This window comes from Methylobacterium sp. 092160098-2, from assembly GCF_028920805.1.
GTDB classification, from domain to species: domain Bacteria; phylum Pseudomonadota; class Alphaproteobacteria; order Rhizobiales; family Beijerinckiaceae; genus Methylobacterium; species Methylobacterium fujisawaense.
In genome coordinates, this window is sequence record NZ_JAQPZJ010000001.1 from 3,650,561 (window position 1) to 4,099,849 (window position 449,289).

The window sequence follows — 449,289 nt, forward strand, 5'->3', positions numbered from 1 at the left end:
CTCGCCGTCCCGTCCGGACGGGGTCGATACTCCTCGAACCGGCGGTAGACGTTGAGCGAGCCCGGAACCCGCTCGGCGGCGACGAACCGATACGGGCCGCTGCCGACGATCTCCGGCACCGCCTGCGTCGCCGGCGTCGCGCTCAGGCGCTCCGGCATGATCACCGGGACATAGGAGGTCGGCTTGGCGAGGGCGTCCGGCAGGAGCGGGAAGGGCCGTTTCAGGCGGAACTGCACCATGGTGTCGGAGGGCGCCGAGAGGTCGTCCACCGTGTCGAACAGCGCCCCACCGTAGGCGTCCCGCTGCGACCAGCGTTTGAGGCTCGCCACAACGTCGCGGCCGAGGACCGGCGTGCCGTCATGGAAGCGCAGGCCGTCCCGCAGGGTCAGGCGCCAGGTGAGGCCGTCGGCCGTGACCTCGTGGCCCGCGACCATCTGCGGCTGGGCCCGATAGGCGGCATCCAGGCTGTAGAGTGTGTCGAACACCATCAGCGCATGGGTGCGCGTGACGTAGTTCGTGGTGATGATCGGGTCGAGAAGCGCCAGATCCGCGTAGGGCACGAAGCGCAGCGTCGTCGCGGAGGCCGCCCGCACCAGGGCCGGACGGGCGAGCGTCCCGGCCACCAGCGCTCCGGCGCCTGTCAGCAGGGTGCGTCGCTTCATGGATCGATCCCGGTCTCGGCGGCGACCGATCTGGCCGCAAGCCGGACTCGCGTGCAAGTGGTGCGCCACCTGGTGCGCCACCGCTGCGGACCGTTCCGGATCGCGAGACCCCGCCCGGGCCGGGGGCCGGACGGGTCGAACGTGACCGCGCTGCGCGGGCCGTCAGGCGGCGCGCGACCAGCGGATGTCGCCGAGGCTCTCGCGGAAGGCGAAGCGGGCGAGGTGGTCGGCCACGACGTTCTCCAGCCGGGTGAGGTTCACCGGGTCGGAGCTGTCGATGCGCATCACCAGGGCGTCGGGCTCGGCGTCGAAGGTGCAGACGCGGTCCTCGCCGAACGGCACGGTGCCGTGCACGGGCGTCGCCTCGACCTTGAACTTGTGGCTCCAGTGCCGGCAGAGCTGCTGCAGGTAGCGGCTCGCCTCGTTGGTCTGCACGCGGGCCTGAGAGGTGGGCATTCCGTCGGTCTCCAAAGAGATATGAAAACAGCCTGTCGGTGACGGTTCGTCGCTCGATCTCGCATCTGCGAGATAGGAAGGCCTCTGAGCAATTGCCATGCCTGGCGCCGAAGGACCCGTCTTTGTCGTCGTCGGTGAAGGTCTGTCCGAAGCGTTAGCAGCGGCTTAACGCAGCGGGCCACCCCGGCGGATGACGGCGCGGCGTTGCTGTCCTGCACCCGGCTCCGCGCCGAATTATGGCGCGATGCACAAAATTCTTCAGCGCGCCGTCGAGGCGTCGCGGTCGTCCCGGATGATGACCTTGCCGGGGTTGAGCAGGTTGCCGGGGTCGAGGGCGGCCTTCAGGCGCCGCATGAGGTCGAGCCCGACCGGATCGCCGTAGCGGGCGAGTTCCTCGCGCTTGATCAGGCCGACCCCGTGCTCGGCGGCGATGGAACCGCCGAGGTCGTGCACGATGTCGTGAACGATCCGGTTGAATCGGCCCCATTCGGCCAGGAACTCCGCCGCCGCCATGCCGGACGGCTGGGACAGGTTGAAATGGATGTTGCCGTCGCCGAAATGGCCGAATCCGCAGGGTCGCAGGCCGGGCATCTCCGCCGTGCAGGCCGCGCCTGCCTGCTCCAAGAACGCGGGGAGCCGCGACAGCGGTACCGACACGTCGTGCTTGATCGATGCGCCTTCGCGGGTCTGCGCCTCGGGAACGCCCTCCCGCAGACGCCAGAGCGCGGCGTTCTGGGCGCCGCTGGTGCCGATCGTGGCATCCGCGATCACCCCGTCCGCCAGGGCCTGCCCGAGGGCGGATTCCAGCTCGGCCTGCGTGTCGGCATCCGGGCGCGCGGACGCGACCTCGATCAGCGCATAGGCGCCGTGCGCGCCGTCCAGCGGCCGCACCGTCCCCGGGACGTGGCGCAGCACGATTTCCAGGGCGAACGGCGGCAGGTATTCGAAGGCCGTCAGGTCGCGGTCCATCCGCGCCCGCAGGAACACGAACAGGTCGAGGGCGGCCCTGGCCGAATCGAGCCCCACGAAGGCGACGCTCGTGGAGCGCGGCCGCGGGAACAGCTTCAGCACGGCCGCGGTGACGATGCCCAGAGTGCCTTCGGAGCCGATGAAGAGCTGCTTCAGGTCATAGCCGGCATTGTCCTTGCGCAGGGACTTGAGCCCGTTCCAGACCCGTCCGTCCGCGAGCACGACCTCGAGCCCCAGGACGAGGTCGCGGGCGTTGCCGTAGGCGAGGACCGCGATCCCGCCGGCATTGGTGCTGACGCCGCCGCCGATGCGGGCCGAGCCGCGGGACGCATAGGAGAGCGGAAACAGCATGCCGGCCGCCTCGGCCGCGTCCTGCACGTCCTGCAGGATCATCCCGGCCTCCACCGTGATGGTGGCATCCACCGGATCGACCGCCCGCAGCCGGGTCATGCGCTCCAGGGACAGCACCATGCCTCCTTGCGGCACCCCGGCGCCCGTCAGGCCGGTATTGCCGCCGAGCGGCACGACCGCGATGCCGGCCTGCGTGCAGGCGCGGACCGCGTAGGCGACCTCCTCGGTGCTCCCGGGCCGCAGCACGGCGAGGGCCGATCCGGTGAACAGGCGCCGGCTCTCGGTCAGGTAGGGCGCCAGGGCGTCCGGATCGGTCAGCACGTGCCGCGCGCCGAGCCCGTCCCGCAGGGCGGTCAGCAGGGTGTCGAGGGCGGCTGTCGGGGTCATCGCAAAGATTCTGTAGGCCAGGGGCGGGGGTACGCAAGCTCCGGTATGGCGCGCGCCGGTGCGGACCTTACAACGATGATGTAGGGCCCGGGCGTCGTCGCGCCGGGCCGTCCGGACGATCCACCGCAGAGGCAGAGATGCTCTCCGTCATCCAGAACCCGCAACGCATCGCGCTCCCCATCGTGGGCAGCAGCGACCTGTTTCCCGTGCGCCGCGTCTACTGCGTCGGCCGCAACTACGCCGCCCATGCCCGCGAGATGGGGGCGGACCCCGACCGGGAGCCGCCGTTCTTCTTCATGAAGCCCGCGGACGCCCTGCAGATCGTCGGTTCCGAGCCGACGCCTCACGCCTACCCCCCGAAGACCGGCAACTACCATTTCGAGGTCGAGATGGTGGCGGCCCTCGCCAGCGGCGGCAGCGACATCCCGGCGGAGACCGCCCTCGACCACGTCTACGGCTACGCGGTCGGCCTCGACATGACCCGGCGCGACGTCCAGGACGAGGCCAAGAAGATGTCGCGGCCCTGGGACACCGCCAAGGCGGCCGACGGGTCCGGCCCGATCGGCGCTTTGCATCCGGTCTCCGTTTTCGGCCATCCGGCGCGGGGCGCGATCACGCTGTCGGTAGACGGCGAGATTCGTCAGAAGGGCGACCTGGCCGACATGATCTGGTCCGTCGCCGAGCAGATCGCCTACCTGTCGGGTTACTTCGCCCTGCAACCGGGCGACCTGATCTTCACCGGCACGCCCGCCGGCGTCGGCCCGGTCCAGCGCGGTCAGCGCATGGTCGCGGCGATCGCCGGGCTCGGCGAGATCACCCTCGACGTCGTCTGAGCCGCGCACCCGCATGCTCCTCGACCGGCCGCTCCTGCGGCGCCTGTTCCACCTCGGGGCTCTCGCGTCCCGGGGCATGACCCTCGGCGTGCGCGGCGTCGCCCTGGACGGGGCGGGACGTGTGGCCCTCGTGCGCCACACCTATGTCAGTGGCTGGCACCTGCCCGGCGGCGGTGTGGAGCGCGGCGAGGCCGTGCGCGACGCGATGGTGCGGGAATTCCGCGAGGAGGCCGAGATCGTGCCCCAGGGGGAGCCGCGCCTGCATGCCCTCTACCGGAATGTTGTGGCCGCCCCCCGCGATCACGTCGCATTGTTCGTCCTGCCGGCCTTCACGGTGCTGCGCCCCAAGGCGCCGGACCGGGAGGTCGCCGAATGCGCTTTCTTCGCGCTGGACGCATTGCCCGAGGGCACCACCCGGGGGACCCGCGCCCGGCTCCGCGAGATCCACGAAGGCCTCCCGCCAGACCCGAATTGGTAAATCGTCACGGTTCGCGAAAAGGGCGCTTGCGTCGTCCGCAGGAATGGTGTTTAGAGAGCCGCGCCGGGGGCCGCCGGCACGAAAGTCCAGGCGGCGCGGCACTAGTGAGCGGGTGTAGCTCAGGGGTAGAGCACAACCTTGCCAAGGTTGGGGTCGAGGGTTCGAATCCCTTCGCCCGCTCCAGTTTTCCCAACCATACGATCGACTTACAAGGCCGCAGCTCTGCGGCCTTTGTCGTTTTTGGGTCCTGCAGAAGCATCCTCGACCGCCGGGCCATGGGGCTCCGGAGGAGGCCGAGCAATACGGTGACCGTCGGGACCACCGTACCGCTTGGCCTCGACGTTTCTCGGATCAGGCAGTCTGCTTCCGCAGGGCCGACAGGGCGTGCCACGTCGGCGCCAGCACGAAGCTCGTGAGCGGAATCAGCAGGCCGCCGACCACCAGCCCGATCAGGCCCGACGCGAGGGCGGTGACCAGCCATTCGACGAAGCCCTTGGCGAACGGCAGGCGCGCGGACGCTGCCGTCGCCGCGTCGTGGGCGGCGTGCGCGGGCCATGCCAGGCCGTAGGTCTCCAGGCCGTGCATCAGGATCCCGCCGCCGACCCAGATCATGGCCGCCGTACCGACGACGGCCAGAAGTCCGAGCAGGATCGGCATGCCTTTGACGACGCCGCGGCCGAGCCCGCGGACGAGGCTTCCGAGCGGCGGCCCGGCCGTGCTGCGGGCCAGAGCCAAGCCCGCGTCGTCAGCCTTCACGATCACAGCGACCACGCCGTAGACGCCCACGGTGATGCCCAGAGCAACGATGGCCAGAACGGCCGCCCGCATCCAGAAGCTGCCGTCCGGCAAGGCCGCGAGGGTGATGGCCATGATCTCGGCCGAGAGGATGAAATCGGTCTTGATGGCGCTCGCCACGCGGCGCTCTTCTCCGGCCGCAGCGCCACCGGCGCCGTCCGCGTGGTCCGCCGCGTCGCCGTGGGCGCGATGGGGAAAGAGGCCCTCGTAGACCTTCTCGGTGCCTTCGTAGCAGAGATACGCACCGCCCAGCATCAGGAGCGGCGTGATCGCCCAGGGCGCGAAGGCGCTCAGCGCCAGGGCGCCCGGGAGCAGGAACAGGAGCTTGTTGCGGAGCGATCCGACGGCGATCTTTCCGACGATGGGCAGCTCGCGCTCCGCCGCGAAGCCGACGACGTAGCGGGGCGTGACCGCCGCATCGTCGATGACGACACCGGCCGCTTTGGTTCCGGCTTTCGCGGCCTGGCCTGCCACGTCGTCGAGGGACGCCGCCGCACTCCTGACCATGAAGGCGACATCGTCCAGCAGTGCAATCAATCCGACGCTCACACGTCTCCCCTCATCCGTATTCGGTCCGCCAGACAGACGAACCGCGCCGCGATTTGATCCGTCGCGCTCAAAGAATCGCGGCTCCTAGCGCAGGGCCAGGGCATCGAGCCATCCGTGCGCGGCCGCGTAACGGATGATCTCCGCACGCGTGCGCAGGCCGAGCTTTTCGGCGGCCCGCGCCTTGTAGGTCTCCACGGACTTGACGCTGAGATCGAAGCGGCGCGCGATCTCCTTGTTGCTGAAGCCCTGGGCGATCAGGCGAAGGACGTCCGTCTCGCGCGGGCTCAGCGCGTCTGCGGCAGGCTCGGCCACCGAGATCCGGGAGTCTGCTGCAGGATGCGCCAGGGCATGGCTCGCCACCGAAGGGTCGAGATAGACGCCGCCTGCGGCGACGGCGCGGACCGCGCGGAGCAGATCCTCCGCGGCCGAGCGTTTGAGCAGGTATCCCCGGGCGCCGGCCTTGAGCAGCGGCTGGACGTAGGCCGCATCCTCATGGACCGTCAGAACCAGCACGCGCGTTCGCGGGCACGCATCCGCCACGCGCTCGGTGAGCTCGAGCCCGTTGAGACCGGGCATCGAAACATCGACCACGGCGACGTCGGGGTCGGCCGCATGGATCATCGGCAGCGCCTCGCTGCCGTTCGTCGCCTCGCCCACCAGCTCGATCTCGGGGTCGGCGTTCAGGAGCGTCCGGATCCCGGCGAGGACGATGGGGTGGTCGTCGGCCAGAGCGACGCGAATGCGATCCATCGGGCGCTTCTCCTCAGGGTTCGGGATGGTGCGGTACGGGAATGGTCACGAACAGGGTTGTGCCGACATCCGGGGACGATTCCAGCGTGAGTGTCCCGCCGAGAAGGGACAGGCGCTCGCGGATCCCGGACAGTCCCAGCCGCAGCTTGGCCTGTCCATCGCTGCCGGAACGGTCGCGGAGGTCCTCGACGTTGAAGCCGACGCCGTCATCCTCGATGACGACCCGCATCTCGGTGGTGCGCTTCCCCACGGAGACGCTGACGCTCGCGGCGCGGGCATGCTTGAGCACGTTGGTGAGGGCCTCCTGCACGATCCGGTAGACGGCCGTCTCGATGGCGGCCGGCAGACGGGTCGCCTCGTTCAGGCATTCCAGATCGGCGCGGATCCCGTGCCGCTGGCTCCAGTCGCGCAGCAGGGTCGCGAGCGCCTCGCGCAGGCCGAGATCGTCGAGGGCGGTCGGCCTCAGGTCGACGGCAGCCCGATGGATGTCGCGTCCGATCTCCCCGGCGAGCGCTTGCAGCCACTCCATCTGCCTTCCGGCTTCGGCTGTGGCACCGCGGGCCAGGAGCCGCTCCATGCTCTTGAGGCCCAGCGACAGGCCGGTCACCGTCTGGCCGACCTGATCGTGGAGTTCCCGCGCGATCCGGCGCTGCTCGTTCTCCTGCGCCTCGCCGAGGCGGCGGAGCAGCGCGGACCGTTCGGCCTCGGCGCGCTTGCGCGGCTCGATATCCGAGACCACGCCGTAGATCAGCCCATCCGGGGTGTCCTCGTGAAGCTGTGGCACGCGACCGGCCACGCGGACCCAGCGCGGTTCCCGATCGAGCCGGTTCACGCGGAACTCGACGTCGAGCGGCGTACCTTCCGCGAGGCTCCGGCGCAGGGCTTCGCTCAGGCGCCCGCGATCCTCCGGATCGACCGCCTGCAGGACGGTATCGGCGTCCACGGCGCTGTCGCGCCCTTCCGCGGCCGCCCGCCACCCCAGAAGCTCGGCCGCGCGCGCAGAACCCGTCACCCGGCGCGCCACGGTGTCCCAGCGCAACGTGCCGAGTTCCGCGGCCTCGGCGGCGACGGCGCCCTGCTCCTCGCTGGACCGGAGGGCGAGGGAGAACCGGGCCTGCTCGCCCGCACGGCGCTGCGCCATGTCGCGGCCCACCAATCCGACCAGCGCCAAGGCGAGGCCGATGCTGACGAAGCTGCCGCCGCCCAGCACGACATACGACCGTGACACCGGGGCATTGAGTGTGGCGACCGGCATCCCGAAATGCACCGACCAGCCGCCGGTGTGCTTCAGCGTCCGGTAGACCACCTCGACATTCGCGCCCTCCAGCGTCGGGCCGGTGTAGAATCCGTTGGGCGCGTGCCGGATCGCCGCCTGCAAGGCGGGATTCGCAGGGTGGCCGAGTTCCTCGACCTCGGCCCGGGTCCGGGCGATGGTGTTCCCGTCCGCATCCACGATGGTACCGACCCAGCCCTCGGGGGCACCGGCATCCCGCAGGATCGAGCTCACCGCGTTGGTGGCAAGCCGGACCGACAGCACGTAGCGCAGGATCCCGTCGCGGATGACCGGGACGCGAAGGGCGACGAGGCGCTTGCCGGAGATCAGGCCGGCCGGACCGATGCCGCCGATCACCGGCTGACGCGTCTGCACCACGGCGTCGAAGCTCTGCCGGTCCGAAGTCGGTCCCAGTTCCTCTTCGAGGGAGCGGAGCAGGTTGACGATCTGAGCGCCGTCCGGACCGGCGAGTTCCACCGTCTCCCACAGCGGATGCGCCTGCCTCAGCCGCTCGGCCTCGGCGTAGAAGGCCGCGAGATCCGGTCGGTCGAGGGTGGCGGAGGCGGCCTCCGCTTCGAGAACCGCGATCTGGGCTGCAATGTCCGAGGCGACCCGCTCGGCCACACGGGTCGCGCTGGCGACCGCAGCGTTCCGGGCGAGGTCGCGCTGCTGCTGCGCCATGAGCGTGGCGACCCAGCCGCTCAGCAACAGGACCGGTATGGCCGCCGCGAGGGCGAGGGCGATGAAGGTCCGGCGGCTGCCGCGGCTCAGCGGGGGCTGAGACCCGTGGATGGCGGCGTCGCGGGGTCGGATGTTCATGGGCCCGGGCGCGGGCACGCAGCGCGCCAAGGCGAATCAGACCTCCATCGCTCAGGCGGCTCGGCCTTCCTGTCTCGCCGTCCCGAGCGCATCGCCACCTGCCTCCCGAGTCCCCGTCCCGGCCCGTGTGCCACACGCTCTGTCGCGGAAAAGTCGCCCCGCGATCAAGCCGGCGGGAGTGCGTCCGAAGCGAGGGTGGTGTCGCACAGCGCCGATCCGGGCAGCATCCGGGCCGGATGCGGCATCCGCGTCGCAACGGCCCAGGAGGAGCCGTCATAGCCTTCGAACCACGCGCGGCGCTCGCGCGACTCGCCGGGATACGGACAGGCATCGCGGGGCCGACCGACGGAACGCGCGCGGGCCCCCTGTTTGACGATGTCCATGAGCATGGGCGCTGATCTCTCCGGCTGCTCGGGATGATGTCCCGCACCGTGAGAAGCGCGCAGTTCGAACGGTCGAGCAAGCTGTTTCAGGTCGCGATGCTGCTCTCACCGACGCGTGTCGGGGTTATCCCGACACGCTGTGCAGACGATCATCCGTTGACCATTGCGCGAAAGCGGCACCCGAGCGGCAAATCATGCGGTCGTTGAGCGTCGACGCCTGTCGGGACGCCCGCGGTTCCTTGCTGGATCCTGCGCAGGGTTCACCCGGACAGCCTTCATCGCCGGCGGATCCGGGAGGCTGCCGCACGTCGGCTTCCCGGATCCCGAAGGGCTTCCTAGAAGCCGCAGCCGTAGCCGGCCGGCGCGTAACGGTAGCCGTAGGGACGGCTGTAGACCGGCCGATAGAGGTTCGGCCCGGCAGCCGCCGCCGCAAGGCCGAGGCCGGTGGCGAAACCCGGCCCGCGGTACCCACGGGGACCGCCGTAGCCGTAGGCGTGCGGCCGGTAGCCATAGGCGGAGGGGCGGAAGGTCACACCCCGATAACCGCGATACCGCCTGTGGTGTGGGCGGAACCGGTGGATGTGGTGCCGGTGGAGGCGGTGATGGTGCAATCCGTGGCGTCGCCCTCTCCAGGCGCCATGGCCCAGATGGTGGTGCCCGTGATGGAGGCCGGGGCCGTGACCGTAGGGCCGCGCTTCGCTCGACGGCGCAAACAGAACGAGGCTCGAAAGCGCCGTCAGGGTGATCGCAAGACGTTTCATGGGCTGAACTCCACGGAAGAGGAAGGACGACCGTGCGGCCACGGTCGGACGGGGAACCGAGCCTTCGCCGCCGTCGAACGCGGCGGCGTGCCCCGAAGGCGGCGGACGAAGATCGAAGTCTCCGGCCACTGTCCCGCCGTCCCATCTGTGGTCCGCTGGCCCGATCAGCAGTCGGAGAGATCGGCAGACGTGTCAGGGTCGGCCCGACATGCTTGCGCTGAAGGCCTGGCTTAGCTTGGCGGTAGGGAGCCCCGGTCGACGGGGCTGCGGGCGCCTCGCCGCATGGTCGCGCCAGGGGGAACGGCATGAAGCTGGCGGTGGGCGCGCCCGTGCGGCGCGCGCGGAACTGGTATCGGCGTTGCGGGCGCGTGGGATCCCCGCTGAAGACCACGCGGGAGCGGCACGGTCCGCAGGCCGGCCGGACGCGTACGCTAGAGGACTGGGCGCGATTCGGAGGCGGCCTGCTCGCGTCCGATCTCTCCGAGGTCCCGCGCGCGCACAGTCCGGTCTGGACCGAGAGACGGTGGCACGGCCTGGACTGGCCTCAGGCCAACGGACCCTGGGCGTAGCCGGGCGTTTAGAATTGGGAGAAGCCTGCGGATGGCCGGAACCCAGGGAGAGCCGTCACCGAGGCGGATGCCCCGCGTGCTCGGCCGCCGGACGACCTCGTAACCCCATGTGCGGCGGCGCGGCCGGGCCGACGTCGGAGACCCGCGGCCTCCGCGAGGCCGGCGCCTCGACCAATCGCGCTGACGCCTTCATCCTCCACGAAGATCATGGCGCGCCCGATCGTGCGTTTTGTGACGCGTCTCTCCTCTCCGCCGCAACGCTCCGACCAGCATCAGCAAGCCCTGCACGGCGGCGAGCAGCAGGGTCAGGGCCATGAACGGCAGGAAGGCGATCAACACCCAGCCCGTCATCATCAGCCCGTACAGCAGCTCGCCGATATCGTGACCGGCGACCGGGCAGGGATACGTGTTTGCCTCGTTGACTTGGCAGCCGGTGAGGCTGGTCAGCGCGGCACCGGCGGCGAAGGGCAAAGCCGGCAGCCACGCGACGACCATCAGGATCACGCGCAGACGCCGGCGGGACCGGTCCGGCCGTCCAGTCTCAAGGGCGCTCATCGGACATCCTCCTTCGGGCGGGGGCGGATCGGTCGGTGCCCGCCTGCACCGGTCGCGCCCCATGCGAGTTCCCGTGGCCGCGGCGGTGGCGGGTCGTCGCGCCGGCCGTGACGGGCAGCGCCAGGGTTTCCCCGACCGTCGTAGTCTGCCTCACGCTGTTCTTGCCGATCACCACGGCTGCGCCGTGGGCGGTGTCGGCGAAGGCCGCCGGATCGGGTGCTGCCCCGGCTGGTCGTATTCGGCTCTGGCCGATCAGGCCGAACGGAGTGATCGCGGTGCGGGCGGCGGACGTCCGGGCAGATCCCGGTTCGGCTCTCGGCAAGAACGTCCTCCTGCCCCGGGTCGCGGCCCGAGCTCATGATCCTCGACACGGGGTGCAACCGGTTCGGGCGCACGACAGGATTATCCGCCGCGGGATCAGGACACAATGTCACACCGTGGATGCACGGATTGGCGCTGCCGTTCAGCCGGCGCTGGCTCGCCGCCCATCAAGGGCGCGTGGATTGAAGCGTTGCCCGGAAGGGCCGAGCATGTGAGCGGGATCGCTCAGATATCGTCCCGCGGAGGACCGGCATGCGGCAGGCTTTGCAACGTCCCCGCGGCGACGCTCAGGCGCGCGGTCACGGCGCAAGATCGGGTCTGGCTGTCCTGAGCGCGGGTTTCGCTGTGGCCGGGCTCCTCGGACCGGCTAAGTTCGCGAACGCCGAGGATGGCCCGAGCTATCTGGAGGACCGGCGTGGCGTGTTCCTGCCTTTCCTGAATGCACCGCAACCCGGCGACGCCATCGCGCAGTCGCCGCGGCTCGGGCTCTCCTTCGGCGGCGCGCCCCGGCCCGTGTTGGTGGATACCGGCTCGACCGGCATCGTGGTCTCGGCCAGCCGCATCCCCGACAACGCGACGCTGCCCAGCCAGCCTGGGCGCATCACCTACACGAGCTCCGGTCGCATCATGATCGGCCGCTGGATACGCGTCCCGGTAATCCTGTGGGGCCGCGACGGCGAGAACGTGGCGACGCGGCCGATCCCGGTCCTCGCGGTCGACCGCATCGCCTGCACCGCGCAGGCCCGCCACTGCACCCCGGAAGAGGCGCCGGAGCACGTGGCTATGCTGGGCATCGGATTCGGCCGCGAGGACGACAGCCAGAGCCAGAGCACGCCCGACACCAATCCCCTGCTCAATGCAGAGCCGTCCGGCCCCGGTGCGATCCGGCGCGGCTACGTGCTCACCGCCCGAGGCGTCCATGTCGGCCTGACGCGCGCAAACACCCACGGCCGCTACCGCTTCGTCAAGCTCGATCCCCACCCGCGCGTGCCGGGCGACTGGCTGGGCGTGCCCGTGTGCATTTCCGTCGACGGTCAGGAGCCGGGCGCCTGCGGCCGGGCACTGCTCGACACCGGCGTCACCGCCATGTTCCTGACCCTGCCGCCCTCGGAGGTGGCCACCAGCCTTCAGACCGACGCGACCGGTCACAGTGCGCTCCTTCCCGGAACGCGACTGCGTTTTCGCTTCGGCGCCGCCGCCGCTTACACGGTCACCGTCGGCGACCACGCCACGGGACTCGCACCGGAGCGCATCGTTCTGAACACCACGCGCCCGCAACCCTTCGTCAATACGGGGCTGCACGTCCTGAACGGTTTCGATGTCCTGTTCGACGCCGACCGCGGATATTACGGCTTCCGCGCCCGCGGCGCGGTCCCGGACGCCGACCAACCGTGAGTCGACGCCACGACGCCCGGGAACAACGGCAGCCTCGCCCCGATGCTTTCCGGGGCATGCAAGATCGCTTTGACGCGCCAGCGTCTTCAGGACTTGGCCGCGCAGATCAGGTGGCCGGGCGGCGACCTCGCCTGCCCGCCGTAGGGAAGATGATCCCTTCTCTGCGCCCCAGTCACAGGGCTTGTTCGAAGCCGTGCGAGCCGACGGACGAGAAATCCGTCGGGTTGTCCGATCTCTAAGCCGCAATGCATCCTGGAGACGATCGGGTCCCTGCCGCTGAAAGCGTAATCGACACGGTTCCCGCATCCTCGGGGACCGCACCCATGGATCCGCCCCGGTCCAGGCTGGCGGGCTGTCGAATGGTTTCGACGACGCGCTTGCCGAAGCGCGTCGGTATTCGGGGCGTGGCGCAGCCTCTCACGCCGTATCGGCTGCGGCCCGCGATGCCATCGGCGTTCGAGAGGAATCCGTCGTTGTCCGACGCTTTTCATGCAAACGGCCGGAGCGTCGCTCCGGCCGTCATGGCGATGATGTGACGAAGGCTTAGCGCAGGATTAGCGCAGGAGCTGGAGGACGCCCTGCTGCGCGGAGTTGGCCAGGGACAGGGCGGAGATGCCCATCGACTGCCGGGTCGACAGCGCCTGGGAGTTGGCCGCTTCCTGGTTCAGATCGGCGTTGGTCAGGTTGGCCGAGCCGGTCTGCAGCACGTTGATCAGCTGCTTGGAGAAGTCCTGGCGGTTCTGCACGACCGACAGGTTCGAGCCGAGCGCGCTCGCCGCGGAGTTCAGCGTGTTGCCGGCGCTCGTCAGGGTCGACAGGGTCTTGTTGACGTCCGAGTTCAACAGGAAGTTGCCGAGGCCGTTCTGGCTGGACGTGCTGTTCGAGTTGGTGATCGACGACAGGCCCAGGCCGCTGGACGTGGCATCCACCGAGGCGACGTTCAGGTTCGAGCTGCCGGTGTCGTTGAACTTGATGTTCATGTCATTGCCCTTGCCGGCAATGAGGTTGACGCCGTTGTAGCTGGCATCGCCGGCGAGCTGCGTGATCTGGTTGAGCAGGTTGTTGTACTGGCTCGCCAGAGAGGCGCGCTGCGACACGCCGGAGATCGAGAGGTCGCTGGAGACGACGGTGGTGGCGGCGGTGCCGTAGGTCGAGGCGGTGGTGCTCGATCCGGTGAAGCCGAGCGCCGTCTGGCTGCCGGAGTTCTGAAACTCCACATCGGCCTGGGCGTTCAGGACGATCTTCGTGCCGGTGCTGTCAGCCGAGAAGATCGCGCCTGCGCCGAACGAGCCGCTGGACGAGGTCGACGCCGAGCTGACGGCGGCGTTCAGGGCCGCGACGGTGGCGCTGATGCTCGACGAGGCGGCGATGGTGGCCGACACGGAGGTGCCGTTGATGGTCAGGAGCACCGTCTGGGAGGCGGTGCTGGCGCTGTAGGCGTTGGCGGCGGTTCCGGTGGTGGAGAGCTGGGTCGAGAGGGCCTGGTTGGCGATGGACTTGGCCTGATCGACCAGCTTCTGGATCGAGGTGATGCCCTGGTTGGCGGCCTGGATCGTCTGGACGCCGTTGGAGATGCCGTCGAGCAGGGTGTTCAGGTTCGAGGACCGGGCGTCGAGGGACTGGGAGGTGAAGAAGTTGGTCGGGTTGTCGAGGGCGGAGTTGACCGTCTTGCCGGTGGCGAGGCGGTTCTGCGTGGTCGCCATCAGCTGGGCGGTATCCTGCAGGGAGAGCAGGTTCTGGCGTGTCGCGGCCGACAGGGTGATGGAAGACATGGATCGCTAACTTTCCAACCGGAGCAACCCGATTCTCGGGGATCGCTTAAGAATACCGCTTAAGGTTAAATACGGATTAACTGCGCGAGTATTTTCAGCGCCCCGCCGCTCCTTCCGAAACCCTGTGCCGGCGCTAGGCTCATCTGCCCGCTGCAGCACAGGCCGGTATCGGCCGATTGGAGACTTGATCACGCGCGGTCGCTCATACCGCCTGATATCTCAGTGGTCGGACCGGTACGGCGAGCCGCGCGAAGAAAAATCAATCGAGTGCGTAGCCGAGCAGGCCCTCGGTCGTATGCCCTTCACAGCCCGCGAGGGTCGATACGAAGTGATCGCGACCGCCGGCATTGCAGCGGTAGATGGGGTGGCTGCCGGGCCTGGGGGCCTCGTAGACGTAGCCGGTCTGCCCCAGCGGGGTCTGCCCGTCGCAGCGCACGTCCCGGCTGAGGAAGTGATCCTGTCCCGCCACGCAACTCATCAGTCTTGCGGTCCCGGGGGCCGAAAGCGTCAGCACGCTGCCGACGCTGCCCTCGGCCCTGTAGGCGGGCGCGACATAGCCCGTCGTGACCCAGTGTCCGGCGGGACCAATGGCGCGCCGCAAGGGCAAACGGTCGGCACCGCGGGTCGCGCGCGCCTCGGCGATCCGCCACGTGCCCGGGTAAGGGTCGCCGCCCGAGAAGAAGACGGTGATGTCAGGCAGGAAGGGCGTGAGACTCCCCGTACCGTCCCGCCGGAAGCCCGGACTGTGATTGAGATAGAAGCCGGTCACGTCGGAGTTCAGATAGCCGAGCGGCGTCCAACGTGCCGGTGACCCGCTCAACAGGACCTTCAAGGGCATCTTGAACAGGCCCATCTGGTAGGTCTCGCGGTCGGGGTTGCGGGCCGGATCCTTGCAGGCGACCTGATGGCACACGCGACCCGGAAGCCCGGTGATGACGTAGACGTCTCCCGTCTTGGCATCGTACGCGAAATCGGAGTTCGGATTGATGGTCGCTCCATCGGTCGTCCCGTTGGGGATCCGCACCGGCGCCCCGAAATGGATGCCGTCCGCGGTGTGACGGACGTAGAGATCGCCGAAGCCGGCAACGCCCTGTGGTCCGGTGAGGTCCGTCGTGAAGACGAAGAGACCGGACTTGCCGTCCGTGAACGACGCCGGCTGACCGGTGCCGTAGTTGCCCTGCGCCACCGCCGGGTTGAGCGGCCTGATGACCGGTTCGGGATAGTCGACCCACGTCACCTTGTCGTTCGAGAATGCGAGACCGGTCTGATTGTTGTTCCCAGGCTGGTTGTCCGCGCCCGAATAGTACATCGCATAGGTGTAGGTCTGGCCGTCCCCGGGGTTGACGAAGCGGCCCCGGATCACGCTGGGATCACAGACGTATTGGCGGTTCCAGGAGCCGGGCGTCGGCTTGAACACGATCCGGGCCGGCGAGAAGCCGGTCTGCGGGTCGTAGGATCGATGGAAGATGACATCGGTCTGGCCCTGACCGCACCACCAGAAATCGGTGACGCCGTTCTCCGAGATGATGCTGGGCGCGTAATTGTAGCCGGCCGGATTCGCCTCGTTGACGAAGAGGGGCTGCGCGTCGGGTCCCTTCCAGTCGGCCTCGACCCGGGCCGGAAGGGCGAGCGACGCCAGCACCAGGGCGAAAAGGGCGCCGATGAGCAGGGCAGAACCGGGCTTCACTCTCACGATCTCCCGCGATGCGCGCCGTCCGTTTCAACGCCGGCCGGAGCACCTGTCCCGAGACTGGCGACCTGAATAAGGCGGCCCTGCTGCCGACGGCCTGGCCTGGATCGCGCGTGGGTCGGCATCCGACCGGGGCCGACCCTACGGGTCCTGCGCAGGGGCGACGGGGCGCCGGCAGTTCGGACGGAGGGCGCGACCCAGGAGCGATTGCCGGCCCAGGATCATCTCGAAGAAATCGTATTCTCCGGGCCTGAAATTGGCTTTCAGGAACTGGAAGTGCATGTGAAACGGCCGAAGACGCAAGCGCTTGTAGTCACATTCCGGTATCCGGTCCTTGACCCCAGCCGATCGTATCAATGGATTGTGGGCGAGAAAGGCCGGTCTCTCGAGACCGATGTCGAAAATGGGGTTGAACCCGTAGCAGTTGAGCCAATCCTGCGGCGCCTGATAGTCGCACCAGGCGATGCGGTCGCTGTAGACGAGCGACGCGATGCGTGCGCGGATCCCCACGGCTTCCTTCGGCAACGCGACGAAGGGAAGCCCCGAGCCCAGCGTGACCAGGGACAGGCGGGGTAGGGGCCGATCGTCCGTACCGAGGCGCGCGAGGATCCGGGCAGCGACCTCCACGGCCATGGCAGCACCGAGGGAATGACCGACGATCATGACCTCATCGGGCGCCTCCGCCGGATGCGCACGCCATTGTGCCAGTTCCGTCAGGATTCGCTCGCTGAAGAGCGCGATTCGCGCCTCGTAATCCGGTCGCCGGCCCGTGGCATGCTGCCAGAAGAAGATGCGTATGCTCAGGATATGCCAGAAGAACAGCCGGCCCAGCGCCTTGCGGATGGCGTAGAGACCCGTGCCCGCGGCCACGGCGCAGATCAGCGCCGCCCCGACCGTTTCCATCGGCGATAACGGTTTCAGGACGGCGAAGAGCGCCGTGCCGGCCGAGATCAGCAGGGCCGGGACGACGAAGACGACGAAGAACGGAAAAGCGCTCAGCAGGGTGTAGGGCCATCCGAAGCGCGCCGTCTTGAAAAACAATCCCTGTGCGAGCCCCGAAACGACGCTTCTTGCCAGCAGCGCCAGCTGGCGGAGCACGGGCCGGGAGAGATCCGCGTGGACAATGTCGCTCCAGATCAAGGTCTCGCAACAGACGGCGGCGCCGTCGCCATCGGCCGGCGGGCCGACCGTCCAGGTCCGGCTGAGACCGTCGGCGCTGGTCCGGATCTCCGAGACCGCGCGCGGCATGGTTCCGAACCGGGCCGTATGCCGGCCGAGTTCCCGTTTGAAGAACGCAGGAAACCGGATCCCGCTGCGGGCGTCGAAGCCGTGAATGAAGAAAACGTGCCGTCGCCTGACCGGTGCCGGATGAAGGTCTCTCAACTTGAATGGGGTGAACGATAAGTAGCCGCGGACCATAGGATCGGACAAGGACCTGAGCACGCGAAAGCATTGTGGCGGTCGACGGCGCCGATGGGCGCGCGCTCCATTGCACGACCGAGCGGGCTCCTCAACAGCCCGCCGCCGAAGACGGTTCCGCCGCGAGCCATCATTCATCATCCGGACGTCCTGGGGATCTCCCTCCCATGACAAGGGGGGCGAGGTCAAAAGGCGCTGGCAGGCTGGAGAAAGACTGGACTTGTGAAAACTGAACCTCCTACGGTGCGGGACGCGGGGGCAGTGTTCAAGATTCGCATGCGCTTTTCGGGGGCCTTGAGGGCGTTTCGCACCGGCGCCCTCCGACGTCACGGGCTCGGCCACATCCAGGCTGGCTTCGATGCTGCGCCGAGCGGCTGCATCGTTCTGGTCGGGGACGTGCATGCGGCGCTCATGCCGCGACCGATCGTTCCGCGCCCCGTCCTGAACGCGGGCATCGCCGGAGCGACGGCGCGCTCCTGTGGCCGCGCCCTCGATCTGTTGCGCGCGCCCCTGCCGGCTCTGCTCGCCGTCCTGATCATCGGGACCAACGACATCCGCGCCCGCTCGGCGCTGTCGAAGGCAGCGACCGACGACTTCTTCGGGCAGACAGACCGGATCGTCGATCGCCTCCAGGCCTGGACCCTCGATACGCTCGTGGCGGCGTTGCCCCCGACCCCTGCCGCGAAGGCATCGGAACGCGACCCTGCCGCGGTCGAAGTCTATTCGGATTGCCTCCGCGCTGTCTGCGTGCGCCGCGGCGTCTCGTTCTTCGATCCGTTTGCGGGATTGCGCGGCGCCCGTTTCGGCTTGGCCGAGGATGACGCCTTCGTCGATGGCACCTACCTGCGGGATTACACGGCCGTCGCCGCCCGCATCGCCAGCCACGTCCGGACGCACTTCAAATCCGAGCCCTACCTGGACAGCGCGCTCCCGGGTTTCGATGAGGAATATTACAGGAGCTGGTACGCCGACACGTGTCGGTATCCCCACGGGCTGGCGCGGCACTACCTCGATCTGGGATGGCGCGAGGGGCGAGACCCGAGCGGACAGTTCAGCACCGACGGCTATCTCGAAGCCAACGCCGACGTCCGCGCCGCAGGCGTCAATCCGCTGATCCACTTTCTTGAAGTCGGCTTCGCGCAAGGGCGGACGGGTTGGCAGAAGCCGCACCCGCGTCCGACCCGCTCCCCCCACGGCGACCCGGACGCCTGAACCGAAGACGGCCCGACAGGCCGGGACGCGCTCGTGACGGCAACCGTCGCAAAGCTGCCGCAGATTGGCGGCCAGATGCTTCCATGCGCCTCCTCCTCGCCGCCCCTGTCCTCGTCCTCATCGCCACGGGCGCAGCAGCCGGCGATACGCGCCTGGACGGAGCCGTGGTTGCGGGCAGTTTCGGAATGGGGGGGTCGGACTATTACGGCGATGTCCGCAGTCGCATGCCGTTCACCCGCGACGCGCCGCCCAGTCCGGTCGGGATAACCGACATCGAGCGCGTCCGGGCCGCACGCCGGCGTGCGGATGCCGGCGCCCGCCGTCCGGCCCATCGCTCCGCCCGTCGCGGCTGAACCGCCCCGGGCCTGACACTCGGTCCCACTCGGTCCGTACGAAGCGGAGGGCCGGGTCGGCAGAACCGGGACTGGACGATCCGGCCAAGGGGCGCGCCGCCTCAGTTCCGGTAGCGTTCGGCGAGGGCCATGAGGGCCTGGGCGAGTTCGGTGAGGTTGGCGGAGGCGGCCTCGACCTGCCGGGTGCCGGCCGCGGTCTGCTGGCTGGCCTGGCGGATGTTCTGGAGCGCGCCCATCACCTGCTCGATGCCGAGCTGCTGCTGGTTGGTCGAGGCGACGATCTGCTGGAAGGTCTGGACGTTCTCCTCCACCCGGGCGGTGATCTCCTCGATGGTCCGCTGCGTCGTGTCCGAGCGCGTCTTGCCGGCGGCGGCGCGCTTGACCGCCTCCTCGGTGAGCATCACCGAGGTGTTGATGCCCCGCTGGATCTCGCCCAGGATCCCCCGCACCTGGCCGGTGGCCGCCTTGGCCTGATCGGCCAGGAGCTTCATCTCGGAGGCGACCACCGCGAAGCTGCGCCCGCTCTCGCCGGCCGCCGCCGCCTCGATGGCGGCGTTGAGCGCCAGCAGGTGCGTGCGCTCCGAGATGTCGTTGACCGTCTCGATGATGTCGCCGATCGTCTGGGTCTTCTCCGACAGGCTGACGATGTTGCCGGCCACCGCCTCCGCCTGCTCGCGGATCGCCTCCATGGCCTTGGCGGTGTCGGACACGGCGCGCAGGCCCTGGCGGGAGGTCTGCGCGGTCGCCTGGGCGGTGGCGATCACCTCGGTGGCCCGCTTGCTGATCTGCGCGCCCGAATGGGTGATCTCGTCGACCGTGGCCGCCGTCTCCTGCACGGCCGCGAATTGCTGCTCCACCGAGGCCGCCTGCTCCTGCGCCGACGCGCGGATCTCTGCCGCCGCCGCGTTCAGATCCGCCGTCGCCGCCCGGTTGGTCCGCGCCAGATCCGACAGACCCGCAACCATCGTGTTCAGCGTCGCTGAAAGTCGGCCCACTTCACCACCGGCGCGAACAGCCAACTGGCTGGACAGGTCGCCCTCGCCGACGCGGCCGACGAAGGCCATCACGCGCACCAGCGGCTGGACGATGAGGCGGTTGATGGCGATTCCGATCCCCAGGCAGATCAGGAGGGTGATGAGCGTTCCGCCCCACAGGGCGATGCTCTCGTTGCGCTCGCCCCGGGCCACGCGCTCGGCCAGAGCCGTCCGTACCACCTCTTCGAGGCCTTCGATGGCCGACAGCTTCTCGCGGAAGGTGTCGAACAGCTGCTTGCCCTGACCGTCGGCTTCGATGCGGACCGCCTCGGCCCGTTTCGCCGGATCGGCCGCCATGCGGAGGGCCGCCTCGCCGACCTCGGTCTGCCAGCTGCGAGCCGCCGCCACTGCGGCGGCGAGCAGGCGTGTCCGCTCCGCATCCTGACCGACGAGGCCCCTGAGCCGGTCGATCGCCTCGTCCAGCGTCTGACGGCCGGTTCGGTACGGTTCCAGGCTGCCGTCGCGCCCCGTGATCAGGTAGCCGCGCAACCCGGTTTCCTGGTTGAGCATGGCCGCGCGGAAGCTGTCGAGGGCGCGGACCAGCTGGTTTGACCGGCTTCGCGCGTCGGTCGCGTCCCGCAATTGATCGCCCGTAACCAGGACCGCACCGCTGCTGAGGACCGAGACCAGCGCGATGATCCCGATGGCACCGCCCAATATGCGGTTGAGACCCAGCGATTGGGGCATGGTCTGCTTCATCCTGCTCGGAGCTGCGGACGGCGCCGGATGGGCCGCGATCGAGGCATCGGGGCCTCTTAGCGCCGTCGCCCGGTCGATGCGAGGGACGGCCCTCCGTCCCGCCCCCGGCAGATGGCGCAACGACGGTCGCCTGGCCCGGACACCGCCGCCTGGGCGCCGTGATCACCGGAGGGGCTGCTGCCGGACTCCAGGCCGGAATTTACGAATTGTTCACCATCAAGCAAGTTGAACTTGTGCGGTCGAACGAATTCGTATGCATCTAAGCGCTGATATCCGGAGTTCTCGATCGTAACGGTTGTGCAACGAGCATTTGTGTCGCGGGAGATGCTGATTTCTTTCCTGATCGATACCGATCGCAAGGCTGATCCACTCGACGCGAACCTCAGGGCACGCGCGCGGATCGAGCAGCTCGACGTCGCCCTTCGTCTGGTGCCCTTCACGATTCTCGTGAGCCTGAGTGTCGTACAGGTCATCGTCTACCTGTTCTGGCAGCCCGGGAACCGCGCCTATCTCGCGGGCCTGGAGGCCCTCGTCCTGCCGCTGGCTGTCGTCTCGCTCCGGCAGTGCTGGCGCTGGCGCTCGCAGCCCAAGCCGCTCGAGGTGCCATCCTCCTTCGTCAAGCGGCTCGTCCTCGCCGCGCAGATCTATGGCCTTCTCCTGGCCTCCATCCCGGTGATGCTGTTCGCCGGGGCCGATCCGAATGGGCGGCTCCTGATTGCCTCCAGCATGGCGGGCCTGATCGCGACGGGGATGAGCGCGGCGGTGCTGCCCCGAGTCGCCATCGGGTATGCCGGCCTGATCATCGTCGGTTCGTTCATCGCCCTCGCGGCGACGGGCGAGGCCTTCTACATCTATGTCGGCGTTCTGCTGTTCTTCTATGCGAGCTTCATCTGCTTCACGATCCTGCACCTCAGCCGCCTGCTCACGATGCGCGTCATCGCGCAGATCGAGCTGGAGCGGCAGCAGGAATTCACCCATCTCCTGCTCAACGAGTTCGAGGAAAGTGCCAGCGATTGGCTCTGGGAGACGGATGCCGACCTGCGGCTGCAGCACGTCTCCCCGCGCCTGATCGAGGTCGCCGGTTCCTCCGAGCGACAGCTCATGGGCCTGCCGCTGGAACGCCTGCTGCTCCCGCCGCTGGCGCCGCCCAAAAGCCATTCGAGCACGGCTCTCTGGAGTTGCATCGCGGAGCGACGCGTCTTCCGGAATCTCCACCTGCAACTCGACATCGCCGGTGAGCGGCGGACCTGGTGCCTCTCCGGAAAGCCGACCTTCAACCGGGCCGGCGTGTTCTCAGGCTATCGCGGCGTCGGCTCCGATGTGACCGAGAAGCGGCGCTCCGAGGAGCGCCTGTCCTATCTCGCCCTGCACGATTCCCTGACCGATCTCCCCAACCGGGTTCTGTTCCACCAGCTTCAGGAGACGGCCCGGGCACGACTCGCGCAGGGCGACCGGTTCGCCGTGCTCGCCCTCGACCTCGACGAGTTCAAGAGCGTCAACGACACGTTCGGCCACGCCGTCGGCGACAAGCTCCTTACAGCCGTGGCCGAGCGGCTGCGGGGCTTCGAGAGCGCCGACGTGCAACTCGCCCGCCTCGCGGGTGACGAGTTCGCGGTGCTCGCGGCCGGGCGGAGCGCCCGGGACCTGCACGCCATCGAGTCCCTCGCGAGCGGCATCGTCGAGGCGCTCGCCTCGCCATTCACCGTCGACGGCATTCGGCTGACCGTCAGTGTCAGCATCGGGATCGCCATCGCGCCACAGGACGGATGCCAGGAGATCATGCGGCGGGCCGATCTCGCTCTTTACCGCATGAAGAGCGAGGGGCGGAACGGTTACCGGTTCTACGAAGCCGAGATGGACGAGCGGATCGAGGCGCGGCGCGCCCTGACGTCCGATCTGCGCGGCGCGCTCGATCGGAACGAGTTCGTCCTCTACTTCCAGCCGATCGTGTCGGCCAAGGAGTGCCGCGTGGGTGGTTTCGAAGCGCTCCTGCGGTGGAAGCATCCCGCACGGGGCTTCGTCTCGCCGGGCGACTTCATTCCGCTCGCCGAGGAGACCGGCGTCATCATCCCCCTCGGGGAATGGATCCTCCGAGAGGCCTGCCGGATCGCCGCCGGCTGGCCGGAGGATGTCCGGATCGCCGTCAACCTCTCCCCCCGCCAGTTCCGGCATTCGGATCTGCCGCACCTCGTGCGCTCTGCCTTGCGGACGAGTGGACTGGCCGCCGCCCGCCTGGAACTGGAGGTCACCGAGTCGGTGTTCCTGGAGGCGACGCCGGCGATCAACGCCACCCTGTCCAGGCTGCGTGAGATGGGCGTGCGCCTGTCCCTGGACGATTTCGGGACCGGCTATTCGAGTCTCAGCTATCTGCGCCGGATCGCCTTCGACAAGATCAAGATCGACCAGAGCTTCGTCCGCGACCTGCCGCACGAGGGCAGCGCCGCCGCGATCGTGCGGGCCATCATCGACATGGCGACGCGCCTCGACATGACGATCACGGCGGAAGGGGTCGAGACGGACGCGCAGCGGATCTGCCTCCTCGACCAGGGATGCCACGAATTCCAGGGCTATCTCTTCAGCAAGCCGCTGCCGGCCGAGCAGGCGGCGGTTCTCGCGCGCAGCCGCAAGTTGCTTCCGACCGCCGTCCAGGCGGCGTGAGGTGCCGTCAGGCGCCGAGGGGCGCCACGCCGGCCGGGCTGGGCTCGCCCGTGACCGCGTGGGGCGACACCTTCGGCCAGTAGGGCAGGAAGCCCTCGACGATGGTGCGCGGGATATCGAGGGGCCGGTAGTGGACGGTATCCACGAACATCAGCGACTGCTCGCCGCGGCCGAGCAGGCCGTTGACCTCGCTGTGGATCTCGTGCGCCAAGGTCACGAATTTCCGGTTGTGGCTCGCGATGGAGATCCGGACGGTGACCGGCTCGAACTCCATGGCCTCCCGCCGGAAGTCGTGATGGAAGGACTTCGTCAGGATGTAGAAGTCCGTCGACTTCAGGTCGAAATCCGGCATGCAGACGTTGAAGAACAATTCGCGCGCCTTGCCGACCCAGCGCACGTAATTGGCGAAATAGACGTTTCCGACCGAATTCGTATCGTCATAGGTCGGAATCAGGCGCAGGACGAACCAGTGGCCGTCGAAGCCGTGGGAGGCGACGGTGTCGGGCCGGTCGTGCGCGACGGGCACGGGCGCCGCCCGCGGCGCCCGCTCCGCCGCCGGAATCAACTGGTCGGCCGGCTGCGTTGCGCGCCATCCGAGGATCTGTGCGATCATCGGCAGGGCACCGATCAGCCCGATGAGCGGCGCGATCGCCAGGAGCGCCCAACTCGGCGCCAGATAGCCGGTGACGAAGATCAGGCACGCCGTCGCCCCGATCATGGCGTTGAGGACCGAGTCGTACCGCCGCGTCGCGCCGAGCGTCTCGCAGACGAGACAGGCCGCCGCGCCGACGAGGAGCGTGGCGAACGGCATCATCAGGTAGAGGAGCGAGAGATTCGCCCAGATCGCCGCCGCCGCGGTGGCGATCGCCGCACCCAGGATCCAGACCGGTGAGGACACGAGTCCCGCCGGCACGAAGGCGAGAAGCGGCGAATTGCTGCGCGCCGTGACCGAGGTCCCGAGCCACCGCGTGGCGTTGTAGAAGCTGTCGATCGTGGTGGCGGCCGCGATCGCCGTCCAGACCACGAAGGCGGCTGTCGCACCCGCCACGGATTCCCGCCCGATCGCCTGCGCCACGGCCGCATAGGCCCCCGGCAGCCCGTCCGACGAGACGACCGGCACGCCGAGCCCCGCCCGCGCGGCGAGCAAGGCATTGAGCGTCAGCAGTCCGAGGAACAGCACGGCGCCGGTGACATAGGCCACCCGCACGGATCCCCCCGAACGCCGGATCTCGAGGGCGCGCTGCCAATGCTGGATGTCCATCCACGGGCCGAGCAGGAAGCCGACCAGGGAGGGCACGACCAGACCGTAGAAGCGCTCGTCGAAGGCGTGGACCGGGACCGTCCAGCCGTCCGGATGCCGGGGCAGGTCAACCAAGAGCAGCGCGCAGGCCGACAGTCCGAGGACCAGGGCGACGCCGTGGATCGTCCGGAGGCCGCGCAGCGGAACCGCATGCGCGATCGAGCAGGCGATGAGGATCAGGGCGACCAGGCCGACCACGGAGTCGCGGCCGAACAGCGGAAGCCACGCATAGGCGGCGAAGCCGAAGATCGTGATGGCGACGGCGAAGAACTGGGCCCCGAGGAACAGGAGGGCGTAGGGACCCTGCACGGACGCGACGATCGTGTCGATGCGCCGCCGGGGAGCGCCGAGCAGCCATCCGAACAGGCCGAGGCCCGTGGCATTCGGCAGAGCGAAGGCAAGAAACCCGAGCCATCCATACGTGAGGGTCACGTGGATCGCGTAGAAAAATCCGAGCCCCCAGAACCACGACAAAGCAATCGTCGGCGCCCAGGTCGCTGAGCGAATGAATTGGGAAGGCATTGTGGCCGCGAGCGCTCCGTACCGAGTGCTGCAATAGCGTATCAGACTCGTTTCGGGAATATGTCCGGCAAAAAAGAAGGCGAATATAAGATCTTTCCTGCACGAAAATGCATCGACCTGTCGACAAGCCGCGGCTGCGGCTCAGCGCGGGCACATTTCCGCTCGCCGCGTCCCGATGGACACGCGTTTGGGCCTCGGGTGCACGACCCGTCGCGGATTCCCGGGCGATTTGCCTATTCGGCGGGCTTCGGGCCGCTGCGAACCAGATCGACGAAATTGGCGATCAGCGGAGCCTTCGGGGCCATCCACAACGCGAAGACGTCGGCGCGGATGGGCGGCCCTTCGAGGGGCCTGTAGACCACGTCCGCATGCGCCAGACGGGCGACGAATTCCGGGATGATGGCGAGGCCGAGCCCCGATGCCACCAAGCTCGTCAACGAGGCCGCCTCGACGGCCTGATAGGTGATGGAGGGGACGAACCCGGCCTCTGCGCAGCAATCCCACAGGTAGTTGGCGAACAGGGAATCCGAGAGCCGCAGGAAGACGAATCGCTCGTCGCGAAGGTCGGAGAGGCGGAGCGCGCCCGTCGCCAAGCGGTGGCCCCTCGGCAGGACGACCCGTACGGTTTCGGTCCACGCGCAGACGCGGACCAGATCGGCATCCTCCGGGGGGCACCGCAGGAAGCTCAGGTCGGTCTGACCGGACTTCAGCATCGCGATCTGCCGATCCGGCGACATCTCGTGGATGCGGAGATCGACCGCCGGATAGGTGCGGGCGAAGTCCCGGAGCGCCGGGCCGAGCGGGCCGGCCAACATCGAGCCGGTCAGGCCGATGTTGATGATGCCGGCGGTGCCCGCGCCGATGGCACGCGCCCGTTCCACCGCTTCGCCGGCCCGCTCCAGAATGGCGAGCGCCTGGACGTGGAAATCGTGGCCGGCCCGGGTCAGCGTCACCCGCCGCGTGGTCCGCTCGAAGAGGGCAGTGCCGACCTCATCCTCCAGGTCGCGGATCTGCTGGCTGAGGGGTGGTTGCGCCACGCCGAGGCTCTCTGCGGCGGCCGTGAAGCTCAGATATTTGGCGACAGCCACGAAATAGCGGAGATGCCGGAGTTCCATCCCGCCATCTATATGCCCCGCCTATCAATTGGAATGAAAAAGATATTTGACGTCTAGATCGGCCGGAACGATTTTGCAGCTCGGCAAATCGAAACGATGCTGCGCGTCACGATCGCCCCGCGCGCCGCCATCGGGCTTCGGTCGCCAGTCCGAGGCTGCCCAGGGGAATTGCGATGCAGCGCGTGTTCGGGTCGCTTTTCGGGCAGGTGGTCGCGGCCCTGGTCCTCGGCGTCCTCGTCGGGCGGCTGTGGCCGGACTTTGCAGTCAGCCTGAAGCCCCTCGGCGACGTCTTCATCAAGCTCATCAAGATGGTCGTCGCGCCGCTGGTGTTCGGTGTCGTGGTGCATGGCATCGTCGGCGCCGGCGATCTGCGGAAGGTTGGGCGCGTCGGCCTCAAATCCCTGATCTACTTCGAGGTGGTGACGACCATCGCGCTCGCGCTCGGGCTGGTCCTCGCCTACGTCTTCGCGCCCGGCCAGGGCATGAACGTCGACCTGGCGAAGCTGGATGCCAATTCGCTCTCCAGCTACACCGATCGGGTCGGACAGGTCACGGGAACCGTCGATTTCTTGATGAAGCTGGTGCCGACGACCTTCGTCGACGCCTTCGCGAAGGGCGACATCCTCCAGGTTTTGCTTCTCGCGATCCTGTTCGGGTCCGGCCTCTCGCTCCTCGGCGAGCGCGGCAAGCCCCTGGCCGACAGCCTGGAGCGCATCACCGAAGTCCTGTTCCGGATCATCGGCTTCATCGTGCGGCTCGCGCCGCTCGGCGTGCTCGGCGCCGTCGCGTTCACGGTCGGCAAGTACGGCGTCGGATCCCTGAAGCAGCTCAGCATGCTGGTCGTGCTGTTCTACGGGGGCGTCGCGGCCTTCGTGATCGTCGTGCTCGGCGGCATCATGCGGCTCGCGGGCTTCAGCATCTTCAAGCTGCTCGCCTATCTGCGCGAGGAACTGACCGTCGTGGCCGGCACCGCATCCTCCGACTGCGTGCTGCCGCAGGTCATGCGCAAGATGGAGCGGCTCGGCATCAAGGAATCGACCGTCGGCCTCGTGATCCCGACCGGCTACTCCTTCAACCTGGATGCCTTCTCGCTCTACCTGACCCTGGCCACGGTGTTCATCGCGCAGGCGACCAACACCGACCTGTCCTTCGGTCATCTGATGCTGATCCTCGGCATCGCCCTTCTGACGTCCAAGGGCGCCCACGGCGTGCCCGGCTCGGCGATCGTGGTACTCGCCGCGACGCTGTCGGCGGTCCCGGAGATCCCGGTGATCGGTCTGGTCCTCGTCCTGTCGGTCGACTGGTTCGTCGGCATCGCCCGTGCCCTGGGAAACCTCATCGGCAATTGCGTGGCGACCGTCGTCATCGCAGCCTGGGAGGGCGATATCGATCGCGCCCAGGCTCACCGGGTCCTGAACGGCGAGGACACGGCCGACACCGCGGCGATCCTCGAGGCCCCCGTCGCGCAGCCGCACACCGCGTGACCGATCCGGGGCAGCCGATTACAGCTTGAAGCCGAATCCCGGAGACCGACCATGAGCGCTGGAGCCTACAACCCCCCGTGCGGCGGCCTGCCCGGCCAGACGGCGCTGATGACCGGCCGCGCCGTTTTCACCGAGGCCTACGCGGTCATCCCCCACGGGGTGATGAGCGACATCGTCACGAGCCTCCTGCCGGGCTGGGAGGGGACCCGGGCCTGGATCCTGGCACGGCCGCTCTCGGGCTTCGCCGAAACCTTCGCCCAGTACCTCATGGAGGTCGCCCCGGGCGGCGGCAGCGAGACTCCCGAGCCGGAGGCTCAGGCGCAGGGCGTGCTGTTCGTGGTCGCGGGCACGGCGAGCCTCACCCTCGACGGCGCCCGGCACGCCCTGCGGCCGGGCAGCTACGCCTATCTCTCCCCCGGCGCGGCCTGGTCCCTGCGCAACGACGGCGACGGGCCCGTGCGCTTCCACTGGATCCGCAAGGCCTACCAGCCGGCGGCGGGGCTGGACGCGCCGCCCTCGTTCGTGACGCACGAATCGGCGGTCGAGCCGACCGGCATGGTCGGCACCGACGGCGCCTGGGCGACCACCCGCTTCGTGGGCTCCGACGATCTGCGCCACGACATGCACGTGAACATCGTCAGCCTGCGGCCGGGCGCCTCGATTCCGTTCGAGGAGACCCACGTGATGGAGCACGGGCTGTTCGTGCTGGAGGGCAAGGCGGTCTACCGACTCAACCGCGACTGGGTCGAGGTCGCGGCGGGCGACTTCATGTGGCTGCGCGCCTTCTGCCCGCAGGCCTGCTACGCGGGCGGGCCCGGCCCGTTCCGCTACCTCCTCTACAAGGACGTCAACCGCCATCCGGCGCTCGCGCCGCGCGGACTCGGCCGTTGAGCGCGGACGCGCGCGGGATCGTCGCCCAGCCTCTGACCGCGGCGGCCTTCGCCCCGTTCGGCACGGTCATCGACGCGGCTGCCGTGGCGCCGCGGCCGATGAATGCCGGGATGGCCCGCCGCTTCCACGATCTCGCCGAGATCGAGGTCGTGGGGGAGGGCGCGCGCGTGGTGATCGGCTTGGTGGAGGCGCAGCCCTATCCGCTGCCGCTGCGCCTCGGCCTGGTGGAGCGGCATCCGCTCGGCGCGCAGGCGTTCCTGCCGCTGAGCGCGGCGCCGTTCCTGGTCGTGGTCTGCCCGGACGAAGAGGGCCGGCCCGGGCGGCCGCAGGCCTTCGTCACCGCGCCCCGCCAGGGAATCTGCTACGCGCGCAACACGTGGCACGGGGTGCTCACGCCCTATGATCAGCCACAGGATTTCGTCGTGGTCGACCGCGGCGGCCCGGGCGTGAACCTCGAGGAACACACCTTCGCCGAGCCCTGGACGGTCCATCTGCCCGGCCTGGACTGAAGGCGGACGCAGACCGCGCCCGTGGCGCGCCGAAACGACGGCGATTCCGTCGCGCAGGCGGTCTCGCGCGGTCGGGACCGCTTTTGGCGGCGCTCGGCGTGTCAGGGGCGCCCAGATGCAATCAATCCCGGGGGTGGGGCCGCGAAAGTCCGTTGACTGGCACCGGTCAGCGGCTATCGAGGCCGCAACGATGGAGTCCGCACCAACGCGGACCCGAGGAAACGCCGGGCCCGCGGGCCCGCACCGGAAAGGCCGCCATGTCCCTGTCCCGCACGCCCCTGTCCCGCCGGCGATTCCTGGCGACCGGATCGACGGCGCTCATCGCCGGCACCGTGGCGGCGCCGCACGTGGCGCGAGCGCAGAAGGCGGAGTTCACCTACAAATACGCCAACAACCTGCCCGACACGCACCCGATGAACATCCGCGCCCGCGAGATGGCGGAGGCGCTCCGCACGGAGACCGGCGGCCGGTTCGACCTCAAGATCTTCCCGACGAGCCAGCTCGGCTCCGACACCGACACGTTGAGCCAGCTGCGCTCGGGCAGCGTCGAGTTCTTCACGATGTCGCCGCTGATCCTCTCGACCCTGGTCCCGAACGCGTCGATCAACGGCATCGGCTACGCCTTCCCGAGCTACGACGCCGTCTGGCCGGCCATGGACGGCGAGCTCGGCGCCTGGGTCCGCCAGCAGATCGCCAAGTCCGGCCTCGTCGCCATGGAGAAGATCTGGGACAACGGCTACCGCCAGACCACCTCGTCGACCCGGCCGATCGCCACGCCCGACGATTTCAAGAGCTTCCGGATCCGCGTCCCGGTCTCGCCGCTCTGGACCTCGATGTTCAAGGCCTTCGACGCCGCGCCCGCCTCGATCAACCTCAACGAGACCTACTCGGCCCTGCAGACCAAGATCGTCGAGGGCCAGGAGAACCCGCTCGCGGTCATCTCCACGACGAAGTTCTACGAGGTGCAGAAGTACTGCTCGCTCACCAATCACATGTGGGACGGGTACTGGTTCCTGGCGAACCGCCGCGCCTGGGAGCGGCTGCCGCCGGATCTGCGCGAGACGGTGGCCCGCCACATCAACGCCGCCGGGATGAAGGAGCGGGCCGACGTCGCCCAGCTCAACGCCAACCTGCAGGCGGAGCTCTCGAAGAACGGCATGGTCTTCAACAAGCCCGATCCGGAGCCCTTCCGCGACAAGCTGCGCAAGGCCGGCTTCTACGCCGAGTGGAAGGGGCGGTACGGCGACGAGGGCTGGTCGCTGCTGGAGAAGGCCTGCGGGAAGCTCACCTGATGAGCGCCGCGGGGGCGCCGCGCGGCGGGGTCGCGCCGTGCTCCCGGCGGGTGATGAACCTCGCGCACTTCCTGCGCCGGGCCGCGCGCCGCTTCCCGGATGCGGTGGGGCTCGCCTGGGGCGCGCGCAGTTGGACCTGGGCCGAGCTCGACGCCCGGGTCGACGCCATGGCGGCGGCGCTCGCCGCCCGCGGCGTGACCAAGGGCGACCGCGTCCTGGTCCAGGCGCGCAACAGCAACCAGCTGTTCGAGTCGATGTTCGTCTGCTTCCGGCTCGGCGCCATCTGGGTGCCGACCAACTTCCGGCAGACGCCGTCGGAGGTCGCGTATCTCGCGAGCGCCAGCGGTGCCTCCGCGCTCATCTGCGGGGCCGGCTTTCCGGACCATGCCGCCGCCGTGCGCGCGGCCTGCCCGGACCTGAACTGCGTCGTCGAGATCGGCGGCACGGCCTTCGGGGCGGATTACGACGCGCTGGTCGCCGAACAACTGGGCCGCGCCGCGCCCGTTTGCGGCGTCGAGCACGACGATCCGTGCTGGTTCTTCTTCACGTCCGGCACGACCGGCCGGCCGAAGGCGGCGGTGCTCACACACGGCCAGATGGCCTTCGTCGTCACCAACCACCTCTGCGACCTGATGCCGGGCACCACCGAGGCCGACGCGTCCCTGGTCGTGGCCCCCCTCTCGCACGGTGCCGGCATCCACCAGCTCGCGCAGGTCGCGGCCGGCACGAAGACGGTGGTCACCGCCGGCGAGCGGCTGGACCCCGAAGAAGTCTGGGCGCTCGTTGAGCGTTGGCGCATCGCGAACCTCTTCACCGTGCCGACCATCGTGAAGCTGCTGACCGAACATCCGGCCGTGGCGGAGCACGATCATTCCAGCCTGCGGCACGTGATCTACGCGGGCGCGCCGATGTACAGGGCGGATCAGCAGCACGCGCTGCGTGTGCTCGGCCCGGTGCTGGTGCAGTATTTCGGCCTCGGCGAGGTGACCGGCAACATCACCGTGCTGCCGCCCCGCCTGCACGCGGCCGAGGACGGCCCCGATGTGAAGGTCGGCACCTGCGGCGTCGAACGCACGGGCATGCAGGTCCAGATCCAGGACGCGGAGGGGCGCGAATTGCCGCCCGGTGAGACCGGCGAGATCTGTGTCTGCGGCCCGGCCGTCTTCGCGGGCTACTACGACAACCCGGAGGCCAACGCGGCGGCGTTCCGCGACGGCTGGTTCCGGACCGGGGACCTCGGCCATTGCGACGCGGAAGGCTTCCTGTTCATCACCGGCCGCGCCTCGGACATGTACATCTCGGGCGGCTCGAACGTGTATCCGCGCGAGATCGAGGAGAAGCTCCTGACGCATCCGGCGATCTCCGAGGCCGCGATCCTGGGCGTGCCCGACCGCGCCTGGGGCGAAGTCGGTGTTGCGGTCTGCGTCGCGCGTCCCGGGGCGTCGGTGGAAGAGGGGGAATTGATCGCGTGGTTGTCCGCCGCGGTCGCCCGCTACAAGCTGCCCCGGCGTGTGTTCTTCTGGGAAGCCCTTCCGAAATCCGGCTACGGCAAGGTGACGAAGCGCGCGATCCGCGCGGAACTCGAGTCGCGCGGTGATCTGCCCCTCGAAAAGCCGGCCCAGGCGTCGGATCGGTAGACGTCTGGCGGACGGCTCTCACGGCATCGTCGCGCGCGCGGCGACGCAGATCGGCGTCGCGGGAGATCGGCGGCCGTGGCACCGCTGGATCGCTTCGCTGCCCGCGGAGACGTCCAGACCCACCACAGTGCAGCTTGCGCATTGAGCGGGCTGCGCAGACCGCACTGCACACGTCGCCGAGATCGCCACACCGTCCTGATTCCGGCGTCTGTTAACGTCCCATCCCGAAAGCATGTTTTCGCTGCATGACAGCCCGAACGCGCAGCCTCTGACACGCGCTCGCAAACCGGCTCATATTGCATCGCAACACGCCGGGCGCCCCGCCCGGGCATGACCGGGATCGGGTACGATGACCACCCTCGCGAATCTCGTCGGCTTCCGCACCCAGAGCGGCGCGCCGCTCCTCGCGCAGATCGCCGGGCGCTTCGGCGTCGCGATGCGCCGCGCCGCGGCCGGGCGCTACGCCGAGCAGCGCGACCGCATCGTGCGCACCGGCGGCGCCGGCATGATCTGAGTCCTCAGGCGCGTCTCAGCGCAGGCGCGCCCGTGCAGTCTCCGCCACCGCCTCCGCGGTGATGCCGAAATGGCGGAACAGGTCTTCCGGCGCTCCCGAGGCGCCGAAGCCGGTCATGCCGACGAAGCCGCCATCCTCGCCGATCCAGCGGTCCCAGCCGAAGCGAAGAGCGGCTTCGACCGCCACCCGCACGGTATCGCGGGGAATGACGCTCGCGCGATACGCGGCATCCTGCGCGGCGAAGGCTTCCCAGGAGGGCATGGAGACGACGGCGGTCGGCACACCCTCGGCCTGCAGCATCGCGCGGGCCGTAAGCGCCAGCGCGACCTCCGAGCCGGTCCCGATCAGCGTCACCCGCCGGGGACCCGAGGCCTCCGCCAGAACGTAGGCGCCCCGCGCGCTCCGGTTCTCCTCGATGCCCGGCCCGCGGAGTGCCGGCAGAGCCTGGCGCGAGCAGACGAGCGATGTCGGGCCGGTCCGGTTGGCCAGGGCCATCTCCCAGCATTCGGCGGTCTCGACCGCGTCGGCCGGGCGCAGCACCAGCATGTTGGGGATGGCCCGCAGGGACGCGAGGTACTCGACCGGCTGATGGGTCGGTCCGTTGCGGCCGATGGCGATCGAATCGTGGCTGTAGACGGTGATGACCGGCAGGTTCATCAGCGCCGCCATGCGCAGGGACGGCCGCATATAGTCGGAGAAGACCAGATAGGTCGCGCCTACCGGCACCAGCCCGCGATGGGCCGCGATGCCGTTCATCATCGCGCCCATCGCGTGCTCGCGGATGCCGTAATGCAGGTAGCGGCCCGACCGGTCCTGGGCCGTGAAGGCGTGGAGCGCGCCCTTGTGCTTCGTCGGCCCCTCCAGATCCGGGGCACCCGAGAACAGTTCGGGCATGCCGTCGGACAGGGCGGCGACGATCTCGGCGGAGACCTCGATGCTGGGCCGCGCCGCCCCGGCCTCGGCGAAGCGGTCGCGCAACCCGCGGAGCGGCGCATGCCAGCCCTCAGGAAGGCGGGCGTCGGAAACACGGTCGAATTCCGCCCGCACTTCGGCCGGCAGGGCGTCCCGGCGCCTCGTCCAGGCGGTGTAGCCGTCGCGGTTGCGGCCGGAAACGCCGGCCTGCCACGCCGCGGCGACATCGTCGGGCACGGTGAAGGGCGGGTGATCCCACCCCCGGGCGGCCCGCGCTTCGGCGCAGTCGCTGGCGAGCACGCGCCCGCCATGGGCGCCGCGCTGGCCTTCGAGGCGCGGCAGGCCCCGCCCGATCACGGTGCGGCAGGCGATCAGGGTCGGGCGCGGGTCGCCCTGGGCGAGCCGGATCGCCGCCGAGACCGCCTCAACGTCGTGCCCGTCGGCGTCGATCACCTGCCAGTCGGCGGCGCGGAAGCGCGCGCGGACGTCCTCCGAGATGGACAGGTCGGTGGCGCCGTCGTCGGTGATGCGGTTGTCGTCCCACAGGAAGGTGAGCTTTCCCAGGCGCAAATGGCCGGCCAGCGAGATCACCTCGTGGGCGATGCCTTCCTGCAGGCAGCCGTCGCCAACCAGGGCGTAGGTGCGGTGATCCACCAGATCGGAGCCGAAGGTCGCCGCGAGCCTGGCCTCGGCCACCGCCATGCCGACGGCGTTGGCGATGCCCTGTCCGAGCGGGCCGGTGGTCGCCTCGATCCCGAGTTCCGGGGCGATTTCCGGATGGCCGTGGGTGTGGGCGCCGAGCTCGCGGAACCGCCGGATCTGCTCCATCGGCAGGCCTTCATAGCCGGCGAGATGGAGGGCCGCGTAGAGCAGCATGGAGCCGTGGCCGTTCGAGAGGACGAAGCGGTCGCGGTCGGGCCAGACCGGGTCGGCGGGGTTGCAGCGCAGATGGCGGGTGAACAGCGCCACGGCGATCTCGGCGCAGCCGAGGGGCGCGCCGGGATGCCCGTCCCCAACCCGCTCGATGGCGTCGAGGGCGAGGAAGCGGATCGCGTCGGCCATCCGGGCCGTGAGCAGGGCATCGGGCGTGTCGGGCATGGGTCTGGCTCGGGCGGTGCGAATTTTCGGCGCGCGAAGGCCGCCCGGGCGGCACCGCGGCGGCCCGGGATGGATCTCGGTCTGTGTTCTGACCCGCCGTCCCGCGCCGATCCGGCATCCGCCGGGGCGCAGAGCCTTCAGGTTCGCGCAGGCGCCTTCAGAGGAAGCCGATCGAGAACCAGGGGACGAGGATGATGGCGAGGAGGCCGATCAGCAGGGCCACGATGTAGCCGACGATCGGGCGCATCCCGGCGTCGGGGTGGATCCGGCTGATCGCGCAGGCCGCGTAGTAGCCGACGCCGAAGGGCGGGGCGAACAGGCCGATGCCCATCGCGAGGATCACCACCATGGCGTAGTGGACCTCGTGGACGCCCACCGCCCGTGCGATCGGGAACAGCAGCGGCCCGAAGAGGACGATGGCCGGGATGCCCTCCAGCACCGAGCCCAGGATGATGAAGGCGACGGCCGAGACGAACAGGAAGCCGAGGGCTCCGCCGGGCAGACTTTTCATCACCTCGGCGAGCGTTTGCGAGAAGCCCGACTGCGTCAGCGCCCAGGCCATGCCGGTGGCCGCCCCGATGATCAGCAGGATCGCCCCCGACAGGGTCGCGGTGGTCACCAGCATCGGGTAGAGCCGCCGCCAGTCGAACTGGCGGTAGATCAGCAGGCCCGCGAGCGCCGCGTAGACGATGCCGATGGTCGAAACCTCCGTGGCGGTGGCGATGCCCTCGACCACGGCGAAGCGGATCACGAAGGGCAGCGCCAGGGCCGGGATCGCCACCAGGAAGGCGCGACCGATGATCCGCCCGGACGGCCGGGCGACGTGGCTCAGGTCCTCCCGGCGGTAGCGCCACCAGACCAGCGCGCACAAAGTCACGGCGAGGACGAGGCCCGGCAGGAGGCCGCCGGTGAACAGGGCGGTGATCGATACGCCGGTGACCGAGCCGATGGTGATCAGCACGATCGAGGGCGGGATCGTCTCGGTCTGTGCGCCCGTGGTGGCGAGAAGGGCCACGAGGTCACCCTCCTTGGCGCCGCGGGCCTTCATCTCCGGGAACAGCACGGGCGCCACCGCCGCCATGTCGGCGGCCTTCGAACCGGAGATGCCCGAGACGAGGTACATCGCACCGACCAGCACGTAGTGCAGGCCGCCGCGGACGTGGCCGAGCAGCGAGGCCAGGAACCCCACCATGGCGCGGGCCATGCCGGTCATCTCGATCAGGAGGCCGAGGAAGACGAAGAGCGGCACCGCGAGCAGGATCAGGTGGCTCATGCCCTCGTCCATGCGGCCGACCACCACCATGGAGGGCGCGTCGGTGGTGAGCGTGATGTAGGCGAAGGTCGAGAGGCCGAACGCGAAGGCGATCGGCACCCCCGAGAAGACCAGGGCGCCGACGCCGAGGACGAAGAACAGCAGCAGGTTGAGATTGCCGAGGTCCCTCAGCCAGGGTTGTAGCGCCAAGAGGCCGGCGGCGACTCCGCCGCCCAGCACGAGCGCCCCCGCGGTCAGCCGCCAATCGGCGGATTCCAGGAGGCGGATCACCGCGACCACGAGCATGAGGCCGAGGCCGATCGGCAGGGCGGCGGCGCGCCAAGCGTTGTTCAGCTCCAGCGCCGGCGTCTGGACGAAGGTCTCCTCGCTGGCGAACTCGAAGGCCGGTTCCAGCAGCAGGGCCACGAAGATCAGGCCGGCCACCAGCGCCACCGTCTCCAGGAAGGCGCGCAGGCGCGGGCCGCTCATCGCCACGAAGGCGGTCATGCGCATGTGCTCGGCGCGCCGGAAGGCGACCACGGCGCCCAGCATGGCGAGCCACAGGAACAGGATCGAGGCGAGTTCGTCCGACCAGACGAGGGGTTCGCGGAACACGTAGCGGCTCACCACGCCGCCGAGCAGCACCGCGATCTCGGCCAGGACGAGCAGCGCCGCGGGGATCTCCACGAGATAGCCGAGCCCGGCATCGAGCCGACGCAGCCAGCTTCCGGCGCGCAGGGGCGGACCGGACAACTCTACCCCTGCCGTCGTCTCGACAGCCGCAATATCGATCTGCATGGCGCCCTCCCGTCGGAACCGCTCCCGATGCCGCTGCCGGCGGGAACGTCTCCGAGTGCGTCTTCGCGTGTTTCTTGTGGTGCGTCTCGGCGCGCCTTCGTTCTCCGATACCGTTACCCGATCCGGCGGAAAGCGCGTCAGGTCAGTTTGCCCGACACGTCCTCAAGATGCGACCACGCCACGTCGCCGTACTTGGTTTTCCAGTCCTTGTAGAAGCTCGTCCGCCCCAGGGCCGCGCGGAATTGCGCGCGGTCGACGTCGATGAAGGTGATGCCCTTCGCGGCCAGGCTCTCCCGGAGGGAGACGCTGAGCTTGGCGACGTCGGCCCGCTGGGCGTCGGCCGACCGGTCGAGTTCCCGCGAGACGATGGTGCGCAGATCCTCGGGCAGGCGCTGCCAGGCCCGCTTGTTGCCGAGGATCCAGTAGCCGTCCCAGACATGGCCGGTCAGGCTGCAGGATTTCTGCACCTCGTACAGCCGGGTCGTGGCCGTGATGGCGAGCGGGTTCTCCTGGCCCTCGACCACCTTGGTCTGGAGAGAGGAGTACAGCTCGTTGAAATTGATCGGCGCCGCGCCAGCGTCGAAGGCCTTGAACAGCGAGGTGAGCATCGGCGCGGGCGGGACGCGGATCTTGAAGCCCTTCAGATCCTCCGGCGTCCGGATCTCGCGGGTCGAGGAGGTGATCTGCCGGAATCCGTTGTCCCAGACCTTCGACACGGTCAGGATCGGCGTCTTGGCGATCTCGGACCGGACATAGGTGCCGAGGCCTCCGTCCATCGCCGACCAGACGGCGTCGTAATCCTTGAACGCGAAGCCGGTGTTGGGCAGGCTCGCGGCGGGCACGAAGGTGGCGAGGATCGAGGTCGCGAGGTTGAAGAACTCGACGCTGCCGTTGCGGACCTGCGCCAGCAGGTCGGTGTCCGAGCCGAGCTGGTTGGCGGGGAACAGCTTGATCTCCAGGCGGCCGTTGGTGGCCTCGCGGATCCGGTCGAGGGCCTCCTGGGCCCGGATGTTGACCGGATGGGTCGGGTCCTGGCCGCTGGCGAGCTTGTAGGTGAACTCGGCAGCCTGCCCGCGCCGGGTGAGGATGCCGAAGGCCGGTAATGCGGCCGCGCCCACGAGCAGGCTGCGGCGACTGAGACGGGTGTCGCGCATGGTTTCACTCCCTGGGTGGTCCAGGCCGCCCGATCCCCGCCGTTGACCGTCGGTGGAGCGTGCGACCCGCATTGCTGTCCGGGGCGGCGGGTGCGGACCCGGCGCCGTCGTCGCGCGCCCTGCGCGGCGCGTCAGGCGCCGTCGCCGTTGAGCAGGCGGTAGGCGCGGATCACCTGGCTGTCGTCGGCGGCGCCGTCGCCGCGCCCGGAGGTCGAGACGAATAGCTGATGGGCGAGCGCCGCGAGCGGCAGCGCCGCCCCGGCGCCGCGGCCGGCCTCCAGCACGATGCCGAGGTCCTTCACGAAGATGTCGACCGCGCTGGTGACCCGCGGTTCGTCCTCCAGCATCCGGGGGCCGCGGTCCCGCAGCATCCAGCTCGCGGCGGAGGAGCCCGTGAGGATCTCAAGGACCACGTCGCGGTCGACGCCGACGCGCCCGGCGAGGGCCAGCGCCTCGGCGGCGGCGGCGATATGCACGCCGCACAGGAGCTGATTGACGGCCTTGACGGTGGCGCCCTGTCCGGGCCGCTCGCCGACATGGAAGATCCGGTCGCCCAGGGCCTCCAGCACCGGCCTCAGCGCGACCAGCGTCTCCGCGGGCGCCGCCGCCATGATCGTGAGCGTGCCGGCTTGCGCGCCGACGACGCCGCCCGAGACCGGCGCGTCGACGAAGCGGCGGCCGGTCGCCGCCACGCGCTCGGCGAGGTGCTCCACCGCTTTCGGCGGACAGGTGGCCATCAGGACCACGATGCCGTCCGGTTCCATTGCGTCGAGGGCGCCCTGGGCGAACAGCACGTCCTCGGCCTGCGCGGCGTTCACCACCATGAGGAGGAGCGCGTCGCTGCCCTGGGCGACAGCGGCCGGCGTTTCGGCCGCAACTCCGCCGGCCGCTGCGAAGGCCGCGCGGCTCTCGGGCCGCAGATCGTAGCCGCGGACCGCGAAACCTGCCGCGACCAGGTTGGTCGCCATCGGCAGGCCCATGGCGCCGAGGCCGACGAGGGCGATGCGGGTCAGAGCCATGCGCGGATGCTCCGCGCCATCGCGGCGGCCGAGATGCCGTAGCGGTCGTGGAGCGTCGGCAAGGCGCCGGCATCGAGGAATTCGTCCGGCAGGCCGATCTGGCGGAAGCCGCGGCCCGGCATCACGCCGTTGCGCATCAGGAGACCGGCCACCGCCTCGCCGAGGCCGCCGATCACGCTGTGGTTCTCGGCCACCACCACGAGCCGGCCGCCGCGCGCGGCCTCATGCAGAATCGTCGCCGTGTCGAGGGGCTTGATCGTCGGCACGTGGAGCACCGCCACGTCGACCCGGTCGTCGCGCAGGGCCTCGGCGACCTCCAGGGCGCGCATGGTCATCAGGCCCGACGCAATCACCAGGACGTCGCGGCCGTCGCGGATCGTCTTGGCCTTCCCAAACTCGAACCGGTAGCCGTACTCGTCGAGCACCAGGGGCACGTTCCCGCGCAGGAGCCGCAGGTAGACCGGCCCCTTGTGGGCCGCCATGGCGGGGACGACCTGCTCGGTTTCGTGGGCGTCGCAGGGGTCGATGATCGTGAGGTTCGGCATCCCGCGGAAGATCGCGAGATCCTCCGTCGCCTGGTGGCTCGGGCCGTAGCCGGTGGTCAGGCCGGGCAGGGCGCAGGCGATCTTGACGTCGAGATTCTCCTCCGCGATCGCGAGGCAGATGAAGTCGTAGGCGCGCCGCGCCGCGAAGACCGCGTAGGTGGTGGCGAAGGGCGTGAACCCCTCACGAGCCAAGCCCGCGGCGGCGCTCATGAGGAGCTGCTCGGCCATCCCCATCTGGTAGAACCGCTCGGGATGGGCCTGCGCGAAGATGTGCAGGTCCGTGTATTTCGACAGGTCCGCCGAGAGGCCGACGATGTCGGGCCGGGTCTCGGCGAGCTCGACCAGGGCGTGGCCGAAGGGCGCGGCCTTCGTGCGCTGTCCGGGGGCGGCGAGCGAGGCGATCATCGCCGAGGTCTTGGCGCCGCCGCCGGTGCGGGGGGCGGGCTTCTCGTATTTGGAGCGTCTCACCGCACCCTCCCTTCATCCAGGATCGCCAGGGCCCGCTGCCACTCGTCCGGCTCGACCCGCAGGAAGTGGTTGCGCTCGCGCGCCTCGAGGAACGGCACGCCCTTCGCCATGCGGGTGTCGCAGATGATGATCCGGGGCTGCGGTCCCGGATGGTGGCGCGCAGCGTCGAAGGCCCGGACCAGCGCGTCGATATCGTTGCCGTCGACCCGCTGCACGAACCAGTTGAAGGCCTCGAACTTCGGCGCCAGCGGCTCGAAATCGAGCACCCCGTGCGAGGCGCCGTCCGCCTGCATGCCGTTCACGTCGACGAGGCCGATCAGGTTGTCGAGCTTGAACGAGCCGGCCGACATCGCCGCCTCCCAGGTCGAGCCCTCGTCGAGTTCGCCGTCGGAGAACAGGTTGTAGATGAAGCTGTTCGAGTTCTTCCGCTTCAGCCCCAGCGCCATGCCGACCGCGATGCCGAGCCCGTGGCCGAGCGACCCGCCGGTGATCTCCATGCCGGGCGTGTAGGCGGCCATGCCGGACATCGGCAGGCGGCTGTCGTCGCCGCCGTAGCTCGTCAACTCGTCCTCGGGGAGGATCTCCGCCTCGATCAGGGCGGCGTAGAGGGCGATGGCGTAGTGGCCGATCGACAGCAGGAAGCGGTCGCGGCCTTCCCATTCGGGATCCTCGGGCCGGTAGGTCAGCGCGTGGAAGTAGCTCACCGCCAGAACGTCGGCGATGCCGAGCGCCTGGGCGATGTAGCCCTGGCCCTGGACCTCGCCCATGCGCAGGGCGTGGCGGCGGATGCGGTAGGCGCGCTCGCTCAGCGGCACGTTGGAGCCGGCGCGCGGCCGCTCGGTCGGGACGTCGATCGCCATGGCGACCTCCTCAGTGGATCAGCATGCCGCCGTTCACGTCGATCACCGCGCCGGTGATGTACGTGGACAGGTCGGAGGCGAGGAACAGGCAGGCATTGGCGACGTCGTCCGCCACGCCGAGGCGCCCCAGCGGGATGCCCTTGGCGATCTCGACCTTGAGCTCGGGCGTGAGCTTGCCGCCGGTGATGTCGGTCTGGATCAGGCCGGGGGTCACCGAGTTCACCCGCACGCCGTCCGGACCCAGCTCCCGGGCCATGGCCTTGGCGAGGCCCAGCACACCGCCCTTGGCGGCGCTGTAATGCGGGCCGCCGAAGATGCCGCCGCCCCGCTGGGCCGAGACCGACGACATGCACACGATCGCGCCGGAGCCCTGGCCGCGCATCGCCGGGATCACGGCCTGGCTCATGTAGAGCGTGCCGCGCAGGTTCACGTCGGTAACCGCGTCGTAGTTCTCCGGCCCGATCTCCATGATCTTCAGGGGCTGGGTGATGCCGGCATTGTTGACCAGCACGTCGATGCGCCCAAGGCGGCCGATAATCTCCTCCGCCGCCGTCGAGCAGGCCGCCCGGTCGGTGACGTTGCAGGCGAGGCCGATATGGCCCGGGCCGATGTCGCGGGCGGCAGCCTCGGCCTGGCCCGCATCGAGGTCGAGAACGGCGACGCGGGCGCCGTGGCTTGCGAAGAGCCGTGCGGTGGCTTTGCCGATGCCGCGGGCGGAGGCCGCCCCAGTGATGACGCACACCCGGTCGTTCAACAGCATGGATCCCTCCCGGCGACCCGCGACAGCGCGGGATCGGACCTGTCGTCGCGACGGAAGGGGCGTCCGGCCGGCGGCTGCGATTCCAGGGACGGAGCCCTTGGATCGAGCGGCCTGCGGCGTCGTCTCCTCCCGCCTGTTTTGTTGCGACGAGAGTGCCGACGCGCTGCCTCCGCGACAAACGCGGAATTTGCACACGAAGGTGAATCCCAGTCACCTGTCGCCGCGTCAGGCGAGGTCGGGACTCAGCGTGATCCCGAGTTCCTCGGCCAGCCACCGCGCGAAGACCCGCAGCGGGGCGCGCCGGCGCACATCGGCGGGGCAGACGAAGTGATGACCGACGTAGCTGATGTCCTGAAACCGTCCGGCCAGCGGCGCGACGAGGCGGCCGGCCGCGACCTCGCGCTCGGCGAGGCGGGTGGATTCCAGGGCGACACCGAGCCCGTCGGCGGCAGCAGCCAGGGCCAGGAAGCTCCGATCGAAGCGGATGCCCGCGTTCGGCTGCGCGGCAAGCTGATTCCGCTCGAACCAGTGCGTCCAGCGCACCTGCTTGTTGTCGCTTTGGATCAGGGTATGCGCCAGGAGGTCGGCCGGCTCGCGGATCAGGGCGGCCCGCGCAGGATCGCAGAGCGGCGTCACCGTCTCCGGGCCCAGCGGCATGCGCACCAGACCTTCCCCGCGGGGCGGTCCGTAGACGATGTCGGCGTCGAATTCGTCGGTGATGAAGCGGGCGTAATCCATGCCGGCGGCGAGGCGGACCTCGAAGCCCGGATGGGCACTGAGGAACCGGGCGAGGCGCGGGGCGAGCCACTGCGCGGCGAAGCTCGGCGCGCAGTGCAGCCTGAGCAGCTGCGGCCCGCGATTCGCCACGAGGTCGAAGCCGCGGTTGAGCTCCGCGAAGGCGCGCCCGACATGATCGCTCAACGCCTCACCGGCGGGCGTCGGCACGATGCCCTGCCCGACGCGCTCGAACAGAACGACGCCCAGGGCTTCCTCCATCTTGCGGAGGGCGTGACTGACCGCGCTCGGGGACAGGTTCAATTCGCCGGCTGCGGCTTTGAACGAGCGTCGCCGGGCAGCGGCCTCAAAGATCCGGATCGCGGAGAGGGGGACGGGTGGCCTCATCCCGAGCAGAATGGGCTTTGGTCCCCGATCCTGGCAATGGTGCCAATCTCGCGGGCAGGCTGCGGCCCGGCGCGCGACGCCGCAGCGGCGCGACGATCAAGTCGACCGTCAGCGATGGATACGCACCGGCGCGACCGCCATCCCATCGGACCGTGCCCGGCCGCCGTGACGATCGGTATCCTCGTGAGCGCCGCGCCACGCGATCGAGATGCCCGCGAAAATGGCCGCTGAACTGGCCGCGAGGGGCACGAGGATCAGCGCGGCCAGACCGCTGACCGGCGCGAGAATCGCCGCCGTCGCGAGTCCACCGGCGATCGCCGCCGCAATCAACACGATCATCGGAGCCTCGCCCGATCGACGTGGCCTGGATCATGTGCCGGGCCATGGCAGGATGATCCTGCCGTGAGGATTAAAAATTCGTTACCCGAAGAACTCCGCGATTCGCTGATCTTCCCGACGATCTTGCCCGTCGCGCGCCGATCGTGTCGTCTGAAGACGTCGTGCAGCATGGTCAGCGATGGGCGTCCGAGCCTCCCGGATGAACGGCCGCACGGAGAAGACCGATCGGTCAACGTCCGCACGCGATGCGCGCGTTTGAGGCCATCGACGACATCGCAGCCGAAAGGCCCGGATCAGGCGCCGATTTCGCTTGGAATAGATTTCGCCGATTGCGGAGGGCGCCCGGGCCGACAGAATCCGTTCAGAGGCGGGGACGGCGAAGGGCTGTGGCTGCGTCCTCAATGACCCTGCGCGATCCAGCCGAGCACTGTGGCGCAGCGCTCGGCCTGCCAGCGGGTCAGACCAGAGGCCACGACCGCGCCATTCCGATAGACCACGAAGGTCCCGTCATCGGTTGCACGGATCTTGATGGACGCCATCAGTGAGCTCCCGACGTCAGCATCTGAAGCTGGACCAGTCCGGCTGGGGTGATCTGCCAGACGGCGACCGTACCCTCCGAATCCCCGCAATGGTCGACCCGTCGGAGATGACCGGTGCTTTCGAGCGCGAGGAGCCGGCTGTGGTCGCCGGGCCAGGACGCGTTCGCCTGTCTGCAGACCGCAATCCGGTGTCCCACAGTCTCGGCTGCTCGGATGAGAAGGCGGCGCTCGTGATTCACCAGCATCGGCGCTCCGGCTCGGATCGATCCGTATGAACTGCGTAGAGGCTGGCGCATATGGTCAAGCTTGGCAAGCCTGCGGGCGTATCGCGCTTTGGATCACGCCGATCGGTCCGTCGGCTTCGATGCTGTGCGAGCGCCGGGTTCAGGGTGCCGTGCACGGGCCGACGGAGACCTTCGCCACCTGGAGCGGATGGCGATGGCAGGTGCAACCGGGACCGTGCGGGATCGCGGGATCGCGATGTGGATTGCGGCCGAAGCCGCGGACATGCCGGGTCCGGGCTCGATGGGCGGTTGGCCGTTGCGAGAGCGGACGGAGCGGATCCGCATCTCGTCCGTCCGGTCAATCCACCCGATCGCGCCCAAACGAAAACGGCCGGCCAGGAACCCTGGCCGGCCGTCGTTTCGAACCGCGTGCCGCTTAGCGCAGGAGCTGGAGGACGCCCTGCTGCGCTGAGTTGGCCAGGGACAGGGCGGAGATGCCCATCGACTGCCGGGTCGACAGCGCCTGGGAATTGGCCGCTTCCTGGTTCAGATCGGCGTTGGTCAGGTTGGCCGAGCCGGTCTGCAGCACGTTGATCAGCTGCTTGGAGAAGTCCTGGCGGTTCTGCACGACCGACAGGTTCGAGCCGAGCGCGCTCGCCGCGGAGCTCAGCGTGTTGCCGGCGCTCGTCAGGGTCGACAGGGTCTTGTTGACGTCCGAGTTCAACAGGAAGTTGCCGAGGCCGTTCTGGCTGGACGTGCTGTTCGAGTTGGTGATCGACGACAAGCCCAGGCCGCTGGCCGTGGCATCCACCGAGGCGACGTTCAGGGTCGAGCTGCCGGTGTCGTTGAACTTGATGTTCATGTCATTGCCCTTGCCGGCAATGAGGTTGACGCCGTTGTAGCTGGCATCGCCGGCGAGCTGCGTGATCTGGTTGAGCAGGTTGTTGTACTGGCTCGCCAGAGAAGCGCGCTGCGACACGCCGGAGACCGAGAGGTCGCTGGAGACGACGGTGGTGGCGGCGGTGCCGTAGGTCGAGGCGGTGGTGCTCGATCCGGTGAAGCCGAGCGCCGTCTGGCTGCCGGAGTTCTGAAACTCCACGTCGGCCTGGGCGTTCAGGACGATCTTCGTGCCGGTGCTGTCGACCGAGAAGATCGCGCCCGCGCCGAACGAGCCGCTGGACGAGGTCGACGCCGAGCTGACCGCCGAGTTCAGGGCCGCGACGGTGGCGCTGATGCTCGACGAGGCGGCGACGTTGGCCGACACGGAGGTGCCGTTGATGGTCAGGAGCACCGTCTGGGAGGCGGTGCTGGCGCTGTAGGCGTTGGCGGCGGTTCCGGTGGTGGAGAGCTGGGTCGAGAGGGCCTGGTTGGCGATGGACTTGGCCTGATCGACCAGCTTCTGGATCGAGGTGATGCCCTGGTTGGCGGCCTGGATCGACTGGACGCCGTTGGAGATGCCGTCGAGCAGGGTGTTCAGGCTCGAGGACCGGGCGTCGAGGGACTGGGAGGTGAAGAAGTTGGTCGGGTTGTCGAGGGCGGAGTTCACCGTCTTGCCGGTGGCGAGGCGGTTCTGCGTGGTCGCCATCAGCTGGGCGGTATCCTGCAGGGAGAGCAGGTTCTGACGCGTGGCGGCCGACAGGGTGATGGAGGACATGGGTCGTATCTTTCTGATTTGATGCGCCCGTTTCTCGGGCACGCCAGTAATCGCGCTCCAGATGTTTCGTGGGGGTTAATCCGATTGTCGACACTCAAGTCGACCGAAGTGATCCTTAATGAATCGCCATCGAAATCCATTAAGTATTGATGGAAGACGGCGCCGTTCAAGATCCATTAACCATCCGCGGCCATAACCGACGGCGCTCGCCAATTCTGTGGTGCCTGCCCGGCCGGTCTCGATCCGGCGTGGCAGGCGAAGGGAAATGGGGCACACTCTAGTACGGAGCTCAACTGTGATCGCTCAAGCGTCCGGTGATGTTGGCGACCCGGCCCCCTCCGCGCCGACGAAATTTCCCCATGTGGCAATCGCGATCCCCTGCGGGACCATGGTCCACGCGGATTTCGCCGTCAGCCTCGGATCCATGATGCATTCCCTCGGCGAGATGCCGATGTCGATCGTGGTCGGGAAATCATCGATCGTCGCCGACGCGCGAAACCTGGGCCTGGAATACGCGCAGAAACACAATGCGGAATACGTCCTGTTCATCGACAGCGACATGACCTTCCCGAAGGACGCCCTGCTCAAACTGCTGGTGCGGCAGGTCGACATCATCGGCGCGACCTATTCCCGGCGCACGGCGCCCTTCCATTTCCTCGGCGAAATCCTGCCGGAGCAGCCGGCCGACGCCCCCAAGGGCCTGCTGGAGATGGCTCGGATCCCCACCGGCTTCCTGCTGATCAAATCGACCGTCTTCGAAAGCCTCAAGCGGCCGTATTTCCGGTTCCGCGTCGATGAGGAGGCCGGGGTGAACATCGGCGAGGACTTCGACTTCAGCGACCGAGTCCGTGCGGCCGGCTACCGGATCTGGTGCGATCCGTATCTGAGCAAGGAACTCGGACATATCGGCGAACAGTCCTTCAAGCTCTGAGTGACGGCCGGCAATTCGATCGGCCGCGACGCAACTGCGCGCCGCGTTTCCGCGAGCTGCGCTTCAAACGATGAGGCCTGGGAATGCGGATTGCGATCATCACGCCGTCCCGGATGAAACCTTCGACTCTGGCCGGCAAATCCGGCCAGTACTTCTTGGAACACGCGGTCGAGAGCGCGAACAGCCAGGAAATCGATAGGCCGGCGACGATCCATTTCTTCGTCGGGACCGACCCCGAGACCGAGATCCCGGCGCGGCTCGCCGCGCATCCGCAGATCACTTTCGTGCGCGGCGAGCGCAAGGGGCAGATCCCCGCCCTGAACGCGGCCATCCGGGCCGTCGATGAAAGCTGGGACTTCGTCGGCTTCCTGGAGGACGACGACCATTGGCTGCCGCCCTATCTCGGTTTCGCGCTCCGGACCCTGGACAGCTTCGATTTCGTCTCCTCGACCCAGGTCGAGACGGACGAGGCCGGCGAGGTCGTCCGGATCAACGACTTCCCGACGCCGTCGGGCTGGCTGATGCGTCGGTCCACCTTCGCGCAGGTCGGCGCGATCAACCCCGCCTCGAAATGGCATTACGACAACGAATGGCTCGGCCGCCTCGCCGAGACCGGCCTGCGCCGCGCCCACCTCGTCGAGGCGACGGCGCCCGGCACTCTCGAGAACGCCGTTCAGGTCCGCCCGTGGCTCGCCAACGTGCTTCGGTTCGGCGGCCCCAACACGCACCTCGTGCGCCACGGCTTCATCCTGCCGCTGGTGTGCCGCCTGGTGCATCCCGGCTCCGGAACCTCGGATGTCGGACAGGGCGGGACGTCGAAAGTCGAGAGCGACGCCGAGTATCAGCGGCTGATCGACCGCTTCGGCCGCATCCCCTGGTGACAGGGCGGCCCTGTCCGCCGTTCGAACTCCCGCAAGGCCTGGATCGGGGCCCGCCCGCTTCGGAAAGGGCGTGAATGCCCGACCGTGCGCGTCCTAGGCGGGTCGCGTCTGAGCGCGCCCGCGGACGGCCTGCTGGAATGCGGAGAACACCCTGCGCATCTGCGGCAGCTTGTAGGGAAACAGGTCCACGGGATCCATGTCGTGGACGACCATCCCGGTATCCGCCTCGAAGATCAGCAGCCGGCCGTCCGAGCTCTCCGCGCAATCGAGGATCAGGTAATCGAGCCCGATCCTTCGGTGGATCTCGGCGAACGCGGCGCGATGGCGCTGCGCGAACGCGGCGTCGAACGTGGCCATGGCGGTGGCCTCCGCCGTCCGCTTCTCGGCATCCTCGAGCATTCCAGCGTTGAGGTAATGAATCATCCAGTGGTCGCGGATGGCCAGGTGACACAGGAACGGGACACCGTCGATCAGAACGACCCGGAGCTTTCGGAATAGTCCATCGGGGCCACGATAGTCGCAGAACTGCGTGACGTAGAATCGCTCCGCGGTTGCGTGATCGAGGTAGCGCGTCAGATCCTCGGCCCGATCGACCTTCTGGAGGTCGTTGCCGGCATGGGTATCCAGGGGGCGCACCAGCACCGGATAGTCCAGGCCCTCGGGAAGGCGGGACGCCGAGGCGCTCAGCGCCGCCCGGTCCAGGAGGGCGACGGCAGGCGCCAGGATCCCCTCGGCGCCGCGGAGCGCATCCGCGATCCCGTGCCGGGACGTCTTCAGAACCGCGCGCGGGTGATTGACGATCGGCCGCGACCAGCCTTCGGCGGCGGCCGCGACGGCTTCCAAAAGCGGCTCGGCGCCACTCGAATACGCGATGCCCGTGATCAGCACATCGTGCTCCGGCAGGTCGCGCGGCATGTCTTCGCCGGGGCAGAGGAAGAAATAGGTGAGGCTGAAATCGTCGTCGTTCAGCAGGAAATCGATCGGCGTGTTGGCCATGAGATCGCCGGCCGTGACGAGGATGAGCACGCGGACCCGCGCCTGATCCGGGTTCGAACGCAGCGAGAAGAGCCGTTGGCCCTGAAGGATGTCGGTCTGGAGCTGCAGCGCCTCGTCGGTGCGGTGCATCAGCAACAGGATCGTCGCCAGATCCATCGCCGCCCCGGCGTCGATGACGCCATCGGGCGATCGGGCGAGGATCTCCTGGGCCAGCGCGGCCATGTCCGAAGCATCGAAGGCGGCTCTGATGAGGCGTGCCGGGCCGATCATCGGGCTCGGATTGTCGATCCCCGCAGCACGCGCTTGCATCACAGCCTCCGAGAAGGGGAGCCGCCGCTGCGATGCGGCCGCCGGTATCCGGCCACAGGGATCGCACAGGGCGGCACGATCCCCGATCTGTGACCGGAGGGAGGTTTACGAAGCGCTAACCATAACGGGGCGCATGCGGGACGTCAGCCGAGGCGCTTCCCGTTCCGCGCCGGCGGTTGCCGCGTGTCTCGCGATGGTCAATTGCGCCGCGCCGATGCGGCGGCGCGACGGAGCGCTTCCGCCAGCGGTCCGGTCGGCGCGGATTCCGCGGTGGCGTTCGGCCGCGTTCGCGGCGCGTCGATCTTCGATTCGCCCCCGCGTCGGGCGGGCTGAGCCGGATCGATCGGATCGTCGAGCCGCATCGACAACGCGATGCGCTTGCGCGGCACATCGACCCCGAGGACCAGCACCCGGACGACCTCGCCGATCCGGACGATCTCCGTCGGCGACGCGATCCGGCGCCGCGCCATCGCCGAGATGTGGACGAGCCCGTCCTGATGAACGCCGATATCGACGAAGGCACCGAACGCGGCCACGTTGGTCACGACGCCCTCCAGCTGCATGCCGGGCTTGAGATCCCCGATCGTCTCGACACCCTCCTGGAAGCGCGCCGTCTTGAAGGCCGGCCGCGGATCGCGCCCCGGCTTCTCGAGCTCGGCGATGATGTCGCGGACCGTCGGCAGGCCGAAACGCGCGTCGACGAACGGCTCCGGCGCCAGGCGGCCGAGGAGGGCGGCATTGCCGAGCAGGACGTGGATGTCGCTCTTCGTCGCCTGGAGGATGCGGCGGACCACCGGATAGGCTTCCGGGTGGACGCCCGACCCGTCGAGCGGGTCGTCGCCGCCCTGGATGCGGAGGAAGCCGGCGGCGAGCTCGAAGGTCTTCGGGCCGAGCCCCGGGACCTTCTTGAGCGCCGTGCGCGTCCGGAACGGGCCCTGGGCGTCGCGATGGGCGACGATCCGCGCCGCCATCGCGCCGCCGAGGCCGGAAACCTGCGCCAGCAGGGCCGGGGAGGCCGTGTTGACGTCCACCCCGACGGCGTTGACCGCGTCCTCCACCACCGCGGAGAGCGAGCGCGACAGCTTCGCCTCGCTCACGTCGTGCTGGTACTGCCCGACGCCGATCGACTTCGGATCGATCTTGACCAGTTCGGCCAGGGGATCCTGAAGGCGCCGGGCGATCGACGCGGCGCCGCGATGGGACACGTCGAGATCGGGCAATTCTCGCGCGGCGATCTCCGAGGCCGAATAGACCGAGGCGCCGGCCTCGGAGACCATGACTTTCGCGAGCGGTAGATCCGGGTTCGACGCGATGATCTCCGCGGCGAGGCGTTCGGTTTCGCGGGAGGCCGTGCCGTTGCCGATGGCCAGAAGCTCCACGTTGTGGAGGCGGCACAGGCGCCCCAACGCCGCCACCGCTTCGCGCCAGCGGCGCTGGGGCTCGTGCGGATAGGTGGTCTCCACCGCGACGACGCGGCCGGTGCGATCCGCCACCGCCACCTTCACGCCGTTCCGATAGCCGGGATCGAGCCCCATCGTGGTGCGGCCGCCCGCCGGAGCGGCCAGGAGCAGGTCCTTCAGGTTTCCCGCGAAGACCGTCACGGCCTCATCCTCGGCCCGCTCGAACAGGCGGTTGCGCAGATCCTGCTTGATGCCCACCCGGATCTTCGTCCGCCAAGCCGCGCGGACGGTTTCGACGAGCCAGGAATCGCCTGCGCGGCCCCGCAGGGCGATGTCGAAGCGGCGGCAGATCGCGGTTTCGAACGGTCCGGGAATCCCGGGCGCGGAATCCTCACCCTCCGCGGTGAAGCCGACCTCGAGAATCTCCTCCCGTTCGCCGCGGAAGATCGCCAGGATGCGGTGAGAGGGCATCCGCTCCAGCCTCTCGCTCCAGGCGAAGTAATCCGAGAATTTCGCGCCCTCGTTCGCCTTGCCCTTCCGGACCTGGGAGACGAGCTGGCCGCCCCGCCAGTAATCCGTGCGCAGGCGCCCGACGAGGTCGGCGTCCTCGGCGAAGCGCTCGATCAGGATCGCACGGGCACCGTCCAGTGCGGCGTCGACATCGGTGATGCCATGGGCGTCCGACAGGTAGCGCGCCGCCACCGTCTCGGGCGCCTTATCGGGCCGGCGCAGGAGAAGCTCGGCCAACGGTTCGAGGCCGGCCTCCCGGGCGGCGTGGGCCTTCGAGCGCCGCTTGGGTCGGAACGGCAGATACAGGTCTTCCAGGCGCGCCTTCGTATCGGCGGCCTCGAGGGCTGCGGCGAGAGGCGGCGACATCTTGCCCTGCGCGGTGATGCTCGCGACGATCGTGGCGCGCCGCTCGTTGAGATCGCGCAGATACGAGAGCCGTTCTTCGAGCCGGCGCAACTGCGTGTCGTCGAGGCCGCCCGTATTCTCTTTCCGATAGCGCGCGATAAACGGCACGGTCGCACCGCCATCGAGGAGCGCGACGGCGGCGGCAACCTGCGCCTCTCCGACACCGAGCTCATCGGCGATCAGCGCGTTGACGGCTTTCATGGAAACTCCGGCGGGGTGCGCAGCAGGGATGCGCCGTCTGCCTGAAACGCCAAGCCGTCGGAAACAAGGCGTCCGTCAGGCCCGTTCGCATGCCGCCGCTTCTGCCGCCGGATCCCGCACGCGCTTCGGCATGGTTTCCAGCCGGCGACGCACCGAACCCGGTGGAAGACTTCCCTGAACCGGACGGGCGGCTCGAAAGCCGTGACGATCATCCCGTGTCGTCATCGGGATGTCACCGGCTGATGAGAGCCTTTCCCTTCGCATGTCCCGGAAAGGCAGGCGCCCGTGCAATTCGAGATCCGTGAGCACAGCCGGTCGCTTTGGTCGTGGGTTCTCGTCAACGAGACCGACGAGCCGGTGCTCGAATCGCGGCGTAGCTTCCCGTCCCGCGCGCAGGCGACGGCGGCGGCGCTCGCCTTTTCCCAGCTGGTTGCGCGGGCCGGGCGGAGTTTGACCGGCGGTCCGCGACCGGTGGGCTTCCTGTAGGGAAGCGATTCCCGGCTTCGGGCCGGACGGCGATTCCTCTCAGGTCGGCCGCGCCCGGTGGCGGAGGAGGCTGGCCACGCTCAAGCAGGCGATCACGCAGCCCACCCCCATCGCGCCGAGGCAGCTGATGGTGCGGACCGGCTCGCCGCGGGCCAGAACGATGGCAAGCGCGAGCGGCAGGAGCAGGAACACGAACAGCAGGGTCATGACCGGATCCGAGTGACGATGGCTTAGTCTAGGATCCGAATGGTTAACCCCTTCTCTCGACACCCGGCCGCGCCCTTGAGCCGGTGCCGCGACGGCTGCGCACAGCGCGAGGACGTGATCGCCGAACGCCCCGCCCGAGATCCCGGCGCGAACCGCGATCAGGCTTGGCTGGTCTCGAGGCGCACGAGACGGTCCACGAGGGCCCGGTCGTGAAGCAGGGCCATCCGCTCCTTCTGGGAGAGCCACAGCTGTGCCTCCGCCACTGTCTCGGCCTCGCAGATCTTGGCGGCCGCCAGCGTCTGGTCGGCGTCGATCGCGCCCCGGGGCCGCCGCTGTCCCTTCGGAAGCATCCGGCCATGGGCGTGCGCAAGTGCGGGATCGGCGTGGATCGCCACGAGGGAATCGGTGTCGTCGTAGCCGCGAGCCGCATTGCGGGTCGCAAGCGCCGCTGCCCGCAGCGCGATCTCCGGCGGCGATGCCTCTTCGGGCGTGGCGAGTAGCATCCGGCGCTTGAGCGCCAGGCCCAGGGTCAATTGTCCGCTCGCCCAGGAAATCGGGATCGCGAGCACCAGACCCAGGATCGTCGGGCTCATCCAGAGGAACAGCGACGTCGCGATCGCGAAGGCCGCGATTCCCGCCACGAGCCCCAGAACCGTGTGCCAGCGGTGACGGCGGACGATGTCCCGCAGCGGGATCGAGCCGTCGTCGCGGCGCTGCGGATTCCAGCCCGTGTCCCGTCCCAGCAGAATACCGATCACCGAGCCGGACTGGATGACCATCGCCACCGGCGCCACCAGCGCGGAGAGCAGGATCTCGACCAGGCTCGACAGGATGAGCCGCCCGGCGCCCCCGCAGGCGCGCCGCACCGGACCATCCAAGAGGGCCAGGATCAGGCCCAGGACCTTGGGCGCAAGCAGAACCGCCATGGTCAGGCCGAACAGCTGGAGCGCGCGGACCGGATCGAATCGCGGGAAAACCGGCGAGAAGCCCGCCCCCCCGAAATAGTCCGGCCGTTCCGTGGCGGTCTGCAGCACAAGCAGGATGCCGACCACCAGCTGCATCAGCCAGAGTGGCGAGGCGAGATAGCCGGCGATGCCGGTGGCGAAGTGCTGGCGGGTCGCGGGATGCAGCCCCGCGGCGCCGATCACTCGCGCATGCTGGAGGTTGCCCTGCGCCCAGCGCCGATCGCGCACCGCGACGTCGATCAGCGACGGCGGGCTCTCCTCGTACGAGCCCGGCAGGCGGTGGAGCATGTACACCGCCCAGCCCGATCGGCGGATTAGGGCCGCCTCCACGAAGTCGTGCGACAGGATATGGCCGCCGAAGGGGGGCTTACCGGGCAGATCCGGCAGGCCGCAGGATTCCGCGAAGGCGCGGGTGCGGATGATCGCGTTATGCCCCCAGTAGTTGCCGTCCCGCCCCGACCACGCGGAAAGCCCGGCTGCGATCACGGGGCCGTAGATCCGGGCCGCGAATTGCTGAAGCCGGGCGAACAGGGTGTTGCGGTTGATGATCAGCGGCAGGGTCTGGATGATACCGGCATCCGGATCCGCCTCCATGGCGGAGGCCAGCGCCACGATCGCCGATCCGCTCATCAGGCTGTCGGCATCCAGCACGAGCATGTGCTCGTAGTGGCCACCCCACCGCGTGACGAAATCGCCGATATTGCCGGCCTTGCGATGGTGATTCTTCGCCCGGTGGCGGTAGTAGAGCCGGGCATCGGGACCCAGGCGGCCGCGCAATTCGAGGAAGGCGCGCTCCTCGGCGATCCAGGCATCGGGCTGGGTCGAATCCGACAGGACGTACCAGTCGAAATGGTCTCCCAGTCCGGTGGCCTCGACCGCCTCGCGCATGGCCTCGACACCCGCGAAGGTGCGGGCTGTCGCCTCGTTGTAGACGGGCATCAGGACCGCGGTCCGCGTGATCAGGGCCCTCGGAGCCGACATCGGACGCGGCCGCCGCAGCAGCATCCCGAAGCCGAGCACGGCGCTGGTGAAGGCGAGCGCGATCCACGAGAACGTCAGGCAGAACAGGACGACCAGCACGAGCTGGAGCGCAGTCGGATTGCCCGAGACCGACACGGTCTCGACCATCTGCCAGCCGCCGAAGGCGGTCAGCGCCAGCGCGCCGCCGAAGACCAGAATCCGCGCCGGCCACGGATCACGGCCGGGTCGTGCGGGCCGATGGCCCTGGCCCATATCCCAATGCGACAGATCTTGGACGGGCATGGCCAGCGGCGCTTCGCGCGGCATGCCGCCTCCGTCATCGGGGCTCGCCTCGGCCACGCGCGCGGCGTCGATCGCGGGCGGCACGGTCATCGTCTCGTCCAATTGCACGGTGCAGGCCGGTCCTTGATGTTGAGGCGGATCGGGGATCACGGTGTCCAGCGGAACAACCACGACTCGCTGACCCGGGCTTGGCCGCGCCGGAGGGCGAGGCGCAGCTCGCTCGCGCGGGCGCTGCCGGGATCGAGTTCGAACAGGATCCGCAACGTCTTGCGCTCGGGATACCGAAATCGGTCCTGCCGTGTGATCGTCCCGGCCGACGCGCTGAGATCGACGTCGATATCGCCGGGCTGAAACAGCGTGTCGCCCTCGAAGTCGACGGCGAAGAGGCGGCGGCTGCCGGTGCTGCCATGGCCGCAGCGGCTGTCGCGCACCCGTGCGATCTCCGGAGGCAGTGGATCCGGCCAGCCCTTGGACCAATGCTGACGGCACTGGAAGCGCATCTCCAGGCCCTTCGCCAGCTTCGCCTTGGGTCGCCAATAGGCGAAGACATTCTCGTTCAGCTCGGAATCGCTTGGGATCTCAAGCAGGGTGACGGCACCCTCGTTCCAGTCATCCAGCGGCTCCAGCCACAGGGATGGGCGCTGTTCCCAATGACGCCGGTCATCCTCGAAGTCATCGTACGCGCGGGCGCGCTGCATGAGGCCGAACCCCTTCGGACCCCGATCCACGAAGGCCGAGACCTGGAGGGCCTCCGGATTGTGAACGGGCCGCCAGATCGGCTCGCCGTAGCCGTTGTGGATCGCCAAGCCCTCCACCGAGAAGGCCGCGGCGCGCAGATCGTCGACGCGGTTCCGGTCGAGGGGTCCGAACAGGTAGCTCCCCTGCATGCCGCCGAGCCCGATATGGTCGAGGTCGGCCCGGGCGAAGACCGTTCCCTCGATCGCCGCCGTGGAGACGTCACGGCCGGGCGTGAGCGTGATCTTGAACGCCGCCGTCGCCGACTCGGAATCGGCGAGGGCATGAACGACGACCGGCTGACCGGGCGCGGGCGTCTCCACGAACAGGGCCCGGAAGAGCGGGAACTCCTCCCCGCGGGAATCAGCCGGCCGCAGGGCCAGCGCGCGGGCGTTGATGCCGAAATCCTGGCCCTCCGCGACGAGCCGGAAAAACGAGGCGCCCTGGAACAGCGCGAAGCTCGATACGTCCTCCGCACCCTCGAACCGGGCCCGGAGGCGGAAGCCCGAGAAGGCGGCGTCGGGTTCGAGATCCGGCAGATCGAGGCCGGGGGCGACGAACGCCGTCTTGTCGTACGCGACGGGCTGAACCAGCCCGTTCTCGATGACGAACAGCGACACCGGCGTCTCGAAGATCGATCCGCGCAGGAGCGGCTCCAGAACGTAGCCCACGTTTCGGTCGGCCCAGAGCGCGCGGCCCTCCGCCGGGTGGATCGCGTCGTACGCCTCCCGGGACAGAGCCTTCAGGACCGCCGGGACGTCGCCGGTCTTCGGCCCCGCATAGGGTGCTGCCGCACGGGCGCGGGCCAGGTCGGTCAGGGTGTTCGCCTCGAAGGCCTCGCCCTTGCCGGGCAGCGCAAGCGCTTTGTCCGGCTCGGCCGAACGGGCCACTGCCGGAAGCAGTCCCGCGGCAGCACCCAGCGTGCCGACCAGCAGGGCGCGGCGTGTCGGTGCGGCGGAAGGCACGGCGTCGATCGTCATGCAGGCAGTCGTCTCACGTCTCGGGAGCCTCCCTGTATACGGACAGGCCGGCTGAACCCAGGGTTAAGCAACCGCCTGAACCGCAAGTGGCTCCGTTGACTTAACCCGAGCCGGCTCTCTAAGTCGGCCGTCTGCATCGAAACGGGGGAGGCAGCATGGGATCGTTGCGAGTCACTGGCCACGGCGTGGATCTCGGAGAGAGCCTGCGCGGCCGCGTCGAGGAGCGGATGTCCGCGATCCAGGCCAAATATCTCGACTCGCACATGCACGATTCCTGCAACGGCCATGTCACGCTCCGGCGTGACGGCACCGCCTTCCGGACGGATTGCGTGCTGCACCTCGTGTCCGGCCTCACGATCGAGGCGAACGGCTTCGCCCACGATGCCCGGGCGAGTTTCGAGCAGACCGCCGAGCGTCTGGAGACGCGTCTGCGCCGCTACAAGCACAAGCTCAAGCAGCACGCCACCGGACCGGGGGACGACGCCGCGATCGAGGCCGCCTATGCGGTGTTCGCCGCCCCGCCGGAGGAGGACGACGAGGACGCTGTCGAGGGTGACGCCCATCCGCCGATCGTCGCCGAAAGCACCAAGACCCTCCAGCGCCGCACCATCGGCGAGGCCGTGACGGCCCTGGACATGACGGGATCCCCGGTGGTCGTGTTCGTCCACGCTGGCACCGGACGCGTCAACGTCGTATATCGGCGCAGCGACGGAGCGATCGGCTGGGTGGACCCACCGAGCGCCGCCGAGTGACGCGATAGGTCGGGAGAAGCGGAGCCGGAACCGGCTGGTTTCCCCACCTATTGATCCAGCAGGGGCGCGGCCGGAACGGTCGACGACGCCCCTGCGACGAGGCCCGCTTCCTCGCGAACGGGTGACGGGGCAACGGTCGTTCGATGCCAGTTCTGGAATTTCTCGACCCCGAGTCGGTCGTGCCGGCCCTGCGCGCCCGCGCCAAGAAGCAGGTGCTGCAGGATCTCGCCGCGCAGGCGGCGCGGCGCCTGCCGGCGCTCGGCGAGCGGCCCGTCTTCGACACCCTTCTCCAGCGCGAGCGGCTCGGATCGACCGGCATCGGTGACGGGGTGGCGATTCCCCACGGCAAGCTGCCCGGACTCGATCGGCTCTTCGGGCTGTTCGCCCGATTCGACCGCCCGGTGGACTTCGACGCCCTCGACGGCCAGCCGGTGGATATCGCCTTTCTGCTCCTCGCGCCCGAAGGGGCGGGGGCCGATCACCTGAAGGCGCTCGCGCAGGTTGCCCGCATTCTCCGCGAGCCGGGCATGCTCACGCATATCCGCGCCGCTCGGGATGCCGGTGCCCTCTACGCCCTTCTGACGCGCTCGACGGCACCGCAGGCGGCCTGATGATGCCGATCTTTCGGACCATCGCCGCTCTGGCCTTCGCGGCCATCGCCTCGACCGCCGCCGCGGCGCAGGGGGAGACGACCTGCGCCCGCGATGTCCTCGTGGCGCAGTCCATGCAGCGCCAAGCCCTCGACCAGCTCGAGCAGGCCGACGGTGACGATGCCAAGAACTGCCGCATCTGGCGCCGTCACGTGGAGACGATGCGCCGCGTGGCGAGCGTGTACGGGCGCTGCCTGTCGGGCACCGAGCGCAGCGAGCGCCTCGCCCAGGTTCAGGGATCGGACCGGGAATTCTCGGCGGCCATCAAGGCACGCTGCAAGGGTCCGTAGACCGCTGCCGAGCGCCCCTGATCCAGACGTCACGCGCGGTGATCCACGATGGCATGGGGCCGAACTGTCGGCTCCGACGGGACGGCGCACCCGGGGGCGAGGTCAGTCCACGCCGCGCATCATCAGCGGCTCGGCCACCATCTTTACCGGCTTGCCCCGCCCGATAAGGATCGCGGCGCGCGAGCGCTCGGGGTCCGCCTCGAAGCGCGTACGGACCCAGCTGACCAGGAATTTCATATATTCGGAGGCCAGAAGGCGCGCGGCAGGCGGGTCGTGCCACCAGCGGTCGGCGTCGAATGCCTCCGTCACGACGGGATGCGGCAGGACGCGGTCGCTGTCCTGCAGAGCATGATCGAGTTCGATCAGCGTCCGCGGCATGTGATAATTCGAGGTGACGACCGCAACGGTGCTGAAGCGGTGCGCCCGCATCCAGCGCCGGGTTTCGATCGCGTTCCCGATCGTGTTGCGCGCCCGGTAGTCGAGATCGACACAGCAGGCGATCAGCGCGCGCTGGGTTGGGTTCAGGCGGGCGATCTCGTCGCGGCTGGTCCGTTCGTTGACGCCGGTGATGAGAAGCCGCCGGCCGTAGCCTCCGGCCAGCAGGTCGATCGCATCGCCGATCCGCTGCGCGCCGCCGGTCAGCGCCACGATTCCGTCGGCCCGATCAGACGGCGCACGCTCGTGTCGCGCCAGCGCGCCGACGAAGATCAGGAATCCGGCAAACAATGCCAGCGCGCCCAAACCCGCGCCGAGGCTGCAGGTCCACAGCGCGATCCGCCGCCGGCGGCGCGGGCGCACGACGGCGCGGGGCGGGTGATCCCACACGTGCCAAGCCCAGCCGACGGGGTCGGTCATGAGCGGATCCGATGCGCGCAGCATACGCGTGGTCATCCTCCGGAAGATCGGAGCCGATTGCGGCAACCCGGAGGCCGGCGCCGTCAGCCGTATCAACACCGCGATGATAAAGTTTCCAGATGGTAAACGTGCTATCGAGACTCCCTATTTCCACCTGAACGCGACGTCGCACGCCCTCACGCCAAGAACCGCCGGACGGTCACGCGCGAGACGATGCCGGTGACCAGAGACGCGATCACGCCGATCAGGAGCACACTGGCATAGCCGCGCACGCCGATATGGAATGCGCCGAACAGAGCCTCGACCTCCTGGCCGGCCGGTCCAGACCGGGCGGCCCTGGCCAGGAGTCCGGCGATGACGAAGGCGACGAGAGCCAGTCCGGCCCCGATCGCGCCACCCCGCAGGCCCAGACCGAAGAAGCGCCGCTGAAATGCCCGGGCGATGTAGTCGTCGTCGGCACCGACGAAGTGGAGAACCTCCACGACCTCGCGGTTGCTCGCCATGGCGCCGCGGGTCGCGAAGGTCACGGCGAGCCCGGTGGCGATCAGAACGAGCAGCACGAGTCCGATCCCGATCCCCACGAAGGCGTTGGCGGCGGTCGAGAGCCGCTGCAGCCAGAGGGCGTGGTCATCCAGGCTGGCCACACCCGGCAGAGCCTCGACGAGCCTAGTTCGCAGGCGCTTCAGATCCGCAACCTGGCCACTCGCGAGCTTGAGGGCGATGAGCCGCGGGACCGGGAGGTCCGAGAGGTCGAGCCCGGTCCCGAGCCACGGCTCGAGGAGGCGCTCGGCCTCGGCCTTGCTGAAGACCCGCGTCTCCGCGATCCCCGGTTCGGCCTTGGCGATACCGTCGGCGCGGGACACGTCGGCATCGACGTCGCGGCCGGGACCCGGCCGGACCTGGATGGTGACCTCTCGGGCCACATCGCCCTGCCATTGGGCGGCATTCGTAGCGACCATCTCGGCGGCCCCAGCGCAGAGCCCCGCCAGGAAGGTCAGGATCGCGATGACGGCCGCCAACGAGCGGCCGGCCGCCGTGTCGGTGGGGACCAGCGGCGCGTTGCGACGCAGGTTGGCCGGCATCGACGGGTCGGGCGGCACGGCCGATCCGCCGGGCTTCGTCCGCGGGATCGCCTGCGTGCTCATTCCTCGATCCGCAGCCGGCCTTCGCCCAGGACCATCCGGCGGGCGTCGACGGCGTCCATGATGCCGAAATCGTGGGTGGCGATGATGACCGAGGTCCCGAGCTTGTTCAGCTCGAGGAAGAGTCGAAGCAGCCGTCGCCCGAGGCCCGGATCGACGTTGCCGGTGGGCTCGTCGGCGAGCAGCAGGTCGGGCCGCGCGATCAGCGCCCGAGCGATTGCGGCGCGCTGCTTCTCGCCGCCCGAGAGCAGCGGGGGAAGGGCGTGCATGCGCTCGCCGAGGCCGACCCAGCGCAGCAGCTCCACCACCTCGGCCCGATAGCTGGCCTCGGCCCGGCCCTGGACGCGCAGGGGCAGGGCCACGTTCTCGTAGGTGGTGAGGTGGTCGAGGAGCCGGAAATCCTGGAACACCACGCCCATGCGCCGCCGGAGACCGGTCAACGCGTTGGCTGAGATCCCGCTGACCTCCTCGCCGAAGATCGACACGAGGCCGCGGGTCGGCCGCACCGAAAGCAGGATGAGGCGCAGCAGCGTCGTCTTCCCGGCTCCGGAGGGACCGGTGAGAAACTGGAAGGAGCGCGGCGCGATGCGGAAGCTCACGTCGGACAGCACTTCCGGCCCAAGCCCGTAGCGCATGCCGACATTCTCGAACTGCACCACCGGCCGCTCAGCGCCGGGCAGCAGGCTTTTCATGCTCGCCTGTAGGTTCAAGGCCGTGCCGTGTCTCGTCTGTCCATGCCTCGGGAATCGCCGGACGGGCGGGCGTTTTCAAGGCCTCCTGAGTTTCACCGCCGCTTAACCCTGTTCAGCGACACTTCCTCAAGCACTTTTAATTTCCGCCCCGGCTGCGGCCGATCGATGCGAGTATGCGGCGTATGCTGATCGCCTGCCCGAGCTGCGCGAGCGAATATCGCATCGATGCCAGCAAGGTCGGCATGGAGGGCCGCTCGGTCCGCTGTGCCGCCTGTCGCGAGACGTGGTTCATCACGCCGGCCGATGTTCTCGCCGGCCATGAGGCGGAACTCGCCGCGCGTGCCGAGGCCGATCCGCTCGCCGACGCCGCGTGGGAGGAGGCGACGGCCTCGGTTCGAACGGCGGCCGACGTCCCAGCTCCCACCGTCCCGCGAAAGGCCCGGCGTTCGAAATCCGCCGGGAAGGGCCGTCGAGCGATTCCAGGCCTGTCGCCGTCCCTGGCCTTCGGTCTGGTGCTCCTCGCTTCACTGCCGCTCGCCTGCCTTGCCCGGACGAGCGTGGTCAAAGCCGCGCCGCAGACCGCCTCCTTGTTCGCACGCGTCGGTCTGCCCGTGAACATCCGAGGCATCGAGATCCGCGACGTGGTGGCCTTCACCAATCCTGCCGAGGACGGCCATCCTGCGGAACTGGTGGTGGAAGGCGACCTCGTCGGCGTTGCCCGTAAGGACGCTGCGGTCGCGCCGCTGAGCGTTGAAATTCGCGACGCCGGTGGCCGGACGATCCGCACCTTCTCGGTTGCGCCGCCACGGGCGGTCCTCGCCGCAACCGAGACCGCCCGATTCCGTGCGAGCGTGTCGGCACCACCGTCCGATGGCCGCGCGATCCTGGTGCGTTTCGCCGATGCGTCGGGCGCCCGGCCGGACGCGCGGGTGGCAGCGTCCGAGCGTTGATCGCTCCCGGCGTCGCTCCGCGGCGAGACCATTCGGCTTATCGGCGTCATCTATTTAAGGTTGCGCCGCGACCTCAGATCTGCAATTTGCTTCGTTGAGGTTCCAACGCGCGAAAGCGCGCAGGCTGTTGTTGGCGCCCGGGGCAGACCTGCTTTGAGTGTCCGCGAGACGGTTCCCATCGTCATCCAGACGACCGACACGGTCGAGCAGAGGCGCGCCTTCGATTACTGGCGCAGCACAGCTTTGGCCCGGGTGGACGCGACGATGCTCGCGCCCGATGTGCCGTTCACGGCGGGCCGCAGGCTCGCGGTCTCCACGCACGGCGTGGTCCTGCACACCCTCAGCGGTCCGATCGGGGTCGAGCGCACGGCGCACCATGTGCGCCAGGACGGGCGCGACGACATCGCGATCGCGTTTCTCGTTCAGGGGGGCGGCTTCGTCGAGCAGGGTAACAGCGGCGCCCTGCTGAGCGCCGGCGACATCACGGTCCATGCCATGGATCAACCGTTCGCGATCGGCAGCCGCGACGCCTACGAGGAGATCCGCCTACAGGTGCCACGTGCCGCCTTCTTGGCGCAAGTGGGCAACGTGCCGGCCTTTGTCGGGCGCAAGCTCCGGGCCACGCCGCTCAGCGGCCTGTTCGCGACCTATCTCCGGTCGTTCTCGGAGACGGTCGGCGGCATGACGGAGGCGGAGGCCGGCATCGCGCTGGAGGGCGTGTTGCATCTTCTGCGCGCGCTCGCCGACGGTCAGGGCGACCAGGGGGACAACGATCTCTCCGGCGAAGCCGTCCGGTCTCTGGCCCTCGCCCATATCGAGCGCCGGCTGCACGATCCCGCCTTCGGGCCCGAATCGCTTCCGGCCGCCCTGCGGGTCTCGCGCAGCCGGCTCTACGCGGCCTTCACGGGCGACGAGGGCGTGGCGGCGAAGATCCGCGACGCGCGTCTCGACCGCGCCTACCGGCGGCTGCGGTCGCGCACGAGCGGAACCCGGATCGGATCCGTGATGGCCAATTGCGGCTTCACCGATGCGGCCGCCTTCAGCCGCGCCTTCCGCCGCCGGTTCGGCATGGCCCCACGGGACGTCTTGGAAGGCCGTTTCTGAGGATATCAGATCCGGCTGCCCCGCGGATCCGCGACCGGCCGGCCGGAGGCCGCTGAACCCGCGATCCGCCGCGCGAAGCCCAGGAGGCCGAAACCGAGGCGGAGTGCGGCGACGCCGAGCCGCGCGATCCGGATCTGGCCGGGCAGCTGCCGCGGACCGATCGGACGATAGGCCAGATCCGGGCTGAGCCGCTCAGCCTCGGCGATGGCCTGGCCAAGGGGGAGGGCAGCGATCCGCCGCGCCTCCACCGGGGCGATCCCGATGGCCCGCGCCCAGGCCTCGTTCCGGGCGAGCAGCCCGCGATCGTGCATCCGACGGAACCGCCGGCGCCAGGCGTAGCGCCGCACGGCGCGCGGGAAGGTCTCCATCCGGGCGTCGCAGAGCGCGTCGGGCTCCTCGCAACGGGAGCGGATGGTGTCGGCGACACCGCCCGGAGCCCGCCCGGCGAGTCGCGCCGAGATGGTCACGCACACATCGGTGGCGTGACGGACCCGCAAGCCGTGTTCGAGCAGGCGCGCGATGAAGGCACCGTCCTCCCCGAGGGGGATCTCGGGCATGCCGCCGACCGCAAGGTAGGCGCTTCGGGTCACCGCCAGGGTCGCCCCGATCGCTGTCCGATGACACGGCCAGGGATCGTGCGGGTCGGGGTCGATCCGCGCCTCGGCTTCGGTGATGAGGGCGTCGTAGAGATCCTCCAGGCGGCCCCGGGCAGGGAGCGAGGGCGGCAGCAGCGCCGCCTCCGCGGCATCGAGCTCGACCCGACCGGCCACCGCGTCGGCCCCCGCCCGGATCGCCGCGCGATTGCGGGCGACCCAATTGGGCGGGACCCGGCTGTCGGCGTCGGTGGACAGGATGATCCCCGTATTCCCCGCATCACCCAGCCAGGCGGCGGCGGCATCCATCGCCCTGCGCCGGGCCCAGCCGGCATGGGCGCCGGAAAAGTCCTCGCTCAGCACCCGGACCGGGATCGACAGCGTCGGCACCAGGGCCGACACGAGGGCCTCCGTACCGTCCGTGCAGTTGTTCAGGAACAGCACCAGCCCGAGGCGGCCGGGTTCCAGACCCTCCTGGGCGTCGATCGCCTTCAGGCAGGCGGCGATCCGCTCCTCCTCGTTTCGCACGGGTACGGCCACGATCGCATCGGGACACGGATCGTCTGACAGGAGGGCGCTCGACACCGGTGAAGTTCTCCGCCGGACCCGTCGCGCGGGCCCGCATCGGGCTTATGTCGGAGCTTCCCTGAACGGGACCGGACAGGCCGGCCTCGCAGGAGCGGCCGATCAGAGGGTCTTCTCCACGAGGCCCTCGATCCATTCCGGCTGCGTCTCGCCGACCGAGCGTCCGACCTCGGTCGCTCCCTTGTAGGCGATCAGCGTGCTCTGCATCCGGACGTTCAGGCGCCTCAGCAGATCCTTCTGGCTGTCGAAGTCGATGTCGAAGATCTGGAGGTCCTTGAAGCGCGGCTCGGCCGCGAGCTTCGCGAGGATCGGCTTCTGCGTGCGGCAGATCGGGCACCAGGGGGCGCTGACCGCGACCAGGACCGGCTTTCCGGCTTTCTGCGCAGCCTCGAAGGCCGCATCCGAGAACGGGAGCGCCTCGGCCGCCCTGGCCGGGGCCGGCGTTCCGAGGAGGATGGGGCAGGTGAGGGCGAGGCCGGCCAGCGCGAGGACGTGACGGCGGTTCTTCATGGCGTGCTTTCCTCCCGGCCTGCTGATGGACCGGATTGCGGTGTTTGAGGAATGCTACGCCGCGCGCCCGGGCGCGTCGCGAGATCCCGGGCGGCCCGAAGATCGAAAGCGCCCGCGCACGATCACATTGTCGAGACGCCGGTCGACGGCGCTCCGGACGACCGGTCTTCCTCGGCCAGCGCCGCGATGTCGTCGGCATCCACCGCGTCGATGGGGCGCCGGATCCGCAACGCCCGCGTGGGCGCGCCGGCGCGCATCACCAGCACGATGGTCTCCATGTCGGGACAGCCTGGATCGGTGCAGGCGATCTCGTTCACCGCCAGGGTATCGTCCTCCCCGAGGCGCAGGGCCAACCGCAGGTCCTGCTTCAGGCGCGACGCGATCTCGGCACGCTCCGCCGAGCGGGCGCGCCACGCCTTGAGGCTCACAAAGGCCATGCGCGATGCTCGTCGTCCTGCACTGGAAGCCCCGGCATTCGCCGCCGTCCGGGGGGATCGTCGATCCCTCTGGATTTTCCGATGTAATAGTGTTGCATGCTCGGGAGGTGGTCAAGCGTGGTGCGGGGCGGCCCGAAACAACCGTCGCGTTCGGCCGTCATACCGAAGGGCGGTCCTGGAGACACAGTCTCTGGCGGCCTTGGACTCGACAGCGGCGCTGGGGTCCTGTGAGGTGCAACAGGCGCGCGAAGGATGATGAGATCTTGCGACCCTGGCGGGACGGGCCGGACGACCGGCGCAGCTACCATCACGGAAATCTGAAGGAGGCCCTCCTGGAGGCCGCGCGCCGGTTCATCGCCGAGCGCGGAATCGGCGGCTTCACCCTGGTGGAAGCCGCGCGCCTCGTCGGCGTCACCCCGGCCGCGCTGTACCGCCATTTCCGGGGCCGGGAGGCGCTTCTGGAGGAGCTGGCCGGGCGCGGTTTCGCGGAACTCGCCGCCCGTCTGGCGCGGGCCCTGACGTCGCGCGGGACGCCGTTGGAGCGGTTCACGCGGATGGGTGAGACCTATCTCGCCTTCGCCGAGGAAGAGCCGGCCTACTATGCGGCGATCTTCGAGACGCGCGGCTTCCCCACCGGCGGCGCCGACCTCGACACGGCGGCCAGCGATGCGGTGGCGTCGCGGCCGAGCCCGTTCGATCTCTTGGTCGAGGCGCTGCAGGCGACGTTCTCGGACGGATTCGGGGGCGTGGCACCCCGCTTCATCGCCCTGGAGGTTTGGGCCTTGGCCCACGGCCTCGCGACCCTGTCGGCCGCCGGACATCTGCCGCGCGGACCGGGATTTCCGGACAAGTACGAGTTGCTGCGGGCCGGGGTCCTGGCGCTCGTACACGGAGCTTCCCGACAGACCGAGCGCGAGGGCGGTCTCGGACGACCTTGAAAGGCACCTCCGGGACCCGCATGTTAACCGCGTTCACATGAACAGCGGAGCACAGCCGTGACCTCTCAAACCTCTTCACCCTGGGCGACCGGCAAGCTCTGCCGGACGGGCCCGTTCCCGCGCCGGTCGCTGGAGATTGGCGCAATCGTCGTCGGTTTCATCTACTGGTGGCCGGTCGGCCTCGCGTTGGTGGCCTGGAAGCTTGCGGGTTATCCGGCCTTCGCGGAAATGCGCGACGCGGCGCGGCGCGCGGCTTCCGAGTTCGAGGGGGGACGCCCCGCCTCGCGCTTCGCCCGGGCGTTCGAGGCCGCCAATCGACGCGACAGCAGCGGCAATGCCGCCTTCGACGCGTACCGTCGCACCGAGCTCGACCGTCTTGAGGCGCAGCGGCGTGCCCTCGAGGAAGAGAGCCGCGCCTTCTCGGAGTTCGTGGAGGAGCTGAAGCGCGCCCGGGACCGTGAGCAGTTCGATGCCTTCATGGCCAAGCGCCGGGCCGAGGGCGGGGATCGCTCCGTCTGATCCTGAATCTGTGGGCGTCCGGGCTCAGGGGCCCGGACGCGCCGTCCCGGTGGTTCAAGCGCCGGCGCGACACCCGTGCGAGCGTTCAGGCCGCGCGGACGGTTTCCAGGAACCGTGCCACTTCGGCGTTCAGGTGCTCGGATCGTTCCGAGAGCCGCGACGCTTCGACCAGAACCTGACCGGCCGCCGCGCCGGTCTTTTCGGCTGCATCGGCGACGCTGACGATGTTGCTGGTCACCTCGCTCGTGCCGGCCGCGGCTTGGCCGACGTTGCGAACGATCTCGTGGGTGGCGGCGCCCTGCTCCTCCACCGCGGCGGCGATCGAGGTCGCGACTCCGTTGATCTCGCGGATCCGCGCCGTGATGGCGCCGATGGCCGATACGGCCTCCCCCGTCGAAGCCTGCACCCGCGTGATCTGACTCGAAATCTCCTCCGTGGCGCGGGCGGTCTGCTCGGCCAGTGCCTTGACCTCCGTGGCGACGACAGCAAAGCCGCGTCCGGCGACACCCGCCCGGGCCGCCTCGATCGTGGCGTTCAACGCCAGAAGGTTGGTCTGGCCGGCGATGGTCGAGATCAAACCGACGATGTCGCCGATCCGCGACACGGCCTCGCTCAACTTCTGGACAAGCGCACCGGTCTGATCCGCCTCGTCCACGGCACCCCGCGCCAAGTTGGCCGAGCCATCGACCTGCCGGCCGATCTCCTGCACGGAGGTGCCGAGTTCCTCGGCGGCCACCGCGACGGTGCTGACGTTGCTCGCCGCCTGCTCGGCCGCCGCAGCGACCGTCGTGGATTGCTCGGCGGTCACCGCCGCAGTGGCCGTCATCGACCGGGCCGTGGTCTGCAGCCCGATGGCCGAGGCCGAGACCTCCGCGATGATTCCACCGACGGTCTCCGCGAAGCGATCGGCAAGCTGGCGCATCCCGAGCCTGCGCTGGGCCTCCGCATGCTGTCGCGCTGCCTCCGCTTCGGCCTCGAGCTGATGGGTGCGGAGCAGATTGTCCTTGAACACCTGGACCGCCGCCGCCATGGCGCCGATCTCGTCGCGCCGGTGCTTGAACGGGATGTCCGCGCGAGCGTCGCCCTCGGCCAATTTGGTCATCGCACCCGTCATCGCGGCGATCGGGCGCGAAACATGACGCAGGCCGAAGATCGCCGCGCCCAGAGCCGACACAAGGGCAAGGGCGATTCCTACATATGCGGCCACCGACGCAGTGTTGACCCTGGCTATCGCGGTATCGGCGTTCCGGGCCGCGGCCTCCTCGTCATGGGCCACCAGACGCGCGAGGGCCGCACGGGCGGTATCGTACATTCCGACGACGTCGGGGTTCACCAGGAGGGCGCGGGCCTCCCGTTCCTGGCCCGATTCGAGCAAGCGAAGCGCCTCGTGATCCGCTTGCTCGAATCGGCTCCATGAGGCCGTGAAGGCATCGTAGAGCTTCCGTTCCTCAGCCGTGCTGATCAGGGGCTCGTAGGCGCGACGGGCTCGCAACAACTGGGCGTGCGTCTCCGCGAGGTTGGCCGCGTTGGTCATCCGATGCTGAGGCGTGTCCGACAGCAGGATGAGACGGTATTGCTTGATGCGCACCTCGGATGCCGCCATCTCGATGGCGCCCACTTTCTCAAGCGAGGGGATCCAGTTTTTAGCAAGGGTCGTCGCCGCTTCACCGATGTCGCTGAGCTGATGCAGGGACAGGCCACCCTGAGCCGCCGATATTAATGCGAGCCCTCCGAAGAGGATTCCAAGCATTGCTGTGATTGACGTGGTCAGACGCATAAACGGGGCCGATCGGATCGGAGGATCGAAGGGTCGCATCGGAAGCAAGGATGCTCGTGATCCGATTTAGAGCTTTAATGAATCTGAGCAAGTCACGGCGATGGCGTTCAATTTAAAGCAAAACCCTGCAATATGGCACAAGCTCTTATTTCATTATCGTCGCATATATTGCAAATTTAGCGATTTTATTTCTATGTAGTGGATCACAATCCGCTGGCGTATTAATATAAAAATGAATGGCCATGATGAAAGATCTGTTATGAGGGTCGGCGGCCGCGATTCTTAAGGCGCATGATCCGCGGCTTTCAACCCGACACTCGTTGGATAGGCATTCCGCGGCTCGCCTGAGTGTTCCGATCGCCGCGGCGACCGGTCGCCCGCGCCGAACTTGTCTTTGCGCCGCGCGCTCCGCAGTGCCTCCGAGCGCCCTCGACACATGGGCCGTCGCCGGGCCGCAGCGTCGAGTTGCGCCTCGGCGCGGGCTCCGGCATTGATCCTCCCTTACTGGTGGAGGGGGGGCGAATGCCGACGGGTCGGGTCACCGTGGTCGATCACCCGCTTGTGCAACACAAGCTGACGCATCTTCGTGACAAGAACCGCTCGACCAAGGGTTTCCGTCAGATCCTGAACGAAATCGGCATGCTCCTCGCCTACGAGGTGACGCGCGACCTGCCGCTGGAACCGGTGACGATCGAGACGCCGCTCCAGCCGATGGAGGGGCGGCAGATCCAGGGCAAGAAGCTGGTCCTGGCGCCGATCCTGCGGGCCGGGGTCGGCTTCCTCGATGGTATGCTGTCGCTGGTTCCGTCGGCCCGCGTCGCCCATATCGGGCTGTACCGGGATCCCGAGACGCTGGAGGCGGTCGAATACTATTTCAAGGCGCCGTCCGATCTCGCCGACAGGACCGTTCTGGTCCTCGATCCGATGTTGGCGACGGCCAATTCGGCCATCGCGGCCCTCGACCGGCTCAAGGCGCGTGGTGCCTCCGATCTGCGCTTCGTCTGCCTGCTGGCGGCTCCGGAGGGCCTCGCCAAGTTCCAGGCCGCCCATCCCGACGTGCCGGTCTGGACCGCGGCGATCGACAGCCATCTGAACGACCATGGCTATATCGTCCCCGGCCTCGGCGATGCCGGCGACCGGATGTACGGCACCCGGTAGAATCCAAACTCAGCCGTCGTCGCGGTCGGATCGCGATTTCAGATGTGCGCGCGGCAGACGGATCATCTGTCACCGCTTTCCGTATCTGCACATTGTATTCACGCGCCTGAATAGAGCACAATCCTGCCTCGGATCCGATGCGGCGCCAAAAGCCGCACGGGCCGCAGGAGGAAGCCCATGCCGATGGAACGCAGCGTTTCGAGTCGTGTCCTGGCCCTGCTCGCAGTGGCCGGATTGCTGGGGTCGACGCAGGCACGCGCCGCCGACCCGATCCGGATCGGGGTCATCGCCGAGGCGCAGTCGGTCGTCGGCGCCTCGATCCCGCAGGCCGTCCAGCTCGCCGCCGACGAGATCAACGCCAAGGGCGGGATCGACGGGCGCCAGATCCAGATCGTCAGTTACGACGACAAGTCGTCCGCCTCCGACGCGGTCCGGGCCTTCCAGCGGGCGGTCTCCGAGGACAAGGTCAACCTCGTCATCGCCAGCTACATCTCCGAGGTGGTGCTGGCACTGATGCCCTGGGCGGCGCGGCTCAAGACGCCGATGATCACGCCCGGTGCCGCCTCCAACGAGATCAGCCTCGCGATCCACAAGGACTACGCGCGCAACAAGTACACCTTCCACGGCTACCTCACATCAGCGGCCCTGGCGCAGTCGATCTGCGACTCCACGAAGGACATGCTGATCGATCTGATGAAGGTGAAGACGGCCGCGATCATGAGCGAGGACGCGGCTTGGACCCGTCCCCTCGATGTCGGTTACGAGAAGTGCCTGCCCGAGATCGGTGTGAAGGTCGTCGACCATATCCGCTTCTCGCCGGACACGGGGGACTTCACGCCGATCTACAACAAGATCGAGGCGGCCAAGCCCGACCTGATCGTCACCGGCATCTCGCATGTCGGCGTGCAGCCGACCGTGCAGTGGCAGAACCAGCAGGTTCCCCTCGCCATGACGGGGATGAACTCGCAGGCGACCTCCTCGACGTTCTGGGCGAACACCAACGGCGCCACGCAGGGCGTGATCTTCCAGAGCATCGCGGTGCCGGGCGCGGCGATCACCGACAAGTCGCTCGCCTTCAGCGACGCGTTCAAGAAGCGCTTCGGCAGCGATCCGTCCTACGCAGGCTACATGGCCTACGATCAGGTCTACTACGCGGCGGATGCGGTGAAGCGCGCCGGCTCGACCGAGGCCGACAAGCTCGTCGAGGCCCTGGAGAAGACCGACTGGGTCGGCACCGTGGGGCGGACGCAGTTCTACGGCAAGGACGACCCGTTCACGCACTCGATCAAATACGGTCCCGGCTTCGTCACCGGATTGATGGCGCAGTGGCAGGACGGCAAGCAGGTCGCGGTCTGGCCGAAGAGCCTGGCGCAGGGCGCGATCGTCTTGCCGGCGGCCGTCAAGGCGGCCGCCCGCTAGCTTGCCGTTCGGATCGGCAACGGACGCGTGCGGCGCCTTCGGCTTGCCAAGCGCGCCCGTTGCCGCAAGTAGAGCCGTACCGCGTCAGCGTGAACGCGGCTGAGATCACGTGCGCGCAAAGGATTATCGTTGATGGCCAGCACCGACCTGCCCGGGACCATGCGTCAGATCCGCTTCGCGGGTTCCGGGGGCCCGGAGGTGATCAGCGTCGAGACCGCCCCTGTGCCGCATGCGGGACCCGGACAGGTCCTGATCGAAGTGGTGGCGGCCGGCGTGAACCGCCCCGATGTCGCGCAGCGCGCGGGGGTCTATCCGCCGCCGCCCGGCGCCACCGAGATTCCCGGCCTCGAAGTCGCCGGTCGTGTGGTCGCGATCGGGAGCGACGTCACGGGTCTGTCGCTCGGCGATGAGGTCTGCGCCCTGGTGATCAGCGGCGGCTATGCGGAGTATGCGGTGGCCGAGGCGGCCCATTGTCTGCCGCGTCCGAAGGCGGTCTCGCTCGTCGATGCCGGCGGCCTGCCGGAGACCTTCTTCACGGTCTATTCGAACGTCGTCCAGCGCGGACGGCTCGCGCCCGGCGAGAGCTTCCTCGTGCATGGCGGATCGAGCGGCATCGGTGCCACGGCGATCCAGATCGCCAAGCATGTCGGCGCGCGGGTCTTCGCCACGGCGGGCTCGGCCGAGAAGTGCCGGTTTTGCGAAGATCTGGGGGCGGATGCCGCGATCAACTACAAGGAGGCGGACTTCGCCGAGGAGGTGAAGCGCCTCACCGACGGCCGTGGCGTCGACGTGATCCTCGATATGATCGGTGCGAGCTATCTCGCCCGGAACCTGAAGTCGCTGGCTCCGGACGGCCGGCTCGTGATGATTGCCCTGATGGGCGGCTACAAGGTCGATGGCCTGAACATCACGCCGATCATGCGCAACCGCCTGACCTTTACCGGCTCGACGCTCCGGCCGCGCGGGAAGGCCGACAAGGCAGCGATCGCCGAGGGGCTGCGCCGGGATATCTGGCCCGAGCTCGATGCCGGGCGCATCCGGTCCGTCACCCATGCCACGTTCCCGCTGGAGCAGGCGCGGGAGGCGCACGAACTCATGGAGTCGAGCGCGCATCTCGGCAAGATCCTTCTGACGACCGGGCGGTGACACCGCGATCCGGCAGGAACCTGCCTCGGCGGCCCCGCGTTGGCGGCCGGTAACGAGATCGTGTCGCACAGCGCCCGTTTCGGCGTGTGGCGTCCCGCCGAGGAAGGTTCTGCAGATGGTCGAGAGATTGAATCCCAACGAGAGCCGTCAGGGCGAGCGCGGCAAACCGATGCTCTGGGTCCTGGTGGGGAGCCTCGTTCTGCTGGCGATCGCCACCGTGGGTCTCCTCACGTGGAACGGCGCCAATTCGCCGAAGGATTACGCCAGCCAGAGCCAGGACGCGTCCCGCAAGGAGGTGACGGGTTCGGTGAACGGGCAGTCGGGCGCCGCGTCGCCGACCAACAGCACGGGCGTGCCGGGCGGCAACCCGTCCTATCCGCAGCCCGCGCAACCGGGGGCCAACGGCAACGCGCCGAAATAACACCGACCCGGGACGGCTTCTCCAGCCGTCCCGCGGCCTGACGGCTCAGCGGGTCGGGATCGGCGTCGGCCCGCGGTAATCGTAGAACCCGCGCTTGGCCTTACGGCCGAGCCAGCCGGCCTCGACATACTTCACGAGCAGAGGGCACGGGCGGTATTTCGAATCCGCCAAGCCTTCGTAGAGCACCTGCATGACCGACAGGCAGGTGTCGAGACCGATGAAGTCCGCGAGCTGAAGCGGGCCCATCGGATGGTTCGCGCCCAGCCTCATGGCCGTGTCGATCGATTCGACCGATCCGACACCCTCATAGAGCGTGTAGATCGCCTCGTTGATCATCGGCAGCAGGATGCGGTTGACGATGAAGGCCGGGAAATCCTCCGACATCGTCGAAGTCTTGCCGAGCTTGGCGATGAACGCCTTGGCGGATTCGTAGGTCGTATCCTCGGTGGCGATGCCCCGGATCAGCTCGACGAGCTGCATCACCGGCACCGGATTCATGAAGTGGATGCCGATGAACTTCTCCGGCCGGTCCGTCGCCGCCGCCAGCCGGGTTATGGAGATCGACGACGTGTTCGTCGCTACGAACGTCTCCGGACGCAGCGATCCGCACAGGCTGCTGAAGATCTCGCGCTTCGTGGCCTCGTTCTCGGTCGCAGCTTCGATCACGAGGTCGCACGGCTCGAGGGCGGCGAAGTCCCGGGCGGATACGATCCGCGACCGAACCTGAGCGCTGTCCTCCTCCGACAGCGTGCCTTTCGAAACGAGGCGGCCCAGGCTGCCCTCGATGACCGTCAGACCATTCTCGAGCCGGGCGGGATCGCGATCGTTCAGCAGGACGTCGAGGCCGGCGGTGGCGCAGACCTGCGCGATGCCGCTTCCCATCTGGCCTGCGCCGATGATGCCGACCCGCTTGATCTCCATATGCATGTGCCGACCTGTGCCCCCAATGCGGATGCCGATACACGGCCGCCCGGTTCGACCGAGGGCACGAGCGCGACGGCACCGCGCGAAGTCTCGCCGTCGCAGCGTTCTAGACCAATCTTCGATCCGGAAGGAACCCGCGAATCCGCCTTCGGCGACAATACTCGCGGGTTGCCAGATTCCGTTCCGTTATTGACCCTTGGCTTTGCCGATCTCGGATTGCAGCTCCGGCACGACCTGAAAGAGATCGCCCACGAGCCCGTAATCGGCCACCTGGAAGATCGGTGCGTCCTCATCCTTGTTGATGGCGACGATGACCTTCGAGTCCTTCATGCCGGCGAGGTGCTGGATCGCCCCCGAGATGCCCACCGCGACGTAGAGGTCCGGCGCTACGACCTTGCCGGTCTGCCCCACCTGCCAGTCGTTCGGCGCGTAGCCCGCATCGACGGCGGCCCGAGAGGCGCCGACGGCGGCTCCGAGCGAGTCGGCCAGCGGCTCGATCAGCTCGTGGAACTTCTCGGACGAGCCGAGCGAGCGGCCGCCGGACACGATGATCCGCGCCGAGGCCAGCTCCGGGCGATCCGACTTGGCGATCTCCTCGCCCTTGAAGGTCGAGCCGCCGGCCTCGGGCGCTCCCGCCGACACGGCCTCGACGGGGGCGGCCGCGCCACCCTCGGCCGCAGCCTTGAAGGCGGCCGTCCGCACGGTGATCACCTTCTTGCCCGCCGGCGCCTGAACGGTCTGGATCGCGTTGCCGGCATAGATCGGCCGATCGAACGTGTCGGGCGCAACCACCTTGATGATGTCGGAGACCTGCGCGACGTCGAGCAGGGCTGCCACCCGGGGCAGCACGTTCTTGCCGGTCGTCGAAGCCGAGGCGATGATCGTGTCGTAGGGCTCGGCAATCGACGCGATCAGCGCCGCGACCGGCTCGGCGAGATCGTGGTCGTAGACGCCGTCCTCGGCGTTCAGGACCTTCTCGATGCCGTCGAGCTTGGCCGCCGCCGCGGCCACGGCCTGCGATCCCGAACCCAGGACCAGAGCGTGGATCGGGGCGCCGATCTCCTTGGCGGCCGAGAGCGCCTTCAGCGTCCCGTCCTTGATCTGACCGTTGCCGTGCTCGACGAAAAGAAGTGTCGTCATGGTCTGCTGGTGCCCTTGAGGGTTGTGGCGCGGGGCTCGACCGTGGCTCGGGAGCCCCGCCTGCGGATCAGATGACGCCGGCTTCGACCTTGAGCTTCTGCACCAGCTCGGCCGCGGAGCCGACCTTGACGCCGGCCGAGCGGCCCGGCGGCTCGGCGGTCTTCAGCACCGTGAGCCGCGGCGTCACGTCGACGCCGAGCGCGTCGGGCGTCAGCTCCTCCAGCGGCTTCTTTTTCGCCTTCATGATGTTCGGCAGCGATGCATAGCGCGGCTCGTTGAGGCGCAGATCCGTCGTCACGATGGCCGGCAGCCTGAGGCTGACGGTCTGCAGGCCGCCGTCGACCTCGCGGGTCACGTCGAGGCTGCCCTCGCCCGGCTCGATCTTGTACGCGAAGGTGCCCTGCGGCCAGCCGAGCAGCGCACCGAGCATCTGCCCGGTCTGGTTCGAGTCGTCGTCGATCGCCTGCTTGCCGAGGATGACGAGCTGCGGGCTCTCCTTCTCGACGACGGCCTTCAGAAGCTTCGCCACCGCCAGCGGCTCGCAGGTCACGTCCGTCTTGACCAGGATCGCACGGTCGGCGCCCATGGCCAGCGCGGTGCGCAGCGTCTCCTGCGCCTGCTGCGGGCCGATCGACACCGCCACGATCTCGGTGACCGTGCCCTTCTCCTTGAGCCGGATCGCCTCCTCGACGGCGATCTCGTCGAAGGGATTCATCGACATCTTCACGTTGGCGAGCTCGACCCCGGAGCCGTCGGCCTTCACGCGTATCTTGACGTTGTAGTCAACAACCCGCTTGACGGGCACCAGCACCTTCATGGCGGTCACGATCCTTCCCCGGAGGATTCTTGTCGTCGTGCAGGCCACTTCCACGGCGCGCAAGGCGCAGCGTGGCGGGGGCACGCAAGGCGCGCGGACCGTAACGGCCACATTTCCGCCTTGTCAACGCGGCGCCGTGGCGGCCCGGCGAAAACCCCTCGGCCCGGGCTCAACGATTGGCGCCGGGCACCCAGAGCACGTCGTCGGCGCCGTCGGCATTGGCGGCCCGGCTCGCCACGAACAGGAAGTCGGAGAGGCGGTTGAGGTAGCGCAGCGCCTCCGGCGACACCGACTCGTCCTCCCGGGCGGCGAGGCTGACCGCCAGGCGCTCGGCGCGGCGGCAGACGGTGCGGGCGAGGTGCAGGGCCGCCGCGGCCGGCGATCCACCGGGAAGCACGAAGGATTTCAGCGGTGGGATCGCCTCGTTCAGGCCGTCGATGTCGCGCTCCAGCCGCTCGACCTGGCTCGCGACGATCCGCAGCGGCTCGTAGGGGAGGGGTTCCGGGCTCGGCGGCGTCGCGAGGTCGGCCCCGAGGTCGAACAGGTCGTTCTGGATCGCCCCGAGCATCTGGTCGAGCGGCCCCTGCGTGTGCAGGCGCGCCAGTCCGATGCAGGCATTGGTCTCGTCGACGGTCCCGTAGGTCTCGACCCGCAGATCCGCCTTCGAGCGACGCTGTCCGTCCGCCAGGGCGGTCGTGCCCTTGTCGCCGGTCCTCGTGTAGATGCGGTTGAGCTTGACCAAAGGGTTTGATGCCTCAGAACGTGTAGCCGATCTTGCCGCCGTAATTCGTCAGGCCGCGATTATTCGCGCAGAGCCCGGCATTCGACATGTGCTCGATCGTCGCCATGATGCTCCAATGTTCCGTGATACGGAAGCCGAGAGCCGCCGCCTCGCGGAACATGGGTGAGCACCCGAGCGTGTTGAAGCCGTAGGGCGTCTCCGCCTTCGGGCCGGTCCAGCCGTTATGGGCCACGCCGCCGAAGAACCCGTCGAGGAAGACGCGGCGATTGAAGGTCTCAGGAAAGACTTCGAGGGTCCAGGTCGCGCCGAGATAGGCGTAGCTGGTCCGGCCGCCGGTGTTGTAGCTGCCGCCGACGGTCGGCCGCGGCACGAAAGCCTGCCAGAACGGATCGGCGCTGAGGATCGGCTTGGCGAAGAGGATCTCGCCGTTGACGTTCGCCTTGCTGAACCCGGGAAGCTTGCCCTCTGCGCTGCCCGGGTCCTGCACCGCGCCGCCGATCCGGATCTCGGACACGATGCTGAGCGGCTGGACGGGGGCCAGGTAGGCGGCAGGCGGCGGCGGTGGCGCGTCCGCGGCCGAAGCCGGCATGATCGCCGCCCCGGTCAGGATGCCGAACAGACAGAGGCGGGAAGGGGCAGTCATGCGGGCTCGGCCGGTTAGGCGCAGCGATTTGCTTCTACCGAGCGTAGCAGAGGCCCGCGATATGCGGCGGCCAATTCATCCGTTACCGGGCGGAAAGGTGTTCGGTGCGGCGGCGCGGTCACACCCGTCCCGGCGGAATTCAGGCCGAGCGCCACCAGACGACGCCCATGATGATCACGATCGCGACGAATTGCAGGAGCACGCGCAGGCGCATCAGCCTCTGCGAGAGACTGGCGCTGCCGCCCCGCATCATGTTGGCCAAGCCCAGGAGCAGGACGGCGGCGACGGCAAGGCAGGCGATCAGGACGAGGGTATTCGACGACATGCGGGTGGGGATCCGGGTGGGGCCGGAGCCGTGATCCGGCTCGGCGCGTCGTGAGGGTGCGGACGCTCAGTTGCGGCGGAGCAGGCGCTCGAAATAATCGAGTTCCTCGCGGGGGCGGGTCGGGTCGCCGAGTTTGCGCCGCAGCTCTTCCATGATGCGCCGGGCGCGCTGGACCGCTGATTCATCGGCTGTCGGCACGCGGACACGTCCGTCGCTCATATCGCGGCCGCGCGTCGGACGTCCGAGGGGATCGTCGTCCCGTGCCCCGGCCTGGCCCTGCTGCCCCGGCTGCTGACCGCCGTCCTGCTGGCCTTCGCCCTGGCCCTCGGCCATGTCCTGCATCTGCTGCGCCATGCCGTCGGCGCCGCGCTTCAGGCCGTCGAGGGCGCGCCCCTGCGCGTCGACCGCCCCGCTCGAATCGCCGTCCTTCAGGGCGTTCTCGGCCTCGCGCATGGCTTCCTCGGCATCGGCGAGACCTTGCTCGCCGCGCATGCCGTTCTCCTTCATGCGCTGTTGGAGATCTTCGAGCCGCTGCCGAAGCGCCTGCTGCCGCTCTCCGACATCGCCCTTCTGGCCCTGCTGCCCTTGGCCCTGCTGCCCCTGGCCCTGCTGTCCTTGGCCCTGTTGTCCTTGGCCCTGTTGTCCTTGGCCTTGCTGACCCGGCTGTCTCTGGCCCTGCTGTCCGCGCTGGCCTTGCTGCGGCTGCCCGCGATTCTGCTGGCGCTGGCCGCCGCGCGGCTCTTCGCCGTCCTTGAAGGTCTCGTCGCGCAGGCCCTGCTGCTCGCGGGACATGGCGTCGAGATCGCGCATCTGCTTCTGCATCTCGCGGGACGCCTGATCCGACCGGTTTCCGCGTTCGGCCGTCTGCAGGTTCTCCAGGATGTTGCGCAGCTGTTCCATCAGGCGCTGTGCCTCGGCGGTGTCGCCGCGCTTCATGGCCTCCGCCATGTCTTGGATCATCTTATCGAGATCCTCGGGCGTGACGGTCTTCGACTGAGCATTGTTCTGCCCGCGATCGCTCTGCTCGCGAGGCTCGCGGCCCTGCTTCTGCGCCATCTCCGACAGGAACTTGTCGAGCGCCTGCTTCAGATCCTGGGTCAGGCGCTTGATTTCGTCGTCGGGCGCGTTGCGCTCCATCGCCTCCTTCAAGCGATCCTGGGCTTGGCGGAGCTGCTTCTCGGCATCCGAAAGGTCACCGTCCTCGATCTTCAGGGCCATCTCCCACAGGAGATCGGCCACCGCGATGAGATCGGCGTCCGTCCGGGCGCGGCGCAGCCGCTCGGTGGCCGTCCGCAGGCCCAGGAAGATGGCAGGCTGCGGCGTGTACGTGTCGGGCGCGACCAGGAGGGCGTCCAGGGCCCCCTGAACCCACCGGCGGTCCGTATCGGGTGCCGTCACGAGGCGGCGTCGTTCCTCGGCGAGCGCCCGCGCCAGCGGCTCGCGGAACGGGCGCGCCGGCAGGACGATCTCGGCATCCGGCGTCCGGCCTTCCTGACCGGCCTCGTCCTTGACGACGATGTGATAGCGGACCCGCGCCCCGGACCATGGGCTGTCGGTCAGGTCGACCAGGGTCTTGGTGTCGGACTCGCCGTTGGCGTCCCCGGGCAATGCCAGATTGATGTGGGGAACCGGGACCAGAGCACGGGCCGATTTCAGCGGCTCGATCACGGCCTCCGCCGAACTGAGCCCGTAATCGTCCTTCGCGCGGTAGGTCAGGTTGAAGGTACCGCGGCCGTTCACTTCGGGGCCGCCGACGGCCGTCACCTCCGGCGGCCGGTCGGGGATCGCGTCCACGGTGAGGCGTTGCCGGCCTGCGGGAGTCACGATCGTCAGTTCGGCGCCGCCAACGATGCGATAGCGCTCCTCGCGCAGGTCGGGGCGCGCCTCCTGGCCAGGGACGGGGACCAGGCCGGCATTGGGTGTCAGCGTCGTCTCGGACGCGGCCTTACCCTGACCGGCGATCCGCACGATCAGCTGCGCGTTGACGGGGGCGCGCAGGCGCTGATCGCTTCCGTCCATGGCGATCAGGAGGGGCGGAAGCCGCGTGTAGAGCGGCGGGTCGATCCAGCCGTCCACGCGGAAATTGGGGCTTTGCGCCGCGGGCTCCTGCCAGTCGAACGCCGCGCCAAGGCGCTGACGCCACTCGGGTCCGGCGACGAACAGGCTGGCGATGGCGGCGACCACGAGGCCGGCGCGAATGGCGAACGGATCGTGCCGGACCATGCCGGGCCTCGGCAAACCGACCCGCAGGGCCGAGACCGCCTGCGCGGCCCGCCGTTGATGGAGCTCCCAGAGCGTCCGGCTTCCCGGATCGGCGGCACCCACGGCGAGGCTGTCCTGCGCCGCGGAGGCCGGTCCGTGACGCAGGGCCGGATCGCGGGCCGCCGCCTCGCGATCGAGCCGTGCCAGGGCGACGCGCCGATCGGGCCGGGCGATATGGATCAGCGGTACGAGCGCGGCGACGAGGAGGAGGCCCAGGATGCCCAGGCCGATCTGGCGCCAGATCGGCGTGAGATCGAGCCACAGCCCCGACCAGGACAGCATGAGAAAGATCAGTCCGACCCCGATCCCCCGCCAGAGGACAGGCCAGGCTTGCTCCCAGAGGGCTGCCGCCCGGGCGCGAGCCACCAGCCGGTCGAGCCGTGCGGAGACCGTTGTCGGGCCGTCCGCGCTGGTCTTGTTCTCGGTGCCGATCACGCCGACCGTTCCGCCTCACGCCGCAGGAGTGGCCCCAGGAACCACGCGAACCGGGCTCCCATCAGAAGACGGTAGCATGGTGGGCCGCCCGGGTCGGCGGGTCAAATCGGCGCGACGCTTCCCCGGTGTCGCGGTCAGTTGTGCGCCTGGATGAAGTTGCGCACCTGCGGGTAGATCTGCGACTCCCAGCGCCGCCCCGCGAAGACCCCGTAATGGCCGACGCCCGCCTGGAGGTGATGGGTCCGCATGTAGGGGGCGAGGTCCGAGCAGAGATCATGGGCCGCCATGGTCTGGCCGACCGCGCAGATGTCGTCGCGCTCGCCCTCGACGGTCATCAGGGCGGTGCGGCGGATTGCTCGCAGGTCGATCGGCTCCCCCCGATAGCTCACCGCATTCCGAGCCAGGGCGTGATCCTGGAACACGGTCTTGACCGTTTCCAGGTAGAATTCGGCCGCGAGATCGAGCACGGCGAAATACTCGTCGTAGAAGGTCTCGATCGCCTCGGCTTTCTCGCGCTCGCCGTTGGCCATGTGCCAGAAGAGATCGGCGTGACCCTGGATATGGCGCTTGGCGTTCATCGCCATGAATGCCGAGACCTGCATGAAGCCCGGATACACCTTGCGGCCGGCGCCCTTGTGGCGCGTCGGGACCGTCGCGATCAGGTTCTTCTCGAACCAGTCGATGGGCTTTGAGGTCGCGAGTGCGTTCACGCCCGTCGGGTTGATGCGGCAATCCACCGGGCCGGCCATCAGGGTCATGCTGCGCGGGGCGGCGGGATCCTTCGCCTGCGCCATCGCGGCTGCCGCCACGAGGGCCTGAACGGCGGGCTGGCAGACCGCCACCATGTGGGCGCCTTCACCCATCGTCTGCAGGAAGTGGATCAGGTGGCCCACGTAGTCGTCGAAACCGAACTGGCCTTCCGACAGCGGCACGTCGCGGGCATTGTGCCAGTCGGTGATGTAGACGTCGTGGTCGGGCAGCATGGTGCGCACGGTGGCGCGGAGCAGCGTGGCGAAATGGCCCGACATCGGCGCGACCATCAGCACCTTGGGCTGCTCGGTGTGAATGTCCTTCTTGAAGTGCAGCAGCGTCCCGAACGGCGTGACCTCGACCGGCTCCTCTGAGACCGGGACGCTCCGGTTCCCGACGTTGACCGTCTCGATGCCGTAGGGCGGCCGGGCGAAGGTCAGACCGGCGCGCATCATCATCCGGGCGCCGGCGGACATCCAGGTGACCGGCTCGCCCAACCCGATCCAGGGCGACCAGATGTCGTTCAGCAGCCGGCCCCATGCCCGGGTCTGGGCAGCGATGTCGGTCTGCAGGTCGAACGCGTCGTACAGCATCGGGCAGGCACTCGCTGGAGCCCTGCCCGGCACGCGGGCCATCGGGGCGGCAAAGGTGGCGGATGCCGGGGTTTGAATTGCATCAGCTTGGCCGTGCAGGATGGGTCCCGTTCCCGGAGGCGGCAACTGTCCGAGCGGCGGATGCGAACAAGAAAAATCGTGACGTGGCTTTGATGCACCAGACCAAATCGCGGCCGGGCGCGACGGCACGGACACCGCCGACGCGCCGGGCCGCGTCAGGACGCGCGCCGGACGACCGTGCGGGGTTCGCCTTCGGTCCGGCGATGCTCGCAGGCGATCTTGAGATACCGGTCGCTGCCCCCCGGCAACCCGGCCTGGGCTGCCATCGTCTGGGCGTGCATCAGGCACTCCATCGGCGTATGCGCCGGGGCGATGATGACGTCCAGGGCGGTGTCGCGGGAGCAATCCTGAGCCAGAAGCGTACCGGCACAGACCAAGGCAACAGAGAGCAGTTCCGACATGACGGACCTCAGCTTCGAGCGATCGAAAGGTCCGCGGGGTGCTCTGGCGTGCGAGCCGCCGCGTTGTCGTTGCCTGAGTGCTTCCTCCCGGTTGCCGGACCCTTCAAGCACGTCGTGTGCCAGTTGGGCGGACGGCGGAATACTTGATCTGCGCGCCCTCAGTCGCGGGACGACAGCCAGTGCGTTTCCGGTTCGTCGGCGGGCAGGAGGGCCGCGACGGCGTCGAGATCGACGACGTACCGCTCGGTGAGACGCTGCCACATCTCGACCGGCGACGTGACCTGCGGCCGGAGCCCGTCGAGGGCACGGGCGAGCAGGGCCGTGGTTACCAGCGTCGGGCGCTGCAGGAGCGGATCAGCGTTCAGCATCGATGTCGATCCCCTTCGGAGGACAACACTCTCAGCCGCACGTAGTTAACGGTCGGTTACGGTCGCGGACGAGGTCTTGCTCTAAGCTTGCCAGATCGCCGGGCCGCACCTCTAGTCTGGCTTGCCGCGGCGCGATCACAGTGCCGGCCGCGGCGCCCGGTCGGCCAACTCTTGCCGGCGGGCGGGCGGGGGTATCCCGGATCATGACCCGGGCCGGCCAGGGTCTGGGAGATCTGCCGAAGCCCCTCCGAGTTCACAAGCCCGACCCCATCCCTTATCAGGCGGGTGGATCGAGCCTGTCCCGGCCGACGAAGGGCCGCCGCGCAGGGCGCGCACGGCTCCGGTCGATTGTGCGAACGGAACATCATGGACGCCAAACCTGAAGCGATCGGCGCGACGCAGGGGCCGACGGCGCGACTTGTGCTCGCCTCCGCTTCGCCGCGCCGCCTCGCGCTGCTGCAGCAGATCGGCATCGAACCGGCGGCTCTCCTGCCGGCCGAGATCGACGAGACGCCCCGCAAGGCCGAGCCGCCCCGCGAACTGGCACGCCGCCTCGCCCGGACGAAGCTCGCGACGGCCGAGGCGGCGCTGCACCTCCAGGACACCACCACGCCCACTTGGCTCCTGTCGGCCGATACGGTTGTGGCGGTCGGGCGTCGGGTCCTGCCGAAGGCCGAGATCCCCGACGAGGCCGCGGATTGCCTGCGCCTGCTCTCCGGACGTCAGCATCGCGTCTACACGGCGGTGTGCGTCCTCTCGCCCCGCGGGCGCAGGGAGCGGATCGTGGAGACCCGCGTCCGATTCAAGCGGCTCTCGGGCCGCGATATCCAGGGCTACGTGGCGTCGGGCGAATGGCGCGGGAAAGCCGGCGGCTACGCGATCCAGGGCCTGGCGGGGGCGTTCGTCGTCAAACTGGTCGGCTCCTACAGCGCCGTGGTCGGGCTGCCCCTCTACGAGACCCTGAGCCTCCTCGACGGGGAGGGGTATCCCGTGCGGGCTGGCTGGGGCGCCCTGGCATGAGAAGCGAGCGCCGGCCGCCCTGTCCGATCTGTCGGCAACCGTCCACACCGGAATTCCAGCCGTTCTGTTCTCAGCGGTGTGCCGACGTCGATCTCGGACGGTGGCTCAACGAGCGCTACGCGATCCCCGAGGACCTCGATTCCGACGAGGTTCCGCCCGAGCCCGATCCGGAGCGATGAAATTTTCCGGCATTTCCGTCATGCCGACGTCACGGCAAGGCTGGACAGGCCGCGAAGCACTGACTATACCCCGCGGCGTCCGAGGCCGAAACCGGCGCGGACGACGCCCAGGTAGCTCAGTTGGTAGAGCATGCGACTGAAAATCGCAGTGTCGGTGGTTCGATTCCGCCCCTGGGCACCATCTTCCCGCTGAGTGCCCGCTCCGGTAACGGTTAGCGAAAACGGCGCCACGTTATCTTCATACCGATAGATCCAGACTGCAGTTTCGCGACGGCTTGGCTTTGGCTTTCGACGGCCGGCGATACGTCGGGCAGGGCGACAGCGCGCCCTCGTTAGCTCGGAAGCCTGCGCTCTCCCGCCCGGTTCAGCGAGTCTCCGCATCCCGCAGATGCAGATAGGCCGGATCGAACCCGGCCGCGGCCTGCAGCCCCGGCCAGTCGTGGACGGTCAGGCGGCGGTCGCGCAGCGTGATCAGCCCGGCCGATTTGAGATCCCGGATCGTGCGATTGACGTGAACGGACGTTATGCCGAGGGCGTCTGCGAGTTCGGGCTGCGTCATGGGCAGCTCGCAGGTCCGATCCGGCGCAAGCCCGACCGCGCCGAGGCGGGTCACGAGTTCGCAGAACAGGTGGGCCATCCGCGCGTAGGCGTCGCGGCGACCGGTGTTGAGCATCCACTCGCGGACCAGAGCGGCGTCGATGAGGGTGGCGCGCCAGAAGACCTCGGTGAGGCGCGGATGCGCACGCATCAGCCCGCGGACCGCCTCATGCGAAACGAAGCCGAGCCTGCAGGCGCTGACCGTGGCGATGTTGATGTCGAGCACCTCCAGATACAGGCTCTGGAAATCGGGCACATCGCCCGGCACGTGGTAGGTCATCACCTGCCGCTTGCCGGCCAGCGTCGACTTGTAAGTGCAGGCGATCCCGCTGAGCAGGGTGAAGCTTCGGGTCGGGCGGTCGCCCTCCCGAACGATGTCCTGATTGGGCTCGAACTGCGCCACCTGCATCGGCAGCGCGACGAGGGCGGCCCGCTCCGCATCGCTGAGCGTGAACAGGGCGACGGTCTCGATCCGGCGCAGGAAAGGTTGTCGGCTTGCTTGGTGCGGTGTCTCGAACATTGCGCCTCGGCCGTCCGGCGGCACCGGCCAGCATTTCGCAGTCGGCAATTCACCGTCTGCCATCCACGGCAAGGATAGGGCCGACGGCCGGGCCCGGCCAGAGCGGCAGGGCTGCTCGCCCGCAGCCGCGGGGGTCGGGGTGGTGGCCGGGGCTGCGCGCCGGGCCTCGGTGAAACCCGGGACTGGAATTCTCCGCCCCATCCGCGCACAGAGATCAGGCGGCGCAGTCGCCGCACAGCCTGACGGAAAGCCCGATGAAGACGGCAGATCTCGCCCCGCACGCGCACCAGGTCCTGCGCGACGCGACCCTGCCCGAGCTGCCGAACCATTATCGCGGCAAGGTCCGGGACAATTACGACCTGCCCGACGGCCGGCGCATCCTCATCACCTCGGACCGGATCAGCGCCTTCGACCGGGCGCTCGCGGCGATCCCCTTCAAGGGCCAGGTCCTGACCCAGACCGCGCGCTACTGGTTCGAGCAGACCGCCGACATCTGCCCGAACCACGTCATCGCCTATCCCGACCCGAACGTGGTCGTGGGCCGGCGTCTGGAGATCCTGCCGGTGGAGGTGGTGGTTCGGGGCTACCTCGCCGGCACCACCTCCACGTCGGTCCTGACGCGCTACCGCGCCGGGGAGCGGGACATGTACGGCCACCGTTTCCCGGATGGCATGCGGCCGAACGAGCGTCTGCCGGAGGCGATCATCACGCCGACCACCAAGGCGTTCGACGGTGGCCACGACGAACCGCTGACCGAGACCGAGATTCTGGAACGCGGGCTGCTCACGTCCGAGCAGTGGCGCACCGTGTCCGACGCGGCGCTGGCGCTGTTCGCCCGCGGCACGGCGCTGGCGGCCGAGCGCGGTCTCATCCTGGCCGACACGAAATACGAGTTCGGCACCGATCCCGAAGGCCGGATCGTCCTCGCCGACGAGATCCATACGCCCGACAGCAGCCGGTACTGGTTCGCGCAGAGCTATCCGGAGCGCTTCGCCGCGGGTTCCGCGCCGGGGAGCTTCGACAAGGATTTCGTGCGCAATTGGGTCGTCGCCCGCTGCGATCCGTACAAGGACCCGATTCCGGAGATTCCCGCGGAGGTCGTCCTGGAGACGGCCGCGGTCTACATCCGCGCCTACGAGACGATCACGGGGGCGCGCTTCATCCTGCCGGATCCGAGCGAGGAGCCCTTGGAGCGCATCCGGCGCAACATCGCCGCCTATCTCGCGGGCTCCCCGCAGTCCTGAGGGGAGGGCGGCGCGCGCGGCGCCGCACTCCGTCGAGAGGATCAGGCCGCGGCCGCGATCGGGGCCGGCGAGGGCGCATCCATGGCGCGCAGGTAGACGTCGAGGAGCGTCTCCTGCTCGTCGCGCTCATCCTTGTCCTGCTTGCGGATCTTCAGGATCTCCTTGAGCACCTTGACGTCGAGACCCTCGCCCTTGGCCTCGGCGAAGACCTCCTTCTTGGCCTCCATCAGGTCCTTGATCTCCTCCTCCAGCCGTTCCACGCGCTCGATGATCGAGCGGATGCGGTCGCCCGCGACGCCCACGGTGTCGGTCATGTCGGTCATGCATTCCCTTGTCGGATGACGGCGGCACCCTCGCCGGGACAGGGTAAGCGACCGGTTAAGGACGGCCCGGCGCGTGGACCCGGCTCTCGATCCAGCCGACGATCGCATCCGCCACCGCATCGCTGTTCGATTCCAGCATCATCATGTGACCGTTGCCGTGGATGCCGTGCTCGGCGAGCGCCAGCCGGTCCGGTTTCGCGCCCGCCTGGGCCAGGAATGCAGCCGTGCAATCATCCATGGTGGCGCGGAACGAGGCTTCGGCGGTGACGAGCACGGCGGGCACGCGGGCGAGGTTCGGCAGCGTTCGAGCGGGCTCGGCCTGAAGCCAGCAACGGATCTTGTCGGGTGCGGCGGCGCGGTCGTCCTGAACGACCGTCAAATCGGCCGGGCTGCTCACGGGGGGCTCGAAATGCAGCGGCACCCGGGTGATGCCGTAGGGCCGGGCCCGCGCCTCCCCGACGCGCTCGTACCAATCGGCGCCGCCCTTGAAGCGGATGTCGAAGAAGGTCGGCCCGTTGGGCTCGACGGCGACATGCGCCTTCACGAGGTCGGGGCGTTGATCGGAAACCGCCCAGCCGAAGACGCCGGCCTGCGAATGCGTCAGCAGGATCGCGGGGCCGATCTTCTCCAGAAGGGCGATCAGGGCCGGATCGACCAGTTCCTCGCTCTTCAGCGCGCTGGCGATGTAGGGCACCTGGGACAGGTAGAACTGGTCGAAGGCGGCGTTGCCGCGCACCCCCGGGCCCCCCGGCCACTGGCTGTGCAGCTTCGCCTGCGGGTAGAGCGGGACGCGTTCCTGCCCGGTGAACACCGTCTCCAGATCCTCGACGGGCAGGCGGGCATAGGGTCCGTAGGTCTCCGGATCGCCGCCCGAGCGGCCACGCCCGACCTGATCCACGACGTAGACCGTGAAACCCTTGGCGGCGAAGCGGTCAGCCCAGCCAGGCCGTCCGTCCGGCGTGCCGAGGAAGTTGGTCCCGGTCTGGGCGGTGCCGTGCACCAGGACGATCGGATAGGGCTGCGTCACCCGCGCCGGTGCGCGATACTCCACGAACATCTGCCCGGAGGCCGTGGTCTTGCCTGCCGCCGTCGCGGAGCGGCCGCCGACGAAGAAATAGCCCGCGGGCTGTTTCGGCTTGAACGGCGTGTCGCCGGAGCCCCCCTCGGTGGCCTCGGATGCCGAAGCGATTGCGAGGCAGAGCAGAGTCAGTGCCCCGGCGGCGGCCTTCCTGAGCATGGCGTCCTCCCGCGGACGTCTGGCGCGTCCGGCGGGAGGCATATCAGCGTGAAAGTCGGGCCCGGTCCAGCCGGACGGCCCACCGATCAGGCGTGTGCGAGGCCGCGCTTCTTCCCCAGCGCCTCCTCGACGGTGCCGGCGCCGTCGAGATAGCCGTGGACCTTGGGGTTCGGCATGATCAGCGAGGCCACGAAGGCGATCGCCATCAGGACGGTGACGTACCAGAAGAACGTGCTCTCCATCCCGTTGTCCTTGAACCACAGGGCGACGAACTCGGCGGTGCCGCCGAAGGTGGCGTTGGCCACCGCGTAGGAGAGGCCGACTCCGAGGGCGCGGATGTTGGTCGGGAACAGCTCCGCTTTCACGATGCCGCTGATGCCCGTGTAGAACGAGACGACCGCGAGCCCGAGGGTGATCAGCGCGAAAGCCAGATAGGGATCCTTGTTGGTGCCGAGCGCCGTCATCAGCGGCACCACCATGAGTGTGCCGAGGCCGCTGTAGAGCAGCATGTTCGCCTTGCGGCCGATCTTGTCGGACAGCGCGCCGAAGATCGGCTGGATGATCATGTAGACGAACAGCACCACCGTCATCGTCTGCGACGCCGAGGTCTTCGGCATGCCGGCGGTGTTGACGAGATACTTCTGCATATACGTCGTGAAGGTATAGAAGCTCAGGGAGCCGCCCGCCGTGTAGGCCACGACGACCAGGAACGCCCGCCAGTGCTTCGACAGCTCGGCGAAGGTGCCGGCGGTCTCCTTGTCACTGCTGTCCTTCGTCTCGGCCAGGGAGCGTCGCAGATAGAGTGCGACGACCGCCAGCCCGGCGCCGATGAAGAACGGGATGCGCCAGCCCCAGGCGGTCAGTTCCGGGCCGGTCATCACCGCCTGGAGCAGGACCAGGACCAGCGAGGCCAGAAGCTGGCCACCGATCAGCGTGACGTACTGGAAGGAGGCGAAGAAACCGCGCCGGCCCTTGATCGCGACTTCGCTCATGTAGGTTGCAGAGGTGCCGTATTCGCCGCCGACGGACAGTCCTTGGAGCATGCGGGCGAGGAGCAGCAGCACCGGGGCCAGGGTACCGACATGCTCGTAGGTCGGCAGGATGCCGATCAGCAGCGAGCCGAAGCACATCAGCAGCACCGAGACGACCATCGAGGTCCGGCGTCCGACACGATCGGCGATGCGCCCGAACAGCCAGCCGCCGACCGGTCGCATGAAGAAGCCGACCGCGAAGATGCCCGCGGTCTGGAGGAGCTGGCTGGTGGAATCGCCCTTCGGAAAGAAGGCCGGCGCGAAGTAGAGGGCGAAGAACGCGTAACAGTAGAAATCGTACCATTCGACGAGATTGCCCGAGGACGATCCGACGATGGCCCAGATGCGGCGCTTGCGGTCTGCGGCGTCATCGTGGGCGCTCGGTGCGATACCGATCGTATCGTCGCGCGAGGCGGACATGGCGTCTCCGTCGATCAATCTCGATGCCGGCCTGGGCCGGTCTCTACTTGGTGCGGCGCGACGTTACAGGTGACGGGCCTGATCGCAAGACCGTGAGCGGACTTAGCCGAGGACAGCGCGCGCGGGTGTCACCGGCCGCATGGCCACGACGCCGCGGGACGGAACGGTTCGCCCCGAGGCCCGTTGCGGGCCGGCATGGGCGTCGGGGATTGTCCGACGGCCGCAGGAGGAGAGGCCATGAAGCGCATTCTGAGAGACACGGTTGCGGCGGCCATCGTCGTGGCCGGAGCGGCAACGGCATTCGCGCAGGGCGGCCCAGGCGGCGGGGGCGGCCCCGGCGGCGGCGGACCCGGCGGTCCCGGTGGAGCTGCCGGCGCGGGCGCCGGTCCGGCCGGTGGCGGCGGTGCTGGCGGCGGCGCTGGCGGCGGGATGCGGGGCGGTGCCGGCGGCGCGGACGGCGGCGCGATGCGCGGGCCAGGCGGTGCCGAGGGCGGTCCGCGCGGCGCCGAGCCGGGTGGACCGGCGGGTCGTGGTGCCGAGGGACCGGGCCGCCCGGATGGCGCCGCCGAGCGCGACGGATCGTCCGGTCGGGCCGGCCCGGCCGCGAAGCCCGATGCCGGTGATCGCGGTGATCGCGGTGACCGGGGCGAGCGCGGTGCCCGTGAACCCGGTGCCGGCGGCGAGCGCGGCAATCGCGACGCAGCCGGCCCCGATCGGGGCGGCCGCGGTCCGGCTGGCGAGCGGGGCGGACGTGCCGGCGCCCGCGAGGGCGGCGCCGTTCGCGGTGCGGTCGGCCGCCTCGATACCCGGCAGCGGACCGAGTTCCGCAGCTCGATCACCCGCCTGGGCGTGTCGCCGCTCCGGGACGTGGCCTTCGGTCTCGCGGTCGGCACCGCGATCCCGCGGTCGGTGACCCTGCACCGGCTGCCGCCGGCGATCATCTCGATCGTGCCGGAATACGAGGGCTACGAGTTCATCCTCGTGCGCGACGACATCGTGATCATCGACCCCGACACCTACGAGATCGTGGACGTGATCCCGGCCTAATGCCTGGCCGCGCGTCGGTCGAAACGGCTCTTCCGGCCGCCGACACACCGGCGCAAGCAAAGCACACGATCATCACCGTCGATCCGGTCCGCGCCCGACAAGGCGCGGACCGGCTTTGCGCGGGAAATGGTGTCGCGCCCGATCGACGTCCTGATCCATGCCATCCACGATCTGATAAAAAGAACACAGACGCCACAGGTCGCGGGTTAGGTTTGAATTAGGCCTCGTCAGGCGCGACTCCTGAAGATCGGGGTGTGCATGTCGATTGAAATCGGTGGCTTTTCTGGAGCGGCACGCCGTGGACGCGTCGGGATATCGGGTCGCGCGACACTCCTGATTCTCGCGATCGTATCGGCGGCCCTCGTCGCCTGTTCGTCCTATCTGTACCTGTCCCAGTCCAGCACCCTGCAGGGCGACGTTGACGCCAACATGTCGAGCTTGAGCGGATCTGCCGCCCGCAGTGTCGGCAACTGGCTGCGCGGCAAGCTCGATCTGACGCAGATGATGGCTCAGCAGATCACCGCTGGCGGCCGTGAGTCGGACACGGATCGTGTGCTCGACGCGCCCATCATCCGCGACTCGTTCTACGTCAGCTTCTTCGGGCGTCCGGACGGGTTCTACACCAAGATGCCCAAGGCCGAGATTCCGCCGGGTTACGATCCGTGTCAGCGTCCGTGGTACAAGCAGGCCGCCGCGACGGACGGCCCGATCCTGACCGAGCCGTACATCTCCGCCAGTCGCGGCACCTTCATCATCACGGCGGCGGCGCCGGTGAAGGATGCGGCGCACGGTCTCGGCGGCGTGGTCGGAAGCGATTTCGACGTCTCGGCTCTTGCCCGGATGATCACCGAGGTCGCGCCGGGTGACGGCGGTTATGCCTATCTGGTGTCGGGCGCTGGCACGATCCTGATCCACCCGCGGGCCGCGTTCATCGGCAAGCCCCTGTCGGAGCTGATCGACGGTCCGGTTCCCGGCATCGCCGCCGGTCGGGCGGCGGACACGCGCGAGGCGGGACGGTCCGTCCGCACGGTCTTCGCACGCGTCCCAAACCTGCCGCCGGCGCTCGACTGGTACATCGCGCTTTCGGTCGACCACGCCACCGCGTTCGCACCCATCACGCACCTCGCGCAGAACTTGGCCATCGCAACCGCGATCACGCTGCTTCTGCTGGCCGTCACCGTCAGCCGGATGATGGCCGCGACTGTCACACATCCCCTAGATCGACTTGTCGAAGTCCTACAGCGCATGAGCCTCGGCGACCTCGATACCGAGATCGCCGAGGCCAGGCGCCGGGACGAGATCGGGATGGTCGGGCGGGCGGTCGAGGGTATCAAGGCCGTTGTGGCGCAGAAGGCACGTGAGCAGGAAGAGGCTCGGCGCTCGGCCGAGGCGGCGGCCGCAGCGGAGCGCAAGCGGGCCATGACGGCGCTCGCCGATGGTTTCGAAGAGGCCGTGGGCACGATCGTCGGTTCGGTGTCGTCGGCAGCGTCCGAGCTTCACGCCACCGCCCAAGCCCTGACAAACACCGCCACGCAGGCCGCGGCACGATCCAGCAGCGTCGCTGCGGCCGCCGACCAAGCCTCGACCAGCGTCCGCACCGTCGCGGTTGCGGCCGAGGAGCTCGGCGCGAGCGTGCGCGAGATCGCCGGGCAGGTCGCAGGCTCGTCACGCCTCGCCCGGACGGCCGTGGACGAGGCCGACGAGACGGGACACCGCGTGCAGGCGCTGTCGGAGGCGGTATCCCGGATCAGCGACGCAGCCGGGCTGATCGCCTCGATCGCCGCGCAGACCAACCTGCTGGCCCTCAACGCCACCATCGAGGCCGCGCGGGCCGGCGAGGCCGGGCTCGGCTTCGCCGTGGTGGCGGCCGAAGTGAAGGATCTGGCTGCGCAGACCGCCCGCGCCACCGAGGAGATCAACGATCATATCGCGCGCGTCCAGGGCTCCACCGGCGAAGCCACCCGGGCACTCGACGGTATCGTCACGCGGATCCGGGACATCAACGCGGTCGCCGCGGCCGTCGCCGCCTCGATCGAGGAGCAGGGGGCGGCCACGCAGGAGATCGTCCGCAACGTGACCCAGGCGTCAGACGGGACCGCGGACGTGACGGTGAATATCGCCGGGGTGGCCGGAGCCGCCGCGCAAACGGGCGAGGCCGCGCGACAGGTCCTGGGCTCCGCATCGGATCTGTCGCAGCACTCCGCGCGCCTCGGTGTCGAGGTCGCACGATTCCTGGATTCGGTTCGGGCGGCCTGAGGCCCGACAGGACCTACCGGCCGCCGTCCAGAAGCTTCGACACCACCCGCGCCGTATAATCCACCATCGGCACGATGCGCGCGTAGTTGAGGCGGGTCGGACCGATGACCCCGACCACGCCGACGATCTTCTGCGATCCGTCGCGGAACGGCGCCGCGATCAGCGATGACCCCGAGAGGGAGAACAGCTTGTTCTCGGAGCCGATGAAGATACGCACGCCCTCGCCGCCCTCGGCACGGGCCAGCAGGTCGATGACGTCCTTCTGGGTCTCCAGGTCGTTGAACAGCAGGCGGATCCGCTCCAGATCCTCGACCGCGCGCAGGTCGTCGAGCAGGTTGGCCTGGCCGCGAACGATCAATTGGCGCGCTTCCGTCGGCCCCACCGGCGTTGCGAGCCCCGCATCGACGAGGCGTTCGGTGATCGCGTCGAGCTCGCGCTTCATGGCCTTGCGGCCGGCCTCGATCTCGGCGCGCAGCGACCCCAGGGTGCGGCCCTGCAGGCGCGCGTTGAGGAAGTTCGTGGCCTCCTGAAGCGCACCCGCCGGAAGTCCGGGCGGCAGATCGACGATGCGGTTCTCGACGGAGCCGTCATCCGAGACGAGGATGACGAGGGCGCGGGCCGGATCGAGCCGCACGAACTCGATGTGCTTCAGATTGACGTTGGCCTTGGTGGTCAGCACCACGCCGGCCCCCCGCGAGACGCCCGACAGCATGGTCGAGGCCTCGGCCAAGGCGGAATCGAACGTGTGGCCCGAGGCTGCGGCCCGCATCTGTGCCTCGATGCGCGCCTGCTCGTCCTGGCTGACGTCGCCGAGTTCCAGCATCGCGTCGACGAAGAAACGCAGCCCGAGTTCGGTCGGGAGGCGTCCGGCCGAGGTATGCGGCGCGAAGATCAGGCCGGAATGCTCCAGATCCGCCATCACGTTCCGGATCGAGGCCGGCGACAGCGCCATCGGGAGGATCCGAGCGAGATTCCGGGAGCCCACCGGCTCGCCGGTCGTGAGATAGCTCTCGACGATCTGCCGGAAGATCTCGCGGGCGCGCTCATTGAGGGCGGCGAGGGCCTGCATGGATTGGCCGTTGGCAAAGTTGGGACTGGGGTGTGTCACGCGGTCATCCTGTAGTCCGATCATGCGCAACCGACCCGCGCGGATCAATCCGTACGGCGATGCTTGCCCGTGATGTCGCGGCGGCCTAAGAGCCCGGCCCTCGACACTCTCGACAGAAGGGGCCCGCGATGCGGCCTTCCAAGCGTGCCGCCGACGAGTTGCGGCCCGTGAGCCTGGAGCGCGCGGTCTCGCGCTACGCAGAAGGCTCGTGCCTCGTCAGCTTCGGAAATACCCGGGTGCTCTGCACCGCGTCGCTCGAAGAGCGTTCGCCCCCGTGGCTGCGCGGCTCGGGCAAGGGCTGGGTCACGGCGGAGTACGCCATGCTCCCGCGTGCGACGCACGAACGCACCCGCCGCGAGGTTGGTTCCGGGAAGCCGTCGGGTCGAACGCAGGAAATTCAGCGGCTGATCGGCCGGTCCCTCCGGGCGGTCACGAACCAGCCGGCCATGGGCGAGCGTCAGGTGACGATCGATTGCGACGTCATCCAGGCCGATGGCGGCACCCGGACGGCGGCCATCACCGGCGCCTGGGTGGCGCTGCACGATTGCTTCGCCTGGATGCGGACGCGCTCGATCATCTCGGTCGATCCCCTGCGCGACCATGTCGCTGCCGTCTCGTGCGGCCTGTACAAGGGCATGCCGGTCCTCGATCTCGATTACGCCGAGGATTCCGCCGCCGAGACCGACGCCAATTTCGTGCTCACCGGGCGCGGCGGCATCGTGGAGGTGCAGGGCACCGCCGAGATGGAGCCCTTCACCCAGGAGCAGCTTCTCGAACTTCTCGGCCTCGCCCGCGCCGGCACCGAGCGGCTGGTCGCCCTGCAGAAGGAGGCCATCGCGTGAGCCGCCGCCTGACCGGGAAGGTGGTCATCGCCACGCACAATGCCGGCAAGCTCACCGAGATGCGCGAGCTGCTCGCGCCGTTCGGGGTCGAGGCGGTGTCGGCCGGCGAACTCGGGCTGCCCGAGCCCGAGGAAACCGGCACGATATTCGCCGAGAATGCCGCCATCAAGGCGAAGGCGGCGGCCGACGCCACCGGACTGCCCGCCTTCGCGGACGATTCCGGCCTGTGCGTCGACGCCCTCGACGGAGCACCGGGCATCTTCTCGGCCCGCTGGGCCGGCCCGAACAAGGATTTCGCGGCCGCGATGGCGCGGATCTTCGCCGAGCTCGACGACCGTGGCGCGGCCGACCGGCGGGCCCATTTCGTCTCGGCCCTGGTCCTGGCTTGGCCGGACGGCCACACCGAGCTGTTCGAAGGGCGGGTGTTCGGCGACGTCGTGGCGGCGCGGGGCACCGCCGGCTTCGGTTACGACCCGATCTTTCGGCCGGACGGGCACGCGCGCACCTTCGGCGAGATGAGCGCCGAGGAGAAGCACGGCGTCGACTGGCAGAAGGGTCAGGGGCTCTCGCACCGGGCCCGGGCCTTCGTGGCGTTGAGCCGGGCCTGTCTGGCCTCCGGTTCCTGATTGCCAAACGGCGCGGTCGCGCTCACATCCCGGTCATCATGGTATCGACCGGCCCGGACCATCCGACCCGCGACGTGGGTTTCGGAATCTACCTGCACTGGCCCTTCTGCGCGGCGAAGTGCCCGTATTGCGACTTCAACAGCCACGTCCGCCACGCGGGCGTGGACGAGCCGCGCTTCCTCGCGGCATTCCGGGCCGAGATCGCCCACACGGCCGCCCGCACCCCGGGGCGGACCGTCACCAGCATCTTCCTCGGCGGCGGGACACCCTCGCTGATGCAGCCCGCGACCGTGGCGGGCCTGCTCGACGCCGTCGCGGAACACTGGCCGGTGGCTCAAGGCGCCGAGGTCACCCTCGAGGCCAATCCGTCGAGCGTCGAGGCCGGGCGCTTCCGGGGTTACCGCGCCGCCGGGGTCAACCGGGTTTCCCTCGGCATCCAGGCCCTCGACGACGCGTCGCTTCGGACCCTCGGGCGCCTGCACGACGCCGCACAGGCCCTGGAGGCGATCACGCTGGCGCAGTCGGCCTTCGAGCGGACCTCCTTCGACCTGATCTATGCCCGGCCCGGACAGACTCCGGCGCTGTGGCGGGCGGAGCTGAAAGCGGCGCTGGCGCGGGCCGCAGAGCATCTCTCGCTCTACCAGCTCACCATCGAGCCGGGGACGCCGTTCTACGGCCTCGCCGCCGCCGGCAAACTGGTGACGCCGGACGACGAGGTCGGACGCGCCCTCTACGACGTCACCCAGGAACTTTGTGCAGAGGCCGGCCTGCCGGCTTATGAAATCTCGAACCACGCCCGGCCCGGGGCGGAGTCGCGGCACAACCTGCTCTATTGGCGCTACGGCGAGTATGCCGGCATCGGTCCCGGCGCGCACGGGCGGCTCGTGACGGCGGGGGGACGGATCGGGACCGTCACCGAGCGGTCGCCGGAAGCCTGGCTGGCCCGGGTCGAGCGCGAAGGACATGCCGTCGTCGAGACCGAAACGCTCACGGCCGCCGACCAGGCCGACGAGTTCTTGGTGATGGGGCTTCGCCTTCGCGAGGGCATCGATCCGGATCGCTACGCTGCCCTCAAGGGCCGGCCGCTGAACGGCAACCGCATCGGCATGCTGATCGGCGATGGCGTGCTGGAGCGGCTTCCCGGCGGCCGCATCGCCGCGACCGCCAAGGGGGCGCCGGTGCTCAATGCCCTGGTTGCCGAACTTGCGGCCTGATCAGATCCCGGGCTTTGCCAGCACCCGCGGCGCGGGGCTGACGGGTATCGCGGCATTGTTGCGGATCTCATAGACCGCCAGGGACCGCTCGCTCTGCCCATCCGGCCGGAAGCGGAAGGTCCCGTCGATGCCGGCGAAGCCGGAGCCATTCGTGAGGGTGGTCTCCGCGAAGCGCTGCGAGCCGTAGCGTCGGGACAGGGCGGCCGCGAGCATCACCGCATCATAGGCCAGGGATGCGACGCGCGGCGGAACGGCGCCGAACCGGGCTTGGTAGCGGCCGCTGAAATTCGAGAACCCGGTGCGGTCCGGCGAGGCGAAGCGGCCGCCCTGCAAGGCGGGAAGGGCGAAGAGCGACGGCTCGTTCCAGAGGGCGGTGCCGATGGGGCGTATCCGGGCGGGCGAGAACCCCGCCTTGGTCAGCGCCGCGGCCACGCCCGGCAGCGCATCGGCGGTTTCGGGGATGAACAGCGCGTCGGCGGTGGCGCCCGGCCCTGCGATGACCCGGGTCAGCCGTTCCACCGCCGGACCCGGCGCGCCGGCCGGGTAGCGTTCGACGGCGGCGACCCGCGCGCCCTTCCGGGCAACGGCCTCCCGGAACTCCGCCTCCACGGCATTGCCGTAGGCCGTCTCGGGGATCAGAGCCGCGAAGGAGCGTTTTCCGCCGGCGACGGAATCCTCGACCACGCGGTCCACCTCCGGTTGCGGCAGGAAGCTCAGGAGGTAGACGCCCCGGCTGGCCACGGTCACGTCGGTCGAGAAGCCGACCACCGGCTTGCCCGCCGCTCTGGCCGCGGCCGCAGCCGTCTGAACATTGCCGGCGAAGAGCGGACCGAGCACGATCTCGGCCCCCTGGCGCAGCGCCTCCTGCGTCGCGTCCCGGGCGCCGTCCGGGCTGCCTCGGTCATCTTCCACCAGGAGCGTCAGGTCGGGTTGCTCTGCCTCGTCGTAGGCGAGTTGTGCCGCGTTGCGCATGGCGGCACCCACCGTTGCCCCCTGGCCGGTCAGCGGCAGCACGAGGGCGACCTTGACGGCTCCGGAGCCGATGCGCCCGGTGCCACCCGCCGCCGGCATCGGCGGCCCTGCGGGTGCGGGTGGCAGTGCCCCGGGAACGGCCGCTGGCGGCGTCAGCTCGGCCTGTGGCGCCGTCGCGCGCCGAGCGATGTCGGTGCCGAGGCAGCCGCCCAGTGACAGCAGGACGGCGCACAGCGCAGCGGTCGGGGCGGTGACGCGCACGAGACGGTCCCGCATGCTCGTCGGGCGCGCCATCGCGCGGACTCCTCTCGGCAGGCACCGCAGCCTGACGATCGGAATCCGAATTGTAAACGCGGAGCGGCAGAGTTGCCCCCGGTCGGACGCCTTCACCGCGACGGGAGACGGCCGGTGTGGCAAGATCACCGATGATGACACGCCGATTCGATGCCCCGGGGCCCGCCGCCCCGCCCCGAGCTCCGTCCCCGAAGCTCGCCCCCGATCGGCCGCGCAACACCACCTTCACGGCCTTCGGTCTGGCGAGCGAGACCGAGCCCCTGTCGCCGGGCCTGCACATTGTGGCGACTCCCATCGGGAACCTGCGCGACATCACCATCCGGGCCCTGTCCACCCTGGCGGCCGCGGATGCGGTCCTGGCCGAGGACACCCGCGTCACCCGGAACCTGCTGGCGCATTACGGGATCACGACACCGCTGCTCGCCTATCACGAGCATTCAAACGATGCCGTGCGGGAGCGGATGATCGCGCGGCTGCGCGCCGGCGAAGCCCTGGCTCTCGTCTCGGATGCCGGGACGCCGCTGGTCTCGGATCCCGGCTACAAGTTGGTCCAGGCCGCGATCGAGGCGGGGATCGCCATCACGCCGGTTCCGGGCCCGTCGGCGGTGATGACGGCCTTGGTCGCGGCAGGTCTGCCGACCGATCGTTTCTTCTTTGAGGGCTTCCTTCCGCAGAAGGCCGGCGCCCGGCGCAACCGCCTGGAGGCACTGGTTCAGGTTCCCGGCACGCTGGTCCTGTTCGAATCGCCGCATCGCCTGCCCGACATGCTGGCCGATGCCGCTGCGGTGCTCGGCCCGGAGCGCCCGGCCGCCGTGACACGGGAATTGACCAAGCTCTACGAAACCATCCGACGCGATACCTTGGGCAGCCTGAGCGAGCGCTTCGCCCAGGAAGGACCGCCCAAGGGTGAGATCGTGGTGATCATCGGTGCGGCGACGACGCCGGAGCGAACGATTGATGCGGATGCCGCCCTCGACGCGCTGATCCTGTCGGCGCTGGAGCGGCACTCGATCAAGGATGCCGCCAGCCTCGTCGCTGACGAGACCGGACAGCCGCGGCGTCAGGTCTATTCGCGGGCGCTGGCTTTGGCGCGGGGCCAGGGATGAACGGGGCTGTGCCGGACCGGACCGGCCGGCGCCGCGCCGCCTATCGGCGCGGCCACCACGCCGAATGGCTGGCGCTGGCCGCACTGATGCTCAAGGGCTACTGGCCGATCGGCCGGCGCGTGAGCATGGCCGGGGGCGAGATCGACCTCGTCGTCCAGCGCTGGAACACCATCGTGTTCGTGGAGGTGAAGGCGCGTGCCAAGCGTGACGACGCGCGGGAAGCGATCGATGCCGCCAAGCGGCGGCGCTTCTCCCGCGCGGTCAGGGCGTGGATCGGGCGCAACGCGTGGTGTGCCGGTGCGACGTTCCGTGCCGACGCCGTTTTCGTCGGGGCCCGCGGGTGGCCGGCCCATCTCGAGCAGGTCTTCACGATCGAAGGGCTCTGAAGCCGCGGTCAGGAACCGCGGCGTCTCGCCTCACCCGACAGCCGCCGTGCTGGGGACGCGCCGGTTACCCGGCGTGCGTCAGGCGCGGGCGGCCCGGATCGCGCCGATCAGCGTGCGCTTGAGATCGGCTTGGCTGAAGGGCTTCTGAACGACGGGCCGGTCGCGGAACGGCTCGCGGATGCCCGCGCCGCCGTACCCGGTGGAGAAGACCAGCGGCAGGTCGCGCTTGGCGATGGCCTCGGCCACGGGATAGATCGGCTCGCCCGCCACGTTCACGTCGAGGATGGCGACCTCGAACGCTTCCTGCGACGCCATTTCCAGCGCGGAGGAGAGCCGTGCGGCCGGCCCGACTACGGCACAGCCGAAATCGAGGAGCATGTCCTCCAGAAGCATGGAGATCGCGGCCTCGTCCTCGACGACGAGAACGCGGACACCGTTGAGAACGTCGTCGTTGGAGTCAGCAATCACGCCGGGCCGTCTTCCCTTCGAACGCCCCGTTTCCGGGGATTATGCCGTGCGGTCGGTCGAGCCCCGCGCACCGCGACAGCAGCGCTCGTATGAACGAGCGCGGCCCGAAGGATGGCCCGCGAGACAACCTGTGGCGTCGCCCGTATTCCGCAACGTGTCAAGCGTTCCCGGCCCGTTCCGATGGCACGACCGCGCGCTATGTTAACGCCTGATACATTTTTGTCCGCCCGGCAACCGGGCGGATCGAAGCCGGGTGATCAGTCTTCCTTGAAGACGACCTCAGCACCGCGCGTGACATGCGCGGCAAGGTCGCGGGCATTCCAATTGGTCAGCCGGATGCACCCATGGGATTCGGTCTTGCCGACCTTCTCGGGCTCAGGCGTTCCGTGGATGCCGTAGCTCGGGATCGCCAGATCGATCCAGACCAGACCGACCGGGTTGTTGGGACCGGATTGGATGGTGAACTTGTGCTGCGCTTTCACGCCCTTGAATGCGTATTTCGGATTGTACGTGTAGTCGGGATCGAACGCGACGCCCTTCACCTTGGTGTCGCCGCTCGGCGCTGGCTTCTCGGAGCTGCCGATCGAGGCGGGGTAGTAGGCCAGCAGCTTTCCGTCGGCGCCGAAGGCCCGGACGTCGCGGCTCGCCTTGCCGACCTCGATGCGCTCGACCTTCGGACTTTCGGGGAGGTCCTTGGCCTTCGGCTTGTCGGTCCCCATCGGCTCGACGGCCGCCACGGCGATGACCGTGCCGGCCTTGTCCAGGGACTTGCCGGGATTGAGCGCGCTGACGAGGTCACGGCCCATGTGGAAGCGCTCTGCGAGCATCTCCCGGGCATTGGTGTACCCCAACGTCTTGAGATCGGCCTGCTGCTCCATCTTGGGCGGGATCCGCTCGACATAGGGCCCCGAGGCGTCGGATTCGGTGATCGTATAGTCCGTGACGACGGGCTTATCGCTCGTCGCCTGGAGCTTGTCCCAAACCTCAGGATTCAGGCTCTGCGTCGCCGGAAGCCCCTGCGCCACAGCGAAGGCGGAGAGCGCGCGTTTATAATTTTCGCCGGTCCGGCCGTCGATCGCGCCGGGATAGAAATGCGCCCGGTCGAGCAGCACCTGCGCCTTGACGACCAGCGGGTCGGGCTTCTCCGCGGACGCAGCGGCCCGGCGCGCCTTCGTGTTCGGCTTGGCATCCCGATCCTTGCCCGCTTCCGGGGGCGCCAGGGCGGCGGCGTTCACGGTGTCGGCGGTGAGCGCCGGCGGCTGCGCCGCTTCGGTCTTCCGGTCTTTCTCGGGCTTGGCCGCCGCGCCTTGCACGACGAGACAGCTCGCCACGAGAGCCGCGCCAACGGGCCGCCAGGATTTTGGGATCATCGACGTCGCAATTCCGGAGAGCGGAGGCGCTCCCGTGCCAAAAAGCGCCGAGCCGGCCGGAACGTTCCACGCGAGGCTACTCGCACAGCCGGTGGCCCGCATTGCGCTCCCGCTGGTCCACATGAAGATGGTTGGCGTGGGCGGCGTTCGAACCCGGCCCCAGGACCGTGCGGAAGAAGCCGCAGGCCTTGGTGCGCACCGCGCCCAGGAACTGCGCCTCCTCGGAGCCGTCCGGCATCGCCTTCACGGGGATGCTTGCGCGTCCGGCGAAGGCGAAGCCCATGATGTCGGCGGCATTGGCGAAGGCATGTTCGCTCAGCTTGGCATCGATGTCGTGATTCTGGCCTCGGCAGACATAGGAGCCGCCCAGTTCAAGGGCGGTCAGGGGATGCTTCAACGTCCGCTCGGCCTCGACCTGCACCTCGGTGACCCAGCGCGCCAGGGCTTCGGCGGCCCGGCAGGTCAAGGTCGCGCCCTGCGGCAGCGCCACGCCGTCGGCGAATTTCGTCACCTTGAGCGGCAGCGGAGCGGTGCATTGCCCTTCCGCGATGGGCGCCAGCGGCTCGAAATCGACGCCGAGTCGCTTCAGGCGCGTCCGGCAGGCCGTATCGTCCGGCGGCGAGACCTTCAGGGCCAGGGCCGCCCCGCCGGACAGTTCCGGCGGGCGCTCGGGCGGCGCGGGTGGCGGCGTCGGGATCTCGGGTTTGGACGCCTCCTTCGCGAAGTCCTTCGAGCCTTCCTTCGGGCCTTCCTTCGCGGATTCAAAGGCCTTTTCCCGGCCGGGATCCTTGACCGGCTCCTTCGCCGGCTCCGCGACGGCAGGCTTCAGTTCCGGAGGCCGGGCCGGCGGGGTCGGCGGCGCCGGCTCCGCAATGGGTGGCTTCAGCGTCTCAGGGCGTTCGGGCGGCAGGGGCGGGGGCGTCGGCACCGAGGCGGCGGGCGTTTCGGCGGCCCCGACCGGATCGGCGGCGAGCAGGCCGAGCGCCAATGCAAGGGCCACCCCGGCGCGCATGACGGACGGAGGGCGGATCGACAGAGTGCGTCCCGGCATGGGGCCTCGAAGCGTGGGCGTTGGCCTCTACAACGGACGAGACGCCATTCGGATCGCGCCCATGTGGTTGACGGACCCGTCGAACGGGCCACTGTCTTTCCGATCGCGCCGGCAGACCCCATGTCGGCGCACCGGCGGCGCGGACAGACGCGGCGTCGCGTGGACGTATCGTTGAGGACCGCATGTCGGACGCAGCTGATGCCGGGCTCCCGAGCCTGCCGCAGGACAATCCCTTCCGCGAGGCGCATTGGAGCACCCCGCACGGCCTTCCGCCGTTCGAGCGGATCCAACCGCAGCACTACGGGCCGGCCTTCGCAGCGGCGCTAGAGGCCCACGCTTCCGAGATTCGCGTGATCGCGAGCCAGGACGCTCCGGCCACCTTCGGCAACACCGTGGAGGCCATGGAGCGGGCCGGCCTCGCCCTCGAGCGCGTCGCCGGCGTCTTCTACAATCTGACCGGCAGCCATACGAATCCGGAGCTTCAGGCCATCGAGCGCGAGATCGGCCCCAAGCTCGCCCGGCATGGAAGCGCCATCTACCTGAATCCCGAGCTCTGGTCCCGGATCTCGGCGATCGCACCCGAGGGCCTGGAGCCGGAGGAGCGCCGGGTCCTCGACCGATACCGGATCCGCTTCCGGCGGTCGGGGGCCGATCTCGCGCCCGAGGACAAGGCCCGTATGGCGGAGATCGCGGCACGCCTGTCGGAACTCGGCACCCGGTTCAGCCAGAACCTCCTGGCCGACGAGAGCAGCTTCATCCTGCCGCTTCGGGGCGAGGAGGATCTGGCCGGCCTGCCGCCGTTCCTGCGGGCCGCCGCCGAGAGCGCCGCCAAGGAGCGCGGCCTCGACGGGCACGTTATCACTCTGTCGCGCTCGCTGATCGAGCCCTTCCTGGTATTCTCGACCCGGCGCGACCTGCGCGAGCGCGCCTATGCGGCCTGGACCCGGCGCGGCGAGAGCGGCGGCGAGACCGACAACCGTGCGATCCTCGCCGAGATCATCCGATTGCGCGCGGAGCGGGCGCGGCTTCTCGGGTTCGCGAGCTTCGCCCATTTCGCCCTCGACGACACGATGGCGGCGAGTCCCGAAGCGGCGACCGGGCTCTTGCGCGACGTCTGGACGCCCGCCCGGGCGCGGGCGGCCGAAGAGCGGGACCGCCTCCAGGCGACGATCCAGGCCGAAGGCCACAACTTCGCGCTCCAGGCGCACGATTGGCGGCACTACGCCGAGAAGGTGCGTCGCGCCGAGCACGACCTCGACGAGAGTGAGATCAAGGCCTACCTGCCGTTGGAGCGGATGATCGAGGCGGCGTTCGACACGGCCTCCCGGCTGTTCGGCCTGACCTTCACGGAACTCTCCGACGTCCCCCGGTATCATCCCGATGTCCGGGTCTGGCGGGTCGGCAATCCCGACGGGTCCGAGGTGGGCCTCTTCCTCGGCGATTATTTCGCCCGGGCCTCGAAGCGGTCCGGCGCCTGGATGAGCGCATTCCGCTCGCAGGAGCGCCTGAACGGCCCGATCACGCCGATCATCGTCAACGTGATGAATTTCGCCAAGGCGCCGGACGGCGAGAGCACGCTGCTGTCCTTCGACGACGCACGCACCCTGTTCCACGAATTCGGCCACGCCCTGCATGGTCTGCTATCGGACGTGACCTACCCGCTCCTGTCCGGGACGGCCGTGTCGCGGGACTTCGTCGAACTGCCCTCGCAGCTCTACGAACATTGGCTGGAGCAGCCGGAGGTCCTACGCGCCCACGCGCGGCATCATCGGACCGGCGAGCCCATGCCCGACGCCCTGCTGCAGAAGCTGCTGGCGGCACGGACCTTCAACCAGGGTTTCGCCACGGTGGAGTACACCGCCTCGGCCATCGTCGACATGACGCTGCACCTCTCGGCGGAGGGCGAGGCCGGGCTCGACGTCCCCGTCTTCGAGTCCGAAGCGTTGCGGCGGATCAGCATGCCAGCCGAGATCAGCATGCGGCACCGGACACCGCACTTCGCCCACATCTTCTCGGGGGATGGCTACGCGGCCGGGTACTACAGCTATCTCTGGTCGGAGGTGCTCGATGCGGACGCGTTCGACGCGTTCCGCGAAGCGGGCGACATCTTCGATCCGGAGACGGCCAAGCGGCTGCGGACCTTCGTGTACGGTGCCGGCAACCTGCGCGATCCGCGCGAGGCCTACACGGCCTTCCGCGGGCGGATGCCCAGCATCGAGCCGCTGTTGAAGAAGCGCGGGCTGGCGGCCTGAGCCGCGCGCCCACGGTAAGGGTTTCGTAAACAAACGTCCTTAACGAACGCTTGCAGCGCGAGGCCGCGTGCGGAGTTCGGGGCGATGACGAAGATCCAAGCCAAGCAGGCCGTTTCCGAGGGCATCTCGCCGGCGGATCTGCTCAAAGCTGTGGTGACCGGAAAGGCGGAAGTTGCCTCGGCGGCGACCGCGTCCGTGGAGCCTCCCGCGGGCAAGGGCTTCGCTCATCCGTTCCTGTCGCGCCTCGATCATAAGCGGCTCGCGCTCCCGGGCGCGGCTTTGGCCGTCGGCGCAATATTGGGCGGGAGCGTGATGGTGCTCTCCCGCCCGGCAGCCGTTCGGCCCGATGCGATTGCGGCTCTCGAAACCACGCTCGATGCCGGCCGGACCGAAACCGTTCGGCTGGCCGGCGACATCGCGCAGCTCCACACCGTCCTCGCCGACCTTCGCGCCTCAACCGACGCCGCGCGGAAAGAGGCCGCGAACCGCAGCAGCGCCCTCGGCGAGCGTCTGGCGCAGGTGGACAAGAGTCTCAATGCCAAGGTCGCGGCTCTCGGCGAGCGCCTCGAGCAGGTCGAGCGCGAGCACACCGCCCGGCTCACCGGCCTTGCCGCGCAGCTTGAGCGCCGGACAGCCGCGACACCGGTCGCCGCGAAGGCAGAGCCGACCCAGACGGGAAGCATCGGCGAGCCCGCCCGCGCCAGCGAGGGGAAGCCCGAGGTCAAGGTGGCGGACGCCAAGGCAGGCGAGGCCAAGGCAGGCGAGGCCAAGATTGGCGAGACCAAGCCGAAACCGGCGGCCTTCGACAGGCCCCCGGTGATCGAAGGTTGGGCTCTGCGGGACGTCTACGAGGGCACGGCGGTTTTGGAGAATCGCCGTCGCCGCCTGGTCGAGGTCTCGCCCGGCGACATCCTTCCGGGCGTCGGTCGCGTGGAAGGCGTCGAGCGACACGGACGGGAATGGGTGGTCGTGACGCGCCAGGGTCTCGTCACGTCGCAGCCCTGGTAGGCTGACCGAATCCGAACAGCCTCAGCGGCTGGGACAGCCGGTCGGGGCCAGTTCGCCGGGCGCAATCGGGAAACGCGGCTCGATCGTCATCGGATCGGCCAAGGCCGCCGCGCGCTCCGCCCGTTGGCGCCCGTGCCTCAGAGCGCGGGTCTGCGCCGCGCGGGTCGGATGCAGGATGGCAGCGAGCAGGGTCTGCCCTTCAAACTCGCTGTCCAGGTTTTTGGCTTCGAAGACGGGCATGGCCGGCCTGCTTGAGAGCGGAACTGGACACTGCCAAAGGCGTCGATCCAGCCCGCATCCCTAATAACGGGGATCGCGTGGACAGGTTCCGTCAAGCTTTCGCCTCGAAACCTCTTTTTTACCTTCGTCCAGGCGGCACCCGAATGCAGTGCGACCGCGCACATCGATGGGCGTCAGACGAATTGGTTCAAGCCGGGGATCGAGCCGATGATCGGGCCCATCGCGTCCTCGCCCACCTTCTCGCGACCGAAAGCGAACAGCTCCTGGCCGAGGGGCTGCATCTGACCCATCGGGACACCGGCGGCCATCAGTTTCTGACCCAAAGCCATGACGCCGCCGCCGCCCATCATGCCGCCGAGCATGCCCATCAGACCGCCGCCGCCGCTCTCGCCGGCATTCGACTCGGCGATCAGGGACTCGGAGCCCGGCAGGGCAGCCAGGAGTTGACCGACCTCGGTCGCCGGCCCTTCCTTCTGCAGGAAGGCCAGGATGTGCCCGATGGCGGTCTGAGCGGTCGCGGCGTCGAGCCCGGTGCGGGTGGTAACGCGGGCGAGCAGTTCTTCCATGGTGATGATCTCTTCGGAACGCTTCCAGACGTCATTCGACTCTGAGGCGTCGGAAATCAAGCGCGCGGCCCAGCATCCTCGGGAAACTCTCCGGCTGCGCACGGAGGAGCGTCACCCCTCGACCGGATCGAGGACGCCGACCGCCAAGCCCCGGGAACGACGTCCCCTGACCGCGGATCCACGGCCTGCAAGACGGAGGGGCGGCGGACCCCGCATCAACGGCGCGCTGCGTTACAGCGGGCTCGGTGACGCAGTGTCCGATCTCGCCAAGATCAGCGACATCCGGTAGACCCACCACCAATCTTGAACCGTTCCAGATCGCCGCGCGGCCGATCTTCAGGGAGTTGTCGCACCATGCGGGTCGGCCTGTTCGTGCCGTGCTACGTCGACGCCTTCGAGCCCGAGGTGGGGATCGCCACCCTCGAGCTGCTGGAGCGGCTCGGCTGCACGGTGGAATACCCTTACGATCAGACGTGCTGTGGTCAGCCGATGGCCAATACCGGTTGCCACGCCGAAGCCGCCGCCACCGAAGCGCTGTTCGTGAAGAACTTTTCCGGCTTCGACTATGTCGTCGCGCCGTCGGGATCCTGCGTCCACCAAGTCCGCGAGCATCTCACCGCGATCCCCCAGACCGACGCGGTGCGCCACGTCCGTGCCAGCACCTACGAGCTGGTGGAATTCCTGCACGACGTGCTGAAGGTCGAGGACCTGCCCTGGACGAACTTCCCCCACAAGGTCGCCTATCACACCAACTGCAACGCCTTGCGCGGCATCCATCACGCGCGACCATCCGAGCTGGTAAAGCCCTACTATTCGAAGCCCCTCGACCTGCTGCGCCTCGTCAAGGGTGTCGAGCTCGTCGATCTCGCCCGGCCGGACGAGTGCTGCGGCTTCGGCGGGACCTTTTCGGTGTTCGAGCCCGCCGTCTCGGCCAAGATGGGCTACGACAAGGTGGCCGACCAGAACCGCGCCGGCGCCCAATATGTCGTCTCGGCGGATTCCTCCTGTCTCATGCATCAGAAGGGCTGCGCCGAGCGCCTGGGCCTGCCCCTCAAGTACATCCACATCGCCCAGGTGCTGAACGGAGCCACCGCATGAGCGCCGAGGATCTGAATCCCCGCGAGCGCGACGGCGTCATCCACCCGGAGGTGCGCGCCAGCCACGACGAGAGTGAACGCGCGCAGGACGGACGGCGCCTCCAGCACGCCGAGGCGGCCTCGAAGCCGATCCGCGCGCCCCAGGTCCGTGAGCCGCAGCCCCGCGGCGCGAAGATCCGGGGTGACCGTCCGATCAATCAGTCCGAGGCCGCCGAGCGCTTCCTCGCCGCGCCGCTGCACCAGGCCGCCCACGACGAGCGGCTGTGGGACCTGCGCAAGAAGCGCGACGTCTCGGCCCACGGCATTCCCGAATGGGAGGAGCTCCGCGAGCTCGCCTCGCAGATCAAGACGCACACGCTGAGCCATCTCGACCGCTATCTCGAGCAGTTCGAGGCAGCCGCGAAAGCCAACGGCGTCCATGTCCACTGGGCCAAGGACGGGGCCGACCACAACCGGATCGTCCTGGAGATCCTGCGGAGCCACGGCGCCAAGACGCTGGTGAAGTCGAAGTCGATGCTCACCGAGGAGTGCGGCTTCCGCCATCACATGGCGGCGAACGGGATCGAGGTGATCGAGACCGACCTCGGCGAGCGGATCCAGCAGCTCGACAACGAGGAGCCGAGCCACGTCGTCGCGCCGGCGGTCCACAAGACCCGGATGGACGTGGCCGAGGTCTTCGCCAAGACGCTCGGGACGGACCCGGACAACGACGACGCCCACTATCTCGCCGAGAGCCAGCGGGAGACGACCCGCCCCTACATCCTGAAGGCCGATGCCGGCATGACCGGCTGCAACTTCGCGATCGCGGAGACCGGCTCGGTCGTCACCTGCACCAACGAGGGCAATGCCGACCTCTCCGGCAACGTGCCGCCGCTGCAGATCCACTCCATCGGCATCGAGAAGATCATCCCGAAGGTCGAGCATCTCGGCGTCTTCATCCGCCTGCTGTCGCGCTCGGCGCTCGGCTCGCCGATCACCCAGTACACCTCGCATTTCCGCGCACCGCGGGCGGGCACCGAGATGCACATGGTGCTGGTCGACAACGGCCGCTCCGAGCGCCTCGGCATGGAGGAGTTCTGGACCTCCCTGAAATGCATCCGCTGCGGCGCCTGCATGAACACCTGCCCGGTCTACCGGCGCTCGGGCGGCCTCTCCTACGGGGCGACCTATTCGGGGCCGATCGGGCTGATCATCGATCCGACCTTCAACAAGCGCAAATACTCGACGCTGCCGTTCTCCTCGACGATGAACGGCTCGTGCACCAACGTCTGCCCGGTGAAGATCAACATCCACGAGCAGATCTTCGCGTGGCGCAAGGTGCTGGTCGAGGAGCACCAGATCCCGGCGCTCAAGCAGGGCATGATGAAGGCCGCCGGCGCGGTCCTGTCGCGCCCGGCCGCCTACCGGGCCGCGATCGGCGCGGCGGACTCCGCCCTGAAGGTCCTGCCGCGTTTCGCCGTCTACAATCCGCTCAACACCTGGGGGAAGAAGCGCGAGATGCCCGACGCACCGCGCCAGACCTTCCACGCCTGGTACAAGCAGAACCGCATGAAGGACACGCGTCGATGAGCGCCCGCGACGCGATCTTGGACGGCATCCGCAGGAACCGGCCAGCCGGCGATTTCCCGCTGCCGGAGGTGCCGCTGTTCACGCCCCTCGTCGGCGACGACCATGTGGCCGAGTTCGGCGAGCGGCTGAAGCGGATGGGCGGCCGGGTGGCGGAGCCCGGCGCCAGTGATGTCTTCGCGGGGGTCCGCGAGCGACTCGATGCGGCCAAGGTGATTGCCTCCGCGGTACCGGAACTGACCGGCAACCGGGACCTTCGGAGCGTCCGCGCCCCGCAGGAGGTCGAGGACGTGGACGTGGCGGTGGTGCGCGCCGTGTTCGGCATCGCCGAGACGGGATCGGTGCTGTTCACGGAGGATCAGCTGATCGTCAACGCGGTCGCCTATCTCGCGCAGCACCTCGTCGTTCTGCTCGATCCCGCCGATATCGTGCCCAACGTGCAGGCCGCCTATCGCCGGCCGGAATTCGGCCGCTCGGCCTACGCGGTGCTGCACACCGGACCGTCGGCGACCGCCGACATCGAGGGCGTGCTGATCCACGGCGCGCAGGGCGTGCGCTCGCTCACGGTGCTGATGCTGCCGCGGCGCGCCTGATCCGGAACCCACGATCGGGCGCGCCCCTTGCTTGGGCGGCGGATAGGCCGTCATCCGGCAAGGAGATCCGATGCGCTACATCCTCGGTTGCAGCCTGTCCTACAATATCCTGTCGGACACCACCTTCATCTTCAATCTGGAGGTGGCGAAGCTGAAGAGCGTCGAGATCCTGACCGAGAGCTTGGTCCTGACGCCGAACCTCAAGCGCGACCTCTACACCACGCCCGACCACCAGAACCGCTATCTCGCGGTCAACGTGCCGACCGGCCAGTTCGCGCTGGAGTACAATGCCGAGGTCGATCTCACGGTGCATCGGGCCGATCCCGCGACGATCAACGAGACGCCGATCGGGCAATTGCCCCTCGACATCCTGCCCTTCCTGCTGCCGAGCCGGTTCGTGTCCTCGGACCGGCTGACGCCGTTCGCTCTGGCCGAGTTCGGCGCGCTGCCCAAGGGCTATGGCCGCGTGAACCAGATCTGCAACTGGATCCACGACCACATCGCCTATCAGCCGGGCTCCAGCGACGGGGAGACCACCGCGCATGAGTCGCTGCTCAAGCGCGCCGGCGTATGCCGCGATTTCGCGCATCTCGGCGCCGCCTTCTGCCGGGCTCTCGGCATCCCGGCCCGGTTCGTGAGCTGCTACGCCCACGGGCTCGTTCCGAGCGACTTCCACGCCGTGTTCGAAGCCTATCTCGACGGCCGCTGGTGGCTGTTCGACGCCACACGGCAAGCCGACCTCGACGGGCTGGTGCGGATCGGCGTCGGACGCGATGCCGCCGAGATCGCCTTCTCGACGCCCTTCGGCAACATGCAGCCGGTCAACCAGCAGGTGCGGATTCAGCGCGCGGACGGGCAGGGCAGCCCGATGCCGCGCACGGTCGACGCCATCTCCACCGAGATCCCGGCGCCGCAGAGCGGGGCGGCCTGAGCCGCGACCCGCCTGGGATCAGGCCATCCCGTGATCCTGTGATCCCGTCCGGCCGGCCGCCCGCGGACGCCGTCACGGGATCGTCTTCCCGCATCGGAAAGCGTGCCCACCGGGGGGGGCGCCTGGACATACGCCCTGTCCCGGGCGGGCTATAGTGCGGTCCTGCAGGGCCCGCGCCCGAGCGAGCCGCGGATCCGGTCCCACGGGTTATTTCCCGATCCGCTCAGGTCTTTCCGGCGCAGACCGCGCACGGCGATAATGCTGCGCCGACGATCTCCGGCCGGTTTTGCCGCGGCGCGGGTGGATTCCTCTGCGGAGATCCGCGCTGATCCTGAAGACTAGACGGATCGAGGCGGATCACCGGGCGGTGCCGTCGCGATTGTCCTTTCTTTGGTCCTGGCGAGCGAAATGGCTGCAAGCGTGGCTGTGGCGGGGTCGCAACACCGTAAAACGATCCCGGCTCCGCCCCGAGACCTGCCTGTAAACGCCGCGATCCCGCCATAGTCCGGGCCCACCTCAAGATCCGCGGTAAACGGCAATCTCGACAACGATTTACCGATCGGAAACGAGGACTTCCCGAGCACGCGGATGAATATCCCGGCGCTTCGCGAACGGCGACGCGCCGCGGTTCAGCGCACCCTCGGGATCGGCTGTGCGAAGGCTTGGTCTGAAGTCATGGTGACGCGTTTGAACGACAAGTCGAAGCTGCCGAGCCGCCACGTCACAGAGGGGCCCGACCGCGCCCCGCACCGCTCCTATCTCTATGCCATGGGTCTGACGCGCGAGCAGATCCACCAGCCGCTGGTCGGCGTCGCCTCCTGCTGGAACGAGGCCGCGCCCTGCAACATCTCGCTGATGCGCCAAGCGCAGGCGGTGAAGAAGGGCGTCGCCGCCGCCAACGGCACGCCGCGCGAATTCTGCACCATCACGGTGACCGACGGGATCGCCATGGGCCATGGCGGCATGCGCGCGTCGCTGCCGTCCCGCGAGGTCATCGCCGATTCGGTCGAGCTGACCATGCGGGGCCATGCCTACGATGCCCTGGTGGGACTTGCCGGCTGCGACAAGTCCCTGCCGGGGATGATGATGGCCATGGTGCGCCTCAACGTCCCCTCGATCTTCATCTACGGGGGCTCGATCCTGCCGGGCTCGTTCCGCGGCAAGCCCGTGACCGTCCAGGATCTGTTCGAGGCTGTCGGCAAGGTCGCCGTCGGCGACATGAGCCTGGAGGATCTGGACGAGCTGGAGCAGGTCGCCTGTCCGTCGGCCGGCGCCTGCGGCGCGCAGTTCACCGCCAACACGATGGCAACCGTCTCCGAGGCGATCGGCCTCGCGCTGCCTTACTCGGCCGGCGCCCCGGCCCCATACGAGATCCGCGACAAGTTCTGCGCCACCGCCGGCGAGAAGGTGATGGAGCTTCTCGCGAATCGGATCCGCCCGCGGGACATCGTCACCCGCAAGGCGCTGGAGAACGCCGCCACCGTAGTGGCCGCCTCCGGCGGCTCCACGAATGCCGCCCTGCACCTGCCGGCCATCGCGCATGAATGCGGCATCGAATTCACGCTGTTCGACGTGGCGGAGATCTTCCGCCGCACGCCCTACATCGCCGACCTGAAGCCCGGCGGGCGCTACGTCGCGAAGGACATGTTCGAGGTCGGCGGCATCCCGCTGCTGATGAAGACGCTCCTCGACCACGGCTTCATGCACGGCGACTGCATGACGGTCACCGGCCGCACCATCGCCGAGAACATGGACCGGGTGACCTGGAACCCGGACCAGGACGTCGTCTACCCGGCCAACCGGCCGATCACCCCGACCGGGGGCGTCGTGGGCCTGAAGGGCAACCTCGCCCCCGAGGGCGCCATCGTGAAGGTCGCGGGCATCCCGGCCGAGAAGCAGGTCTTCACCGGCCCGGCCCGGGTGTTCGACGGCGAGGAGGCCTGCTTCGCGGCCGTGCAGTCGCGTAGCTACAAGGAAGGTGAGGTTCTCGTCATCCGCTACGAGGGGCCGCGGGGCGGTCCCGGCATGCGCGAGATGCTGTCGACCACCGCGGCGCTCTACGGGCAGGGCATGGGCGACAAGGTGGCGCTGATCACCGACGGGCGTTTCTCGGGCGCGACACGCGGCTTCTGCGTCGGCCATGTGGGACCCGAAGCCGCCGTGGGCGGTCCGATCGGCCTGATCCGCGACGGCGACGTCATCACCCTCGATGCCATCCAGGGCACGCTCAGCGTCGCTCTCTCGGACGAGGAACTCGCCGAGCGGCGGAAGGCCTGGACGCCGCGTCCGAACTCCGCGACCTCCGGCTACCTCTGGAAATACGCGCAAGGCGTCGGCCCGGCGCTTTACGGCGCCGTGACCCATCCGGGAGGTGCCAAGGAGACGCAGAGCTATGCGGACGTCTAGGACTGACCTCAGCCGGCGCAGGGCGCCGGTCGGGGCCGATCCCGGTCGGTTCCGGTTCGCCCGCGGCCTCGCCGTCACGACCTGGGCGCTCGCTTTGCTTGCGCTTCCGGTCGAGACCTCGCGCGCGCTGGACGCCAATGTCCGCACGCCCGTTCAGGTGCCGGTCGCCGACAAGAGCTATCGCTCGGCCAAGGACGCGCTCCGGGCCGGCATGCGGGAATACAATGCCGGCGACAAGCAGGGCGCGGCCCGCGCCCTCGAATACGCGGCCGGCCAGGGCCACGCCCTGGCTCTGTGGAAGCTCGGCCGGATGTATGCCGACGGCGACGGCGTGCCCCATGACGACTTGAAGGCGTTCGAGTTCTTCTCCCGGATCGCCGATGCCAGCACCGATGACGGCCCCGACCCGCAGAACTCGGCGGTTCTGGGGAGCGCCTTCACGGCTCTGGGCACCTACTTCCTGGAAGGGATCAAGGGCACCTACGTGCGCCCCAATCCCGAACGCGCTTACGACATGTTCAACTACGCCGCGTCGTACTACGGAGATCCCAACGCGCAGTACAATCTCGCCCGGCTCTACCTCGACGGCACGGGCGTCGAGGCCGATCCGAAGCAGGCGGCGCGCTGGTTCAACCTCGCAGCCGAGAAGGGCCACCATCCGGCGCAGGCACTGCTCGGGGACATGCTGGTCAACGGTCTCGGCGGGATCCCGATTCAGCGGGTGAGGGGCCTGATGTGGCTTTCCCTCGCGCGGGAAGGGGCCGAAGCACGGAAGGACGACTGGATCGTCGCGCTCTACGACAAGAACTGGGCGGCCGCGAGCGAGGACGACCGCGCCGAGGCGCAGACGCAACTGCAAACCGTGGGCTCGATCCGGCGGCGGCGCTGAGCGCCGCCGCCGGATCGCCCGGCCGGTTCAGCCCTTCTTGGCCTCGAGTGCGGCCTTGAACGACGGCCGCGCCAGCGTGGCATCGACATAGGCCGCAAGCTTCGGCCAGCGGTCGGCATCGACCTTCGCCTGCGCCAAGTGCAGATTGTAGAAGCTGGTCGCGATGGAAATGTCGGCGATGCTGAACGCGTCACCGACCAGATACGGGCCCGAGATCTCGCGCTCCAGATAGTCGAACAGCGGCGGCAGGTCCGTGTCGAGCGCCTGGGCGACCGCACCTTCGTCGGTCGGCTGCTTCATCATGTTGGGTTTCAGCACCCGCTGGACGAAAGGCACGATCAGCTTCGCGAACAGTTCGGTGTCGCCGAACTTGTCGAACCAGACGGCGCGGCCGAGCGCCTTCGGTTCGGTCGGAACGAGGGCCGGCGTCGGGTGCTTCCGCTCCAGATACCAGAGGATCGCCGATGAATCGGCAAGGCGGAAACCGTCGTCCTCGATGGCTGGGATCTTCCCGAGCGGGCTCGCCGCCTGGAAGTCGGCATCCGGCGCGTGGAACATCACAGGCCTGTGCTCGTAGGCGATGCCCTTCTCGGCAAGCGAGACCAGGACCTTGCGGACGTAGGGCGAATAGCCGGTACCGTAGACGATCAAGCGTGGCTCCTGAGCTGAAAGACGGGCGGCGACCGGTCTGGTCGCTGCGCCCGCCAACATGGGTTATCTTTTCAGCCGGCCGTCAGTTCCACCGTCACCGGCACATGATCCGACGGCTTATCGAGCCCGCGCAGATGCTTCTGGACCGAGGCCGAGACCAGGCGGTCGCCGGCCTGGGGCGACAGCAGCACGTGATCGATGCGGATCCCGGCATTTCGCTGCCAGCAACCGGCCTGGTAATCCCAGAAGGTGTAGAGCCCATCGCGCGGGTCGCAGGCGCGCAGCGCATCGGTATAGCCCTCGGCGAGAAGCGCCCGGAACGCCGCGCGGGTCGTCCCGAGAAAGAGCGCGTCGGAGCGCCAAGCCTCCGGATCGGCCGCGTCGGCAGGTTCCGGGATGACGTTGTAGTCGCCCGCCAGCACCACCGCGATCTCGTCCTGCAGGAGTGCCCGGGCGTGGAGCCGCAGCCGCTCCATGAAGGCGAGCTTGTAGGCATATTTCGGGCTGTCCACCGGATTGCCGTTCGGCAGATAGATCGACGCCACGCGGACCGGGTGCGTCTCCGCGCCGGAGATGAGCGCCTCGATGTAGCGGGCCTGCTCGTCCGACGCATCGCCCGGAAGCCCGCGCCGGATCTCGGAGAGGGTGAGCGGTTCCCGGACGAGGAGCGCCACGCCGTTATAGGCCTTCTGGCCCAGCGTCTCGACCGCGTAGCCCGCCGCCTCGATGTCGGCCCGCGGGAAGGCCTCGTCCTGGCACTTGAGTTCCTGCAGGCAGACCACGTCGGGCCGAGCCTCCTCGAGGAAGGCGAGAAGATGCGGGAGCCGCTGCTTGATCGAATTGACGTTCCAGGTGGTGATCCGCATCGCCTCGCTTCCGGTCGCCGCCGGGCCGTCATCCGCGCTTCGCGTCGCGCTGACAAGGCCATCCCGGCGCAAGGACGGGGATCTAGGGTCGGCGGATGGACTGGTTCGAGCCGGTGAGAGCCTATTGCGAGCGCGGCGGTCCGCAATTCTGGGCCGAGCCGGCCAACGCCCTGTCGAACGCGGCTTTCCTCGTGGCGGCTGCCGCTGCCGCACGACGCGCCTCCGCAGCCGAGCCGCCGGACCGAGCCGGCCTCGCCCTATCCGCCCTGGTCGCGGTGGTGGGCATCGGCTCGTTCCTGTTTCACACGCTGGCGATCTACTGGTCGATGCTGGCCGACGTGATCCCGATCGCCCTGTTCATCTACGCGTATCTCGCGCTCGCCCTGCGGCGATTCCTGAGGCTGGCGCCGATCCGGGTCGCTGCGGCGACGGGGGGCTTCGCGCTCCTCGGCTTCGCCCTCACGCCCGTGCTCGACGGGCTTACCGGCCTCGACGTCGCGCGGCTCACCAACGGATCGGTCGACTACCTGCCCGCTCTGCTGGCGCTGTTCGGGATTGCGGGCGCGGTCACGCGTCGGCCGGAGGAGCGCTTTCTCGGGACCGGGCGGCGGCTCGCCGGGATCGGCCTCCTGTTCCTGATCTCGCTCGCCGCGCGGACCGCCGATCAGGCCGCCTGCACGCTTCTGCCGACCGGCACCCATCCGCTCTGGCACGTGCTGAACGCCGTCATCCTCTACGCCCTGGTGGCGACGGCGGTGCGGCACCGCGAGTCCGCCGGGTGAGCCGTCCGGCGATCCGGGGCCGTTTCCTTGCGGGCGGTGCGGAATTCTTGCAGAAGTGCGCCGCATCGGGCGCCCGGCCCATCACGGTCGCCCGGGTACGGAAGGGGTCATGACAGTGAGCTTTCGCCTCGGGATCGCCGGACTCGGGACCGTCGGTGCGTCCGTGGTCCGGATGGTCGAGCGCCGCCGCGCCGCCTTCACCGCCGCGGGCCTCGATCTCCGCGTCACGGCGGTGTCCTCGCGCGACCGCGCCCGGGACCGCGGCCTCGACCTCGCCGGCATCGAATGGTTCGACGATCCGGTGGCGCTCGCCCGGTCCGGTTCCGTGGACTGCGTGGTCGAGCTGATCGGCGGCGCCGAAGGACCGGCCAAGGCGGTGGTCGAGGCGGCGCTGGATGCGGGCAAGCCGGTGGTGACCGCCAACAAGGCGCTGCTTGCCCGCCACGGTGCCGCCCTCGCCACGCACGCCGAGGACAAGGGCGTAGCCCTCGCCTTCGAGGCGGCGGTGGCCGGCGGCATCCCGGTGATCAAGACCCTCCGCGAGGGCCTGCCGGGCAACACGATCTCCCGCGTCTACGGAATTCTCAACGGCACCTGCAACTACATCCTCAGCCGCATGGAGCGCGAGGGCCTGACCTTCGAGGCCTGCCTGAAGGATGCGCAGGCCCTGGGCTACGCTGAGGCCGATCCGACCTTCGACGTCGAAGGTTTCGACACGGCCCACAAGCTCGCGATTCTGACGAGCCTGGCCTTCGGGACCGCAGTCGACGCCGAGGGCGTGTCGGTGGAGGGCATCTCCCGGGTGCAGCCTCTCGACCTGCGCATGGCGGACGAGCTCGGCTACCGGATCAAGCTCCTCGGCGTCGCGCAGGCGGCCGAGGCGGGCATCGAGCAGCGGGTCCACCCGACGATGGTGCCGAAATCCTCCGCCATCGCGCAGGTCATGGGCGTGACCAACGCCGTGACGATCGATGCGGATGCGGTGGGCGAGCTGACGCTGATCGGTCCCGGTGCCGGCGGCGAGGCGACGGCCTCCGCGGTCGTGGCCGACATCGCCGACGTGGCGCGCGGCGTGATCCGCCCGACCTTCGGCATTCCGGCCGCCGCGATGCGCCCCAGTGAGCGCGTGGAGATGCAGCGGCACGAGGGCGGCTACTACATCCGCCTCACCGTCCATGATCGCCCGGGCGTCGCGGCGGGTGTCGCTCAGCGGATGGCCGAGCGGGAGATATCCCTGGAGAGCATCCTGCAACGCCGCATCGAGGGCGCGGAGACGGATCCGCACGGCCGCTCCGGACGGCCCGTGCCGCTGGTGCTGATCACCTATGCGGCGACAGAGGGTAACATCCGGGACGCCCTCGACGCGATCGGCGCCGACGGCCTGCTGGCGGAGCCGCCGCAGGTGATCCGGATCGAGCGCGAATAACAGTGCATGCCGGACGGTGATCCGCGAGGCCTTGATGCAGGATAGTGGGCGCCCGCGAACAGGGGTATAGGCTTGGCGGCCGTCATTCGACGGCGTCCACCCGGGATCCGACCTCAAGATCGGGCTCGGACAAAGGCAGGAAACCATGGCTGAGGCCCCCAAGTCGGCATCGCGCGGCGTCCCGCGCACGCTCGCCCTCGAACTCGCCCGGGTCACGGAGCGCGCCGCCATCGCCGCCGCGCGATTGCGCGGTCAGGGCGACGAGAAGGCGGCGGACCAGGCGGCGGTCGACGCGATGCGCGACGAGCTGAACAGCCTGCCCATCCGCGGAACCGTGGTGATCGGCGAGGGGGAGCGCGACCAGGCGCCGATGTTGTTCATCGGGGAGCAGCTCGGTCTCGGCGAGGGGCCGGAGGTCGACATCGCGGTGGATCCGCTGGAGGGAACGACCCTCTGCGCCAAGGACATGCCCGGGGCGATCGCGGTCATGGCGATGGCCGAGCGCGGCTCGCTCCTCGCGGCCCCCGACGTCTACATGCAGAAGATCGCCATCGGGCCGGGCTATCCACCGGGTCTCGTCGATCTCGACGCCAGTCCCACTGACAACATCGCTGCCCTGGCCCGGGCCAAGGGGGTCGAGCCGAAGCAGATCACGGCCCTGATCCTCGACCGGCCCCGGCACGCTGCCCTCGTGGCCGAGGTGCGGGCGGCCGGCGCGGCGGTCCGCCTGATCTCGGACGGCGACATCGCGGGGATCATCTTCACCGCGAGCCCCGAGGAGACGGGCATCGACATCTATCTCGGAACCGGGGCGGCTCCCGAAGGCGTCCTGGCCGCCGCGGCGATGCGCTGCATCGGCGGCCAGATGCAGGGACGCCTGATCCTCGACACCCCCGACCGGCGGCGCCGGGCCGCCGAGATGGGCATCGAGGATCTCGACCGGAAATACGATCTGACCGACCTCGCGAGCGGCGACGTCATCGTGGCCGCCACGGGCATCACGGACGGGGCGCTTCTGCGGGGCGTCCGATTCCGACCGGACCGGATCCAGACCGAGACGCTTGTCTACCGTTCCGAGGCCGGCACGGTCCGGCGAATCCTCGGCGAGCACCGCCGCGGCTTGACCTGAAGCCGCAGGCCGCTGCCGCCGGTTCTACCGGCGGCGCGGCTGATCGCGGTTCAGCCGGGCATCAATTCAGCACGACCACCTTGGTGCCGACATTGACGCGGCTGAACAGGTCGATCGCGTCCTGGTTGATCATGCGGATGCAGCCCGACGACACGCTCTTGCCGATGGAGAAAGGCTCCAGAGTCCCGTGGATGCGGAACAGCGTGTCCTTGTTGCCCTGCCAGAGGTACATGGCCCGGGCGCCGAGGGGATTGCGCAGGCCGCCCGAGACGCCGAGGCCGCTCTGCAGCTTGTCGACCTCGCTCGCGAGCTTCGGGCTGCGGGCAATCATCTCCTTGGGCGGGTACCAATCCGGCCAGGCCTGCTTGGAATTGACCGTCGCGGTGCCCGACCACGAGAAGCCTTGCTTGCCGACACCGACGCCGTAGCGGCGGGCCCGGCCGTTGCCTTCCACCAGGGTCAGTTGGTGGGCCCGCGGGTCGACGATGATCGTCCCCGGCTCGTAGGGCCCGTGATAGGCGATCTCCTGGCGCAAGAAGGCCGGGTTCATTTTCTTGTAGTTGAACGCCTGCACCGGGAACACGTCGTCGGTGATCGGGCCATAGATCTTGGCGTAATCGATCGGCTCGTTGTCGGGCGCGCGCAGGATGGCCTTCGCCTTCGCGGCCTCCAGGGGCGAAAGACCTTCGGCGGGCGGTGCCCCGCCCGGACGGGCCGGGACGGTCGCGTCGGGGTCGAAGCTGGCGGCTGGAGGCGCGACGGGCGCCTGGACCGCCGGGGCGGGGCGCACGAAATCCGTGCGGCCCGTATAGGGCAGGTAGCGGCCGCCGCGACGCACATAGAGCGCACCGCTCTGATCCTGATAGAGCTGGCCGTCATCGCCGAACCCGTCGATGCCGGCATCGCCGACCGGGCCGCGGCCCTGGGCGTGAACGGTCGAGGCGAAGGCGAGGACTGTGAAGCCGGCCAGGAGAAGGCGACGGATCGAGGCGGACATGGATCGAAATTCCTCGGGAGGCGACACCGGGACTTGCCGCGGCGCGCAATCGAGCGGGCCTGCACGAAGTCGCGGCGGAGCTCGTCCCGGGGCTTAGCAAAACTCACGCTTTGCCGCCAAGTTGCCGACCGTGATCGAAGGCAATTTACTGGGTCTTCCGGACCGTTTCTCCGCCCCTGTGTTGCGCGCATGCAGCAACCATTACGACTGCGGCGCTCACCGATCCGTGATGGCGCCGTCCGGCCGCCCGTTTACTCGGCAGGCCTGCCTCGATGAACGGCAGCGGTTGGATCGATTCCGACCCGATCCCGGGCCCGCCCGTTTGGGGCGATCGGCGCGTCGCGCATCAAACCCGACGTGGCACGCATGCTGCATTGCTCGATCAGCCGCGCCTGCTGCGGCGGCGGAGCAACGGCGCTCCAAACAGCGGACGGTGTGAGTCCGGATCCCCGGCATGAGCGACCGCGCAGCGGTTCGCCTCCTTTCGACGAGCACCAGCTATGGCCAACTTCAAAACGGTGATGAAGTCGGGTCACCCCCCGACGCTGTTCGCGGCATTCCTCTATTTCGATTTCTGCTTCGCCATCTGGGTCCTGAACGGCGCCATGGGCCCGTTCATCACCGAGACCTTCAAGCTCACGCCGGCCCAGACCGGCTTCATGATCTCCCTTCCGATCCTCGCCGGGGCGCTGATGCGCTTCCCGCTTGGAATTCTGGCCCAGTATATCGGCCGCAAGAATGCCGCGATCACCGAGATGAGCGTGATCATGCTGGCGATGGCCTACGGATATCTCTTCGTCTCGTCCTACAACGACGTGCTCGCCATGGGCGTCCTGCTGGGCATCGCCGGCGCGTCCTTCGGCGTCGCACTGTCCCTCGGATCGGGATGGTTCCCACCGGAGCACAAGGGCTTGGCGATGGGCATCGCGGGCGCCGGCAATTCCGGCACCGTGCTGGCCGTGCTGTTCGCCCCGCCGCTGGCGCAGGCCTATGGCTGGCAGACCACCTACGCCTTCGCCGGCATCGTCATGCTCCTGCCGCTGGCGATCATGATCGTGCTCGCCAAGGAGCCACCGGATTGCGAGCACCAGTCGTTCAAGGAACACGTCTCCTGCCTCTTCACCAAGGACGGCTGGGCGTTCTCGCTGATCTACGTCATCACCTTCGGCGGCTTCATCGGCCTGTCGAACTTCCTGCCGACCTTCTTCTACGAGCAGTTCGCCGTGACGAAGGTCGAGGCCGGGCGCCTGACCATGCTGGCGGCCTTCATGGGCTCGGGGATTCGGATCGTCGGCGGCTACTTCGCCGATCGGATGGGCGGGATCGCCGTGCTGTCGGTGGTGCTGCTCGCGGCGATCGCCACGCTCCTGTCCCTGACGGCGACCCCGTCGCTGGCATTGACCACGATCCTGTTCATGCTGTGCTTCGCGGCGCTTGGGGCCGGCAACGGCGCCCTCTTCCAGCTCGTTCCCCTGCGGTGGCCCAACAACACCGCCGTCGCCGGCTCGATGATCGGCGAGATCGGGGCCCTCGGAGGCGCCATCCTTCCGAACGTCATGGGCCTGTCCAAGCAGTATACCGGGTCGTTCTCCATCGGCTTCATCGGCTACGCCGCCTTCACGGCGGTCGTGCTCGGCTGCCTCGCCCTCTGGCAGCGGAAGTGGGTCGGAAGCTGGGTCGGGCCTCGCGGCAAGGCCCTGGGCACAGCGACCGAAGCCGAACAGAACCAGCTGCAGCCCGTCACGGCCTGACAGCCCGCGTCGCGAACGCGATCACCCAGAACGGGGGCCCGGGCGGCCCCCGTTTTCCGTTGGGGCGACCGGATCGATCGCGCGCCGGATATAAGTCGGCGGTTGCCTTCTGCCGCGCGACGCGTTTGAATAATGCATTATGAAAGAGCGTCCGGTCCATCAGCCGAGGCGCCCGGCGACCGCCAGCGGCGGCGCCCCGATGGGAGGAACGGTCGATGTCGAAGCGCATCAGCGCCACGAACGGCGTGCTCGGCCTGCTCTGCGTGATGTATTTCATCACCTATCTGGACCGGGTGAACATCGCGACCGCCGGCGCAGAGATCATGCGCGATTTCGGGATGTCGAAGACCGATTTCGGTCTGATTCTGTCGGCCTTCGCGTATCCCTACGCGATCTTCCAAGTGATCGGCGGGTCGGTCGGCGATAAGTTCGGCGCCCGACGCACGCTGCTGGCCTGCGGCGTGATCTGGGCCGCCGCGACGATCCTGACCGGAATGGTCGGCGGCTTGGTGAGCCTGTTCCTGGCCCGGGTCCTGCTCGGCTTCGGCGAAGGTGCGACTTTCCCCACCGCCACCCGCGCAATGCAGAACTGGACCGCGCCCGGCCGCCGCGGCTTCGCCCAGGGCATCACCCACGCCTTCGCGCGCCTCGGCAACGCGGTGGCGCCGCCGATCGTCGCCTTCCTGATCTTCCATTTCGGGTGGCGGACCAGCTTCGTGATCCTCGGCGCCGTGAGCTTTATCTGGGTGGCGATCTGGTGGCTGTATTTCCGCGACGATCCCTCCGACCATCCGGCGATCACCCGGGCCGAACTCGACACGCTGCCGCCGCCCCGCAAGGTCGGGGCGAAGCAGAGCGTCCCGTGGGGCGCTCTGACCCGCCGCATGCTGCCGGTCACCATCACGTATTTCTGCTACGGCTGGACCCTGTGGCTGTTCCTCGGCTGGCTGCCGAGCTTCTTCAAGGAGAACTACAGCCTCGACCTGAAGAACTCGGCGCTGTTCGCTTCGGGCGTGTTCTTCGCCGGCGTGGTGGGCGACACGGTTGGCGGCATGTTGAGCGACGCCATCCTGCACCGGACCGGCAAGGTGAAGCTCGCCCGCCTGTCGGTGATCGTCGTCGGGTTCCTCGGCGCCGCTGCGAGCCTCGCCGGCGTTTTCATGACGCGGGATCTGACCCTGGTGGCGCTGCTCCTGTCCTCGGGTTTCTTCTTCGCCGAGCTGGTCATCGGGCCGATCTGGTCCGTGCCGATGGATATCGCGCCGAAATATGCCGGCACCGCCAGCGGATTGATGAATACCGGTTCGGCCGTGGCCGCGATCGTCTCGCCGATCGTCTTCGGCGTGATCGTCGATGTGACGGGGAGCTGGACGCTGCCCTTCGTCGGTTCGATCGGCCTGTGCCTGCTCGGTGCGGCGCTGGCCTTCACGATGCACCCCGAGCGGGAATTCGTGGATCCCGCCCCGCCACTCGATGGTCGCGTGGGCTCCGTGGCGGCCGGGGAGTAGCGCGCGATGGCGGAAGCGATGAAACGGTCCGGTCCGCTCGCCGGGATGCGGGTGATCGAACTCGCCCACATCATGGCCGGTCCGGTGTGCGGGCTGATGCTCGCCGACATGGGCGCGGAGGTGATCAAGGTCGAGAAGATGGACGGCGACGACACGCGTCGCACCGTTCCGCCGGCCCTGGAAGGCGAGAGCGCCGCCTACATGATGATGAACCGCGGCAAGCGCGGCATCAGTCTCGACCTGAAGGACCCGGACGGTGTCGCGGTCCTGCGCCGCCTGCTCAAGGGGGCCGACGCGCTGATCGAGAACTACCGCGGCGGCACGATGGAGCGCCTCGGGATCGGCTACGAGACGCTGCGGGAGGAGTTTCCCGAACTCGTCTACTGCTCCCTGTCCGGCTTCGGCCGCACCGGGCCCTATGCCGACCGGGCCGGATTCGACCTCGTGGCGCAGGGCATGAGCGGGCTCATGTCGGTCACCGGCGAAGGTCCGGGGCGGCCCCCGATGAAGTGCGGACCGCCGGTGACCGACATCACCGCCGGCATCCTGGCCGCCATGGGCGTTCTGGCGGCCTATTCGAACCGGCTCCGGACCGGAAAGGGCCAGGCTGTCGACACCTCGCTGTTCGAGGCCGGCATCACCCACACCTACTGGCAATCGGCCATCGCCATGGCGACCGGGATCGCGCCGGGACCGATGGGCTCGGCCCATCCGCTGAACGCGCCCTACGAGGCCTTCGAGACCGCCGATGGCTGGATCACGATCGGGGCGGCCAACCAGACCAACTGGCTGCGCCTGCTGAAGGCGATCGGCGCCGAGGCCCTCGCCGATGATCCGCGCTTCGCCGTCAACCGCGACCGGATGACCAACCGGCAGGACCTCGCCGGTACCCTCGCGCCGATCTTCCGGGCCCACAGCTCGGCCGAATGGCTCGCCCGGCTCGAAGCCGGCGGCGTCCCGGCCGGGCCGGTGCTCGACGTCAATGCCATGCACCGGGATCCGCAGGCCCTCGCCCGCGAGATGGTGGTGGAGGTCGAACACCCGCGGGTCGGCCGCATGAAGACCCTCGGCCTGCCGGTGAAGTTCTCGGAGACCCCGGGGCGCGTGCATGGGCCGGCCCCGTTGCTTGGCGAGCATTCCCGGGCGATCCTGGCGGAGGCCGGATACGCCTCGGCCGAGATCGACGCGCTGATCGCGCGCGGCGTGGTCCGCGAGACCGCGGCCTGACCCCGCCCCCCGGAGACCCCGCGCATGAGTGCCACGCCCGCCACCGACGAACTGCTGTTCACGACCGATGAGGCCGGCATCGCCCGCATCGTCCTGAATCGGCCGCAGGCCCGCAACGCGCTCACCTTCGCGATGTATCAGGGCCTGATCACCTGCTGCGAGGCGATCGCCGGCAATCCGGCCATCAAGGCGCTGATCATCACCGGTGCCGGCGAGAAGGCTTTTGCGGCCGGCACCGACATCGCCCAGTTCCGCAGCTTCAGCACGGCGGAGGATGCGCTGGGCTACGAGCGGTTCATGGACAAGGTGCTGGGCTCCCTGGAGCGGCTGCGGGTTCCGACCATCGCGGCCATCGCGGGTGCGTGCACGGGCGGCGGCGCGGCCATCGCGGCGGCCTGCGACCTCCGCATCGCCACCCGCGATGCCCGCTTCGGCTTCCCCATCGCCCGGACGCTGGGCAATTGCCTGAGCCAGGGCAATCTGAAGCGGCTTTCCGGTCTGATCGGGCCGGCGCGGGTGAAGGACATCATCTTCACCGCCCGCCTGGTTGGGGCCGAGGAGGCGCTGGCCATCGGGCTGATCGGCGAGATGGTGGACGATCGCGCCGCGCTCACCGAGCGGGTCGATACCCTGGCGCAGCTCCTCGCCAACCACGCGCCGCTGACCATGCAGGCGACCAAGGAAGGGCTCCGGCGGCTGGCGGAGGAGGAGGCTGTCGCCGAGGGCGCGCCACATCCCGGCGATGACCTGATCCTCATGTGCTACATGAGCCAGGATTTCCGCGAAGGCATGGAGGCCTTCCTGGGCAAGCGCCCGCCCAACTGGACCGGGCGCTGAGGGCAGCCCTCAGGTCGGCAGCGCGCAGACATCGACCCAGGCGGCGCCGGTCAGTTCGGCCATCCGCGCCGGCGCGATCCGCACGGAGCTGTGGGTGCCGCCGGCGGCCGGCACCACCTCGTCGAACGCTTGGAGCGAGACGTCGCAGTAGACGGGCAGGGGCGTGGCCAGGCCGAACGGGCAGACGCCGCCCACAGGGTGGCCGGTGACCGCTTCGACCTCGCCGAGATCGAGCATCCTCACCTTGCCGCCGAAGACGACCTTGGCCTTCCTGTTGTCGAGACGCGCGTCGCCACGGGTGACGACGAGAGCGACATGATCGCCCACGCGGATCGACAGGGTCTTGGCGATCTGCGCCGGAGCGACGCCATGGCCCTCGGCCGCCTCGGCGACGGTCGCGGTGCTGGCCTCAAGCTCGATGACCGCGATGTCGGGCGCCTTCTCGGCGAAGAAGGCGCGCACGGATGCGAGACTCATGATTCGTTCCGAAGCTTCGATCAGGGCAGTGCGGGAAGCCCGCTGCCGTAGGCGCTCCGGCACGCTTCAGCCATTGCCTGGACGCGACCCGCCGGTGCGTGGGAGGCGGCGCTCGCGCGGCTGCACCCCGGCATGCGGCAGGCCCTTCCCCGGACGGAGAAGGGCCTGCCTGAGGAATCGATGCTTCGGTCCGCCTACCGTGTGGTCGCCAGCAGCAGGTCCGGGAGCCACAGGGCGATGCCCGGGACGAGGCACAGGATCAGGATCGCCACCGCCATCAGGATCACAAAGGGCAGCGTCCCCCAGATGATGTCCGACAGCGGGATGTCGGGGGCGATGTTCTTGATGACGAAGATGTTCAGGCCCACCGGCGGGTGGATCAGGCCCATCTCCATGGTGATGGTCATCACCACGCCGAACCACACGAGGTCGAAGCCGGCGGCCTTGAGCGGCGGCAGGATGATCGGCGCCGTCATCAGGATGATCGAGACCGGCGGCAGGAAGAAGCCCAGCGCGATCACCAACGCCAGGATGGTCAGCAGCAGCAGCCAGGGCGAGAGCTGCATCGCGACGATCGCGGCGGCGGCCGATTGCGAGATGTGCAGGTAGCTCATCACGTAGGCGTAGAGCAGCGACATGCCGATGATCAGCATCAGCATGGTCGATTCCCGCAGGGTCGCGGTCAGGATCGGCGTGACGTCGCGGAACCGCCAGACGCCGTAGATCGCGGCGATGAGCGCCAGCGCCATCAGGCCGCCGAGACCCGCGGTTTCCGAGGGCGTGGCGTAGCCGCCGTAGAGCGCCACCATCACGCCGGTGAGCAGGACCACGAAGGGCAGGACCCGCGGCAGCGTCGAGAAGCGCTGCGCCATGCTGTACTGATCGTCGGCCAGGATCGGCGAGGCCGGTCCGCCGCGCTCCATCACGGCCTTGGCCGCGGCGTATTCCGAGCGGAAGCGCACGATCGACCACGCCGCGAACAGGGCCACAAGCAGCAGCCCGGGTCCGATGCCGGCGAGGAACAGGCGTCCGAGCGACTGCTCGGCCGCCACCGCGTACAGAATCATGGTGATCGAGGGCGGCAGCAGGATTCCGAGCGTGCCGCCCGCCGCGATGATCCCGGCGGCGAAACCCGGCGAGTAGCCGCGCTTGCGCATCTCCGGGATGCCGGCCGAGCCGATCGCCGAGCAGGTTGCCGGGCTCGAGCCCGCCATAGCGGCGAACAGCGCACAGGCGAACACGTTGGCGATGCCGAGACCGCCCGGGATGCGGTGCATCCAGGCGTGCATGGCCGAGTAGAGGTCCTGCCCGGCCTTGGACCGGCCGATGGCCGCACCCTTCAGGATGAAGAGCGGGATCGACAGCAGGGTGATGGAGGCCATCTCCTCGTAGACGTTCTGCGCCACCGTATCGAGAGAGGCGCCGGGCATGAACGCCACCATGAAGGCGAGCGCCACGAAGCCGAGGGCGAAGGCGATGGGGATGCCCGAGAGCATCGCACCCAGGGTCGCGCCCGCGTACAGGAAGCCGATCGCGGCCGTGCTCATCGTTCAACCTTCGCGGAAACGGTCTGACCCATCGGATCCGGTCCTCGAGGCGCAACCTCGGGCGCCCCGTGCATGTCACGGTTGACGTCGGCCCCGAGCCCGATCTTGGGCTGTGCCCAGCCGGCGGCCCGCGGCCCGTAGGCCAGGCCCTCGGCAATCTGGAGGACGAACTGGATGCACAGCAGGCTCATCCCGACGGACATCAGCGTATAGGGGATCCAGAGGGGCGGCCCCCAGGTCGATTGCGAGACCTGCCCGTCGACCCAGGCCTCGTGATCCAGCGACCAGCTCTTCCAGGCGAAGAACAGGCAGAAGGCGAGGCTGACGATGTCGGCCAGCAGAAGGCGCACGCGGTTGGCGGCCGGCGGCAGGAGACCGGTCAGGGCCTCGATCGCGACGTGGCCGCGCTTGGCCTGGACGCCGGCGGCCGACAGGAAGGTGGCCCCGATGATCAGGAACACCGCCATCTCGTCCTGCCACTCCGTCGGTTCCTTCAGGAGATAGCGGACGACCACGCTGTGGGTCAGGACGAGGCAGGCCGCCACCAGGCAGAGGCCGCCGACCGCCAGGATCACTTGATTCAGCAGGCGCATCGTCCGGTCGAAGGCGCCGAGCAGGCCGGGCAGACGCGGCTCGGCCGCGCCCCGCGCCTCCGGAGCGGCCGTAGCCGCGTCGAAGCCGTGGCTCACGCGACCTGCTCCGCGAGCTTCAGCAGTTCCGCGCAGTTCGCGTTCTTGGCGGCGTAGTCCTTCCAGGCCGTGTTGCGGGCGAGGTCCCGCCACTGACCCAGCGACTTCTCGTCAACCTGGACGACCTTGGCCCCGGCCTTGGAGAAGATCTCCTCGACCCGAGTGTCATCCTCCTTGGCGCCGGCTTGGCCGAAGGCTTCCAGCTCGGTGCCCACCGCCATGATCAGGTCCTGCTGCTCCTTCGGCAGGCCCGAGAACACGATCTTCGACATCATGATCGGCTCGAGCATGAACCAGTAGGAGCGCTCGCGGCCCGAAGTGAGGGCCTTGGACAGCTCTTCCAGGCGGAAGGAGATCAGGCTGGTGGACGAGGTGATCACCGCATCGCAGGCGCCGGTCTGCATCGCCGCGTAGGATTCGTTCGACGGGATGGAGAGGGTGGCTGCGCCGGCCTCTTTCATCATCATGTCCATCTCGCGCGAACCGCCCCGGACCTTCATGCCCTTGGCGTCGGCCGGCGAAACGAGGGCGCGCTCGCGGCTCGCGACGCCGCCGGCCTGCCAGACCCACGAGACCAGGACGATCCCCTTGGCGTCGAGGATTTCCGAGAGCTTGCGCCCGACCGGCGCCGCCTTCCAGGCCACCGCCTGGGCATAGGACGTCACCAGCGCCGGCATCAGGCCGATATTCAGCTCCGGCACCTCGCCGCCGGCATAGGGGCTCGGATAGAGCGACATGTCGAGGGCGCCCTTGCGCATCGCGCCGAACTGGGCGTTCGTCTTCATCAGCGAGGAGCCGGGATAGACTTGGACGTCCAGGGCGCCCTTCGAGCGCTCGCCGACCATCTTGGCGAACTTCCGGCACATGCGGTCGCGGAAGTCGCCCTCGTCGATGGTGCCGCCCGGGAACTGGTGGGACAGCTTCAGCGTGGTGGCGGCCTGGGCAGAGCCCAGCCCGAACCGCAGGACCGCCGGAGCCGCGAGCGTGGCCGCGATCAGCGAGCGACGAGTTGGCGTCATGGATTTCTCCCGCACCGCAAACAACGCGGCAAAGTTTTGTGCGCCGCAATAGTGGGGCGCTTCGTTGTATGCATGGAAAACCGCCTTGTATATTTTGTCAATGCTCCAGCATAATGTTCGCGTGCGTTGGACATCCGCCGGCCTCAACGGGCGGGACGACGCGCGGCCCGACGATCGGGGGAGGAACCAGGCGCATGAGCCACGCGCAACGGCTACGGCAGCGAATCGAGGACGAGATCGTGGCGGGCGAACTCGCGCTGGGATCGCGGCTCGATGAGAATCAGCTCGCGGCCCGTTTCGGGGTCTCGCGCACGCCGATCCGCGAGGCGCTGCTGCAGCTCGCCGTGACCGGACTCGTCCAGACGAAGCCCCGGCGCGGCGCCATCGTCAGCGCGCCCGAGCCACACCTGCTGCTGGCCATGTTCGAGACGATGGCGGAAATCGAGGCGGCGTGCGGTCGCCTCGCCGCACGCCGCCTCGTGGCCGAGGATGCCGCCGCGCTGCGCGCGGCCCTCGAAGGCTGCCGCGGGGCCCTGTCGACGGAGGATACCGAGGCCTATTACGCTGAGAATTACGTGTTCCATACGGTGGTGTATCGGGCCAGCCGCAACGCCTTCCTGGCGGAGCAGGCGCTGTCACTGCATCGCCGTCTCGCGCCGTATCGGCGTCTGCAGCTGCGCGTGCGCCAGCGCTTGCCGCAATCGCTCGCCGAACACGAAGCGATCGTCGCTGCCATCATCGCCGGAGACGAAGTCGGGGCGGCCGAGGCGCTCCGGAGCCACGTCATCGTCCAGGGTGACCGGTTCACCGATCTGGTCGCGGGGTTGCGGGCGCAGAGCGCGGCCTGAAAGCTTCGACCTCTCCGGGTGCCTGACGATCATCCCGCGGCGCAGACCGCCCGCAGCGGGCCGCGAGGCCGGTGCGTCTTCATCGCCTCCTAACCGTGAAATCAGGTCGGACTGCGTAGGTGGTCCACCGGACTCGACCAGAAGTTGCAATCCCGGCATCCTTCACCCGGAACCCGGGAGGCACCATGCTGAAGGACGTTGTCAGGACTGCCGGCCGACGCGCGGGGGTGGATATCTTCCGGGCGAGCGGCGAAGCCTTCCGCTGGAGTCATACGGTCCACGATTACTACCCGGTCGTGCCGTCCGCGCGGTGGAAGCCGGGCCAGGCGCCGCACGGCCGGCTCAAAGCCGTCCTCGGCCAGAACCATGCGGCCTACGAGGCGTTCCTCACCGCCCTGGAAGCGCAGGCCGACCTGCTCCACAGCGTCCCGCACGACGCGCACGCTGCGGGTTCGGCTGCACCGCACTGGAACAACACGTGGTTCACCGCCCTCGACGGCGCCGCCCTGCTGACGATGCTGGCCTGGAAGCGCCCTGAACGATACTTCGAGATCGGCTCCGGGTGCTCGACCTGCTTCGCGCGCCACGCGATCGACACGCTGAAGCTGCCGACGCGGATCACCTCCATCGATCCGATGCCACGCCGCGAGATCGACGCCCTGTGCGACTGGACGGTCCGCAGCCCGCTGGAATCCTGCGACCTGAAGATCTTCGAGGAACTGAAGGCCGGCGACATCCTGTTCTTCGATGGATCGCATCGGTCCTTCGCGAATTCCGACGTCACGGTGTTCTTTTTCGAGGTGATGCCGCGCCTCGCGCCGGGCGTGATCGTACAGATCCACGACATCTTCATTCCGGACGATTATCCGTCAGCCTGGAATTGCCGCCTGTACAACGAGCAGTATCTTCTGGCCGCGATGCTGATGTGCGGCGCTCCGCCGTTCCGCGTGACCGTGCCGGTGATGTATATCTGTCAGGACCCGGCGATGAGCGCCCGGGTGAAGACGGTCTTTGCCGCCCGCGCGACCGGACCGGACATTCCGTTCCTCTACGCGAACGATTCCCGCACCCCGGGCGCGTCGTTCTGGTTCGAGATGACGGGGATGCCGGGCTGAGCCTTCAGGCAACCTCCGCCGCGCCGTAATTGGCGGCGATGACGGACTTCTTCCCGCGGATATGCTCGCGCATCAGGACGGCCAGGGCAGCGCCGTCCCGGGCACGGAGGAGTTCGATCATCCGTTCGTGCTCGGAGACCGCGCGGGCCCACTGATCCGGGGTCTGGTGCGCGGAATACCGCGACCTTTGAATCCGGCCGGACAGGCTCTCGTAGATATTCGCCAGAATGACGTTGCGACTGGCCGCCATGATGCCTTCGTGGATCCGGCGGTTGTGGCTGAAGTAGCCCGCCTCGTCGCCCGACTGCCAGGCCGCCACCATCGCGTCGTGGTCGACCGCGAGGGCGTCGATCTCGGCGTCGGTGATGGTGCGGCAGGCCAGGTCCCCGGCGGTCGCCTCGAGCCCGGCGATCACCTCCATCATTTCCTCGAGCTCGGTCTCCGAGATGCTGGCGACCCGCGCCCCGCGGTTCGGAAGCAGTTCGAGCAGCCCTTCCGTCGCCAGGATCTTGATCGCCTCGCGGAGCGGGGTCCGCGAGATCCCGAAGCGCTCCGTCAGCTCGCTCTCGTTGATCCGGGCCTTCGGCTCCATCTCCCCGGACCGGATCAGCTCCCGCATCCGGTCCGCGACCTCGTCGTGGAGGTAGCGGCGGCTGATGCCGATCCCGGGCTCGATCTTGTTCATGGTCCCCCGACACAAACCAGATCAGTGCGACCTGTTGTGTATGTGTAAGTCTCCGGCAATGGAGTGTCGAGGCACGAGGGCTCGATCGAGAACGCGAGCCACATGTTCCGCCTCGAGACCGAGGCCATCGTGAATCTGATGTCGGCAGCTCGTCCCGTCGGCGATCACGAGATCGTCCGGCCCGGCGGCGCGGAGGGTCGGGAACAGCGACAGCTCTGCCATGGCGAAGGATGTCTCGATGGATTCCGGCCGGTAGCCGAAGGCGCCGGCCATGCCGCAGCAGCTCGATTCGACGACCCGCAGGTCGAGCCCCGGCACGGCCCGGAGCACCGTCTCCACCGAGCCCATCACGCCGAACGACTTCTGGTGGCAATGGCCGTGCAGGTGCGCGACGCGCCCGCCCTGGTCCGCGAACGGTAGCGCGATCCGGCCCGCCGTCAGGTCTGCGGCCAGCAGCTCCTCGAACAGGACGGACTGCCGCGCCAGAAGCGCCGAATCCGCACCGGGGAGGAGCACTGTGAACTCGTCCCGGAACGTGAGCAGGCAGGATGGTTCCAGGCCGACGACCCGCGCGCCCGCGCGGACGAAGGGCAGAAGCGCGTCGAGGGTTCGGTGCGCCTCCAGCCGGGCCCGGTCCGTCTGGCCGGCGGAGAGCCACGTCCGGCCGCAGCAGAGCGGGCGCCGGCCGCGGGCCGGATAGACCCGATGCAGCCGGTAGCCCGCGGCCAGCAGCACGCGCTCGGCCGCCTCGAGATTCTCCCGCTCGAAGGCGCGGTTGAAGGTGTCGCCGAAGAGGATCACGTCGCGGAAATCCCCCGCGACGTCGTGGGTATGCGCGGGTTCGCCCTGCTCGCTCCAGGGCCGACGCCAGCGCGGCAACGAGCGCCTGGCCGACAGGCCGGCGACGCGCTCCGACAGGGCCGCGAGGGCCGGGTACCGGTCGCGCAGGTTGAGGATCGGCGCGAGCTTCGCGGCCGCCCCGGCATAGAGCGGCATCATGGCGATGAGCCGCTCGCGGAGCGGCAGCCCGTGGCGGGCGTGGTAATGGTGCAGGAACTCGATCTTCATCTTGGCCATGTCGACGCCGGTCGGGCATTCCCGGCGGCAGGCCTTGCAGGAGACGCAGAGATCGAGAGTCCGCTTCATCTCCGGGCTGGTGAAGGCCTCCTTACCGAGCTGGCCCGAGATGGCGAGCCGCAGGGAATTGGCGCGGCCGCGCGTAAGGTGCTGTTCCTCCCCCGTCACCCGGTAGGACGGGCACATGGCGCCGCCGGCGAGCTTCCGGCAGGTGCCGTTGTTGTTGCACATCTCGACGGCGGAGCCGAAGCCGCCCCAATCCGACCAGTCGAGCGCCGGCTTCATCGGCTCCGTCACCGTGTAGTCGGGCTTGAAGCGGAACAGAGACCGGTCATCCATCGCGAGCGGGCGCACGATCTTGCCGGGGTTGAGGCGGTTCTCGGGATCGAACGCGTCCTTCACGTCCTCGAAGGCGCGCGTCAGGACCGAGCCGAACAGCGGCTCGATGTATTCCGAGCGTGAGATGCCGTCGCCATGCTCGCCGGAATACGAGCCTTTGTAGCGGCGCACCAGCTCGGAGGTCTCCTCCGCGATCGCGCGCATCCGGCGGACGTCGCCAGCCTCCTTCATGTCGAGGATCGGGCGAACGTGCAGGCAGCCCACCGAGGCGTGGGCGTACCACGTGCCGCGGGTGCCGTGCTTGGCGAAGACCGCCGTGACCGCGTCTGTGTAATCGGCGAGGTGCTCCAGCGGGACGGCGCAATCCTCGATGAAGGAGACCGGCTTGGCGTCGCCCTTCATCGACATCATGATGTTGAGGCAGGCCTCGCGAACCTCCCACACCGATTTCTGGCGGGCGGGCTCGATCACCTCCACGACGGCGTCCGGGAAGCCGTGATCGGCCATGCAGGCGTCGAGGCGCTTCAGGTTGCGCGTCACGGCGGCGAGGTCGTCGCCGGCGAATTCGGTGAGCAGCAGGCAGTTCGGCTGTCCGCGGGTGATGTCGGCCAGCGTCGTGCGGAACAGCGGGATATCGGCGCCGAGCACGAGGACGTTGTTGTCGACGAGCTCGACCGCCACCGGGTCCAGGCCGACGATGTGCCGGGTCGTCTCCATGGCGGCCCGGAAGGATGGGAAGTGGCACACGCCCATCACCCGGTGCGTCGGCAGGCGCGAGAGCTTCAGCGTCACCGCCGTGGTCGCGGCCAGCGTGCCCTCGGATCCGACGAGCAGGTGCGCGAGGTTCGGCTGCGCTTCGATCAGCGCGTCGAGGTTGTAGCCGCCGACGCGGCGCTGGACCTTCGGGAAGCGCGCCTCGATCTCCGCGCGGTGGTTCACGGCGAGGCCGCGCATCCTCGCGGCCAGCGCCGCCGCCCGATCCGAGCCGTTCACGCCCGACCGGACGTCCCCGGTCAGTCCGAAGCCGAAGGCCTCGCCGTCGTGGAACAGCGCCTCCATCGACAGGACGTTGTCGCTCATCTTGCCGTAGCGCAGGGAGCGGGCGCCGCAGGAATTGTTGCCCGCCATGCCGCCGATGGTGCAGCGGGTCGCCGTCGAGGGCTCGACGGGGAAGAACCATCCGTCGGCCTTCACCCGGGCGTTCAGCCGCTCCAGCACCATGCCGGGCTCGACCGTGATCGTGCCCGCCTCCGGATCGTAGGCCCGGACGCCGTTGAAGTACCGCGAGCAGTCGACCACCAGGCCCGCCCCGATCGGCTGGCCGTTCTGCGACGTGCCGCCGCCGCGCAGGATCACCGGCGCGCCGTGTTCGGCGGCGATGCGCAGGGTTGCGGCGATGTCGGCCGCGGAACGCGGCAGCACCACGCCGGCCGGCATGATCTGGTAGATCGACGCGTCCGTGCTGTAGCGTCCACGCGTGAACGCGTCGAACCGCGCCTCGCCCTGGAGCTGCTCCGCCAGCCTGCGCGGCAATCCGGCTTCCAGGCGCGCCGCGGCCCGCGGCGCCGGCGCATGCGCCCTCGCTTCCGTCACGATCGATCCCTCCCGTGATGGGACATGCCCCCCTGACGGGAAATGTATTCAAAATTCAGTGCGGAGCAAATTGGCCGCGCTGTCGCGCTGGAGAGCGGGCTCGCGATGCCCTGTGCAGCCGTAGGCCCGGAGGGCCGTCGCAAGGGTTGCTCAGGACACCGCATGTTTCAACCCCGCGGCCGACCCGGGGAACAGGCCTCAGTGGTTGTCCCGCGGCACTCCGGAGACCTGCGCGACCCTCTGGAACTTCACCGCGCCCTTGAGCACCATGCCCTGATCGAGCTGATCGACCTGATCGCGATAGATCTCCTGCCACGGAGTCTGGGTCGCCGGGTAGGGATAGCCGCCGCGCGCCTCCAGATCCGCGCGCCGGCGGGCGAGGTCGTCGGCCGGGAGCAGGATGTCGGCGCTCCGGCGATTGAGGTCGATGCGGATACGGTCGCCGGTCTGCAACAGGGCCAGCCCGCCCCCGGCGGCCGCCTCGGGCGAGGCGTTCAGGATGGCGGGCGTCCCGGAGGTGCCGGATTGCCGGCCGTCGCCGATGCAGGGCAGAGCGGTGACACCGCGCCGGATCAGCGATCCCGGCGGCTGCATGTTCACCACCTCGGCGGCGCCGGGATAGCCGATCGGTCCGGCTCCGCGCATGATCAGGATCGTGTTCTCGTCGATGTCGAGCGCCGGGTCGTCGATCCGTGTGTGGTAGTCCTCCGGTCCGTCGAACACGATGACGCGCCCCTCGAAGGCCATCGGGTCGTTCGGATTGCGCAGGTAGCGGGCCGCGAACTCCTCGGAGATCACGCAGGTCTTCATGATCGCCGAATCGAACAGGGTACCCTTGAGGTTCAGGAAGCCCGCGCGCTCCATCAGCGGCGCGCCATGGGCGCGGATCACGTCGCGGTTCCAGCTGTGCCGGCCGCGGTAGTTCTCGCCCACGGTTCGGCCGTTGCAGGTCAGGGCGCCCTCGTGGACCTTCCCGGCGTCGATCAGCTCCGCGAAGACCGCCGGAAGGCCGCCGGCGCGAAAGTACTCCTCGCCGAGCCAGCGTCCGGCGGGCTGCATGTCCACCAGGAGAGGGATCTCGAATCCGACCCGCTCCCAGTCGTCGCAGGTCAGCGGAACACCGATATGCTTCGCGATGGCGTTGATGTGGATCGGCGCGTTGGTCGAGCCGCCGATCGCCGCGTTGGCCACGATGGCGTTCTCGAAGGCTTCGCGGGTGAGGATGTCGGAGGGCTTGAGGTCCTCCCAGACCATCTCGACGATCCGTTGGCCGGTGGCGTAGGCGGCTTGCCCGCGCTCGCGGTAGGGGGCCGGGATCGCCGCCGAGCCGGGCAGGGCGAGACCGAGCGCCTCGGCGAGCGCGTTCATCGTGGAGGCCGTGCCCATCGTGTTGCAGTGGCCCGTGGACGGCGCCGAGGATCCGACGATGTCCATGAACTGCTGGAAGTCGATGTCGCCCGCCGCGTGCCGCTCCCGGGCCTTCCAGACGATGGTGCCCGAGCCGGTCAGCTCCTTGTGGAAGTAGCCGTTGAGCATCGGCCCGACATTCAGCGAGATCGCCGGGATGTTGACCGTGGCCGCCGCCATCAGACAGGCCGGCATGGTCTTGTCGCAGCCGGTGAGCAGGACGACGCCGTCGAGGGGATAGCCGTACAGCACCTCCACCAGGGACAGGTAGGCGAGGTTTCGGTCGAGGGACGCGGTCGGACGCTTGCCGGTTTCCTGAATCGGATGGCAGGGGAATTCGAAGGCAACGCCGCCGGCCGCCGTGATGCCTTCCCGGACCCGCTTGGCGAGTTCGAGATGGTGGCGGTTGCAGGGAGACAGGTCGGACCCCGTCTGGGCGATGCCGATCAGAGGTTTGCCCGAACGCAACTCCTCCGGCGTCAGTCCATAGTTGAGGTATCGCTCCAAATAGAGCGCGGTCATGCCGGGATTGTGCGGGTTGTCGAACCACGCCTTGGAGCGCAGGTCAGATGGGGTGATCCGGCGTTTGTTGCTCATGGTCGCTTCCTCGCATCCTGTGGCCGGCGCGGACGGTCCGGCTCCTGTCTTCGGCAGCGGCCGCAGGACGCGCGACCGCGGTCGCGGCGCCCCGGACTCGGTCTTGGGATACTCCGGCGCATCAGGCAGGGCAGCCTCATCGGCGCTGGATCGATTTCAGGACAGCATCCGCGTGTCACCGTCGATGGAAATGGCCTGACCCGAGATGGTCCGGCCGCGGGGCGAGCAAAGCAGCAGGATCTGGTCGGCGAGCTGCCGGGCGGTGACGTAGTCCTTGACCGAAACGAACGAGAAGGCGCGGGCTTCCATCTCGGCGAAGCTCGTGCCCTGCTGCTGGGCCTTCGATTCGAGCACCCGGCGCTGCCGGTCGCCGGCCACCAAGCCCGGCAGGATCGCATTCACCCGGATGCCGGACCCGCCGAGTTCGATCGCCAAAGACTTGGTGAAGCCGATGACCCCCCATTTGGCCGCCGCGTAGGGGCTGCGCAGGGCGAAGCCGAACTTGCCGGCCGCCGAGGACAGATTGACGATCGAGGCATTCGGGCTTTGGCGCAGATGGGGCACCGCGAGGCGCGCGCAGTTGAACTGGCTGGTCAGGCACACGGTGAGACATCGGTCCCACTCTTCGGGGGCGATCTCCTCGACCCGGCCGGTCGGGCCGGCGATGCCGGCATTGTTGATCAGCACGTCGAGGCCACCGAGGAACTCGACCGCGCGGTCCATCATCGTGGCGACGCCATCGCGGTCGGCGACATCGGTCCGGATACGGCCGACCGCGTCCGGCAGACCGGCCAGGGCCTCGCTGTCTACGTCGCAGGCGAAGACACGCGCCCCTTCCTCCAGGAAGGTTTCGACGATCCCGCGGCCGATTCCGGCAGCACCCGCCGTCACCAGGACACGCAGGCCGGCAATCCCCAGATCCATGATCAGTCCTCTCCCTGAACGTCCCGCAATCCGCCGCGGGTCAAGATGAACTCCGCGGCTTCCCGGATGTCGGCCGCGATCGCGGCGGCGGCGGCCGCGCCGTCCCGGTTCTCGATCGCCACCACGGCCTCGGCGTGCCGCCGAAGCGCGAAACCCTGGCGCAGCCGCTCCGGATGGGCGCGCAGATCCAGATTGATCACCGGGCCCGCCTTCAGCCAGAGCCGGGCGATGATCTCCTGCAGGGGACCGAGTCCGCAGGCACCGTAGATCGCGAAATGCAGATCGCGGTTGAGTTGCACCGCGCGCGCCCGGTCGGGCTCTGCCGCCTCCGCTTCCGCCCGGAACGCGGCCTCGGTCCGCCGGATCGCTGCGAGTTCAGTGGCGGTCCTTAGCTCGGCCGCACGGGCCACGGCGATGCCCTCCACGGCGATGCGGGTCTCGACCAGAGCCCGGAAGGCGTCCGCGCTCATGACCGGCACCCGGATCACTCGGTTCGGAGCCACTTCCAGCACGCCGTCCGCCGCCAGACGGCTCACCGCCTCGCGGACCGGCATGACCGAGACGCCGAGCGCCGCCGCGCTCTGGCGCAGGGACAGCCGGTCGCCCGGCGCCAGCCGTCCCGAGGCCAGGAGGTCCGACAGCGCTTCGTAGACGGTGTCGGACAGGGTCCGCCGTTCGAGCAGAGGCAGTTCGGCAAGGACCGATGTGGAATTCATATGCCGACCCTAGACGGATCCGGCACTATCGCGCTAGTGATCTGTGATCACAGTTTGGGTGAGGGCCGCCAGAGCCCACAACAACAACCCGGCTGGAGGAAACGCACGGGAGCGGAACGATGACGGACCGGTTCGGGGATTCCCTTTCTCGCCGCAGCCTTCTGAAAGCCGGCAGCGCGGCGCTTCTCGCGCCGGCTCTTGCGAGCCCGGCCCTGTCGCAGGGTCAGTCAGACGTGATCCGGATCGGGCACCTGACGCCGCGGACCGGATTCCTCGGACCGCTCGGCGAGTTCGCCGTGCAGGCGGCGCAGCTCGCGGTCGAGGAGATCAATGCCGCGGGCGGCATCGCGGGTCGGAAGGTCGAGCTTCTCTCCGAGGACAGCGTCAACCCGCAGACCGCCTCGGCCAAGGCCGAGCGCATGGTCCAGCGGGACCGCGTGGCGTGCCTCGTCGGCGAGATCAACTCGGCTTCGGCGCTGGCGATCAGCCAGGTGGCTCAGCGGGAGAAGATCCTGTTCATCAACACCGGCGCCAATTCGGACGCGCTGCGCGGCTCCGACTGCAAGCGCTTCATGTTCCACGTCGAATCGCAGAACACCATGATGGTGCGCGCCTGCGGGCGCGCGCTGCTCGACCGGGGCCTGATCAAGGGTCGCAAGGTCTACGCGCTCACAGCCGACTACGCCTTCGGCCACGATCTGTTGAAGCAGGCCAAGAAATACTTCGCGGCCAACGACGCGACGCTCGTCGGCGAGGATCTGATCCCCACCGAGCTCACGGACTTCTCGCCCTTCCTGCTCAAGCTCCGTCAGGCCAAGCCGGACCTCGTGATCTGCAACCTCGCGGGCGCGCAGATCACCAATTTCCTCAAGCAGTACAGCGAGTTCGGCCTGCCGTTCCCGGTCGCCGGCTTCGGCTTCGACACGGCGCTCGCCTGGGGTGCCGGGCCCGGCAACTTCCTCGGAACCTGGCCGGTGATCTGGCATCACCAGATCGACTCGCCCTCGGCGAAGACGTTCGTCGCCGCCTTCAAGGCCAAGTACAAGAAGCCGCCGGAGAACCAGGGCTGGGGTGACTACACCGCGCTCAAGATCGTTGCGCAGTCGATGAACGAGCTGAAGGCGACCGAGTCGATCAAGGTGGTCGAGCACCTGGAATCGGGCGCGAAGTTCGACATCGCCAAGGTCCGCGAGGGCTATTTCCGCCCGTGGGACCACGAATTGATGCAGGAGATGTTCGCGATCACCGCCCTGCCGGCGGATCAGGTCAAGAACCCCTACGACATCTTCACCTCGACCGGGCCGCTCCCCGGTCCCGGCGAGAGCCTGGAGGTCCTCGCCACCACCCGTGACGAGAACGCCTGCACCTTCCCGGCGTGAGGCCGTCATGCAGCTCGTCTTCATCCTGGAGCAGGTGCTCAACGGCCTGCTGATCGGCGTGCAATATCTGCTGATCGCGCTTGGCCTGTCGCTGATCTTCAGCCTCGGCGGCATCGTGAACCTCGCTCACGGTGCCTTCTACGCCATCGGCGCCTACCTGACCGTGCTGCTGACGCCCTCGATCGGTTTCGGCGGCGCCCTCATTGCATCTCCCCTGGCGGTGGGGGTGCTCGGGCTTGTGATCGAGCGCTTCCTGTTGCGGCGCTTCTACCGCGGCGATCCGACCCTCGGCCTGCTCCTCACATTCGGACTCGCCATGGTGGCCGAGCAGGCCCTGCGCATGGCCTTCGGGGCGGCGCCGGTGCCGTTCGGGATCCCGACATGGCTGCGCGGTCAGGTCTTCATCGGCGACCTGATCTACTCGCGCTACCGGCTCTCGATCCTCGTGGTGGCTGTGGCCTGCGTGGCCGGCCTTTGGCTGCTCCTGACCCGCACCAGCTTTGGGCGCGTGGTCCGGGCCGGCGTGCAGAACCCCGACATGGTCGCGGCCCTCGGCATCTCGCTCCGGCCCTACATGACCGCCGTTGTCACCATCGCGGTGGGACTCGCGGCGCTGGCCGGGACCATGATGGCCCCGGTCACAGGGGTCCAGCCCGCCATGGGCGCCGAGATCCTCACCTTCGCCTTCGTGGTGGTGGTGATCGGCGGCCTCGGCTCTTTCTGGGGGGTGGTGCTCGCCGCGCTGATCGTCGGCGTGGTCCGGGGCCTCACCGCCTACGCCTATCCGCCGGCCACCGAGGCCGCCGTCTACGCCCTCATGGTGCTCGTCCTGCTGCTGCGCCCGCGCGGCCTGTTCGGCGAGCACATCGCCCGGTTCGAGTGAGCGGAGAGCGTCCCATGTCTGGAACCGCCGAGCCGCTGCCGCTCGCCCTGCCGCAGCGCGGCCTGATCCTGCGCGAGAGCCGCCAGCTCTGGGCGGCGCTCGCCGCCCTCATCGTCCTGCCCTTCGCCCTCGACGCCATCGGCCTGACGCTGATCACCGCCACCGACGTGGTGATCTTCGCCCTGGCCGTGCTCGGCCTGAACATCCTGGTCGGCTGGACCGGGCTCACCTCCTTCGGCCATGGGGCCTGGTTCGGGATCGGCGCCTACGCGGTGGCGATCCTGCAGACGCGGCTTGTCCCCGGCGACATGGCGCTGCCGCTCCTCGGCGCCCTGGCGATCACCGGAGTCGCGGCTCTGGCGGCCGGAGCCCTGATCTTGCGACGGCGGGGTGTCTACTTCTCGCTGCTGACGCTCGCCTTCACGGCGATGCTCTACGCCATCGCGTTCCGCTGGACCGACCTGACCGGCGGCGAGAACGGCATCGGCAACCTGCACCGCTGGGCGGTGCTGCAGGAGCCCGGCGCCTACTACGCGGCGGTGTCGGGTATCGCCTTCGCGGTGCTGGTCGCGCTCTGGCGGTTCCGGCGCTCGCCGATGGGCACGGTACTCGTGGCGATCCGCGAGAACGAGCAGCGTGCCGGCTTCCTCGGCTACGCCACCAACCGCTACAAGCTCGCGGCCTTCGTGATCTCGGCGACGATCACCGGGCTGGCCGGGGCGCTCTCGGCCTACAGTCATCGCTTCACCTCGGCCGACCCGATCTCCATCGCGTTCTCGGGCGAACTGCTCGCCATGGTGGTGATCGGCGGGATGCGCTCGTTCCTCGGGCCGGCCCTCGGCGCGCTGTTCTACATCCTGTTCCGCGAGTTCCTGTCGATCTACACCGCCGACTGGCTGCTGTATTTCGGGCTGCTGTTCGTCGCCTTCATCGTGTTCTCGCCGGACGGGCTGGTCGGCATCGCAGCGCGCCTGCTCAAGCCGTTCCGGCGCGTGCCGACCGAAGGTGCGGCCATGGCGGCCCGCCGCGCCGGCGCCTCGGGCCGCGTCCCGGCGCGCTTCATCGCCGAGGGACGCGGCACGGGACCGGTTCTCGTCGCCGATGCCATCAGGAAGAACTTCGGCCCCGTGAACGCGGTGCGGGGCGTCTCCTTCGCGGTGGCGGACAAGACGCTTCACGCCCTGATCGGCCCCAACGGTGCCGGCAAGACCACGGCCTTCAATCTGCTCTCCGGCATGTTCCGGCCGAGCGGCGGCAGCATCCGCCTCGACGGTCAAGAGATCGCCGGCCTGGAACCGCACGCGATCACCCGGGCCGGACTCGGGCGCTCGTTCCAGATCACCAACCTGTTCCCGGGCCTCTCGGTGGAGGAGAACGTCCGCTTGGCGGTGCAGGCGCGCCACGCGGCGCATTTCAGCCCCTGGCGGGATGCCCTTTCGATCCGCGCGATCGCCGACGACACCGCCGAGCTGCTGCGCTGGACGGGCCTCGCCGGGATCGAGCGGGCCGAGGCCGGCAGCCTGTCCTACGGCGGCCAGCGGCTCCTCGACATGGGGCTGGCGCTGGCCACGCAACCCCGCGTGCTGCTTCTCGACGAGCCGCTCGCCGGCTTGGCCGCCGCCGAGCGCGAGCGCGTCGGCGAGCTGATCAAGGCGCTCTCGGCCGACATCCCGGTCCTGCTCGTGGAGCACGACATCGACCGCGTGTTCCGTCTGGCCGACCGCGTCACCGTGATGGCCGACGGCGCCGTGCTGGTCGACGGCTCCGTCGCGGATGCCCGGGACGATGCCCGGGTCCAGGCGGTTTACCTCGGATCGGGCACGGCGGCGATCGCCGCGAAGCCGCGCGCCAGCGCCGCCGAGGCCGAGACGCTGCTCGCCATGGAGGGCGTCGATACCTTCTATGGCAAGTCGCACATCCTCAACGGGGTCACCCTCACGGTGAACCGGGGTGAGGTGGTGGCGCTCCTCGGCCGCAACGGCGCCGGCAAGTCGACCCTGCTCAAGACGTTGATCGGCACAGCATCACCGGCCGCCGGCCGGATCGTGCTCGCCAACCGGGACATCGCGGGCCTCTCGCCCGACAAGATCGCCCGGCTCGGCATCGGCTACGTGCCGCAGGGGCGGGCGCTGTTCGCCGGGATGAGCGTCGCCGAGAATCTGGGCCTCGGTCGTCTGCGGCGGCTCACCGGTGCCGGCATCCATTGGGACGAGGAGAAGGTTCTGGAGTTCTTCCCGCGGCTCAAGGAGCGCTGGACCGTCGATGCCGCCCGCCTGTCGGGCGGCGAGCAGCAGATGGTGGCGGTGGCGCGCGCGCTGTCGGGCGATACGCGGCTCCTGCTTCTCGACGAGCCGTTCGAAGGCCTGTCGCCGGCCGTGACCGAGGAGCTGTTCGAGGCCTTCGACCGGCTGCGCCGCGAGATCGCGATCATCCTGGTGGACCATCACCTCGATCTGGCGCTGGCCCTGTCCGACCGGACCGTAGCGCTGGAGCGGGGCAGCGTGCAGTGGGCGGGCGAGTCGCGCCTCTTGCGCGAAAATCAGGAGCTGAGACGGAAGGTGCTGTGGCTATGACCGAAAGCGTCGCAATTGTCGGCGCCGGCCTGATCGGCCGGGCCTGGGCGATGATCTTCGCCCGTGCCGGCTGGGACGTGCGGCTGTTCGATTCCGCCGAAGGGGTCGGCGAGGCCGCGCTCCCGCTCTGCGCCGAAGGACTCCGCACCCTGGCGGCCAACGGGCTCTGTACCGATCCAGAGGGAGCTGCCGGGCGCATCCGGAGCGCGGGGAGTCTCGCCGCCGCCCTCGACGGTGTGGACTTCGTCCAGGAGAACGGGCCCGAGCGGCTCGACGTCAAGCGGACCCTCTTTGCCGAGCTCGATGCCCACGCGCCGCGGGACGCGGTGATCGCGTCGTCCTCATCGGCCATCCGCTGCTCGCTGTTCACCGAGGATCTGCCGGGTCGGGCGCGCTGCCTCATCGGCCATCCGGTGAATCCGCCGCACCTGATCCCGCTCGTGGAGATTTCCGGCGCGCCCTGGACCGATCCGGCGACTCTGGCACGAGCGCGAGCGGTGTACGAGGCCATCGGACAGGTCCCCATCACGGTGCTGAAGGAGATCGAGGGCTTCATCCTCAACCGGCTTCAGGGCGCCCTGCTGGCGGAGGCGTTCCGTCTCGCCTCGGAGGGCTATGTCACCCCGCAGGATCTCGACAAGACCGTCGCGGACGGGCTCGGCCTGCGCTGGAGCTTCATGGGACCGTTCGAGACGATCGAGCTGAACGCGCCGGGCGGCATCGCCGATTACTGCGCCCGCTATACCGGCTTCTACAAAAGCCTGGCCGCCGATCCGGCGCCGCCTTCGGTCTACGAGGCGCCGGCCACCGAGGCGATCCTGGCCAAGTGGCAGCCGCCGGACGATCTACCCGCACGCATGGACCGCCGCGACACGCGGCTGGCGGCGCTCCGGGCCCACAAGGCTTCACAGAAGGACTGAGCATGGCCTCACAGCGGAAAGTCATCATCACCTGCGCGGTGACGGGCGCGATCCACACGCCCAGCATGTCGCCGCACCTGCCCGTGACGCCCGAGGAGATCGCCGACGCCGCCATCGGCGCCGCCGAGGCCGGCGCCGCCATCGTGCATCTGCATGCCCGCAATCCGGTGAACGGCCAGCCCGACCAGACACCCGAGGCCTTCGCCAAGTTCCTGCCGGTGATCAAGCAGCGCTCGAACTGCGTGGTGAACATCACCACCGGCGGCGCGCCGACCATGTCGATCGAGGAGCGGGTGCGCCCGGCCGCGACCTTTCAGCCGGAGGTCGCCTCCCTGAACCTCGGCTCGATGAATTTCGGCCTGTTCGGGATGCTCGACCGCTTCAAGGACCTGAAGCATCAGTGGGAGCGGGACTATCTCGGCAACAAGGACATCATCTTCCGCAACACCTTCGGCCAGATCGAGCACATCCTGACGACCTGCGGTCCGAACGGGACGAAATTCGAGTTCGAGTGCTACGACACCGCGCATCTCTACAATCTGAAATACTTTTTCGACCGCGGCCTCGTGCAAGCGCCGCTGTTCATCCAGACGGTGTTCGGACTGCAGGGCGGGATCGGCGCGCATCCCGACGACGTGATGCACATGAAGCGCACCGCCGATCGGCTGTTTGGCGATCAGTACCGCTGGTCGGTGCTCGGGGCGGGCCGCAACCAGATGAACATCGCCGCCATGGCGGCCGCGATGGGCGGCAACGTCCGCGTCGGCCTTGAGGACAGCCTGTGGGACGGGCCCGGCAAGCTCGCCGAGACCAACGCCGCGCAGGTGCGCCGCGTCCGGTCGATCATCGAGGGGCTCGGCCTCGCCGTCGCGTCGCCCGATGAGGCGCGCGAGATGCTGGCGCTGAAGGGCGGCGACAAGGTCGCGTTCTGACAGCGCGTCCTGCGAATCGGGACAGTGCGTCGCGATTGGCGAAGCGCACTGTCCCCCGCCGCGGGGTTTCGCGATCCCGGGCCCTCCTGGCGACCAGGGCAAAGCCGCTCAGCGGAGCGAGCCATCGGCGAGCGTGCCCGGCTGGATGTTCCCGCTCCGCGCAAAAGCCGGGTCGGCAGCCTCTCAAGGCTGACCGAACACCCGTTCGAGATCCGCCTCGATGACGCCGTCGATCTCCAGGATCTTCAACCGGCTCTGATCGCCGGCGACGATGCGGACCGAGCGGCGTCCGACCTTGAGCGCCTTGGCGATCATCGCCACGAGGGCCTCGTTGGCGGCACCCTCCACCGGTGGCGCCGCGACGCGCGCCTTCAGGTAGGGCTGGCCCTTCTCGTCCCGTGCCCAGCCCTCCGCCACGTCGCGGCCGCCACGCGGCGTAAGGCGGACAGCCAGCCGGGTCACCACGGGCGATCTCTCAGAAGATCTTGCCCGGATTCAGCCGCCCGTCCGGATCGAGCGCCCGCTTGACCATCCGCATCACGGCGATCTCCTCAGGCGAGCGCGACAGTTTCAGCTTGCTCCGCTTCTCCAGCCCGATCCCGTGCTCTGCCGAGACGGAGCCGTTCAGCTCCGCGAGGGGCTCGTAGATCGCCGCGTCGATGGCGGCGTTGCCGGCGACGTCGAGGCGGGTCGTGTTCCAGTGCAGGTTGTTGTCGCCGATATGCCCATAGACGACGGCCCGGCAGCCCGGGATTGCCGCGAGCCGGTCGAGCGCTCCGCGGACGTAGCCATCCATCCGCGACAGCGGCACGCTGACGTCGAAAGCGCGTTCGATCCCGTCGGCATTCAGATGCTCCACGCGGTCGCGGATGCGCCACATGCCCCGGCGCTGCTCCTCCGAGGCGGCGACGGCGGCGTCGAGGATCGTGCCTTCGCCCATCAGCCCTTCGAGGAGGCTCAGAAAACGGTCCGATTCCTCGGCGACGCACTCGATCTCGATGATCGCGTAGAACGGATAGTCATGGCCGAGGGGCGGGGTCGCCCGTCCGGGTGCCGTCATCAGGCGGTAGAAATCCGGCCACAGCCCCTCGAAGGAGGACACGCGTCCCTGAAAGGCGCTTTGGGCTGCCCGCAGCACCCGCGCGCCGTCATCCACCCCCGGGCAGGCGATGAGTGCCGTCGCGTAGCCGGCCGGCTCGGGGCGCAGGCGCAGGACGGCCCGCGTGACGATGCCCAGCGTGCCTTCGGTGCCGAGGAACAGCTGCTTCAGGTCGAGCCCGGTGTTGTTCTTGATGAGGGGGCGCATGGACGACACCACCGTGCCGTCGGCGAGCACGGCCTCCAGGCCGAGCACCATCTCCCGCATCATGCCGTAGCGCAGGACGCGCAAGCCCCCGGCATTGGTCGAGATCGCGCCGCCGATGGTCGCCGAGCCGCGGGCGCCGAGGTCCAGGGGAAAGAACAGCCCGGCCGCCGAGGCCGCTTCCTGCACACTTTCGATGGTGGCGCCGGTACCGACCACCACCGTCATGCCCAGCGGATCCACCGGCTCGATGCCGGTCATCCGCTCCGTCGACAGCGTGATCTCGTCAGGCTGGCAGAGCGTCCCGTCGACGAGGCCGGTGGCTCCGCCGCGGGGCACCACGGCGACGCCGGATTCGTGGCACGCTGCCATGACCGCGCTGGTCTCCTGCGTGCTGCGGGGTCGAACCAGTGCCAGAGCGGCGCAAGGCTCGGCCGGGCGCGTCCAGTTGGCCGAGCGCCCGCGGAGCTCCGCGCCCGTGACGAGGCCGGACGGTCCGACGATCGCGGCGAGGCGGTCGAGGAAGGCGGCGTCGGTCATCGGCATCATCTCAGGCTTGGTCTGGTCGCCGCGTCGGGCGGCACTCCGCGCGACGCTCTCTCATAGAATCTTCCGCGCCGCGAGGTTTCGCATCAGTGCGCGGGCGCCGAACGTCCAGGGCTCGCAGGCGTCGCAGGGGCGCATGCGGTTGACGAGGCTGCCGAGCTCCGGGCTCGCCACCACGACGCGGTCGCCCTCGGCATGGGTGAAGCCGAGGCCGGGCCCGTGCCGGTCCTGGATCGGCGCGAACATCGTGCCGAGGAGGAGCAGGGCCCCATCCGGGTAATTGTGCGTGCGCCCCATGAGCGCCTCCGCGAGTTCCTCCGGATCGCGGCTGATCTCGGCCAGCGGCGAGGCGCCCTCCAGCCGGAAGCCATCCGTCCCGGTGACCTCGAGGGTCACCGTGGTCCGGCGGACATCGTCGAGACCGAACGTGTCGTCGAACAGGCGGAGGAACGGGCCGACGGCGCAGGAGGCGTTGTTGTCCTTGGCTTTGCCGAGGAGCAGCGCCGATCGCCCTTCGAAGTCGCGCAGATTCACGTCGTTGGCGAGGGTCGCGCCGACGATTCGCTGGTCGGAGGCGATGGCGAGGGCCACTTCGGGTTCGGGATTGTTCCAGCGCGAATCCGGGTGCAGGCCCGCATCCGCGCCGCACCCCACCGCCGAGAGCGGCTGCGCCTTGGTGAAGATCTCGGCATCCGGGCCGATGCCGACCTCGAGATACTGGCTCCAGGCCCCTTGCGCGACCAGCACCGCCTTGAGCGCCGTGGCCTCGGGCGATCCGGGCTTCAGCCGACGCAGGTCGTGGCCGACCAAGCGCTCGACCTCGGCACGGATCGCCGCAGCGGCGGCGAGATCGCCCCGGGCGCGCTCCTCGATGACCCGCTCCAGCATGGAGGTGGCGAAGGTAACGCCGGCCGCCTTGAGCGCCTGCAGATCCACCGGTGCGAGGAGCCAGGGCCGGGCAGGGTCGCGGTCGTCCGGCGGCGTGTTCGCCAAGATGGCGTCCAGGCCTCCGAGATCCTCGCCCACCGCGCCGCGCAGGGCCGTTCCCGGGTCGCGCGCCTCGCACAGGTCGCTGACCGTCGGGAAGGCCGCGGTGATGTCGACGACGCGGGCCTCACCCACGGAATCGGCGCGGATCGCCACGACGCTCGGCCCGGCCGCATCGGGACGCCAGACCCGGCCCACGAGCGCGCCACGGCATCCGTCGGCGGGGAGGATCTCCCGTGCAGTCAGACCCGATGACGACATGCGCTCACCTCTCTCGGATGTCCGGGAACCGGGCAGCCCGCTGCGACGGGGGTTCGGTGCCACGATTCCGGATCGGCCTGCCGGCAGCGAGGCCGGATCGCGGTCCCATACCATCCCCGGCGCGCCGAGACGCGACGGTTGGTTTCACCGCGGCGCCCTCGTCACGGGTACAGACCGCGCCGCCTGACAGAACGAAGATTATCTGTAGCTTTACCCAGGTCCCCGCTTGCTTTCCCCCGGCCCCTCCTTTGTACTGCCGCCCTAGAGCCGCCGATAGAGCGGCCTTGATCGGGAGGAAGCATGGCCTCGGTGGGAATCCGCGAGGTTCGCAAGGCTTTCGGGTCGACGAACGTCCTGCACGGCGTGTCCGTGGACATCCGGGACGGGGAATTCGTGATCCTGGTCGGTCCGTCGGGGTGCGGAAAATCGACGCTTCTGCGGATGATCGCCGGGCTGGAAAATATCTCCGGCGGCGAAATCCGGATCGGCGAGCGCGTCGTGAATGATGTTCCGCCAAAAGAGCGGGACATCGCCATGGTGTTCCAGAATTACGCACCCTACCCGCATCTCACGGTCCGCGAGAACATGGCGTTCTCGATGCGGATCCGGAAGGCCGCAGCCTCCGAGATCGACCTGCGCGTGAACAAGGCGGCGCAGATCCTCGGTCTCACCCACCTGCTCGACCGTTACCCGCGCCAGCTCTCCGGCGGCCAGCGCCAGCGCGTCGCCATGGGCCGGGCGATCGTGCGCGACCCGCAGGTGTTCCTGTTCGACGAGCCGCTCTCGAATCTCGACGCCAAGCTGCGCGTGGCGATGCGCACCGAGATCAAGGAGCTGCACCAGCGCCTGAAGACGACGACCATCTACGTCACCCACGACCAGATCGAGGCGATGACCATGGCCGACCGGATCGTGGTGATGCACGACGGGGTCGTGGAGCAGATCGGGCCGCCCCTCGAACTCTACGACCGGCCCGACAACCTGTTCGTCGCGGGCTTCATCGGCTCGCCGGCCATGAATTTCGTGCCCGGGAAGGTCCGGGCGAACGGACGTCTCACCTTCACCACCGAGACCGGCCTGACGATCCCGCTCGCCGACGCCCCCTCCGGCGTCGAGGGGCGCCCCCTCATCCTGGGCGTCCGGCCCGAGCATTTCGACCTCGCATCCGACGGGATCGCAGCCGAGGTGGTGGTCGTGGAGCCGACCGGATCCGAGACCATGCTGGCGGTCCGGGCCCTCGGCCAGGAGCTCACCTGCGTGCTGCGCGAGCGCGTGCGCGAGCGGCCGGGCGAGACCGTCTCCCTGCGTCCGAACCGCGTGCATTTTTTCGACGCCGAGACCGGCCGTCGCCTGCCGAACTGACCTGCATCGGGGCCGATGCGGGCGCGCGCGCGGCGCGCACCTGAAGCAGATTCACTGAGGGAGAAGAACCGATGCCCGTTCTCGACCGCCGTTCCCTCCTCGCCGGTGCCGCCGCGACCGGCCTCGCCGGCGGCGACCTCCTCGGCTTCGCCCGGGCCTGGGCGCAGAGCACCGAGTGGAAGCCCGAGCCCGGCGCCAGCCTGTCGCTCCTGCGCTGGAAGCGCTTCGTTCCGAGCGAGGACGAGGCGTTCATGAAGATGGTCGACGCCTTCACCAAGGCGACGGGCGTCAAGGTCACGGTGACCAACGAATCCTTCGACGACATCCAGCCCAAGGCATCGGTGGCCGCCAATACCGGACAGGGCCCCGACATGGTCTGGGGCCTGTTCTCGTTCCCGGCACTCTTCCCCGACAAGTGCCTGCCGCTGGAGGACGTGGCGGACGCGCTCGCCAAGAAATACGGGCCCTGGTTCCCGTCGGCGGAGGCCTACGGCAAGGTCAAGGGCAAGTGGATCGCGATCCCCGTCGCCTTCAACGGCGGCTATCCGAACTACCGCATCTCAGCGATGAATAAGGCCGGTTTCGACAAGTTCCCCACCGACACGGCCGGATTCCTCGAACTCTGTCGGGGCCTGAAGAAAAACAACACGCCGGCGGGCTTCGCGCTGGGTCACGCCACGGGCGACGGCAACACGTGGTGCCATTGGGCCCTCTGGTCCCACGGCGCCAACCTCGTGGACGCCAACGAGAAGATCGTGATCAACTCGCCCGAGACCGCCAAGGCGCTGGAATACGTCAAATCCCTCTACGAGACCTTCGTGCCCGGCACGGTGTCGTGGAACGACTCGTCGAACAACAAGGCGTTCCTCGCCGGCGACCTGTACCTCACCAACAACGGCATCTCGATCTACGCCGCGGCCAAGAAGGACAACCCGAAGCTCGCCGAGGACATGGACCACGCCGTCTGGCCGATCGGCCCCGCCGGCAAGCCCACCGAGTTCCAGCTCGCCTTCCCGATCCTGGCCTTCAAGTACTCGAAGGCGCCGAACGCCTGTAAGGCCTTCATCAGCTTCATGATGGAGGCAGCGAACTATAATCCTTGGCTCGAAGCGGCGCAGGGCTACCTGTGCGAGCCGCTGTCGAACTACCCCAAGAACCCGATCTGGACGAGCGACCCGAAGAACGCGGTCTTCGCCGAGGCCGGCCGGCGCTCCCTCGCGGCCGGCGGCCTCGCACCGGTCAGCGAGCGCATCGCCGCGGTGCTCGCCGACTTCGTGATTGTCGACATGTTCGCGAGCCACTGCACCGGCCGTGAGGACGTGAAGGGCGCGATCAAGAACGCTGAACGCGCAGCGACCCGCATCTTCCGGAACACCTGAGCGCGGCTGCCGGAGGCGAGACCATGGCGCATTCCGCACTGACAGAGCCGGCGCCAGTCGCTGTCCCGATCCGCTCGGGCTGGCAGCGCCTGCGCGCGAGCCGCGGCTGGGCGGGCTTCTGGTTCATGCTGCCGACGGCGCTGATCCTCGGCCTGTTCCTGGCCTATCCGCTGCTGAAGGGCATCTGGCTGTCCTTCACCAACGCGCGGATCGGCCGCGAAGGCGTGTTCATCGGCCTGGAGAACTACGCGTGGCTCTGGGACGACGACGTCTTCTGGCTCTCGGTGTTCAACACCTGCCTCTATACGGCGGTGGCCTCGGTGGTGAAGTTCGGCATCGGGCTCTATCTCGCCCTGCTGCTCAACAAGAACATGCCGTTCAAGGCGATCATCCGCTCGATCGTGCTGATCCCGTTCGTGGTCCCCACCGTGCTCTCGGCCATCGCGTTCTGGTGGATCTTCGACAGTCAGTTCTCGATCATTTCCTGGTCGTTGCGCCATCTCGGCGTCATCGACGGCAACATCGACTTCCTCGGTGATCCGGCGATGGCGCGAGCCTGCGTGATCTTCGCCAATATCTGGCGGGGCGTGCCGTTCATCGCCATCACGCTGCTCGCCGGCCTGCAGACGGTCTCGCCGTCCCTCTACGAGGCCGCGACCCTCGACGGCGCCTCGAACTGGCAGATCTTCTCGCGGATCACGCTTCCGCTGCTGACACCGATCATCGCCGTGGTGATGACCTTCTCGGTGCTGTTCACCTTCACCGATTTCCAGCTGATCTGGGCCATGACCCGCGGCGGACCGGTCAACGCCACGCACCTGATGGCGACGCTCTCGTACCAGCGGGGCATCCTCTCGGGGACCCTGGGGGAGGGCGCCGCCATCGCCACCGCCATGGTGCCGTTCCTGCTCGCGGCCATCGGAATCTCGTGGTTCGGCCTGCAGCGCCGGGCTTGGCAGGCCGGGGAGTCCGACCGATGAGCGCGCCCGCACCGCCCGCCCACGTCGACCCGCATCTCGCCCCCGTGATGGAGGCGCGGCCGACCGGGCTCACCGACAATTCGGAGGGGATGGCCTATCTCGAGCGCCTGCCCCGGCGGCTCGTGACCACCTACCTGCCGCTCCTCGTCATCCTCGCCGTGCTGCTGTTCCCGTTCTACTGGATGGCGCTGACGGCCATCAAACCGGACGAGCAGCTGATCGACATGGAGCGGTTCAACCCGTTCTGGGTCGTGGATCCGACGTTCAAGCACATCCACAAGCTGCTGTTCGAGACGCAGTATCCGCGTTGGCTCTGGAACACGATGTACGTGTCGGTGGCGGCGACCGTGCTGTCGTTGTTCGCCAGCGTGCTCGCCGCCTATGCCTGCGTCCGCGTGCGCTACCGGGGCGCGGGCTGGGTCGGCGCGGCGATCTTCCTCGCCTACCTCGTGCCGCCCTCGATCCTGTTCATCCCGCTGGCCACGATCGTGCAGGCCTACGGCCTGTTCGACTCGCCGATCGCCCTAATCCTCGCCTACCCGACGATCCTGATCCCGTTCTCGACGTGGCTCCTGATGGGCTACTTCAAGACCATCCCGTACGAGCTGGAGGAATGCGCGCTGATGGACGGCGCCAGCCGGTGGCAGATCCTCACCAAGATCATCCTGCCGCTGGCCTTCCCGGGGCTGATCTCGGCCGGGATCTTCTCTCTGACGCTGTGCTGGAACGAGTTCATCTACGCGCTGACCTTCCTGTCCTCGACACAGAACAAGACGGTGCCCATCGCCGTCGTGAGCGAATTCGTGGACGGCGACGTCTACAAGTGGGGCTCGCTGATGGCCGGCGCGCTGCTCGGCTCGCTGCCGCTGGTGATCCTCTACTCATTCTTCGTCGAGTACTACGTGTCGGCGCTCACAGGCGCCGTGAAGGAGTGACGGAGGCCGGCTCGACGCCTCCATCATCGCGAACGGCGTGACGAGGCCGTTGCCTGGGCGACCGGATTGCGCCGACACTGCGTGCGGATCCGCCGACCCAGAATCGGTGACCGCCCCATCGAAGGTCACGCCATGGCCCATGTCATCGAAGCCCGCGCAACCCTGGTCAACGACGCCCTCGACGGCCTGCTGGCAGCCAGCGGCGGGCGCCTTGCGCGGCTCGAGGGCGATCCCGGAATCCGCGTGATCCTGCGCGCCGTACCGGAGCCCGGAAAGGTCGCGGTGGTTTCCGGTGGCGGCTCCGGTCACGAGCCGGCCCATGCCGGTTTCGTCGGGCCGGGTCTGCTGAGCGCGGCCGTCTGCGGGGACGTCTTCGCCTCGCCGAGCGTCGACGCGGTGCTGGCCGGGATCCTCGCGGTGACGGGACCGGCCGGCTGCCTGCTCGTGATCAAGAACTATGCGGGCGACCGGCTGAATTTCGGTCTCGCCGCCGAGCGGGCCCGGGCGCTGGGCCATAAGGTCGAGACCGTGATCGTCGCCGACGACATCGCCCTGCCGGACGCCAAGCAGCCGCGCGGCGTCGCCGGAACGCTGTTCGTCCACAAGGCGGCGGGTCATGCTGCGGAAGCCGGGGAATCGCTCGAAACCGTTGCGGCGCTCGCCCGCCGGGCGGCCGAAGCGGCGAAGTCGCTCGGCATCGCAGTCTCGACCTGCACGATCCCCGGTTCGCCGCGCAGCGAGCGATTGGCGGAGGGTCAGGCCGAGCTCGGCCTCGGCATCCACGGGGAGCCGGGCGTGGAACGCATCACCCTGCCGAAGGCCAGCGATCTCGCCCACATGATGGCCGACAGGCTTTCGCGGGCGATCGCGGGTGCCGACCGTCTGGCCCTCCTTGTGAACAATCTCGGCTCCGCCTCAGCGCTGGAGATGCAGATCCTCACGCGGGCGGTGCTCGCCACCGATCTGGGCCGGCGCGTCCGTCTGCTGCTCGGTCCGGCGCCGCTGATGACGGCGCTGGACATGCACGGCGCCTCGCTGTCGGTCCTCCCGCTCGACGATGCGCTGGAGCGGGCCCTGTCGGAGCCCGTGCCGGTCGCGGCCTGGCCGGCGGCAGTCCGGATCGCGCCGCCGATCCTACGGCCGGTGCCGGAGGGGCTCGCGGGTGAGACTTTCACACCGTCGCACGACGCCGTCACGGGGGCTCGCATCGCTGCCGTCACAAAGGCGCTGATCGAGGCTGAGGAGACCCTCAACGGTCTCGATGCCAAGGTCGGCGATGGCGATGCAGGGACGACCTTCGCGGGGGCCGCGCGCGCCGTACGGGCTGAGTTCGACCGACTGCCGCTGGCCGATCCGGCCGCCCTGTGCCGGGCCCTGGCCGAGCGGATCGGCCGCGCCGTCGGCGGATCGAGCGGTGTGCTCGGCTCGATCTTCTTCGCCGCGACGGCCTCGGCCCTTGCCGACGGGGCCGCATGGCCCACTGCGCTCGGGCAGGGCGTCGCGCGCGTCCAGAGCCATGGCGGCGCTCAGGCCGGCGACCGCACCCTGCTCGACGCGCTGATTCCCGCCGTCGAGGCCCTGGGGAGCGGAGACCTGACCGCCGCCGCTGCGGCGGCCCGAGCCGGTGCCGAAGCCACGGCCCGCATGACCCGCGCCGGCGCCGGCCGCTCGAGCTACCTGGCTATGGGCGATCTCGTCGGTGTTGAGGATCCCGGCGCCGCCGGCGTCGCGGTGGCGTTCACAGCATTGGCCGAGGCCTAGGAGCCGAACGCGTCTCCTCCGCGATCCCGCCGGGCGAATGTCGGGAGAGCCCCGACAGGGGGGATCTCTCATACTGGCCGTCCGCCCCGAAGGCCTGGCCGATCCCGGGCTCCGGGCTGGACGGCGCGGTCGTGGCGTGACGGGCTCGCTTGACCGCGGCGCAGTTTCGAAGAGCCGACGTCGTGTCATCGATCGGACTTCGTTGACGCTCTGCCCACCGAGGCCTACCCCATCGCCATGCGCACCTGCCTCATCCTCGACGATTACCAGCAGGCAGCCCTCGCGCTCACAGACTGGACACGCCTCGCCGATCACGTCGCCGTCTCGGCCATCGCCGAGCACATTCCGGATGCGGATGCCCTCGTGGCGCGGATCGCGCAGGCGGAGATCCTTGTGATCATGCGGGAGCGCACGCCGTTCCCCGCAGCCCTGCTGGAGCGGCTGCCCCGGCTTCAGCTGCTCGTCACCAGCGGCATGCGCAACCTCGCGATCGACCTTGCGGCCGCCCGGGCGCGCAACGTGGTCGTCTGCGGCACGGATTCGAGTCCCACGCCGCCGACGGAGCTGACCTGGGCGCTGATCCTTGGACTGGCGCGTCACGTGGCGTCGGAGGGCCGGGCCATGCGCGAGGGGGGGCCCTGGCAGAGCACGATCGGAACCGATCTCGCGGGCGCGACCCTCGGCATTCTCGGGCTCGGCAAGATCGGGACGCGGGTGGCCCAGATCGGGCGATCCTTCGGCATGCGGGTGATCGCCTGGAGCCCGAACCTCGATGAGGCCCGCGCGGCCGCCGCGGGGGTCGAGCGGGCAGCCTCGAAGGAGGCGCTGCTGGAGGCGAGCGATATCGTCACGATCCACCTCGTGCTGGGCGATAGGACGCGCGGCCTCCTGGGGCCGGCCGAGTTGCGCCGCATGCGGCGCGACGCGTTCCTCGTGAACACCTCACGGGCGCCGATCATCGATCAGGACGCCCTGGTGCGGGCCCTGGACGAGGGCTGGATCGCCGGCGCGGGCCTCGACGTCTTCGAGACCGAGCCGCTGCCAGCCGACAGCCCGTTCCGCCGCCTGCCGAACGTGCTGGCATTGCCGCATCTCGGCTACGTGTCGCGCAACAATTACCGGACGTTCTTCACCCAGGCCGTCGAGGACATCGAAGCCTGGCTCGCCGGTGCCCCGATCCGGCAGCTGGGCTGAGTCGAGGAAGCCGCCGACCGCGGCATCAGTCTCCGCGGGGGTCTAGCGCGTCCGCGAGGCCGTCGCCGATCAGGTTGAGGGCCACCAGGGTCGCGATCAGGAAGGCGGCCGGGGCCGCGAGCATGTGGGGCGCCCCCTCGATGGAACGGGCGCCTTCGGCGATCAGGACGCCCCAGCTCGTCTGCGGCTCCTGCACCCCGAGCCCGAGGAAGGACAGGAAACTCTCCAGCAGGATCACCTGAGGCACCAGCAGCGTGGCGGTCACCGCCACCGGACCGAGGGTGTTGGGCACGATGTGCCGGAGGATGATGCGGGGTGTCCCGAGGCCGAGCGCCCGTGCGGCGCGGACGAAATCGCGCTCGCGCAGCGACAGGGTCACGGCGCGCACCACCCGGGCCATGTCGAGCCATTCCACCGCGGCGATCGCCACCAGCATGAGCAGCAGGCTCGGGCGGAAGAACACCAGCAGGAGGATCACGAAGAACACGAAGGGGAGGGCGTACAGCACGTCGACGCCGCGCATCATCACGGCATCGACGGCGCCCCCGATGAAACCCGCCGTGGCACCGTAGGCGACGCCGATGAGCAGGGCGACGAGGCTGGCGGCGAGCCCGATCGCCAGCGAGATCCGGCCGGCGACGAGGCAGCGGGTCAGCAGGTCGCGGCCCTGGATGTCGGTGCCGAGGAGGAAGTGCAGGCGCCGGATCGGCACCACGACGACGAGGCTCCGACCGCCGTCGCGCTCGTCCAGGATGTCGGGGGATCCGAAGAGCGCCGAGCGCGGCAGGTAGGCCAGACTGCGCCGATCGACGCCCGCGTCGGACCCGAGGGTGAGCCGCAGCGTGTCGCCGTCGCGTGCGACTGCGTCGAGCCGGACCCGCATCCGGAAGGCGAGGCGCTCAAGCGCCGGCCGGAGATGCTCGGCATCGGGCTGTGCGGTGAGGCCGGCCGGGAGCTGACGCAGGTCCGGATAGGCGCGCTCCGGATCGTGGCCGGTGAGCCCCTGACCGATCAGGCAGGCGAGGGCGATCAGGATCAGCACGGCGAGGGCCGCCATGGCGGTGCGTTCCCGGGCGAAGCGGAGAACGGCGCGCCGGGCCGGCCCCGGAGCCGCGGCGGTGATGGTCACGACGCCGCCCGGAGGCGCGGGTCGAGCCATGCGCAGGCGAGGTCGGCGGTGAGGTTGAGGGCGATGACCAGTCCGGCGACCAGCAGCACCGTGCCCATCACCAGCGTGTAGTCCCGGTTAAGCGCGCCCTCGACGAAGTAGCGGCCGATCCCCGGCAGGCCGAAGATCGTCTCCACCACCACCGAGCCGGTGAGCAGGGACGCGGCCAGCGGCCCGAGATAGGCCACAACCGGGAGGAGCGCGCCCCGCAAGGCGTGGCGGGTGACGCGGGCCGGCGGCAGGCCGAGGCTGCGCATGGTGCGGACCGGCTGCGTCCGCAGGGTCTCGGCCAGCGAGGTCCGGGTCAGCCGGGCCAGGGCACCGACCTGCGGCAGGGCCAGCGTCACGACCGGCAGGACCAGGTGGCTCGGGGCGCCGTCGTTCCAGCCTCCCAGCGGCAGCCAGCGCAGCGTCAGCCCGAAGGCGATCTGGAGGAGGGGCGCGACTACGAAGCTCGGCAGCGAGAGGGTCAGGGCCGCACCGACGCCCAGGAGCCGATCGATGACGCCGCCGCGCCGGAGCGCCGCCGCGATCCCGAGCCCGACGCCGAGCGCGGTGGCCAGCACGAGGGCGAGGGCGCCCAGCGTCGCGGAGACCGGGAGGCCCCGGGCGATCAGATCGAGGACGCTCTGGTCGCGGAACGAGAAGGAGGGGCCCAGATCGCCCCGCACCAGCGCCGCGAGATAGCTGCCGAACTGCGCGACGAGCGGCCGGTCGAGGCCGTAGACCCGGCGCAGGTTCTCCATGGCGGCGGGCGCCAGCGGCCGCTCCAGGTCGAACGGTCCGCCCGGGGCCAGCCGCATCAAGAAGAAGCTGACGGTCACCACGGCGAGCAGCGTCGGCACCGCCTGGAGCAGGCGGCGCAGGATGAAGCGGATCACGCGTCGAGCCTCAGGAACCGTGTCGGCGCGGCGTTGCGCAGGTTCGGATGGTAGCCGTGCAGCCGCGGCGCGATCAGCGCCTTGGAGCAGTAATGCATCAGCGGGATCCAGGGCAGTTCGCGCAAGGCGATGGCCTCCGCGTCGTAGAGCAGGCCGGCCCGTCGGGTGAGATCGCGCTCGGCGGCCGCCTGCGCCATCAGGGTGTCGTAGGCGGCATCCGACCAATGGCCGGCATTCATGCCGTCATTTCCGCTCTGGAGCAGGAACAGGAAGTTCTGCGGGTCTGAATAGTCGGCAAGCCAGCTCATGCGCGCGACGTCGAAATCGCCGCCGTCGCGCAGGTGGGCGAAATGCGTCTTGGCGTCGGTGTAGACGAAGCGGGTCCTGATCCCGAGGTCGCGCCACATGTCGCCGAGCGCCACCGCGACGGTGCGGTTGTTGTCGCTGATGTTGAACCGGTACTCTAGCGTGAGCGGGCGGTCCGGGCCGAAGCCCGCTTCGGCGAGCAGTCGGCGCGCCTCCGCCTCGTGGTCGATCGGCAGGCCGCGGCGGCCCTCGGTCTCGGGCGGCGTCCGGTAATTGTCGAGGCCGGGCGGACATAGGGAATAGGCGGGACTCATGGTGCCGCTGTTAAGCCCGTCGGCCAAGTATTCCCGGTCGATCACGAGCGACAGCGCCTGTCGGACGCGCCTGTCCGAGAACGGCGCCTTGCGGGTGTTCACCACCAGCGCCGCCAGTCCCAGCAAGGGTCCGAGCACCACCTGCGTTCCGAAGCGGCGACGCAGGTCGGCGATCTGGTCGACGGGCAGGTCGGAGAGCGAGTCGATCTCGCCGGCGGCGTAGCGGCGCACGGCCGATGCGATGTCGGGCGTCGGCAGGAAGGCGACCCGGCGGATCGCGAGGCTCGCCGCATCCGGATGGTGCGGGTTGGCCTCCAGCGTGATGGCGCCGCCCGGCACGCGGTCGGCGAGCCGATAGGGCCCATTCGTCACGAGGTTTCCCGGCCGGGTGAAACTGTCGCCGTAGCGTTCGACCGAGGCGCGGTGGACCGGCAGGGCGGTCTGATGGGTGAGGAGTTCCAGGATGTAGGGCGTCGGCTGTTCCAGGGTGATCGCGAGCCGCAGCGGCGCCTCCGCGACCACGCCCAGGGCGTCGGCCGGCTTCTCGCCGCGGTTCACGGCGGCGGCGTTGCGGATCGGGAACAGGATCTCGGCGTATTTCGCCGCCGTGGCCGGATCGAGCATCCGGCGGAGCGAGTAGACGAAATCCGCCGCGGTGACCGGCTCGCCATTCGACCAGCGACCGTCGGGCCGCAGGTCGAAATGCAGGGTCGCGCCGTCGTCCGAGACGGTCCAGGCGCGTGCGGCGCCCGGGATGATGGCGCCGCAATTGTCGTAGGTGAGCAGCCCATCGCCGAGGTCGCGCAGGATATGCGCCTCCGCGACCGTGGACGAGCGGTGCGGGTCGAGGGTCTCGGGATCGGCGTCGTTGCCGCGGCGGTAGAGCGCCTCGGCCGCGCGGGCGGGCGGCACGGCCGAGAGGGCCATCGCGCCGGCCAGCCAGTCGCGCCGACGCAGGCGCATGATCAGGCGCCGGTTTCCGGCTTCAGGCCGGCGGCTTCGATGCCGGCCACCGCGCAGATCTCGTCGTTGTCGGAGGTGTCGCCGGAAATGCCGACCGCGCCGAGGAGCCGTCCCTCACCGGACCGGATCAGCACGCCGCCGGGCACCGGCACGAGGGCGGCGGGGCCGGCGAGATGGGTCACGGCGGCGACGAAATAGGGCTGCTGCTCCGCCCGCGCGTGGATCGCCCGGGAGCCGAGACCCAGCGCCAGCGCGCCGTTGGCCTTGCCGCTCGCGATCTCGGCCCGGCGCAGGGAGGTCCCGTCCTCGACCGCGGCCGCCTTGAGGGCGCCGCGGGCATCGTAGACGACGACGGCCAGAGGCTTGAGCGTCCGTGTCCGTGCCTCCCGCAGGGCGGTGTCGACGATGGTGCGGGCGGCCTCGAGGGTCAGGTCGATCATTGGAATCCAACACGGACGCCGCTCCCGGCGGCCGCCGCATTCTTACGGACCGGGGCGCGCCGGGTCCACAGACGCGGATCGCTGCGGCGTTCGATCCCGCGCGCCGCCCTGGGCCGAAGGGACGATCTGCCTAGTTTCGCGGGTGTTCGCGGGGGGAGCCCCGGCGCGCTGAACGAGGATCGTCCATGGCATCCGCCGAACGCCCGTACGTTATCTGTCACATGACCTCGTCGGTCGACGGCCGGATCAAGGTGCGCCGCTGGAAAACGCTGGATGCCGACAGCCATTACGAGCGCGTCCACGGCGAGCTGAAGGGCGATGCGTGGATGTGCGGGCGGGTGACGATGCAGGGCTATGCCGACAGCGCCGATCCGTTGCCCGAGCCGATCCGGGACGACGGCGTTCCGGTCCCGCGGACGGATCATGTCGCCCGCCGCGACGCGCCGGGCTACGCCGTGGCCCTCGATGCGCGCGGACGTCTGGATTGGGGCGCGCGCAATACGATCGAGGGGGACCATGTGGTGGTGGTGCTCACCGAATCCGTGCCGGATCCGCATCTGCGCGCGCTCCGGGCCGGCGGCCAATCCTACCTGTTCGCGGGCGAGCGGACCGTCGACTTCGCCCTGGCGGCGGCGAAGCTGCGCACCCTGTTCGGGATCGAGCGGCTCCTCGTCGAGGGCGGCGGCCACATCAACGGCTCGATGCTGAAAGCCGGGATCATCGACGAACTGAGCCTGCTCCTGGTGCCCGCCGTCGATGGCCTGACCGGGACGCCCGCGGTGTTCGACTTCGCCGGCGAGGAGGCGGACACGATGGGCAGCCGCCGCAAGCTCGACCTGACGGCCTGCGAGCGCCTTTCCGACGGCGTGGTGTGGCTGCGCTACCGGATCACGCCGGTCGAGCCGCCGGCAGCCGGATAATGCTCGCCAGGAACGCGTCGTAGCCGGCCGCGACGGCCGCCGGCTGCTCGAAATGCGGGAATGCGCCGGTCGGCAGGGTCTCGACGCGCCAGTTGGGCCGGTCGGCGACCCGCGGCGCCAGCCGGTAATCGACGAAGTCGCCGCGCGTGCCATGCACCATCCAGACCGGAAGGCGCAGGCGCTCGTAAAGACGTGTCGCGTCGGTGGGGAATAGGTGACCGGCGATGAAGCACCAGGGGGCGTGCTCGGCGCCGGGCTGGTGCGCCGACGCGTAATCATAGGCGAGCAGACCCTCGTCGATGTCGGACGAGCCGAAGGTCTTCTGCAGGAAGAAGCGCATGCTCGGCCGCGTGACCAGGGCATCGAACAGCGGCCGGCCCAGGGGCGGCCGGTCGAGGGCGTCGCGCAGCCAGTCGCGGCCGCGATGACCGTCCGGGGGACCGTCCCCAGAGAGCCGCCCATCGAATCCCGTCGGGCTGATCAGCGCGAGGCTGCGATAGGCATCCGACCGTTCCAGGCTGGCCCGCGCGAGATACGAGGCCGACAGTGAGACAGCCAGGGCATCGATCGCCCAGCCGCCGTGCCGGTGCCGGATCTCATCGACCGCGGCGTGGATCGCTTCCACCATCAGCCGCGGCGTGTAACGGCGGCGCGACCGTTCCGAGAAGCCGAAACCCGGCAGGTCCAGAGCGTAGACCGGCCGCGTGCCGCGGTAGCGCAGGTAGAGCGGCCGCACCTCGTAGGCGTTGGCCGCGGCGTTGATGGAATGGATCAGCAGGAGCGGCACGCCCTCGGCCTCGGTCGATCCGTAGAGCGAGATCTCGCCGGCGCGTCGGGTCCGGAGCCGTTCGTGCCGCCCCGGCAGGGCGGGCGGCAGGCGCATCCGCCGGTTCACCGCGAGCCCGCTCCAGCCGGCCAGGGCCGCGGCCGAGCCGACGAGCGTCAGGGCCGCCGCGGCCGCGAAGCGACCGGCGCTGTGCCGGGACTGAGAGCCCATCGAACCACCTCGACGTCCATCCCGCAGCCGCGGGCCGTGCGCGACAACGCCGGGACCGATGGGAAGTGCCCGCCCGAACCTTAAGACGCGTGTCCGGCGAGGCTGCCGGCGCTCAGGGCCGGGGCCCGGCTCTCCGACCGCGCCGGCGCCGCGTCGCGCCCCGCGGCCTCACGCAGGAAATCCACCGTCGGCGGGTCGGTGAGCCAGCCCTGGACACGCTGCGAGATCAGAAGCTTGCGCTCGCGCCGGTCGTAATTCGCGTAGGAGGCGGCGACGAACTCGGCCCGGCTCATCGTGCGCGCGGGACCGGACCGGCGCGTCTCCGCCTTGAAGAACAGGGCGCTGCCGGGCACGCCGTAATGCTGGGCGATCTCCGGATAGACCGGCCAGCTGCCCTGACCGCCGAGATCGTCCGGAAGGAACGCGTCGAGATCGCATTCCTCGAACGGGACGCCGGCCCGGGTCAGCAGGCCCCGGGCGAGGTCGGCGACGACGTAGAGCTTCGTGTGGTTGATCGAGTGCATGAAGCAGCCCCGGCGCGCCCAGCGCGTGAGGTGCGTGTCCAGATCGTACCCGGCCTGGACGCCGAGCCCGCGCAGATACGAAACCGACTCGTCCCAGAGATTGAAATACCCGAGGCGCTCGAAGACCGGCTCGGAGAACAGGCGCAGCGCCTGCGCCTGCGAGAATCCGGAGAGGTAGGCGAACAGCGTGATCGCCGAGTGCGAATGCCCCATCGGCCCCGAGATCAGGCCGTTGAGCGTGACGGAATCCTGCACGCCCACATGGACGAGATCCGGATGATAGGCGCTGAACACGATGGTGGGGATCAACCGCACCTTCGGGTGCGTCCGCAGCGTGTCGATCGTGCCGCCGCCCTTGAACCGGGGCAGGTAGATGCTGCTGAAGACGTGATCGTAGCCGTCCGCATGCGCCATCAGGTCCGCGAGACGCGGGAACCGGCGGGCCGCCGTGAAGGCCGACACGAAATCCACCCGCGCCTCGGGCAGCAGGTAGCGCATCGTCTTGGCGATGGACCCCGCTTGGCAGACGCCGATCACGAGGATGCGCGGCGATCCGGTCCGCTTCTTCCCGAACTGCGCGAGCCGGTGCCGCGCGCGCCAGAGGCTATCGACGGTCAACATTCGGCCTCTCTCGCATGTCCGCGGGCTGCGGGCAAACGCAGCCTTCGACCGCCTATCGGACGTGGGAATCGGCGGCGTTTGCCGGACGAAGGGCACCGTCGCCCCCCGCCACCGGGTCGCCCGATCACCGGGTCGCGGACCGCCGCACGGCATCCACCGGGTTTCCACGGCACAGGCGCACCGCGCATCCTGTGAATCGGGACGGCTCATGGCATGATGGAGCAGGCCTTGGCATGACCGCCGAGAACTGCGTGTCATTCACTACATGTTTCAGTATAAAAATAGAAAACTCTGTTGCGTTACAGGCCTATTGTCTTCGCACATCGTCGCCGACACCGTGGAAAGGCGCGGGCACGTCCGGAATAGACTTGACACCTTCAAGTGTTTGAGTGCACGTAAGAATTAACGGAGCATGAAGCTCGCGGATGGGGTGCCGGTGGTCATGAGGGCCGCGTGGCGCCCGAGAGCCGAGGCGTTTCCCGCTTGCATCCCCGCCACTCCGCCTAACCGGCATCACGGATCGGCGCGTCCAGTTCTGAACGGGCCGCCCCGCGCCGCCGGCCGCCTACGGCATGACCCGGCAGGCGCGACCGCTGACGCGCTTGGTCGCGCCGCGCGGCGACACCGCAGCTCGGCCCGGCCTTGCCGGGCGTCGCCGCGTCGGTTGCCGGTCCGGACGGCATTCGCCCGCTGTACCGCCGGCACGTCTGTCTGCCGGCGCATCACGCGGAGGCACGTTGCTCACGTTGAGCGGCAATGGGAGCGCATCGGCTCGAAGAGATGGAGACCGCGCGATGGATTACATACCTCCCCTGGCTGCCGTCACGGCTGCCACCCAGAAAGCGAACCACGCCGAAGAACTCGGGCTGACGACAGCGAAGACGGCGCCGGCCGCCGTCTCGGCTGCACCGGATCCCCGGTCCATCTACACACTCTCGCCCGAAGCGGCCGGCGCCGTCTTCGCGCTGGCCGAAACCCAGATCCGGGCGATCGACGCCATGCCGTTCGATCCGCCGGATCGGCGCGGCAGCCAGATTGCCGCGGCGGCCATGGCGACGGTCACGGCGACGACGCCTGTCGTCTCTCCGGAAACGACGAAGACGATCGGCGCCGCCAACCGCAACTGGAGCGAGGATGTCCGGCTGGATCACAGCCCATCCCGCGTCGTGGGAACCGACACGGTCGTTCAGTATGACAATCCCCGGGTCATGGCAGCCTGGAGCGCGGCCTTTCCGGACGTGGCTGGCCGGAAATTCCGGGGCGCGCACCTGTCCGATACGGACCTCCGCTCGGCCCTTCGCCAGTTGGAGATCGATATCGGCTTCCACGGGCCGGAGCGGGAGGTCTACGTTCTGTGCAACAGCGCGCATTTCGAAAGCATCAGTCAGGACAACCCGAAGACGCACTTCAATTGGATCGATGTCGACAACGACGACATCGTTGTGTTCTGGCCGAAATCCGGTGACGAAGCATAGATCCTGGCATGGGGCGGCGCTGGGCTTCATCGTCGTGGTCGATCGGCTTTCCCTCGCCGATCGATCGCGGGCTCAGAGCGCCGGCAGAACGGACCGGACATGGGCGGCGAAGGCCCGCGTGAGCGGAGTGGCATGCGCTCCATCCAGGCGGATCGTCAGACCGATGCGCGGCAGCGCCGGCAATCCGCTGCTGCGGGTCAGGATGCGCAGATCGGGCGGGACGGCAGCGCGGGTCAGGACTGCCACGGCCTGCTCGGAGCGCGTCACGGCCAGCAGGCCCGACAGGCTGCCGCTCGCGTAGGCGATCCGGTATGGTCGCCCCGCCTTGTCGAGGGCGGCCCGCGCCGCCCGATGATCGAGGGTATCGGGATCGCCGAGGGCGAGCGGCAGCGGGTCGGGCCAAGCCGCGGGCGCACCGCGCGGCGCGACCCAGACGAGATCCTCGTGCCGGAGGATCTCCCCCCCGGCCGAGCGGGCAACGGAGACCAGCGCCAGATCGAGTCCACCGCGTTGCCATCGCTCCTCCAGACGGGGCGTCGCGGCGCAGACCACCGCGATCGCCGCCGCGGGGTGTCGGGGTGCAAAGCCGCGCAGCAGGGCCGGCAGGAACGCCTGCGCATAATCGTCCGGACAGCCGATCCGCAGCGTGCCGGTGAGACTCCGTCCGGACAATTCAGCCAGGGCGTCGTCGTGCGCGGACAGGATCCGGCGCGCATGAACCAGAAGGCGCTCCCCCTGCACCGTCAGGGAGACCCCGCGCCCCGTCCGCCGTAGAAGCGGCTGCGCGACGAGATCCTCCAGGCGCTTCATCTGCATGCTGAGGGCGGCCTGACTGCGGCTGACCCGCTCCGCCGCCCGGCTCAGGGCGCCGGTCTCCGCCACCGCGGCGAAGCTGCGCAGGAGATCGATGTCGAGGCTGTGAGCCATAAGAACCTCTGAACTCTCGGTTCAGAACGATAAGCTTTTCTGCCGTCCGCGGCGGTCCTAGCATGGCGCCGCTGGACCCGGGTGCAGGACCGACGATGACACGGAACGACGACGCCGATTTCTGGACGCGCGCACGTCGGCATCTCGTGCGGTACGGCGGCTCCTTCGCGCCGGTCATCATCGAGCGGGCGGAGGGCAGCTTCGTCTACGACGCGGACGGCCGGAAGATCCTCGATTTCACCTCCGGCCAGATGAGCGCGATCCTGGGCCACGGGCATCCCGAGATCGCCGCGGTGGCCGCGCATCATGTCGGACATCTCGACCACCTGTTCAGCGGCATGCTGAGCCGGCCCGTGGTCGATCTCGCGACGGAGCTGGCCCGGATCGCCCCCGGCGACCTCGAACGGACGCTCCTGCTGACCACCGGCGCAGAGGCCAACGAGGCCGCCCTGCGCATGGCCAAGCTCGCCACGGGCGGCTGGGAGGTCGTGAGCTTCGCGCAATCCTGGCACGGGATGACGGCGGGGGCGGCCGGGGCGACCTACAGCGCCGGCCGCAAGGGCTATGGCCCGGCCTCCGTCGGCTCCTTCGCGATCCCCGCGCCGAACGCCTACCGCCCCACCTTCGAGAAGGACGGAGCCCCCGACTGGCAGACCGAACTCGATTACGCCTTCGCGCTGGTCGACCGGCAATCGACCGGCAACCTCGCGGCGTTCCTGGCCGAGCCGATCCTCAGCTCCGGGGGCATCCTCGAACTGCCACCGGGCTACCTCGCCGCGCTCAAGCGGAAATGCGCGGAGCGGGGGATGCTGCTGATCCTCGACGAGGCCCAGACGGGCATCGGCCGCACGGGCCTGATGTTCGCCTGCGAACGCGACGGCGTGGTCCCGGACATCCTCACCCTGTCGAAGACCCTGGGCGCCGGCCTGCCGCTCGCGGCGGTCCTGACCACGCCGGAGATCGAGGATCTCTGCCACGCCCGCGGGTTCCTGTTCTACACCACGCACGTCTCCGATCCGCTGCCCGCAGCGGTGGGCCTCAAGGTGCTGGAGATTGTCCGGCGCGACGGCCTCGTCGCCCGGGCCGAGGAGGCCGGCGCCCGGCTCGCCACGCGGTTGGGCGCCCTTCAGCAGCGCTTCGCCTGCATCGGCGACCTCCGGGGCCGCGGGCTTCTGCAGGGCGTCGAGATCGTGGCCGACCGGGGCACGAAGGTGCCGGCGCCGGATCTGGGCGATGCGATCACCCGGCGCTGCCTGGACCTCGGGCTGAGCATGAACATCGTGCAGTTGCCGGGCATGGGCGGCGTGTTCCGCATCGCCCCGCCGCTGACCGCCACCGACGAGGAGATCGACCTCGGCGTCGACATCCTGGAGCGGGCGATCGAACTGTCGCTCTGAACGAGCCTCGCGCCGCCCGGCCTGCCGTGGCGCTGCTGGATGGTTTCGCAGCGCCCGAACGGATGGGAACCACCGGCCGCGAGGGGTCCGAGCGCGCCGGGGAACGCCTCAGGCGGCCTCGATCTCCGCGCTCACATTCAGCCATTCCTCCTCGGCGGAGGCGAGCGCCTGCGCGGCGTCCGCGCGCATCTTGGCGATCTCGCCGGCCTTGGCGGCGTTCTCGCGGAAGGCGGACCCGTCCTCCAGCGCCGCGTCGATCTTCTGGATCGCCGCGGTCAGCTTGGCCATGCGGGCCTCGATGGCCTCCAGGCGTTTGCGCAGCGGCGCGAGGGCCGCGCGGCGCTCGACGCCGGCCCGGCGCGCCTCGGCCTTCTGGCCGCCGGACGGTTCGGTCTCGCGCTCCGCCTCGCGCTCCGGCCCCGACAGGACGAAGCGCCGGTAATCGTCCATGTCGCCGTCGAAGGTCTTCACCGTGCCGTCCGCGACGAGCCAGAGCCGGTCGGCGCAGGCCTCGACCAGGAAGCGGTCGTGGGACACGAGGATGACGGCCCCTTCGTAGTCGTTGATCGCCTCCACGAGGGCCTGCCGGCTCTCGATATCGAGGTGGTTGGTCGGCTCATCGAGGATCAGGAGGTGCGGGCCGTGGAAGGCCGCGAGGCCCATGAGCAGGCGCGCCTTCTCGCCGCCCGAGAGCTTCTCGACCGGCGTGTCGGCCTTGTTGGCGCCGAAGCCCAGCCGCGCCGTCGCGGAGCGCACCTTGGCCTCCGGAACGTCCGGCATCAGGGTTCGGACATGCGCGTAGGCGCTCTCGGAGGGCCGCAACTCGTCGAGCTGATGCTGGGCGAAATAGGCGACCTCCATCTTTGAGGAGCGCTTGACCTCGCCGGCCACGGGGCCGAGCCGCCCGCCGATCAGCTTGCAGAAGGTCGACTTGCCGTTGCCGTTCGCGCCCAGCAACGCCACCCGGTCGTCCGGCGCGAGGCTGAGGTCGAGCCCGGTCAGGACGATCCGGTCCCCGTAGCCGGCCTTGACCCGCTCCATCGCCACGATCGGCGGCGACAGGGGCTTCTCCGGGCTCGGCAGGTGGATCACCGGCACGTCGTCGTCGAGCAGCGCCGCGATCGGCTCCATCTTGGCCAGCCGCTTCATCCGCGACTGGGCCTGCCGCGCCTTGGTGGCCTTGGCCTTGAACCGGTCGATGAAGCTCTGGAGATGCGCGCGCTCGGCATCCTGCTTGGCCTTCGCCTTGGCCTGGAGCACCCGCTTCTCCGAGAGCTGCTTGGCGAAGCTCGAATAGCCGCCGCGGTAGATCGTCAGCTTGCCGCGGTCGAGATGGAGGATGTGATCGACGCTGGTGTCGAGCAGGTCGCGGTCGTGGCTGATGATGATGGCGGTGCGCGGGTAGCGCTCCAGGTAATCGTACAGCCAGAGCGTGCCCTCGATGTCGAGATAGTTGGTCGGCTCGTCGAGGAGCAGCAGGTCCGGCTCCGAGAACAGGACGGCGGCCAGCGCCACGCGCATCCGCCAGCCGCCGGAGAAGTCCGAGCAGGGCCGCCCCTGGGCGGCCGCATCGAACCCCAGGCCGTGCAGGATCGCGGCGGCCCGGGCCGGCGCCGAGTGGGCGCCGATATCGACGAGCCGGGTCTCGATCTCGGCGCGGCGCAAGCCGTCCGCATGCTCGGCCTCCGCCATCAGCCGGGCGCGCTCCGTGTCGGCGGCGAGCACGACGGCGTGCAGCGTCTCCGGCCCGGCCGGTGCCTCCTGGGCAACGGCGCCGATCCGCATGCCCCTGGGCAGCGCCACCGATTTCGCATCCACCGGCAGATCGCCGAGAATGGCCTTGAACAGCGTGGTCTTGCCGGCCCCATTGCGCCCGACGAGACCGACGCGGGCGCCTTCCGGGATCGTGAAGCTCGCGGAATCGAGGATCAGACGGTCGCCGATGCGATAGGTGAGGTCATTGACGCGCAGCATGACGGCGTTCTGGCTGTCCGGACGCGGCGAGGCAAGCGCCGGCTCCGCGCCGACCGACACGATTCGCGAGGCCTCGGCGTGACGGGTTGGATACCTGATTGAAGCGGAGAATACCTGCCTGGGCGGCTAAAATTTTAACGTAATGCGACTATAATTATCTTGAGCGACGTCTATCCAGATTTCGATAGGCCGATCATTGGTTAGAGTGCGCTCGCACACGTTGGACGCCCGGAACGAGGCGAGCGACGGGGGGAGTTGTTGGGCCAGACCCTGATCTTGACCGACGATCTCGAGCGGGGCGGGCGGCTCGCGCGCAACCTCGGCGGCGGCATTTCCGTGATGTTGCACGACCTCTACGGCGACGCGGCCCCGCCATCGGGCGCCGCATTGATCATCAGCGACGTCAGCGCACTGACCTCCGAATCCGTCCGGCGCCTGCGTCAGGTCCTGTCCACGGTGCGGGCCCCTGGGGTCCCGTTTCTCGCCCTGATCCACGGCAATCTCGGGCGCGGCGAGATCCAGGCGACGGCTCTGGGGGCGACCCGGGTGATGGCGGCCTCCACGGCGAGCGCCCTGCTGCTGAATGCGGTCGCGACCCTGACCGACGGCGGGCCGGATACGCGATCCGCCCGCCGGTGGCGGCATCAGATCCATGAGGCACATGCGGCCTTCGTCAGCCTGTTCCGGGCCGATCAGGCACCCCCGCCGGCGGTGGTCGAAAGCGGCGCCGACTTGGTCAATCAGGCCATCCGCGAGGCGAAGGTGCGCAACTGGCTCGATGTCGTCGCGAACTTCGACGACGTCACCCACCGCCACTGCCTGAGTGTGGCCGGGATCGCAGCCGAATTCGCCCGTATTCTGGGGCTCAGCGAGGCCGATTCCCGGTACCTGGTCAAAGGGGCGCTGCTCCACGACATCGGCAAGGCCAAGATCCCGCTCGCCATCCTGAACAAGCCGGCACCGCTGACGCCCCTCGAGCGCAAGGAGATGGATCGTCACCCGGCGCTCGGTCACGCGATGCTGCTGACGGGCGATTATGACGCGCTGACCCTATCGGTGGTCCGCTCGCACCACGAATATCTCGACGGTTCGGGCTATCCGGACGGCTTGCGCGGGCCGCAGATCCCGGATCTCGTCCGGCTGATCACCATTTGCGACATCTTCGCCGCGCTGATCGAGGCGCGCCCCTACAAGGCGCCGAAATCGGCCCCGGAGGCCTACGCCATCCTGACGCAGATGACCGCGAAGCTCGATGTCGATCTGGTCCGAGCCTTCGGTGAAGTCGCGGCCGCCTGCGAGCCCTCTCGACCTGCCTCCGCCTGAGGCCTCCCCCGGTCTGTCGGCCGCGCCTCAAACGAGTTCCCAGGCCGAGCTGTCGCTCATCAGGGCCGCGACCAGGGCGTGGTTGAGTTCGTGTCCCGTGTGGAAGGCTGAGATGCGGCCCTCGATCGGGTGCCCCGCCAAAGCGAGATCGCCGATGAGATCGAGGATGCGGTGCCGCACCGGCTCATCGGGGACCCGCATCCCGCCGAGCACGTGCCCGCGCACGAGGAGCGCCGCCGAGCGGGGCGATACGCCCTGCAGGAAGTCCGTCCCCCGGATGAAGCCGTAGGCGCGCCCCGCCATGGCTCGCAGGTAGCGACCGAAGCTGCGCGCCGGCGCAATCTCCCGCTCGAAGCCTTCAGGCGTGATCGCACCCGACCAGTCGACCGACCCGAAATGCGCCAGCGCGAGGTGGCCGCTGATGTGGAGTCCGTCGCCGGGCTCGATCTGAAGCCGCCGCCGCCCGTTCTCGACCGCAACGGTCCGCAGCAGGCGGATGACCCGGCAGGGCAAGGTCTGCTCGCTCCGGCCCGCGGCCCGGATGGCCTCGCACCACGGCGTGGCGCTGCCGTCGAAGATCGGCAGCTCGTCCGCGTCGATCTCGGCCAGGACGTTGTCGATCCGCAAGGCGCTCAGCGATGCCATGAGGTGTTCGATCGTGCGGACGAGGACCCCCTCCCGCCGCACCGCCGAGGACAGCGGCTGCGATTCCCGAAGTCGCCAATCGGCCGGCACATCAACCGTGCGACCATCCTTCAGACGACGCCGAAAGACGATGCCATGGCCGGCCGGCGCCGGGCTGACGCGGACCGTGGCGTGTCGCCCCGAATGGAGGCTGCGTCCCGACCGCTCGAACGGATGAGACAAGGTCGCCTGAAGACGAGGGCCTGGAGAGGCTGTCGAGAGCGGGAATGGAACGTCTTGATGCATCGAGTCAGGCCGCCGCAGCGGACAGGGAACCTAGCCGTCATGGGTGATCCACGCCAATAAACTCCTGTTCATCGGGACGCGGCTTGACCGTCCAGCCCGCGACCGTCACGATCATTATGCCCGATCGATCCAGCACCGCCCCGGCGGAGCGCGACGTCACTGTACGGGCTGCTCCCGTCCCCAGATCTGCTGGCTGGCCCCCGTCAGGGCAGGGACGGAGGCCGGAGTTGAGGGAACACGATCGATGGCGCGGTTGGGGACGATACCCTTCTTCAAGGATCCGGGCATTGAGCTCGGGCCCTACGAGCCCCGCTGCCACTGGCGCCGCTTCGACGAGAACGAGGTTCTGGTCGACTTCGACGACATCTCCACCGACGTCTACTTCATCGCCTCCGGCGAGGTCCGCATCCTGAACCGGACCCAGTCCGGCAAGGAGGTCATCCTGGGGGAGATGCGAGGCGGGGCCTTCTTCGGCGAACTCGCCGCGATCGACGGGATCGGCCGCTCGGCCAACGTCACGGCGCTGACGCGCGGCGAGGTCTGCGTGGTGCCGGCCCCGGTGTTCCGCCAGATCGTCTTCGCGTCGGAGGCGATCGCCGACCGGCTGTTCCGGCTCCTGGCCAAGCGCGTGCGCGAGCTGAACACGCGGCTGATGGAGCACGCCCTGCTCGATCTCAAGCACCGGCTGTATGCCGAGCTGCTGCGCCTCTCCGTGCCGCGGGCCGGGGCCGGGGGCGAGCGGGTGGTGTCGCCCCCGCCCTACCACCACGTCCTCGCCGCCCGGATCGGCTGCCGGCGGGAGCAGGTGACCCGGGAATTCACCGCAATGGCCGCCGAGGGTCTGGTCGACCGCACCCGCGGCGCCCTCGTCCTGCGGCGGCCGGATCTCCTGGAAGCGCGCGTGGCCGAGGCGCTGCGCGAGGATTCCTGATCCGTTGTCCGGCCTGCCGGCGCCGCGCCTGCGGCTCGAGGAGCTGACCAAACGCTTCGGCACGCACCACGCCGTCGAGGCCGTGACGCTCGATCTCGAGCCGGGGGAGTTCTTCTGCCTGCTCGGGCCGTCCGGCTGCGGGAAGAGCACCCTCCTGCGCATGATCGCGGGCTTCGAGAGACCGACCGCCGGGCGCATCCTGCTGGGGGAGGCCGATCTGACCGCGCTGCCGCCCCACCGGCGGCCGGTCAACATGATGTTCCAGTCCTATGCCCTGTTCCCGCACATGAGCGTGGCCGGCAATATCGGCTACGGTCTCAAGGGCCTCGGCCGCGCCGCCGCCGCGAACCGGGTGGCGGACCTGCTCCGGCTCGTGCGCCTCGACGGGTTCGGCGACCGCCGACCCGACACGCTCTCGGGCGGTCAGCGGCAGCGGGTCGCCCTGGCCCGGGCGCTGGCCCGGGAGCCGAAGCTGCTGCTTCTCGACGAGCCGCTCGGCGCCCTGGATCGCGGCCTGCGCGAGGAGACGCAGGGCGAGTTGCGCGCCGTCCAGCGGCGGCTCGGCACCGCCTTCATCGTCGTCACGCACGATCCCGAGGAGGCGATGATGCTTGCCGACCGGATCGGCGTCATGGAAGGCGGGCGCCTGATCCAGGTCGGACCTCCGGCGGAGCTCTACCGACGCCCAGCGAGCCGCTTCGTGGCGGGTCTGCTCGGCGACGTGAATCTCATCCCCGGCCGCCTCGGCGCGAGAGGGCCCGGCGGCGCCCGCGAAGTCGAGACCGCTTATGGCGCCGTTCGGGGCGTCGCGGCGGGCACGTTGGAGACGGGGGCCGCCGTCGTGGTCGCCGTGCGGCCGGAGGACCTCGTTCTCGGCACGGAGGGGCTGCCGGTGGTGATCGCCGATTCCGTCTTTCTCGGAGACAGGCTGCGTCGGACCCTGCGCCTGCCCGACGGCACGACGCTGCGGGCGAGCGGGCGACCGACGGAGGCCGGGCAGGCGCTCGGATCGGCATCGCATGTCGGCTTCGCGGCCGAGGCCGCCGTGATCCTGCCCGCATGATGCCCATCGCGCCGTCGGACGACCCGCATGGCCGCCCGGAGCGGCGCGATCCGGGTGCCCACCGGTGAGCGGCCGGATAACGGCACGGCTGTTCGATCGTCTCGTGCGGCTGCCACCCCTCCTCTGGCTGGCGGCGTTTTTCCTGCTGCCGTTCGCGATCACCCTCAAGATCAGCCTGTCGGAGCCGGCGACGGCGATCCCACCCTATCTGCCGGTGCTCGACTGGCGGGCCGGCCTCGACGGCTGGTCGAGCTTTCTCGAAGCCCTGAACTTCGACAATTACCTGACGCTCTACGCCGACCCGCTCTATCGGGACGCCGTCCTCGGCTCGCTGACCTACGCCGCCCTGGCCAGCCTGATCCTCGTCGCCCTGGGGACGCCGCTCGCCTACGCGCTGGCCCGCGCCCCGTCCCGATGGCAGCCGCTCCTCGTGGCGCTGGTGGTCGTGCCGTTCTGGACCAGCTTCCTGATCCGGGTCTACGCCTGGATCGCGATCCTCAAACCGGAGGGTCTGCTCAACCTCACGCTGATCCGGCTCGGGCTGATCGGCGAGCCGCTCACGATCCTCAACACCGACGCCGCGGTGATCATCGGCCTCGTCTACGCGTATCTGCCCTTCATGGTCCTGCCGCTCTACGCGGTGATGAACCGCCTCGACCCGACGCTGCGGGACGCCGCTGCGGATCTCGGCGCCTCGCCGACCCGGGTGTTCTGGACCGTGACCCTGCCGCTCAGCCTGCCCGGGATCGCGGCCGGTGCGGGCCTGTGCTTCATCCCGATGATCGGCGAGTTCGTGATCCCGGACCTTCTCGGCGGCTCGGAAACCCTGATGCTCGGCCGGGTGCTCTGGACCGAGTTCTTCTCGAACCGCGACTGGCCCCTGGCCTCCGCGGTGGCGGTCCTGATCCTCGCCATCGTCATCGGCCCGGTGGTGCTGTTCCGGGACAGCCTGCGCGCCGGCGAGGGAGAGTCCCCGTGACCTGGGTCACCCGCACCGCCCTCGCGGCCGGCCTCGTCTTCCTCTACGCGCCGATCGTGGTGCTGATCGTCTACTCGTTCAACGCCTCGCCCCTGGTCACGGTCTGGGGCGGTTTCTCGACCCGCTGGTACGGTGCGCTGATGTCCGACGCGCCGCTCATCGCAGCCGCCTGGGTCTCTTTGAAAGTCGCGATCCTCGCGAGCCTGCTCGCCACGATCCTCGGCACCCTCGCAGCCCTGGTCCTCGAGCGGCAGGGCCGCTTCCGCGGACGGGCGCTGTTCACCGGCCTCGTCGTCGGACCGATCGTGATGCCGGAGGTGATGATCGGCCTCTCGCTCCTGCTGATGTTCATCGGGATCGGGCTGGACCGGGGCCTCCTCACGATCGTCATCGCCCACACGACGTTCTGCACGGGCTTCGTGGCGGTGGTGGTCGGGGCGCGCCTGCGCGGTCTCGATCGATCCCTGGAGGAAGCCGCGGCCGACCTCGGCGCGACGCCGGCACGGGTGTTGATGACGGTCACCCTGCCGCTTCTGGCGCCCGCTCTGACCGCCGGGGCCCTCCTCGCCTTCACCCTGTCGCTCGACGACCTCGTCATCGCGAGCTTCGTGTCCGGCCCCGGCTCGACCACGCTGCCGATGCGGCTCTACAGCCAGGTCAGACTCGGGGTGAACCCGGAGATCAACGCGGCCTCGACCCTCCTAGTCGGGCTGGTGAGCGCCGCGGTGCTTCTGGCATCCTGGCTCACGACCCGGCGCGGGCAGGCCTGAGGCCCGTCACTCAGCGGCCTGCGCGGCGGTCGCCCCGACGCGCATCAGTTGCGCCACCGCGAGGGTGACCACGAGATTCACCATCAGCGCCACGATGCCGACATTCACGTCCTGGAGCGGCCCGAGGGCTGAGAGGCTGGACAGGCTGAACCCGCTCAGAACGGTCGCCGCCACGGTGGCGACGCCCGCGACGATGCCGGCCATCGCAGCGCGCCGATCGAGCGGGTTGCGCCGCATCAGGCTGGCGATGAAGCACGGGAAGAGCTGCGTGACGAAGTTGTAGCCCATCAACAGAAGCTGCACGATCGTGTCTCCGCCCGACAGGGTGAAGCCCACGCAGACCAGCGCCAGAACCGGCACCAGAATCTTGCACAGCCGGGCGGTGGCGGCATCGTCCATGCCGGGTCGCAGGGGCCGGACGAGGTTGTTGGCCACCAGCGTCACGCCGGCGATCAGGATCATCGATCCCGGGACCAGAGCGGTCAGCACGCCGGTGGCGCCGATGAGGCCGATGACCCAAGGCGGGAAGGTCGCGAGGGCGAGCTTGAACAGCGACAGATCGACATCCGGGCCGGTGAGGCCGGGCACCTGCATGACGGCCGTGAAGCCGATTACGAACACGAAGAGATTGATCAGCTGGTAGATCGGCAGGATCACGGCGTTTCGCCGGAAGGCGCCGGGCTCGCGCGCCGTGTAGAGCGACGCGAAGGTGTGCGGCCACATGTATCCGCCCAGGGCGGTGAGCAGGACCGTCGTGGTGAACCAGGTCGGGCTCTGGCCGCGATCGGGCAGGGCGAGGAAGCCGGGCTTCGCCGCCTCGATGGCCTGGAACAGCCCTCCATAGCCGCCGTAATAGTGCACCGGCAGGTAGATCCCGAGGAAGACCACTACGAACAGGATGCTGGTGTCCTTGATCACCGCCGTCCAGGCCGAGCCGTGGACGCCCGAGACGACCACGTAGACGGTGAGGGCGGCCGCCCCGATCCAGACCGCGGCGGTCGACGAGATGGCCCCGTAGGACGCTGTGGAGACGATGATCCCCAGGCCCTTGAACTGAAGCACGAGGTAGGGGACCAGCGCCACGATCCCCACCAGAGCCACCAGCATGCCGAGCGCCGGGCTTCGGTACTTGCGGGCGAAGAAATCGGGTTGCGTGTAGAGGCCGTTCTGCTTCGCGTAGCGCCAGACGGGCGGCAGCAGCCAATACGAGGTGACGTAGGCGAGCGTCAGGTAGCAGAGGATGTAGTAGGCCGGGCCGCCCTTGCCGTAGGCGATGCCGGACCCACCCAGGAACGTGAAGGTCGTGTAGATCTCGCCGGCCATCAGCAGGAAGACGAGGGTGGTGCCGAAGCCCCGGCCGCCCACCGTCCACTGTTCCAGGCCCATCTCACGGCCCAACCGTGCGTAGAGCCCGAGGCCGATCGCCAGCGCGAATCCGGCCGCCACGATGATGAGGGCGACGCTCATCGCGGATCTTCCGGGCTTCGGTTCTGGGGATCGGTGAGATAGATCACCGCCATCACCGCCGAGGTCCCGATCACGCAGAACACCAGCCAGGCGAGGAGCAGCGGCAGGCCGAGAACGAAGGGTTCGACCCGGTTCAGAAAGAACGGACCGATCAGGATGCCCAGAAAGGGCAGGGCGGCGAGCCACCGCAGATTTCGCATACGCGATACCGTCCAGAAGGCCCCGATACCGCGGGTTGAATCAGTCGCGACGGACTGTCAACCTGACGGAGCCAGCTCGATGCGCAGACAGATCAATCTTACGTGTTGTGCGCTCGCGCACGCGGCCCCGGGTCCGGCACGCCTAATCTCGTGCAGCTTCGCGACGTTCGGCGCCGCGGATGCACGAGGGATTTCGCGCGATGAAACCGACCCTGACCATCGCCGCGCTGGCGGCGCTTCTCGCCGTTCCGACGGTCCAGGCTGAGGCACGGCCGCGTCAGGCGGCCGCCAAGGTCCAGCCCAGCGCCGCACTCAAGGCGCGCCAGACCGTCATGAAGGATTTCAACGCCCGCATGAGCCGCCTCGACGCGCTCATGGGTGTGCCGAAATCGTCGTCGGTTCGCGCCCGCTCCGCCGAAGCCGGACGCTAGAGTCGAGCACCACGCGTTCGACGCGACCGGCTCATCGGTTCAGCGACCGAGACCGCCCGCCTCTTCGACGAAGCGCGCGACGGAATCCGCGCCCGCCCCCTCCCGCAAGGACGCGAACACGTAGGGCCGCGCGCCGCGCATCCGCTGCGTGTCGGATTCCATGACCGACAGGTCGGCGCCGACGAGGGGCGCGAGGTCGGTCTTGTTGACGATCAGCAGATCCGAGCGCGTGATGCCCGGGCCGCCCTTGCGGGGGATCTTCTCGCCGCCGGCGACGTCGATGACGTAGAGGGTGATGTCGGCGAGTTCGGGCGAGAACGTCGCCGCGAGATTGTCGCCCCCGGATTCGATCAGGACCAGATCGAGCTTGGGGAACCGCCGGGTCATCTCGGCGACGGCGGCGAGGTTGATCGAAGCGTCCTCTCGGATCGCGGTGTGCGGGCAGCCGCCGGTCTCGACACCGAGAATGCGCTCCTCGGGGAGGGCGCCGGCTACGGTCAGGATGCGCGCATCCTCCTTCGTGTAGATGTCGTTGGTGATCGCACAGATCTCGTAGCGGTCGCGGAAGCGCTTGCAGAGCTGCTCCATCAGGGCGGTCTTGCCGGAGCCGACGGGACCGCCGATGCCGACGCGGAGGGGGCCGTTCGAGGAGGTCATGCTTCAGGCTCAGGATCGGAAGATGCGGGAATATTGGGTCTCGTGCCGAAAGGAGCCGAGATCCAGGCGGAAGGTTGCGGCACCGAGGGCGTCGAGCCCCACCTCAGCGGCGGCGGCGGCCAGCGGCACGAGCCGCGGAGCAAGGGCGGCGATAACCCGGGTCCCGGCTGCCTGGCCCACGGGCGCCGCCCGCAGGGCCGCCGAGACGAGGTTCTGAAGGAAGGCGAGGCCGTAGGCGGCGAGAACCGGCGCCAGCGCCATGCGATGCGCCCCGGCGGCGAGCCCGACGGCGACCGGGTAGGCGACCGGACCCGGCAGTTCTTCGGAGAGCGCCGCAAGCGCCGGGCAGGGCCAGGCGCCGCGTGTCGCGTCCAGAAAGCTCCGCCCCTGCTGGCTCGTCTCGAGGTGCAGTTCCCGGGACGGGGCGAGGGCGAGCGCGAGATCGTTGACGGCGATGAGGCCGACGCCGTCGGAGGCGCCTGCCGCCCGGTGAGCCTCGGCCGCGAGGATCAGGTCGTTGCGCAGGGCGCCGCGGGTGCAGACGTCCTCGAGCCACAGCGTCAGGCCGGCCTCGTCGCGGATATCTCCGGCTTCGACAGCCCATTCCAGGCCGTGCGAGTAGGCGTAGGCACCCACCGGGTAACCCGGCGACAGCCACGCCATCAGACGCAGCGAATCCAGGGTTTCAGCCGCCGGCATGGTGGTGATGGTGGTGGCCGCCGTGGGAATGGTCATGCTCGTGGGCGTGGCCGCCGGAATAGGCACCGCCCTCGGGCCGGAACGGTCGCTCCACGGGCTCGGCGGTGCCGCCGAGACCGCGCACCATCTCGGCGAGCACATGGTCATCGGCGATCCACACCGCGTCCGCGCCGATCTCGGCGGGGATGTGCCGGTTGCCGATGTGCCAGATCAGGCGCTTGAGGGCATGGTCGTCCGGTGCGCGGATCTCCAGAAGGCGCTCCGGCGCCGCCTCGACCCAGACGAGGCGGCCGTCCTGCAGGACCAGGGCGTCGCCGTCCTCCAGCACGGCCGGCTCCGGCAGGTCGAGCAGGAAGCCCAGCCCGCCTGCGCCGCGCATGGCGACCCGGCGGCGATGCCGATCGCCGTGATCGAGCACGACGCGGTCGACGATCTCGCCGCCGGACAGGGCGTCCCGGCGAAGGATGCGGGTGGCGCGAATCATCGGACGGGACCGCTCAGAACAGGAAGTAGCGCTGCGCCATGGGCAGCACCTCGGCGGGCTCGCAGACCAGCAGCTCGCCGTCGGCCCGGACGTCGTAGGTCTCGGGATCCACCTCGATCTCGGGCGTGGCGTCGTTGAGGATCATGCTTTTCTTCGAGATGCCGCCGCGCACATTCTCCACGGCCACCAGGTCCTTCTGGACGCCGAGCCGTTCCCGCAGGCCGTCGTCGACGGCGGCCTTGGAGACGAAGGTCAGGGCGGTGGCGAAGGGGACCCGACCGTAGGCACCGAACATCGGCCGGTAATGCACCGGCTGCGGCGTCGGGATCGAGGCGTTCGGGTCGCCCATGGGGGCGGCCGCGATGCTGCCGCCCTTCAGCACGAGATCGGGCTTCACCCCGAAGAAGGCCGGCGTCCAGAGGACGAGGTCGGCGAGCTTGCCGGGCTCCACCGAGCCGATGTGCCGGGAGATGCCGTGCGCGATGGCCGGGTTGATCGTGTATTTGGCGATGTAGCGGCGCGCCCGCAGATTGTCGGTGCCGGAGGCATCCCCCGGCAGCGCGCCCCGCTGCCGCTTCATCTTGTCGGCGGTCTGCCACGTGCGGATGATGACCTCGCCGACCCGGCCCATGGCCTGGCTGTCGGAGGACATCATCGAGAGCGCGCCGATATCGTGCAGGATGTCCTCGGCCGCGATGGTCTCGCGCCGGATCCGGCTCTCGGCGAAGGCGAGATCCTCGGGGATCGACGGGTCGAGGTGGTGGCAGACCATGAGCATGTCGAGATGCTCGTCGATCGTGTTCCACGTGTAGGGCCGCGTCGGGTTCGTGGACGACGGGAGTACGTTCGGCAGCCCGGCGACCTTGATGATGTCGGGGGCGTGCCCGCCGCCGGCGCCCTCGGTGTGGAAGGCGTGGATCGTCCGGCCCTTGAAGGCGGCGATCGTGTCCTCGACGAAGCCCGATTCGTTGAGCGTGTCGGTGTGGATCATGACCTGGATGTCGTGGGCATCGGCCACGGACAGGCAGGTGTCGATCGCCGCGGGCGTGGTGCCCCAATCCTCGTGCAGCTTCAGCGCGCAGGCACCCGCCCGCACCATCTCGACGAGGCTGTCCGGCCGGGACGCGTTGCCCTTGCCGGCGAAGGCGAGATTCATCGGGAAGGCGTCGGCCGCCTCGATCATCCGGGCGATGTGCCAGGGGCCCGGGGTGCAGGTGGTGGCGAAGGTGCCGTGGGCCGGCCCGGTGCCGCCGCCGAGCATCGTGGTGATCCCCGAGCAGAGCGCCTCCTCGATCTGCTGCGGGCAGATGAAGTGGATGTGGCTGTCGAAGCCGCCCGCCGTCAGGATCTTGCCCTCGCCGGCGATGACCTCCGTGCCCGGGCCGACCACGATGTCGATTCCGGGCTGCACGTCCGGGTTGCCGGCCTTGCCGAGCTTGAAGATCCGGCCGCGGACGATTCCGACATCGCATTTCACGATGCCCCAATGGTCGAGGACCACGGCGTTGGTGATCACCGTGTCGACGGCGCCGTCGGCGTTGGTCGCCTGGCTCTGGCCCATGCCGTCGCGGATGACCTTGCCGCCGCCGAACTTCACCTCCTCACCGTAGGTGGTGAAGTCGCGCTCGACCGTGATCTCCAGGCTGGTATCGGCGAGGCGGATACGGTCGCCGACCGTGGGGCCGAACATGTCGGCGTAGGCGGACCGGGGCAGGCTGGCGGGCTTGGGCGAATTGGCCATGGTCAGAGCTTGCCCATCACGTCGCCGCGGAAACCGTACACGGTGCGTCCGCCGGAGAGCGGCACCAGCGCGACCTCCCGCGTCGATCCCGGCTCGAAACGCACGGCGGTGCCCGGCGCGATGTCGAGGCGCTTGCCGCGGGCCTGCTCCCGCTCGAACACGAGGCCCGGATTGACCTCGAAGAAGTGATAGTGCGAGCCGACCTGGATCGGCCGGTCCCCGACATTGGCGACTTCGAGCACGGTCCGCTCGGCGTCTGCGTTGAAGACGATCTCGCCGGGCAGCGTCGTCACGGCCCCGGGGACGTCTGCCGAGGCCGTCCCCCGGATCGGGTGGTGCACGGTGACGAGCTTGGTCCCGTCCGGGAAGGTGGCCTCGACCTGGATGTCGTGGATCATCTCCGGCACGCCCTCCATGACCTGATCGCTGGTCAGCACTTTGGCGCCGGCCTGCATCAGATCGGCCACGGTGCGGCCGTCCCGGGCGCCCTCGACCACGAAATCGGTGATCAGCGCCACCGCCTCCGGGTGGTTGAGCTTCACGCCCCGTGCGAGGCGGTTGCGCGCCACCTGTGCCGCCATGGCGATCAGCAGCTTGTCCTTTTCGCGGGGTGTCAGCAGCACGGGCAACCTCGTCGTCGTAGCCGCCGGAGCAAGGATCATGCGCGTTGCGCGGTCAAGGCCAAGGCGGGCCCCGTGGAGACGCTTCGGGCCATCGACGGTCGGGGGCCGCTCAGGGTCCCGGCGACATCACGAGGTCATGGCGATGAACCCGGCGAACAGGTCCGGCAGGGACTCGCCCTTGACGGCGCCCGGCAGGTCGCGGGGATGGATGAACTCGTCCCGGAACCAGGGATAGCGCTTCGGATCGAAGGACGCCCGCAGCCAGTCGATCGTCCGCCGCACGCGGCCGATCCGCTCCGCATCCGGGTGATAGGTCAGCCAGATGTCGACGCCGAAGCGGCCGAGATTGTCCACCGGGACGACCTGCGCGCCGATCGCGCTGGCATAGGTCGGGAGCAGGCCGATCCCGGCGCCCTTCGCGATCGCCCAGTAATACGCGCTGCTGACATTGATCTTCAGGGTGATCGGCACCGTCGCGGGAAAGCCCGGCACTGAGCGCACGTAATCCTCGAGGCGCATGGTCTGGCTGCCGTCCTGAACCACGATCCGGTGGCGCGCGAGATCCTCGGGGCGATCGGGAAGCCCATACGTCTCCACGTAGCTCCGCCCGGCATAGGGCACCATGTGGATGCGGCCGAGCTTGACGACGCGCAGGTCCGGGCTCGTCGGGCGCGTCAGCTGGATGGCAACGTCCGCTTCAAGCCGCAGGACGTCGGCGGATTCCATGGCGCAGCGCAGGTCGACGGTCAGGCGCGGATTGGCGCGCTGGAACTCGACGAGCCGCGGCGCGAGCCAGAACGCCCCCAGCCCCTCCGTCACCGCGATGCGGACCTCGCCGGTCTCGGCGAACGGAGCAACCTCGCCCGTGCGCACCAGGCTGAACGCCGCAGCCTCCATGCGGTTGGCCGCGTCCAGGATCGCCTGGCCCTCGGTGGTCAGACGGATCCCGTCGACATGGCGCGTCATCAGCGGGGCACCGATCAGGGCCTCGAGATCGCCGATCCGGCGACGCACCGAATTCACGGACAGGCCGAGCTTGGCGGCCGCCGATCGGAAGCTTCCGGACCGCTGAAGCGTCAGGAAGACTCGGATGCTCTGCCAGTCGGGCATCGAGCCCCGGCTTGCCTCCGTCTGTTCCATCGACGGAACACCCCTGTTTCAATTTTTGCACATACAGCCAGAGCGCTAGATGCGAAGTGCTGGACCGTCAATCCAAAACCGAATGACAGGTCATCCGATGACACTGCACATGGCTCGCGGCCAGTTCGTGGCGGGGGATACGGATCAACTTGGTCCAGCGTCAGTCACTGTGGAGCCGCGGCATGACCTGAGCATGTTGCGCGTCGATCGTATCGCCCGTCATCTCGTCGTATTCATGCCGGCGCCGGACGATCTCAGACGCCTGATCGAAGATGCGCGTACAGATCTGCCGGATCTGGCACCCCTGCACGTCGTGCAGCGCGTGATGTCGATCAATCCGGACAGCGTCCTGGCGATTGCCCAGAAACACAAGTTCGATGCGGCACATCCGCAGGGCGACGGCTTCGTCGCCTGCCTGATGCTGAATGCGGCCGGCCTGGCCGCGCTCAAGACGGGAACGCTCGATGCGTCGGATCCACCGGCCGCGATGCTGGCCGGTCAGCACGAACGTCCGGCCGGGATCTATGTCTGGGCGGTCTACGCGCGGCGGCGGCTTGCCGGTGGCGTCAGCCTCGTCTTCGACCGTCTGTCGAGCCCAACCTATCGCGGCGTCGATTTCTACGCCCGGGCGGCGACGCCCGAGGGCGCGGATCTGCTCACGACGCTCGGCTTCACGGTCCGCAAGACCGGCTGTGTGGACCTGTACCATTTCGCCCGCGGGCCGAAGACGGAGGCCGCACCGCTCTACGACAGCCACAAGCCGGGCGGGGCCGGCACCAGCGTCGCGGTCGCGCGGAACCTGGAGGATCTGTCCCGGGTCATCGCCCTGCGCGCCGCCGTCTACATGTCAGAGCAGGCCTGCCCCTACGAGGAGGAGTTCGACGGCAACGACCTCTCGGCGACGCACCTGATCGGCTATGTCGGGGACGAGCCGGCGGGATGCCTGCGCATCCGGTTCTTCGCGGATTTCGCCAAGATCGAGCGCCTTGCGGTCCGGGCCGAGTTCCGCAACACCCGCTTGGCCTTCGCCCTGGTCCGGGCCGGCATCGAACTCGCGCGGGTGAAGGGCTACCGCCGGCTCTACGGCCACGCCCAGAAGCGCCTCGTCGGTTTCTGGAGCCGCTTCGGCTTCCGGATCTTCGACGGTGCGCAGGAACTGGTCTTCTCGGACTTCGACTACGTCGAGATGCTGCTGGAGGCAGAGCCGCATCCGCAGGCCATCGGGCTCGGCGCCGACCCCTACGTCATCATCCGGCCGGAAGGACGCTGGCACCGGGCGGGGACCCTCGACCGGTCCCGCAGCCGGGCCGTGACGCGGCCCTCCGTGGACCGGACGGTGGCGGCGCGATGAACCGGCCGATCAATCCGGCGCTGTATCGCCGGCCCCGCAGCGTCCCGGTTCTGGTGCTGGTGGACATGCAGCAGGAATACGAGATCGCCGGGCGTCCGCTCGCCCTGTCGGGGATCGAGCCCGCGCTCCAAAACTGCCGCCGCGCCCTCGCGCATGCCCGCGCGAGCGGCATACAGGTGGCCTATGTCCGCTGGGTCGGGGCGCCGCTGTTCCAGGCGGGCAGCCGCTACGCCCGCTGGATCGAGGGGTTCGAGCCCCACGGCTGCGACATGATCTTCGACCGGGACCGCCCCTCTTGCTACGCGAGCCCCGCCTTCGCCGACGCGATGGAGCGCGGAAGCCCGCCCCTGGTCATGGCGGGCTTCGCCGCCGAATCCTCCTGCCTCGCGACGGCGGTCGACGGCTTCCACCGGGGTCAGGACGTGACCTTCCTGTCCGATGCCTCCGCCAGCCACGATCTGGAGGACATCGGCGCCGAAGAGATCCACCGGTCGGTGAGCGCGGTGATGCGGGTCTTCGGCGACGTCACGGACACGCAATCGTGGATCGCGACCTCCTCGCCGTTCAAGCCCATGCCAGCCGCCCCGAGATCGAGGCACGACAATGACTGACCGCGCCCAGAGTCACGGGATGCCGGACGACGACCCAGCGGGCGAAGAGGACGTGACCCTCCGTCTTGGCCGCCACGCGATCCAGCTGCTGCAGGCGGCGCGCGATGCCGGCGAGCCGACGCTGATCGCACAGGCCGAAGCTATGGCGATGGCGGTCGGCTTCGTCCTGGCGAGCCGCATTCAGGACGGGATGCCGGAGACCGATTGATCAGTCGGTTCCGTCGTCTCCGCCGATCAGGCGCATGGCGCGCAGGCGTGCCATGCGCTCGTCCCGCGCGCGCCTGTCGGCCGCGAGCGCGCGCCAGAGGGCCAGAAGCTCGGTCTCGTGAGGCGTGTCGAGGGTTTCGTCGGCGTCGTGCGCCGTTCCGGCGTGATCGAAGGCGTCCATCTTCGTAGTCCTGCGCCTTGAGTTGCGTTGGGCTAACAGCACGGCATCGCGATCGTCCAGCCCGAAAGATGTGCAGAGCCTGTACAAGCCGCGTGGATCGTCACGCCCGGGCGAATCCATAACCGGCAAACGAGCACCGGCGCCGCGGCAGCGCGCCGTCCCATTCGACTGCCGGGACCTGCCAGCACCGCCGGGGCACCAATATTGTGCAGCGCTGGATCAAGGGCGCTTTTTCGGCAAAGCGCGGCGTCGAATCCTGCCGCAGGACTGATCGATGACTCGGCACACCGGCGTCTGACTTCAAGGGCCGACCGAGCGGCGCATATCCGATCCCGGGAAGGCCGAGCAAAAACCCCAGAAACATCCCGGACATCGAACTGTGGCAGTGCCGGACAACGGCATTCCGGACGAGGCGCCCGGAACGGATTTTCCGACGATGCGGATCCGGGTCGCGTCAGGTCCGGGATTGCGTGAGCGCGGCGATGATGGATTCGACCACTTCGATCTGCTCCTGCACGGCGACCAGCCGCGGACCGGCATCGGCGCCGTCACCCAGTACGAACGTGCCTTTCCGGCGCCGCGCGTCGCGCAGTTTCCGCACCGATGCGACGATGATCTGCCGTTCCTCGATCAGCGCATCGCGCAGCTCGTTCAGGCCATCCAGTTCCAGCGTCGAGGCCATGCGGCGTCCCGGTCTCACATCCTCGGCGCGGCATCGGCGGATGTTCCGCGCCGCCGCACCAGGCACGGATCGTCCGGACGGGGTGTCGGACGGCGTGACGCTACCCTCTGCCGTCGGCGCTTGCACGCTTTACGTCGGGGAACTTTGCCGTGATCGGCGGGACGCCACGATGTCCGGAACGCGGATTGTATGCTAATGGATGCAAAATTTTCCGGCTGTGCGGAGCTTTCGGGCCAAGGGGCGGATAACGGCGCATGCTGAATGAGGACGTGCGTGAGCGCGACACCTTTCGATCCGACGCGCCGGTGACGCGCACGGACGACGACGGCGTCCATCGACCGGCGCCGGGCCCCGCATCGAGACGCTCCGGCGCGGCCGGTCTGGGCCTGCTCCTCCTCGCCATCACGGGCGGCGCCGCCTACGGCTACACGTATCTGAACCGGCCCGTCGCGAAGCCCGTGGCGGCGGCGCCGCTTCCTGTGCCCGTCACCCTCGGGACGGTCGAGCAGGGTCCGTTCGCCCTGGTCTCGAACGGCCTGGGCACCGTGCAGGCCTACAACACCGTCCAGGTCCGCACGCGGGTCGACGGCGAGATCCAGCAGGTGGCGTTCCGGGAGGGACAGACCGTCCACAAGGACGATGTCCTCGTTCAGATCGACCCGCGACCCTATCAGGCGGCGCTCGCTCAGGCGAAGGCCAAGAAGGAACAGGACACGGCCAATCTCGGCAACGCCAAAGCCGACCTCGTCCGCTACACCGGACTGGGCGCCTACGCCTCCCGGCAGCAGACCGAGACGCAGACCGCCCTGGTCGCCCAGCTCACCGCGCAGGTGGCGTCCGATCAGGCCGCCATCGACAACGCGACGACGCAGCTCGGCTACGCGACGGTCCGCGCGCCCATCGACGGCGTCACCGGCTTCCGGCAGGTCGATATCGGCAATATCGTCAACGCGGCGGGGCAGACCCCGATCGTCACGATCACGCAGGTGGAGCCGATCTTCGTCGTCTTCACGGCGCCGGAGGATCAGTTGCCCGCGATCGCCGCAGCCCTGCGCAAGGGCGACGTCCCGGTGGAAGCCTGGAGTTCGGACGGGCTGACGAAGCTCGCGGACGGCAAGCTCGCCCTGTTCAACAACCAAGTCGACACGGCGACCGGCACGATTCGCCTCAAGGCCGTTTTCGAGAACAAGATCCACGCCCTATGGCCGGGCCTGTCGGTCTCCACCAAGATGCGGGTCGGCACGGTCGCCGTCGCCATGACCGTACCGGACAATGCCGTCCAGCACGGTCCCGACGGCCTGTTCGTCTTCTCGGTGGATGACGCAAACCGCGCCCATCAGCGCGCTCTGAAAGCGGGGCGCTCCGATTCCGGGCGGACCCGGATCCTCAGCGGCGATCTGCAGCCCGGCGAGCGGGTGATCGTCGCCGGTCAGTACAAGGTTCAGGACGGCAGCCTCGTGGGTGACCCGCACGCCGCCCACACCGCGCAGGCGGAGGCGGTGCGTTGAGGGTGAGCGAGGCGGCGATGACGAGAGCAGTTCCGCGCGAGGCCGAGCGGTGAAAGGCGGCATCTCGGCACCCTTCATCCGGTTTCCGGTGGCGACCACGCTGATCATGGTCGGCATCCTGTTCCTCGGGGTCGTGGCCTATCCGCTGCTGGGCGTCGCACCGCTGCCGCAGGTCGATTTCCCGACGATTCAGGTGACCGCGCAGCTCCCCGGCGCGAGCCCGGAGACGATGGCTTCGTCGGTGGCGCAGCCGCTGGAGCGGCAGTTCTCGCAGATCCCGGGTGTGGCGCAGATGACCTCGACGAGTTCCCTCGGGATCTCGACGGTCACGGTCCAGTTCGATCTCAACCGCAACATCGACGGCGCGGCGAGCGACATCCAGGCGGCGATCAACGCTGCCAGCGGCCAGCTTCCGAAGAACCTGCCGACCCCGCCGACCTACCGCAAGGTCAATCCGGCCGACTCGCCGATCCTGCTGCTCTCGGCCACCTCCGACAGCCTGCCGCTGATCGATGTGGACGACGCGGTCGACGTGCAGCTGGCCCAGCGGATCAGCCAGATCTCCGGCGTCGCCCAGGTCTTCATCGGCGGCCAGCAGAAGCCGGCGGTCCGCGTCCAGATCGATCCCGCCAAGCTCGTGGCGAAGGGCCTGTCCCTGGAGGACGTGCGCGCGCAGCTCACGCTGACCACCGTCAACAACCCCAAGGGCAGCATCGACGGCGGCAGCCACAGCTACACGATCTACGCCAACGACCAGCTCACTGCAGCGCAGAACTGGAACGACGTCATCATCGCCTATCGCGACGGCGCGCCGCTGCGCGTGCGCGATATCGGACAAGCCGTCGCCGGCCCCGAGGATACCAAGCAGGCCGGCTGGACCAACGGCCGGCGCGGCATCTTCCTCGTCGTGTTCAAGCAGCCCGGCGCCAACGTCATCGACACGGTGGACAGCATCAAGGCGCAGCTGCCGCGCCTGACCGCCACCCTGCCGGCCGCCATCAAGGTCGGCATCCTCAGCGACCGCACCCAGACCATCCGCGCCTCGGTCGAGGACGTGCAATTCACCCTGATGCTGACGATCGTGCTGGTCGTCGGGGTGATCTTCGTCTTCCTGCGCAGCTTCTGGGCGACGGTGATCCCGAGCGTGACGGTGCCGCTCGCGCTGCTCGGCGCCTGCGCGCTCATGTGGATGGCGGGCTACACCCTCGACAACCTCTCGCTGATGGCGCTCACCATCTCGGTGGGCTTCGTGGTGGACGACGCCATCGTCGTGCTCGAGAACATCAGCCGCTACGTCGAGGCGGGGATGCGGCCCATGGAGGCCGCGTTCAAGGGCGCGGGCGAGATCGGCTTCACCATCGTGTCGATCTCGGTGTCGCTGATCGCGGTGCTGATCCCGCTGCTGCTCATGGGCGGGATCATCGGCCGGCTGTTCCGCGAGTTCGCCGTGGTGCTGTCGATGACGATCGCGGTCTCGGCCTTCGTGTCGCTGACGCTGACCCCGATGATGGCCTCGCGGCTTCTCAAGCCGCACGACGGCGAGCGCCATGGCCGCCTCTACCGGATCAGCGAGGCCGCGTTCGACGGGCTGCTTGCAGTCTACGCCGATGCCCTCGACGTGGCTCTGCGGTTCCAACGCGTCACGCTCTTGGTGTTCTTCGCCACGCTGGCACTGACGGGCTACCTGTTCGTCGCGATCCCGAAGGGCTTCTTCCCGCAGCAGGACACCGGCTTCATGATCGGCGTCACCGAGGCGTCGCAGGACATCTCGTTCTCGGCGATGCAGGCGCTGCAGGAGAAGGTCGGCGCCATCGTCCAGGCCGATCCGGCGGTGGCGACCGTCGGCATGTCGCTCGGCGGCAACGGCCAGGCGCTCAATTCCGGGCGCATGTACATCACGCTCAAGCCGCGTGACGAGCGCGACGCCAATGCCTTCCAGGTGATCGGCCGCCTGCGGCCGAAACTCGAGCGCGTGGAGGGCATCCGGACCTTCATCCAGGCCACCCAGGACGTGCGCACCGGAGGCCGCACCTCGCGGACCCAGTTCGAATACACGCTCCAAGATCCGGATCTCGCCGAGCTGAACGCCTGGGCGCCGCGCATCCTCGACACGCTGAAGACCCTGCCGGAGCTGCGCGACGTCGCCACCGACCAGCAGACCCGCGGTACGACGCTGACGCTGTCGATCGACCGCGACGCCGCCTCGCGCTACGGCATCACGCCTCAGCTGATCGACGACACGCTCTACGACGCGTTCGGCCAGCGCCAGATCGCCCAGTACTTCACGCAGCTGAACAGCTACCACGTCGTGCTGGAGGTTCTGCCGGCGCTGCAGGGCAGCGTCGAGAGCCTCGACAGGATCTACATCAAGGCGCCGATCGGGGGCGGGCAAGTACCGCTGGCTGCCTTCGCCCACTGGACGACCGTTCCGGTGGCGCCGCTCGCCGTGAACCACCAGGGCCAGTTCCCGGCGGTGACGATCAGCTTCAACCTCGCTCCCGACGTGGCACTGGGCCAAGCGACCGAGGCGATCGGCCGGGCGATGCGGGAGCTGCAGGTGCCGCCGACCGTGGTGAGCGGCTTCCAGGGCACCGCCCAGGCCTTCCAGCAATCGCTCTCGACGGTGCCGCTCCTGATCCTGGCGGCGCTGTTCGTGGTCTACCTGATCCTCGGCATCCTCTACGAGAGCTTCATCCACCCGATCACGATCCTGTCGACCCTGCCGTCCGCCGGCGTCGGCGCCCTGGCGGTGCTGATGTGGGCGGGGTTCGACTTCAGCCTGATCGCGCTGATCGGCATCATCCTCCTCATCGGCATCGTGAAGAAGAACGGCATCATGCTGGTCGACTTCGCCATCGTCGCCGAGCGCGAGGAGGGGCTCACCCCCGAGGCCGCGATCCGGAAGGCCGCGCTGCTGCGCTTCCGGCCGATCCTGATGACCACGATGGCGGCGCTCCTCGGCGGCATCCCGCTGATGCTCGCCACCGGCACCGGTTCGGAGATCCGGCAGCCCCTGGGCTACGCCATGGTGGGCGGCCTCGCGGTGAGCCAGGTGCTGACGCTGTTCACGACGCCGGTGATCTACATCTATCTCGACCGGCTGGCCCACCGCCTGTCCTTCCGCGACCGGCCGGAAACGACGCAGGTCGCCCGCGCCGACGCGGAGCCGGTGGAGGAGGTCCGCGGACCGCCCACGCTGCACGCAGCCGAGTAGGCTCGACCGCCGGCCTCGCCGGCACCGTGTGAAAGCCCGGCCGGAGGCCCACGACCGGGCAGCCCTGTCACCGCCGCCCGCTTGGCGGAGCCTCCGGCCGTTCCACTTGTTCCAGCTCCGGCCTCGCGGGGCGGCGCAAAGACGAAGGGTGCGGATGAGCCAGAACCTGCCGTTGCGAGGGCTCACCGTGCTCGCCCTGGAGCAGGCCGTCGCCGCCCCCTATTGCACCTCACGGCTCGCCGATGCCGGCGCCCGGGTCATCAAGATCGAGCGGCCGGAAGGCGATTTCGCCCGCGGCTATGACGCGGCGGTCGACGGCCTGGCGAGCTACTTCGTCTGGCTCAACCGCGGTAAGGAGAGCCTCGTCGCCGACATCAAGGACCCGGCCGATGCCCGGCTCCTGCACGCGATCCTCGCGCGGGCCGACGTGTTCGTGCAGAACCTCGCCCCCGGCGCCGCGGCGCGCGCGGGCTTCGGATCGGCGGAGCTGCGTGCACGCTATCCCCGGCTGATCACCGTCGACATCTCGGGCTACGGTGCCGGCAACCCCTACAGCGACATGAAGGCCTACGACCTGCTGGTCCAGGCGGAGAGCGGGCTCGCGGGCATCACCGGCCATCCGGCGGGACCCGGCCGGGTCGGCGTGTCCGTCTGCGACGTCGCCTGCGGCATGGATGCCCATGCGGCCGTGTTGGAGGCTCTGATCGCCCGGGGCATCTCCGGGCAGGGCTGCGCCCTGGAGGTCAGCCTGTTCAGCGCCGCCGCCGACTGGATGAACGTGCCGCTGCTCTATTTCGAGGGAACCGGGCAGGCGCCGCAGCGGGTCGGCCTCGCCCATCCCTCGATCTGTCCCTATGGCGCCTTCCCGACGGCCGACGGCAGCCTCGTGCTGATCTCGATCCAGAACGAGCGCGAATGGGCGCGCTTCTGCGCTGGCGTGCTCGGCGAGCCGGATCTCGCCCGCGCCGAAGGCTTCGCGTCCAACAACGCCCGGGTCGCCAACCGCGCCGCCGTCGACCTGCGCATCGGCGCCGAGCTGGTGCGGTTGAGCCGCGACGCCGCCGCCGCCCGGCTGAAGGCCGCCGGCACCGCCTACGGTTTCGTCAACACGCTTGCGGACCTCGCCACCCACCCGGCGCTGATCCGCACGGAGGTCGGGACACCCGCCGGATCCGCCCGCATCGTCGCGCCGCCGGTGCTGGTCGACGGGCAGATTCGCGCCCTCGGCCCCGTCCCGGCGATCGACGCGCACGGCGCGCGTATCCGGGCCGAGTTCGCGCCCGGCACCTGAGGACCTAGAGATCGACACCGAACGACACGCGGGGAGGACACGATGAGGCTCGACGGCAAGATCGCGCTCGTGACGGGCGCCGGCAGCGGCTTTGGAGCGGGGATCGCCCAGCGTTTCGTCGCCGAGGGGGCGAAGGTCGCCTGCATCGACATCGACGGCGCGGCCGCCGCGCGGGTCGCGGCGGATCTGGGCGACAACGCCATCGCCATCGCCGCAGATGTCGGCCTCGCCGCCGATGTCATCGCCAGCGTCGACGAGACACGGCAGCGCTTCGGTCTGCCGAACATCCTGGTCAACAACGCCGGCACCACACACCGCAACAAGCCGCTGATGGAGGTCACCGAAGAAGACTTCGACCGGGTCTTCCGGGTCAACGTGAAGTCGATCTTTCACTACGTCCGGGAGGTCGCCCCGCTCATGCGCGATGCGGGCGGCGGCGTTATCCTGAACGTCAGTTCGACGGCGGCTCTGCGGCCGCGGCCGGGGCTGACGTGGTACAACGCCTCCAAGGGCGCGGCGAGCCTCGCCTCGAAGTCCCTGGCGCTCGAACTGGCGCCCTGGAAGATCCGGGTGAACGCCCTCTGCCCGGTCATGGGCGCCACCGGGCTCCTCGAGCATTTCATGGGCGTGCCCGATACCCCCGAGAACCGCGACCGGTTCATCGCCACGATCCCGCTCGGCCGCCTGTCCCAGGCGAGCGACATCGCGTCGGCCGCCCTGTTCCTCGCCTCCGACGAGGCGGCCTTCATCACCGGCGTCGATCTGCCGGTCGACGGCGGCCGCACGGCCTGAGGAGATGTCGATGGAAGCCTACACCGACATCCGCGAGGCGGTCGCCAAGCTCTGCGCCGGCTTCCCGGGCGCGTACTGGCGGGCCCTCGACCGGGAGATGGCCTACCCGACCGCGTTCGTGAACGCGCTGACCGAGAGCGGCTACCTGTCGGTTCTGATCCCCGAGGCGTATGGCGGCTCCGGCCTGCCGCTCTCGGCCGCGGCCGCGATCCTGGAGGAGGTCCAGCGGGCCGGCTGCAACGGGGGCGCATGCCACGCGCAGATGTACACGATGGGCACGCTCCTCCGGCACGGCTCCGAGGCGCAGAAGGCCGAATATCTCCCGGCCCTCGCGGAAGGCCGCCTGCGGCTCCAGGCCTTCGGGGTGACCGAGCCCACCTCCGGCACCGACACCGGCAGCCTCAAGACCACGGCCCGCCTGGAGGGCGACCACTACGTCGTCAACGGCCAGAAGATCTGGACCAGTCGTGCCGAACATTCGGACCTGATGCTGCTTCTGGCGCGCACGTCGCCCAGGACCGAGGGCATGAAACGCACCGACGGCCTGTCGGTGCTCCTCGTCGACATGCGGGAGGCCAGGGGCAACGGCCTCACCATCCGGCCGATCCGCACGATGATGAACCATGCCACCACGGAGGTGTTCTTCGACGACCTCCGGGTGCCGGCCCAGAATCTCATCGGCGCGGAGGGGAAGGGTTTCCGCTACATCCTGTCGGGCATGAATGCCGAGCGGATCCTGATCGCCGCCGAATGCATCGGCGACGCCAAGTGGTTCATCGAGAAGGCACGGATCTATGCCGGCGAGCGCTCGGTCTTCGGCCGTCCGATCGGTGCCAATCAGGGCGTGCAGTTCCCGATCGCCAAGGCCTACGCCAACATGCGCGCGGCCGAGCTGATGGTCCGGGAGGCGCTGGCCCTCTACGAGGGCGGCGCGAATCCGGGAGCCGAGGCCAACATGGCCAAGATGCTCGCGGCCGACGCGTCGTTCGAGGCCGCCAATGCCTGCATCCAGACCCATGGCGGCTTCGGCTTCGCCGAGGAATACGACATCGAGCGGAAGTTCCGCGAGACCCGCCTCTACCAAGTGGCGCCGATCTCCACGAACCTGATCCTCGCCTACCTGTCCGAGCATGTGCTCGGCCTGCCGCGTTCGTACTGACATGACCGATTTCGCCGCCTGGATCGGCCGGACACGCGAGGCCTCCGACCTCGTCACCCCACGCCTGATGGCCGAGTTTCGCGCGACCCTCGGGCCCCATCTCGCCCCGGTCGCCGACGGCATCGCGTGGCCGGCGCTGCACTGGTGTCTCGCCCCGGAGACGCCGGCCGCCGACGCCCTCGGGCCGGACGGCCACGTCGCGAAGGGCGGGTTCCTCCCGCCCGTGCCGTTGCCCCGGCGGATGTGGGCGGGCGGACAGATCGAGACCCTTTCGGATCTGCGCGCGGGAGACGCCGTCACCCGCACCGAGACGGTACGGGACGTCGTCTTCAAGGACGGGCGAAGCGGAAGCCTGTGCTTCGTCACCGTCGAGCACGCCGTCGCCACGGGACGGGGCGTCGCGATCCGTGAACGGCAGGACATCGTCTATCGCGAGGCGGCCGGTGCGCAGACCGGAACCGATGCCGCGCCCGAACGCGACGATCCCGATGACTACGCGGCAATCTGGGCAGTGCCCGCGACGCCGACGCTGCTGTTCCGCTATTCGGCGATGACCTTCAACGGCCACCGCTTCCACTACGATAAGCCCTACGCGACGCAGGTGGAGGGTTATGCCGATCTCGTCGTCCACGGCCCGATGCAGGCCACGCTGCTGATGAACCTCGCAGCCACGCTCCTGGGACACGTGCCGCGGAAGTTCACCTATCGCGGCGTCTCGCCGATGACGGCCAACCAGACCTTTCGCGTCTGCGGCCGAACCCGCGGGTCCGGGTTCGAGGGTGTGACCCTCGATGCAGCAGGGAAGGTCTGCATGCGGGCCCGCGCCGACGTGTGAGATCCGGCGCGCGAGGTCAGTCGAAGGGCGGCCTCGTCCGGCACGGATTGCGGACCGGCGCCATCAGCATACGCGTCGCGGCGCCACGACGGCACGGCATCGACCCGCGGATCGAGCCCGCGGGTGGTGCGACGGCGGGCCTCGCGGACGCGAAACCCGCCGGACGCCGTCTTAGGCCAGCTTGAGACCGACGTTGACGTTGCCGCGGGTCGCGTTGGAGTACGGGCAGACCTGGTGAGCGGCGTCCACGAGCTTCTGCGCGTCGGCGCGGTCGAGGCCCGGCAGGCTGATCGTGAGATCGGCGGTGATGCCGAAACCGCCTTCAGAGCGCGGACCGATGCCGACGTCAGCCGTGACGCTGGTATCGGCCGGGACCTTGAGCTGCAGCGACGGGGCCACGGCCTTCATGGCGCCGAGGAAGCAGGCCGAGTAGCCGGAGGCGAAGAGCTGCTCCGGGTTCGCGCCCGGGCCACCCGCGCCACCGAGTTCCTTCGGCGTCGACAGCTTGACCTCGAAGCTGCCGTCGGCCGTGCGGGCGGCGCCGTCGCGGCCACCGGTGGCGGTGGCAGTGGTGCGATACTTCACATCTACGGACATAGCGATCTCCGGTTGGAGGAAGAAAGTCGGCATGTAGGCGCCGGCGGGCCTTCGCACAGCCCCATTTAAATTGCGCACAATCGAAATCAAGGGTCGATCAGGGCGAAACGGTCGACATCCACAAGCCCCCGGTCGGTGATCTTGAGATGGGGGATGACCGGGAGCGGTAGGAACGCCACCTGCAGGAAGGGCTCCGGCAGCACGACTCCGAGGCCTCTGGCGGCCGACCGCAGGGTCACGAGAGACCGGCGGATGTCGTCGAACGGCATCAGGCTCATCAGGCCGGCGACGGGCAGCGCGATCTCGGCGCGCACCTCGCCACCCTCGACCACGACGAAGCCGCCCTCGATCTCGCCCAGACGGTTCACGGCCACGGCCATGTCGGAATCATCCGCCCCGACGACCGTGATGTTGTGACTGTCATGCCCGACCGACGAGGCGATGGCCCCCCGCTTCAGGCCGAAGCCTTTCACGAACGCGACCCCGATGCCGCGCACCCCCGGCGCGGAGCGGCCGTGCCGTTCGACCACCGCGACCTTGATGACGTCCTGGTCCAGGTCGATCCGGCGCTCCCCGCCGGAATAGGGCAGGGCGAGGTCGTGACGCAGGGTGATGATCTGGCCCGGGATCACCCCGATCACCGGCGTCGAAGGCCCGGAGCCCGGCGCGGCGAAATCCGCGGCGCTGACCCGCCGCGCCCGCACGCTGCCGCGACCGATCGGCTCCACGGCGGGTCGCGTGGCGAACAGCGCCTCGTTCACCGGGCGTCCGGCACTGAGAACCTGGGACACGGCGCAGGTGTCGAGATCGTCAAGCACCACGAGATCGGCGCGCTGGCCGGGGGCGACGAGCCCCCGGTCGTGAAGCCCGAACGCCCGGGCCGCCGACCACGAGGCCGCACGGTAGGCGGCGAGGGGTGGGACACCGAGGGCGATGGCGGTCCGGATGACGAAGTCGAGATGCCCCTCCTCGGCGATGTCGAGGGGGTTCCGGTCATCGGTGCAGAAGGCCAGGAACGGCGCCGTCCGCTCGGTCAGGATCGGCGCCAACGCGTGCAGATCCTTGCAGACCGAGCCCTCTCGGATCAGCACCATCATCCCCTTGGACAGTTTCTCCAGGGCTTCTTCCGGCGTGGTGGCCTCGTGTTCGGTGCGGATGCCGGCCGCGATGTAGGCGTTCAGTCCGAGGCCGCGCAGGAGCGGGGCATGACCGTCGATATGCCGGCCCTGGAACGCGGCGAGCTTGTCGAGCACGCCGGGATCGGCCGCCAGCACGCCGGGGAAGTTCATGAATTCGGCGAGCCCGATGACCTTCGGGTGGCCGACGAAGGACAGCAGGTCCTGCGCGTCGATCCGCGCCCCCGAGGTTTCCAGATGGTCGGTGGCCGGGACGCAGGACGAGAGCTGCACGCGCAGGTCCATCGCCAGCGTTTCGGACGAAGCGAGGAACCATCGGAAGGCGTCCGTTCCGAGAACGTTGGCCATCTCGTGCGGGTCGCAGATCCCCGTGGTGACGCCGTGGGGGAGAACGCAGCGCTCGAATTCCTGCGGGGGCATCAGCGAGGATTCGACGTGGAAATGCGTGTCGATGAAGCCCGGCACAACGACCTTGCCGGAGATGTCGATCTCCCGCGTGCCGCGATAGTGGCCGAAGGTGCCGACGATGCGGTCGCGGCAGATCGCGATATCGGAGGCGACAAGCGCCCCGGTGACGAGGTCGAGGAAACGGCCGCCCTTTAGGACGAGGTCAGCCTCCGTGCGACCCTGGCCCTGCGCGATGGCCTGCCGGAGCGATTCCACCTGTGTCATCACCATATGCTCCCTCCCTCCTGCCATCTGCCAGGAGCATGCCATGGGTGCGGCCCCTTCCGCGACGCTTGCAGAGGCGCGAGCACCGGCGCAGAAGCCTTTCACCTTTGAACCAGTCGAAGCTCTCGATGCCCGCCTATCGTTCCCGCACCACCACCCACGGCCGCAACATGGCCGGCGCCCGCGGCCTCTGGCGCGCCACCGGCATGAAGGATGCCGATTTCGGCAAGCCGATCATCGCCGTGGTGAACTCGTTCACCCAGTTCGTGCCCGGCCATGTCCACCTCAAGGATCTCGGCCAGCTGGTCGCCCGCGAGATCGAGGCCGCCGGCGGCGTCGCCAAGGAGTTCAACACCATCGCGGTGGATGACGGCATCGCCATGGGCCATGACGGGATGCTGTACTCGCTGCCGTCCCGGGAGCTGATCGCCGATTCCGTCGAGTACATGGTCAACGCGCATTGCGCCGACGCGATGGTGTGCATCTCGAACTGCGACAAGATCACACCCGGCATGCTGATGGCCAGCTTACGCCTCAACATCCCGACGGTGTTCGTCTCGGGCGGCCCGATGGAGGCCGGCAAGGTCCAGCTGCCGGGCATCGCCAGGAAGGTCGATCTCGTCGACGCGATGATCGCCGCAGCCGACGACCGCATCTCCGACGAGGATGTCGCGGTGATCGAGCGCTCGGCCTGCCCGACCTGCGGATCGTGTTCGGGCATGTTCACGGCGAATTCCATGAACTGCCTCACCGAGGCGCTGGGCCTGGCGCTGCCGGGCAACGGCTCGGTGCTCGCCACCCATGCCGACCGCAAGCGCCTGTTCGTGGAGGCCGGTCACCTCATCGTGGATCTCGCCCGCCGCCACTACGAGCAGGACGACGCGGGCGTGCTGCCGCGCGCCGTGGCGAGCTTCAAGGCGTTCGAGAACGCCATGACCCTCGACATCGCCATGGGCGGCTCGACCAACACGGTCCTCCACCTGCTGGCGGCGGCGCACGAGGGCGAGGTGCCCTTCACCATGGCCGATATCGACCGGCTGTCCCGGCGGGTGCCGGTGCTGTGCAAGGTCGCCCCTGCGGTGGCCAACGTCCATATGGAGGACGTGCACCGGGCCGGCGGCATCATGGGGATCCTCGGCGAGCTCGACCGGGCCGGTCTGATCGACACCGAGGTCGGCAACGTCTCGGCCGGCACGCTGGGCAACGCCCTTGCCCGCTGGGACGTGCGCGCCGCGCCGAGCGCGTCGGTCCAGACCTTCTACCGGGCGGCCCCGGGCGGCGTGCCGACCCAGGTGGCCTTCAGCCAGGAATCCCGCTTCGACGAACTCGATCTCGACCGGGAAGGCGGCGTCATCCGCGATGCCGCGCACGCCTATTCGCAGGATGGCGGGCTCGCGGTCCTCTACGGCAACCTCGCCGAGCAGGGCTGCATCGTGAAGACCGCAGGCGTCGATGCCTCGATCCTGACCTTCACCGGGACGGCGCGGGTGTTCGAGAGCCAGGACGCGGCCGTCGACGGCATCCTCAACGGCAAGGTCACGGCCGGCGAGGTGGTGCTGATCCGCTACGAGGGGCCCCGCGGCGGCCCCGGCATGCAGGAGATGCTCTATCCGACGAGCTACCTGAAATCGAAAGGGCTCGGAAAGGCCTGCGCCCTCGTCACCGACGGGCGGTTCTCCGGCGGCTCCTCGGGCCTGTCCATCGGCCACGTCTCGCCGGAGGCCGCCGAGGGCGGCCTGATCGGCCTCGTGCGCGACGGCGATCGGATCGCCATCGATATCCCGAACCGGCGCATTCATCTGGACGTGGATCAGGCGGAGCTGGATCGGCGGCGGATCGCGCAGGACGCGGCGGGCTGGCAGCCGGCGACCCCGCGCAAGCGCAAGGTGAGTACGGCACTGCGTGCCTATGCCATGCTGACGACCAGCGCGGCCCACGGGGCGGTCCGCCGGCTCTGATCAGCGGGCGCCGAGAACCAGAACGGCGGCAGCACCGAGGAGCGCTGCCGCCGCCACCGCAAGACCGATCCACCGTCGGCGGACCTTGGCTGCGCCCCGCCCCACCCCTCCGGGCGTCGGCGGCGGGATGCGCCCGAGCGCGGCGAGCATCAGCGGCTCGATGGCGGCGTATCCGGCCGGGCTCAGATGAAGCCCGTCGGTGCCGTATTCGGGCCGGAGTCCGCCTGTCTCGGTCGCCAGCACCGCATGGTAGTCGATGAATGTCGCGCCGTGCTCGTGCGCATGGTCTCGCAACCATGCATTGACCGCCGCGATCATCGCCGGCGCGTCGCGCACCTCCGGATTCCAGGGGATGCTGGCGGCGGGCATGATCGAGCCGATCCAGGCTTTCACGCCCATGGCACGGGCCTCGTCGAGCATGCCGGCGAGCGTTCGGGCGATCTCGTCGGCCGGGACGAAGAAGCCCTCGTTGCGGCCGATATCGTTCACACCGCACAGAAGATGCACGCCCCGGGCTCGCGTTTCCTCGAGGTCGCGCCGAAAACGCATGGTGATCCAGCGGGCCGTCTGACCGGACCCGCCGCGGGGGATCAGGTTGTAGGCCTCGAAGGTGCCGGCCCGGTGGAAGCCCCACAATTCGGTGATCGAATCCCCGATGAAGACGATCGGTTCGCGCAAGGTTCAGGCCGGCGTCGCGGTCCCGAGGGTCTCGGCCACCTCCGCCTGGAGGCGGTCCGCCATCATCTGGCGGCCCTCTGAGGTCACGTGAACGATGTCCGTGAAAAGGTTTCGGGCGTCGCCTTCGAACAGGCGGCTGAGGTCCCGGGCCGCGAAGGCTGAATCCCGCGTATCCAGCCGGCCGAGAACGCCCTCGAAACGTGCATACTGGCGGTCGAGATAGGCCAGGAACGCGTCGGAGGCCGTGCCCGCCTCCGTGCCGACGGGCGCGCCCTTGCGGACGATCGTGGGCTGCAGGAGGAACCGAACCGGGGCACCGATGCCGGGAGCGAGCCGCGCGAGCCGCCTGAGCGCCAGCTCGAACTGCCGCACGACCTCCCATTCCCAGATCTCGGACTGCCAGTTCGTCAGCGCCCGCAGATTCTCGAGACGGTTGAAGATCATCGCCTGCAGGCCGTCATAGGATAGTGCTACCGTGTCCTCTGCGCTCTTCCTCGGGTCGAAGAAGTAATCGTAGAGACTTTCGTTGGCGAAGTGATTGTATGGAACGCCGGCCCGCGGATCGAAGCTCCAGGGCTGAAAGATGTCGGTCGCTCCGCCGACGATCAGGATGACATCGGGCTGAAGATCCATCAGCCGCGTCGTGACCAGGGCGATCATCTGATTCAGGCAGGCCGAGACGGCGCCGAAATTGTAGACGCGCGCCCCCGCCCCATGGGCCTGCTTCAGCCCGGTCTCCAGCCGCCCCGGCACGGTATCGGCGAAGACCTGTCCGTCGATCAGGGTGCTGTCGCCGACGACGAAGACCCGCAGCGTCTCGGATGAGGGCCGCGTATCCGCATGCGCGTCGTTGCGATACCCGAGGGCGTCGTAGCGCCAATCCTGGCCCCCCGCGACCGTCAGCGGCTTGCCGGCGAACTGGACGTACGGTGCGGGAAACCGGCTGTTCGCGTCGAAGTTCTGGAAGCTCTGCAGGAACTTTCGGCGTCGCGCGTCGGCGCTGTCATCGGGTGGCCGATGGGCCATGAACCGTCTCCTCCCCGAGCGGATGGTCGGTGGCGATGGAGTGAAAGGATGAGGCGGCCGCGCCGGCGCGGCCGTTCAGCTCCGAATCGAGGCGTGGTTCTCGAGGAACCATCCATAGGTCTGGCGCAGCCCGTCCTCTAGGCCGATCTCCGGCCGCCAGCCCATGGCCCTGAGGCGCGACACGTCCATCAGCTTGCGCGGCGTCCCGTCGGGCTTGGTGGCGTCGAAGTCGAGCTGGCCTGCGTAGCCGATTACCTGGGCCAGCGCCTCGGCCAACTCCCGGATGGTGCAATCCTCGCCGGTGCCGACATTGATGTGCGACAGGTCCGGCCGCGTGTTGGCCGCATAGACCCCGTCGTCCATCTCCATCACGAAGACGCTGGCGCGGGCCATGTCGTCCACGTGCAGGAACTCGCGCATCGCCCGGCCGGTGCCCCAGACCGTGACCGACGGGCGGCCTTCGACCTTCGCCTCGTGCAGGCGGCGCATCAGCGCCGGCAGGACATGGGCGTTCTCGGGATGGAAGTTGTCGTTCGGCCCGTACAGGTTCGTCGGCATGACGCTGCGGTAGCGCCGCCCGTATTGGCGGTTGTAGCTCTCGCACATCTTGATCCCGGCGATCTTGGCGATCGCGTAGGGCTCGTTGGTCGGCTCCAGAAGCCCGGTCAGGAGCGCGTCCTCGCGCATCGGCTGCGGGGCCAGCTTCGGGTAGATGCACGACGAGCCGAGGAACAGCAGCCGGTCGACATCGTGCGTGTGCGCGGCGTCGATCAGGTTCGACTGGATCAGCAGGTTCTCGTGGATGAATTCGGCGGGATAGGTGTTATTGGCGTGGATGCCGCCGACCTTGGCGGCCGCAAGGTAGACCTGATCGATGCGGTTGTCGGCGAAGAAGCGACGGACCGCCGCCTGATCGAGAAGGTCGAGACTCTGGCGGTCGGCCGTGAGGATGCGCTTGTGGCCCAGCTCACGCAGCCGACGCACGATCGCCGAGCCCACCATGCCCCGATGGCCCGCCACGAAAATGGTCTGACCTCGACCGTCCATCACGCGTCCGTTCCCTGCCGAAAGCTCGGATTTCCAAGCCCCTATAGCCCCTTTCCGTCGGGATATCGCCGCGCAAACACGCGTTTTCTGAGGCGGCTGCCGGTACCCCCTCGGCCGCCGGGAGAACACCTATCTGTGCGGGCACTTCCGATATCAATACAACCGAAAGTTAGCGTTAATCATTCCACTAGAAGATGCATTCTGTTCCCGCTCGCTGATCGCTGAGTTGCATGGCCGGTTCGGAACCCCGTCCCGCTGCGCAGCAATGGAGTTCCAGATGCGTCCCTCGACCCTCGTGCCGGCTCGCGCCCGGGCTGCCTGGCTCGCCGTCCCCCGCTGGTGGATCACGCCGACCATCCCGCTCACCGCCGGCCTCCTGATCTGCACGGCGCAGACGACACCGGTCCAGGCGCAGCTTCTTCGCGGCACCCTGGACACAACCACGGGTAGCATTCTGGGCACCGGCGTGACGCTCGGCACCACCGCTCCCGGGACCGGCATCGTCGGGACCGGCCTCAACGTCGGGACCACGAGCGGAGGCGTCCTCGGAACCGGTCTGGTCGTCGGCACGACTGGCCCAGGCGACGGACTGCTCGGCACCGGTCTCAACCTCGGGACGGCGAGCGGAACCGGAACTGGCGGAACTGGAGCCGCCGGCGGAACCGGCGGAAGTGTGACCGTCGGTGGGACCGGCGGAAGTGGAACAGCCGTCGGGACCGGTGGAAGTGCGACTGCCGTCGCGACCGGCGGAAGTGGAACAGCCGTCGCGACCGGCGGAAGTGCTACTGCAGTCGGGACCGGCGGAAGTGCGACTGCCGTCGGGACCGGTAGAAGTGCGACTGCCGTCGGGACCGGTGGAAGTGCGACTGCCGTCGGGACCGGTGGAAGTGCGACTGCCGTCGGCGGAACAGCGGGAAGCGGAGCAGCCGCCAGCGCCAATCAGGGTCTCTACATCGTCACAGGGACCACCACGCAGTCCCAGGGCCAGACCGTAATCACCGACCTGAGGCTCTCACAGCTGTCCAGCATCACCGGCGTCGCCGCCAACAACACCAGCGGCTTGGCCGCCCCGATCGCTGTCGGCGCCGACGCCCTCGCGGCGGGCGCCGGTTCAAGTGCGGCCGGTTCGGCATCGACCGCCGTGGGCACCGGCGCGAGCGCGGCGAATACCGGCAGCGTCGCCCTCGGCTTTGCGGCGAGCGCTCAGGGCCTCGGCGGAACGGCCATCGGTACGGCGTCTGCGGCGTCGGGGGCCGGGAGCACCGCGCTCGGGTTCGTCGCCGGCGCGACCGGGACAGGTTCAACCGCCATCGGCGCGGCCGCTTCGGCCGCCGGAAACAACAGCGTCGCGCTCGGAAACGGGGCTGCCGCCGACCAAGCCAACACGATCGCCATCGGCGCCAACGTGAAGACCACGCAAGCCAACCAAGTGGCGATCGGCAATTCCGCCAACACCTACCGGCTGGCCGGCGTCGCATCTCAGGCGAGCGCTGCCGCTCAGAGCGGAGCGACGGCCTTCGTGACCACCGATGCCAGCGGTAACCTTGCGGCCTCGGCCTACGGGCCGTCGACGATCGCAGGTCTCGGCAACCGGATCGATTCGGTCCAGGGACAGGTCAACGCGCTGGAGGCCAAGACCGATTCCGTGCAGCGCTACGCCATCCAGACCCGCAAGGAGGCCCGGCAGGGCGTGGCGATGGCCATCGCGATGGCGACCGCGCCGATGCCGTCCGCGCCGGGCAAGACCACCTGGGCGACGAATGGCGCAACCTATCGGGGCGAGTGGGCCGGCGGCCTTGCGGTGGCGCACCGCTTGCCGACCTGCTGCGTCCCGATCGCGGTCACGGCCGGCATGGCCTATGGCGGCGACAACGCCGTCGGCGTCCGCGCCGGACTGGCCGGTGAGTTCTGAACGACTGGGACCCGGCACGGCGGACGGCACTTCGACCTTGCGCGTCGGTGAAAGGCCGCAGTAGTGTCAACCAATGCTGACACTCGCGGTCGACCACAGGCTTGCGCATTCGATCGATGGGCGTCCGCACGCCGTCGTCGTCGGCTCAGGCTTCGGGGGTCTCGCCGCCGCGATCCGTTTGGGTGCGCGGGGCTACCGCGTCACCGTCCTCGAACGCCTGGCCCAGGCCGGGGGCCGTGCCCGGGTCCATCGGCAGGACGGCTTCACCTTCGATGCCGGTCCGACGATCGTCACGGCCCCGCAGCTTTTCGAGGAACTCTGGCAGCTCGCCGGTCGCCAGCTCGCGGACGATGTGACGCTGGTGCCGATGGATCCGTTCTACCGGATCCGCTTCGCCGACGGGACATCCTTCGCGTACAGCGGCGACGTGGATCGCATGCGCGCCGAGGTCGCGCGCTTCGCACCGGACGACGTCGCGGGCTACGAGCGCTTCATGGCTCACAGCCGGGCCGTTTGCCGGATCGGCTTCGAGCAGCTCGGTCATGTGCCTTTCGGCAGTGTCGGATCGATGCTCAAGATCGCACCCGACCTGTTGCGCCTGTCCGGACACCGTTCCGTTTACGAGGTGGTGGCGCGGTTCATCCGCGACGAGCGGCTGCGCACGGTGTTCAGCTTTCACCCGCTGCTGATCGGCGGCAACCCGTTCCGAGCCAGCGCCATCTATTGCCTGATCGCCGATCTCGAGCGGCGTTGGGGCGTCCACTTCGCCATGGGCGGGACCGGGCAGCTGGTCGATGGCTTGGTGCGTCTGATCCGGACACAGGGCGGCCGCCTCCGCCTCGGCGTCGACGTCGCGCGCATCCAGGTGGAGGAGGGCGCTGCCACGGGTGTCGTACTGACCAGCGGCGAGGTGATCGGCGCCGACCTCGTGGTCTCCAACGCCGACTCGGCCGTGACGCATGCGAGTCTTCTGCCGGAAGCGCAGCGCTGGAGCCGCACCCGGTTTCGGCGGGCCCGCTCGTCGATGGGGCTCTTCGTCTGGTATTTCGGCACCAATCGGCAGTATCCGGGGGTAGATCATCATACGATCCTGCTCGGACCGCGGTACCGCGAACTGCTGGCCGACATCTTCGACCGGAAGGTCTTGGCCGAGGACGCGAGCCTCTACCTGCACCGGCCGACCGCCACCGACCCGAGCCTCGCCCCCCCGGGATGCGACGCCTTCTACGTCCTGGCCCCGGTGCCGAATCTCGCGGGTGGCCAGGATTGGCAGGCGCTTGCCGAACCGTATCGGCGCCGGATCGCCGCCATGCTGGAGGCGAGTGTGATGCCCGGCCTGTCGGAGTCCATCGTCACGTCCAAGGTGACGACCCCTCTGGATTTTCAGGACGATTTCCTGAGCTACCGGGGCTCGGGCTTCGGTCTGGAGCCGGTGCTGACCCAATCGGCGTGGTTCCGGCCGCACAATCGGTCGAACACCGTCCGCAACCTTTACCTGGTCGGCGCCGGCACACACCCGGGTGCGGGCCTGCCCGGCGTGCTCTCCTCTGCCCGTATTCTCGACAGCGTGGTCCCCGATGCCCGCGTTACCGCCTGAATTCGCCGCCGCGGCCGACCGCACCGCCTGCCGGGTCGCGATCCGGGCCGGTTCGAAGAGCTTCTTCGCCGCCGGCCAATTGCTGCCGGCCGAAGTCCGCGAGGCGGCCTACGGCCTCTACGCCTTCTGCCGACTCTCGGACGACCTCGTCGACGACGCGGCCGATCCGGCCGGACGACGCGACGCCGTGGCCCGCCTCGAGGCACGCATCGGCCGTGCCTATGCCGGGCGACCCGCCGACGCTCCCGCCGACCGGGCCTTCTCGGAGATCGTCGCCACGTACGCGATCCCGGAGGCCCTGCCGCGTGCCCTGATCGAAGGCTTTGCCTGGGACGCCGAAGGCCGGCGCTACGCCGATCTGGGGGCGCTCCATGCCTACGCCGCCCGTGTCGCCGGCTCCGTCGGTGCCATGATGGCGCTGATCATGGGCACCCGCGAACCGGACGCCCTGGCCCGCGCCTGCGACCTCGGCGCCGCGATGCAATTCACCAACATCGCCCGCGACGTCGGCGAGGATGCCCGGATGGGCCGTCTCTATTTGCCGCTGGACTGGATGGATGCGGCCGGGCTCGATCCGGAGGCATTCCTCGCAGATCCGCGGCCGAGCCCGGCGCTGGCCAAGGTGGTGGCCCGCCTCCTCGCCGAAGCGGACGTCCTCTATACCCGCGCGGAGGCCGGAATCGCAGCGCTGCCGCGCGGCTGCCGGTCGTCGATCCGGGCGGCCGGATTGATCTATTCCGAGATCGGCCGCGTGGTGGCGGCGCACGACTACGATTCGGTCCAGCACCGCGCCCGGGTCGGAACGGCACGGAAGCTGGTTCTGATCGCCCGCGCAGCCCGCACGCCCGCGGTCGCGGCCGGCCTCGGCGGGCCTTCACTGCCGGAAGCCGCCTTCCTGATCGAGGCTGTCGCGCGCGAGCCGCTCGTGCCGGCGCGTCGGCGCCCGGCGCTGCGGCCGTGGTGGGATGTCGGCGGCCGGGTCGTGCACGTCCTCGATCTGATCGAGCGGATGCGTGAGCGCGAGACGTTCGGCCGCTCGGCGCCGTCCTGACCTGCGGCCTGGAGGACATCGGTGAGCGACGGGCTGTTCGCGGCTTTCGATATCGGCCTCGTCTTCGCCCTGGCTTTCGGGGTGGGGATTTGGCAGCTCATCGTGGTCCGCCGCAGCATCCGGCGTGATCGCGATCGCAAGCCGGACTGAGGCGATCCGCACCGCACAGGTCCCGGCCGACTGGCCAGGCGCTGAAAGCGCCCGTCGGCGGATCCGGGCTCTGTCAGCGACGGGCGACGTCAGGCCCCAAATTCGCCCTCCAGCACGTCACGCTCCCCGCCACAGGGCGGCGGCCGGTCGCCATCCGCACCGGCCTGCGTGAGGGCGATCGGGAGGGTGGGTCCTGCGGCCCGTCTTCTACTGCAGGTGACGGGTATAGGTGTCGCCGGCAGCCGCCTTGAGGGCGGCTCCCGCCTCCTGGCCGATCCGCTCCGCATCCGTCACGGGCCCCTGTCGGGACGCGGACCAGTGGCGGCTGCCGTCGGGCAGGAACAGCAAGCCGTCGATCCGCAGGACATCCCCGTCGATCTGCGCTAGGGCGGCGATCGGCGTCCGGCAGGATCCATCGAGTTCCGCGAGCAGCGATCGCTCGGCCGACACGGCGATGGTGGTCCGGGCGCAGGCGATGGGCGCCAGGAGGTCGCGGATGACCGCGTCGTCCGTACGGCACTCGATGCCCAGTGCCCCCTGTGCCACGGCCGGCAGCATCTCCTCGACCGACAGGACGCTGCGGGCCATGTCTTCCAGCCCGAGGCGCTGGAGGCCCGCCAGGGCGAGCAGCGTCGCGTCGCATTCCCCGGCCTCGAGCTTGCGCATCCGGGTGTTGGCGTTGCCCCGCAGCGGCACGACCCGGAGATCGGGCCGCCGCATCAGAACCTGCGCGCCGCGGCGCAGCGACGAGGTTCCGATCCGCGCGCCCGCCGGCAGCCCCGCCAGACCGTCCGCGTGCGGCGACAGGAATGCGTCCCGCGGATCGTCACGTTCGAGGATGCAGGCGATGGTGAGCCCGTCGGGAAGCCAGGTCTCCACGTCCTTCATCGAGTGCACGGCGACGTCGACCTCGCCGGCGAACAGCGCCTGCTCGAGTTCCTTGGTGAACAACCCTTTGCCGCCGATCTCGGAGAGCGGCCGGTCCAGGATCTTGTCTGCCACGGTGGTCACGACCACCAACTCGGTCTCCAGGCCCGGATTGGCGGCGACGATTTGGTCCCGCACCATGCCGGTCTGCGCGAGCGCCATCGGAGAGCCGCGGGTGCCGATGCGCAGGGGGCGGTTCAACATCTGGTTCCGGATCACTTCGCTGGACGAGACACTGCCTTATAAACCGAGCGGGGCGGCAGGCCATGGTCCGTCTCGCGGTTTCGAAGCGGCAAAGCGCGATCGTGAAATCCAGTCTTGCCCCGCTTTCGCCGGACTGCGCTCCTAGCGGGACACCGGCGTAGTTCGGAGCCAACGGGTGTTGTCGCGATGCTGATCATGCCGAGCCGACGGCAAGTCCTGACGGGGCTCGCTGCAGGCGCGGGCATCACCGCCGCCACCGGCGTCTATGCCCTCGACATCGAGCCGCTGCATCGGCTGGTGGTGACATCCTATGCGCCGACCCTGCCGCGGTGGGATCCGTCGCTGCAATTACGGGTGGCGGTCCTGGCGGATTTCCACATCTGCGAGCCGTTCATGCCGTTCGACCGGGTGGCGCAGATCGTCGAAGCGACCAACGCGCTCGAACCGGATCTGGTGCTTCTGCTCGGCGATTATCCGGCCGGGCGGATCGCGTGGCGCAAGCTGCCGCTCGATCAGTTCGCCCGGATGATGACCGAACTCAAGGCGCCCCTCGGCACGCACGCGATCCTCGGCAATCACGATTGGTGGGACGACCATACGGTCCAGAGGAACGGTCGCGGCGTGCCCGCGGTCAGGCGCTTGCTGGAGGCACAGGGTATCCCGGTTCTCGAGAATCGTGCGGTGCGCCTGGTGAAGGACGGCCGGCCGTTCTGGCTCGCCGGTCTCGGCGACCAACAGCCCTTCTTCGACGCGTGGAACACGTTCAGCTTGGCCGACCTGCCGCGAACGCTCGATCCGATCACCGATTCGGCACCCGTGATCCTGATGGCGCACGAGCCCGACATCTTCGTCGCCGTGCCCGACCGCGTCTCCCTGACCCTCGCCGGGCACACCCATGGCGGCCAGATTCGCCTGTTCGGCCACGCCCCCGCGATCCGCAAGGTGCAGGGACACGACTATTCCTACGGCCATGTCATCCAGGACGGCCGCCACATGATCGTCTCGGGCGGGTTCGGGATGAGCCGCATCCCGGTGCGGATGGGCGTCCCTCCCGAGATCGTCCTCCTCGAACTCGGCAAGACGGACGCGGTAACAGCCGCCAGCTGAGCGCGGGGCATTCGCGGGACCGCCGCTCGACTGTCAGACGATCGATGGATCGTCGAAGCACAATCCAGCCGCGCGCAAGTCATGCGATCGGAATTCTGTGGATCAGAGGATGAATTCCGGTGCCCGGAGGCTTTCGGCGGCAATTTGACACATCGAGATGTGCATGGGACCGTCCCGCATCGATTCGATCTGGGGACGTTCATGCCGATCCTGCTCGGCCTCATCGGTCTCATCGTTGCGGGACTGTTCTGGATCTTGCGGACGCACGGGACCGTCAAGGGTCTGCAGGAGGTCAACCGGGACACGAAGGGGCTCCAGCGCCGCGCCGTGTCCACCTTCGAGAACCTCGTCGGAACGCCGCTGCAGCGTGTCCGCGATCCCCGCTTGGCCGCGATCATCCTGATGATTCAGCTGGTCCGTACGGGCAGCCCCCTGACCGCCAGCGAGAAGACGCGGATCCTCGAATACATGGAGACGCCCCTGGGGGTGGAGCGGATCTCGGCGACCTTCGAGCGGGCCTGGGGCTACATGCAGGCGCGGGTTCCCTTCTCGCACGTCGCCGACGCGCTGGCTCCGCTGCTGCGCGACGCGCTGACACCGGCCGAGCGGGAGCAGTTGATCGCGATGCTGACCCAGGTGGCTGGCGCGCATTCTCCGCCGAGTGAGTTGCAGCGCGAGGGCATCGCCCGCCTGAAGCGACGGCTTCTCGCCGGCGCGGGGGCCGCTCTCGACACGCGGCGGGGCGAATCCGCCTGATCCGGACCATGGCGGGTCGGAGGCGCCGAAGCGCCGGTTGGCTCGCCTTTGCGCGCCGTCGCGCTACCTCGGGGGAATGCGCGCACTCTTCCCCCTGATCGTCTTCACACTTCTCGCGGCCGGCTCAGGAACGGCCCGGGCGCAATCCTGCGACACCTTGATCGACAAGGTGACCGGCGAGACTGCGGCCAAGACTACGGATCGCCGGAGCGACTATGCCAGCTTCACGGCCGGTGAGGACATGACCCTGACCCTCGCCTGCGGCGGACCGGACCACTCGTCGGTCGGCGCCCAATATCGGGGCGCCACTCCGCCGGATCGCTATTTCGACGTGTTCGGCAAGGCCGGCCACGCGGTGACGGGCATCGATGCCTCCGTCATCACGGAGGCCGCGCACCGGGCCCAGGCCACCGCGACCAAGCTGCGCCACAGCAATGTCGATCTCGGCGGCGCTCGGGTGACCTGTTCGGCCATGGTGTCGCCCGACAAGGGTCCGCTGACCCTGTGCGCGGTGATCGAGAACAGCGACCGCAGTTGAGAGGCCGGCGGAGCGTGCCGCCGGCCACCGCGCCCGTGTCAGAGCGGGATGTTGTCGTGCTTCTTCCAGGGTTGCTCCATCTTCTTGGTGCGGAGCATGCCGAGGGCCTTGGCGATCCGGCGGCGGGTCGAGTGCGGCATGATCACCTCGTCGATGTAGCCGCGCTCGGCCGCCACGAACGGTGACAGGAAGCGGTCCTCGTACTCGCCGGTGCGGGCCGCGATCTTCTCCGGGTCGCCGATCTCGCTGCGGAAGATGATCTCCACCGCGCCCTTCGCGCCCATTACGGCGATCTGGGCGGTCGGCCAAGCGTAGTTGACGTCCGCACCGACGTGCTTGGAGGCCATGACGTCGTAGGCGCCGCCGAAGGCCTTCCGGGTAATGATCGTCACCAGCGGCACGGTCGCCTGCGAATAGGCGAAGAGCAGCTTCGCGCCGTGCTTGATCAGGCCGCCGTATTCCTGGGCCGTGCCGGGCAGGAAGCCCGGCACGTCCACGAAGGTCACGATCGGGATATCGAAGGCGTCGCAGTAGCGCACGAACCGCGCGGCCTTCCGCGAGGCGTCCGAATCGAGGACGCCCGCAAGCACGAGCGGCTGGTTCGCCACGAAGCCGACGGTGCGCCCCTCGATCCGGCCGAAGCCGGTGATGATGTTGCGGGCGTAGGCGGACTGGATCTCGAAGAAGTCGCCCTCATCCACGACGCGGCGGATCAACTCGCCCATATCGTAGGGCTTGTTCGGATTGTCGGGGATCAGCGTATCGAGGGATGCATCGATGCGGCTGACGTCGTCGAAGCTCGTGATCTCCGGCACGCCGTCGGTGTTGTTGGCCGGCAGGAAGTCGAGGAGGCGGCGGATCTGCAGGATCGCCTCGACGTCGTTCTCGAACGAGCCGTCGGCGATGGACGACTTGGTGGTGTGGACCTTGGCGCCGCCGAGCTCCTCGGCCGTGACGACCTCGTTGGTGACGGTCTTCACCACGTCGGGGCCGGTCACGAACATGTAGCTCGTGTCGCGGACCATGAAGATGAAGTCGGTCATGGCCGGCGAATAGACGTCGCCGCCTGCACAGGGACCCATGATCACCGAGATCTGCGGGATCACGCCCGAAGCCATGACGTTGCGGCGGAACACCTCCCCGTAGCCGCCGAGCGCCGCGACGCCCTCCTGGATGCGGGCGCCGCCGGCGTCGAAGATGCCGATGATCGGGGCGCGCATCTTCAGCGCCATGTCCTGGACCTTCACGATCTTCTGGGCGTGCGCCTCCGACAGGGAGCCGCCGAACACCGTGAAGTCCTTGGAGAACAGGAAGACCGTGCGGCCGTTGATCGTGCCCCATCCGGTGACGACACCGTCGCCCGGGATCTTCTGCTTCTCCATGCCGAAATCGGTGGAGCGGTGCTGCACGAACATATCGAATTCCTCGAACGACCCGTGGTCGAGGAGGAGTTCGATCCGCTCGCGCGCCGTGAGCTTGCCGCGCTTGTGCTGCGCCTCGACGCGCTTCTCACCGCCGCCGAGCCGGGCCTGCGCCCGCCGCTCTTCGAGCTTGTCGAGGATATCCTTCATGGCTGTTCCCGCCCTTCCCCTGCCGCGACCTGCGACCCGGATCGGGCCGGGTCCAAGCTTATGCGTTCACCGATCGAGCGCCCTTAGCACGCGCATTTCGGGCGGCAAACCGACACGGTGGCCCGCGGGATCAGACCGTCTGGGGATGGGAGCGGGATGGTGGACGGTGCAGGGATCGAACCTGCGACCTTTCCCGTGTGAAGGGAACGCACTACCGCTGTGCTAACCGTCCGTACCGGCGTGCCGTTTCAACGCACGCGATCGAGCCGCTCGCCCTCGAGGGCGCCGCAACCCGGTGGCCGGCGTTCTAGAGCGCGGCGGCCCGGGACGTCAAGCGCGGCCGACGATCTTTGCCGCACGGAGACGGGCCGGCGAAGCGCCTCCGCGTCCCGGATTGCCGAGTCCGGGTTCGGCCGTCGCCGGCGGCAGGCGCGCCACTACGGGCGCCGGCGAGGTTGACAAGGCCCGCGGCCCGGTGCGCTGTGGGGCCATGCACGATGGGCCAGCGGGCGCGAGACAGGGCAGCGACGTGACGGCGGCCTGCGCGACGGGGCCTGATCGGCCGCGCGTGGCGATCACCTACTGCACCCAGTGCAACTGGCTGCTGCGGGCAGCCTGGATGGCGCAGGAGCTCCTCTCAACCTTTCGCGACGATCTCGGCGAGGTCGCCCTCGTCCCAGCCTCGGGGGGCCTGTTCCGCATCACGCTGGGCGATGCGCTCCTCTGGGAACGGGTGCGGGACGGCGGCTTCCCGGACGTGAAGACCCTGAAGCAACGCGTGCGCGACCACCTCGACCCGGCGCGCGATCTCGGCCATATCGACCGATGATGAGGCGAGGGAACGGCAAGGCGCCTGCGGGGCACTGCGGGCCGGGGACGGACCCCGCTTGAGTCCGGATCACCAAGCCGAGGGGGCGGGCGTCCCGGCGGTCATCCCCGCGCGCCGGTCGTGGCTGTCGCGGCGGCTGCATCGCTTCGGGCGGAACGGCTTCTCGACGCAGGTCTACCTGATCGCGCTGGTGATCGCGCTGATCGGCCCGGGCCTGCTGTTCACCAGCATCCTGCTGATGCGCTACGCCTCTGCCGAGCGGGCGCGCTTCGAGCAGGACGCCCGCGAGAACGTGCGCGGCATCGGCCTGTCCCTCGACCGCGACACCGCCGGTCTGGTCTCGGTGCTCCAGACGCTGGCCACCTCGCCGCGGATCCGGCAGGGCGATTTCGAGGCGTTCGACGCCCAAGCGCGTCTGGTGCGCGAATCGATCGATCTGGACGTCCTGCTGCGCCGGCCCAACGGTCAGGAGGTGGTGAACACCGGCGTTCCCCGTGGGGCGCCGATGCCGATCGTCGCGTTCCCCTTCGATCAGGACCTCGCCCGGGGCACGCAACGGGCGATGGTAAGCGGCTACGTGCCGGGTCCGATGCCGGGCGAGGCGACCTACGCGGTGGGCGTGCCGGTGATGATCGACGGCGAGGTCGGCTACATCCTGAGCTTCACGGTGCCCCTGTCGCGCCTCCAAGGCATCCTGTCCCGTGAGGTCGTCCCGGGCTGGACCACCGGCATCAGCGACCGGGCCGGCATCGTTCTCGCCCGGCTGCCGGATCCCGAGGCGGTGGTCGGCAAGCCGCGCCTTGCCAGCCTTCGACAGGTGCAGTCGGCGACGCCCGGCGTCTGGGACGGCCAGGACCGCCAGCACAAGCCGGTGGTGGTGATCGAAGCGCGCTCGCGGCTCACCGGCTGGATGGTCGCCACCAGCATCCCGCAGACTGTCGTCGATGCGCGGGTGCGGCGCTGGATCTGGGCGTTCGCCGGTTTCGGCCTGCTGGTCCTCGCCACGTCGTCACTCCTGGCGGTGAATCTGTGGTCGCGGGTCTCGCGCCCCCTCCGGTTGCTGGCCGCCTCCGGGCCGGCCCTGGCCCGGGGCGAGGCGATCCCGCGGGTGTCCTCACCGGTGCACGAGATCCAGCGACTCGCCGTCGTGCTGTCCGAGGCCTCGCTCCGGCTGCGGACTCGGGAAGAGGAGCGCGACCGGGCGCTGGCGGAGACCAAGCGCGGCCTGAGCGCCCTGAGCGAGAGCGAGGCGCGCTTCCGGCACATGGCCGATTCGGCGCCGGCCCTGATCTGGATGACCGACGAGACCGGGGCGGTCAGCTTCGCCAATCTTCATTTCGAGCACCTGTTCGGGCTGCCGGCCAACCAGTTCAACGACGATGGCTGGCACCAGATCGTCCATCCCGATGATCTGGACGGCTTCCGGACCGCCTTCGCGGAGGCCTTCGAGGCCCGGATCCCGTTCCGCACGGAGGCCCGGGTGATCGACCGGACGGGGGCGGTGCGCTGGCTCCAGTGCGAGGGTGTCCCGCGGCTGGACGACGGACAGAATTTCCTGGGCTACACCGGCTGCAACATCGATATCACCGACACGAAGAATGCCGAGGAGCACCTGCTGCTCCTGATCCACGAGTTGAACCACCGGGTGAAGAACACCCTGGCGACGGTCCAGTCGATCGCCGCCCAGTCGCTGCGCGGGCTGGAGGGCGCGGAGGCCGATGCGGCACGCGCCGCCTTCGAGGCGCGCCTCCTGGCCCTGGCGCGGGTCCACGATGTCCTCACGCGGGAGAGCTGGGAGGGCGCGGAACTCTCCGCGGTCGTGGCGGACGCGATCCGGCCTCTGGAGGCCGGCGCCGGCCGGGACTCGCGGTTCCATGTCGTGGGACCGGCCCTGCGTCTGCCGCCACGGCTCGCGCTGTCCATCGCCATGGCCCTGCACGAACTCGGTACGAACGCCGTGAAGTACGGCGCGCTCTCCGCGGAGGGCGGCGTGGTCGAGATCTCGTGGACCGTCCGGCGCGCGGAGGACATGCAGCTGTCGCTGCGGTGGTCCGAGCGCGGCGGCCCGCCGGTGAAGAAGCCGACGCGGACCGGCTTCGGCTCGCGTCTGATCGAGCGCAGCCTCGCCCGGGAACTCGCCGGCGAGGTCGTCCTCAGCTACGAGCCGACCGGCGTGGTCTGCACCATCGACGCCCCGGTGCCGCCGCCGGGCCTACTCGAGCGCAAGGGCGTCGCCGCACCGACACGGATCGCACCGTTGCCGCTCGCGGGTTAGGGGTTTCGAGGCGCCCGTCCGTACGCGTGGGGACGGCCGCCTCCGTCAGTGATAGGGATCGGCCGCGTCGCGCAGGCCGTCGCCCATGAAATTGAAGGCCAACACCGTCACCAGCACGGGCAGGACCGGCAGGAGCAGCCAAGGGTAGAGCTGCACCGCCGCAAGATTCTGCGCCTCGTTGAGCAGCACGCCCCAGCTGGTCACCGGAGGTCTCAGGCCCAGGCCGAGGAACGACAGGGCGGTCTCGCCGAGGATCATGGTCGGGATCGACAGGGTCGCCGAGGCGATCAGGTGGCTCATGAAGTTCGGGATCAGGTGCCGGCCGATCACCCGGGCCGGCGAGGCGCCCATGAGTTCGGCGGCCTGGACGAAATCCTCCTCGCGCAGCGCCAGCAGCTTGCCGCGCACCGCCCGGGCCAGCCCGGGCCAGTCGAGCAGCCCGAGAATCACCGTGATCCCGAAGAAGATCAGCAGCGGGCTCCAGTTCGGCGGCAGGGCCGCCGACAGGGCGAGCCAGAGCGGCAGCTCGGGCAGGGACCGGACCACCTCGATCAGCCGCTGCACCCCGGCATCGACCACGCCGCCGAAATAGCCCGCGATACCGCCGAAGAAGAGCCCGAGGGTGAAGGAGATCGCCACGCCGACAAGGCCGATGGTGAGGGAGATCCGGGCCCCGTAGACCATGCGGGAGAACAGGTCGCGCCCGAGCTTGTCGGTTCCGAGGAGGAACAGCGTGCCGTTCTCCGGCGGGCAGACGAGGTGCCAGTCGGTGTGGACGAGCCCGAGCCAATCGTAGCTGTCGCCCCGGCAGAAGAACCGCAACGGCTGCGGCGCGGACGCGTCGACCTTGTAGTCCCGGCGGAACGTGTCGAGGTCGAGATGGGCCCGGTAGGGATAGACGAACGGGCCGACGAAGCGGTCCGCATGGAACAGGTGAACGCCCTGGGGCGGCGCATAGAGGTAGTCGCCGTTGCGGCGGGCCTGGCCGTAGGGTGCCAGCTGCTCGACGAAGGGCACGATCGCGTAGAGGGCGAGCAGGATCAGGGCCGAGGCCACGGCCAGACGATGGCGCAGGAACTTACGCAGGATCAGCCGCCAGGCGGACGCCGTCGCGACCGGGCTCTCGGCCCTGGCCTCAGGCTCGAAGGGGGCCGGATCGACGAAATGTCCCGATGCGGGGAGCGCGTCGTTCATGGCGGGCCGGTTCATCGCAGGCCCATGCGGATGCGCGGATCGAGCCAGACCAGGATCAGGTCCGAGATCAGCATGCCGACGAGGGTCAAGGCCGCGACGAACATCAGGAGGAAGCCGGCCATGAACTGATCCTGACTGCGCAGGGCTTCGAGGAGCAGCGGCCCGACGGTCGGCAGGCTGAGCACCAGAGAGACCAGAACCGAACCCGAGACGAGGTGCGGCAGCAGGTTGCCGATATCCGCCACGAACGGGTTCAGCGACATCCGGAACGGATACTTCAGCAACGCCTGCAGGGGCGGCAGGCCCTTGGCACGGGCCGTGACCGTGTAGGGCTTGGCCAGTTCGTCCAACAGGTTGGCACGCATCCGCCGGATCATGGCCGCCGTACCGCCGAGTCCGATCACCAGGGTCGGCACGATGAGATGCGCCAGGAGCGAGCGGACCTTCTCCCAGGTCCAGGGCTGGTTGGTGAGGGCCGAATCGTAGAGGCCGCCGATCGACAGCCCGAACCAGCGGTTGGCGTAGAAGAGCAGGATCAGCGCCAGCAGGAAGCCCGGGACCGCGAGGCCGACATAGCCCAGCAGGGTCACGACGGCGTCGCCGACCGTGTTCCGGTGCGTCGCCGAGTAGATCGCCGCCGGGATCGCGACGAGGTGGACGAACACCACGGCCGTCAGATTGATCAGCAGGGTCAGCCACAGGGCGTCGCCGACGACATCCGCCACCGGCTTGTCGTACTCGAACGACCAGCCCCAATCGCCCTGGAGCAGGCCCGAGAACCCCACCGAGCCGGGCATCACCCCGATCCACATCAGGTATTGCTGCCAGACCGGGCGGTCGAGCCCGTATTGCTGGATCAGCAACTCCGCCTTCGCCACGGAGCTGGCATCGCCGGTGGCGCGCAGCTCCATGATCCGGTTGGACAGGTAGTCGCCGGGCGGCAGCTTGATGATGATGAAGACGAGCGCCGAAATGACCAGCAGCGTCACCGCCATGGTGACGATCCGGCGAAGGATCTGACGGATCACCGGACCTCCGCGCGGGTGTCGGCGCCTGTCTCCCAGAACAACTCGTCGAGGCGCTGCACGCCGATCATTGCAGTGGGTTCCCAGGAATAGAGGGCGCGCTTCGGAAGGTTGATCAGACGATCCGCGCCGACAACGGGCTGGAGCGCCCCCGCCACCGTGCCGATCACCCAGGTGTTGCGCGCGTGATTCGTCAGCATCTCGCGCCAGATCGCGGCCTGCTTGGCGGCGTCGTCGGTGTCGCGCCACTGGCGGTCGAGGTCGAGCAGTCGCTGGACCTCCGGAACGTCGCAGGGCTCGCCGCTCTTGCCGCGGCTCTCGACGTTCATGCTCCAGAGGGGCCAGGAATAGTGCTCCGGCTGGGCAGGGCTCAGCTCGGTCGGCGGCATGATCGCGGTCGGCACCGCGAGGTCGAGCCCCTGGGCGGCCACCATGATGGTCATGCCGCCGATGGAGCGCCGATGCAGGTTGGTGCGCTCCTGCGGCTTGGTGATCAGCCGGATGCCGACCTCGCGCCAGAACTCCGTGATGAGGAGCAGCGCGTCCAGCACCATCTCGGCCTCGCCGTCGCTCTCCACCACGATCTCCAGCGGCCGCCCACCGGGCAGCAGCCGCGTGCCCGCGCCGTCGCGTCCGGTCAGACCGAGTTCATCGAGGAGCTTCGCCGCCTGCGCCGGATCGTAGGCGGCGTTCAGCGTCCGCATCTCCGGCTCGAAGAGGGCGCTGTCCGAGAGGATCGTGTCGTTCCCCTCGGTGCCCAGTCCGAACAGCAGCGTGTTGTTCAGGGTCCGGCGATCGATGGCGAGCGACAGGGCGTGCCGGTAGCGCACGTCGCGGTTGAGCTGCCGCCAGGCCGGATCCGTCGTGGTGAGATTCGGGTAGAGGGCGATCTCCGATCCCCGGGCCACGGGCCACAAGTTGGTGCGGTACCGATGGGCCGCCTCACCCTCCTTGAGGCTCGGGATATCGGGCATCGTCAGGCCGCGAAACATCAGGTCGGCCTCGCCGGCGTTGGTCTTGGCGACCAGGAGGCCCTGCGAAGCCACATCCATCACGATGGTGTCGACATAGGGCAGTTGCGTGCCGGCCGTGTCGACCCGGTGGTAGCTGCGGTTGCGCTCGAAGCGGAACCGGGTGGCCGGCGAGCGGGTCCGCGGCACCCAGCCCTGCAGGGTCGGACACTCCGGATTGTTGAGCTCGTAATTGTCGTCGAGGCGGTTGTGCAGCGCCGCCCAGCTGCGGAGCTTGAGCGCCTTGGCCTTCGCGTCGGCCGCCTCCTTGCCGATGTAGCGGGCATGATACGGTTTCAGGTAGTGCGCCGGCCGGTAGATCAGCGGGTCCCGCGGCGCCGCCAGGGCGGGCAGGAACATCGGGTTCGGCCGGTCCCAGCTGTAGCGGACCGTGACCGGGTCGAGGAATTCCACCTGCGGCAGCTTGCCGTCGACCCGGAAGAAGGCCGGCGGCCCATCGGGATTCAGCGCCTTCTCGTTGGCGACGTCCTCCCAGTAATAGCGGAAATCCTCCGTGGTGAACGGATGGCCGTCCGACCAGCGGTGGCCCTGGCGGAGCGTGAAGGTGAAGCGCCCGCCCTCGACATCGACACGTTCCAGCACGTCGGGCCGCAGGTTCAGCTCGGCATCGTAACCGACCAAGCGGGTATAGCCGTAGACCGACAGGTAGCGGACATCCCGGGCCTTCGCGATGAGGGTCCGGATCGTGCCGCCTGCCGTCCCGAGACGGCGGCCATGGGCAGCGAGGTCGGCGACGGCGGGCTTGGTCGGCGGACCGAGCGCATCCGTCGGCGGCGTCTCTGCGAAGGCCCATGACGGCGCGCGCGACCAGCTCAATGTGGCGCCCAGGCCGACGAGGAGGGCGCGGCGGGAGACCGTGCCGTCCCGCCTGCCGCGGCGCGGGAGGGAGGCGGAAGAATCGTCCCGGAAATCCCCGGCGCTCATGGGCTGCCCCGAAGCGTCACCGAGGTCAGCCGCGCCGGCGAGTAGCCCGTGGCCCGGTGCAGGTCATCGAAGGCATGCGACCGCACGATCAGGTCTGCAGCCTGCCGGAGAAGAGAATCGTCGGCCGGCTGCTCGAAGTGTCGGCCGTTCCGGGTCCAGCGGATCGGCTCCGGGCTGCGTTCGGGGCCGGTGATCATCGCGATGGTCGGATGCGCAGGTCCGCCATGGGCGTGGATCCGGTGTCCGGCGGCATCGTCGTCGAAGAGCAGACGGGTCAGGCCCCGGGCCTGCGCCTCGACGACCCGCCGCCCCTGGGCGACGTGGTCGTCGAAGAACGCCACCGTCCGCGCCGGGTCCAGCATGGACCAGTCGGCTTTCGACCAGTCGGCGGTGCTGTAGCGCGCCTGCCGGTCGCGGTACTGGAGGCCCGACAGGTCGGGATCGTGGCAGAAGATCTGTGCCTGCGGGCGGGCCTGCCGGATGACCCAGGTGGTGAGGCCGCGAAACACGCCGGATTCGATCACGAAATCCGGCTTCAGCGCCCGCATCGCGATATAGAGCTGCAACGCGCCGTTGAAGCCGCTGCCGCCCCGGCGCTGGCGGACGGGCGCGGTGGGGATCAGCGCCCAGAACGCCTGGACCTGTTCGAGGACGTCGCCATCCGGAACCAGGCCGGCGGCGGCGAGATCCCGTTCCAGGATGGCGGCGGCCGATTCGAGCAGCGTCGCCACCTCGCGCGGTGACGTCGGCCGGTGGCTCCAGTCGGGGGCCGCCGGGACGAGGTCGTAGCCCAGGCGGTCGAAGAGCGGCGACAGCACCTTGCGGCGCAGGCGCTCCAGCATCACGGGTGGCCGGGCCTGCATCACGCGGCCTCGACCGCGTGGGCGGCGCCGAAGCGCACCCGGTGGCCGATCTCGACCGCGCGCATCGCCCCGGCCTCGTCGGGGGCCAGGCGAAAAGGCTCCTCCCAGCGCATCGGATCGTTCTGGTCGCCCGCGACCGCCGCGAAATCGAGCGGATGGTCGAGGCTCGGATCCGGCACGGCCGCGAGCAGCGCCTGCGTATAGGGATGCACCGGACGGCGGAACAGGGCGGCGCGGGGCGCCTCCTCGACGATGCGCCCCCGGCACATCACGCTGATGGTATCAGCCATGTAGTCGATCACTGCCAGATTGTGGGAGACGATGAGGTAGGAGAGCCCCAGCGCCGCCTGGAGATCCTTGAGCAGGTTCAGGATCTGGGCCTGGACCGAGACGTCGAGGGCCGAGACCGGCTCGTCGAGCACCAGCAGCCGCGGCTTCGGGGCGAGGGCCCGGGCGATGCCGATGCGCTGCCGCTGGCCGCCCGAGAAGGCGTGCGGGTAGCGGCCGAGACCGCTCGACTCCAGACCGACCATCGCCATCAGGGCACGACAGCGCTCCCGTCGCTCTCCTGCCGGGACGCCGTGGATCTCCATCGGCTCGGACAGGATCTGGCGCACGGTCATGCGCGGATCCAGGGACGCGTAGGGGTCCTGGAACACGAATTGGACCGTGCGGCGATAGGCGAACAACGCATCGCCGCTCAAAGCGTGGACGTCCCGGGGGCCGCTGCCGTCGTCGAACAGGATCCGCCCGGCATCAGGCCGCAGCGCCCGCATGATCATCTTCGAGACGGTGGTTTTGCCCGATCCGGACTCGCCGACGAGCCCGAGCGTCTGGCCGCCCGCGAGGCTGAGCGCGACGTCCGAGACCGCATGGACGGTCCGCGGCTTCTGCCACATCCGTCCCGCGCGCAGGGTGAAGCTCTTGCTGACGCCCTCGACCTGGAGGAGCGGCCCCGCCAGCGGCGCGGGCTTCTGCCCGGGCGGTATCTCGGCCCGCGCGGGGCGGATCGGCGTCAGGCGCTCGCCGGGTTGCATGTCGAAGCGGGGCACCGCGTGAAGGAGCGCGCGGAGATAGGCATGGCCCGGCGTCCGCATCACCGTGTCGCGCGGGCCCGCCTCCACGAGGCGGCCGCGATACAGGACCGCCACGTCGTGGGCGATGTTGGCCACCACGCCGAGATCGTGCGTGATCAGCAGGATCGCCATCCCGGTCTCCTCCTGGAGCCGGGCGAGCAGGGCGAGGATCTGGGCCTGCGTTGTGACATCGAGCGCGGTGGTCGGCTCGTCGGCCACCAGCAGGGCGGGCTTCAGGATGAGCGCCATGGCGATCATGGCCCGCTGGCGTAGGCCCCCGGACAGCTCGAACGGATAGGTCCGCAGGGCGCGGTGCGGATCGGGGAAGCCGACCCGGGCCAGCGCCTCCTCGGTTCGGGCATCCGCCTCCTTGCGGTCGGCACCGGTATGGATCCGCAGGGCCTCGCCAATCTGATCGCCCACCGTGTGGAGCGGAGACAGGCAGGTCATCGGCTCCTGGAAGATCATCGCGATCCGCTGGCCGCGGATCGCCCGCATCGCCTCGCTGTCGGCGGGGAGGCGCGCGATGTCGGTCTCCGTTTCGCCATCCCGAAACAGGATCCGGCCACGGGTGATGGCGGCGGCCGGGGGCAGAATCCGGAGGATCGCCTGGGCGGTCACCGATTTGCCCGAGCCGGACTCCCCGACGAGAGCAAGGGTCCGGCCGCGGTGAACGTCGAGGGACAGGCCGTGCAGCGCCTCGAACGGGCCGCTCTCCGTGCGGAACGCGACCGCGAGGTCGCGGATGGACAATAGCGGGCTCAACCCGTCCTCGCGATCTGTGAGACCCGAGACTTAGACGCCTTGGGGCCCATGTCCATCGCGGCGACGCCGAAGTGCTCGCGAAGATCCAGCAGCTGTATCGCCGGGTGCCGGACGAGGTGCGCGATCAGCGCCGCGACGAAGCTCCAGAGGGCGTCGTCATGGACGCGATGGTGGGTCAGCAGACCGACCGGCTGCTCCGGCGCACGGAGGATGGCGTCGGCGACGCCGGTCAGCAGCGCCTCCGGATCGCGCAGGGACCGGGTGCCCCGCCAGTCGATCGGGTCGAGCGTGGCGTCGAGCCGGCGCAGACCCGGAACCGGTGGGCCGGGTACGGCCGAGAGGCCGCAATAGCCGAGATCAGGCAGGGCGGCGGCGAGATCCGGCGCGAGGCGGTTCCAGGGTGGGACGAAGACCGGCAGCACCGTGGCCTCCGCCAGCCGCGCGCGGGCGATCCGCAAGCCGGCCGCGGCCTCCGCGATCCGGATATCGAGGGGCCGGTGCGCACCGAACTCCGCCGGCTTCTCGCCGGGGCGCGCATGGTTGCTGTGGGCGAGGCCATGAATGGCGACCCTCACGCCTGGAGCCGTTTCAAGGCGCCGTTGGAGCGACGGCTCGATCCCGGACGGAATCGCCGCGAGGAGCAGCGGGATGCCATGCGCCTCCGCAAGCCCCACGAGCCGATCGAGCTTCGGGCTCGCCGCGATCGCATCGTCGTCGCGCCAGAACAGCGGAACACGCCCGCCGCGGGCGGCCACGGAATCCAGGGCGCGATCGATGACCGCGAAGGCCGGATCCGTCGCGGGAACGGATCCGCGCCGCGCCGGACCGACGCCGTGCAGGCTCTCGACCAGTTCCACCGTGCGCCGGGCGCCGGCGATGTCGATGCCGTGCGGACCGGGGACGGGTGCAGCCGCCTGGGCCTCGACGGCCTGGACCAGGGTTTGGGCCGTCAACTCCGATTCCGGCAGCACACGGGCGAGACCGCGGGCGGCGAGGCACGCGGCGCGCAGGCGTTGCTCGGTCTCGACGCCGGCCTCGAACGGCACCAGCACGGCGGGCGTGCCCGTGGCGAGGAGATCGATGGCCGTGTTGTAGCCGCACTGGCTCACAGAGACGGCAGCCCCGGCCAGGAGGGCGCGGTAGTCAGGCCGGGCACGGCCGAGGACGCCCGGAGGAAGATCGCGGCCGATCCCGGACAGCGCCGCCTCGGGCACACCGTGGCCGGCGAGGATCCGCCAGCCGAGATCCGGCCGTTGCCGGGCCGCCTCGGCGGCAGCGCCGAGCAGAACCAGCCCGGCCGGCCCGGATCCGGCGGCGACCAGCACGCCGGCGCGACGGGTTGCCGGCAAAGCGACCGTGCCCTCGTCCACGTAGCCGGTGTACCGGACTTTCGCGGCGGTGGCCGCATCGACGGGCCAGGAGGTATCGAGGGGCACGAGAGCCGGATCGCCGTGTACCAGAACGGCGTCGTAGAGGTCCGCCACGCGTGCATGCGCCTCGGCGATGCGCGCGGGCTTCGTCGAGGCGACGAGAATGTCGCGGACGGATGCGAGGACGAGCGGGCGCGGCCGACCTGCACGAGCGGCATCCACCAGAGCCAGGAACTCGTGTGCCAGGGCGCGCCGGCCGAAGGGGAACAGCTCGGTGATGACGGCATCCGGTGCGAAGGCCGTCACGGTCTCGGTCATCAGGGCGCTGCGGCGTGCCAGCAGCGGCGGCTCGGCCGGACGGCCGTCGGGCTCCAGCAGCGTCGAGAACTCCGTGCCGGCGATCCGGAGCGGCGGCAGCTGAACGAGGCGCAGGCCGTCGCGGCGGACCATCGGCGCCGGAACGCCGCCCGAGATCAGCAGTGTCTCGTGACCGGCCGCCGCGAAGGCGCGGGCGAGGGCGGCGGCGCGGGTGAGATGCCCCGCGCCCAAGAGATGCGTGACCGCGATCAGGACGCGCACGCGGGCAGCTCCGATTCGTGTGCGGCCACGTCCGACGACAGACCCGCAGAGGCACGCAGCCGGCCGGCGATCAGCGCGATCGCGGCCTCCTCGGAGAAGTCTCGCACAAGCCGCGCCCGGGCGGCCTCGCCCAGCCTCCGGCGGAGGCCCGGATCGTCGGCGAGACGGATCAGCGCCGCCGCCAGCACCGCCGGGTCGCCCGGCGGGACCAGGACCCCGTGCGTGCCATCGGTGATGAATTCCGGCGTGCCGGCGAATGCGGTCGCCAGAATCGGCAACGCTTGGCTTGCCGCCTCCATCAGCACGTTCGGCAATCCATCGCGGTCGCCGCCCGGGGCCGGCTTCGTCGGCAGGACGAACAGGTCGGCCGCGCGCATGGCCTCGATCACCGCAGGCTGCGCCAGGGCGCCCCGGAAGCGGATCCGCTCAGCGAGGCCACAGGTGCCAACCCGCGCCTCCAGGGCAGCGCGCAGCTCTCCGCCGCCGATCAGGTCGAGCTGCCAATGCAGGCCTGGGGGCAGGGTGGCCAGGGCGTCGATCAGATCGTCGTGTCCCTTCTTGGCGACGAGCCGTCCGACGCAGAGGAGCCGGAGCGGCCGGGCCGGATCCGTGCCGTCGCGCGTTTCATGCGGCGGCGGGATCGGAAAGCGGCTGAGGTCGAGCCCGTGGTAGGCGAGCAGCGTCCGGCCGGGCGCGAGCGCGTCCAGCCGTGCAAGCCCGTCGCGGGTACAGGTCACACCCCAAGCGGCGTCGCGCAGCTTCTCGGTCAGCTCCCAGTCCGGCGTCGTCCAGATATCCTTGGCATGCGCCGAGAAGCTCCACCGGCGCGCGGTGAGCAGCGCGGCGTAGCGGGCGACGCTGGCCGGCGTATGCAGAAAATGCACGTGGATATGGGCGATGTCGGCCGGCAGTTCCCGGGCGAGGACCAGGGCCTGCCCGAGGCGGCGCAGCCGCGACGCCGTCGGGTCGCGCCGGAAGTCGCGGGCGAACAGCGCGAGAAGCGCCGGGAGGTTCCGCCGCCGGAACGCCGCACCGAGTCCGCGGAGCACACGCAGCGGCGCATCGCGCAGATATTCGGGCAGGTAGGCGGCCTCGGCTCGGATCTGCCCGTGCATCGGATGGCGCGCCCGGTCGGTCGGGCGGCGCAGGGACCAGATCTCCAGGGACAGACCGCGCCGCTCCAAGGCGAGCAGCTCCTGCGCGATGAAGGTCTCGGAGAGCCGCGGATAGCCCTTCAGCACCACGGCGACCCGTTTGGCGCTCACGAATAGGCCTGCAGGCACGGGCGGGTCTCTTCGTCCGCGCTGCCGCGCGCCGTCAGCGCCCGCACGCGGCGGGCCACCGCGTCGAGGCCGTCGAGCAGACCCGGCACCAGCACCCGCGACGGCGGATCCTGCTCCGGCAGGTCGCGGAGCGCGGCCGCCATGCGCCCGGGCGTCCGGCCCTCGGCCTCCATCAGGACCCGCGCGAGGCCGAGCCGCTCGGCCGCGAGCGCCCGGATCGCCTGCTCCCGCCGCGGCTCGGTCCGGGGCACGAGGATTGCGCGACGGTCGAAGGACAGAATCTCGCAGAAGGTGTTGTAGCCCCCCATGGCGACGATGCCGGCGGCCTTGCGCAACAGGAACTCGATCTCGCTATCGAAGGTGATCGCGGCGATTCTTCCGCCGAGCGCGCGGATGCGCGCCGCGAAACCGTCGCGGGTGGCGGTATCGAGGAAAGGACCGAAGGCAATCAGGGCGGGCAAAGGGATCGCCGGATCGGCCTCGTAGGCGGCAATCACCCAGTCGATCAGGGCGGCACCATCGCCGCCGCCGCCCGGCGTGACCAGAATGAACGGGCCGTCGGCGATGGCCGGCTCCTTGCGGCCGGCGCGGCGCTCCGGGAGGTCCCGGCGCAGATAGCCGGTATAGATCAGGCGCGCGTCGATGCGCGCGGCGATCTCGGGATCCATCGGCAGCGCCGCGAGGGGCTGATGGATGCGGCTCAGCCCATAGACCCAGATCTCGTCGTAGAACTGCACCATCGTCTCGATCGCCCCCTTGCGCTCCCATTCGGGCACGAGACGATCGGCGTCGTCGAGGACGTCGCGCAGTCCGAGGACCAGGCGGATGTCGCGGTCGGCGGCGCCTTCCAGCACCGGCAGCAACTCGCCGTGGAATCCGGCCGGTTCCTTGTCGACGATGATCAGGTCGGGGCGGAAGGTTCCGCAGGCCTGGGCGATGATCGCCGACCGCTGCTCGACCGTGCGGGCGAGGGGGGTCGCCGCGTCGAGGCTGGCATAATTGCCATCCGCGAACTTGGTCACCGGCGGCAGCCGGACGGTCCGGACGCCCGGCGCAAAGGCGAAGCGATCAACCACCGGCGAGCCCGAGACGATCATCGCTTGAGCGCCGCGGTTGCACGCCACGATCGCGTTGGCGATCGCCCGCGAGCGGCGCAGATGCCCCAGCCCGAAGGTGTCGTGGCTGTAAATCAGGACGCGCGGGGCCGAAGACGCCTCGTCCAGTCGCATCAAGGTGACCGCCCCGGTTGACGGCGCAAGGATCGCAGCCGCCGCCCTCTCGCACAAGCCGGGCCGGGCCGCAAACAGCGCTGTTAACGGGCTTCAAACCGCGGGAACCTAAGCTTCCGCCAAGTCCGGATACCGAAATCGCCCGATGCCTGCGCCTTCCCAGTCCCGCGCGCCGGGCCCCGCGACCGCACGCCTGCCTGCCTTATGGGCCGACCTCGCGGATCTCGTGAGCAGCGACGCCCGGCTGTCCGCCTTTGCCATGCGCGCGGCCCGTGTGCTGGTCCCGTTCGGCCTCGCCCTGGTCCTGCTGGTCTATGGGACCGGCCCGGAGCCGCGGCGGAACTGGTACGGCGATCCGCTCGGAAACGATTTCGCTCAGGTCTGGACGGCGGGCCGTTCCGCTCTGGAGGGCCGGGGCGGCGAGCCCTACGATCTGCCGGTGCATCTGGCGAACATGAAGGCCGCCTTCGGGCAGGATTGCCGCTTCGCCTGGCACTACCCGCCGGTGTTCCTCCTGCCGGCGGCCGCCATGGCGCTCATGGAACCGCAGCCGGCCTATCTGCTCTGGATTGCACTCTCGGTCGCCCTGTTCGCGCTGACGATGCGCGTGGCAGCCGGCCGGATGGATGTGGCTTTCGTCGCGCTCGCGCATCCCTTGGTGCTGAGCAACCTCGCCTACGGCCAGAACGCTCTGTTCACGGCGTCGCTTCTGACCCTCGGCGCGGTGCTCGTGGACCGGCGCCCCTGGCTGGCCGGGCTCTGCTTCGGCCTGCTGGCCTACAAGCCGCATTTCGCGGCGCTGGCGCCCGTGCTCCTGCTGGCGACCGGGCGGCGGGATTGTCTGGCGGCCTGCCTCGCCACGGTGCTGGTCCTCTGCCTCGCATCGCTGGCCCTCTTCGGCACAGCGCCCTGGAGCGGCTTCTTCGGCACGCTCGGAGACACGAATCGGATCATTCTGCAGAACGCCGCCGCGGGCCTCGACCTCAATGCCAGCGCGTTCGGGGCCGTGCGCTTGGTCGGCGGCGCGATGGCCACAGCGTGGATCGCGCAGGTGCTCGTCGCCGCACTGGCCCTCGGGGTGGCCTGCCGCGCCTGGTGCCGCCCCACCGACGCGGCGCTGCACGCGGCGGCGCTCGTCGCCGCCGCGCCGATACTGTCGCCGTACCTGCCGGTCTACGATCTGGCGCCCGTCGTCCCGGCCACGCTCCTGCTGGCCCTCGCCGCGCACCGGGCGGGCGGATTGCGACCGCACGAACGCGTCCTGATCTGCTGTGCGCCGCTCTTCGCGGTCACGCGGGAGGTGGCGGGGCTGACCGGCTTTCCCCTCGGATTCGTGCTGAGCGTCGCAACGCTCGCCTGCATCGCCCACCGCATCCGGCCCTGGACGGTCTTCGAAGGTCGGCACCGAACCGGGAGGGGCGGCGTCGACATCCAGGCCCTCACGGGGCCATCGGCCGAGGAATCCGGAAGGGCAGCATGAGCCGCACCAGCGGGTTGCGGAACCGGTCGAGCGACAGGCTCTCGTGCATGGCCCGCACCGGCTCGCCGCCCAGCGTCGAGGCGAGGAGCGAGCGGGCGTAGAACGGCGTATCCTCGTAGGTCGCGAGCACCCGCGACCGCCCGTCATCGCTGCGGGTCTCGCGCGGCATCCGCCAGAACCCGGTCGCCGGCAGCGACGCCGCGGGCGGCGGCCGTATCTCGCGGCGGCTGCCGTCGGCGGAGAACCGGAGCGACAGATTCTGTCCGCCGCCGTCGCGATGGTGGACGTCGTACAGGATCGCGGCGCCGTCCGGCAGGTCCGCCCGGCACCACGTCCACCGGGAGAAGGCAGCCTCCAGCGGTTCGTCGCCGTCATTCGTGTCGAAGTAGCCTCCGCCGCTCCAGCGCAGATCCGGCTGGTCGAAATCCACCTCGACCCGGGAGGACGGCGCCATCGGCCACCAGCGGTGGCGGCCCGCCCTGTCGAGATGGAACGGACCCGCCGTGAAACCGCGCGGCTCGAGACGGACGGTGCCGCGGAGTCGATGGGGCAGCGGCGCCCCGCGCTCGTCGATGCGAACGGTCAGCGCCGTGCCATCCCAGTGCATCGCGCTCGGGCCGATGGCGATGTGGTCGGGGCCGCGCGACAGGCTGGCAGCGCGCCGCTCGGTCATCGCGAAGCGGCCGCGATCGCCGTAGAGGACCACGTTCATGGCGCAATGGGCGAAGGGGTCCTTCTCGGCGCTCCACGCGTAGTAGGGCGAGAACACGCTTCCGATGAACGCGATGATCGTGAGGCCGTGACGGCCATCGTCGCTCACCGCATCGACGTACCACCACGCGTAGCCGCCCCGCGCGACCGGGCCATCGAATCGCGGTCCTCCAGGATCGCCGCCGCTGCCAGCCGACCCGATTGCGCGGCCATCGGCACGCCCGGGCCGGGATGGATCGAGCCCCCCGCCAGATAGAGGCCCGGCAGCGCCGTCCGGGCGCCCGCGCGCTTGAAGGTCGTCGCCCATCCCTGCGCCGCCCGCCCGTAGAGCGCTCCGCCCGTCCCGGGAAAGAGGGCGTCGAAATCCCGTGGCGTCGTGGTCACCGCCGACGACGCGAAGGTCAGGGTGAGCCCGCAGGCCTCCAACCGGCGGATCAGGGTCGTCTCGCATCTGTGGGTCTCCGACGGCGTGAGCGGTCGCTCCCGGCCATCCGCCGGTGCGTTGACGAGCATGAGCAGGCGCTCGGGCCCCTGCGGCGCGGTCCCCGCCGCGTCCCGGTCCTGGGCACAAACGTAGACCGTGGGATCGTCGGGCAGGCGACGGTCGCGCAGGATCGTGTCGAACTCGGTCCGGTAATCGCGGGAGAAGAAGACCGTGTGGTGCGCCAGCGGGAAGCCGTAAGGCACCGCCTCCGCGCAGAATGTGACGGCGGACAGCGAGCGCTCGCCGGGCGCGAGCCGCTCGCCGGCGACGGCGGCGTCCGGTCCGAACAGGCCCGCGCCGAGGGCGGCGCAATCGGCATTGCAGACGACGCGGTCGGCCGGAACCGTCGTGCCGTCGGCCAGGCGCACGCCGACGACCCGACCGCCCGCGGTGAGGATCCGCTCGGCCTCCGCAGCGTAGCGGAAGGCCGCGCCCCGCTCCTCGGCGAGATCGGCCACGGCCCGCGCGAGGCCGCTGAGGCCGCCCGAAACGGTCCAGATTCCGGCCTGCTCGACATGGGCGACGAGCATCAGCGTCGCCGGCGCGGTGTAGGGCGAGGCGCCGCAATAGGTGGCGTAGCGTCCGAACAGCTGGAGCAGCCGGGGATCGCGGAAGTAGCTGCCCAGCGCAGACTGGAGCGTGGTGAAGGGCTGGATCCGCCAGAGGTCGCCGAGGCCCGACAGGCCGACCCTTTGCGCGAGGCCGGCGGGGCCGGTCCGGCCCTCGCGGATGAACGGCCCTTCGAGAGTGCGGTAGACCTCCGCCGAGCGGGCGCAGAAGCGCCGATAGCCGTCCGCCTCACGCCGTCCCGCGAAGGCCGCGACGGCGTCGGCGGACGCCTCGATGTCGGCGAACAGGTCGAGGCGCTCGTCCCGGCTCCAGGCATGCCGGGCGAGGAGCCGAGCCGGCGCCAGGGAGATCCGGTCCCCGAGCTCTGCACCGCATTCCGCGAACAGCTCCTCGAAGACCCAGCGCATCGTGAAGACGGTCGGGCCGGCCTCGATGGCGCGGTCTCCGACGGGGATGGCGCGCATCTTTCCGCCGGGCTGCTGCGCCCGCTCGAGGACCGTGGTGTGGAATCCGGCATGAGCGAGCCGCACGGCCGCGGCGAGACCACCGATCCCCGCTCCGATCACGACGACGCGCTCCTGCGCCACGGTCGCTCCACCTTCTCCCCCGGAAACGGGATTGATCTGCCGGCGCCAAAGTGTCAATAAGAAATGACACTTGTTGCTGACAACCGCACACAACACGGGAGGCAACGCGATGGAGTCCGGTCGGCGGATCGAGATGGCGCTGGATCGCGCCGTTGCTCACGCGGAGGCGCCGGGCGCGCCGCCCCTTCTGGCGGAGGCGCTCCGTTACGCGGTGTTCCCGGGCGGGCATCGGATCCGGCCGCGGCTGTGCCTGTCGGTCGCCCGCGCCTGCGGCGATGACGATCCGGCCGGCTCAGAAGCGGCGGCCGCAGCCATCGAGCTTCTGCACTGCGCCTCCCTGGTCCATGACGACCTGCCGTGCTTCGACGATGCGCCGATGCGGCGGCAGAAGCCCTCCGTCCATGTCGCTTTCGGCGAGCCCATCGCCGTCCTGACCGGCGACGCCCTGATCGTCCTTGCCTTCGAGACACTGGCCCGGTCCGCCGGCTCCCATCCCGCGCGCCTGGGACGGCTCGTGGGCCTCCTCGGTCGCGCCGCCGGGTCGCCGTCGGGCATCGCCGCAGGGCAAGCCTGGGAATCGGAGGCCCATATCAGCCTCAGCGACTACCAGCAGGCGAAGACCGGGGCCCTGTTCGCCGCCGCCACCGTCGCCGGCGCCGCCGCGGCGGGAGCGGATTCGGAGCCCTGGCGCCGCCTCGGCGAGTGCCTCGGCGAGGCCTATCAGGTCGCCGACGACCTGCGTGACGTCGCCTGCCGCCAGGAGGAGATCGGCAAGCCTGCCGGGCGCGACGCAACTCTGGGGCGGCCCAACGCTGCGGCGCTTCTGGGCACCGGCGGCGCGCTGGATCGGCTGTCGAGACTGACGCGCGAGGCCGTGGCGGCGATTCCGGCCTGCCCGGGCATGGCCGCGCTGACCGCCGAGATCGAGGCGCAGGCGCGGCTGTTCCTGCCCGCGAGCCTGCGGGCGGTGACGGCCTGACCGGCCGATCGCTCTCCGGTATCGGTGCGGCGGCGTCCGTCCCGTCCGCCTGGACGGATCGATGGAACGCCTGGCGCATCCGCCTGGTCGCGAGCCCCCGCTTCCAGCGCTGGGCGGCGGGCTTCCCCCTCACGCGGGGCATCGCCCGCCGGAACACGCGCGCCCTCTTCGATCTCTGCGCGGGCTTCGTCTACGCGCAGGTTCTGACTGCCTGCGTCCGCCTCGACCTGTTCGCGATCCTGGCCGAAGGCCCCCTGACGATCGAAGCCCTCGCTCGCCGGCTCGACCTGCCGCCGGACAACACCCAGCGCCTTCTTCGGGCCGCGGAATCCCTCGGGCTTGTCCGCGCCCTGTCGGGCGAGCGGTTCGGGCTGGCCGATCTCGGTGCCGCTCTCGTCGGCAATCCCGGGATCGCCGCGATGATCGAGCATCACGCGCTGCTCTACGCAGACCTTGCGGATCCGGTGGCTCTGCTTCGCGGCCAGGCCCCGCCGACCGGACTCGCGCGCTACTGGCCCTATGCCTCCGGCCTCTCGGGCGATGCGCAGACGGTGGCCCCCTACAGCGGCCTGATGGGCGCCTCGCAAACGCTGATCGCGGAGGACGTGCTCGATGCCTGCGACCTGTCAGGGGTCCGGCACCTGATGGATGTCGGAGGCGGGGAGGGCGCCTTCCTGCAAGCGGTGGCAGGACGGCACGCGACGCCGCGCCTGACCCTGTTCGATCTCCCCGCCGTGGCCGAGCGCGCCGCCAGCCGCTTGGCGCAGGCCGGCCTCGAAGGCAGAATCGCCTGCCGCGGCGGCGATTTCCACGGAGGCCTGCCGACCGGCGCCGACACGATCTCCCTGGTTCGGATCGTCCACGACCACGACGACGAGCCCGCCCTGGCGCTGCTCCGAGCGGTCCACGCGGCTCTGCCGCCGGGCGGAACGCTTCTGCTCGCGGAACCCATGGCCGGAACGCCGGGCGCGGAACCGGTCGGGGACGCCTATTTCGGCTTCTATCTCCTGGCGATGGGATCCGGGCGCCCGCGCCGTGCGGAGGAGCTCCGCGCGATGCTCGGCACGGCAGGATTCGCCGTGACGCATGAACATCCGACCCGGCGCCCGCTGCTCACCCGAGTTCTGAAAGCCCAAAAAACAGGCCGTCTCAAGTAAGTGTCACTTGACGCTGGCCTGTGTCTATCTAGGATGACACTTAGCGGCTTCGCATCAGAGAGAGTCGCAAGGCAAAGGGTGGACGATTCCAGCCATGGACGCTCTGGCCGTCATTCTGGAAAACCCGGAGCACCTTTCGGTTCAGCGCTTGGCTCTGACGCCGCCCGGCGATGCCGATGCCGTGGTGGCCATTTCCTGGAGCGGGATCAGCACCGGCACCGAGCGCCTGCTCTGGTCGGGCCGCATGCCGCCCTTTCCCGGGATGGGATATCCGCTCGTACCCGGCTACGAATCCGTCGGGACCGTCATTGAGGCCGGCGCCGATACCTCGGTTCGGGTCGGCCAGACCGTCTACGTTCCGGGGGCACGCTGCTTCGGTTCCGTCCGCGGCCTGTTCGGCGGCGCGGCCTCTCATTTGGTGGCGCCGGCCGCCCGGCTCGTGCCGGTGGACGCGTCGCTGGGCGACCGGGCCTGCCTCCTGGCCCTGGCGGCGACGGCCTATCGCGCCCTCGGCGGAATCCGGCCCGGGGCGACCCCGCTCATCGTCGGGCACGGCGTCCTCGGACGGCTGCTCGCCCGCCTGACCCTGGCGGCCGGCGCGGAGCCGACGGTCTGGGAGACGGATCCGGCCCGGGCCACGGGAGACCATGGCTACGCGGTCGTGGCGCCCGACGCCGACCCGCGCCGCGACTACGCGACGATCACCGACGTCAGCGGCAACGCCGCCGGCCTCGACGATCTGATCGCCCGGCTGGCGCCCGGCGGCGAGATCGTCCTGGCCGGCTTCTACGAGGCTCCCCTGAGCTTCGCCTTCCCGCCCGCCTTCATGCGCGAGGCGCGCATCCGGATCTCCGCCGAGTTCCGTCCTGAGGACACCGCGGCGGTGACGAAGCTGATCGAAGGCGGACGCCTGTCTCTCGACGGACTGATCACCCACCGTCTTCCCGCGGGTCGAGCCCAGGACGCCTACCGCACCGCATTCGCGGATCCGGCCTGCCTGAAGATGATCCTCGATTGGAGGGACGCCGCGTGAACGTTCAGCTCAACAAGGCCGCCCTGTCCCAAGCCGCGCAGCTCCGCGCCGAGGCCGCGGTCGAACCGGATCCCGTCGCGACGAGCCAGGCCAAGAAAGAGACCCAGATCATCGCGATCTACGGCAAGGGCGGCATCGGCAAGTCGTTCACGCTCGCCAATCTCAGCTACATGATGGCCCAGCAGGGCAAGAAGGTCCTGCTCATCGGTTGCGATCCGAAGAGCGATACCACCTCGCTGCTGTTCGGCGGCAAGGCCTGCCCCACCATCATCGAGACCTCGACCAAGAAGAAGCTGGCCGGCGAGGCGGTCGCCATCGGCGACGTCTGCTTCAAGCGCGACGGCGTCTACGCCATGGAACTCGGCGGCCCGGAGGTCGGGCGCGGCTGCGGCGGTCGCGGCATCATCCACGGCTTCGAGCTCCTCGAGAAGCTCGGCTTCCACGAATGGGGCTTCGACTTCGTCCTGCTCGACTTCCTGGGCGACGTGGTCTGCGGCGGCTTCGGCCTGCCGATCGCCCGGGACATGTGCCAGAAGGTCATCGTCGTCGGCTCGAACGACCTGCAATCGCTCTACGTCGCCAACAACGTCTGCTCGGCGGTGGAGTATTTCCGCAAGCTGGGCGGCAATGTCGGCGTCGGCGGCCTCGTGATCAACAAGGATGACGGCACCGGCGAGGCGCAGGCCTTCGCGGATGCCGCCGGCATCCCGGTCCTCGCCTCGATCCCGGCCGACGACGACATCCGCCGCAAGAGCGCGAATTACGAGATCATCGGCCGGCCAGAGAGCCGCTGGGGCAGCCTGTTCTCGGATCTGGCCGCCAATGTCGCCGACGCCGCGCCGCACCGGCCGACCCCGCTGACACAGGATGGTCTGCTCGGCCTGTTCTCCAGCGACGTCACCGGCCGCGACGTGGTGCTGGTGCCTGCGACCCACGAGGACATGTGCGGCGTCGCCCACGTGTCCAAGCCGTCCCTCGAAGTCGTCTACGACGAGGTCTGAGCGATGGCCGTCTCCCTCGACATCGCCGATCTGCGGGCCCGCCAGGCGGCGCCCACCATCGATCGCGCCGCCACCGAGGGCGACGGGCTCGGCTGCCACGCCGGCAAGGACGCGATGCGGGCGGCCGCCGAGGCCGCCGGCCTGTCGGACACCCTGGCACAACTCCGCAGCGACTATCCGCAGGGTCCGCACGACCAGCCCCAGAGCATGTGCCCCGCCTTCGGCTCGCTCCGGGTCGGGCTGCGCATGCGCCGGACCGCCACGATCCTCTCCGGGTCGGCCTGCTGCGTCTACGGCCTGACCTTCACCTCGCACTTCTACGGGGCCCGGCGCAGCGTCGGCTACGTGCCGTTCAATTCCGAGACCCTGGTCACCGGCAAGCTGTTCGAGGATATCCGCGAGGCGGTCTACGCCACGGCGAAGCCCGAGGATTACGACGCCGTCGTCGTCATCAATCTCTGCGTGCCCACGGCCTCCGGCGTCCCGCTGCGCCTACTGCCGAAGGAGATCGACGGCGTCCGGGTGATCGGCATCGACGTGCCGGGCTTCGGCGTCCCGACCCATGCCGAGGCGAAGGACGTGCTCGCCGGCGCCATGCTGAAGGTCGCCCGCGCGGAAGCCGAGCAGGGACCGGTGGCGGCGCCCCGGGGCGGCCGTTCGGAGCGCCCGAGCGTGGCGCTCCTCGGCGAGGTCTTCCCGGCCGATCCGGTGGTGATCGCGTCGCTCCTGGAGCCGCTCGGACTCGCGGCCGGCCCGGTGGTGCCGACCCGCGAGTGGCGCGAGCTCTACGCCGCCCTCGACTGCGCCGCCGTGGCGGCGATCCACCCCTTCTACACCGCCTCCATCCGCGAATTCGAGGCGGCGGGCCGCCCGATCGTCGGTTCGGCCCCGGTGGGCGTCGACGGAACCGCCGACTGGCTCGACCGGATCGGCGAGGCCTGCGCGGTGCCCCGCGCCACCGTCGAGTCGGCCAAGAACCGGATCCTGCCCGGCATTCGCGGGGCGCTCGCCGCCATGCCGATCAAGGGCCGGATCACCCTCTCGGGCTACGAGGGCTCGGAGCTGCTGGTGGCCCGGCTGCTGGTCGAGAGCGGCGCCGAGGTCCCCTATGTCGGCACCGCCTGCCCGCGCACGCCCTGGTCCGAGTCCGACCGCGCATGGCTGGAAGCGCGGGGCACGCAGGTTCAGTACCGCGCCTCCCTGGAGGACGATCTCTACGCCCTGGATTCGCTCAAGCCCGACCTCGCCATCGGCACGACGCCGGTGGTGCAGCGGGCCAAGGAGCGCGGCACGCCCGCCCTCTACTTCACCAACCTGATCTCGGCCCGCCCGCTGATGGGCGCGGCCGGCGCCGGGTCGCTCGCCACGGTGATCAACGCCGCGCTCGGCAACAAGGCGCGGTTCGATGCCATGCGCGACTTCTTCGAGGGCGTCGGCACCGGCTACGCCGCGGGGGTCTGGCAGGAGGTGCCGCAGCGGCGGCAGGGCCCGAAGATCGAGGGCCCGAAGAAGCCGATCGGGGAGATGGCATAATGCTGATCCTCGATCACGACAGGGCCGGCGGATACTGGGGCGCGGTCTACGTCTTCACGGCGATCAAGGGCCTGCAGGTCGTCATCGACGGCCCCGTGGGCTGCGAGAACCTGCCGGTGACGTCGGTGCTGCACTACACCGATGCGCTGCCGCCCCATGAATTGCCGATCGTGGTCACGGGCCTCGCCGAGGAAGAGCTCGGACGGCACGGCACCGAGGGCGCCATGAAGCGCGCCCACGCGACCCTCGATCCCGGCCAGCCCAGCGTGGTCGTCACCGGCTCCATCGCCGAGATGATCGGCGGCGGCGTCACCCCCGAGGGCACCGGCCTCCAGCGCTTCCTGCCCCGGACCATCGACGAGGACCAGTGGCAGGCCGCCGACCGGGCGATGCGCTGGCTGTGGCAGGAATACGGGGCGAAGAAGTTCGCCAAGAAGGGCATCCCGGCCCGGCCGGAGCGCAAGACCGGCGAGCGGCCGCGGGTCAACCTCATCGGTCCGGCCTACGGCACCTTCAACATGCCCTCCGACCTCGCCGAGATCCGGCGGCTGGTGGAGGGGATCGGCGCCGAGGTGAACCTGACCTTCCCGCTGGGCTCGCACCTCGCGGACGTGCCCAAGCTGGTCAACGCCGACGCCAACATCTGTCTGTACCGGGAATTCGGCCGCCTGCTCTGCGAAGACTTGGAGCGGCCCTACCTGCAGGCGCCGATCGGCATCCTCTCGACGACGAAGTTCCTGCGCTCGCTGGGTGCCATTCTGGGCCTCGACCCGGAGCCGTTCATCGAGCGGGAGCGGCATACGACCATCAAGCCGGTCTGGGATCTCTGGCGGTCGGTGACCCAGGATTTCTTCGGTACCGCGAGCTTCGGCATCGTCGCCACCGAGACCTACGCCCGGGGCGTGCGTCATTTCCTCGAAGACGAGATGGGCCTGCCCTGCCATTTCGCCTTCGGCCGCTCCGCCGGGCTGAAGCCCGACAACGACGCCGTGCGGGCCGCCATCGCGGCCAAGCCGCCCCTGGTTCTCTTCGGGTCGTTCAACGAGCGGATGTACCTCGCGGAGTGCGGCGCCCGGGCGACCTATGTTCCGGCCTCGTTCCCCGGCGCCATCATCCGGCGGCATACCGGGACGCCGTTCATGGGCTACGCGGGCGCCACCTACCTGGTCCAGGAAGTCTGCAACGCCCTGTTCGACACCCTCTTCCACATCCTGCCGCTCGCCCGCGACATGGACAAGGTCGAGGCCACACCGGCCCGCCTCCACCGCGAGCTGCCCTGGGACGAGGCCGCCCGTCAGGCCCTCGACAGCCTCGTGGAGGCCCAGCCGGTCCTGGCGCGGATCTCCGCCGCCAAGCGCCTGCGCGACGCCGCCGAGCGCGCCGCCCGCGACACAGAATCCGCCGCCGTGGCGCCCGCCCATGTGGCGCGGGCCCGGGCCGATCTCGCCGGGGGGATTCCCGCGTGAGCCGCCTTTCCGTTTCACCCAGAGGAGACCTGACGATGAGAACGATGGTCCCGACCGGCCGCCAGCATCAGGAAGCCATTCAGTTCCGGCTGATCCTGACGGCGACCTACCCGTTCTTCCTCGCCGCGGCCGCGCTGAACCGGTTCCGGCCGGCGCGCGAGGCGGCCCGTCCTGGCCTGGCACCGGCGCGGCGCTCGGTCTTCGGCGAGGCCCGCGCCATGGCGGTTCAGGCGATCCCCTTCGCCTTCATGGGCTGACACGCCCCTGAGCGAGACACTTCCGTCCGGTCACGCGGGGGAAGTCGAGCCGCGACCGCTGCAAGGCATCGTGGCTGAACCCGTCGCGCCTCGTCAGAGGCGCGGCCAACACACGGAGGTCTGAACGATGGCGAGTGGACCCGTCACAACAGAAAGACCGAGCAGCCTGTCCGGGCTGACGGAACCGGAAGCCAAGGAGTTCCATGCGATCTTCCTGACGAGCTTCCTCATCTTCACGGCGATTGCCGTGGTCGCTCACATCCTCGTCTGGTTGTGGCGCCCCTGGCTTCCCGGACCGCAGGGCTACGCCTCTCTCGACGGCGTCCGCGATGCGGCCCACGCCCTCGTCACGATGATCGGCTGAGGAGGATCGAATGCACAAGGTTTGGTTGCTTTTCGATCCGCGGCGCACGCTGGTGGCTCTGTTCACCTTCCTCTTCATCCTGGCGCTGCTGATCCACTTCATCCTGCTCTCGACCGACCGGTTCAACTGGCTTGACGGTCCGAGAAACAACAAGGCGGCCGAGAACACCATCACGCTCGCGCTGCCGCAGATGCCGGCCTGACCGCCGGTCCGGACCGCGGCGCGCGAGGGCCGCGGTCACCCCAAACCTTCCCTTTCTCCGGCCTGACTGAGGAGCAGCCGCCATGGCGATGCTGAGCTTCGAGCGCAAATACAGGGTCCGCGGCGGCACCTTGCTCGGCGGCGACCTGTTCGACTTCTGGGTCGGGCCGTTCTTCGTCGGCTTCTTCGGGGTCGTCGGTTTGTTCTTCACGGTGCTGGGCACCGCCCTCGTCATCTACGGCGCGGCGATCGGGCCGACCTGGAACGTCTGGCAGATCAACATCGCGCCGCCGGATATCAGCTACGGCCTGAGGCTCGCCCCGCTGAAGGAGGGCGGTCTCTGGCAAATCATCACGTTCTGCGCGCTCGGGTCCTTCGTGTCCTGGGCGCTGCGCGAGGTCGAGATCTGCCGCAAGCTCGGTATCGGCTACCACGTGCCCGCGGCCTTCGGGATGGCGATCTTCGCGTATTTCACGCTGGTGGTGGTCCGGCCGTTCCTGATGGGCGCCTGGGGATACGGCTTTCCCTACGGTATCCTCAGTCACCTCGATTGGGTTTCCAACACCGGCTATCAGTATCTGCACTTCCACTACAATCCAGCGCACATGCTGGCCGTGACGTTCTTCTTCACCACGACGCTCGCCCTGGCGATGCACGGCGGCCTGATCCTGTCGGCGACCAACCCGAAGAAGGGCGAGGTCGTGAAGACGCCGGAGCACGAGGACACCTTCTTCCGCGACACGATCGGCTACTCGATCGGCACGCTCGGCGTTCACCGCCTCGGCCTGTTCCTGGCCCTCTCGGCGGGGTTCTGGAGTGCGGTCTGCATCGTGATCAGCGGGCCGTTCTGGACGCAGGGTTGGCCGCAATGGTGGGGCTGGTGGCTCAATCTGCCGGTGTGGCGATGACAAGCCGGACGCGATCGGAACGAAGGACATAACGCGGGTCGCCGCCGTCGAGCGCGCGGCACTCCGGGGGAGGGCAGGCCATGGCCTATTACCAGAACATCTTCACGCAGGTTCAGGTGCGCCCGCTGGTACCGGAGCACGGCGTTCCGGTGGCGGTCGATGACCGGATCGGCAAGCCGTTCAACAGCTACCTGTTCGGGCTCATCGGCAACAGCCAAGTCGGTCCGATCTATATCGGCTATATCGCGGCGCTCTCGATCGTCTGCGGCTTGATCGCCTTCGAGATCATCGGGCTCAACATGTGGGCCTCGGTGAATTGGGATCCGGTCCAGTTCGTCCGGCAATTGCCGTGGCTCGCCCTGGAGCCGCCGCTCCCGAAGTACGGGCTGAAGGTCCTTCCACCCCTCAACGAGGGCGGCTGGTGGCTGATCGCCGGCTTCTTCCTGACGGCCTCGATCCTCCTCTGGTGGGTCCACCTCTATCGGCGGGCGCGGGCGCTCGGGCTCGGCACCCACGTGCCGTGGGCCTTCGCGTCGGCGATCTGGCTCTACCTCGTCCTCGGCTTCATCCGGCCGGTGCTGATGGGATCGTGGTCGGAAGCCGTGCCCTTCGGCATCTTCCCCCACCTCGATTGGACCGCGGCCTTCTCGCTGCGCTACGGGAACCTGTTCTACAACCCGTTCCACATGCTCTCGATCACGTTCCTCTACGGATCGACGCTGCTGTTCGCGATGCATGGCGGCACGATCCTGGCCTGCTCGCGCTACGGCGCCGAACGGGAGATCGATCAGATCGTCGACCGCGGCACGGCCACCGAACGCGCAGCCCTGTTCTGGCGCTGGACCATGGGCTTCAACGCCACGATGGAGTCGATCCACCGCTGGGCCTGGTGGTTCGCGGTCCTGACAACGCTCACGGGCGGCATCGGCATCCTGCTCACCGGGACCGTGGTGGACAACTGGTACCTCTGGGCGGTCAAGCACGGCGTCGCGCCCTCCTATCCCCAGGTCTACGGTCCGATCGTGGATCCCGCTCATCTCGCACCCGGCATGAAGCCGTGAGGAGGCCGTCATGAAGACGATTCTGGCGGTCATCGGCGGGGCTCTGGCCCTGTTCCTCACCATCGCGATGTTCGGCGGCGCGGGCTGGACCCATCCGCCGATGGCGAACAAGCAGACCGGCTTTCGCGGAACGGGCATGGACCTGATCCGCACCCGGGCCGGGAACGCGGCGCTGTCGGCGGCCAATGTGGCGCCGGCGCCGGCCGACCCGGCTGAGGCAGGGGGCGACAAGGCTTCGGCGGTCTACCAGAATGTGCAAGTGCTGGGAGATCTCTCGGCCGAGCAGTTCAACCGCTTGATGGTGTCGATCACCGAGTGGGTCGCACCCCAGCAGGGCTGCACGTACTGCCACAGCACCGAGAACATGGCTTCGGACGAGCTCTACCAGAAGCGCGTCGCCCGGCGCATGCTGCAGATGACCCAGTACATTAATTCCACTTGGAAGGAGAAGCACGTCCACGAGGCGGGTGTGACCTGCTACACGTGTCACCGCGGCAATCCGGTGCCGGCGAATATCTGGTTCGACCACCCGGTTCAGGGCGCGGGGCGTTTCATCCCGCGCAACAACAGCCAGAATCTCGCGTCCGCGGAGGTCGGCAACACGTCGCTGCCCTACGACGTCTATCAGGCCTTCTACCAGCACAAGGACACGCCCGAGGATGCGGTGCGGGTCAACGCCACCACGGCGCTGCCCGAGACGAAGGGCAAGCCGATCCAGGACGCGGAGAAGACCTTCGCAATCATGATCAGCATGTCGCAGTCACTGGGCGTGAACTGCACCTTCTGCCACAACACCCGCTCGGTGGCGCAGTGGGATACCAGCACGCCGAACCGCGTCCATGCCTGGTACGGCATCCGCATGGTCCGCGATCTGAACCAGGACTACATGACGCCGCTGACCTCGGTCTTCCCGCGGAATCGCCTCGGCGTTCTGGGCGACGTGCCGAAGATCAACTGCGCCACCTGTCACAACGGCGCCAACAAGCCGCTCAACGGCGCCAACGTGATCGAGCCCTATCCGGAACTGTCGCACCCGACGATTTCGGCGAACCTGCCCACGGGCGAGGCGAAGGACCCGATCCCCGGCACCGAGACGCCGAAGCCGTGATCGGACCGGAGCGGCCGGACCGTCCGGCCGCTCCGCTCAAGCTCCGGGGAACCTCTGTAGGGTAAAGGCGTCGATACCGGCGGCCAAGCTCGGCCTCAGGAGGCGCCCGTGACCATCACCATCTCGAACCTCCAACCGCTCATCGCGATCCTTGCCGGGATCCTGATCCTGGTGATGCCGCGGCTGCTCAACTACATCGTCGCGATCTACCTGATCATCGTCGGCGTGATCGGGCTCGGAATCCTCCATTGAGGGGCAGCGCCCGCACCGCGACGCGGGGGGCCTGACAGACCGTCGAACCCGTCATCCACGCACGCACAGGGCCATCGCGCGTTCATCTTGCGTTGCGCTGCGGGATGGTCCAACCCCGCCCATCAGCTCGGCCAGCGCCGGGCACCAGATACGGACGGGATCGACATGGCGACCGGAAGCGCGAAGTGGGTCTACGCCTTCGGCGACGGCAAGGCGGAGGGCAAGTCGCAGATGCGCGACCTGCTCGGTGGCAAGGGCGCCAACCTCGCCGAGATGTGCAATCTCGGCCTGCCGGTTCCACCCGGCTTCACCATCACCACCGAAGTCTGCACCTACTACTACGATCACGGGAAGTCCTACCCGCCGGAGTTGAAGGATCAGATCGCCGCCGCGCTCGCCCAGATCGGCACGCTCACCGGCCGCAAGTTCGGCGATGCCACGAATCCCCTCCTCGTCTCGGTCCGCTCGGGCGCCCGGGCGTCGATGCCCGGCATGATGGACACGGTCCTGAACCTCGGGCTCAACGATGAGACCGTGCTGGCGCTGGCCAAGGAGGCCGAAGACGAGCGCTTCGCCTTCGATTCCTACCGTCGCTTCATCACCATGTATTCGAACGTGGTGCTGGGCGTTGAGCACCACGCCTTCGAGGAGGCGCTGGAGCAGTACAAGGAAGCCAAGGGCTTCGAGCTGGACACCGAGCTCAGCGCCGCGGACTGGAAGACGCTCATCCAGACCTACAAGAAGATCGTGCGCGACGAGCACGGATCCGACTTCCCGCAGGTCGCGGACGACCAGCTCTGGGGCGCGATCAGCGCCGTATTCAATTCCTGGATGATTCCCCGTGCCAAGAAGTACCGGGAGCTGAACAACATTCCGGAGAGCTGGGGCACGGCCGTCAATGTGCAGGCCATGGTGTTCGGCAACATGGGCGACACGTCGGCCACCGGCGTCGCCTTCACCCGCAATCCGTCCACCGGCGAGAAGGCGCTCTACGGCGAGTTCCTGATCAACGCGCAGGGCGAGGACGTGGTCGCGGGTATCCGCACGCCGCAGAACATCACCGAGAAAGCCCGGATCGAGGCCGAGAGCGACAAGCCTTCCATGGAGAAGGCCATGCCCGAGAGCTTCGCGGAACTGACCCGGATCTACGGGATCCTGGAGTCGCACTACCGCGACATGCAGGACATGGAATTCACCATCGAGAAGGGGAAGCTCTGGATGCTCCAGACCCGCAACGGCAAGCGCACGGCGAAGGCCGCCCTGCGCATTGCCGTGGATCTGGCGGGCGAGGGGCTGATCTCCCGTGAAGAGGCGATCGGCCGGGTCGAGCCCGGGGCGCTCGACCAGCTCCTGCATCCGACCATCGACCCGAAGGCGGACCGCAAGGTCATCGCCTCGGGCCTGCCGGCCTCGCCCGGCGCGGCGACCGGCGAGATCGTGTTCAGCTCCGAGGACGCGGAGGCGCATCGCAAGGCGGAGCGCAAGTGCATCCTGGTGCGGATCGAGACCTCGCCCGAGGACATCCACGGCATGCACGCCGCCGAGGGCATCCTGACCACCCGGGGCGGCATGACGAGCCACGCGGCCGTGGTCGCCCGCGGCATGGGCAAGCCCTGCGTCTCCGGCGTCGGCTCCATCCGGATCGACTACAAGGCGCAGACCCTGACGGTCGGCGGCAACACGCTCAAGGCCGGCGACAAGATCACCATCGACGGGTCCACCGGACAGGTGATCCAGGGCGAGGTGAAAATGCTGGAGCCCGAGCTGTCGGGTGACTTCGCCACCCTGATGGAATGGGCCGACGCCTTCCGCGGCATGAAGGTGCGGGCGAACGCCGATACGCCGACGGATGCGCGCACGGCGCGCAACTTCGGCGCGGAGGGCATCGGCCTCTGCCGTACGGAGCACATGTTCTTCGAGGGCGACCGCATCATCGCGGTGCGCGAAATGATCCTGGCAGACGACGCCGAGGGCCGCCGTGCGGCACTCGCGAAGATCCTGCCCTATCAGCGCCAGGACTTCCTCGAGCTGTTCACGATCATGTCCGGGCTGCCGGTCACGATCCGTCTGCTCGACCCGCCGCTCCACGAGTTCCTGCCGCATACCGATGCCGAGGTCGCCGAGGTCGTGAAGGCGACCGGGGTCTCCGAGGAGAAGATCCGGCACCGGATGCGGGAGCTGTCCGAGCACAACCCGATGCTCGGCTTCCGCGGCTGCCGGCTCGCCATCGCCTTCCCGGAGATCGCCGAGATGCAGGCCCGGGCGATCTTCGAGGCGGCCGTCCAGGCCGCCGCCGATACCGGTAGCCCGGTCACGCCCGAGGTGATGGTGCCGCTGGTGTTCACGCGCGCCGAGTTCGACATCGTGAAGGCGCGCATCGACGCGATGGCGAAGGCTGTCGCCGAGGAGAAGGGCGCGACCCTCGACTATCAGGTCGGCACGATGATCGAGCTGCCGCGCGCGGCGCTCAAGGCCGGCGAGATCGCCGAGACGGCCGAGTTCTTCTCCTTCGGGACGAACGACCTGACGCAGACGGCCTTGGGCATCTCCCGCGACGACGCGGCGACCTTCCTGGGCCCGTACACCCAGAAGGGCATCCTGCCGGCCGATCCGTTCATCACCATCGACCAGGAAGGCGTGGGCGAACTGGTGCGCATCGGCGTCGAGCGCGGCCGCAAGACCCGGCCGAACATCAAGCTCGGCATCTGCGGCGAGCACGGCGGCGATCCGGCCTCGATCGGCTTCTGCCAGGAGGTCGGCCTCGATTACGTGTCCTGCTCGCCCTACCGGGTGCCGATCGCCCGGCTCGCGGCCGCCCAGGCGGCGCTGGGCAAGGTCTCGGGCAAGGAAGGCTGAACGCGCGCCGGAGGCCGCCGCGCGGCGGCCTCCGGATGGCGATCAACCATCCGAATGAAGACCAGTGGAAAAACCTCGCCTTTCGGTTGAACTCGACTCTTTGTGAGGCGTTCTTTCGTTGAACGAGGCGGTCTGGCGTGCGCCTATTCGGCCTGCGTCGGGTCAACGTCGCCCGTCAGAATCGGCCGTCAAGATGTCTCACAGCCCATCGCCGCTGTGCCTCACCGGGACCGATGCGGCCGCGTCAGTGCCGCGCGCGGCCGTCCGTGCGTATCTCGCCCTGGTCGGCGGCCTGGGCGGCTTGGTGACCGCCGTGATGCTGATGATGTCGATCGCGGCCAACAGCGGCGGCGAAGCCGAACGCATCGCCGGGACGCAGGACGACAGCTACGCGGCAACGCTGGTCGGCGCCTTGGCGGTCAACCTGTCCAAGCCCCTGCGCTGAGTCGAACGGGCGCTCTGGCCGCCCCGCACGAGCCGTCCGACGCGGACGGGCAGGCGAAGTGCACCTCCCCGTCAGACCGACCCCTCGATCAGCGTGCTCCGGGCAAGGCGCGGGCAGCGGAGCCGGTAAACCGGGTTGTCAGGTCATCGCCCGGACTGCGCGTGCTGAACCGCGTCGTGACGCGGTCCGGAACCACAGCGACGACCGAGTCGGGCGCTGCACCGCGGAGACGCGTGGCAGCCACATGCACGGGAACAGCGCGGCTCGCCGGCGTCGCAACGGGACCGGCGGACACGGAATCGAACAGGGCGCGCAGCTGGGCCTTCGCGTCCGCGTCCGGAGCCACGAGCGAACGCGGACGAACCGGGTCCGGCGCCGTGGGCTTGCCGAGGGCGCGAATCTCGCTCGCGGACGGAAGATTGGCCATCCCGCGCTCGAGCGCCGCGAATTGCACCGGGCGCGGTGGCGGAAGCGGCATGTTCAGGCTCGCGACCGCGGCTGCGAGGTCCGAGGGACGCCGCGGCGGCAGCGGCGTCGTGACCGCCGGCATGGCCTCGTCGGCGGGCGCGGTTTGATCGGCCGTCAGAAGCGACTTGGCATCGGACGGCTTGATCTCCGCGCTCTTCGCCTGAGCCCGCGCCGCCAGCGAACCGCGCAGCGCGTCGTCGGTGGCGGGGGCCGCATAGGCGAGGGCCGTCCGTGCGCCCACCGGATCCTGCGGATCGGCGCTCGCCACGGCGACGACGGGGGCGCGCCGTCCCTTCTTCTCGACCGCCACCGGCGGCGGTGCCGGAGCGGGCTCGGGGCTGGATCGACCGCCGCCGAACAGACTCGCCAGGAAGCCGAACAGGCCGGGACCGTCTTCTTCCTCGCCGCCGGCCATCTGGGTCGTGATCCCCGCGACGGTACCGCCGCGGGCCAGGATCTCGGCCTTGGCTTCCTCGTAGCGCGGGAAGGGACGGTTGTCGCTCGGGAGCAGCACGGTCTTGCCGTCGGGGAAGAGCCGGGCGAGCTGATCGTGGGTCATCCGCGGCCACATCCGCACGGAACCGACATCGAGATGCACGAAGGGCGTTCCGGCATGCGGATACCAGCCGACGCCGCCCCGCTGCATCTGGAGCCCGACCTCGCGGATCCGGTCGATCGAGACGTCCGGCACGAAGAAGTCCATCGCCTTGCCGAGCATGTGCTGGCTGTACTCGGCCACCATCTTGGAGCGGCGGCGAAGCATCGCGTTGGTGCCGGGGGACCGATAGGCCGAGACGATGTGGATCGGCTGCGACGAGCCGACCTGGCGATAGGCCTCCCAGACCGTATCGAACAGCCGCGGATCCATCTTGGTGGGCTCGTTGATCCGCCAGTCGCGGAGCAGCCAGTTCAGCTGATCGAGGGCCGCGCGGTCGTAGCGGCCATCGCGCTTGAACGTGACGGTCGCGCTTTCCTGCGTGTGCGTGTGGTAGATGGTCAGCGAGCGGGTGTCGCCGTTGGCCACCGCGTCCTCGGTTTCGGCCGTCCCGACCAGCACTCCGAGCACGAGGCCGGACAAGCCGAGGGCGAGATGACGGAGGGGACGCGGGAGACTGGGCACGACGGTCCTGATCCTCTCCCGAAACCCTCGCCCGAACGCATCTCAGCCCGGGCTGTCGGTCGAAACGGCTAAGGCTCGACCGTGGCGAAATCGTGCCCGGCTGTGCGTCTGCGCACGCGAAAGTTGCGGGTTCCGCGGGTGGCCTACCACCACCCGCGCGGCGCCGATTGCTGCGGCGCAGGCGTCCAGAGCCCGGGCTCGCCGTATTCCGGCGCGCTGTCGGCCCGAGCGGCGCGGCGCAGGGACCGGCGCCGCGTGTCCGCGTCCTCGTAGCGCCCTTCGGGCCACGCCTCGGCATTGGCCACCGGGCGCTCGGGCGCGCGGCGATGGACCGTCCGCGCCACGGTCGGCTTCGGGGCGGGCTCGGCCTTGCGCCGCGGCGGCTCGTCCGGCAGCCGGGCGATCGCCGGTCCGCCGCCGCCGGGCAGCCCGAGGGCCGCGCGCATCGGCGCGTCGTAGCCGTAAAGGTCCGGCAAGGTACGGTAGGTGCCGCCATCGTCCACGAAGGCGGTGAAGTAGGCGAGATGGACCGGCAGCTTCTCCGGCAGCCGGATCGTCCGCTCGCCCTTGCCGATCAGCTTCTTCAACCTGTCCTGAGACCAGTCCGGCAGCACCGCGTCGGCAAGGCGGAACGGGTCGTCGACGCGCACGCAGCCGTGGCTGAAATCCCGCTTCGAGGCTGAGAACAGCGAGCGGTTGGGCGTATCGTGCAGGTAGACCGCGTGCTGGTTCGGGAACATGAACTTGATGAAGCCGAGCGCATTGCGCTCGCCGGGGGGCTGGCGGAGCGAGATGTGCCCCCCGCGGCGGACGACCTCGTAGCCCCCCCAGGTCTTGCCACCGTAGCCGGCGAGCTTCGGCGCCATCGTCTTCAGGATCGAGGGCGGCACGTACCAGGACGGGTTGACGACCGCGTATTCCATCAGCCCCGAGAACAGGGGCGTCCGCGATTCCGGCTTGCCGACGATGACCCGCGCCTCATCGCGCAGGACGCCGCCCCGGTAGGCGCGCAGGCGGTATTCCGGGACGTTGACCAGGATGTAGTCGGATCCCAGATCGCCGGGAAGCCACCGCCACCGCTCCATGTTGACGATGAGTTCGGCCTCGCCCCCCGTCGGGCGTGCGGCGCGACCGGCATCGGCCAGGGCCAGGACCGTCTGGACGTTCAGGACCCCGTTGCCCGGCAGCCCGCGGCCGCGCTGGAACTTCGCGACCGCGTCGGCGACGACGGTATCGTACTCGTCCGGCTCGCCGGGGGGCTTGTCGAACGTTCCGGCCGGGCGGCTCTCGAGATTGAAATGCGTCCGGAGCAGCGGCACGCGGGCATCGCGCATGCCGACGCGCAGGGCCGGCCCGGCCGGAAGACGCAGCGGCTTCACGGCGGTCGGCACGGGACCGCGCAGGGCGGCGAGACGCGCCTTGAGGGCGAGATAGCCGGGCGTCGCCGGATTGTAGCCCTGGAGCGCCTCGCCGGCCTTCGCGCCGGCCTCATCGAGCTTCGCCAGCACCGCGTCCCCGGCGGGAAGATCGAGATGCGGCGTGATCAGCCGCGAGATCGAGGCCAGGTTGACGCGGCCGCCACGGGCGTCCCGGGCATAGAGCACGGCCGCCGCGGACAGGCGGAGATCGGCATCGGCGAGCGCCTTCTCGTCCGGCTTATCGGGCAGCGACGGGACCGTGTAGGCACGCGAGTCGAGACCGTCCTCGGCGGCAGCCGCCAGCCGGGCCGACACCGCCTTTGCGGCCTCGGTCCACGCCCCTCCGGAGATCCAGAGCGGCTTGTAGGTGCGGGCTTCATAGAAGCTCCGGATCGCGTCGCCATCCTTGCCGGTCAGACGGAGTAGAAGGGGGGCGGGATCCGCGAAGCGGGCGAAGACCGCAGCACCGAGCGGATCCGTCGGGGCGACCGGCGCCGTGGCGGCGGGGGCCGGTGCCGGCTCGGCCGCCGGTGCCTCAGGCTTGTAGTCGGGTAGCGCCGTCGTGGCCGGAGCCGAGGGAGCCGCCTGCGCAGGCGGCGCGGCGGCTGGCGATGCCGGGACATCGGCGGAGGGCTGGTCCAGCGAGACGGTCTCCGCACGAAGCGAGGCGGCCGGGGCCAGCGTACCGCAGAGAAGGGCGGCCAGCGCCATGAGGCTGGAGCGCGGGACGCGCATCGTGATCTCCCGGGGTGCGGCGGCAGGACCGCACGCTCAGAGTGTGATTATCCGCGCAAGCGTGGCTTTCAGCAACCGCAGTCGTCGCGAATAGAACCTCTGTCGCGCAGATGAATGTGTCATTTCTAATGCTGCTTAGCTAATGATCTACCAAATCGTCGGTCGATTGCGTGCAGCATCAGGTGAATTTCCCGCACCACCGCGCCGACCGAATGCGGTCGGTGCGTTAGCGCACGCGGCGCTCGATCAGGCCGCGTCCTCGGTCTTCGCGTCGTCCTCCAAGCCCAGATCCTTGAGCTTGCGGTAGAGGGTGGAGCGACCGATGCCGAGGCGACGCGACACCTCCGACATCCGCTGCCGATAGAACTGGAGCGCGAAGCGGATGATCTCCGCCTCCAGGACGTCCATCGGCTTCATCTCGCCGGTCTCCTCGGTCACGAGGGACATGGCGTGAGGGTCGCGCACCTCCACGCGGACGATCTCGCGCACGGGCTCGGGGGCGTAGGCCGGCATCTGCGTCTGAACCGGCAGGGCCGGGATGCGGACGTCGAAGCCTTCCACCTGCGCGGCGATCTGGGGGAATTCGGCCACGGTCAGCTCGTCGCCGTCCGCGAGCACGACAGCGCGGAACAGGGCATTCTCCAGTTGCCGGACATTCCCCGGCCAGGGATAGCGCGTCAGCAGTGCCATCGCCTCCGGCGTGATGGCCCGCACGCGCTTGCCTTCCTCGGCCGAGAACCGCGCGCAGAACGAGCGAACGAGGTCGGGTATGTCCTCGCGGCGCGCCCGTAACGGCGGCAGCGTCATCGGGAAGACGTTCAGGCGATAATAGAGATCCTCGCGAAACTTGCCCTGCTTGACGAGGTCGAGCAGCGATCGGTTGGTGGCGGAGACGAGGCGGATGTCCACCCGCACGGAGCGTTTGCCGCCGACGGGATCCACCTCGCCTTCCTGCAGGGCCCGGAGCAGCTTGACCTGCGCGTCGAGGGGAAGCTCGCCGATCTCGTCGAGGAAGAGCGTACCGCCCGAGGCCTCGACGAACTTGCCGGCATGCTTTTCGGTCGCACCGGTGAACGCGCCCTTCTCGTGACCGAACAGCGTGGATTCCACGAGATTCTCGGGGATCGCCCCGCAATTGACCGTCACGAACGGCTTGCCGCGCCTGTCGCCGGATCCCTGGATCGCCCGGGCCAGCACCTCCTTGCCGACGCCGGACTCGCCCTCGATCAGGACCGGGATATTCGATTTCGCCGCCCGCTCGGCGAGGCGGATCAGCCGCTCCATGTCGGGGCTTTTGGACGTGAGATCCTTGAAGGTCAGCGCCCCGGAGGCCCGGCGGCGCATGCGGCGCACCTCCTCCTCCAGCGTATCGACCCGCAGGGCGTTCTTGATCGAGACCTGCAGCCGCTCGGCACCCGCCGGCTTGACCACGAAGTCCACGGCGCCGGCCCGCATGGCGCCGACCACCGTGTCGATGGAGCCGTTGGAGGTCTGGACGATCACCGGGGTGGCGAGGCCGCTCTTGCGCATCTCGGCCAGCACGCCAAGCCCATCGAGACCCGGCATGACGAGGTCGAGGAGCACGACGTCCGCGCCTTCGGACCGGAGCAGGGCCAGTGCGTCCGCGCCCGTTTCGGCGACCCGGGGCTCGAAGCCGAAGCGGCGCACCGCCGCCTCGGCGAGACGCCGCTGGACCGGATCGTCGTCCACAATGAGCACGGTGGCGGACATGGCGGCTCCCTGAACGGCGCGCGAAGGCCGGGCTCGCGACATGGGCTCAACCCCGTCACGGGCTCCGATTCGGCGACTGTTTCGTTTCGAGCCGTAGGGTGACCCACAGACGTAAAGTGGCGCTTAACGACGTTTGCATCGTGTCGACGACGATCGCGCGGGGCTTCGAACCGACACGCCGCGTTGAACGCGTGGCGGCACGCTCGATATCAGGGTACGGGGCCGCTGCCCTTAGAGAGGATTGCACGACATGATGCCGAGCCACGCCGCATCGCCGGTGACTGTCCGCCTGCCGGAGGGCGTGAGCGCCGCGCGCGCCGCCGCGAAGGCTGCCGACCTCGGCCATCTTCCGGAATGGGATTTGTCGGACCTCTATTCCGGCCTCGATGACCCCAAATTCTCCGGCGACATGACCCGGGCCGAGGAGGAGTGCCGCCGGTTCTCCGAACTCTATGCCGGCCGCATAGCCGAGCTCGCCGCGGGACCGGAGGCGTCCGCCCGACTGGCGGAGGCCGTGCGCACCTACGAGGGGATCGAGGACCTGCTGGGCAAGCTGATGTCCTTCGCGGGTCTCGTCTATTCCGGCGATACTACCGACGAGGCACGGGCCAAGTTCTACGGCGACACGCGCGAGCGCCTGACCAGCGCCTCCGCGGATCTCCTGTTCTTCGCCCTGGAGCTGAACCGCGTCGACGACGCGGCGATGAATGCCGCGATGGCGGAGGGGCCGCTCGCCCACTACGCGCCGTGGATCGAGGACCTGCGCAAGGAGAAGCCGCACCAGCTCGACGACCGGACCGAGAAGCTCTTCCTCGAGAAGTCGGTCACGTCGAACGCCGCCTGGGACCGTCTGTTCAACGAGACGATCGCCTCGCTGCGCTTCACCGTGCAGGGCGAGGAGATGCCTCTGGAGCCGACGCTCAACAAGCTCCAAGATCCGGACGGAGCCGTCCGCAAGGAGGCGGCCGGTGCGATCAGTGAGGTTTTGCGTGGGCAGTTGCGCGTCTTCACGCTGATCACCAACACGCTGGCGAAGGACAAGGAGATCTCCGACCGCTGGCGCGGCTTCAAGGACGTGGCGGACGCGCGCCACCTGTCGAACCGGGTCGAGCCCGAGGTGGTGGAAGCCCTCGTCGACGCCGTACGGGCGGCCTATCCGCGGCTCTCCCACCGCTACTACAAGCTGAAGGCGAAGTGGTTCGGGCAGGAGACGCTGCCCTATTGGGACCGGAACGCGCCTCTTCCGCGGGTCGAGCAGCGGACGATCCCCTGGACGGAGGCCCGTGACACGGTTCTCTCCGCCTACGATGCCTTTTCGCCGGAGATGGCGGGGATCGCGAAGCGCTTCTTCGATGAGCGTTGGATCGACGCGCCGACCCGTCCCGGCAAGGCGCCGGGCGCCTTCGCGCATCCGACCGTGCCGTCGGTGCACCCCTATGTCCTGGTAAACTACCAGGGCAAGCCGCGGGACGTGATGACGCTGGCGCACGAGCTCGGCCACGGCGTCCACCAGGTTCTCGCCGGCCCGAACGGCGCCCTGATGGCGCCGACCCCCCTGACGCTCGCGGAGACCGCCAGCGTGTTCGGGGAGATGCTGACCTTCCGCAGGCTCCTCGCCGCCACCACCGACACGACCCAGCGCCGGGCCATGCTCGCCGCCAAGGTCGAGGACATGATCAACACGGTGGTGCGCCAGATCGCCTTCTACTCTTTCGAGCGGAAGGTGCATCTCGCCCGCGCGAAGGGCGAGCTGACCACCGATCAGATCAATGCCCTGTGGCTGTCCGTGCAGGCCGAGTCGCTCGGTCCGGCCATCACGCTGGATTCCGGCTACGAGCCGTTCTGGGCGTATATCCCCCACTTCATCCATTCGCCGTTCTACGTCTACGCCTACGCGTTCGGCGACTGCCTGGTGAACTCGCTCTATGGCGTCTACGCCCAGGCGGAGGAGGGCTTCGTGGAGCGCTACTTCGCGCTGCTCGCGGCAGGCGGCTCCAAGCCCTACGGCACGTTGCTTGCGCCGTTCGGGCTCGACGCGAAGGATCCGGGCTTCTGGCAGATCGGGCTCGGCATGATCGAAGGGATGATCGCCGAACTGGAAGGCATGGAAGGACAGCCCTGACCGCGACGCCGCGGGGTGCCCCCCGCGGCGCAGGGCCCCACGCCCCTGGTTCACGCGGGGGCGCGGCTTATCTCCGGATCATCACACGACAAGCAGATCGAGAGATGGCCGAGACCGACCGCGAAGCCAACCGCTTCTCCGCCCGTGCCGGGCGCTACGCCAGCGTGGGCGCCAATGTCGGCGGCGTAGCCGCTCGCATGGCCATGGCACGGCTGTTCGGGAAGGAGGGCACGACCAATGCGGCCGCCCTCGCGCAGGCGCTGGGCGGCCTGAAAGGTCCGATCATGAAGGTGGCGCAGTTGCTGGCCACCGTTCCCGACCTCCTGCCCCCCGAATACGCCACCGAGTTGCAGAAGCTCCAGGCCGACGCGCCGCCGATGGGCGCGGCCTTCGTCCGGCGCCGGATGCAGTCGGAACTCGGAGCCGGGTGGCAGAGCCGCTTCGGGAGCTTCGACCTCAAACCCGCAGCCGCCGCCTCGTTGGGCCAAGTGCACCGTGCAACCGCCCAGGATGGTGAACGGCTCGCCTGCAAGCTTCAGTATCCGGACATGCAATCGGCCGTGGAGGCCGACCTGAAGCAGCTGGAAGTCGCCTTCGCGCTGCATCGCCGGATGAACACGTGGCTCGACACCCGCGAGATCGCCAAGGAGATCGGCGCCCGGGTCCGCGAGGAACTCGACTACGAACGTGAGGCCAAGCACGCGGCACTCTACGGGGCCGTGCTGAAGGACATCGCGGCGGTGCGCGTGCCCCGGGTCTTTCCGGACCTCTCCACCAAGCGCCTCCTGACGCTCAGCTGGCTCGACGGAGACAAGATCCTGGGCTTCGCCGACGAGCCGGTGGAGGTGCGCAACCGGATCGCCCAGGCGATGTTCAAGGCGTGGTGGCACCCGTTCAGCCGCGCGGCCGTGATCCACGGCGATCCGCATCTCGGCAATTACACCGTTTTCTCAGAGGGCGGCGAGGCTGCGGGCATCAACCTGCTCGATTACGGCTGCGTCCGCATCTTCCATCCGCGATTCGTGGGCGGTGTCGTGGATCTGTATCGCGGCCTCTTGGAGAACGACGAGGCCCGCATCGTCCACGCCTACGAGGTGTGGGGCTTCAAGGACCTCGACAAGGAGAAGATCGAGATCCTGAACATCTGGGCCCGATTCATCTACGGCCCCCTGCTGGAGGATCGTACCCGCACGGTCGCGGACGGGGTGAAGCCCGGAGAATATGGCCGGCGGCAGGCCTTCCAGGTCCACCAGGCGCTGAAGGAGCGCGGACCCGTCACCGTTCCGCAGGAATTCGTCTTCATGGACCGCGCCGCCGTCGGACTCGGCGCGGTGTTTCTCCACCTCAGGTCGGAACTCAACTACCACCGGTTGTTCGAGGCCGAGATCGAGTATTTCTCGCTGGACGAATTGTCGGATCGCCAGGGCCGGGCCCTCGCCGAGGCGGGATTGCCGGAACCGGTCTGATCGGGATCGAAGATCCACCGAGAGAGCGATCAACTTGCGTGCGTCCGATTGCGGCAGATAAACGCTTGAGCTACATCCGACCCTGACCGCAAGAAGTCGCGTCTTAGGGAAACGAGCGCACGATGGCCGAGAGTGACACGGTGGCCGGGCACACCTACAGCCCGGCGATGGACGCGAGGACTCACGAACAGACCTATCGCGGGTTCGTCCGGTTCGTCGAAATTGCCACCGGCGTTGTGATCTGCTGGGTCCTGGCCCTTGCGATCGGCGGAATCCGCGAGGCTTGGCTGCTGGCCATCGTCGGCGTGATCGTGGCCGGAGCGGCAGGAGCCGTCGGTGCCCTGGCGCCGGCCGTGGGCTGGCGTGCGCCGCTGGTCGTGGGCATCCTCCTCGTCCTCTACCTGTTCTTCGCCTGAGGCGAGGCCCGAGCGGCCGGTTCGCCGGCTGCCTCGGATGAGGAGCTCGCTCGCATTCGCCGAGCGGGCCGCTGACGCATTGTTGGCAATTAAATTGAGCACAAGTTACATTCCGGCCGCTTCCAACGCGGTATCGTAGATCCGCCTCTCGAAAAGCGTCGCCGGTTCGCGCATTCGAAGGCCGAGCTTTTCCAGGGGAACCCTCGCATGCGCATTGCTGTGCTGTCCGAGACGGACTCCGCGGAGCCGCGCGTCGCCGCGGTTCCTGAGACCGTCAAGAAGTTCATTTCGCTCGGTGCCGACGTCGTGGTGCAGTCCGGTGCGGGCAAGAGAGCCGGCATCCTCGACAGCGAGTACGAGGCGGCCGGCGCCAGCATCGCTGGCAGCGCGGCCGACGCCGCCGGTGACGCCGATCTCGTGCTCAAGGTCCGCCGACCGAGCGCCGAGGAGCTGCCGCAGCTGAAGCGCGGCGCCACCGTGATCGCGATCATGGACCCCTACGGCAACGAGGCGGCCCTGAAGGCGATGGCCGAGGCCGGCGTCGACGGTTTCGCCATGGAGTTGATGCCCCGCATCACCCGGGCCCAGGTGATGGACGTGCTGTCCTCGCAGGCGAACCTCGCCGGCTACCGCGCGGTCGTCGATGGTGCCGCCGAGTACGGGCGGGCGATGCCCATGATGATGACCGCCGCAGGCACGGTGCCAGCCGCCCGCGTCTTTGTGATGGGCGTCGGCGTGGCCGGTCTCCAGGCCATCGCGACCGCCCGCCGCCTCGGCGCGGTGGTCACGGCCACCGACGTCCGGCCCGCCACCAAGGAGCAGGTCGAATCACTCGGCGCCAAGTTCGTGGCCGTCGAGGACGACGAGTTCAAGCAGGCCGAGACCGCAGGTGGCTACGCCAAGGAGATGTCGGCCGAATACCAGAAGAAGCAGGCGGAGCTCGTCAAGGGCCACATCGCCAAGCAGGACATCGTCATCACCACGGCGCTGATCCCCGGACGCCCGGCTCCCAAGCTGGTGTCCGAGGAGATGGTGGCCTCGATGAAGCCGGGTTCGGTCCTAGTGGATCTCGCGGTGGAGCGTGGCGGCAACGTCGCCGGCGCCAAGGCCGGTGAGGTCGTCACCAACGACCGCGGTGTGAAGATCGTCGGCCACGTCAACGTTCCGGGGCGCCTCGCCGCGACAGCCTCGAGCCTCTATGCGCGCAATCTCTACGCCTTCGTCGAGACCCTGATCGACAAGGACTCGAAAGCGCTCGCCATCAACTGGGACGACGAGCTGGTGAAGGCCACGAACCTCACCCGCGGCGGTTCGGTCGTCCACGCATCCTTCCAGCCCAAGACCGAGGGAGCGACCTCGGAAGCCGCGTCCGTGGGGCTCGCCAAGCCGGAGACCGGCACGGCCGCTCCGGCCGGCGCACAGTGAAGCCCGGCCGAGAGGAGTAGCAGAATGGCAACCGTCATCGTCCCTCCCGATCAGGCGGCCGATCAGGCCCGCGTGCTGGCCGACGCCGCGCGCGCGGCGGCCGCGGTGGCCCGCAACGCCGCCGACCAGGCACAGGTCATCGCCGACGGCATGGGCCACGGGCTCAGTGCCGCGACCGGCGGCGCCGTGGATCCCACGGTGTTCCGGCTCGCGATCTTCGTGCTGGCGATCTTCGTCGGCTACTACGTGGTCTGGTCGGTGACGCCGGCGCTCCACACGCCGCTCATGTCGGTCACCAACGCGATCTCGTCGGTGATCATCGTCGGCGCGATCCTGGCGGTCGGCGTTCCCCTGATCGAAAAGGGCACCGGACTGGCCCGGTTCTTCGGCTTCATCGGCATCGTGCTCGCCAGCGTGAACATCTTCGGGGGCTTCCTCGTCACGCAGCGCATGCTCGGCATGTACAAGAAGAAGGGCTGAGCCGGTGTCTGAGAACGTCTCCTCCCTTCTCTATATCGTCGCCGGCGTCCTGTTCATCATGGCGCTGCGGGGGCTCTCGCACCCCACCACCTCCCGGCAGGGCAACCTGTACGGCATGGTCGGCATGGGTCTCGCGATCCTCACCACGCTGGTCGGCCACCCGCCGGCCGGGTTCGGCGCCTGGATCCTCGTGCTCCTCGGCCTCGGCATCGGCGGCGGCGCCGGCGCGGTGATCGCCAAGCGCGTGCCGATGACCGCGATGCCGCAGCTCGTGGCCGCCTTCCACTCGCTGGTCGGTCTCGCCGCGGTCTTCGTGGCGGCCGGCGCGCTCTACGCGCCGCAGGCCTTCGGCATCATCGAGAACGGCCACTTCCACAAGCAGTCGCTGTTCGAGATGGGCCTGGGCGTCGCCATCGGCGCCATCACGTTCACCGGCTCGGTGATCGCCTTCGCCAAGCTCGACGGACGCATGTCCGGCAAGCCGATCATGCTGCCCCAGCGTCACCTCATCAACGCGCTGCTGGCCGCCGGCCTCGTCCTGCTCATCGCCCTGTTCATCGGCACCGAGTCCAAGGCGATCTTCTGGCTGATCGTCATCGCCGCGCTGGTGCTCGGCGGCCTGATCATCATCCCGATCGGCGGCGCCGACATGCCGGTGGTCGTGTCGATGCTGAACTCCTACTCGGGCTGGGCGGCAGCCGGCATCGGCTTCACCCTGGGCAACCTCGCGCTGATCATCACCGGCTCGCTGGTGGGCTCCTCGGGTGCGATCCTGTCCTACATCATGTGCCATGCGATGAACCGGTCGTTCATCTCGGTCATCCTGGGCGGCTTCGGCGGCGATACCGCGGCGGCCGGCACGGGCCAGGTCGAGACGCGCCCCGTGAAGCAGGGCTCCGCCGACGACGCCGCCTACATCATGAAGAATGCTGAGCGGGTCATCATCGTCCCGGGCTACGGCATGGCGGTCGCCCAGGCGCAGCACTCGCTCCGCGAGATGGCCGACATGCTCAAGAAGGAGGGCGTCGACGTGAAGTACGCCATCCACCCGGTGGCGGGGCGCATGCCGGGCCACATGAACGTGCTGCTCGCCGAGGCGAACGTGCCCTACGATGAGGTCTTCGAGCTGGAGGACATCAACGGCGAGTTCCCGCAGGCGGACGTCGCCTTCGTGATCGGCGCCAACGACGTCACCAATCCGGCGGCCAAGACCGACAAGGCTTCGCCGATCTACGGAATGCCGATCCTCGATGTGGAGAAGGCCAAGACCGTGCTGTTCATCAAGCGCGGCATGGGTTCCGGCTATGCGGGCGTCGAGAACGAGGTGTTCTTCCGGGACAACACCATGATGCTGTTCGGCGATGCCAAGAAGGTCGTCGACAGCATCCTGAAGTCGCTCTGAGGCCCGGGTCTCGGGCGGATTTCCGGGGCGGGCAGCGATGCCCGCCCTTTTTCGTTGCGACGGCGCGCGTTCGCCGACGCTGTTGCGGCGGTGCGCAAGATTCCGCGGCCCACCCGGTGTAGGGTGGCATCCGTGTCATCCGCCCCGCTCTCCGTCGATCTGCCGCCCTTCCTGGGGGTCGCCGCCTCCATCACCGGCCGGCGCTGGCAGGAGCGCTGTGGCGGCGCGGCAGTCCAGAATCACATCGCCAAGATGGTTCAGGCCCACGGCCTGCCGGAATTGCTCGCCCGTGTGCTGGCAGGGCGCGGGATCGGTCCGGAGGCCGCGCCGCGCCACCTTGCGCCGCGTCTGCGCGACCTGATGCCGGACCCGAATACGCTGCTCGATATGGACGCCGCCGTCCGCCGGCTCGTCCGGGCCGTGCGCCGCGGCGAGACGGTGGCGGTCTTCGGCGACTACGACGTGGACGGCGCCGCGAGCGCGGCCCTGCTCGCTGGCTACCTGCGCGGTGTGGGCCTGAGGGCTCCGATCCACATCCCCGATCGGATCACCGAGGGCTACGGCCCCAACATCGCTGCGATCACCGCATTGGCGGCGGACGGCGCGACGCTTCTGGTCTGCGTCGATTGCGGCACGAGCGGCCACGCGCCTCTGGAAGAAGCCGAGAAATCGGGCCTCGACGTGATCGTCCTCGACCATCATGCGGCCTCCGAGGTGCTGCCGCCGGCCCGCGCCGTGGTCAATCCCAACCGCCTCGACGACCTGTCGGGCCTCGGCCATCTCTGTGCCGCCGGGATCGTGTTCCTCACCCTGGTGGCACTGAACCGTGCCCTGCGGCTGGAGGGCTTCTTCGGGCCGGACCGCCCCGAACCGCAGCTCACCGATGCCCTCGACCTCGTAGCGCTGGCGACCGTGGCCGACGTCGTGCCCCTCACCGGTCTCAACCGGGCCTTCGTGACGCAGGGCCTGACGGTGATGCGCCATCGCGGCCGCATCGGCCTGGCGGCCCTGCTGGACGCGGCCTCGCTGAGCGAACCGCCGGAATCGTGGCATCTCGGCTTCGTCCTCGGGCCGCGCATCAATGCCGGTGGCCGCATCGGCGATTCGGCCCTCGGTGCCCGGCTTCTGACGACGGCGGACCCGAACGAAGCGGCCCGGATCGCCGCCGACCTCGATCGCCTCAATCGCGAGCGTCAGGCGATCGAGGCGCAGGCCGTCTCCGAGGCCGAGGCCGAGATGGACCGTGCCCTGACGCTCGACCCGACCCGCACCGTGCTGGTCACGGCCAGTCCTGAATGGCATCCCGGCATCGTCGGACTCATCGCGTCGCGCCTGAAGGAACGGTTCAACCGCCCGGCCTTCGCCTTCGCGATCCGACCCGACGGCAGCGCCACCGGCTCGGGGCGCTCGATCCCGGGGTCGGATCTCGGGCTTGCGGTGCGCGCCTGCGTCGAGGCCGGGATCGCCCTCAAGGGGGGCGGACACGCCATGGCGGCCGGCGTCACCGTGCGGACCGACGACATCCCCCGCTTCGAGGCGCATCTCGTCATGCTGCTGGGGGCGAGCGTGACCGTGGCGCGGGCGGCCGACGCCCTGCTGATCGATGGCGGACTCAGCGCCGGGGGCGCTACCGCGGAAACGGTCCGGCTGCTCCAGCAGGCCGGACCGTTCGGACAGGGCGCGCCGGAGCCGATCTTCGCCCTCGGGCGCCATCGCCTGGTCGATGCCGGCGTGGTCGGGTCGAGCCATGTCAGGGCCCGCCTGCGCAGCCGCGACGGACAGGCAGTGGGCGCCATCTGCTTCCGTGCCGCCGAGCGCCCCCTCGGCCTCGCGCTGCTGAACGGGATCGGTCGGGAACTGCACGTGGCCGGAACGCTGTCCTGCGACCGCTGGCGCGGGGCCGAGCGGGCCCAGCTCCGGATCGTCGATCTGGCGCCGGCGGACCCCTGAGAGCCGCTGCGTCAGGTTCCTGCCATGACAAGGGCCCAGAACCGCTTGTAGCGCGTGGTCGGCGCATCCACGCGGGCGATCCCGATCCTGCGGATCTGCGGCAGCAGCATATTCTTGTTGTGCTCGGGGCTCGCCTTCCAGCGGGCGAGCACCTGCTCGAGGGTCTCGGAGCCGGCACTGAGATTCTCCGCCGCCCAGGCTTTCGCCAGACCGACGGAGGCCATGCGCGACGTGAAGCTGCCGCCGATCTCGTGGCTGAGCTGGCCGTGGCGCGCGTTGTTGCCGGCCTGGAAGGCCGCCGCCTTCACGAGAACCGGATCGACCACGACGGGGCTCAGGCCGTTCTGAACCCGGTAGGCCGAAATCGCGGCCGCGGCCGCGACCTCGTCGAGCACGGCAGTGTGCGTCGCATTCTCAACGGACGCATCCGGCATGACGGAGACGCCGCCGCATGCGGTGAGGCTCATCAGAAGGGCGGCGGCGAGGGCGAACTTGAATTTCGGCACGGTCCGGACGGCGATCGGTGACAGACACCCGCCTCCCTCCAGGGCGGTTGCGGCGAAAGCGCGGCACGCGGCGCGCCCGCACGATGCCGCACTCGCGCGTGGCACGCGCGCCACGTACCCGGCGTGATCACGCCGCCAGGGACATGCCGGCCAGCATCGAGGGTGCGAAGGCGCGGAGGAGATCCAAGTCCAGATGACCGGTGCCGCCGACCATCGTCGCCAGGGCGTCGGCGGGGGTCGCCGATTGCCGATACGTGCGCCGCTCGGTCAGGGCCGAGAACACGTCGCAGATCGTCACGATGCGCACGAGGTCCGAGATGGCCGAGCCGGCCAGGCCGTCGGGGTAACCTTTGCCGTCCAGGCGCTCGTGGTGATGACGGACCACATCGATGATTGCCGCCTCGAACTCACCCTGGGCGACCAGCAGGTCGGCGCCGATATCGGGATGGCGCTGCATGAGCCGCATCTCCTCAGGATTGAGCGGCCCCGGCTTGTTGAGGATCTCGACCGGAATGCGCGACTTGCCGATGTCGTGCAGCAGCGCGGATCGAACCAATCGCGCGAGGTCGGTCCGATTGAGGCCGATCTGCGCGCCGAAGGTCGCAGCGTGTCCGGCGACGCCGAGCGTGTGCTGATAGACGCCGATCTCGTGGCGCCAGACTTCGGCGAGCCACGCCCCGATGCCGACCTCGGAAACGGCAGCGAGGACCAGCTCGGTTCCCCGCTCCACGTCGGCACGGCGGAGTCGGGCGCCGAGGGCGGCGCTGTCGAACAGGTCCGCGACGATTGCGGTGGCACCCGTGACGCGCTCCGCGAGCTGTCGCCGACGCGCCTCGGCCGACCGCGTCGCCTCCTCGATCATGGCGAAGACATTCGCCAGGACGATCTGGCGCGGTGCCGCGGCGGGGAGCTGGCGGAGGTTGGACGCCCCCGCCATGGGCTCGCCGCGTACGAGAACCAGGAGCGGGAGTGACGGCCTGTACCGGTCGAGAGTGGTCCGCAACGTTGCGGCTTGGACCGGTGGAAGATCCAGAATTACGAGGTGGGGCCGCTCGGCCGGGATCGGCGCGCCCGGCGAGAGCGCCCGGCAATCCATCACCAGCGCGATCGCGCGCTCAAGGGCTCTCTGCTCGGATGGGCGATCCGAAATCAGAAGGACGTAGGGGCCGTCCGAGAATCGCGATGCGGCGCCGAGGGCCAACGCGGTCGCTCCTCGCCCGCAGGGTCAACGATCCATTTACCCTACGCGCAAGTTTTGAGGAAAGCGTTAACCGTGCTCGGCGCCCTCACCGAAACATCGACGGATCGCGTCAGGCCAGCTTGGCGGAGGCGACGTCGCCGGTCGGTGCGACGGTCGAACGACCGGACGTGCGCTCGGAGCTCAGAAAGTCGGCGAACTTCACGGTCAGCAGCGCCTGGCAAACGGCGAAAGCGACAAAGATGGCGAGGAAGCTGGCGATCATCGGACTCTCCAGGGCGGCCGGGCACCGCGATATGTTGCGGTGCGAGAGATGTCATGCCGCCACGCAAACTGGTATGCCAGATAACGAATACCGTTCATGCGGCCTATGCATGGAAGGCGGAGATGAGACCGCATTCCGCACAGAAGCCGCACATCGCATGCGCCACGCTCGCAGTTGAGAGTAGCGCACAGAGACTTCGCGCCTTTCAAAATTTTTGCAGTGCGGCAACGCTTGTGCGCGATTTAATTTGTAACCAGCACTCGGTCGGGGTTCAGACCACCGGGTCGGTCGGTGCTGTCGCAGCCGAAGCGCACGACCGTGCGGCCCTCGCCGACGATTCCCGATGCGGTCGGCAAAGCGGTCGGCGAGGCTTTGTCGGTCGAAACGGACCCTGTGGGACGGTCTCGACGCCGATCAGTCCAGGTAGTCGCCGTAGGTGTCGACGTGCTGAGCCAGCCCGAGGCCATGCTCGCGCACGAGACGCTCTGCCAGGTCGGCATCTCGGGCTTCCAGAGCCGAGATGATGGCGACGTGCTCCCGGATCGAACGCTCGGCCCGGTCGCCCTGCCGGAGCGCCGTGCTGCGGATGCCCCGCACATGCATCAGGAGATTACTGGTCAGATCGGCAATCGCATCGCAGTGTCCCAGAGCGATGATGCGTTGATGGAAGCGGATGTTCGCGTCCGAGTACTCATCGATGTGCTCTGAGGGCTGTCCTTCGAAGAATTCCGGGAAGGACTCGCGCAGGGCGCGAAGCTGGGCATCGGTGGCGCGGGTGCAGGCGAGGCGAGCCGCCATGCTTTCCAGCGCCGTCCAGGCGTGGATCATGCTGACGATCTCGCGCTTGTTCTTCTTGATCACGAAGACACCGCGCCGCGCCTCGGACCGGACGAAGCCTTCCTGCTCCAGAACCGTCAGGGCCTCGCGCACGGGCGTCCGGCTGACGCCGAGATCCTGCGACAGCTTCCGCTCGTCGAGGCGGACCTCGTCCGGACGTCCGTAGATGTCCATGTTGGTGATGGCTGTCTTGAGCGCCTCGTAGGCCAAGGTCCGGAGACTGGAGCTGGCGACGATGGGCTTCACGCTCAGCGGTTCGGAATTCGACATCCCTCGTCCAGTCAGCTCACACGTATGATGTCTCGCACGCATTCTCTGTCGTGCGCTCCCAAGCGGACTAACCCAAACCTTGGCCAGATCCTAGTCAATTGCGGGGCGGCCCCACAGACCTGTGAGCTTTGCCGACTTTTCGCCCCGCGGAAGTTGTGCAGGCGCGGCTCCCCATTCGCCATTTTGGCCGCACGTTCGGCCGATCGGTTTTAATCCCGGCGCCGAAACGTGTATTTTTATGCCGGTTCGATTGACAGCCCGGAGGGATACCAGCACCATCCTGCTGGCATACCGTCGACCATCAGTCCCGCGCTGCTGAGTCCAATGCGGATGCTCGAGTACTTGAGACTTAATTTGCCTGCGGGCCAAGAATTTTTCAAAGAATCCCGGTCATCTTGTTCTGCCAAGCTGGGCCGCGGCAGGGCATACAGCCGGTCTGAGCACAGACCCCAACAATAATACTGCCAAGGAGGGATGGGTATGTCCGAGATCGTCAAACCGGCGGGGCGTGGCCGATGGCTGCAACTCGCCTTCGGCGTGGTCTGCATGTGCATGATCGCCAACATGCAGTACGGTTGGACCTTCTTCGTGAACCCGATGCAGGAGCGGCACGGCTGGGATCGCGCGGCGATCCAGGTGGCGTTCACGCTGTTCGTCGTCACCGAGACGTGGCTGGTCCCGATCGAGGGCTGGTTCGTCGACAAGTACGGCCCGCGGATCGTCACGCTGTTCGGCGGCCTGCTCTGCGGCATCGCCTGGGTGATCAACTCCTACGCCGACTCGCTCACCGTGCTGTACATCGCGGCCGCGATCGGCGGCACCGGCGCCGGTGCGGTCTACGGAACCTGCGTCGGCAATTCGCTGAAGTGGTTTCCCGATCGCCGCGGCCTCGCCGCGGGCATCACCGCGATGGGCTTCGGCGCGGGCTCGGCCCTGACCGTCGTGCCGATCCAGGCCATGATCAAGTCGCAGGGCTACGAGGCGGCGTTCTTCTACTTCGGTATCGGGCAGGGCGTCATCGTGATGCTCATCGCCCTGTTCCTGCGGTCGCCCGCGAAGGGGCAGGTTCCGGAGATCGCCCGGGTCAGCCAGTCGAAGCGCGACTACAAGCCCTCCGAGATGGTCCGCACGCCGATCTTCTGGGTCATGTACGCGATGTTCGTCATGATGGCGGCCGGCGGCCTGATGGCCACCGCGCAGCTCGGCCCGATCGCCAAGGACTTCAAGATCGCCGACGTTCCGGTCTCGCTGCTCGGGATCACGCTGCCGGCGCTGACCTTCGCGGCCACGCTCGACCGGGTGCTCAACGGCGTGACGCGTCCGTTCTTCGGCTGGGTCTCCGACCATATCGGCCGCGAGAACACGATGTTCCTGTCCTTCGCGATCGAAGGCCTGGGCATCTACGCGCTCAGCCAGTTCGGCCAGAACCCGATCGCCTTCGTGCTTCTGACCGGTCTCGTGTTCTTTGCCTGGGGTGAGATCTACTCCCTGTTCCCGGCGACCTGCGGAGACACGTTCGGCTCGAAATACGCCGCCACCAATGCCGGCCTGCTCTATACGGCCAAGGGTACGGCGGCGCTGATCGTCCCCTATACCAGCGTGCTCACGACCATGACCGGGAGCTGGCACGCGGTGTTCCTGGCGGCAGCGGCCCTCAACATCGTCGCGGCCCTTCTGGCGCTCTTCGTCCTGAAGCCGATGCGGGCCGCCTATACCAAGAAGCCCGAGGCGAGCCTCGCGCCGGTCCTGGCCCAGTAACGCGGTCCAGGCGACACGAACCGACGAGAATGAGCCCGGCGCCGTCTTTACGGCGCCGGGCTTCCTGCATACCGGGGACCGGGCTTTCCGGAGATCGGGTATGGATAGGGACGAGCGGATCGCGCGGGAGAGCGTCGTGGCGGCGGCACGGGCGCTCGACGCCCAGGGGCTGAACCGCGGGACGTCGGGGAACGTCTCGGTGCGGTTCCGCGATGGGCTCCTGATCACACCCTCCGGCATGCCCACCGACAGGACGGGACCGGACGATGTGGTCCCGATGGCATTCGACGGCACCCACCCGCCGGATCAGAAGCCCTCTTCGGAATGGCGCTTCCATCGGGACATCCTGGTGTCCCGTCCGGAATTCGGTGCGGTGGTCCACGCACATCCGGTCTACTGCACCGCTTTCGCCATGTGCGGTCAGGCGATACCGGCGATCCATTACATGATCGCCGCCTTCGGAGGCCCGAGCGTGCGCTGCGCGCCGTATGCGCCCTATGGCACCGCTGAACTCTCGGACCTGGCCCTGACGGCGCTGGCCGATCGCAACGTCTGCCTCCTCGCCAACCACGGCATGATCGCGGCCGGCACCGATCTGGAGAAGGCCCTCTGGCTCGCCGTCGAGCTGGAAACCCTCTGCCAGCAATACGCCGTCGCCCGGCAGATCGGGACGCCGATCGTCCTGTCCGATGAAGAGATCGGCATCACCGTCGAGCGCTTTCGCGGCTATGGGCTGAATGCGGCGGGGAGCACAGGCTCAACGACCGCGTAGCCGAGAGGCCCCCGCGGGATCGGTCGGGCGCCGCGCCGTCTAAGGTCGGATGCGCTCCACCGCCGGCGCGGGCATCCTACCGCCCGAGCACCTGCCCGACCGCCAGCCCGACCTCCTGGGCGAACGCGGCGGCCGCGATCTTCTTGCCGCCCTCCGCCTTGACCTTGCGGATCTCGATCCGACCACCCTGCGCGCAAACGCTGAACCCCGCGTCGTCGATGGCGATCACCTCGCCGGGCTTGCCCACGACATCGCCGAGCTTACGGACCCGATGCAGGGTGGAATCGAAGATCTGGAGCTTCTTGCCGTCGAGCGTCGTCCAGGCGCCCGGCGCCGGATTGGCCGCGCGGATCAGGTTGTAGATCTGCTCGGCATGGGCGGACCAGTGGATCTCCGCCTCCGCCCCCCGGAACCAGCCCTCGTAGCTGGCGGCATCCTCATCCTGGTCGATCTCGACATGCTCTCCCGCAACGACGAGATCGGCCGCCTCGAGCATCGCCTCGACGCCCATCGGGAACAGGTTGTCGAAGTAGACGTCGCCCAGCGTCGCATCGGCGCCGATCGGGCAGGTCTTCTGCAGGATCACCGGCCCTTCATCGAGCCCGTCGGTGGGCCGGAAGATCGTGAGGCCGGTCTGCAGCTCGCCGCGGGCGATCGGCCAGTTGATCGAGGACGGCCCACGATACCGCGGCAGCAGGCTCGGATGATACTGGATGGTGCCGTGCTTCGGGATGTTGACGAAGCTCTGGGGCGCGAATTGCAGCACGTAGGCCATGATGCCGATGTCGGCATCGAGCCCGCGCATCGCGGCCTCGGCCTCGGGACTCTTCAGGCTGGGGAACTGGAAGACCGTCAACCCCTTCTCGACCGCCGCGGTCTTGAGGACGTCCGGCTTGGCGCCGGGCTTCTCGGGCGCGCAGAACACCGCGGCGACCTCATCGCCTCGCTTGAGGAACGCCTCCAGGACCGCCTTGCCGAAATCCTGTTGGCCGATGAAGGCGATGCGCATGCAATCTCCTGGTCTTCGACCGGGCCCATGGCGGCCCGGGAAAGGGACGGTCGGAGCGCGGGGCGCGGCGGCGAACGGTCGTGCCCCGTTGGTCGGACGGCGTCATCCGAAGTCCGGGACGGTGCGGCCCCGGACACGACGGCGGCGAACCCAGGCCGGAGCCAGGGATCGCCGCACGCCGCTCACTCTGCGGCGATCTTCTGAACGACGCCGATCGCGCCGGACTCGGAGATTTCACCGACCTCGGCCTCGGAATAGCCCAGCACGCTGCGCAGGATCTCCTCGGTATGCTCACCGAGCAGCGGGGAGCGCTTCACGTCGCTCGGGCTCGCCGACAGCTTGATGGGATTGCCCACCGTCAGGTACTTGCCGCGCGTCGGATGGTCGACCTCGACGATCGTGCCGGTCTTCCGCAGCGACTCGTCCTCGGCGATCTCCTTCATGGACAGGATCGGGCCGCAGGGGATGTCGTACTTGTTCAGCGTGTCCATCACCTCGAACTTGGACACCTTCATCGTCCACGCCTCGATCCGCGTGAAGATCTCGTTGAGATGCGGCAGTCGGGCCTTCGGCGTGGCGTAGTTCGGGTCGGTCTTCCAGCTCGGCTCGCCGATGATGTCGCAGATCGGCTCCCACACGGCGGCCTGGGTGATCACGTAGATGTAGGCGTTCGGATCCTGCTCCCAGCCCTTGCAGCGCAGGATGCGGCCCGGCTGACCGCCGCCGGAATCGTTGCCGGCGCGCGGAGTCGCCTCGCCGAACGGGATGCCTTCACCGAACTGGCTGTATTCCTTCAGCGGCCCGTGCTCGAGCCTCTGCTGATCGCGCAGCTTCACCCGGCACAGGTTGAGCACGCCGTCCTGCATCGCGCAGTCGACCTTCTGGCCGAGGCCGCTCTGGGTCCGGTGATACAGCGCCGTGACGATGCCGAGCGCGAGGTGCAGACCCGTTCCGGAATCACCGATCTGCGCCCCCGTCACCATCGGGATACCGTCCCGGAAGCCCGTGGTCGAGGCCGAGCCGCCGGCGCATTGCGCGACGTTCTCGTAGACTTTGCAGTCCTCGTAGCGGCCGGGACCGAAGCCCTTCACGGAGGCCAGGATCATGCGCGGGTTGGCCTCGTGGATCTTCTCCCAGGTGAGGCCCATGCGGGCGAGCGCGCCGGGTGCGAAGTTCTCGACCAGGACGTCGCATTCCTTGATGAGGCGCCAGAGGACCTCCTTGCCCTTCGGATTCTTCGAATCCAGCGTGATCGAGCGCTTGTTGTGGTTCAGCATCGTGAAATAGAGGCTGTCCACGTCAGGAATGTCCTGAAGCTGCTGACGCGTGGCGTCGCCGACACCCGGCCGTTCCACCTTGATGACGTCTGCACCGAACCAAGCCAGGAGCTGCGTGCAGGTCGGGCCGGATTGAACGTGGGTGAAGTCCAGGATGCGGACGCCTTCGAGGGCCTTGGTCATGATCGGTCTCGGAGCTGGAGTCGGATTCGGGAATGTCGGAGGGCGGCTCAGGCCGCGCGGAATGCCGGCATGCTGCCTGCACGGGTCGGTGACGGGCAACGTGCGACGCCGGGGCAGGGACCTCTCATCCTCGAACGGATCATGTCTGCTATCCCTCCCAATGCGCGGTCTCGTCGTGTCGCGACACCGTCACTCGGACCCTGGGTGACGAGTCCTTGAATTTGTATACCACATGCCATTCGCCGGATGCGAGTGCCGATTGTGGATCGGGCCTGTGCGGCCCGTGACGAAGCGTAAGCCGGCCAGACGCGGCGCTCAACAGACAGCTTGCAGCCTCGGACCAGGTGGGAGCGCCCCTTGGCATTCGCGGCCGGGCGGTCCATGATTTCGCCAAAATTGGCCCGCCGCCGCGGGATTAAAGTCGCAACGCTGCACGAGGAACGCCCATGCTCGCCAGCACCAGCCTGATCAAATCCTCCTGGATCGCCGTCGACGTCGCCCGAGACCGCGCCGAGCGCGTCCTCGTCGTGGAGACCTACATCGCGGTCAGTCCGCTCGAGCCGAACTACGATGCCGCGCAGTACGAGCGTGTCCTGGCCTGCGTCCAGAACGTGCTCAAGTCGCACCCGGAGATCGACCGCGCGTCGATCCTGAGCATGCACCGCGGTTCCGGATGCACGGCGCTGTTCCGAGACCAGTCCGCCAAGCAGTCCGCCGCCGCCTGAGGGTCTCAACCCTCTCCGTCTTCGGCTGGCCGGGAGAGATCCGGCGGGTCCAGGGCGACGCGCGCCGCGTGAAACCACCAGAGCGGTATGTCGCGATTGGCTTGGGCCAGTTCCGAGGCCCAGCCTTCCTTCGGCATCACGTCGGCGCGGTCGGCGAACAGGCGCAACGCCGCCTCCGCGCGCTCCCTGCGGCACCGTTCCGCGATGGCCCGGCGCTCGGCCTCGGCGCGCGCATCCGTCTGCTCGATGAGGCGGCGGGTCGCGAGATCGTCGGCATCGAAAGCGAATTGCTGCCAGAACGCCTCCGCCTCCCGGGCGACGTCGCGCTCGCGGCGGAGCGTGGCGAACGCTCCCTCGGCCGCCTCCCGGGCCGCTTCGGCCGTTTCAGCGCGCGCGAGAAGACGGTTGTTGGCCTCCAGAAGCTCGCGCTCCCGCTCCGGCGACATCCGCTGCCGACGCAGCACCCGCAATTCCTCCTCGTCGGCGAGGCGGCTCAGAAGCCATTCGGCGAGCGGGCCGTCGGCAAGGGCGTCGGCGGAGCGGCGATAGCGCTCGCGCAGACCCGGGTGACGGATCTCGAAATCCGCGGCCTCCCAGCCCGCGCACGCCTCGCCCGCCGGCCGGTCGTGATCGTAAAGGGTCCGCGCCAGGGCGTCGCGCAGGTCGTCCGGAAGTCGTGCCGCAGCGTGTCCGTTCATGAACCTGCATTCGCGATGAGCGATCGACGGAACTCTAGAACGCGCGCGCGCGACCGATGAGGCCATCGCGGTCTGGCGAACGCGGATTTTTCTACGCAGTCTATGGGCGCGCCGGCGGCGGCGCCCAGGGTCGTTCGGGGCCCGGCCGTCGGGTTGCCCGGATCGGGCCCGCATCTGGGCTCCCCCTCCACCGCGACCCCGCGTCAGGGCGGCGGATCTTCGGCTCGGGCGGGGGCCACGATGGATCGTCGCTCCTCCTGCTTGCCGCAACCTGTCGGGACAGGCCGAAGGCCGCCGCGCGGGACAATGCGCGATCGCCGCGGCGACGGGAAGGCCCGGGCTTCCGCCACGTCGCGCCACCCGCAGCCGACCGGCAGGTCGGCCCCGCGCTCACGATCCTGGCTGCGGGAGACCACGGGGCCTTCGATTCCCGATGGCGCGCTTCGAGGGCTCAGGATACATCCCGATCTGCGCGCTCCACACGTCGATCCCAGTCGATGGTCCATACAGGCTACAATCCGGCGCTCGTCGCCCTGTCGATCGGCCTCTCCATCTTTGCGTCCTACACAGCGCTGGATCTGGGCAGTCGCATCCGAGGGCCCGTCGCGGCGGGCCCCCGCTGGCCGTGGATCACCGGCGCTGCGCTCGCCATGGGCGGCGGCATCTGGTCGATGCATTTCGTCGGCATGTTGGCCTTCGAAACCGGCATGCCCACCACCTACGACATCGGCCTGACCCTCCTCTCCCTCGCGATCGCCGTTGCGGCCACCGGCGCCGGCTTTCTGTGGGTGGAGCGGACCGGGGAGGGGCTCGGCAGCATCCTCGTGGCGGGCGTGCTGATGGGTCTGGGGGTCGCCGGCATGCACTACACCGGCATGGCGGCGCTTCGGATCCCCGGCGACCTTTCCTACAATCGGCCCATAATCGCGCTCTCGGTGGCGATCGCCGTGACCGCGGCGACCGCGGCCTTGTGGCTCTCGTTTCACCAGCACGGCGTCTGGCAGAAGCTTGTCGCGGCCTGCGTCATGGGGGTTGCCGTGGCCGGCATGCATTACACCGGCATGGCCGCCGCGACGATCACCGTCGATGAAGGCGCCCCCCACGCCGCCCATGCGATGACGAGCGTGCAGGGCCAGCAGAATCTCGCGCTCTACGTCGCCGGCGCGACCTTCCTCATCCTGTTCCTGGCGATCCTCGCCTCGTCCCTGGACCAGCAGCGGGTGCAACGCGAATTGCTGGCGAGCGAGGCACGGTTTCGAGCCGCGGTGCAGGCCGTGCGTGGCGTCCTGTGGACCAACGATGCCGAAGGCCGGATGCTCGGCGACCAGCCCGGCTGGAGCGCGATCACCGGCCAGACGCGGGCGGAGTACCAGGGCTACGGCTGGGCCGACGCGGTGCATCCGGACGACGTGCAGGCCTCCATCGAGAGCTGGAACGCAACCGTCCGGGCGCGACAAACCTACGTCCACGAACACCGGGTCCGGTCCCGCGACGGATCATGGCGACATTTCGCAATCCGCGCCATTCCGGTGCTCGATGCACGCGGCGCGATCCGGGAATGGGTCGGCGTCCATACGGACATCACCGAACAGAGGCAGGCCGAAGCCGACTTGCGCGAGTCCAACGAGGAGATCCAGCGCTACGCCTATATCGTGAGCCATGACCTGCGCGCGCCGCTCGTCAACGTCATGGGGTTCACCAGCGAGCTGGAGGCGACCCGGACCGAGATCCAGGCGGCCCTTCGCGGGCACCCGGAGGCGGAGCGGCTCGACGGCGATCTCGCCGAGGCGCTCGGCTTCATCAAGGCGGCGGTGAACCGGATGGAAGGGCTGATCGCCGCCATCCTGAAGCTCTCCCGAGAAGGGCGGCGGCAATTTTCCCCCGAGCGCCTCGACATGACGAATCTGCTGCGCGACGTGGCGGACGCCCAGAGGCACCAGACGGAGGCCACGGGCGCCACCGTGACGATCGCCCCCGACCTGCCGACGATCGTTGCCGATCGCGTGGCCGTCGAGCAGGTCTTCGGGAACCTGCTGGACAACGCCGTGAAGTATCTCGACCCCAGCCGGCCGGGACGCGTGACCGTGACCGCCACGGCCGTCGGAGACCGTCGGGTTTGTTTCTCCGTCGCCGATAACGGCCGGGGGATCGCCGCACGGGATCATGCCCGCGTCTTCGAACTCTTTCGACGCTCCGGCCTGCAGGATCGCCCGGGCGATGGAATAGGCCTGGCCCACGTCAAAGCCCTGGTGCGCTCGTTCGGCGGCCGGATCGAGGTCCGTTCGGAACTCGGCGTCGGCACGACGTTCGACGTGACCTTGCCCCGCGCTCCGGCTACAGCGGTCCAGATAGACCCCGAACCGGCGCCCATCGCCGCCGAATGAGCGTGGAGCCCGCCCGTGCATCCTGTCAGCATCGTGATGATCGAGGATGACGAGGGGCATGCGCGCCTCATCGAGCGCAACATCCGTCGCGCCGGCGTCAACAACGAGATCGTCCCGTTCCGGAACGGCACCTCGGCGCTGGACTACCTGTTCGGCGCGGACGGCACCGGCGAGGCGAGTGCCCGGCGGCATCTGCTGATCCTGCTCGATCTCAACCTGCCCGACATGACCGGCCTCGACATCCTGGAGAAGGTCAAGGCGAACCCGCATACGCGGCGCTCCCCGGTGGTTGTGCTGACCACCACGGATGACAGCCGCGAGATCCAGCGCTGCTACGATCTCGGGGCCAACGTCTACATCACCAAGCCGGTCAGCTATGACGGCTTCGCGAACGCGATCCGTCAGCTCGGATTGTTCTTCTCGGTCATGCAGGTTCCCCAGAACCCATGAGCACCGGGCGTGTCAGCGGGGACGGGACCGCCGCGGCGGCACGCATCCTCTACATCGACGACGATCCAGGCCTCGGTCGCTTGGTCCGGCGCGCCCTGGAGGCCCGGGGCTACGCGGTCGAGATCTGTCCCGACGGCGCCGCGGGGCTGGCACGGCTGGCGCAGGGCGGTATCGATGCCGTCGCCCTGGACCATCACATGCCCGGCCAGACCGGCCTCGATCTGCTGCCGGAAATCCGTGCCCTGCCTGAGGCGCCCCCGGTCATCTACGTGACGGGCTCCGAGGACAGCCGCGTCGCCGTCGCGGCCTTGAAGGCCGGCGCGGTCGACTACGTCTGGAAGGACGTTCAGGGGCAGTTCCGGGAGCTGCTGGGCGAGGCCGTCGCCACGGCGCTGCGGCAGGAGAGCCTGCGGCGCGACAAGGAACGCGCCGAAGCGGAGGTGCGTGAGGCGCGCGACCGCGCCGAACTGCTTCTGCGCGAGGTCAACCATCGCGTCGCCAATTCCCTGGCCCTCGTCGCGGCCCTTGCGCATATGCAGCGCAACGCCGTCACGGATTCGGCTGCCAAGGCTGCGCTCGACGAGATGCAGGCCCGGATCTCGGCGATCGCCGGGATCCATCGGCGCCTCTACACCTCGGACGACGTCGAGTCCGTGGAGCTCGACGCCTACCTGCAGAGCCTCGTCGAGGAATTGCAGGCGGCCATGCGGGCGAGCGGGCGGGATCATGCCATCCGGCTCCGGGCGGCGCCCGTGCGCCTCTCGACCGACAAGGCCGTCTCGGTGGGCGTGGTCGTAACCGAACTCGTCACCAACGCGTACAAGTACGCCTATCCGGTCGGCACGTCGGGCGAGATCCGCGTGGCGATCGAGTGCGATGCCGCCGACACCGTGCGGCTCGCTGTCGAGGATGATGGAATCGGCTGGACCGGAGAGGGTGAGATCCGCGGGACCGGACTCGGCTCACGGATCGTGCGTGCGATGGCATCGAACCTGCGCTCGGCATTGTCGTATGCCCCCGGATCTCCGGGCACGCGGGCGGTTCTCGCCTTTCAGGTCTGATCGCGCAATCTCAGCCGTCGGTCCGGCTCGCGATTCGATCGAGGGCGTCGAGCATCGGCACGAGCGAGTCCTCGCCGAGCTGGTGGAAGCCCAGGGCCCGACTCATGAACAGGCCGAGGATCGCGAAGAACAGGACGGAACCCTCGCCCGGACGGGCGCCGTCGATCTGACCGAGCTGATCCAGCTGATCCACCACGAAGGCCTGGAACCCCTTCTGCGCCTCCGGCGACTCCATCGAGGCCAGCAGGAGGGCGCGCGCGGATTCGTTGTCCTCGCAATAATGCCCGCGCACATGCGCCACCATCGCCTTCGGGAACTGAGACGGGCCGGCGGGGATCGCCGCAGCGCATGCCGCGATCTCCTCGCGCACATCCGCAAGCTTTCGGGCGACCAGAGCCACCACCAACGCATCCTTCGACGCAAAATGGTGCAGAACCCCGCCTTTGCTCAGCCCGGCCTCGGCGGCAACCGCGTCGATCGTCAACCCCCGCACGCCCGCCTTGAGCAGCACCGCGGCGGCGGCCTCAAGGATGATCTCGGGCCGGGCCGCCAGCCGTTGTCGCTTCACCTGCATCGCTGACCTGCACTAAAAACCGTCTGGACGGTATGTAACGGATGGCGTAGGAACGCGCCACGCATTTCGCACGAGCCGCGCCGACACGGTCGATCGCATGAGCCGCATCGTCTTCCGTCCACCCCCATCCGTTGTACTGGTGTTAACCGCGCTCGCGTCGATCGGGTGCGCACGGGCCGAACCGGACGCCGCGCTGGATCCCGCGATGGCGCGCGTGCGGGTGGTGCAGGCACGCCGTACGCCTCAGGCGCTCGAGGTCGTGGTGACCGGCGACATCCAGGCCCAGGCGCAGGTCAACGTCTCGTTCCGGACCAACGGCAAGGTGGCCGAGCGGCGGGTCGAGGTCGGGGATCACGTCACCGCCAATCAGGTCCTCGCCGTTCTCGAGCCCCTGACCCAGCAGGCGAATCTCGACAACGCGAAAGCCGCCCTCGCTTCGGCCGAGGCACTCCTGACCCAGGCCAAGATGTCCTTCGAGCGCCAGAAGCAACTTCTTGCCGGCGGCTTCACCACGCGCTCGACCTACGACAATGCCGAGCAGGAGCTGCGCACGACACAGGCGGCCGTCGATTCGGCGAAGGCCGCTTTGGGAACCGCGCAGGAGCAGTTCTCCTATACGGAACTGCGCGCCGGCGTGGCCGGTGTCGTGACCAGCCGGAGCTTCGAGGTCGGCCAGGTGGTCCAATCGGGGCAGACCGTTCTCGTGATTGCGCAGGACGGCCCCCGGGATGCGGTCTTCAATGTCTACGAATCGCTGCTGGCCCAGCCGCCGGCGGGCGACACCATCGCGGTCGCGCTCCAGTCGGATCCGGCGATCACCGCGGTCGGGACCGTGCGCGAGATCTCGCCGACGGTGGATGCGGCGAGCGGCACCGTCCGGGTCAAGATCGGACTCAAATCGACTCCGGCCGCGATGGGGCTGGGTGCCGTCGTGGTCGGCCGCGGACGCTTCGCGCCCCATGAAGCGGTGATCCTGCCCTGGTCGGCGCTGTACCGCTACGACGGGCAACCGTCCGTCTGGATCTACGACCCCGACCGGCGGACAGTCTCGGTCCGCGCCGTCGAGATCGACCGCTTCGGGCCCGACATCATCGCGCTGAAGCGCGGCGTCGAGCCGGGCGAGCGCGTGGTCGTCGCCGGCATCCAGTTCCTGCGCCCCGGTCAGACCGTCGCGGCCGCCGAGATCGGAGCTCGCCCGTGAAGGCGCACACGTATCTCGCCCTGAGCCTCGTCGCGGCAGCGCTGGCGGCCTGCAACGGGCACGGCGAGGAGGGCGGCGAAGCCGCGGCAGCGGCCCCGATACGTCCGGTGCTCACGCAGGTGGTCGTGCCGAGCGACACCGTCATGTTCGGGCCCTTCGCCGGCACGATCGAGCCGCGCTATCAGGCGCAGCTCGGCTTCCAGATTCCCGGCCGCATGGTGGCGCGGGACGTGACGATCGGCGACCTCGTCACCCGGGGCCAGCGCCTCGCGGCCCTGGACACCATCGTGACACGCTTCGACCTGACCCGTGCCGAGGCGGACCTCGCCGATGCGAAGGCGCAGGCCGAGAACGCCGAGGCCGCCGAGGCGCGGACCCGGCGCCTGATGTCGGGCAACAGCGTCGCCCAGGCCACGCTCGACCAAGCGGTTGCCAAGCGCGAGACGGCCCGGGCGCGGGTGGACCAAGCTATGTCCAGCCTGCAGAAGGCCCGCGACCAGATGGGCTACACCGAGCTGAAGGCCGAGTTCGACGGTGTCGTGACCCAGCGCCTCGCCGAGGTCGGCCAGGTGCTCACCGCCGGCCAGGGTGTCGTGACCGTGGCGCGGCCGGACGTCCGCGAGGCCGTGGTCGACATTCCCGAGGTCTATGTCGGAGCGTTGCCGGCGGACGGCGTCTTCACCGTCGCGCTCCAGAGCGCCCCGGAGCTCACGGCGCGCGGGCGCGTCCGCGAGATCGCGCCGCTCGCCGAATCGGGGACGCGCTCCAAGCGTATCCGGATCAGCCTCGACCAGCCCGGCCCGGCCTTCCGGCTCGGCGCGACCATCAACGTGTCGCTGACGCGGAATGTCTCGCCCACCGTGCTGCTGCCGGCATCGGCACTGCTCGAGGACGGCGGCCGCCGCTCGGTCTGGGTCGTGTCCGCCGACGGGAAGTCCGTGTCGCGTCGCGACGTGACCGTAGCGGCGGCGCGGGACAACGCGGAGGACGGTCGCATCGCGGTCGTCGATGGGCTGAAGGCCGGCGAACGCGTCGTGGTCGCGGGGGTCCATGTCCTTAAGGAAGGCCAGGCCGTGCGCCTGGCCAACGGCGCCGTCTGATCCGGCCGCACGGGGTTTTCGCGTGAAGGATTTCAACCTTTCCGACTGGGCGCTCGAGCACCGCTCGTTCGTCTGGTTCCTGATGCTGGTCTCGCTCGTGGCGGGCGTGATGGCCTATGGCCGCCTCGGCCGCGAGGAGGATCCTCCGTTCACCATCAAGACGATGGTCGTGCAGACGACTTGGCCGGGCGCGACCATCAAGGATACCCTCGATCAGGTCACCGACCGGGTCGAGAAGGAACTCCAGCAGCTCAACGGCCTCGACTACGTCCGCAGCTACACGACCCCGGGATCCTCCACAGTCTTCGTGAATTTCCGCGACACCCTGAAGAAGGGCGAGGTCCAGCCCGCCTTCTACCAGGTCCGCAAACGTCTCGGGGATATCAAGGGCCAGTTCCCGGACGGTGTGCAGGGGCCGTTCTTCAACGACGAGTTCGGCGACGTCTACGGCAACGTCTACGCCTTCACGGCCGACGGCCTGACTCACCGGCAGTTGCGCGACTACGTGGAGAGCATCCGCACCGATGTGCTGCGCGTGCCCGATATCGGCAAGACGCAGCTGCTCGGCACCCAGGACGAGACCATCTATCTCGACTTCTCGACCCGGAAGCTCGCCGGTTACGGCATCGATCTCCAGGCCCTGATCAAGGCGCTTCAAGCGCAGAACGCCGTCTCGGCATCCGGGGTCGTTCAGGCCGGACCGGAGCGCATTTCGCTGCGGGTCAGCGGCTCCTTCGCCTCCGAAGCCTCGCTTCAGGACTTCAATCTGCGGGTGAACGATCGCTTCTTCCGTCTTGCCGACATCGCCGAGATCAGCCGCGGCTACGAGGATCCGCCCGCGCCCCTGTTCCGGGTGGACGGCAAGCCCGCGATCGGGCTGGCCATCGCGATGCGTCCGGGCGCCAACCTGCTGCATTTCGGTGAAGCGCTGAAGGAGCGCATGCGGCGGATCGAGGCGACGCTGCCGGTGGGCGTCGGCGTCCACCTCGTTTCGGATCAGCCCAAGCAGGTCGAGCATGCGGTCGGCGGCTTCACCGAGGCGCTGGTCGAGGCCGTGGTCATCGTGCTGGCCGTGAGCTTCGTGAGCCTGGGCATCCGGGCCGGCCTCGTCGTCTCGGTGTCGATCCCCCTCGTGCTGGCGATCGTCTTCGTGGTCATGCAGATCATGGACGTGACCCTGCAGCGCATCTCGCTCGGCGCGCTGATCATCGCGCTGGGCCTGCTGGTCGACGACGCCATGATCACCGTCGAGATGATGGTCGCGCGGCTGGAGCGGGGCGACACGCTGCGCAAGGCCGCCACCTTCGCGTACACGTCGACGGCGTTCCCCATGCTGACCGGAACGCTGGTGACCGTGGCGGGCTTCCTGCCGATCGGCTTCAACGGCTCCGGCGCGGGCGAATACACCTACTCGCTGTTCGTGGTGATCGCCGCATCGCTGCTGGTATCGTGGGTCGTGGCGGTTCTGTTCGCCCCGCTCGTCGGCGTCACGCTGCTGCCGAAGACCATGAAGCACCACACGGAGAAGCGCGGCATCTTCACGCGCCTGTTCATGGCGGCCCTGCGCGTCGCCATGCGCTGGCACTGGACGACGGTGGTGGCCTGCCTCGCGCTGATGGCGGCCGCCATCGTCGGGATGGGGCATGTGCAGCAGCAGTTCTTCCCGTCCTCGGACCGCTCCGAGGTGCTGGTCGACCTCACCCTCCCGCAGAACGCCACCATCGCCGAGACCAGGGCGCAGATGGACCGGTTCGAGACGAACCTGAAGGGCGATCCGGACGTGTCGAGCTGGTCGTCCTATGTCGGTCAGGGCGCGGTCCGATTCTACCTGCCCCTCGATCAGCAGCTCGCCAACGCCTTCTTCGGTCAGATCGTCATCGTCACGAAGTCGCTCGAGGTGCGCGACCGCGTGATGGCGCGTCTCCAGACCATCGCCCTGCGCGACTTCGTCGGCACCGACGTGCTGGTGCAGCCCCTGAGCCTCGGACCGCCCGTAGGCCGACCGGTGCAGTACCGCCTCAGCGGCCCGAACATGGAGACGGTGCGCCGCCTCTCGCTCGACCTCGCCAACGTGGTGGCCGGCGACAAGCGGCTCGACGTGCCGACCTTCGACTGGAACGAGCCCGGCAAGGTGCTGCGGGTCGAGATCCTTCAGGACAAGGCGCGTCAGCTCGGCGTCACCAGCCAGGACGTCGCCGGGATCCTCAACGGGATCGAGGGCGGCCAGGCGATCACGCAGGTCCGGGACTCGATCTATCTGGTCAACGTCGTCGGCCGCGCCCGCGCGGTGGAGCGGTCTTCGCTGGACACCCTGCAATCGCTGCAGGTCGGTCTCGCGAACGGCACCGTGGTCCCCGTGCTCGCCTTCGCCCGGATCGGCTACGATCTCGAGCAGCCGATCGTCTGGCGCCGCGACCGTCTGCCGACCGTGACGGTGCGCGCCACGATCCACGACGCGACCCAGCCGGCCACCATCGTGGCCGCTCTGCAGCCCGGCATCGACGCCTTCATCAAGGCGCTGCCGGAGGGCTACACCGTCCAGACCGGCGGCGCCGTTGAGGAATCCGCCAAGGGCCAGGGCCCGATCGCGGCCGTCGTCCCGGTCATGCTGCTCGCCATGGCGTTCCTGCTGATGATGCAGCTCCAGAGCTTCGGCCGGATGATCCTCGTCTTCACCGTGGCGCCGCTCGGCCTGATCGGCGTCGTGCCGGCCCTGCTCCTGTTCGACAAGCCGATGGGCTTCGTCGCCATCCTGGGCATCCTGGCGCTGATCGGGATCATCATCCGCAACGCGGTCATCCTGGTGAGCCAGATCGAGGAGTTCCGGGCCGAGGGGATGGCCCCCTGGGAAGCGGTCTTCGAGGCGACCCACCACCGCATGCGGCCGATCCTGCTGACGGCAGCCGCCGCGAGTCTGGGCCTGATTCCGATCGCCCGGGAGGTCTTCTGGGGTCCGATGGCTTTCGCCATGATCGGCGGGATCCTGGCGGCGACTTTCCTCACGCTCCTGTTCCTGCCGGCCCTCTACATCGGCTGCTACCGCATCCGCCCGGATGCGGGCGCCCGTCCGGCGGCCCACGCCGGTTGATCGCCCGGCTCACGCGATCGCAGCGCCCGCGGGTGCTGCGAGAAACGGTCGGCCCGCCCCTCCGCCCCCTCAGGGCGGGCCGACCGTGACGAAAGCTTGATCGCGGGCCGCGGCCCGTCATCGGAAACCTTGCGGTCGCTTGGCGCGTAGGGTGCGGCGAGAACGAGGACCGCCCCATCCATGAACGCCTTCATCGCCGTCGTATTGGTCTGCGCCAACGGCCTGGCACAGGATGCCTGCACGGACGCCCAGGCCCTTGAGGTCCGCAAGGTCCGAGTTGCCAACGAGCTCGGATGCGCCACCGGCTGGCAGGAAATCATCGCCCGCACCGAGCGCCGCGACGAGATCGGCAAGACCGCCTACCTCAAGACCGAGTGCCGCCGCGTGAAGGACCCGCAGTGACGCCCGCGCCGCGCGGCTACTTGTCGTACTTGATGTAGGCGAAGCGCGGATCCGCGGGCGTCCCTTCGAGGCCCTGTCCCTCCAGGGCCGGCTGCCAGGACACGACCTCCTCGATTTTCCGGGCGAGGGCGAAGTCCTTCTCGGTGATGCCTTTGGCGGCGTGGTTCATCAGCCGGACCTCGACCCAGGCATAGGACGCCGTGATGTCGGGATGATGCCAGGCTGCTTCGGCGAGGTGACCCACGGTGTTGATCACCATCAGCGTGCCCTTCCAGCCGGCCGTCTTGTAGGTGCGGCGGATCCAGCCATCCTCCAGGCGCCAGGCGGGCAGTTCGGCCTTCAGCCGCGCCTCCACGGTCGCCTCGTCCAGAACTCCCTCGCCTCGCTCAGTCATGATCGCATGTCTCCCCTGATGGCGTCTCGGTCGAGGGTGCCGCCGCAGCCGGTTGCGCGCAAGCGTGTTCCGCACGGTGGACGGAAACCGGTGTGAGCCCTATGACCTTTTTCCAATGGCGTCCCGTTCATGCGGCACGTCAGTCTACCGCCGTCGAAGACTGCGTAATACGATGGGAGAAGGCGTGATGCTGTCACGGCGCGCGATGCTCGCCGGCGGCCTGCTGGGCGGCCTCGGCCTGCGGGCGGCGCGCGCGGACGTGCCGACCATCCGTCTCGGGAGTCTGCCCTTCGGGACGTCGACCTGGGAGGCTGCGGTGATCAAGGCCCGCGGCCTCGACACCGACAACGGCTTTCAGCTCGATGCCGTGAAGCTCGCCGGCAACGACGCGGCCCGCATCAGCTTCATCGGAGGACAGGTCGATACGATCATCGGCGACCTGCTCTGGGCCGCCCGCCTCGGCAATGACGGGCAGGCGGTGCGCTTCATCCCGTACTCGACCTCCGAGGGCGGCGTGATGGTACCGGCCGGGAGCGCGGTGAAGAGCCTCAAGGATCTCGCCGGCAAGCGCCTCGGGGTGGCCGGCGGTCCCCTGGACAAGAACTGGCTGCTGCTCCGGGCGCAGGCGAAGGACGCGGCCGGAATCGACCTGGAGCGCGAAGCCGAGATCGCCTACGGCGCGCCCCCGCTGATCACGCTGAAGCTGGAGCAGGGCGCCCTCGACGCAGCGCTCACCTACTGGACCTACTGCGCCCGCCTTCAGGCGAAGGGGTTTCGCCAACTGGTCGGTGCCGAGGACATCATGCACGCCCTCGGCGTCCCCGGTGACGTGGCGCTGATCGGCTACCTGTTCCAGGACACCACCGTGAAGGAGAAGCCCGCTTCCGTGGCGGCCTTCGCGCGGGCGTCGCGGGCGGCCAAGGACATCCTGGCCTCGGATCCGACCGCGTGGCAGATCGTGCGCCCGCTGATGGCGGCCGAGGACGATGCGACCTTCGAGGCGCTCAAGCGCAACTTCCTCGCCGGCATCCCGCGGCGCCCCGTGGCGGAGGAGCGCGCCGATGCCGAGAAACTCTACACCGTGATGGCGCGGCTCGGCGGAGCGCGCCTCGTCGGAAAGGGCGACGCACTGCCTCCCGACCTGTACTACACCGGTCGCAATGGGTGATGCGCCGGCCCAGCGGGCCACCGTTGCAGCGGTCCAGACAATCGGGATCGCCTGGGCGTGCTGACCCGCATCGCGTCTTTGGTCGTGCTCCTTGCAGCCTGGCAGTTGGCTGCACTCGAGGCGGGATCGCGCCTGCTGCCGGCGCCGCTGGCGGTGCTGCGCTTCATCGTTCAGGAGGCGGAGCGCGGCGACCTCGCACACAATGTCGGCATGACGCTGCTCCGCGTAGCGATCTCATTCACGGTGGCGATGCTTCTCGGCGTCGTCCTCGGCGTCGCGCTCGGACGCTCGAAGGTCACCGATCTCACGCTCGACACGCCGCTTCTCGTCCTCCTCAACACGCCGGCCCTGGTGATCACCGTACTGGCCTATGTCTGGGTCGGGCTCACCGAGACCGCGGCGATCCTGGCGGTGGTCCTCAACAAGCTCCCGAATGTCGCGGTGATTGTCCGGGAAGGGGCCCGTAATCTCGATCCCGGCCTCGACGAGATGGCCCGCGCCTATCGGCTCGACCGGCTTACCTGGGCCCGCGACCTCCTGATCCCGCAGCTCCAGCCCTACATCGTCACGGCGGCGCGGTCCGGCCTCTCCCTCGCCTGGAAGATCGTGCTGGTGGTGGAACTGCTCGGTCGTCCCGACGGAGTCGGCTTCGCGATCAACTATTACTTCGTCCAGAGCACCGACGTGGCGGCCATCATCGGCTACAGCCTCGTCTTCATGGCCGTGATGATCGGCATCGACGTCCTCCTGCTGCAGCGGCTCGAAGCCTATGTCCGTCGCTGGCGCTGAGCCCGTTCTTCAGGTCGCGATCGCGTCGAAATGGTATCGGCCGCGCGATGCCGAACCGGTCGAGGCGGTTCGCAACCTCGAATTCGAGGTGGCAGCCGGGGAAATCGTCTGCCTGATCGGGCCGTCGGGCGCCGGAAAGACCACGACGCTGCGGATCCTGCTCGGCCTCGATACCGCGTTCGAGGGACGCGTCTCCGGGGCGGAGCGGGCCGGTATCGTATTCCAGGAGCCGCGGCTGCTCCCCTGGCGCAGCGTCGAGCACAATGTCCGCCTCGGGCTCCCTCGGGCGCGGCGCGGGCTCGACCTTGACGGCTTGTTCGCGCAGCTCGGCCTGACGGCATGGCGGGCCAGCTATCCGAAGGCGCTCTCCCTGGGGATGCAACGCCGCGTGGCACTGGCGCGGGCCCTGGCCGACGGGCCGCGGGTGCTGGTCCTCGACGAGCCCTTCGTGTCCCTCGACGATGCCGCCGCCGCCGAGCTGCGCGGCCTCGTGGTGGATACGGTGGATCGGTCCGGCATGAGCGTCCTGATGGTGACCCACAACGTCGCCGAGGCGATCGGGATCGCCGACCGTCTGCTGCTGGTCTCCCGGCGCCCGGCGGGTCTCATCGCCGCCGTGTCCCTCGATCGACCGCGCCGGGAACGCGACCGCGCCTGGGCCGAGGCGACCCGGGCGAACCTCGCAGCGCAGCATCCGGAGATCATCGCGCTGTAACCTCCGCAACGGGCCCGCGTGATCGCTTGAGCAGCGACGTTCGACGCAGGCCGTTCCGCGGTCGACGACGAACGCTCCGACAGCCGGCGCGACAGCTTTCAGCCTTGGGCTGTCTCGGCTCGGTCCAGTTCGAGAGCCAAGCCCGATCGGCGAGACGGGAATCTACCCGACCGGCCGCAGGCCAGATCGCGCGGCGGCAACGTCTGCGACGTTGCCATACTCGACCGGCATGCAGGTCAGCGCCTGGGCGGCGGCGAGCGCAGCCTTCGCGAGACGGAACGCGCGCATGGGGCTTCCTCAAGGCCGGTCGTCCGGCTGCGACAGCCCGGAGACCGGTCACGGTCGCCTCAGTTCGCCTTCGCCTCGACGTCCAGCCGGTCGAGCACGGCCGCCGGCGAGCGCGCCGCGCCGAGATCGATGAAACCGATCCCGGCGGGCTCTTTGGACTTCGCGTGCACCACAAGCTTGCCGGGCTTCATCACGAACTGGCCCATGGCGGCGCCGATGCCCTTGGCGGCCGCGCTGTTGCCCAGGATGATCGGCACGCCGAGCAGGCTGGCGGTGACGTACTCCTTGCGCAGCTCGTCCGGCTTGAGGCTGAGATCCTTCGATTGCGCGGCCAGGAAGCGCTCGAACAGGCCCGCGTTCTCCACCGTCAGGTCGAGGGCCTTGGCGCTTCCCGAAAACATCACCATCGTCGCGGCCGGCAGGGTGCCGGAGAAGAGCTCGGGCCCGATACCGCCCAGCGTGCCGGATAGCCGGACGGTGCCGATGTCGCGACCCGACACCGTCACCTCGCGCAGGGCAAGGTCGCGGGCCTTCTCATCCAAAGTGGCGTCGGCCACGAGGTCGAGGTCGAGATCCCGGTAACCGTAAACCGGCAGCATGCCGATGATCGGCGCGCCCGCCACGAGATCCGCCGGCAGGTTGAGGCCGGAGAGACTGAGGCGGGTCGCGCTGGGCACGCCGTCATTCGGCGCCCCCAGAGCGAGTGTGGCCTCGCGCAGGGCGATCCGGCGGACAGGCCGGGGCGATACCGACAGGGCGAGGGGGTCGGCGGCGGTGTCGCCCGTCCTCGGATCTGCCGGCCTGCCAGGCCCCGCCCGGCCAGAGTCGAAGAGGCCGCCGCGGGCCGGAGCCCGACCATCACGCGGCGGCGCCCGCTCGGGTTCGCCCTCGGGCGGCAGCTCGATCGACAGGTCGCTCAGGGTCAGATTGCCGAGCTTGGGCGTCAGGCGGCGCATCTCGATATCGGAGAAGCCGGGCCCGGCCGTCGGCTCGGCGGCGATCCCCTGGAGGGCCGCGACGGTCGGCACCAGCGAGGTCCCGAGGACGGCGAGGCGACCGACATGGACACGCAGGCTGCCGCGCGACAGCGCCAGGTTGTCCAGGACGGTGCTGCCCTCCGACCCGGCGGAGGTGTAGGCGGCCCGGCCGATCTCGAACAGAACCGGCCCCTTCGGATCGGAGTCGCTGACGCTGAGGCCCTGCATCTCCAGGCTGCCGACGGCGGTGGCGGCGATGAGATCAGCCGCCGCGGCGGCCAGGGGACGCCGGTCGCTGGAGCCATCGAAACCGCCGGCCACGATCGCGAAGGCGCCGCTCCAGCCGTCGGGGATCTGCCGGCCGCCGAGATCACGCCCGTCGAGGCGTGCGATCTTCACGGTCGTGCCGCGCGCGTCGGAATAGGTCACGTCGGAGACCTGGATGGTGCCGTAGACCCGTTGGACCGGTCCCTTGCCGTCGCCCGGAACCGTGTACAGCCGGCTGAGGGCCGCCAGATCCAGATCCGTGGCGCGCACCTGCCCGTAGGTTCCGGAACCGCGGTTCGGCCCGGCGACGGAGCTGACTGTGGCGCCGGCCGCCGTCAGTTCCCCGACACGGCCGGCGCGGATGTCGCGGGCGACCACATCGCGGTAGGTGACGGTCTGCCGGTTGTCGCCGGGACCCGCATTCTCGGAGGTGAGGACCGGGACGGTGAGGCTGCCCGCATCAAGCCGGGCGAGCCGCTGCTCCCAGGGCACGTTGGAATCGGGCCGCAGGATCGCGGCGAGATCCTCCTTGGAGAGGCGCGTGCCGCTCGCCGTGAGCTTCGGGGCCTTCAGCAGCGTGCCGCCGAGCGGGATGACCACGTCGGTGACCGTCACGTCCTGGACGGCGGCGGCGCCCTCCTGCGCGGCGAGTGGCGCGGGGGCGAGGCCGAGGAGGACGAGCATACCGGTTATCGCCCAGGCCGACCGGAGGCGGAGGCGGGCCTTCGGGTGGTTCATGGCTGCATCCGGACCAGGGCTCGCGCGGGAATTCCCTAGCCGTGCCGGGTTTTTTGAGGCGAGGCAATCAGGCATGCCGGCCCGGGCGACCGTGCCGGCACCGGTGTCGTATGGACGCAACGGCGCGGATGCGCCGGGCGGGTCGCTACAACGAGAAGGAGGTGCCGCAGCCGCAGGAGGCGGTGGCAAGCGGGTTCTCGATCTTAAAGGACTGGCCGATCAGATCGTTCACGAAGTCGATCGTGGAGCCGTTCATGTACTCCATCGAGATGGGGTCGACGATGACGGTGGCGCCGTCGCGCTCGATCGCGACGTCCTGCGCCTCACGGGTGCGGGCGATGTCGAAGGCATACGAGAAGCCCGAGCAGCCGCCGCCATTGACGCTGATCCGCAGCGACGAGCCGGCCGGCTCAGCCCCCATGATCTCGTTGATGCGCTTGGCCGCGCGGGCGGTCAGGGTGATATCAGCCATCAGTCTCTGGCCACGCAATCGTTCGGTGGACGGCGCACCCCGCCTGTTGCCGAGGGCGTCCCGGCCCACAAGATATGAGGCGCAAGCCCGCGCCGCAACGCGCCGGGCGAGGAGCCGTCATGAGCAGGGTGCGTGAGTTTGCGAGCGGATGCCGTGCGACGCAACGGTGAGCGCTGGCGCGCGGCTTACGCCACCGATCCGGCCCGCACCCGGGGACGCCTGATCCCCGAGGCCGGTTCGCCGACCCGCAGCGACTTCCAGCGGGACCGGGACCGGATCATCCACTCGACGGCGTTCCGGCGGCTGAAGCACAAGACGCAGGTCTTCGTGCATCACGAGGGCGACCATTACCGCACCCGCCTCACCCACACCCTCGAGGTCAGCCAGATCGGCCGGGCGCTCGCCCGCGCCCTCGGGCTTGACGAGGATCTTGCGGAGGCGCTGGCCCTCAGCCACGACCTCGGCCACACCTGTTTCGGCCATACCGGCGAGGACGCCCTCGACGCCTGCATGGCCCGCTACGGCGGGTTCGACCACAACGCCCAGGCCCTGCGGATCGTCACGCGGCTGGAGCGGCGCTACGCCGGCTTCGACGGGCTGAACCTCGCCTGGGAGACCCTGGAGGGCCTCGTCAAGCACAACGGCCCGCTGCTGACGGCCGACGGCCAGCCGACGCCCCGCTACGCCGCGCGCGGCATCCCGGCGGCGATCCTGGAATACGATGCGCTGAACCCCCTCGACCTGTGGAGCCAGGCCGGCCCCGAGGCCCAGGCGGCCTCCCTCGCCGACGACATCGCCTATGCCGCCCACGACCTCGACGACGGGCTGCGGGCCGGCCTGTTCGAGATCCCGGAGCTGCGCGCGGTCCCGTTCCTGGCCGGGCTGCTCGACGAGATCGACCGGCTGCATCCGGGCCTGGAGCCCTCGCGCATGATCCACGAACTCGCCCGGCGGGTGATCACCCGCTTCGTCGAGGACGTGATCCGCGAGGGCGGACGCCGCATCGCCGAACTGGATCCGCGCCGCGTCGAGGACATCCGGAATGCGGATCAGGCGGTCATCGTCTTCTCGCCGGAGATTGCGGCGGCCGATGCCGATATCATGCGCTTCCTGTGGGACCGCATGTACCGGCATCCCGGCGTGGTGGCGGTGCGGAAGAAGGCCGACGCCATCGTCAACGACCTGTTCGCCGCGTTCACCGCGGCGCCGTCCCGGATGCCGGAGGAGTGGAGCGCCGGTCTCGAGGAGGCCAGCGATGCACGGGTCGCCCGCCGGGTCGCCGACTACATCGCCGGAATGACCGACACCTATGCGGTCCTGGCGCATCGCAAGCTCTACGCGACGACGCCGGACCTGCACTGGGAATTGCCCAGCCGGGGCCTGCCCCTCGCCGAGCCCTGAAGGCCCGGCGCGGGATGGGTTGGGATCAGCAGCCGCAGCCGCAGGTGAAGCTGCCGTAACACCCGCCGTAGCCACCGCCGTAGCCGTAGCCGCCGTAGGCCGCCGGGTAGCCGTATCCGTAGCCGCCATAGGCGGCCGGGTAGCTGTAGCCGTAGCCGCCGTACCCGTAACCACCATATCCGTAGCCGCCGTAGACGCTCCCGGCGGCGAGCCCGAGCCCGAGGCCGATCCCCGCACCGGCCAGCCCGTAGCCGAGGGCCCGTCCGTAGCCGCGGCGATAGCCGTAGCCGTAGCCGCGCCCGTAGAAGCCGCGGGCCGCGTAGCCGCCCCGGTAGCCGTAGCCGCCCCGGAAACCACCGTGGACGCCGCCGTGGAAGCCGCCGCCGTGGAAGCCGCCCGCCTCCGCACCCGGCGCGGCCAGGATCAGGGCGCAGAGCGCCGTACCCGCAATCGTCAAGGTCTTCATCAGTAACTCCGCGATCGGCCCACGCGCGATCGTCGGCGATGACACAGTGTCGTCCCGGCCAAAACAAGCCGAACACTGCGCGATCCGTATTCGTCGCGTGGGATAACGTGGGAGCGCCGCGCGCTTGGTTACCGGACCGATGCCGGGAATGTGGGCTCCTCCAGGCCGGCGAACCGCTCGGCGCCGTGACACCCTCCCGCCCCCTTGCTAGACCGCCCGGGCGGGCACAGGCCGGACGGGCCGGGCGACGAGACCCCCGCGCAAGCGAGATCGAGACCCATGAACATCTTCGCCCTGTTCGAGGCGCGCGTGCGCGAGGCCGTGGAGGCGCTGACCCGCGCCGGCCATCTGCCCGAGGGCCTCGACCTGGGCCGCGTGGTCGTCGAGCCGCCCCGGGACGCGGCGCACGGCGACCTCGCCACGAACGCGGCGCTGGTCCTGGCCAAGGAGGCGCGGGCCAACCCGAAGGCGCTGGGCGAAGCCCTGGCGGCGGAACTCCGCGCCGATCCGCGGATCGTGGAGGCGAGCGTCGCCGGGCCCGGCTTCATCAACCTGCGGCTCGACCCCGCGATCTTTCACGCGGTCGTGCGCGACGCGCTCTCCGCGCCGGAGGCGTTAGGCCGGGCGGAGTTGCCCGGCGGGCCGATCAATGTCGAATACGTGTCGGCCAATCCCACCGGGCCGATGCATGTCGGCCATGGCCGCGGCGCGGTGTTCGGTGACGCCCTCTCCAATCTGCTCGTCGCGGCCGGCAGGCAGGTGACGCGGGAATATTACATCAACGATGCCGGCGCTCAGGTCGATGTGTTGGCCCGCTCCGCCTTCCAGCGCTACCGCGAGGCTCTGGGCGAGCCCTTCGCCATCGCGGACGGCCTGTATCCGGGCGACTACCTCAAGCCCGTGGGCGCCAAGCTGGCGGAGACCCATGGCCGCGCGCTCCTCGACCAGCCCGAGGCCGCGTGGCTTCCCACGGTGCGCGAGACCGCGCTGGACATGATGATGACCATGATCCGGGCCGATCTGGAGGCGATCGGCATCCGCCACGACGTGTTCTTCTCCGAGCGCACGCTCCAGGAGAGCGGTGCCGTGAAGACGCTGCTCGCGGAGCTGCGCGCCAAGGGCCTCGTCTACGAGGGCCGCCTGCCGCCGCCCAAGGGCCAGCTGCCGGAGGATTGGGAGGACCGCGAGCAGACGCTGTTCCGCACCAAGGAATTCGGCGACGACAGCGACCGGCCGCTGCTGAAGTCGGACGGCTCGTACACGTATTTCGCCTCCGACATCGCCTACCATCGGGCGAAGTATCTCGCGGGCGCGACCGAGCTGATCGACGTCCTTGGCGCGGATCACGGCGGCTACGTGAAGCGCATGCAGGCTGCCGTGAAGGCGGTGAGCGACGGCGCGGCGACGCTCGACGTCAAGCTCTGCCAGCTCGTGCGGCTGTTGCGCGCAGGCGAACCGGTCAAGATGTCGAAGCGGGCTGGGGAATTCGTGACCCTGCGGGACGTGATCGACGAGGTCGGCCGCGACGCCATCCGGTTCATGATGCTCTACCGGAAGAACGACGCGACCCTGGATTTCGACCTCGCCAAGGTGGTGGAGCAGTCGAAGGACAATCCGGTCTTCTACGTTCAGTACGCCCATGCCCGCGTCCGCTCGGTGCAGCGGCAGGCGCGCGAGGCGTTTCCCGAGGCCGACCTCTCGGCCGCGGCGCTGGCACGCGAGGCGGACCTCGCGGTGCTGAGCGATCCGGGCGAGATCGAGATGATGCGCCTCATCGCCCAGTACCCGCGGGTTCTCGAATCCGCAGCCCTGGCGCACGAACCGCACAGAATCGCATTCCACCTCTATGAACTGGCCTCGGCGCTACATAGTTTCTGGAACAAGGGCAAAGACTTGCCGCAATTACGGTTTGTTAATGCAACCGACCGAAAGTCGACGTGGGCCCGGCTGGCGCTCATCGAAGCTCTGCGGAGCACGCTGGCGGCCGGCCTTGCGATTCTCGGTGTGACCGCGCCGGACGAGATGCGATAGGCCCGAGCGCATCGGGCCGGTCACCGGCGTTGATGTGAGGATGCTGCCATGACGAACGCTTCGCGCGCTCAGGTCGATCTGGACGCTTTCGCGCGCGATCTGCGTCAGGAGACGGGTCAGGCGCCGCAGGCGGCCAAGGCGGATCCGCTGGCGGAACTCGCCCGCATCGTCGGCCAGGACGATCCGTTCCGGGCTCTGCTCGCCGCGCGCGACGAGATGCGCGCCGTCGCGCCCGACACCCAGCCGCAGGCCGGCTGGAACGCCCGGGTGGAGCCGAGCTTCGCGCCGGAGCCCGCCAAGGCGACGCCGGCCGACGCGTTCGATCAGTACCTCGCCTCCGTGGAGCAGGACACGCATCGCGAAGGCGGCGCCTACGCGCCAGATGGCGTCGCGGTATCGAGCGGCGACGACGCTTATGCGGACAGCCACGCCCTGCATCGCGCGAATCCGCGCCGGCGCCTCGTCTCGGTCGGCGCCGGCGTCGCCGTGGTGGCGCTCGCGGTCACCGGTGCGCTCACCTACAAGGGCATGAGCAATTCGGGCCATGGCGGCGTGCCGGTGGTGCAGGCCGATTCCACCCCGCTCAAGGTCGCCCCGAAGGTGGCCGACGGTGTCGAGATCCCGGATCAGAACCGGCAGATCTACGATCCGAAGGGCAAGAAGGACGGCCAGATCAAGATCGTCAACCGCGAGGAGCAGCCCCTCGACGTGGCCGAGGCCGCGCGCGCGGCCCAGGGCCCGTCGCAGCCGACCGGCGCCCAGGGCGGCACGACGCCGGGCAACGGCCCGTTCGAAGCGTTCGGGGAGCCCCGCCGCGTCCGCACCGTCGCAGTCAAGCCCGAGGCGCCGCCCGCACCGCCGCCGCGGGAGCAGCAGGCCGTCGACGCCGGGCCGGCCCCGATCCCCACCATGGTTCTGCCCGGCGACGAGCCGCCGCCGGCAGCGCCCGCGAAGTCGAAGCCGATGCGCCAGGCCGCCGCCGCCATGCCGGCGACCACGGCCACGCCCGTCGACGCGCAGCCGGACGCCGCGGTCGAGCCGCCGGCTCCCAAGCCGGTGGCCGTGAAGCCGCCGCCGAAGGCCGCCCAGCGGATCGCCGCCGTCGCCCCGGCCGGGGCGGCCGCGCCCGACACCACCGCCAGCACTACCACCGACGACGAGGCCGTGAAGTCCGGCCCGGTCAGCGGCTTCTCGGTGCAGCTCGGGGTGCGCAGCTCCGCCGCCGAGGCGAAGGCCGCGTTCCGGCAGATGCAGGCCAAGTACACACAGCTCGCCGGCAAGCCCGAGCTGATCCGGCAGGCCGAGGTGAACGGCAAGACGATCTATCGCGTCCGCGTCGGACCCCTGGAGAAGGCTCAGGCCGCGAGCCTGTGCAGCGCTCTGCAGGGCGAGGGCGGCCAGTGCTTCGTGGCCAAGAACTGAGGTTCTGACGGAAAGCCGCGGTCGGGGCAGCGCTCCCGCCCGCGGTGATCCGCTCGGGCGCCCCGCCGACCGAGGCTCGCCGACCGAGGCTCGCCGACCGAGTCTTGCCGACCGAGTCTTGCAGGCCACACCGGCGGCGGCATCGCTCCGGCCTCCGCCCGGAGCCGCGGTTTGGTCTTGCCGGCTCCCCGTTCCCGCCCGACTCTGTCGCCATCGAGCCGAACCGCCCGGCGATCCCGCCGCCGTCTTCGCGCCGCCACCGAGCAGTTTCCGAGCCGTTCCTGATGACCTCCCGCGCCCTGATCCTCGGTTGCACCGGCTCGTCGCTCTCGGCGGAGGAGCGGTCCTTCTTCCGGGACGTGAAGCCCTGGGGCTTCATCCTGTTCAAGCGCAACATCGGAACCCCGGACGAGGTCCGCGCCCTCACCGGCGCGCTGCGGGACTGCGTCGGATCCGATCGCGCGCCGATCCTGATCGATCAGGAGGGGGGCCGGGTCCAGCGCATGGGTCCGCCCCACTGGCCGGCCTACCCGGCCGGCGGCCGCTACGGACGCCTGAACGGCAGCGCCGCGGCCGTCGCCCGCCTCGGCGCGCGCCTGATGGCGCACGACCTCGCGGAAGTCGGCATCAACGTCGACTGCGCCCCCGTCCTCGACGTGCCGGCGCCGGGCTCGCACGACATCATCGGCGACCGGGCCTACGGGACCAGCCCGGACAGGGTGGCCGAGATCGGCCGCGCGGTCGCCGAGGGCCTGATGGCCGGGGGCGTCCTGCCGGTGATGAAGCACATCCCGGGGCATGGGCGCGCCACCTGTGACAGCCACCACGGCCTTCCGGTGGTGGATGCGACGCGCGCAAATCTGGCGGAGCAGGATTTCCGGACCTTCCGGGCGCTCGCTCACCTGCCGATGGCGATGAGCGCCCACGTGGTCTTCACCGCCATCGACCCCGACCGGCCGGCCACCCAGTCCGCCATCGTCATCCGCGACATCATCCGCGGCGCGATCGGCTTCGACGGGCTTCTGATGACCGACGATCTCTCCATGCACGCGCTGACCGGCTCGTTCCGCGACCGGACGGAGCGCGCCTTCGCGGCGGGGATCGATATCGGGCTCCACTGCAACGGCGCCATGGACGAAATGCGCGCCGTGGCCGAAGCGGCGCCCGCGCTCACCGGAGAGGCCGCGCGCCGCGCCGCTTCCGCGCTGGCGCAGCTCGACCCCGCAGGCGACGGACTCGACGTTCCGGAAGCCCGGGAGCGCTTCGCCGCGGCCCTCGCCGCCGCCTGACCTGAGCCCCTTGCGGCCTTCCACCGCGGCCTTCCACCGGCCGTGGCATCGCCTCTGCTTGTGTTCGGGCGGCGCGATCCCTAGGTTCGCCCCGAAATCCTCAACCGGACGTGGCGTCGCGCTCCCGCTTCTTCGGGGCGCCCGCAGGAGGTTGCCATGGGCAGCATGAGTATCTGGCACTGGGTCATCGTCGCGGTCATCGTGATGCTGCTCTTCGGACGCGGCAAGGTGTCCGATCTGATGGGCGACGTCGCGAAGGGCATCAAAGCCTTCAAGAAGGGCATGGCCGAGGATGAGACGCCTCCGGTCAGCCAGGCCGCGCCGCCGCCGGCCGAGCCGGTCCGCACCATCCCGCACGCCACCGAGACGAGCCCCGGCACGGCGATCCCGGCGAGCCATCTTCCCGGCGGCGAGCGCAAGCCGGTCTGACGGCGGGCGCGACTGTAGGACTGGCAGAGCGCACGCGCTCGTGTAGAGCCTGACGGGGTCCGGCCACCGCGCCGGATCTCAGGGCAGCAGGACCGTCGACGACATGCTGGACATGAGCTGGGGCGAGGTGATGCTGATCGGCGGCGTCGCCCTCATCGTCATCGGGCCGAAGGATCTGCCGAAGGCGCTGCGCACCGTCGGGCAGATCACCTCGAAGCTGCGCCGCATGGCCGGCGAATTTCAGATGCAGTTCAACGAGGCGATCCGCGAGGCGGAGCTCGAAGACGTCCGGCGCGAAGTGGACGGGATCCGCAACACGGTCCGGAATGCGAGTTCGACCTTCAATCCCGTGCAGACCATCCGCGACGAGTTGAAGGGCGCCGTCGAGGGCCGGGCCAAGGTCGGCCCGGAGAAGCTCGGCCCGGAGAAGCCGCCGGTCGAAACCCGATCCCTCGCCGATGCCACGGCGCAGCTCAAGGCCGAGCAGGACGCCGCAGCACCGCCCTCGGTTCCGGGGCCGCCGCCCGCCGAATCGTCCCATGATCCTGCACCGCAGATGGCGGAGGCACCCCTGCCCGTGCCCGGGTCGGTGGACGATCCGTTCGGGCCTCCGCCCGCCCCGCATCACGCCACCGAAGAGTCCCAGAACGGCACGGCCGCCCGATGATCAGCGATGCGGACGAGGCCGAGATCGAGGCGTCGCGGGCGCCCCTGCTCGAACACCTGATCGAATTGCGGGCGCGGCTGATCAAGTCGCTGATCGCATTCGTGCTGATGTTCTTCGCCTGCTTCTTCTTCTCGCGCGATATCTACAACGTTCTGGTCTACCCCTATGTCTCGATCGTGGGTGCGCAGAACGCCGAGCTGATCGCCACGCACTTCCTCGAGCAGGTGTTCACCAACATCAAGCTCAGCGTCTTCGGGGCGGCCTTCCTGGCGTTCCCGGTGATCGCCACGCAGATCTACGCCTTCGTGGCCCCGGGCCTCTACCGCAACGAGCGGAAGGCGTTCCTGCCCTACCTCGTGGCCACGCCGATCTTCTTCGTGCTCGGCGCGCTGGTGGTGTTCTTCCTGGCGATGCCGCTGCTGATCAAATTTTCGGTGTCGCTCCAGCAGGTGGGCGTGGCCGGGGAGCCGACGATCAAGCTGCTCCCGAAGGTCGACGAATACCTGTCGCTGATCATGACGCTGATCTTCGCGTTCGGGATCGCGTTCCAGCTGCCGGTGATCCTGACGCTGCTCGGTCAGATCGGGATCATCGACGCGGCCTTCCTGCGGGAGAAGCGGCGCTATGCCATCGTGCTGGTCTTCGTCGCCGCCGCGATCCTGACGCCGCCGGACGTGATCTCCCAGCTCTCCCTCGCGATCCCGATGCTGCTGCTGTACGAGGCCTCGGTGTTCTCGGTGGCGCGGGTCGAGAAGCTGCGGGCGGCGCGGCGCGCGGCGGAAGGCCTGGAGCCGTGAGGCGGCGCGCCGGGCTCAGTCCGGCGCACGCAGGCGGTAGCCCACGCCGGTCTCGGTGAGCAGGTAGCGCGGGCGCTCCGGATCGGGCTCCAGCTTCTGGCGCAGCTGGCGGATATAGACGCGCAGGTATTGCGGATCCGACGAGGCCGGCGCGTGGCGCATGAGCTGCGCGTGGGTCAGCACCTTGCCGGCATGCTGCACCAGCACGCGCAGGAACTCGTATTCCCGGGGCGACAGCTTCACCGCGCGCTCGCCGACCCGGACGACGCGGCGGACGAGATCGACCGAGAGGTCGTCGACCCGGAAGACCGGCCGCTCCCCCTGCATGGCCAGGCGATGGCGCAGGGCCGTGCGGATGCGCGCCAGCAGCTCGTTCATGCCGAAGGGTTTGGTGACGTAATCGTCGGCCCCGAGATCGAGGGCCTCGACCTTGCCGCGCTCGTCGTCGCGACTCGACAGGATCACGACCGGCAGGTCGGGCCAGCGCTCGCGGATCGCCGCAAGGAGAGCATGGCCGGGCATGTCCGGCAGGCCGAGATCGAGGATCGCGAGATCCACGCCCCCGGCTTCCAGGGCGGCGAGCGCCGCGGCCCCGTCGGCGGCCTCGGCGACCGCGTAATCCTGCGTCCCGAGGCCGGTGCGGAGCAGCCGGCGGATCGGCGGCTCGTCGTCGATCACCAGGATCCGGGCAAGGCTCACGCGGGCTGTTTCCCGTAGCGGATCCAGGCGGCCGGACGGCTCATTCCGGCCGGAGCAGCACGTGCCGCTTCTTGCCGAAGGACAGCTTGATCACGCCGTCCGGGGTCAGGTCGCCCTGGCCGAGCATCGCCTTCTCATCCGTGACCGGTACATCGTTGACCCGCAGGCCGCCGCCCTTGATCTGCCGGCGCGCCTCGCTGGTGGAGGGAACGAGCTTGGCGACGTCCGGGCCGAAGGCGGTGAGGACCCCGAGCCCGGCCTCCAGGGTGGCCGACGGCACGGTCACGCTCGGCAGGTCGGCGGCCAGCGTCCCTTCCACGAAGGTCTTGCGCGCGGTCTCGGCGGCGGCCTCCGCGACCTCGCGGCCGTGCATCAGCGCGGTGGCCTCGGTGGCCAGCACCGTCTTGGCCGCGTTGATCTCGGAGCCGGCGAGCGCGGCGAGACGCGCGATCTCCTCCATCGGCAGCAGGGTGAACAGCTTGAGGAAGCGGGCCACGTCCGCGTCCTCGGTGTTCCGCCAGAACTGCCAGTAATCGTACGGCTTCAGCATCTCCGGGTTGAGCCAGACGGCCCCGGCCGCGGTCTTGCCCATCTTGGCGCCCGAGGATGTCGTCAGCAGCGGGCAGGTCAGGGCGTAGAGCTGCGGCGTGCCCATGCGGCGGCCGAGATCGATGCCGTTGACGATGTTGCCCCATTGATCCGACCCGCCCATCTGCATGACGCAGCCGTAGCGACGGTTCAGCTCGACGAAGTCGTAGGACTGGAGGATCATGTAGTTGAACTCCAGGAACGACAGCTCCTGGTCGCGCTCCAGGCGCAGGCGCACGCTGTCCATCGACAGCATCCGGTTCACCGAGAAATGCCGGCCGATGTCGCGCAGCATCTCGATGTAGTTGAGCTTGGTCAGCCACTCGGCGTTGTCGACCATCACGGCGTCGCCGGCCCCTTCGCCGAAGCGGAGGAACCGGTCGAAGGTCTTGCGGATCTCGGCCTTGTTGGCGTCGATCTGCTCGACGGTGAGGATCTTGCGGGTCTCGTCGCGGCCCGACGGGTCGCCGACCCGAGTGGTGCCGCCGCCCATCAGGGCGATCGGCCGCCCCCCCGTGGCCTGCAGCCAGTGCAGCATCATGATCGACAGCAGGTGCCCGACATGCAGCGAGGGCGCCGTGCAATCGTAGCCGACATAGGTGGTCAGCCGGCCTTCCAGGGCCGCGGCGTCGATGCCGGCCAGGTCCGAGGTCTGGTGGATATAGCCGCGCTCGGTCAGGATCCGCAGGAAGTCGGATATCGGCGCGAAGCTCTCGGCGGTCATGGCTGCCATCTCGGGTCGCGCGCTGGCGCGACAGGCCGAGGCCCCGCATGCTAGCTCGCGCTGGGTTCAGGATACGGCGCGCTCTTAGCAGGGCGTTGGCCGAAAGGCACGGGGCAGGGCGGCATGGCGATGATGCGCGCGATCGGACTGATGAGCGGCACCTCGCTGGACGGCGTCGACATCGCGCTGATCGAGACCGACGGCGAGCGGGTCCACGTGGTCAAGGGCCACAACAACTTCCTGGAGCCGCTGGGTCCCACCGGCTACCGCGGCTACGCCGACGACGAGAAGGCGCTACTGCGCGCGGCCACCAAGGATGCCGAATCCGTGCTCCATCCCGGCGACCGGCCCGGGCGGCTGCCGGAGGCGGAAGCGTTCGTCACCCTGGCCCATGCCGAGGCCGTGGAGCGCTTCCTGGAGGAGCACGGCCTGTCAGTGTCCGAGATCGACGTGATCGGCTTCCACGGCCAGACGGTGATCCACCGGCCGGACCAGCGCATCTCGATCCAGATCGGCGACGGGCAGGCGCTGGCGACCCGGCTCGGCATCCCGGTCGTCTCGGACCTGCGCCGGGCCGATATCGAGGCGGGCGGGCAGGGGGCGCCCCTGGTGCCGGTCTTCCACAAGGCGCTCGCCGAGGCCTCGGGCTTCGACGGGCCGTTCGGCATCCTCAACATCGGCGGCGTCGCCAACGCGACGCTGATCGACTCGAAGGGCGGCGTCATCGCCTTCGACACCGGTCCCGGCAATGCGCTGATCGACGAATGGATGCAGGAGCGCGAGGGCAAGAACCTCGACGATGGCGGTCGCACCGCGGCCCGGGGCCGTCCCGACGAGCAGCTGCTGGCCTGGCTGCTGACGCACCCGTTCTTCTTCCGCAAGCCGCCGAAGTCGCTCGACCGGAACTGGTTCTCCCACAAGCTCGCCGGCCAGCTCTCCACCGAGGACGGCGCCGCCACCCTGACGGCCTTCACGGCGCGCGCGGTGGCCCGCGCCCTCGACCACGCCCCCGAGATCCCGACCCGCTGGATCGTGGCCGGCGGCGGCGCGCGCAACGGCGAGCTGGTGCGGCTCCTCAACTATCATCTGCGCGCGGAGATCACGACCGCGGACGCCATCGGCTGGTCCTCGGCCTACCTGGAGGCGCAGGCCTTCGCGTATCTGGCGGTGCGTTCGCTCAAGGGCCTGCCGATCACCTTGCCGTCGACCACCGGGGTGCGCGAGGCGATCACCGGTGGGGTCCTGACGCGGCCGTGAGTCTCGGCCACGCGCTCCGGCGGATCGTCGAGGAATACCCGCTCGCCCGGCTCGACCCGCCGGCCGGCCATCCGCTGGCCTCCGTCATCCGCAAGGGTGCGCCTGAGGAGCTGCGCGCCGCACTGGCGCCGATCGACGGGCCGTTCCTGGTCAAGGGCAGTCCCGGGCGCGGAAGCCATTGGGCCGCGATCCCCTGGCTCGCCGTGTTCGACCCCGCCATCACCACCAGCGCCACGCGGGGCTACTACCTCGTCTACCTGTTCCCGGCCCATCGCGAGGCGGTGCACCTGTCGCTGGCGCAGGGAACGGTGGCGGCGATCCGGAGCCACGGTCCAGCGGCGGCCGGCGCCCATCTCCGTGCCAGCGGCGCTGCGCTCAAGGCGCGGCTCTCGGACTTCGCCGACGCGCTGCCGAACGCGACGATCGCCCTCGGCAGCGCGGGCGAATTGCCGGAAGGCTACGAGGCCGCCCACATCCTCGGCCTCACCTACGACCTTCCCGATCTCGGCGACGAGCGCCGGCTGCACCGGGATCTCGCTGTGGCGGTCGCGGCGTATCGGGCGCTGAAGGCGCGGGGCGGGCTCGACCTGCCCCGTTCGGATGGGACGGCATGAGATCGCAGGCCGCCGCGAGGGCCGTCCTGACGCAGCGACGCAATCCGGGAGCGCCGCTGTTCCGCTGCCCGGGATCGCTGCGCTGCGCCCACAGGGACGGGGATACCGAGCGAGCGAACGCATCCGCCAAGCCCTCCGCCAAGCCCTCCGCCCAGCCCTCTACCCAGCCCTCCGCCCGGCCCCTTGCAGGCACCGCGTTTGTGCCCCCGGCGCTCCCGCGCTAAGGCAACGGCGCCATGTCGCACAACACCTTCGGCCACCTGTTCCGCGTCACGACCTTCGGCGAGAGCCACGGGATCGCGCTCGGCTGCGTCGTCGACGGCTGCCCGCCGGGCCTGCCCCTGGAGGCCGAGGAGATCCAGGCCGAGCTGGATCGCCGGAAGCCCGGCCAGTCGCGGTTCACGACGCAGCGCCGCGAGCCCGATCAGGTGAAGATCCTGTCCGGCGTGTTCGCGGACGACCGCACCGGCGGCCGCCAGCTCACCACCGGCACGCCGATCGCGCTGATGATCGAGAACACGGACCAGCGCTCGAAGGACTATTCGGAGATCCGCGACAGCTACCGCCCCGGCCACGCCGACTACACCTACGACGTGAAGTACGGCATTCGCGACTATCGCGGCGGCGGCCGGTCCTCGGCGCGCGAGACCGCCGCCCGGGTCGCGGCCGGCGCCGTGGCGCGCAAGGTCATCCCCGGCGTGACCATCCGGGCAGCCCTGGTGCAGATGGGACCGCACGCCATCGACCGGTCCCGTTGGGACTGGGCCGCGGTCGGCGACAACCCGTTCTTCTGCCCCGATGCCGAGACGGCCGCTTTCTACGAGACCTACCTCGACGAGATCCGGAAGGACGGCTCGTCGGTCGGCGCCGTCATCGAGGTCGTGGCCGAGGGCGTGCCGCCTGGCCTCGGCGCGCCGGTCTACGGCAAGCTCGACGCCGATCTCGCCGCGGCGATGATGTCGATCAACGCCGTGAAGGGCGTCGAGATCGGCGACGGGTTCGCGTCGGCGGTCCTGCGGGGCGAAGACAATGCCGACGAGATGCGCGCCGGCAACGGCGATCGGCCGCGTTTCCTCGCGAACCATGCCGGCGGCATCCTCGGCGGCATCTCCAACGGCGAGCCGGTCGTGGTGCGCTTCGCCGTGAAGCCAACCTCCTCGATCCTGACGCCCCGCCGCTCGGTCGCCCGCGACGGCAGCGAGGTCGATCTCGTCACCAAGGGCCGGCACGACCCCTGTGTCGGCATCCGCGCCGTGCCGGTTGCGGAGGCCATGATGGCCTGCGTGCTGGCGGATCACTATCTGCGCCATCGCGGACAGGTCGGATCGCAGCCCTGATCCGGGTCCGTCCCAACGATTCGAGAATGCCCGTGCCCCACTGCTCCGTCACAGAGGCCATCGCGGCCTTCGCCCGCGGCGAGATCGTGGTCGTCACCGACGATGACGATCGCGAGAACGAGGGCGACCTCGTCGTCGCCGCCTCGCTCTGCACGCCGGAGAAGATGGCGTTCATCATCCGCAACACCTGCGGCATCGTCTGCGCGCCGATCACGCAGAGCGAGGCGCGGCGGCTGCACCTCGCTCCCATGGTGGCGTCGAACGACGCGCCGCTGGGTACGGCCTTCACCGTCACGGTCGACGTCAAGCACGGCCTGACCACGGGGATCTCGGCCGAGCAGCGCTGCAACACGGTGCGGGCGCTGGCCAACGGCAACATGGGTGCGGGCGACTTCGTGCGGCCCGGCCACGTCTTCCCGCTCATCGCCCGGGACGGCGGCGTGCTCATGCGCTCGGGCCATACCGAGGCCGCGGTCGACCTGTGCCGCCTCGCCGAGCTGCCGCCCGTGGGCGTGATCTGCGAGCTCGCCAACGACGACGGCACCGTGATGAAGGGGCCGCAGATCGAGGCCTTCGCCGAGACGCACGGCCTCAAGCAGGTCTCGGTGGCCGATCTCATCGCCTACCGGCAGGCACGCGACCGGCTGGTGGAGCGCGTCGGCCACTTCACGGTCCGCTCGAACCACGGCGACGTGAACGCCTACGTGTTCTCGACGCCCTTCGAATCGATCCAGCAATTCGCCTTCGTGATGGGCGACATCGGCGACGGCCGGGACGTGCTGGTGCGCCTGCACCGCTCCAACGTCGCCGCCGACGTGATCGGCGGGGGAAAGCAGATCGACGCCGTGCTGAAGCGCTTCGCGGCCGCCGGGCGGGGCGTGCTGGTCTATCTCCGGGACGGGACTGCGGGCGTGCCGGTGAAGACCGTCACCGACGAGGGCACGGAGGCCCTGCGGGCGCGGCAATGGCGCGAGATCGGGCTCGGCGCCCAGATTTTGCGCGATCTCGGCGTGGTTTCGATCCGCAACCTCGCGACCTCGTCGCGCTCCTATGTCGGCCTTTCGGGATTCGGCATCGAGCTCTTGGGCGACGAGCCCCTGGAGGGCTGACGCTCTTCAGGCGCGGCGCAGGACGGTCCACACCGCCGCGCCGGCCATGATAGCGGCGGCACCCCGGTTCAGCCGCACGCGGATGGCGGGCCGTCGCAGGGTCTCGCGCGCCCGGGCCGCCAGCGCCGCGTAGGGCGTCATCACGGCGAGCAGGATCGCGGCCGTGAGCAGGATGAGGGCGACGACATCGGCCGCCGTCACGCGCCGCAGATCGACGAGCGTGGGCAGGATCGCGAGGTAGAAGACGATCGTCTTCGGATTGCCCAGGGTGATAGTCAGCCCGGCGACGAAGCTGGTCAGCGGCCGGTCGCGGGCTTCGCCCGCGATCCGGACAGCCGTTCCGGCGGCGCGCCAGAGCCGGAACGCCAGGTAGGCGAGATAGAGCGCCGCGCCGTAGCGGATGACGGCGAAGACCGCGCCGAACGCCTCCGCGATCAGCGACAGGCCGAAGATCGCGGCGGCGAGATAGGTCAGATCGCCGAGGATCAGACCGGCCGAGAAGGCCATCGCGGCGCCGAAGCCCGAGCTGAGGGCCCGCGCGACAAGCGCGACGACGCCGGGTCCCGGCACAGCGGCGGCAACGCCCAGGGCCAGCGCATAGGTCAGGAAGCCCGTGAGCGTCATCGGCCGAAACCCGGACGGGCTGCGCCGGTGCGGTCGACGCGCTGGCGCGCAAGCGACGGCATCCGGCTCAGCGGCAGCATGGCGGCGGTCTCCCCGAAGCGCAGATTATGGCGCGCGCGGGAGCGGGTGCAATCGCGATGCGGCGCCCCCGTCAGCGCCCCATCAACGCGTCGACATGGGCGGCCACCGATTTGCCGAGCCCCTCGAGACTGTAGCCGCCCTCCAGGATCGAGACGATCCGCCCGCCGGCGCAGCGGTCCGCGACGTCCATGAGCCGGCGGGTCGCCCAGCCGAAATCCTCCGCTTCGAGGCGCAGATTGGCCAACGGATCGAGCCGATGCGCGTCGAAGCCGGCGGAGATCACGATCACGTCCGGCCGGAAGCTTTCCAGGCGCGGGAGGATGCCGGTTTCGAAGGCTTCGCGAAACACCTCGCCGTCGTCGTTGGGCCGCAGCGGCACGTTGACGATCGTGTCCTTCTCGCCGCGCTCGGACGACGCCCCGGTCCCCGGGTAGAGCGGCATCTGGTGGGTGGAGCAGTAGAGCACCGCGGCGTCGTCCCAGAAGATGTCCTGGCTGCCGTTGCCGTGATGGACGTCCCAATCCACCAGGGCCACCCGCTCGGCCCCGTGCTTCTGGCGGGCGTGGCGTGCCGCGATGGCGGCATGGTTGAACAGGCAGAAGCCCATCGACCGGGTCCGCTCGGCATGGTGGCCCGGCGGGCGCATGGCCACGAAGGCGTTGCGGCACCCGCCGCCGACGACGGCATCGACGGCGTGCATTCCACCGCCCACGGCCCGCAGCGTCGCCTCCAGGCTCCCCGCCGACAGGATCGTGTCGGAATCGATGCCGACCATGCCGTGCTCGGGCACCGCCGCCACCAGCGCGTCCACGTAGGCGCGCGGATGGGCGAGCGTCACCGCCTCGATCTCAGCCTTGGGTGCAGAGGCCCGCACGAGGCCGGCGAAGCGCTCATCCTCCAGGGCCCGCTCCACGGCGCGCATCCGGGCCGGCCGTTCCGGATGTCCCTCCGGGACCTCGTGATCGAAGCTGGCGGGATGGCTCACGTAGAGGGTGGTCACGAGGGTCGCTCCCGGATGCTCTCCTGTCGCGCACCTGCAACAGGAGCCGGCAATGTGCCACGGGCCCAACGCGCGGACTACGGCGGGGTGCCGTTGCCCCCTTATGGTTGCGCGATTCTTCCGTGGGACGGACCCGGATCATCAATCCATCGAGGCTCCGTCCACCGCCGCGAGGATCGTCGGGGCAGGGCCATGCGCATCACATCGGTCATCGGCTGCGCGCTGTTGCTGGCGGGCTGCACCTTCAAGGGCGTGCCCGATCCGGCCCTTTCGGCCCGCGATGCCGAATTCATGGCCCTGGTCCCGGATGCCGAGTTCGATCCGCACTTCGCCCGCTATGAGGTCGCCGATCCTACCCGGGAATCGCCCGGCACGATCGTGGTCGAGACGAAGGAGCGGCAGCTCTACCTCGTGCTGCCGGGCGGCAAGGCGATCCGTTACGGCGTGTCGGTGGGCGACGAGGCCTATGGCTGGACCGGCACCGCCCGAATCGACCGCAAGGCGGAATGGCCGGCCTGGAATCCCCCGGCCGAGATGATCAAGCGCTGGCCGCATGTCCACGCCATGCAGGGCGGCCCGATGAATCCCCTCGGCGCCCGCGCCCTGTACCTGTCGGATCACGGCCGGGACACGCTCTACCGGATCCACGGCACCAACGAGCCCGAGAAGATCGGGCAGGCGGTCTCTTCCGGCTGCATCCGGATGCGCAACATCGACGTGGTCGACCTCTACAACCGGGTCCCCGTCGGGGCCTCGGTCATCGTCCGGTAACGCAACCGGTCAACGTCCCAATAAGCCTGCTTGCTCGGGGGGTGTTTACCTGAACTTCCGTTCAGATCTCGCCATTAACCTCTGGAAGGGAAGCGGTCCCGTAAGTTGAAGACACACAGGGACTAGCACCGGCCGCAGCAAAGGTCGGAGGAGCAGGCGATCATGACCACCATCTCCGTTCAACAGTTCTGCAACCATGCTGTTTCGACCGGCACGATCAGCGACGAGGACCTGCTGGTCCTGAAGCGCGAGGTTCTTCCGGAAGGCCTCATGAACCGCGAGGACGCCGACCTGCTGATCGCCCTCGAGCGGGCCGTGATCGGCTCCGACGCCTTCGCCGACTTCCTGGTGGCCTCGGTCGTCGACTTCGCCGTTTGGGGCTCGCGCCCGACGGGCTACATCGACCGCGACGTCGCCGCCTGGCTGGCCGCCTCGCTCAGCGGCCGCGACGGCCCGAGCGCGGTGGGCGCCCGGATCGCCATGGAAGTCGTCCGTGAGGCGCAGAGCAGCGCAGAATCGCTGGTGGCCTTCGCCCTCGAAGCCAACCGCCGCGCCCGGGACACGGTTTCGGCCCCGCGGATGACCTTTGCCCTGGCGGCGTGAGCCTCGGAGCAACGCACAGCTTCCGTCCGCGGCGCAACTGATCTATCGGGACAGTCAAGCCGGTGCGCAATCCGGCGATCTCGAAAGCAGTGCGCCAGCGATGTTCGAAAAGATCCTGATTGCCAACCGGGGCGAGATCGCCTGTCGCGTGATCAAGACCGCCCGGAGGATGGGCATCAAGACCGTAGCGGTCTACTCGGATGCCGATCGCGACGCCGTGCACGTCGCCATGGCGGACGAGGCGGTCCATATCGGCCCCGCTGCCGCATCCGAATCCTATCTCGTGATCGAGAAGATCGTCGAGGCCTGCAAGACGACCGGCGCCCAGGCGGTCCATCCCGGCTACGGCTTCCTGTCCGAGCGCGAGGCCTTCCCGAAGGCGCTCGAAGCCGCCGGCATCGTGTTCATCGGCCCCAACCCGGGGGCCATCGCCGCCATGGGCGACAAGATCGAGTCGAAGAAGGCGGCGGCCGCCGCCGAGGTCTCGACCGTTCCGGGCTTCCTCGGCGTGATCGAATCACCCGAGCACGCCAAGACGATCGCCGACGAGATCGGCTACCCGGTGATGATCAAGGCCTCCGCGGGCGGCGGCGGCAAGGGCATGCGCATCGCCTATTCGGGCGACGAGGTGGCGGAGGGCTTCGCCCGCGCCAAGTCGGAGGCGGCCTCCTCCTTCGGCGACGACCGCGTCTTCATCGAGAAGTTTATCACCGACCCGCGCCACATCGAGATCCAGCTGATCGGCGACAAGCACGGCAACGTCGTCTATCTCGGCGAGCGCGAGTGCTCGATCCAGCGCCGTAACCAGAAGGTGATCGAGGAAGCGCCGTCGCCGCTCCTCGACAAGAAGACCCGCCGGAAGATGGGCGAGCAGGCGGTCGCGCTGGCCAAGGCGGTGAACTACGATTCGGCCGGAACGGTCGAGTTCGTCGCCGGGCAGGACAAGTCCTTCTACTTCCTGGAGATGAACACCCGTCTGCAGGTCGAGCATCCGGTCACCGAGATGATCACCGGCCTCGACCTCGTCGAGCTGATGATCCGGGTCGCGGCCGGCGAGAAGCTGCCGATCACCCAGGACGACGTGAAGCTGAACGGCTGGGCGGTGGAGAGCCGCGTCTATGCCGAGGACCCGACCCGCAACTTCCTCCCCTCGATCGGCCGGCTGACCACCTACCGTCCGCCGGAGGAGGGCCGGCAGGGCACGGCGATCGTGCGCAACGATACCGGCGTGGAGGAGGGCGGCGAGATCGCCATCCACTACGATCCGATGATCGCGAAGCTGGTCACCTGGGCGCCGACGCGCGCCGAGGCGATCGCCGCGCAGGGTGAGGCCCTCGACGCCTTCGCCATCGACGGCATCCGCCACAACATCCCGTTCCTCTCGGCGCTGATGGCCCATCCGCGCTGGCAGGAGGGGCGGCTGTCCACAGGCTTCATCGCCGAGGAATTTCCCGAAGGCTTCACGGCGCCGGAGCCGGCCGGGCCGGTGGCCATCCGCATGATGGCCGCCGCGGCGGCGATCGACCACAAGCTCAACCAGCGCAAGCGCGGCATCTCCGGACAGATGCGCGCCCCGGGCCTCTTCGCCTTCGAGCGCGAGCGCGTGGTGATTCTGGCCGGCCAATCCTATCCCGTGACCGTCGAGCCGGAGGGCGAGGACATCCTCGTGACCCGGGACGACGGCACGGCGCTCACGGTGGCGAGCGCGTGGCGCCCGGGCGAGCCGGTCTGGATCGGCACGATCGGCTCCGAGCGCGTGGCGATCCAGGTGCGCAGCCTGCTCAACGGCGTGTTCCTGCAGCATGCGGGCGCGGCCGCCGAGGGCCGGGTCTATACCCGCCGCGAGGCGGAGCTCGCCGCCCTGATGCCGGTGAAGGAGCAGGCGGGCTCGGGCAAGCAGGTGCTCTGCCCGATGCCCGGACTCGTGAAGCAGATCCTGGTCACCGAGGGCCAGGAGGTAAAGAACGGTGAGCCGATCGCGGTCGTCGAGGCGATGAAGATGGAGAATATGCTCCGCGCCGAGCGCGACGCCACGGTGGCGAAGATCCACGCCAAGGAGGGCGACAGCCTCGCCGTCGACGCGGTGATCCTGGAATTCGCCTGATCGCGGCAGGCGCGTCGCATCCGCCGTCGCGACGGCGGTTCACGACGCGCAGACCACGCTCCTGGCGACAGCGCTGAACAACAGCGCCGGTGCTTCGCGGTGATCGGCTGCGTCACGCCGATCACCGCCATGAGCTTCGGGATCGCCAATGCGCCCGTCCTGCGGCCGGCGACCGCTTTCTTCGCGGCGATCTGGCCTTGTGCGGCGATGGGCTTACATTGGATCGGGAGGCGCGTGCTGCGGCGCATCAGACCATGGGCTCGGGGGAGATCTTCGTGACATTCGTGATCCCCACCTTCACGCTGGCACTCGCCTGTGCGGCCATGCGGGCGAACGAGTGGTCGGTCCAGCGCGACGAGCGCAAGCCCGGACGGTAATTCGGGCGCTCGGCCGACCAAGCGCGGCCACATGCCCCTCTATTTCGCCTACGGCGCCAACATGGATGCCGCCGCGATGGCGCTCCGCTGCCCGGTTTCGCGGCTGATCGGCGGCGGGCACCTGCCGAATTACCGCTTCATCATCATGCGTGAGGGCTACGCCTCCGTCGTGCCCGATCCCCGACGCACCGTCTGGGGCGTCCTGTGGGAGTTGGCTGTCGACGACATCCCGGCGCTCGACCGCTACGAGGGCGTCGCCGGGGGGCTCTACACGAAGGCGGCGCTCCCGGTCCGCACGGGGGAGGGCGTCAAGCGCGCTCTGATCTATCGCGGATGCTCAACCGCGCTTGGCCGCCCGCGGCCCGGATATCTGGACGCCGTCGTCGCGGCGGCGCGCGCGGCGCAGCTGCCGTCGGCCTATCTCCGGGAACTCAGCAGTTGGGCCCGCGGCCTTCCCGCCTGAGCGCCGCGCACTTGGTACGCGACATGCTTGCCCACGATCGAGCTGGAGGGCGAACGGCAGCACCACGCCTGGCCAGCCATCCATGATTGCGCAGCGCGCCCGTCGGCCAACGATGATTGGCGTGCGCCTGCGAGGGAGAGTTGTACATGTCGTATTTGGCGCCCGCCGATTTCGTGAAGAAGGCCGTCGATGCCGGTGAGGCAAAGGTCTTCATGGCGACCAAGGATACCTTCATCCGGGCCTACATGGCCGGCGCGATCCTGGCGCTCGCCGCCGCCTTTGCGGTGACCGTCAACCAGGCGACCGGTCAGCCTCTGGTCGCGGCGCTGCTGTTCCCGGTCGGCTTCTCGATGCTGTACCTGCTCGGCTACGACCTGTTCACCGGCGTCTGCGTGCTGACCCCGCTCGCCCTGATCGACAAGCGGCCGGGCGTCACCCTCGCCGGCGTCGCCCGCAACTGGGTGCTGGTCTTCTTCGGCAACTTCGCGGGCGCGCTCACCACCGCGGTGTTGATGTCGATCGTCTTCACCTTCGGCTTCGCCACCGAGCCGAACGCCGTGGGCAAGCTCATCGCCGGCATCGGCGAGGCGCGCACCCTCGGCTACGAGAAGTACGGCGCCGCCGGGATGCTGACCCTCTTCGTCCGCGCCATGCTGTGCAACTGGATGGTCTCCACCGGCGTCATCGGCGCCATGCTGTCGACCTCGGTGCCCGGCAAGGTCATCGCGATGTGGATGCCCATCACGGTGTTCTTCTTCATGACCTTCGAGCACTCGGTGGTGAACATGTTCCTGTTCCCGTCGGCGATCCTCATGGGCGGCCACCTGACGGTGATGGACTACCTGCTCTGGAACGAGATCCCGACGCTGATCGGAAACATCGTGGGCGGCATCGCCTTCACAGGCCTGATGCTCTACTCCACCCATGTCCGCACCGGTGCGACGCGGAGCCCGGCCCTGGGTGCCGGCGTCCGTCGCCCGATCGCGGCCGAGTAAGGCCATCCCGGCCCGCGTCGCCAGGCGCGGGCCCAGTCAGACGAAGCGGCACCCGCATGAGCGAGACCCGGACGATTTCAGTCATCGTCACGGGTCGCGTCCAGGGCGTCTCCTACCGGGCCTGGACGCAGGCGGAAGCCCGCGCCCGGGGCCTCTCGGGCTCCGTGCGCAACCGCGACGACGGCACGGTCGAGGCGGTGTTCAGCGGCTCACCGGAGGCCGTGGCGGCGATGGAGGCCCTGTGCCGGTCGGGTCCCGCCGGTGCGCGCGTGACCGACGTGGCCGTGCGTGCCGGCGGCGACGTGCCGCCCGGCGGCGGATTCCGGATCCTGCGCGACTGACCTCGGCGGCGCGGGTTCAGTACGCGCCCGCGGGCTGATATGCGGGATCGCCCCCTCGCGAATCCGCCATCCGGAGACCATGAACGACTTCTCCGCCGGCAGCGCCGCCTTCTCGCACCTCGACCTTGGGGCGCTCCTCTACTTCATCGTCGCCTGGGTCGCCTACGGCCTCTCCGTGGGCCGGCTGCGCGGACGGATGGTCTCCCTCAGCCAGATCATGAACGGCCACCGGGCCAACTGGGCGCGCCAGGTCATCGGCCGCGACAACCGGGTGGTCGATACGCAGATCAACGCCTCCCTGCAGAACGGCACGGCCTTCTTCGCCTCGACGTCACTGATCGCCCTGGGCTCCGTCCTCACCCTGTCGCGGTCCGGGGACGATGTCCTGAACCTGTTCGCGACGCTGCCCTTCGGGACGGTGGCCAACCGCCTGACCTGGGAGTTGAAGGTCGCCGGCCTCGCACTGATCTTCGTCTACGCCTTCTTCAAGTTCGCCTGGGCCTACAGGCTGTTCAACTACACGGCCATCCTGCTCGGCGCCGTGCCGCCGAAAGGATCCGGCGCGAGCGACACCGAGATGCTGCGGGCCGTGCGGCGGCTCGCGGCCATGAACGTCAGCGCCGGGCGTCACTTCGCCCGCGGACAGCGGGCGTTCTTCTTCGCGCTCGCCTATCTGGGCTGGTTCATCAGCCCCTACATCCTGTTCGTCTCGACGACCGCCGTGGTGATCATCATGTGGCGCCGCCAATTCGCCTCGGAGATCCGCAAAGCGCTTCTGGAAGCCGGGGAGGGACCGCACGAGGGGCCGCTCGACGCTCCGCTCCTGTCGCCCGCCGAGGAGGCACGCACATGACCGACGCACGACCCGACGACGACGCCATCGAGACGACGATGCTGCGCCTTGTGACCGAGCGCGGCGCCGACAAGACCGTCTGCCCCTCGGAAGTCGCCCGCGCCCTCGGCGGTCCGCATCCGGATGGCTGGGGGCCACTGATGCAGCCCGTGCGACGGATCGCGGTGCGGCTCGCCCATGCCGGGCGCATCGCGATCCTGCGAAAGGGAAAGGCCGTCGATCCGGACGATTTCCGGGGCGTCTACCGGCTGTCGTTGCCGGGCTCGGGCGCGGGAAACCAGTCGGGCGTGTAGCCGGACCAGCGGTAGACGGCGAGGCCGATCCACTCCTTGATCGCGAGGTCGAACTGGAGGAGCCCGTCCGAGGCGAAGCCGTGGACACGGGTCACGTCACCCCAGCCGCGGGTCCGGTAATCCACCGGGAAGGCGTCCACCGTGAAGCCCGCTTGGCGGAAGCAGCCGATCGCCCGCGGCATGTGCCAGGCCGAGGTGACGAGCAGCCAGCGCTCGCCGGGCTTCGGCTGCACCAGAGCGGCCGAGAATGCGGCGTTCTCCTGCGTGTTGCGTGAGCGGTTCTCCAGGATGAGGCGCGTCCGCGGCACGCCGATCACATCCGCCTGCCGACTGACGATGTCGGCCTCCGCGATGCCGCCGGCGATGAAGCCGCTGCCGCCAGAGAAGACCAGCCGCGCCCCGGGAAAGCGGCGGGCGAGGTCGGCGAGGTAGATCGGTCGCTCGCCGGCATCGTTGACGACGATCTGATCCCGCGCTTCCGAGAGGCCGGCCTCGATCCCGCCCCCCAGCACGATGATCCCCGCCGGCGCCGGACCGTCGGCCGGATAGGGCGGGAACCGCTGCTCGAGGGGCAGCAGGACCATTTCCGACACCGGCGACAGGCCGCCTGCGGCGAGCAGCAGCGCGCCGAAGAGCGCGCATCCGAACCCGGTTCTGCGCCACCGCGTCATCGCCGTCAGGCCGAGGCCGACCAGGATGGCGAAGATGCAGAAATTGGAGGGCGTGATCAGGAAGAAGATCAGCTTCGAGGCGGGGAAAAACACGGATCTCAAGCCGGCTTCGTCTCGGACTCGAACCGGGCCAGGGCGGCGGCATCCGGCGGAAGCAGGCTCGCGAGCGTGGCGCCCCGCTCCACCTCGCGCTGGATCCAGAGATCGAGACGCTGCTGCTCCACGGCTTCGAGGGCGACGCGCTCGGCGATCGCGGCCGGCACGGCGACGATTCCGGTGGATTCGCACACGAGGATGTCGCCCGGATGGATCGCCGCCCCTCCGCAGGCCACCCGCTCCTGCGTGCCGACCAGGGCGAGGGTGCCCCCGGCGGCTGCCGGCCGGCTCCAGGCCGGGATGCCGATCTCGTCCGGCAGGGCCGCGTCGGTCACGAGGCCGACGGCGCCCCGCTGGGCGAGCCGCGCGGCCAATATCGCCCCGAACGGCAGGGCGAGGCCGGACGCGGCGGCATCGATCACCACGACCGCGCCGTCCGGCACGGCGTCGATGGCGGCGGCGAGGTCGCCGGCGGCATCGTCACGGGCTGGAATCATCCGCATCGTGTAGGCGGGGCCGACGACGGCGCCGCTGCCGCGCGCCGAGAGGCCGTGCGGGGTGAAGGCCTTCACGCCGGCCCGCGTCAAGGCGCGGGCGAGGCTCGCCGGGGTGACGGCGGAGAGCGCATCGCGCAGGGTCGGATCGATGGCCATCGGGGGCTCCGTGAAAGGCCGGCCCCGGTCCGGGCGGCGCGGTCGGGAAAGGTGGATCGCGCCGGCGCGCCGGCAAGTCCGAAGGGGCCGTCAGGCGATGGGCTCGCCCAGGGCGCGGGCGGCGCCGGGCCGGGCGGCCACCCGCTCGTACCAGCGGTGCAGCGCCGGGCGCTCGATCCGCTCGGCCGGCAGGTTCAGCCAGCGATGCGCCGCGCAGCCGAGGGCGATGTCGGCGATGCTGAAGCCCTCGCCGACCATGTAGGTCCGCTCCGCGAGATGGCGGTCGAGGATCGCGGCCATGGCCTCGCTCTTCTCCAACGAGGCGGCGATCAGGGCACGGTCGGGCGCGGCCGCCCGGTAGAGTTGCCAGAACGCGTCGCGCATGGCGGGCGTGAAGCTCGTGGCCTGCCAATCGACCCATTGCTCCACGTGGGCGCGCGCCCGCGGATCCGCCGGCAAGGCCAGGGCCGGACTGGTCGCCGCGAGGTAGCGCAGGATCGCGTTGGATTCCCAGAGGACAAAGCCGTCCTCCTCCAGCGTCGGGACGAGACCGTTCGGGTTCAAGGTGCGGTAGCCGGGATCGTTGACGACCCCGTGGGCACCGCCGGCCGCGACCCGCTCGTAGGGCAGGCCGGCCTCGTCGAGCCCCCATACGGCCTTCTGCACGTTAACCGAGGTGAGGCGGCCCCAAAGCCTGCGCATGGTCGATGAGTCTCCGTCACACCTGAGGCGGGTAGGCATGATCCTGCCCGTTCGGATCGGTCACGCGGACCCCGTCCCCGGTCTCGCGGAGGTAGCCGGGGCCGATCGGCACCTTGCCGTGCCCGCCGGGAATGTCGAGCACGTAGGTCGGCTGGGCGAGGCCCGAGAGGCGGCCGCGCAGGGCGCGCATCAGCTCCTGCCCCTCGGGCACACCCGTGCGGAGATGGCCCGTTCCGGGGGCGAGATCGCCATGATGGAGGTAGTAGGGCTTGATCCGGTTCTCCACGAGAACTCGCATCAGCGCCTCGAGGGTCGCGGCCTCGTCGTTGACGCCGCGCAGGAGCACCGACTGGCTCACCAGGGGGATGCCCGCATCGACCAACCGGGCGCAGGCGGCGCTGGCGGCGGCGGTGAATTCCCGCGGATGGTTGGCGTGGATGGCGACGAAGACCGCCCGCCCGAAGCGCTTGAGCGCCTGGACGAGCGCGTCGGAGACGAGATCGGGTTTCACCACGGGCACGCGGGTATGGACCCGCATCACCCGGACATGCGGGATGGCGGCGAGGCGCTCCGCGATGACGCGGAGGCGGCGCGGCGAGAGCGCGAACGGGTCGCCGCCGGTGAGCACCACCTCCCAGATCCGCGGATCCTGCGCGATGTAGGCGAGGGCGGTGTCGAGCTCGGCGTCGGTGAGTGTCCCGAGCCCATCGGGTCCGACCATCTCCCGGCGGAAGCAGAAGCGGCAATAGACCGGGCAGACATGGAGCGGCTTCAGCAGCACGCGGTCGGGATAGCGATGCACGATCCCGGTCACGGGGGCGTGGGCGGCGTCGCCGATCGGGTCGGCGCGCTCCTCCGGCGTCGCCACGGCCTCCTCGGCCCGGGGGACGAACTGGCGGCCGATCGGATCGTCGGGATCCTGCGGGTCGATCAGTTCGGCCATGTCGGGCGTCACCGAGACGGCGTAGCGCGCGAGGACGGCGCCGAGGGCCTCGGCCTCCGCCCCGGAGATCAGGCCGGCGGAGAGAAGGTCGTCCGCGCTGCGCAGGGCCCGGTTCATGGCCGCGTCTCCGCCACGGGTGTCCAGATCACGTCCTCGATCCGGGTTGCCCCGCAGGCCAGCATCGCCAAGCGGTCGAAGCCCAGGGCGATCCCGGACGCCTCCGGCATGACGGCGAGCGCCGCGAGGAAGTCGTCGTCGATCGGGTAGCGCTCGCCGTAGACGCGCTGCTTCTCGGCCATCTCCGCCTCGAACCGGCGGCGCTGCTCCTCCGGGTCGGTCAGCTCGCCGAAGGCGTTGGCGAGTTCGACGCCGCAGGCGTAGAGCTCGAAGCGCTCGGCCACGCGCGGATCGTGCGGCGCCGGACGGGCGAGGGCGGCCTCGCTGATGGGGTATTCGCACAGGATGGTCGGGCGGCCGAGGCCGAGATGCGGCTCGATCCGCGCGACGAGGACGCGGGAGAACAGGTCGGCCCAGGTGTCGTCCGGGACGACCCGGAGCCCGGCCCCGGCGACGGCGGCGGCCAGGGCATCCCGATCGGTCGCACCGCTCGGCGTGACGCTGGCCAGGAGGTCGATCCCGGCGAAGCGGTCGAAGGCCTCCGCCAGGGTCAGGCGCTCCGGTTCCGCGAAGGGATCCGTCTCCCGGCCGCGGAAGACGAGACGGCGGGCGCCCGCGGTCTCGGCCGCGCAGGCGAGCAGCGCGGCGCAATCCGCCATCAGCGCCGTGTAGGCGGCGCCGGCCCGATACCACTCGAGCATGGTGAACTCGGGATGGTGCAGGGGCCCGCGCTCGCGGTTGCGGAACACGCGGGCGACGCTGAACAGCCGCGTCTCGCCCGCGGCCAGAAGCTTCTTGCAGGCGAATTCCGGTGAGGTGTGAAGGTAGAGGGGCGTGCGGGCACCGCTGGCGCCGATCGCCTCCGTGGCGAAGGCCGACAGATGCGCTTCGTTGCCGGGCGAGACCTGGAGGCAGGCGGCCTCGGCCTCGATGAAGTCGCGGTCGGAGAACCATGCGCGGAACGCCGCGAGGATGCGGTTGCGCAGGAGCAGCGCCGGGCGCCGGTCGGCGTGGCGGCCGGCTGACCACCAGGGGGAGGCCGCGCCCGTCACGACCGGCCTCCGCGTCCGCTACGGAGCGAGTCCGGCCGGCTCCGACCGTACGGCGTCGCGTTCTCGAGCACTCTCAATCCTCGGCCCTGACTGGCTCCGGACCGCGGAGACGCGCCGCGGCCGAGGCTGTGTGCCATCGACGGTTCACGCCCGCCCGCTGGCAACCGCGGCGCAGATGCGATAGTGGCGGGGTCCGAGATGCAGCGCCCGCGCTTGGCGCGTGCCGGCCCCCATGTCAATGCAGGACGCAATTCCGTGAAGGTGATCGCCTCAACGCTCCGTAAGGGCAATGTCGTCGAGAAGGATGGCAAGCTCTACGTGATCCTGTTCGCCGAGAACATCCACCCCGGCAAGGGCACGCCGGTGACCCAGCTCGACATGCGCCGGATCACGGACGGCGTGAAGGTGTCCGAGCGCTACCGGACGACCGAGCAGGTCGAGCGCGCCTTCGTGGAGGATCGCGAGCACACCTTCCTTTACAGCGATGGAGAGGGGTTCCACTTCATGAACCCCGAGAATTACGAGCAGATCGCCGTGCCGGAGGACGTGGTGGGCGATGCCGCCCCGTACCTCCAGGAGGGCATGGCGGTGATGCTCTCGGTCCATAACGGCGTCCCGCTGACGATCGAGCTGCCGCAGCGCGTGACCCTTGAAGTCGCCGAGACCGAGCCGGTCCTCAAGGGCCAGACCGCCTCCTCGTCCTACAAGCCCGCGACCCTGTCGAACGGCGTGCGCACGACCGTGCCGCCCCATATCGCGGCCGGAACCCGCGTCGTCGTCATGACGGCCGACGGTTCCTACGTCGAGCGCGCCAAGGACTGATCCGGTCCTCGCCGGTCGCCGGGCCCGGGCGGTCCGGCGCCGGGCTCAAGGCGCGGCCCGCGCGGCCGCGTCCAGGGTGGCGTAGCAGGCCTGCGAGAGCCCCTGCGCGCGCAGGCGCTCCGTCCCGCTGAAGGGGCGCCCATCCTCCCGGAACAGATCCTCGCGGAGCAGCGCCTCCGACGTGCAGCGCGCGGCGATGCGGCAGAGCGCCGGCTCGCCGCCCGTGCGGGTGCAGATCGTCACGTAATCGGCGCGGAACGCCCGCAGCCCGGCGCGTGGATTGGCGCCGATCACCGTGACGACACCGGTCAGCAGGGCCAGCAGGACGGGCTGGTGGATGAGGTAGATCGCGAGGCTGTGGCGGCCCGCGAAGGTGGCGGCGCGCCCCAGGCGCGTGCGTGGAGCCCAGGCCCCGAGGCGCGAACGGGCAAGCTTCGGCAGCGCCAGTCGACCCAGGACGATCCCGGCCAGAACCAGCCCGAACCAGGGGAAGAGCGGCACGTAATCGTTCGTCCGTGGCACGACCGAGCCCAGGCCGAGAAAGGACAGGGCCGCGGCGTCGAAGATGGGCGCGTGCACGACATGCGGTGCGGCGAGGAAAGCGGCGGCCGCAACGGCCGTGACGGGCACCGGCAGGTACAGGAACGGCAGCCCGAGCAGGCTCGAGACGGCGATGCAGTGGAGCACGCCGAAGAACACGAACGCGTCCGGGAACATGACCCAGGTGCCGAGGGTCACGAGCAGCGCCGCCCCGCCGATCCGCGCGAACCGCAGCAGGGTCGGCCGGACCCGGACGCCCCGGCCGTTCATCAGCACGAGCCCGACGCCGACCAGAAGCAGGAAGCTTCCGGCGATCGCCTCGGCGGCGTGCCGGCCCAATGGGGTCAGCGCGTAATTCTCCGCCGTCAGCCGCAGGTGGCCGAGATCCCAGACCGTGTGGTAGCTCGCCATCGCCGCCAGGGCTGCGGCCCGGGCGGCGTCGATGACCGGCCATCGGCGCTGCGCAGCCGGTGATGCGGAGACGGGGCGGTCGAGGGTGACGTCAACGGACATGATGGTGCTCCCAAACCATGTCGGCGCCGCCCTTTCCACCGGAACCGGCTCGGGGCGCCTCGGCCCATCGTGACGCTGGCGCGAAGGCTCTCGGAAACGTGAAGGCGGTGGGCACACGAATGCGCGGCGGCGGTCCGCAGCGGGGGATCGGAAAAACCCTTCGGCGGCCCCGGCGCTTAAACCCCGTTTTCCCCGGGAGCTGCGACCGATCGACTGTTGCGGCCCCGCCTCCGTGCGCCAAGATTGCAACTTCGCGGGGCTCATCAGACGGCCAAATGGGCTTCCCGGCCATCAGGACTTCGTTAATCTTGCCGGGAGAGCGCGCGGCGTGATTCGGTGTAGGTTGCTCGGCCATGTCTGACGAACGCGGATCCGGGCCGGAGAACCCCGAACGGTTGCCGGTCGCCCGAACCGGCGAACAGGGTCAGTACGAGGACGAGGCTCTCGATCTCGTCGAGGTGGCGGGGCACATCAAGTGGTTCGACGTCTCGAAGGGCTTCGGCTTCATCGTGCCCGACGACGGCGCGCCGGACATCCTGCTGCACGTGACCTGTCTGCGTCGCGACGGGTATCAGGCCGCGAGCGAGGGCGCACGCATCGTCGTGGAAGCCGTCGAGCGCCCACGGGGCTGGCAGGCGTTCCGGGTGATCTCCCTCGATCAGGCCACGGCGGTGCATCCGTCCGAGATGCCCATGCCGCGCACCCACGTCACCGTGACACCGACCAGCGGATTGGAAACGGCCGTCGTGAAGTGGTTCAACCGCCTGCGCGGGTTCGGCTTCCTCACGCGGGGCGACGGCACGCCTGACATCTTCGTGCACATGGAGACGTTGCGGCGCTACGGGATCGCCGAGCTGAAGCCCGGGGAGTCCGTCCTCGTCCGCTATGGCGACGGCTCGAAGGGCGTCATGGCGGCCGAGGTCCGGCTGATCGACGGGGCGATGCCCGTCTCGCATTAGTTTGCGCCCTTCCGGCGGCGCGCAGCCTGCGCCATAGGCTTGGCGAATCGGCGGAAATCCGGCGCCGGATTCCCCTGTCGCACATCCTGGTCTAACACCGGCGACGGGCGCGCGGGCCCGCGCGCCATTCCTCGAGAGGCTTGAGCCTGTGAGATCCATATTCCGCGCCGCCTCGGCGGCCGCACTAGCCTGTCTCGCCTTGAGCGCGGTCGGCCCGGCCCCGGCTGCTCGGGCGCAGGCTGCGGCGCGCGCCGCTGCGGTCAAGTCGGAGCCGCTGACGATCATCACGAAGTCCGGACCCAAGCGCTTCGACGTCGAGGTGATGCGCGACGACGCCGCCCGCGCCCGGGGCCTGATGTTCCGTCGGCACATGGCGGGGGACCACGGCATGCTGTTCGATTTCGAGCAGGACCAGCCCGTCACCATGTGGATGAAGAACACCTATCTGCCCCTCGATATGGTCTTCATCCGCGCCGACGGGACGATCAGCCGGATCGCGGCCGATACCGAGCCGCTCTCCACCGCGATCATCGCTTCGGGCGGCCCCGTCCTCGCGGTTCTGGAACTGAATGCGGGAACCGCGGCGAAGCTCGGGATCGCGCCGGGCGACCGGATCGAGCACGCCATGTTCAAGGCCCGCTGACGTCCATCCCGGCCCGCGAACGCACCGGGAACAAGTGCCTTGACCGCCGCCGAATTCCGCGCCAGTGTTCCGGCAATGTTCCGGTGCGCCGGAAGGCAGGTTCAGGGCGGAGGACCCGATGGGCAACGCAGCCGCGGCCGAACTGTTCGGCAATGACGACTGGTCGGTCCAGACGGACGGGATCGAGCACCGGGAGACCGGCTATTTCATCGCGCGCGGCGCCCTGGCCATGCGCCGGGCCGAGGGCTTGTGGGACTGGCCGCTGCAGATGGCCGAGAAGCGCTGGTGCCGGCCGAGCCTGTTCCGGGAAGCCTTCCTGGCGGCCCTCGACCGCTTCGGCATTGCGCGCGACGCCGAGCTGATCCGGTCCTTCGCACTGGGCTACGGCATCCGCGCGGTGGTCGCACCGGCCGCCGACACCTTCGTCAGCCTGGGTGAGATGCTGACGCCGCGCGAGACGCTTGAACCGATCCGGGTGACCGTGCGCCGGCCGGCGCGGGCCCTGGCTGCCGCAGGGGCGTGACGGACCAGCGGCGGGCGGATGATTTGACCCGAGCCGCCGCACGCGGATAGCCCTCATCCTTGAAGCAAGGGAGAGAGCATCATGGCGGATCACGACCGGGCTGGACTCGACGGGCTGATCACGCCGCCCTTGTCCCGGCGAGGCTTCGTGATGACGAGCCTGATGAGTGGCTTGACCCTCGCGACCACCCGCGTGGAAGCTCAGGTGATCCACACGGACCCGACCGGCATCGAGGCCGGCGAGGTCAAGATTCCGGCCGCAGACGGGCCGATGCCGGCCTATCGGGCGGTTCCGGAGGGCACCGGCCCCTTCCCGATCGTTCTGGTGATCGAGGAGATCTTCGGCGTCCACGATTATATCAAGGACATCTGCCGCCGGCTCGCGAAGGCCGGCTACTGCGCGGTGGCGCCCGAACTCTACGCCCGCCAGGGCGATCTCTCGACCATGTCGGATCCCAAGCAGATCATCCGGGACGTCATCGCGAAGACGCCGGACGCGCAATGGATCGGCGACCTCGATGCGGCGGCCGCCTGGGCGGCTTCGGCGGCGAAGGGTGATCCGAACCGGCTCGGCGTCATGGGCTGGTGCCGGGGTGGACGCGACGTGTGGCTGTACGCGGCGCATCGTCGCGACCTGAAGGCGGCGGTCGCTTGGTACGGGCCTGTCGGCGGCGAACGCACCGACATTCAGCCGCGCACCGCCGGCGACGTGGCCGCCGAGATCCATGCTCCGCTGCTCGGCCTGTATGGGGGAGCCGATACCGGTATCCCGGTAAAGGCCGTGGAAGAGGCGCGCGATCGTGCTCTGGCGGCGGGCAAGAGCGTCGAGATCGTGGTTTATCCGGATGCGCCGCACGGCTTCCACGCGGATTACCGTCCGAGCTACCAGCGTGAGGCTGCCGAGGATGGCTGGACACGCGCTCTGGCTTTCCTGAAGTCACACGGTGTCGGCTGAAAAGACGTCATCGACGGTCGAGCGAACGCGTTCTGCGTTGGCTGTGTTGCCCAAGACACGGCCTCAATTTCTCAATTGTGCAAGGATCAAAGGAGGATCTGTGCCCGCGCGGGTGTGGCCCTTCGCGGCGTTCGGGCGTTGAACCGATCGAAGCGACCGCCGTTCAGCCCCTGTAGAGTGTCCTGGCCCATGAGCGAATCGGTACAGCCTGGCCAGAAGCCCGTGATCCTCGTCGTGGAAGACCAGCCCGACGAGCGCTTCCTCGCGGCCACGCTGCTGGAGGATACGGGCTTCACGGTCATCGAAGCCGAGACCGCCGATCGCGCCCTGGCCATTCTCAATGATCGCGCGGACGAGGTCAGCGTGGTCTTCTCGGACGTCCGGACCCCCGGGCCGATCGGCGGTTTCGAACTGGCGCGGATCATCGGCGTGACCTGGCCGCGCGTGCGGGTCCTCCTCACCTCCGGCGATGCCGGCGACCAGCCGAGCGACCTGCGCGTCTCGGCGACGTTCATCCCGAAGCCCTGGCGCGCCGAAGACATCCTCGCCTGGGTGGAACAGGCCGCGGGCCGGCCGTCCACCGAGCCCGGACCGTCCGTTATCGGACCGGGCGGCACAATAATCCCCACCGGCCTGGAAACCTGAGGCGGCCACACAGTTGTATGCCACTCCGGAGCAGCAGCCACCGGACGTGCGCAGTACACTTGACCCGCGGCACCGCCATGAAGATCGTTGCAATCAACCACGCCGATTCCCTGCGCCGGCCCGGCGCCCGGGATACGGTCGAGTCCGTCCTTCTCGATACGGTCCGCGAGGGGCTGCTCAGCGTCTACGGCGCAGCGGAGCACGACATTCCGGCGGAGATGGCAGCGATCGTGCGGCGGCTCGACCGTCCGGATATGACGCGGTGCATGCTGTCCTGAGGCTCGACCGCCGAAGCTTGGCGGAAGACTGAGGCGATGAGTCGCCAAGGCGAGAGAATCTGCTATTCAGCGCATTCTGACCTGCCGACGCCAAGCGTCTCTCAGTCGAGTCCCTGATGCGTCTCACAGTTCTTCGCGGATCGCTGACTGCCGCCGCGATCATGACCCTGGCCGGCCTCGTATCCGTCCAGGCGGCGACGCCGCCCGCCCAGCCTGCCGATGGGGCGGGGGGTGCGGGTGACCGCAAGGCCACGATCACCAAGCGGCTGCTGGGGCGCGGCACGCCCTCCACCTATGCGTTCTACGCCGCGGGCGCTGCGCCGGAGGCGGGACGGCCCGTCGCCATCGTCCTGCACGGGTGGGGGGCGGTCAATCCACAGAGCTATGGCGGCTGGATCGACCATCTCGCCCGCCAGGGCTGGCTCGTCCTGTTCCCCCGGTTCCAGGAGGTCAACCGGACGCGACCGGCCGATGCCCCGGCCATCGCGGAAGGCTTGGTCAAGGCCGCGCTCGCGGAACTTGCGACGGAGAGCGAGGCCAAGCCCGATCTTGGCCGCGTCGCGATGATCGGCCATCTCGCCGGCGCGCCGCTCGCCATGGATCTCGCAGCGGCCGCGAAGGCGCAGGGCCTGCCGGTTCCGAAGCTGATCTTTGCGGCGACGCCCGGCGGTATCGCCAGCGGGCCGAAGTCCAGAGGTATCGCGCTGACCGACCTGGCGGCGATCGACCCATCCACGCTCCTCGTGGCCATGGTCGGCGACAAGGACACGCGGGCTGCCGACCTCGCGGCGAAGCGTCTCCTGCGCGAGGCCAGCGGCGTGGCGCTGGACCGCAAGTTGTTCGTGCGGGTCCTTTCGGACGATCATGGCTTCCCGGCCCTGACGGCGACGCTGGCCGCCCCTGCGGGCGTCGACAGCGCCTATGACGGGGGCAACATCAAGCCCGCGCCGGAGCCCAAGGATGCGCCGAAGGAGTCGACCAAGCCGCCCCCGTTCCGCTGGTCCGCCGACATGGCCTTGACCGGCGAGCAGCAGACGCTGGTCTCGCAGATCAATCTCGGCCGGGTCGATGCCCTGGACTATCTCGGTTTCTGGAAGACCTTCGACCTCGCCGCCGCCGCGGCCTTCGCCGGGTCGGATGCGACGGCGCTGAAGAACAATCCGCGCCTGGCCGACATGGAGCGCTGGAGCGACGGCTGGCCGGTGAAGCGGCTCGCCGTCGAGACGCCCCGGCCCACGCCGGCCGCGCAGGCGGGGACGCCGGCATCCGCGCCCGCAGGCCGCAAGCGCTGAGATCGGCGGTTCCGGCAGCTTGGCCCTGGCGCGGGGCTTGCTAATCTCCTCCCGTTCGACACGGGAGCGCGATCATGCCCGAGTTCGTCGCCAGCCTGCTGGCCGCTGCAGCCTTCTGCCTGACATTGCTCGCGCTGAATGCGCTGACGCGGCTGCTGATCCAGGCGCATTTCGCGCCCTCGGATCTCGGCGAGACCGGCCTCCTGCAAATCGGCGGCGCGCTGGTGATGGCCCGGGCGGCCTACCGCCGGGCGCCGCACCGCCGCACGGGCTGAGCCTCAGCGCAGGAAGGCGCCGAACGAGCGCGGGCCGTTGCCGGTGGGGATGGTCGCCAGCACCTTGAGCGTCTTGGAATCGAGGACGCTCAGGGTGTTGTCGCCCCAATTGGCCACGTAGAGGCGGCCGCCCGAATCCGCGGCGATCCCTTCCGGATGATCGCCGACATCGACGTCGGCGATCGGCTTCAGAGTGGCGAGGTCGAACGCCGTGACGCTGCCGGCATATTGGTCGGTGACGAAGCCGCGCCCGCCGGCGAGGGCGATCACGTAAGGCCGGCGGCCGGTCGGCACGCGGCCGATCTCGCGCCCGGTCTTCAGGTCCAGAACCGAGACGTCGTCCCCGGTGACATTGGCAGTGTAGGCGCGCCCGGCCGCGGCATCGAGGGTGATGCCGAACGGATGCTGCCCCACGGGAATGACGGAGCTCTCCCGTCGGGTCGCTGTATCCACGACGGAGACCGTGTCGGCCTCGCGGTTGGCGACATAGAGCGTCGCGCCATCGGGGCTGACGGCGATCCCCGAGGGCGAGGCGCCGACCGCGATCTCGCCGTCCGGGACCAGCGCACCGTCGCGCTCGGTCAGCACGAACAGACGGTGCCCGTACCAGTCGGCCACGTAGACGGTGCCGCCCCGCGGGTCGGCCGCGACGCCGAGCGGCCCGCCGGGCAGCGGCACCTCGGCGAGGACGCGGCCGGCATCGAGATCGAGGATCGCGAGACCGTGCCCCTCCGGACGCGTGACGTAGGCGCGCCGGCGATCGGGCGACAGGGCGATCCCGGCCGGGGCCCCGTCGACGGGGATGCGGCGCACCACCGTCCGGGTGGCCAGATCGACGATCTCGACCGCGCCGCCGAGCTGCGCGGTGACGATGGCCTCCCGGGCCGGTTCGGCTCGGGAGGCGGTTGCGATGAGAACGAGGCCGGCGGCGAGGGCCGCGCGGCCCCGAGACAGGCTCACGAGCCCTTCTCGACCTTGGCCTTCAGGTTGGCGAGGCTCGCCTTGATCCAGTCGCCGACGCCCTTCTCGGAAGCCTCGTCGTTCAGATCCGGCGGCGGATCGTTGTTCATGTAGCCGCGATAGAAGGCCGCCTTCCACTCGACCTTCGACTTGGCATTGCCCTCGGGCTCGACCGTGATCGTCGCCGAGTAGTCGTTCGCCGGAAGATCCTTCACGTCGACCTTGTCGATGTAATAGGAGAACAGCTTGTCATCGGGCTTGTACTTGTTGCTGGTCTCCTGGATCTGATCGCCGTTCTTCAGGGTCAGGACACGCTTGAACTTGCCGGCCGGATCGCCGTTGAGCTCCGTCTTGGTGACGTTCTGCATCCAGTCGGAATTCTTCATATCGCCGAGCACGGCCCAGACCTTGTCGGCGGGGGCGTTGATCTCGATCGACTCGGTGATCTTGCGCCGGGTTGGGCCGTGGGCCTGCGCGGTAGCCGCCACTAGGGCTGCCGTGGCCGCCAGGGCCAGGGTGATTTTCTTCATCTTGTCCTTCTCCTCCCGCCCTCAGCGGTCGTCGCGATCGAGAACGCGCGCCTCGGGGCCGAGCGCCGCCGCGACCTTGTCCTCGATCCAACCCCAGGCCTCGCGCTCGCGCGGTCCAGCGGTCTTGCCGATGGCGATGGCGAGGTAGGCCATCTCCGTCAACACCTTATCGGGCTCCAACATGTGGAGCCGGGTCGAAAGAATGGCGCCTTCGAGGACGGCGGCCTGCGCGCGGTTATAGCCGATGAACGGCGCGTGCGCGGCGCTGTGGACCACGCGGCCGCGGAAGCGCGGCCGCGTCTCGTGGGCCTCGACGGCGGCGACGGCGAACTCCGCGTGGCCGAAACTGTCGGCGAGGCGGCGCCCCTCGATCGCCGTGCAGGGCAGCGTCGGCCATTCGCGTCGGCCGGTCACCGCGCCGGCGATCACCCGGATGTCGCGGGGGCTCGAGGCCGCGAAGCAGGGGTTGGCCTCAAGATTGGCGATGGTCGGCGACGGCCGGAACGGCGCGAGGACGTAGCCGTCATCCTCGCCGATCAGTCCGAACGGAACGAGGTGCAGTTCGCCCGCCGGGGACAGGGTCGTGACGATGGTCTCGAGGATCAGCGGCATGGCCTCACGCCTTGTCGGCGGGGACGAGGCGCCCGCAGACCAGCTTCGTCGGCGGGTCCTGCGGACGCTCGGGCGCGGCCTCGGCCCGCACCTGGGCTTCGGGAATGGTCTCGGGCGGCGTTGCGCCGGCCTCGGGCCCGGTCAGCCGGGCATCGCGTGTCCCCGGTGGCGGCGCATCGGGTCCCGAATGCCGGGTATGGCCGGCCTTCTTGAAGGCGGTGGCATCCTCGATGTCGGCGTCCGCGGCGCAGCCCCAGTCGAGCGCTTCGTCCTGGACGTAGCGCTTGCCGAGCCGCCACGCCGTCTCCGCCTTGGCCAGTTCGGCGCCGAGATAGAAGGCGTGGGCGCCGTCGCTAGCCACATCGAGTTCGGGGAAGAAGGCCATCGCGTCGGTGCCGACCCTGTGAATGTCGCGATTGTAGAGGTGGATCCCGTCTTCGGCGGTCACGATCCGGTAATTCGGGTCGCGCACCTCCGCGGCGGCCTGGGCGATCTCGTCGGCCGTCTGCACGAACGGGCGCTTGTCGTGGAGGGCAAGCAGCGCCCGACCGTATCCCTTGGGCAGCGCGGAATCGGCCTTGGCCGCGTACATGACCCGTCGGGCGGCGTCGTGCTCCTCGACGGTGCGCCGGGTGTGGTTGGAGACCTGCACGATCAGCACGTTGCCGATCGACAGCTCCGAGCACATGCCGACGAGCAGCGCGGTGACGCCGAGGGAATCGGCCTCGGTCAGCTCGGTGAGATTGCCGGTGCCCATCATCATGTCGATCTCGGGCCAGCGGGCGCGGGTGTCGCGGTAGCGCGCGATCGAATCGACGAAGCCGTGATGGATCGGCTCCAGGATCGGATCGGCGAGGAAGGGGCGTCCCGCCTTCAGCATGCGCTCGATCGCGCGATCCAGGGAGGGCAGGTCGTCCGGCCGCAGGGGCACGAGGATCGGCACCGCGTCGGTCTCGAAGGCGAGATCGAGGGTCTCCTCGTTCAGGCTCAGCAGGAAGTCGGCGCCGGCCCCGGCGCCCCGGACCAGTTCCTCGCGGGAGAAGGAATCGACGCTGACCTTCAGGCCTGCGCCTTTGAGGGCCTGGACGGACTCCTCGAGATGCGGAAACGGGGTGTCGGGCAAGCCGCCGAGATCGATGACGTCCGAGCCGCGCTGGGCGAGATCGAGGCCCTTAGCGACGATCTGTGCGACACTCATCTTCGACGCATCCACGATCTCCGAGAAGATCCGGAGGTCGTGCCGGGACAGATCGACCTTGCGCGCGGTCAGGCCGAGCCAGGCCGGCAGGTCGACCACCTCGTCGGGTCCCCGCTCCACGGGCACACCGAAATGGGCGGCGAGATGCTCCGGGTTGGCCCGGCACCGGCCCGGAAGGATGATCCGGGTGGCGCCCTCGGGCAGGACGATCCGTCGGCGGATGATCTCCTCGGTCATCAGCGCCGCGACCTTCACGCCGGCATCCGCGATGCTCCAGTGCAGATTCTCCGGCAGCCCCGCCGCGACCTTCTCGAGCCGCGCCCGGGCCAGACGGCCGGTGACGAAGACGATGTGCTCGGGGGTGCTCACGCGGCCGTCCTCGTCTCGACCGCAACGCGGCACTGCGGGCCCCAGATCTCGATCGCCCCCTCGAACTTGGCTGCGAAGCCCGGGAAGGCGCCATCCACGATCCCCTCCTGCGCCAGCGCGACGGGATCCCGGCCCTGCGGTACATCGATGGATTTCACCAGGACGCAGCGCTCGGCCCGGATCCGCGTCGCGAGCCAGAGGGCGAGGCTGTCCGAGGTCACGTCCCAGGTTTCCGGAATGTCCGGATGGCCGCCGCGCAGGCCGCGCGGATTCCAAACCCGAATCCGGGCGGGCGCGGTCTCCGCCCAGGGCTCCAGGCTCTGCGCCAGACGCGGCTCGATCCCGCGGAAGATTCCGGCCGCGTCGCTCATGGCATCGAGGGCCCGGCGATGGGCCTCGGCATCGCCGAACCGCTCCCGTGCCTGCGCGGCCCGGACGGCGTCGGCGAAGGCGCCGCCGCCCGGGACCACGATGCAGCGCCCGTGCGCCCCGTCGCCGATCGCCGTCAGCAGGGCGCGGCGGCGATGCGGATCCGCTTCGAGGCTGCCGCCGATCTTGATGACGGTGGTCACGCCGCGTCCTGCCGGCTCGGCCGGAGGGCGCGCAGCGCCTCAGCCACGCGCAGGGGATCGATGCCGTTGCGGCGGTCGAAGTCCCGGCACAGGCCGCCGCGGAAGCCGAGATAATCCGGCCGGTATGCGCACAGAACCGGGATGTCGATCACCCGAAGCGACCCGGCGAGGCCACTCATCAGGCCGTGCACCCGGCAGGCGGCGGTGAAGGCCGAGAGATCCGCGGGAGCGGCGAGATCGGGCAGGCGGGCGCCGGTCTTCCCTGCGGTATCGACCATGGCGCCCGCGAAGCCGGCGGCTGCGAGTGCGGGCACATGCGGGGCCGTCGTGCCGTCCTCGGCGAACAGCACGGCGATCAGCCGCCCCGGTGCCGCCGCGACAAGGTCGACCAGGGCCGACGGATCCCGGAGCAGGGCTGGCGTGAGGCCCACCTTCACCCAGTCGACGCCGGTCCGCGCCAGGGCGGCCACGGATCGGACCGCGGGATCGGCCACCGCACTCGTCGCGGCACCGCCGGACACGCGGGCGACGATCTCCCGCACGATCCCGTCGTCCAGGGCGCCGAGCGCCCCGCGCTCCGGATCCTTGGCATCGATCAGGTCGGCACCCGCAAGGCGAGCGGCCTCGGCCTCAGCCGGATCGCGGACGCTGACGAGGAGCCGGGGCAGAGGATCTTGCTGGGTTGAAGACGTGGGCACGAAACACTCGGACTTGAACGGACCGTCTCAGGACTTCCCGGGCAGCGGCTCGGCGAGCAGGCGGTTCTTCACCACCCAGCGCATCGCGTGCGCCCAGGTATCGTCGGTGTCGGCGCGGATCGTCACCTGGCCGCCGCGCACCGCCTTGCCGGTATCGGCCTCGGCGATCGTGACGCTCAGGTTGAAGATCTGACCGGACCCCTTCTCCACATAACCGGTCACGACGAGGTCCGCACCCAGGCTCTTGGCGATGTCCGCCGCGCAGCCGTTGCATTTGTAGAGCGGCCCCTCCTTGGCGACGACGTCGGCCTTGGATGCGGTATCGACGATCTCCAGCCCGGCCCTGTCACGGAGGGCGTTGCGCAATTCGTCCGTGACGAGGGTGAGTTTCCGCGCATCGACCGGCCGCGTCCGGGTTCCATAGGAGGCGCCGGGATCGAAGAGTTCGACCGGAAACACGGCCGCCTTCTCGGCGGCGCTGGCCGCGCCGGGCAGGGCGGCCGAGAGCGCCACGAAACTGCAGGCAATCGCGGCGCGGAGAGACGTCAGGCGCATCGGCGGGAGCTTCCTCTCGAGGCGTTCGGCCGCCCGTATCGGCGGCGTCGTTCCCGCCATAGGTCGGGCGAAGGGACAATTTGGCAATGTACTTCCGCGTCCACCTATCCCACGACGGCAACGTGAACGTCGGGACGACACGCCGCGGTTGAGCGGCCAGAGCGGAAGCTGATAGAGGCCGCCCACATGCATCATCCTGCACCCGACACCGTCTTCCGGCCTCCGACGCGCCCGGCTTGGCTGCGCGCGGCCCTCGTCGCGCTGGCCCTGGCTCCGCCGTCGGCATGGGCCGAGGACCAAGCCCCGGCTGCGGCGGCGCAACCGGCCCAGCACGGGGCCCCGCAGGGGATCGAGACCCATATCGGCCTGATCTATCGGCCGCAGCCTGCGCCGTCCTCCTACGATGCCGAGGCGGCGCCCGAGGACGAGGGCCTGGCCGGTGCCAAGATGGGCATCGCCGACAACAACACCACCGGCCGTTTCACCAAGCAGTCCTACGTCCTCGACGAGGTGGCGCTGACGGACGACAAGCCGGACGCCGTGGCGGCCGCCAAGACGCTGATCGGCAACGGCGTCCGCTACCTCGTCCTGGCGCTCCCCGCAGATTCCGTCCTGGCGGTCGCGGACGCGGTCAAGGACACGGGGGCCGTCATCCTCAACGCTGGGGCGGCCGACGACCGTCTGCGCGGCGCCGATTGCCGCGCCAACGTGTTCCACATCCTGCCGTCCCGGGCGATGCTGACCGATGCCCTGGCGCAGTACCTGACCGTGATGCGCTGGCGGAAGCTCTTCCTGATCGTCGGCCCGACCGAGGCCGACAAGGCCTACGCCGACGCGATGCGCAATTCGGCGCGGAAATTCGCGCTGAAGATCACCGCCGAGAAGCCCTGGACCTTCGGCCCGCTCGCCAAGGCGCGCGGCGACACGCCGACCCGGGCCGAGGCGATGGTCTTCACCCGGGGCCTCGACTACGACATGGCCGTCGTGGCGGATGAGGAGGGCGACTGGGGCGACTACGTTCCCTACCGCACCGTCGATCCGCGGCCCGTTGGCGGAACGCAGGCGCTGACGCCCACGACGTGGTCGCCGGTCCTGGAGACCTGGGGCGCCGCGCAGGCCCAGAACCGCTTCCGCCGGCTCGCATCGCGGCTGATGCGCCCGCTGGATTACCAAGCCTGGGCGGCGGTGCGGACGGTCGGCGAAGCCGTCACGGCGAAGAAGACCAACGATCCGGCCGTGATCACCCCGTACCTCGTCGATCCCGCCTTCACCCTTCCGGCCTACAAGGGCGTGCCGCTGAGTTTCCGGCCCTGGGACCATCAGTTGCGCCAAGCGATCATCGTAGTGCAGCCCAAGGCGCTGGTCTCCGTCGCGCCCGAGCAGGGCTTCCTGCACCAGCGCACGCCCCTCGACACGCTGGGCGTCGACCTCCCGGAGACCACCTGCAAATTCAAGTAGGCCCGCGGCCTGCGGCGATGGAGAGCGGCCAAGGCCCTCGCAACGCGCGGGAATCGCACTACAAACGACCGGAGAGAACGTCCGCCGAGGACGCCGGGAAGCCGCAAGGGAAGGAATTGGGATGAGCCGCCCCGTCGAGGCATGTCTGAGTGGGATCGCCCTTGGGGCGTGGTTCGCCCTGTGCGGTCCGGCCGCTGCCTTCACCGCCTACGTCACGAACGAGAAGGGCAACTCGGTCAGCGTCATCGACACCAACACGATGGCGGTGACGGCGACCTGGAAGGTGGGGCGGCGCCCGCGCGGCGTGACCGTCTCCAAGGACGGCAAGGAGGTGTACGTCTGCGCCAGCGACGACGACCGGATCGACGTGCTCGATACCAGTTCCGGCAAGGTGGTGCGCTCGCTGCGCTCCGGGCCGGATCCGGAGCAGTTCATCCTCGATGCCTCCGGCAACCCGCTCTACGTCGCCAACGAGGACGACAGCCAGGTCACGATCATCGACATCGAGAAGAACAAGGTGCTCGCCGAGGTGCCGGTGGGGGTCGAGCCGGAGGGGATGGGCCTGTCGCCGGACGGCAAGGTCCTGGTCAACACCTCCGAAACCACCAACATGGCCCACTTCATCGACACGAAGACCTTCCAGGTCATCGACAACGTGCTGGTCGATGCCCGGCCGCGCTTCGCCGAGTTCACCGCCGACGGAAAGTACCTGTGGGTCTCGGCTGAGGTCGGCGGCACGGTGAGCGTCATCGACGTGGCGCAGCGCCGGGTGATCAAGAAGATCACCTTCAAGATCCCGAGCGTGAACGACGAGGCGATCCAGCCGGTGGGCATCCGGATCACCAAGGACGGCAGCAAGGCCTTCGTCGCCCTGGGTCCGGCCAACCGCGTCGCGGTGATCGATGCCAAGACCTACGAGGTCGAGAAGTATCTGCCGGTCGGCCAGCGCGTCTGGCAACTGGCCTTCACGCCGGACCAGAAGATGCTGTTCACCACGAACGGCACCTCGAACGACGTCTCGGTGATCGACGTGGCCGCCGAGAAGGTGGTGAAGAGCATCCCGGTCGGGCTCCTGCCCTGGGGCGTGGCGATCTCGCCGAACTGATCCGTGCGACCTCCGGGCGCCAAGCGAGGACGGCCGCGCGCGAAGCGGCCCTAGGGTGGAACACGACATGACGCGCATGTTTCGAACGGCGGCCCTCGGCCTGGCAGGGCTGCTCGCCGCAGCCCCGGCGAGTGCCCTCGACCTGACCAAGAAGCGAGAGAACCTGCCCGACCTCGTCCTGGGCGACGATCAGGGCAACGACTTCGTGGTCGAGAACAAGGACATCACCCTCGAATCCGGCAAGGCCTACCGGCTGCGGATCGTCGCCAAGGGGCGCCAGGAATACAAGTTCTACGCGCCGGAGTTCTTCCGCTACATCTGGTTCAACCAGATCGTGATCGAGCACAAGGAGATCCACGGCGGCGGACCGCCCGATCACCTGGAGTTCGACGATCCCGGCGAGATCGCCATCGAGTTCGTGGCGATCAAGCCCGGCACCTACACCTGGGCGGCGCGCGGCCTGGAATCCAAGGGCATGACCGGCACGCTGACGGTGAAGTGATGCGCATCCTCCTGCTCTCCGCCTGCCTCCTCGCCGCCGGTCCGGCTTTCGCGGCCGACGATGCCTCCGCCTGTGCCGAAGGCATCACGATGATCCGCGACGCCCTCGCGCTGAATCCGCCGGAGGCGGCCGTGCCGAAGCTCAAGAAGGCCCTGCGGGTGGCCGAGCGGGAGCAGAAGGAGGGCGAGTTCGACGAGTGCCTCGACGCCGTGTCCGACGCCCGGAAGGTCCTGGGCCGATGAGCACATCCGAGGCGGCGGCCCTCCTGATCGAGCATGTCGGCCACCGGTTCGGCGCCCGCGCCGCGCTGGACGACGTCTCGATCACGGTGGAGCGCGGGCACTTCGCCGCGCTGCTGGGGCCGAACGGCGCCGGCAAGACGACGCTGTTCTCGGTCATCACCCGGCTCTACAACAACCAGACGGGGAGGGTCTCGATCTTCGGTCACGCCCTCGATCGCGAGCCGTCCCGGGCGCTGGCGCGGCTCGGCGTCGTGTTCCAGGCCCGCACCCTCGACACCGATCTCACCGTCGAGCAGAATCTTCTCTACCATGCGAGCCTGCACGGCATCACCCGCACCGCCGCCAAGGTCCGGGTCGGCGAACTCCTCGACCGCGTCGGTCTGGCGGACCGGCGCCACGACAAGGTGCGCACGCTCTCGGGCGGCCAGTCGCGCCGCATCGAGATCGCCCGCTCGCTGATCCACCGCCCGGACCTGCTGCTCCTCGACGAGCCCACCGTCGGACTCGACCTCGAGTCGCGGGCCGACATCGTGGCGATCGTCCGCGCCCTGGTGCGGGAGGAGGGATTGTCGGTGCTCTGGGCAACCCACATCTTCGAGGAGATCGCGGACGACGACGATGCGGTGGTCCTGCACCGGGGCCGGATCGTCGCCCGGGGACGGGCCGGCGAGATCGGCATGCCCGGCGAGGCGCTCGCCGACGCGTTCCGCCGCCTCGTGGCCGAACCGGGGAGGGCGGCGGCATGACCCATCCGACACCCCTCGCCACACGGATCGGCGCCGCCCCGCCGCGGAGCCAGACGGAACGGATCGGTCGCCTCGACGCGGTGGGCTACCTGATCTGCCTCGGCGGCATCGTCCGCCGGGAGTTGCTGCGCTTTTTCAATCAGAAGGAGCGGTTCTTCTCGGCGCTGATCCGGCCGCTGGTCTGGCTGTTCATTTTCGCGGCGGGTTTCCGCAACACGCTCGGCGTGTCCATCGAGCCGCCCTACCAGACCTACGTGCTCTACGAGGTCTACGTGGTGCCGGGCCTCGCCGTGATGATCCAGCTGTTCAACGGCATGCAGTCGTCCCTGTCGATGGTCTACGACCGCGAAGTCGGCTCGATGAAGGTTCTGCTGACCTCGCCCTATCCGCGCTGGCTGCTGCTGCTCGCCAAGCTGATCGCCGGCGTCGCCGTCTCGATCGTGCAGGCCTACGCGTTCCTCGCCGTGGCCTATTTCTGGGAAAGCGACATCCCGGTGCTCGGCTACCTCACGGCGCTCCCGGCCTTCCTGGCCACCGGGCTCATGCTCGGGGCGATCGGGCTGTTCCTGTCCTCGCTGGTCCGCCAGCTCGAGAACTTCGCCAGCGTGATGAACTTCGTGATCTTCCCGATGTTCTTCGCTTCCTCGGCCCTCTATCCCCTGTGGCGGATCCGGGAATCCTCGGAGACCCTGTACTGGATCTGTGAGCTGAACCCGTTCAGCCACGCGGTCCAGCTCGTCCGCTACGCCCTCTACGTCCAGTTCGAGCCGGTCGCCTGCGCCGTGGTGGTGGGCGTGGGGCTCGCCTTTTTCGGCATGGCGGTGGTCGCCTACGATCCCGGTCGCGGCATCATGGCCCGGCGCGGCGGCCCAGCCGGCGACAACACCTGACGGAGCCTGCCCGATGAACGTCCTCCTCACCCGCATCCTCGGCCCGGTGCTGGGGCTGGCCTTTCTCTCCGGCCCCGCCCTGGCTCAGCCGAAGCCGGACCCGAATTGGCCCTGCGTCCAGCGCAAGGTCGCCACCCTGAGCGCCGGCCAGTTCTGGACCGGACCGGACGTCGCGGCGGCCGGCGATTGGGGCAGCGACAACGATGCGGCGGTCCTGGCGCAGAAAATCGCCTCCCGGCGCACGGACCTGTCGCAGGTCGGGCCGCTCCTCGATACGTTCGTGGAGAAATTCGGGTCCGACAAGGACGCGAAGGACAAGGCCCTGACGCGTGTCTTCGCGGGCGTGTTCGAGGTGCTGAACGGCGAGCGGGACAAGGTGGTCAGCGGCATCGCGCGCTACGCGCAGGGGCAGCGCCGGATGGCCGAGCGGATCCGCGACGAGGCCGACAAGATCAGCCAGGTGAAGGACGCGCCGAGCGCCTCGGACGCCACCGAGCTTCCCAAGGACCAGTCCGAGCTGGAGACGAAGTTCGCCTGGGATCGCCGGATCTTCCAGGAGCGAAGCCAGTCACTGACCTATGTCTGCGAGGTTCCGCAGCTGCTGGAGCAGCGGCTCGGCGAGCTCGCCCGCCTGATCCAGGCGCGACTCTGACAGCGTTCGGCCTCCTCTTGCCGATTCATCCCGGGCACATTGCCGAAACGTCCCTAAGCCTCTGAGATCGTTATCGAAACTGTTGCCGTTTCACCACGTCGTGACGGCTTAGCTTGGCTCCGACCGGAAATAGAGCCGAAACGCGGCTCGCGTGTTCTTGAACCAATTGTGTGCGTCCCCGGCACCCGCCAAGAGAGACCCAAGCTCGGAAGTCACGAGCATGTGTTCGGTCTTGAGGGGGTTGGGGATGTCACTTCGGGCGCTTCGGAGCAGCCTGGTCGCGTCAGCATCGGTCCTGGCGGGGACGGTTCTCCCCACCGCCGTGCAGGCTCAGCAATCGGTGACGCTCGGCGAGATCAGCGTCGTCTCGACGTCGCCGGTCGGGTCCGGCGGCGGCAATTCGAGCCAGGCGCAGATCTTCAACGGGCCCGGCCCGGTGCCGCCGGCGGGTTCGGTGGGACCGAGCATCGGAACGCGGCTGCGCGGCTCCGAGCAGCCCCTCTACAAGATCCCCAGCACCGTCGAGTCGGTCACCGCCAGCGATCTCACGATTGATCGCGCCAGCAACAACCTGACCACGACGCTGGCCCGGCGCACCCCCGGCATCAACGTCTCCGACGCGCAGGGCAACAACAACCGCGTCGACATCACCTATCGCGGCTTCACGGCCTCGCCGGTCCAGGGCGTGCCGCAGGGACTCGCCGTCTACCAGAACGGCGTGCGCATCAACGAAGCCTTCGGCGACATCGTCAATTTCGACCTGATCCCCCCGCAGGCGATCCAGCGGATCGACGTCGTCACCGGCAACCCGGTCTTCGGCCTCAACGCGCTGGGCGGCGCGGTCAACATCCAGATGAAGAACGGCTTCACCTGGCAGGGGACCGAGATCTCGGCCTGGGGCGGCTCGGACGCGCGCACCGCCGGCTACCTCGAATACGGCAAGGTCTCCGGCCCCTGGAGCGTCTACTTCACCGGCGACGGCCTGAACGACCGCGGCTGGCGCTACGAGAGCCCGAGCACGATCGGCCGGATCTACGGCGACATCGGCTACCGCTCCCAGGATTCGGAGTTCCACCTGATCGGGCTCGCCGCCCGCAGCTTCTACGGCGCCGCCGCCGCGACCCCGGTGGACTTCACCCACCGCGACCCGCGGGCGATCTTCACCTACCCGCAGACCACCACCACCGAGGTCGGCACCCTCCAGCTGACCGGCCGGGTGGACATCTCGCCGACCTGGGATCTCGCCGGCAACGCCTATTTCCGCCGCTTCAGCCAGACCTACGTCGACGGCAACGACGGCAACTTCGAGAATTGCAGTACACGGTCGAGCTTCCGCGGGAATCTCTGCTTCGAGGATGACGGCTTCAGCCCGGCTGCCGGCCAGTCGCAGAACGCCTTCCGCAACCAGTTCCTGATCCTGGGCCAGCAGAACCAGCGGATCCCGTTCCGGGCGGGCATCCCGTACGGCACGCTGGACACGACCCGGACGGAAGCCACCGGCTTCGGCGGCTCGCTGCAGGCGGCCAACCGCGACCGGATCTTCGGCCTGTCCAACACGTTCGTGGTCGGCGGCAGCATCGACGCGGCCAACTACTCGTTCAAGTCGTCCAGCACCCTGGGCGTGATCAACCCGAACCTGTCGATCACCACCGATCCGAGCAACCCGTTCTACGGCAACATCCCGGGCCTCGGCACGCCGCAGCTGCGGACCGCGGGCGCGCTGGGCATCGCGCCGAGCTCGGTCAACGGCTCCAACCTCTATATGGGCCTCTACACCCTCGACACGCTCGACGTGACCGACCGGCTGTCGCTGACCGCCGGTGCCCGGCTCAACTTCGCGCGCATCCAGAGCGAGGATCTGACCGGCTTCTCGCCGGACGTGACCGGCACGCACTACTTCAACAAGATCAACCCGGTCGCCGGCCTGACCTACCGGTTCTTCGACGCGCTGAACCTCTACGGCAGCTACTCGGAGTCGAACCGCGCCCCGACCCCGCTGGAACTGGCCTGTGCCAACCCGGACCGGCCGTGCCTGCTGCCGAACTCGCTGGTGGCCGACCCGCCGCTCAAGCAGGTCACCGGGCGGACCTACGAGGTCGGCTTCCGCGGCCAGCTGCCGAACACCTATGACGGCGGCATCATCACCTACAAGATCGGCGCCTTCCGCACCGACCTCGCCAACGACATCCTGTCGCTGGCCACCCCCGGCAACACCGCCCGCGCCTATTTCGTCAACGTGCCGTCGACGCAGCGGCAGGGCATCGAGGTCGGCGGCGAGTACACGGCGGATTACCTGCGGGTCTACGCCAACTACGCGCTGGTGGATGCGACCTTCCAGTTCAACGGCACCCTGTCGTCGCCCAACAACCCGCTGGCGGATGACGGCGCGATCCAGGTCCGCAAGGGCAACATCGTGCCGCTGGTGCCGACCCATCAGATCAAGGCCGGGTTCGACTATTTCGTCACGCCCGACTGGCAGTTCGGCCTCTACCTCCAGGCCTTCTCCTCGTCCTACTTCCGCGGCGACGAGTCGAACCTGAACCGGAAGCTGCCGCCCTACTACGTGCTGAACTTCCAGACGAAGTATCAGGTGACGAAGAACCTCGAGGTCTTCGGCCTGATCACCAACCTGACCAACAACCGCTACGCCACGTTCGGCACCTTTGCCGAGCCGGGCGCGGTGGCCGGCAACCTGCGGATCAGCGATCCGCGGACCACGACCCTGGCGCAGCCGTTCTCGGTCTACGCCGGCATCCGCTACGCCTTCGGTGCCGACCCCGTGCCGATGTCGCCGGAGCCGATCATCCGGAAGTACTGATCCGTCCCAGGTGTCCAGAAGCGGGCGCCTCCCGCGGCCGACCGGCCGCGCGGGGCGCCCGTCGCGTTTCGCGGCCCTGCATGCGGCCTCCTGTCTCGGGAACGGGCCCGTCTGCCCGGCGTCTCCCCGGTAGCCGCGCCGGCGCGTCACAATCCGCTCAGGAGCGGGATGTCAGCGCCGGCCGCAATCCGACACCGTGGAGTTTCATCCTGATGATCATGCGTTTCGCCGTTGCAGCCCTGGCCCTGGCGGCCGCCACGCCGGCCCTGGCGACCCCGTGCGCCGACGAGGTCTCTACGCTGCAGAGGCGGCTCGACAGCGCCGGCGCCGTCGCAGTGACGGGCAAGACGCCGCCCGGCGGCCCAACCTCGTCCAACTCGCCCAAGGCGCTCGACACGCCGCCGAAGCTCACCGAGTCGGATGCCGCGGTGAAGCCCACGGCTGCGGGTGTCGAGGAGGCCAAGAAGCTCGTCGCGCAGGCGAGCCAGCAGGACAAGGCCGGGGACGCTCAGGGCTGCCGCGACACGATCATGAAGGCCAAGGAGAAGGCGGGCGCCCTGCCGTAGCGACACCCATGGCCGGCACCGCTCGGGTGCCGGCCCCTCCGCTCAGTAGGCGTTCTCGGTTTTGAACAGCGCGAAGGGCGTGGTGAGCAGGATCTGCAGGTCGAGCAGAACCGACCAGTTCTCAATGTAGTAGAGGTCGTGCTCGACGCGCCGCTGCAGCTTCTCGGACGTATCGGTCTCGCCGCGCCAACCGTTGACCTGGGCCCAGCCGGTGATGCCGGGCTTGACCTTGTGGCGGGCGAAGTACCCGTCGACCACCTGATCGTACAGGGTGTTGGCGGCCTTCGCCTGAAGGGCATGCGGGCGTGGGCCGACGAGCGACAGGTCGCCCTTCAGCACGTTGAACAGCTGCGGCAACTCATCGAGCGAGGTCTTGCGGATGAAGCGGCCGACCGGCGTCACGCGCGGATCGCCCCGCGTGACCATCCTGGCGGCGCCGGCGTCGCACTGATCCACGTACATCGAACGGAACTTGTAGACCTCGATCAGCTCATTGTTGAAGCCGTGGCGCTTCTGCCGGAACAGGACCGGCCCGCGGGAGGTCAGGCGCACGGCGAGGGCGATCACCAGCATGAGCGGCGACAGCGCCAGAAGCATCATCAGACCGACGCACCGATCGAACACCGCCTTCACCACCACGTCCCAATCGGCGATCGGCCTGTCGAAGACGTCGAGCACCGGAACCGAGCCCAGATACGAGTAGCTGCGTGGGCGCAGGCGCAGCTTGGCGGCGTGGGCCGAGAGCCGGATGTCGATCGGCAGAACCCAGAGCTTGGCGAGCATCTGGAGGATCCGCGCCTCCGCGGTGATCGGGATCGTGAAGACGATCAGGTCGAGCCGGGCGTGCCGCGCATAGGCCACGAGGTCGTCGACATTGCCGAGCTTCGGATGCCCCGCCACCACGTCCGATGACCGATCGGCGTTCCGGTCGTCGAACACGCCGACGATGCGGATGCCGCTCTCGCTCTGTGTCTCCAGGGCGGCGATCAGGGCTTCCGCGGGCTGGCCGCCGCCCACGATGGCGGTGCGCCGGTCGAACCGTCCGGCCCGGGTCTGGGCGTCGATGATCCGGAAGAGGACGAAGCGCCCGACCAGCAGCATCGCGAGGCCGGCGCCGAAGAAGGTTCCCAGCCAGAGGCGCGAGTAATGGTCGGCCACCTTGGCCAGCACGAGGCCGGTGGCGACCATCAGAAAGGTCAGCGACCACGCCACGATCAGCCGGATCGCCGTCCTGAAGAAGCTCCGGAAGGCGGCGATCCGATAGCCGCCGGACGCCTGAATCAGCGTCACGGTGGTCACGGCGATCATCCCGATGGCGCCTGCATAGGTCAGACCGAACGGCACGCGGCCGCGCAGCATCAGCATGTGCAGGAGCGTGCCGAGGCCGAAGATCAAGGCGCATTCCAGCGCGCGCACCAGCCCGGCCACGACGACGGGCGAGATCGCCGTGGGCCCGGGAACCGCAGCCTCGGCGAGGGGGACGCTGCCACGAGCCGGCGCCGAAGAGGCCTCCATCGGCACGGCGGCGTCGAGAAGATCGCGAATATCGAACGCGCTCATCGATCGGCTCCCCCCGAGCCCTGCAGCCGCCACTTCGAACGGAGCTTGGCACGGGGCATTGATTGAAGACTTAAGGGCGAGGCTGTCGCGGCTTTTTCCACTGCGACGCACAAGCCCCGGCGCATCACGTCCCTGCGACCGAACTCAGGCGGTCCGGGCTCCGGCGATCTCACCGGGGGCAGGCTTGCGGCTTTGCGCGCGGGCCTCGAAGGCCGCGGCGTAGCCGGAGATCACCTCGCTGCCCATGCGCTCCAGCGAGAAGCGCTGCCGGATCGATGCGCTGAGGCTCTGCGTCCGGGCGGCGAGCACATCGGGTGGGGCGTCGAGGACGCGCCGGATGCCGTCTGCGAGCGCGCCCGCATCCCCGGACGAGACCAGATCGGATGCGGCCGGACCGAAGATCTCCGGTATGCCGCCGACTCGGGTGGCGACCAGGGGCTGCGCCGCCGCCGCGGCTTCCAGCACGACGTAGGGCAGCGATTCCGCCAGCGACGGGACGACCAGGATCCGTCCGCGGGCGAGGACGGAGCGAATCGCCTGGGGCGGCTCGAACGCCACCGCGTCGGCGAGACCGAGGCGTGCCACGGTCTCGCGGAGGCTCTGGGCATCCGGGCCCGAGCCGACCATCAGCAGGCGCAGCGCCCGGCCCTCGGCGCGGAGCCGGACCAGGGCTTCGAGCAGATAGGGCAGACCCTTGGCCTCCCGCAGCTCGCCGACATAGAGTAGGTCGAAGGGCTCCGCGACGCGGTCCAGGGGCGCGAACTCGGCCTCGGCGATACCGTTGTGCACGATCCGCGTCACACGCTCGGGACCGCCGACGAAGCGCCGGTGCCGGCCGGCGACGTACTCGCTCTCGAACAGGAACGCGTCGGTGCGGCGGGCCAGCATCGCCTCGGCCCCCATGTAGAGACGGTGGAGTCCAGTGCCCGGACGGTAATTGTAGCTGCCGCCATGCGGGGTGTACGCGCGGATCGCCGGGCCCGCCCCGGCAAGGCGTGCATAGACACCGCCTTTGGCGCCGTGACCGTGAAGCACCTCCGCGCCGACCGTGGCAGCCCGTTGCGCGACGTTCCGGAGGCAGGACCAGTCCGACGGATGCGGATTGCGGCGCATGGGGATGCGGAGGAGGCCGAGATCCAGGATCGGCAGCAGATCCGCCAGGGCTCCCGCGGCGCGCTCGCCGCCGGTGGTGGCGTCGCAGACGATCCCGACCTGATGGCCCGCGGCGGCCTGCAGACGGGCGAGATCCATCACGTGCCGGAACAGGCCGCCTACGGGTGCCCGGAACACGTGAAGGATCCGGTAACGCTCAGCACGGCCAGGGGCGTTCGACTTCGGGACCACGGTTCAGCTCCCGGGAATATAAGTTCCCAAGTTATGATCCACCGACGGTCGCGGGACACTTAAAGCAGGATCGGGGGGCTCGACCTTTCGGTCAGGACGGTAAGCGGAATTTTACGTGCGAGGCCGCAACCGATCCCGCCCTATGTCAGCGGTGCGCCGTTCAGACTGGCCCAGATCGTCCCGTAATGGCAGGCCGCCGCGGCCAGGACGAAGCCGTGCCAGATCGCGTTCTGGAAGGGCAGGGTCCGCCAGATGTGGAAGATCACACCGATGGAGTAGAGCGCCCCGCCGATGCCCAGCAGCCACAGAGCCGTGGGCTGGAGCGCTGCGATGACGGATTCGTACGCGAGCAGGCCGCTCCAGCCCAGCAGCAGGTAGAGGCCGATCGACAGCCGATCGAACCGGCCCGGCAGGAGGAGCTTCACCGCGATCCCGATCAGCGCCACCACCCAGATGATCGCCAGCAGCGCATAGGCTCGGATCCCCGAACCCACGAGGGCGACCAGCGGCGTGTAGGTGCCGGCGATCATCAGGTAGATCAGGGCGTGGTCGGCGCGGCGGAGCAGCCATTTGCGCGGGCTCACGGGGTACAGGTTGTAGAGGGCAGAGACGCCGAGCATCAGGACCAGTGCCGCGGCGTAGACGACGACTGCCGCCCGCTCGCCGAGGCCGAGATGTGTGGTGACCGCCGTGGCCACTAGGGCTACCGCGCCGGCGAAACCGAGGAGAACGCCGAGGCCGTGGATCACGCCATCCGCCACGATCTCCCGCGGCGTGTAGTGCCAGGTCAGGGAGAGGGGTCGGCCATCTTCCGCGAGAGACATCTTGAAGCCTCCTGCAACGCTTGCAGCATAAAGCTTGAGAAGTCTAAGTCGTTCCCCGTGCAGGTTGCTGATGCGGAGTTATCCCAAGGTTCCACTAAAAGCGGTAAAAGTCTCGTGCAGCGCAGCACGATGGCCGCACCGCACGATAGCCTAGATCCGGCCTCTCGCCAGCCCCTCGAACCCCAGGGGCGGCTCCGCGGCCGCCGGCATCACTACGCCGGATCCCCGGCTGACCCGGGCATGGACTGTCGCCATCGTCAGCACGGCCATGGCCAGCACCTGATGCGCGAGCGCCGCCCAGAGCGGAACGGCGAGGAGCAGCGTCGCGATCCCCAGCGCCATTTGGGCGAGAACGAGGATCACGACACCGTTGGCGCGGCCGGCCGCGTTCGCCGGCCCCGTGAGGCGGGCGTCGATGGCGTGAAGGATCGCCACGACCAGGACCAGATAGGCCGTCACCCGATGGTCGAACTGAACCAGGGCGTGGTTGTCGACGAAGTTCTCGATCCAGGGCCGGATCGCGAACAGGCTGTCCAGCGGCGGCACGAAAGCGCCGTCCATGGTGGGCCAGGTATTGAAGACGAGGCCGGCATGGGAGCCGGCGACGAGCCCTCCGAGGAAGATCTGCACCAGCACCAGGATCGGGAGCACCATCGCGGTCGCCTGCAGGCGTGCCGGGACCGGCGCCAGGACGCCGCGGCGCTCGCCCGCCGCCAGCCAGACGAGGCCGGCCAGGATCAGGCTGGCGGTGGTGAGGTGCAGGGCGAGCTTGAGCGGGGCCACCGCGGTCATGCCGGGCTGGAGGCCCGAAGCGACCATAATCCAGCCGATGGCGCCCTGAAGGCCGCCGAGCACGCCGAGGCCGAGCAGCCCGAATCCGAGACGCCGGCTTATCCGGCCCTGCCACCAGAACACGATCAGCGGCAGGAAGAACACGAGGCCGATGAGCCGGCCGAGGACGCGATGGCCCCATTCCCAGCCATACAGGACCTTGAAGGCGGACAACCCCATCCCCTGGTTGAGGATGTTGTATTGCGGCGTGTCCTTGTACTTGGCGAATTCGGCGGCCCAGTCGGCCTCGGTGAGGGGGGGGATCGCCCCGGTCACGGGGCGCCACTCGGTGATCGACAGGCCGGACCCGGTCAGACGCGTCGCGCCGCCGACCGCCACCATGGCGACGACCATGGCCGCGACCACGTAGAGCCAGGTTCGCACCGCCCCCGACCGCCGGTCGCCCGCGCCACTCATGTCCATGCCCGTCCCTTCCGCGGATGCCGGGATGCCCCGGCCGCCGCCTTCGGGTTAGGGGATGTCCGACCGCCCAGCAACGGCGCCGGCGCCGCAGCCCGCGTCAGCGGGCGCGTTGCCAACCGGACCACAGGACGGTAGCCGTCCCCGGTCGGCGCCGGGAGCGCCGGCCGCGAGGCCACGGACACAGCAATGCGCCGCCGCACCCGAACCCTGATCGGCACCCTCGTGATCCTCGCCTTCGTCTGCCTCTACGGCCCGCTGGCGATGGCCCTGGCCGACAGCCGCATCGCGGAGACGCCCGCGCCGGTGCAGGCGGTGATCTACTCGATTCTCGGGATCGCCTGGATCTTCCCGCTGATGCCGCTGATCCGGTGGATGGAGCGGCCCGATCGCTGACGCCGATCCCTCGATTTTGCCGCACTCGGGGATCACAAGCCTGCCCGTTCCCGCTCGAGATCCCGCTCCGTGCACCGCCCGTCCCTATGCCTTACGCCTCTGGCTGCCCTCGTCGTGATGCTGGCGCCCTTGCCGGTCCTGGCTCAGGGGACCCCGCGCTCTATCGGTGAATGCGAGCGCCTGAAGAACGACCTCGCCTACAATCAATGCCTCGCGATGTTCGGCCCCGCGGCCAAGAACGTCGCCGGCGGCTACGCCTCGGCCGACACCACTGTGGCCACGGCTGCCACCCCGGCGGCCGCCATGGCAGAGCCGATCCCGCAGGTGGAGGAGACGGCCGAGGCCAGCACCAGCCGCCGCCGGCGCTACCGGTCCGCGCGCGGCCGGCAATACGCCTCGTTCTCGACCGGCTACCGGCACCGGCGCCGGCGCTGACGCCGGCCTCCGGATCGTCCGCTCCGACGCCTGGCATCTCGACCGGGATCCTCTGGGATCTCGACTTTAAGGCAGGTCCGGAGATTCCAGAGCCTCGAGGACCCGCGCGCCCGGCATCGAGCCGTCGCCGGGCCAGACATTCCAGTCGGCGACCTGATCGAGGGCTTCGGCGAGCCGCCGCTTGTAGACGTGCCGCGGCACCTCCTCGGCGCCGAACTGGGTGAGATGGTCGGTGACGAACTGGGTATCGGCGAGCCGGTAGTGCCCGGCGCGGAGGCGGGCCATCAGGTGGACGAGGGCGACCTTCGAGGCGTCGCGCACCTCGTGGAACATGCTCTCCCCGAAGAAGGCCGCCCCCAACGAGACACCGTACAGGCCGCCGACGAGCCGCCCGTCCGCGCCCGCATAGACCTCGACCGTGTGGACATGGCCGAGATCGAACAGGGCGCCGTAGAGTTCGCGGATCCGTGCGTTGATCCAGGTGCGCTCGCTGTCCCGGCGCGGCGCGGCGCAACCGTCGATCACAGCTTCGAAGTCGGTGTCGCAGCGGACCACGAACTGGTCGGACCGCACCGTCCGGGCGAGGCGCCGGGGGACGCGGAACGCGTCGAGGGGCAACACGCCCCGCGCCTTGGGCTCGACCCAATAGAGCGTCGGGTCGTCGGCGTCCTCCGCCATCGGGAAGATTCCCGCCGCGTAGGCCTTCAGCAGGATCTCGGGGGTGATGTCCACGCGGGCGGAATCGTGCATGCCGTGAGTGTCGCGCGCGGCCGGCGCGAAGACCAGATCCCGCGCGTGGAGCGGTCGCCGCAGCCCCGCCCCGGTCCGGTCAGGCTTTCATGCCGCCGTCTTCCAAGAAATGCTCCAGCCAATGGATGTCGTAAAGGCCGTTCTGCACGTCCGGGTTGCGGACCAGCGTCCGGAACAGCGGCAGTGTCGTGTCGATGCCGTCGATCACGAACTCGTCCAGCGCCCGGCGCAGGCGCATCAGGCACTCGTTGCGGGTCCGGCCATGGACGATCAGCTTGCCGATCAGCGAATCGTAGTTCGGCGGGATCCGGTAGCCCTGGAACGCCGCCGAATCGACCCGGACCCCGAGGCCGCCCGGCGTGTGATAATGGGTGATCTCGCCCGGCGAAGGCCGGAAGGTCTCCGGGTGCTCGGCATTGATCCGACACTCGATGGCGTGGCCCTCGACCTTGATGTCCGCCTGGCTGACCGAGAGCGCCCCACCCGAGGCGACCTGGATCTGCTCGATGACGAGGTCGATTCCGGTGATCATCTCGGTCACCGGATGCTCGACCTGGATGCGGGTGTTCATCTCGATGAAGTAGAACCGGCCGTCCTCGTACAGGAACTCGACGGTCCCGGCGCCGAGATAGCCGAGTTCCTTCATGGCGTTGGCGCAGATGCCGCCGATCTCAGCGCGCATCGATTCGTTGAGCGCCGGCGAGCCGCCTTCCTCCCACACCTTCTGGTGACGGCGCTGGAGCGAGCAGTCGCGCTCGGCGAGGTGGACGGCGCCGCCGCGCCCGTCACCCAGCACCTGCACCTCGATGTGGCGGGGCTTCTCCAGATATTTCTCGAGATAGACCGCGTCGTCGCCGAAGGCGGCCTTGGCCTCGGACCGGGCCATGCCGATCGCCTGCTCAAGCTCGGCCTCGGTGCGCGCGACCTTCATGCCGCGGCCGCCGCCGCCGGCCGCCGCCTTGACGAGGACCGGATAGCCGATCTCCGCTGCGACGCGCTTGGCCTCATGGGGATCCTCGACCCCGCCCTCCGAGCCCGGCACGCAGGGGATTCCGAGTTTCAGCGCCGTGCGCTTCGCCTCGATCTTGTCGCCCATGGTGCGGATGTGCTGCGCCTTGGGGCCGATGAAACCGATCTGGTGATGGGCCAGCACCTCGGCGAAGCGGGCATTCTCCGAGAGGAAGCCGTAGCCGGGATGCACGGCATCCGCTCCGGTGATCTCGCAGGCCGCGATGATCGACGGGATGTTGAGGTAGCTGTCGCGGGCGGCGGGCGGCCCGATGCAGACGCTCTCGTCGGCCAGCCGCACATGCATGGCATCCGCGTCGGCGGTGGAGTGGACCGCCACGGTGGCGATCCCGAGTTCCTTCGCCGCCCGCAGAATGCGCAGGGCGATCTCGCCGCGGTTCGCGATCAGGATCTTGTCGAACATCGGACCCGTTAGGGCGTCCTGGCGATCCCGGACCGCGCAGGATGCTCTATCCTCTTGAGTTGCGGCATCGTCCGGGACGGAGCGGCGAGCGCCCGGCGGACGTCCTAAGTGATGACGAGCAGGGCCTCGCCGAACTCGACCGGCTGACCGTCCTCGACGAAGATCGCGCTGATCGTGCCGGCGCGGGGCGCCACGATCTCGTTGAAGGTCTTCATCGCCTCGATGAGCAGAAGCTTGTCGCCGACCTCGACCTTCGAGCCCACATCCACGAAGGCCTTGGCGTCGGGCGAGGGCCGGAGATAGGCGGTCCCGACCATCGGCGAGGGCACGGTGCCGGGCTGCGCGCGGGCCGGCTCGGCCGGGGCGAGGGGGGACGGCGCCGCGGCCGCCGCCGGGGGCGAGGCCACGGCCGCGAGGGGCGCGGGCGCCGCCACCTGAACATTCACGGGTTCGAGCCGCCGCGCGACACGGATGCGCAGGTCGCCCTTCTCGACCTCGATCTCGGACAGGCCGGTCTCGGTGACGAGGTTGGCGAGCTCGCGCACGAGTTCGGGATCGATGGCGTCGTTCTTTGGCATCCGGCCTACTTCGTCTCGCGGCACGTCGGTGCGTCCATCCGGGCTCGGCCCTGGACCTCCACCGCGGCCCTGCGGCTGGCGGCTCTTAGACGAAGGCGCCCCGGCGCGACAAGGCTGCGCGGAACGCCTTCGGGGTCCGTCGGGTCGATCCGTCAGCTCAGCAGGAGGCGTGGCCGCACTGGCGCACGTCGGCGATGGTCTTGCGGATCGGCTCGACGCCGACCGCGCCCGGGATCACCTCGTCGCCGATGATGAAGGCCGGCGTGCCCGAGAGGCCCAGACGGTCGCCGAGACCGCGGTTCTCGCTGAGCGCGGCCTTCACCTCGGGGGAGGCCATGTCCTTCTGGAGCTTGGTCGTGTCGGCGCCGAGGTCCTTGGCGACCTGGATCGCCCGGGCGCCGTTCACCCGGCCCTTGGTCTCCAGGAGCTTCTGGTGGAACTCCCACAGCTTGTCGCCCTTGAGCTGCTGGCGCACCGCGATGGCCACCTGGCTCGCCTCAAGCGATTCCGGGCCGAGCACCGGGAAGTCCTTGATCACCACCCGCAGCTTCGGATCGGACTTGATCAGCGTCTGCACGTCCGCCAGCGCCTTGCGGCAGTAGCCGCAATTGTAATCGAAGAACTCGACCAGCGTGACGTCGCCCGACGGGTTGCCGGCGACGACATCGTGGGGCCCGTTGAGCAGCGCCTCGCGCGACTCCTTCAAGGCGGCGGCCTGGGCGAGACGCTGCGTCTCGGCCTGCTGCTTCTCAGCCTCGGCAAGGGCCTCCTGAAGCACCTCGGGATGCTTGATCAGGTAGTCCTTGACGATCGCCTCGATGCCGGCGCGCTGCGCGTCCGTGAAGGGCGCGGCGGGGGGCGTCGCGGTCTGCGCGAGGGCGGGGACGGCGACGAGGCCGAGCGCCAGGACCAGCGCGGGCAGGGGGCGGATGAAAGGCATGGATCCTCGCTTGCGCGGCAGGCCGGCCCGCGCGTGGCGCGAGCGGTAGGGGCTGGGTTAGGCGTTTTCGCGGCGTCCGGTCAAATCCTGCCCGTGCCGATCGAATCGGTCGCGGCTGCCGGTCCGGCATCCGGTTGAGGCGCGGGCCGCGAGGGTCTACCCCCGGCGCGCCGGCAGCGCGGCGCAGACGACTTTGCAGCGAGGGATGCCATGACCCCGATCTCCCGGCGGGCCGCCGCAGTCCAGCCGTTCCTCGCGATGGATGTCATGGCCGCCGCCGCCGCCAAGGCGCGGGCTGGCGTCGACGTGGTGCGGATGGAGGTGGGTCAGCCCTCCGCCCCCGCGCCCGGCCCGGTGATCGCGGCCGCGCAGGCGGCGCTCGCCACCGGCCGCATCCCCTACACGGAGGCCCTCGGCCTGCCCGCCCTGCGGGCCCGCATCGCCCGGGACTATGCCGAGCGGCACGGCGTCGCGGTGAGCCCGGAGCGGGTGGTGATCACGACCGGATCCTCGGCCGGGTTCGTCCTCGCCTTCATGAGCCTGTTCGATTCCGGCGACCGGGTCGCCGTGCCGCAGCCCGGATACCCGGCCTATCGCAGCATCCTGACGGCCCTCGACCTCGTTCCGGCGCCGATGGTGCTGCGCGCCGAGGACCGTTTCGCCCCGACCGCCGCCCTGCTCCGAGAGACCCATGCCCGCGCGCCGGTCGCCGGGGCGCTGGTGATGAGCCCGGCCAATCCCTCCGGCACGGTGATCACGGAGGCCGCCCTGCAGGATCTCTGCGCGGCGACGCGCATCCTCGGCCTGCCGCTGATCTCCGACGAGATCTATCACGGCCTAAGCTACGGCCTGCCCACGGTCACGGCCCTGCGCTTCGACCCCGACGCGGTCGTCATCAACTCCTTCTCGAAATACCATTGCATGACCGGCTGGCGCGTCGGCTGGATGGTCGTGCCGGAGGCGCTGGTCCGCCCGATTGAGCGGCTGGCGCAGAACCTCTACATCTCGGCGCCCTACCTCTCGCAGGTCGGTGCGCTGGCGGCCTTCGACGCCACGGAGGACCTGGACGCCGTGCGCGACGGCTACGCGCGCAACCGCGCGATCCTGCTAGACGCGCTCCCGGCCCTCGGCCTCGGCCGCGTGCATCCCGCCGACGGCGCCTTCTACCTCTACGCCGACGTCTCGAACCTCACCGACGACGCCTCGGATTTCTGCCGGCGGATGCTGGACGAGGCCGATGTCGCGGCGACGCCGGGTCTCGATTTCGACCCGGATCTCGGCCACCACCACGTCCGGTTCTCGTTCGCGGGCTCGGAGGCCGAGTGCCGCGAAGCGGTGTCGCGGCTGAAGACCTGGCTGCGCTGAGGATCAGGCGAGTGCGGCCGGTACGAGGGCGCCCACCGCCTCGACAAGCTGCGAGAAGTGCTCGATCACCCGATCGGGCCCGAGTTCGGAAACCGGGCGATCGGTATAGCCGAAGGTGACCGCCACCACCGGGATGCCGGCGGCCTTGGCGGTGTCGATGTCGGTCCGGGAATCGCCGACCATCACGGCGCGCGCCGGATCGCCACCGGCGCGTGCGATCGTGCCGGTGAGGTGGCGCGGATCGGGCTTGGCTTGCGGGAAGGTGTCGCGGCCGCAGATCGCCGCGAAGCGGTGACCGATGCCCAGGAGGCGCAGCAGCTCCACCGATTGCCCCTCGAACTTGTTGGTGCAGACGGCCAGCGTGAATCCCGCCGCCTCGAGAGAATCGAGGGCCTCGACCACGCCGGGGAAAAGGTAGGTCGTGTCGGCAAGGTGGTCCCCGTAATGGTCGATGAAGGCATCGAACAGCCGGTCGTGGTCTTCCGGCGAGAGCGGCCGACCCTCGGCCTCGAAGCCGCGCCGGATCAGCGCCCGGGCGCCGGCCCCGATCAGCCCGCGCGCCTGGGAAAGGGGCAGCTCCGACAACCCCTCGCGCGCCATCAGGACGTTGAGCGTGCCGATCAGGTCGCCTGCGGTCTCCGCGAGGGTCCCATCCAGGTCGAACACGGCGATCGGGGGCGGGGTCGTCGGTTCGGTGGGCATGCCTGCGGGGCTCCGTGCTGGCCGGGATCTCGAAACGGCGTCGCTATCGGGGCCGGCGATGCGGGGCAAGCCGGCGGAGGGGACGCGGCAGATGCACCGATCGTCTCACCCAGCGCCCCAGACTCGCCTGAAAGCGCGGCGAAACGCAGCGCGTACCAGCCCCGGGATCCGCGATGAAACCGTCTCTGCCCCTTCTGGCCGCCTGCGCCGTGCTCCAAACCCTGCCGGCGGCCGCGACCTCCTTCGAGTTCGTGCCCGCGCCACAGACCGACCTGAACCGGATGTACCGGGTCGACAAGGTGACCGGAGAGGTCACCTCCTGCCAGTACGGGCTTCAGGAATCGGCGGGGGGAATCGGTCAGACGGTCTGCTTCGGGCCGGGCGAGGGCGCCGGGCCCCAGACCCCGTCGGAATACGGGCTGGTGGCGAGCCGCCACACCCGCGAAGCCGGGGTCTTCCGGGTGAATTACCGGACCGGCGAGATGAGCATCTGCTTCGTGCTGGTTAAGAAGGAGCAGGTCGTCTGCACCCAGCAGGGCAAGCCCGGGGTCGAGAGCGCGTCCGATGCGCCGCTGACCGGACCCGCGCCCGGTCGGGCCGGGGCCAGCGCCACGCCGACACAGGGTGGGCGGCCGTGATGCCGCCTTGCCGGCGCGGGCGTTCCGGTCGGCCCGGTCCCGTGCTACGGGCCGACCGAATCTCACGGAGAGAGCGGCTGCCCATGACGCGCGATTCCTCGCCCAACCTCGCCGATCGGGCGGTGTCCCGGTGAGCGGGCCGGATCTGCGCCGGGCTGCGGCCGCCCGCGCCCTGGACCTCATCGAGCCGGGCATGCGGCTCGGCCTCGGGACGGGATCCACGGCGGCGGCCTTCGTGGCACTCCTCGGGGAGCGGGTCGGCGCCGGACTCGACATCCTCGGGGTCCCGACATCCGAGGCGACCCGGGCCCAGGCGGAGAGCCTCGGCATCCGCCTCGCGACCCTCGACGAGCAGCCGGAACTCGACCTGACCATCGACGGCGCCGACGAGGTCGACGACCAGCTGCGCCTGATCAAGGGCGGCGGCGCGGCCCTGCTGCGGGAGAAGATCGTCGCCTGCGCGAGCCGCCGCATGGTGGTGATCGCCGACGCGGCCAAGCACGTGGCGCGGCTGGGCGCCTTCCCGCTTCCGATCGAGGTCAATCCCTTCGGCCTCAAGGCCACGCACCGGGCCGTCGAGGCGGCGGTCGCGGCGGCCGGCTGCTCCGGTGCGGTCCGGCTGCGCGGCCGGCCCGATGGCAAGCCCCTGGTCACCGACGGCGGCCATTACATCCTCGACGCGCATCTCGGTGCGATTCCCGATCCCGAGGCTCTCGGCGCCGCGCTGTGGGCCGTGCCGGGCGTGGTCGAGCATGGCCTGTTCCTCGGCATCGCCGACGCCGCGATCCTGGCGGCGGCGCGGGACGGGCAGGCCGAGGTCACCGTTCTCGGCAGCCTCGCCTGAGGCGCCGTCCTCAATCGCAGGTCATCCTCGCAAGAAAGTCCAGCATGTCCCGACGCCTCATCGCCGCGCCCGGCCTCGCGCTCGGCCTCGCGCTCCTGGCGCTTCCGCATCCAGCTGCAGCCCAGCCTCAAAAACCCGCGCCGACCAAGCCGACGGCGCAGCCGAATGCCCCGGCGGGCGGCACCCCGGCCGCCAATACGCCGGCGGCCTCCACCTTTTCGCCGAGCCATCTGGCACTCGCCCGCGAGGTGATGCTCAGCTCCGGCATCGCCCGTTCGTTCGACTCGGTGCTGCCCGCCTTCGCCGATCAGATCCGCAAGCAGACAGTCACCCGGCCCGAGCTTTCCAAGGATCTCGAGGAAGTCCTGGCCTCGCTGCAGCCGGAGATGGAACTGCAGAAGCAGCGCATGATCGACATCGCGGCGCGGACCTACGCGTCGAAATTCTCCGAAGCCGAGCTGAAGGAGATCGCGACCTTCTTCCGCTCGCCCGCCGGGAAGCACTATGTCGAGGCGCAGCCGCAGCTTCTCGACGAGATGGTGCAGGAGATGCAGGACTGGACGCAGGACGTCTCGGAATACGTCATGGTCCGCGTCCGCGCCGAGATGGGCAAGCGCGGGCATCAGATGCAGTGAGGGTGGCCGCCCCCGCGGGTCGATCGCCGTGAGAGGTCGACCATGAGCGCGGCCGGCCGCCTCTACGCGGCGGGCGGCGTGCTCCTCGCCGTCATGCCGCTCGCCATGGTGCTCGCCAACCGGTCGAGCCCGCTCATCTGCGGGCTGGCGGCGCTCGCCTTCCTGGCCGGGCGCTGGGCGGAGGACGCGGCCGCCCTGCGCCGCCATCTGCTGGGACCGCTCCGGACGCCGCTCGCCGGCGCAGCGCTCGCCTTCCTGGCCTGGGCCCTGATCTCACTCGCCTGGAGCCCGTTCCCGGCCGCGTCGCTCCGGGTTCTCGGGGAGTTCCTGCCGACGCTGCTGGCCGCCTACCTGCTCGCCTGTCTGGCGCCCGGCCGCATACCGGCCTTCGCGCCGCGCCTCGGCGCGATCGCGGTCGGGCTCGCAGGCCTCCTGATCGCGATCGACCTCGCCTCCGATCTTGCCCTGGAGCGTGCGCTCGGGCGCCGGATCGCCGCCTTCGTTCACAACCGGCCGGCCTTGACCCTCGATCTCGTGGCCGGTCCGCTGGCCTTGGTGCTCTGGAAAGGCAGCGCCCGGGGCCTGGCGGCGGCGGTGCTGGGCTTCGCGGCGCTCGGCGTCCTCCGCTCGATCAGCGGCGCCGCCCAGCTCGGCCTGCTGGCCGGCGCCGCGATGGCCGCCCTGGCCCGGATGCTGCCCCTGCGGGTAGGTCTCGGCCTCGCCGGCCTCGGTCTCGGCCTCGCCGTGGCGCTCGCCCCGGTCGAGGGCGACCTTCTCGCCCGCGCCATGCCGGAGGCGGCGCACGAGCGGCTCGTCCAGTCCTCCTCCCGGGCACGGGTCGCGATCGCGCGCAGCTTCGGCGCCGCCGTGGCGGCCGATCCCTGGCGCGGCGCGGGCTTCGGCACCAGCGCGCGCTTCGCCGAGACGCCCGTCGCGGAGACGGTGCCCCCCGAGATGCGGGTCCTGCTCGGGGTCGGGCATCCGCACAACAGCTTCCTGCAGATCTGGGCCGAGCTGGGCCTGCCCGGCGCCCTCTTCGCCGCCCTGACGCTGATGCTGATGCTTGCCCGGATCGCGCGGCTGACGCAGCCGGACCGCGCCACGGCCCTCGGTCTCGTGGCCTGCGCGGCCGCGATCGCCTTCGTCGAGCACAACGGCTGGGCGGCATGGTGGACGGCGGGGCTCGGCGCTGCCATCACCTGGATGCGTGCGGCGTCTCCAGCCGACGCGAACGAGAGATCCGAGCGGGACGGTCCGGCATGAGCGCGTTCGACGTCGACCTCTTCGTCATCGGCGGCGGGTCCGGTGGTGTCCGCGCGGCGCGGATCGCGGCCGGATACGGCGCGCGGGTGATGCTGGCCGAGGAGTACCGCGTCGGCGGCACCTGCGTGATCCGCGGCTGCGTCCCGAAGAAGCTGATGGTCTATGCCGGCCGCTTCGCCGACGAGTTCGCGGATGCCGCGGGCTTCGGCTGGACGGTGGGACAGCCCCGCTTCGACTGGGGCACCCTCAAGAGCCGGCGCGACGCGGAGGTGACCCGGCTCGAAGGCATCTACGACGCCAACCTGATCCGCGCCGGCGTCGAGATCGTGCCCGAGCGGGCGGTGATCGAGGATCCCCACACGGTCCGCCTGCTGAAGTCCGGCCGCACGGTCCGGGCGGAACGCATCCTCGTGGCGGTGGGCGCGCATCCGGTGAAGGAGCCGGCGGTGCCCGGGATCGATCTGGCGATCACCTCGAACGAGGTGTTCGAGCTGGAGAGCCTGCCGGAGCGCATCCTGGTGATCGGCGGCGGCTACATCGCGGTGGAATTCGCCGGCATCTTCGCGGCGCTCGGCAGCCGCACGACGCTGCTGCACCGGGGCGAAAGGCTGCTGCGCGGCTTCGACGACGAGATCCGCGACGCGCTCGCCGAGGCCTACGGCCAACGGATGGACCTGCGGCTCGGGCGCACGCTGCGGCGCATCGCACGGCAGGACGGCGGCCTCTGCGCGGAGCTCGACGACGGCAGCGAGATCCGGGTCGATCAGGTGCTCATCGCCACCGGCCGGCGACCCAACGTGGACGGGCTCGGCCTCGATCGCGTCGGGATCGAGACCGACGGGGCCGGAGCGATCCCGGTGGACGCCTATTCGCAGACCAAGGTCCCGTCGATCTATGCGGTGGGCGACGTGACCAACCGCGCCAACTTGACGCCGGTGGCGATCCGCGAGGGCCACGCCTTCGCCGACACGGTCTATGGCGGCAGGCCCTCCTGCGTCGATCACCGCCTGATCCCCACCGCGGTGTTCTCGACCCCCGAGATCGGCGTCGTCGGCCACAACGAGGCGGCCGCCCGGGAGATCTACGGCAAGATCGACGTCTACAAGGCGCGCTTCCGCCCGATGAAGGCGACCCTGTCCGGACGCGAGGAACGCATCCTCATGAAGGTGCTGGTCGATTGCGCCAGCGACCGGGTGGTGGGCGTCCACATCTTCGGCCACGATGCCGGGGAGGTGATCCAGGCGGTCGGTATCGCCGTGACCATGGGTGCGACGAAGGCCGATTTCGACCGGACCATCGCGGTCCATCCGACAGCCGCCGAGGAGCTCGTGACCATGCGGGTTCCGGAGGTCACCAAGCATCCGGTCGGCGTCGGCTGAAACCTCCGTGCGGGCGGGGCCTCGACGCGGTGCGCGACCGAGCCATATCTGTGGCATGGGCAAGCCGAGCACAGGCAAGGGACGACGCGAGGACGACGCGCATGCGCGGCGGCAGGCGATCATCGATGGCCTGCTGGCGGACGCCCTGCGGCCGGCCTTCCATCGGCCGCCGAGCCACGATGCCCTGCCGCCCGATATCCGTCAGGCCATCGACCGCCTGCTCGCCAAGGCTGAGGCGCAGCGCAGCCGCAACCTGACCTACGACGATCTGGAGGAGGCGCTGCCACCGCGGGACGTGTCGGCGGAAGACCTGGAGGCAATCTTCTGGATCCTGGCCGAGCACGGGATCGAGGTGGAAGACGGCGAGGCCTGACGCCGAGGCGCGCCTGCCCCCGGTTTCGCGGCACTCGCAAGTGTGAAGGAACCTCTCTATAAGCCGCGCTTCGCGCGACGGCGCGATCGCACGAAGAGGTGCGCGGAGAGAGACCATGGGCGAGCGTTGGACACCGAAAAGCTGGAGACATCTGCCGATCGAGCAGGTGCCCGCCTATCCGGACGCTGCCGCCCTGGGTGCCGTGGAGTCGCAGATCGCGAGCTTTCCGCCGCTGGTCTTTGCAGGTGAGGCCCGCAAGCTGAAGGCGGCGCTGGGGCGCGTCGCCGCGGGCCAAGCCTTTCTGCTGCAGGGCGGCGACTGCGCCGAGAGCTTCGACGAGCATTCCGCCGACAACATCCGGGATTTCTTCCGGGTGTTCCTGCAGATGGCGATGGTGCTGACCTTCGCGGGCGGATCGCCCGTGGTGAAGGTCGGGCGCATCGCCGGCCAGTTCGCCAAGCCGCGCTCGTCGCCCACCGAGACCCTCGAGGGCGTGAGCCTGCCGAGCTACCGGGGCGACATTATCAACGGCATCGGCTTCACCGAGGAGTTGCGGGTTCCGGATCCCCGCCGCCAGCTCGAGGCCTACCGTCAGTCGGCCGCGACCCTGAACCTGCTGCGCGCCTTCGCCACCGGCGGCTACGCCAACCTGGAGAACGCGCACCGCTGGATGCTGGGCTTCGTGAAGGATTCGCCGCAATCCTCGCGCTACCAGGATGTGGCCGGCCGCATGACCGACGCCCTCGACTTCATGCGGGCGATCGGCATCAATCCGGAGACGCATCCGGAGGTGCGGACCACCGATTTCTACACCAGCCACGAGGCACTGCTGCTCGGCTACGAGGAGGCGCTGACCCGCGTCGATTCGACCACGGGCGACTGGTACGCGACCTCCGGCCACATGCTGTGGATCGGCGACCGGACCCGGCAGCCCGACCACGCCCACGTGGAATACGCCCGCGGCATCAAGAACCCGATCGGCCTCAAGTGCGGCCCGTCCATGAAGGCCGAAGGCCTGATCCGGCTGATCGACCTGCTCAACCCGGAGAATGAGCCGGGGCGCCTCAGCCTGATCTGCCGCTTCGGCGCCGACAAGGTCGGCGACCACCTGCCGGCGCTGATCCGGGCGGTCGAGCGGGAAGGGCGCTCGGTGGTGTGGATCTGCGATCCGATGCACGGGAACACGATCCCGGCGGGCCGCTACAAGACCCGGCCCTTCGAGCGGGTGATGCAGGAGATCGAAGGCTTCTTCGGCGTTCACCGGGCCGAGGGCACCTTCGCGGGCGGCATCCATCTGGAGATGACCGGCAAGGACGTCACCGAATGCACGGGCGGCGCCCGGGCGCTGACGGCCGACGACCTTCAGGACCGCTACCACACCTACTGCGACCCGCGCCTCAACGCGGAGCAGGCCCTCGAGGTGGCGTTCCGGACCGCCGAGCTGGTCAAGGCCGAGCGCAGCCACGTGGAGCGCCCGCGCCTCGACGCCGCCGAATAGGGCGGTTCCTCCGTCCGCAGACCGATGGCGCGCGCGGCCTCCTCGCGGGGGCGGCGCGCGTCCGGCTCCGGCCGCCGCCCTGGCAATCCGGTCCGCCGCAGTGCCGCGTGAAAAGCGGTGACGAGGCGTGCCGACGTGAACGCGCAGATGCGATCCGCCCCGAGGCTGTAGACCTGCCGATCACAGGCCTCGAAGATCTCCCCGGCGAGCACATCGGGCAGATCGCGCTCCAGGATCCTGCGAACCTGGGGGCGCTCATCCATCGCAGGCCCGAAGAACCGCAACGCGCCGCACGCCTCGGCCTTTTCCGCGATTGCGGGTGACCTCGGCGTTCTTGATGCGCTTCTCGCAGCTCGTCCCGTCGCTCGGCGCGAGGGTGAGGCCGATGGTGAGCCCGACGCGGATTGCAGGGGGCTGTTCCCGGCCGATCAGCGTTGCGCCGATCGGAGCGGCTCCATCGACTGCGGCGGTTTCACGGGTTCGACCGACTGGCCGTCGCGCAAGTCCGGAGCCGGGCTATAGATGATGCGGCTGTCCGCGGAAAGACCGGAATCCAGCTCCAGCGTGCGCCCGAGATCGCGCCGCACGCGGATCGTCCGCCATGTCACCCGGTCATCGTCGCCCAGGGTCGCGACCTGAAGGCCGTTGCTGTTGAACACCGTCGCCTCGGCGGGGATCGTCACGCCGGGCTCGGTCCGGGGGATCTTGAGGGTGACGTAGGCATAGAGCCCGGCGCGCAGGGTCCGGTCGGGATTGGGCACGTCCACCTGGGTGGTCAACGTACGCGACGCCGCGTTCAGCGCAACGGAGCTGCGCTCCACGAAACCCTCGAAGCGGCGGCCCGGCATCTGCGGGACGGTGATCAATGCCTGGACACCGGGCTTGACGCCGATGGCGTCGTTCTGCGGGACGTTGACGGTGATACGCAGAGTGCTGTCCTGATCCATGCTCAGGAGCGGCGTCCCGCCGTTATCGGCCCGGACAAGATCCCCGACATCGACATTGCGCACCGTTACGACGCCATCGAACGGGGCTACGACGCGCTCGAACGCAGTGAGCGCCTTCAGGCGGTCGACGACGGCCTCCTGCACCTTGATGTTGGCCGTGGCGACCTTCACGCCGGCCTCTGCGGCGGCGAGCGCCGCGGCCTGACTGAGCACACCGGCCTGGGTGTTGTCGGCGTTCTGCCGCGACGCCCAACCTTGCACCGCGAGCGTGGAGGTGCGGTTATTGGTGAGGTTGGCGAGGTTGACGTTGGCGCGCGCCTGCTCGACCTGCGCCTGCGCCTGGAGCAACTGCGCCCTCAATTGTCCGACCTGCGCCTCGGCCTGCGCGCGTTGCTGATCGAGATCCGGTGCGGCGATGCGCAGGAGCAGCTCGCCCGCCTTCACGCGCGATCCGATATCGACCCGGCGTTCGGCGATGTAGCCGGTGGCGCGGGCGGCGATCGCCGCCATGGTGAAGGCCTGCATCTCGCCGGGAAGCACGAGATCGACGGGACCCTCCGCCCGCACGGCCGCGACGGTCCGCACCTGGGGCACGAGGGTCTTGATCCGCTCCAGCGTCGCGGTCGCCTCCGCGTCGCGCTGCCAATGGCCGTAGGCGCCCCAGGCCAGGAGACCCATTGCGGCAAGCCCTACGAGAAAGAACGGGACCTTGCCGGGCGGCGGTGGAACGTCCGCACCCGAGTCGTGCGCCTTCATCGATCGGCTCTCCGCCCCGAACGTCCGGTCGGGTCACGGTGAAGGTAGCGGGCGACGGCCGGGCCGGCCAGAGCGGTCACGGGCCGCATCCTCGCAGATGCGTGGGCCTAACGCAGGGGTCCGGTCACCAGCGGGCGTCGGCCGAGGCGCTTGTGGAGGTGGACCATCAGCGCGATTCCGAAGAGCGGCGTCAGCAAGTTGAGGATCGGAACGACCATCAGGGCCGCCAGCAGGCAACCGGCACCGAGTGTCCGGACGGAGAAAGCGCGGCGCATCTCGGCGGCCTCCGGAAGGGGCCGGAACCGGGCCGCCGCCATCTCGAAATACTCGCGGGAGAGCAGATAGGCATTGGCCGCGAAGAAGGCCGCGATTCCGATCACCGGCACGAAGAAGATCACCAGCGCCGCGAGATTGACCAGAAGCGTCAGGCCGGCGAAGCGCACCGCATAGAGCATGGCGGTTCCGAACGGCATGGGGCGTCCGGGCGGGTCATTCGGGAAATCGGTGCGCTCGACGATCTCGGCGGCATCGTCGAGGAAGAAGCCCGCCACCAGGATCGAGACCGCCGGCATCAGGTAGGCGAGGACCACGACGAGACCGACCCCCGCCAGATAGTAGGCGAGGTTGTCGAGGATCGGGTACTGGGTGGAGATGTGGTGGCTCGCCTGGAACGCCTGGATGAGCCGGGTCAGGCCGAGCCAGACCAGGAGCAGGAGCCCGACCGTCAGGCCGAGGGATTTCCACAGGATCGCCCGCAGCGGTGGCGAGAAGGTCTGGCGCAACGCCGCCGCGGCGGACTCGACGAGCATCGGGCGAAGTGTTCCGGCCCGCGCCGAAAGCGGCGCAGGCGCGTTGTGGAGCGGTGTGGCGACCGGTGCAAGGCCGGGAGCCGTCGCAGGGGCGAGAGGGTGCGGGGAGAACGCGTGCAGGATACCACCGGACAGGACACGACCGGACAGGGCACCACCGGACAGGGCACCACCGGACAGGGCACCACCGGACAGGGCACCACCGGACAGGGCACCACCGGACAGGGCACCACCGGACAGGTCGCGATGCCGCAGGCTGCGGAGTCCCGATGGATCGACCCGGCGTTCCGCCCCGCCTACAGGCCGCGCCTCGCGCCGCTTCCCGAAGTGGCAGACGTGCTGGTGATCGGTGCGGGTGCCGCGGGGATCGGCGCGGCCCGGACTCTTGCCGCACGGGGTGTTTCGGTGGCCGTGCTGGAGGCACGGGACCGCGTCGGTGGCCGAGCCCTGACGGTCGCCCTGCGCGGCCATGCCCTCGATCTCGGAGCCCATTGGCTGCATGCCGGGCCGATCAACCCCCTGGTGACGCTCGGTCGGACGCGCGGCGAGCGGCTGCGCCGTGCGCCGCAGGAGAGCCACGTCTGGGTCGGGCGTCGGCCCGGCCGCGCCGCTGAGATCCGGGCCAACGGGCGCGCCTTCGACCGGGCCGACCGGGCCATGACCCGCGGCGCCGCGCAGCCCGGTCCCGACCGGCCGGCAGGCAGCGCGCTGCCGCCGGGACTCGGGCCCTGGGGGTCGCGGGTGGCGCAGGTCCATGGCCTCGTGTCGGGCCGGCCGCTGAACGAGGTCTCGCTTCAGGACTTCCCCAGCCTCGAATACGGCGACAACTACTTCCTCGCCGACGGCTACGGCAGCTACCTCGCCCGCTTGGCGGACGGGTTGCCGGTGGCGCTCGCGACAGCGGTGACGCGGATCGACTGGTCGGGCGGCCGGGTCCGCGCGACCACCGCGGCCGGAGCCGAGCACGCCGCGCGCGCCGTGATCGTGACCGTACCGATGATGGTGTTGCGTGAGGGGCCGGTCTTCTCGCCGACGCTGCCGAATGCGGCCCGGGCCGCCATCGACGGGTTCACCACCGGTATCTACGAGCACGCGGTGCTGCACTGGCCGTCGAGCCCGTTCCGCGGCCGCGACCGGCTCGCGGCGATCCATGGCGGGCGTCACGCGCCGCCGGGGCTTCTGACCCGCATCGACGGAACGCCGTTCCACTATTACGAACTCGACCTGCACGAGGCGGCGGCGATCGACGCCGCTGGCTCCGGCGCAGACGGCGTGCGCCGCCATGTCCGCGCGGTCCTGGCCGAGCATTTCGGCGGCGCACGGCTGCGCGACCTCACAATCCCGGCGGTGAGCGCGTGGCGCCACGACCGATGGTCGCGCGGATCGTGGGCGGTGGTCCCGCCGGGCCATGCGCCGGCGCGACAGGCCCTGCGCGGCGCGGTGGCCGATACGGTCTGGTTCGCCGGCGAGGCGCTGTCCCGGGAACAGTGGGGCACCGTCGGCGGCGCCTACGAGGAGGGCGTTCGGGCCGCCGAGGCCGTGGCCGCGGTCGTCACGGACGGGGCCGGGACGCGTATCCGTGCAGGCACAGGCTGAGATCCCCGCTGCGCGGAAAGCCCCGAAAAGCTTGCCGGAGCGGGGCAAGACAGGCATCCCCCGGCTGACACGCTTCAGGGGGCGGCCATGGATTGGGTCGAGGGCATCGGCTATCTCGGGACGGCGCTGACCATTTCGGCGACGGCCATGAGCACGATGATTCCGTTGCGGATCATCTCGCTCTGCGCAAGCTGTGCCGTGATTACCTACGGCATCCTGATCGGCAGCATGCCGGTGGTGCTCACCGAGCTGATCCAGATGCCCTTCAACGCCTACCGGCTCTGGCAGATGATGCGCCTCGTCCGCGACGTGGAGACGGCCGCCGACGGCGACCTGTCCCTCGAATGGCTGCGGCCCTTCGGCTCGCGGCGCCCGTTCGGCGTCGGCGAGGTGGTGTTCCGCAAGGGGGATCTCGCCGACGAGATGTACTACATCGAGAGCGGCGTGTTCCGGATCCCGGAAGTCGGCCTCGAGGTGCGCAAGGGCGGGATCGTCGGCGAGCTGGGTCTGTTGTCACCCGGCAATGCCCGAACCGCGTCGTTGGTCTGCGTCGAGGCGGGCCACGCGCTGTGCGTGTCCTATTCGGACGTAAAGCAACTCTACTACCAGAACCCTGAATTCGGGTTCTACTTCCTGAAGCTGACAAGCGAACGCCTGTTCCAGGGCGTTCAGGGCATGGCCAAGCCCCAGGCGGTGACCGGCGACGCCCTCTGATCGCGGCTAGACCATCCGTGCGGCTCGTCTACGCTTCCGGATGCCGGAAGTCGGTCTCGCGGCGGGCGCGGGCAGTGTCGTGGGCGAATTGGGCCTTCCGTCGCCGGTGCACGCGCGCACCGCCTCGCGGTCTGCGCGGAGCCGGGCAGGGCGCTGTGCGTCGGCCGTTCCGATCTGAAGGACCTCTCCGATCAGAGCCCGGAATGCGGCTTCGCTTTCCTCGCGCCGACCTCGGAGCGCCTGTTCCAAAGCGTCGAGGCCGCCAGAAAGCCGCTGGCGGCCTGAGGCCCTTCGAAGGCGCAGCGCTGCTCAGAGCATGCTGGGCAGGATGCGGTCCGGCGGCCTGTGGCCGTCCATGAAGGTCTTGATGTTGATGATGACCTTCTCGCCCATGTCGGTGCGGCTCTCATAGGTTGCCGAACCCATATGCGGCAGGAGCACGACCTTCCCCTGGCGCGCGAGCTTGACGAGCCGGGGGCTGACTGCGGGCTCCTGCTCGAACACGTCGAGGCCGGCCGCCGAAACCTCGCCGCCCTCGATCAGGCGCGCCAGGGCGTTCTCGTCGATCACCTCGCCGCGGGCGGTGTTGACCACGATGGCCTCGGGCTTGAGCAGCTTCAGGCGCCGCGCCGAGAGCAGATGGTAGGTGGCCGGCGTGTGCGGGCAATTCACCGACACGATGTCGACGCGCGCCAGCATCTGGTCGAGGGATTCCCAGTACGTGGCGTCGAGGGCGCTCTCGATGGCGGCGGGCACCCGGCGGCGGTTGTGGTAATGGACCTGCAAGCCGAAGGCGCGGGCGCGCTTGGCCAGAGCCTGGCCGATCCGGCCCATGCCGACGATCCCCAGCCGCTTGCCGGTGATGCGCCGGCCGAGCATCCAGGTCGGCGACCAGCCCGTGGTCCATTCGTCATCCGGGATGATCCGCGCCCCCTCGGTCACCCGGCGGGCCACCGCGAGGATCAGCGCCATCGTCATATCGGCGGTGTCCTCGGTCAGCACGCCGGGCGTGTTGGTGACCGTGATGCCGCGCTCCAGCGCCGCCGCCACGTCGATGTGATCGACGCCGTTGCCGAAATTGGCGATGAGCCGCAGGTTCGGTCCGGCCTGGGCGATCAGGCCGGAATCGATCTCGTCCGTGACAGTGGGGACGAGGACATCGGCCTCGCGCAAAGCGGCCGCCAGATCGTCCGCCGCCAGCGGAGCGTCGTCGGCATTGAGCCGGACGTCGAACAGCTCACGCATCCGCGTCTCGACGGCATCCGGAAGGCGCCGCGTCACGACCACCAGCGGCTTGCGCTTCGACACGTCTCTCTCCCCGTCAGCCCCGCGGCCCTGATTGCGGCTCGCGCCCGGCGGCTTCCGCCCGGACCGCTTCCCGCAAGCGTCCGTTAACCGAACTCGGCCAGACAGGATCGGTCACGAGGCGCCGGTTCCGGAGCCAGTTCCGACCCGTCGGCCTCTCTACCAGAGGTGGGCCGGAACACAATCGGATGCGGCCCGGTCCGCGTGTCGAACCGGCCCTGCTTTCGACAGGTCCGGCGCCCACCAACGCCACGTCTGGATAGGGAGACGACCATGCGCGTGTCACGCCTCAGCTTCGCCGTCGTGGCGATGCTGGCCGGCGGCCTCGCGACCGGTGCCCGGGCGGCGCCGCCCGCAGGCCCCGAGGCCGGGGTCGGACCGGTGACCAAGCTGCCGCTGCCGCGCTACGCGAGCCTGAAGACCGATCGCGTCAACCTCCGCGAGGGCCCCTCCAAGGATCACCGCACCCTTTGGGTCTTCCAGCGGGCCGGCCTGCCCGTCGAGATCATCGGCGAGTTCGAGACCTGGCGCCGGATCCGCGATTCGGAGGGGACCGAAGGCTGGGTGCTGCACTCCCTGCTGTCCGGCCGCCGGACTGCCATCGTGAATGCCGGCCCCGACAAGGGCGTCGAGAAGGCTGCCGTATCGCTGCGCGCGAAGGCCGACGACGGCGCCGAGGACGAGGCCAAGCTTCAGACCGGGGTGATCGGCAGCGTCAAGAGCTGCACCGGCACGTGGTGCCGCCTGATCGTCGCCCTGCCGAACAAGCGGGACGTGGATGGCTATATCCGCCAAAACCGCCTGTGGGGCGTCTATCCGAACGAGGTCGTGGAGTAGCGTCCGGCGCGATCATCGCCGTCGGGCGATGCCGGCCGGCAAGGACGCTCCCATCCCGGGACCGCGCAGCAGACGGTATCCGATTTCCGCATCGAGCGCCGCACCCCGACCGGAATGGCCGGCGCTCCGGTGTCGCGCGACCGAGCGCAAACGCAAAGGCCCGGACGAATCCGGGCCTTTGCGACGATCCTGATGATTCCTCGAGACGTACCGCGGCGTCAGCCCTGGCGGCGGCCCGCCGGCCGGCTGCGGCGCAGGCGTACGATCACCTCGACCCCGGCGATCTCCATCCCCTCGGGGGCCTCGGGCAGCGAATCGACCGTGATGCCGCAATCCGGCATGTCGATGACCTGGCTCTCGTCTTCCAGGTAGAAGTGGTGGTGCTCGGTCGGGTTCGTGTCGAAATAGGCCTTCGACCCGTCGAGCGCGAGCTGGCGCAGCAGCCCCGCCTCGGTGAACTGATGGAGGGTGTTGTACACCGTCGCCAGCGACACCGGCACCTTGGCGCGCATCGCTTCGTCGTAGAGCATCTCGGCCGTGAGATGGCGGTCGCCGCGGCCGAACAGAAGCCAGCCGAGGGAGAGACGCTGCCGCGTCGGCCGCAGGCCAGCCCGACGCAGGCGGTCGCGGAGGTCGGACAGCGGGCACCCGCGCCGCGGAGTCCCGTTGGCCTCCAACTGGGGGGCGGGGACCCGGCCGTTGAAGACGGCCTGGAATGGCACCGGTTCGGACATCGCTGGACTGAACGCTCGACGAGGGGCCTGAAGGAACGGATGTCGCCCGAGTATATTGAAGTGGTCAGGCTGTCGCAACCCGAGCGTTGCCGCATGCCTGCGGCCGCAGGCTTTGAAGGCGCGACGCCCCGTGCTAACCCGCGCGCCAGCCGACGGGCCGAGTATAGTCGCCCGCGACGCGAAGATCGCGCACATCCGAGGAAACAGCCAACCCAATGCCGCCAGACGCCGAGACACAAGCGCAGGACGCGAACCGCCGGTCGCACTATTCTTACGAGGATCTTCTGGCCTGCGGGCGCGGCGAACTCTTCGGATCCGGGAACGCGCAATTGCCGCTTCCGCCGATGCTGATGTTCGACCGCATCACGTCCATCGCGGCCGAGGGTGGCGCCCATGGGAAGGGCCACGTGACCGCCGAACTCGACATTCGGCCGGACCTCTGGTTCTTCCCCTGCCACTTTCAGGGCGATCCGGTGATGCCGGGCTGCCTCGGGCTCGATGCGCTTTGGCAGATGCTGGGCTTCCATCTCGGCTGGCTCGGCTCGCCGGGTCGTGGCCGCGCCCTCGGCGTCGGCGAGGTGAAGCTCGCCGGCCAAGTCCTGCCGACGATGAAGAAGGTGGTCTACAATGTCGACGTGAAGCGCGTCCGTCAGGGCAAGCTCGTCCTCGGCATCGGCGACGGCTGGCTCGAAGCGGACGGCGAGCGCGTCTATCAGGTTCAGGACATGCGGGTCGGCCTGTTCCAGAGCTGAATCGCGTCGGCCGGGCGTCCGGTTCGCGGCTCGGCCGCAACGCCGGACGATCTCGGTGGTTGAGATTGTGTCCGCGTCACCTTAGCTGACCGGTACGTGGCCCGGGCGACCGAGGCCGCGACGGAGGTAGTGTCACCATCATGCGCCGTGTCGTCATCACCGGGATGGGCATCGTCTCGTCCATCGGCAACAACACGCAGGAGGTGCTCGCCTCCCTGCGCGAAGCCCGCTCGGGCATCGCGCGCGACGCCAGCTACGCCGAGCACGGCTTCCGAAGCCAGGTCTCGGGCGCGCCGACCCTCGACCCCGAAGGCGTGGTGGACCGGCGCGCCATGCGCTTCCACGGCGGCGGCACCGCCTGGAACCACGTCGCCATGGATCAGGCGATCCGGGACGCGGGTCTGGAACAGGGCGACATCTCGAACGAGCGCACCGGCATCATCATGGGTTCGGGCGGTCCGTCGACCCGGGTGATCGTCGAGGCCGCCGCCATCGCCCGGGAGAAGGGCCCCAAGCGCATCGGCCCGTTCGCGGTGCCGAAGGCGATGTCGTCCACCGCCTCGGCGACCCTGGCGACGTGGTTCAAGATCCGCGGCGTGAATTATTCGATCTCCTCCGCCTGCGCGACGTCGAATCACTGCATCGGCAACGCCGCAGAGATCATCCAGGGCGGGCGGCAGGACATCATCTTCGCGGGTGGGTGCGAAGACCTCGACTGGACCCTCTCGGTGCTGTTCGACGCCATGGGCGCCATGTCGTCCAAGTACAACGACACGCCGTCCCGGGCCTCCCGCGCCTACGATGCCAACCGCGACGGCTTCGTCATCGCCGGCGGCGCGGGCGTTCTGGTCCTCGAGGAGCTGGAGCACGCCAAGGCGCGGGGCGCCCGGATCTACGGCGAGGTGGCCGGCTACGGCGCCACGTCGGATGGGCACGACATGGTGGCGCCGTCGGGCGAAGGGGCCGTCCGCTGCATGCGGCAGGCCATGGAAGGCCTGAAGGGCGCGCGGATCGACTACATCAACCCGCACGCCACCTCGACGCCGGTCGGCGACGACAAGGAGATCGAGGCGATCCGCGAGGTCTTCGGCCGGGGCGACGCATGCCCGCCGATCGCCGCCACGAAGTCGCTCACCGGTCACTCGCTCGGCGCCACCGGCGTGCAGGAGGCGATCTACAGCCTGCTCATGATGAACAACGGCTTCATCTGCGAGAGCGCGCATATCGACGAACTCGATCCTGCCTTCGCCGACATGCCGATCCTGCGGGCGCGTCGGGACGACGCGCAGCTTGGGCACGTGCTGACGAATTCCTTCGGCTTCGGCGGCACCAACGCGACCCTGGTCCTGAAGCACGTCGACGCCTGATTACTGAAGGGAACCGCCGGCTCGAGGTCGGCGTTTACTGGATGTTGAGATCTGGTGGTGGCAATGGGGACTTTCATCTTCGGAACGCTGAGCGGACTGGTCATCGCCGGTTGCGCCGCGATCTACGCGAAGCAGGCCCTCATCGACGAGGCGCAGTCGCATACGGACGGCCATTTCTGAGTTCGGCCGCCCCGCCAGGAACGCCCCGCCAACAGGCGGGGCTTTTTTTTGCCTGCCGTCCGACCGCCGACCGGTTTGGAACGCACGGCGAGCCGCGCTAAGGCACCCTTTGGCGGTTCGCTTGCGCGGATCGCGGACCGTCCCCGCCTGGTAGGGGCGGCGTGCTTGGTCAGGATGTGAGTCGGCATGACGGGATTGATGGCAGGCAAGCGCGGCCTGATCATGGGCGTCGCGAACGATCACTCGATCGCCTGGGGTATCGCAAAGGCGCTGCACGCCCAGGGCGCGCGCCTGGCTTTCACCTACCAGGGCGAGGCTCTGGGACGCCGCGTGGCACCGCTAGCCGCCAAGCTCGATTCGGATCTCGTCCTGCCCTGCGACGTCGAGGACCTCGCCTCAGTGGATGCGACCTTCGAGGCCCTCGATGCGCGATTCGACGGCAGCCTCGACTTCGTGGTCCACGCCATCGGCTTCTCCGACAAGGCGCAGCTCAAGGGCCGCTACGTCGACGTGACCACCCGCGAGAATTTCGTGCGGACGATGACGATCTCGTGCTTCTCGTTCACCGAGATCGCGCAGCGCGCGGCCAAGCGGATGACGCAGGGCGGGTCCCTGCTGACCCTGACTTACGGCGGGGCGACCCGGGTCATGCCGAACTACAACGTGATGGGCGTGGCCAAGGCGGCGCTGGAGGCGTCCGTCCGCTACCTCGCGAGCGATCTCGGTCCGGACGGGATCCGCGTCAACGCGCTGTCCGCCGGCCCGATGCGGACGCTGGCGGGCGCCGGAATCGCCGACGCGCGGCTGATGTTCAATCACCAGCGGGCCCATGCGCCGCTGCGGCGCACGGTGAGCCTGGAGGATGTCGGCGGCTCAGCCCTCTACCTCCTGTCGCCGCTCTCGGGCGGTGTCACCGGCGAGGTCCATTTCGTGGATGCCGGCTACAACATCATCTCGATGCCGCGCCCGGACGTGCTTCAGGCCCAGGACGCGGCCGGAGTCGTCGGCGACGCCTGAGCCTCACTCCTCCGGGATGCGGCCCGGAGGCAGCGGGCCGCGCCGGACGCCGCGTTCGTCGCGCACGTCCCGCCGCGCCCGCACGGCGCGGATTTCTTCCGCGGAGGGCGGCGCGGACGGGTAGTTCGAGGCGAACGGATTGGGCGGCGTCCCGCGCCCGGAACCGCCGAAGAGCTTGTCGAGGAACCCCTCCTCGGCGCTGGCGGGCCGGGCGACCAGGAGAAGGGCGAGGGCGAGAAGCGGGCGAAGCTGCATCGGGATCGTCTGGATATCGGGATCCGCTGCCGATAGCGGCACTTTCCGGCGGATCGGAGGCCGCCACGCACCACGCCTGGAACCCCCAGCACATCCGGCGGGTTCGCGCTCAACAATGCCGGGCGTGAACAGGAGGCGTGATGTCTGAGGTTACCTATCGCATCGTCGAGCACGACGGCGGGTTCGCCTACAAGGTCGGCGACGTCTTTTCCGAGACCTTCCCGAGTCGCGAAGAGGCGCTGCAAGCGGCCCAGGCCGCGGCGGCAGAGCAGCAGGTCCCCGGCTCGACCGAGGGCATCCGCTACCAGGATCAGGCCGGCGGCTGGCACGACGAGACCGCCCAGGGCAGCGATCGGCCCCGCGCCCGCGTCGTGGAGTAGCCGGCGCGGACGGGACGGCCGTGTGGAACCCGAACCATCGATGGAGGCCATCGTGGCGCGCGCGCGGCGGGTGACACCGGAACCGCCGCCGCAGGGACGCCGGAAGGCGCCCGCCCTCCCGAAGGGCGTGCGCCGCACGACACCGTCGCCGGAAACGCTGGCGGCGCTCGGCCCGGACCGGTTGATCGGGCTGATCCTCGGCGAGACCGCGCGCAATCCCGCCTTCAAGAAGCTGGTGAGCGCCGCTTTGGCTTCCCTCCAGGGGCCGGACGCCGTGGCGGCCATCGTCGACCGGCGGCTGACGGCCCTGGAGGGGGCCCAGGGCTATATCGACTGGCAGAAGCGACGGACCTTCGCGGCCGATCTCAACGCCACCGTGACGGTGATCCTCGACGAGCTGCGCCCCCTCGATGCGGGCGCCGCCCTCGATCGCCTGAGGCGCTTCCTCAACGGTGCCGACGCGGTCCTGAACCGCGTCGACGACAGCACCGGCGCGGTGCAGGGCGTGTTCGATCGCGCATCGACGGCCTTCGTGGAGATCGCGGGCAACCTGCCTCCGGCGGAGGCCGCCGGGTTGGCGGCACGCCTCGTCGAGCCCTTCGCGGCGGATCCGTTCGGTCCACTGGGACTCGTCCTCGGGGACATGATCCCGACGCTGCTCGAGTCGGCCCTTGCCGAGATCGACGACAGGCTCGCCGCGGCCGACGCCGCGATGCCGACGGGCGGCGATCCGCGCCGCGAGGCGACGCATCATCGGCAGGCCGCCCGGATCCAGATCCTGCGCCTCCGGCAGGCCATAGCCGACCGGCGCGGCGATCCGGACGCCTTCATCGCCCTGGAGCGCACGGTGCTGCCGGGGCGGGAGAACCGCGTCGAGATTGCCCGGCGCCTCCTCGCCGCCGGACGGGCGGAAGAGGCGCTGGACTGGATCCGGCGCATGCAGGATCCGGGATTGCGCATCGCGACGCGGGCAGATCTGATCGCGGGATTCGATACGCGCGGGCCGGAGCGCGAACGGCAGGCGCTGGAGATCGAGATCCTCGATGCCCTCGGCCGGTCCGACGAGGCACAGCTCCTCCGATGGACGCGATTCGAGCGGGAACTCGACGCGCCGATGCTGCGGACCTTCCTCGCCAAGCTTCCGGATTTCGAGGACGAGGAGGCGCTCCAACGCGCCCTCGACCATGCCGAGGCCTTCCCGCAGCCGCACCGGGCTCTGACCTTCCTGACGGCTTGGCCGGATCTTCGCCGCGCCGCCGCATTGGTGGTCGCGAGGCCCGGGATCTGGCAGGGCGACCAGTACGCGGTGCTGGCGCCGGCGGCCGAGGCGCTCGCCCTGGCACACCCCCGGGCGGCCACGATCCTGTATCGCCGGCTCCTCGACTCCATCCTCGAGGGCGGCCGCAGCGCCGCCTACCCGCATGGGGCGCGCTACCTCGCGGAACTCGACGCCCTGGCGGGGCGCCTTGCGGCCGGCGATGCCGAGCCGGATCCGAAGGCCTACCGCGCGGCGCTGCGGCAGGCGCACGGCCGCAAGCACGGGTTCTGGAGCCTCGTCCGGGATTGAATCGGGTAAACCGGGCGGGTGACCGGCTCAGTCCTCCAGCGTGATGGCGTCGACCCGGTCCGGATAGAACGCCACGTGGTCCCGGATCGCCGCGACGGCCGGGTACGGGTCCCCGTAGCTCCAGACCGCGTCGGGACGCCGGGTACCGTCGACAACGAGGTCGAAATAGTGGGCGTCGCCCTTGTACGGGCAGTGTGTGGTGCGCGACGAGGCGACGAAGCGATCGGCCCGGATGTCGCTCCGCGGCACGTAGAAGACCGGCGGATACTGGGCCTCCTGCAGCCGGAGGGCGTTCCGGCTCTCGGCGACCGCGACACCCGCCACGACGACGCGGACGCGGCGGGGCTCGGGCTCGATGGTGATCGGGTGGTCCGGTCCAGGCACCTTCATGGCGTGCTCCCTCCTTCGGGCTTCAACTCGACGGTTCCGAGCGCGTCGGCGAGGCGCGTCTTCGCGGTCCCGGGCCGAAGCGGCTTCTGCTGGGTCTCGTGCGGGACCCAGCCCGAAAGCCACAGCACCTCGAAGGTGGCCCGCACGCGCCCATCCGGATCCGCGAACCGCTCGGCATAGATCTCGGCCGTCCGCAGGAGCGTCGCCCGCCGTAGCGGCGTCCGCCGCCGCTCGGTGAGCACGTTGGTCATGCCCATGGCGCGCAGATCGCGCATCAGGCCGAACGGATCGGCGTAGCGGACCGTCAGCGTGTCGGTATCCGCCACCGGCAGGGCGAAACCGGCCCGCTGGAGCAACCCGCCGGCCTCACGTACCGCCGCGAAGGGCGCCACGCGCGGGCTGATCCCACCCTCGACCTCGCTCTCGGCCTGGGCGAAGCTCTGGCGCAGCTCGGTCAGGGTGGCGCCGCCGAGCAGGCAGCCGAGGAACAACCCGTCCGGCCGCAGGGCGCGGCGCAGCTGGATCAGCGTGCCCGGGAGGTCGTTCACGGCGTGAAGGCTCAGCAGCGAGACGGCGAGGTCGAGGCTTCCGGCCGCCAGCGGCAGCGCCTCCGGGTCGCCGACGATCAGGCCGCCGCCCGTCTCGGGCCGGGCCGCGAGACGGAGATGCCGCGCCTCCGGATACCGGGCCGCGAGCATCCGGGCCGCCACCGGGACGGGCGTCGCGAGGTCGAGCACCGAAGTGAAGCGGCGCAGGACCGCCCCCAGGCGGTCATCGAGATCCTCGGCGAGCCGATCGACGAGGAAGCCCGCGTAGCCGCGGCCCTGGGCTCGGGCGAGGCGGCGGCGGGCGAGGGCCGTGTCGAACAGGGCGGAGGGAGCATCCATCGCGGGGGAGATGGCATCTGAAGCCGTCCCGCGCCACCTCTCGCACGGCCGCGCGCACGGATCCGTGAGCCGCGCTAGAATGTCGGAACGACTCGGCAGCGTCGCTGTTCCTGCTGCAACCGGCTTAAACGGCCGAGATTCGTCATGGAGCATTGATCATGAAGCGTATGCTCATCGGGGCCGCCGTGGCCCTCACCACCCTCGCGGCCGCCGGCGGCGCCGAAGCCAAGGGCTGCATCAAGGGCGCCATCGTCGGCGGCATCGCGGGGCACTATGCCGGCCATCACGGCCTCGTCGGCGCTGCGGCCGGCTGCGCCATCGGCCGTCACCGCGCCAACGCCCGCGACCGCCAGATGCAGCAGCAGCAGATGGCGCCGCAGGCGCGCCCGGTCTCGGTCCAGTAGAAGCGCGGATTCGGGCGGCGCGTCCGCCGCATGATGGCTCTCGAGGCCGTCGCAAGGACCCTGCGCGGACTGCCGCGCGGGGTCGTCTCGCTGATCTATCCGCCCACCTGCGCGGGCTGCGGCGGCGCCACCGCGGATCCCGGCGCCCTGTGCCCGGCCTGCTGGTCGAGCCTGCGGCTGATCGAGGAGCCGGTCTGCCAGCGCTACGGGACGCCGTTCGCGGTCGATCTCGGGGTCGGCCCGCTGCTCTCACCCCGGGCGATCGCCGAGCCGCCGGTCTTCGAGCGTGCCCGGTCTGTAGCCCTGTACGACGCGGTGGCGCGCCGCCTCGTCCATCGCCTGAAATACGAGGACCGCCTCGATCTGGCCCGCGTCATGGCCCGGATGATGGCCGCGAGCGGCCGAACCCTGATCGCCGACGCCGAATGCGTGGTCCCGGTACCGCTCCACCGCGGACGCCTGTGGCGCCGGCGGTTCAACCAATCCGCCCTTCTGGCGCGGGTGATTGCCCGATCGGCCGAACTCCCCTTCGTCGCCACGGCGCTCGTGCGCGTCCGCGCGACGCGGTCCCAGGTGGGTTTGAGCCGTGCAGCCCGCGCCGAGAACCTGAGCGGCGCCTTCCGCGTGGCAACCGCCGAACAGCACCGGATCCGCGGGCGCCGGATCCTCCTCGTTGACGACGTCATGACCACCGGCGCGACCGGCAACGCCGCCGCTCGGGCATTGCTGCGCGGCGGGGCACGGTCGGTCGATCTCCTGACCTTCGCGCTCGTCGGCGACGCCGCCGGGTGAGCGCGCGGGCTCTCCGCGTGGACGGCGCTCGCGGATTCAGGCCGGGGGCCGCATCTGCTCCGGAAAGCTTGCCGCCAGGGTGAAGTCGAAAGCCTCCGCGATCCCTTCGTACCAGAGGGAGAACGGCGTCGGACGCGCGAGGTGGAGGGCGCCCTCGATCTCACGCCCCTCGTGCTGGAGGGCCGCCCCGTGCTTGGCCGCGAGGCGCAGCATCGGTCCGTTCCCCGACAGGCAGCGCACGTGCAGATCGACGACGCCGCGATGCCGCGCCGAGCGCGCGATCCGCGCGAACAGGGCGGCGCCGATGCCGCGCCGACGGAATGCCCGCTCCACCGCGAAGGCCGCCTCGGCATGCGGCCCCAGGACGTAGCGCGAGGCACCCGGTCTCATGGGCCGCAATTCGCCGAGGCCGCGCAGCGCGCCGCCCACGAACGCGCCGTACATCACGCCCTCGGCGGTCAGGGCCTGTGTGGCGTAGGCCTGGACCCCGGCCTCGCTGACATTGCCCATGAAGCGGCTCGCCCGGGTCTCCGGATCCAGCCGCAGGAAATAGTTCAGGACCGCCGTGCGGTCGGCCGGCCACAGACGGCGGACGGTGTGGGCCAGACCCTCGAGGGCTTGTACCGCCATGATGAAGCTCCGGTTCGTGCGCGGTGCCGCGCAGGGAGATCCGGACGCTCCTCCCAAAGACGGAACGGATCTCGCATCCTCAAAGTCGTTGTGCAATGCAGCGAAACGCTTGGCTGACCCTCCGCGGATCTGCCATGCGCAGGGCCGATGGGACGCTTTCCTGCGACTGTTCAGCCGCGGGGTTGATTCAGGCCGAGCTTGCGCGGCACTGGAACAGGTCCCGGGTCGTTGACCGCCGACGCGGGCGCGGGGGGTGCCGAACCGGTGCCGCGACCAGCAGCGAGGAACCGGCGGCGTGAACGACAGATCCGGCAAGCACATCGCCCCGTCGCCGGCAGCGAGGGCCAGCGCGGTCTCGCCTGGGCCGGTCCACGAGCGCTACGAGGCCCTGGTCGCCACCGGGGCGATCGAGCGCGATCCGGCCCAGGGGCATCTGGTGCGCGCCCTCGACCGCTTGGTCCTGGACCTGCAGCGTCGCAAGCGCGCCAGCAAGACGAGCGCCCTCGGCTGGCTGTTCCGGCGCAAGGACGAAGCCGAACCGATCCGGGGCCTGTACGTCTGGGGCTCGGTCGGGCGCGGGAAGACCATGCTGATGGACCTGTTCCACGAGGCGGCCCCCGAGCCGAAGCGGCGGGTCCATTTCCACGGCTTCCTGGCTGACGCACACGAACGCATCCACGCCTACCGGCAGGCGCTCAAGGCCGGCACCGTCAAGGGCGACGACCCGATTGGGCCGGTGGCCGACCAGCTCGCCGACGAGGCGACATTGCTGTGCTTCGACGAGTTCACCGTCACCGACATCGCCGACGCGATGATCCTGGGTCGCCTGTTCAACCACCTGTTCCGGCGGGGCGTCACGATCGTCGCAACCTCGAACGTCGAGCCGGACAGGCTTTACGAGGGCGGGCTGAACCGGGCGCTGTTCCTGCCGTTCGTCGCGACCCTGAAGGAGCGCGTGGACGTCGTCCGGCTCGACGCCCGTACCGACTTCCGACTGGAGAAGCTCGGCGGCGCGGCCGTCTATCACGTTCCCGCCGACGCCAAGGCGCGCGCCGCCCTCGACGCCGCCTTCAAGGGACTGACCGGAAAGGTCCGGGGCCTTCCGGCGACGGTCACGGTTCACGGCCGGGCCGTGGAGGTCCCCGAGCAGGCGACCGGCGTGGCCCGGTTCGGTTTCGACGATCTCTGCCGCAAGCCGCTCGGCGCCTCCGACTACATGGCGCTCGCCCGCGCCTACCACACGGTCATTCTGGACGGGATCCCGGTCATGGCTGAGGCGGACCGGAACGAGGCCAAGCGCTTCATCACGCTGGTCGACACGCTCTACGACCGGCACGTGAAGCTCGTGGCCTCCGCGGACGCCGACGCGCAGGAGCTCTACACCGCCGAGAGCGGCCGCGAGGCCTTCGAATTCGACCGGACCGTCTCGCGCCTCATGGAGATGCGGTCACGGGAATACCTCGCCCAGCCGCACGGCCGGCCCGATTCCGAGGCGTCGGGTGCCAGCACCGGGCTGGTGGAGACGTGAGCGCCCCGTCTCGCGTCGGATCGATCTTCTCCTTGCGTCGGCGGAACTGGCGCAGCGCCGGCCCGCTCAGCTGGCTCCTGGGCTCCCCGGCGGCCTTCGTCCTGCTGGTCGTCGCCCTGGGCAGCGGCACGGCGAACTACCTCACCGGCGAGGCCGACCGGACCGCGACGGCCCACGCGAACGACACCGTCGCCGGGATCGAGCGCCTGATCTCCGAGGTGAAGGACCTGGAGACGAGCGAGCGGGGCTTCGTCCTGGTCGGCAGCGAGGATTACCTCACCCCCTACACGAGCGCCCTCACCAAGATCGAGACGGAACTCGCCGGCCTCGGCTCGGCCGCGCAGGATCCGGTCCGCGCCGGCGGCCCCTCGCTCGCCGGACTGATCGCGCAGAAGCGGGACTTCGCGGCCCGGGTCGTGGCGGCGCGGCGCAATCAGGGGTTCGAGCCGGCCATCGAGCTGGTCCGCACCGGCGAAGGCAAGCAGCTGATGGACGCGATCCGCGCCGAGGCGGCGGCCCGTCAGGCCGCGACCCTGGAGCGTCTCGCCACCCTCCAGGCGATCGAGGGCTGGCGCGGGCTCCTGCTGTTCCTGCTCTCGGGGGCGGCGGCGCTGGGCGCGATCGTGCTGCTCGCGCGCCTCGCTCTGGTGCGCCGGCAGGAATCCTTGCGCATGTCGCGCCTGCTCGACGGCGTGCTCGCCAACGCGCCCGTGGGCCTCGGCTTCCTCGACCGCGACCTCAAGATCCGGCACATGAACCGGGCGCTCGCCACGATGAGCGAACGCGGCTTCGGGGCCGATCTCGGCGCGCCGATCTGGGCCATGCTTCCGACCCTCCGGGAAGAACTCGCCCTGAAGCTCGCCGCGGCCCTGAAGGACGGCCTGGTCTCGCCGAACGTCCCGGTGGCCGTGCCGGCTCCCTCCGCTCCCGGCGGTGTCCGCCACTTCTCGATGAGCTTCTACCCGCTCCGGGGCGTGGAGAGCGCCGCGACCGATGAGAACGTGGAGGGCGTCGGCCTCGTCGTGGTCGACGAGACCATCCGCCATTTGGCCGAGGCCCGTCTGCGCCGCAGCGAGGAGCGGTTCCGTTCGCTGATCGAGGCCAGCGCGGCCATCGTCTGGACCGCCAACCCGGAGGGCAGCCTGCACCGACGCCAGGTGGCCTGGAGCCGCTTCACCGGTCAGGACGAGGCCGCCTATGCAGGGCTCGGCTTCCTGGATGCGGTCCATCCCGAGGATCGCCCGCACACCCGGGCCGCGTGGTCCCGCGCCCTGAGCAGCCTGGAGCCCTACGCGACGGAGCACCGGATCCGCGCGGCCTCCGGGGCATACCGGCACATGAGCGTGCGCGCCGTTCCGATCCTCGAATCCGACGGCACCCTGCGCGAATGGGTCGGGACCCATACGGACATCACCGAACGCAAGGAGGCCGAGGCCGCCATCGAGGCGGCCCGCGCCGCCGCAGAGGCCGCCAACGCCGCCAAGAGCCAGTTCCTGGCCAATATGAGCCACGAGTTGCGCACCCCGCTCTCGGCGGTGATCGGCTATTCCGAGATGGTGCAGGAGGAGCTGGAGGATATCGGCGAGGCCGACTTGGTCGCCGACATGAAGAAGATCGAGACCAACGCCCGGCACCTCCTCGGCCTGATCAACGACGTGCTCGACATCTCCAAGATCGAGGCCGACCGGGTCGAGGTCTACGCCGAGGATTTCGACGTCGCCACCGTGGTCCAGGAGGTCGCCGTCACGGTCGAGGGTCTGATCGCCAAGAAGGGCAACACCCTGGCGCTGGCGCTGGAGGCGGATCTGGGCAGCGCCCACACCGACGTCACCAAGCTGCGCCAGTGCCTGATCAATCTCTTGAGCAACGCCGCGAAGTTCACCGAGAACGGCCGGATCACCCTGTCGGTCGCCCGGGCCGACACGACGATGCGCTTCTCCGTGACCGATACCGGGATCGGGATGACACCGGAGCAGGTGGGGCGGCTGTTCGAGCGCTTCACCCAGGCCGACGCCTCGACGACGCGCCGCTTCGGCGGGACCGGGCTCGGCCTCGCGATCACCCGTGCCTTCGCCGAGATGCTGGGCGGCGCGATCGCCGTGGAGAGCCGGCAAGGGGAGGGCACCACCTTCACGCTGACCCTGCCGGTCCGATTCGAGACCGGTGCGGCGGAGGAAGCGGATGCGGACAGCGCCGCCGGTCCCGGCGAACGCGGAACCATCTTGGTGATCGACGACGACGCCGCGACCCGGGATCTGCTCGCCCGCTTCCTGGAGCGCGAGGGCTTCTCGGTAACGGTCGCCGAGGACGGGCGGCGGGGGCTCGATCTCGCCCGCAGCCTGCACCCGCGGGCGGTGCTCCTCGATGTGACCATGCCGCAGATGGACGGCTGGGCAGTGCTGCGGGCCATGCGCGCCGATCCCGAGATCGGCGCGACACCGATCGTGATGGTGACGGTCCTGGACGAGCAGAACCTCGCCTTCTCGCTCGGCGCCACCGACTACCTGCAGAAGCCGATCGACTGGGGAAGTCTGCGCCAGATCGTCGACCGCTTCCGACCTACGGCCGGTAGCGGGCCGATCCTCGTCGTCGAGGACGAGGCGGACGTTCGGGGCCATGTCTGCGCCTATCTCGAGCGCGAAGGTTTTCCGGTGCGCGAGGCCGAGAACGGCCTGCGCGCCCTCGCGACCCTCGAATCGGAACGGCCGTGCCTGATCCTGCTGGATCTGATGATGCCCGAGATGGACGGCTTCGCCTTCCTGCGGGCGCTCCGGGCGCGCCCGGACAGCCGCGACGTGCCGGTGGTCGTGCTCACCGCCAAGGACATCACGGCCGAGGATCGGCGCCGACTGGCCGGTCAGGCCGACCGGGTGCTCGCCAAGGGATCGACCGGTCTCGGCGAACTTGCCCGGGAATTGCGGGCCCTGGTCCCGACGATGGACGGCGCGGACTGACCGGGAACCCGCAACACGAGCCGGGCGAGCCGACCCGGCAGCGCCCGACGGGACCGTGCGATCACCCCCGTCGCGCGGACCCGCGATGCGGGTTCACCCCCCGCGGAACGCCAGCATCAGCGCCCCGGCGGCAATCGCCCAGAGAGCCAGCGTCGACCAGATCGCCCGATAGCGTTCGTTGCGGGCGAAGCGCTCCAGGCGGCGGGCATCGCCCGTTCCGGCCTCGTCGAGGCGCACCAGCACGCGCTTCAACCGCATGGCGAGATCCGGAATATCGCCGACCACGTCGGAGACCACACGCAGGGCCTCCAGGCCGCTCTCCGCCCGGCCGACCGGGCCCATGTTGCGGGCGATCCAGGCGCGCACGACCGGCTCGGCCGTGGTCCACATGTCGAGCCGCGGGTCGAGGGAGCGGGCGACGCCCTCCACCACCACCATGGTCTTCTGGAGCATCACCAGCTCGGTGCGGGTGCTCATGTCGAACAGGGCCGTGACGTCGAACAGCAGGGTCAGGACCTTGGCCATCGAGATCTCGTCGGCCCGGCGCTGGTGGATCGGCTCGCCGATCGCCCGGATCGCCTGCGCGAAATCCTCCACGGAATGGTGGGCCGGCACGTAGCCCGCCTCGAAATGGACCTTCGCCACCCGGCGATAGTCGCGCAGGATGAAGCCGAGCAGGATCTCGGCGAGGAACCGGCGCTCGTTCGGGCCCAGGCGGCCCATGATGCCGAAATCCACCGCCACCAGGCGGCCCTCGGCGTCCACCAGCAGGTTCCCCTGGTGCATGTCGGCGTGGAAGAAGCCGTCGCGGATCGCGTGCCGCAGGAAGCTCTGGATGACGGTCCGCCCGATGGTCTGCGGGTCGTGCCCCTGGGCGGCGATCTCCGCCGCGCTGTGCAGGCGGGTGCCCTCGATCCACTCGGCCGACAGCACCTCGCGGGCGGTCAGCTCCCATTCGGGCTTCGGCACGCGGAAGTCGAGATCGTCCTTGGTGTTCTCGGCGAGTTCGGAGGCGGCGGCCGCCTCCAGGCGGAAATCCATCTCCATCAGCACCGAGCGGGCGAGGATCTCCACGACTTCGCGGGGACGCAGCCGCTCCGCCTGCGGGGACAGGGCGTGCACCACCCGGGCCATGAAGCGCATGACCTCGAGGTCGCGCATGAAGCGCTCGCGGACGCCCGGCCGCATCACCTTCACGGCCAGCGCGCGCTGCGTGCCGTCCGCATCCTGGACGATCGCCTTGTGGACCTGCGCGATGGAGGCGGCGGCGATCGGTTCGCTGAACGACACGAAGAGCTGACTGACCGGCTTGCCGAGCGCCGTCTCGACGGTGCGGAGCGCGACCTCCTGCGGGAAGGGCGGCACCCGGTCCTGCAGCTTCTCCAGGTCGAAGGCCGCCCGCATGCCGACGATGTCGGGCCGGGTCGCCAGGAACTGCCCGAACTTGACGTAGGACGGGCCGAGGCGGGTCATGGCCGCCGAGAGCCGAGCGGCGCCGTCGTCGAGACCCGGCCGCTCGAGGGAGCGGCCGAGCCGCAGGGCGAGCCGCAGATGCGGCGGCAGCTCCGCGGGATCGGCGAAGGCGAGGGCGCCCTCGCGGGCCAGCACGAAGCCGACCCGCGCGCCGCGGAACAGGTTGATGGCGGCGCTGATCACCGGTGCTGGCTCCCGTCGCGCACGGCGGCGGTCAAGAGACCTTCCAGCCCGAATGGATCGCCACGATCCCGCCCGTGAGCGGCCGGTCGGTGACGTGCCGGAAGCCGGCACGCTCGATCATGCCCGCGAAGGCGCCGCGCGTCGGAAACTTCCGGATCGATTCCACGAGGTAGCGATAGGATTCCGCGTCCCCGGCGACCCGGGCGCCGATGCGCGGGATCACGTTGAAGGAATAGGCGTCGTAGATCCGGTCGAGCAGCGGGATGTCGACGGCGGAGAATTCCAGGCAGAGGAAGCGCCCGCCGGGCTTCAGCACCCGCCGCGCCTCGGCGAGCGCCGTCTCGATCCGCGGCACGTTCCGGATGCCGAAGGCGATCGTGTAGGCGTCGAAGGTCGCGTCCGGCAGGGGCAGCGCCTCGGCGTTCCCGGTCACGAACGCGATCCGGTCGCCGGTCTCGTCGAGCTTGCGCTCCCGGGCCCGCTCCGCGCCGACGCGCAGCATCGACTCGTTGATGTCGAGAACCGTGACCCGGGTGCGAGGGCCGCCCGCGGCCAGGACCCGGAAGGCCACGTCGCCGGTGCCGCCGGCGACATCGAGATGCGCGAAGGCCCGGTTCTGGGAGGGCCGCAGCATCGAGACGAGCTGCGCCTTCCAGGCCCGGTGCAGGCCCGCCGACATCAGGTCGTTCATGATGTCGTAGCGGCGGGCGACCGAGTGGAAGACGCTGTCGACGCGCCCCTGCTTCTCGTCGAGCGCCACGCGCTCGAAGCCGAAATCCGCGCTCGCGCGCTCAGACGCCCCGTTTCCGGCCTTCATGACGCTCCCATTCCTCGATGGGCGCGTCATAGCGAAGGTCGGGCCCGGCCGCCATGCGTCGAAACACGCGGCTGGGGACCGACCCCGATGCTGAGACGCGCCGAAGTCCTGTCTCAGCCGACGCGTGCGCGGAGCGCGTCCGCCACCGCCGCCGCCATGGCCCGGGTGCCTATCGGGTTCGTGCCCTCGCCGGCGATGTCGGCCGTGCGCGCACCGCCCGACAGGGCGTCGGTGATGGCGCCGTCGAGGGCGTCGGCGGCGTCGCCGAGGCCGAAGGAATAGCGCAGGCACATGGCGAGCGAGCCGATCATGGCGATCGGGTTCGCCTTGTCCTGGCCGGCGATGTCCGGGGCCGAGCCGTGGACCGGCTCGTACAGCGCGCGCCGCAGGCCGCCCGCATCGACCGCACCGAGCGAGGCGGAGGGCAGCATGCCCAGGGAACCGGTGAGCATGGCGGCGATGTCGGAAAGCACGTCGCCGAACAGGTTGTCGGTCACCAGCACGTCGAACTGCTTCGGCCGGCGCACCAGCTGCATGGCGCAGTTGTCGGCCAGGATGTGCTCCAGCTGGAGGTCGGCATAGTGCTCCGCATGGACCTTGGTGACGACCTCCTTCCAGAGGACGCCGGACTTCATCACGTTGTGCTTCTCGGCGGAGGCGACCCGTCCCGAGCGCTTGCCCGCGAGGTCGAAGGCCACATGGGCGATCCGCTCGATCTCGGCCGTAGTGTAGACCTGGGTATCCACCGCCCGCTTGGAGCCGTCCTCCAGAACGGTGATCTCCTTCGGCTCGCCGAAATAGACGCCGCCGGTGAGCTCCCGGACGATCATGATGTCGAGGCCCTCGACCAGTTCCCTCTTCAGGGCCGAGGCTTCGGCCAGGGCCGGGTAGCAGATCGCCGGACGGAGGTTGGCGAAGAGGTCGAGTTCCTTGCGCAGGCGCAGCAGGCCGGCCTCCGGGCGGTTCTCGTAGGCGACGCCGGCCCATTTCGGCCCACCGACCGCGCCGAGCAGGATCGCGTCCGCATCCTTGGCGCGCTGCAGGGTCGCGTCGGCGAGCGGGCTGCCATGGGCATCCAGCGCGCAGCCGCCGACGAGGTCGGTCTCGGTCTCGAAGGTCGCGAGACCGGTCTCCTTGAGCGCCTCGAGCACGACCTGCATGCCGGCCGCCACCTCCGGACCGATCCCGTCGCCGGGGAGGAGCAGGAGCTTGTAGCTGGCCATGACGGTCTCGCGGGTTGGTCTCGACGTGCCGGCGGGCTTTATCGAGGCTGGCCCGTCATTGGCAAGGCGCCGGCCCGATCGTCGATGCGCGTCCGTCCTCTCAGAGGAGCGCGACCTTGCCGGTGGCGATGTCGTAGAAGCCGCCCACGACCTTCACCCGCTGGGCGGCGACGGCCTCCGCGATGATCGGCCCGGACTGCTCCAGCCGTCCGACGGTGTGCCGGACGTTCTGGGCGATGGCCTCGGCGAGGGGATCCTGCGCCCGGGCCTTCGCGGCCAGATCGACCGCGGGCCGAATCGCGTCGACCAGCACCGGGAGATGGCCGGGAAGCACCGCCTTGGTCCGCATGACGTCGATCGTCGCCTTCACGGCCCCGCATTCGGAGTGGCCGAGGACCAGGATCAACGGGGCGCCCAGGACGGACACGCCGTATTCGAGGCTGGCGAGGCCGTCGGTGTTGACGAAGTTGCCGGCGACGCGGACGACGAACAGGTCGCCCGGTCCCTGGTCGAAGATGAAGTCCGGGGCGACCCGGGCATCGGCGCAGCCGACGATGCAGGCGATCGGATGCTGAGCCGCGGCCCGCGCCGCGCGACCGGCCGAAAAATCCCTGTTGGCGGGCGCGTTGGCCGCGTAGCGGCCGTTGCCGTCGAGCAGCCGAGCCAGAGCCTCCTCGGGCGTGATGGCCTTCGACCGAGCCCCGTCGGAGGCCGCTTCGGCGCGAAACGGCGGTGCGGACGCGCCGGCCAGGGTGCCGACGGCGACGGCCGTCAACAGGCCGCGCCGTGAGAGTCGCCGTGAGAGGGAGGGTCGATGCAGATCGCACACGCTTGGCGGTCCCCTTCGTCGTCCTTGCCGGCCGAGCCCGGCGAGCCGCTCGTCCCGGCAGCAGCGGGCCGAGCAATCCGGATCGTATCCCCTGCGGATCTTCACCGCCGAGTCCAAACTTTGCAGGAAATACTGGACCGAAGGGGCTGCGCCGGGCATCCCGAAGGCATGGATCCGGCTGCTGCGAGGCGCGGATGTTGGACGATCATTTTCGGGACCGGATCGCTCTGCTTCGGTCCGAGCGCGATTTCCGTCGGGCGGTCGCCGGTTACTGCCTGGGGATGATCGAGCCGTCGCAGATTGTTTGGCCGAGTCACAAGCTGCTCAATCAGATCGGGCGCTACGTGGTCTCGTTCATGCTGATCCACAACGACTACGCGTGGCGCCACCATGGCGGACCCCGTCCGACCCTGACGGCGCTCCAGGCGATGGTCGGACTGAGCCACCGGCAGACGGCCGGTTTCGTGTCGACCCTGAAGGCCGGGCGGTTCGTCACGGCTGTGGCGGATCCGGATGATGCACGCGTGAAATGCCTGCAGGCTTCGCCGGCGCTGGTGACCGAGATCGGCCGGTCCGGGCGCCTGTTCGTCGTCGCCATGGACGCCGTCGCGGGTCGCGATCCGGGCCGCGCGGCAGGACTCGACGGGCCCGGCCGGCTCGGGGAACTCGTCCGCCGGTCGGCAGCCCATGTGCTGCGGCACGGGACGCTCATCGCGCCGTTCCCCCGGGTGCTGCATTTCGCCGGCCGGGATTGCGGCTACCCGCTGCTCGCCGCCCTCGTCGGCGCCCACTACGCCGCCACGATTCCCGGGGCGCCGCCGGCCGCGCCGCTCAGCCTGCGCGGCCTCGCCGAGCGGCTGGACGTGTCCCGGGCGCATGTCGGCAACCTGCTCGCCGAGGCGGAGGCGGCCGGATGGATCCGGATCGCCGACAGCCGCCTGAGCTTTTTCGATCCGACAGTGCTGGCGGAATTCGAGGACTGGGCCGCCGGACAGATGCTGTTCTACGACGATCTGGCGGCGGCGGTTCTCGCGGATCCGCCGGCCGTACGGGTTCCGGACTGTGCCTGCACCTCCTGATCCACCGGGTGCGCGGCGCTCGCTTGTGTTCCGGCCGTTCCGGGGATACCTACGGGCTGCACCGCGCCGTGAGACCATCCGGCGTGGGTCGCCGACAGGAGAGACGAGCCTTGGCCAGAGCCGGCTCAGCGCCCGAGATCGCCCGCGTCGCCATGACGGCGCCGCGGTCGCGCGCGCGCCGCGCCGGGCTTGCTCTTCCGCTTCTGCTTACCCGCCCCTGAGGGCCGTCCGGGCGCGCGCCTGGGCCTTCAGGGGAGTTCTTCCATTCGCGAATCCGCCCGCGAGGGCACCACGCCGCGCCGCGCCATCTCGAGCCGGGCGGCCCGCGACAGGGTAATGCCATGACCACGACGAACACCACCTCCGCCCGCGACCGCATCGTGATCTTCGACACCACGCTGCGCGACGGCGAGCAATGCCCCGGCGCCACCATGACCTTCGACGAGAAGCTCGCGGTGGCCGAGCTGCTCGATACGATGGGCGTCGACATCATCGAGGCCGGCTTTCCCATCGCGTCGAACGGCGATTTCGAGGCCGTGTCGGAGATCGCCCGGCGGACCAAGCGCGCCACCATCGCGGGGCTCGCCCGCGCGATTCCCGCCGACATCGCCCGGGCCGGCGAGGCGGTGCGCCATGCCCAGCGGGCGCGGATCCACACCTTCGTGTCGACCTCGCCGATCCACCTCGCGCACCAGATGCGCAAGAGCCAGGACGAGGTCGTCGAGATCATCCTGAAGACCGTGGCCCAGGCCCGCGACCTCGTGGAGGACGTGGAATGGTCGGCCATGGACGCGACGCGCACGCCCCTCGACTATCTGTGCCGCTGCGTCGAGGCGGCGATCACGGCCGGCGCCACGACGATCAATCTCCCCGACACGGTGGGCTACGCCACGCCCTCCGAGTACCGCGACATGTTCGCGAATGTGCGTGAGCGCGTGCCGAACGCCGACAAGGCGGTGTTCTCGGTCCATTGCCACAACGACCTGGGTCTCGCGATCGCCAACTCCCTGGCGGGCATCGAGGGGGGCGCCCGGCAGGTCGAATGCACGATCAACGGCATCGGGGAGCGGGCCGGCAACGCGGCGCTGGAAGAGATCGTGATGGCCCTGCGCACCCGCGCGGACGTGCTGCCCTACGAGACGGGGGTCGAATCGACCATGCTGACCCGCGCCTCGAAGCTCGTGAGCCACGCCACGAACTTCCCGGTGCAGTTCAACAAGGCGATCGTCGGCCGCAACGCCTTCGCCCACGAGAGCGGCATCCACCAGGACGGCATGCTCAAGAACGCCGAGACCTACGAGATCATGACGCCGGCCTCGGTGGGGCTGACCAAGACCTCCCTGGTGATGGGCAAGCACTCGGGCCGGGCGGCGTTCCGCTCCAAGCTGGAGGATCTCGGCCTGCACCTGTCGGACAACCAGTTCCAGGACGCCTTCGACCGGTTCAAGGCTTTGGCCGACCGCAAGAAGAACGTCTACGACGAGGATATCGAGGCGCTGGTCGACGAGAACCTCGCCACGGCCCACGACCGCATCCGGCTGGTCTCCCTGTCGGTGATCGCCGGCACCCGCGGGCCGCAGCGCGCGACCTTGCGCATCGCCGACGAGGCCGGCACGCGGATCGAGGAGGCGGACGGCAACGGGCCGGTGGATGCGGTCTTCAACGCGATCTCGGCGCTGGTCCCGCATCAGGCGCAGCTGGAACTCTATCAGGTCCATGCCGTGACAGGCGGCACGGATGCCCAGGCCGAGGTCTCGGTGCGCCTGCGGGACGGCGAGCGCAGCGTCACGGCCCGCGGTGCCGATCCCGACACGCTGGTCGCGTCCGCGAAGGCGTATCTCTCGGCGCTGAACAAGCTCTCGGCCCATTCGGTGCGCGTGCATGCACAGCATGCGGCGGCGGAATGAGAAAAAGCTGCGGCGGGGGGTGGACACCCCCCGGCCGCGTTGGTATCAGCCCGTCACCCCGGACGGACTTGGTGGCCACCGGGCGGTCGCAGACGCGATCGGGCGCATAGCTCAGTTGGTAGAGCAGCTGACTCTTAATCAGCGGGTCCTAGGTTCGAACCCTAGTGCGCCCACCAAGACTTAGCCCACTTCCTGCTTACCGGTAATTCAGTCTGGTAGGCACATGGTAAGCGGGGCGAGTCGTTTAGCTTTCCTTCATCGACGCCCTCAGAACTGATCGCGCTGGTTTGCGGCCGTCACTGGCAGCTCATCGTGACGGTCTGGGTGATCCGCAGAAAGCCCCGCACGGTGATGCCGGCGGGGCTTATTGGCCTGTAAGAAACGGTCGAACCGACACACGCTGCAGGCCAGCAGGACACAAGACACGAAAAAACCGCCGCGGCCGGAGCCGGGCGATTCAAGGTGGGTCGTGCTGAGGATGAGAGGCCCATCTACGCGCGGCCGGCCGGGGCGGTTCCGGTCAGACCCGGGGTTCGCGGTCGAGCCGGGGGGCTGAGACGCCAGCGCAGAGCCATCGGGCCAGGGCAGGCGGTGGGCCAGTAGACCTGAGCGCCGCTTTCTGCGTAAGGTGTCCGCGAGGTTGATGACCGGTTCATAATAACGTTTCAGGACCCGGGGGCGGTACCCGGCGCCTCCACCAGAAGCATCCTGCCCCGGATACCGCACGGGGGTGAGGGCGAGCGTCCGGCGTTGCGGACAGCGCGCTGCCAGGGTGCTTCTGCTGGGGGCGAAACAGGTTCGACTGGACGGTAAAGGGATCGCGAGTTCTGCCCTGCCTCGGTAGGGTAAGATGCGGCTTTCGGTAAGGACTCGACCGGTTCGGCGCGGGTAACCCTCGTTCCGAGCACCTGACCAAAACTCTAAATGCCAACGACAACGTCGGCATGGAGATGCGCCTCGCGGCGTAATCTTCCGGGGCGTGGGCACGCCTAGCAACAGAACCCGAGGCTTCGGCCTCGGGGCCCGCTAATTCTCTTCCAGAAATGACGATCGGCTCTCCGGCTAAAGCCAGGGCAGCCTGGGGCATTGACGGCCGAAAGTCGGCCAGGCGGCGGTCGCGGCTGATCCGCGGCCCATCCGCTGACAAAGAAGCCGATGCCGACCCCGTAAGGGGGCCGCCGGGATGTATCCAGAGCATCAGCCCAGAGGCTCTGCGGCCGGACGCCGGCGTGGAGCGCGCCGCAGGTCCGCCGCCTCCGGACCGGGCCGACCCTCTCGATCAGCCCGGTCCGACGCCAGCCGATCAGGTCAGCTGGCGACGCCCCCTAACCGAACCCAGGCACCATGGTTGCAAGCCATGTTGCGGATCGGCTCATCGCCAACGAGATCGGATGCTCTCCCGCCCCTGAACGGAGCGGGGAGGAGGCCGAGCCGCCGAGGCTTCGCCGTCAGGTCAGCGCCTGGGGGTGCGGTGACGGCGTCCCAACATAGCCCTGAGGCCTCAGGGGGCAGCCGGTATGCGCGCGGCGGTGCTGTAGCTTCAAACGACCGGTACCGGTGTAGCTCCCGGCGACGATCACTTGGCCATGGCAGGCCGGGCATCGCTTCGGGGTCATCGTGTACAATCCGCGTGCCTCCGCGAGGCTAACCGGCGTCCACGCCTCGCCCACCTTCACCTCGCAGATCTGCTGGTCAGCAGCGGGGATTGCACCCACCGCTATCGACCGAGCGATGGGCCGCCGGATGTCCCCCCGGTGCCGGGCGGCCCGCTGGTGGGCGTACCGCCGATGTTCACATCTGGCGTCGTGCCCGGCACCGAGGAGTTGCTGGGATTGGCTTCGTTCCCCCGTGTGATCGGGCTGGGGCCCAGATCCCGGGTGCCGGGGGGGACGCCGCCGACCGCCGCGGGTGGGGCGACACCGGTGTTCCCGGCGCCTCCTGTGACCACCTGGGCAACGGCAGGGCCGGCCAGAACGATGCTCAGGACGCCGGCGAAGGCCATGGTGGTGCGGGTCATACAAGTGTCCGTGCTGCGTGCTGCGGTACAGGAACGGCCCAGATGTCCCGAAGTTCGAGGGGACCGTGCGCTGGGCCCGGAGGCAGCCCGATCAGGGGCGCCGTCCGGGTCCCGCGGATCCGGATGTGGTCCGGACCCGGGCTGATCTGCCGGCCGATGCGGCCGGTGTCCATCGCGTGGCGAACCGCCGCGATCCACCGCCGGATGCCTTCGCGTGACATCATCTCTCTCCGGAGGGCGGAGAGAGGCTGCATCGCAGGGCGTATCCGTGCGGACCGCCAACGCGGCGGCGTCAGGCCGAGGGGCACCAGCGCGATCCACGCCCATACGCGGAAATCGAGACGAAGCCCCGGCCCAACGGGTGGGTGCAATCGCAGATCCGGATCCCTATTCCGCCGCCGAGGCCATGGCATCGGCACCATCGTCGGCGCCGAAGCGCGCGATGCTGCTCTCGAGCCGCAGCGCCGCGTTGATCAGGGCCATGTGGGAGAAGCCCTGCGGCATGTTCCCGCGCTGCGCACCTGTGGCCGGATCGATCTCCTCCGCGAGCAGCCCGACATCGTTGGCCCGGGCGATCAGCCGCTCGAAAGCGGCCTTGGCCTCGGCCGCCCGTCCGCCGAGAGCGAGACAGCCGACCCGCCAGAAGGCGCAGGCCGTGAAGGTGCCTTCGTCCCCCTCCAGGCCGTCCTCCATGCGGTAGCGATAGATCAGGTCGCCGACACCGAGTTCCCGCTCGACCGCCGCGAGGGTCGCCCGCATGCGCGGCTCCGTCGGATCGAGGGCGCCGAACAGGGCCGCGCGCAACACCGCGGCATCGAGATGATGCGAGCCGTAGGCGCCGACATAGGCCTGCTTCTCCGCGTTCCAGCCCTGTTCGAGATACTCCGCCCGGATCTCGGCAGCGATTCGCTCCCATTCGGCAATCGTCTCCGCGGCCACGCCCGCGATGTTGCGGGCGATCCGGGCGGCGTCCCTCAGGGCCACCCAGATCATCGCCTTGGTGTGGACCTGCTGTCGCGGCCCGGTGCGCAGCTCCCAGATGCCGTGATCCGCATCGTGGCGGTGACGGATGGCGCGGGCGGTGAGGTTGTGCAGCACCTCCGGCAGGCGGTCGTTGACCTTCTCGGGCGGGTCGTAGTCCACCGCCTCAAGGAAGATGCACAACGCCCGGAGCAGCTCGCCGTAGATGTCGTGCTGATCCTGAGCCTCGGCGACGTTGCCGATCACCACCGGCCGCACGCCGTTCCAGCCCGCGAGATGGCTCAGCTCTTCCTCCGGCGGCATGCCGTCGGCGATACCGTACATCAGCCGGGTCTCCCGCCCGTAGGTGCCGTCGCGCTCGCGCAGGAAGCGCAGGAATTCGGACGCCTCGCGGACGTAGCCCAGCATCACGAAGGCGGTGACCGTGAAGGCGGCGTCCCGCATCCAGGTGAACCGGTAGTCGTAGTTGCGGTTGCCCGGCACCGCCTCGGGCAGACCGGCGGTGGCCGCTGCAACGATCCCACCCGAGGGCGAGTAGGTCAGCAGCTTCAGGCACAGGGCGGACCGCATCACCGCCTCCCGGTAGGCGCCGCGATAGGTGCTGCGGGCGCACCAGCGTCGCCAGTAATCGGCGGTGGTCTCCAGACGGCGTCGGGCGCCGGCGTAATCCTCGATGCAGGCCTCGTCCTGATCCTCGCCATGGGTCAGGACCAGATAGGCGGTCTCTCCGGCCGACAGGCTGAACCGCACTTCGGCGGCATCCCCGTCGAGGGTGGGACAGGGCTGCGCGTTGACGCGCAGACGCCAGTCTCCGGCCTCGAACAGGACGGACCCGCCCGCCATCAGGGGCGTGCAGGGGCGTCGCGCATAATCGAAGGTCGGCCGCACTCGGAACGCGCCCGTCACCCGGCCCTGCTCGCAGGTGAGTAGCCGGATCAGCCGGCTCTCGCTCTCGCCGTCCGGGCCCTCGTCGGGCTCCGGGCTCGGCGGGTTGACCGGCATCAGGTCGACGAGGCGCGCCCGGCCGGTCGCCGTCGTGAAGGTCGTCTCCAGGATATTGGTGTCGGGCAGGTAGCGGCGCGCGGCCTCGGTCGGCCCGTCGAAGGCGACGCTGCACGAGCCACCCGTGTCGTCGTCGAGGAGCTTCACGAACAGGGCCGGCGAATCGTGACGTGGCCAGCACAGCCAGTCGATCGATCCGTCGCGGGCGATCAGCGCGCAGGAATGGGTGTCACCGATGAGGGCGTAATCGCTGATGGGCTTCGACACAGGGCTTCCGGCTGGCGGCACCCGGTCCGCCGGGCAGTACAGAGCCCTGAGGTAGCCGGAGTACGCCGGGCGGGGAGTCCCGCTCGACGATTCGCCGCACGAGCGATCAGGCCGCCGGCCGGGGCAGCATCCGGTCGCTGATGATCCGGCGCTGGATCTCGCTCGTGCCCTCGAAGATCGTGGTCAGCCGCGCGTCGCGCCAGTAGCGCTCGACCCGACGCTCGGTGGTGTAGCCGTTGCCGCCATGCAGCTGCATCGCCTGGTTGGTGACCCGCACCGCCATCTCGGTGGCCAGGAGCTTCACCATCGCCGATTCGCTCTCGGCGGCCTCGCCCTGGTCGAGGAGGTGGGCGACCTGATGCCAGAAGGCCCGCGCCTGCGCGACCTCGGCCGCCATGTCGGCAAGGGCGAAGCGCAGCGCCTGGAAATCGCCGATCGGGTGGCCGAACTGGACCCGCTCCTGAAGATAGCTCTGGCAATCCTCGACCGCCGCCCGCGCGACGCCGACGGCCCGGGCCGCCGTGTGGACCCGGGCGATGTTGAGGCCGCGCTGCACCGCGGCGAAGCCGCCGGAATCCGCGTCCGCTCCGTGGTCGCCGTAGAGTCCGGTGAGCCGGTCGCTCTCGGGCACGCACACGTCCTCGAGGGTCAGTTCGAAGGTCTGGAAGCCGTGGTAGCCGATCTTGTCGATCACTCGACCGGTCACGCCGGGCGGGAAGCTGTCGCGTTCCTTGAGCACCAGAAACGGCTCCAGGCCGGCGGAGCGCGATTCCCCGGGCTCCGGATCGCGGGTGCGCGCGAGGACCTCGATGAAATCGGCGCCCTTTGCGAAGCCGGCCCAGCGCTTGGTGCCGGTGAGCCGCCAGAGGTCGCCGTCCCGCACCGCCCGGGTCTGCACGCCGGCGAGGTCGGAGCCGGCGTTGGGCTCCGACAGGGAGATCGAGCCGATCCATTGTCCCCGGGCCGAGCGGCGAAGCAGCTCCGCCCGGCGCTCCGCGTCGAGGGTCTGGGTGCCCAGCCCCTGGCCGCGCGCCAGGATGCTGCCCACCGAGAGCCACGCCCGTGCCAGTTCCTCCGAGACGAGGCAGTACTCGAACACGCCGAGGCCCAGGCCGCCGTGCTCCGCGGGGATCGTGATGCCGAACCAGCCCTTCTCGGCCATGGCGTCGATGAGCGTACGCGGCATCTCGGCCTTCTGCCGGTCGAGCGTGTCGGCCATCGGCAGCACCTTGTCGCGCGCGAAGGCGCGGGCCTCGGCCTGAAGCGCCGCCCGGGCCTCGGTCCGCCAGGGCGAGGCGAGTTCCGGCGGCTGCGGCGCGATCAGGTCCTTCCGATCCTCGGATCCGGTCATCGTTACCCCCGTATGGTTTGACGCCATGTGGCAACTCAGTTGAGGCCCGTGCGGGAAACACGCGCTTACAAATTGGTTCCGTCGCCCACCTTCGAATAATCGGCGGATCGGGCCATAATAGCCTGATGATGCAGGCCGAACCGCTGACCGATTCCTTCGCGATGAACGCACCCGCAACACCCCACATCCTCGTGGTCGAGGACGATCGAGAGATCTCGGCCCTGATCGCGCGCTACCTGCGCGGCAACGATTGCCGGGTCACGCTGGCGGGTGACGGGGCCGAGATGGACCGGGTCCTTGCGGAAGCGCGGATCGACCTGATCGTCCTCGACCTGATGCTTCCCGGCGAGGACGGACTGAGCCTGTGCAAGCGCCTGCGCGGCACGTCGCAGATCCCGATCCTGATCCTGACGGCGAAATCCGAGGAGGTGGACCGGATCCTCGGCCTGGAGCTCGGCGCCGACGATTACCTCGCCAAGCCGTTCAACCCGCGGGAGCTGCTCGCTCGCATCCGCGCGATCCTGCGGCGGGTCGCGGCCGAGGCCCCCGACGCGGACGAGCGGCGGCGGCTGCATTTCTCGGGCTGGACGCTCGACGTGTCCCTGCGCCAGGTTCTGTCCCCCGAGGGCGCCCGCATCTCGATCACCGGGGCGGAGTTCGATCTCCTGCACGCCCTCTGCCTCCGGCCCGGCCGGGTTCTGTCGCGGGACCAGCTCCTCGACCTCACGCAGGGCCGCTCCGCCGGCCCGTTCGAACGCAGCATCGACGTGCTGATCTCCCGGATCCGTCAGAAGATCGAGCGCGACACCCGCAATCCGGAATTCATCCGCACGATCCGGTCGGGCGGTTATCTGTTCACGCCGGAGGTCACGCGGTCATGAGCGGTCTGCGCCGTCTTCGCGCGCGGCTGCGTCCGAAGACCATCGCGGGCCAGATCGCGCTGCTCGTGGTCGCCGGCATCGCGGTCGCCCATGTGGTCGCCACCGCGGCATTCCTGATTCTGCACGAATCGCAGAACCCCGACACGCTGCCGGGTGTGGCCGCGAGCCGCCTCGGAGTGCTGGTGAGACTGCTGGACGCCGCCGATCCGGCGGCGCGGCCGGCTCTGCTCGCGAGCGGTCGCAGCCTGCCGCTGATCCATGTCGAGCCCTGGGACGGCACCGTATTGCCGGGGGCGACGTCGCCGCCCGACCTGCCGGTGATCCGGCGGCTGCGCAACGGCGCCGGCCGGCCGGTGACGATCACCGACCTCTCCGCGGCCGATCCGGACGGGGAGCGGTCGGACGCGCGGCTGCATATCGGCATCGTCACGCCGGCGGGCGCGCGGCTCCAGGCGACGCTGCCGAACGATCCCCTCCGGGGGCCCCGCCAGGGTGCGCTGATCTTCACCGTCGTCTTCCTGGCGCTGACCCTGGCGCTGCTCTGCGTCTGGGCCACCCGGGCCCTCACGGCGCCGCTGAAGCGGCTCGCCGGTGCCGCCGAGGCGTTCGGCGCCCGCGACGACCACGTGGCGCTGCCGGAGGCGGGCCCGCGCGAGGTGCTCGCCGTATCCCGGGCGCTGGATCGGATGCGGTCGCGGGTGCGCCGCCTGATCGACGACCGGACGCAGATGCTGGCGGCGATCAGCCATGACCTGCGCACGCCGATCACCCGGCTCCGCCTGCGCGCCGAGTTCATCGAGGACGAGCACGCCCGCGCCTCCACCCTGCGCGACCTCGACCAGATGAACGGCCTCGTCGAGGCGGCGCTCTCCTTCGTGCGCGACGGCCAGATCCGGGATGCGAACAGCCACAGCCTCGTGGACCTCGCATCGGTGGTCCAGACGGTCTGCGACGACTTCTCGGATTTCGGATCCCCGGTCAGCGTCAGCCGCAGCCGGCACGTCCTGGTCCAGGGAAGGCCCGAGGAACTCCAGCGGGCGGTGACCAACCTCGTGGACAACGCCGTGAAGTACGGCGGCCGCGCCGAAGTCCAGATGGAAGCGTCCGAGCGCGGCGTCCGGGTCTGCATCCTGGATTCGGGCCCCGGGATTCCCGAGGCGGAGCGGGAGGCCATGCTCCAGCCCTTCGTGCGCGGCGACCGGGCCCGCAATCTCAACGAGGCCAGCGGCTTCGGACTCGGCCTGTCGATCGTGCAGGCGATCGTCGAGGCCCATAACGGGCGCCTGCAGCTGGAAAATCGCCCCGGGGGCGGGCTCTGCGCCGCGATCGAACTGCCCCTGGCCGCACAGGCCTTCGCGGGGCGCGCGGCGCAGAAGCTCGTGCCGCGTTCGGCCGAGGCGGCCTGAGGCCGCCTCGGGTCTCGTCCGGTCTACGCGGCCCGCACGTTGCGCAGGAACTGCGCCACCTCGGCGCGGAGCTGCTCCGAGCGCGTCGCCAGGGCATCGGACGCCTGAGCAACCGAAGCCGCGGCCTGACCCGCATCGCCCGCGACCCGGGCGACCTCGGCGATCTCGACGGTCATCGTGCCGGTGCCGGCGGACGCCTGGCCCATGCTGCGGACGATGTCCTGCGTGGTGACGCCCTGCTGATCCACGGCGGCCGCGATGCTGGTCGACACGTGGTTCATCGCCTCGATCTGAGCCGTGACTCCCTGGATCGCACCGGCCGCATCGCCGGTGACGGTCTGGATCGCCGCGACCTGCCGGCTGATCTCCTCGGTGGCCCGGCTGGTCTGGGCGGCGAGTTCCTTGACCTCGGAGGCGACCACCGCGAAGCCGCGCCCGGCCTCGCCGGCCCGGGCCGCCTCGATCGTGGCGTTCAGGGCCAGCAGATTGGTCTGACCGGCAATCGTCGAGACCATCCCGACGACGTCGCCGATCCGCGTCGCTGCGGCGGCCAGCTCCGTCATGGTCTGCTCGGCCCGACGCGCCTCACCGACGGCCGTCGCCGACATCCCGGCCGCCTGCTCGACCTGGCGGCCGATCTCCTGCACGGTGGCGCCGAGTTCCTCGGCCGCGGCCGCAACGGTGTTGACGTTCTCGGAGGTCTGCTGGGCGGCACTGGCGACGCTGGTCGAGCGTTCGGACGTGCCCGCGACCGCACTCCGCATGGTACCCGAGGCTCCCTGAAGCTCCGTGACGGCCCCCGTCAGGCCCTCGACGATGGCCCCGACCGAGCGTTCGAAGCCGTCGGCGAGGTCTTTCAGCATGGCGCGGCGGCTCTGCTCCTCGCGCAGACGCGCGGCCTCGGTCGTCTGAAGCTGCTGGGCGGCATCCTCAAGCGACATGTCGCGGATGGTGACGACCGCGCGGGCGATGTCGCCGATCTCGTCCCGCCTCTTGCTGCCGGGAACGTCGGTCAGGGCCTGGCGGTCGGCGAGGGCCTTCAGCGCGCGGGTCAGGGCTCCCAGCGGCGACACGATCGAGCGCGCGAGCAGCAGGCCGAGCACCGCCGTGACGGCCAGGACGATGAGACCGGTCAGGATCAGCGTCCGAGACAGGGCCTGCACGGCATTGATCGCCTCCGCCTGGGTCTGCTCAGCCAGCACGGTCCAGGGCGCGCCGAGGACCGTCACCGGCGAGGCGGCCGCCATGTGTGCGCCGTTCTCGGCCGTGAAATCGACCGGACCGCCGACTTTGATCCGGTCGGCAGCCAGGCCGATTCCGGCGAGGCCTGCACCGGCATGCAGAGCCGGGTTCAGCGGTGGGTTGCTGCGCAACAGCCCGTCTGTCCCGACCGCCAGGATCTGCCCGGTCTCGCCGAGACCGGTCCGCTTGGACAGCGTTTGATCGAACAGGGTCGGCGTGACCCGCATGACGATGTAGCCGGTCCGCTCGGCCGCCTGCGCCGTGCCCATGGCGACGTTCGCCCGCTTGGTCATGACACGGCCGATGAAGGCAGCCGGGGTCCCATCCACCGGGTAGGCGGCGAAATCCTCGAAGAGAACCGCGCCCGGATCGGCGGACTTGAGACGCTCGACGAGCCGCGCGAGCGCCGAGCCCGCCAAGCCATCCTCCGAGACCGATTTGGCGAAATCGGCGCCCTTGGTCGTGGTGTAGACGATCCGGCCGTTGTTATCGACGAACATCAGGTCGGCGTAGCCGGGCTGGGCCACGAGCTTGTGGGCCACTTCCTGGACCTTGACGTGGCGCCGGGCATACATCGACGTCATGCCGCTGCCGTCGAGGGCGATCCGCGCCTCAGCCGTCTGAGGCGCTTGGAACGCCTCGATGACGCTCGCGGTGTCGGGCTTCGCCGGGTCGAGATTCTCGATCAGGTCCGTGAAATTCGAGACGATCTGCGGATGGGTCGCCACCGCCTGGAAGTCCGCCTGCATCCGGTCCGCCACCAGCTCGATCGCGTCCCGCCGCGCCGCCGCGGCGAGTTCGAGGCGCTCGTGCGCCGCGGTGATCAAGCCCGACCGCGCCGAGTACCAGCTGAATCCACCCATGGCGGTGGCGCTCAGAAGCGCGAGGCCGACGGTCGTCGCGGGAAGGCGCGTGCTCAGCCGCGAAAGCGTTTTCATGATGACCCTGAACTATTGAATGACGGCGATCCAACCAGTCCAATAGCCCGACTCTTATAAAAATCTCGTAAACATCGATGCAGCGCGCGGATATCGAGCACTGGCACTATACAACCTGAAAGAACGTGCTCTGCCAAGAATTCAAGTTGTGGACGGGCCCCCTTCGGTTTTCGATAGTCACCCGCCCTGCAGCCATGGCGGAGGGTCTGCAGCATTGCGGACCCGGCCGGCGCGCGTGCTGGCTCTCCTGCTCCCGGAATCTCGGATCATCACGGTCATGTCCACGGACCGTCCTCGAAATCACTCCGCCATCTGACGGTGACCCGGTGCCGGTCGGGCTCCGAACCCAAGGCGTGGATGCGCACGGGCCGGCGGTGATCCGATGGGCGACGGTTGGGCCGCCGCTGGGGGCAGGCGGACGAACGGTTTGCGACTGTCGAAAGGCAACAGTCCACCGCCCTGCGCGGCCGGACGCGCGATCTGGATCCCCGAGACCGCGCCGCGATCTGGCCCGCCGCGCGGGCCTTCGGCCGCTCGTGAGCCCGCCATCTCGGGCTGTGATGCAGCATCCGCCGACGATTGCAGCCGAGATCCGGAGGTAGGACAAGTCGGGTGCTGCCGCGCGACCCTTGGCGGCGGTAAGTTCGGTCGCATCTGCCGCGTCGGCGGAGGCACGGTATGTTCATCAATAGCGACGCCCTCGCCGGCGTCCTGCGACTCCTCTGGATCGCGATCGTCCTGCTTGGGGGTGTGATCGTCGCGCATCTCGTCTGGGTCAGCCGTGTCGCGCGCTGTCGGGCATTGGCGTCCATGCCGCTGCCGACGAAGATCGCGATCGTGGGCGCGGCCTTCGCGGCGCCCGTCGTCGGCTTCTATGCCGTCGAGATCGCGTCTTGGCACCGGCGGCAGGCGGCGCGGCCGCGCTTCCGCGTCCCGCGACACATCGCGGTCGCCGCTTTGCTCACGCTGGCGCTGGCCGCGGCCGGCACCCTCTTGGTGGAAGGGCGGGCGGTGCCGGAGGACCGATCCTGGTGGCGTGCGGCAGGTCGTTTCGAGGGACAGGTCTGCGTGCTGCTGATCGGGCAGATGATGGTGTTCATGATCCTGCGCGTGTTTCTGACGGCCCGACGTCCAGCGCTGCTGTGGATCGCCTACGTCCTCTCGGCCGCGATCCTCGCTGTCCTGCTCGCCTGAACTTGTCTTCGAGAGCGGCCGGGTACACGTCGATCCCTGAGACCTGATCGTTGGGCGTGTGCCAGGGCGTCCATCGCGCGCAGGATCCGTTTCCGGCCCGGGATGCGGTCTCGCAACCGCCATCGGCGGCCGGTTATGAGCCCGATGGCCGAGGCTCTGCGGAGCGCGGGTGCGCCGAGACGGCGATGGTGACGGCGATGGAGACGGGATGAGCAGCGAAGTCAGCCTCCACGCGGCGCGCAGCATTGCGCTGATCGGCGCGCCGATCGAAGTCGGAACCAGCGAGCCCGGCGCCCTCATGGGACCTGCGGCCCTGCGCACGGCCGGGCTCGTCCGCGCGCTCGGCGAACTCGGCCATAGGGTCACGGATCGGGGCGACGTCGCCCCGGAGGGGCCCGCCGGGATGCGCGGCCTCGATGGCGTCGCCGCCTGGACGCGGGCCCTGTCCCGGGTCGTCGAGGGCGCCCTCGATGCCGGGTCGCTTCCGTTGACGGCCGGGGGCGATCACAGCCTGTCCCTCGGCTCCGTCGATGGCGTGTTGCGGCACTGTGCGCGGCATGGCCGATCCGTCTTCGTGCTCTGGCTCGACGCCCATGCCGACTTCAACACGCCGGCGACCTCGCCCTCCGGGAACGTGCACGGCATGCCGCTCGCCGCCCTGTGCGGCGAGCCGGGCTTTCCACGCCTGTTCGCCGAGCCGGTCCCGCAGCCATTGTCCCCGGCCAACGTCCACCTGTTCGGGCTGCGATCGATCGATGCCGGCGAACGTGCGCTGGTGACGACGCGGCGGGTCGGCATCACCGACATGCGGACGATCGACGAATTCGGCGTGGTGGCGCCGCTCCGGCGGGTGCTCGACCGGGTCGCGGGCCAGGGCGCGCATCTCCATGTCAGCCTCGACATCGACTTCCTCGACCCGTCGATCGCGCCCGGCGTCGGCACCACGGTCCCGGGAGGCGCCACCTTCCGGGAGGCGCATCTCATCATGGAGATGCTTCACGATTCCGGTCTGGTGCAGTCCCTCGACGTGGTCGAGCTCAATCCCTTCCTCGACGAGCGCGGGCGCAGCGCCCGGGTGCTGGTCGAGCTCGTGGCGAGCCTGTTCGGCCGTCGCATTCTCGACCGGCCCACCCTGCCGGTCGAGGCCGCCCCCATCGAGCCGGCCGGGCGCGGCTGATGGACCACCGCCTCCCCACGTCGTCATGCCCCCCCGCGGCGACCGGCGCCCCACCGGCACGCCAGCGCTCGGACGGGCGCGTCCGGCTGCGGGTGGGCCCGACCCACCTGGGCGGCGCGACGCGCATCCTCGATCTCGCCGAATCCGGCCCGTCGCGGCTCCGATTCCCACGGGGAACGGGCGCGCTTGAGACGGTCCTGGTCAACACCGCAGGCGGCGTGGCCTGCGGCGACACCTTCGCCATCGACCTCGCCCTCGATCCGGGCGCCGAACTGGTCCTGACCACCACCGCAGCCGAGAAGATCTACCGATCGGACGGCCCCGTAAGCCATATCGCCAACACCCTGGCTCTCGAGGCCGGCGCGCACCTCGCCTGGCTGCCGCAGGAGACCATCCTGTTCGACCGCGCCCGGGTGCGCCGCCGCTTCACGGCCGATCTCGCCGAAGGTGCGGCGCTGATCGCCGTGGAGGTCGTCGCCTTCGGCCGAGCGGCCAGGGGCGAGCGGATCACGGACGGGCTGTTCGCGGATTCCTGGCGCATTCGCCGGGGCGGCCGGCTCGCTTACGCCGACGATCTTCTGCTGGACGGCCCGATCAGCGATCTCCTCGCCCGTCCGGCGGTGGGCGGGGGAGCGCGCGCCTGCGCGACCGTCCTCGACATCGCCCCCGGCGCGGAGGCGCGCCTCGAGGAGGCCCGCGCCCTCCTGGCCGGGGCCGCCGCACCCGGAACAGCGGCAGCCGCGAGTGCCTGGAACGGTCACTTGGCGATCCGCGCCCTCGGGGAGGCCGTCGGCCCGTTGCGCGGCCTCATCGCCCGGTTCGTGGCGCAGTATCGCGGCGTCGCGATGCCCCGGGTCTGGCAGAGCTGACAGGAACCGCCACGTCGGCGGCTCAGGACCGTTGCCTGCGACGGCCGACCTCTGCTAGAGACGCGCACCCGGAGCTGTCCGCCAAGCTCCGGACCGGATGGCAACGCCGTTCAGGAAGGCCTCGTGGCGGAGTGGTTACGCAGAGGACTGCAAATCCTTGCACCCCGGTTCGATTCCGGGCGAGGCCTCCATCCTTCTTATTCCTCTCCTGGCTGATCCCGCCGTGATGCTCCGGCGTGAGCGTCGCCGCGCGCTCATGCGCTGTGGACCTGCGTCGTGAAGGTCTCGATGGCCTTCTGCAGGCTGTGCGCCCCGGACGTGACCCGCACGGCGCCACCGCGCACCTGTCCGGCCTGCGCCTCGTTGGACGCGGCGGCGGCCTGAACACCGGCAACGCTCTCCGAAACCCTCCGGGCGTCCGCGGCCGCGCTGGAGATCGCCCGCGCGATTTCCTGGCTGGCCTGGCCCTGCTGATCGGTGGCCTTCGCAACTTCGGAGGCGATCAGGCTCATGCGGGCGATCGTCTCGCCGATCGTGCCGATCGCGCCGACCGTGCGTCCTGCGGCCCCCTGGATCGCCCCGACCTGCCCGGTGATGCGGTCGGTTGCGAGCGCCGTCTGGCCGGCCAGGGCCTTCACCTCGGCGGCGACCACCGCGAAGCCGCGCCCGGCGACACCGGCCCGGGCGGCCTCGATCGTCGCATTGAGCGCCAGCAGATTGGTCTGCCCGGCCACCTCGCGGATCAACGTGACCACCGTGCCGATCTCCTCGGCCGCTTGCGACAGGCTCATCACCGTCTCCTTCAGGCCCTGCGTGTCGGAGAGGGCGGAGGAAGCGATCTCGCTCGTGTGCCGCACCCGGGCCTCGATCTCCCGGGCCGAGACCGAGAGTTCCTCGGCAGCGCTGGCGATGCTGTCGACCAAACCGGCACTCTGGCTGGAGGCGCCCGCCACGATGGCGGCCTCGGACGCCATCGCGCCGGCATTGCCGGTGAGCGTGTCGGCGGCCGCCTGCATCGCCTCGGCCGATCCGGCGAGATCGGCGACCGCGCGATGCGTCTCGGCCTCGAAGGCATGGGTCGCCGTCGCCAAGGCTTCCGCCCGGATCCGGTCACGATCACGGCGCATCTGCGCCTCCGCGTCCAAGTCGCGCTTCTCGATCAGAGCGGTCTGGAACGCCGCGATGGCGGCTGCCATCTCGCCGATCTCGTCGCGACGATGCGTGAACGGGATGACAAGGCCGAGGTCGTTGGCGGCGAGCGCCGTCATGCCATCCTTGAGACGGTGCAGGGGGCGCCGCACCTGGGTGACGATGATCCAGACCGCCGCGAGCAACCCCAGCACGAGCGCCACCGCCGGCACGACCACGAGGGTGATCCGCGCCTGCCGCCGGTCGACGGCGTCCCCGGCGCGTCGGGCATTCAGGCGGCTCAGCACCTCCCGTCCAAGGGCGCCGATCTCGGCCACCATGCGCTCCCGATTCTTCACGGTCGCCTCGTCGGTCGCCTGGATCAGGGCCGCCTTGGGCGACACCGTCAGCCCCAGCTCGGCCGTGTCGGTCTGGTAGGCGATGAATTCCTTCACGAAGAGATCGAAGCGCCGGCGCCGATCCTCGGGAAGCTGATCTTCCATCGCTGCGAGGAAGGGTCCGCGCACCTGCTCCACCGTCGCAAGGGCGTCGTGGAGTGCCGACAGGCGTGTCCGTGCCTCCGCGGTGTCTTCCGCGGTGTAGAGGGCCGTGGCCTGCACCACCGCGTGCTCGATCGCCTGCCCCAGGGCACCGGCCTGCAGCCCGGCATTCCAGATCCTGTCCGTCGCGGCGGCGCGCTCCTGCTCCCAGTTCGACTGCCGGACGGCGAAGGCCGCGATGCCGATCGCCACGAGGGCCAGCAATCCGATCACTGCCGAGAGCTTGAGGCCGAGTGAAATTCGCATGGGAGCCGCGCCGCTTCAGCGATGGTTACGAAGAGGCGCAGCTATACACGAACACTTCCTTTTGAACAGGTAAATATAGCCGGCAAACTCTATTATCTGATATGGTGGTCGAGACCGATATCCATCAACGAATAGCCAGATCTTGCAGCACGCACCCAGAATGATCACGCGCATACCGCGTGCTTCCGGACCGGACGACTGCGAATGCTGGATCTCGCGAGCGCTGGAGCCGCGTATTGGACCGCGTCGGGCCTATGGACGCCCGCGTGCCGGTGGCGGGCTGCGCGCCCGCCGCGAGACCCGTCAGCGATCCCGCGCGACGGGGGCCGGACTGCGGACCGGCTGACGGCGGGACTGCTCCTGCATCCGGAGCGCGGCGACGATCTCCCGGCGGAGGTCGTCGCGCTGCACGTCGACGAGATCGGGCAGGATATCGGCCTCGTGCTCGTCGAGGGCCGCGATCAGTCGGGGACGGTCGGCGGCCCACTCGAAGGCGACGCGCACTTCGCGCTCGGCATAGGGGTCTTGGGGGTTCAGGCAGTGATGGGTCAGCATGATGACAACGGGCACGCACCGGGTCGTCCGGGCTGGCGTTCCCGTAGGATCGCGTCGCGACATTCGCATGACCCTGGCGGCGACGGCCTGAGCGAGCAGGCCAAGCCAGCGGCGGGACCCGGCGCATTTGTTGCCAAAAAGCAACACAGCGGACGCTCGACCGCCATCGGTGCAGGCCGCGCCCTGTGACGCAGAGCGCCGTGCCGTGGAATGCCCGCGGATCATGCGTCGAGGCCCTTGCGTCCCGCGATTGCGGTGTGTAGAGACCCCCTCGTGATCCCCGATAGCTCAGTTGGTAGAGCAGGCGACTGTTAATCGCCTTGTCGCAGGTTCGAGTCCTGCTCGGGGAGCCATCACTTCTCCCAACATCTTCAGGCGCTTGGAGCAGCCGGGGCGATAGCTTCGCGTTACGGCGGATCGTGCCCCTGTTACCGCGGCTTGTTTCAGCACTGTTCGCGTCCCTTCCGTCGCGCGGCTCGAAGCTCTGCCACGCGGCTCGATTGGACCACCCCTCCGCGGTTGTAGATCATCGTCGTGGACATCTGCGTGTGGGTGGCCGTGCGCATCACGTCGGTCGCGTCCGCTCCCGCCTCGAAGTCCTCCGACACGGCTCCGGCTCGGCTGTCCATGTTCCAGAGGTCACCCGGCCAACCAGCGGCCCGGGCGATCTTGCGGAACGTGTGCGAGAAGTGGGTCGCCTTCCAGGGCAGCTTGGACCGCTCATCGATCACCACAGGGCCGACCCCTCGCGGCGGCAGTTCGGAGAGGATCTCGGGGTGCAGCCGCAGGTCGTGCGCCGCGACCTCCTGCCCGTTCGACTTCGACGTCGGCTTCTCGAGGAGGTGCTCGGCGTTGATGTGGTTCCAGGTGAGCCCCCATTGCCAGACCCAGACGCCATCGGCGATCGCGCCAGCAATCGCTGATCGTTGGGCCGGCGTCGGCCGCACCCATTCCCCGATCACGTCCTTCTGACGCAGGCCGAGCTCGAATTGGAGCGCGACGGCAAGCGCAATGCTCGGGCGGTCAGCCGCATGCGCGGCTCTGCGGAGCGCAACGATCTGCTCGAAGGTCGGCCGGTGCTTGCGCTTCCGCGGCATCGGAAACTCGGTCCGCTCGAGCACCGCTGCCAGTTCGATCGCGTCGGCGTTCCGCAGCTCGCAGCCGTAGCTCACGACCCGACGCAGAGTCTGGATGCAGGCATAGGCGCTTCGCTCGCCTGTCGAGGCGCTCCAGTCCTTGTGCCAGCGGCGCACGTCCCGCCCGAGGATGTCGGCGAGGTGCATGTGGCCCGCCGTGTCGACCAGCGTGCGGATGTATTTCGAGTAGAAGACGCGGGTCGCCTGGCGCCTGTCGTGATAGGGCGAGTCTGCGTCCGTCTCGAAGGCACGGCACACCCACTCCAGTGTGCCAGGGACGGCTGAGTTCTTGGACGGCACGAGGCCGCCCGCCCACTCGAGCATCTCCTGTTGTAGGATCTGACACCGGGCGGCGATGCCTTCAGGCGGCATGTCGCTCGGGATCCGAACCGTCTTGGTCGGGTAGCTCTTCGCGACGAGCTTCTCGTCGGCCACCCAATAGAGATCGATGCGCCCATTGTGGCGCTTCATGCGCTTCAGCCCTGGGCTGTAGAGCGCAACCTCGGCTGTCATGATTTGGGTCTCCTATTCCCGGCGCGGCCGCCGAGCGCCGGCATCGTTGCCGACATGATTCCGCCGGTCCAGAAAGGCTTTCACGGCCGGCCAGTAGCGGCCACCGAACTGCGGATCGATCCGTGGGAAGCCCCCGCGCTCCAGCACCACGGCAAGGCCGGTCCAGCCCTTCGACCGAGCCGGTCCCATGATGATCTCGGCGAGCTCTTTCTCATCCGGATAGAGGCAGGTCGGCTCTGCTCGCTCGACCGCCCGAACGCTACGCGGCACTGCTCCCTCCCAGCTCCTTCAGCCTCGCTTCTTCGAAATCGGCCAGCGCCCGACGGCCAGCATCGGTGATGCGGACAGCGCGCGACTCGCGCGGCGCCATCTCAGCCCAGCCGCAGCTCACCAGCCTCGGGATGAGCGTGTCTCCATTCCAGGGGATGAGCTTCACGTATGCGCGCTCGAGGAGCGGCACGAAGAAGGGACCGCGATCGATGCGTTGGAGCAGTTGCACGTGCTCATCCTGAATGGCCACGAAGGTCTCTCCAGCCACCACCGACGGGACTATGGCCGCCGTCGAGACAGTCGAAGGCTGACCCGGATCATCGGCAGCCTCCCGAGCCTGGCCGGGGTGAATGCCAGAGCCAGCGGCGTCGAGGACTGCACACTCCACCCGTACCCAGATCGCCTGAACCTCGGGCGCCAAGCTGTCCCACGGGTCGAACTCGCGCGGGCGGGCGTGGGCAAAACGGGCTTCGTAGGCGATGCGGCCGGGGTCTGGGCTCATCGTCCGCCTCCACAATGCAAGCCTGCGCCACCGAGCTGCTGGAAGCGGTGACTGGCATCGCGTGCGGCGGGCGCCTTGGTGCTCCGCCGCACTTCGGAAACCCATAGCGAAGAGTAGGCCGAATACTCAAGTGAGGAAGTATTCCGATGAGTGCAATCGATCTTCGGCTATCCAATTTGCGCATTTTTATGGGCTTTTTGGGGTCCTGCATTTTTGTTGCGGTGGCTCTGCGGCTGGCTATAGTTCGACCTAATGTTGGCGCCGATACAATAATCCCTGGAAGCTTCCGGGATTACGAAATGCGCGTGTGCGCAGTATTTTTCGGCTTTTGCGCGGCCTTGTGGGGCCTCAAATTGTTTCAATCCGATCCCGTCGTTTCCGTCGGTTCGCGAGGGATCTATGACCGTCGTCTCTCGACGGACTGGATCCCTTGGGAGGCGATCCGTGCCATCAAGCCAGCTCAGTTCTGGATGAGCAGCTACTCCCGACTGGAGATCGATCCCGAAGCTTCTGCGCGCATCCAGTGGACGAGACGGGCTCGCTTCGCGTCTTGGCTTAACCTCATGTTCGGACGGCGCTACCGGATCAGCGGTGCCGAACTGAGCGGAGGCGTCCCTGCATTGGCAGAAGCGATCGGTCGTAGTCGGCCGGAACGCTGAGGAGATGCCGTTCTTGTCCTCGGCGTAGATGCGCTGCCGCTGGCGCACCTCACGCTCGGCATAGGCGGCGAGATCGGCAGCGGTGAAAGTCTCAGCCACAGGTTGCTTCCTGGGCTTGAGCGCGTTCGGCGTAGAGCCGCCGCTGACAGGCGCGCATGCGGATGGGGTGGAGCAGGGCCGAAGCCTCCGCGAGGGCAGCGCGCGCTTCGCTCTGCTTCCGTTCGGCGGCTTCGACCGCCCTGCGCTCTGCTCCGGTGAGGTAGTCCCGCCAGTCACCCTTGAAGGCACGCGGGGTCCACGGCGCGTTCATCGGGCGCCTCCCGTCGCGAGGGCTGTAGAAAACGGCTTGTCCGTGCACTGCCCGGAAACTGGATGGACGCGATGATGGGGCGGCCTGCTACCAACACGCGAATTAGTTGCGAGTCTTTATGAACAATCAGACTCAAGGGTCGGGTAACGGGGGGCCATCGATCCTTCGAATGGTTCTCGTTGTCTTGATCGCACATTTTTGCGCTGCATACGCTTATAGTGTCTTTGCCCTTTTCTGGACCGATCTTAGACATCACTGGAGAGAGGCATTCTCCGTTGCCGGCAACACGAGCTTGATAAATATCGGAAAATACCTGTTCGTAATGTTATTTGCGGTGCAGATGTTTGCTTTCGTGGTATCTTTCATGACTGCTCCGGCCCTGTTGCTTAGTGTGCCGGCTGCCTTCGTTGCGGCGAAAAATTCGCGATCGGCCGCAAAGCATTTCACCGCGCTTGGTACTTTGGCCGGCGTATTGTTCGGCGTTCTGAACTTCAAACCAACCCGCACGCCCGGTGCATTCGATACGATCTCGTGTCTGATCTTCGGTATTACGTTTGCGGTCGTCGTCTTTTGGCTTTGCAACCGACGGCAGCGAGAGAGCGATGCGAGCGTTTCCCGAGTGCCATGCTCTGGCATTTCCGCGCGTGATGATGCTGGACTCGGCCATGCTGCTACTCCGCGGGCGTGAGGTCGGGGTGGTCGGTGAAGAGGAGCGGCTGCACGGACCCGTCCGAGAAGACGGCATCGAGCGGCACGTCCGCGGTCGGCTCGTCGCCGGTCCACCGCTGCGGCCAGGTGCCAGCGGCGATCAGCTCTCGGATGCGCGCCTCCTCCTCAGCGTTGAGCAGGTCGACGTGCGGCCGGCCGAGCCGAACAGCATCGGCATTGCAGGCGGCCTGGATGGCGAGGATCCGGTCGAGCGCGTCGAGACGCGCCGGCAGGGTGATCGGGCCCATGCGCTGCTGGTTCGGCACCAGCGTCCCGTCCTTGCGGGTCTCGCCGCCGGGCTGGCGCAGTCGGTTCCAGGCGAGCCGCAGCTCCCGGTAGATCGGGCGCAGGCCGAGCAGCGGCGCCAGGTACAACCAAGCCGGCAGGGCGACGACCGCCTCGAGCGCCTTGTCCCGGGCGGCCAGTGGGCAGCCGACGCAGCCGGTGCGCGCGTTTGCCTCCTCGGCCTCGTCGCCCCCGTAGGCGTCGGACAGCATAGGCGCGCATCGGCGCGTAGACCCGCAGCCAATCCCAGACGTTGCAGACCCGCCAGTGCAGGATCGGCGCAAGGGTCGCCAGGCGCCCGCGGACGCCCTTCATGTCGGGGAGGACCTGCTGATACCAGCCCTGCCCGCACTCGGCGCCGTCCTTGGAGCAGCTCATCTCGATCCGCTTGTCACGGATCGCGCTCTCGCCCTGTCGGACGCCGGTGATCGTCAGCACCGTGTCGGTCTCGGGCAGGTTGGCAAAGTCGGCCTCAATCGCGGCCGCCATCGGGTCGATCTTGATCTGCCGGGTGCACCAGCGGAGCGTGTTGTTGTTCGGCGGCGGGACGCCCCGGCCGAGGATGTAGACGAGGAATCGGCGGTCGAGCGGCGCGGTGAAGACGCGCAGCCGGATCCACGGAAAGCGGGCGAGCCGCGCCATGACGTCGGCGGCGGCGATCGAGAGCGGCGTCAGCTCCTGGCGGGTGTCGGCATAGTAGACGGTCAGCGTCTTCGGCGGCGCGAGCCGGCCAGCCTCGATTAGATGGACGATCAGGGTCAGCGTCGCGGTCGAGTCCTTCCCGCCGGACCACGCCATGGCCCAGTGCTCGTGCTGCGGGCCGTAGGCCTGGAGCGAGGCGAGGGTCATCTCGACGGCGTCGTCGTAGACTAAGCGCTCGGCCGTCAGCGCGAAGAGGTCGTGCTGGCGCGAGCCGCGGAGGATTCGGGCGGACATGATCTCGCCACCGCAACCACTGCGGCCGTTGCTGCACTGCAACGGACAGGCGCCCTAGAGCGGTTTCGGTTTAATCGGGGTCGTATCCTGCCGCGACGAAGAAGTTTGCGGCCTCGTCGGGCGTGACGGCATCGACGAGCCGCCCGATTGTGGTCCAGAGCTCTTCGCGCGTGCGCTCGGCGGCCTTGCGCAGCCCCGCCTTCAACTTCGAGAACGCCATCTCGATCGGATTGAAGTCCGGCGAGTAGGGCGGGAGGAACAGGAGCCGCGCGCCTGCCGCCTCGATCGCCGCGCGCACGGCCGGGCCTTTGTGGCTGCCGAGATTGTCCATGATCACGATGTCCCCGGGTGCGAGTTCGGGCACCAGGACCTGATCGACGTAGACTTGGAAGGCGTCGCGGTTGATCGGCCCGTCGAGCACGAACGGCGCGGCGATCCCGGACAGGCGCAGGCCCGCCACCAGGGTCGTGGTCTTCCAATGACCGTGCGGGACGGGGGAGCGCAGCCGCTGGCCGCGGGGACAGCGCCCGCGGGTGCGGGCCATGTTGGTGGCGGTCCACGTCTCGTCGAGGAACACCAGCCGGTCCGGGTCGAGATCGGGCTGGCTCTCGAACCACGCTTCCCGGGCGGCCTTCACGTCCGGTCGATCCTGCTCTGCGGCGTGGGCCGTCTTTTTTTGTACGTCAGGTCGCGCGCGTCGAGGAAGGCCCACAGCGTGCCGAGCCCGACGGTGAGGCCATGCTCGTCCTGCAACCGGGCGCGCATCTCCTCCAGGGTGATGTCAACCTTCTCGTCGATCAGCGTACGCAGGAACGTCTCGTACGGGTCGAGCTTGGAGCGGCGGGCACGCCCCTGCGGCCGGGCGGCCACCGTCCCAGTCGCGGCGAGCGCCGCCATCCAGCGGATCGCGGTTGCCTGGCCGACCCCGAAGCGGGCGGCCGCCTGACGGCGCGAGGTCGCCGCAGCCGCGGTCACCACCCGCTCGCGCAGGTCCAAGCTGTAGGGGCGGCCCATGCATCACTCCAGCTGTCGACCGGCCTAGTGAATCAGCCTCCCAGCGCCGCGTGAACCCCACCAAGCCGACTCAGCCCAAACCGAAAACGCTCTAGCTGAATGAGATGCTTCGATGCTGCTCCAGCCCATTGCCGATCACAGCCTGCAGTTGTTTGTTCTTGTGAATGGCAGGCTGGCCCCGGGGAGTCTATTGGGCTGCAGGGGCGCCGCGGAAGCCTGTAGGATTGCCGAGGAGAAGGTGCGTATAGGCCGGGCGATAGGCGCAGCCGCCTTCACCCGCACGGTTATGGAGCCAGACTACGACGATGGCGGTGAGCCGGTCACGTTGGCGATCTTCGGCATGGTCCCAGCAGGCTTGGCGGAGCAACTACCATTCTGACGCTCTAGGTCACCAAACCTCGCCCATGGGCTTGTGGCCGCGTCGCGCCAGATGATGCGTACCGTTCACTCGCCACAGCTCGAGGCAGCATGCGCTTCATTCTACCGGTACTTGCTTTCATGGCTGCTCCAATCTCGGCGCAAGCCCAAGCACAGACTGCGCTTCGGGAGCGGCCGGGCTCCCCACCAGACGCAGGACCCTTGGCGGCCCTAGCCGTAGCGCCACTGCAGGACAGTCGCTCGGTATTCGGCAATCACAACGTCGCCGCCGTAATCGAGCGCCGCGAGGGCGAGCCACACCCCTATGACGCACGCGGGATCTTCTCGGTCCACAAAGAGGCGCTCGGATCCGGCGTGGACGGAGAGAAGAGCGCGTCCACAGCCGACTTCGCCGGCCTGGTCCAATCGAGGAAGTCGGACTGGTTGACCAGCCGACAAGCTGGGGAGGTCGACGGGCTCGTGCTGATCACTCGCCAGGGGCGCAAAGGTGATGCCGCTTCGCTCCTGTTTAACGGGCAGAAGGTAAAGGGCACTGGCACGGATACCGGAGGCATGACCGGCCTCGAAGGCGAGCTGCGTTGGGTGACGCAAACGGGGGCGGCCACCATGGGCATGCACCTAACCATGGGGATCCTAGAGGGAGCCGGCGGCTCGACCGTCAACACCGGCAACGGCTTTGTCGCCGAGGCGAGCGAAGGCGTGCCGTTCGCCGCCTTCGCCGCCGACGGATTTAAGACCGGAGCCGGTGCATTGCCTACATGGCAGTATCTGCTCTGGGGCTCGGCGACACGAAGTGCCGGCGACGTCTACGCGTCCATCGACGGCACTGGCAATCAGTTTCTAAAGGGCGATTTGCGGGTGAACGGCTCAGTAATTGCCGCACGGTCGAGTACCCCGCGTTCATCAACGTCGCCGTGCACCACCGGACAAAGCTCCTGGGACGCGAACTATGAGTATCGGTGTGTGGCGCCCAATACGTGGAAGCGAGCAGCGCTTAGCGGGTGGTAGGCGACAACGCTGATCACGCTGGCGACCTTCGGTAAGTGTATGGAGCTTGCCGAAATGAACGTCGGCGGCTGCTTCGGGCCGGAAGGTGCTGGGCTCGGTCATGCCGATCACATCCCGATCAACTCGGTCCAGGGGATCACACGATGCAGCCGCATGACGTCGTCTTCGTCGAAGACGAGCTCCCTCGGCGGATTGAATTGCTCGACGACGATCTTTCCGCCGCTACGGCGCACAAGGCGCTTCACAAACGCGCTTCCAGCCTCACCGGCCATCGGCGCTTTTGGCTCGACGATCACGATATCCCGCGGCTTCGGCCGGCGATGCGGGTCGACGTAAAGAGGGTCGCCATCTTCGTAGCGCTCGGCCATGCTGTCACCGACGACGTAGACCACGAATACGTCCTTTTTGCCCTCGATACCTGGCGGCCGAGGGGCATAGTCGATCGTCTGTCCGTTGAAGCGGAAATCACCTTCGTGCCGCAGATTCCGGTCCCGAGTACCGGCACGTCGCGCGGGCCTTTCAGCCTGGTCAGTTCAGGACTGGTATCGTCGCCTGATCGACGAACGCTCGATGCTGCGACCATGCAGACAGTCGCGGTCGCGGTCGGGAAATGGGTTCAGGCCTGCTATTCGGCCTACCGGCTGGTCGACGGCAAGGTGACCGCCGGGACCATCACGACGACCGCGCAGATCGACGCTGCTTTCGCGGCCGTGACCCTACCGGGGTGATCCGATGGCGACCACTCCTCCCGTCTACCGCGAGCCGCTGGACGGCACCGAGATGGTGCGTGTCCTCAAGGGCGGGCGCTGGTATCTCGCGACGATCGCGGCTGTCGCCGCCCTCTATGACGCTTCGGCGCTGACCGCGCGCCTCGCGACCATCGAGGCGAAGCCCGAGGAGGCGGCGCACTTCACGGCCAGCGCGACGCTCCCCTCACTCACCGTTCTCTCGCCCATTTCCCTGACCCTCACCGGCCTAAAGCCCGCACGGCTGGGCGACATGCTCAAGGCCGGCGAGACGGTGCTGGTAGAGCCGGCAACCCCGCTGCCAGCCGGCGTCAACCTGTCCGCGGCCGTCGCGACCGCCGACGGCGCAGTCAGCCTCCAGCTCACCGCCAGCCTGTCGGTCGCCGCTGGGGCTGCACCAATCGTCTGGAACATCACCGCGCTGCGCTGACACCGCGCCGTCGCCGAACCACTCCCTACAGCTGAGAGACTCCCATGGCTGCCGCCCTCGATCGCGCCGCGTTCTTCGCGGCTGCGCGCAAGAACCCGTTCCCGATGGCCCTCACGCAAGGGCAGGTCTCGGGCATGGGCGCCATCCTCGACGCCTGCCCCTCGGATCTCGGCAGCCAGGAACTCGCCTACTGCCTCGCGACCGCCTTCCACGAGATGGCCTGTACCATGTTGCCGATCAAGAAGCTGGGCGGCGAAGCCTACTTCCGGCGCATGTACGACCCGCAGGGTGACCGGCCAGCGACGGCGAAGACGCTGGGCAACACGGTTCCCGGTGACGGGGCGAAGTTCGCCGGCCGCGGGTATGTCCAGCTCACCGGCCGGACGAACTACCGGCGCACCACCGGCGAGCTGCAGAACCGCGGCTATCTGGACTGGACGCTCGATCTCACTGCCGCGCCCGACATGGCGATGACGCCCGACATTGCGGCTCCAATCATGTTCCTGGGCATGGTCGAGGGCTGGTTCACCGGCAGGAAGCTCGGCGACTATGTCGGACCCGGCAAGCTCGGCGACCCGGTGAACGCCCGGAGGATCATCAACGGCACCGACAAGGCCCAGACGATCGCCGCCTACCACGACGCGTTCCTGAAGGCGCTCAAGGCCGCGTGACATGTTCCGGGAGGTGTGGTCGCCGCAGCCCCGGTCGTGCCGGTTCAGGTCGCGCCCGTTCCGCCAGTCGAACCGCCCGTGTTCGCGCCGGCCCCGCGCAACAGCGGCTCGCCGGTTCCGACCGCGCCGCAGCCTGATCCCGCGCCGGCCAAGCCCGGCTTCTGGGCCTCCGCTTCCGCGCGGCTGCGCACCGCCTACCCGAAGAAGGAGATCTGACCCATGGCCGGAGGCATCCTCGGATCCATCATCGGCGGCGTCCTGACGGGCGGGGCGGGCCCGGCGCTCGGGGCCGGGATCGGCGCGGCGATCCCGAGCGTCGCCGAGATCGCGAAGGTCATCGTCGACCGGACCATCCCGGACCCGCAGAAGAAGGCCGAGGCACAGGCCGAGATCGAGCAGGCTTCCACCGCGCGCGAGACGGCCCTGGTGACCGCCCTCCAGGCTCAGAACGAGCAGCAGAACGCCATCAACCTCGCCGAGGCGCAGGGCAACGACCGCTTCTCTTCGAGGTGGCGGCCGGCTCTCGGCTGGGCGTGCGTGGCGGCCTTCGTCTACCAGTTTTTGGCCGCGCCCATGGTCACGTGGTTGGGTGCGATCCTCGGCGTGATGCTCGGCGTCGCGTTCCCGGCTCCGCCGACGATCGTCGTGTCCGACTTCATGCCGGTGCTGATCGGCATGCTCGGGCTCGGCGTGATGCGCACCTACGAGCGCACCACGGGCGTGCCGGGGGCTGTGCCCAGTCCGCAGCCGGCACGGCGTTGAGCGCGGATGCTCGCGCCATGGACGCCGCCCGCGAAGCCCACACCCGGCCGCCGGCCTTCCTGCGGTTCCACGATCAAGAGGGCATGATGCCGGAAGCCCCGAACAAGCAGGATGAGGTCGCCTGGACCAAGATGCAGGTCGACGTCGCGGTCTCGGCGACGAAGCTCGATGCGGTCCAATCCGACGTGCGTGGCATCCGCGAGGATCTGCGCAACGTCTACGCCACCAAGACGGAGCTGAAGGACGTGATCGACGACGTGTCCAAGCTGAAGGACCACGTCGGCTGGCTGGTGAAATCCGTCCTCGGCGCGATCGTCCTGGCGATCGTCGGCCTCGTCCTGTCGAAGGGGGGCGTGCCGCATTGATGCCCCCGAAATCGGAACCGCCGCAGGTCGTGATGATGCCCGAAGTGGACCGCACGGACGAAATTTACGCCCGTGCCATCGAACTTGCCTACGGGCCATCGCGGCGCCAGGCTCGCGTGCAGCTCGTGCTCAACGTGCTCTAATACACCGCGCTCATCGCGCTGGTCGGCTGGATCTTCTCCATGGCGATCGACCGTGAGCCGCCGGTCCGGCAGATCACCCGCGAAGTCGTGAACCCGGGCAAGCAAGTGCACGCTGGCGATCGCCTCCTAATCCGCGGCGTTCGGGTCCGAGACCGGTCGTGCGAGATCACGCGCCGCTGGTGGATCGTCGACGGAGCCGGGCGGCGGCTCGACTTCGAGCCCGAGCGCTTCGACGCCTACGGCCCGCTGGGGCGTGAGGAAGAGGTCATCGGCCCGTTCATCCCGCTTGATGCGATGCCGGGTCGGGGGCGGCTCCTCGGCGCGGTGGCCTATGACTGCAACCCGCTCCAGCGCGCGCTCGGATGGTCGATCACCTCGATCCTTCCGCCACTGGAGTTCGAAATCCTGCCGCGGGCGCCAGCGCCATGAAGGATCCCGATGCGCAGGACCTGTCGCTGGTCTGGGCGCTCCTCGCGTTCCTGGCCGGCATCATTCTCGGCAACCGGACTGCGCCGAAGGATCCGTCCGGCTGATCGGAACCGCCGGCCCACCCGCGGGTCTACCCCGCATCCCTGAGCAATGCCCTTGAACCGCCCGGCTCCGGCCGCGGCAGTTCTTTCGTGCACTGGCCCACGGCTTGCGACGGCCTGTCGTTTCCTCCCGACTTTAACCCCGCCGGCACCCGCCGCGCGGGGCTTTTTCGTATTTCGGCGCAGTCTCAGTTCTTCGGCCTCTTCCGCGCGATCTCTGCCTCAGCTACTTCCCGGACAAAGCCAAGCGCTTCGTCCAGCGTTGGCTTTTGCCCAGTGAGAGGGATCGAGGCGCCTACTACCAAGCCGAACGCCATGTATGCCGCGGCTGCGCTGTGGCCGCGACAGACAGCCTGGATCGCCTGCGCAAGCGCAACTGCGCTATCGGTGGCGGCCTCGGCATTTGCTGATGCTGCTTCGGTCATATGTCTTCTGTGTGCTGCCCGCACAGCGCAGGTCAGCCGGAGTGTCGTATAATCCTAGTCAGAAGATACAACCCGCAAGTTGTAATTTGCGCATATACCGATATCAGACCATCAAAAGGGCGTGAGCATTATAACTTTGCGTGCCACGGCGAGCGCGAAGTTCCTACCAGTATAAATTAACCAGATTACCAGTTGGACTTAGCACTGCGTTCTCTCGCGAAATGACAGAGACGCACAACATGTAGCCTTGCGCCTCAATCGCACCGAGGCCCGTGTCACGATCTTCAGCCCGCCCGGTCCGCCGCCGCGGGCTTTTTCGCGCTCCTCGGCTTCCACTGGCTTGCCGGATGCAGCATCGCGGTGTAGCGGCCGGCCTCCGTTTCCAGCTTGGCGAAAGCCAGCTTCGATGTTCGGTCGATGGCTACAAACAGGCAGAGCTTGCCCTGTCCTGTCCTGACCTCGGCGATGTCGATGTGCATGTAGCCGATGAGGTAATCGGGAAAGCGCTTCTTCTTGGGCTTATCGCCCTCCATCTCCGGCAAGCGGCTGATGCCGTGCCGCTCAAGGCAGCGGTACAGCGACGAATGGGTCAGGTGCGGGATCGTGGGCCGCAAGCCATAGAGGCAGTCGTCCAGCGGCAGCATGGCGGGCCGCCGGGAGGCGACGATGACGGCCCCGACCTCTGGCGTCAGGACGGTTTAGCGGGGTTCCTTAGGTCCCATGGCGGCATCGGCCGTCTGCAGGGCCGGCCACGAGGATGCGCTCGCGCGCCAGATGGTGGGGCAGCCGCCAGCCTCCACCGCACCCTAATAACGGCCCTGATAAAGATCGGATGCTATACCAAATGCTTACGTTTAATATTATCTAGCCCAGCTGACAGTGATCCATAGGCCTCATTTACCCTGACGAGTTCGGCCGAGACACTGCCGTAGGCCTCGTTGACCCTTCGCAACTCCGTCTCTAAAGATCCATAAGCAAGATTTAAGCGAATGATCTCCGCAGCGTTGAGTGTGTGCTCCCGGTTGCACCGGTCGATCTCGGCGAAAGCATCAGCGTAAGAAGCATTAAGCCGCTCAATTTCTTGATCTCGAACCCGTATGATCGCTGCGCGCTGGATCAATTCTGCCTCTCTGGTACACAGCTCGCGTACCATCGTCGATACCGTCGCACTGTCACCTGTCACACCAATTACATCTATGCAGCGTTCGTAAAGCGCGTCGCCTAGGTGAAGAGTTTCAGCGTCCTTTGCCGCGCCGAGACGACGCATCACACTCACGCCGCGATCCGCCTCTAGGCGGCCTGACATAACGGCCTCGAGTGCAGAATCAGTATTTGTCGACCGGACCGACTCTGAAATCTCGTTTGCCGAAGAGCCGGCGCCGTTCGATCCGAAGTCAAATACGCCAGTCGTGACAGCTGCTGCGTTCGGATTACAATCTAACGCAACGCGACAAAGCAAGCCATAATCGCTGCGAAGTCGGTCGCCAGCTGCAACCTCGGTTTGATATTCGCATATGTCTTCACCGGTGTGGTCCGTGTACCGGAATGACATCCCATCTTGCCTAGCTGTATCAAGCGCATCGATTATCGGCTGCACAAATTCCCGCTGTGCAACGTCGGCAGTCACAAAAATTCTATCAAAAGGCACGATCTGCCGCTCAAGCGTATCTAATGTATCACGCAACAACCAAGGCTTATCCCTGAGTACGACGGTAACGGCAGATTTAGAACGGAAGAAGTTGTGATTCTCGAAAACGAGGGTGCGAGGCAAATAATAAAGGTCGTCTTGGTCACCGTCATCGCAGGCCAAAGCACCCTTGAAGTAGCTCTTCACGACCTCCCGGACGCTATCGTCAACGGCACCATGCGGATATGCAAACCACGTCAAATGTTCTGGTCCATACCGGGTCCGGAGCCATTCCGGGACCTGCAGCTCGCCGGCGGCCTCGACCTGGTCGAGTCCGGTGAAGCGTCGATGGCTACGCGTGTGCCACTGCACCCGGCCACCGCCCGCGACCAGCGCGTCAAGTTGTTCCACACTAGCAAAATGACATGATGGCTCAACGGTCTGATCGAACGTGTTGTCTCGACCAATCCAATCACCAATCACAAACAACTCGAACGGATAAGAAAATTGACGTAGTATTGGAAGCGCGTGCTCCAATACATTATCATACACGCCATCAAATGTGATAACGACGTGGCTCGGGTCATTTGGATCGTACTCGTCTAGCAAAACTACATTATACGATTGCAAAGCAGCCATTTGTTGGTAAAACTTATCAACAGTTAGCCACCAGTGGGTTTTCGCAACCGGATAAATTTTATGATAACACAAGATCATCGGCGATAAACCTCAAGCAAATGGATGTAATCCCGGTAGGGGTAGGTCCTTTTTGCGACGCGGGTCAGCGGAAATGCATGAGAAAACCATGACTCTATATGAACATGAATGAGATGACCTCCCGGCCTCAGGAGTCGCAATATTCGATCAGAAGCAACAGAAAAAGCGTGACCAATATACTGTTTATATAGAACGCCAGTGACAATCACGAGATCAAAATCGCCCAGATCCGAACCGTCGAGATCGAAAACATTGCAAACCTCAAACCTAACGTCATCCCGACCGATAAGTCCCGCCTTGCGGGTGGCCCACTCAACCGCTGCAGGAGATATATCTACTCCAATGATCTCCCCCGGCGGAAGCCGCAGTGTCAGGTAGCCATCTCCGCACCCGATATCGAGGATGCGCGCGAACGATAGACTTGATATAGCCGAAAGGATATGACCAGCGCGGCGATGGTCATCTGGATGACTCTCGTAGCCCCAAGGATCGCCGTCTGTAAAAAATTGGTCAAGATCTGCGGAAGGTACCAGTTCGGTAGACCATAGTTTAGCAGGTGCATCTGTCATGCCGGGGCCTCGCTCCCAGCCGGCTGCCCGCACCGGCCTGAATCCGAGGTCTAAGCGATCTTTTCGATCTTGGCCACAGGAGTAGGCTCCGGCGCGGCGATCGTGCCCCTTAGCACCTCATCCCCAACCTGCGCCCATTGTCAGACATCAGCCTTTGCAGGATAGACTGGGAAACTTCGCTAATGGCAGAGTACAAGCTCATTGTGGCGCAGAATCTAGAAAGTGAAAGCGTGTAGGTCATTTAAGGGTTATTCGTCATACGGGGTTGACGGCTGAGAAGCAGGCTTTAGGTCCGCTTCGCAGTCTGGGGTTGATGCGTATCAGTCGAACCCCGGTGCCCGCTTCAAACGGTCCAGGGCCAGCGCCCCACAGATCTCGACCATTTCGCCGCGCGCAAGGTGCTTGCTGAGTCAAGAAAGCGCTGCGCGGCGCGTAGAGCGCCTGCCGTCAACGTAGCAGATCGACATGCTGGTATCGCCATGACCGCGCTCATTGGAACTATCTCAACCTGAGCCGACGCGGGTCACCCGCACACCGTAAAGCTCAGCCTCTACATTCGCGAGTCCGAGACGCGCCCCGATTGGACCGCGAGCGGTGACGTTCATGATGGCCTCCGAAGCTTGCCGGGTTAGGACCGAACTTGAGACCGCGGTGATGGGCGAAGTCTGGTACGGCGCGCCGATATCAACCCTGGAGGCCGATTTGGAGGCCGGTACGTCTGACCTCAGATCAACTCCGTATGACGAAGAACCATAAACAGCTGTGCGACTTCGCGGGGTCTCCGCAGTATTTGCCGTGCGTTCATCTCACCCGCAAACCTCAAGCCAAAGGCTGGCCCCGCGTGCGCCACCCATGTTCATGGTAAGGCCCTCGACGTCTAGTCCGGAAAATTTTGGCGCGAGCCACTTTGCATCTTCTACTGACGCTAAATAATTAGGCAAAATTACCTTATAGCGGGTGCTGTTCATCAAAAGAGCTAAGACGGCGTACTGCTCGTTCCATATGATACCTATATCTTTGTACCAATTTTTGGGATACTCGTAGGGCAAGAACATATCATGTATGTGCACGAGAACGCCCGGCTTTACGGCGGGGAGCACGCGGAACAGAATATCGTGGACGTCGGAGCCGGGCTTCAGGGTATGGCTGGTGTCGATGAAGAGTACATCACCTGGCTCTAGAGCTTCGAAGAGGGTCATGGGAGCATCTTGTATCGAGATGCGGTGCAGTGCGCCCAGCTGCCCTTCTCGTGCGACCAGTTAAGGACGTGGATAAGGCTCAACGCAAGCGACCGTTCCGATCCCGTTCGAGCCCGTCGCTGTTAGGGCAATGAGGGTACTGAAACCCGAACCAACCTCTAGTACACGTTTTGGCCGACGCGCTCGAATCAGCCCATAGTAGACCGCAGCGTCGAGCGGCGGATACATCGGATTATTCTAATAGAGCTCTCGCTCGCTTCACGTAGAATTTTAGACAACTCATTGATGTGGGAAAGAACTTGATCCAGAAAAGGCCGATAATCAGGGCAGTTTATTTGTGCCCATGCGTCCGGGAAGGCTCGGTCAGGCCAAAAACTTTCCGGTAGCGCTGAAATATCAGATATGACGCTGTAATAGTGGTTCCGGCTTAAACTAATACCTGCAGCCTGGAAGGCGCGTTGCACGTCAGTGTTTATCCACGAGCCACCGATAGTGGCCACACGATCAACTAACTGTCCGAATGGTTTGGCAAGTGCTATAAGGACCTCTCGATCAAATTCATCAAATTGCATGGCAGGCCTCCGCACTCACTCTGCACGTAGCAGATCGTTCGGATTGGGCCAATCGCCCGCCCGAGCCCTCGTTCGCGTTCCCGAGGTATGCAGCTTCACGCGCCGGCTCGGTTAGACGCAGCCGCAACTTCTGGGCTTTTGATTGGAATACGGCTTCCTGCGCGTGGAATGTGCCGGCGCCCTGATGGTGGATGAGCGGCCGGTGACCGACGTGGAGCCGGACCGGCTCGTATTCGACCGGTTCAGTGGCTACCGGACGAAGCCCAGGCAGACCCGGCGGCCGCCGATCTGGGAGTTCGCGGCCAGAAGCAGAGCCGCGTAGCTGCTGATTGGCTGGGTTGAGCCCGCCTTCGAACTACGGGCGGTCAACAGGCGCGGCGGATGCGCGGCCGCCTTGGTCGAGAAGGTAAGTCACGCCTGCAAGCAGCGTGGCTTCCTGTTGTGGGCTCACGCTCTTCAGCCTGACAGTGGAGGCGCACTGATCGGGGCCGTCGAGTGGCAGGGAGCACGCAGCGTCGCTATTGCCGGGGAGCACGATCCGCGCACTTTCTGCCGCTCCCTCACGCTCGAACGTCCCGTTAAGGCGGCTGAAGTTGATCCTGTAGCCACCAACGCGGTTCGACATGATCGAATACGAGCAGTGATTGATCCGTGTGACGATCACCACGCCGTCATCCCCGCTGGTCAGCAGCGCGCGGTCTGCCGTCAGGACCTTGAGCTTGGTCGCAGTGATCGGCAGCGCATGCCTCAGAACGTAAGCCGCCTGAGTGAGCGTTCGACTGTCGCGGCGACTGGCAGCCTCCGCCAGCGAGATCAGACACAGCACCAGAGGCAGAATGAGAACTGCGCGCATGCGGCCAGAATATCGGCTGCTGCATGCCTGTCGAGCCATGCTCGGGCTTCGCCTTAAAGAGTCTTGCGCCCCGCGCCCAATCTGCCAGCATTCGCCCAGGGGGGGGGTGGGCGGCTGATCCCGCCTGTGATGTGCGAGGATGTCGGGGGCAAGCGCGATGTGAGCCGGCGCAGGATGTTGCGCCAAACAAGCCATTAACGCCGCAGGTCTTTTCGCAGCGCATCATGCGAATATGTCCACTCGCATACCGAGCCAGCCATGCACTTCGAGATCCGATCCACCGGCCGCCATCTGTGGACATGGGTGCTGCTCAACGCCTCGCATCTTACGGTGATGGAATCGGACCGGACCTTTCCGTCCGAGGCGCAGGCTTCAGCCGCCGCGCTGGCCTTCTCGAAGCTCGTGACCCGGGCCGGCAAGACACTGACCGCCGGTCCCGCAGGCGGCTTGCTCTGATACGACCGCGATCCCCAGGCAAGCCGATGGCATGACAGCCGAAATTGGCGTCCATTCACATTCGTCCACCGGTCGCGAAGATCGTCGGCGCCGGCATCTTGAAGGCAGCCTCGGCCTCAGGCTTGTTCCGTACTAGTTCGCGAGCGGAGGGCCACCAAGATGGGGCGCCTGGGGGATGCGGGGCCCGGTCGGGTGTAGGTCGACTGCGCGACCTGCAAGCGCTCGGGCCGCTACAACGTCGCTAGCCTCATCGATCGCTACGGGGCCGACATCTCGACGATCGATCTGCTTCGGCACCTGACGGCCTCGTGCCGCTACCAGCGCGCCCCCGGGGCGCCGCCCGCGCGGAAATACGAGCATCTCTGCCTCGCCGCGATTAACCCTGCCGCCAGATGCCAAGAAGATCCCGCCGGTGCCGCTGGGTGTGCCCTACACGATCGAGGTCCGGCGTGAGACCGGTGGCAACATCGAACTGCACCTCGCGACGATCTACCCGCTGTCTTCGGCCATCGCGGCATTCGAAGCGCCATGCATGGAATGGCCGACGCACATGGTCACCCTGCGAGATTGAGCTCGGATTCTGCGGAAGCGGGAGCGGTCGCTGCGGTACGCAATTACGGCAAAGCCGCTTATGTATCCCTATTCGCAAATGTAGCTAGCGCTGATTTTTATCTTGCTGCCTTTTGCTGGCGATAAAAACGCGCACAAGCTCACCAGTACTACGCAATTGGACAAGAGCTTCTGAGCCAGATTCGACGGGCCAAAAATTTAAAATTACACCCTGAAGATTGCCGTCGTCCGAGCGATATTCCTGCCTTACACAAAGACGTCTCCGAATTAGCTTCACGTGCGCTTTCCTTTGCGGCGTCTGCTCACGCCATTCCGGTTAGCGATATATGTTTCTGAATGTATCCGATACCTTGGTTCGTAAAATCGGTCGACTCTTGATGGCATTCCGCGATCAAATCGTCGTGAATGTCAATTTTAATCGCCAGTTAATCGAATGATGATGTCTGCAGCAATTTAGAGATGAGTGCTGCAGCGGACTGATCAACTGTGCATCCCTCAGTCTGTACAATGACGTCGGGCTGATCAGGAACCTCGTAAGGCGCAGATATGCCGGTGAAGTTGGAGATCTCGCCGCCTCGTGCACGACGATACAGGCCCTTTGGGTCCCGCGTTTCACAGACCTGCAACGACGTATCAATGAAAATCTCAAGGAAGGGCACGTCGCCAGCGATTTGGCGTGCAGTCGCTCGCTCCTGACGGAAGGGGGAGATTAGGGAGACGATCACTACTAGCCCGGCCTCCGCCATCAAGCGCGCGGTCTCAGCTGCGCGGCGGATGTTCTCGATGCGGTCCAGGGCGCTGAAACCCAGGTCGCTACTGAGGCCGTGGCGCAGGTTGTCACCGTCGAGCACCATGGCGTGCCTTCCGGCCTGTAGCAGCGCATCGTCCACGGCGTTGGCGATGCTCGATTTTCCTGCCCCGGATAGACCGGTGAACCAAGCGATTACCGGTCGCTGACCTAAAGCGTGCCACCGCTGCTCGCGGGGCAGCAGTGCCTGCCAACTCAGATTGCTAGGGTTCGTATCCTCAGAGTGCTGGTTCATGAGCTTGCTTGATATGCAACTTAAAGGCAGTGTACACGTTTCCGTGAGCGGCAACGTGCTAAATTTGTCACGGTGCTGCGAACCATCACACAGCTGTCCTAGGGCGAGCCAGCGGACGGAGTTGAAGTAACCCTTTGCAGTTGGGATCTATTCGCTTGAGTTTCGATGGCTGCCATGCCGCTGGCGATCAGTACCATCTGAGTACTCAACAATCGTGCCCTTTGGTTCGTCGGAGACGCAAACGCGGGCCTGCATCTAGACAGTCAACGAAGAGACGGCATGTCCAATCAGTCACTCCTCAGAATGTTGTTCAGAAACATGATCTGGCGAAGAAAAATTTATTGAATCATTTCTGGATATAGCTCACTGTTCGAACCAAATGCTAAAGAGGTTGATGTGCGACAATATCATAACCCATTGTACGATGATCATCATGACCTCCCGATATACGCCAATATTCCAAAAATATCATATGTTCTAAGTTCTTCGCCAAGGTGTGGCAGTACATATTTAGCGGCATTGATCAGTCAGACCAAAACATTAGGAGCACCTCACGAGTACTTGGCGGAAGATAATTTCAGAATGATGCAGGTTAGATTTCAGACCCCCGATGATCATTCGACAATGCGAGAGATCGTCAGGCGGCGCACCTCGGAACTCGGGGTATTCGGTGTCAAATTGCACGCTAATCAGTTAGCTCAATTGCGCTATATGCAAAGTCTCGGACATAATTTCGAAATAAGTAAGTATGTGTTTATCCAGAGAAAAGATAGGATAAGACAGGCGATCTCATATGCTAAGGCGGTATTGTCTCAAGAATGGATCGCGATAGAGAATTATTCTCACCCAGAAAGCGGCACTATCAATAGCAATAAAATTGACGTCGAAGGAATGCTAGGCAATATTGACCGGGAAAATAATGATTGGCTTGCTTTTTTTTCTGATAAAGGCATTGATCCTCTGATTGTATTCTACGAAGATGTTCTGGAGAATCCGCAATGTGAGGTCGATAGAATTGCCCAATGGCTTGGAGTGCCTTCAGGTCAGGTGGATCAATCAAAAGTTCCTCTGAAGCGGCAGAGCAATGAGGAGACGGAAGAGATAATCAGAAGCTTTCGAGCTAAAGTAGGGAGCTCTAATTAAAACCAAAGCGAGCGGGATGGACACTTCCAGCTGCGCCAGCCGATCCACCGACGGTCTGTTCTAAGCTCGGGTCTCGGTGGGTCGATTACGCTGACGCTCCGCTTCGTCCACGGCCGTGTGCTGCTTCTTCGTGGCGATCAGCAGGTCAAGCCAAGCGATGGCCTTCTCGTGCGGCTCCATGCGGCGCACGTCGCCGAGACACTTCCCCAACTCCCATCGGTGCCAGGAGCGCACGTTCGACAGCGCCTGCAGGTAGCCCTTCTGCTCGTCGGTCACAGGTCTGCCGCCCGTTGAAGACCCGGCGCTACACCCGGCCTGCTCGCCTCGATCTCGACGAGATGCGCCCGGCCAGCTGGCGTGATGAACCACGCATCCACGCGGCGGCCTGGGCCAGGAGCCGAACGGGACTCAACTAGCCCGCGCTTGCGCAGGACCGCCATCGCCGACGGATAGGCGCCGCGGCGCAGCCCCTGCGGGTAGAGCAGGCAGGCGCGAAGAGCCTCGAGCTGGCGGCCGCGAACTGGCGCGATCGGTTCGGAAGGCATGACGACCCCCAGCTATCGCGAGTCGCCATCCTCGACGAGTCCGCGGCTCGCGGCCAAACGCAACACGTCGGCATCCGAGTAGATCAGGTCGCCGATCTGCCAGCGCTCCATGTCGTTGCCCGTGGGGATGGCCTTGATGCCGGCAGCCCGTAGCGCTGCGACGGCTGCAAGGACCGGGTCGGCGTCGTCGATCATGCCGCTATCCCAGCGCGATCAGCATCCAGGTGCGCGCTTTGGCCATCAGGTCGCCATCGCCGGCCGTCGGATCAGCCTCGATTACGCGCTTGATGATCTCGCGCGCCTCGTTCCCGCTCATCCCGATTCCCTGCACGAAGCCGCTCAAGCGCTCCATCAGGCGCTCTACTGTCGCTTCGCGCTCGGCGTCAGGATCGCTCATCCCTTCACCGGATGCGCCAACAGGATCGCCGTCCGGACCATGTTCCGCTTCCAGGCTGGCTTGTCGGTGGTCAGCGCCTCGGCCGCACGGGTGTTCGTGCGGAGCGTCTCGACGAGGTCGAGCGTCCAGCCCTTCGCGAGCGGGTAGGCCTCAGTCGCCAGATCCGCGAGCACGGCGTCAACCGCAGCGTCGATCTCCTGGTCGGTGACCTCGGCCGCCTTGCGCAGCTCGGAGACAGTCGGGGGTTCTTTGGCCATGGCCGGCCTACTGCAGCTTGTCCGACGTCGAGTCCATGAGGCCGACCCGCACAGCGAGGGCGAACAGGTCGCCGTCCGTCAGCGTCACGCCGTCGACCAGCCAGTAGGGCAGGCCACCGATCCAGGGCTCCACGGTGTGGCCGCGGGCCCGAAGCGCCGCAACGGCTTCGCGAATCGGATCGTGGCCATCGCTCATAAGGCGAGGCTACCGCGGGCAGGGGAGGGGGGTCTATTGCCCGCTCGGAAACGGACGCCGGCCGGTAACGCCTGTGCGCGGAATCAATATGATCGCCCCGACTGTTAATCGCCTTGTCGCAGGTTCGAGTCCTGCTCGGGGAGCCATCAGCCCCCATTACAGCCCCGCCTCTCGGACCCCACGGCGTTGAGCGCTGATGCCGATCCGTTCTTGCGACAGGATCTCGGGGCCCCTTGGGCAGCAGCCGCTTCATCCCGTCCGTGCGCCGGCCCAAGATCCCGGCCGTCGATACGGCTGAGACGCGCGCAGCGCTCACGGCGAAATGCCGGTCGCGAGCGCGATCGAACGGTCTCGGGGCGGCCGCGCATGTCGGCGGCCGCGTTCACCCGGAGCGGCACTCGAAATGTCGGCGGGCCGCGGCGGGGACCGAAGGAGGCGCCCCGGCTCAGCCGGGCGTAGAGCGGATCAAGATCGCCGTGCTTGACTTCGTCGACGGACAGCCCCCCGCGCCGCACCGACCTGACCCGCCCCCTCTCAGCGGGGTGGATCGGCAGAATCTGCCGCTGGGCCGATCCTGCCGGTCCCCGGCCCGGGAGCGTCGCTGAAATCATTGGGAAAATTCTGGAATGCGCCGTGCCTCCCCGAACCGAAGGCGGTCGCGGAGGCGTAGCATGTCGACGAATGCGGTTACGGGCAGTTCTCTCCAGCGGGATCTTGTCAGCGCCCTGAGACAGGCGCGTGCGGCGAATACGGCCCGGATCGAGGCCGGTGCCTCGACCACGGCGGGCCAGGATCCAACCACCACCCAGGCTACCGGAAGCACCGGGCAGACGACCGGCACCACATCGACACCGACCCTGTCGAACGATCTGATGGCGTCGCTCCTGCAACTGCAATCCGACTTCAGCCAGATGGGCCTTCAGAGCGGCGTCACCACACCGGCGGACGCCACCGCCAATGCCGACGAAGCCTCAGCGACCGGCACGTCGTCGAGCCCGACCGCGGACGGCGCGGCGCCCGTCCATCACCGTCGCGGCCACCATGGCCATCGGCCGGCGTCGGACGCGACGCAGAGCGGGGCATCCGCGCCGACCGGCGCCGCAACGGACGGCGCGTCGTCCACAAGTGCGTCCGCGGGTACGACGGCGACCGCCGATGCCGCGTCGGCGACCGGCAGCGGCGACGGCCTGCAATCCTTCCTGCAACAGGTGACGAAGGCGATCGCCGCCTATGCGACGGGCGGCCCGGTGGGCATGGCGGCTGCACTCACCAGCAGCACCCAGGCCTGACCCGGCCGGGATCGCCTGGCGTCTGGAGTGGTCCGCCGGCCTCTGGCATGATCGGGGGAACCGGAGATCGCCATGCCCCTGACCATCCCCGTGATTCTCGGCAGCGTCCGCACCGACCGCATCGGCAACCGCGCCGCGCAGTTCCTGATTGCGCAACTCGAGGCGCGCGGCCACGCCGCCCCGCTGGTGGACCCCGCCGAGCTGAAGCTCCCGCTCCTCGACCGGATGTACAAGGAATATCCGGCCGGCACCGCGCCGGAGCCCCTGCAGCGCCTCGCCGACCTCTTCCGCGGATCGGACGCCTTCCTGGTGGTCACGGCCGAGTACAATCACGGCGTCCCGCCCGCGCTCTCCAACACCCTCGACCATTTCCTGGAAGAGTACTTCTGGCGGCCGTCGGCCATCTGCTGCTACTCGGCCGGTCAGTTCGGCGGCGTCCGGGCGGCAATGGCATTGCGGGCGATGCTTGCCGAGATGGGCATGTCCAGCATCCCCTCGCTCCTGCCGATCCCGCGGCTCCAGAAAGCCATCGACAGCCAGGGCATTCCTGCCGAGCCCTGGATCACGACGGCGGCCAACCGCTTCCTCGACGAACTCGAATGGCACGCCGAGGCCCTGCGGGACCGGCGCCAGCGCGGCACGCCGTACTGAGCGGCAGCCGGCCGCCCCCAGCCCCGTCGCGGCGGCGTCATCGCGCCCTCGCGGGAGACAACGCTCCCGGTGCATCGGAGGTATTCGAACGGCCAAGCGCACCTCGATGCGCGCAATTTTGCGCCATGAAGTGATCGAGACAGCGCTTTCGATTCTCAGGATGCGCAAATACTCGACACACGATTGCAGAACAACTTTGCATGATCTCGCCGACGAAACGGTGAACGCGCCGCGCGCCCGGCGCACGAGACAGTATTGCTCTGTTGCAAAAAGGTGGCTGCACGGTGAGCCGAAGTATGAGAGCTTGGCCGTGTTCCCCAACGCGGACCGATTCCGATGAAGATCGACGAGAGGGCGCTCCTGCAGGAGCGCGTGCGGACGCTTGTCCTGCGCCATGCCCTGGAAGCCGTACTGGACCGTCTTGCGTCGGCCGCGCGGGATGCGGGACGGGATGCCGAGGCGGAATTTCTCGGCCTGGAGCAGTCGCTGATCGCGGCCGCCCGCAGCGTCGCCGACCGCGCCAGCGCCCAGAAACTGGCTGTCCTGGTTGCCGTCGAGGACGCGAGCACGACGATCCGGGCCGCCTTCGACAACGCGCACGAGCGCCTCGACGTGCTGCGACCGTCGCATCTCACCCTCGTCGAACCGGAGGCTGCCGTCGCAGCCTAGCAGCCGCGCCGTCCCCCGCAGAGAGCCGGACCGGTCGTCGGGCTCAGGGCTCTCAGCGCGGCCCCGCCTCAGGCAGGGAGCCTTCGGGGTCCAAGGGAATTGGCGCGCGGAATGCCGCGAGACCGGCGGAGAGCCGCGCCAGCGTGGCGAGGCCGAGCGCCAGGAATACGGCCCCGCCGGTCAGAACCACACGCTCGATCCGGTCCGTATTGATGATGTGATCGGGGACCTCGACGCATTGCACGAGGATCTCGGCGACGAGCCCCAGCACCAGCAGGGCGAGTCCGCAATGGTGACAGAGCGCGTCGATCGCCGCCTCGCGATCGGGATCCTCGGTCGGAAGGCCGCCGAGGAGATGGCTCACGCCAGGGCGCTCTTCCAGCACCACGCCCCAACCGATCAGGATCACGCCCATCCCCTCGATCAGATGCCCGGCCTCGTGAATCGTGGCGTGATGCTGAAATCCAGCGCCCCAGAGCAAGATGGCGACCTCGACGAGCGCGAGCGTCAGCGGCAACGCGATCAGCATATTGAACGCAAAGATCGACCAGCGGTTGAGAAGTGATCTTGCCAGCATGGACCGGACGAAAGTCTGAACACGCAGGGGCGCAGAACTCTGGCGCGACTCAGAGCCACTGTCCCTGGACGAAATCAGCAAGAGCGCGTCGCTTCAGCCCCGTCAAGAACTAGAGACTGTTTGGAACGCAGGGGCCGCGATATGGGATTACACGCCCCCCCCTGAGAGACCCTGGGCACCGCGCGGCGCCAGTGGCCGCGCCGCGCACGGCGTCGAATCCCGTTTCCCATTCGGATGCGAGGCACGAAACCATCGGCCCGGCCGGATGGTGCTCGACCACGGCCCCCGACTTTGCAGCGATACGGGCGGAGGCGTCAGAAAGGCCGCCCGAACGAACGCATCCGATCCGCTCCTGCCCCGGCGCTCACTGCTTGGCGCGATTGATGATCGCCCACAGCACGCGGGCGACGGGCTCGGTGACGGTGCGGCGGTACTTGCGGTGGACCAGCTGACCGTTGTGATAGACGTCCTGCTCCACATAGAGCCGCTCGCCGTCCCAGCGGACGATATTGTCGGACTCGATGGTCTCCTCGACGCCGAGATCGCCTCGGAGAATCGAGTTGCCTGTCTGGGTCAGCATACGCGCGTCCTCGTTCACGCAGTCGGTTCCACCCGGGGAGCGCCACCGCGGCCCTGGTAGCGCGGCTCCCGGCGGCCCCCGACACCGGGCAGCATAGGAGTGCATCGGTGTACACGCCAGCGACCCGGTGGACGCAATCGTCGGACCGTCACCGCACCGGGCGCCAGGCTCCGACGCGCCGGCATCGGTCTCGACGCGCCCCGTGTGCGCTTCGGCACGTTCAGCTCGGCCGTAAGGTGCGATGCTTCACATGCGCTCCGATCCGCATGCACGTTGCAGGCGGGACCGGCGGCGCGACGGAGGCGTCCATGCTCGCTCGCCCGTTCCGCCTGATCGCCCCGGCGCTGGCTGCCCTCGGCCTCGTGGCCCTGCGCCTCGCAAGCCCCTTCATCGGGCCGGCCTCGCCCCCGCAACCCGGCACTTCCGCGGATACGGGGGTCGTGTTCCGGCACTACCTCTGAGGCTCAGCCGCGCCGGCTCAGAACGGCCGGCCCGGGCACCGGGCATGCGGATCCGACTGCGGGTCCGAGAACGATGTCGCCCTGCCGCGGGTTGTTCACCGTAAAGGGAGCCGTCTCCTGAAGACCGATGAAGCCGCGCCCCAGTTGCGGCACGAACAGGTCGCCCCCGAACCGGACGAAGCAGCGGTCGAGGACCGCCTCATAGTCGAAGGTCCGCTGGACAACCGGGCCCGCACCCGCGCCCGGCATCCCGCAATAGCCCGTGATGTCGATCTGGCCCGGCCGTGACAGCCGCATCGGCAGCGACCGACCGGGCAACAGCGTGGCGGGCGGCCCGCCATCCTGGCGGGCGACCAGGACCAGGTTCGATCGATTGTAGACCCTCCGCAGGCAATCCGCCGACGCGCCGGAGACGCTCGAGACCGTCCCGGCGATGCCGAGCGCGAGTCCGGCCCATGCCCATGCTACACGCTTCGTCACCGCAATTCCTCCGCCGGCCGGGCGCTCGATCGGTCGAGGCCGTCGATCATGCCGCTTGCGACTTGAACAGCGGCCAGCTTGGCCGCGCAAGACGAACGCGGCAAGATCGGCCGCGTTCACGCGCGCCGCGTAAATTACCGCACGCTTGAGAGCCCGCAGGCTCGCCGGTCCCGCGAGGCGCGTCCCTCCGGCTAGCGCCGCTCGTAGAGCAGGCGGGCGCGGATCGTGCCCGGGATGGCGCGGATCTCTGCGAGCAGCGCCTCCGCATCCGCGTCGGTGGCGTCGGTCTCCAGCACCACGTACCCGACCTCGCCGTCGGTCTGGTAGAACTGCGCGGCGATGTTGACCTGCCCGCGGGAGAACACGCCGTTGAGGCGTCCGAGCATGCCGGGCAGGTTGCGCTGGACGTGGATGAAGCGCGTTCCGGTCGGGCGGGCCGGGAGTTGCACCTGCGGGAAGTTCACGGCGCCGACCGTCGAGCCGATATCGGAATAGTCGAGGAGCTTGCGCGCCACTTCGGAGCCGATGCGCTCCTGAGCCTCCTCGGTCGATCCCCCGATATGCGGCGTGAGGATCACGTTCTCGAGTCCCTGGAGGGGGCTGACGAAGGCCTCCGCGTTGGACCCGGGCTCCGCCGGAAAGACGTCGACGGCGGCGCCCTTGAGGTGGCCGTCGCGCAGCGCCGCCGCCAGAGCCTCGAGATCGACCACGGTGCCCCGGGCGTTGTTGATCAGGAAGGATCCGGGCTTCATCGCACGGATCTCGGCCGCGCCGATCATGTTGGCGGTGGCCTCCGTCTCGGGCACGTGCAGCGAGACCACGTCGCTCTGGCCCAGAAGCTCGTGCAGCGTCTCGGTCGGCTCGGTGTTGCCGTGGCGCAGCTTGTCGGTGTGGTCGTAATACAGAACCCGCATGCCCATGGCTTCGGCGAGCGTGGAGAGCTGCGTGCCGATGTTGCCGTAGCCGACGATGCCCAGCGTCTTGCCGCGCACCTCCAGCGAGCCCGCCGCCGACTTGTCCCAGCGGCCGGCATGGGCGCCCACCGAGCGCGGAACGATCCGGCGCAGCAGCATCACGATCTCGCCGATCGTCAGCTCCGCCACCGAGCGCGTGTTCGAGAAGGGGGCGTTGAAGACCGGAATGCCCCGATGCCGGGCGGCCTCCAGATCGACCTGATTGGTGCCGACCGAGAAACAGCCCACCGCCAGGAGCCGGTCCGACGCCGCGAAGGCGGCCGCGTCGAGTTGCGTCCGCGAGCGGATGCCCACCATGTGCACGCCCTGGAGCGCCTCGTGCAGGGCCTCCCGGTCCAGCGCCTTCGGCAGCCGGGTCAGGTTGGTGTAGCCGGCGGCCCGCATCAGTGCCACGGCGCTGTCGTTGATGCCCTCCAGCAGCAAGACCCGGATCTTGTCCTTGGGCAGGGAAAGCTTGTCGGGCGTCATGGGCATGGATCGTCTGGCAGCAGGCCCCCCGGCGGCGGCCGGACGACCTTGGGTTCGAAGCGGCTCCGGATACGAGGGCGCCCTGTGCGTTGCAACATGGCGCGACGCCGGGCAGCCCCGCCCGGGGAGCGCTTCAGGGTGCGCAGCGGAGTCGCGCGGCCTCGGCCCGCGCCGAACCGTGCCGAATATTCGGGCAGGTCGACGACGCCCTGCGGGCATCTCCGACGGAACTTGAGGTCGCCTCGCGGCTTGTAGGGCCCTGTACTGTTAACGGCTCGATCTCCGGCAGCGCCGGACAGCGACCTACCATTCGGTCCTCGACGATGCATATCCGCACCGGCTTCTCGATCGCGTTCGACACGTTCGGCCCGACGCCGATGAACCTGCTGCTCAACGTCCGCCCGGAGCTGAGGCGCGACCTCGTGACCCCGGAGGTGATCACCTTCGATCCTCCGGTGGCGGCCCGGCAGCACGTGGACGCCTTCGGCAATGTCTGCACGCGCCTCGTCGCGCCGGGTGGACGGATCACCATGACGGCCGATTTCACGATCACCGATAGCGGCCGGCCGGACGACCAGGCGCCCGACGCCCGCCAGATCGCCGTGCAGGACTTGCCCGACGACGTCCTGACCTTCCTGTTGGGCTCGCGCTACTGCGACACCGACAAGCTCTCGCAGACGGCCTGGTCGCTGTTCGGCGCCACGCCGGAGGGCTGGGCGCGCGTCCAGGCCATCGTCGATTTCGCCCACAATCGCCTGCGCTTCGACTACCAGCAGGCCGACGCGACCCGCACCGCCTTCGACGGCTACACGCAGCGCGTCGGCGTGTGCCGGGACTTCGCGCATCTGGCGATAACCCTGTGCCGGTGCATGAACATCCCGGCGCGCTACGCCACCGGCTATCTGGGCGACATCGGCGTGCCGAAGGATCCGGCGCCGATGGACTTCTCCGCGTGGTTCGAGGTCTACCTCCACGGGCCCGACGGGCCGCGCTGGTACACGTTCGACGCCCGCCACAACCGGCCCCGGATCGGCCGCATCGTCATGGCCCGCGGCCGCGACGCCACCGACTGCGCCCTGACCACGAGCTTCGGTGCCGCCCAGCTGATCCGCTTCGATGTCCATACCGACGAGGTGCCGGCCGCACCGGATGCGCTGGCCCAGGCCGCCTGAGGCGGCCCCACGCCCTAGACGGTCTCGACGGTCGGGTGCGCAGGGGCGGCGTTGTTCGCGAGGTGCAGGAACGTGGGGTCAAACTCGGCGACTTCGGCGAGCGCGTCCCAGTTCTCGATGGTCAGGATGCCGCCGCCCAGCGTGACGAGCCCGCGGCCCCGGAGCGTCCGCAGAACCCGGTTCAGGTGGACGCTCGTCAGGCCTAGGGAGTCGGCGAGTTCGGACTGCTTGGGCGCCAGCGGACAGCTCAGGCCGCGCGTCAGCCCGACCGCCTTCTGCCGGAGATAGAGCTCGCAGAACATGTGGGCGACGCGACCGAGCGCCTGCCGCCGCCCGAGGCTGGTGATCCGCTCGCGGTAATGCGCGGCGTCGATCAGGCTGTCGCGCCAGAGGGTGGCGGCGAGACCGGGATTCTTGAGGAGAACCGCCCGCAGGTCGTCATGCGCGACCAGCGCCACGACGCAGGACGTCAGCGTGGCGAGGTTGTGATCCATCCGGTGCAGATGGAGGCTCTGCAGGTCCGGAAGGTCGCCCGCGATGTAGAACGACAGGATCTGGCGTCCGCCCTCGGCCAGGGCGGAATAGCGATAGACCCAGCCCTGAAGGACGAGGCAGCTCTGGTTCGGCCTATCGCCGAACCGGACGATGTCGTGGCGCGCGGGCAGGTTCCGGACGGTGTGGGGCAGCGCGAGGAGCGCCTCGCGGTCGGCATCCGCAATCCGCGCGATGCTGTCGAGCTTGCGCGCCAGCATCTCCATCGGGGCGTTGTACCCGTTCGGCATCGGGCGTTCAGGCCTCGGTTCGCGAGGCATGGGGGATGCCGCTGTGCCGCAGACGCGGGGCACGACGGGAGACGAGATCAGGACGCAGCACGCTTCTTCCCTCAAAACACTCCGGATGCGCCGGACAGACACCAGGCCGCGCCCGACGGACCGGTGCGGGCTCTCCTGACCGGCGGATATGCGCCGGGCAAGCGTCCGGCGGCAGACAGACTTGCCACATCTGCAGCCGGCGGCAAGACCGCACGCAAGACCGCACCTGCGCCGCGGCCATCCGACGCCCGGGGAGGCTAAAACCCTAATCGGTTGAAGTCGCAAGGCCGATGTTGTAAGGGACCCGCGTCCTCCCGGATCCCCTCTCGCGCGCCCGTCTTTCCGGTGCGCCCGCCAGGTTTCCGGCTGGACCGCCCTCGTCATCCGTATCGACGCGTCGGCAAGCCGGGTCCCGCGGGACCGGCCGCCTCTCCCGAAAGACTCCGGGAAGGCCGCGGCGAACGGGGGCGCCTGCAACGCGAGCCGCCGACGCAACGGGCCTCCGATGGAGGCCGTTCAGGAGACAGAATGACCGCAGGTACCGCTCTGGGGCGTGGCCCGAGCCGCGAGGATTTCGCAGCCCTCCTCGAGGAGAGCTTCCTCGAACACGAGATCACCGAAGGCTCCGTCGTCAAGGGTCGCGTCGTCGCGATCGAGAAGGACGTGGCCGTCATCGACATCGGCGCCAAGACGGAAGGCCGTGTCGCGCTGAAGGAATTCACCGGTCCCGGCCGCGAGGGCGAGCTGAAGGTCGGCGACGAGGTCGAGGTCTACGTCGACCGGATCGAGAACGCGCTGGGCGAAGCCGTCATCTCGCGCGACAAGGCCCGCCGCGAGGAGAGCTGGGTCAAGCTCGAGAAGTCGTTCGAGAACAACGACCGCGTCACCGGCACGATCTTCAACCAGGTCAAGGGCGGCTACACCGTCGACCTCGACGGCGCCGTGGCGTTCCTGCCGCGCTCGCAGGTCGATATCCGCCCGGTCCGCGACGTCACCCCGCTGCTGGGCACCCCGCAGCCGTTCCAGATCCTCAAGATGGATCGCCGCCGCGGCAACATCGTCGTGTCGCGCCGGACCGTGCTCGAGGAGAGCCGCGCCGAGCAGCGCTCGGAGCTGGTGGCCAACCTTGAGGAAGGTCAGGTCATCGACGGCGTCGTCAAGAACATCACCGAGTACGGCGCCTTCGTCGATCTCGGCGGGATCGACGGCCTGCTGCACGTCACCGACATGGCGTGGCGCCGCGTGAACCATCCGTCCGAGGTCGTGACCATCGGCCAGACGGTCAAGGTGAAGATCATCAAGATCAACCACGAGACGCACCGCATCTCGCTCGGCATCAAGCAGCTCCTCGCCGATCCGTGGGAGGGCATCGCCGCCCGCTACCCGGAGGGCGCCAAGCTCAAGGGCCGCGTGACCAACATCACCGACTACGGCGCCTTCGTGGAGCTGGAGCCGGGGATCGAGGGCCTGATCCACGTCTCCGAGATGAGCTGGACCAAGAAGAACGTCCATCCGGGCAAGATCGTCTCCACCTCCCAGGAGGTCGAGGTGCAGATCCTGGAGGTCGATCCGGTCAAGCGCCGCATCAGCTTGGGCCTCAAGCAGACCCTGCAGAACCCCTGGGAGGCCTTCGCCGAGAAGCACCCGGTCGGTTCCGAGGTCGAGGGCGAGGTCAAGAACAAGACCGAGTTCGGCCTGTTCATCGGCCTCGAGGGCGACGTCGACGGCATGGTCCACCTGTCGGATCTCGACTGGAACCGTCCCGGCGAGCAGGTCATCGAGGAGTTCAAGAAGGGCGACATGGTCCGCGCCCAGGTTCTCGACGTCGACGTCGAGAAGGAGCGGATCTCCCTGGGCGTGAAGCAGCTCGGCGGTGACCCCTTCGCCGAGGCCGGCGAGATCAAGAAGGGCCAGATCGTCACCTGCGAGGTCGTCGAGGTGAAGGATGCCGGCGTCGAGGTGAAGATCGTCGACACCGACATGCAGACCTTCATCCGCCGCGCCGAGCTGGCCCGCGACCGTGGCGACCAGCGTCCCGAGCGCTTCGCCGCCGGCGAGAAGTTCGACGCCCGCGTCGTCCAGTTCGACCGGAAGGCCCGCCGCGTGCAGGTCTCGATCAAGGCCCTCGAGGTCGCCGAGGAGAAGGAGGCCATGGCCCAGTTCGGCTCCGCCGATTCGGGCGCCTCGCTCGGCGACATCCTCGGCGCCGCCTTCAACAAGAAGCGCTCCGACGACGAGTAAGACGCCGACCCCGCCGCCCGGCCCGTCCGGGCGGTGGATCCCTGGCTTCGACACCCGCGCAGGACCGACGTCCTGCGCGGGTTCTTTTTTGCGCCCAGCAATTCAAGGTTGACGATGGCGGAGCGCCGGCGGGGTCGCCCCGTCCGGAACGACAGGGACGGGCCACCCGGTCATTTTCTTCGCGCGCCCCGTATCCACGCCTGCGGAAAATGCTCTAGAACACCGGCCTCGCCCGGCGCGGATCGAGCGAGCCGAAGGAAACCAAGGACTTGCCCGGCGCGAGCGCGATGCGCCCGCATCCCGTCGAGGGGGCCGGCCGGGGGGCTTTAGGGGAAGCGACAGCATGGCAGCCGATGCCGAACTGCTGATTGACCGGCGGCGCCTGCGTCGCAGGTTGTCCCTCTGGCGCGTGCTCGGCGTCGGCGGCCTCATCGTGGCGGTCGGTGCTTTGGGCTATCGGGCGCGGACGGGCGTCGAAGGCGCGTTCGCGGTCCAGCCGCAGATCGCCCGCATCTCCGTCTCCGGCTTCATCGCCGGGAGCGAGGCCACCGCCAAGCTGATGAAGCGGGTGGGGGACTCGGATGCGGTGAAGGGCGTGATCGTCTCGATCAACTCGCCCGGCGGTACGACCACGGGGTCGGAGGAGATCTTCCGCAACCTCCGGACGCTCGCCGCCAAGAAGCCGATCGTCGCCTTCGTGGACGGCACGGCCGCGTCCGGGGCCTACATCACGGCCATCGCGGCCGATCACATCGTCGCGCGTGAGACCAGCCTGGTCGGATCGATCGGCGTGCTGTTCCAGTATCCCGATTTCTCGGGGCTCTTGGACAAGGTCGGCGTCAAGGTCGAGTCCGTGAAGTCGTCGCCGCTCAAGGCCGAGCCGTCGGGCTTCACACCGACCTCGCCGGAGGCGCGCGCCGCCCTGGCCTCCGTCGTCGGCGACACCTATGCGTGGTTCAAGGGCCTCGTCGCGGAGCGCCGGGGCATGGATCCGGCGCAACTCGGCGCCGTGTCCGACGGCCGGGTGTTCAGCGGTCGCCAGAGTATCCCGCTGAAGCTGGTCGACGAGCTCGGCGGCGAGCGTCAGGCGGTGGCGTGGCTGGAGAGCGCCCGCGGCGTCCAGACGAACCTGCCGATCAAGGATTGGAAGCCCGCGACGGAGAGCCGGTTCACCCTGTGGTCCGCGGCCGGAATCGGCGCCGACCTCCTGGGCCTGGACGGCCTCGCGGCGCGCCTTCGGTCCGTGGGGGCCGAGGCACAGGCCGCCCGGGGTGGGATGCTCGCCCTCTGGCGTCCGGAACCCTGAACCACCGCCACCGCGCAGCCCGCCCCGATCCCGCGAGAAGATTCCACGCCATGATCAAGTCGGAGCTCGTCCTCAGGATCGCCGAGCAGAACCCGCATCTCTACCAGCGTGACGTGGAGATCCTGGTCAACGCGATCCTCGACACCATTTCCGATGCGCTGGCCCGCGGCGACCGGGTGGAACTGCGTGGCTTCGGGGCCTTCTCGGTGAAGCGCCGGGAGGCGCGTCGGGGACGCAACCCGCGCACGGGTGCCGCCGTTGCCGTGTCCGAGAAGGCAATCCCCGTGTTCAAGACCGGCAAGGAGATGCGCCAGCGCCTCAACGCCGCCGGGATCGGCGAGAATGCCTCGGCCGCCGAGTAGGAAGGACCTGTGAGCGCGATGATCCGTTTCCTGAAGAGCCTCGTGCTGCTGCCGATCGCCGCCTTGGTGATCCTGCTGGCGGTGGCCAACCGCGCGCCGGTGCAGCTCTCCTTCGATCCGTTCAACGCGGACGCGCCGGTCTTCAGCGTCGCTCTTCCGCTCTACGCGATCCTGTTCGGCGCCGTGGCCCTCGGCATCGTGGTCGGAGGCATCTTCACGTGGCTCGGCCAGGGCAAGACCCGCGCCCGGGCGCGCTACCATCGCCGCGAGGCCGTCCGGTACGAGCGCGAGGCGACCCGGCTGCGCACCTATGCGCCCGAGAGCGAGACCGCGGGCACCTATACGGTCCCGAATACGGGCCGGACCGCGCTGCCCGCGCCGCGCTGAGCGGTTCCCGTTCGCGGCGCTGAGGCGGAAACCTCAGCGCGCCCGCCGCGCGGCCGCCACGAAGGCCGCGATCTTCGCCGGATCCTTCACCCCCGGCGCCGTCTCGACCCCGGACGAGACATCGACGGCGCCCAGTGCCGTGCGGGCGATGGCATCGGCGACGTTGCCGGCATCGAGGCCGCCCGACAGCATGGTGCCCTCCGGAAGCGCGGCGCCGCGCAGGATCTCCCAGTCGAAGCATCGGCCGTTGCCGCCCGGCAGGGCCGCATCCGGCGGCGCCTTGGCATCCAGCAGGATCCGGTCGGCGACCGCGGCATAGGCCGGCAGGACGGCGAGATCCGCGGACGTGGCGATGCCGAGGGCCTTCATCACCGGCCGGCCAGCGCGGGCGCGGATCGCCGCGACGCGCTCCGGGCTCTCGCGCCCATGGAGCTGGATGAGATCCGGATCCACCGCCGCGACGGCCGCGGCGAGCAGAGCGTCGTCCGGATCGACCAGCAGGATCACCCGCTCGGCCCGCCCGCGGGCGAGGGCCGACAGGGCGGCCGCTTGCTCCAGCGCCACGTGCCGGGGGCTGCGCGGGAAGTGGACGAGCCCGATCCAGTCCGCCCCGGCGTCCAGAGCGGCGGTCAGAGTCGCTTCGGTGCTGAGCCCGCAGATCTTGATACGGGTCGGGGACGCGGATGAGGCCATGGGCCTCCTATAGCCGATCCGGCGTCGCCGAGCAGGCCCGTGCGACAGGCCCGTTGCTGCAATCCGCGCCCAAGCCGACGCACCAGGCCTCGCGCGCAGGGCGACACGTGCCGTCGCGCTGCGCGGTCATCCCGTAGACCCGCAGCGGCGCCCGGGATCCCGACGCGCCGAGGCCGCGAGATCCTGCACCACGAGCGCCTTTCCATTCCGGTCTCGCCGACAACGCCCCGGCCTGACGGCGCAGGACATCGATGGTGAGCCAGGGTGTCCGATGCGCGCGGCCATGAGCCCGGACAGGCGGCAAGGCGCGTTGCATCGTCTTGCGCCGAAGACGCGCCTGTCCGGGCGTTTCAGAGGCCCCCTCAGACCGAGAGCCGCCTAATACAGCGCCGGCACGAAGACGTTGGGGATCGGAAATCCGCTGAAGACCACCTTCCCGTCGACGAGCCGCAGGGGTGGGAGCGCCTTGAGGGGTGTCGCGTCGGCCGGCGCGTCCGGGTTCGGACGCTGGGCCAGCCCCAGCAGGCCGCCGACCAGCTGGCCGACCAGCGCGCCCCGATCCGAGCCGAAGCGCTGGCCGACGATGCTGCCGACCAGCGCGTCGACGCCGGCCGCCCGCAGATCGATCTGGCCCGCCGGGCGGTGCGCGGCATCGAGGGCGAGGGTGCCCTTCGCCTGAACGCGCTGTGCGCCCTTGGCCAGCGACAGGGCCGTCAGGTCCAGGTTGCCGCCGGCTTGGCGCCAGCGCTCCAGCTCGCGCGCCACCGTCCCGGTCCGCAACACGGTGGCCTGCGTCAGGCTCGCATCAAGGGCCAGATCGACCGGATCCCGTGTTCCGGTGAGGGCATCGAGTTGAGGCACCGCCGCCTGATTCAGGCGCAGGCTGAGATCCACCGCACCGTCGGAATCGAAACGGCCGGGGCTCGGCCGGGCGTGCAGTTCGAGGTGCCGGCCCGCAACCGCGATCGGACCGGGCTCTGCCCCCTTCACGGTGACATCGGGATTGTCGACGACCAGAGAGGCGCGGGTGAAGCCATCCGCGGCGCCGTGGAAACTGCCCTGGAGCGCGGACCAGGACGCGTCTCCGGTCAGCGCGCCCTGCTCGACATGGAACGGACCGGCGCTCTCGAACACGACGAGGCGCGGCTGATAGATCTGCGCCACCGCGGTGCTCGGTCCCAGCCGGAAGCGTCCGTCGGCACGGTCGAGCGTGACGGCGCTGCAGCGCAGCTCGAGCCGGAACGGGTAGCCGCCGAGCGAGCGGTCCGCACAGGTCCAGGTGCGCCCGGCCGACGCCTCCCGGGCGATCCAGCCGTCGATCTCGGCGGCCGCGCGCTCACGCATCCACAGCCAGCCGGCCGACCAGCCCGCCACCACGAGGGCGAGCAGGATGTAGGGCAGGAACAGCCCGAGCCGGGATCGCCGCGCGCGCCCCACCGGGGCTGTCTGGTCGGCACCCTCCGGCCGCGTCCGATCCTGCACCATGCGCTCCGCTCCCCGACCCGATCCCCGCAGGGACATCGCGGCCTCGCCTTGAGGCCATGCAAGGGGCGAAACTGGGGCAGCGCCGCCCCGGGTCGACCGCTGCGGACGTGATCCGTCCGCGCGCGTCGCGTTTCCGGTCAGACCTGCGCCGGCTCGACGGTGTCGACCTGCAGATCCTCGACGATCGCCACCCGCTCGACGTCGTTCTCGGCCAGGCGATGCACGTGCATCTCGGTGGCGCCCCGGCGGCGGACACGGTCGAGCCAAGTCCGCCGCAGATGATCGCGCGGACTCTCGCTGGAGCTGGCCACCGAGACCATTTCGGCGATGCCCGCATTGTCCCGGCGGACGGCGATCACCACGGCCTGGGCCATCTCGTCGAGGTCGAAGCCCCCGGCCGGATGAACCCCGACCACGTAGCGGCGGCCGGAACGGCCGCGCCAGGCCGAAAGGGGAAGCGCGGGCGAGCCGCGCAGACCTGCGGTCGTCTTGAGGCGTTCTTCACGCACGTCCTGCCTCCGGGTGCGATCGTCCTTCAGGTCGCGGAGCGCGGCCGACCAGGACAGGGCTCTTCTGTTCGCCATTTGTTCCAACCTAACGCGCGATATCCACAGGCGTCAAGCGCGACGTTCCCAAGGGCAGATGTGGCGACGATGCCCGTTATCCACAAGCTGGCTCAGCGCCACCGGGGACGGAACGCGGCGGTTGCGCGGGGCTCAGCGGCGCGGCGCGGCCACGACCGGTGCCTCGTCCGCCGGTACGGCATGGCCGTCTGCCGCGCAGCCTGCGATGCCGCCGTCGACGAGGGCGTTCGAGGCCGTCTCGAGCCGATCCTGGACCAGCGCCTGGAACTCCTGGCGGGGCAGGCCGGGCGGGATGGGCGGCAGGAATTCGATCACCGCCGTGCCCGGCCGGCGCACGAGGCTGTTGCGCGACCAGAACAGGCCGGTGTTCAGCGCGACGGGCAGGCAGGGAACCTTCAGGGCGGTGTAGAGATGCGAGAGTCCCTGCTTGTAGGCGGGCGGCGCGCCGACCGGCCGGCGGGTGCCCTCGGGAAAGATGATGAGCTGGCGCCCGTCCTGGATCGCCGCGCCGGCCGCGGCATTCATCAGGCTCATGGCCCGGGTGCCCTTGGACCGGTCGATCGCCACCATGCCGCTGCGCGACAAGTACCAGCCGATCAGGGGGATCAGCAGCAGCTCCTTCTTCAGGACGTAGGCGAAGTTCGGCAGCACCGTGCAGAGGGCCAGGGTCTCAAGGGCCGACTGGTGCTTGGCCGCCACCAGCAGGGGACCCGTCGGGATGTTCTCCAGCCCACGGAACTCGACCCGCGTTCCGGCGACGACGCGCAGCAGCCACAGGGTGATCCGCCCCCAGGCGCGGGCCAGCCGCAGAACCGACCGGCCGGAGACCAGCATGGGCAGGCCGGCGACCGCCAGGACCGCCGTGACGGCGTAGAAGCAGATGTTGAAGGCGAGGGAGCGCAGGGCGAGCATCGGATACCGTGTCGTAGCGGCCTCCTGTAGCGCGCCCGCGTGTCCGCGGCCAAGGGCGACGTCGCCGGGAGCCGTCAGGCATCCTCGGAGAGGTCGGCCTCGCGGATGCGCCCGGCGCCGCGCCCCGCGACCAGCCAGTAGACCAAGCCCGCACTCGCGCCGACCACGAACAGGATCAGCGTCAGGCGCACCTCGCCGGCGAGGAGGGCGGCATCCCGGGTTGCCCCGCCGGACCGGAGCGCGCCGCGCGTCAGCCAGGGGAGGGCGGCGGTGAGCAGGCCGCAGCCGGCGCCGTACCACAGGAGGCCGCGACATCCGAGGATCTCCCCGCCGAGACCGATCAGGGCCGGGGGCACGAACAGCAGCACGAACAGCGCCTTGGCGAGGCCGGCGACGAACAGGGCGAGTCCCTCCGGCGGGAGCCCGGCCGAGAGGTCCGACAGGGCCATGTCGAGGCCGGCGAGCGCCCCGCCGCTCAGCCAGGCCTGCGCGGCCGGATCGACGAGCAGCGCCAGGACGAGAACCACGAAGCCCGCCGGAACAGCGAGCAGGAGGGCGAAGGCCCCGAGAATGAGGCGACCGAGGGCGTGCATGGCGCCAGCCTCTACACCGGGCGCGCCCGCCCGTCGCGCGAAAGCCGCGCCCGATCCTCGCGGATCCGGCACGGCTTCCAGGATACGGCAGCCGAGAGTGTGCCCGTCAGCCGTGCGCGGGCGCGGCGCCGCCGGAATCACCGTGGGTGTGCTTCTTCCGGAACCGCCCGATCCAGAGCGAGAAGTGGCGGATCACCACGTAGAAGACCGGCGTGAGGAACAGGCCGAAGAAGGTCGCGCCGATCATCCCGAAGAACACCGCCGTGCCGAGCGCCTGACGCATCTCGGCGCCGGGGCCGGTGGCGATCACCAGCGGCAGGGTGCCCAGGATGAACGCGAAGGCGGTCATCAGGATCGGGCGCAGGCGCAGGCGGCAGGCTTCCACCGCCGCCTCCACCGGGCCGCGATGCTCCCGCTGCTCGATGTCGTGGGCGAACTCGACGATCAGGATCGCGTTCTTCGCCGCGAGGCCGATGAGCACGATCAGGCCGATCTGGGTCAGGATGTTGTTGTCCTGGCCGCGGAACTGCACGCCCGCGAGCGCCGCCAGCACCCCGGTCGGCACCACCAGCAGGATCGCCAGCGGCAGCGCCCAGGATTCGTACTGCGCGGCGAGGACGAGGAAGACCAGCAGCACGCCGAGGGCGAAGACCGCGCCCGCGGTGCCGCTCGCGGCCTTCTGCTGGTAGGCGATCTCGGTCCAGTCGTAGGAGTAGCCGTCGGGCAAAGCCTTCTTGGCGATCTCCTCCATGGCGGTCAGCGCCTGACCAGTCGAGACGCCCGGCTTGGCCACGCCCTGGACCGGGACCGAGTAGTAGAGGTTGAACCGCTGCACGATCTGCGGACCGGTCACGTCCCGCACCGAGGCGAGGGTGCCCATGGGCACCAGCGCGCCGGTGGAGGAGCGCACCTTGATCTGCGAGATGTCCTGCACCGAGGTGCGGAACGCCGCGTCGCCCTGCAGGCGCACCTGATAGATCCGGCCCAGCGTGTTGAAGTCGTTGACGTAGGTGCCGCCGAGATCCGCCTGGACCGACGAGAACACGTTCGCCAGCGGCACGTTCAGCATCCGGGCGATGGTACGGTCGATGTCGAGGAACAGCTGCGGCGTCGAGTTATCGAAGGTCGTGAAGACGCGCTGCACGTCCGCGCTCTGGTTGGCCTGAGCGATCACCTCGCCGGCCGCGGCCATGAGCGGGCCGATATCCGACGACTGGCGGCTCTCGATCTGCATCTTGAAGCCGCCGCCGTTGCCGAGGCCGCGGACGGGCGGCGGCGGGATCACGATGACCCGCGCCTCCTGGATGTCGGAGGTGGCCTTCAGCACGTCGCCGGTGATGACGGCCGCGCTTCGACCGACCTCCGCGCGCTCCTTCGCCCCCTTGAGGGTCAGGAACATCACGCCGGCATTGGTCGTGTTGGTGAAGGTCGCGCCGTCGAAGCCCGCGATGATCACCGCGTTGGCCACGCCGTCGACGGTCCGGGCCTGCTTGGCGGCGCGCAGACACACCTCCGTGGTGCGGTCGAGGGACGAGCCGGACGGGAGCTGGACGACGCCGATCAGGTAACCCTGGTCCTGGTCCGGGATGAAGCCCGTGGGCGTCGTCTGCGCCAGATGGAGCGTCCCGGCGATCACGGCCGCATAGACCAGCAGCATCACGCCCAGGCCGACGATGCCGCCGGTCAGGACGCGGATCGTCCGGCCGTAGGCGTTCGACGTCGCGTCGAAGGCGCGGTTGAAGCCGTTCGCCAGCCAGTTCACGAACCGCGTCAGGAAGAATTTCGGCTCCTTGCGCGCATGATGCGGGACCAGCAGCAGCTTGCAGAGCGCCGGCGACAGGGTCAGCGAGTTGAAGGCCGAGATCAGCGTCGAGGCCGCGATGGTCAGCGCGAACTGCTTGTAGAACTGGCCCGAGATGCCCGGGATGAACGCCGTGGGCACGAACACCGCGGCGAGCACCAGCGCGATGGCGATGACCGCGCCGCCGACCTCGTCCATGGTCTTGTGGGCGGCGTCCCCCGGCGACAGGCCCTCGGCCATGTTGCGCTCGACGTTCTCCACCACCACGATGGCGTCGTCGACCACGATGCCGATGGCGAGAACCAGCCCGAACAGGGTCAGGTTGTTCAGCGAGAAGCCGAAGGCCGCCATCGCCGCGAAGGTGCCGATCAGCGACACGGGAATCGCGATCACCGGAATCAGCGCGGTGCGCCAGCTCTGGAGGAAGACCAGCACCACGATGACGACGAGGCCGACGGCCTCGAACAGGGTTTTGTAGACCTCGTGGATCGATTCCTCGATGAACTCCGTCGGGTTGTAGGCGATGCGGTACTCGACGTCCGGCGGGAATTTCTTCTTGACCTCCTCCATCACCTTCTTGACCGACGCCGCCGCGTCCAGCGCGTTCGTGCCCGGCCGCTGGAAGGCGCCGATGCCCACCGCGGGCGTGTCGTTCAGGAACGAGTTGGTCGTGTAGTCCTTCTGGCCCATCTCGACGCGGGCGATGTCCTTCACCCGGACGAGGCGCCCGTCCTGCGCCTTGATGATCACCTCGGCGAACTGCTCGGGCGTCTTGAACCGCGCCTGCGACTGAACGACGAGCTGGAACGCCTCGCTCTTGGCCGCGGGCGGACCGTTGAGTTGGCCGGCCGCCACCTGGACGTTCTGCTCCTGCAGGGCCGTGGTGACGTCGGTGACCGACAGTCCGTAGGCGGCGAGCTTGTTGGGATCGACCCAGATGCGCTCGGCATACTCGTTGCCGCCGAAGATCGTGATGTCGCCGACGCCGTCGAGGCGCAGCAGCTCGTCGCGGATGTTCAGGTAGATGTAGTTGGCGAGGTAGTTCTGGTCGTAGGTCTTGTTCGGCGAGAGCAGGTGCACGACCAGCATCAGGTCGGGGGAGGCCTTGCGCACCGTGACGCCGAGGTTGCGCACGTCCGGCGGCAGGCGCGGCTGCGCCACCGAGAGCCGGTTCTGCACCAGCACGTTGGCGATATCGAGGTTGGTGCCGACCTTGAAGGTCACGGTCAGCAGCATGTTGCCGTCGTTGGTCGACAACGACGTCATGTAGAGCATGTTGTCGACGCCGTTGACCTCCTGCTCGATCGGCGTCGCGATCGTGGCGGCCACGGTCTCGGCATTGGCGCCCGGATAGGAGGCGCGCACCGTCACGGTCGGCGGCACGATCTCGGGATACTGCGAGACCGGGAGGCTCTCGTAGGCCACGAAGCCGAGGATCAGGAACACGATCGACGTGACGGACGCGAAGATCGGCCTGTCGACGAAGAAATGGGCGAAACGCATCGGTCAAACCTCTGAGGCCCGCCGGTCTCCCGGACGGGGCCCTGCGTCGTCGGTGCGGGGCGCACCCTGGGGCGCGCACGAAGGCATTCGTGACGAGCCGCGCGGGCTCAGGTCTTGCTCGGCGGCAACTCGACGGTCTCGGGCGTGACCTTCGCCCCCGGCCGGACCCGGGCGAGGCCGTTGACCACGATGGTCTCGTCGCCCTTCAGCCCCGACTGGATCACCCGGTAGCCGTCGACCTTCGGTCCCAGCACGACATCCTTCTGCTGGATGACATTCTCGGGCCCCACCACGTAGACGATGCGCTTGTCCTGGTTGGCGGCAACCGCCTCGTCGGGGACCAGCACGCCCTGGAAGGGCTTCGTCGCCGGCATCGCGACGATGCCGAACAGGCCGGGCTTGATGAACAGGTCCGCGTTCGGGACGGTGGCGCGCAGCAGGATCGTGCCGGTGGCGTTGTCGACGCGGTTGTCGACGAAGTCGAGGGTGCCCTTGCGGGTCGGCTTCGCCTCTCCGGACAGCGAGATCAGGATCGGCACACCCTTGCCCTGCTGGGTCTGGCCCATCCCGATGCCGAGGCTGTTCTGGTACTTGAGGAACGCCTTCTCATCGACCGTGTAGCTGAAATAGATCGGATCGAGCGAGACGATCGTGGTCAGCATCGTCTGGTCGGCGCTGACGATGTTGCCCTCGGTCACGAGGCGCCGGCTGATGCGGCCGTTGATGGGCGCCTTCACCTCGCTGAAATCGTAGTTCAGCTGGGCGTTGTTGAGGGCGGCCTGCGCGCTGTCGACGTCGGCCTGGGCCGTCTGGGAGGCCTGCCGGCGCTGGTCGGTCACCTGTTCGGAGATGTTGCCGCTGCGGGACAGGGTCTGCGCGCGCTCGAGATCCGTCTGCGAGAAGGACTGGCGCGCCTTGGCCGAGGCCAGCGCGGCCTGGGCCTGCTCCAGGGCCGCCTTGTAGGGCCGCCGGTCGATGACGAACAGCACATCCCCCTTCTTCACCGTCTGGCCGTCGACGAAGTTGATCTTCTCGAGATATCCGGTGACGCGGGCCCGGACCTCGACGTAATCGATCGCGTCGAAGCGACCGGTATACTGGTCCTGCTCGACGATCTGGCGCACCACGGGCTTGGCCACGGTGACCTTCGGCGGCGGCCCGCCCGGCGCCTGGGCGCGGGCCGCCGGGGTGAGGGGACCTGCCGCGAGACCCGCGACGAGGGCTGACAAGAGGGTGAGAAGGCTGGGAAGCCGGCTGCGCATCGGGTCCTGCTGTCCGTTGGCTGACCGTGCGGTCGCGCCGAGCTTGACGATTGTTCCGCCGCGGGTGCGGCCTAACCCGCGCGCCACGCTGTTGCTTGTGCGCGAGCGCACATCACGGTCTCGTGTACCGGATTGAATCCGCAGGTCAGGCGATCGTCTCACCTGCGCTGTACCAGTCCTTGAATCCGCCTTTGTAGTGTTCGGCGAGATCGAGTCCGGCATTCTGCACGGCCATCAGCGCGTGGATCGAGCGGACGCCCGAGCCGCACGAGAAGACCGCGCGCCGACCATCGGCGGCCACGATATCCGCCACCGCCTGCGGATCGAAGCTGGAGAGGGGATGCGAGACGGAACCGGGAATGTGCCCGGCCTCGAATTCGTGCGGCTCACGCACATCGATGATCAGCATCGAGCCGTCGCTGAGCCCGCGCTTGACCGTGTCGCGATCGAGGTCGACCACCCGCATCGGCAGGATCTCCGTTCCGCCCGCTCTCGGCCAGGCTGGTTGACTGACGCTTTTCCTTATTCGTCAGACCCGAGCGGCGCAACTTGTGCGGCCGGGCGCGCAGGCGGCGCGACCGGACATTGGACCGGAACGGCTCGGTCAGAGCATGGCCAGGGTGGGGGTCACGGCGGCGAAATGCGCGGGCCAGTCCGGCGGTCGATATCCGTCCAGACGTCCCGCCAGTTCGGCGCGCAGGGACGCGGCGGGCTGCGCAAGCGCCTCGATCGCTTCGATCCAGCCCGGCCCGTCCAGAGGGTCGCGGAACAGGGCGAACCCGTCGGCGATCTCCCGATGGACGGGGATGTCGGAGGCGATGACCGGCAGACCCGAAGCCGCGGCCTCGACCACGGGGATGCCGTAGCCCTCCGTGAAGGACGGCATCAGCAATCCCGTGCAGCTGCGCATCAGCGCGGCCAGCCCGTGCGTGGACAACCCCGACGCCTCGATGACATGGGCCTGCACGCCAGGGCAGCGTTCGAGCATGTCGATCGCGCTCTCGGCCTCCCAGCCCCGGCGCCCGACGACGATGAGCCGGGGCGTGGCAGCCCCGTGCCGCTCGGCCAAGTGCCGCCAGATCTGGAACAGCAGCAGGTGGTTCTTGCGCGATTCGATGGTGCCGCAGACCAGGAATGTCGGCCGGTCCGGCCTGAACCGCGGTCCCGTGCGCCCGAAGGCGGGCTCGACCCCGAGATGGCCCACGGCCACCGGCGGCCGGCCGAACCCCTCGGCGGCGAGATGCGCGAGGGTGCGCCGGCCGGTATCCTCCGAATTCACCAGGATCGCGGCGGCGTGCCGGCCGATCGTGCGCAGGCGCGCCCGGTGGCGGTCGGCCTCGCCGGACCGGCCGTATTCGGGATGGGTGATCGGGATCAGATCGTGGACGAAGAAGGCGGCCCGCACGTCCCGCCGCGTGTAGAGCCAGTCGAACCGCCGCGGATCGTCGAGGCGCAGATGCGACGTGTGGAGGTAGAGCGCATCCCGGGGCAGCGCGGCGACCGACCGGCCGCGCAGGGCGATGTCGAGCGTCTTCCGCGCCTGGATCCGCCGCCGGTCGGCGGTGTTGGCCGGCGTCTCCGAGAGGGCTGCCGGTCCCGCGGCCGGATCCCCGCAGAGGGCGGCGAGCCGCCGATAGACCGGGTCCGAGGCGGCGTCCCGGTCCTCAACCCAGCCGGCCGCCACCGCCTCGACGATCTCCAGAGCCTGCGCGCGATCGAGAATGCGCGGTCCGACGGCTGTGGAGACGACGCCGACACCTGTCTCGGCCGAGCCGAGGAAGGCGCGGGCATAGGCGAGGTCGACGCGGTCGATCCCGGACGGGCTGGCGTGACGCAGGCGCGTGACGAGGCGCGTGAGATCGAAGGCGATCGGTCGGTCCGTCATGATCCTCTGGCAATCGTCGGGGCGGGGGCTCCCCGTAGCGGTCCTGATCCGCAAGTGCCAGCATCTGCCGGCCTCGCGGCACGGAACCCGGATGCCGGAAGGGGTTGCGCGGGCGCTGCGCGGAGGCTAAGAGCCGCGAGCCTAAGCGGCGTCGGAGTGTAGCGCAGCCCGGTAGCGCACCTGTCTGGGGGACAGGGGGTCGTCGGTTCAAGTCCGGCCACTCCGACCATTTTTCTTCTGCGACGCTCAGCCGGTCGCGGACTTTCTGTAGCGGCCGCCGTGCCCGCAGGCTCCCTCCATCAAGCCCGACCGAAGTGACGCAGGACGAGCGGCTCGCTCCGGGAGAGCGGAACGCCGCGCGGCTGCGATCGGACCGTGCGTCCGGCGACGAGGGCAATGCCGACCAGGCCGACCGATCCGGTCATCGCCACGGCTACGCACCACCAGAAGGCGACATCAAGCATGGCTGCTCATTAAGCTCCGACTGAGTTCGGAACTCTCGAGCCGCAGGGTAAACGGACGCTTAAACATCTGCTCAACCGAGGATTGTTTACCCCGGTGCCCACCGGGCCGCACGACCGAATCATCGTCACGGGTGGGACGGCCCGGTTTCAACGGGCCGCGAGCCATGAGGGTCGCGACGCGACATCCCCGCTCCGGTCAGCCTCCGCGCCCCGCCTGCAGGGTTGAGGCAGAGGGTCGCAGGGCACACGCGCCGGCGCCCAGGTGGGCACCCGGGACGCACTCAGCCGATCCGCCGCGTCGACTTGGCCGCAGCGAGTTTTCGCAGGATTCGCCGGATATGGGCGCGCAGGGCCGAGGTCTCGGCCAGCGCATCGGCCCGGAGGACGGAATCGGCAGTCTCCGAGAGGGTGGTCAGAGAGTCGGTCATCGACGCGGGCGCTGTGAATGGACGGCGAACCTACCGCTGGGGTCGGTCAATGAATACATCATTTCATAGATTTCTTTATCTCAAATTTAAAGTGTTTACCCCGCCACATAGGGAAAATCCCGACACCGGCACGGTCCTTGAGCGCGGCTTCAGCGGGCTTATGATCCTCCTGCGACACCATTAAAGTCCTGAGACGGCACGGCCGGCACCATCCCGGTTACGTCGCCGGCAGTTTCCGCGCCTGATCAGCCCGGTCCTACGCAATTCAACATCTCAGTACTCTTTATCGCTTCCGAATTTCGGTAAATCGTCGCCCGAATAGACTCAGAGTCTCGGTCGATAGCGTTTCGAGGCTGATCTGAACCGCTATTCATTGGAGCCGACAACGCGGCGTGCTCGCGACGAATGGCCCAGCCGCGCCCGGCCAATGGCCAAGGTATGCGTCCCACGCAGACTTGGCACGCGCAACTTGTTGGTGCACTAAGCATTTCTCGGTTGTGTTTTTCGCCGCCACGGCGAGTTAACTCGCGATCAATCCACCACGCCGAAAGCTCTCATCCATGTCATCCTCCCCGAAGCCCAAATCCGCCACCGACGCCGACCGCACGATCGGCGGACGCATCGCGGCGCTCCGGGTGGCGCAGGGGCTGAGCCAGACGAATCTCGGCCAAGCGATCGGCGTCAGCTTCCAGCAGGTTCAGAAGTACGAGAAGGGCCGCAACCGCATCGGTGCCGGCCGTCTCCAGGCCATCGCCGACCTGCTGAAGGTGCCGGTGGATACCTTCTTCGCCGATCTGCAGGAGAGCGGACGGGATAAGGCCGGACCTGCGGCCCTGTTCGATGATCCGAAGGTGCTCGAACTGGTCCTGGCCTTCACCAGCATCCCCGACGAGACGACCCGCAGCGGCATCCTGTCGATCGTCAAGGCGGCCGCCGCCCTTCAGGAGAGCCGCGCGAGTGCGCAGCGCGCGGAAGCCGCGGCCCGGGAGTGAGGGCGCCGGTCCGACACCCCGAACCGGCGAAACGTCCGGACGATCGCCGTTCGGGCCGCCAGCGGGATCCAGAGATGGCGGCGACCCTGCCGACGGCATGATTTGACAGGCGCGATAGAGATGCGCGCCTTAATTCAAATTAAACCAGACCTTCGCGCGCAACGATGTAAATAGCCGACCACGTTGGACATGACATTTACGCCGCCTTAGCGGACAGCATGCTTCAAGATCGTTTCGGGAACCGGGTCCAGAACATGCCGATCGAGACGCCGACCACGTGGGGTCGCGGCGAGCTTTACGAGACCCTGTGCCTGCTCGTCATCGGCGTTGGGATCTGGTTCGTCGGCGTAACCCTCGGGACCTTCGACTACCTCAACGGTCTCGTTGCCGCCTACAACCTCACCGACCTCCTGTTGCTGGCCGCCTGCATGGGCGTCGCCCAATGCGGCGCCAGCATCCGCAAGTCGATCATCCTCCGCCGGCTGATGCTCGAACGCGCCGCCGCCGCCGCGCAGGCCGAAGCGATCGCTCGACATGACGGGCTGACGGGCCTCGCGAACCGTCGCCGCTTCATCGATGCCGTGGAGCGCGCGCATGCCTCGGCTACCGGGGATTCGGCGGTGCTGCTGATCGATCTCGACCGGTTCAAGCCGGTCAACGATCTCTACGGCCATGCTGCGGGCAACGCCGTCCTGTGCGCCGTGGCCGAGCGTCTCCAGCAGCTCGTCCCGCCGGGCGGCCTCGCGGCTCGGCTGGGCGGCGACGAATTCGCCATGCTGGTCCCGCTGCGCTACGAGAGCGAGGGGCTGAGGCGCCTCGCCCAGACTGTCATCGCGCGGATCGCCGAGCCGGTGACGTGGAACCAGAACGACCTCAAGGTCGGCGCGACGGTCGGGGTCGCCGCGGTATCGGCCGACCATGGGGATGCCGACGCGGTGCTGCATGCGGCCGACCTCGCGATGTACCAGGGCAAGAAGGACGGGCGCGGTAAATTCCGGTTCTTCCGCAGCGCCATGGACGCGGAGCTGCGCGCCCGGGCCCGCATGGAGACGGAGCTCCGCAGCGCCATCGAGACCGGGGCGATCGAACCCTTCTACCAGCCGGTGGTGTCCTTGCCCGAGCGGGAGATCGTCGGCGTCGAGGTGCTGGCGCGCTGGCGCCATCCGACGCGCGGACTGGTCGCCCCCAGCGAGTTCATCCCGGTGGCGGAGGAGACCGGGATGATCGGCGATCTCAGCTACAACCTGATCCGTCGCGCCTGCCTGGATGCCCGGGCTTGGCCGCCCCACCTGATCCTGGCGGTCAACATCGCTCCGCAGCAGTTCCAAGACGCGTGGCTCGCCCAGCGGATCCTGGGAATCCTGACCGAGACCGGCTTCCCACCGCAGCGCCTCGAGGTCGAGATCACCGAGAGCGCCCTGATCCAGGACCTGGAAGCGACCCGGATGACCCTGCTGTCGCTGCGTGAGCTCGGGGTGCGCATCGCGCTGGACGATTTCGGCACCGGCTATTCGAGCCTGTACCACCTGCGTGAATTGAAGTTCGACAAGCTGAAGATCGACCGCAGCTACGTCGACGCGATCACGATGAGCGACGAGCGGGCCAAGCTGGTCGATGCCATCATCAAGCTCGGGGCGAGCCTCGGCCTCTCCACCACCGCCGAGGGGATCGAGACGGACGCGAGTTTCGACTGGCTGTCCGACCAGGGCTGCCAATTCGGCCAGGGCTACCTGTTCGGTCACGCCATGCCGAAATCCGAGATGGACGAGATCCTCGCCACCGCGCAATCCGCGCTCCCGCTTCGGCCTCTGGCGCAGGCCTCGTAAGGGCAGTTGGCCGTCCGAGCGTCGCGGCCTCCCGTCGGCTGGCCCGAGCGGGTGGTCCGCGGGACGGACAGGTTTCGGGGCGGCGCTCCGGCCCCTGCGACGCGCGGCCTCGCGCCGCTCCGGGTGGCCGACCGGAGCCTGGCCAACCGGCTCGGCCCGGACGTAAGACTGGCGCGGCACGGCGCGCCGCGGCCTCACGCCGGTCGACACGAACCCCATATGGGCAGCATCGACGCGCCGTCGCAGGTCACAGCATGGCACCGAGCCCCCTCGCACTCATCGCCTCCGCCGCCCTCGTCGCCGTGGTCGCCACCGGAACCGGGGCGATCGTCCTGCAGCAGGGCTCGCGGTTCAGCCATCCCCGAAAGGTGGGCGGCCCGTTCACGATGGCGGATCTCGAGGGCCGCCCGGTGACCGAGGCCGACCTCCGCGGCAAACCGGCCGTCCTGTTCTTCGGCTTCACCCACTGCCCGGATGTCTGCCCGACGACGCTCGCCACCCTGTCGACCGCCCTCGGCCGGATGGGCCGCGATGCGGATCGCCTCAACGTCGTCTTCGTCACCCTGGACCCGCAGCGCGACACGCCCGACACCCTGCGGGACTATCTCGCCTCCTTCGATCCGCGCATCCGCGGCTTCGTCGGCACGCCCGAGCAGGTCGCCCGCATGGCCGACGCCTATCACGTCGCCTACAAGCGCGTGCCGACCAAGGACGGCGACTACACGATGGAGCATTCCGCCACCGTGGCGCTGTTCGACAAGACCGGCCGCATGGTCGGCGAGATCGGCTACGGCGAGGACGAGGCCAGCGCCTTCGCCAAGCTGATCACCCTGGCGCTGCCGGGCCAATGCCCGCCGGGGGGCGGCGCCAATCTCTGGGCCACCGACGGCAGCACCGGCAGCTGCGGCCCGCGGAGCTGAGCTGCAGCCCGGGAAATTGCGCCGTGGCGCCCGCGTGGCTAGAGGGCGGCGCGGGTCGCGAGGCCCGGCCGAATCCGGGGGTCCCAGCTTGATCACGCGCCGCGTCCTGACTGCCATCGGGCTCCTCGCCCTCGCGCCGTTTCCCGGCCTCGCCAGGGCCGCCTCCGGGGGGCCGCGCCTCGCGCCGCCGGAACCCATGGATCTCGACCGGCTGAACGCTCTCGCCCGGACGCTGCGGGACCGGCCCTATGCGCCGCCGCCCGAAGCCCCGGCCTCGGCCGCCCTCGACGCCCTGACCTACGGACCGCTCCAGGAGATCCGCTACCCGCCGGGCCACGCGTTGTTCGCCGAGAGCCCGTACCCGGTGACGTTCTTCCACCTCGGCAACTTCTTCCGCCACCCCGTGAAGGTCTATGCCCTGGAGGGCGGACAGGCGCGCGAGGTGCTCTACGCCCACGACCTGTTCACCTATCCGGCCGGCAACCCGGCCAAGGACGTCCCGGACGGGGCGGGCTTCGCGGGGTTCCGCTTCCAGAAGGCGCCCGCCGGACAGCCCGGCGACGACGGCGACTGGCTGGCCTTTCTGGGGGCCTCCTACTTCCGCGCCGCCGGAGACGGCGCGCAGTACGGCGCCTCGGCCCGGGGCATCGCCATCGACACCGCGCCGGCACCGGGCAGAACCGAGGAATTCCCGGTCTTCACGCGCTTCTACGTGAGCCCGGCCGCGGACGGCGCCGTGACCGTGCTGGCGCTCCTCGAAGGTCCGAGCTTGACGGGCGCCTACCGCTTCGTCGCCCGGAAGGAGCCGCATGTCGTCATCGACGTCGCCTGCACGGTCTACATGCGCAAGTCGGTGGAGCGGTTCGGCATGGCGCCCCTGACCTCGATGCTCTGGTACTCGGAGGGCATGAGCCGCTTCCTCGCGAGCGACTGGCGGCCCGAGGTGCATGATTCCGACGGTCTGCTGATGCAGACCGGGGCCGGCGAGCTGATTTGGCGGCCGCTCAACAACCCGCACCGCCTCAGCGTCAGCGCCTTCGCGGACCGCGCTCCGAAGGGCTTCGGCCTGCTCCAGCGCGACCGCGCGTACGAGAATTACATCGACGACGGCTTCGAGGAGAACAGGCCCGACATCTGGGTCGAGCCGCAGGGCGACTGGGGCCGGGGCAGCGTCCAGCTCGTGGAGATCCCGACCCATCAGGAAACCGACGACAACATCGTCGCCCTCTGGGTGCCGGACGACCCGCCTCAGGCCGGATCCGACCGCAGCTTCGCCTACCGGCTGCGCTGGACCGTGGAGGAACCGGTCGCCACCGATCTCGCCCGCTGCGTCGCCACACGGGCCACCAAGGCCGCGTGGCTCGCGGACGGGGACCGGCGCCCGGGCCGCGCCAATCTCGTGCGGCAATTCGTGCTGGAATTCGCGGGTGCGGCCCTGTCGGGCCTCAATCCCGAGACGGCCACGGTGGCGTTGACCCTGTCGCGCGGCAGCGCCGAGGAGGTCGGCGCCACCTGGGCGCCCGACAGCAAGCCGAGCCCCTGGCGGGTCTTCTTCAAGGTCTATGCCGAGGGCTTGGAGCCCGTGGAGATGCGTCTGCAGCTCAAGTCCGGAGACCGGTTGCTCTCCGAAACCTGGGCCTACCGGTACGACCCGCAGGCGCCCGGCACGGTGCTGTGAGCCGGGCGCGGCGGATGCGGGATGCGGCGCGTGGGTCTTGAGGGCCGCAGGGCCTGCGCCCATGTCCGTCTGCGTGCCGCTTCGCCCCGCACAGGCCCCCCGCCGCATCCGAGACCGTCATGACCGGCGAGGGACCGCCCGGCCCGCATCTTCCGGAGGCGCTAACGCGGCTCCTCAAGGCGCCCAGAGCAGCGATCTGGCCGACGCCGGAGGACCGCCATCGCCTGCGCCCCGGCCGGCCGCGCCCCCGCCAGCCGAGCCGCGCCGTGCTGGGTGTCTGGATCTGGGCAATCCTTTACAACGTCCTCGGCTTCGCGATCCTCGCGGCCCTGTGGTGGACGATGCGCTGACCCGATGAGCCGATTTGCCCTGATCACCCGCCGGACACTCGTCGCGGCGGCCCTGCTGCTCGGCCCGGGCGTCCGGCCCGGCGCGGCACAGAGCCCGGGCGATGCGCTCAACGCCGATGACGGCACCGGGGCGGTCAAGGTCTGCTCGCCCGTGGCGATGCCGCGCTGGCGCTCCATGACCCCGGTGCCCAAGACCTGGACGTTCCTGGACTGCATGGGCTTCTCGGGCGAGATGGGCGCGACGCACTTCCAGCTCGGCTGCCTCTTCGCCAACGTCACGCCCCACGCCCAGAAGTACGCCTGGGGCGCGATGGTGCCGATCGAGAAGTCGGCGATGGCCAAGGCCCAGCCGCCGGTCCCGAACTGCGGCTGGTAGAGCCGGGTCTCGCCCGTCGACCTCCTGGCCGATCCGGCGTGCGGGCGGGTCAACGCGGAAGAGGATGCCACCGAGCGGGCTTCCGGGCCCGCGTCGCCTGCACCGCGCCGTCCTCTCCGACGGCCGGCCGGTCAGCCCTGAGGCGGAGCGGGGCCTGCCCGGTTTCGCCCGGCACTGCCGCCGCCGCGCGACAGGCCTGGTGACAATCGCCGAATCGCGGCCCTTCCGTGGGGCGGGACAGCCGGCCCTGGCGGCGTCCCGTGCAAGCGCGCCTGGAGGTCCGAGGGGCATGGGCCGGTCTGAGGCCGGCGGCTGTGTGGCCCGTCCACGCCGGTCCGACGCGGATTGCGGGGCAGAGACGGCGATCGCGGTGCGGACAGGGCCGCGTGTCCCTGACAGCGGGCCACCGCCTGCGCGGCGGGACGCGGCGCATCGGCACCGATACCCGGCCGGCCTCTCTCCGGTGGGGACGTGACCGGCGCGTCGGCACGCCACGGACCTGGCGTTCGGATACGGTCGGGATCACCGATGAACCGGCCTCGTCGGCGCAGAGGTGCCTTACGCCGGCGAATCCTCAGACCGCCGCAGCGGGCCGATCAGGCGCTCGTATTCGGTTTCGGCCGGCCCGTAGGTCTGGCCGGCGGCCTCCTCCAGGCGGGCACGGCTCAGGACCCGGATCCGGCCGCGCCGAGCCCGGATCAGGCCGGCCCCCTCCAGCGTGTGGATCGCCACCGTGACGGTCGGGCGACGCACACCCAGCATGATCGACAGGAACTCATGCGTCACGGACAGGTCGTCGCCGTCCTGACGGTCGTGATACATCAGCAGCCACCGCGCGAGCCTTTCCTCGGCAGGCGCCCCCGCGTTGGCGATGGCGGTCTGGGCCACCTGAACCAGGAAGGTCTGGACGTAGCGCAGAAAAAGAGTGCGCAGCGAAGCGCTGGCTTTCACCGCGTCGCGCAGCGCCGGCACCGCGATCCGATGCCCGTGACCGGCAACCTGCATGAAAAGTTGGTACGGGATCGTGTCCGTCCCCAGCAGCAGCGCCGGCGTCGCCATGCCGTCGCGGCCCACCAGGCCGACCTCGATGCGCCCGCCCTGGTCGAGCGTCGACACCATGGAACACAGGCCGGTGTCGATGAAGATCGCGTACGGGATCTCGGCCGCCGGTTCGACGAGCACATGGCCCAATGGGAGGTCGATCGCCTCGAGATGCGGTCCGAGCAGCGCGCCATCCGCCTCGGATAGGGCAGCCAGAAGACGGTTTTGGTGTCGCATCGGCCGCAAGCGTACGCAGAATTCGGCATTGGCACGCCAGCTCAAGTCCGCGAGCCATTGTGCCCAGGGAGCCATGCTCGGATCATCGGACAATAGCGAGCGGATATCGCATCCCGTCGCGGAACCGTCCGCAACCGAACAAAGCAACGCGCAGCTTAGTCGGACATCTCGGCAGACACGCCGGGATAAAGGGGAACACAGCGGCCCCCGAGACCTGCTCTCAGACTGACCGTGGCGTCCCGGCGATGGAGCGGGAGCGCCACACCCCCGGAACTGCAGTGCAGTTGCCAACACGCCTGTGCAAGGCCGCGCTTTGACCCGCGCCACGGATCGGGCTAGAGAAGGCCTGGCGGAGCAAGCAAGAACCATGCCGTGAGCAGCGTGGCTCAGGCTGGCGAACCGCGCCGGAAGGGCATCGAGGCCTCACATGAGTTTGGTGCAACGGCTGGAAGTGCGTCAGGGCCAGGCCCTGGTGATGACGCCGCAGCTTCTGCAAGCGATCAAACTCCTGCAATTGTCGCAGCTCGATCTCGCGGCCTATGTCGAGGCCGAGCTGGAACGCAATCCGCTGCTGGAGCGCGCCGAGCCGGAACTGCCCGGCCCCGGCGAGACCTCCGAATCAAGCGGCCATTCGGACGATGCCTCCTCCGACGGCCTGGAGGTTACGGAACCCGAATCATGGCTGTCCGCCGACCTTAACCCGAGCCGCGGCGAGATCGAGAGCGATTTCGACACGCGCCTCGACAACGTCTTCCCGGACGAGACGCCGGTCCAGGCGCGCGAGGCGGGTGGGGGCGACATGCTCTCGCTGACGCCGCCGCCCTACGGCAGCACCGGGGGAAGCTTCGACGCCGAGGCGCCCGATTTCGAGGCGACCCTCACGGCCGAGACCTCGCTGCGCGATCACCTCGCGGGCCAGCTCGATCTCGCGACCCGCGATCCCGCCGAGCGGCTGATCGGCGGCTTTCTGATCGACGCCGTCGACGAGGCCGGCTACCTGCGCGAGACCGTGGAGGACGTGGCCGAGCGGCTCGGCGCCGACCCCGCCCTCGTCGGCCGGATGCTGGCGCTGGTGCAGACCTTCGATCCGCCCGGGATCGCGGCCCGCGACCTCGCCGAATGCCTCGCGATCCAGCTGCGCGAGCGCGACCGGTTCGACCCGGCGATGCAGGCGCTGGTCTCGCGTCTGGACCTCGTTGCCAAGCGCGATTTCGCGGCTTTGCGCCGGCTCTGCGGCGTCGACGACGAGGACCTCGTCGACATGCTGGGCGAGATCCGCCGCCTGGATCCGAAGCCGGGCCGCGCCTTCGGATCGAGCGCCGTCGAGGTTCTGGTTCCGGACGTGTTCGTGCGCGCCGCGCCGGACGGGTCCTGGCTGGTCGAGCTCAACAGCGAGGCGCTCCCCCGCGTCCTGGTGAACCAGAGCTACTACGCCCGCGTCTCGCGCAATGCCGCCGCGGAGGGCGATAAGGCCTTCCTGTCCGAGGCCCTGCAGAACGCCAACTGGCTGACCCGCTCGCTGGAGCAGCGGGCCCGCACCATCCTCAAGGTCGCCACCGAGATCGTCCGCCAGCAGGACGGGTTCTTCGTCCACGGCGTCTCCCACCTGCGGCCCCTGAACCTCAAGACCGTGGCGGAGGCGATCGGCATGCACGAATCGACCGTCTCGCGAGTCACCTCCAACAAGGCCATCGGCACGAGCCGGGGGACCCTGGAGATGAAGTACTTCTTCACCGCGGCGATCCCCGGTGCGGCCGGCGCGGCCGCCCATTCCTCCGAGGCGGTGCGCCACCGCATCAAGCAGCTGGTCGACGGCGAGACGCCGGACGACGTGCTGTCCGACGACGCGCTGGTGCAGAAGCTGCGCGGGGAGGGCGTCGACATCGCCCGACGCACGGTGGCGAAATACCGGGAATCCCTGCGGATCCCGAGCTCGATCGAGCGCCGCCGCGAGCATTTCGCCCACGGTTCGGGCCAGCACGCCGCCCTGGCGCTGCGCTGATCGCCCGGATGGGGTTGCGCCGGGCGCGCGTCCGGCCCATCCGTCGTGCCGTTTGCTCGACGCCTGGACCTGCGATGACCCCGACCGGAACGCCCCCGCGCAGCCTCACCGCCATCGTGCTCGCGGCCGGGAAGGGCACGCGGATGCGCTCGGACCTGCCGAAGGTCCTGCATCGGATCGCCGGGCGCAGCATGCTCGGCCATGTCCTGGCCGCCGTACAGGCGGCGGGGGCGGGCCGGATCGCCGTGGTGGCCGAGCCCGGCCGCGACGACGTCGCCGCCGAGATCGCGCGGGCGGCCCCCGGCGCCCGGGTCTTCCCGCAGGCCGAGCGCCTCGGCACCGCCCACGCGGTCCTGGCCGCCCGGGAGATCCTGGCCGAGCCCGACGACGACGTGGTGATCGCCTTCGGCGACACGCCCCTCGTCTCGGCCGAGACCTTCCTGCGCCTCCGGGCGCCCCTGGCCGACGGCGCCGCG

The 449,289-nt window shown here is 69.0% G+C and carries 432 protein-coding genes, 7 tRNA genes, 1 other RNA gene and 2 pseudogenes (2 of these 442 only partly in view); 233 read left to right on the forward strand and 209 right to left on the reverse strand.

Annotated elements, in window-relative coordinates; genetic code table 11:
* The 3 genes from PQI07_RS17170 to PQI07_RS17180 all read right to left on the reverse strand — a co-directional run.
* On the reverse strand, positions 1–662 hold the start of the coding sequence (locus PQI07_RS17170; protein WP_274927046.1) for an ABC transporter substrate-binding protein. Its footprint begins 931 nt before the window's first position; only the first 662 of its 1,593 coding nucleotides appear in the window; its start codon is at positions 660–662; its stop codon lies off the left edge, out of view.
* Between the two features lie 162 nt (positions 663–824).
* The gene (locus tag PQI07_RS17175) at positions 825–1,118 is read right to left on the reverse strand and encodes a DUF2218 domain-containing protein (protein WP_043352813.1); all 294 of its coding nucleotides are present in this window, start codon (positions 1,116–1,118) and stop codon (positions 825–827) included.
* Between the two features lie 258 nt (positions 1,119–1,376).
* Positions 1,377–2,825: an FAD-binding oxidoreductase gene (locus tag PQI07_RS17180; protein ID WP_274927047.1), complete on the reverse strand. Its 1,449-nt coding sequence runs from the start codon at positions 2,823–2,825 to the stop codon at positions 1,377–1,379.
* Positions 2,826–2,962: 137 nt separating this feature from the next.
* On the opposite strand from PQI07_RS17180, the gene PQI07_RS17185 reads away from it, so the two are divergent.
* The 3 genes from PQI07_RS17185 (at position 2,963) to PQI07_RS17195 (ending at position 4,319) form a co-directional block, all read left to right on the forward strand.
* A complete protein-coding gene (locus PQI07_RS17185; protein ID WP_043758285.1) occupies positions 2,963–3,658 on the forward strand; it encodes a fumarylacetoacetate hydrolase family protein in 696 nt (231 codons plus the stop codon).
* A gap of 13 nt (positions 3,659–3,671) precedes the next feature.
* Positions 3,672–4,136 (forward strand): NUDIX domain-containing protein, encoded by a 465-nt coding sequence (locus tag PQI07_RS17190; RefSeq protein WP_043378448.1) that lies wholly within the window; start codon positions 3,672–3,674, stop codon positions 4,134–4,136.
* A gap of 108 nt (positions 4,137–4,244) precedes the next feature.
* A tRNA-Gly gene (locus PQI07_RS17195) sits at positions 4,245–4,319 on the forward strand.
* 168 nt (positions 4,320–4,487) lie between these two features.
* Here the strand turns inward: PQI07_RS17195 and PQI07_RS17200 are convergent.
* From PQI07_RS17200 to PQI07_RS17225, 6 genes are all read right to left on the reverse strand, one after another.
* Positions 4,488–5,480, reverse strand: coding sequence for a DUF808 domain-containing protein (locus tag PQI07_RS17200; protein ID WP_043758247.1), 993 nt, complete (start codon positions 5,478–5,480; stop codon positions 4,488–4,490).
* Between the two features lie 84 nt (positions 5,481–5,564).
* Positions 5,565–6,230: a response regulator gene (locus PQI07_RS17205; protein ID WP_043346486.1), complete on the reverse strand. Its 666-nt coding sequence runs from the start codon at positions 6,228–6,230 to the stop codon at positions 5,565–5,567.
* 13 nt (positions 6,231–6,243) lie between these two features.
* On the reverse strand, positions 6,244–8,322 hold the full coding sequence (locus PQI07_RS17210; RefSeq protein ID WP_274927048.1) for a sensor histidine kinase: 2,079 nt from the start codon (positions 8,320–8,322) through the stop codon (positions 6,244–6,246).
* Positions 8,323–8,486: 164 nt separating this feature from the next.
* Positions 8,487–8,711, reverse strand: a complete 225-nt coding sequence (locus PQI07_RS17215) for a ribosome modulation factor (protein WP_043346489.1) — start codon at positions 8,709–8,711, stop codon at positions 8,487–8,489.
* A gap of 329 nt (positions 8,712–9,040) precedes the next feature.
* Complete coding sequence (locus tag PQI07_RS17220; RefSeq protein ID WP_043388100.1) at positions 9,041–9,466, reverse strand: hypothetical protein; 426 nt, start codon at positions 9,464–9,466, stop codon at positions 9,041–9,043.
* A 758-nt stretch (positions 9,467–10,224) separates the two neighbouring features.
* Positions 10,225–10,590 carry a hypothetical protein gene (locus tag PQI07_RS17225; RefSeq protein ID WP_274927049.1) on the reverse strand — a complete coding sequence of 122 codons (366 nt, stop codon included), beginning with the start codon at positions 10,588–10,590 and terminating at the stop codon, positions 10,225–10,227.
* A gap of 741 nt (positions 10,591–11,331) precedes the next feature.
* Here PQI07_RS17225 and PQI07_RS17230 point away from each other — a divergent pair.
* Entirely contained in the window at positions 11,332–12,306 is a 975-nt protein-coding gene (locus PQI07_RS17230) for a hypothetical protein (RefSeq protein ID WP_274927050.1), read from the forward strand.
* 554 nt (positions 12,307–12,860) lie between these two features.
* Here PQI07_RS17230 and PQI07_RS17235 read toward each other — a convergent pair.
* The 3 genes from PQI07_RS17235 to PQI07_RS17245 all read right to left on the reverse strand — a co-directional run bounded on the left by PQI07_RS17235 (position 12,861) and on the right by PQI07_RS17245 (position 16,866).
* Entirely contained in the window at positions 12,861–14,078 is a 1,218-nt protein-coding gene (locus PQI07_RS17235; protein ID WP_043346491.1) for a flagellin N-terminal helical domain-containing protein, read from the reverse strand.
* Between the two features lie 259 nt (positions 14,079–14,337).
* Positions 14,338–15,765, reverse strand: coding sequence for a hypothetical protein (locus tag PQI07_RS17240; protein WP_274927051.1), 1,428 nt, complete (start codon positions 15,763–15,765; stop codon positions 14,338–14,340).
* Between the two features lie 144 nt (positions 15,766–15,909).
* Positions 15,910–16,866: a lipase family protein gene (locus PQI07_RS17245; RefSeq protein WP_274927052.1), complete on the reverse strand. Its 957-nt coding sequence runs from the start codon at positions 16,864–16,866 to the stop codon at positions 15,910–15,912.
* Between the two features lie 582 nt (positions 16,867–17,448).
* Between PQI07_RS17245 and PQI07_RS17250 the strand changes: the two genes are divergently transcribed.
* Both PQI07_RS17250 and PQI07_RS17255 read left to right on the forward strand, forming a co-directional pair.
* Complete coding sequence (locus PQI07_RS17250) at positions 17,449–18,399, forward strand: SGNH/GDSL hydrolase family protein (RefSeq protein WP_274927053.1); 951 nt, start codon at positions 17,449–17,451, stop codon at positions 18,397–18,399.
* An 83-nt stretch (positions 18,400–18,482) separates the two neighbouring features.
* Entirely contained in the window at positions 18,483–18,752 is a 270-nt protein-coding gene (locus PQI07_RS17255) for a hypothetical protein (protein ID WP_043346497.1), read from the forward strand.
* Between the two features lie 101 nt (positions 18,753–18,853).
* Here the strand turns inward: PQI07_RS17255 and PQI07_RS17260 are convergent, their stop codons facing one another.
* The gene (locus tag PQI07_RS17260; RefSeq protein WP_274927054.1) at positions 18,854–20,473 is read right to left on the reverse strand and encodes a methyl-accepting chemotaxis protein; all 1,620 of its coding nucleotides are present in this window, start codon (positions 20,471–20,473) and stop codon (positions 18,854–18,856) included.
* A 336-nt stretch (positions 20,474–20,809) separates the two neighbouring features.
* Here PQI07_RS17260 and PQI07_RS17265 point away from each other — a divergent pair, with 336 nt between their 5' ends.
* Positions 20,810–23,143 carry a putative bifunctional diguanylate cyclase/phosphodiesterase gene (locus PQI07_RS17265; protein ID WP_179696851.1) on the forward strand — a complete coding sequence of 778 codons (2,334 nt, stop codon included), beginning with the start codon at positions 20,810–20,812 and terminating at the stop codon, positions 23,141–23,143.
* A gap of 7 nt (positions 23,144–23,150) precedes the next feature.
* Here the strand turns inward: PQI07_RS17265 and PQI07_RS17270 are convergent, their stop codons facing one another.
* Together PQI07_RS17270 and PQI07_RS17275 are read right to left on the reverse strand one after the other, a co-directional pair.
* On the reverse strand, positions 23,151–24,875 hold the full coding sequence (locus PQI07_RS17270; protein ID WP_342462470.1) for an acyl-CoA thioesterase: 1,725 nt from the start codon (positions 24,873–24,875) through the stop codon (positions 23,151–23,153).
* A 323-nt stretch (positions 24,876–25,198) separates the two neighbouring features.
* Complete coding sequence (locus tag PQI07_RS17275; RefSeq protein ID WP_274927056.1) at positions 25,199–26,080, reverse strand: LysR family transcriptional regulator; 882 nt, start codon at positions 26,078–26,080, stop codon at positions 25,199–25,201.
* A gap of 173 nt (positions 26,081–26,253) precedes the next feature.
* On the opposite strand from PQI07_RS17275, the gene PQI07_RS17280 reads away from it, so the two are divergent.
* The 6 genes from PQI07_RS17280 to PQI07_RS17305 all read left to right on the forward strand — a co-directional run bounded on the left by PQI07_RS17280 (position 26,254) and on the right by PQI07_RS17305 (position 32,407).
* Positions 26,254–27,564 carry a dicarboxylate/amino acid:cation symporter gene (locus tag PQI07_RS17280; RefSeq protein WP_043758232.1) on the forward strand — a complete coding sequence of 437 codons (1,311 nt, stop codon included), beginning with the start codon at positions 26,254–26,256 and terminating at the stop codon, positions 27,562–27,564.
* A 51-nt stretch (positions 27,565–27,615) separates the two neighbouring features.
* On the forward strand, positions 27,616–28,455 hold the full coding sequence (locus PQI07_RS17285) for a bifunctional allantoicase/(S)-ureidoglycine aminohydrolase (RefSeq protein ID WP_075380481.1): 840 nt from the start codon (positions 27,616–27,618) through the stop codon (positions 28,453–28,455).
* Positions 28,452–28,964, forward strand: a complete 513-nt coding sequence (locus PQI07_RS17290; protein WP_274927057.1) for an ureidoglycolate lyase — start codon at positions 28,452–28,454, stop codon at positions 28,962–28,964. The genes PQI07_RS17285 and PQI07_RS17290 overlap by 4 nt, the downstream gene beginning before the upstream one ends.
* Positions 28,965–29,221: 257 nt before the next feature.
* Positions 29,222–30,256 carry a TRAP transporter substrate-binding protein gene (locus tag PQI07_RS17295; protein WP_043758226.1) on the forward strand — a complete coding sequence of 345 codons (1,035 nt, stop codon included), beginning with the start codon at positions 29,222–29,224 and terminating at the stop codon, positions 30,254–30,256.
* Complete coding sequence (locus tag PQI07_RS17300) at positions 30,256–31,893, forward strand: acyl-CoA synthetase (RefSeq protein ID WP_274927058.1); 1,638 nt, start codon at positions 30,256–30,258, stop codon at positions 31,891–31,893. The genes PQI07_RS17295 and PQI07_RS17300 overlap by 1 nt, the downstream gene beginning before the upstream one ends.
* A 349-nt stretch (positions 31,894–32,242) precedes the next feature.
* Entirely contained in the window at positions 32,243–32,407 is a 165-nt protein-coding gene (locus PQI07_RS17305; protein WP_167337807.1) for a hypothetical protein, read from the forward strand.
* A 15-nt stretch (positions 32,408–32,422) separates the two neighbouring features.
* Here the strand turns inward: PQI07_RS17305 and tkt are convergent, their stop codons facing one another.
* The 11 genes from tkt to PQI07_RS17360 all read right to left on the reverse strand — a co-directional run bounded on the left by tkt (position 32,423) and on the right by PQI07_RS17360 (position 45,151).
* Complete coding sequence (tkt, locus tag PQI07_RS17310; protein WP_274927059.1) at positions 32,423–34,417, reverse strand: transketolase; 1,995 nt, start codon at positions 34,415–34,417, stop codon at positions 32,423–32,425.
* A 157-nt stretch (positions 34,418–34,574) separates the two neighbouring features.
* Positions 34,575–36,467: a TRAP transporter large permease gene (locus PQI07_RS17315; protein WP_043353068.1), complete on the reverse strand. Its 1,893-nt coding sequence runs from the start codon at positions 36,465–36,467 to the stop codon at positions 34,575–34,577.
* Between the two features lie 137 nt (positions 36,468–36,604).
* Positions 36,605–37,621 (reverse strand): TRAP transporter substrate-binding protein, encoded by a 1,017-nt coding sequence (locus PQI07_RS17320; protein ID WP_043353067.1) that lies wholly within the window; start codon positions 37,619–37,621, stop codon positions 36,605–36,607.
* Between the two features lie 131 nt (positions 37,622–37,752).
* Positions 37,753–38,640 (reverse strand): NAD(P)-dependent oxidoreductase, encoded by an 888-nt coding sequence (locus PQI07_RS17325; protein ID WP_274927060.1) that lies wholly within the window; start codon positions 38,638–38,640, stop codon positions 37,753–37,755.
* Entirely contained in the window at positions 38,631–39,653 is a 1,023-nt protein-coding gene (locus PQI07_RS17330) for a transketolase family protein (RefSeq protein ID WP_274927061.1), read from the reverse strand. Before PQI07_RS17330 ends, PQI07_RS17325 begins: the two co-directional genes overlap by 10 nt.
* The gene (locus PQI07_RS17335; RefSeq protein ID WP_051044879.1) at positions 39,650–40,513 is read right to left on the reverse strand and encodes a transketolase; all 864 of its coding nucleotides are present in this window, start codon (positions 40,511–40,513) and stop codon (positions 39,650–39,652) included. Before PQI07_RS17335 ends, PQI07_RS17330 begins: the two co-directional genes overlap by 4 nt.
* 10 nt (positions 40,514–40,523) lie before the next feature.
* The gene (locus tag PQI07_RS17340; RefSeq protein WP_043758211.1) at positions 40,524–41,273 is read right to left on the reverse strand and encodes an SDR family NAD(P)-dependent oxidoreductase; all 750 of its coding nucleotides are present in this window, start codon (positions 41,271–41,273) and stop codon (positions 40,524–40,526) included.
* A 225-nt stretch (positions 41,274–41,498) separates the two neighbouring features.
* The gene (locus PQI07_RS17345) at positions 41,499–42,395 is read right to left on the reverse strand and encodes a LysR substrate-binding domain-containing protein (protein WP_274927062.1); all 897 of its coding nucleotides are present in this window, start codon (positions 42,393–42,395) and stop codon (positions 41,499–41,501) included.
* 108 nt (positions 42,396–42,503) lie between these two features.
* Positions 42,504–42,734 carry a hypothetical protein gene (locus tag PQI07_RS17350; protein ID WP_274927063.1) on the reverse strand — a complete coding sequence of 77 codons (231 nt, stop codon included), beginning with the start codon at positions 42,732–42,734 and terminating at the stop codon, positions 42,504–42,506.
* 398 nt (positions 42,735–43,132) lie between these two features.
* Positions 43,133–43,273 (reverse strand): hypothetical protein, encoded by a 141-nt coding sequence (locus PQI07_RS17355; RefSeq protein WP_164706378.1) that lies wholly within the window; start codon positions 43,271–43,273, stop codon positions 43,133–43,135.
* Positions 43,274–43,933: 660 nt separating this feature from the next.
* Positions 43,934–45,151 carry a flagellin N-terminal helical domain-containing protein gene (locus PQI07_RS17360; protein WP_274927064.1) on the reverse strand — a complete coding sequence of 406 codons (1,218 nt, stop codon included), beginning with the start codon at positions 45,149–45,151 and terminating at the stop codon, positions 43,934–43,936.
* A 220-nt stretch (positions 45,152–45,371) separates the two neighbouring features.
* On the opposite strand from PQI07_RS17360, the gene PQI07_RS17365 reads away from it, so the two are divergent.
* Both PQI07_RS17365 and PQI07_RS17370 read left to right on the forward strand, forming a co-directional pair.
* Entirely contained in the window at positions 45,372–46,082 is a 711-nt protein-coding gene (locus PQI07_RS17365; protein WP_236952954.1) for a glycosyltransferase family 2 protein, read from the forward strand.
* An 83-nt stretch (positions 46,083–46,165) separates the two neighbouring features.
* A complete protein-coding gene (locus tag PQI07_RS17370) occupies positions 46,166–46,963 on the forward strand; it encodes a glycosyltransferase family 2 protein (RefSeq protein WP_274927065.1) in 798 nt (265 codons plus the stop codon).
* Positions 46,964–47,056: 93 nt separating this feature from the next.
* Here PQI07_RS17370 and PQI07_RS17375 read toward each other — a convergent pair whose 3' ends face one another.
* Together PQI07_RS17375 and PQI07_RS17380 are read right to left on the reverse strand one after the other, a co-directional pair.
* Positions 47,057–48,268: an ATP-grasp domain-containing protein gene (locus PQI07_RS17375; protein ID WP_274927066.1), complete on the reverse strand. Its 1,212-nt coding sequence runs from the start codon at positions 48,266–48,268 to the stop codon at positions 47,057–47,059.
* Positions 48,269–48,465: 197 nt separating this feature from the next.
* A complete protein-coding gene (locus tag PQI07_RS17380) occupies positions 48,466–50,784 on the reverse strand; it encodes a Tex family protein (RefSeq protein WP_274927067.1) in 2,319 nt (772 codons plus the stop codon).
* A gap of 285 nt (positions 50,785–51,069) precedes the next feature.
* On the opposite strand from PQI07_RS17380, the gene PQI07_RS17385 reads away from it, so the two are divergent.
* Positions 51,070–51,270, forward strand: coding sequence for a hypothetical protein (locus PQI07_RS17385; protein ID WP_043352604.1), 201 nt, complete (start codon positions 51,070–51,072; stop codon positions 51,268–51,270).
* A gap of 39 nt (positions 51,271–51,309) precedes the next feature.
* Here PQI07_RS17385 and PQI07_RS17390 read toward each other — a convergent pair whose 3' ends face one another.
* From PQI07_RS17390 to PQI07_RS17400, 3 genes are all read right to left on the reverse strand, one after another.
* Positions 51,310–51,477, reverse strand: a complete 168-nt coding sequence (locus tag PQI07_RS17390; protein ID WP_164706379.1) for a hypothetical protein — start codon at positions 51,475–51,477, stop codon at positions 51,310–51,312.
* A 158-nt stretch (positions 51,478–51,635) separates the two neighbouring features.
* Positions 51,636–53,795 (reverse strand): glucans biosynthesis glucosyltransferase MdoH, encoded by a 2,160-nt coding sequence (mdoH, locus tag PQI07_RS17395; protein ID WP_274927068.1) that lies wholly within the window; start codon positions 53,793–53,795, stop codon positions 51,636–51,638.
* Positions 53,796–53,851: 56 nt separating this feature from the next.
* Entirely contained in the window at positions 53,852–55,420 is a 1,569-nt protein-coding gene (locus tag PQI07_RS17400) for a glucan biosynthesis protein D (protein ID WP_274927069.1), read from the reverse strand.
* 155 nt (positions 55,421–55,575) lie between these two features.
* Here PQI07_RS17400 and PQI07_RS17405 point away from each other — a divergent pair, with 155 nt between their 5' ends.
* From PQI07_RS17405 to PQI07_RS17415, 3 genes are all read left to right on the forward strand, one after another.
* On the forward strand, positions 55,576–56,172 hold the full coding sequence (locus tag PQI07_RS17405) for a ribosome hibernation promotion factor (RefSeq protein WP_043380150.1): 597 nt from the start codon (positions 55,576–55,578) through the stop codon (positions 56,170–56,172).
* Between the two features lie 143 nt (positions 56,173–56,315).
* On the forward strand, positions 56,316–56,783 hold the full coding sequence (ptsN, locus tag PQI07_RS17410; RefSeq protein ID WP_043351295.1) for a PTS IIA-like nitrogen regulatory protein PtsN: 468 nt from the start codon (positions 56,316–56,318) through the stop codon (positions 56,781–56,783).
* Between the two features lie 2 nt (positions 56,784–56,785).
* A complete protein-coding gene (locus tag PQI07_RS17415; RefSeq protein ID WP_446720981.1) occupies positions 56,786–57,112 on the forward strand; it encodes a hypothetical protein in 327 nt (108 codons plus the stop codon).
* 102 nt (positions 57,113–57,214) lie between these two features.
* Here PQI07_RS17415 and PQI07_RS17420 read toward each other — a convergent pair whose 3' ends face one another.
* The 3 genes from PQI07_RS17420 to ftsE all read right to left on the reverse strand — a co-directional run bounded on the left by PQI07_RS17420 (position 57,215) and on the right by ftsE (position 59,801).
* A complete protein-coding gene (locus PQI07_RS17420) occupies positions 57,215–57,991 on the reverse strand; it encodes a YdcF family protein (protein ID WP_043758193.1) in 777 nt (258 codons plus the stop codon).
* Between the two features lie 152 nt (positions 57,992–58,143).
* Positions 58,144–59,112 carry a cell division protein FtsX gene (locus PQI07_RS17425; RefSeq protein WP_043351301.1) on the reverse strand — a complete coding sequence of 323 codons (969 nt, stop codon included), beginning with the start codon at positions 59,110–59,112 and terminating at the stop codon, positions 58,144–58,146.
* Positions 59,109–59,801, reverse strand: a complete 693-nt coding sequence (ftsE, locus tag PQI07_RS17430) for a cell division ATP-binding protein FtsE (protein ID WP_274927071.1) — start codon at positions 59,799–59,801, stop codon at positions 59,109–59,111. Before ftsE ends, PQI07_RS17425 begins: the two co-directional genes overlap by 4 nt.
* Positions 59,802–59,983: 182 nt before the next feature.
* Here ftsE and PQI07_RS17435 point away from each other — a divergent pair, with 182 nt between their 5' ends.
* Positions 59,984–60,751 (forward strand): zinc-ribbon domain-containing protein, encoded by a 768-nt coding sequence (locus PQI07_RS17435; RefSeq protein ID WP_274927743.1) that lies wholly within the window; start codon positions 59,984–59,986, stop codon positions 60,749–60,751.
* A 153-nt stretch (positions 60,752–60,904) separates the two neighbouring features.
* Entirely contained in the window at positions 60,905–61,855 is a 951-nt protein-coding gene (locus PQI07_RS17440; RefSeq protein WP_274927072.1) for a helix-turn-helix domain-containing protein, read from the forward strand.
* 5 nt (positions 61,856–61,860) lie between these two features.
* Here the strand turns inward: PQI07_RS17440 and PQI07_RS17445 are convergent, their stop codons facing one another.
* From PQI07_RS17445 to PQI07_RS17455, 3 genes are all read right to left on the reverse strand, one after another.
* Positions 61,861–63,033, reverse strand: coding sequence for a glycosyltransferase family 2 protein (locus tag PQI07_RS17445; protein ID WP_274927073.1), 1,173 nt, complete (start codon positions 63,031–63,033; stop codon positions 61,861–61,863).
* Positions 63,034–63,135: 102 nt separating this feature from the next.
* Entirely contained in the window at positions 63,136–63,543 is a 408-nt protein-coding gene (locus PQI07_RS17450) for a thioredoxin family protein (protein ID WP_179696835.1), read from the reverse strand.
* 122 nt (positions 63,544–63,665) lie between these two features.
* On the reverse strand, positions 63,666–63,980 hold the full coding sequence (locus tag PQI07_RS17455; RefSeq protein ID WP_043351311.1) for a hypothetical protein: 315 nt from the start codon (positions 63,978–63,980) through the stop codon (positions 63,666–63,668).
* Positions 63,981–64,243: 263 nt separating this feature from the next.
* On the opposite strand from PQI07_RS17455, the gene PQI07_RS17460 reads away from it, so the two are divergent.
* Positions 64,244–64,918, forward strand: coding sequence for a TetR/AcrR family transcriptional regulator (locus PQI07_RS17460; protein WP_043380129.1), 675 nt, complete (start codon positions 64,244–64,246; stop codon positions 64,916–64,918).
* A gap of 57 nt (positions 64,919–64,975) precedes the next feature.
* Complete coding sequence (locus tag PQI07_RS17465; RefSeq protein WP_043351315.1) at positions 64,976–65,437, forward strand: DUF2852 domain-containing protein; 462 nt, start codon at positions 64,976–64,978, stop codon at positions 65,435–65,437.
* A gap of 85 nt (positions 65,438–65,522) precedes the next feature.
* Here the strand turns inward: PQI07_RS17465 and PQI07_RS17470 are convergent, their stop codons facing one another.
* Complete coding sequence (locus PQI07_RS17470) at positions 65,523–67,214, reverse strand: methyl-accepting chemotaxis protein (RefSeq protein WP_274927074.1); 1,692 nt, start codon at positions 67,212–67,214, stop codon at positions 65,523–65,525.
* A gap of 522 nt (positions 67,215–67,736) precedes the next feature.
* Between PQI07_RS17470 and upp the strand changes: the two genes are divergently transcribed.
* The 4 genes from upp (at position 67,737) to PQI07_RS17490 (ending at position 71,358) form a co-directional block, all read left to right on the forward strand.
* The gene (upp, locus tag PQI07_RS17475; RefSeq protein WP_043351319.1) at positions 67,737–68,372 is read left to right on the forward strand and encodes a uracil phosphoribosyltransferase; all 636 of its coding nucleotides are present in this window, start codon (positions 67,737–67,739) and stop codon (positions 68,370–68,372) included.
* A 177-nt stretch (positions 68,373–68,549) separates the two neighbouring features.
* On the forward strand, positions 68,550–69,791 hold the full coding sequence (locus tag PQI07_RS17480) for an ABC transporter substrate-binding protein (RefSeq protein WP_043351321.1): 1,242 nt from the start codon (positions 68,550–68,552) through the stop codon (positions 69,789–69,791).
* 132 nt (positions 69,792–69,923) lie between these two features.
* A complete protein-coding gene (locus PQI07_RS17485) occupies positions 69,924–70,937 on the forward strand; it encodes an NAD(P)H-quinone oxidoreductase (protein WP_043758176.1) in 1,014 nt (337 codons plus the stop codon).
* A 115-nt stretch (positions 70,938–71,052) separates the two neighbouring features.
* Complete coding sequence (locus tag PQI07_RS17490) at positions 71,053–71,358, forward strand: hypothetical protein (RefSeq protein ID WP_043351325.1); 306 nt, start codon at positions 71,053–71,055, stop codon at positions 71,356–71,358.
* A gap of 45 nt (positions 71,359–71,403) precedes the next feature.
* On the opposite strand, the gene PQI07_RS17495 is transcribed toward PQI07_RS17490, so the two are convergent.
* The 10 genes from PQI07_RS17495 to PQI07_RS17540 all read right to left on the reverse strand — a co-directional run bounded on the left by PQI07_RS17495 (position 71,404) and on the right by PQI07_RS17540 (position 80,839).
* Entirely contained in the window at positions 71,404–72,285 is an 882-nt protein-coding gene (locus PQI07_RS17495; protein ID WP_043351327.1) for a 3-hydroxybutyryl-CoA dehydrogenase, read from the reverse strand.
* Positions 72,286–72,468: 183 nt separating this feature from the next.
* Positions 72,469–73,422, reverse strand: coding sequence for an electron transfer flavoprotein subunit alpha/FixB family protein (locus PQI07_RS17500; RefSeq protein WP_274927075.1), 954 nt, complete (start codon positions 73,420–73,422; stop codon positions 72,469–72,471).
* 67 nt (positions 73,423–73,489) lie between these two features.
* Positions 73,490–74,239: an electron transfer flavoprotein subunit beta/FixA family protein gene (locus PQI07_RS17505; RefSeq protein WP_043351331.1), complete on the reverse strand. Its 750-nt coding sequence runs from the start codon at positions 74,237–74,239 to the stop codon at positions 73,490–73,492.
* A gap of 169 nt (positions 74,240–74,408) precedes the next feature.
* Positions 74,409–74,981 (reverse strand): cob(I)yrinic acid a,c-diamide adenosyltransferase, encoded by a 573-nt coding sequence (locus PQI07_RS17510; protein ID WP_274927076.1) that lies wholly within the window; start codon positions 74,979–74,981, stop codon positions 74,409–74,411.
* A gap of 13 nt (positions 74,982–74,994) precedes the next feature.
* Entirely contained in the window at positions 74,995–75,624 is a 630-nt protein-coding gene (locus tag PQI07_RS17515; protein WP_043380114.1) for an acyloxyacyl hydrolase, read from the reverse strand.
* A gap of 139 nt (positions 75,625–75,763) precedes the next feature.
* Positions 75,764–75,949, reverse strand: a complete 186-nt coding sequence (locus tag PQI07_RS17520; RefSeq protein WP_053609901.1) for a twin transmembrane helix small protein — start codon at positions 75,947–75,949, stop codon at positions 75,764–75,766.
* A gap of 66 nt (positions 75,950–76,015) precedes the next feature.
* Entirely contained in the window at positions 76,016–78,646 is a 2,631-nt protein-coding gene (locus PQI07_RS17525; protein WP_274927077.1) for a TIGR02302 family protein, read from the reverse strand.
* Positions 78,647–78,780: 134 nt separating this feature from the next.
* Entirely contained in the window at positions 78,781–79,989 is a 1,209-nt protein-coding gene (locus tag PQI07_RS17530; protein WP_043380107.1) for a polyhydroxyalkanoate depolymerase, read from the reverse strand.
* A gap of 236 nt (positions 79,990–80,225) precedes the next feature.
* Positions 80,226–80,471, reverse strand: coding sequence for a hypothetical protein (locus PQI07_RS17535; protein ID WP_043347682.1), 246 nt, complete (start codon positions 80,469–80,471; stop codon positions 80,226–80,228).
* A gap of 158 nt (positions 80,472–80,629) precedes the next feature.
* Positions 80,630–80,839, reverse strand: a complete 210-nt coding sequence (locus PQI07_RS17540; RefSeq protein ID WP_043347681.1) for a hypothetical protein — start codon at positions 80,837–80,839, stop codon at positions 80,630–80,632.
* A gap of 366 nt (positions 80,840–81,205) precedes the next feature.
* Here PQI07_RS17540 and PQI07_RS17545 point away from each other — a divergent pair, with 366 nt between their 5' ends.
* The 3 genes from PQI07_RS17545 (at position 81,206) to PQI07_RS17555 (ending at position 82,219) form a co-directional block, all read left to right on the forward strand.
* A complete protein-coding gene (locus PQI07_RS17545; RefSeq protein WP_043380104.1) occupies positions 81,206–81,859 on the forward strand; it encodes a Maf-like protein in 654 nt (217 codons plus the stop codon).
* Entirely contained in the window at positions 81,856–82,038 is a 183-nt protein-coding gene (locus PQI07_RS17550; protein WP_075380462.1) for a DNA gyrase inhibitor YacG, read from the forward strand. The genes PQI07_RS17545 and PQI07_RS17550 overlap by 4 nt, the downstream gene beginning before the upstream one ends.
* A gap of 105 nt (positions 82,039–82,143) precedes the next feature.
* Positions 82,144–82,219 (forward strand) — tRNA-Phe (locus PQI07_RS17555).
* A 183-nt stretch (positions 82,220–82,402) separates the two neighbouring features.
* Here PQI07_RS17555 and PQI07_RS17560 read toward each other — a convergent pair.
* A complete protein-coding gene (locus tag PQI07_RS17560) occupies positions 82,403–83,155 on the reverse strand; it encodes a Crp/Fnr family transcriptional regulator (protein WP_043347678.1) in 753 nt (250 codons plus the stop codon).
* A gap of 254 nt (positions 83,156–83,409) precedes the next feature.
* On the opposite strand from PQI07_RS17560, the gene PQI07_RS17565 reads away from it, so the two are divergent.
* Positions 83,410–84,399 (forward strand): phosphoribosylaminoimidazolesuccinocarboxamide synthase, encoded by a 990-nt coding sequence (locus PQI07_RS17565; protein ID WP_274927078.1) that lies wholly within the window; start codon positions 83,410–83,412, stop codon positions 84,397–84,399.
* A gap of 41 nt (positions 84,400–84,440) precedes the next feature.
* On the opposite strand, the gene PQI07_RS17570 is transcribed toward PQI07_RS17565, so the two are convergent.
* From PQI07_RS17570 to PQI07_RS37720, 4 genes are all read right to left on the reverse strand, one after another.
* The gene (locus PQI07_RS17570) at positions 84,441–84,722 is read right to left on the reverse strand and encodes a DUF2312 domain-containing protein (RefSeq protein WP_020091862.1); all 282 of its coding nucleotides are present in this window, start codon (positions 84,720–84,722) and stop codon (positions 84,441–84,443) included.
* 55 nt (positions 84,723–84,777) lie between these two features.
* Positions 84,778–85,959, reverse strand: a complete 1,182-nt coding sequence (locus PQI07_RS17575) for an alpha/beta hydrolase (RefSeq protein WP_274927079.1) — start codon at positions 85,957–85,959, stop codon at positions 84,778–84,780.
* Positions 85,960–86,045: 86 nt separating this feature from the next.
* Positions 86,046–87,410 carry an MFS family transporter gene (locus tag PQI07_RS17580; protein WP_043758154.1) on the reverse strand — a complete coding sequence of 455 codons (1,365 nt, stop codon included), beginning with the start codon at positions 87,408–87,410 and terminating at the stop codon, positions 86,046–86,048.
* Between the two features lie 102 nt (positions 87,411–87,512).
* Entirely contained in the window at positions 87,513–88,331 is an 819-nt protein-coding gene (locus tag PQI07_RS37720; RefSeq protein ID WP_342462478.1) for a hypothetical protein, read from the reverse strand.
* Here PQI07_RS37720 and PQI07_RS37725 point away from each other — a divergent pair.
* The gene (locus PQI07_RS37725) at positions 88,320–88,457 is read left to right on the forward strand and encodes a DUF1236 domain-containing protein (RefSeq protein WP_335633083.1); all 138 of its coding nucleotides are present in this window, start codon (positions 88,320–88,322) and stop codon (positions 88,455–88,457) included. The two genes, PQI07_RS37720 and PQI07_RS37725, sit on opposite strands and share 12 nt — an antisense overlap.
* A 258-nt stretch (positions 88,458–88,715) precedes the next feature.
* Positions 88,716–90,713, forward strand: coding sequence for a methyl-accepting chemotaxis protein (locus tag PQI07_RS17590; RefSeq protein WP_274927080.1), 1,998 nt, complete (start codon positions 88,716–88,718; stop codon positions 90,711–90,713).
* Between the two features lie 13 nt (positions 90,714–90,726).
* On the opposite strand, the gene hrcA is transcribed toward PQI07_RS17590, so the two are convergent.
* Positions 90,727–91,782 carry a heat-inducible transcriptional repressor HrcA gene (hrcA, locus tag PQI07_RS17595; RefSeq protein ID WP_085987606.1) on the reverse strand — a complete coding sequence of 352 codons (1,056 nt, stop codon included), beginning with the start codon at positions 91,780–91,782 and terminating at the stop codon, positions 90,727–90,729.
* A gap of 167 nt (positions 91,783–91,949) precedes the next feature.
* Here hrcA and rph point away from each other — a divergent pair, with 167 nt between their 5' ends.
* The 3 genes from rph to hemW are packed head-to-tail and all read left to right on the forward strand — an operon-like array spanning position 91,950 to position 94,503.
* Positions 91,950–92,663: a ribonuclease PH gene (gene rph, locus PQI07_RS17600; protein ID WP_274927081.1), complete on the forward strand. Its 714-nt coding sequence runs from the start codon at positions 91,950–91,952 to the stop codon at positions 92,661–92,663.
* Positions 92,660–93,289 (forward strand): RdgB/HAM1 family non-canonical purine NTP pyrophosphatase, encoded by a 630-nt coding sequence (gene rdgB, locus PQI07_RS17605; RefSeq protein ID WP_274927082.1) that lies wholly within the window; start codon positions 92,660–92,662, stop codon positions 93,287–93,289. The genes rph and rdgB overlap by 4 nt, the downstream gene beginning before the upstream one ends.
* Positions 93,290–93,327: 38 nt before the next feature.
* Positions 93,328–94,503: a radical SAM family heme chaperone HemW gene (hemW, locus tag PQI07_RS17610; RefSeq protein WP_043380088.1), complete on the forward strand. Its 1,176-nt coding sequence runs from the start codon at positions 93,328–93,330 to the stop codon at positions 94,501–94,503.
* Here the strand turns inward: hemW and PQI07_RS17615 are convergent, their stop codons facing one another.
* Positions 94,504–95,769 (reverse strand): penicillin-binding protein activator, encoded by a 1,266-nt coding sequence (locus tag PQI07_RS17615; protein ID WP_179696824.1) that lies wholly within the window; start codon positions 95,767–95,769, stop codon positions 94,504–94,506.
* A 134-nt stretch (positions 95,770–95,903) separates the two neighbouring features.
* On the opposite strand from PQI07_RS17615, the gene rsmI reads away from it, so the two are divergent.
* Together rsmI and PQI07_RS17625 are read left to right on the forward strand one after the other, a co-directional pair.
* The gene (rsmI, locus tag PQI07_RS17620; RefSeq protein WP_043380193.1) at positions 95,904–96,875 is read left to right on the forward strand and encodes a 16S rRNA (cytidine(1402)-2'-O)-methyltransferase; all 972 of its coding nucleotides are present in this window, start codon (positions 95,904–95,906) and stop codon (positions 96,873–96,875) included.
* The gene (locus PQI07_RS17625) at positions 96,872–97,261 is read left to right on the forward strand and encodes a YraN family protein (RefSeq protein ID WP_274927083.1); all 390 of its coding nucleotides are present in this window, start codon (positions 96,872–96,874) and stop codon (positions 97,259–97,261) included. Before rsmI ends, PQI07_RS17625 begins: the two co-directional genes overlap by 4 nt.
* Before the next feature lie 78 nt (positions 97,262–97,339).
* Here PQI07_RS17625 and PQI07_RS17630 read toward each other — a convergent pair whose 3' ends face one another.
* From PQI07_RS17630 to PQI07_RS17640, 3 genes are all read right to left on the reverse strand, one after another.
* Entirely contained in the window at positions 97,340–97,729 is a 390-nt protein-coding gene (locus tag PQI07_RS17630) for a response regulator (protein ID WP_043345829.1), read from the reverse strand.
* A gap of 257 nt (positions 97,730–97,986) precedes the next feature.
* Entirely contained in the window at positions 97,987–99,099 is a 1,113-nt protein-coding gene (locus PQI07_RS17635; protein WP_043380085.1) for a L,D-transpeptidase family protein, read from the reverse strand.
* A 76-nt stretch (positions 99,100–99,175) separates the two neighbouring features.
* Positions 99,176–100,150, reverse strand: a complete 975-nt coding sequence (locus PQI07_RS17640) for an extensin family protein (RefSeq protein ID WP_182591641.1) — start codon at positions 100,148–100,150, stop codon at positions 99,176–99,178.
* Between the two features lie 182 nt (positions 100,151–100,332).
* Between PQI07_RS17640 and PQI07_RS17645 the strand changes: the two genes are divergently transcribed.
* Together PQI07_RS17645 and PQI07_RS17650 are read left to right on the forward strand one after the other, a co-directional pair.
* Positions 100,333–102,402, forward strand: coding sequence for a M3 family metallopeptidase (locus PQI07_RS17645; RefSeq protein ID WP_274927084.1), 2,070 nt, complete (start codon positions 100,333–100,335; stop codon positions 102,400–102,402).
* 84 nt (positions 102,403–102,486) lie between these two features.
* Entirely contained in the window at positions 102,487–103,410 is a 924-nt protein-coding gene (locus PQI07_RS17650; protein ID WP_274927085.1) for a hypothetical protein, read from the forward strand.
* Positions 103,411–103,431: 21 nt separating this feature from the next.
* Here the strand turns inward: PQI07_RS17650 and PQI07_RS17655 are convergent, their stop codons facing one another.
* Together PQI07_RS17655 and PQI07_RS17660 are read right to left on the reverse strand one after the other, a co-directional pair.
* Positions 103,432–103,650: a hypothetical protein gene (locus PQI07_RS17655; protein WP_043345819.1), complete on the reverse strand. Its 219-nt coding sequence runs from the start codon at positions 103,648–103,650 to the stop codon at positions 103,432–103,434.
* 173 nt (positions 103,651–103,823) lie between these two features.
* A complete protein-coding gene (locus PQI07_RS17660; protein WP_043345824.1) occupies positions 103,824–104,216 on the reverse strand; it encodes a DUF2267 domain-containing protein in 393 nt (130 codons plus the stop codon).
* 354 nt (positions 104,217–104,570) lie between these two features.
* Here PQI07_RS17660 and PQI07_RS17665 point away from each other — a divergent pair, with 354 nt between their 5' ends.
* The 6 genes from PQI07_RS17665 to PQI07_RS17690 all read left to right on the forward strand — a co-directional run bounded on the left by PQI07_RS17665 (position 104,571) and on the right by PQI07_RS17690 (position 111,698).
* Positions 104,571–105,314 (forward strand): (Fe-S)-binding protein, encoded by a 744-nt coding sequence (locus tag PQI07_RS17665; RefSeq protein WP_043380077.1) that lies wholly within the window; start codon positions 104,571–104,573, stop codon positions 105,312–105,314.
* Complete coding sequence (locus tag PQI07_RS17670) at positions 105,311–106,882, forward strand: lactate utilization protein B (RefSeq protein WP_043380074.1); 1,572 nt, start codon at positions 105,311–105,313, stop codon at positions 106,880–106,882. Before PQI07_RS17665 ends, PQI07_RS17670 begins: the two co-directional genes overlap by 4 nt.
* Positions 106,879–107,472: a LutC/YkgG family protein gene (locus PQI07_RS17675; protein WP_043380072.1), complete on the forward strand. Its 594-nt coding sequence runs from the start codon at positions 106,879–106,881 to the stop codon at positions 107,470–107,472. The genes PQI07_RS17670 and PQI07_RS17675 overlap by 4 nt, the downstream gene beginning before the upstream one ends.
* A gap of 70 nt (positions 107,473–107,542) precedes the next feature.
* Positions 107,543–108,403, forward strand: a complete 861-nt coding sequence (locus PQI07_RS17680) for a transglutaminase-like domain-containing protein (protein ID WP_053609889.1) — start codon at positions 107,543–107,545, stop codon at positions 108,401–108,403.
* Between the two features lie 675 nt (positions 108,404–109,078).
* Entirely contained in the window at positions 109,079–110,809 is a 1,731-nt protein-coding gene (gene ilvD, locus PQI07_RS17685; RefSeq protein ID WP_053609888.1) for a dihydroxy-acid dehydratase, read from the forward strand.
* On the forward strand, positions 110,796–111,698 hold the full coding sequence (locus PQI07_RS17690; protein WP_274927086.1) for a tetratricopeptide repeat protein: 903 nt from the start codon (positions 110,796–110,798) through the stop codon (positions 111,696–111,698). The genes ilvD (PQI07_RS17685) and PQI07_RS17690 overlap by 14 nt, the downstream gene beginning before the upstream one ends.
* Positions 111,699–111,725: 27 nt before the next feature.
* Here PQI07_RS17690 and PQI07_RS17695 read toward each other — a convergent pair whose 3' ends face one another.
* On the reverse strand, positions 111,726–112,349 hold the full coding sequence (locus PQI07_RS17695) for a glutathione S-transferase family protein (protein WP_043380068.1): 624 nt from the start codon (positions 112,347–112,349) through the stop codon (positions 111,726–111,728).
* A gap of 71 nt (positions 112,350–112,420) precedes the next feature.
* Positions 112,421–113,215, reverse strand: a complete 795-nt coding sequence (gene xth, locus PQI07_RS17700) for an exodeoxyribonuclease III (protein WP_274927087.1) — start codon at positions 113,213–113,215, stop codon at positions 112,421–112,423.
* 95 nt (positions 113,216–113,310) lie between these two features.
* Between xth and PQI07_RS17705 the strand changes: the two genes are divergently transcribed.
* The 3 genes from PQI07_RS17705 (at position 113,311) to glpX (ending at position 116,552) form a co-directional block, all read left to right on the forward strand.
* Entirely contained in the window at positions 113,311–113,997 is a 687-nt protein-coding gene (locus tag PQI07_RS17705; protein WP_274927088.1) for a ceramidase domain-containing protein, read from the forward strand.
* 109 nt (positions 113,998–114,106) lie between these two features.
* Positions 114,107–115,423, forward strand: a complete 1,317-nt coding sequence (locus PQI07_RS17710; protein ID WP_274927089.1) for a homoserine dehydrogenase — start codon at positions 114,107–114,109, stop codon at positions 115,421–115,423.
* Between the two features lie 145 nt (positions 115,424–115,568).
* Complete coding sequence (glpX, locus tag PQI07_RS17715) at positions 115,569–116,552, forward strand: class II fructose-bisphosphatase (protein WP_043345791.1); 984 nt, start codon at positions 115,569–115,571, stop codon at positions 116,550–116,552.
* Between the two features lie 61 nt (positions 116,553–116,613).
* Here the strand turns inward: glpX and PQI07_RS17720 are convergent, their stop codons facing one another.
* Positions 116,614–117,549, reverse strand: a complete 936-nt coding sequence (locus tag PQI07_RS17720) for a L,D-transpeptidase (protein ID WP_043758118.1) — start codon at positions 117,547–117,549, stop codon at positions 116,614–116,616.
* Positions 117,550–118,049: 500 nt separating this feature from the next.
* Between PQI07_RS17720 and PQI07_RS17725 the strand changes: the two genes are divergently transcribed.
* The 4 genes from PQI07_RS17725 to PQI07_RS17740 all read left to right on the forward strand — a co-directional run bounded on the left by PQI07_RS17725 (position 118,050) and on the right by PQI07_RS17740 (position 122,872).
* Complete coding sequence (locus tag PQI07_RS17725; protein ID WP_274927090.1) at positions 118,050–119,300, forward strand: nitrate/nitrite transporter; 1,251 nt, start codon at positions 118,050–118,052, stop codon at positions 119,298–119,300.
* Between the two features lie 215 nt (positions 119,301–119,515).
* Positions 119,516–120,808: an MFS transporter gene (locus tag PQI07_RS17730; RefSeq protein WP_274927091.1), complete on the forward strand. Its 1,293-nt coding sequence runs from the start codon at positions 119,516–119,518 to the stop codon at positions 120,806–120,808.
* Positions 120,809–120,814: 6 nt separating this feature from the next.
* Complete coding sequence (locus tag PQI07_RS17735) at positions 120,815–122,035, forward strand: CaiB/BaiF CoA transferase family protein (protein ID WP_274927092.1); 1,221 nt, start codon at positions 120,815–120,817, stop codon at positions 122,033–122,035.
* 24 nt (positions 122,036–122,059) lie between these two features.
* Positions 122,060–122,872, forward strand: a complete 813-nt coding sequence (locus PQI07_RS17740; RefSeq protein ID WP_043356161.1) for an enoyl-CoA hydratase/isomerase family protein — start codon at positions 122,060–122,062, stop codon at positions 122,870–122,872.
* 9 nt (positions 122,873–122,881) lie between these two features.
* Here PQI07_RS17740 and PQI07_RS17745 read toward each other — a convergent pair whose 3' ends face one another.
* From PQI07_RS17745 to dctP, 4 genes are all read right to left on the reverse strand, one after another.
* Positions 122,882–123,349 carry a YbaK/EbsC family protein gene (locus PQI07_RS17745; protein ID WP_043758108.1) on the reverse strand — a complete coding sequence of 156 codons (468 nt, stop codon included), beginning with the start codon at positions 123,347–123,349 and terminating at the stop codon, positions 122,882–122,884.
* Positions 123,350–123,543: 194 nt separating this feature from the next.
* Positions 123,544–124,896 (reverse strand): TRAP transporter large permease, encoded by a 1,353-nt coding sequence (locus PQI07_RS17750; RefSeq protein ID WP_043356157.1) that lies wholly within the window; start codon positions 124,894–124,896, stop codon positions 123,544–123,546.
* Entirely contained in the window at positions 124,893–125,585 is a 693-nt protein-coding gene (locus tag PQI07_RS17755; RefSeq protein WP_043380051.1) for a TRAP transporter small permease, read from the reverse strand. Before PQI07_RS17755 ends, PQI07_RS17750 begins: the two co-directional genes overlap by 4 nt.
* Positions 125,582–126,604, reverse strand: a complete 1,023-nt coding sequence (gene dctP, locus PQI07_RS17760; protein WP_043353295.1) for a TRAP transporter substrate-binding protein DctP — start codon at positions 126,602–126,604, stop codon at positions 125,582–125,584. The genes PQI07_RS17755 and dctP overlap by 4 nt, the downstream gene beginning before the upstream one ends.
* Before the next feature lie 194 nt (positions 126,605–126,798).
* Here dctP and PQI07_RS17765 point away from each other — a divergent pair, with 194 nt between their 5' ends.
* Positions 126,799–127,452, forward strand: a complete 654-nt coding sequence (locus PQI07_RS17765; protein WP_043353293.1) for a GntR family transcriptional regulator — start codon at positions 126,799–126,801, stop codon at positions 127,450–127,452.
* Positions 127,453–127,637: 185 nt separating this feature from the next.
* A complete protein-coding gene (locus tag PQI07_RS17770) occupies positions 127,638–128,567 on the forward strand; it encodes a class I SAM-dependent methyltransferase (protein ID WP_043758105.1) in 930 nt (309 codons plus the stop codon).
* Positions 128,568–128,571: 4 nt separating this feature from the next.
* Here PQI07_RS17770 and PQI07_RS17775 read toward each other — a convergent pair whose 3' ends face one another.
* The 5 genes from PQI07_RS17775 to PQI07_RS17795 form a co-directional block, all read right to left on the reverse strand.
* Positions 128,572–129,252: a GntR family transcriptional regulator gene (locus PQI07_RS17775; RefSeq protein WP_043353288.1), complete on the reverse strand. Its 681-nt coding sequence runs from the start codon at positions 129,250–129,252 to the stop codon at positions 128,572–128,574.
* 21 nt (positions 129,253–129,273) lie between these two features.
* Complete coding sequence (locus tag PQI07_RS17780; RefSeq protein ID WP_274927093.1) at positions 129,274–132,261, reverse strand: FAD-binding and (Fe-S)-binding domain-containing protein; 2,988 nt, start codon at positions 132,259–132,261, stop codon at positions 129,274–129,276.
* A gap of 198 nt (positions 132,262–132,459) precedes the next feature.
* Positions 132,460–134,265, reverse strand: coding sequence for an IlvD/Edd family dehydratase (locus tag PQI07_RS17785; RefSeq protein WP_274927094.1), 1,806 nt, complete (start codon positions 134,263–134,265; stop codon positions 132,460–132,462).
* 156 nt (positions 134,266–134,421) lie between these two features.
* On the reverse strand, positions 134,422–135,189 hold the full coding sequence (locus tag PQI07_RS17790; protein ID WP_274927095.1) for an SDR family oxidoreductase: 768 nt from the start codon (positions 135,187–135,189) through the stop codon (positions 134,422–134,424).
* Positions 135,190–135,191: 2 nt separating this feature from the next.
* Entirely contained in the window at positions 135,192–135,905 is a 714-nt protein-coding gene (locus PQI07_RS17795; protein WP_043353275.1) for a GntR family transcriptional regulator, read from the reverse strand.
* 119 nt (positions 135,906–136,024) lie between these two features.
* Between PQI07_RS17795 and PQI07_RS17800 the strand changes: the two genes are divergently transcribed.
* From PQI07_RS17800 to kce, 5 genes are read left to right on the forward strand one after another with little or no spacing between them, the layout of a single operon-like run.
* Entirely contained in the window at positions 136,025–137,284 is a 1,260-nt protein-coding gene (locus PQI07_RS17800) for an ABC transporter substrate-binding protein (protein WP_274927096.1), read from the forward strand.
* Between the two features lie 7 nt (positions 137,285–137,291).
* Entirely contained in the window at positions 137,292–138,167 is an 876-nt protein-coding gene (locus tag PQI07_RS17805; protein ID WP_043353271.1) for a branched-chain amino acid ABC transporter permease, read from the forward strand.
* 14 nt (positions 138,168–138,181) lie between these two features.
* A complete protein-coding gene (locus tag PQI07_RS17810; protein WP_274927097.1) occupies positions 138,182–140,740 on the forward strand; it encodes a branched-chain amino acid ABC transporter ATP-binding protein/permease in 2,559 nt (852 codons plus the stop codon).
* Positions 140,737–141,660: a 3-hydroxyacyl-CoA dehydrogenase gene (locus PQI07_RS17815; protein WP_274927744.1), complete on the forward strand. Its 924-nt coding sequence runs from the start codon at positions 140,737–140,739 to the stop codon at positions 141,658–141,660. The genes PQI07_RS17810 and PQI07_RS17815 overlap by 4 nt, the downstream gene beginning before the upstream one ends.
* 2 nt (positions 141,661–141,662) lie before the next feature.
* Positions 141,663–142,592, forward strand: coding sequence for a 3,5-dioxohexanoate:acetyl-CoA acetone transferase (kce, locus tag PQI07_RS17820; RefSeq protein WP_043380028.1), 930 nt, complete (start codon positions 141,663–141,665; stop codon positions 142,590–142,592).
* Between the two features lie 183 nt (positions 142,593–142,775).
* Here kce and PQI07_RS17825 read toward each other — a convergent pair whose 3' ends face one another.
* From PQI07_RS17825 to PQI07_RS17835, 3 genes are read right to left on the reverse strand one after another with little or no spacing between them, the layout of a single operon-like run.
* Complete coding sequence (locus tag PQI07_RS17825) at positions 142,776–143,057, reverse strand: DUF167 family protein (protein WP_043380025.1); 282 nt, start codon at positions 143,055–143,057, stop codon at positions 142,776–142,778.
* Between the two features lie 10 nt (positions 143,058–143,067).
* Entirely contained in the window at positions 143,068–144,435 is a 1,368-nt protein-coding gene (locus tag PQI07_RS17830) for an FAD-binding oxidoreductase (RefSeq protein WP_274927098.1), read from the reverse strand.
* A 60-nt stretch (positions 144,436–144,495) separates the two neighbouring features.
* The gene (locus PQI07_RS17835; RefSeq protein ID WP_274927099.1) at positions 144,496–145,689 is read right to left on the reverse strand and encodes a fumarylacetoacetate hydrolase family protein; all 1,194 of its coding nucleotides are present in this window, start codon (positions 145,687–145,689) and stop codon (positions 144,496–144,498) included.
* A gap of 300 nt (positions 145,690–145,989) precedes the next feature.
* Here PQI07_RS17835 and PQI07_RS17840 point away from each other — a divergent pair, with 300 nt between their 5' ends.
* The 6 genes from PQI07_RS17840 to PQI07_RS17865 all read left to right on the forward strand — a co-directional run bounded on the left by PQI07_RS17840 (position 145,990) and on the right by PQI07_RS17865 (position 153,300).
* Positions 145,990–147,051, forward strand: a complete 1,062-nt coding sequence (locus tag PQI07_RS17840) for an ABC transporter ATP-binding protein (protein ID WP_274927100.1) — start codon at positions 145,990–145,992, stop codon at positions 147,049–147,051.
* Between the two features lie 71 nt (positions 147,052–147,122).
* Positions 147,123–148,430: an ABC transporter substrate-binding protein gene (locus tag PQI07_RS17845; protein ID WP_274927101.1), complete on the forward strand. Its 1,308-nt coding sequence runs from the start codon at positions 147,123–147,125 to the stop codon at positions 148,428–148,430.
* Between the two features lie 23 nt (positions 148,431–148,453).
* Positions 148,454–149,410, forward strand: a complete 957-nt coding sequence (locus PQI07_RS17850; RefSeq protein WP_043353236.1) for a carbohydrate ABC transporter permease — start codon at positions 148,454–148,456, stop codon at positions 149,408–149,410.
* Positions 149,411–149,457: 47 nt separating this feature from the next.
* Positions 149,458–150,345 carry a carbohydrate ABC transporter permease gene (locus tag PQI07_RS17855; RefSeq protein WP_274927745.1) on the forward strand — a complete coding sequence of 296 codons (888 nt, stop codon included), beginning with the start codon at positions 149,458–149,460 and terminating at the stop codon, positions 150,343–150,345.
* A gap of 132 nt (positions 150,346–150,477) precedes the next feature.
* The gene (locus tag PQI07_RS17860; protein WP_274927102.1) at positions 150,478–152,106 is read left to right on the forward strand and encodes a dihydroxyacetone kinase subunit DhaK; all 1,629 of its coding nucleotides are present in this window, start codon (positions 150,478–150,480) and stop codon (positions 152,104–152,106) included.
* Positions 152,107–152,343: 237 nt separating this feature from the next.
* The gene (locus PQI07_RS17865; RefSeq protein WP_193376693.1) at positions 152,344–153,300 is read left to right on the forward strand and encodes a D-2-hydroxyacid dehydrogenase family protein; all 957 of its coding nucleotides are present in this window, start codon (positions 152,344–152,346) and stop codon (positions 153,298–153,300) included.
* A 25-nt stretch (positions 153,301–153,325) separates the two neighbouring features.
* On the opposite strand, the gene PQI07_RS17870 is transcribed toward PQI07_RS17865, so the two are convergent.
* Genes PQI07_RS17870 through PQI07_RS17885 form a run of 4 tightly spaced genes read right to left on the reverse strand, consistent with a single transcriptional unit; the run spans position 153,326 to position 157,372 of the window.
* Positions 153,326–154,459: an ABC transporter permease gene (locus PQI07_RS17870; protein WP_081948577.1), complete on the reverse strand. Its 1,134-nt coding sequence runs from the start codon at positions 154,457–154,459 to the stop codon at positions 153,326–153,328.
* On the reverse strand, positions 154,426–155,349 hold the full coding sequence (locus PQI07_RS17875) for an ABC transporter permease (RefSeq protein ID WP_274927103.1): 924 nt from the start codon (positions 155,347–155,349) through the stop codon (positions 154,426–154,428). Before PQI07_RS17875 ends, PQI07_RS17870 begins: the two co-directional genes overlap by 34 nt.
* On the reverse strand, positions 155,346–156,932 hold the full coding sequence (locus PQI07_RS17880) for a peptide ABC transporter substrate-binding protein (protein WP_043353230.1): 1,587 nt from the start codon (positions 156,930–156,932) through the stop codon (positions 155,346–155,348). The genes PQI07_RS17875 and PQI07_RS17880 overlap by 4 nt, the downstream gene beginning before the upstream one ends.
* Positions 156,933–156,934: 2 nt before the next feature.
* Complete coding sequence (locus PQI07_RS17885; RefSeq protein WP_043353228.1) at positions 156,935–157,372, reverse strand: GlcG/HbpS family heme-binding protein; 438 nt, start codon at positions 157,370–157,372, stop codon at positions 156,935–156,937.
* Positions 157,373–157,557: 185 nt separating this feature from the next.
* Between PQI07_RS17885 and PQI07_RS17890 the strand changes: the two genes are divergently transcribed.
* A complete protein-coding gene (locus PQI07_RS17890; protein WP_043353226.1) occupies positions 157,558–158,292 on the forward strand; it encodes a dihydrofolate reductase family protein in 735 nt (244 codons plus the stop codon).
* Here the strand turns inward: PQI07_RS17890 and PQI07_RS17895 are convergent.
* Together PQI07_RS17895 and PQI07_RS17900 are read right to left on the reverse strand one after the other, a co-directional pair.
* Positions 158,261–159,289, reverse strand: coding sequence for an alpha/beta fold hydrolase (locus PQI07_RS17895; RefSeq protein ID WP_179696805.1), 1,029 nt, complete (start codon positions 159,287–159,289; stop codon positions 158,261–158,263). The genes PQI07_RS17890 and PQI07_RS17895 overlap by 32 nt on opposite strands.
* A gap of 80 nt (positions 159,290–159,369) precedes the next feature.
* Complete coding sequence (locus PQI07_RS17900; protein WP_043353222.1) at positions 159,370–160,434, reverse strand: WcbI family polysaccharide biosynthesis putative acetyltransferase; 1,065 nt, start codon at positions 160,432–160,434, stop codon at positions 159,370–159,372.
* A 572-nt stretch (positions 160,435–161,006) separates the two neighbouring features.
* Between PQI07_RS17900 and PQI07_RS17905 the strand changes: the two genes are divergently transcribed.
* Complete coding sequence (locus tag PQI07_RS17905; RefSeq protein ID WP_274927104.1) at positions 161,007–161,909, forward strand: hypothetical protein; 903 nt, start codon at positions 161,007–161,009, stop codon at positions 161,907–161,909.
* A 72-nt stretch (positions 161,910–161,981) separates the two neighbouring features.
* Here PQI07_RS17905 and PQI07_RS17910 read toward each other — a convergent pair whose 3' ends face one another.
* Positions 161,982–162,836: a LysR family transcriptional regulator gene (locus tag PQI07_RS17910; protein WP_274927105.1), complete on the reverse strand. Its 855-nt coding sequence runs from the start codon at positions 162,834–162,836 to the stop codon at positions 161,982–161,984.
* A 95-nt stretch (positions 162,837–162,931) separates the two neighbouring features.
* Here PQI07_RS17910 and PQI07_RS17915 point away from each other — a divergent pair, with 95 nt between their 5' ends.
* A complete protein-coding gene (locus PQI07_RS17915; protein WP_043380185.1) occupies positions 162,932–164,233 on the forward strand; it encodes an aspartate aminotransferase family protein in 1,302 nt (433 codons plus the stop codon).
* A gap of 108 nt (positions 164,234–164,341) precedes the next feature.
* Here PQI07_RS17915 and PQI07_RS17920 read toward each other — a convergent pair whose 3' ends face one another.
* Positions 164,342–166,207, reverse strand: coding sequence for an ABC-F family ATP-binding cassette domain-containing protein (locus PQI07_RS17920; RefSeq protein WP_274927106.1), 1,866 nt, complete (start codon positions 166,205–166,207; stop codon positions 164,342–164,344).
* A gap of 276 nt (positions 166,208–166,483) precedes the next feature.
* On the opposite strand from PQI07_RS17920, the gene PQI07_RS17925 reads away from it, so the two are divergent.
* Positions 166,484–167,530 (forward strand): HD-GYP domain-containing protein, encoded by a 1,047-nt coding sequence (locus PQI07_RS17925; protein WP_274927107.1) that lies wholly within the window; start codon positions 166,484–166,486, stop codon positions 167,528–167,530.
* Positions 167,531–167,557: 27 nt separating this feature from the next.
* Here the strand turns inward: PQI07_RS17925 and PQI07_RS17930 are convergent, their stop codons facing one another.
* Positions 167,558–168,460: a UDP-3-O-acyl N-acetylglycosamine deacetylase gene (locus PQI07_RS17930; protein WP_274927108.1), complete on the reverse strand. Its 903-nt coding sequence runs from the start codon at positions 168,458–168,460 to the stop codon at positions 167,558–167,560.
* A gap of 244 nt (positions 168,461–168,704) precedes the next feature.
* Here PQI07_RS17930 and PQI07_RS17935 point away from each other — a divergent pair, with 244 nt between their 5' ends.
* The 4 genes from PQI07_RS17935 to PQI07_RS17950 all read left to right on the forward strand — a co-directional run bounded on the left by PQI07_RS17935 (position 168,705) and on the right by PQI07_RS17950 (position 172,203).
* Positions 168,705–169,391, forward strand: a complete 687-nt coding sequence (locus tag PQI07_RS17935; protein ID WP_043353212.1) for a Crp/Fnr family transcriptional regulator — start codon at positions 168,705–168,707, stop codon at positions 169,389–169,391.
* Positions 169,392–169,395: 4 nt separating this feature from the next.
* Entirely contained in the window at positions 169,396–170,454 is a 1,059-nt protein-coding gene (locus PQI07_RS17940) for an ABC transporter ATP-binding protein (protein ID WP_274927109.1), read from the forward strand.
* Positions 170,455–170,518: 64 nt separating this feature from the next.
* Complete coding sequence (locus PQI07_RS17945) at positions 170,519–171,433, forward strand: ABC transporter permease (protein WP_274927110.1); 915 nt, start codon at positions 170,519–170,521, stop codon at positions 171,431–171,433.
* Positions 171,430–172,203: an ABC transporter permease gene (locus PQI07_RS17950; RefSeq protein WP_043758053.1), complete on the forward strand. Its 774-nt coding sequence runs from the start codon at positions 171,430–171,432 to the stop codon at positions 172,201–172,203. Before PQI07_RS17945 ends, PQI07_RS17950 begins: the two co-directional genes overlap by 4 nt.
* Before the next feature lie 6 nt (positions 172,204–172,209).
* Here PQI07_RS17950 and PQI07_RS17955 read toward each other — a convergent pair whose 3' ends face one another.
* Together PQI07_RS17955 and PQI07_RS17960 are read right to left on the reverse strand one after the other, a co-directional pair.
* A complete protein-coding gene (locus PQI07_RS17955) occupies positions 172,210–173,670 on the reverse strand; it encodes a sodium:solute symporter family protein (RefSeq protein ID WP_182591617.1) in 1,461 nt (486 codons plus the stop codon).
* Positions 173,667–173,870, reverse strand: coding sequence for a DUF3311 domain-containing protein (locus tag PQI07_RS17960; protein ID WP_043353201.1), 204 nt, complete (start codon positions 173,868–173,870; stop codon positions 173,667–173,669). The genes PQI07_RS17955 and PQI07_RS17960 overlap by 4 nt, the downstream gene beginning before the upstream one ends.
* Before the next feature lie 200 nt (positions 173,871–174,070).
* On the opposite strand from PQI07_RS17960, the gene PQI07_RS17965 reads away from it, so the two are divergent.
* Positions 174,071–174,301, forward strand: coding sequence for a hypothetical protein (locus PQI07_RS17965; RefSeq protein ID WP_274927111.1), 231 nt, complete (start codon positions 174,071–174,073; stop codon positions 174,299–174,301).
* A gap of 39 nt (positions 174,302–174,340) precedes the next feature.
* Here PQI07_RS17965 and ureG read toward each other — a convergent pair whose 3' ends face one another.
* The 6 genes from ureG to PQI07_RS17995 all read right to left on the reverse strand — a co-directional run bounded on the left by ureG (position 174,341) and on the right by PQI07_RS17995 (position 179,645).
* The gene (gene ureG, locus PQI07_RS17970; RefSeq protein ID WP_043353197.1) at positions 174,341–174,958 is read right to left on the reverse strand and encodes an urease accessory protein UreG; all 618 of its coding nucleotides are present in this window, start codon (positions 174,956–174,958) and stop codon (positions 174,341–174,343) included.
* A 9-nt stretch (positions 174,959–174,967) separates the two neighbouring features.
* Positions 174,968–175,693, reverse strand: coding sequence for an urease accessory protein UreF (locus tag PQI07_RS17975; RefSeq protein WP_446720960.1), 726 nt, complete (start codon positions 175,691–175,693; stop codon positions 174,968–174,970).
* Positions 175,644–176,141, reverse strand: coding sequence for an urease accessory protein UreE (locus PQI07_RS17980; RefSeq protein ID WP_043353196.1), 498 nt, complete (start codon positions 176,139–176,141; stop codon positions 175,644–175,646). Before PQI07_RS17980 ends, PQI07_RS17975 begins: the two co-directional genes overlap by 50 nt.
* Positions 176,142–176,154: 13 nt before the next feature.
* Complete coding sequence (gene ureC / locus PQI07_RS17985) at positions 176,155–177,882, reverse strand: urease subunit alpha (protein WP_043379983.1); 1,728 nt, start codon at positions 177,880–177,882, stop codon at positions 176,155–176,157.
* A 2-nt stretch (positions 177,883–177,884) separates the two neighbouring features.
* Complete coding sequence (locus PQI07_RS17990) at positions 177,885–178,505, reverse strand: urease subunit gamma (protein ID WP_051975955.1); 621 nt, start codon at positions 178,503–178,505, stop codon at positions 177,885–177,887.
* Positions 178,506–178,631: 126 nt separating this feature from the next.
* Positions 178,632–179,645 (reverse strand): LysR family transcriptional regulator, encoded by a 1,014-nt coding sequence (locus tag PQI07_RS17995; protein WP_182591615.1) that lies wholly within the window; start codon positions 179,643–179,645, stop codon positions 178,632–178,634.
* 193 nt (positions 179,646–179,838) lie between these two features.
* Between PQI07_RS17995 and PQI07_RS18000 the strand changes: the two genes are divergently transcribed.
* The 3 genes from PQI07_RS18000 to PQI07_RS18010 are packed head-to-tail and all read left to right on the forward strand — an operon-like array spanning position 179,839 to position 181,815.
* Complete coding sequence (locus PQI07_RS18000; RefSeq protein ID WP_274927112.1) at positions 179,839–180,996, forward strand: GNAT family N-acetyltransferase; 1,158 nt, start codon at positions 179,839–179,841, stop codon at positions 180,994–180,996.
* On the forward strand, positions 180,993–181,607 hold the full coding sequence (locus PQI07_RS18005) for a cysteine hydrolase family protein (protein ID WP_043353190.1): 615 nt from the start codon (positions 180,993–180,995) through the stop codon (positions 181,605–181,607). The genes PQI07_RS18000 and PQI07_RS18005 overlap by 4 nt, the downstream gene beginning before the upstream one ends.
* 19 nt (positions 181,608–181,626) lie before the next feature.
* Positions 181,627–181,815 (forward strand): hypothetical protein, encoded by a 189-nt coding sequence (locus PQI07_RS18010; protein WP_274927113.1) that lies wholly within the window; start codon positions 181,627–181,629, stop codon positions 181,813–181,815.
* Here the strand turns inward: PQI07_RS18010 and PQI07_RS18015 are convergent, their stop codons facing one another.
* Together PQI07_RS18015 and PQI07_RS18020 are read right to left on the reverse strand one after the other, a co-directional pair.
* On the reverse strand, positions 181,816–181,995 hold the full coding sequence (locus PQI07_RS18015) for a hypothetical protein (RefSeq protein ID WP_043353187.1): 180 nt from the start codon (positions 181,993–181,995) through the stop codon (positions 181,816–181,818). It lies immediately after the preceding gene.
* A 454-nt stretch (positions 181,996–182,449) separates the two neighbouring features.
* Positions 182,450–182,677 (reverse strand): hypothetical protein, encoded by a 228-nt coding sequence (locus tag PQI07_RS18020; RefSeq protein ID WP_043353185.1) that lies wholly within the window; start codon positions 182,675–182,677, stop codon positions 182,450–182,452.
* Between the two features lie 254 nt (positions 182,678–182,931).
* Between PQI07_RS18020 and PQI07_RS18025 the strand changes: the two genes are divergently transcribed.
* The 6 genes from PQI07_RS18025 (at position 182,932) to PQI07_RS18050 (ending at position 191,476) form a co-directional block, all read left to right on the forward strand.
* Positions 182,932–184,185 carry an efflux RND transporter periplasmic adaptor subunit gene (locus PQI07_RS18025; RefSeq protein ID WP_274927114.1) on the forward strand — a complete coding sequence of 418 codons (1,254 nt, stop codon included), beginning with the start codon at positions 182,932–182,934 and terminating at the stop codon, positions 184,183–184,185.
* A 49-nt stretch (positions 184,186–184,234) separates the two neighbouring features.
* Positions 184,235–187,399 (forward strand): efflux RND transporter permease subunit, encoded by a 3,165-nt coding sequence (locus PQI07_RS18030; RefSeq protein ID WP_274927115.1) that lies wholly within the window; start codon positions 184,235–184,237, stop codon positions 187,397–187,399.
* 154 nt (positions 187,400–187,553) lie between these two features.
* The gene (locus PQI07_RS18035; protein WP_043379970.1) at positions 187,554–188,690 is read left to right on the forward strand and encodes a CaiB/BaiF CoA transferase family protein; all 1,137 of its coding nucleotides are present in this window, start codon (positions 187,554–187,556) and stop codon (positions 188,688–188,690) included.
* A 42-nt stretch (positions 188,691–188,732) separates the two neighbouring features.
* Positions 188,733–189,482, forward strand: coding sequence for a glucose 1-dehydrogenase (locus tag PQI07_RS18040; protein WP_043356292.1), 750 nt, complete (start codon positions 188,733–188,735; stop codon positions 189,480–189,482).
* A gap of 10 nt (positions 189,483–189,492) precedes the next feature.
* The gene (locus tag PQI07_RS18045) at positions 189,493–190,641 is read left to right on the forward strand and encodes an acyl-CoA dehydrogenase family protein (protein WP_274927116.1); all 1,149 of its coding nucleotides are present in this window, start codon (positions 189,493–189,495) and stop codon (positions 190,639–190,641) included.
* Between the two features lies 1 nt (position 190,642).
* Positions 190,643–191,476 carry an HTD2 family dehydratase gene (locus PQI07_RS18050; protein WP_274927117.1) on the forward strand — a complete coding sequence of 278 codons (834 nt, stop codon included), beginning with the start codon at positions 190,643–190,645 and terminating at the stop codon, positions 191,474–191,476.
* A 171-nt stretch (positions 191,477–191,647) separates the two neighbouring features.
* Here the strand turns inward: PQI07_RS18050 and PQI07_RS18055 are convergent, their stop codons facing one another.
* Both PQI07_RS18055 and ade read right to left on the reverse strand, forming a co-directional pair.
* Complete coding sequence (locus PQI07_RS18055) at positions 191,648–192,073, reverse strand: organic hydroperoxide resistance protein (RefSeq protein ID WP_043357630.1); 426 nt, start codon at positions 192,071–192,073, stop codon at positions 191,648–191,650.
* Positions 192,074–192,159: 86 nt separating this feature from the next.
* Positions 192,160–193,881, reverse strand: a complete 1,722-nt coding sequence (gene ade, locus PQI07_RS18060) for an adenine deaminase (protein WP_274927118.1) — start codon at positions 193,879–193,881, stop codon at positions 192,160–192,162.
* Between the two features lie 128 nt (positions 193,882–194,009).
* Here ade and ilvD (PQI07_RS18065) point away from each other — a divergent pair, with 128 nt between their 5' ends.
* Positions 194,010–195,839 (forward strand): dihydroxy-acid dehydratase, encoded by a 1,830-nt coding sequence (ilvD, locus tag PQI07_RS18065; protein ID WP_043357638.1) that lies wholly within the window; start codon positions 194,010–194,012, stop codon positions 195,837–195,839.
* Here ilvD (PQI07_RS18065) and PQI07_RS18070 read toward each other — a convergent pair whose 3' ends face one another.
* The 3 genes from PQI07_RS18070 to fcl form a co-directional block, all read right to left on the reverse strand.
* The gene (locus tag PQI07_RS18070; protein ID WP_043379961.1) at positions 195,840–196,517 is read right to left on the reverse strand and encodes a GDSL-type esterase/lipase family protein; all 678 of its coding nucleotides are present in this window, start codon (positions 196,515–196,517) and stop codon (positions 195,840–195,842) included.
* Between the two features lie 3 nt (positions 196,518–196,520).
* On the reverse strand, positions 196,521–197,543 hold the full coding sequence (locus tag PQI07_RS18075; protein WP_274927119.1) for an SGNH/GDSL hydrolase family protein: 1,023 nt from the start codon (positions 197,541–197,543) through the stop codon (positions 196,521–196,523).
* 75 nt (positions 197,544–197,618) lie between these two features.
* Positions 197,619–198,590 carry a GDP-L-fucose synthase gene (fcl, locus tag PQI07_RS18080; RefSeq protein ID WP_274927747.1) on the reverse strand — a complete coding sequence of 324 codons (972 nt, stop codon included), beginning with the start codon at positions 198,588–198,590 and terminating at the stop codon, positions 197,619–197,621.
* Positions 198,591–198,867: 277 nt separating this feature from the next.
* Here fcl and PQI07_RS18085 point away from each other — a divergent pair, with 277 nt between their 5' ends.
* The 4 genes from PQI07_RS18085 (at position 198,868) to PQI07_RS18100 (ending at position 203,300) form a co-directional block, all read left to right on the forward strand.
* Complete coding sequence (locus PQI07_RS18085; RefSeq protein WP_274927120.1) at positions 198,868–200,502, forward strand: hypothetical protein; 1,635 nt, start codon at positions 198,868–198,870, stop codon at positions 200,500–200,502.
* A gap of 73 nt (positions 200,503–200,575) precedes the next feature.
* The gene (locus PQI07_RS18090) at positions 200,576–202,099 is read left to right on the forward strand and encodes a phytoene desaturase (protein ID WP_274927121.1); all 1,524 of its coding nucleotides are present in this window, start codon (positions 200,576–200,578) and stop codon (positions 202,097–202,099) included.
* Positions 202,080–203,150 (forward strand): phytoene/squalene synthase family protein, encoded by a 1,071-nt coding sequence (locus tag PQI07_RS18095; RefSeq protein ID WP_274927122.1) that lies wholly within the window; start codon positions 202,080–202,082, stop codon positions 203,148–203,150. Before PQI07_RS18090 ends, PQI07_RS18095 begins: the two co-directional genes overlap by 20 nt.
* A 21-nt stretch (positions 203,151–203,171) precedes the next feature.
* Positions 203,172–203,300: a hypothetical protein gene (locus PQI07_RS18100; protein ID WP_257787419.1), complete on the forward strand. Its 129-nt coding sequence runs from the start codon at positions 203,172–203,174 to the stop codon at positions 203,298–203,300.
* A 207-nt stretch (positions 203,301–203,507) separates the two neighbouring features.
* Here the strand turns inward: PQI07_RS18100 and hemC are convergent, their stop codons facing one another.
* Positions 203,508–204,431 (reverse strand): hydroxymethylbilane synthase, encoded by a 924-nt coding sequence (gene hemC / locus PQI07_RS18105; protein WP_053610721.1) that lies wholly within the window; start codon positions 204,429–204,431, stop codon positions 203,508–203,510.
* A gap of 186 nt (positions 204,432–204,617) precedes the next feature.
* Here hemC and PQI07_RS18110 point away from each other — a divergent pair, with 186 nt between their 5' ends.
* From PQI07_RS18110 to PQI07_RS18120, 3 genes are all read left to right on the forward strand, one after another.
* Positions 204,618–205,538, forward strand: a complete 921-nt coding sequence (locus tag PQI07_RS18110) for a metallophosphoesterase (RefSeq protein ID WP_043379947.1) — start codon at positions 204,618–204,620, stop codon at positions 205,536–205,538.
* 201 nt (positions 205,539–205,739) lie between these two features.
* Complete coding sequence (locus PQI07_RS18115; RefSeq protein WP_274927123.1) at positions 205,740–206,294, forward strand: tellurite resistance TerB family protein; 555 nt, start codon at positions 205,740–205,742, stop codon at positions 206,292–206,294.
* A gap of 76 nt (positions 206,295–206,370) precedes the next feature.
* Positions 206,371–206,832 carry a hypothetical protein gene (locus tag PQI07_RS18120; RefSeq protein ID WP_043761209.1) on the forward strand — a complete coding sequence of 154 codons (462 nt, stop codon included), beginning with the start codon at positions 206,371–206,373 and terminating at the stop codon, positions 206,830–206,832.
* Positions 206,833–206,870: 38 nt separating this feature from the next.
* Here PQI07_RS18120 and PQI07_RS18125 read toward each other — a convergent pair whose 3' ends face one another.
* The gene (locus PQI07_RS18125) at positions 206,871–208,403 is read right to left on the reverse strand and encodes an acyl-CoA carboxylase subunit beta (protein ID WP_043379941.1); all 1,533 of its coding nucleotides are present in this window, start codon (positions 208,401–208,403) and stop codon (positions 206,871–206,873) included.
* Between the two features lie 157 nt (positions 208,404–208,560).
* A tRNA-Val gene (locus PQI07_RS18130) sits at positions 208,561–208,635 on the reverse strand.
* Between the two features lie 258 nt (positions 208,636–208,893).
* Between PQI07_RS18130 and PQI07_RS18135 the strand changes: the two genes are divergently transcribed.
* Positions 208,894–209,232, forward strand: a complete 339-nt coding sequence (locus PQI07_RS18135; protein ID WP_251982208.1) for an Rdx family protein — start codon at positions 208,894–208,896, stop codon at positions 209,230–209,232.
* A 58-nt stretch (positions 209,233–209,290) separates the two neighbouring features.
* Positions 209,291–211,507, forward strand: coding sequence for a sensor histidine kinase (locus PQI07_RS18140; RefSeq protein WP_274927124.1), 2,217 nt, complete (start codon positions 209,291–209,293; stop codon positions 211,505–211,507).
* Positions 211,508–211,552: 45 nt separating this feature from the next.
* On the opposite strand, the gene PQI07_RS18145 is transcribed toward PQI07_RS18140, so the two are convergent.
* The 8 genes from PQI07_RS18145 to PQI07_RS18180 are packed head-to-tail and all read right to left on the reverse strand — an operon-like array spanning position 211,553 to position 222,846.
* A complete protein-coding gene (locus PQI07_RS18145) occupies positions 211,553–212,701 on the reverse strand; it encodes an ABC transporter permease (protein ID WP_274927125.1) in 1,149 nt (382 codons plus the stop codon).
* Positions 212,702–212,712: 11 nt separating this feature from the next.
* Positions 212,713–213,729: an ABC transporter permease gene (locus tag PQI07_RS18150; protein WP_043758002.1), complete on the reverse strand. Its 1,017-nt coding sequence runs from the start codon at positions 213,727–213,729 to the stop codon at positions 212,713–212,715.
* Positions 213,726–215,681: an ABC transporter substrate-binding protein gene (locus tag PQI07_RS18155; protein ID WP_075380407.1), complete on the reverse strand. Its 1,956-nt coding sequence runs from the start codon at positions 215,679–215,681 to the stop codon at positions 213,726–213,728. Before PQI07_RS18155 ends, PQI07_RS18150 begins: the two co-directional genes overlap by 4 nt.
* Positions 215,678–216,544, reverse strand: coding sequence for a hypothetical protein (locus PQI07_RS18160; RefSeq protein WP_274927126.1), 867 nt, complete (start codon positions 216,542–216,544; stop codon positions 215,678–215,680). The genes PQI07_RS18155 and PQI07_RS18160 overlap by 4 nt, the downstream gene beginning before the upstream one ends.
* Positions 216,544–218,385 (reverse strand): ABC transporter ATP-binding protein, encoded by a 1,842-nt coding sequence (locus PQI07_RS18165; RefSeq protein WP_274927127.1) that lies wholly within the window; start codon positions 218,383–218,385, stop codon positions 216,544–216,546. The genes PQI07_RS18160 and PQI07_RS18165 overlap by 1 nt, the downstream gene beginning before the upstream one ends.
* Complete coding sequence (locus PQI07_RS18170) at positions 218,382–220,334, reverse strand: glycosyltransferase (RefSeq protein WP_274927128.1); 1,953 nt, start codon at positions 220,332–220,334, stop codon at positions 218,382–218,384. Before PQI07_RS18170 ends, PQI07_RS18165 begins: the two co-directional genes overlap by 4 nt.
* Positions 220,322–221,599 carry a glycosyltransferase family 4 protein gene (locus PQI07_RS18175; RefSeq protein ID WP_075380403.1) on the reverse strand — a complete coding sequence of 426 codons (1,278 nt, stop codon included), beginning with the start codon at positions 221,597–221,599 and terminating at the stop codon, positions 220,322–220,324. Before PQI07_RS18175 ends, PQI07_RS18170 begins: the two co-directional genes overlap by 13 nt.
* Entirely contained in the window at positions 221,596–222,846 is a 1,251-nt protein-coding gene (locus PQI07_RS18180) for a glycosyltransferase family protein (RefSeq protein ID WP_274927129.1), read from the reverse strand. Before PQI07_RS18180 ends, PQI07_RS18175 begins: the two co-directional genes overlap by 4 nt.
* A gap of 226 nt (positions 222,847–223,072) precedes the next feature.
* Between PQI07_RS18180 and PQI07_RS18185 the strand changes: the two genes are divergently transcribed.
* Positions 223,073–224,326, forward strand: a complete 1,254-nt coding sequence (locus PQI07_RS18185) for a glycosyltransferase family 87 protein (RefSeq protein ID WP_274927130.1) — start codon at positions 223,073–223,075, stop codon at positions 224,324–224,326.
* On the opposite strand, the gene PQI07_RS18190 is transcribed toward PQI07_RS18185, so the two are convergent.
* Positions 224,286–225,146, reverse strand: coding sequence for a carotenoid 1,2-hydratase (locus tag PQI07_RS18190; RefSeq protein WP_043379914.1), 861 nt, complete (start codon positions 225,144–225,146; stop codon positions 224,286–224,288). The two genes, PQI07_RS18185 and PQI07_RS18190, sit on opposite strands and share 41 nt — an antisense overlap.
* On the reverse strand, positions 225,143–226,678 hold the full coding sequence (crtD, locus tag PQI07_RS18195) for a 1-hydroxycarotenoid 3,4-desaturase CrtD (RefSeq protein WP_274927131.1): 1,536 nt from the start codon (positions 226,676–226,678) through the stop codon (positions 225,143–225,145). The genes PQI07_RS18190 and crtD overlap by 4 nt, the downstream gene beginning before the upstream one ends.
* Before the next feature lie 109 nt (positions 226,679–226,787).
* Here crtD and PQI07_RS18200 point away from each other — a divergent pair, with 109 nt between their 5' ends.
* The 15 genes from PQI07_RS18200 to PQI07_RS18270 all read left to right on the forward strand — a co-directional run bounded on the left by PQI07_RS18200 (position 226,788) and on the right by PQI07_RS18270 (position 241,299).
* Complete coding sequence (locus tag PQI07_RS18200) at positions 226,788–227,657, forward strand: polyprenyl synthetase family protein (protein ID WP_043352586.1); 870 nt, start codon at positions 226,788–226,790, stop codon at positions 227,655–227,657.
* The gene (locus tag PQI07_RS18205) at positions 227,654–228,814 is read left to right on the forward strand and encodes a methyltransferase (RefSeq protein ID WP_446720982.1); all 1,161 of its coding nucleotides are present in this window, start codon (positions 227,654–227,656) and stop codon (positions 228,812–228,814) included. The genes PQI07_RS18200 and PQI07_RS18205 overlap by 4 nt, the downstream gene beginning before the upstream one ends.
* Before the next feature lie 94 nt (positions 228,815–228,908).
* Positions 228,909–229,847: a chlorophyll synthesis pathway protein BchC gene (gene bchC / locus PQI07_RS18210; RefSeq protein ID WP_043379907.1), complete on the forward strand. Its 939-nt coding sequence runs from the start codon at positions 228,909–228,911 to the stop codon at positions 229,845–229,847.
* Positions 229,844–230,848 carry a chlorophyllide a reductase iron protein subunit X gene (locus PQI07_RS18215; RefSeq protein ID WP_274927132.1) on the forward strand — a complete coding sequence of 335 codons (1,005 nt, stop codon included), beginning with the start codon at positions 229,844–229,846 and terminating at the stop codon, positions 230,846–230,848. The genes bchC and PQI07_RS18215 overlap by 4 nt, the downstream gene beginning before the upstream one ends.
* A 3-nt stretch (positions 230,849–230,851) precedes the next feature.
* Positions 230,852–232,381 (forward strand): chlorophyllide a reductase subunit Y, encoded by a 1,530-nt coding sequence (gene bchY / locus PQI07_RS18220; RefSeq protein ID WP_274927133.1) that lies wholly within the window; start codon positions 230,852–230,854, stop codon positions 232,379–232,381.
* Positions 232,381–233,847, forward strand: coding sequence for a chlorophyllide a reductase subunit Z (gene bchZ / locus PQI07_RS18225; RefSeq protein WP_182591594.1), 1,467 nt, complete (start codon positions 232,381–232,383; stop codon positions 233,845–233,847). The genes bchY and bchZ overlap by 1 nt, the downstream gene beginning before the upstream one ends.
* Positions 233,848–233,882: 35 nt before the next feature.
* Positions 233,883–234,104, forward strand: a complete 222-nt coding sequence (locus tag PQI07_RS18230) for a hypothetical protein (RefSeq protein ID WP_170861823.1) — start codon at positions 233,883–233,885, stop codon at positions 234,102–234,104.
* A 127-nt stretch (positions 234,105–234,231) separates the two neighbouring features.
* Positions 234,232–234,468, forward strand: coding sequence for a light-harvesting antenna LH1, beta subunit (pufB, locus tag PQI07_RS18235; RefSeq protein ID WP_043349888.1), 237 nt, complete (start codon positions 234,232–234,234; stop codon positions 234,466–234,468).
* 10 nt (positions 234,469–234,478) lie between these two features.
* Positions 234,479–234,670 (forward strand): light-harvesting antenna LH1, alpha subunit, encoded by a 192-nt coding sequence (gene pufA, locus PQI07_RS18240; RefSeq protein ID WP_012319766.1) that lies wholly within the window; start codon positions 234,479–234,481, stop codon positions 234,668–234,670.
* An 82-nt stretch (positions 234,671–234,752) separates the two neighbouring features.
* Positions 234,753–235,577: a photosynthetic reaction center subunit L gene (pufL, locus tag PQI07_RS18245; protein ID WP_043379897.1), complete on the forward strand. Its 825-nt coding sequence runs from the start codon at positions 234,753–234,755 to the stop codon at positions 235,575–235,577.
* A gap of 80 nt (positions 235,578–235,657) precedes the next feature.
* Positions 235,658–236,638, forward strand: coding sequence for a photosynthetic reaction center subunit M (gene pufM / locus PQI07_RS18250; protein ID WP_043379895.1), 981 nt, complete (start codon positions 235,658–235,660; stop codon positions 236,636–236,638).
* A gap of 10 nt (positions 236,639–236,648) precedes the next feature.
* Positions 236,649–237,746 carry a photosynthetic reaction center cytochrome PufC gene (pufC, locus tag PQI07_RS18255; protein WP_043379892.1) on the forward strand — a complete coding sequence of 366 codons (1,098 nt, stop codon included), beginning with the start codon at positions 236,649–236,651 and terminating at the stop codon, positions 237,744–237,746.
* Positions 237,747–237,854: 108 nt separating this feature from the next.
* Positions 237,855–237,998, forward strand: a complete 144-nt coding sequence (locus PQI07_RS18260; protein WP_075380395.1) for a DUF3096 domain-containing protein — start codon at positions 237,855–237,857, stop codon at positions 237,996–237,998.
* Positions 237,999–238,163: 165 nt separating this feature from the next.
* Complete coding sequence (gene ppdK, locus PQI07_RS18265) at positions 238,164–240,854, forward strand: pyruvate, phosphate dikinase (RefSeq protein WP_043379890.1); 2,691 nt, start codon at positions 238,164–238,166, stop codon at positions 240,852–240,854.
* A gap of 193 nt (positions 240,855–241,047) precedes the next feature.
* Entirely contained in the window at positions 241,048–241,299 is a 252-nt protein-coding gene (locus tag PQI07_RS18270) for a hypothetical protein (protein WP_274927134.1), read from the forward strand.
* A gap of 88 nt (positions 241,300–241,387) precedes the next feature.
* Here PQI07_RS18270 and PQI07_RS18275 read toward each other — a convergent pair whose 3' ends face one another.
* From PQI07_RS18275 to PQI07_RS18285, 3 genes are all read right to left on the reverse strand, one after another.
* The gene (locus PQI07_RS18275; protein WP_274927135.1) at positions 241,388–242,887 is read right to left on the reverse strand and encodes a peptidoglycan L,D-endopeptidase MepK; all 1,500 of its coding nucleotides are present in this window, start codon (positions 242,885–242,887) and stop codon (positions 241,388–241,390) included.
* Between the two features lie 143 nt (positions 242,888–243,030).
* The gene (locus tag PQI07_RS18280) at positions 243,031–245,040 is read right to left on the reverse strand and encodes a L,D-transpeptidase family protein (RefSeq protein WP_274927136.1); all 2,010 of its coding nucleotides are present in this window, start codon (positions 245,038–245,040) and stop codon (positions 243,031–243,033) included.
* Positions 245,041–245,286: 246 nt separating this feature from the next.
* The gene (locus PQI07_RS18285; protein ID WP_043357728.1) at positions 245,287–246,771 is read right to left on the reverse strand and encodes a sigma-54-dependent transcriptional regulator; all 1,485 of its coding nucleotides are present in this window, start codon (positions 246,769–246,771) and stop codon (positions 245,287–245,289) included.
* A gap of 250 nt (positions 246,772–247,021) precedes the next feature.
* On the opposite strand from PQI07_RS18285, the gene PQI07_RS18290 reads away from it, so the two are divergent.
* The 7 genes from PQI07_RS18290 to recJ all read left to right on the forward strand — a co-directional run bounded on the left by PQI07_RS18290 (position 247,022) and on the right by recJ (position 256,032).
* Positions 247,022–248,893 (forward strand): M3 family oligoendopeptidase, encoded by a 1,872-nt coding sequence (locus PQI07_RS18290; RefSeq protein WP_091955064.1) that lies wholly within the window; start codon positions 247,022–247,024, stop codon positions 248,891–248,893.
* A gap of 104 nt (positions 248,894–248,997) precedes the next feature.
* Entirely contained in the window at positions 248,998–250,359 is a 1,362-nt protein-coding gene (locus tag PQI07_RS18295) for an ABC1 kinase family protein (RefSeq protein ID WP_274927137.1), read from the forward strand.
* 122 nt (positions 250,360–250,481) lie between these two features.
* Positions 250,482–250,775 (forward strand): aa3-type cytochrome c oxidase subunit IV, encoded by a 294-nt coding sequence (locus PQI07_RS18300; protein WP_043357734.1) that lies wholly within the window; start codon positions 250,482–250,484, stop codon positions 250,773–250,775.
* A 207-nt stretch (positions 250,776–250,982) separates the two neighbouring features.
* Positions 250,983–252,200 carry a Re/Si-specific NAD(P)(+) transhydrogenase subunit alpha gene (locus PQI07_RS18305; protein WP_043357735.1) on the forward strand — a complete coding sequence of 406 codons (1,218 nt, stop codon included), beginning with the start codon at positions 250,983–250,985 and terminating at the stop codon, positions 252,198–252,200.
* A 24-nt stretch (positions 252,201–252,224) separates the two neighbouring features.
* Positions 252,225–252,680 carry a proton-translocating transhydrogenase family protein gene (locus tag PQI07_RS18310; protein ID WP_192707681.1) on the forward strand — a complete coding sequence of 152 codons (456 nt, stop codon included), beginning with the start codon at positions 252,225–252,227 and terminating at the stop codon, positions 252,678–252,680.
* A gap of 4 nt (positions 252,681–252,684) precedes the next feature.
* Positions 252,685–254,082, forward strand: a complete 1,398-nt coding sequence (locus PQI07_RS18315) for an NAD(P)(+) transhydrogenase (Re/Si-specific) subunit beta (RefSeq protein ID WP_043357739.1) — start codon at positions 252,685–252,687, stop codon at positions 254,080–254,082.
* A 132-nt stretch (positions 254,083–254,214) separates the two neighbouring features.
* Positions 254,215–256,032, forward strand: a complete 1,818-nt coding sequence (recJ, locus tag PQI07_RS18320; RefSeq protein ID WP_274927138.1) for a single-stranded-DNA-specific exonuclease RecJ — start codon at positions 254,215–254,217, stop codon at positions 256,030–256,032.
* An 11-nt stretch (positions 256,033–256,043) separates the two neighbouring features.
* Here the strand turns inward: recJ and PQI07_RS18325 are convergent, their stop codons facing one another.
* From PQI07_RS18325 to PQI07_RS18340, 4 genes are all read right to left on the reverse strand, one after another.
* Positions 256,044–256,499, reverse strand: a complete 456-nt coding sequence (locus PQI07_RS18325; protein ID WP_210274774.1) for a CAP domain-containing protein — start codon at positions 256,497–256,499, stop codon at positions 256,044–256,046.
* A 166-nt stretch (positions 256,500–256,665) separates the two neighbouring features.
* The gene (locus tag PQI07_RS18330) at positions 256,666–257,739 is read right to left on the reverse strand and encodes an HD-GYP domain-containing protein (RefSeq protein ID WP_274927139.1); all 1,074 of its coding nucleotides are present in this window, start codon (positions 257,737–257,739) and stop codon (positions 256,666–256,668) included.
* Positions 257,740–257,848: 109 nt separating this feature from the next.
* Entirely contained in the window at positions 257,849–258,001 is a 153-nt protein-coding gene (locus PQI07_RS18335) for a hypothetical protein (protein WP_167380416.1), read from the reverse strand.
* Between the two features lie 414 nt (positions 258,002–258,415).
* Positions 258,416–259,108 carry a GntR family transcriptional regulator gene (locus tag PQI07_RS18340; RefSeq protein WP_043357745.1) on the reverse strand — a complete coding sequence of 231 codons (693 nt, stop codon included), beginning with the start codon at positions 259,106–259,108 and terminating at the stop codon, positions 258,416–258,418.
* Between the two features lie 480 nt (positions 259,109–259,588).
* On the opposite strand from PQI07_RS18340, the gene oxlT reads away from it, so the two are divergent.
* Both oxlT and PQI07_RS18350 read left to right on the forward strand, forming a co-directional pair.
* On the forward strand, positions 259,589–260,866 hold the full coding sequence (gene oxlT / locus PQI07_RS18345) for an oxalate/formate MFS antiporter (RefSeq protein ID WP_075380389.1): 1,278 nt from the start codon (positions 259,589–259,591) through the stop codon (positions 260,864–260,866).
* 100 nt (positions 260,867–260,966) lie between these two features.
* Positions 260,967–261,638, forward strand: coding sequence for a class II aldolase/adducin family protein (locus PQI07_RS18350; RefSeq protein ID WP_043757949.1), 672 nt, complete (start codon positions 260,967–260,969; stop codon positions 261,636–261,638).
* A 76-nt stretch (positions 261,639–261,714) separates the two neighbouring features.
* On the opposite strand, the gene PQI07_RS18355 is transcribed toward PQI07_RS18350, so the two are convergent.
* Both PQI07_RS18355 and frc read right to left on the reverse strand, forming a co-directional pair.
* Positions 261,715–262,647: a methionyl-tRNA formyltransferase gene (locus PQI07_RS18355; RefSeq protein ID WP_075380388.1), complete on the reverse strand. Its 933-nt coding sequence runs from the start codon at positions 262,645–262,647 to the stop codon at positions 261,715–261,717.
* A gap of 182 nt (positions 262,648–262,829) precedes the next feature.
* The gene (gene frc / locus PQI07_RS18360; RefSeq protein ID WP_043351422.1) at positions 262,830–264,107 is read right to left on the reverse strand and encodes a formyl-CoA transferase; all 1,278 of its coding nucleotides are present in this window, start codon (positions 264,105–264,107) and stop codon (positions 262,830–262,832) included.
* A 446-nt stretch (positions 264,108–264,553) separates the two neighbouring features.
* Here frc and PQI07_RS18365 point away from each other — a divergent pair, with 446 nt between their 5' ends.
* Positions 264,554–264,832, forward strand: coding sequence for a hypothetical protein (locus PQI07_RS18365; protein ID WP_043380811.1), 279 nt, complete (start codon positions 264,554–264,556; stop codon positions 264,830–264,832).
* A gap of 5 nt (positions 264,833–264,837) precedes the next feature.
* Here PQI07_RS18365 and PQI07_RS18370 read toward each other — a convergent pair whose 3' ends face one another.
* The gene (locus PQI07_RS18370; RefSeq protein WP_274927140.1) at positions 264,838–265,596 is read right to left on the reverse strand and encodes a hypothetical protein; all 759 of its coding nucleotides are present in this window, start codon (positions 265,594–265,596) and stop codon (positions 264,838–264,840) included.
* Positions 265,597–266,027: 431 nt separating this feature from the next.
* On the opposite strand from PQI07_RS18370, the gene PQI07_RS18375 reads away from it, so the two are divergent.
* Genes PQI07_RS18375 through PQI07_RS18385 form a run of 3 tightly spaced genes read left to right on the forward strand, consistent with a single transcriptional unit; the run spans position 266,028 to position 269,425 of the window.
* A complete protein-coding gene (locus tag PQI07_RS18375; protein ID WP_274927141.1) occupies positions 266,028–267,914 on the forward strand; it encodes an MHYT domain-containing protein in 1,887 nt (628 codons plus the stop codon).
* 36 nt (positions 267,915–267,950) lie between these two features.
* Positions 267,951–268,364 carry a response regulator gene (locus PQI07_RS18380; RefSeq protein WP_043351430.1) on the forward strand — a complete coding sequence of 138 codons (414 nt, stop codon included), beginning with the start codon at positions 267,951–267,953 and terminating at the stop codon, positions 268,362–268,364.
* Positions 268,361–269,425 (forward strand): sensor histidine kinase, encoded by a 1,065-nt coding sequence (locus PQI07_RS18385; RefSeq protein WP_051975973.1) that lies wholly within the window; start codon positions 268,361–268,363, stop codon positions 269,423–269,425. The genes PQI07_RS18380 and PQI07_RS18385 overlap by 4 nt, the downstream gene beginning before the upstream one ends.
* A 10-nt stretch (positions 269,426–269,435) precedes the next feature.
* Here PQI07_RS18385 and PQI07_RS18390 read toward each other — a convergent pair whose 3' ends face one another.
* Positions 269,436–269,999, reverse strand: coding sequence for a TetR/AcrR family transcriptional regulator (locus tag PQI07_RS18390; RefSeq protein ID WP_043351415.1), 564 nt, complete (start codon positions 269,997–269,999; stop codon positions 269,436–269,438).
* A gap of 97 nt (positions 270,000–270,096) precedes the next feature.
* Here PQI07_RS18390 and PQI07_RS18395 point away from each other — a divergent pair, with 97 nt between their 5' ends.
* The 4 genes from PQI07_RS18395 (at position 270,097) to PQI07_RS18410 (ending at position 275,790) form a co-directional block, all read left to right on the forward strand.
* Positions 270,097–271,200, forward strand: a complete 1,104-nt coding sequence (locus tag PQI07_RS18395) for an efflux RND transporter periplasmic adaptor subunit (protein ID WP_043380805.1) — start codon at positions 270,097–270,099, stop codon at positions 271,198–271,200.
* Entirely contained in the window at positions 271,197–272,300 is a 1,104-nt protein-coding gene (locus PQI07_RS18400; protein WP_043349154.1) for an efflux RND transporter periplasmic adaptor subunit, read from the forward strand. Before PQI07_RS18395 ends, PQI07_RS18400 begins: the two co-directional genes overlap by 4 nt.
* A gap of 22 nt (positions 272,301–272,322) precedes the next feature.
* Positions 272,323–275,388: an efflux RND transporter permease subunit gene (locus PQI07_RS18405; RefSeq protein WP_274927142.1), complete on the forward strand. Its 3,066-nt coding sequence runs from the start codon at positions 272,323–272,325 to the stop codon at positions 275,386–275,388.
* Between the two features lie 180 nt (positions 275,389–275,568).
* A complete protein-coding gene (locus PQI07_RS18410; protein ID WP_043380797.1) occupies positions 275,569–275,790 on the forward strand; it encodes a hypothetical protein in 222 nt (73 codons plus the stop codon).
* A gap of 16 nt (positions 275,791–275,806) precedes the next feature.
* On the opposite strand, the gene PQI07_RS18415 is transcribed toward PQI07_RS18410, so the two are convergent.
* Positions 275,807–276,184 (reverse strand): 4a-hydroxytetrahydrobiopterin dehydratase, encoded by a 378-nt coding sequence (locus PQI07_RS18415; protein WP_274927143.1) that lies wholly within the window; start codon positions 276,182–276,184, stop codon positions 275,807–275,809.
* A 187-nt stretch (positions 276,185–276,371) separates the two neighbouring features.
* Here PQI07_RS18415 and PQI07_RS18420 point away from each other — a divergent pair, with 187 nt between their 5' ends.
* The 3 genes from PQI07_RS18420 to PQI07_RS18430 are packed head-to-tail and all read left to right on the forward strand — an operon-like array spanning position 276,372 to position 278,856.
* Positions 276,372–277,352, forward strand: a complete 981-nt coding sequence (locus PQI07_RS18420) for an ABC transporter substrate-binding protein (RefSeq protein WP_274927144.1) — start codon at positions 276,372–276,374, stop codon at positions 277,350–277,352.
* Positions 277,353–277,403: 51 nt separating this feature from the next.
* Positions 277,404–278,141 carry an ABC transporter permease gene (locus PQI07_RS18425; RefSeq protein ID WP_043349142.1) on the forward strand — a complete coding sequence of 246 codons (738 nt, stop codon included), beginning with the start codon at positions 277,404–277,406 and terminating at the stop codon, positions 278,139–278,141.
* Positions 278,122–278,856, forward strand: coding sequence for an ABC transporter ATP-binding protein (locus PQI07_RS18430; RefSeq protein WP_053610698.1), 735 nt, complete (start codon positions 278,122–278,124; stop codon positions 278,854–278,856). The genes PQI07_RS18425 and PQI07_RS18430 overlap by 20 nt, the downstream gene beginning before the upstream one ends.
* A gap of 162 nt (positions 278,857–279,018) precedes the next feature.
* Here the strand turns inward: PQI07_RS18430 and PQI07_RS18435 are convergent, their stop codons facing one another.
* From PQI07_RS18435 to PQI07_RS18445, 3 genes are all read right to left on the reverse strand, one after another.
* On the reverse strand, positions 279,019–279,144 hold the full coding sequence (locus tag PQI07_RS18435; protein WP_274927145.1) for a hypothetical protein: 126 nt from the start codon (positions 279,142–279,144) through the stop codon (positions 279,019–279,021).
* A 59-nt stretch (positions 279,145–279,203) separates the two neighbouring features.
* Positions 279,204–281,126 (reverse strand): aq_1923 C-terminal domain, encoded by a 1,923-nt coding sequence (locus PQI07_RS18440; RefSeq protein WP_274927146.1) that lies wholly within the window; start codon positions 281,124–281,126, stop codon positions 279,204–279,206.
* Positions 281,127–281,271: 145 nt separating this feature from the next.
* Positions 281,272–281,598, reverse strand: a complete 327-nt coding sequence (locus PQI07_RS18445) for a HesB/IscA family protein (RefSeq protein ID WP_043349135.1) — start codon at positions 281,596–281,598, stop codon at positions 281,272–281,274.
* Positions 281,599–281,751: 153 nt separating this feature from the next.
* On the opposite strand from PQI07_RS18445, the gene PQI07_RS18450 reads away from it, so the two are divergent.
* Positions 281,752–282,999, forward strand: coding sequence for a deoxyguanosinetriphosphate triphosphohydrolase (locus PQI07_RS18450; RefSeq protein WP_053610696.1), 1,248 nt, complete (start codon positions 281,752–281,754; stop codon positions 282,997–282,999).
* A 25-nt stretch (positions 283,000–283,024) separates the two neighbouring features.
* Here PQI07_RS18450 and PQI07_RS18455 read toward each other — a convergent pair whose 3' ends face one another.
* Complete coding sequence (locus PQI07_RS18455; protein ID WP_179696762.1) at positions 283,025–283,465, reverse strand: hypothetical protein; 441 nt, start codon at positions 283,463–283,465, stop codon at positions 283,025–283,027.
* 279 nt (positions 283,466–283,744) lie between these two features.
* Between PQI07_RS18455 and argS the strand changes: the two genes are divergently transcribed.
* The 6 genes from argS to tatC all read left to right on the forward strand — a co-directional run bounded on the left by argS (position 283,745) and on the right by tatC (position 290,100).
* A complete protein-coding gene (gene argS / locus PQI07_RS18460) occupies positions 283,745–285,496 on the forward strand; it encodes an arginine--tRNA ligase (protein ID WP_274927147.1) in 1,752 nt (583 codons plus the stop codon).
* Between the two features lie 48 nt (positions 285,497–285,544).
* Positions 285,545–286,918, forward strand: coding sequence for an SPOR domain-containing protein (locus tag PQI07_RS18465; protein ID WP_274927148.1), 1,374 nt, complete (start codon positions 285,545–285,547; stop codon positions 286,916–286,918).
* A 284-nt stretch (positions 286,919–287,202) separates the two neighbouring features.
* A complete protein-coding gene (gene nagZ / locus PQI07_RS18470; protein WP_274927149.1) occupies positions 287,203–288,207 on the forward strand; it encodes a beta-N-acetylhexosaminidase in 1,005 nt (334 codons plus the stop codon).
* 156 nt (positions 288,208–288,363) lie between these two features.
* Positions 288,364–288,636, forward strand: coding sequence for a twin-arginine translocase TatA/TatE family subunit (locus PQI07_RS18475; protein ID WP_043355642.1), 273 nt, complete (start codon positions 288,364–288,366; stop codon positions 288,634–288,636).
* 103 nt (positions 288,637–288,739) lie between these two features.
* Positions 288,740–289,303 (forward strand): Sec-independent protein translocase protein TatB, encoded by a 564-nt coding sequence (tatB, locus tag PQI07_RS18480; RefSeq protein ID WP_274927150.1) that lies wholly within the window; start codon positions 288,740–288,742, stop codon positions 289,301–289,303.
* On the forward strand, positions 289,300–290,100 hold the full coding sequence (gene tatC, locus PQI07_RS18485) for a twin-arginine translocase subunit TatC (RefSeq protein ID WP_043355639.1): 801 nt from the start codon (positions 289,300–289,302) through the stop codon (positions 290,098–290,100). The genes tatB and tatC overlap by 4 nt, the downstream gene beginning before the upstream one ends.
* A 15-nt stretch (positions 290,101–290,115) precedes the next feature.
* On the opposite strand, the gene PQI07_RS18490 is transcribed toward tatC, so the two are convergent.
* Both PQI07_RS18490 and tyrS read right to left on the reverse strand, forming a co-directional pair.
* Complete coding sequence (locus PQI07_RS18490; protein ID WP_043355638.1) at positions 290,116–290,799, reverse strand: response regulator; 684 nt, start codon at positions 290,797–290,799, stop codon at positions 290,116–290,118.
* A 40-nt stretch (positions 290,800–290,839) separates the two neighbouring features.
* Positions 290,840–292,111, reverse strand: a complete 1,272-nt coding sequence (gene tyrS / locus PQI07_RS18495) for a tyrosine--tRNA ligase (protein WP_274927151.1) — start codon at positions 292,109–292,111, stop codon at positions 290,840–290,842.
* A 123-nt stretch (positions 292,112–292,234) separates the two neighbouring features.
* Here tyrS and PQI07_RS18500 point away from each other — a divergent pair, with 123 nt between their 5' ends.
* The 4 genes from PQI07_RS18500 to ribB all read left to right on the forward strand — a co-directional run bounded on the left by PQI07_RS18500 (position 292,235) and on the right by ribB (position 296,428).
* Positions 292,235–293,368 (forward strand): anhydro-N-acetylmuramic acid kinase, encoded by a 1,134-nt coding sequence (locus tag PQI07_RS18500; RefSeq protein WP_274927152.1) that lies wholly within the window; start codon positions 292,235–292,237, stop codon positions 293,366–293,368.
* Entirely contained in the window at positions 293,365–293,982 is a 618-nt protein-coding gene (locus PQI07_RS18505; protein ID WP_274927153.1) for a DUF3578 domain-containing protein, read from the forward strand. Before PQI07_RS18500 ends, PQI07_RS18505 begins: the two co-directional genes overlap by 4 nt.
* 236 nt (positions 293,983–294,218) lie before the next feature.
* Positions 294,219–295,319, forward strand: a complete 1,101-nt coding sequence (aroC, locus tag PQI07_RS18510) for a chorismate synthase (protein ID WP_111473880.1) — start codon at positions 294,219–294,221, stop codon at positions 295,317–295,319.
* Positions 295,320–295,351: 32 nt separating this feature from the next.
* Entirely contained in the window at positions 295,352–296,428 is a 1,077-nt protein-coding gene (ribB, locus tag PQI07_RS18515; protein ID WP_043380842.1) for a 3,4-dihydroxy-2-butanone-4-phosphate synthase, read from the forward strand.
* A 6-nt stretch (positions 296,429–296,434) separates the two neighbouring features.
* Here ribB and PQI07_RS18520 read toward each other — a convergent pair whose 3' ends face one another.
* Positions 296,435–297,052 carry a LysE family translocator gene (locus PQI07_RS18520; protein ID WP_043380771.1) on the reverse strand — a complete coding sequence of 206 codons (618 nt, stop codon included), beginning with the start codon at positions 297,050–297,052 and terminating at the stop codon, positions 296,435–296,437.
* A gap of 151 nt (positions 297,053–297,203) precedes the next feature.
* Positions 297,204–298,133: a histone deacetylase family protein gene (locus PQI07_RS18525; protein WP_043380769.1), complete on the reverse strand. Its 930-nt coding sequence runs from the start codon at positions 298,131–298,133 to the stop codon at positions 297,204–297,206.
* 192 nt (positions 298,134–298,325) lie between these two features.
* Here PQI07_RS18525 and PQI07_RS18530 point away from each other — a divergent pair, with 192 nt between their 5' ends.
* The 8 genes from PQI07_RS18530 (at position 298,326) to PQI07_RS18565 (ending at position 304,933) form a co-directional block, all read left to right on the forward strand.
* A complete protein-coding gene (locus tag PQI07_RS18530) occupies positions 298,326–298,904 on the forward strand; it encodes a L,D-transpeptidase (protein WP_043380766.1) in 579 nt (192 codons plus the stop codon).
* A 162-nt stretch (positions 298,905–299,066) separates the two neighbouring features.
* Positions 299,067–299,507: a hypothetical protein gene (locus PQI07_RS18535; RefSeq protein WP_043355628.1), complete on the forward strand. Its 441-nt coding sequence runs from the start codon at positions 299,067–299,069 to the stop codon at positions 299,505–299,507.
* A 100-nt stretch (positions 299,508–299,607) separates the two neighbouring features.
* Positions 299,608–301,611, forward strand: a complete 2,004-nt coding sequence (locus PQI07_RS18540) for an acetyl-CoA carboxylase biotin carboxylase subunit (protein ID WP_274927154.1) — start codon at positions 299,608–299,610, stop codon at positions 301,609–301,611.
* 408 nt (positions 301,612–302,019) lie between these two features.
* Positions 302,020–302,451, forward strand: coding sequence for a gamma-glutamylcyclotransferase family protein (locus PQI07_RS18545; RefSeq protein ID WP_274927155.1), 432 nt, complete (start codon positions 302,020–302,022; stop codon positions 302,449–302,451).
* A 146-nt stretch (positions 302,452–302,597) separates the two neighbouring features.
* On the forward strand, positions 302,598–303,446 hold the full coding sequence (locus PQI07_RS18550; protein WP_274927156.1) for a formate/nitrite transporter family protein: 849 nt from the start codon (positions 302,598–302,600) through the stop codon (positions 303,444–303,446).
* 56 nt (positions 303,447–303,502) lie between these two features.
* Positions 303,503–303,787 carry an acylphosphatase gene (locus PQI07_RS18555; protein ID WP_075380371.1) on the forward strand — a complete coding sequence of 95 codons (285 nt, stop codon included), beginning with the start codon at positions 303,503–303,505 and terminating at the stop codon, positions 303,785–303,787.
* Between the two features lie 79 nt (positions 303,788–303,866).
* Positions 303,867–304,640, forward strand: a complete 774-nt coding sequence (locus PQI07_RS18560; protein WP_043380763.1) for a DUF599 domain-containing protein — start codon at positions 303,867–303,869, stop codon at positions 304,638–304,640.
* Positions 304,637–304,933 carry a DUF3253 domain-containing protein gene (locus tag PQI07_RS18565; protein ID WP_179696753.1) on the forward strand — a complete coding sequence of 99 codons (297 nt, stop codon included), beginning with the start codon at positions 304,637–304,639 and terminating at the stop codon, positions 304,931–304,933. The genes PQI07_RS18560 and PQI07_RS18565 overlap by 4 nt, the downstream gene beginning before the upstream one ends.
* On the opposite strand, the gene PQI07_RS18570 is transcribed toward PQI07_RS18565, so the two are convergent.
* The 5 genes from PQI07_RS18570 to epmA all read right to left on the reverse strand — a co-directional run bounded on the left by PQI07_RS18570 (position 304,882) and on the right by epmA (position 309,167).
* On the reverse strand, positions 304,882–305,697 hold the full coding sequence (locus tag PQI07_RS18570; RefSeq protein WP_179698847.1) for a YdcF family protein: 816 nt from the start codon (positions 305,695–305,697) through the stop codon (positions 304,882–304,884). The two genes, PQI07_RS18565 and PQI07_RS18570, sit on opposite strands and share 52 nt — an antisense overlap.
* A 5-nt stretch (positions 305,698–305,702) precedes the next feature.
* On the reverse strand, positions 305,703–306,353 hold the full coding sequence (locus PQI07_RS18575; RefSeq protein ID WP_043356989.1) for an RraA family protein: 651 nt from the start codon (positions 306,351–306,353) through the stop codon (positions 305,703–305,705).
* A gap of 90 nt (positions 306,354–306,443) precedes the next feature.
* Positions 306,444–307,055 (reverse strand): glutathione S-transferase family protein, encoded by a 612-nt coding sequence (locus PQI07_RS18580; RefSeq protein ID WP_274927157.1) that lies wholly within the window; start codon positions 307,053–307,055, stop codon positions 306,444–306,446.
* A 16-nt stretch (positions 307,056–307,071) separates the two neighbouring features.
* On the reverse strand, positions 307,072–308,115 hold the full coding sequence (locus tag PQI07_RS18585) for a lysine-2,3-aminomutase-like protein (RefSeq protein WP_274927158.1): 1,044 nt from the start codon (positions 308,113–308,115) through the stop codon (positions 307,072–307,074).
* Complete coding sequence (epmA, locus tag PQI07_RS18590; protein WP_043356984.1) at positions 308,112–309,167, reverse strand: EF-P lysine aminoacylase EpmA; 1,056 nt, start codon at positions 309,165–309,167, stop codon at positions 308,112–308,114. The genes PQI07_RS18585 and epmA overlap by 4 nt, the downstream gene beginning before the upstream one ends.
* Positions 309,168–309,365: 198 nt before the next feature.
* Here epmA and efp point away from each other — a divergent pair, with 198 nt between their 5' ends.
* The gene (gene efp, locus PQI07_RS18595) at positions 309,366–309,989 is read left to right on the forward strand and encodes an elongation factor P (RefSeq protein WP_197739341.1); all 624 of its coding nucleotides are present in this window, start codon (positions 309,366–309,368) and stop codon (positions 309,987–309,989) included.
* A gap of 45 nt (positions 309,990–310,034) precedes the next feature.
* On the opposite strand, the gene PQI07_RS18600 is transcribed toward efp, so the two are convergent.
* Positions 310,035–311,042, reverse strand: coding sequence for a heparan-alpha-glucosaminide N-acetyltransferase (locus PQI07_RS18600; RefSeq protein WP_274927159.1), 1,008 nt, complete (start codon positions 311,040–311,042; stop codon positions 310,035–310,037).
* Between the two features lie 353 nt (positions 311,043–311,395).
* Here PQI07_RS18600 and PQI07_RS18605 point away from each other — a divergent pair, with 353 nt between their 5' ends.
* The 8 genes from PQI07_RS18605 (at position 311,396) to PQI07_RS18640 (ending at position 316,611) form a co-directional block, all read left to right on the forward strand.
* On the forward strand, positions 311,396–312,001 hold the full coding sequence (locus tag PQI07_RS18605; protein WP_274927160.1) for a cold-shock protein: 606 nt from the start codon (positions 311,396–311,398) through the stop codon (positions 311,999–312,001).
* A gap of 148 nt (positions 312,002–312,149) precedes the next feature.
* Positions 312,150–312,644: a DUF192 domain-containing protein gene (locus PQI07_RS18610; RefSeq protein WP_043757887.1), complete on the forward strand. Its 495-nt coding sequence runs from the start codon at positions 312,150–312,152 to the stop codon at positions 312,642–312,644.
* Between the two features lie 118 nt (positions 312,645–312,762).
* On the forward strand, positions 312,763–313,167 hold the full coding sequence (locus PQI07_RS18615; RefSeq protein ID WP_043347060.1) for a hypothetical protein: 405 nt from the start codon (positions 312,763–312,765) through the stop codon (positions 313,165–313,167).
* An 81-nt stretch (positions 313,168–313,248) separates the two neighbouring features.
* A complete protein-coding gene (locus tag PQI07_RS18620) occupies positions 313,249–314,121 on the forward strand; it encodes a dienelactone hydrolase family protein (protein WP_274927161.1) in 873 nt (290 codons plus the stop codon).
* A gap of 189 nt (positions 314,122–314,310) precedes the next feature.
* Positions 314,311–314,766 (forward strand): response regulator, encoded by a 456-nt coding sequence (locus PQI07_RS18625; protein ID WP_274927162.1) that lies wholly within the window; start codon positions 314,311–314,313, stop codon positions 314,764–314,766.
* Between the two features lie 77 nt (positions 314,767–314,843).
* Positions 314,844–315,044, forward strand: a complete 201-nt coding sequence (locus PQI07_RS18630; protein ID WP_043347064.1) for a hypothetical protein — start codon at positions 314,844–314,846, stop codon at positions 315,042–315,044.
* Positions 315,045–315,160: 116 nt separating this feature from the next.
* Positions 315,161–316,336: an alpha/beta hydrolase gene (locus PQI07_RS18635; protein ID WP_274927163.1), complete on the forward strand. Its 1,176-nt coding sequence runs from the start codon at positions 315,161–315,163 to the stop codon at positions 316,334–316,336.
* Between the two features lie 74 nt (positions 316,337–316,410).
* A complete protein-coding gene (locus PQI07_RS18640) occupies positions 316,411–316,611 on the forward strand; it encodes a hypothetical protein (RefSeq protein ID WP_043347054.1) in 201 nt (66 codons plus the stop codon).
* A gap of 3 nt (positions 316,612–316,614) precedes the next feature.
* Here the strand turns inward: PQI07_RS18640 and PQI07_RS18645 are convergent, their stop codons facing one another.
* Genes PQI07_RS18645 through PQI07_RS18675 form a run of 7 tightly spaced genes read right to left on the reverse strand, consistent with a single transcriptional unit; the run spans position 316,615 to position 322,105 of the window.
* On the reverse strand, positions 316,615–317,571 hold the full coding sequence (locus tag PQI07_RS18645) for a YncE family protein (protein ID WP_274927164.1): 957 nt from the start codon (positions 317,569–317,571) through the stop codon (positions 316,615–316,617).
* Positions 317,568–318,101 (reverse strand): SRPBCC family protein, encoded by a 534-nt coding sequence (locus PQI07_RS18650; protein ID WP_043380734.1) that lies wholly within the window; start codon positions 318,099–318,101, stop codon positions 317,568–317,570. The genes PQI07_RS18645 and PQI07_RS18650 overlap by 4 nt, the downstream gene beginning before the upstream one ends.
* A 21-nt stretch (positions 318,102–318,122) precedes the next feature.
* Positions 318,123–318,713 (reverse strand): DUF447 domain-containing protein, encoded by a 591-nt coding sequence (locus PQI07_RS18655; RefSeq protein WP_043347043.1) that lies wholly within the window; start codon positions 318,711–318,713, stop codon positions 318,123–318,125.
* A 4-nt stretch (positions 318,714–318,717) separates the two neighbouring features.
* Positions 318,718–320,280, reverse strand: coding sequence for a DUF6513 domain-containing protein (locus tag PQI07_RS18660; RefSeq protein ID WP_043757874.1), 1,563 nt, complete (start codon positions 320,278–320,280; stop codon positions 318,718–318,720).
* Positions 320,277–320,852 carry an amino acid kinase family protein gene (locus tag PQI07_RS18665; protein ID WP_043355760.1) on the reverse strand — a complete coding sequence of 192 codons (576 nt, stop codon included), beginning with the start codon at positions 320,850–320,852 and terminating at the stop codon, positions 320,277–320,279. The genes PQI07_RS18660 and PQI07_RS18665 overlap by 4 nt, the downstream gene beginning before the upstream one ends.
* On the reverse strand, positions 320,849–321,550 hold the full coding sequence (locus tag PQI07_RS18670) for a (5-formylfuran-3-yl)methyl phosphate synthase (protein WP_182591572.1): 702 nt from the start codon (positions 321,548–321,550) through the stop codon (positions 320,849–320,851). Before PQI07_RS18670 ends, PQI07_RS18665 begins: the two co-directional genes overlap by 4 nt.
* Positions 321,551–321,577: 27 nt before the next feature.
* Positions 321,578–322,105, reverse strand: coding sequence for a DUF3280 domain-containing protein (locus tag PQI07_RS18675; protein WP_043380837.1), 528 nt, complete (start codon positions 322,103–322,105; stop codon positions 321,578–321,580).
* A 186-nt stretch (positions 322,106–322,291) separates the two neighbouring features.
* Between PQI07_RS18675 and PQI07_RS18680 the strand changes: the two genes are divergently transcribed.
* The 9 genes from PQI07_RS18680 to PQI07_RS18720 all read left to right on the forward strand — a co-directional run bounded on the left by PQI07_RS18680 (position 322,292) and on the right by PQI07_RS18720 (position 331,084).
* Positions 322,292–323,563: an ABC transporter substrate-binding protein gene (locus PQI07_RS18680; RefSeq protein WP_274927165.1), complete on the forward strand. Its 1,272-nt coding sequence runs from the start codon at positions 322,292–322,294 to the stop codon at positions 323,561–323,563.
* A 121-nt stretch (positions 323,564–323,684) separates the two neighbouring features.
* Positions 323,685–324,668: a YVTN family beta-propeller repeat protein gene (locus PQI07_RS18685; RefSeq protein WP_043348205.1), complete on the forward strand. Its 984-nt coding sequence runs from the start codon at positions 323,685–323,687 to the stop codon at positions 324,666–324,668.
* 67 nt (positions 324,669–324,735) lie between these two features.
* Positions 324,736–325,170, forward strand: a complete 435-nt coding sequence (locus PQI07_RS18690) for a cupredoxin domain-containing protein (RefSeq protein ID WP_078947281.1) — start codon at positions 324,736–324,738, stop codon at positions 325,168–325,170.
* The gene (locus PQI07_RS18695) at positions 325,170–325,412 is read left to right on the forward strand and encodes a hypothetical protein (protein ID WP_043380724.1); all 243 of its coding nucleotides are present in this window, start codon (positions 325,170–325,172) and stop codon (positions 325,410–325,412) included. The genes PQI07_RS18690 and PQI07_RS18695 overlap by 1 nt, the downstream gene beginning before the upstream one ends.
* Positions 325,409–326,158: an ABC transporter ATP-binding protein gene (locus PQI07_RS18700; protein ID WP_043348201.1), complete on the forward strand. Its 750-nt coding sequence runs from the start codon at positions 325,409–325,411 to the stop codon at positions 326,156–326,158. Before PQI07_RS18695 ends, PQI07_RS18700 begins: the two co-directional genes overlap by 4 nt.
* Positions 326,155–327,048 (forward strand): ABC transporter permease, encoded by an 894-nt coding sequence (locus PQI07_RS18705; protein ID WP_274927166.1) that lies wholly within the window; start codon positions 326,155–326,157, stop codon positions 327,046–327,048. Before PQI07_RS18700 ends, PQI07_RS18705 begins: the two co-directional genes overlap by 4 nt.
* 13 nt (positions 327,049–327,061) lie before the next feature.
* Positions 327,062–327,700, forward strand: a complete 639-nt coding sequence (locus PQI07_RS18710; protein ID WP_043348195.1) for a hypothetical protein — start codon at positions 327,062–327,064, stop codon at positions 327,698–327,700.
* Positions 327,701–327,947: 247 nt separating this feature from the next.
* Positions 327,948–330,518, forward strand: a complete 2,571-nt coding sequence (locus tag PQI07_RS18715; RefSeq protein WP_274927167.1) for a TonB-dependent receptor — start codon at positions 327,948–327,950, stop codon at positions 330,516–330,518.
* Between the two features lie 212 nt (positions 330,519–330,730).
* Positions 330,731–331,084, forward strand: a complete 354-nt coding sequence (locus PQI07_RS18720; protein WP_078947280.1) for a hypothetical protein — start codon at positions 330,731–330,733, stop codon at positions 331,082–331,084.
* 42 nt (positions 331,085–331,126) lie between these two features.
* On the opposite strand, the gene PQI07_RS18725 is transcribed toward PQI07_RS18720, so the two are convergent.
* The 4 genes from PQI07_RS18725 to PQI07_RS18740 all read right to left on the reverse strand — a co-directional run bounded on the left by PQI07_RS18725 (position 331,127) and on the right by PQI07_RS18740 (position 336,066).
* Positions 331,127–332,644, reverse strand: a complete 1,518-nt coding sequence (locus PQI07_RS18725; RefSeq protein WP_274927168.1) for an undecaprenyl-phosphate glucose phosphotransferase — start codon at positions 332,642–332,644, stop codon at positions 331,127–331,129.
* Positions 332,645–332,788: 144 nt separating this feature from the next.
* Complete coding sequence (locus PQI07_RS18730; protein ID WP_274927169.1) at positions 332,789–333,988, reverse strand: glycosyltransferase family 4 protein; 1,200 nt, start codon at positions 333,986–333,988, stop codon at positions 332,789–332,791.
* A 140-nt stretch (positions 333,989–334,128) separates the two neighbouring features.
* Positions 334,129–334,812, reverse strand: coding sequence for a PAQR family membrane homeostasis protein TrhA (trhA, locus tag PQI07_RS18735; protein ID WP_043345925.1), 684 nt, complete (start codon positions 334,810–334,812; stop codon positions 334,129–334,131).
* Positions 334,813–334,962: 150 nt separating this feature from the next.
* Positions 334,963–336,066, reverse strand: a complete 1,104-nt coding sequence (locus PQI07_RS18740) for a COX15/CtaA family protein (protein WP_075380352.1) — start codon at positions 336,064–336,066, stop codon at positions 334,963–334,965.
* A 186-nt stretch (positions 336,067–336,252) separates the two neighbouring features.
* Here PQI07_RS18740 and PQI07_RS18745 point away from each other — a divergent pair, with 186 nt between their 5' ends.
* Positions 336,253–336,459 (forward strand): DUF2842 domain-containing protein, encoded by a 207-nt coding sequence (locus tag PQI07_RS18745; protein WP_043345928.1) that lies wholly within the window; start codon positions 336,253–336,255, stop codon positions 336,457–336,459.
* A 69-nt stretch (positions 336,460–336,528) separates the two neighbouring features.
* Entirely contained in the window at positions 336,529–336,894 is a 366-nt protein-coding gene (locus PQI07_RS18750) for a hypothetical protein (protein WP_274927170.1), read from the forward strand.
* A 66-nt stretch (positions 336,895–336,960) separates the two neighbouring features.
* Here PQI07_RS18750 and aat read toward each other — a convergent pair whose 3' ends face one another.
* The 4 genes from aat to PQI07_RS18770 all read right to left on the reverse strand — a co-directional run bounded on the left by aat (position 336,961) and on the right by PQI07_RS18770 (position 340,594).
* Positions 336,961–337,644 (reverse strand): leucyl/phenylalanyl-tRNA--protein transferase, encoded by a 684-nt coding sequence (gene aat, locus PQI07_RS18755; RefSeq protein ID WP_043757844.1) that lies wholly within the window; start codon positions 337,642–337,644, stop codon positions 336,961–336,963.
* Between the two features lie 79 nt (positions 337,645–337,723).
* A complete protein-coding gene (gene accC / locus PQI07_RS18760; protein ID WP_043380714.1) occupies positions 337,724–339,076 on the reverse strand; it encodes an acetyl-CoA carboxylase biotin carboxylase subunit in 1,353 nt (450 codons plus the stop codon).
* 104 nt (positions 339,077–339,180) lie between these two features.
* Positions 339,181–339,654, reverse strand: a complete 474-nt coding sequence (gene accB / locus PQI07_RS18765) for an acetyl-CoA carboxylase biotin carboxyl carrier protein (RefSeq protein WP_053610675.1) — start codon at positions 339,652–339,654, stop codon at positions 339,181–339,183.
* 157 nt (positions 339,655–339,811) lie between these two features.
* Complete coding sequence (locus tag PQI07_RS18770; protein ID WP_043345940.1) at positions 339,812–340,594, reverse strand: DsbA family protein; 783 nt, start codon at positions 340,592–340,594, stop codon at positions 339,812–339,814.
* Between the two features lie 210 nt (positions 340,595–340,804).
* Here PQI07_RS18770 and PQI07_RS18775 point away from each other — a divergent pair, with 210 nt between their 5' ends.
* Complete coding sequence (locus PQI07_RS18775; RefSeq protein WP_043345942.1) at positions 340,805–341,959, forward strand: pyridoxal phosphate-dependent aminotransferase; 1,155 nt, start codon at positions 340,805–340,807, stop codon at positions 341,957–341,959.
* A 3-nt stretch (positions 341,960–341,962) separates the two neighbouring features.
* On the opposite strand, the gene PQI07_RS18780 is transcribed toward PQI07_RS18775, so the two are convergent.
* On the reverse strand, positions 341,963–342,661 hold the full coding sequence (locus PQI07_RS18780; protein WP_043345943.1) for a phosphoglycolate phosphatase: 699 nt from the start codon (positions 342,659–342,661) through the stop codon (positions 341,963–341,965).
* A gap of 173 nt (positions 342,662–342,834) precedes the next feature.
* Between PQI07_RS18780 and PQI07_RS18785 the strand changes: the two genes are divergently transcribed.
* From PQI07_RS18785 to PQI07_RS18820, 8 genes are all read left to right on the forward strand, one after another.
* Positions 342,835–343,299, forward strand: a complete 465-nt coding sequence (locus PQI07_RS18785; RefSeq protein ID WP_043380709.1) for a hypothetical protein — start codon at positions 342,835–342,837, stop codon at positions 343,297–343,299.
* Between the two features lie 130 nt (positions 343,300–343,429).
* The gene (gene rpiA, locus PQI07_RS18790) at positions 343,430–344,143 is read left to right on the forward strand and encodes a ribose-5-phosphate isomerase RpiA (protein ID WP_043757834.1); all 714 of its coding nucleotides are present in this window, start codon (positions 343,430–343,432) and stop codon (positions 344,141–344,143) included.
* A 44-nt stretch (positions 344,144–344,187) separates the two neighbouring features.
* Positions 344,188–344,778, forward strand: a complete 591-nt coding sequence (locus PQI07_RS18795) for a DUF2059 domain-containing protein (RefSeq protein ID WP_043380704.1) — start codon at positions 344,188–344,190, stop codon at positions 344,776–344,778.
* 42 nt (positions 344,779–344,820) lie between these two features.
* Positions 344,821–346,041, forward strand: a complete 1,221-nt coding sequence (locus tag PQI07_RS18800; RefSeq protein WP_274927171.1) for an O-antigen ligase family protein — start codon at positions 344,821–344,823, stop codon at positions 346,039–346,041.
* Positions 346,038–347,420 (forward strand): glutathione-disulfide reductase, encoded by a 1,383-nt coding sequence (gene gor / locus PQI07_RS18805; protein ID WP_274927172.1) that lies wholly within the window; start codon positions 346,038–346,040, stop codon positions 347,418–347,420. Before PQI07_RS18800 ends, gor begins: the two co-directional genes overlap by 4 nt.
* Positions 347,421–347,475: 55 nt before the next feature.
* Entirely contained in the window at positions 347,476–347,793 is a 318-nt protein-coding gene (locus PQI07_RS18810) for an RNA polymerase sigma factor region1.1 domain-containing protein (protein ID WP_043380700.1), read from the forward strand.
* Positions 347,794–347,908: 115 nt separating this feature from the next.
* The gene (locus tag PQI07_RS18815) at positions 347,909–349,291 is read left to right on the forward strand and encodes a class II 3-deoxy-7-phosphoheptulonate synthase (RefSeq protein ID WP_043380697.1); all 1,383 of its coding nucleotides are present in this window, start codon (positions 347,909–347,911) and stop codon (positions 349,289–349,291) included.
* Positions 349,292–349,398: 107 nt separating this feature from the next.
* A complete protein-coding gene (locus PQI07_RS18820) occupies positions 349,399–349,614 on the forward strand; it encodes a hypothetical protein (protein ID WP_274927173.1) in 216 nt (71 codons plus the stop codon).
* A 105-nt stretch (positions 349,615–349,719) separates the two neighbouring features.
* Here PQI07_RS18820 and PQI07_RS18825 read toward each other — a convergent pair whose 3' ends face one another.
* A complete protein-coding gene (locus PQI07_RS18825) occupies positions 349,720–350,994 on the reverse strand; it encodes an efflux RND transporter periplasmic adaptor subunit (RefSeq protein ID WP_274927174.1) in 1,275 nt (424 codons plus the stop codon).
* 107 nt (positions 350,995–351,101) lie between these two features.
* Positions 351,102–351,803 (reverse strand): sulfate transporter family protein, encoded by a 702-nt coding sequence (locus tag PQI07_RS18830; protein ID WP_043757826.1) that lies wholly within the window; start codon positions 351,801–351,803, stop codon positions 351,102–351,104.
* A 246-nt stretch (positions 351,804–352,049) separates the two neighbouring features.
* On the opposite strand from PQI07_RS18830, the gene PQI07_RS18835 reads away from it, so the two are divergent.
* Positions 352,050–353,399 (forward strand): flavin monoamine oxidase family protein, encoded by a 1,350-nt coding sequence (locus tag PQI07_RS18835; protein WP_274927749.1) that lies wholly within the window; start codon positions 352,050–352,052, stop codon positions 353,397–353,399.
* Positions 353,400–353,486: 87 nt separating this feature from the next.
* Positions 353,487–354,113 (forward strand): Crp/Fnr family transcriptional regulator, encoded by a 627-nt coding sequence (locus tag PQI07_RS18840; protein ID WP_043380688.1) that lies wholly within the window; start codon positions 353,487–353,489, stop codon positions 354,111–354,113.
* Between the two features lie 309 nt (positions 354,114–354,422).
* Here PQI07_RS18840 and PQI07_RS18845 read toward each other — a convergent pair whose 3' ends face one another.
* Positions 354,423–355,421, reverse strand: coding sequence for a 2-hydroxyacid dehydrogenase (locus PQI07_RS18845; protein WP_043380685.1), 999 nt, complete (start codon positions 355,419–355,421; stop codon positions 354,423–354,425).
* Positions 355,422–355,691: 270 nt separating this feature from the next.
* On the opposite strand from PQI07_RS18845, the gene PQI07_RS18850 reads away from it, so the two are divergent.
* Positions 355,692–356,255, forward strand: coding sequence for an SH3 domain-containing protein (locus PQI07_RS18850; protein WP_043355011.1), 564 nt, complete (start codon positions 355,692–355,694; stop codon positions 356,253–356,255).
* Positions 356,256–356,473: 218 nt separating this feature from the next.
* Here the strand turns inward: PQI07_RS18850 and irr are convergent, their stop codons facing one another.
* Positions 356,474–356,989 carry a Fur family transcriptional regulator Irr gene (gene irr, locus PQI07_RS18855; protein ID WP_012319639.1) on the reverse strand — a complete coding sequence of 172 codons (516 nt, stop codon included), beginning with the start codon at positions 356,987–356,989 and terminating at the stop codon, positions 356,474–356,476.
* 215 nt (positions 356,990–357,204) lie between these two features.
* Here irr and fabA point away from each other — a divergent pair, with 215 nt between their 5' ends.
* From fabA to fabI, 3 genes are all read left to right on the forward strand, one after another.
* Positions 357,205–357,741, forward strand: coding sequence for a 3-hydroxyacyl-[acyl-carrier-protein] dehydratase FabA (gene fabA, locus PQI07_RS18860; protein WP_043355013.1), 537 nt, complete (start codon positions 357,205–357,207; stop codon positions 357,739–357,741).
* A gap of 140 nt (positions 357,742–357,881) precedes the next feature.
* Complete coding sequence (fabB, locus tag PQI07_RS18865) at positions 357,882–359,108, forward strand: beta-ketoacyl-ACP synthase I (protein ID WP_043380680.1); 1,227 nt, start codon at positions 357,882–357,884, stop codon at positions 359,106–359,108.
* Between the two features lie 366 nt (positions 359,109–359,474).
* Entirely contained in the window at positions 359,475–360,305 is an 831-nt protein-coding gene (fabI, locus tag PQI07_RS18870) for an enoyl-ACP reductase FabI (RefSeq protein ID WP_182591563.1), read from the forward strand.
* Positions 360,306–360,308: 3 nt separating this feature from the next.
* On the opposite strand, the gene PQI07_RS18875 is transcribed toward fabI, so the two are convergent.
* Entirely contained in the window at positions 360,309–360,560 is a 252-nt protein-coding gene (locus tag PQI07_RS18875) for a hypothetical protein (RefSeq protein WP_043380675.1), read from the reverse strand.
* 140 nt (positions 360,561–360,700) lie between these two features.
* Between PQI07_RS18875 and PQI07_RS18880 the strand changes: the two genes are divergently transcribed.
* Both PQI07_RS18880 and PQI07_RS18885 read left to right on the forward strand, forming a co-directional pair.
* Positions 360,701–360,940: a hypothetical protein gene (locus PQI07_RS18880; RefSeq protein ID WP_020092122.1), complete on the forward strand. Its 240-nt coding sequence runs from the start codon at positions 360,701–360,703 to the stop codon at positions 360,938–360,940.
* 52 nt (positions 360,941–360,992) lie between these two features.
* Entirely contained in the window at positions 360,993–362,507 is a 1,515-nt protein-coding gene (locus PQI07_RS18885; RefSeq protein WP_043380828.1) for a DUF6880 family protein, read from the forward strand.
* A 27-nt stretch (positions 362,508–362,534) separates the two neighbouring features.
* Here the strand turns inward: PQI07_RS18885 and PQI07_RS18890 are convergent, their stop codons facing one another.
* Both PQI07_RS18890 and PQI07_RS18895 read right to left on the reverse strand, forming a co-directional pair.
* Positions 362,535–362,897, reverse strand: a complete 363-nt coding sequence (locus PQI07_RS18890) for a DUF427 domain-containing protein (protein WP_043380672.1) — start codon at positions 362,895–362,897, stop codon at positions 362,535–362,537.
* Positions 362,894–363,784 carry a methyltransferase domain-containing protein gene (locus tag PQI07_RS18895; RefSeq protein ID WP_043380670.1) on the reverse strand — a complete coding sequence of 297 codons (891 nt, stop codon included), beginning with the start codon at positions 363,782–363,784 and terminating at the stop codon, positions 362,894–362,896. The genes PQI07_RS18890 and PQI07_RS18895 overlap by 4 nt, the downstream gene beginning before the upstream one ends.
* Before the next feature lie 158 nt (positions 363,785–363,942).
* Between PQI07_RS18895 and PQI07_RS18900 the strand changes: the two genes are divergently transcribed.
* The gene (locus PQI07_RS18900; RefSeq protein ID WP_274927175.1) at positions 363,943–364,188 is read left to right on the forward strand and encodes a hypothetical protein; all 246 of its coding nucleotides are present in this window, start codon (positions 363,943–363,945) and stop codon (positions 364,186–364,188) included.
* Positions 364,189–364,218: 30 nt separating this feature from the next.
* Positions 364,219–364,980 (forward strand): ComF family protein, encoded by a 762-nt coding sequence (locus PQI07_RS18905; RefSeq protein ID WP_274927176.1) that lies wholly within the window; start codon positions 364,219–364,221, stop codon positions 364,978–364,980.
* A 36-nt stretch (positions 364,981–365,016) separates the two neighbouring features.
* On the opposite strand, the gene PQI07_RS18910 is transcribed toward PQI07_RS18905, so the two are convergent.
* Positions 365,017–365,610 (reverse strand): GNAT family N-acetyltransferase, encoded by a 594-nt coding sequence (locus PQI07_RS18910; RefSeq protein WP_274927177.1) that lies wholly within the window; start codon positions 365,608–365,610, stop codon positions 365,017–365,019.
* A gap of 295 nt (positions 365,611–365,905) precedes the next feature.
* On the opposite strand from PQI07_RS18910, the gene zapE reads away from it, so the two are divergent.
* Both zapE and PQI07_RS18920 read left to right on the forward strand, forming a co-directional pair.
* On the forward strand, positions 365,906–367,138 hold the full coding sequence (gene zapE, locus PQI07_RS18915) for a cell division protein ZapE (RefSeq protein WP_274927178.1): 1,233 nt from the start codon (positions 365,906–365,908) through the stop codon (positions 367,136–367,138).
* Positions 367,135–370,092 (forward strand): response regulator, encoded by a 2,958-nt coding sequence (locus tag PQI07_RS18920; protein WP_274927179.1) that lies wholly within the window; start codon positions 367,135–367,137, stop codon positions 370,090–370,092. Before zapE ends, PQI07_RS18920 begins: the two co-directional genes overlap by 4 nt.
* Positions 370,093–370,185: 93 nt before the next feature.
* Here PQI07_RS18920 and ubiB read toward each other — a convergent pair whose 3' ends face one another.
* The 4 genes from ubiB to PQI07_RS18940 form a co-directional block, all read right to left on the reverse strand.
* Positions 370,186–371,748 (reverse strand): 2-polyprenylphenol 6-hydroxylase, encoded by a 1,563-nt coding sequence (gene ubiB, locus PQI07_RS18925; protein WP_274927180.1) that lies wholly within the window; start codon positions 371,746–371,748, stop codon positions 370,186–370,188.
* A gap of 31 nt (positions 371,749–371,779) precedes the next feature.
* Entirely contained in the window at positions 371,780–372,565 is a 786-nt protein-coding gene (gene ubiE / locus PQI07_RS18930) for a bifunctional demethylmenaquinone methyltransferase/2-methoxy-6-polyprenyl-1,4-benzoquinol methylase UbiE (protein WP_053610661.1), read from the reverse strand.
* Positions 372,566–372,678: 113 nt separating this feature from the next.
* Positions 372,679–373,788, reverse strand: a complete 1,110-nt coding sequence (gene leuB, locus PQI07_RS18935) for a 3-isopropylmalate dehydrogenase (RefSeq protein ID WP_043380654.1) — start codon at positions 373,786–373,788, stop codon at positions 372,679–372,681.
* Between the two features lie 100 nt (positions 373,789–373,888).
* Positions 373,889–374,617 (reverse strand): carbonic anhydrase, encoded by a 729-nt coding sequence (locus PQI07_RS18940; protein ID WP_043757808.1) that lies wholly within the window; start codon positions 374,615–374,617, stop codon positions 373,889–373,891.
* Between the two features lie 194 nt (positions 374,618–374,811).
* Between PQI07_RS18940 and PQI07_RS18945 the strand changes: the two genes are divergently transcribed.
* The 4 genes from PQI07_RS18945 (at position 374,812) to ssrA (ending at position 378,424) form a co-directional block, all read left to right on the forward strand.
* On the forward strand, positions 374,812–375,696 hold the full coding sequence (locus tag PQI07_RS18945) for a hypothetical protein (protein WP_274927181.1): 885 nt from the start codon (positions 374,812–374,814) through the stop codon (positions 375,694–375,696).
* 341 nt (positions 375,697–376,037) lie between these two features.
* Complete coding sequence (locus PQI07_RS18950) at positions 376,038–377,603, forward strand: 2-isopropylmalate synthase (RefSeq protein ID WP_274927182.1); 1,566 nt, start codon at positions 376,038–376,040, stop codon at positions 377,601–377,603.
* Between the two features lie 100 nt (positions 377,604–377,703).
* A tRNA-Lys gene (locus PQI07_RS18955) sits at positions 377,704–377,779 on the forward strand.
* Between the two features lie 472 nt (positions 377,780–378,251).
* Positions 378,252–378,424, forward strand: a transfer-messenger RNA (tmRNA) gene (gene ssrA / locus PQI07_RS37875).
* Positions 378,425–379,051: 627 nt separating this feature from the next.
* Here the strand turns inward: ssrA and PQI07_RS38090 are convergent.
* The 3 genes from PQI07_RS38090 to PQI07_RS18970 form a co-directional block, all read right to left on the reverse strand.
* Positions 379,052–379,318: a hypothetical protein gene (locus PQI07_RS38090; protein ID WP_490356180.1), complete on the reverse strand. Its 267-nt coding sequence runs from the start codon at positions 379,316–379,318 to the stop codon at positions 379,052–379,054.
* A gap of 689 nt (positions 379,319–380,007) precedes the next feature.
* Complete coding sequence (locus tag PQI07_RS18965; protein ID WP_182591555.1) at positions 380,008–381,870, reverse strand: glycoside hydrolase family 15 protein; 1,863 nt, start codon at positions 381,868–381,870, stop codon at positions 380,008–380,010.
* 106 nt (positions 381,871–381,976) lie between these two features.
* Complete coding sequence (locus tag PQI07_RS18970; RefSeq protein WP_274927183.1) at positions 381,977–383,221, reverse strand: acyl-CoA dehydrogenase family protein; 1,245 nt, start codon at positions 383,219–383,221, stop codon at positions 381,977–381,979.
* A gap of 125 nt (positions 383,222–383,346) precedes the next feature.
* Between PQI07_RS18970 and PQI07_RS18975 the strand changes: the two genes are divergently transcribed.
* On the forward strand, positions 383,347–384,102 hold the full coding sequence (locus PQI07_RS18975) for a response regulator (protein WP_170861821.1): 756 nt from the start codon (positions 383,347–383,349) through the stop codon (positions 384,100–384,102).
* Positions 384,099–385,508, forward strand: a complete 1,410-nt coding sequence (locus PQI07_RS18980; RefSeq protein WP_274927184.1) for an ATP-binding protein — start codon at positions 384,099–384,101, stop codon at positions 385,506–385,508. Before PQI07_RS18975 ends, PQI07_RS18980 begins: the two co-directional genes overlap by 4 nt.
* Before the next feature lie 23 nt (positions 385,509–385,531).
* Here PQI07_RS18980 and PQI07_RS18985 read toward each other — a convergent pair whose 3' ends face one another.
* Positions 385,532–387,688, reverse strand: a complete 2,157-nt coding sequence (locus tag PQI07_RS18985; RefSeq protein ID WP_043380633.1) for a methyl-accepting chemotaxis protein — start codon at positions 387,686–387,688, stop codon at positions 385,532–385,534.
* A gap of 678 nt (positions 387,689–388,366) precedes the next feature.
* Here PQI07_RS18985 and PQI07_RS18990 point away from each other — a divergent pair.
* The 4 genes from PQI07_RS18990 (at position 388,367) to PQI07_RS19005 (ending at position 391,119) form a co-directional block, all read left to right on the forward strand.
* Complete coding sequence (locus PQI07_RS18990; RefSeq protein WP_274927185.1) at positions 388,367–388,882, forward strand: hypothetical protein; 516 nt, start codon at positions 388,367–388,369, stop codon at positions 388,880–388,882.
* A gap of 208 nt (positions 388,883–389,090) precedes the next feature.
* Positions 389,091–390,059, forward strand: a complete 969-nt coding sequence (rocF, locus tag PQI07_RS18995; protein WP_274927186.1) for an arginase — start codon at positions 389,091–389,093, stop codon at positions 390,057–390,059.
* The gene (locus PQI07_RS19000; protein WP_274927187.1) at positions 390,059–390,928 is read left to right on the forward strand and encodes an urease accessory protein UreD; all 870 of its coding nucleotides are present in this window, start codon (positions 390,059–390,061) and stop codon (positions 390,926–390,928) included. Before rocF ends, PQI07_RS19000 begins: the two co-directional genes overlap by 1 nt.
* 117 nt (positions 390,929–391,045) lie before the next feature.
* A tRNA-Cys gene (locus PQI07_RS19005) sits at positions 391,046–391,119 on the forward strand.
* Positions 391,120–391,182: 63 nt separating this feature from the next.
* Here PQI07_RS19005 and PQI07_RS19010 read toward each other — a convergent pair.
* Complete coding sequence (locus tag PQI07_RS19010) at positions 391,183–392,862, reverse strand: methyl-accepting chemotaxis protein (RefSeq protein ID WP_043345914.1); 1,680 nt, start codon at positions 392,860–392,862, stop codon at positions 391,183–391,185.
* Between the two features lie 303 nt (positions 392,863–393,165).
* Positions 393,166–393,432 carry a hypothetical protein gene (locus PQI07_RS19015; protein WP_274927188.1) on the reverse strand — a complete coding sequence of 89 codons (267 nt, stop codon included), beginning with the start codon at positions 393,430–393,432 and terminating at the stop codon, positions 393,166–393,168.
* A 262-nt stretch (positions 393,433–393,694) separates the two neighbouring features.
* Here PQI07_RS19015 and PQI07_RS19020 point away from each other — a divergent pair.
* Positions 393,695–393,770 (forward strand) — tRNA-Asn (locus PQI07_RS19020).
* 90 nt (positions 393,771–393,860) lie between these two features.
* Here PQI07_RS19020 and PQI07_RS19025 read toward each other — a convergent pair.
* Genes PQI07_RS19025 through PQI07_RS19035 form a run of 3 tightly spaced genes read right to left on the reverse strand, consistent with a single transcriptional unit; the run spans position 393,861 to position 395,838 of the window.
* On the reverse strand, positions 393,861–395,066 hold the full coding sequence (locus PQI07_RS19025) for an integrase (protein WP_274927189.1): 1,206 nt from the start codon (positions 395,064–395,066) through the stop codon (positions 393,861–393,863).
* A 12-nt stretch (positions 395,067–395,078) separates the two neighbouring features.
* On the reverse strand, positions 395,079–395,336 hold the full coding sequence (locus PQI07_RS19030) for a hypothetical protein (protein ID WP_274927773.1): 258 nt from the start codon (positions 395,334–395,336) through the stop codon (positions 395,079–395,081).
* Complete coding sequence (locus PQI07_RS19035; protein WP_274927190.1) at positions 395,326–395,838, reverse strand: hypothetical protein; 513 nt, start codon at positions 395,836–395,838, stop codon at positions 395,326–395,328. Before PQI07_RS19035 ends, PQI07_RS19030 begins: the two co-directional genes overlap by 11 nt.
* A 146-nt stretch (positions 395,839–395,984) precedes the next feature.
* Between PQI07_RS19035 and PQI07_RS19040 the strand changes: the two genes are divergently transcribed.
* Positions 395,985–396,497, forward strand: coding sequence for a hypothetical protein (locus PQI07_RS19040; RefSeq protein ID WP_274927191.1), 513 nt, complete (start codon positions 395,985–395,987; stop codon positions 396,495–396,497).
* A gap of 91 nt (positions 396,498–396,588) precedes the next feature.
* Here PQI07_RS19040 and PQI07_RS19045 read toward each other — a convergent pair whose 3' ends face one another.
* Positions 396,589–396,807 carry a hypothetical protein gene (locus PQI07_RS19045; RefSeq protein WP_274927192.1) on the reverse strand — a complete coding sequence of 73 codons (219 nt, stop codon included), beginning with the start codon at positions 396,805–396,807 and terminating at the stop codon, positions 396,589–396,591.
* Between the two features lie 169 nt (positions 396,808–396,976).
* Between PQI07_RS19045 and PQI07_RS19050 the strand changes: the two genes are divergently transcribed.
* Positions 396,977–397,495, forward strand: a complete 519-nt coding sequence (locus PQI07_RS19050; RefSeq protein ID WP_274927193.1) for a hypothetical protein — start codon at positions 396,977–396,979, stop codon at positions 397,493–397,495.
* Here PQI07_RS19050 and PQI07_RS19055 read toward each other — a convergent pair.
* The 3 genes and pseudogenes from PQI07_RS19055 to PQI07_RS19065 all read right to left on the reverse strand — a co-directional run bounded on the left by PQI07_RS19055 (position 397,479) and on the right by PQI07_RS19065 (position 399,750).
* The gene (locus PQI07_RS19055) at positions 397,479–398,012 is read right to left on the reverse strand and encodes an adenine nucleotide alpha hydrolase family protein (protein ID WP_274927774.1); all 534 of its coding nucleotides are present in this window, start codon (positions 398,010–398,012) and stop codon (positions 397,479–397,481) included. The genes PQI07_RS19050 and PQI07_RS19055 overlap by 17 nt on opposite strands.
* Before the next feature lie 82 nt (positions 398,013–398,094).
* A pseudogene (locus PQI07_RS19060) lies at positions 398,095–398,736 on the reverse strand (adenine nucleotide alpha hydrolase family protein); the annotation flags it as partial.
* 70 nt (positions 398,737–398,806) lie between these two features.
* Positions 398,807–399,750 (reverse strand): IS630 family transposase gene (locus PQI07_RS19065; protein WP_274926560.1). Its coding sequence is split into 2 segments (ribosomal slippage): positions 398,807–399,414 and positions 399,414–399,750, totalling 945 coding nucleotides; the frame shifts between segments, so codons are not numbered across the junction.
* Between the two features lie 112 nt (positions 399,751–399,862).
* Between PQI07_RS19065 and PQI07_RS19070 the strand changes: the two genes are divergently transcribed.
* Together PQI07_RS19070 and PQI07_RS19075 are read left to right on the forward strand one after the other, a co-directional pair.
* On the forward strand, positions 399,863–400,129 hold the full coding sequence (locus PQI07_RS19070) for a hypothetical protein (protein ID WP_274927194.1): 267 nt from the start codon (positions 399,863–399,865) through the stop codon (positions 400,127–400,129).
* Positions 400,130–400,329: 200 nt separating this feature from the next.
* Positions 400,330–401,136, forward strand: coding sequence for a hypothetical protein (locus tag PQI07_RS19075; protein WP_274927195.1), 807 nt, complete (start codon positions 400,330–400,332; stop codon positions 401,134–401,136).
* 107 nt (positions 401,137–401,243) lie between these two features.
* Here PQI07_RS19075 and PQI07_RS19080 read toward each other — a convergent pair whose 3' ends face one another.
* Complete coding sequence (locus PQI07_RS19080; protein WP_274927196.1) at positions 401,244–401,528, reverse strand: S24 family peptidase; 285 nt, start codon at positions 401,526–401,528, stop codon at positions 401,244–401,246.
* An 81-nt stretch (positions 401,529–401,609) separates the two neighbouring features.
* Between PQI07_RS19080 and PQI07_RS19085 the strand changes: the two genes are divergently transcribed.
* From PQI07_RS19085 to PQI07_RS19115, 7 genes are all read left to right on the forward strand, one after another.
* Entirely contained in the window at positions 401,610–401,864 is a 255-nt protein-coding gene (locus PQI07_RS19085; RefSeq protein WP_274927197.1) for a DUF4376 domain-containing protein, read from the forward strand.
* Between the two features lie 4 nt (positions 401,865–401,868).
* Complete coding sequence (locus PQI07_RS19090; RefSeq protein ID WP_274927198.1) at positions 401,869–402,312, forward strand: hypothetical protein; 444 nt, start codon at positions 401,869–401,871, stop codon at positions 402,310–402,312.
* Positions 402,313–402,356: 44 nt separating this feature from the next.
* The gene (locus PQI07_RS19095; protein ID WP_274927199.1) at positions 402,357–402,983 is read left to right on the forward strand and encodes a hypothetical protein; all 627 of its coding nucleotides are present in this window, start codon (positions 402,357–402,359) and stop codon (positions 402,981–402,983) included.
* A 15-nt stretch (positions 402,984–402,998) separates the two neighbouring features.
* Positions 402,999–403,199, forward strand: a complete 201-nt coding sequence (locus tag PQI07_RS19100) for a hypothetical protein (RefSeq protein WP_274927200.1) — start codon at positions 402,999–403,001, stop codon at positions 403,197–403,199.
* Positions 403,200–403,202: 3 nt separating this feature from the next.
* Complete coding sequence (locus PQI07_RS19105) at positions 403,203–403,745, forward strand: 3TM-type holin (protein ID WP_274927201.1); 543 nt, start codon at positions 403,203–403,205, stop codon at positions 403,743–403,745.
* Positions 403,746–403,762: 17 nt separating this feature from the next.
* A complete protein-coding gene (locus PQI07_RS19110) occupies positions 403,763–404,110 on the forward strand; it encodes a hypothetical protein (protein WP_274927202.1) in 348 nt (115 codons plus the stop codon).
* 182 nt (positions 404,111–404,292) lie between these two features.
* Entirely contained in the window at positions 404,293–404,682 is a 390-nt protein-coding gene (locus PQI07_RS19115) for a hypothetical protein (protein ID WP_274927203.1), read from the forward strand.
* A gap of 882 nt (positions 404,683–405,564) precedes the next feature.
* Here the strand turns inward: PQI07_RS19115 and PQI07_RS19120 are convergent.
* The 6 genes and pseudogenes from PQI07_RS19120 to PQI07_RS19145 all read right to left on the reverse strand — a co-directional run.
* Positions 405,565–405,942 (reverse strand): annotated as a pseudogene (locus PQI07_RS19120) (transposase family protein); the annotation flags it as partial.
* 101 nt (positions 405,943–406,043) lie between these two features.
* Positions 406,044–407,552, reverse strand: coding sequence for a polysaccharide deacetylase family protein (locus PQI07_RS19125; protein WP_274927204.1), 1,509 nt, complete (start codon positions 407,550–407,552; stop codon positions 406,044–406,046).
* Positions 407,549–408,121 (reverse strand): class I SAM-dependent methyltransferase, encoded by a 573-nt coding sequence (locus tag PQI07_RS19130; RefSeq protein WP_274927205.1) that lies wholly within the window; start codon positions 408,119–408,121, stop codon positions 407,549–407,551. The genes PQI07_RS19125 and PQI07_RS19130 overlap by 4 nt, the downstream gene beginning before the upstream one ends.
* Before the next feature lie 806 nt (positions 408,122–408,927).
* Positions 408,928–409,380 (reverse strand): class I SAM-dependent methyltransferase, encoded by a 453-nt coding sequence (locus PQI07_RS19135; RefSeq protein WP_342462649.1) that lies wholly within the window; start codon positions 409,378–409,380, stop codon positions 408,928–408,930.
* Between the two features lie 128 nt (positions 409,381–409,508).
* On the reverse strand, positions 409,509–409,892 hold the full coding sequence (locus PQI07_RS19140; RefSeq protein ID WP_274927207.1) for a hypothetical protein: 384 nt from the start codon (positions 409,890–409,892) through the stop codon (positions 409,509–409,511).
* Positions 409,893–410,247: 355 nt separating this feature from the next.
* Complete coding sequence (locus tag PQI07_RS19145; protein ID WP_274927208.1) at positions 410,248–410,745, reverse strand: hypothetical protein; 498 nt, start codon at positions 410,743–410,745, stop codon at positions 410,248–410,250.
* A 258-nt stretch (positions 410,746–411,003) separates the two neighbouring features.
* On the opposite strand from PQI07_RS19145, the gene PQI07_RS19150 reads away from it, so the two are divergent.
* Both PQI07_RS19150 and PQI07_RS19155 read left to right on the forward strand, forming a co-directional pair.
* Complete coding sequence (locus PQI07_RS19150; RefSeq protein ID WP_274927209.1) at positions 411,004–411,201, forward strand: hypothetical protein; 198 nt, start codon at positions 411,004–411,006, stop codon at positions 411,199–411,201.
* 412 nt (positions 411,202–411,613) lie between these two features.
* On the forward strand, positions 411,614–411,772 hold the full coding sequence (locus PQI07_RS19155) for a hypothetical protein (protein WP_274927210.1): 159 nt from the start codon (positions 411,614–411,616) through the stop codon (positions 411,770–411,772).
* Between the two features lie 424 nt (positions 411,773–412,196).
* Here PQI07_RS19155 and cysC read toward each other — a convergent pair whose 3' ends face one another.
* The gene (cysC, locus tag PQI07_RS19160; RefSeq protein WP_274927211.1) at positions 412,197–412,814 is read right to left on the reverse strand and encodes an adenylyl-sulfate kinase; all 618 of its coding nucleotides are present in this window, start codon (positions 412,812–412,814) and stop codon (positions 412,197–412,199) included.
* 396 nt (positions 412,815–413,210) lie between these two features.
* Between cysC and PQI07_RS19165 the strand changes: the two genes are divergently transcribed.
* On the forward strand, positions 413,211–413,957 hold the full coding sequence (locus tag PQI07_RS19165; protein WP_274927212.1) for a Stf0 family sulfotransferase: 747 nt from the start codon (positions 413,211–413,213) through the stop codon (positions 413,955–413,957).
* Between the two features lie 60 nt (positions 413,958–414,017).
* On the opposite strand, the gene PQI07_RS19170 is transcribed toward PQI07_RS19165, so the two are convergent.
* From PQI07_RS19170 to PQI07_RS19190, 5 genes are all read right to left on the reverse strand, one after another.
* Positions 414,018–414,233 (reverse strand): hypothetical protein, encoded by a 216-nt coding sequence (locus tag PQI07_RS19170; protein WP_274927213.1) that lies wholly within the window; start codon positions 414,231–414,233, stop codon positions 414,018–414,020.
* 281 nt (positions 414,234–414,514) lie between these two features.
* Positions 414,515–414,697, reverse strand: a complete 183-nt coding sequence (locus PQI07_RS19175) for a hypothetical protein (protein ID WP_274927214.1) — start codon at positions 414,695–414,697, stop codon at positions 414,515–414,517.
* 4 nt (positions 414,698–414,701) lie between these two features.
* Positions 414,702–414,899 carry a hypothetical protein gene (locus PQI07_RS19180; RefSeq protein ID WP_274927215.1) on the reverse strand — a complete coding sequence of 66 codons (198 nt, stop codon included), beginning with the start codon at positions 414,897–414,899 and terminating at the stop codon, positions 414,702–414,704.
* Positions 414,896–415,156, reverse strand: a complete 261-nt coding sequence (locus PQI07_RS19185) for a hypothetical protein (RefSeq protein ID WP_274927216.1) — start codon at positions 415,154–415,156, stop codon at positions 414,896–414,898. Before PQI07_RS19185 ends, PQI07_RS19180 begins: the two co-directional genes overlap by 4 nt.
* 7 nt (positions 415,157–415,163) lie before the next feature.
* Entirely contained in the window at positions 415,164–415,352 is a 189-nt protein-coding gene (locus PQI07_RS19190; RefSeq protein ID WP_274927217.1) for a hypothetical protein, read from the reverse strand.
* Between the two features lie 671 nt (positions 415,353–416,023).
* Between PQI07_RS19190 and PQI07_RS19195 the strand changes: the two genes are divergently transcribed.
* The 3 genes from PQI07_RS19195 to PQI07_RS19205 all read left to right on the forward strand — a co-directional run bounded on the left by PQI07_RS19195 (position 416,024) and on the right by PQI07_RS19205 (position 417,961).
* Positions 416,024–416,641 (forward strand): cell wall anchor protein, encoded by a 618-nt coding sequence (locus tag PQI07_RS19195; RefSeq protein ID WP_274927218.1) that lies wholly within the window; start codon positions 416,024–416,026, stop codon positions 416,639–416,641.
* Positions 416,642–416,713: 72 nt separating this feature from the next.
* The gene (locus PQI07_RS19200) at positions 416,714–417,292 is read left to right on the forward strand and encodes an NADPH-dependent FMN reductase (protein WP_043352726.1); all 579 of its coding nucleotides are present in this window, start codon (positions 416,714–416,716) and stop codon (positions 417,290–417,292) included.
* Between the two features lie 336 nt (positions 417,293–417,628).
* Positions 417,629–417,961, forward strand: coding sequence for a hypothetical protein (locus tag PQI07_RS19205; RefSeq protein WP_043352724.1), 333 nt, complete (start codon positions 417,629–417,631; stop codon positions 417,959–417,961).
* Between the two features lie 52 nt (positions 417,962–418,013).
* Here the strand turns inward: PQI07_RS19205 and PQI07_RS19210 are convergent, their stop codons facing one another.
* Positions 418,014–418,619 (reverse strand): hypothetical protein, encoded by a 606-nt coding sequence (locus tag PQI07_RS19210; RefSeq protein ID WP_244538868.1) that lies wholly within the window; start codon positions 418,617–418,619, stop codon positions 418,014–418,016.
* Between the two features lie 283 nt (positions 418,620–418,902).
* Positions 418,903–419,118 carry a hypothetical protein gene (locus PQI07_RS19215; protein WP_043351006.1) on the reverse strand — a complete coding sequence of 72 codons (216 nt, stop codon included), beginning with the start codon at positions 419,116–419,118 and terminating at the stop codon, positions 418,903–418,905.
* Between the two features lie 308 nt (positions 419,119–419,426).
* Here PQI07_RS19215 and PQI07_RS19220 point away from each other — a divergent pair, with 308 nt between their 5' ends.
* A complete protein-coding gene (locus tag PQI07_RS19220; protein WP_167380413.1) occupies positions 419,427–419,579 on the forward strand; it encodes a hypothetical protein in 153 nt (50 codons plus the stop codon).
* 3 nt (positions 419,580–419,582) lie between these two features.
* On the opposite strand, the gene PQI07_RS19225 is transcribed toward PQI07_RS19220, so the two are convergent.
* Positions 419,583–420,059 (reverse strand): hypothetical protein, encoded by a 477-nt coding sequence (locus PQI07_RS19225; protein WP_043351003.1) that lies wholly within the window; start codon positions 420,057–420,059, stop codon positions 419,583–419,585.
* A gap of 191 nt (positions 420,060–420,250) precedes the next feature.
* The gene (gene serA / locus PQI07_RS19230) at positions 420,251–421,501 is read right to left on the reverse strand and encodes a phosphoglycerate dehydrogenase (RefSeq protein WP_091955054.1); all 1,251 of its coding nucleotides are present in this window, start codon (positions 421,499–421,501) and stop codon (positions 420,251–420,253) included.
* A gap of 323 nt (positions 421,502–421,824) precedes the next feature.
* Here serA and PQI07_RS19235 point away from each other — a divergent pair, with 323 nt between their 5' ends.
* Positions 421,825–422,673: a transglutaminase-like domain-containing protein gene (locus PQI07_RS19235; protein WP_043351010.1), complete on the forward strand. Its 849-nt coding sequence runs from the start codon at positions 421,825–421,827 to the stop codon at positions 422,671–422,673.
* A 14-nt stretch (positions 422,674–422,687) separates the two neighbouring features.
* Here PQI07_RS19235 and PQI07_RS19240 read toward each other — a convergent pair whose 3' ends face one another.
* Positions 422,688–423,455: a Crp/Fnr family transcriptional regulator gene (locus PQI07_RS19240; RefSeq protein WP_043380608.1), complete on the reverse strand. Its 768-nt coding sequence runs from the start codon at positions 423,453–423,455 to the stop codon at positions 422,688–422,690.
* A gap of 558 nt (positions 423,456–424,013) precedes the next feature.
* On the opposite strand from PQI07_RS19240, the gene rpsA reads away from it, so the two are divergent.
* From rpsA to PQI07_RS19260, 4 genes are all read left to right on the forward strand, one after another.
* On the forward strand, positions 424,014–425,726 hold the full coding sequence (gene rpsA / locus PQI07_RS19245; RefSeq protein WP_043351014.1) for a 30S ribosomal protein S1: 1,713 nt from the start codon (positions 424,014–424,016) through the stop codon (positions 425,724–425,726).
* A gap of 343 nt (positions 425,727–426,069) precedes the next feature.
* On the forward strand, positions 426,070–427,032 hold the full coding sequence (sppA, locus tag PQI07_RS19250; RefSeq protein ID WP_043351016.1) for a signal peptide peptidase SppA: 963 nt from the start codon (positions 426,070–426,072) through the stop codon (positions 427,030–427,032).
* A 50-nt stretch (positions 427,033–427,082) separates the two neighbouring features.
* Positions 427,083–427,394, forward strand: coding sequence for an integration host factor subunit beta (locus tag PQI07_RS19255; protein ID WP_043351019.1), 312 nt, complete (start codon positions 427,083–427,085; stop codon positions 427,392–427,394).
* Between the two features lie 18 nt (positions 427,395–427,412).
* Positions 427,413–427,781 carry a LapA family protein gene (locus PQI07_RS19260; protein ID WP_043351022.1) on the forward strand — a complete coding sequence of 123 codons (369 nt, stop codon included), beginning with the start codon at positions 427,413–427,415 and terminating at the stop codon, positions 427,779–427,781.
* A gap of 33 nt (positions 427,782–427,814) precedes the next feature.
* On the opposite strand, the gene PQI07_RS19265 is transcribed toward PQI07_RS19260, so the two are convergent.
* The 9 genes from PQI07_RS19265 to PQI07_RS19305 form a co-directional block, all read right to left on the reverse strand.
* Positions 427,815–428,474 carry a phosphoribosylanthranilate isomerase gene (locus tag PQI07_RS19265; protein WP_274927219.1) on the reverse strand — a complete coding sequence of 220 codons (660 nt, stop codon included), beginning with the start codon at positions 428,472–428,474 and terminating at the stop codon, positions 427,815–427,817.
* Positions 428,475–428,852: 378 nt separating this feature from the next.
* On the reverse strand, positions 428,853–429,959 hold the full coding sequence (locus PQI07_RS19270) for a DUF2125 domain-containing protein (RefSeq protein ID WP_053610273.1): 1,107 nt from the start codon (positions 429,957–429,959) through the stop codon (positions 428,853–428,855).
* A gap of 137 nt (positions 429,960–430,096) precedes the next feature.
* Positions 430,097–430,543: a hypothetical protein gene (locus PQI07_RS19275; RefSeq protein WP_043380600.1), complete on the reverse strand. Its 447-nt coding sequence runs from the start codon at positions 430,541–430,543 to the stop codon at positions 430,097–430,099.
* Positions 430,544–430,675: 132 nt separating this feature from the next.
* On the reverse strand, positions 430,676–431,455 hold the full coding sequence (locus PQI07_RS19280) for a lysophospholipid acyltransferase family protein (protein WP_274927220.1): 780 nt from the start codon (positions 431,453–431,455) through the stop codon (positions 430,676–430,678).
* A 74-nt stretch (positions 431,456–431,529) separates the two neighbouring features.
* Positions 431,530–432,048: a hypothetical protein gene (locus PQI07_RS19285; protein WP_043353149.1), complete on the reverse strand. Its 519-nt coding sequence runs from the start codon at positions 432,046–432,048 to the stop codon at positions 431,530–431,532.
* A 106-nt stretch (positions 432,049–432,154) separates the two neighbouring features.
* Positions 432,155–435,352 carry an efflux RND transporter permease subunit gene (locus tag PQI07_RS19290; protein WP_043380596.1) on the reverse strand — a complete coding sequence of 1,066 codons (3,198 nt, stop codon included), beginning with the start codon at positions 435,350–435,352 and terminating at the stop codon, positions 432,155–432,157.
* Between the two features lie 107 nt (positions 435,353–435,459).
* Positions 435,460–436,614 carry an efflux RND transporter periplasmic adaptor subunit gene (locus tag PQI07_RS19295; protein WP_043380594.1) on the reverse strand — a complete coding sequence of 385 codons (1,155 nt, stop codon included), beginning with the start codon at positions 436,612–436,614 and terminating at the stop codon, positions 435,460–435,462.
* Positions 436,615–436,759: 145 nt separating this feature from the next.
* Positions 436,760–437,080, reverse strand: coding sequence for a rhodanese-like domain-containing protein (locus tag PQI07_RS19300; protein ID WP_274927221.1), 321 nt, complete (start codon positions 437,078–437,080; stop codon positions 436,760–436,762).
* A gap of 138 nt (positions 437,081–437,218) precedes the next feature.
* A complete protein-coding gene (locus tag PQI07_RS19305) occupies positions 437,219–438,499 on the reverse strand; it encodes a glycosyltransferase family 4 protein (RefSeq protein WP_274927222.1) in 1,281 nt (426 codons plus the stop codon).
* Positions 438,500–438,651: 152 nt separating this feature from the next.
* On the opposite strand from PQI07_RS19305, the gene PQI07_RS19310 reads away from it, so the two are divergent.
* Positions 438,652–438,728, forward strand: a tRNA-Pro gene (locus tag PQI07_RS19310).
* Between the two features lie 70 nt (positions 438,729–438,798).
* On the opposite strand, the gene PQI07_RS19315 is transcribed toward PQI07_RS19310, so the two are convergent.
* Both PQI07_RS19315 and PQI07_RS19320 read right to left on the reverse strand, forming a co-directional pair.
* Entirely contained in the window at positions 438,799–438,963 is a 165-nt protein-coding gene (locus tag PQI07_RS19315; protein ID WP_179696716.1) for a hypothetical protein, read from the reverse strand.
* Positions 438,964–439,244: 281 nt separating this feature from the next.
* Positions 439,245–439,391: a hypothetical protein gene (locus PQI07_RS19320; protein WP_159020313.1), complete on the reverse strand. Its 147-nt coding sequence runs from the start codon at positions 439,389–439,391 to the stop codon at positions 439,245–439,247.
* A gap of 560 nt (positions 439,392–439,951) precedes the next feature.
* On the opposite strand from PQI07_RS19320, the gene PQI07_RS19325 reads away from it, so the two are divergent.
* The 6 genes from PQI07_RS19325 to PQI07_RS19350 all read left to right on the forward strand — a co-directional run bounded on the left by PQI07_RS19325 (position 439,952) and on the right by PQI07_RS19350 (position 445,533).
* Positions 439,952–440,383 (forward strand): helix-turn-helix domain-containing protein, encoded by a 432-nt coding sequence (locus tag PQI07_RS19325; protein ID WP_043353136.1) that lies wholly within the window; start codon positions 439,952–439,954, stop codon positions 440,381–440,383.
* A gap of 254 nt (positions 440,384–440,637) precedes the next feature.
* Positions 440,638–442,209 carry a putative bifunctional diguanylate cyclase/phosphodiesterase gene (locus PQI07_RS19330; RefSeq protein ID WP_053610277.1) on the forward strand — a complete coding sequence of 524 codons (1,572 nt, stop codon included), beginning with the start codon at positions 440,638–440,640 and terminating at the stop codon, positions 442,207–442,209.
* 254 nt (positions 442,210–442,463) lie between these two features.
* Positions 442,464–443,129 (forward strand): SCO family protein, encoded by a 666-nt coding sequence (locus PQI07_RS19335; protein ID WP_043380589.1) that lies wholly within the window; start codon positions 442,464–442,466, stop codon positions 443,127–443,129.
* Positions 443,130–443,217: 88 nt separating this feature from the next.
* Positions 443,218–444,807, forward strand: a complete 1,590-nt coding sequence (locus tag PQI07_RS19340; RefSeq protein ID WP_274927223.1) for an OpgD/OpgG family glucan biosynthesis protein — start codon at positions 443,218–443,220, stop codon at positions 444,805–444,807.
* Positions 444,808–444,926: 119 nt separating this feature from the next.
* The gene (locus tag PQI07_RS19345; RefSeq protein WP_043353127.1) at positions 444,927–445,157 is read left to right on the forward strand and encodes a hypothetical protein; all 231 of its coding nucleotides are present in this window, start codon (positions 444,927–444,929) and stop codon (positions 445,155–445,157) included.
* 4 nt (positions 445,158–445,161) lie between these two features.
* Complete coding sequence (locus PQI07_RS19350; protein ID WP_043353125.1) at positions 445,162–445,533, forward strand: hypothetical protein; 372 nt, start codon at positions 445,162–445,164, stop codon at positions 445,531–445,533.
* 558 nt (positions 445,534–446,091) lie between these two features.
* On the opposite strand, the gene PQI07_RS19355 is transcribed toward PQI07_RS19350, so the two are convergent.
* On the reverse strand, positions 446,092–446,811 hold the full coding sequence (locus PQI07_RS19355) for a Crp/Fnr family transcriptional regulator (protein ID WP_043353123.1): 720 nt from the start codon (positions 446,809–446,811) through the stop codon (positions 446,092–446,094).
* Positions 446,812–447,238: 427 nt separating this feature from the next.
* On the opposite strand from PQI07_RS19355, the gene rpoN reads away from it, so the two are divergent.
* Together rpoN and glmU are read left to right on the forward strand one after the other, a co-directional pair.
* Positions 447,239–448,813, forward strand: coding sequence for an RNA polymerase factor sigma-54 (gene rpoN, locus PQI07_RS19360; protein WP_043380582.1), 1,575 nt, complete (start codon positions 447,239–447,241; stop codon positions 448,811–448,813).
* 74 nt (positions 448,814–448,887) lie between these two features.
* Positions 448,888–449,289: the 5' end (the start) of a bifunctional UDP-N-acetylglucosamine diphosphorylase/glucosamine-1-phosphate N-acetyltransferase GlmU gene (gene glmU, locus PQI07_RS19365; RefSeq protein ID WP_274927224.1), read on the forward strand. It continues 975 nt past the right edge of the window; the window shows 402 of its 1,377 coding nt (coding positions 1–402); its start codon is at positions 448,888–448,890; its stop codon lies off the right edge, out of view.

Bases quoted from the DNA above. Each gene is read 5' to 3' on its own strand.
- PQI07_RS17175 (WP_043352813.1), bottom strand. From the start codon at position 1,118: ATGCCCACCTCTCAGGCCCGCGTGCAGACCAACGAGGCGAGCCGCTAC.
- PQI07_RS17180 (WP_274927047.1), bottom strand. From the start codon at position 2,825: ATGACCCCGACAGCCGCCCTCGACACCCTGCTGACCGCCCTGCGGGAC.
- PQI07_RS17185 (WP_043758285.1), top strand. From the start codon at position 2,963: ATGCTCTCCGTCATCCAGAACCCGCAACGCATCGCGCTCCCCATCGTG.
- PQI07_RS17190 (WP_043378448.1), top strand. From the start codon at position 3,672: ATGCTCCTCGACCGGCCGCTCCTGCGGCGCCTGTTCCACCTCGGGGCT.
- PQI07_RS17205 (WP_043346486.1), bottom strand. From the start codon at position 6,230: ATGGATCGCATTCGCGTCGCTCTGGCCGACGACCACCCCATCGTCCTC.
- PQI07_RS17210 (WP_274927048.1), bottom strand. From the start codon at position 8,322: ATGAACATCCGACCCCGCGACGCCGCCATCCACGGGTCTCAGCCCCCG.
- PQI07_RS17215 (WP_043346489.1), bottom strand. From the start codon at position 8,711: ATGCTCATGGACATCGTCAAACAGGGGGCCCGCGCGCGTTCCGTCGGT.
- PQI07_RS17220 (WP_043388100.1), bottom strand. From the start codon at position 9,466: ATGAAACGTCTTGCGATCACCCTGACGGCGCTTTCGAGCCTCGTTCTG.
- PQI07_RS17225 (WP_274927049.1), bottom strand. From the start codon at position 10,590: ATGAGCGCCCTTGAGACTGGACGGCCGGACCGGTCCCGCCGGCGTCTG.
- PQI07_RS17235 (WP_043346491.1), bottom strand. From the start codon at position 14,078: ATGTCTTCCATCACCCTGTCGGCCGCGACACGCCAGAACCTGCTCTCC.
- PQI07_RS17255 (WP_043346497.1), top strand. From the start codon at position 18,483: ATGCGCCTCCTCCTCGCCGCCCCTGTCCTCGTCCTCATCGCCACGGGC.
- PQI07_RS17260 (WP_274927054.1), bottom strand. From the start codon at position 20,473: ATGCCCCAATCGCTGGGTCTCAACCGCATATTGGGCGGTGCCATCGGG.
- PQI07_RS17265 (WP_179696851.1), top strand. From the start codon at position 20,810: ATGCTGATTTCTTTCCTGATCGATACCGATCGCAAGGCTGATCCACTC.
- PQI07_RS17275 (WP_274927056.1), bottom strand. From the start codon at position 26,080: ATGGAACTCCGGCATCTCCGCTATTTCGTGGCTGTCGCCAAATATCTG.
- PQI07_RS17280 (WP_043758232.1), top strand. From the start codon at position 26,254: ATGCAGCGCGTGTTCGGGTCGCTTTTCGGGCAGGTGGTCGCGGCCCTG.
- PQI07_RS17285 (WP_075380481.1), top strand. From the start codon at position 27,616: ATGAGCGCTGGAGCCTACAACCCCCCGTGCGGCGGCCTGCCCGGCCAG.
- PQI07_RS17295 (WP_043758226.1), top strand. From the start codon at position 29,222: ATGTCCCTGTCCCGCACGCCCCTGTCCCGCCGGCGATTCCTGGCGACC.
- PQI07_RS17300 (WP_274927058.1), top strand. From the start codon at position 30,256: ATGAGCGCCGCGGGGGCGCCGCGCGGCGGGGTCGCGCCGTGCTCCCGG.
- PQI07_RS17305 (WP_167337807.1), top strand. From the start codon at position 32,243: ATGACCACCCTCGCGAATCTCGTCGGCTTCCGCACCCAGAGCGGCGCG.
- tkt (WP_274927059.1), bottom strand. From the start codon at position 34,417: ATGCCCGACACGCCCGATGCCCTGCTCACGGCCCGGATGGCCGACGCG.
- PQI07_RS17315 (WP_043353068.1), bottom strand. From the start codon at position 36,467: ATGCAGATCGATATTGCGGCTGTCGAGACGACGGCAGGGGTAGAGTTG.
- PQI07_RS17320 (WP_043353067.1), bottom strand. From the start codon at position 37,621: ATGCGCGACACCCGTCTCAGTCGCCGCAGCCTGCTCGTGGGCGCGGCC.
- PQI07_RS17325 (WP_274927060.1), bottom strand. From the start codon at position 38,640: ATGGCTCTGACCCGCATCGCCCTCGTCGGCCTCGGCGCCATGGGCCTG.
- PQI07_RS17335 (WP_051044879.1), bottom strand. From the start codon at position 40,513: ATGGCGATCGACGTCCCGACCGAGCGGCCGCGCGCCGGCTCCAACGTG.
- PQI07_RS17340 (WP_043758211.1), bottom strand. From the start codon at position 41,273: ATGCTGTTGAACGACCGGGTGTGCGTCATCACTGGGGCGGCCTCCGCC.
- PQI07_RS17345 (WP_274927062.1), bottom strand. From the start codon at position 42,395: ATGAGGCCACCCGTCCCCCTCTCCGCGATCCGGATCTTTGAGGCCGCT.
- PQI07_RS17350 (WP_274927063.1), bottom strand. From the start codon at position 42,734: ATGATCGTGTTGATTGCGGCGGCGATCGCCGGTGGACTCGCGACGGCG.
- PQI07_RS17355 (WP_164706378.1), bottom strand. From the start codon at position 43,273: ATGGCGTCCATCAAGATCCGTGCAACCGATGACGGGACCTTCGTGGTC.
- PQI07_RS17360 (WP_274927064.1), bottom strand. From the start codon at position 45,151: ATGTCCTCCATCACCCTGTCGGCCGCCACGCGTCAGAACCTGCTCTCC.
- PQI07_RS17370 (WP_274927065.1), top strand. From the start codon at position 46,166: ATGCGGATTGCGATCATCACGCCGTCCCGGATGAAACCTTCGACTCTG.
- PQI07_RS17375 (WP_274927066.1), bottom strand. From the start codon at position 48,268: ATGCAAGCGCGTGCTGCGGGGATCGACAATCCGAGCCCGATGATCGGC.
- PQI07_RS17380 (WP_274927067.1), bottom strand. From the start codon at position 50,784: ATGAAAGCCGTCAACGCGCTGATCGCCGATGAGCTCGGTGTCGGAGAG.
- PQI07_RS17390 (WP_164706379.1), bottom strand. From the start codon at position 51,477: ATGACCCTGCTGTTCGTGTTCCTGCTCCTGCCGCTCGCGCTTGCCATC.
- mdoH (WP_274927068.1), bottom strand. From the start codon at position 53,795: ATGACCGTGCCGCCCGCGATCGACGCCGCGCGCGTGGCCGAGGCGAGC.
- PQI07_RS17400 (WP_274927069.1), bottom strand. From the start codon at position 55,420: ATGACGATCGACGCCGTGCCTTCCGCCGCACCGACACGCCGCGCCCTG.
- PQI07_RS17405 (WP_043380150.1), top strand. From the start codon at position 55,576: ATGGGATCGTTGCGAGTCACTGGCCACGGCGTGGATCTCGGAGAGAGC.
- ptsN (WP_043351295.1), top strand. From the start codon at position 56,316: ATGCCAGTTCTGGAATTTCTCGACCCCGAGTCGGTCGTGCCGGCCCTG.
- PQI07_RS17415 (WP_446720981.1), top strand. From the start codon at position 56,786: ATGCCGATCTTTCGGACCATCGCCGCTCTGGCCTTCGCGGCCATCGCC.
- PQI07_RS17420 (WP_043758193.1), bottom strand. From the start codon at position 57,991: ATGCTGCGCGCATCGGATCCGCTCATGACCGACCCCGTCGGCTGGGCT.
- PQI07_RS17425 (WP_043351301.1), bottom strand. From the start codon at position 59,112: ATGAGCACGCAGGCGATCCCGCGGACGAAGCCCGGCGGATCGGCCGTG.
- ftsE (WP_274927071.1), bottom strand. From the start codon at position 59,801: ATGAAAAGCCTGCTGCCCGGCGCTGAGCGGCCGGTGGTGCAGTTCGAG.
- PQI07_RS17435 (WP_274927743.1), top strand. From the start codon at position 59,984: ATGCTGATCGCCTGCCCGAGCTGCGCGAGCGAATATCGCATCGATGCC.
- PQI07_RS17450 (WP_179696835.1), bottom strand. From the start codon at position 63,543: ATGAAGAACCGCCGTCACGTCCTCGCGCTGGCCGGCCTCGCCCTCACC.
- PQI07_RS17455 (WP_043351311.1), bottom strand. From the start codon at position 63,980: ATGGCCTTTGTGAGCCTCAAGGCGTGGCGCGCCCGCTCGGCGGAGCGT.
- PQI07_RS17470 (WP_274927074.1), bottom strand. From the start codon at position 67,214: ATGCGTCTGACCACGTCAATCACAGCAATGCTTGGAATCCTCTTCGGA.
- upp (WP_043351319.1), top strand. From the start codon at position 67,737: ATGCCGACGGGTCGGGTCACCGTGGTCGATCACCCGCTTGTGCAACAC.
- PQI07_RS17480 (WP_043351321.1), top strand. From the start codon at position 68,550: ATGCCGATGGAACGCAGCGTTTCGAGTCGTGTCCTGGCCCTGCTCGCA.
- PQI07_RS17485 (WP_043758176.1), top strand. From the start codon at position 69,924: ATGGCCAGCACCGACCTGCCCGGGACCATGCGTCAGATCCGCTTCGCG.
- PQI07_RS17490 (WP_043351325.1), top strand. From the start codon at position 71,053: ATGGTCGAGAGATTGAATCCCAACGAGAGCCGTCAGGGCGAGCGCGGC.
- PQI07_RS17495 (WP_043351327.1), bottom strand. From the start codon at position 72,285: ATGCATATGGAGATCAAGCGGGTCGGCATCATCGGCGCAGGCCAGATG.
- PQI07_RS17500 (WP_274927075.1), bottom strand. From the start codon at position 73,422: ATGACGACACTTCTTTTCGTCGAGCACGGCAACGGTCAGATCAAGGAC.
- PQI07_RS17505 (WP_043351331.1), bottom strand. From the start codon at position 74,239: ATGAAGGTGCTGGTGCCCGTCAAGCGGGTTGTTGACTACAACGTCAAG.
- PQI07_RS17515 (WP_043380114.1), bottom strand. From the start codon at position 75,624: ATGACTGCCCCTTCCCGCCTCTGTCTGTTCGGCATCCTGACCGGGGCG.
- PQI07_RS17520 (WP_053609901.1), bottom strand. From the start codon at position 75,949: ATGTCGTCGAATACCCTCGTCCTGATCGCCTGCCTTGCCGTCGCCGCC.
- PQI07_RS17530 (WP_043380107.1), bottom strand. From the start codon at position 79,989: ATGCTGTACGACGCGTTCGACCTGCAGACCGACATCGCTGCCCAGACC.
- PQI07_RS17535 (WP_043347682.1), bottom strand. From the start codon at position 80,471: ATGTCGGAACTGCTCTCTGTTGCCTTGGTCTGTGCCGGTACGCTTCTG.
- PQI07_RS17540 (WP_043347681.1), bottom strand. From the start codon at position 80,839: ATGCTGAACGCTGATCCGCTCCTGCAGCGCCCGACGCTGGTAACCACG.
- PQI07_RS17545 (WP_043380104.1), top strand. From the start codon at position 81,206: ATGGACGCCAAACCTGAAGCGATCGGCGCGACGCAGGGGCCGACGGCG.
- PQI07_RS17550 (WP_075380462.1), top strand. From the start codon at position 81,856: ATGAGAAGCGAGCGCCGGCCGCCCTGTCCGATCTGTCGGCAACCGTCC.
- PQI07_RS17560 (WP_043347678.1), bottom strand. From the start codon at position 83,155: ATGTTCGAGACACCGCACCAAGCAAGCCGACAACCTTTCCTGCGCCGG.
- PQI07_RS17565 (WP_274927078.1), top strand. From the start codon at position 83,410: ATGAAGACGGCAGATCTCGCCCCGCACGCGCACCAGGTCCTGCGCGAC.
- PQI07_RS17570 (WP_020091862.1), bottom strand. From the start codon at position 84,722: ATGACCGACATGACCGACACCGTGGGCGTCGCGGGCGACCGCATCCGC.
- PQI07_RS17575 (WP_274927079.1), bottom strand. From the start codon at position 85,959: ATGCTCAGGAAGGCCGCCGCCGGGGCACTGACTCTGCTCTGCCTCGCA.
- PQI07_RS17580 (WP_043758154.1), bottom strand. From the start codon at position 87,410: ATGTCCGCCTCGCGCGACGATACGATCGGTATCGCACCGAGCGCCCAC.
- PQI07_RS17590 (WP_274927080.1), top strand. From the start codon at position 88,716: ATGTCGATTGAAATCGGTGGCTTTTCTGGAGCGGCACGCCGTGGACGC.
- hrcA (WP_085987606.1), bottom strand. From the start codon at position 91,782: ATGCAGGCCCTCGCCGCCCTCAATGAGCGCGCCCGCGAGATCTTCCGG.
- rph (WP_274927081.1), top strand. From the start codon at position 91,950: ATGCGGCCTTCCAAGCGTGCCGCCGACGAGTTGCGGCCCGTGAGCCTG.
- hemW (WP_043380088.1), top strand. From the start codon at position 93,328: ATGGTATCGACCGGCCCGGACCATCCGACCCGCGACGTGGGTTTCGGA.
- PQI07_RS17615 (WP_179696824.1), bottom strand. From the start codon at position 95,769: ATGGCGCGCCCGACGAGCATGCGGGACCGTCTCGTGCGCGTCACCGCC.
- rsmI (WP_043380193.1), top strand. From the start codon at position 95,904: ATGACACGCCGATTCGATGCCCCGGGGCCCGCCGCCCCGCCCCGAGCT.
- PQI07_RS17625 (WP_274927083.1), top strand. From the start codon at position 96,872: ATGAACGGGGCTGTGCCGGACCGGACCGGCCGGCGCCGCGCCGCCTAT.
- PQI07_RS17635 (WP_043380085.1), bottom strand. From the start codon at position 99,099: ATGATCCCAAAATCCTGGCGGCCCGTTGGCGCGGCTCTCGTGGCGAGC.
- PQI07_RS17640 (WP_182591641.1), bottom strand. From the start codon at position 100,150: ATGCCGGGACGCACTCTGTCGATCCGCCCTCCGTCCGTCATGCGCGCC.
- PQI07_RS17645 (WP_274927084.1), top strand. From the start codon at position 100,333: ATGTCGGACGCAGCTGATGCCGGGCTCCCGAGCCTGCCGCAGGACAAT.
- PQI07_RS17650 (WP_274927085.1), top strand. From the start codon at position 102,487: ATGACGAAGATCCAAGCCAAGCAGGCCGTTTCCGAGGGCATCTCGCCG.
- PQI07_RS17655 (WP_043345819.1), bottom strand. From the start codon at position 103,650: ATGCCCGTCTTCGAAGCCAAAAACCTGGACAGCGAGTTTGAAGGGCAG.
- PQI07_RS17660 (WP_043345824.1), bottom strand. From the start codon at position 104,216: ATGGAAGAACTGCTCGCCCGCGTTACCACCCGCACCGGGCTCGACGCC.
- PQI07_RS17665 (WP_043380077.1), top strand. From the start codon at position 104,571: ATGCGGGTCGGCCTGTTCGTGCCGTGCTACGTCGACGCCTTCGAGCCC.
- PQI07_RS17670 (WP_043380074.1), top strand. From the start codon at position 105,311: ATGAGCGCCGAGGATCTGAATCCCCGCGAGCGCGACGGCGTCATCCAC.
- PQI07_RS17675 (WP_043380072.1), top strand. From the start codon at position 106,879: ATGAGCGCCCGCGACGCGATCTTGGACGGCATCCGCAGGAACCGGCCA.
- PQI07_RS17680 (WP_053609889.1), top strand. From the start codon at position 107,543: ATGCGCTACATCCTCGGTTGCAGCCTGTCCTACAATATCCTGTCGGAC.
- ilvD (WP_053609888.1), top strand. From the start codon at position 109,079: ATGGTGACGCGTTTGAACGACAAGTCGAAGCTGCCGAGCCGCCACGTC.
- PQI07_RS17690 (WP_274927086.1), top strand. From the start codon at position 110,796: ATGCGGACGTCTAGGACTGACCTCAGCCGGCGCAGGGCGCCGGTCGGG.
- xth (WP_274927087.1), bottom strand. From the start codon at position 113,215: ATGCGGATCACCACCTGGAACGTCAATTCGATCAAGCAGCGGCTCCCG.
- PQI07_RS17705 (WP_274927088.1), top strand. From the start codon at position 113,311: ATGGACTGGTTCGAGCCGGTGAGAGCCTATTGCGAGCGCGGCGGTCCG.
- PQI07_RS17710 (WP_274927089.1), top strand. From the start codon at position 114,107: ATGACAGTGAGCTTTCGCCTCGGGATCGCCGGACTCGGGACCGTCGGT.
- glpX (WP_043345791.1), top strand. From the start codon at position 115,569: ATGGCTGAGGCCCCCAAGTCGGCATCGCGCGGCGTCCCGCGCACGCTC.
- PQI07_RS17720 (WP_043758118.1), bottom strand. From the start codon at position 117,549: ATGTCCGCCTCGATCCGTCGCCTTCTCCTGGCCGGCTTCACAGTCCTC.
- PQI07_RS17725 (WP_274927090.1), top strand. From the start codon at position 118,050: ATGGCCAACTTCAAAACGGTGATGAAGTCGGGTCACCCCCCGACGCTG.
- PQI07_RS17730 (WP_274927091.1), top strand. From the start codon at position 119,516: ATGTCGAAGCGCATCAGCGCCACGAACGGCGTGCTCGGCCTGCTCTGC.
- PQI07_RS17735 (WP_274927092.1), top strand. From the start codon at position 120,815: ATGGCGGAAGCGATGAAACGGTCCGGTCCGCTCGCCGGGATGCGGGTG.
- PQI07_RS17740 (WP_043356161.1), top strand. From the start codon at position 122,060: ATGAGTGCCACGCCCGCCACCGACGAACTGCTGTTCACGACCGATGAG.
- PQI07_RS17745 (WP_043758108.1), bottom strand. From the start codon at position 123,349: ATGAGTCTCGCATCCGTGCGCGCCTTCTTCGCCGAGAAGGCGCCCGAC.
- PQI07_RS17750 (WP_043356157.1), bottom strand. From the start codon at position 124,896: ATGAGCACGGCCGCGATCGGCTTCCTGTACGCGGGCGCGACCCTGGGT.
- dctP (WP_043353295.1), bottom strand. From the start codon at position 126,604: ATGACGCCAACTCGTCGCTCGCTGATCGCGGCCACGCTCGCGGCTCCG.
- PQI07_RS17765 (WP_043353293.1), top strand. From the start codon at position 126,799: ATGAGCCACGCGCAACGGCTACGGCAGCGAATCGAGGACGAGATCGTG.
- PQI07_RS17770 (WP_043758105.1), top strand. From the start codon at position 127,638: ATGCTGAAGGACGTTGTCAGGACTGCCGGCCGACGCGCGGGGGTGGAT.
- PQI07_RS17775 (WP_043353288.1), bottom strand. From the start codon at position 129,252: ATGAACAAGATCGAGCCCGGGATCGGCATCAGCCGCCGCTACCTCCAC.
- PQI07_RS17785 (WP_274927094.1), bottom strand. From the start codon at position 134,265: ATGAGCAACAAACGCCGGATCACCCCATCTGACCTGCGCTCCAAGGCG.
- PQI07_RS17790 (WP_274927095.1), bottom strand. From the start codon at position 135,189: ATGGATCTGGGGATTGCCGGCCTGCGTGTCCTGGTGACGGCGGGTGCT.
- PQI07_RS17795 (WP_043353275.1), bottom strand. From the start codon at position 135,905: ATGAATTCCACATCGGTCCTTGCCGAACTGCCTCTGCTCGAACGGCGG.
- PQI07_RS17800 (WP_274927096.1), top strand. From the start codon at position 136,025: ATGACGGACCGGTTCGGGGATTCCCTTTCTCGCCGCAGCCTTCTGAAA.
- PQI07_RS17805 (WP_043353271.1), top strand. From the start codon at position 137,292: ATGCAGCTCGTCTTCATCCTGGAGCAGGTGCTCAACGGCCTGCTGATC.
- PQI07_RS17810 (WP_274927097.1), top strand. From the start codon at position 138,182: ATGTCTGGAACCGCCGAGCCGCTGCCGCTCGCCCTGCCGCAGCGCGGC.
- PQI07_RS17815 (WP_274927744.1), top strand. From the start codon at position 140,737: ATGACCGAAAGCGTCGCAATTGTCGGCGCCGGCCTGATCGGCCGGGCC.
- kce (WP_043380028.1), top strand. From the start codon at position 141,663: ATGGCCTCACAGCGGAAAGTCATCATCACCTGCGCGGTGACGGGCGCG.
- PQI07_RS17830 (WP_274927098.1), bottom strand. From the start codon at position 144,435: ATGACCGACGCCGCCTTCCTCGACCGCCTCGCCGCGATCGTCGGACCG.
- PQI07_RS17835 (WP_274927099.1), bottom strand. From the start codon at position 145,689: ATGTCGTCATCGGGTCTGACTGCACGGGAGATCCTCCCCGCCGACGGA.
- PQI07_RS17840 (WP_274927100.1), top strand. From the start codon at position 145,990: ATGGCCTCGGTGGGAATCCGCGAGGTTCGCAAGGCTTTCGGGTCGACG.
- PQI07_RS17845 (WP_274927101.1), top strand. From the start codon at position 147,123: ATGCCCGTTCTCGACCGCCGTTCCCTCCTCGCCGGTGCCGCCGCGACC.
- PQI07_RS17850 (WP_043353236.1), top strand. From the start codon at position 148,454: ATGGCGCATTCCGCACTGACAGAGCCGGCGCCAGTCGCTGTCCCGATC.
- PQI07_RS17855 (WP_274927745.1), top strand. From the start codon at position 149,458: ATGGAGGCGCGGCCGACCGGGCTCACCGACAATTCGGAGGGGATGGCC.
- PQI07_RS17860 (WP_274927102.1), top strand. From the start codon at position 150,478: ATGGCCCATGTCATCGAAGCCCGCGCAACCCTGGTCAACGACGCCCTC.
- PQI07_RS17865 (WP_193376693.1), top strand. From the start codon at position 152,344: ATGCGCACCTGCCTCATCCTCGACGATTACCAGCAGGCAGCCCTCGCG.
- PQI07_RS17870 (WP_081948577.1), bottom strand. From the start codon at position 154,459: ATGGCTCGACCCGCGCCTCCGGGCGGCGTCGTGACCATCACCGCCGCG.
- PQI07_RS17880 (WP_043353230.1), bottom strand. From the start codon at position 156,932: ATGCGCCTGCGTCGGCGCGACTGGCTGGCCGGCGCGATGGCCCTCTCG.
- PQI07_RS17885 (WP_043353228.1), bottom strand. From the start codon at position 157,372: ATGATCGACCTGACCCTCGAGGCCGCCCGCACCATCGTCGACACCGCC.
- PQI07_RS17890 (WP_043353226.1), top strand. From the start codon at position 157,558: ATGGCATCCGCCGAACGCCCGTACGTTATCTGTCACATGACCTCGTCG.
- PQI07_RS17895 (WP_179696805.1), bottom strand. From the start codon at position 159,289: ATGGGCTCTCAGTCCCGGCACAGCGCCGGTCGCTTCGCGGCCGCGGCG.
- PQI07_RS17900 (WP_043353222.1), bottom strand. From the start codon at position 160,434: ATGTTGACCGTCGATAGCCTCTGGCGCGCGCGGCACCGGCTCGCGCAG.
- PQI07_RS17905 (WP_274927104.1), top strand. From the start codon at position 161,007: ATGACCCGGCAGGCGCGACCGCTGACGCGCTTGGTCGCGCCGCGCGGC.
- PQI07_RS17910 (WP_274927105.1), bottom strand. From the start codon at position 162,836: ATGGCTCACAGCCTCGACATCGATCTCCTGCGCAGCTTCGCCGCGGTG.
- PQI07_RS17915 (WP_043380185.1), top strand. From the start codon at position 162,932: ATGACACGGAACGACGACGCCGATTTCTGGACGCGCGCACGTCGGCAT.
- PQI07_RS17920 (WP_274927106.1), bottom strand. From the start codon at position 166,207: ATGCTGCGCGTCAATGACCTCACCTATCGCATCGGCGACCGTCTGATC.
- PQI07_RS17930 (WP_274927108.1), bottom strand. From the start codon at position 168,460: ATGCATCAAGACGTTCCATTCCCGCTCTCGACAGCCTCTCCAGGCCCT.
- PQI07_RS17935 (WP_043353212.1), top strand. From the start codon at position 168,705: ATGGCGCGGTTGGGGACGATACCCTTCTTCAAGGATCCGGGCATTGAG.
- PQI07_RS17955 (WP_182591617.1), bottom strand. From the start codon at position 173,670: ATGAGCGTCGCCCTCATCATCGTGGCGGCCGGATTCGCGCTGGCGATC.
- PQI07_RS17960 (WP_043353201.1), bottom strand. From the start codon at position 173,870: ATGCGAAATCTGCGGTGGCTCGCCGCCCTGCCCTTTCTGGGCATCCTG.
- PQI07_RS17965 (WP_274927111.1), top strand. From the start codon at position 174,071: ATGAAACCGACCCTGACCATCGCCGCGCTGGCGGCGCTTCTCGCCGTT.
- ureG (WP_043353197.1), bottom strand. From the start codon at position 174,958: ATGACCTCCTCGAACGGCCCCCTCCGCGTCGGCATCGGCGGTCCCGTC.
- PQI07_RS17975 (WP_446720960.1), bottom strand. From the start codon at position 175,693: ATGACCATTCCCACGGCGGCCACCACCATCACCACCATGCCGGCGGCT.
- PQI07_RS17980 (WP_043353196.1), bottom strand. From the start codon at position 176,141: ATGATTCGCGCCACCCGCATCCTTCGCCGGGACGCCCTGTCCGGCGGC.
- ureC (WP_043379983.1), bottom strand. From the start codon at position 177,882: ATGGCCAATTCGCCCAAGCCCGCCAGCCTGCCCCGGTCCGCCTACGCC.
- PQI07_RS17995 (WP_182591615.1), bottom strand. From the start codon at position 179,645: ATGGAACAGACGGAGGCAAGCCGGGGCTCGATGCCCGACTGGCAGAGC.
- PQI07_RS18000 (WP_274927112.1), top strand. From the start codon at position 179,839: ATGTTGCGCGTCGATCGTATCGCCCGTCATCTCGTCGTATTCATGCCG.
- PQI07_RS18005 (WP_043353190.1), top strand. From the start codon at position 180,993: ATGAACCGGCCGATCAATCCGGCGCTGTATCGCCGGCCCCGCAGCGTC.
- PQI07_RS18010 (WP_274927113.1), top strand. From the start codon at position 181,627: ATGCCGGACGACGACCCAGCGGGCGAAGAGGACGTGACCCTCCGTCTT.
- PQI07_RS18015 (WP_043353187.1), bottom strand. From the start codon at position 181,995: ATGGACGCCTTCGATCACGCCGGAACGGCGCACGACGCCGACGAAACC.
- PQI07_RS18020 (WP_043353185.1), bottom strand. From the start codon at position 182,677: ATGGCCTCGACGCTGGAACTGGATGGCCTGAACGAGCTGCGCGATGCG.
- PQI07_RS18025 (WP_274927114.1), top strand. From the start codon at position 182,932: ATGCTGAATGAGGACGTGCGTGAGCGCGACACCTTTCGATCCGACGCG.
- PQI07_RS18035 (WP_043379970.1), top strand. From the start codon at position 187,554: ATGAGCCAGAACCTGCCGTTGCGAGGGCTCACCGTGCTCGCCCTGGAG.
- PQI07_RS18040 (WP_043356292.1), top strand. From the start codon at position 188,733: ATGAGGCTCGACGGCAAGATCGCGCTCGTGACGGGCGCCGGCAGCGGC.
- PQI07_RS18045 (WP_274927116.1), top strand. From the start codon at position 189,493: ATGGAAGCCTACACCGACATCCGCGAGGCGGTCGCCAAGCTCTGCGCC.
- PQI07_RS18050 (WP_274927117.1), top strand. From the start codon at position 190,643: ATGACCGATTTCGCCGCCTGGATCGGCCGGACACGCGAGGCCTCCGAC.
- PQI07_RS18055 (WP_043357630.1), bottom strand. From the start codon at position 192,073: ATGTCCGTAGATGTGAAGTATCGCACCACTGCCACCGCCACCGGTGGC.
- ade (WP_274927118.1), bottom strand. From the start codon at position 193,881: ATGACACAGGTGGAATCGCTCCGGCAGGCCATCGCGCAGGGCCAGGGT.
- ilvD (WP_043357638.1), top strand. From the start codon at position 194,010: ATGCCCGCCTATCGTTCCCGCACCACCACCCACGGCCGCAACATGGCC.
- PQI07_RS18075 (WP_274927119.1), bottom strand. From the start codon at position 197,543: ATGGCCCATCGGCCACCCGATGACAGCGCCGACGCGCGACGCCGAAAG.
- fcl (WP_274927747.1), bottom strand. From the start codon at position 198,590: ATGGACGGTCGAGGTCAGACCATTTTCGTGGCGGGCCATCGGGGCATG.
- PQI07_RS18085 (WP_274927120.1), top strand. From the start codon at position 198,868: ATGCGTCCCTCGACCCTCGTGCCGGCTCGCGCCCGGGCTGCCTGGCTC.
- PQI07_RS18090 (WP_274927121.1), top strand. From the start codon at position 200,576: ATGCTGACACTCGCGGTCGACCACAGGCTTGCGCATTCGATCGATGGG.
- PQI07_RS18095 (WP_274927122.1), top strand. From the start codon at position 202,080: ATGCCCGCGTTACCGCCTGAATTCGCCGCCGCGGCCGACCGCACCGCC.
- hemC (WP_053610721.1), bottom strand. From the start codon at position 204,431: ATGTTGAACCGCCCCCTGCGCATCGGCACCCGCGGCTCTCCGATGGCG.
- PQI07_RS18110 (WP_043379947.1), top strand. From the start codon at position 204,618: ATGCTGATCATGCCGAGCCGACGGCAAGTCCTGACGGGGCTCGCTGCA.
- PQI07_RS18115 (WP_274927123.1), top strand. From the start codon at position 205,740: ATGCCGATCCTGCTCGGCCTCATCGGTCTCATCGTTGCGGGACTGTTC.
- PQI07_RS18120 (WP_043761209.1), top strand. From the start codon at position 206,371: ATGCGCGCACTCTTCCCCCTGATCGTCTTCACACTTCTCGCGGCCGGC.
- PQI07_RS18125 (WP_043379941.1), bottom strand. From the start codon at position 208,403: ATGAAGGATATCCTCGACAAGCTCGAAGAGCGGCGGGCGCAGGCCCGG.
- PQI07_RS18135 (WP_251982208.1), top strand. From the start codon at position 208,894: ATGCACGATGGGCCAGCGGGCGCGAGACAGGGCAGCGACGTGACGGCG.
- PQI07_RS18145 (WP_274927125.1), bottom strand. From the start codon at position 212,701: ATGAACGACGCGCTCCCCGCATCGGGACATTTCGTCGATCCGGCCCCC.
- PQI07_RS18155 (WP_075380407.1), bottom strand. From the start codon at position 215,681: ATGAGCGCCGGGGATTTCCGGGACGATTCTTCCGCCTCCCTCCCGCGC.
- PQI07_RS18160 (WP_274927126.1), bottom strand. From the start codon at position 216,544: ATGCAGGCCCGGCCACCCGTGATGCTGGAGCGCCTGCGCCGCAAGGTG.
- PQI07_RS18180 (WP_274927129.1), bottom strand. From the start codon at position 222,846: ATGCGACTGGACGAGGCGTCTTCGGCCCCGCGCGTCCTGATTTACAGC.
- PQI07_RS18200 (WP_043352586.1), top strand. From the start codon at position 226,788: ATGGAGTCCGGTCGGCGGATCGAGATGGCGCTGGATCGCGCCGTTGCT.
- bchC (WP_043379907.1), top strand. From the start codon at position 228,909: ATGGACGCTCTGGCCGTCATTCTGGAAAACCCGGAGCACCTTTCGGTT.
- bchY (WP_274927133.1), top strand. From the start codon at position 230,852: ATGGCCGTCTCCCTCGACATCGCCGATCTGCGGGCCCGCCAGGCGGCG.
- bchZ (WP_182591594.1), top strand. From the start codon at position 232,381: ATGCTGATCCTCGATCACGACAGGGCCGGCGGATACTGGGGCGCGGTC.
- PQI07_RS18230 (WP_170861823.1), top strand. From the start codon at position 233,883: ATGAGAACGATGGTCCCGACCGGCCGCCAGCATCAGGAAGCCATTCAG.
- pufB (WP_043349888.1), top strand. From the start codon at position 234,232: ATGGCGAGTGGACCCGTCACAACAGAAAGACCGAGCAGCCTGTCCGGG.
- pufA (WP_012319766.1), top strand. From the start codon at position 234,479: ATGCACAAGGTTTGGTTGCTTTTCGATCCGCGGCGCACGCTGGTGGCT.
- pufL (WP_043379897.1), top strand. From the start codon at position 234,753: ATGGCGATGCTGAGCTTCGAGCGCAAATACAGGGTCCGCGGCGGCACC.
- pufM (WP_043379895.1), top strand. From the start codon at position 235,658: ATGGCCTATTACCAGAACATCTTCACGCAGGTTCAGGTGCGCCCGCTG.
- pufC (WP_043379892.1), top strand. From the start codon at position 236,649: ATGAAGACGATTCTGGCGGTCATCGGCGGGGCTCTGGCCCTGTTCCTC.
- ppdK (WP_043379890.1), top strand. From the start codon at position 238,164: ATGGCGACCGGAAGCGCGAAGTGGGTCTACGCCTTCGGCGACGGCAAG.
- PQI07_RS18270 (WP_274927134.1), top strand. From the start codon at position 241,048: ATGTCTCACAGCCCATCGCCGCTGTGCCTCACCGGGACCGATGCGGCC.
- PQI07_RS18280 (WP_274927136.1), bottom strand. From the start codon at position 245,040: ATGCGCGTCCCGCGCTCCAGCCTCATGGCGCTGGCCGCCCTTCTCTGC.
- PQI07_RS18285 (WP_043357728.1), bottom strand. From the start codon at position 246,771: ATGTCCGCCACCGTGCTCATTGTGGACGACGATCCGGTCCAGCGGCGT.
- PQI07_RS18290 (WP_091955064.1), top strand. From the start codon at position 247,022: ATGATGCCGAGCCACGCCGCATCGCCGGTGACTGTCCGCCTGCCGGAG.
- PQI07_RS18295 (WP_274927137.1), top strand. From the start codon at position 248,998: ATGGCCGAGACCGACCGCGAAGCCAACCGCTTCTCCGCCCGTGCCGGG.
- PQI07_RS18300 (WP_043357734.1), top strand. From the start codon at position 250,482: ATGGCCGAGAGTGACACGGTGGCCGGGCACACCTACAGCCCGGCGATG.
- PQI07_RS18305 (WP_043357735.1), top strand. From the start codon at position 250,983: ATGCGCATTGCTGTGCTGTCCGAGACGGACTCCGCGGAGCCGCGCGTC.
- PQI07_RS18310 (WP_192707681.1), top strand. From the start codon at position 252,225: ATGGCAACCGTCATCGTCCCTCCCGATCAGGCGGCCGATCAGGCCCGC.
- PQI07_RS18325 (WP_210274774.1), bottom strand. From the start codon at position 256,499: ATGAGCCTCACCGCATGCGGCGGCGTCTCCGTCATGCCGGATGCGTCC.
- PQI07_RS18335 (WP_167380416.1), bottom strand. From the start codon at position 258,001: ATGATCGCCAGCTTCCTCGCCATCTTTGTCGCTTTCGCCGTTTGCCAG.
- PQI07_RS18340 (WP_043357745.1), bottom strand. From the start codon at position 259,108: ATGTCGAATTCCGAACCGCTGAGCGTGAAGCCCATCGTCGCCAGCTCC.
- oxlT (WP_075380389.1), top strand. From the start codon at position 259,589: ATGTCCGAGATCGTCAAACCGGCGGGGCGTGGCCGATGGCTGCAACTC.
- PQI07_RS18350 (WP_043757949.1), top strand. From the start codon at position 260,967: ATGGATAGGGACGAGCGGATCGCGCGGGAGAGCGTCGTGGCGGCGGCA.
- PQI07_RS18355 (WP_075380388.1), bottom strand. From the start codon at position 262,647: ATGCGCATCGCCTTCATCGGCCAACAGGATTTCGGCAAGGCGGTCCTG.
- frc (WP_043351422.1), bottom strand. From the start codon at position 264,107: ATGACCAAGGCCCTCGAAGGCGTCCGCATCCTGGACTTCACCCACGTT.
- PQI07_RS18365 (WP_043380811.1), top strand. From the start codon at position 264,554: ATGCTCGCCAGCACCAGCCTGATCAAATCCTCCTGGATCGCCGTCGAC.
- PQI07_RS18370 (WP_274927140.1), bottom strand. From the start codon at position 265,596: ATGGCCTCATCGGTCGCGCGCGCGCGTTCTAGAGTTCCGTCGATCGCT.
- PQI07_RS18375 (WP_274927141.1), top strand. From the start codon at position 266,028: ATGGTCCATACAGGCTACAATCCGGCGCTCGTCGCCCTGTCGATCGGC.
- PQI07_RS18380 (WP_043351430.1), top strand. From the start codon at position 267,951: ATGATCGAGGATGACGAGGGGCATGCGCGCCTCATCGAGCGCAACATC.
- PQI07_RS18385 (WP_051975973.1), top strand. From the start codon at position 268,361: ATGAGCACCGGGCGTGTCAGCGGGGACGGGACCGCCGCGGCGGCACGC.
- PQI07_RS18390 (WP_043351415.1), bottom strand. From the start codon at position 269,999: ATGCAGGTGAAGCGACAACGGCTGGCGGCCCGGCCCGAGATCATCCTT.
- PQI07_RS18395 (WP_043380805.1), top strand. From the start codon at position 270,097: ATGAGCCGCATCGTCTTCCGTCCACCCCCATCCGTTGTACTGGTGTTA.
- PQI07_RS18410 (WP_043380797.1), top strand. From the start codon at position 275,569: ATGAACGCCTTCATCGCCGTCGTATTGGTCTGCGCCAACGGCCTGGCA.
- PQI07_RS18415 (WP_274927143.1), bottom strand. From the start codon at position 276,184: ATGACTGAGCGAGGCGAGGGAGTTCTGGACGAGGCGACCGTGGAGGCG.
- PQI07_RS18420 (WP_274927144.1), top strand. From the start codon at position 276,372: ATGCTGTCACGGCGCGCGATGCTCGCCGGCGGCCTGCTGGGCGGCCTC.
- PQI07_RS18430 (WP_053610698.1), top strand. From the start codon at position 278,122: ATGTCCGTCGCTGGCGCTGAGCCCGTTCTTCAGGTCGCGATCGCGTCG.
- PQI07_RS18435 (WP_274927145.1), bottom strand. From the start codon at position 279,144: ATGCGCGCGTTCCGTCTCGCGAAGGCTGCGCTCGCCGCCGCCCAGGCG.
- PQI07_RS18440 (WP_274927146.1), bottom strand. From the start codon at position 281,126: ATGAACCACCCGAAGGCCCGCCTCCGCCTCCGGTCGGCCTGGGCGATA.
- PQI07_RS18445 (WP_043349135.1), bottom strand. From the start codon at position 281,598: ATGGCTGATATCACCCTGACCGCCCGCGCGGCCAAGCGCATCAACGAG.
- PQI07_RS18455 (WP_179696762.1), bottom strand. From the start codon at position 283,465: ATGAAGACCTTGACGATTGCGGGTACGGCGCTCTGCGCCCTGATCCTG.
- argS (WP_274927147.1), top strand. From the start codon at position 283,745: ATGAACATCTTCGCCCTGTTCGAGGCGCGCGTGCGCGAGGCCGTGGAG.
- PQI07_RS18465 (WP_274927148.1), top strand. From the start codon at position 285,545: ATGACGAACGCTTCGCGCGCTCAGGTCGATCTGGACGCTTTCGCGCGC.
- nagZ (WP_274927149.1), top strand. From the start codon at position 287,203: ATGACCTCCCGCGCCCTGATCCTCGGTTGCACCGGCTCGTCGCTCTCG.
- PQI07_RS18475 (WP_043355642.1), top strand. From the start codon at position 288,364: ATGGGCAGCATGAGTATCTGGCACTGGGTCATCGTCGCGGTCATCGTG.
- tatB (WP_274927150.1), top strand. From the start codon at position 288,740: ATGCTGGACATGAGCTGGGGCGAGGTGATGCTGATCGGCGGCGTCGCC.
- tatC (WP_043355639.1), top strand. From the start codon at position 289,300: ATGATCAGCGATGCGGACGAGGCCGAGATCGAGGCGTCGCGGGCGCCC.
- tyrS (WP_274927151.1), bottom strand. From the start codon at position 292,111: ATGACCGCCGAGAGCTTCGCGCCGATATCCGACTTCCTGCGGATCCTG.
- PQI07_RS18500 (WP_274927152.1), top strand. From the start codon at position 292,235: ATGGCGATGATGCGCGCGATCGGACTGATGAGCGGCACCTCGCTGGAC.
- aroC (WP_111473880.1), top strand. From the start codon at position 294,219: ATGTCGCACAACACCTTCGGCCACCTGTTCCGCGTCACGACCTTCGGC.
- PQI07_RS18520 (WP_043380771.1), bottom strand. From the start codon at position 297,052: ATGACGCTCACGGGCTTCCTGACCTATGCGCTGGCCCTGGGCGTTGCC.
- PQI07_RS18530 (WP_043380766.1), top strand. From the start codon at position 298,326: ATGCGCATCACATCGGTCATCGGCTGCGCGCTGTTGCTGGCGGGCTGC.
- PQI07_RS18535 (WP_043355628.1), top strand. From the start codon at position 299,067: ATGACCACCATCTCCGTTCAACAGTTCTGCAACCATGCTGTTTCGACC.
- PQI07_RS18540 (WP_274927154.1), top strand. From the start codon at position 299,608: ATGTTCGAAAAGATCCTGATTGCCAACCGGGGCGAGATCGCCTGTCGC.
- PQI07_RS18545 (WP_274927155.1), top strand. From the start codon at position 302,020: ATGCCCCTCTATTTCGCCTACGGCGCCAACATGGATGCCGCCGCGATG.
- PQI07_RS18550 (WP_274927156.1), top strand. From the start codon at position 302,598: ATGTCGTATTTGGCGCCCGCCGATTTCGTGAAGAAGGCCGTCGATGCC.
- PQI07_RS18555 (WP_075380371.1), top strand. From the start codon at position 303,503: ATGAGCGAGACCCGGACGATTTCAGTCATCGTCACGGGTCGCGTCCAG.
- PQI07_RS18560 (WP_043380763.1), top strand. From the start codon at position 303,867: ATGAACGACTTCTCCGCCGGCAGCGCCGCCTTCTCGCACCTCGACCTT.
- PQI07_RS18565 (WP_179696753.1), top strand. From the start codon at position 304,637: ATGACCGACGCACGACCCGACGACGACGCCATCGAGACGACGATGCTG.
- PQI07_RS18575 (WP_043356989.1), bottom strand. From the start codon at position 306,353: ATGGCCATCGATCCGACCCTGCGCGATGCGCTCTCCGCCGTCACCCCG.
- PQI07_RS18580 (WP_274927157.1), bottom strand. From the start codon at position 307,055: ATGCGCAGGCTTTGGGGCCGCCTCACCTCGGTTAACGTGCAGAAGGCC.
- PQI07_RS18585 (WP_274927158.1), bottom strand. From the start codon at position 308,115: ATGAACCGGGCCCTGCGCAGCGCGGACGACCTTCTCTCCGCCGGCCTG.
- efp (WP_197739341.1), top strand. From the start codon at position 309,366: ATGCAGCGCCCGCGCTTGGCGCGTGCCGGCCCCCATGTCAATGCAGGA.
- PQI07_RS18600 (WP_274927159.1), bottom strand. From the start codon at position 311,042: ATGTCCGTTGACGTCACCCTCGACCGCCCCGTCTCCGCATCACCGGCT.
- PQI07_RS18605 (WP_274927160.1), top strand. From the start codon at position 311,396: ATGTCTGACGAACGCGGATCCGGGCCGGAGAACCCCGAACGGTTGCCG.
- PQI07_RS18615 (WP_043347060.1), top strand. From the start codon at position 312,763: ATGGGCAACGCAGCCGCGGCCGAACTGTTCGGCAATGACGACTGGTCG.
- PQI07_RS18620 (WP_274927161.1), top strand. From the start codon at position 313,249: ATGGCGGATCACGACCGGGCTGGACTCGACGGGCTGATCACGCCGCCC.
- PQI07_RS18625 (WP_274927162.1), top strand. From the start codon at position 314,311: ATGAGCGAATCGGTACAGCCTGGCCAGAAGCCCGTGATCCTCGTCGTG.
- PQI07_RS18630 (WP_043347064.1), top strand. From the start codon at position 314,844: ATGAAGATCGTTGCAATCAACCACGCCGATTCCCTGCGCCGGCCCGGC.
- PQI07_RS18635 (WP_274927163.1), top strand. From the start codon at position 315,161: ATGCGTCTCACAGTTCTTCGCGGATCGCTGACTGCCGCCGCGATCATG.
- PQI07_RS18640 (WP_043347054.1), top strand. From the start codon at position 316,411: ATGCCCGAGTTCGTCGCCAGCCTGCTGGCCGCTGCAGCCTTCTGCCTG.
- PQI07_RS18650 (WP_043380734.1), bottom strand. From the start codon at position 318,101: ATGAAGAAAATCACCCTGGCCCTGGCGGCCACGGCAGCCCTAGTGGCG.
- PQI07_RS18655 (WP_043347043.1), bottom strand. From the start codon at position 318,713: ATGCCGCTGATCCTCGAGACCATCGTCACGACCCTGTCCCCGGCGGGC.
- PQI07_RS18675 (WP_043380837.1), bottom strand. From the start codon at position 322,105: ATGCGCCTGACGTCTCTCCGCGCCGCGATTGCCTGCAGTTTCGTGGCG.
- PQI07_RS18680 (WP_274927165.1), top strand. From the start codon at position 322,292: ATGCATCATCCTGCACCCGACACCGTCTTCCGGCCTCCGACGCGCCCG.
- PQI07_RS18685 (WP_043348205.1), top strand. From the start codon at position 323,685: ATGAGCCGCCCCGTCGAGGCATGTCTGAGTGGGATCGCCCTTGGGGCG.
- PQI07_RS18690 (WP_078947281.1), top strand. From the start codon at position 324,736: ATGACGCGCATGTTTCGAACGGCGGCCCTCGGCCTGGCAGGGCTGCTC.
- PQI07_RS18695 (WP_043380724.1), top strand. From the start codon at position 325,170: ATGCGCATCCTCCTGCTCTCCGCCTGCCTCCTCGCCGCCGGTCCGGCT.
- PQI07_RS18700 (WP_043348201.1), top strand. From the start codon at position 325,409: ATGAGCACATCCGAGGCGGCGGCCCTCCTGATCGAGCATGTCGGCCAC.
- PQI07_RS18705 (WP_274927166.1), top strand. From the start codon at position 326,155: ATGACCCATCCGACACCCCTCGCCACACGGATCGGCGCCGCCCCGCCG.
- PQI07_RS18710 (WP_043348195.1), top strand. From the start codon at position 327,062: ATGAACGTCCTCCTCACCCGCATCCTCGGCCCGGTGCTGGGGCTGGCC.
- PQI07_RS18715 (WP_274927167.1), top strand. From the start codon at position 327,948: ATGTCACTTCGGGCGCTTCGGAGCAGCCTGGTCGCGTCAGCATCGGTC.
- PQI07_RS18720 (WP_078947280.1), top strand. From the start codon at position 330,731: ATGATCATGCGTTTCGCCGTTGCAGCCCTGGCCCTGGCGGCCGCCACG.
- PQI07_RS18725 (WP_274927168.1), bottom strand. From the start codon at position 332,644: ATGAGCGCGTTCGATATTCGCGATCTTCTCGACGCCGCCGTGCCGATG.
- trhA (WP_043345925.1), bottom strand. From the start codon at position 334,812: ATGTCTCTCGCGGAAGATGGCCGACCCCTCTCCCTGACCTGGCACTAC.
- PQI07_RS18740 (WP_075380352.1), bottom strand. From the start codon at position 336,066: ATGGACATGAGTGGCGCGGGCGACCGGCGGTCGGGGGCGGTGCGAACC.
- PQI07_RS18745 (WP_043345928.1), top strand. From the start codon at position 336,253: ATGCGCCGCCGCACCCGAACCCTGATCGGCACCCTCGTGATCCTCGCC.
- aat (WP_043757844.1), bottom strand. From the start codon at position 337,644: ATGCACGATTCCGCCCGCGTGGACATCACCCCCGAGATCCTGCTGAAG.
- accC (WP_043380714.1), bottom strand. From the start codon at position 339,076: ATGTTCGACAAGATCCTGATCGCGAACCGCGGCGAGATCGCCCTGCGC.
- accB (WP_053610675.1), bottom strand. From the start codon at position 339,654: ATGCCAAAGAACGACGCCATCGATCCCGAACTCGTGCGCGAGCTCGCC.
- PQI07_RS18770 (WP_043345940.1), bottom strand. From the start codon at position 340,594: ATGCCTTTCATCCGCCCCCTGCCCGCGCTGGTCCTGGCGCTCGGCCTC.
- PQI07_RS18775 (WP_043345942.1), top strand. From the start codon at position 340,805: ATGACCCCGATCTCCCGGCGGGCCGCCGCAGTCCAGCCGTTCCTCGCG.
- PQI07_RS18780 (WP_043345943.1), bottom strand. From the start codon at position 342,661: ATGCCCACCGAACCGACGACCCCGCCCCCGATCGCCGTGTTCGACCTG.
- PQI07_RS18785 (WP_043380709.1), top strand. From the start codon at position 342,835: ATGAAACCGTCTCTGCCCCTTCTGGCCGCCTGCGCCGTGCTCCAAACC.
- PQI07_RS18795 (WP_043380704.1), top strand. From the start codon at position 344,188: ATGTCCCGACGCCTCATCGCCGCGCCCGGCCTCGCGCTCGGCCTCGCG.
- PQI07_RS18800 (WP_274927171.1), top strand. From the start codon at position 344,821: ATGAGCGCGGCCGGCCGCCTCTACGCGGCGGGCGGCGTGCTCCTCGCC.
- gor (WP_274927172.1), top strand. From the start codon at position 346,038: ATGAGCGCGTTCGACGTCGACCTCTTCGTCATCGGCGGCGGGTCCGGT.
- PQI07_RS18810 (WP_043380700.1), top strand. From the start codon at position 347,476: ATGGGCAAGCCGAGCACAGGCAAGGGACGACGCGAGGACGACGCGCAT.
- PQI07_RS18815 (WP_043380697.1), top strand. From the start codon at position 347,909: ATGGGCGAGCGTTGGACACCGAAAAGCTGGAGACATCTGCCGATCGAG.
- PQI07_RS18825 (WP_274927174.1), bottom strand. From the start codon at position 350,994: ATGAAGGCGCACGACTCGGGTGCGGACGTTCCACCGCCGCCCGGCAAG.
- PQI07_RS18830 (WP_043757826.1), bottom strand. From the start codon at position 351,803: ATGCTCGTCGAGTCCGCCGCGGCGGCGTTGCGCCAGACCTTCTCGCCA.
- PQI07_RS18835 (WP_274927749.1), top strand. From the start codon at position 352,050: ATGCCGCAGGCTGCGGAGTCCCGATGGATCGACCCGGCGTTCCGCCCC.
- PQI07_RS18840 (WP_043380688.1), top strand. From the start codon at position 353,487: ATGGATTGGGTCGAGGGCATCGGCTATCTCGGGACGGCGCTGACCATT.
- PQI07_RS18850 (WP_043355011.1), top strand. From the start codon at position 355,692: ATGCGCGTGTCACGCCTCAGCTTCGCCGTCGTGGCGATGCTGGCCGGC.
- irr (WP_012319639.1), bottom strand. From the start codon at position 356,989: ATGTCCGAACCGGTGCCATTCCAGGCCGTCTTCAACGGCCGGGTCCCC.
- fabA (WP_043355013.1), top strand. From the start codon at position 357,205: ATGCCGCCAGACGCCGAGACACAAGCGCAGGACGCGAACCGCCGGTCG.
- fabB (WP_043380680.1), top strand. From the start codon at position 357,882: ATGCGCCGTGTCGTCATCACCGGGATGGGCATCGTCTCGTCCATCGGC.
- fabI (WP_182591563.1), top strand. From the start codon at position 359,475: ATGACGGGATTGATGGCAGGCAAGCGCGGCCTGATCATGGGCGTCGCG.
- PQI07_RS18875 (WP_043380675.1), bottom strand. From the start codon at position 360,560: ATGCAGCTTCGCCCGCTTCTCGCCCTCGCCCTTCTCCTGGTCGCCCGG.
- PQI07_RS18880 (WP_020092122.1), top strand. From the start codon at position 360,701: ATGTCTGAGGTTACCTATCGCATCGTCGAGCACGACGGCGGGTTCGCC.
- PQI07_RS18890 (WP_043380672.1), bottom strand. From the start codon at position 362,897: ATGAAGGTGCCTGGACCGGACCACCCGATCACCATCGAGCCCGAGCCC.
- PQI07_RS18895 (WP_043380670.1), bottom strand. From the start codon at position 363,784: ATGGATGCTCCCTCCGCCCTGTTCGACACGGCCCTCGCCCGCCGCCGC.
- PQI07_RS18900 (WP_274927175.1), top strand. From the start codon at position 363,943: ATGAAGCGTATGCTCATCGGGGCCGCCGTGGCCCTCACCACCCTCGCG.
- PQI07_RS18905 (WP_274927176.1), top strand. From the start codon at position 364,219: ATGATGGCTCTCGAGGCCGTCGCAAGGACCCTGCGCGGACTGCCGCGC.
- PQI07_RS18910 (WP_274927177.1), bottom strand. From the start codon at position 365,610: ATGGCGGTACAAGCCCTCGAGGGTCTGGCCCACACCGTCCGCCGTCTG.
- ubiE (WP_053610661.1), bottom strand. From the start codon at position 372,565: ATGAAGGCCGGAAACGGGGCGTCTGAGCGCGCGAGCGCGGATTTCGGC.
- leuB (WP_043380654.1), bottom strand. From the start codon at position 373,788: ATGGCCAGCTACAAGCTCCTGCTCCTCCCCGGCGACGGGATCGGTCCG.
- PQI07_RS18945 (WP_274927181.1), top strand. From the start codon at position 374,812: ATGTTGGACGATCATTTTCGGGACCGGATCGCTCTGCTTCGGTCCGAG.
- PQI07_RS18950 (WP_274927182.1), top strand. From the start codon at position 376,038: ATGACCACGACGAACACCACCTCCGCCCGCGACCGCATCGTGATCTTC.
- PQI07_RS18970 (WP_274927183.1), bottom strand. From the start codon at position 383,221: ATGACCGGATCCGAGGATCGGAAGGACCTGATCGCGCCGCAGCCGCCG.
- PQI07_RS18975 (WP_170861821.1), top strand. From the start codon at position 383,347: ATGATGCAGGCCGAACCGCTGACCGATTCCTTCGCGATGAACGCACCC.
- PQI07_RS18980 (WP_274927184.1), top strand. From the start codon at position 384,099: ATGAGCGGTCTGCGCCGTCTTCGCGCGCGGCTGCGTCCGAAGACCATC.
- PQI07_RS18985 (WP_043380633.1), bottom strand. From the start codon at position 387,688: ATGAAAACGCTTTCGCGGCTGAGCACGCGCCTTCCCGCGACGACCGTC.
- PQI07_RS18990 (WP_274927185.1), top strand. From the start codon at position 388,367: ATGTTCATCAATAGCGACGCCCTCGCCGGCGTCCTGCGACTCCTCTGG.
- rocF (WP_274927186.1), top strand. From the start codon at position 389,091: ATGAGCAGCGAAGTCAGCCTCCACGCGGCGCGCAGCATTGCGCTGATC.
- PQI07_RS19000 (WP_274927187.1), top strand. From the start codon at position 390,059: ATGGACCACCGCCTCCCCACGTCGTCATGCCCCCCCGCGGCGACCGGC.
- PQI07_RS19010 (WP_043345914.1), bottom strand. From the start codon at position 392,862: ATGCGAATTTCACTCGGCCTCAAGCTCTCGGCAGTGATCGGATTGCTG.
- PQI07_RS19025 (WP_274927189.1), bottom strand. From the start codon at position 395,066: ATGACAGCCGAGGTTGCGCTCTACAGCCCAGGGCTGAAGCGCATGAAG.
- PQI07_RS19035 (WP_274927190.1), bottom strand. From the start codon at position 395,838: ATGAGCCCAGACCCCGGCCGCATCGCCTACGAAGCCCGTTTTGCCCAC.
- PQI07_RS19040 (WP_274927191.1), top strand. From the start codon at position 395,985: ATGAGTGCAATCGATCTTCGGCTATCCAATTTGCGCATTTTTATGGGC.
- PQI07_RS19045 (WP_274927192.1), bottom strand. From the start codon at position 396,807: ATGAACGCGCCGTGGACCCCGCGTGCCTTCAAGGGTGACTGGCGGGAC.
- PQI07_RS19050 (WP_274927193.1), top strand. From the start codon at position 396,977: ATGGTTCTCGTTGTCTTGATCGCACATTTTTGCGCTGCATACGCTTAT.
- PQI07_RS19055 (WP_274927774.1), bottom strand. From the start codon at position 398,012: ATGCTGTCCGACGCCTACGGGGGCGACGAGGCCGAGGAGGCAAACGCG.
- PQI07_RS19070 (WP_274927194.1), top strand. From the start codon at position 399,863: ATGCTGCTCCAGCCCATTGCCGATCACAGCCTGCAGTTGTTTGTTCTT.
- PQI07_RS19090 (WP_274927198.1), top strand. From the start codon at position 401,869: ATGGCGACCACTCCTCCCGTCTACCGCGAGCCGCTGGACGGCACCGAG.
- PQI07_RS19095 (WP_274927199.1), top strand. From the start codon at position 402,357: ATGGCTGCCGCCCTCGATCGCGCCGCGTTCTTCGCGGCTGCGCGCAAG.
- PQI07_RS19105 (WP_274927201.1), top strand. From the start codon at position 403,203: ATGGCCGGAGGCATCCTCGGATCCATCATCGGCGGCGTCCTGACGGGC.
- PQI07_RS19110 (WP_274927202.1), top strand. From the start codon at position 403,763: ATGGACGCCGCCCGCGAAGCCCACACCCGGCCGCCGGCCTTCCTGCGG.
- PQI07_RS19115 (WP_274927203.1), top strand. From the start codon at position 404,293: ATGGCGATCGACCGTGAGCCGCCGGTCCGGCAGATCACCCGCGAAGTC.
- PQI07_RS19125 (WP_274927204.1), bottom strand. From the start codon at position 407,552: ATGATCTTGTGTTATCATAAAATTTATCCGGTTGCGAAAACCCACTGG.
- PQI07_RS19130 (WP_274927205.1), bottom strand. From the start codon at position 408,121: ATGACAGATGCACCTGCTAAACTATGGTCTACCGAACTGGTACCTTCC.
- PQI07_RS19140 (WP_274927207.1), bottom strand. From the start codon at position 409,892: ATGCAATTTGATGAATTTGATCGAGAGGTCCTTATAGCACTTGCCAAA.
- PQI07_RS19145 (WP_274927208.1), bottom strand. From the start codon at position 410,745: ATGCGCGCAGTTCTCATTCTGCCTCTGGTGCTGTGTCTGATCTCGCTG.
- PQI07_RS19150 (WP_274927209.1), top strand. From the start codon at position 411,004: ATGCACTTCGAGATCCGATCCACCGGCCGCCATCTGTGGACATGGGTG.
- cysC (WP_274927211.1), bottom strand. From the start codon at position 412,814: ATGAACCAGCACTCTGAGGATACGAACCCTAGCAATCTGAGTTGGCAG.
- PQI07_RS19175 (WP_274927214.1), bottom strand. From the start codon at position 414,697: ATGATCGACGACGCCGACCCGGTCCTTGCAGCCGTCGCAGCGCTACGG.
- PQI07_RS19180 (WP_274927215.1), bottom strand. From the start codon at position 414,899: ATGAGCGATCCTGACGCCGAGCGCGAAGCGACAGTAGAGCGCCTGATG.
- PQI07_RS19185 (WP_274927216.1), bottom strand. From the start codon at position 415,156: ATGGCCAAAGAACCCCCGACTGTCTCCGAGCTGCGCAAGGCGGCCGAG.
- PQI07_RS19190 (WP_274927217.1), bottom strand. From the start codon at position 415,352: ATGAGCGATGGCCACGATCCGATTCGCGAAGCCGTTGCGGCGCTTCGG.
- PQI07_RS19195 (WP_274927218.1), top strand. From the start codon at position 416,024: ATGTCGACGAATGCGGTTACGGGCAGTTCTCTCCAGCGGGATCTTGTC.
- PQI07_RS19200 (WP_043352726.1), top strand. From the start codon at position 416,714: ATGCCCCTGACCATCCCCGTGATTCTCGGCAGCGTCCGCACCGACCGC.
- PQI07_RS19205 (WP_043352724.1), top strand. From the start codon at position 417,629: ATGAAGATCGACGAGAGGGCGCTCCTGCAGGAGCGCGTGCGGACGCTT.
- PQI07_RS19215 (WP_043351006.1), bottom strand. From the start codon at position 419,118: ATGCTGACCCAGACAGGCAACTCGATTCTCCGAGGCGATCTCGGCGTC.
- PQI07_RS19220 (WP_167380413.1), top strand. From the start codon at position 419,427: ATGCTCGCTCGCCCGTTCCGCCTGATCGCCCCGGCGCTGGCTGCCCTC.
- serA (WP_091955054.1), bottom strand. From the start codon at position 421,501: ATGACGCCCGACAAGCTTTCCCTGCCCAAGGACAAGATCCGGGTCTTG.
- PQI07_RS19235 (WP_043351010.1), top strand. From the start codon at position 421,825: ATGCATATCCGCACCGGCTTCTCGATCGCGTTCGACACGTTCGGCCCG.
- PQI07_RS19240 (WP_043380608.1), bottom strand. From the start codon at position 423,455: ATGCCGAACGGGTACAACGCCCCGATGGAGATGCTGGCGCGCAAGCTC.
- rpsA (WP_043351014.1), top strand. From the start codon at position 424,014: ATGACCGCAGGTACCGCTCTGGGGCGTGGCCCGAGCCGCGAGGATTTC.
- sppA (WP_043351016.1), top strand. From the start codon at position 426,070: ATGGCAGCCGATGCCGAACTGCTGATTGACCGGCGGCGCCTGCGTCGC.
- PQI07_RS19255 (WP_043351019.1), top strand. From the start codon at position 427,083: ATGATCAAGTCGGAGCTCGTCCTCAGGATCGCCGAGCAGAACCCGCAT.
- PQI07_RS19260 (WP_043351022.1), top strand. From the start codon at position 427,413: ATGATCCGTTTCCTGAAGAGCCTCGTGCTGCTGCCGATCGCCGCCTTG.
- PQI07_RS19265 (WP_274927219.1), bottom strand. From the start codon at position 428,474: ATGGCCTCATCCGCGTCCCCGACCCGTATCAAGATCTGCGGGCTCAGC.
- PQI07_RS19270 (WP_053610273.1), bottom strand. From the start codon at position 429,959: ATGGTGCAGGATCGGACGCGGCCGGAGGGTGCCGACCAGACAGCCCCG.
- PQI07_RS19275 (WP_043380600.1), bottom strand. From the start codon at position 430,543: ATGGCGAACAGAAGAGCCCTGTCCTGGTCGGCCGCGCTCCGCGACCTG.
- PQI07_RS19280 (WP_274927220.1), bottom strand. From the start codon at position 431,455: ATGCTCGCCCTGCGCTCCCTCGCCTTCAACATCTGCTTCTACGCCGTC.
- PQI07_RS19285 (WP_043353149.1), bottom strand. From the start codon at position 432,048: ATGCACGCCCTCGGTCGCCTCATTCTCGGGGCCTTCGCCCTCCTGCTC.
- PQI07_RS19290 (WP_043380596.1), bottom strand. From the start codon at position 435,352: ATGCGTTTCGCCCATTTCTTCGTCGACAGGCCGATCTTCGCGTCCGTC.
- PQI07_RS19295 (WP_043380594.1), bottom strand. From the start codon at position 436,614: ATGCGCAGCCGGCTTCCCAGCCTTCTCACCCTCTTGTCAGCCCTCGTC.
- PQI07_RS19300 (WP_274927221.1), bottom strand. From the start codon at position 437,080: ATGCGGGTGGTCGACCTCGATCGCGACACGGTCAAGCGCGGGCTCAGC.
- PQI07_RS19305 (WP_274927222.1), bottom strand. From the start codon at position 438,499: ATGACGGACCGACCGATCGCCTTCGATCTCACGCGCCTCGTCACGCGC.
- PQI07_RS19315 (WP_179696716.1), bottom strand. From the start codon at position 438,963: ATGCTTGATGTCGCCTTCTGGTGGTGCGTAGCCGTGGCGATGACCGGA.
- PQI07_RS19320 (WP_159020313.1), bottom strand. From the start codon at position 439,391: ATGACCGACTCTCTGACCACCCTCTCGGAGACTGCCGATTCCGTCCTC.
- PQI07_RS19325 (WP_043353136.1), top strand. From the start codon at position 439,952: ATGTCATCCTCCCCGAAGCCCAAATCCGCCACCGACGCCGACCGCACG.
- PQI07_RS19330 (WP_053610277.1), top strand. From the start codon at position 440,638: ATGCCGATCGAGACGCCGACCACGTGGGGTCGCGGCGAGCTTTACGAG.
- PQI07_RS19335 (WP_043380589.1), top strand. From the start codon at position 442,464: ATGGCACCGAGCCCCCTCGCACTCATCGCCTCCGCCGCCCTCGTCGCC.
- PQI07_RS19345 (WP_043353127.1), top strand. From the start codon at position 444,927: ATGACCGGCGAGGGACCGCCCGGCCCGCATCTTCCGGAGGCGCTAACG.
- PQI07_RS19350 (WP_043353125.1), top strand. From the start codon at position 445,162: ATGAGCCGATTTGCCCTGATCACCCGCCGGACACTCGTCGCGGCGGCC.
- PQI07_RS19355 (WP_043353123.1), bottom strand. From the start codon at position 446,811: ATGCGACACCAAAACCGTCTTCTGGCTGCCCTATCCGAGGCGGATGGC.
- rpoN (WP_043380582.1), top strand. From the start codon at position 447,239: ATGAGTTTGGTGCAACGGCTGGAAGTGCGTCAGGGCCAGGCCCTGGTG.